Origin of the sequence: Sphingomonas jatrophae (assembly GCF_900113315.1) — a bacterium.
In the GTDB taxonomy this organism is placed as follows: Bacteria; Pseudomonadota; Alphaproteobacteria; order Sphingomonadales; family Sphingomonadaceae; genus Sphingomonas_P; species Sphingomonas_P jatrophae.
In genome coordinates, this window is the sequence record NZ_FOZG01000003.1 from 114670 (window position 1) to 573092 (window position 458423).

The following is a 458423-nucleotide window of genomic DNA, read 5'->3' on the forward strand; positions in this document are numbered from 1 at the left end:
GCGCGCTCGACGGGTTCAACCTGCACGGCTCGATCAACTATAACCGTGCGCGCTACACCAGCTTCCCCGTCGCTCCCTGCTATGCCGGCCAGACGCCGGCGGAAGGGTGCAACCTGGCGTTGGCCGCCACCGGCAACTTCACGCGACAGGATCTGGGCGGCGCGGCGCTCTCGGTCGCACCCGAGTGGACCGGCACGCTGGGGGCCAGCTACGACACGATCGTCGGCGACGGCTTCAAGATCGGCGGGTCGGTGGATGCGCGCTACAGCGACAGCTACATCGCGTCTGCCTTCGACCAGCCGGACTCGCGCCAGGGCAGCTACGTCAATCTCGACGCCTCGATCCGCTTCGGTGCGGAGGATGATCGCTGGCAACTGGCGGTGATCGGCAAGAACCTGACCAATCGCTTCTACGTGACGGGCGTGGTCGATGGCCCGTCCACCGGCGGCGGCACGGGCACGCCGGCCGGCCTGCACGCCGACCAGCTCGGCTTCGGCACGCTGCCGCGCACCGTGATGGTGCAGGTCTCGACCCGCTTCTGATGGGCCGGCTGGCGGGAAAGGCGGCGCTGGTCGTCGGCGCGGGTAATCGCGGCAACATGGCGCAGGAGATTGCCCGCCGCTTCGTGGCCGAGGGCGCGACTGTTGCGGTCGCCGGCCGCAAGATGGGCGAGTTGGAACGATTTGCCGGCGAGATGGGCGGCACCGCCCTGCCCTGCGACCTGACCGACCGGACGCAGGTGTTCGCGATGGCGGATGCGGCCAAGGCGGCGCTTGGCGGGATCGACATCGCGGTCAACGCCACCGGCTGGGGGCTGCTCAAAGGCTTCCTCGACCATGACGAGGCGGACGTGGACGCGATGACGGCGCTCCAGTTCAAGGGGCCTTTCTACTTTCTGCAGGCGATGGTCGGTGTCATGGCGACCGACCTCGGCGGGCGCGGCGGATCGATCATCCAGATCAGCAGCGCAACCGCCACCATCATGCTGAACGATCATGCCGCCTACATGGGCACCAAGGCCGGCACCGATCATGTCGTGCGCTGCGTTGCGAACGAGTTCGGATCGGTCGGCATCCGCGCCAACTCGATCTCGCCGGGGCTCACCGACACGCCGATGAATGCGGACGCCAAAGAGGTGCCCGGCCTGTTCGAGGCGTTCCGCGCCGGCTACCCGCTCGGGCGCTGGGGCACGTCCGAGGACATCGCTGCCGCGGCGGTGTTCCTCGCCTCGGACGAATGCTTCATGACCGGCGAGAACCTGCAGGTGAATGGCGGGCTGACGCTGCGGCGCAATCCAAGCCGCGAGGAGATCGCCGCCTCGGTCCAGAAGGCGACACAGGCATGAGCGACAGCTGGGACTACATCATCGTCGGCGCAGGCTCCGCCGGCTGCGTGCTGGCCGATCGACTGTCGGCAGACGGCAGCAAGCGCGTGCTGGTGCTGGAGGCCGGCGGGGACGATGCCAATCCGCTGATCCACATGCCCAAGGGCATGGCCAAGCTGGTGATGAACCCCAAGCACACCTGGTTCTTCCCCGTCGCCCAGCCACGCGTGGAGGGCGAGACGGCGAGCGAGGTGTGGGTGCGCGGCCTCGGCCTCGGCGGCTCCTCGTCGCTGAACGGCATGATTTACGTGCGCGGCCAGCCAGAGGATTATGCCGACTGGGAAGCGCGGGGCGCGACCGGCTGGGGCTGGGACCGGATGAAGGCCGCGTTCCGCGCCATCGAGGATCAGGAGCTGGGCGATGACGGCGTTCGCGGCAACGGCGGCCCGGTCCACATCAGCAAGGGGCATCACCGCTATCCGGTGAGCGAGGCGCTGCTGGAAGCGGGCGTGCAGATGGGCCTGCCGCGCCACACGGACGACCTTAACCGCGAGGACCAGGAGGGCGTCGGCTATTATTCGCACAACATCAAGCGCGGGCGGCGCCAGTCCGCCTCCGTCGTGTTCCTGCGCCCGGCGGCAAAGCGGAGCAACGTCCGCGTCGTGACGGACGCGCTGACCGACCGCGTGATCTTCGACGACGCGAAGCGTGCGGTGGCGGTGGAGGCGATCGTCGGCGGCGAGCGGAAACGCTTCGAGGTCCGTGGCGAGGTGATCCTGTCCGCCGGCGCGCTGATGTCGCCGGCGATCCTCCAGCGCTCGGGCATCGGGCCGGGCGAGGCGCTGGCGGAAGCGGGCATCGCGACTTTGGTCGACAGCCCCGACGTGGGCGGGCGCATGCGCGACCATCTCGGCTTCTCGATGCAATATCGGCTGAAGGGCGACCGCGGGCTTAACCACCGTTTCTACGGCGCGGGCCTGATCCGCAGCGTGCTGCGCTATTACCTGCGGCGCGACGGGCCGATGGCGACCGGGCCGTTCGAGGTCGGCGCCTTCGTCCGCACCAGCGAGTCGGTCGAGCGGCCGGACGCGCAGCTCTACCTCGGCGGCTTCACCTTCGCGCAGAGCGAGGACGACAATTTCCCCGTGCCGCTCGCCGATGTCGAACGCCGGCCGGGCATGACCTGCTACGGCCAGCTGCTCCGCCTGACCAGCGAGGGCAGCGTGACGGTGACTTCCGCCGATCCCAAGGCACTGCCCGAAATCCGCCCCAACTGGATGACGACCGCCGAGGACCGCAAATCGGCCATCGACATGATCCGCTACATGCGCCGCTACATGGCGCAGCCGGCGATCGCGCCTTATGTCGAGCGGGAAAACTTCCCCGGCGAGCAGCATCAAAGCGACGAGGCTCTGTGGGAAGTCTTCCGGCGGCTGTCGCTGTGCGGCACGCACGCGGTCGCCACCTGCCGGATGGGCAGCGACAATCGCGCCGTGCTCGATCCGGACTGCCGTGTGAACGGGGTGAGCGGGCTGCGCGTGGTCGACTGCGCGGCGATGCCCGCCCCCGTTTCGGGCAACACCAACGGGCCGGTCATGGCGCTCGCCTGGGCGGCGGCGGACCGCATGCTGGCGCATTGAGGAGTTTGGACATGGGCGGACGGGTCGAAGGCAAGGTTGCGCTGGTGACGGGCGCAGGATCGGAAGGCGGCCTCGGTGATGCGATCGCCCGCCGTCTCGTCGAGGAAGGCGCCACCGTCTGGTTGACCGACATTGACGAGGCGGGCGCGAGCGCGAGGGCGGCGGAGATCGGCGGCAGCGCACGCGGCCTGGGGCAGGATGTCACGTCGGAGGACGACTGGGCACGCGTGCTGGCGGAGACCGGGCCGCTCGACGTGCTCGTCAACAATGCGGGCATCGCGGTGCTGCGCATGATCGAGGAGCTGACGCCTGCCGATTACGCCCGGCAGATGGAGGTCAACATGACGAGCGCCTATCTCGGCATGCGCGCCGCCATCGCGAACATGCGCGCGCACGGCCGGGGCGGATCGATCATCAACATGTCGTCGGTCGCGGGCCTCGTCGGCATCGCCGGGGTCAGCGGCTATGCCGCGAGCAAGGCGGGGCTGCGGCTGTTCGGAAAGGCGATCGCGATGGAGACCGCCAAGCAGAAGATCCGCGTCAATTCCGTTCACCCCGGCATGATCATGACGGGCATGCAGAAGGTAGCGCTGCAGGACAATCCGGACCAATACCACCTGCTCACCGCCGGCATCCCGATGGGCTATATGGGCGAGCCGATCGAGATCGCGAACATGGTGCTGTTCCTCGCCTCCGAGGAGGCGCGCTACATCACGGGCGCCGAGTTCGTGGTGGATGGGGGCATGACCGCGCAGTAGCAGCGCGGGCTGGCAAAACCGCGAGGTTCCGCCGCGCCGTGCAGGCCCTATCTTGTGCAGGCGGCGGGCCCCGCACGAGAGAGAGCCCCAGGAGCGGATATGGCAGAGCGTGATCCCACCATCGCGGCCGCGGGCGCAGCGCGCTCGCCAGGAGCGACGTGGACGGACATCCTCGAGGTGGACGGGCGGCCCGTGCCGGCCTTCCTCAAGGAGGAGAGCTACCGCTATCTCGGGTCCGAGCCGATCGACGCCACCGTCTACACCAGCGCCGAACATCAGGCGCTGGAGAATGCCAGGATGTGGCCGAACGTGTGGCAGTTCGCCGCGCGTGACGAGGACATGCCCGAGCCCGGGGACTACATCGTCTACGAGAATGCCGGGCGGTCCTTCCTCGTCGTCCGGCAGGATGACGGCAGCGTGCGGGCGATGCACAATGTCTGCCTTCATCGCGGCCGCAAGCTGCGGCTGGAGGACGGCTCGGCCGATCGCTTCCAGTGCCCCTTCCATGGCTTCACCTGGAACAAGGACGGCAGCCTCGCCGATATTCCATGCCGGTGGGATTTTACCCATCTCACCGACGCGAAGATGCAGCTGCCGGAAGCCGAGGTCGCCCGCTGGCAGGGCTACATCTTCCTGAGGGAGAATCATGGCGGGCCATCGATCGAGGAGTTCCTTGCCCCGCTGCCCGAGTTCTTTGAGCGCTGGCGCCATGACCAGTGCACCACCGCCATCTGGGTGGGCAAGGAAGTCGCCGCCAACTGGAAGGTGACGATGGAGGCCTTCATGGAGGCCTGGCACACGATCGTCACGCATCCGCAGCTGCTGCCGTTCACCGGCGACGCGAATACCAGCTACAACATCTATGGCGACAATGTGAACGTCGCCTACACGCCGTTCGGCGTGATGAGCCCGCACATCGATCCTGAAGGCAAGGAACAGCAGTGGATCGTTGACGAGTTCATCAAGTATAACGGCCGCTCCGCGGACAATTACGCCGACAGCCCCTATGCGGTGACAGTGCCCGAGGGCATGTCTGCGCGGCGTGCCCTTGGCGAGGCGATGCGCAAGAACTTCGCCGAGACGTTCGGCCATGCCGACCTGCACGAACAGGCGACCGACGTCGAAGTGCTCGACGGGCTCGTCTACAACGTCTTTCCGAACTTCGCGCCCTGGGGCGGCTACATGCCCAATATCGTCTATCGCTGGCGGCCGGGCAGCGATCCCGATCATTGCCTGATGGAAGTGCGCATCCTCGTCCGCATTCCCGAGGATCAGCCGATCCCGCGCGGCGTGCCGATGAAGCTACTCGGACGTGACCAGAAGTGGACGGACGCACCGGAGCTGGGCGTGCTCGGCCACGTGTTCGAACAGGATATGGAAAACCTGCCCTACGTACAGGATGGATTGAAGGTGTCGAAGACGGGCGAGGTGCAGCTCGGCGACTATCAGGAGATCCGCATCCGCCAGTTCCACCAGACGATGCGCAAATATCTCGACGCCTGAGCCGAGACCGCCACGGCATCCCGATCCACGCCACCGCTCGCTTCGGTGCAGAAACGATGCTGTGTGCCGCATGGCGACAGCATCGTTTCTGCATGTTCCGCTGCGCCGAAGATCGTTCATCGCGAGAAGAAGCGGGCGTTGCGCGCTTGCAATAGGAACACCGCTGAAGTGCAGCGGCTCACCTTATGAGTAGGTGACGGGCCGGCCCCATCTAGCGTCTTAGCGAGGCAACCGGTCGATCAAGCGCCGGCTCTTCGGGAGGATATGATGGGGGTCTCGTACCGCGCGCTGGGATTGGCTCTGGCGGCGCTTGCCGCAGGGGGCACCGCGCACGCACAGGATGCGGCGAGCACGACCGGCACCGTCGGCCAGGCGGCGCTGCCGCCGACCGCCGCCGGCCCTGCCCCGTCTACCGAGATCGTGCAGCCGCCGCAGGCGGATAGCGGCCAGCTGAACGAGGTGATCGTCACCGCACGCCGCCGCAACGAGACCGTGCAGACCACGCCGCTGGCCGTCACCGCCATCGCGCCGTCGCAGCTGGAGGCGACCGTCTCGGTCAAGATTTCGGACCTGCAGGGCCAGGCGCCGAACGTGCTGATCACGACGCAATCGACCGGTGCCGCCACCGCCAACATCTCGATCCGCGGCATCGCCTTCGCCGACGTCGACAAGAGCTTCGATCCAGCAGTCGGCGTGAATGTCGACGGCGTCTACATCGGCACGTCCACTGGCCAGCTGCTCGACTTCTTCGACATCAGCTCGATCGAGATCCTGCGCGGGCCCCAGGGCACCTTGTTCGGCCGCAACACGATCGGCGGCGTGATCAACATCCGCCGCACGCGCCCGACGGGCGAGTTCGGCGGCAAGTTCGAGGCGAGCTATGGCAGCTTCAACTCGCTCGGCCTCCGCGGCGTGCTCAACGTGCCGCTCGTCAAGGATGTGCTCGCCGCCAAGTTCTTCGAGTTCCACCAGCAGGATAACGGCTTCTACCGCGATGCTGCAACGCGCGAGCGGCTGGGCAAGAGCAACAGCGAGAATTTCGGCGCGGCCTTCCTGCTCACCCCGTCGTCCGACTTCGATGCGTTGCTGACGCTGGAGCAGCAGAACCAGAAGTTCACGACCTTCAACGGCTCGCTGACCCAGCCGGGCGACGTCTTCTGCCTGGCCCAGCCGGCCGGCGCCTGCGGTCGCAACAATACGGACGACATCTACACCATCTTCAAGGGGCCGGACACGCCCGGCCGCTATCGTGCGCGCGCCGCCACGCTGGAGATGAACGCCGATGCCGGCGCGGTGAAGTTCGCGTCCGTTACCTCCTATCGCCAGAGCCGTGAGTTCCAGCAGGCGGATTACGGCACCACCGGCCTCTACTACAGCACCCGCCAGCAGCGCTACCGCCAGTTCAGCCAGGAGCTTCGCGCCAGCGGCAACCTGTTCGAAGGCTTCGACTATGTCGCCGGCCTTTACTACTTCAGCAGCCGCTATCGGCTGCGTCAGGATACTCAGGTGTTCGGTGCGGATGCCGGCACGCAGATCACCATTGGCCGCTCGCGCTCCACTGCCGCGTTTGTCGACGTGAACTGGGAATTCGCGCCCCGCCTCCGCCTGTCCGGCGGCGGCCGCTACACTCATGACCGCAAGCGGTACAACAGCCCGGAACTGCCGACGACCGGCCCGATCGCCGGCGTCGAGGGCAAGGAGAGCTGGAGCAAGTTCACGCCGAAGGCGGTGCTCGATTATCGTCCAAACGACAATCTGATGATTTACGGTTCCTGGTCGCGCGGCTACCGCTCGGGTGGCTTCAGCGGCCGCGGTCAGACGCCCTTCTCGGCCACGACGCCCTATGATCCGGAGACGGTGGACGCCTATGAGGTCGGCTTCAAGAGTGAGCTGTTCGACCGCAAGCTCGCCCTGAACGTCGCCGCCTTCTACACCGACTATAAGGACATCCAGCAGAGCTCGACGCTGACGACCGCAGGCGGTGTCGGCAACGAGACCATCGTCGTCAATGCAGCCGGCGCCAAGATCAAGGGCATCGAGGCGGATATCACCGCGCGGCCGGTGGACAATCTGACGATCCGCGCCTCGGTCGGCTATACTGACAGCAACTTCAAGGGCTTCGTCATCGACCAGCCGGTCGGCAACCAGGTCAACCCGGCGGCAAACGGCGTCCGTCGCTTCGATCTGTCGGCGGTGAATCTGATCTATGCGCCGAAGCTGACCAGCTCGATCAATGCGGAATACAAGATCCCTGTCGGCGACAACGACATCCGCCTGAATGCGGGCTACCGCTTCATCACGCGCTACGATCAGCAGGTGGCCGCCGATCCTGCCACACCTATTCCGGCGACCGGCACCATCGTCGTGCCGCGCAACGATCCGCGGGTGCGCTCGGATCGGCAGAACCTGCTGGATGCGAGCATCTCCTACATCCTGCAGGTCGGCTCGTCGGGTAAGGAGAAGGTGCGCCTCACCGCTTATGCGCGCAACATCCTCGACGATCGCGGCACCGCGACGGCGTTCACCGTCGCATCCTTCCCCGTGCTGTGGGGCTTTGCCGCCGCACGCGAGCCGCGGGTGATCGGCGGGCAGGTAGCGTTCGAGTTCTGAGCCGGCGCATGGCCGGGCTGCTCGACGGGAAGGTGGCGATCGTCACGGGCGCCGGGCGCGGCATCGGCCGTGCCATCGCTCTGGCCTACGGACGGGAGGGGGCGAAGGTCGTCGTCGCCTCCCGCACGCCTGCGACGGTGGCGACCGTCGCCTCGGAGATCGAGGCGGAGGGCGGAACGGCACTCGGCATTGCCTGCGATGTCAGCCACGCGGCCGAGATCAATGCGTGCATCGCCCGCGCCGTGGACACGTTCGGCGGGGTGCACATCCTCGTCAACAACGCGCAAGGCTTCGGCACGGCGGCCGACCCGCAGCCGTCCACCGTCTTCGTCGCCTGCGAGGACACGATCGACGCGGAGTGGGATTACACGCTGCGCACCGGCCCCACGGCCACGCTGCGCTTCATGAAGGCGGCCTTCCCCTTCATGAAGGCCGCCGGCTGGGGCCGGGTAATCAATTTCGCCTCATCCTCCGGCCAGATCGGGTTCGAGGGCAATACCAGCTACAACGCCGCCAAGGAGGCGATCCGCGCGATTAGCCGCACCGCAGCGCGCGAGTGGGGCCAGCACGGCATCACCGTCAACATCGTCAATCCCGCGCTGGAAACGCGCGCCTTCGATGCGTGGAAGGCCGCGCGGCCCGGCTTCGTCGAGGAGCTGACCGCCAGGATTCCCATGCGCCGGCTGGGCGAACCGGAGCGTGACGGGGCTCCGCTGGCCGTGTTCATTGCCAGCGACGGCGCTGGTTACATCACCGGGCAGACGTTCATGCTTGAAGGCGGGATGCACACATTGCCATGACAAAGGATCGATCGCTGTTCCAGCAGGCCTGGTTCGTCTCCAGCATCGACGCAGCGGCGAAGCGCTGGGCCGAGGCGTTCGGCGCCGGTCCCTTCTTCATGGTCCGTCATCACCGCACCGAGGAATTCAGCTATCGCGGCGCCGCGACGGAGGCGGCTGTATCGTATGCCTTCGGCTATCTCGGCGATACGATGATCCAGTTCATCGAACAGCATGACGACGCGCCGTCCATCTACCGCGACATGTATGGCCCGGGCGAGGAGGGCTTCCACCACGTCGCCTATCTCGTCTCTGACTTTGCCGCGGAGCGCGAGCGCTGGATTGCGCTCGGCTATCCGCTCGCGTGTGAGCTCTATGCCGACGGCGTCAATGCCGCGTATTTCGACACGCGGCCGCTGAACGGCGGCTTCACCGAGATCCATGGTGATCCGATGCACATCATGGGCCTGTTCGGCCTGTGGCACCGCGCGCACTTGGCGCGGGACGCCTCGACGCCTGCGACCATCGAACAGGGCGCCATCACAGATTATGCGCGCGCGCCGCTGCTGCCGCTGACGGACGCCTGAGGAGGCCGGGCACGGCTGGCGCCTACGGTTGATTGGCCGCCCTCTTCAATGTCGCAGTTCTCGGCGTCGGCTTGCCGCGCGACTAGCAGGATCAGGAGAGCCGATGCGCCGCGACCACCCCATCTCGATGGCTGCCGGCATAATGCCGGAGGCGACACCCGTGCAACTGGTCGAAGCCGCCGCGGCGGCAGGGTTCGACTATGGCGGCATGTGGATGGAGGCGGCGGACTGGACGTCCGCGACGACGCGCGCAGTTTCTCAAGCCCTGCGCGACACCGGATTGCGGCTGCTTGACATCGAAGTCGTCTGGCTGAGGCCGGGTCCACCCGATCCGAACCACGTGCGGCTGATCGAGGTCGGTGCGGAGCTGGGCGCCCGCAACGTGCTCGCCGTGTCGAGTGATCCCGATCGTTCGGCCACCATCGACAAGCTGGGCGCGCTGATGGAGCGCGGCCAGGCGATGGGGATTCGCATCAATCTCGAATTCGGCGCATGGAGCGCGGCGCGAACGATCCACGAGGCAATGGACCTGCTCCGCCAGATCGACTCGCCCGCTGCCGGCCTGTTGATCGACACGCTGCACTGGTCACGTTCGGGCGGCACGCTGGCCGATCTCGACGCGGTGCCGCCCCGCTGGCTCGGCTATGCGCAGCTGTGCGATGCGCCATTTGACGGCCCGTCGTCGACCGATCCGGCGGCCCTGCTCACCGAGGCGATCGACGATCGCCTGCCCACCGGCGGCGGCGGCCTGCCGCTGCGCGACTTCCTTGCCCATCTGCCCGCGGGCCTGCCGCTGGCGATCGAGGAGCGCTCCCGCCCCCTGCGCGAACGCTGGCCCGATCTGACCGATCGCGCGCGTGCCGTCGCCCGCACCACGCGCATGTTCCTCGACGGCCTCGCTGCGGATCACACCGCCCCTTCCTCTGACCCTCGGAGCAGCATCGCATGATCATCCTCGCCGGCCACATCCGCACCACGCCCGATCAGGTGGAGGGCCTCGCGCAGGCGTTGCGCAGCCTCGTTCCTGCGACGCTGGCAGAGGACGGCTGCCTTGCTTACGCCTTCGCCCTTGACGACCGCGAGGTCGGCACCGTGCTCGTCTATGAGCGCTGGCGCGATCAGGCTGCGCTCGACGCGCACCTCGCGCTGCCAGAGGTGCTCGGCATCCTGACCGACTGGGGCGACAAGGTGACGATCGACGTGCGCAAGTTCGACGCCGCAAACGAGCGTTCCCCGCTCGATTGAGCCGCTTCCCGTGACAGGATCCGCCATGATCAACCGCCGCATCGTCCTCTCCTCCCGTCCCACCGGCATCCCGGTCGCAGAGAATTTCCGCGTGGAGGAGCGCCCGGTTCCCGAGCTTGCCGATGGCGAGGTGCTGCTGGAAAACCGCGTTTTCGCGATCGATCCTGCCGTGCGCGGAATGCTCGACAACGTGAAAAGCTATCTGCCGCCCGTGCCGCTCGGCGGCCTGATCCCGACGATGGTGCTCGGTCGCGTCGCCAGATCCCGCCATCCCGGCTTCCGCGAAGGCGATTACGGACGCGCTTTCACCGGGTGGGAGACGCACTCGATCATCTCCCCCGGCAGCGTCGCGTTCGAGAATGTCGATGTGGCGCCCGATCTGCCGCTGACGCTTTACATGGGGGCGTGCGGCTGGTCGGGCATCACCGCTTATGTCGGCCTTAAGCGCTATGGAGAAATGCGCTCGGGTGACGAGGTGCTGGTCAGCGCCGCCGCCGGCGCGGTCGGCAGCGTTGCCGGGCAGATCGCCCGCCTGTCCGGCTGCCGCGTGATCGGCATCGTGGGCTCGCCCGACAAGGCGCGGATGGTGACCGGCAAGCTCCGGTTCGACGGCGCGATCGATTATCGCACCGCGCCGGATCTGGATGCGGAGATCGCACGCCACTTCCCGGATGGCATCGATCTTTACTTCGACAACGTCGGCGGCGCCACGCTGGATGCCGTCCTGCCGAAGATGAAGGCGTTCGGCCGCATCCCGGTCTGCGGCATGATCGCCAATTACAACCATCAGAGCGACCCCTACCCCTTGCGCAACATCTGGCAGGTGCTGGTCAACCGCATCACGATGCGCGGCTTCCTTGCGTACGAGGCGGCCGACATGTTGCATGAGGCGGAGAGCGCGTTGACCGGCGGGGTGCGGAGCGGCGAGCTGATCGCCACCGAAAACGTCTCGACCGGTCTGGAGAGCGCGCCCGCCGCCTTCATCCGGCTGATGTCGGGCCAGACGACCGGCAAGACGCTGGTACGCCTGGATGAGGACGTATCGACGCTGGAGAGCTGGCGCCTGACCCGCTGACAGGCCCGAAGCCGGGCGGCGGGCTGAACCCCTCTTGCTGCACGACGCGTCTGCGCCTGACCGGGGCGGAAATCCGGCCGGCTGCCTTGCGGCGGTCACGGAGGCGAAGCACGCTAAGCTTTAACGGCGACTGGGCGGCAGGGAAGCCGAGAGCATCGGGCCAGCGGCGCCGATGTTGGCTCAACTGCGTTACGGTTCGGACGATGGACGAGGAGCAAGCATGGCAGGCCCATATGTCTATGCGGAAGTCGAGGATCTGGAAGGCACCGACAAGGTCGGCGGCGGCCAGTGCGTGGCGCTGGTGCAGCATTACACCTCCGCCCCGCTCACCGCGAACTGGACGGAAGGGGCCGTGGTGAAGGGCCAGACCCTGCTCGCCAAGGGGACCGCCATCGCCACGTTCGTCGGTGGCAAATATCCCAACAAGGCCCATGGCAACCACGCCGCGCTCTACATCAGCCAGGATGCGACGGGCATCACCGTGATGGATCAGTGGACCAAGAAGGCGAATGTCAGTTCGCGAAAGCTGTTGTTCAAAGGCAAGGACAAGAATGGCAACTTCATCGATCCGAGCAACAATGCCGACGCTTTCTCGGTCATCCGCTAGGCGCGCGCTGCTGGGCGCGGTGCTGGCCGCGGCGGGTGCGACGGTCGCCTGCGCGGCACCGGGCACCGCCCCGGCCGTGGCGCCCTGCCCTGCCCGCATCGACACGCAGCAGAGCGCGGCGGCACCGGGCGGCTGGTCGGTCGATCGCACAGGTTCGACCAAGCCGCTGGCGGAGATCGGCTTCTTCGAAGGCGCCGTCACCGACAAGGTGCAGCTGGCGCCATCCTCCGAGGGGAAGGGCCCGCGTGGCGTGTCGACGTGGCGCTTCACGCCGCGTCAGCCCGTGCGCATCGCCTGCATCTATCGCGGCACCGACGTCGTGCTGAGCCGGCCGCTGCCGGCGGGCGTGCGGACATGCTCGATCACGGCGGACCCGCGGAGTCCGATCGTCAGGCCCGATGCGCTGAGTTGCCGTTGATCCGTCCGCTTGCGGGCATGGATGGAAAGACGGACGCAGCGGCACCTCTAGCCTGACGCGGCGCCCGCCTCCGCCCGGCGCGCGGGCAGCACCGTGTCGTCGCGGTTGCGCTCGGCAGGGCCGTGCAGCAGCCAGCTATTCTGGCCCAACCGCGTCGGCATGGCGGCATCGCTGACGCGGATTTGCGGCACGTCCTCCTTCTGCAGGACGAGCTGAATGTCGAAATCCATCGTCGCGCCGACGATCGCGCGGACCGCCTGGGCTAACCGCGCATGCGTGCCGCCATCCAGGAAGAAGGCGTCGAACTGCGCCGCATCGAGCGGCCCGACACGCAGGCGAAAGCGGCTTGCGACGTTGACGGCTGTTTCCCCCGCCACCGCGTCCACGCCAAGCCCCATATAGGCACCGCGGCCGAGATCGCCGGAGGGGATCCGCGTCTGATCGCCGGCGTCGATGCGGATGCGGTGCGGTTGCAGCTCAAGCACCTCAATCGGCAGGCCGAACAGCGTGGTCAGCACGCGGCGGACCGCCTCGGGCGAGCGCACGCGGCGGGCGAGCAGGCCGACAGCGCCGAGCAGGCGCGGATCGTCACCCGGGCCATCCCGTCCCGCAATCGCCGCCAGCGCGGCGGAGAAGGGATCGTCCAGCCGCCCGCCCGCATCCTCGAACGCCACGGGCAGCCGGTATTTGGCCCAGGCGCGATAGAACAGGCTGAGCGCGCGGTGATTGAACAGGTCGAGGAACTCGCCAAGCGCGGCATCGCGCGCACGATCGCGCGCGACGACCAGCTCGGTATAATGATCGGGCAGCACGCCCGACGGGCCGGTCAGGCCCATGAACGTCGCCTCCAGCGTGACACGGCCATTGTCCGGGCTGCGCTCAGCGGAAGCGATCTCCGCATCCGGGTGGCGCGACCCCTGCGCCGCGACTAAGCGCAGCACCTCCTCTTCCGGACGGCGATCGCCCCCTATTCCGGGGCCGGCGCCGTCGCGGCCAGCGGCAGCGATGATCCGGCGCACCGCCTCGAAGAACTCGGCCCGCAGCCCGTCCCGATCCTCTCCGCCGGCAAGATCGTTGTCGCGCTCCGTCATGCCAGCGTGCGCGTGCCCGTGCGGGCGGGCCATTGCTGCCACACCTCCCGCTCTCCCGACAGCGTCAGCCGCAGGCGGGTAAAAGCGTTGATCGCCGCCATGGAGGCGAACAGCCGATCGAGCAGCGCGCCCAGCAGGAAGGCGCCTGAGCCGGACAGCCGGCGATCATCGAACTCGGCGGTCGCGTCGATGCCGGTAATGAAGGCGATGTGGCCACCCGCGGGGGCGCGAGCATTGGCGGTGGTCGTCGTCAGCGCCTTCAGCCGCTCGCGCAGGATGCGGGTGGCGGTGGTCGGCTGATATTCGTGGAGGACCAGCAGCTCCTTGATCAGCGCCAGTGCCCGCGTCGGCTTGGCCACGCTCATCTGGCCGAGCGACAGGTGCGAGACGAGCCGCCACAGCGCGCCCGCGCCACGGCGCGGCCGAAGCGTCGGCGTGGGCGCGGAGATCAGCTGCGCCGATGCCGCAAGCGAGCCCGCTCCGGTCAGGGTCAGCTTCGGGCGGCCACCGCCGAACGGCAGCGCCGCGGCGAGGTTGCGATTGGTGCACAGCAGGTCGATCGAGGCGACATGATCGGCATCCGCCGCCACCCGGCCGGCGGTGTCGACCAGGGTCACGAACACGTCATCGCCGCCGGACGGCGCGGTCGCCGCACGGCGGGTCAAGTGCCAGTAGCGCAGGCCGTCCGTCTCGCGCGCGCGGCCGATGCCGAAAAAGGGACTGTAGGCCTGCTCCACCCCGGCGCGATCGGCGACGACGAGGGTCTCGACCGCATAGACCTCGGTCACGGCCTCACGGCGGGCATCGGGCACGATGCGATGCTCGAACCGGCCGGGCACCAGCCGCATCGGCTCCGCCGCTTGCGCGAAGAGATTGACCACCGGCGTCGCGAACAGACGGAAGTCGCCCGCCGACACCAGTCGCTCGAGCGCCGGATCGAAGCGATCGAGATAGAGGAACAGGTCCAGCGTGCGCCCGCCGTCGCGCAGCGTCTTTGCCGCCATGCCGGTCACGTCGAAGAACAGGAACTTGTCCGGGAAGCCGTGATATTCGCTGAGCAGCGCATGCGCCGGGTCGCTGGCCGCAGGCAGAGGCAACAGCACGTCCTCCGCCGCAAAGCCCACCGCACGGATCGCCTCGCGCCCGAGGATCACGGGGTCGGCATCAGCGGCGCTATCCGCCAACGCCACCGAGATCGTGCCACCGACGACCAGCTCATAGAGCATCTGCGACACGCGCGGCTCCGCGTGGATGTGGAAGCGCAGCGTGTCGAGCCCAAGCGTACCGAAGGTGGCGTCGGGCGACAGCGTGCGGAGCGACAGGCGGAGCACGCCTGTCGCGTTCGCCGCACGCGGATTGTGCGGCGCCTCCAGCGGCAGGCCGCCGACGCGTGCGGCGGTGAGTTCGATCGGCCACAGCTCGACGGGATAGCCGGTACGGAAGCGGACCGGCTCGCCATTCACCGGCTCGGTCAGCACCTCGGACCCGGCGGGCAGCACCGCGCTGCCATGGGCATTGGGCTGTGGCGCCAGCTGCATGATCGACATGGACGGGAATGGCCGCAGGTAGTGCGGATACAGGATGTCGAGCAGCGCGGTGGTCAGCTCGGGGAAATCGTCGTCCAGCTTCATGCGCGTGCGCGCATTCAGGAAGGCGAAGCCCTCCAGCAGGCGCAGCACATGCGGATCGTCGATCGTGTCGGCGGAGATGCGCAGCTGGCTGGCAACCTTGGGGTTCGCCGCGGCGAATTCATGCGCCATGCCGCGCATGAAGCGCAGCTCGCTGTTATAGTATGGCAGGATCTCGTCATACACGGCCGGTCAGGCTCCGATCACGAGTTGCGCGCGGACGGGATCGACGTGGCTGTCGAAATGCAGCTCCTCGCGCACGCTGCCCAGCGTCACCGTGCCCGTCACCCTGAACCGCAGCGTCGCATCCAATTCGTCGCGGTTGGGTAGCACCATGACCTCGAAGCGCCCCAGCCGTGGCTCCAGCCGGCGCAACTGGCGCTCAGCCTCCTCGACGAAGCGGGCGCGGAAATCGGTGGAGGCGAGGCTCTCGTTGGTCAGGTCATCCAGCCCGTAGGCGAGCAATGACCGGTCCAGCTCCTCGAACCAGGCGGGCCAGCTGAACAGGTGGCGGCGGCTGTTCAGCATCGCTTCGATGTCGCGGCGTAGGCTCTCGCGCTGTGCGGCAAGGCTGGTCTGCTGGCCCTCGTCGAGGCTGGTTCGGTCGAGCAGGCTGCCCGCGGTCATGGCTGCACGACCAGTTCGGCGAAGCCGTCCAGCGTCACCACGTCCTCCCCGACCAACAGGCAGCGCTGGCCGATCCCACGCGTGCTGCCATCCGGCTCCTCGATCCAATCCGTCGCGCGTCCCAGCTTGTGGGTGGCATCGCCTTCGCCCGCGGCAGCGGGATAGAGGGCCGGCAGGTAGACGGTGCCAGACGGCCCGCCGTGCAGCTCCACCTCCGCCGGGCGCCAGACAAGATCGCGCAACCGCTCGGGCGTCGCGGGCCGCAGCGCGGCAAGGCGAGCGAAGGGGATCCAGAGATAGCGGCCATTGCCGGTCAACACCTCCAGCACGCCGGCAGTGCGATCGTCGAGATCGCGCAGGCCTGCGAAGTCGCGCCCGTCGATGCTGCCCTTCAGTGTGGGCTCCTCCGCATCGCTCGTCGTGCCGGCAAGCCGCGCCAGCGCCGCCGCAATAGCGGCGTCGGGCTCGGTCACCAGATCGGGTGGGCGCCGTTCGCGGAAGGTCTGATCACGCCACTCGGCCGCGCGGATCAGCTGGCGGATGAGCGCGATGCCGATGGCGCGCGAGGGATCGTAGGTGCTGGCCAGATCCGCCGCCCGGTCCGCCCGCTCCCACTCGCCAAGGAGGATCAGCAGCTCGGCCAGATCAAGGCGGTCGCGGGCATCCGCCGGCGCGGCACGCACGCGGTCGGTCAGCAGCGCAAGCGCCGCATCCAGCTGCGCCTCGCGCAACAAGGCCCCAAGTTCTGGATCGCCCTGACCGGTCATGCCGCTTGTGGCTCCTGGATCGTGGTGACGAGGTGGAATTCGCTGACCACCTGATCGAGCTGGAAATGCGGGCTCAGCATCACGCGGCACTCATAGCTGCCGGGCCGGCCGGGGATGTCGGACACGTTGATCCGCCCCTCACGCAAGGGGTAGCGTGCCTTGGCGTCGTAATCGAGATCGCCGCCGCCGCTGGTATATTCGTTGAGCCAGCGCTGAAGCCGCATCTCGCATTCCCCGGCGGACTGGAACGAGCCGATCCACTCGCGCCCGATCACCTTGATATATTGGGCGAAGCGGGCGACACAGAGGATGTAGTTGAGCATCGTGCCCAGCCGCTCGTTCACCCGCGCCACCTCCGATCCGAAGGTCCGGGCGGGCTTGTGCAGCGACGGCATGTTATGGATCGCCAGATAAGGCGTGTGCTTGACCCGGCGGATAGCGATGACGCCCGCATCGGCCAGCTCCCGGTCCAGCGCCTCGGAAACATGGACCTCCAACGGGGCTTTTAGAAACTTGCCCGGCGCGTCGGTCGCGAAGTCCACCTCCTCCAGCCCGGCGACCACACCGCCCTCCAGCCGGTCGCGCACGGTGCCGCGGATGGCCGCCAGCCAGCGATGGTCGCGGAAGGCGCGCAGGCAGATGTCGCCCATCGCCAGCGCCCCTGCCCCCCACAGCACCCGCCGGTCATCCGCGTCATAGCAGAAGCCGATATCGCCCCCGCTCCGCCCGCGGGGCGCACCGCGCAGCCGCACGCGCGGCACGACGACGCCGAGGAAGCGCGAATCCGGCTGCTGCTGGAGGCTCTGGAAGCGGAGATATTCAGGGCGTCGGAAGTCGGATCCGAGCGACTGGCGCCGGTCGAGCTCGGCAAAGGCATCGACGCCAAGCAGACCGGGTGCGCCGTCCAGCACGATCGGAGCAAAGGCCGCGGCGGCCACGTGCGCGAGCTGGCGCAGCGCCGCCACATCGTCGCTGCGGTGATCGCGCGACGGCTGATGCTGCACCGCGTAGAGGCCGAGCAGCATGGAAAACGGCACGCCACCAGGCATGTCGAATTCCTGATTGTAGACGATCTCGAACAGGGCGCTGTGCTCGACATCTGTGCTGCGATCGAAATCGCGGACCAGCTCGGGCCAGCGCGCGTCCAGCAGCCGCAGGCGGGACATGCCGTCAGCGCCAAGACCGTCGACCAGCCACCGCACGCCGCGCCACGCCGCCTCAAGCTCGGCGAAGCGCGCGTGCGCGACGATCGCCTCCACCTGCGCGGTCAGCAATGCGTCGATGCGGGCGATCGCACGGTCGATCCGGCGCCGGACGGCCCGCCGCGGATCGACCGTGCCGGATGCCCCCGCGTCCGGCATGTCAGGCCTTTTTCGGGATCCGCGCCACCAGCCGGAGCGATGCGGAGAGTTCCTCCATCTGCAACCATGGCCGCAGATAGGCGACGGCATTGTAGGAGCCCGGCGCACCCGGCACCGGCGTCACCTCCACCCGCGCTTCGCGCAGCGGGAATTTGGCGCGGATCTGCTGGCCGCCGCCCTCCGCCGCGTTGACGTAGTTCAGGATCCAACGGTTCAGCCAGCCCGACACGTCCTCGGCCTCCATGAAGGAGCCGATCTTGTCGCGCGCCATCACTTTTAAGTAATGGGCAAAACGCGACGAGGCGAGGATGTAGGGCAGCCGCGCGGAGATAGCCGCATTCTCGGTCGCTTCCGGGCGATCATATTTCTTCGGCTTCTGCGTCGTCTGCGCGCCGAAGAAGACCGCGTAATCGGTATTCTTGTAGTGCGACAGCGGCAGGAAGCCGAGATCGGACAATTCCTTTTCCCGACGCGAGGTGATCGCGATCTCGGTCGGGCATTGCTCGGACATGTCACCGTCGTCCGAGCGGAACAGGTGCGTCGGCAGGTTGCTCACCTTGCCGCCGCCCTCGGCCCCGCGGATCGCGGTCGTCCAGCCACTCTCGGCAAAGGCGTTGGTCATCCGAGCGCCGAGCGCATAGGCCGCGTTCATCCAGCAATAATCGTCATGCTTCAGCGCGCGCGGCGTGCCATCGGCCGATTTCGGCGCTTCCTCGAAGGCGAAATCGTCGATGCGCTTGGTGTCCTCGCCATAAGGCTGGCGGGCGAGGACGCGGGGCATCGTCAGCGTGACGAAACGCGAATCCTCCGACTCCCGGAAGGACCGCCACTTGGTATATTCCGCCGACTGGAACTTCTCGCCCAGATCCCGCGGACGCGACAGCTCCTCGAACGTGTCGAAGCCGAACATCTGCGGACCGGCGGCCGCGATGAAGGGCGCGAACGCTGCCGCCGATACGCTGGACAGATTGCGCAGCAGCTCGACATCTTCCTGGCCGGCGCCGAAATAGTAATCGCCGATCAGGGCGCCATAAGGCTCGCCGCCCGGGGTGCCGAACTCGTTTTCGTAGATCTTCTTGAACAAGGTGCTCTGGTCGAACTCGGTCGCGCGCTCCAGATCACGCGCCAGCTCGCGCTTGCTCGCGTTGATGATGCGGATCTTGAGGTCGCGGCCCGTCTCGCTGTTCATCACGAGATAGCGGACGCCGCGCCAGCTGCCCTCCAGCGCCTTGAACTTCTCGTCGTGCATGATCGCGGCCAGCTGCTCGGACAGCTGGCGGTCGATCGCGGCGATCGCATCGCGCATCGTAACGGTGAAGTTGCGCGAATAGGTGACGGTGCCGGCCATCGCCTCGTCAGTGAAGGCGCGCAGCAGTTCGGCCACCTGATCGGGCTCGGTCTGGCGGGTGGCACCGATCGCCTGGTCGAGCAGGCTCTTGCCCTCGGTGACGGTGGTCGTCGTCGCAGGTGCGGCGCTGCGATTGATGTCGCTCATCGGATCACTCCCCCCGCGGCGCTTGCGGCGCTTCGGGCGCGCCTGCCGCCTGCTCGCCATCGCGCGAGAGCTCACTGCGCAGGGCGGCAAGCTGGCCGCTATCCTGCAGGATCTGCTCCAGCAGCGTTTCCAGCTGCTCGGAGCCGTCGGCCTTCGCCATCAGATCGCGCAGCTTGGTGCGCGTCTCCATCAGCCGGCGCAGCGGCTCCACCTGCTGAACGACGCGGCCGGGCTCGAAATCCTCGATGGACTTGAACTGCAGCTCGACCGGCATGGTGCTGCCGTCGCCCTTCAGCTTGTTCTCGACGCGCAGTTTCAGGCCGGGCGACATGCGCTGCATCACCTGATCGAAATTGTCGCGGTCGATCTGGATGAACTTGCGATCACGCAGCGGCTTCAGCGGCTCGGTCGGGTCGCCCGAGAAATCGCCCATCACGCCCATGACGAAGGGCAGCTCCTTCACCTCGACCGCACCCTCGGTCTCGACATCGTAGGTGATGTGGACACGCGGCTTGCGGACGCGCTTCAGCTTGTCATGAACGCTCTCGACCATGTTTCCCCGTCCTAAAAGTCGTTGCCCTCACCCGCCGCACCGCTGATGCCGGCACGCAACAGAAACAGGGCGCGCTGCTCGCCATCGGGCAGCAGCTCCGCCAGCAGCGCATCCATCGTCAGGTTCGCCCGGCGCACCACGTCCCGCAAGCTATGCCCCACCAACGATTGAGGTTCGTTTCGGTCAAAGAACGCAGCGACCTCCAAGAGGGTTGCAAGCGCTTTTTCCCGGGTCATCGGCGCCTCGGCCGGCGGCGGAGCGGCCACAATCGGCTGGGCTGGAACGAGCGGTTCAGGCTCGCTGTCCGCCGGATCCGCCGCCTCGGGGGCTACCGGCATCTCGGCTGGGGTTTCCTCCGCAGCCGGCTCGTGCCGATGCGCGCGCAGCAGCGCGGCGGCATCCTCCAGCGGACGGGCAACCTGGGTGCCGAAGCGGCCGAACGGAGCACGCGCATCGATCGCGGTCATCAGCCGGTCGAGCGCCGCCAGCGCGTCGGCAATGGCCTGCGCCGTCTCCTCCGCGAACGTGTCGGAGGCGCGGGCGATCGCATCTTCCATCGCCGCCATTCGCGTGCGGCGGCGCTCGGCCAGCTGCTCGGCGACATCCGGATCGTCGTGCCGCGTGCTCTGCGCCCGGATCGCCTCGATCGTCCAGAGCGCGACCGCAGTGTCGCCGCCGTCGCTCAGCGGCAGCAGCTTGATCGGCTGCAGGAGCATGCCCGTATCACCCGAGCCGAACAGCCCGAAGAGCGGCTGGACGCGCGTCTCGACGCCCTCCTCATCCTCCTGCGGGTAGAGGCCCTGATCCCAATAACGCTCGACCAGACCGGCTAGCAGCGCGAAGCCGGCGGCGAGACCGGGGAAGCCATCCGTCCGCAGCCACGCCTCGGTCAGCCATGCGGCGACCTGGAGATCCTTGGCCTCCTCGGACAGGAGCCGCCGCCCACCATCGACGACCGTCTGCCAGGAGCGCAGGCCCGCCAGCAGCGGCGCCGCATCGGGATCGCCCGAGGTCAAGGCATCGCGCTCCGCCACGCGCGCTTCGCTGCGCGCGTCCTTGATCGCGAGGTACAGGCCGGGCTGCGCGCCGCTGCGCACGTCGTGGCCGACGCCGCCGTCCAGCGGGGCGAGCAGTGCTTCGACGCCCAGGCGATCGTCCATGCGGTTCAAACCTCCGGTCGCGTCTCGCTTACCCGCCTATGCGGCGTCGCCTGACGGCGTCAAGCGCGCCCGCGCTGGCAAAGGGGCAATCGCGCTGGTAACCGTGCGCCCGGCTGCGGGCACAAGAGGGGCTAAGCGTGCTTGAACTGGTCGGTCGCTATCGCATCCTGGAGCAGATCGGCGAAGGCGCGATGGCCGACGTCTATCGCGCTTACGATCCGCACATCGATCGCCCGCTCGTCGTGAAGGTGTTGAAGGCGGAATATCGTCAGGATCGCGAATATTCGATCCGCTTCCTGCGCGAGGCGCGCGCGGCAGGCGCCCTCTCCCATCCCGGCATCGTCACCATCTTCGACGTTGGCGAGATCGATGGTTACCCCTTCATTGTCATGGAATATCTCGACGGCGAGCCGCTGTCCGAGGTGATGAAGGCGGGCAGCCTGCCGCCCGCCGACGTGATCTCGATCGGCATGCAGCTGGCCGCCGCGCTCGGCTATGCGCATGCGCAGGGCGTCGTCCACCGCGACGTGAAGCCTTCAAACGTGATCGTCTCGCCCGATCGCAAGACGGTGAAGCTGCTCGATTTCGGCATCGCGCGCGTGGCCGAAGGCGACCTGTTCGAGCAGGAAGCGCTGAAGACGCAGATCGGCCAGGTGGTCGGCACCCCGCGCTACATGAGCCCGGAGCAGGCGCTCGGCCGCGATCTCGACGGGCGGTCGGACATCTTCTCGCTCGGCGTGGTGCTTTACGAGCTCGCCTCGGGCCGCCGCGCCTTCCCTGCCGCCAATGCCGCGACGCTCGCCGCGCAGATCGCGCAGGCCGATCCGGAGCCGATGGCCAAGGTGGCGCCCGACGTGCCGCGCGGCCTTCAGTTCATCATCGGCAAGGCGATGAGCCGCGATCCCGCGCAGCGCTTCGCCGACGGCTACCGGATGAGCGAGGCGCTACGCCGCGAACTGTCGGTCAGCCGCACCGTCGCGCAGGAGGCCGCTGCGCGGCACGATTACGTCTCCTTCGCGGTCAAGCTCGCTGCGCTGCTGACGCTGATCACCGCGGCGGTGCTGGCCGCATCGGTGCTGACCGCCGTCGTCGCCCAGCGGCGGGCCATGCGCGACGTGGCGCTCGCCTCCGGTCAGGCGATCTCCTCCTTCGTCGCCAACAATGCGGCGCTGCGGGCGGTGGACAATGCCGCGCTGCCGCCCGAGGCGCAGGACTGGTTGCCGGTCGAGGTGTTCGTCCGCTCCGCGTCGGCGGATCGCGGCATTCGCGGCATCACCGTGGTCGATGCCGCGGGGATCGTCCGCGCGGCGAGCCAGGAGACGCGCGTCGGCCAGCCCTACCGCGCGCCGCTGAACGAGGAGCAGGTGTCGCGCCGCGGCGACATCGCGGTCACCGAAGTCGAGGGGGGCGACGCCTTCCGCTTCGTCCGGCCGATCACCTATGCCGGCCGCGGCTTCGGCAAGGTCGACGTGGCGGTGGATGCGACGGCGCTGCATGCCGCGTCGCGCACGTCGGAACTGGCGCTGCTGCTCGTCTCCATCGTCACGTTGCTATCGGTCGGCGCAGCCGCCTACCTGAGCGGCCGGATGCTTAAATCGCCGATTGAGCGGCTCCGCGAGGCGCTGTTGGAGATTGCCCGCGGCAACCTCGACTTCCGCATCTCGCACCACCGCAAGGACGAGTTCGGTGAGCTGTTCGAGGGCGTGAACATGGTCGCACAGAGCATGGAGGAACGGCTGAGCTCGGTCGAGGCGATGCTGCTCGACGTGCCAGCGCCGCCGCCAGTGCGGACGGAAGAGGCTCCGAAGCCTGAGACCGTGACGCTGCAGCAGGTGGAGGGCGCCCGCGCGCCCATCCCGCCCCAGTCGGCCGACCCGGACGACGCCGAAGCGCCGCCGACCGAGCGGGTCCGCACCTGGGCGCATGACGAGGATGAGGACAGCACGGTCACGGGCGACCTGCCCGACAACCGCTTCTAAGGCCCGCGCCCGGCGTCAGCGCCGGGTGCGCACCGCTCCCTGGATGCGCCGCGCGCGGGCGAGATCGGCGGCGATCGCGCCGTTATTGGGATCGAGCCGCTGGGCGCGGGTCAGCCGCTCGACTGCGACGTTGATCTGCCCCGCGGTCATCCGCTCCAGACCCTGGCGACGCAGGCGCAGCGCCTCGGCCGGGTTGGTCATCGGGGCCGCTGCCGGCGCCGGTGTGCCCGCGGTTGCCGGTGCCGCCTCGCGCCGCGGAGTCCGGACGGGTGCGGTGCGCCGCGGCGCGGTGCCGCTGCGGCCGGGCTCACGCAGGCGGCCGGGGATCTGGATGATGTCGCCCGGCTTCAGCTTGTCCGCGGCGATCCCGCTGATGCGGGCAAGCGCGTAGAATTTGTACGAATCGCCAAGATAATCACGCGCCAGCGTGATGTAGGTGTCGCCAGGCTCGACGATATAGCTGAAGCTGCCGCGCGGCACGAGATCGTAGGGATTGCCCTCGATCGACCGGTGCAGCACCTCCGCCTGCCGCATGCCGGGAGACTCGGCCCGGAGCGCGGCGAGTTCGACGCGCGCCGTCTTCTCGTCACCCGCATTGAGCAGCTCGACCACCCGCGCCAGCCGCTGGGTCGGGTTCAGGCCCACCTGCGGCTGGATCGCCGGCTCGGCGGGGGCGGTGGATGGCGGCGGCGGTGGCGGCGCCTTGGACACGGGCGCCGGCCGCTCCTTCTCGCCGCACCCTGCCAGCGTGGCGAGCAGCGCCGCCGCCAGCGCGATGGCGGATACGCGCCGTCCGCCTTGCCGACCGCCGGAAACCATCATCGTCATCCAACACCCCATTCGAGAGAAACTCGCGCCCGGCCCCGCCTAGCGCAACCGCTGCAACGTGTCGTCCAGTGCCGGATCGGCACGGACGAGCACCACGCTGACATTGTCCTTGCCGCCATGCTCCAGCGCCAGCTCGATCAGCCGGTCCGCCGCACCGTCGAGGCTCTGGCTGGTGGTCAGCACCTTGGCGATGGTCGCATCGTCCACCATGCCGGTCAGCCCGTCGGAGCAGAGCAGGAAGATGTCGCCGCCCTCGATCGGCCCGGTATGCACGTCCATCGCCAGCCGGTCGCTCACCCCGACCGCGCGGGTGATGACGTTGGAGCGACCATAAGCGGACGCCTCCGCCCGGTTGAGCGCGCCGGAATCGATCAGTTCCTGCACCATGCTGTGATCGCGCGTGATCTGATCGAACCGCCCGTTTCTCAGCAGATAGCCGCGGCTGTCTCCCGCCCACAGACAGGCATAATGGCCGGCATAAGCGAGCAGCACGACGATGGTCGATCCGATCACCGTGCCGGGTGCGGACAGGCGGGCATGGGCGACCAGCGTGCGATTCACCCGCTGCACCGTATCCTGCACGCTGTCGAGGAAGGCGAAGCCCGAATTCATCGGATCGATCGCGGTGAGGGCATCGACCAGCATCGTGCTGGCCATGTCCCCGCGCTGGTGCCCGCCCATCCCGTCCGCCACCGCCCAGAGACCAAGCCCGGTCAGGCCGAGCACGCGATCCTCGTTCAGCTTGCGCACCCGGCCGACATGCGTGCGCTCGACCGCCTCGAACTCGAGGTCGCGCCGGCCGCCACCGGATCCGCTCACAATCCGGCCGGACACTGGAAGGCCGTGAGTTCGGGCAGGCGGAAGGGGTTCGGGCCGGACAGCAGGCGGATGCGGAACGCCGCATCGGCGCCCCCCTCGGCCACGGTGACGACCAGACCGCTGTTCGTCACGTTGCTGACCGGATAGCTGCGCAGGAAGCGGAACAGCGCCCAGTCCCCGCTCCACTGGCGGATGCTGGGCGTGGCCGAGCCGCTGCGCTGCACGCTCAGCGTCACGCCCGGCGCGTTGCCGGGCCAGCGCAGCTCGACCCCGCGGCGGTTGACCCGGTCGAACGCGGCCGGCGCGCCGTCCACCGTCAGCGTGATCGCGGTCGCATCGCCACCGACGCGCAGCGGCTCGATCAGGAAGCGCAGGTTCGGGCGGATATCGCCCGGCTTGAAGAAGACGTCGCGGATACGCCCCGCGCGGCTCAGCTGCGCCACCGTCTGCGGCGACAGGCCGAGCGCGCGCCCGGACGAAGTCAGCGCCCAATTGCGCCGCGTCGTGTCGATCTGCCCGGCGAGATTGGCGGTGACGAAGGCGTCGATCAGGCCGCTCGGCCGGAACAGGCGGCTGAAATCGTCTATCGTCGTCTCGCGCGGGGAAGCGCGGAAGGGGAAGCCCTGCGCCAGGATGCTGCGGCATTCGGGGCCGAGCTGCGCCGAATATTGGCTGCGGATGCCCGCCCGCACGTCGCGGTTGAGCTGCGCGGTGGAGGCGGTGACGAAGCCGTTGAACAGGCGGCCCGCCGCAGGGGGCATCGTCGCCGCGACCTGCCCCAGCCGGGCCGTCGCCGCCATCGCGCTGGCCGAACGATCGCGCTGGAGCAGCGGGTCGCCGAGACCGGCGGCGGAGCGGGCCGCGGTGCCGGTATCGCCCACCGCCGTCAGTGCGTTCAGTGCGTCATCGATGGGTGCCGGGCCGGTTGCCGGATTCATCTCGCGCAGCCAGCGGAAATGGTCGACCACCTCGTCGAGCGGCCCTGGAGGGCCGGGCGGCGCGCTGCCCGCGGCGGAGCCGACCTGATCGGCGCGTTGCAGGCCGCGATAGATGCTGCGGGAGAAGATCGCTCCCACGCGCAGCGCCGAGGCGCCGCGGCCCTTGCGCAGCGACGGCGGCGTCAGGTTCGTCTCGTCCGCCCAGGAGGAGAAGAGCGCCTTGACCGGCGAGGGCGGGCGCACGGCCATGCGCAACCGCTCGTCCATCGGCAGTTCGCCGCTGACGACGACATCGTCGATCGTCTCATCCCAGCGGCGCGTGAAATCCGCCAGGTAGGTGGTCAGGAGCGCATCCTTGGTCGCACCCGCGCGGCTGGCGAGCGGGCCGCCCCCGCTGGCGGCATTGCCCGTCACCCAGCCCTCGTCCGCCGCCTGTGCCGAATAGCGGCCGATGGCGGGCACGACCGACTGGTAGAAGAAGCGGCGGCGGAACATGCCGGGCACGCCCGCGGCGAGCGACTTGCCCGAACGCCGCGTAAACAGGCGCGACGTGCCGACGCCCGGCACCGATGCCATCGTCCATTCGGGCAGGTTGCGTAAGCTGGGATCGGCCAGCATCTGCGCATAGACGCGCTCGCCCGGCCCGAGCGACGCCACGCGGGCGCGCGCATCGGCGATCAGCGTGGCGTTCAGCCGCGGTGCCTGGACCGGACCGGCGAGCAGCGTCGCCAGATGGCGGTGCAGCGCGGCGCGCGCGGGCGCCTGATCCTCACCCGGCAGGCGATCCGCCCAGTCATCGTCGAACGCGGCCAGGATGCCGCTGCGATCGAGCGGGGCGCCAGGTGCGCGACCGAGCATCAGGTACAGGCGCAGCGTCGCATAGATGGCCGCGCGATTGTCACGCCCCTCGGCCGGCGCTTCTCCCGCGAGTGCGGTCAGCCGATCCTCCAGTCCGAGCAGCAGGCGCGGCAGGAACTGGCGGTTGAGCAGGTTGCGATATGCCCCGTCCACCTGCGTGCGGAAGCTGCTCGCCCGGCCAATGCCCCAGGAGAAGCCGGGCGACCGATCGTCGGGCGCGGCGGTGGAGGCGAAGGGCAGCGCACGCGCGGCCTCGAGCGGCTCGAGCACCTGGAGCACGTCGCTGTCGCTGACTGGCCCCTCGGGCAGCGCCGCCACCTGCTTGGCCAGCGCAGCAGAGCGGACGTCCAGCCGGTCGATCAAAGCGGCATTGCGGAAGTAGCTGAGCGTCCACAGGCCGGTGAGCAGCAGCGCCACCGCACCCACGCTGCCGAGGATGCCCAGTCGAACCAGCCGGGCCCGGGCCTCCGCCTTGGGATCTCGCCCGGCCAAGGCGGATTCGGGAAACACCACCTTGGCCAGCAGATCGCGCAGGAAATAGCTGCGCCCGCGCGGCGCCTCCGTCCGCCCCGAGGCGAGCGACAGGCCGAAGCGGACGGAGAGCGCGCCCAGCAGCCGATCGATCGGCCGGCCGAACTGCGTCCCGCTGGTGAAATAGAAACCGCGCACGAACGGCCGCGGCTCATATTTGGTCTCGCGCGTGATCGTTGCGAGCAGGTGGCCGAGCGGCTGGCGGAGCGAGGCGAATTGCTGCGGGAAGGCGAAGATCAGCCCGCGGCGCACCATGTCCTGCTCGCCCTGCACGCGCATCAGCACGCGCGCGTCGAGCCGCTCGACCAGCCGGTCGAAGGCGAGGTCCAGCGCGGCCGGGCTGCCCGGCGCCGCACCATCGGTGTCCGCGACCGGCCACGTCTCGCCCCACACCTGCTCCCGCTCATGCGCGGGCAGGTCGTCGAAGAATTCGGTGAAGCCGGCCAGCAGGTCGAGCTTGGTCAGCAGCACGTAGATCGGCGTGCGCACGCCAAAGGCCGCCTGCACCTCGTTGATGCGCGCGCGCACCGCACGGCCATGCGCCACCGCCGCACTCTCGTCCGCACCGGTCAGGTCGGTGACCGAGATGGCAACGATGATGCCGGTCACGGGCTGACGGGGGCGATATTTGCGCAGCAGGTCGAGCAGACCGCGCCACGCCTGCTGGTCGGCCGCCTCGTCGCTGTCCTGCGTGGTGTAGCGGCCGGCCGTGTCGATCAGCACCGCCTGATCGGTGAACCACCATTCGGTCGTCCGCGTGCCGGCCAGCCCGCGCACCGGATCGTCGCCCAGTTCCTGCGCCACCGGGAAGTCGAGCCCGGAGTTGCGCAGCGCGGTCGTCTTGCCGGCGCCGGGGGGGCCGATGATGATGTACCAGGGCAGTTCGTAGACGAACTCGCCCTTCTTGCCGATGCGGGTATCACGCATCAGCGCCATCGCGCGCTGCGCCCGCTCTTCCATCGCGGCGATATCGCCTGCGGCGCGGGCCTCGTTCGGATCGGGGGCAGCGGGCGTGCCGAGCTCGGCGACCATCGCCTCATTCTGCTTTCGCGCCCGCTGACGCCGCCAGAAAAGGCGCGCGGCGAACCCTGCGAACAGCAGGACGATCAGCGTCAGGCGCACCCAGACGCGGCCGAGCGGCACCATGCCGGCGATCGCGATCAGCGGCCCGACGAACCAGATCAGCAGCGCCAGCAGCACGAGCCCGGCGAGCACGAGCGCCCAGCGCGGCGGCCGCCTGCGCGACCAGTTGGGACGACGCAGACGGATCATCGCGCCGGCCCTTCGGCATAGGTCTTGGGTATCGCCACCTCCACGCGTCGGTTCTGGCGGCGCCCGGTCTCCTCCGCATTGTCGGAAACGGGCTGCGTCTCGCCGACGCCGCTCGGCTGCAGGCGATCGGCGGGCACGCCGGCGCTGCGCAATGCGGCGACCACGGCATTGGCGCGCGCTTCGCTCAGCGCCTGGTTCGATGGATAGCGAAGCGAGGCGATGCGCTGATCGTCGGTATGACCGGTGACGGGCACCGGCCCCTCGGTGATGCCGATCGCCTGCGCGACGCGGCCCATCGTGCCCGCATAAGCGCTGTCGAGATCGGCGGAGCCCGAGGCGAACAGCCCACGATCCTTCAGGCGCACGCCAACCGCATCGGGGTCGTCGCTGACGGCGACGCGGCCCGCGTCGATGTCGGGCTTCAGAATGTCGAGGATGGTCAGATAGAGCTTGCTGTCGCCGGCGGGTGCCGGCGCGGTGCGGTTCAGCTCGGCCGCGCCAGGACGGTAAACGCCGGAGAGCGGCTTCAGCGCATTGTCACCCAGCGCCGCCAGCCGCAGCACGAATGCAGCGTAGAGCGCGAGCAGCAGCACCCCGATGCCCGCAGCAAACACCCAGGCCGGGATTTCGCGCGCGATCGGGCGGTAAGCCGCGTCGACCCCGCGCCACGCGGGCGACAGCGCGCGTTCGACCGGCCCGCGCAGGTTGCGGATGGCGGCATACAGCCGGTCGCGCAGCTGGACGAGGCGGCTGGCCCCGCCCCGCTCCAGCCGCATGCGCCCCTCGAAGCCGAAGGATAGGCAGACGTAGATGAGTTCGAGCAGATTCGGCGAGCGGCCCGGTCGCGCCTCAAGCGCATCGGCCACCTCGAACATGCGGTCGCCCGAGACGACCTCGTTGTGGAAGGTCGCGACCAGCGTCTGCGCGCCCCAGCCGCTATTCGCGCCCCAAGGCGTCGACAGCACCACCTCGTCGATCAGCGCGCACAGGGCGTAGTGACCGTAGCGCGCCTCCTCGTCGCTGACGGAGAGCTCGCGCGTCCGCATCTGAAAGCGGCGCAGCTCCTCCACCACCGTCCGCCGCAGTCGTGTGACATCGTCATGCGCGACGACAGCGCGGAGCGAGTTGGCGAGGATGATGAGCGGCGTGCCCGCGGCAAGCAGCGGATTGTTGCTGGTGCCGGTGAAGCTCTCCAGCGACGGCGGCGCCGGATTGAACGGGCTGTCCGGCATCCGCTTCGGCGGCGCGGACGCGGCCGCACCGCTGAACGGCGTTGTCGCCGGGCGGGCGAAGGGACCGCTGGTCGGCGCGCCGATCAGCGTGCCGTCGCCATCCTCCGGCGTCGCCCGCGGGGCCGGCGCACGGCCGATCACCGTGCGATCGCCATCCTCCGGCGGATCGAAGGGGTTGCGCCCGCCGCTCACCGGATGCGCCCGCGGATCGCCCAGAGTTCGAGGTCGAGATCGGGCACGTCACCCGAAACATGGATGGCCGCCCCGCCGGATCGCTCCACCAGCCGCCAATCCTCGGCGCTGGTGTTGATCTCGAAATAGGTCATGCCCGCGCGGAACGGGATCTGCCGCGGCTCCGCCTGCAGCGGCCGGATCGGCGCGCCGCCAAGCTGGAGATTGACGAGATCGCGGATCCGCTCGACCGCACCGATCTTGGTGCGCTTGGGCATGTTCTCGCGCAGCAGCTCGGCATCGATCGAGGAGCGCGCGGCCAGCACGAAGGTGCAGTCGGTGAACAGCGAACGATCGGTGATCCGGGCGACGCGGATACCGTAAGCGCGCTGCTCCAGCGGGATCGGAATGGCGGTCTGTTCGAACACTGCGCTGAGCGACTCGCGCAGGAAGGCGATCACGGGTGCGAAGCTCGCCTGCAGGTCGTTGTGGTTATAGGCCGGAAATTCGGGCGGGCGGTTGCTGCCCGTCTCGGTAAAGGTTGCGAGCTCCCCCGCCAGCCCCAGCAAGGTGCGGTAGAGATCCACCGGGTGCACGTCGCGCAGGTCGGCGAGATGGCTGACGACCGTCTCGTTGCGGTTGACCAGCATGAGGATCAGGAAGTCGGTGATCTCGGCGATGCTCTTGCCGCCGGGATCGGCCAAGCGCCCGGCGATCGCGGCGCCGCGATGCTGGAGCAGCCCGCGAATCTCGGCAAGGAAGCCGCGCAGCGGCGCGGACACGTCGCAGCTGACCGATGTCGGGATGAAGTCCGGATCCAGCACCAGCGATCCATCGGCACGCCGCTCGACCAGGCGGCAGACAGGCAAGGTGACGTAGCCGGCAAGCTCCTGCGCATCGTCGATCAGGCGCAGGTCGAGCTTGGCAACGGTGATCGGCGCCGTCCCTTCGGTGCCCGCCACCACGTCGTTGACCTGCACCTCCTGCCCTACCCATCGCAGCGGCGCGCCCTGCCCTGCCTTCAGATGCGCATCATAGGCGCCCGCGCGGCGGATCGGCAGCGCGAGGTGGATCAGGCTGTTCTTGAGCGTGACGGGCACCGCCAGCGGCTGCGGCTGATCGTCCGCACCCGGTGCATCGAACATGGTCCCATCGGGCAGCACGCCGGCCGCACGGGACAGCGCGATCGAGCCGGTGCGGAGCAGCGCCTGATCGATCTCCAGCTCGGCAAAGCCGTAGCCGAGCGGATTGAGCCAGCGCAGCCCGCTCTCGCTGCGTCGGTCGATGTAGCGCTCGAACTGCTGGAAGTGCTGTGTCCGCAGGAACATGCCCTCGGACCACAGCACCTTGTTGTTCCAGTACATCGTCTCAGCGCCCCCCGCTTGTCGTCATCGCGCGCGCCCCTGCCCGTCGAGCTGCGCGGCAAGCCCTTCATAGGCCTGGCGAAATGCCTTGTTGATCGGCCCCTCGGCATCGTCGTCGGCCTCGCGGCGGAGCGTGGCGAACAGCTCGGTATATTCGTTCCACGATGCCGCGCTGCGCTGGCCGGGCATGACGAAGCCGCGATTGGCGATTCTTTTGTCGATCTCGGACGGGGCGAGCAGATCGAACGTCGCACCCAGCGCCGCGCGCATGCCGGCGAGCACGCACAGGATGTGCGCCTTGATGTCGTGCAGCGCCTCGTTCAGCGCCTGATCGCCGGTGGAATAGCCGGAGCCCGCCTCGCTGCGGAGCAGCTCGATGGCGAGGCGCTGCGGCGGTACCCACTTGAACGGATTGTTGCCATCGGGGCGGATGGTGGTGCGCACCATGCGGAAATCGTTCTTGAGCGCTGTGCGGTCGCTCATCATGTCGGCGACGCCGAGCACGGCCTGCCGGTAGAAGGCGCCGAGCCGCTCCATCAATAGCTCGCGATCCTCGCCGACGAACGCCTCGGGCGACAGCCGGGCGCCTGCGCAAAAGCTGGCGAACAGGTCCGCGCCCTCGGGCTGCGGCTGCGGCGTGGCCGCGACGGCGGCTGGCTGAGGAGGCGCGGGCCTCTCCTGCGGCGCAGGGGCCTGCGGAAGGATCGGCTCTTCCGGCGTCCGCTCGGGAGCCGTAGGGGCATCGCTTATGCCGAGGTCGGCAAGCGCATCCGCGGGGATGAGGATGGTGGAGGTGGCAGCCTCTGCAGCCGGCGGAGGGATGAGCGGATCCGCCGCCGCGCCGCCATCGGCCGGCACCGCATCCCAGTCGGACGGAATTTCCAGGGCACCGCCGGTCGCGGGCGGCTCCGGCTCGCGCAGGATCGGGCTGGTGAACGGCGCATCGAAGCCGAAGCCATGTTCGCGCGCGGCATCGGTCGGCGGCTCCGGCCAGCTCTGCGGCGTGCCGATCAGCTGCGAATGATCCGGCTGGCGGTGCGGCGCCACCGGGTTCCAGTCCCCCGCCTGGAACGGGCGCGGACGATCCCATGCATCGACGCCATCGCCGGGCTCCTCGTCCAGCTTGATGGGATCGGGGCGCAGCGCGCTGCCGAACGGATCGGGCTTGCGCTCCCTGGAGGGCCCATCGTCCTGCAGGCCGGCAGGCGCCCCGAACGGCGTCGTCTCGAGGATCGGCTCTGGCGCAGGCACTGCCCCGGCATCCTCCTCCCCGACGAGCAGATAAGGCCCGAAGACGATGCTCTCGCCGCGTGAGACGGGGATCGCCCGATCCTTCTCGATCCGGCTGCGCGGCGTGCCGATGAACACGCCGTTCGCGCTCATGTCCTGCACCGTTAGGATCCCGCCACGCACCGTGACGACAAGGTGCAGGCGCGAAAGATCACGCTCCGGATCGGAGACCTGCCAGTCCGCCTTGGTCCCCCGGCCGATGCTGATCTGCCCTTCGTCGAGCACCCTCGTGTCGAGCTGCTGCGACGGATTGTCGCGGTGAAACAGGCGCAGGCGGATCATCGCGCGATGCTCCGGGACGAAGCCTGGCAGGATGGTTCGAGCAGGTGCGTCATCGTCTATCGTTCCAGAAAGGGCGCAACCGGGATCGGCCTGACATTACGGGAGATCGGGCAGGGCGCGTCAGCCACGCGCCCCCTCCTTGACGGACCATTGATCGAGCTTTCGGGCCACATCGGCGCGGATCTCCTCCAGCCGCGGCACGTCTGCCTCGCGGAACCGCGCCGACCAGATCAGATCGCGCCAAGCATAGATCGCGCCGCAGGAACCGGCACCCGGCGTGTCGCCGCTGCACGACACGGCGACGCCGCCATCCTCGCCGTGATAGTCATATTGGGTGGGATCATCCGGGAAGCGCAGCTTGCGGGTCAGCCGGCCGGGCTGCGGCTGCTCCGCCTGGCCGCGGGCCACGGCGCAGGCACGGGGCAGCTGGTCGATCACGGGCGGCGTACCCGGATTGCAGACGTCGGCAACGGCCTGCACCAGGATCGAGGTCTGTTCCTGCAGCGGTGCCTGCGGATTGAGCACCGCGGAAAGCGCGCCCGGTCCGCTGGCCGGCAGCACATGTTCGTCCGGCACCTCGAAGCGGTGCGACCCGACCTGCACCGGCTTCATCGCCGCGCCTCCACAGGCAGCGAGCAGCAGCAGCAGGGCAAGGCGGTGTGGCCGCATGGCGAGGCTCCCATCGGGTGGATCAATCCATCCATAATTGTTCGTACCAGTCGGCCTCGCTGCGGTTCCCGGTGATCATCGTGCCGCCGAACATGGTCGGCGGCAGGCCATGATCGCGGAACACCTTGTGGTGATAATCGGCGATCTGCGGCGGGGTGAGCGTGCCGAACCGGTCGGTGCCGGCGACATGCTCGCGCATCAGCTCGCGGCCAACCTGCTCCACTTCGGCATCGTAATTGTTGAAGGGATCGAGATCGCGGGAGCGCAGGCCGTTTCGCAGCCGCATGTTGGCGGTGTAGCCGCGCGCGGACGAGCTATCGACGATCTCGGTGGCGGTGCGCGCCATCTTGTCGCCACGCGCCAGCCGCGACGCCCAGAAGGCCCGACGATTGCCGTCACGGGCGAAGGCGCGCTCCTCGGGCGAGATGGGCGGCCCGGCCGCACCCGTCTGGTCGGCGACCGGGATCATCGAGGCCTGCTGACCAGCTCCACCACTGCTGCCGCCGCCCAGCAACGGATCGCCCGTTGCGGTCTTCTGGTTGGAGCCCGGCGGCCCCGCCGGTCCGGCACCACCACCACCCCCGCCTCCGGCAACCATCACCGCCGCGGCCGCCGCCTTGGCGGGCGGGGAGACGGGCGCGACGGACATGGGCTGCCCGTCACAGTTAAGGTTGACCTCCTTGGCGTCGATCCAGACCCCGTCCTTGGTGATGACGACGCGGCTGTCGCCCACCGTCAGCATCAGCGATTCGGCGGAGGCAATCTCGATCCGGCCGGTGGCGAAGAAGCGGCTGGTCTTGTCGACCGTGACCTCCTGCAGGCCCTTGACGTGACCGAACTCGTCATTGCTGACGTCACGGCGGAAGTTGCGGCCGGACCGCATGTAAACTTCCTCGGATCCGGCCTTGTCCTCGAAGATCAGTTCGTGCGCGAGGCCGCCTTCGCCGAACGTCCGGAAACCGGCCTGGGTGAGGTTAGCAGGCACCGCATAGCTGTGCGCATTCTTGCCGTTGTAGAGGCAGCCGACGACCACCGGCCGGTCCGCCCGCCCTTCGACGAAATCGACCAGCACCTCCATGCCGGGCCGCGGCACGAACTGCGCGCCCATCTGGTTGCCGGCCCATTGCTGCAGCACGCGCACCCAGCAGGTCGAGGCACCCGCCACGTCCCAGTGGAACTTCACCTTCACGCGGCCATGTCCGTCGGGATCGTTCTGATCGACCACCACCGCCGTCTGTGGGCCGCGGCTCACCGCGCGCGGCGTCGACCGCTCGGGCCGGAAGGTCTGCGCGCTCGGCTGCGCCTCGAACGTCTGCTTGTAGCTGGGTTCGCCCTCGTCCAGCCCGTATGGATCGAACGCCTCATGGTTCACCGCGCGGACGACGATGCGCCGCTCGCGCGGGTCGAGCCTTGTATCGTCCACCTGGAAGCGGGCGGCGGGCGCGAAGGCGACGTAGGAACCCTCGCCCTTCATCGTCACCGCGCCCGCCTCGGCACCCTCGATCCGCAGCTTGGCCCGGTCCCGCCCCACACCCGGATCGGTATAATCCTCGGCGAAGCGATAGACCTGCCCGCCGCCGCCCGCCCAATCGAGCTTGCTCGGCGCAGTTACCGGGCTGAGATCGCCAGGTTTCGCGAAATCATAATCGTGCGTCACGACGCGCGCCGGCGCGCTGGCATAGCCCATCTGCAGGTCTTTGAGCCCGCGCAGCAGATGGTCGCGGCGGAACGACAGGTCGAAGGGCTGGCCGTCATAATAGCCGGACGCATCGCCGGCCAGGATCATGCGGTGCTTGTACGGCGCCGCACCCTCGTCGAACCGGAAATAATAGAAGACGCCTTCATCCTCCATCAGCCGGCTGACCAGCGCGAAGTCGCTTTCGTCCTGCTGCACGATGTAGGGGCGTGTGGGTGACGGGCCGTATTTGCCGTCATCGAAGGCGACGCGGTGCTCGCCGAGGATGGTCCCGATCACCTGCCGTGCGCTCTTGTCGGTGAAGATGCGGCGGTTGCGGGTGAGCGTCAGATTCTCGAACGCCGGCGCCACCTCGATCAGGAACTCGACGTAGCCGGCTTTCTGATAAAGGTGCTGGAAAGCCTTGCAGCGGCCGTTGATGCGCCGCTCCTCCGCCATGTCGGAGGTGCCGAGCGAAAAGGTGATCGGCGCGTTGATCCATGCCGCAGCGGGCGGGATATCGCCCTGCGAGCGGATGGTGAGCCGGAATGCGAAGGGCGCGGAGATGCGCTCCTCCCCGGACAGGCGGAACAGCTTATACTGGTCGACGGCGCCCGGCGCTTCCAGGATGTGCAGGAAGTTGTTGCCGTCGCGACCTGACATGACCACCCTTGCCGAACGTCATCGCCGTGCGACACCCGCCGGAAGGCGAGCCTGCCGCGAAGGCGCCGTGCGGGGAGCGGGCGGCGCGCGCCCGCTCCCCCGACCACCGATCAGACCTTTGCGGCCTTCGTGAAGTCATAGCCGCCGCGCACCGCGCGCTCGTTATTCGCCTCGTCCTTGAGGAACTGGTTGAACTCGACGGACGAGAAATTGAGCGTGATATTCTCGCTTGGCTCACCGCCCTGGCCGCTGCCCGAGGTGGAGAAGGACGAGCAGATCACGTTCTTCATGACGTACTCGATATATTTGGCCTCGCCGGATTCGGAGGCCTGGACGGTGACCGCGAGGGTCGCCGTGTCGGTGTTCTTGCCCTGCAGCGCCTGGAGCATGAACGGGGTCGTCGTGTCGTCCTGGCGCTTCACCAGGTGAAGGTCGCCCGGGGTCACCTTGCCTGCGGACAGGCGGTTGCCCGCGGCACCGACGGTGGTCTGCACCGCCACCGAGAAGCCCCAGCTATAGGCGTCGATCTCGATCCAGCCCTTGTAAGGGCCGGCCGTCACGGCACCTTCCAGGGCGCCCATCTTAAGATACACCGGCATGCACAGTCTCCTCGATGAGTTCGCAATCCCCCAGTCCAGACTCGGACTGCTGCATCGACGCGGCATCTGCAAGCGCGTCGAACGCAATTTCGATGGCTCCCGATCCGTTGATCCGGAGACGGATCCTGTCGCATTCGGCCCCATCCTGCCGGGCAGACAGGATGCGGGCGGCCAGATCAGGCGCGATCGTACCCTGGATCACCGCCTCGACATTGCGGGCGCCGCTCTGGGCCTCGGTGCAGCGTGCGGCGACGGCATCGATCACCGCCTCGTCCCACACCAGCTCGGCCGCGAAGCTCTCGCGCACGCGCACCGCCAGCCGGCCGAGCGCCAGCACCACGATCTCGCGCAGCACGTCCGGTGACAAAGGCAGGTAAGGCACCACCGTGACCCGCCCAAGGAAAGCGGGGCGGAACAGCTTCAGCAGATCGGGCCGCAAGGCCGCCACCAGCCCCTCGGCATCGGGCATCGTGTCAGGGTCAGCAGCCAGCTTCTCCAGCGTCTCCGATCCTGCGTTCGAGGTCATCACGATCATGGCGTTGCGGAAATCGATGTCGCGGCCCTGCCCGTCCTTGGCGCGGCCGGCATCGAAGATCTGGTAGAAGACGTCCTGCACGCCGGGATGCGCCTTCTCCATCTCGTCCAGCAGGATGATCGAAAAGGGTTTGCGCCGCACCGCCTCGGTCAGCACGCCGCCTTCGCCATAGCCGACGTAACCCGGAGGCGCGCCGAGGAGCATGGAGACCTTATGCTCCTCCTTGAACTCGCTCATGTTGATGATCGTCAGGTTCTGCGCGCCACCGTAGAAGGTGTCGGCAAGCGCCAGCGCCGTCTCGGTCTTGCCGACGCCCGACAGACCGACCAGCAGGAACACGCCCGTGGGCTTGCGCGGATCGGCGAGCCCGGCACGCGCCACGCGGACTGCGCGACCGATGGCGGTGAGGGCATGATCCTGCCCGCGGATCCGCTCGCCCAGCACGGCTTCAAGGTCCATCGCGGCCCGCAGCGCATCGGTCATCATCCGACCGACCGGGATGCCGGTCCAGAGCGAAACCACCTCGGCGATGGCATGCATGTCGACCACGTCGAACACCATCGGCCGCTCGCCGGCCAAGGCGGCGAGTTCCGCACGTCGCTCGGCCAGAGCCGCGCGGAGCCGCGTGGCTTCGGCCTCGTCAGCCGACTCCAGCGCATCGCGGTCGGCAATCATCGCGGCGACAAGGGTGCGCTCCTGCTCCCACCGGGCGCGCAGATCGGCCTGCTCGGCCTCCACCTCGGCCAGTGCGGCATCGACCGCCGCCAGTCGCTCGGCATGATCCGTTCCGGCCGCAGCTTCCCGCGCCAGGATGCCCCGCTCGACCGTCAGCCCCTCGGCCCGGCGGGTCGCGCCCTCGATCGCGGCAGGTGTCGCCGCCTGGCTCATCGCCACGCGTGCGCAGGCGGTGTCGAGCAGGCTGATCGACTTGTCCGGCAGCTGGCGGCCGAACAGATAGCGGTGCGACAGCGTGACCGACGCGGACACCGCCTCGTCGAGGATGCGCACGCCGTGATGCCTCTCCAGCGTCGCGGTAAGCCCGCGCATCATCTCGATAGCGACAGGCTCGCTCGGCTCCTCGACCTTGACGACCTGGAAACGGCGGCTGAGTGCGGCATCCTTCTCGAAATACTTCTTATACTCGGCCCAGGTGGTCGCGGCGATGGAGCGCAGCTCACCGCGCGCAAGTGCAGGTTTCAGCAGGTTCGCCGCATCGCCCTGCCCCTCGGCACCGCCCGCGCCGACAAGGCTGTGCGCCTCATCGATGAACATGACGAGCGGCACGGGGGAGGCCTTGACTTCCTCAATCACCGCCTTCAGCCGGTTCTCGAACTCGCCGCGCACACCGGCCCCGGCCTGCAACAGCCCGAGGTCGAGCGAGAGAAGGCGGACGTTGGCGAGCGCCGGCGGCACATCGCCCTGAACGATGCGCAGCGCAAAACCCTCGACCACCGCGGTCTTGCCGACACCCGCCTCGCCGGTCAGGATCGGATTGTTCTGGCGCCGGCGCGTCAGGATGTCGGCCAGCTGCCGGATTTCATCGTCACGGCCGATCACCGGGTCGATCCCGCCGTCGCGGGCACGCTGCGTCAGATCGATGCAATAGGTGTCGAGCGCCTTGCCCGATCGTGCCACCGGCGCACCGCCGTCCTCTGCCGGGCCGGAACCGCCGACAGGCGTGGTGCCCGCCGCCGGATGCGCCTCGATCCACGCGGACAGGGCATCGGGCGAAAGACGCTTCAGCTCGGGCACTGCATCGCGCAGCGTCGCGACAATCTCCCGATCGCGCAGCATGGCCAGCAGCAGGTCGGCCCCGTCGATCCGCGTCGCCGCGCGGTCGATCGATGCTTCCAGCCACGCTTCCCGCGCAACGCGGACCAGCCGCGGCGAGAGCGCCGGAGCGCGGCCGTTTCCCGTCTTGAAGCCATCGAGAGCGGTGTTAAGCGACCCTGCGACGAGACCAGGCTCGACCTCGAGGTCGGCCAGCGCCTTGGGGAGCCGGCCGTCGGCCGTGTCGATCAGCTGCACCAGCCAATGTTCGGGCTCGATATCGTAATTTGTGCGGGACAGCGTTGCAGCCGCCGCGCGTTCCAGTGCGTCTCGGGCAGCCGGCACCAGCCGGTCGATCAGCGATTTGAGGTTCATGCGCCACCGCCAACGGCAGATGCGCCCGACCCCACAAGGGCGACACCAGCACGCACATGGATCGGCAAGTCGTCGTCCCCCTCAACGGCGCAGCACACAGGTTAAACCGATTTGTCGGCCATTGGTGCCCTTCTGTCCGTCATTTTCTGATCTGGATCGTAGTTGACGGCGGGTAACCACCTCTCCGCCGCGCTTTGCCCGGCTGTCACCGCAGCGCGCTTGATACGCCGCGCAGCTTCGCGCATCACGCAAGCCATGCCGCCTTATCGCACCAACGACGCCACGTTCGATGTGCCGCAAACCTGGCAGGACCAGTCGATCACGGCCTTTCGCCTGCCCCCGGCACCGGGCGGCGGCGATGCGAGTTTCGTCGTCACGCAGGATGCGGGCAAGGGCGTGCTCCCGTTCGACACCTATTTCGAGCAGCAGGCCGAAAGCGTCCGCCGCGGCCTGCCCGAGTATGAGGAGGTGCGCCGCGACCGGTTCGAGCTGGACGGGCGCGAGGCGGCATGGCTGGAGTTCCGCTGGACCAAGGACCGGGTGGTTATGCAGCTGCGGCAGGTCTATTTCGATTGCGGCTTCAAAGCGGTCATCTGCACGCTGACCGCTTTGCCTGCCAACATGGAATACCATGATCCGGAATGGCGCCGCGTGATGAAGAGCCTCGCCTTCACCCCGCAACCGGCGCCCGTAGCCTTTCCGTGAAGCCGCGGTCCGCCTGCTGAACGATGCCGGTCGAAGCCGCCGCCCGTGTCGAGGATGAGATCGCCCATGGCTTCGGCCTGGCGGCGATGGTCGGCGGCGCGCTGATCGGCGCAGTCGCGGGCGTCGCCCTGGTGTCCGCCACCGCACTGACCGGCGGTCTCGCCGCGGTCGCCATCGCCGGGGCCGTGGCGGGCGGCGGGCTTGCCGGCGGGCAGATCATGTCCGGCCTGAAGACTATCTTCGAATTGCCCGACCCGACCACGGGCGTGCTGACGATCGGATCGCCCGGCGTGTCGGTGAACAAGCGCAAGGCGATCCGGGCCGACCTGTCCAGCGCATCGAGCTGCACCGGCCTCCCCTTCAACCATCCCTGGTGGCCCGCCCCCGTGCCGGTGCGCGAGGGATCGGCCAGCGTGTCGATCGACAAGAAGCCCGCTTCCCGGCTGAAATCCAAGCTGATGTGCGGCGCGCATATCAAGACCGCCTCGCCCAACGTCTTCATCGGCGGCGAGACGGTGCAGACCGGCTTCATCTTCGATCTCGAGGCCTGGACGCGCACCGGGCTGGAGGTGCTGGGGCTCGCCGCTCTCGTCGGCGCGGGCGTTTTCGCCGCCGCGGCCGGTTTGGCGGCGTTCGGCGTCTTCGCAGGCGTGGGTGCGCTCGGCTATCTCGGGCTGGAAGGTGTCGGGCAGATCGGCGATGCGCTGGGGCCCGGCTATCGCGATCTGCTCCAGGGCGTCGTCGGTATGGGGCTGGTGGTCGGCAGCCCCAAGCTCGCCAGCATGGGAAAGAACGCCCGCGCGCGCGCCATTGCCGAGCGCGATCTCGGCGAGATGATGCGCCGCGCACCCGCCGCAAAGGCCGAAATTGACGGCGTCGCGGACGATGTCGCGCGGCAGGTGGGCGGCACCGTCGCCAAGGCCCCGATCAAGTCGCAGGCGCGCGCGCTGGAAAAGGTGATGAACGATTATGACGGCGATGCCTCGCGCATCAAGGATCTGGCGCGCAACACGGTGATTGTGCCGGAGGACAAGATCCCGCAGGCGACGCAGCTGCTGCGCGAGCAGGGTGTCGCGATCAAGGAGATTACGCCGTCGCGCGGATCGCTCGGCTATTCGGGCGTCAACGGCACGATGAAGACGGGAACCGGTCTGACCGGCGAGATCCAGGTCAACTCGCCCGAGATGATCTACGCGAAGGAAAGCCCGGCGAACGCCCGTGCGATCCTGGGGGCCGAGCGCTATGATGCCATTGCCGAGCGGGTGGGCGTGCCCGGCGGCCGCGGCCATGCGCTCTACGAGCAGCATCGCTCCTTGCCCCTGAACGATCCCGCCCGCACCGCCATCGAGAACGAGAGCATGGAGTATTACGATCTTGTCCGCGGACGATGAGACCGGCGTTCCGTCCGAGGCGTTCCGCCAGGCAGAGGACGTGTGCATTATCTACAGCTTCGAGGACGTGGCGTTCCGCTGGGATCACGCGACCGGCCGGGTGTTCCGCCGCTTCCGTGACACCGGACGGGAGAGCGAAACCGACAGCGCCAATCGCCTGTTCGGCGACGCGCAGACCGGTGGCCGCCTTGCCACCCGCGAGGAATATGACGCTTACTGATCCGCCCGGCGCCGCGCTGCTCGACGAGGCGATCCTGCTCGCCATCGACGCGCATCGCGGACAGGCCGACAAGGCGGGCGCGCCGTACATCCTCCATCCTCTGCGCCTCATGCTTGCCCAGCCGGACATGGAACGGCGCATCGCCGCTGTCCTGCACGATGTGGTCGAGGATGGCGGGGTCGAGATCGCCGCGCTGCGTGAGCGGTTCGGCGATGCGATCGCCGATGCGGTGAGCGCGCTCAGCCGCCGCGAGGATGAGGATTATGACGCCTTCATTTCCCGCTGCGCCGCCGACCCGATCGCGCGAGACGTGAAGCGGGCCGATCTTGCCGACAATCTCGATCTCTCGCGCCTGCCCGAGCCAACCGAGCGCGACCACCGCCGCGCCGACAAGTACCGCCGAGCGCTCAGCCTGCTGGACACCGCCAGGGGCTGAGCTGCGACGGGTGCGAGGGGTTACATATCGGCGGCGGTCGGCCGCACGATCACCTCGTTGATGTCGACACCGTCCGGCTGCTCGACCGCGTAGCGGATCGCCCGGGCGATCGCATCCGGCGTCAGCGACTTCTGCCGCCAGCCCTTCAGCGCCGCGGCGACTGCGGGGTCCGTGATATCGTTGCCCAGTTCGGTGGCAACCACACCCGGTGAGATGAGCGTGGAGCGGATCTCGTCATGCTCCTGGCGCAACCCCTCGGTGATCGCACGGACCGCATGCTTGGTGCCGCAATAGACGGCTGCGGTCGGCAGCACCATGTGCGCCGCCACCGAGGCCACGTTGACGACATGCCCGCCCCCTTGCGCTACGAAGCGCGGCAGCACTGCAGCGATGCCGTTGAGCACGCCGTGAATGTTCACGTCGATCATCCGCTTCCACTCGTCGCGCTTCAGCGCGGCAAGCGGTGAGAGTGGCATCACGCCGGCATTGTTCACCAGCACGTCGATCCGGCCGAACCGCTCCGCCGCGGCTGCCACGAAGGCGTCGAAATCGGCGCCGTCGGTCGCGTCGAGCGTGCGCCACGCCACCGTGTCTCCCAGCTCGTCCGCCAGCGCGCTCAGCCGCTCTCCACGCCGTGCGCCGATGAACAGCCGCGCGCCGGCGGCGGCGAGTTCCCGCGTGGCCGCTTCGCCGATCCCGCTCGATGCACCGGTAACCAGCACGACCTTGTCGATAGTCCGCGTCATGTTGTTTCCCTTCACTTGAACTGACAGCGGCCAGATGGCGCGGGAATGAGCGGTGGCGGTAGAGCGATCGTCCGAACCGTTTGCACGATCCTCCAGATCCGATGTCGACGCACTTGCGAGCTGGCGCGACGTGGTGGATCAAAGGCGGATGGACAGGATCGCCGAACTTGCCGACGTGATTGACCGCCACGTGCGCGGCACCGGCATCTGCACGACGGCGATGCCGCACGTGTCGCTCATCCGTGCCGACCAGCCGAGCACGCCCACGCCGGCCGTGTACGAAGCATCGCTTTGCCTGATCGCCCAGGGATCGAAGCGCGTCTCGATCGGCGAGCACAGCGTCGTCTACGATGCGGCGCACTACCTGCTCGTCTCGGTCGACCTGCCGCTCGTCGGCCATGTCATCGAGGCGAGCCCGGAGAGCCCTTATCTCTGCTGCAAGATCGACCTTGATCCCGCGATCGTCGCCGACCTGATGGTGGCGGAGGGCGGCGCGGTGCCGCGAACCGATCTGCCCGTGCTTGGCGTCTATCCGAGCGATCCCGATCTGATCGATGCGGCATGCCGGCTGGTGCGTCTGCTCGATCGGCCCGAGACGATCGACGCTCTGGCGCCCCTGATCGAGCGCGAGATCCTCTATCGCCTGCTCACCGGCCCGCACGGGCCGATGCTGCGCCACGTCGCTACCGCCGGCAGCCACCTCAATCAGGTGAGCCGGGCGATAGCGGCGATCCGCCGGCGCTTCGACGGGCAGATCCGCATCGAGGACGTGGCGGCAGAGGCGGGCATGAGCCCCTCCTCGCTCCACGCCCACTTCAAGGCGATCACGCGGATGACGCCGCTCGAATATCAGAAGCAGCTGCGGTTGCAGGAGGCGCGCCGCCTGATGCTGATGGGCGGCGCGACGGCGGGCACCGCGGGGTTCGCGGTCGGCTATGAGAGTCCGTCGCAGTTCAGCCGCGAATATCGCCGCCTGTTCGGCGCCCCGCCCCGGCAGGATATTGAGCGGCTGCAAACCGCCCCGTCGGCCGCCCTGGCTCTCTAGGCGGCGGTTCTGCGCGCGGCCTCAGCGGCCGGCGTTCTGGAGCAGGGTGCCGATTGAGGCAACGAAGTGGGCCCGCATCTCGGCCACCGCCGCGGCGGGATCGCCGTCCCTGATGGCATGAGCGATCGACACGTGGCGCTGCAGGATTTCCTGCTGCTGATCGACGGTTACACGCGTCTGCCATGCGGACGGCACCGCCACCTTCATCAGCGGCTCGAACGAGCGGACGATCTGCTGGTAAAGCGCATTGCCGCTGGCGCGCGCGATCGCCTGATGCAGGCCGATATCGTGGAGCATGACCTGCGGCAGATCGCCGGTCGCCGCCGCCATCGCCTCCGCCGCAGCGACGATCTCGTCCGCCTGTTCGGGCGTGCGATGGAGCGCTGCCAACTCGACCGTGCGCAGCTCAAGCGTGCGGCGCACGTCCCACACCTCCGCGACCGAGACCTGTGCGGTGGCGACGGCATGGTCGATCGACGCGCCCATCACCGATCCGTCCATCGCGCCGATACGCGCGCGACGCCCGTTGGCGACGTCGATCACGCGCAGCGCCGCCAGAGCGCCGAACGCCTCGCGCATCACCGCGCGGCTGACACCCAGCTCCGTCGCGAACCAGCCTTCACCGGGCAGCGTATCGCCGACCTTCAGGTCGTTGAGCCGGATATGCTCGCGCACGCGCCGCAGCGCGTGATCAACCAACGACCCGCCCTCGACGGCGCGCAACGCCGCGCTCATGCCGCCACCTGGCGGATGTGGCTGGGCGGCATGCCGAAGCGGCGTGAGAATGCGCGCGTGAAGCTGGCATTGTTCTGGTAGCCGCAGGCATAGCCGATCAGCGAGATGGCAAGATCCGTCTCGCGCAACATGTGGCGTGCTCGGTTCAGCCGGTTCTCCGCCAGCGCATCCGCGATCGAGCAGTTGAACATCAGGCGGAACCCTCGCGTCAGCTTGGCCCGGTTGACGCCGCAGGTGCGGGCAATCTCGTCCAGGGTCAGCTTCTCGCGCCAATTCTCGTCGATCAGGCGGCGGGCGGCAAGGATGCGCATGGCATCGCCCTCGCGCAACTCCCCCGCCTCATCCGCGCCGACTAGCTGGTCCGCCACCACGCGGGTGAGCAGCGCGACGAACAGCTCGATGCTCTTGGCCAGCCGCAGGGTGGCGCGCGCAGGCTCGGGAAGGTCGCAGTCGGTAATGGCAAGGCCGACGGCGCGCAGGTCGCTGGGCAGATACCAGCGGCGGCCCGCATCGATCATGCGACCGCCGAGCCGCTCGCACGCGGCCGGGTTGACCGCCAGCACGAGGTCGGCAGCGGCAAGTTCGTCCGCGTCGCACAGGTGGGCGGTGGCGGCGCGCGCGGGCGCAGGCGTGTGCAGCCCGTCGAACAACAGCAGCAGCCAGCCTGCCGGCCAATCCGTGGCGACCGCACCCGGCCCCACGAACGACAGCATCTCTGCCGACACTTCGATTCGCTGCTTGTCCATCGGCTCCCTCTCTCTCGCTGGAGCTTCAACCTATCTGACAGGTGTCGTCAACAGCTATCTGACAGGTGCGGCAGGCGCGTTGCGGATCGCAAGCGCGAAGGCGACAACGGCGATGACGCCGGTAACCACCCCGACAATGGCCAGTGCCGGGGCGAGATGCCCCTCCCCGCCCATCATCCCGCTCACCCAGGCCACCATCGATGGCGCGATGCCGAAGCCGATCACGCCCGCAACCGCAATGAACAGGCCGATGCACAGGCCCCGCGCCTCGTTGGGGATCAGCACGGTGAGCGCGACCGAGGTGATCAGGCCGGTCACCGTGCCGCAAAGGACAAGCACGCCCATCGCGACGGCGAACAGCGGCACCGATCCGGCCACCGGGAACAGAGCCGCAGGGGCACCGATGGCGGCAGCGATCAGCGCGCCGCGCAGCACGCCGCCCCGCCGGCCGCTGCGTTGGCCCCAGTCGGCAGCGAGCCCTCCAAGGATTGCGCCGCCCAGGCCCGTGCCGAAGATCAGCGCGCCCATCCAGCCAGCAAACTGATCCGGGCCGAGGCCGTAATGGCGGCCGAGCACCGGCGCTGCCCAGATCAGCGCCGAATTGTCCGCCATGACGACGCTGACCTGCCCGAGGAACAGCGGCGCAAGAAAGCCGCGCCGCGTCCAGAGTTCGCGCGCGACGATGCCGAGCAGCGCGTTCTGCGTGGCGACTTCGCGCCTTGCCGGTTCACGCAGGGTCAGGAGCGGCAGCAGGCAAAGCGCCAGGATCGCCGCCAGCGCCACGTGAACGCCGCGCCAGGCCGGCAGGCCGAAAATCCCGTCGCCCAGCCCGCCGAACATCGTCCCGACGAGTCCGAACCCAGCCGCCATGCCCAGCGTCTTGCCCAGCGTCACCACCAGCATCGCGCGGCCGCGTTGCGCCGGCTGACACAGGTCCGCCGCCAGGGACAGTGCCGCGGTGAGTGCGCCGGTCGCGCCCGTGCCCGTCATCATGCGGGCGACGAACAGGCTGGCCGCGTCCGGTGCATAAGCCGTCAGCAGCGTGCCGAGCGTCCACAGCATCGCCAGCGCGAGGAACAGCCGCACCCGGTTCCAGCGATCGACCATGATGCCGACCGGCACCGAGAACAGCGCCAGCGGCACCGCGGCGGCAACGCCCTGAACGAGGCCGAGCGTGCGGTCGCTCAGCAGCAGTTCGGCCTTGGCGCTCTCCTGCACCGTGCCGAACGATCCCATTGCGGCGAACCCGGCGGCCATGCCGAGCGCGAGGACGCCGAGCGGCCAGGCTACACGACCGAGCGACGGCACAGGTGCGGCGATGCTGGCCATCAGCGCTGCCCCGTCAAAGCGCGAATATCTTGCCGGGGTTGAACAGGTCGCGCGGATCGAGCGCGCGCTTAAGCGTCCGCATGATGTCTACCGCATCGCCCAGTTCAGCGACGAGCCATTCCTGCTTGCCGATGCCGACGCCATGTTCGCCGGTGCAGGTGCCGTCCATCGCCAGAGCGCGCTCGACCAGGCGCGCGTTGATCGCCGAGACCTCTTCCATCTCCTGCGGAGCATTGGGATCGATCGAGAAAATGACGTGGAAATTGCCGTCACCGACATGGCCAAGGATCGTCGCGGGCACGCTGGCCTTGGCGAGATCGGCCTGCGTCTCCAGAATGCAATCGGGCAGGCGGCTGATCGGCACGCACACATCGGTCGACCAGCCGACCGCGCCCGGCCGCATGTTCACCGCGGCATAATAGGCCTCGTGCCGCGCCTTCCACAGGCGCGCGCGCTCTTCCGCCAGGTTGGACCAGGCGAAGTCACCCCCGCCATTGCCCTGCGCCAGCGCCTCGACGGTGGCGATCTGTTCCGCCACGCCGGCGGGCGAGCCGTGGAACTCGAAGAACAGCGTGGTCACCTCCGGAAGCGCAAGCTTCGACCAGCGGTTGACCGCGCGGATCTGCATGGCGTCGAGGATTTCGACGCGGGCCAGCGGAACGCCGAGCTGGATCGACTGGACGACCGTATCCACCGCCCCCTGCAGGCTCTCGAACCCGCAGACGGCGGACGAGATCTGCTCAGGGATAGGGTGCAACCGAAGCGTCACCTCGGTGATGATGCCGAGCGTACCCTCCGAGCCCACGAACAGCCGGGTGAGATCGTAACCGGCGGCGGACTTGCGCGCCCGACGGCTGGTACGGATCACCTTGGCGTCCGGCGTCACCACGGTGAGCGACAGCACCGCCTCGCGCATCGTGCCATAGCGGACCGCGTTGGTGCCGCTCGCCCGCGTCGACGCCATGCCGCCGATCGTCGCGTTCGCACCGGGATCGATCGGGAAGAACAAGCCGGAATCGCGCAGGTGGAGGTTCAGCTCCTCGCGCCGGACGCCCGCCTGCACGGTGCAGTCGAAATCCTCGGCATTGACCGTGAGGATCGCGTTCATCTCCGACAGATCGACGCTCACGCCGCCGCGGACGGGCAGCGTATTGCCTTCGATCGATGTGCCCGCGCCGAACGGGATGATCGGCACGTTCGCTTCGGTGCACAGGCGCACCAGATCGACGACATCCTCGGTCGAGCGGGCAAAGACCACTGCATCGGGCAGCGCCGTCGGAAAGTGCGTTTCCGAGCGGCCATGCTGCTCGCGCATCGCCTCGGTCAGGTGCAGCTGCGACCCGAACCGCGCCTTCAGGCTCTCGAGAAATGCGGGGTCGAGCGGCGCGCGCGGCGGCAGGGGAGCATGGTGCATGGTGGATCGTCCTGAAGCCGCGGGGCCGCGGCCCCGCATTCTGCCGTCGACTAGAAGCGGAGCGCCGCGCGAACGCCGTAGCGCCGCAGATCGCCGATGATGCCGAGATCGGTGGCAGGCGCGCCGGGGAAGTTGATCCCGGCAAGCTGCAACGTCGTCTTCTCGATATAGGATTCGAAATACTTCTTCTTGAAGATGTTGTTGACGAACGCGCTCAGCTCCAGCGGCCCGGTGCGGTAGACGATCGAGCTGTTCGCCAGCACATAGCCCTTGAGCAAGGTCGGCGTGTTTTCGTTCAACGTCGCGGCCAGCCGCTTGCCCTTGCCCGTCGCGCCCACGTTGAACGTCAGCGAGCGCTTGTCGCCGAGCGGGATCGTGTAATCGCTGTTGATGTTGCCGAACACGTCCGGCTGGAAGGTCAGCCGATCGGAGGACAGCAGGCGGCCGGTGATTGCGGTGTAGGGGCTGGTATCGGTCAGGCGCGCATGCATCACGGTCAGACCGCCGCTGATCGTCCAGTTCTGCACCGGCTTGACGAACCCCTCGATCTCGATGCCGTAGCTCTCGACGTCGCCGGCATTGAGATCGACGGTGACGAGGCCACCGGCCGACGACGGCGCAACCGAGTTGAGGCCGATGTAATTCTTGTAATCGTTGTAGAACAGCGCCGTCGACAGGGAGAAGCGCCGGTCGGCGGAGGCGAACTTGGCGCCCACTTCATACGCCCAAGCGGAATCGCCCTTGTAGGTGCGCACCGGCGCGGTCGGCGCGTTGAAGCCGCCGCCGCGATAGCCACGCGATACAGAGGCATAGGTCATGAACTCGCGATCCCAGTGGCGCGTCACCGTGATGCGCGGCTCCCACTGGTTGGACTTGAGCTTGGCCTCGGGAACGGGCGCGCCGCCAACGGTGCCTTTGGCGCTGCGGTCCTCATGGTCGTAGCGGAGACCCAGTGCGACTTCATAGTCGCTGTTCGGCTTCCAGAAGATCGTGCCGAAGGCGGCATAGGTGTCCGCTTCGGTCGCGCTGGTCTGCGGCACGCTGCGCGCAAGCGGCACGATGGTCGTCGTGCTCGCCGCGTCGAACGTCTCGTTGCTGTAGAACAGGCCGAACAGCGAGGAGATCGTGTCCGTCCACTTGCTGTCCAGCCGCGCCTCGGCGGTGCGGGTGCGCAGCGTATCGCCGCCGGTCGAGCGGACGAAATTGATCGGGCCGAAATCGCCCTCGCCATCCGCTGTCTCGCTGGTGCGCTCGTTATAAGCGCCGACGAGGGTGAGCGTGTGATCGCCGAGATCCTGCTCAAGCCGGGCGTTTGCATCCTTGTAGCGGAAGCGGACGGTGTTGGGCGTGTTGAACTGGACGTTTCGCGAGTAATCGGTCGGCCCGGCGACGCGCGCATAAGGCGTGTTGACGCCCTTCACCCAATCATACGCGCCCTTGATCGTCAGCCGCGTCGTCTCACCCGGTGTGAAGCGGATCGTCGCGTTGACCGAGTCCGAGTTGAACGGATTGGCATTGCCGCCGATCACCGTGTTGCGCAGGAATCCGTCCTGCTGACGGTGTGACGCGGCGACGCGGACGGCGAGCACATCCTTGACGATCGGCCCGCCGACCGAACCCGACACTAGCCAGCTGTCGTCCGGCCCCGCATAGCTGCCGATCAGCCGCACTTCGAGATCGTTGCCCGGCTGCCGGGTAATGACGTTGATCGCGCCACCCAGCGTGTTCTTGCCGTATAGCGTGCCCTGCGGGCCGCGCAGCACCTCAATCCGCTCCACATCCAGCAGCGGGTTGTTCAGATAGGAGGTGTTCGGCTGGTAGACGCCGTCGATGAACAGGCCGACACCCGGCTGGACGGTCTGGACGAGCGTGACGCCGACACCGCGAATGGCGACGAAGGCGCGTCCGGTGCCGTCCGAATTGATATTGAGGCCCGGCGTCAGCGAGGCGGCCTCGCGCACCGAATTGATGCCGCGATTTTCCAGCACGGTGCCGGTGATCGCGGTCGCGGCGATCGGCACGTCGAGCAGGGTTTCCTCGCGCTTGCGCGCGGTGACGACGATCTCGCCCGTATCGAGCGTGGCGGCGGCGGCCTCCGCCTGCGTCTGCTGAGGTGAATCCTGGCCGGTCGCCTCGGCTGCGCGCTGATCCGTCTGGGCGTAAGCGGGAACGGCCAGCGCGAAAGCAGCGGTGGACGCGAGCAGAGCAAGACGCATGCGGAAAGCCTCTCCTGAACCAGTGGATCGACGGTCCACCTGTCAGAAAGGTCTAGCTGCTTAATGACCTGTCAGAAAGGTCGCTTGCTTTGCCGAGCGGATCGCCTGCTTGGCCGATCCGCATCACCAGCAGCTATAGCCGCCGTCCGCCAGCACGATGCTGCCCGTCATCAGGCTGGCCGCGTCGGAGGCGAGGAACAGCACCACGCTCGCCACCTCTTCCGGCTCGCCGAGGCGCCCCTGCGGCGTGCCGTCGATCCAGCGGCGATACATTTCCGACGTCTTGTCGGCGAAGGCGTTGAGCGGCGTGGTGATATAAGTCGGCGCCACCGCATTCACCCGAACGCCGCGATCCGCCCATTCGGCGGCAAGGCTGCGGGTGAGCTGGTGCACCGCCGCCTTGGACGCATTGTAATAGCTTTGCGGCTGCGGCCGGTTGACGATGAAGCCGGACATCGAGCCGATATTGACGATGCTCCCCCGCCCCGCCGCCAGCATGTGCCGGCCGAAGGCGCGCGCGCACCAGAAGGTGCCGTTCAGATTGACGTCGAGCACGTTAAGCCAATGCTCGTCCGCCACGTCCTCCGCCGCCGTCTCGCTCCGCGCGATGCCGGCATTGTTCACCAGGATGTCCTGCGCGCCCAGCCGGTCCGCCGCTTCGGTAACCGCGGCGGAGTCGGTCACGTCGAGGACCAGACCATCAATGGCATGCCCCTTGCCGCGCAACTCGGCCAGCCCACGCTCCAGCAGATCCGCGTCGCGATCGCCGATCGTCACGCGCGCACCTGCCTCCGCCAGCGCATCGGCACAGGCGAGGCCGATCCCCTGCCCGCCACCGGTGACGAAGGCGGTGCGGCCATCCAGCCGAAAGCGGTCGAGATACATGGGTTCCTCCGTCAGGGCAGGAAACGGGCGGCGGGCATTGGCGGCTCCTCCACCGTGCGGTCTGCGGCGAGCTGGTGGACGTTGCGCTTCTCGCGCGTGAACTCCGGCCAGGGCAGCGTGCCATCGGTGGCGAAACGCACCCACAGAGCGTGGATGCGGTCCGCCAGCGCCTGCGGCGGTGCCTCGCCGCACAGTCCCTCCGGGCCCGTCACGGTAGCGAGGCTGTCGAACACGAACGGCAGCTCCATGCCGTGCGCCGCGCCGAGCCCGCCCTCATAGCGCGGGCTGCGCCACTCGAACTCGTACATCCAGGTGCGCCCGCGATGCTCCTCGGCGAAGCGGCGCGCGGGCCAGCGGAAGACGAGATCGCTGAGCGCGCGGACCAGAACCTCTCCCGGTCTGTCGCGCCCGAGCCCATAAGCCTTGAGCACGCGCCACGCGCGCGGCTGCGAGCGGCGCAGGATCAGCCAGGCGAGCAGCCACCCAACCTTCGGCAGCACCCCGGTGGGCACGAAGTAAAGGTTCATCTCCTCGGCATTGCTGCCGATCAGGACGTCGATATCGGAGCCGGCGCCCTGCTTCAGCGCCTCCAGCGGCGGCTGCGGCAGCACATCGTCGCCGTGGACAGGGATGAAGCGGCTGATGCCGAACACCGGCTCACGTCCGTCGGCATCGCGCAGATCCAGCCGGGTGGTGGGCAGCGACACCTTTTCCAGCGCGTCGAGTGCGTCGCCCGGCACGACGCTAGCAAAGCCCGCGCGGGTCGGCGCGATGCCGAGCAGCTTGGCGACCTTGCGGACCAGCCGCTGCGCGACCGGGATGTCGCGCGTCATGGCGCCGTGGCCGCTCTGGATGATGACGCGGCGGAACAGCCCTTTGGCGAGCGGGGAGGTGACGAGATCCGCGATCGCCATCGCGCCGGCGGATTCGCCGAAGACGGTGATGTTGTCAGGATCGCCGCCGAGTTCGGCGGCGTGGCCGCGCACCCACGTCAGCGCCGCGATCATATCGCGCAGGCCGAGATTCGTCGGCACGCCGGGGATCGGCAGGAATCCTTCGACGCCCAGCCGGTAAGCGACCGAGACGAAGATCACGCCATCACGCGCGAAGCTGCTGCCGGCCTGCACCGAGGCGTCCTTCGCGCCGACCACGAAGCCACCGCCGTGGATGAACACCATGATCGGCCGCCCGCCCGGCGCATCTGCCGGGCGGATGACATCCAGCACCAGATAATCGTCGCCCTCGCGCCAGCCCGGACCGATCAGGGGGGCGACGTCCAGACCCGGGACCGCCTTGGTCCGCTGTGGCGCGGTCGGCCCCGGCTGCGTGCCTTCGCGCACACCGACGTTGCCCTCCGCCGGCACCGGCGGCTCGAAACGCCGCGCACCGACCGGCGGCATGGCATAGGGAATGGCGTTGAACCGCTCCACGCCGCCTGTCCGGATGCCCTGCACCGGGCCGCTGCGCAGCATCAGGGTGGCGGGGGCAGTCTCGCTGTCGATGGTCATTGCATGGCTCTACCATGCCGGCCCGGGCGCGAACGAACCGTCTCTATGCTGATCGGCAGCGACGCATTGCCGCAGGCGCGCTGTCCGCATTTTCCGCAGAACGTTAGCCTTTGCGGAAGACTCGGCCCTTATGTCTCGCCAGCGGAGACACGGTTGAAATGCAGCTTTATGACGAAGAGACCCGGCTGGAAGCGCTGTACCGGCTGAACCTGCTGGACACCGCGCCGAGCGAGAGCTTCGACCGGATCACGCGCATGGCGAGCCAGATTTTCGATCTGCCCATCGCCGCCGTCTCGCTGACCGATCGAGACCGGCAATGGTTCAAGTCGCGCATCGGCGTCGATCATCAGTCGATCCCGCGGGACAAGGCGCCCTGCGCGCAGGTCGCCGAGACAGCGTCGACCTTGCTCATCCCGGATCTTCAGGCGGATAGCTGCTACAGCAGCAGCCTGCTCGCGGAACAGGGCGTGCGCTTCTATGCCGGCGTCTCGCTCACCACGCGCGACGGTCACAGCCTCGGCGCGCTCTGCGTGCTCGGCATGGTGCCGCGCGACGCCTCCGAGCGGGAGATGGCGGCCCTCGACGATCTGGGCAAGATGGTCATGTCGCAGATCGAGCTGCAACATGCCGTCGGCCGGCTCGATCCCTTGAGCGGGCTGCCCAACCGCACCCAGTTCCTCGACGATCTGGCGGATCTCGGCCGGGAGCGGCCGGGCGAGCGGCGGCTGGCAGCGCTGGTCGATCTCGCCCGCCACGAACAGGTGAGCAACAGCCTGCGCGTGCTGGGGGCCGATTATCTCGACCGGATCGTGCGACATGCTGCGGATGCCATTTCCGGCGCGCTCGGGCGCGGACGGACAGCGTATCATGTCGCCGCCACGCAGTTCGCCTTCATCGCGCCGCCCGGTGTGCACGAAGACGATTATGTCGCGACGGTGCAGCAGGTGTTCAACCGGCTGCGCGAAGCATCCAAGGACCGGTTCGCCATGTCGGCGAGCCTTGGCCTGACCCCGTTCATCGCCGGCGTGACCCAGCCCGCGACCGTGCTCAGGACAGCGCACAGCGCGGCGCAGGAGGCGCGTTCCTCCCCGACGATGCTCAGCGTCTATTCGGCCGCGGCCGATATCGCGCACCAGCGTCGCTTCCGCCTGCTGAACGATTTCGCCAGCGCACTGGAACAGGAGGGGCAGCTATCGCTCGTCTTCCAGCCGCGGGTCGATCTGGAGACGGGACGATGCATCGGGGCGGAGGCACTGCTGCGCTGGCAGCATCCGGAGCTTGGCGCAATATCGCCGGCCGAGTTCATCCCGACCGTTGAACAGACCACGCTCGCAGGCCCATTGACCAGGTGGGTGCTGGATATGGCGCTCGCTCAGGCGGCCCGGTGGCGCGCAGCGGGGCTCGACCTGCGCGTGTCCGTCAACATCTCGGCCGCCAATCTCGAGGATGCGGGCTTTGCGCAGCAAGTGCAGCTGCAGATCCTGAAGCATCGCACCCGGCCGGAGTGGCTGGAACTGGAGGTGACCGAAAGCGCGGTGATGGGCAATATGGCGCAAGCCTCGGATCTGCTCGGCACGCTGGTGGAGGGCGGCGTGCATGTCGCGATCGACGATTTCGGCACGGGGCATAGCAGCCTCGCCTATCTGCAGAAGCTGCCGGGCCGGATCCTGAAGATCGATCAGGCCTTCATCCGCGACGTGACCCGCGGCGAACGCGAGCAGACCCTCGTCCGCTCAATGGTCTCGCTTGCCCATGATCTCGGCTACCGTGTCGTGGCAGAGGGGATCGAGACGGCCGAAGCGCGGGACTGGCTGGTCGCGCATGGCTGCGACGAGGGACAGGGCTATTTTCTCGGGCGGCCGATGAGCGCGGAGGCGTTCGACACCTGGCTGACGGCAACCCTGGCGGAGTCGAACGAGGTACAGGCGGCCGCCTGATCGGCCGCGCGCGAACCTCTTGCGCACCAGCAACGTTTGGCCTCCCGAAGGAGCAGGCCCATGCTGGATGATGAAGCTGCGGGGACCGCCGCCGCGCTCGTCGCGGACGCCGCCGAACCGCTGCCGGATCTCGACGACCCGGTCTTCGCCGATGCCTTCGACCGGTTCGCCGATGCCCGCATCATCTGCCTGGGCGAGGCGAGCCACGGCACGTCCGAATTCTACCGGGCCCGCGCGGCGATCACGCGACGACTGGTCGAGCGGCATGGCTTCAACATGGTCGCCGTCGAGGCGGATTGGCCGGATGCGGCGGTGGTCGACCGCATCGTCCGCGGCAAGCCGTCGCCGCCGGAGGCCGAGACGCCGTTCACGCGCTTTCCCACGTGGATGTGGCGCAATGCCGAGTTCGAGGCATTCGTCGGCTGGCTGAAGGACTGGAACCGGACACGGGACAGCGGCGCCCGGGTCAGTTTTCACGGGCTCGACCTCTACAACATGAACGCGTCGATCGCGGCGGTGATCGGCTATCTCGAGCGGACCGACCCCGCAGCCGCGCGTGAGGCCCGGCGGCTCTATGGCTGTCTGAAGCCGTGGAAGGAGCAGCCGGCAATCTATGGCCGCATGGCGCTGAGCGAGGGTCACGGCCGCTGCGAGGCGGGTGTGGTGAAGCTGCTGCGTGATCTGTTCGCGAACGAGCAACGATATGCGCCGGGCGATCCGGACTCGTTTCTTGATGCGGCGCAGAATGCCCGGCTGGTGGCCAATGCGGAGGCTTATTACCGAGCAATGTATCATGGCTCCGCGGCAAGCTGGAACCTGCGCGACGAGCATATGGCCGACACGCTGGACATCCTGCTCCAGCGCGGCGGGGCCGGCGCCAAGGTGGTGGTGTGGGCGCATAACAGCCACATTGGTGACGCGCGCCAGACGGACATGGGCCGCAGCCGTGACGAGCTGAACCTCGGCCAGCTCGTCCGCGAACGTCATGATGGTGCGGCCTGCCTGATCGGCTTCGGAACGCATAAAGGTACCGTCGCCGCAGCGGACGACTGGGACGAGCCGATGAGGATCAAGACGGTCAAACCGTCCCGCCCCGACAGTTTCGAGCGGATCCTGCATGACAGCGGCTGCGAACGCTTCATGCTCGACCTCCGCAAAGGCTCGGCGCCTGAGCAGCTGCGGGAAGCGCTCAGCGAGGAGCGGCTGGAGCGATATATCGGAGTCATCTACCGACCCGAGACCGAGCGCTGGAGCCACTATTCGGAAGCGTCGCTGGCCGCGCAATATGACGCCTTCGTGTGGTTCGACACGACCGAGGCGGTGACCGCAACCATCGCGCCCGAAGGCGCCGGACCTGATGAAATCTGGCCGAGCGGATTGTGACCGGTTGAGGCCGCGAGCCGCAACGCATTGGATCGCCAAAGGTTTGTGCAGTTCACGGCGGCCATAGTTCCGCTGCCGAGGAGTTGTCCCATGACAAAGCTCACCATCATCGCCGCGTTGACCGGTCTCGCCTTCGCGACGGCCGCGGGCGCGGCCCCGCGCCAGCCGCTGCCACCCCAGGCGACAATCCCGTTCGCCCGCACGATCACCGACTTTCGCACGGTCGGTCGCGACACCGTCTATATCCGCGCGACCGGGCGGCAGTGGTATCGCGCGGACCTGATAGGCCCCTGCCTTGATCTGCCGTTCGTTCAGGCGCTCGGCTTCGAACATCGCGGGACGCCCGGGATCGATCGCTTCTCCACCCTGATCGTGCGGCGCGGCCGTTGCCCCCTCCGCTCGCTGACGAAGGTCGCGGGGCCGCCGGCCAAGAGCGCGAGGCCGAAACGGCAGGAGCTTCGTTGAGGCACGGGCTGATCTGTGTTGCTTGAATAATCCCGGGCTCTGGCGGGAGATTAAGGCGCTGCAATCGTTGTGATTGCGAGGCGAGCGCATGTGTCCGGACGGGCCGGGCCGGCTCCTCTCCTCGGAGGTCTGAGCCCATGCCGGTCTTCGCGCGGCTGATCGCTCCGCTGCTGCTTGCCGTCGTCACGCTATCTGGTTGTGCGACCTCGACCCATCTCGGCCGCTCGGCGCTGAGCCGCGTCGCCGGGCGCACCTATGTGCTGGTCGGCGCGTCCAGTGGCTTCGGCCAGGGCACGGCGATCCGGCTGGGTGAGCTGAAAGCCAATGTGGTGCTGGCCGCCCGGCGGACCGATCTGCTGGAAGAGGTGGCGGGCAAGGTCCGTGCGGCCGGCGGCCAGGCGCTGGTCGTCACCACGGATGCAGCCAGGCCCGAGCAGATGGAGGCCCTCGCCCAGGCCGCCACTTCGCGGTTCGGTCGGATCGACGTCTGGATGAACATCGCCGGCGTCGGCGCGGTCGGCCGCTTCTGGGACGTGCCCGTCGCCGATTATTCGCGCATCGTCGACGTCAATCTGAAGGGCGTGATCTACGGCAGCCACGTCGCGCTGCGCCGGTTCATGGCGCAAGGCCATGGCACGCTGGTCAACATGGGCTCGGTCGAGGCGGAAGTGCCGCTTGCCTACCACGCCACCTATGCCGCGACGAAGGCGGGGGTGCTGAGTCTCGGACGCTCGCTGAACGAGGAGCTTCGCCACGCCGGCCGCGCACGCACCATCAAGGTGGCGACGGTGATGCCGTGGGCGGTGGACACGCCCTTCTTCCAGAACACCGCCAATTACAGCGGCCATGCCGACCGGATGATCCTGATGGATGGGCCGGAGAAGGTCGTTCAGGCGCTGGTCTGGGTCTCGCTCCACCCGCGTGAGGAGCTGCCGGTCGGGTGGAAGGCGCAGATGGCGTCCACCGCGCACCGCTTCGCCCCCGACCTCACCGAAACGCTGGCGGCCGACATCCACCGGGGAGAACTCGAAAAGGGTACGCCCACCCCCGCCACCTCGGGATCGGTCCATACGCCGACGGAACGAGGCCGCGGGATCGAAGGCGGGATCCGCGCCCGCCGCAAGGCCGAGAATGCGGCCTACAAGGCCAAGGAGGAATGACATGAGCCGCAGCGAAGACCTCACTCCGCCGCTCCCCGAACAGCAGCAGGCCGTGCCGGGCACGCTCGCCGAGATGAACCCGCGCCCCGACCATGGCGAGGACAGCTATCGCGGGCACGAGCGGTTGGCAGGCAAGGCCGCGATCATCACCGGCGGCGACAGCGGCATCGGCCGCGCGGTGGCGATCGCCTTCGCGCGCGAGGGTGCCGACGTGCTGATCTCCTACCTGAACGAGGAGGAGGATGCGCGCGACACCGCCCGCTGGGTCGAGCAGGCGGGCCGCCGCGCCGTGCTCGTCCCCGGCGACATCGGCGATGCGGGCCATTGCCGCGCGATCGTCGACAAGGCGGTGGAGGCGTTCGGCCGCGTCGATGTCCTCGTCAACAATGCCGCGCACCAGATGACGTTCGAGACGCTGGAGGACATCCCCGACGAGGAATGGGAGAGGACCTTCCGCACGAACATCCACGCGATGTTCTATCTCGCCAGGGCGGCGGTGCCGCACATGCGGGAGGGCGGCGCGATCATCAACACGACGTCGGTCAATGCGGACATGCCGAAGCAGACCCTGCTGCCCTATGCGACCACCAAGGGTGCGATCCAGAACTTCACCGGCGGCCTCTCGCAACTGCTGGCCGAACGGGGCATCCGCGTGAACTGCGTGGCGCCCGGGCCCGTCTGGACGCCGCTCATCCCCTCGACGATGCCGCCGGAGCAGGTTCGGGAATTCGGCAAATCCTACCCGATGGGTCGGGCGGCGCAGCCGGCGGAACTGGCGCCGGTCTATGTCATGCTGGCCAGCGATGAGGCGAGCTACGTCTCGGGCGCGACGGTGGCGGTGACCGGGGGCAAGCCGATCCTTTAGCGCCAGGCCTGGATTGCAGTGGATTGCGGTCCCGCCTTGCGATGGGACCGCAATCGTTGCTCCGGCCGATCAGCGGTGGCCGCCGTGCCCGGCATTCTGATTGGCGGTGCGGCTGGCGCTGTTGTCGTGATTGTCCTGCTTCTTGTTGCCGCCCTCGTCATCCTTGCCGTTCTTGTGGAAATCGCCCTTCTTCTTCTGGTCGGTCATCATCGCTCTCCGGGATTTTTCGGCCCAATCGGCCGGCGTCCTCCAAGAACCCCGCAGTTCATGGCGCCGTTCCGCAGGTCGGGAGAAGATTGGCCCCCGACGCATTCGATCGGCCCCACGGCTTTGCTTCTCGCCGGCATCGTGCTAAAGACAAGCGTTGGTTGCACACGGATGCGGGCCTGCGGCTCCGCTGGCTTGGCCCGAATGATCGTGCGTCCACCGAAATCCCTGACGGCTTCGCGGCGACGCGGGGCCGTTATGCTATGGGATCTGCCCCCCGCTCCGCCCGCATTGGCGCGGAGCCACTGACGAAGGACATTGATGCCGGCTTTCAAGACCCCCGATCTGGCCCAGCGCGGCAGCGCCTCCCGCGAGGCGAAGGCGCGCGCACTCGAGTTGCTGCGCAACAAGCCGGCACCCGATCCGGAAGTCGCCGCCGCACGACTGGCAGCGCAGCAGGCGCGCGAGGCCGCCGAGGCCGAGCGGCGCGCCGCCCACAAGGCAGCGATCGAGCAGGAAAAGGCCGCCCGCGCCGAAGCGCGCGAAAAGGCACGGCTTGAGGCGGAGGCCGCCGCCGAAGCCGCGGCTGCAGCTGCCGCCAAGCGCAAGGTGGCCGTGCCGACCGCCGCCGAACTGAAGGCGGCGCGTGACGCGCGCTATGCCGCCCGAAAGGCGCGCAAGAAGTGACCCCACGCGAGCTGCTGGGCACGGCCGACGTGCCCGGCGGCGAGCCGCTGCGCCTGTTCCGGCGCGGGCGGGATTACATGATCGTGCTCGACCGCAACGAGCTGATGAGCACGCGGATGAGCGGATCCGAAGTCGCGCTGGCGACGATGACTTGCGACCGTCTCGGCGCCCGCCCCGCCCCGCGCCTGCTGATCGGCGGCTACGGCATGGGCTTCACCCTGCGGGCCGCGCTGGAGCGGCTCGGGCGTGATGCGCGGATAACGGTGGCGGAGCTGGTCCCCGGCATCATCGACTGGGCGCGCGGGCCCATGGCGGAGCTGACGGCGGGCTGCCTCGACGATCCGCGCGTGACGCTGGAGATGGGCGACGTGGGCGATACGATGCGCGCGGTCCCTGCCCGCTTCGACGCCATCCTGCTCGACGTCGATAACGGCCCGGACGGGCTGACCCGCGCGGCTAATGACGGCCTCTATTCCGAGCGCGGCCTCAGGGAGGCGCATGCGGCGCTCCGCCCCGGTGGCATCCTCGCCGTCTGGTCGGCGGCACCCGATCCGGCCTTTGCGCGGCGCCTGGCGCGCGGCTTCGCGGTCGAGGAAGTGCGCGTGCGCGCCCGCGAGAATGGCAAGGGCGCAGCGCACGTCATCTGGTTCGCCACACGCCGCTAGGCGCGGCCGGACCTAGCCCGCAGTCACGCTCAACGTGCTGGTGCCGCGCGAGAGCGGCGTCACCTCGATCTTGACCGGGATCCGCTCCTTCACCTCCTCGACATGGCTGATCACGCCGACGCGGCGACCGCCGGCGTGAAGCTGTTCGAGCACGGCGATCGCCTGGCCAAGGCTGGCCGTGTCGAGCGCGCCGAACCCCTCGTCGATGAACAGGCTCTCGATCCTCAGGCCACGCCCGGTGGACATCTCCGCCAGGCCCAGGGCGAGCGCCAGGCTGATCAGGAAACGCTCGCCGCCCGACAGGTTGTGCACGCCGCGCACCTCGCCCGCCATGTCGTGATCGACCACCTGGATCAGCATGTCGCCGCCACGGCCGCGATTGAGCGCATAGCGCGGCTTCAGTTCAGCCAGCCGGGCATTGGCATAAGCGAGCAGCCGGTCGAGCGTCAGCCCCTGCGCGAAGTTGCGGAACCGCGCGCCCTTCGCATCGCCGATCAGTTCGTTGAGCTGGAGCCAGACGCGCGCGTCCGCCCGCTCCTGCTCCAGCTGCGCGCGGAGCGCTGCGGTGGCGGCACGCACCGCGTCGTCACGCCGCAGCAGGAACAGCGCGTCGGCGAGCGCGGCGTTGGCGGCGTCGGCGGCCGCACGCGCCTCGGCCAGCGTCTCAGTCAGCGCATCGCCGGTCAGCTCCGGAGCGCCGCTGGCATCGTGCCGGGCGAGGTCGTCACGCCGCTGCGCCTGCTGGGCGAGCGCATCGCCGACAGCGCGCTCGAGCGTGGCGAGCGCCTGCTCCTCGCCTGCCAGAGCCTCGGCGCCATCGGCAGCAGCCGCGACCACTGCGGCTTCATCCAGCGCCGCAGCGGCGATGCGGGCAGTGAAGTCGCGATCTCGGCGAGCATGGTCCTCCGCCGCTTGCAGGGCGGCTTGCTCGGCCGCCTGAGCATGCGCGATGGCGGCGGACTGTGCCTCGCGTGCCTCGGCCAGCCGGTGCTGTGCCAACTCCAAAGCCTGTCGCCGGCTCGCGAGCATGGCAGCGCCACGCGCCTCGACTGCCGTGACCGCCTCACCGTCGAGCAGGGCGTTGCGTTGCGCAGCATGCGCGTCCCGCGCTGACTTGAGCGTCGCCACCTGCGCGTCGACCGCCTCGGCAGCAGCAGCGGCGGCGGCAGTGGCGGCGCGTGCGTCGGTGAGGTGGAGTTCCAGCGCAGGGATGGCGGCCAGCGCGTCTGCCTGTTCGGCCGAGCGGGTGCGCCATGCCGCTGCCTGTGTCGCCAGCCAACGCCGCGCATCGGGGAGCGAACGCCACGCCGCGGCAGCGCCGAAGCCGCTGTCGAGCGATCGCGTCAGCCGGTCGAGCGTGTCACGCACGTAAGCAAGCGACGCCGTTCGCTCGGCAGCCTGCGCGGCAACGCTGCGCTGCCGCTCGACTGCGGCGTCGTGGGTGGCGCGGGCACGATCCCGCTGCGTTCGCGCCGCCTGTTCTGCACTGCGCGCATCGGCCAGCGCGGCAGCTGCGGTATCGGCTACACTCCGCAGCGCATCGGCATGGGCTTGAGCGTTCGCCAGCGCTGCCGGGAAACCCTCTGCTGCTGCATCGAGGCCGGCCGCAGCGGCAGCGGAGGCGAGCCTGTCCGCCGCCTCGGTCAGCGCCGCGTCAGCGCGGTCGCGCTGCCCCGTCAGGCGCGCTTGCTCCTCGACATCCGCCGCGATCCGGCTGGCAAGCGCCTCGATCCGGCTGGCCAACGCCGCGTCCCGCCGGCTTTCGCGGGTGAGCTCGGCATCGAGCACAGCGATACGCTGCTGCTGCGCCTCCCGCTGTGCGCCGATCAGCGCCTCGACGGCAGTCAGCGCATGTTCCGTCGCGCCGCAGACCGGGCACGGCTCGCCCGCGACAAGCTCGGCACGGAGTCGAGCGGCGGCCTGCCCCGACGCCGCATCCGCGAGCGCGCCCGCCCGACGCGCCTCGTCGAGCCGCAGCCGATGCGCAGGCAGCGTGGCGGCCACGGTGGCCCGCTCCCCCGTCAGCTCGTCCCGCTCAGCCCGGGCGGCGACCAGCTGCGCGTTGAGCGAACGCAGCGCCGCCGCCGCCTCGACAGCGCGGGCTGATTTGTTGCGCCAGTCGAGCAGCATGGGATCGATGGCGATCAGCCGATCACGACGTCGCGTAAGCTCAGCCTGCTCGGCGGGCGCAGGTGCAGCCGCCTGCGCCGCCGCCAGCGCCGCCTCGGTGGCCTCATGCGCCTGTGCAGCGGCGCGGGCGGCTTCCTCCGTCGCCGTTCTCGCGGCGTCGGCTGAACCCTTCTCCACGTCTGCCGCTGCCTGCTCATCCGTCAGCATGGCAAAACGCCGGGCGAATTCGGTATGCTCGGCGAGGTCGGCGTCCAGCTCCCCCTCACGGGCGACGAGCGGAGCCAGCGCGCCATGTTCGCGAAGCCACGCATCATGCCGGTCACGCACGGCCTGCGCGTCAGCCAGCAGCTTGCGACTGCGCGCTTCCCTCTCGCGCGCCTGCTGCAACGCCGCCGCACGAGCAGCATGGGCTTCTGCAAGGCGGGCAAGCCCCGCCTCCGCTTCGCCCAGCTGGAGATCGAGCGCCCGCGCCGCGGCGATCGACGGTTCGAGCCCGGCGAGCGCCGCCTGATCCGCGGCGAGCGTGTCGGCGGCGAGACGCTGCTCCGCCTGCAGGCCGGCAGCGGCGGTGGCTGCGTGATCCCGCGCAGCGATGCGCTGCACCGCCTCGTCCTGAGCGCGTACCGCCTGATCGCGCGCATCCTCCCGCGCCTGCCAGTCGCCAGCGAATAAGAAGGCGAGCTTGCGACGGCGAAGCCCCTCCACTCGCGGTGCCGCCGCCTCCTGCTCGACGCGAGCGCGTTCGACCGCGGCATCGCACTCGAGCAGCTTATCCGCGAGCGCCGCCCGGTCCGCCTCCCAGCGCGCCGCGGCCTCGAGCGCGGCGAGTGTGGCCGCGGCCGCCTCTACCTCCGCCTGCGCCGTGTCCCGTGCCGCCTCCGCCACGGCGCGACGCTGGTCATCCAAGCCGTCCTGCGCATCGATCCGGTCCCGCAGCGCATCCTGGCGTTGGCGCAGCATGGCCGCCTTGTCATAGGCGGCGCGGCCGAGATCGGCGTAGATGTGCGACCCGGTGAGCCGTTCGAGCAGGAGGGCGCGCTCATTGTCGTCGGCGCGGATGAACGCCTCGAAATCGCCTTGAGCCAGCAGCACGGCGCGGCGGAACTGATCCGCGGACAGGCCGACCAGCGCCTGGATCTCGGCCAGCGTCTCCTTCTTCCTGCCGGTGAGATTGGCTCCGTCCTTGAGCCGGACCACGCTGTGCTCGGTCTTCTGCAACGCTCCGGTCGGCTTCCTGCGCGCCCGCTGCACGCTCCAGCGGGCGCGATAGGCCTCGCCGTCGCGGCCGACGAAGTCGATCTCGGCAGAGCCTTCGCCTGTGCCGTGGCGCAGCAGCGCGCGGGGATCGGTCGGGGAAAGCTCATCCCCCGCCGTCTCGATCCGCCCGCGGGAAGGCGCCGCGCCGAGCCGCGGCACCGTGTCGAACAAGGCGAGGCACATGGCGTCGAGCAGCGTCGACTTGCCCGCACCGGTCGGCCCGGTGATGGCGAAGATGCCCGCATCCGCCAGCGGCTCGGCCGTGAAATCCACCTCGAAGTCGCCAGCGAGGCTGGCGAGATTGCGGCCGCGTATCGCCAGCACGCGCATCAGCGGGGCTCCTCCGCATGCGTCTCGACCAGCAGCTGCTCGAACGCGCGCAGCAGATCGTCCGGCGGCGCACCTCCGTGGACACGATCGAAGGCGGCAGCGAACACCGCCTCCGGGCGCAGTTCGGCCAGGTCGGCGCCTTGCGGAGCCGTCCCCTGCCCTGCCGAACGGGCAGCCACGCGGACGATCCGGGTGAGGCGAAGCGGCAGCCCTTCGAGGGCGGCGAGGACACGCGACTGCAAGTCGGGCTCCGGCCCGTCGACCAGCACCGAGATTTCGACAAAGGGCCAGCACCCGCGTTCTGCCTCGGCGTCGAGCGACAGCGCGGCGATCGCGGCCTCCACCTCGGCCAACGGACGCGCGCCGCCCTCAGGCACCGCAAGGAAGGGCGCGTGGCGTGGAATCGTCAGCTCCCGCACCTCGGCGCCGCCGGGCGCCAGATTGACGACGCTGACCGAGTGGCGATAGTGCCGCTCCGTCGCGGACAGCGGCAAGGGCGAGCCGGCGTAGCGGATCGGCGTCTCCCCGCGGATCGCCTGCGCGCGGTGGAGATGGCCGAGTGCGACGTAAGCGGCGCGCGCGTCGAACAGGCTGGCCGCCTCCGCCTCCTCCCCACCGACGACGATGCGGCGTTCGGACTGCTCGGAAATGTCGCCGCCCGCGACATGGAGATGCCCGGTGACGACCAGCGGCAGCGTGCCGGCCCGCGCCGCGCCGGCGGCCAGCACTTCGCCGTAGAGGCCGGCAAGTCCGCCGGGGCCGACATCGCCCGCCCGGCAATAAGGCACCGCGGCCAGCCATGCCGCCGTCTCACCGTCCTCGCCGGGCAGCGGCAATAGCAGCCGATCGAGATCCACCACGCCGTTGCACCGCGCCAGCGAGCCGACCAGATGCACCCGGCCGGGGCCGAGCAAAGCCGCCGGCAGGTTGATCCGCGCGGCGCTGTCGTGATTGCCGCCGATGATGACGATGCTGAGATGCGGGCATCGCTCGGTCGCATCCCGCAGGAAGCGATATAGCCGAGCCATCGCCGTGACCGGCGGGTTGGCGACGTCGTAGACATCCCCGGTGACGAGCAGCAGGTTCGCCTGCTCCGCCACCAGCTGCTCCACCAGCCACGCGAGGAACGCGTCGTGCTCCGCCTCGCGGTCATGGCCGAACAGCTCATGCCCGATATGCCAGTCGGACGTGTGGATCAGACGAAAGGGGCGGGCGGGATCGGTCATGCGGGCCTGTGAGGGGGAGAGACCGGGCGCAGCGGCCCAGGGTGGCGGTCCACCATCTGACCGGCGTGGAGAAATGACAAGCGCCCGCCCGCTTCGCCGCAGCCTTTGCACCGGCCATGCAACCATCCGCCGCCTGCGGAATTGCCCCCCTCTGGAAGAGGAGGCCTCGGATGGCGGACGTGAAGAGCGGCGACAAGGTGACGTGGAACTCGCACGGCGGCACCGCACACGGAACGGTCGAGAAGAAGCTTACCTCCGACATCAAGATCAAGGGCCAGCAGATCCGGGCGTCGAAGGACGATCCGAAGGTGCTGGTGAAGACGGACAAGGGCGCCAAGGCGGCGCACAAGCCCGAAGCACTGAAGAAGGCGTAAGGACCGTGCCGGAAGCGAACCAAATCGCGCTTCCGCCCTCCCGCGCTTGCGACTAAGCTAACCCGCTCAACAGGGGAGACGAAGATGGCCAAGGAACCCAAAGCCAAGGAAGCAACGAAGGCGCCCAAGGCCAAGCCCGCGTCGAAGGACAAGGCGCCGGCCGCGAGCGGCATCCACAAGCCGGTGACGCCCTCGGCGGATCTGGCCGCGATCATCGGCGAGGGCGACCGTCCCCGCAGCGAGGTGGTGAGCGCGATCTGGGATTATATCCGCAAGAACGACCTTCAGAATCCGAAGGACAAGCGCGAGATCCTCGCCGACGACAAGCTGGAGAAGATCTTCGGCAAGAAGAAGGCGACCATGTTCGAGATGAACAAGTTCCTCGCCCAGCATCTGAAGTAAGATGCGTCAGCGGCCCGCCTGTATGGCGGGCCGGCCAGGCGTGTTGATCTGGTCTGTCAGGACGCAGGCGGCCCCGCCTGCGTCCTGACGCGCGCGTGTAATCTGCGCCTGCGGGCATCGTTCTAGCGGTTCAGCAAGGTCAACGCCGTCCGGGCGTGACATAGCGGCCTTGACCCGGCAAGAACGCGGGTAATGGCGATTTCACCCCTCAGTTCCGCCGGCTTCTCCGATGCCCTCGTGATCCTCGGCGCGGCGGGCATCGTCATTCCATTGTTCGCGCGCTTTCGAGTCAACCCGGTGATCGGGTTCATCCTCGTCGGGCTCGCTGCGGGTCCCTCGGGGCTGGGGCGGATGGTGCCTGACCATCCATGGCTCTACCACGTCACGATCACCGATCGGCACGCGATCGAGCCGTTTGCCGAATTCGGCATCATCCTGCTGCTCTTTTCCATCGGTCTGGAGCTGTCGTTCAAACGCCTCTGGTCCATGCGGCGGCTGGTTTTCGGCCTGGGCGCGGCGCAGCTGATCGGCTCCGCCTTGCTGCTTGGCACGGGACTGGCGGCGATGGGGCAGGCGTGGAGCGGAGCGATGGCAATGGGCCTTGCGCTCGCGCTCTCCTCCACAGCGCTCGTCCTGCCGATGGCAGGCACCGAAGGACCGGTCGGGCGGAGCGCCTTCGCCATGCTGCTGTTCGAGGATCTGGCGCTTGTGCCGATCATCTTCGCGCTGGGTGCGATGGCGCCACACGCCGCGCAGTCGGGCATGGATGGTTTGCTCCGCACGCTGCTGCTGGGCGGTGGCACCGTGATCGCCATGTTGCTGATCGGCCCCTTCGTGCTGCCGCCGCTCTTCGCGCAGGCGGCGCGGACCAAGAGCCCCGAACTGTTCCTAGCAGCGGCGCTGCTGGTCGTTATCCTCGCCAGCCTCGCCACAACCGCCGCGGGCCTGTCTCCGATCGTCGGCGCGCTGATCGCCGGTCTGCTGATCGCGGAGACCCCCTATCACGGCGAAGTGGAGGCGATGACCGCGCCGTTCCGCGGGCTGGCGCTCGGCGTCTTCCTCATCACCGTCGGCATGAGCCTCGATCTCGCGGTGATCGCCGCCAACTGGGTGTCGCTGGTCAGCGCGGTGGTGGCGGTGCTGACGGCCAAAGCGCTGGTGACGGCCGGAGCGCTGCGCCTGTTCGGCACGGCACGGGGCATCGCGGCACAGGTCGGCATCTTGATGGCGTCCCCTTCGGAGACGACGTTGATCGTGCTGTCGACAGCGGCGGGCGCCGGGCTCATCCAGCCGTCCACCGCCGCTTTCTGGCAGATCGTCACTGCGCTTGGCCTTACCCTGACCCCGCTTCTGGCGCGCGTCGGCACCGATGCGGCGCGGCGCGTCGACCGGCCGCGTGACGCGCCGCTGCCCGAGCCGAAGCTGGACGAGCGGCGCACCGTGCTGGTCGGCTGTGGGCGCGTCGGCCGGCTGGTGGCACAGATGCTGGCGACGCACGATCGCCCCTACCTCGCCATCGACGCCAATATCGATGCGGTGATGCATGCGCGCGAGCGCGGCTATGTCGCCGAATATGGCGACGTCGCGCGGCCGGGCATGCTCGACCGCCTCGGGCTGGATCGCGCCGCCGCACTGGTGCTGACGATGGATGATCCGGTGCAGATCGTGCAGATCGTCCGCCGGGCCCGCGCGCAATGGCCGGACCTGACGATCGTCGCGCGCGCCCGCGATCCCAATCACGCGGCCGAGCTTTACCGGGCGGGCGCCACCGATGCGGTGCCCGAGACGATCGAATCCTCGCTTCAGCTGTCGGAAGCGGTGCTCGTCGATCTCGGTCTCGCCATGGGCCCGGTCATCGCGTCCATCCATGAGAAGCGCGCCAGCCTGCGCGCAAAGATCATGGAGATGGCGGAGACGACGCGCGAGCCGCGGCTCAACCGGCGGCGGCTGGGAGAAGCAACCGAGTAGGCCGCCCTGCCCACTCAGCTGACCTTGATGTTGTTGCTGACGTTCGTGAAGGTGTTGGTCAGCTTCTTGCCGAGCGTCGACATGGCGGTGATCGCCGCCACCGCGATCAACGCGGCGATCAGGCCATATTCGATCGCCGTCGCACCGCGCGTATCACGGATCAGCTTGCGGAAAGTCTGCATGATGGCGGCCTTGTCCCGGAGTTCAATCGGGATCGGACCTAATCGCAGGTGGTTAACGCCGCGTATGCTGCCTTTGTAACTTAGTATGTCACGCCGCAGCGACGCTTTCCGCAAGCGTTGCCCGGACCGCCGCAACAGCATCGTTCGCCTTCGTTCCGTCCGGGCCGCCGCCCTGCGCCATATCCGGCCGGCCGCCGCCGCCCGCACCGCCGACCGCAGCGACGGCGACGCGCACCAGATTGACCGCGCTGAAGCGTGCCGTCAGATCGGCCGTCACGCCGACCGCCACCGTCGCCCGGCCGTCTGCGACTGCCACCAGCACCGCAATGCCGGAGCCGAGCCGCGACTTTGCCTCATCGACCAGGCCGCGCAACGACTTCGGCTCCAGCCCTTCGATCACCTGACCGACAAAGCCGATGCCCGCCACCTGCTCCGGCCCGGCCTCGTCCCGCTGCGCCGGGCCGGCGAGCGCCAGCGCCCGCTTGGCCTCCGCCAGTTCACGCTCCAGCCGCCGCCGCTCCTCGACGAGGCTCAGCACGCGCGCCGGCACGTCCTCCGGCGCGGTCTTGAGGCTGGCAGCCGCCTCGCGCAGCCGCTCCTCGCGGCCGGTCAGCCAGAGCCGTGCCGCCTCGCCCGTCAGCGCCTCAATCCGCCGCACGCCGCTGGCCACGGCGCTCTCCGAGACGATCTTGAACAGCGCAATGTCGCCGAGTGCGTTGACGTGCGTGCCGCCGCACAGCTCCACCGACCAGCTCTTGGGATCGTCGTCATTGGCGCGGCCCATCGAGAGAACGCGCACCTCATCGCCATATTTCTCGCCGAACAGCGCCATCGCACCCGCTGCGATCGCCTCATCGGGCGTCATCAGCCGCGTCATCACCGCATCATTCTCGCGGATGTGGCGGTTCACCTCGGCTTCCACCGCGGCGATGTCCTCGGGCGTCATCGGCTTCGGATGCGCGAAATCGAAGCGCAGCCGATCCTCTGCGACCAGGCTGCCCTTCTGCGTGACGTGACCGCCCAGGCGATGCCGCAGCGCCGCGTGCAGCAGGTGCGTGGCCGAGTGATTGGCGCGCAGCCGATCGCGCCGACCGGCATCGACCGACAGCTGAACCGCATCGCCGACGCGGAGCGTGCCTTCGACCAGCTTCGCCTTGTGGACGTGGAGCTTGCCAAGCGGCTTCACCGTATCGAGCACGTCCGCCCGTACGCCGTTCGCGCCCGTGATGGTGCCGCTATCGCCCGCCTGACCGCCGCTCTCCCCGTAGAAAGGCGTCTGGTTGGTGACGATCGCCACCTCGTCGCCAGCCTGCGCCACCTCGACGCCGCGGCCGTCCTTGACCAGCGCGATCACCTGCCCCTCGCCGTCATGGCCGGAATAGCCGGTGAACTCGGTCGAGCCATGCGCCTCGGCGATGTCGAACCACACCTCGTCCGACGCCTTCTCGCCCGATCCCTTCCATGCGGCGCGGGCGGCGGCGCGCTGCTCGGCCATCGCGGCGTCGAAGCCGGCACGATCCACGCCGAGACCCTGCGCACGCAGCGCATCCTCCGTCAGATCGTAAGGGAAGCCATAGGTGTCGTAGAGGCGGAAGGCGACGTCGCCCGGCAGCGTCGCACCGGCCTGGAAGCCCGCGGTCGCCTCGTCGAGCAGGCGGAGGCCCTTGTCGAGCGTCTGGCGGAACCGCGTCTCCTCCAGCTTCAGCGTCTCCTCGATCAGCGGCTGCGCGCGGACGAGTTCCGGGTAAGCGGCGCCCATCTCCGCAACCAGCGCGGGGACGAGGCGATGCATCAGCGGCTCGGCCGAACCCAGCAGATGGGCGTGGCGCATCGCGCGGCGCATGATCCGGCGCAGCACGTAGCCGCGGCCCTCGTTCGCCGGCAGCACACCGTCCGCGACGAGGAAGCCCGAGGCGCGCAGGTGATCGGCGATGACGCGGTGCGACGCCTTGCTGTCTCCCTCCGCCTTGGTGCGCGTCAGCTCGGTGGAGGCAGCGATCAGCGCCTTGAATGTATCCGTGTCATAATTGTCGTGAACGCCCTGGAGGACGGCCGCGACGCGCTCCAGCCCCATGCCCGTGTCGATCGACGGTCGCGGCAGCGCCAGGCGCGTCTCCTTGTCGACCTGCTCATATTGCATGAAGACGAGGTTCCAGATCTCGACGAAGCGGTCGCCATCCTCGTCCGGGCTGCCGGGAGGGCCGCCGGGGATGTGATCGCCGTGATCGTAGAAGATCTCGCTGCACGGACCGCACGGACCCGTATCGCCCATCGACCAGAAATTGTCGGCGGTGGCGATGCGGATGATGCGCTGTTCGGGCAGGCCGGCGATCTTGCGCCAGAGATCGAACGCCTCATCGTCGGTATGGTAGACGGTGACGGTCAGCCGATCACGGCTGATGCCCCATTCGCGCGTGATCAGATCCCACGCGAGAGAGATCGCGCGTTCCTTGAAATAGTCGCCAAACGAGAAGTTGCCGAGCATCTCGAAGAAGGTGTGATGCCGGGCGGTGTAGCCGACATTGTCGAGATCGTTGTGCTTGCCGCCGGCGCGCACGCACTTCTGGCTGGACGTGGCCGTGGAATAAGGCCGCGTCTCGAGGCCGGTGAACACGTTCTTGAACGGCACCATGCCCGCATTGACGAACATCAGCGTCGGATCGTTATGCGGCACGAGCGGCGCCGACGGCACGATCCGATGCCCCTCCTTCCCGAAATGATCGAGGAAGGACCGGCGGATGTCGTTGGTGGAGGTCATGATCCCGACTTAATGGAGGGGCGGCGGAGTCTCAAGCGGGGCCACGCCCGCCCACTCCAGGCCATGCGGCAGCCGATCGGCCGAGAAGTCGAGCTGCAGGACGCGGCGGCGGGCGGGGCGACGTGCTGCATCGGAGGCGTGCAGGATCGGCGTGGCATAGAGCCAGAGGTCCCCCGGTTGCGCATGGCAGGCGAGGCTCGGCAGCGCTGCGGCCTTTGTCGCGGCTTGCGTATCGGCGACCTTGCCGAGCCGGTGCGAGCCAAGCGCCACCTTCAGCGGGGCGTTGTCGGCATCGACCGGATCAAGGTGGAGCCTGCCGGTGATCATCCGGGCCAGCAGCTCGAACGGTGGCTCGACGTGGAGCAAGCCTGCCTTGACCGTCCAGCGCGCAAACCCGGGCGCGGACTGCCGCCTGCGGACGGTGATGACGCGATCCTGATGCCAGGCTAGCGACCAGTTGGCATCGGCGCTCTTGTCGAACAGCACCGCCCTGACGGGTCGCGGTCGGCCGGGCAGGTACGCCGCAAGGTGGCCGGTGAGAAGATCGAGGACGGGTGCTGGGAGCGCGGTCATCCGGGTACCGCCACGGATCGTCGGCAGATCGCTGGCCAGTCGCTCCAGCATGGCCAGCACCTCGGCACCGGCGGCGGCGCGGTGGAGGATGGCACCGTCAGCGCGCAGGCAGAGGTGCTCGGGAGTCAGGCTGCCTTCCCGGCCTCGACCGCGCGAGCATAGGCCGGGCGGGCGTGGCAGCGTTCCAGCCAGTCGATCAGGTGGGGGCGGCGCCCGTCGAGGCCGGCGCGGGCGCGGCAGGCCTCGATCGGGAAGCTCATCATCGTGTCGGCGGCGGTGAAATCGTCGCCGGCGAACCAGGGGCGCGCGGCGAGCTCGGTCTCGAGCCAGTCGAGGTGGGTGTCGATCATGCCCTTGACGGTGCCGAGCGCCGGCCGGCCGAGCAGCCCCATGCGCTGCAATACCAGCAGGGTGAGCAGCGGCGGCATCATCGAGCCTTCGGCATAATGGAGGAAGTGGCGGTAGCGGAGCGCCGCATCGCGGTTGGCAGGCGCGCCGAGGCGGCCGTCCGCCAGCTCGATGAGATATTCGGTGATCGCACCCGATTCGGCGATGACGCGGCCGTCATGCTCGATCAACGGCGCCTTGCCGAGCGGGTGGATGGCGCGGAGCTCGGCCGGCGCGAACATGGTCTTCGGGTTCCGCGCGTAGCGGCGCACTTCGTAGGGCAGGCCGAGCTCTTCGAGCAGCCACAGGATGCGCAGCGAGCGCGACGTTTCTAGATGGTGGACGCGGATCATGCCGCACGTGTGAGCCGATGGTCGGTCCGCCGCAACCCGGGATGTGGCCCCCTCCCCCGCGCCGCGGGAGAGGGTATCAGATTACCCGAAAGTCACGAAGGTCACGCCAACGACGCAGATTTCACGCCTCAGGCGTCGTCATCCGCCGATGGGCCGACCATCATGGCATCGGCGACCTCGGTGGTCTTGCCGCGGATCGCCTGTTCGAGGCGGTCCATCAGCTCGGGATGCTCCTTCAGGTAGGTCTTGGCATTCTCGCGGCCCTGACCGATGCGGATCGAATCGTAGGAGAACCACGCGCCGGACTTCTCGACCAGGCCCGCCTTGACGCCGAGATCGAGGATCTCGCCGACCTTGCTGACACCTTCGCCATACATGATGTCGAACTCGACCTGCTTGAACGGCGGCGCGACCTTGTTCTTCACCACCTTAACGCGCGTCGCATTGCCGACGATATCGTCGCGATCCTTGATCTGCCCGGTGCGGCGGATGTCGAGGCGGACGGAGGCGTAGAATTTCAGCGCGTTGCCGCCCGTCGTCGTCTCCGGATTGCCGTACATCACGCCGATCTTCATGCGGATCTGGTTGATGAAGATGACCAGCGTGCGCGACCGGCTGATCGAGCCGGTGATCTTGCGAAGCGCCTGGCTCATCAACCGGGCCTGAAGGCCGACATGGCTGTCGCCCATCTCGCCCTCGATTTCGGCGCGGGGCACCAGCGCGGCGACCGAATCGATCACCAGCACGTCGATCGCATTGGAGCGGACGAGCGTGTCGGTGATCTCCAGCGCCTGCTCACCCGTGTCGGGCTGCGACACGATCAGCTCGTCGATGTTGACGCCGAGCTTCTTGGCATAGACCGGATCGAGCGCATGTTCGGCATCGACGAAGGCGGCGGTGCCGCCCGCCTTCTGCGCCTCGGCGATCGCATGGAGCGCGAGCGTGGTCTTGCCCGAGCTTTCCGGCCCGTAAATCTCGATGATGCGGCCGCGCGGCAGGCCGCCGATGCCGAGCGCGATGTCGAGCCCGAGCGAGCCGGTGCTGATCGCCTCGATCTCGATCTTCTCGCGGCTGCCCAGCTTCATTGCCGAGCCCTTGCCGAAGGCGCGGTCGATCTGCGCGAGGGCGGCGTCCAGCGCCTTCTGCCTGTCCATGTCGGCCTTTTCCTTGTCGGTCCCGATCAGCTTCAACTGTGCCGCCATGATGCCACTCCCGCAAGGCGCGTGCCGCGCCCGAGAGCCTCATGTATCCCCTTCGTTCCCCGAGAACAAGTGGGGAACAGACGATTCAGCGGGTCATGCCTTCGATGGCGGCCTTCACGCCGTCCATGGTGAAGGGCTTGGGCAATTGCGGCGCGGCGGCGTGGCGCGCGGGCGGCGGCTCGACATGGCCGCCGGTGGCCATGACATAGGGGATGCCGCGATCGGCCAGCGCATCGGCGACCGCCCAAGACGCCTCGTTGCCGCGCAGATGCACGTCGAGGATGGCCGCGTCGAACCCACCCGCCTCGACCCGGGCCAGCGCATCGCCCACGCTGTCGACGCTGCCGGCCACGCCATAGCCCAGGCAGTCGACGAAATCCTCGAGCATCATGGCGATCAGCGGCTCATCCTCGACGATGAGCACGGAGAGTGGTTCAGTCATGCCGCGGGGAATAGTGCGGTTTTTGCGAGACGCCAAGCCACGCGCGGCACCGCGAGCTCCTGGTTGTCCCAGCACGGCAAGCCATCAACCCGCGGCCGCGCTCAGCCGATCGTGCAGAGCTGCAGCCGCTCGTCCAGCACGCGGCGCTTGAGCGTCGCCGCCTGCGCCAGCCGGCCCTTGCCCGCGGCCTGCCGCGCCAGGATCAGGCGCATGCCCGTATCGTCGATCATGGCGGGGGTGGCATAGCTGCTGCCGAGCGCGCCCAGCGCCTCGTCGAGCCGGGCATTCTCGACCTTGCGATCGCCCCGCGCACCCGCGCTGTCGGCGGCGGCGCGCGCCATTATCGCCTTGCCGCGGACCGCGACGCAGCGGTCCGGCCCCTTGGCCGGTGCGGCCGCGATGAGGGGCAGGAGGGCCAGCGCGAATGCGGTACGATCAAACCGGAGAGACACGCGTCACCACTCCATTCGAGCCCTGATAATAAGCCAGGCTATACATGGGCGCGATCAGCTGCGCTTCAATGCGGCTGGCCTGCTGGAAGGTGCGCCCGCCGGCGTGGCGGGCGGCGATCGCCTCGTTCTGCACCTGGTTGACCGCGGCATAATCGATCGGCGTCGGGGAGAGCGCGGTCCGCAGGAACACGAACAGGCGCGGCCCGGACTGGACCACCGAGATGGTGAGCAGATTGTTGAGCAGGTGGCCGATGTCCCCGCCGCTGAACGACACGCCGTTCATCGAGCCTTCGCTGCGATCATAGGGATGCGTGTGGAAGGTGCCGATCGCCTTGAATTTGGCCGGATCACGCACCTTGAGATTGGGGAAGAAGCTGCCGGCCGTGCTGCCGAGGCCGCCGACATTCTGGACGCTCAGCCGCCCTTCCTTGTCCGCGACGATGGTGCCGCCGCGCTCCTTCGCATGGCCGCCCGGAAAGCTCATCATGCGGAGATGCTGGAACAGGCGCACATTCTCGGCCGAGAAGCGGATGGTGCGCGGCGCGTGGGGCGGGGAGCCGAGATGCTCGATCTCGTCCAACCGTGTGGGCGTGCCCGGCATGTGTCGCTCCCCTCCCCTCGTCCGTCGCGCTCAACCGCGGACGTGGCGGGGCGTTCCCGCGCCGATCACGCCTTCAGCGCCATGGCGTCGCGGGCCGCCTCCGCCAGCTGCTGCACCGAGAAGGGCTTGGGCAGGAAGTGGACGCGGGCGATGTCGATCGAGCGGCGGAGCTGCTCCTCGGCATAGCCCGACATGAACAGGACGGGCACGTCGGGGTGCGTCTCACGCGCGCGCGTCGCCATGGTGGGGCCATCCATCACCGGCATGACGACGTCCGAGACGATCAGGTCGACCGTCTCGCCCGCGTCCGCCAGCAGCGCCAGTGCCTCCAGCGCCGCCTCGCCATTGGCCGCGGCGACGATGCGGTAGCCCTGCCGCGTCAGTGCGCGCTCGGCCACCGCGCGGACCATGTCCTCGTCCTCGACGAGCAGGATCGTGCCCGTGCCCCACAAAGCATCCTGGCGCGGCCGCTTGGGCGGGGGCGCTTCCTCCCGCGCGGGCTCGGCGCGGTGGACGGGCAGGTAGATGACGAAGCTGGTCCCCTGCCCCACCTTGCTGTCGGCGAAGATGAAGCCGCCCGACTGCTTGACGATGCCGTAGACGGTGGAGAGGCCGAGGCCGGTGCCCTTGCCCAGTTCCTTGGTGGTGAAGAAGGGCTCGAAGATCTTGGCGAGGTTCTCGGGCGCGATGCCGGTGCCGGTGTCGGCGACAGACAGTGCGGTATAGTCGCCGACGGGCAGCACCTCGGAGCGGAGTTCGCGCACCTCCTCCGCCCCGACGCCGTAGGTGCGGATGGTGAGCGTGCCGCCGCCCTTCTCCAGCATGGCATCGCGCGCATTGACCGCGAGGTTGACGATCACCTGCTCGAGCTGACCCGGATCGGCGCGGACGGGGCCGAGATTGCGGCCGTGCTTCACCTCCAGCCGCACCGTCTCGCCCAGCAGCCGCTTGAGCAGATTGCCCACCTCCGCGATCACGTCGGGCAGTTGCAGCACCTGGGGCCTGAGCGTCTGCTGGCGTGAGAAGGCGAGCAGCTGGCGGGTCAGGCCGGCGGCGCGGTTGCTGTTGTGCTTGATCTGCTGAATGTCGTCATAATCGCTGTCGCCGGGCGCGTGGCGCATCAGCATCAGATCGCAGTGACCGATGATCGCGGTCAGGATGTTGTTGAAATCGTGGGCGACACCGCCGGCAAGCTGGCCGACCGCCTGCATCTTGGTCGCCTGCGCGATCTGGTGCTTGAGCTTCGATTCCTCGCTATTGTCCTTGAGGCTGAGGAGGACGGACGCCTCGCCCAGCCCCTTGGCCTGCGCGATGGTGAGCGAGACGGGCTCGTCCGCGCGCGCCGCCAGCCGGACGGACAGATCGGAGGAAGGCGCGCGGCCGTTGGTGACGCGGCGCATCGTGTCCGCCACCGCGCCCTTGTCCTCGCGGACGAACAGGTCGGAGGGGTAGACGATGGGGCGGCCCGGCTCGATTCCGGCGGCGCGCTCGAACGCCTCGTTCATGAACAGCAGCCGGCCGTCGCGCTCCGCCAGTGCGAGGCCGAGCGGCAGCATGCCGAGCAGCGCGTGGACGTGCACCGTCGCCATGCTGCGCGCGTCGGGGCGGGTGGCGACGCGGCCATCCTCGTCCAGCATCATGACGAGGGTCGCGCCCTCCGCATCCGCTTCGCCGAGCGGCAGCTGGATGAGGCGGAGGGGGTCCGGGCCGTCACCGGGGGCGCCGGGCGTGAGTTCGGCGGCGATGCGGATGCGGTCGTCGTCACCGGCGGCGAGCAGATCGGTGAAGTCGCGGCCCGCCGGCTGGGCGTCGGCATCGCCCAATGCGCGGGCAAGGAAGACCGGGTTGGCGGCGAGCAGGCGGCCGGTCTCGCCGACCAGCGCGGCCATGACGCCGGCGAGGCCAAGGCGGCGGCCGGGCTCCCCCGCCAGCGCCTGCGCGACGCGGCGGGCGCGGGCCTCGGCGGGTGCGGGAGCGAAGCGCCAGACGAGGTGGTCCTCCGCCGCCCCGGCCCGCGTCACCGTGATCGTGCGGCCGCCCGCCTCCGCCACGCCGACCCCGTCGCGCCACGCCGCCTTCGCCGCATCGCCAGCGGCCGTGCCGGGCAGCGCCGCCTGCGGCGCGGGGAGGCCGGGAAAGGCCTCGCCATAAGCGGGATTGACGCAGACCAGCCGGCCCTCGCGGTCTGCCACCGCGACCGGCTCGGGCAAGGCGGCGAGCGCCTGGCCGAGCAGGGTCCAGTCGGTCGCGGGCGGCGCGACTTCGGCGGTGCGCTCGCGCCGGAAGACGAGGCCGACCGCCGCCACCGCCAGCATGGTCGCGACGAACCCGGCCGCGAAGCGCGCATCGCCCACCGCCTGCCACAGCAGCACCGCGGTGATCGCGCCGACCAAGGCGACGATGGCGAGCAGGAGGCGCGGCGAGGCCGGGGTGAGCGTCATGCCGCTGTGTGGGGACCGGGCGCGGGGTGCGTCAAGCGCGGGCGTGCCGGGGCCGCCTGCACGATCGTCCTTCCGCCCTGCCGGACTTGTTTCGGCATCCACGTCGCCGCACGTCCGGCGGCCGCTGGCCTGGCCGCCCGGTGGATGCTGAAACGCGTTCAGCATGACGAGGGAGGGAGATGTCCCCGCCCTCCGAACATCGTCACCAGATCCGCACGCGCTCCTCGGGCTTCAGCATCAGTTTGCCGGGCTTCGGCTTGAACGCGGCATACCAGGGATCGAGATTGCGGACGACGCTGACGCGGACCGAGCCGGGCGAGTGCGGATCGGACAGCAGCTGCTGGCGGAGCGCCGGCTCGCGATATTTGGTGCGCCAGACCTGCGCCCAGCCGAGGTAGAAACGCTGGTCGCCGGTCAGCCCGCCGATCACCGGCGCGGGCTTGCCGCCGAGCGAGCGCTGGTAGGCGTCGTAGGCGATGGTGAGGCCGGCGAGATCGCCGATATTCTCGCCCAGCGTCAGCGCGCCCTGCACATGCTGGCCGGGGATCGGCTCATAGGCGTTGACCTGCGCCACGAAGCGGTCGGTCAGTGCCTTGAAGCGAGACACGTCGGCGGGAGTCCACCAGTCGGTCAGCGTGCCGGTGGCGTCATATTTGCGCCCCTGATCGTCGAAATGGTGGCTGATCTCATGCCCGATCACCGCGCCGATGCCGCCATAATTCACCGCCGGATCGGCCCTGGCATCGAAGAAGGGCGGCTGGAGGATGGCGGCGGGGAAGACGATCTCGTTCCACACCGGATTGGCATAAGCGTTGATCGTCATCGGGGTCATGCCCCATTCCGACCGGTCCATCGGCTTGCCGAGCTTGTCGAGATCGCGCTGGAAGTCGAACGCGCGGCCGCGCATGACATTGCCGACGAGGTCGTCGCGCTTGACCACATAGCCAGCATAATCGCGCCACTTGTCGGGATAGCCGATCTTCGGCGTGAAGGCGGCAAGCTTCGCACGCGCCTTCGCCCGCGTCTCGGGCGCCATCCACGGCAGCGTGCCGAGCCGCGCATCCATCGCGGCGATGACGTTCTTCACCAGCCCGTCGGCCGCCGCCTTGCTCTCCGGCGGGAAATAGGCGGCGACATATTTCTCGCCGACCGCTTCGCCCAGCAGATTGCCCTCCAGGCTCACCGCCCGCTTCCAGCGCGCGCGATTCTCCGGCGTGCCGTTCAGCGTGGTGCCGGTGAAGGCGAAATTCTCGTCCACGAACGCCTTGGACAGATAGGGCGCATAGCTCTCGATCGTGCGCAGCGCGGCATAGTCCTTGAGGACGGGCAGCGGCGTCGCGGCATAGAGCCTGGCCATGCCGGTGAAAGCCGTCGGCTGCGACACAAGGTAAGCGGGCTGCGCGGGCATGCCGGCGGCGGCGAGATAGGCGGCGAAATCGAAGCCGGGCGCGGTCTGGGCGAGCTGGGCGGCGGTCAGCTTGTTATAGGCCTTGTCGCGGTCGCGGCTCTCGACGCGGCTCCACTGCGCGGTGGCGAGGCCGGTCTCGAATGCGACGACGCGCGCGGCGCGCGCCTGCGCGTCCGTCTCACCCGCGAGCGTCAGCAGGCGAGCGAGGTGCGCCGCATAGGCGGTGCGGATCGCCGCCAGCTTGGCATCGTCCTTCAGGTAATAATCGCGGTCGGGGAGCCCCAGGCCGCCCTGGCGCATCCCGATGACGTAATTGGCCGGATCCTTGTCATCGACGCGGACGCCGGCGGCGAACGGCGTCACCACGCCGACGCGCAGCAGCCGGCCCCACACCTGCGCCAGCGCGGTGCGATCCTTCGCCGCCGCAATCTCGCCGAGCGTCGGCTTCAGCGGTGTCGCGCCCTTCGCCTCGGCCGCCGCCTCGTCCATGAAGCTGGCGTAGAGATCGCCGATCTGCGAGCCGGTCTTGCCCTGCTCCGCCTCGAGGATCGTCCGCGTGCGCGTCTCGGACAGGTCCTGCAGGACATGGAACATGCCGTAGGTGGCGCGGTCCGCCGGGATCTGCGTGCGATCATGCCAGGCGCCGTTGGCGTAGCGATCGAAATCGTCACCCGGCTGGGCGGAGCGATCCATGCCCTTCTCGTCGAAGCCGAACGTGCCGATCTGCGGGCCGGCGGACGGCTGCGCGATGGCGACGGTGGCGGCGAGCGCGGTGGCAGAGAGAAGCAGATGGAGGCGCATGGAGGCTCCGGAGAAAGGATGATCGCCGAAGCACTTACGCGCAGGTGGTAACAGGTGCAACCAGTCGGCGGGCGCCGGTCAGTGACCGCGGATCGAGCGGTTGCGGCCGCGGGCGCGCCATTTATGGCCGATCCAGAACCGCCAGAAGAAGGCCGCCAGCAGATAGCCGAGCGCGGCCCCGATCACCGCGATGACGACGAGGCCGATCGCCGTCGCCGGCGCGGCATCGGACAGGAGCCAGTGCAGCCAGTCGTTGAAGCTCGTCTCGATCCGCTGGTCCGACGGCGGCTGCGCGACCACGTCCGCCACCCACACGCGCGAGCCGATCCAGTAGGCGGCGATCCAGATGGGCGGCGTGGTGAACGGGTTGGTGATGAAGGTGGTGAGCGCGGCGACGGGCACGTTGGCGCGCGCGGGCAGCGCGAACAAAGCGGCGAACACCGTCTGCGCGACCGGGATCAGCACGCCGACGAGCATGCCCAACGCCACGCCGCGCGGCACCGAGCGGCGATTGAACCGCCACAATTCGGGCAGCAGGATGCGATGCGCGACGGGCCGCAGGAAGCGTATCCGCTCGAACGTCTCGCGCGTCGGCATGTTGCGACGCGACCAATCGGCGATACGCGCGAACATGGGCCTCAGCCGCGATCCCGCAGCAAGCGCTGCTGGTCGCGCTTCCAATCGCGCGCCTTGATCGTCTCGCGCTTGTCGTGGAGCTTCTTGCCCTTGGCGAGCGCCAGTTCCACCTTCGCCCGGCCGCGATCGTTAAAGTAGATCGACAGCGGGATCATCGTCATCCCCTCGCGCCCGATGCCGTCGCGCAGTTTCTCGATCTCGCGCACGTGGAGCAGGAGCTTGCGCGGCCGTTTCGGCTCATGGTTGAAGCGGTTGCCGTGGCTGAATTCGGGGATGTTGGCATTGACCAGCCACGCCTCGTTGCCGCGCACCTCGGCATAGCTCTCGGCGATCGTCCCCTCGCCGAAGCGGAGCGACTTCACCTCGGTGCCGGAGAGCGCGATCCCCGCCTCGAAAAACTCCTCGAGGAAATATTCGAAGCGCGCGCGCCGGTTCTCGGCGACCACCTTCTTCTTCTCGAATGCCTGGGGCTTGGGACGGGCCATGCGGGCGACATAGGGGGGGATGCGGCGAAGGGGAAGGCTGGTGCGCGGGGCGGCGGGATCACCAAATCAGATCAGACCTTCGGCCTTCAGCATCTTTGCGATCTTGGACGAGTTCGTCGGCCCCACATTCCGAGCTGGAACATAGCCACGTAACCATTCGCGCCCGTGCTCTTCCATAACAGCCGAGATGTTGGCCATCCTGTACTCGATCGAGCCCTTCGTACGAGACTTAAGCGGACCAGTTTGCAGGCGGTCCAGCATGTCCTTCTTCGGCACCGATGCGGCATTCGGCTGCTCGCGCAGTAGCTTAGCATAGGCTTCCACGCAGGCCTGCAACTCAGCATCGGTCCAAAGCTCAGCCATCAAACTAACCCGGCGATCCTCAGGCCCTCGTCCACCAGCGCGCGGGCGGCGGCGGAGGCGGGGGTCATCGGCAGGCGGAGTTCGGCGGGGAAATCGGGCCGCACCTTGTTCAGCGCATATTTGATCGGGCCGGGCGATGCGTCGGCGAACAGCGCATTGTGCAGCGGCACCAGCCGGTCCTGCCAGGCGAGCGCATCCGCCCAGCGCCCCTCGGCCATCGCCCGCTGGAAATCGGCGCAGGCACGCGGCGCGACATTGGCGGTGACCGAGATGCAGCCCTTGCCGCCCATGGCGTAGAAGCCGAGCGCGGTATCGTCATTGCCGGACAGCTGGCAGAAATCCGCCCCGCAGGCGATGCGCTGCGTGGCGACGCGGCCGAGCGCGCCGGTCGCATCCTTGACGCCGACCACGGTCGGCAGCTGCGCCAGCCGGCCCATCGTCTCGACCGCGATGTCGGTGACGGTGCGCGCGGGCACGTTGTAGAGGACGATCGGCAGATCGCAGGCGGCGGCGATCGCCTCGAAATGCGCGATCACGCCCGACTGGCTGGGCCGGTTGTAATAAGGGGGCACCAGCAGGCCCGCATCGGCGCCGGCCGCCTGCGCGGACTTCATATGCTCGATCGCGACCTTGGTGTCGTTCGAGCCGCAGCCGGCGATGACGGGCACGCGGCCTTTCGCCTGATCGATGCAGACGCGCACGACATGATCGTGCTCCGCGATCGTCATCGTCGCGGCCTCCCCCGTCGTGCCGCAGGGCACCAGCGCGGAGGATCCCTCCTCGATCTGCCAGTCCACCAGCCAGCGGAAGGCCGCCTCGTCGAACGTGCCGTCGCGAAACGGGGTCACCAGAGCGGGAATCGATCCCGAGAACATGCCACTAACCCTTCCGCCGCAGGCCGCTGATCGCCATAATGAAGCCATGACCGAGCTTGCCGACCGGCCCATCCCGAACCCGACGCCAGATAGGAGGGTGCCCCGCCTCCTGTCCAGCACGCGCTGGCCGCTGGTGGCAGGCGCGCTGCTCGCCTGTGGTGCGGTTGCGGTGGCCGCCACCTGGCAGAGCGAGGGGCAGCCGGCGGCACCGGCGGCCGTGCCGATGGCGACCTATGCATCGCCCGGCCCGGACGCGGCGATCGGCCCGGCGGTGAACGAGTGGAACCGGCTGCGCCAGTCGGACAATCTGCCCTTTGCCGATTATGCCCGTTTCCTGATGGCGCATACCGGCTGGCCGGGTGAGGCGGCGATGCGCCGCGCGGCCGAGCGGCAGCTGAAGCCGGACCAGATCGATGCGGCGACGGTGGCGGCCTATTTCACCCGGTTCGAGCCGACGACCGTCGCCGGCCGCACGCGGCAGGCAGAGGCGCTGCGCGGGCTTGGCCGCACGGCGGAGGCGAATGCGGCGGCGCGGGCGGCGTGGGTGGCGGGCCCGGCGTCGAGCGACGACGAGGCGCGCCTGTTCGCCTTCTTCAATCCCGTCTTCACGCCCGAGGATCAGGATCGGCGGATGGAGGTGCTGCTGTGGGCGCGCGCCACCGCCTCGGCCGAGCGGCAGCTGGCGCGGGTCGCCTCCCCGCGGCGTGCGCTCTATGCCGCGCGGCTGGCGATGCTGTCCAAGGCGCCGGGCGCGGGCGCGCTGCAGCCGGCGCTTGCCAGCGATGCGGGCTTTGTCGTCGATCGCGCCATGTGGCTGCGCGACGGCGGGCAGAGCGTCGCCGCGCGCAACTGGCTGGCCGGGCCGATGCAGCTTTCGGGCGCGCCCATCGCGGCGGAGCCCTATCTGGATGCGCTGCTGATCTTCGCGCAGGGGGCGGCGAACGACAATCAGGGCAGCCTTGCCTATGGCATCGCACAGAAGGCGGATTTCGCCTTCGCGCCGGGCACTGCGGTGCGCGAGCGGCCTCTGGCAGAGCGCGATCCCTATACCAGCCTCGTCTGGCTGGGCGGCGACGTGGCGCTGCGCAAGCTCAACCGCCCGCGCGATGCGGCGGCGATGTTCCAGCGTTATGCGCGCGCGGCGCTGACGCCATCGACGCAGACCAAGGGCCTCTACTGGGCGGCGCGATCGCTGGCGCAGGCGGGTGACGCGGCGGCGGCGCAGGCGCTGTTCACCGAGGCGGCGGGGCATGGCGATACTTTCTACGGCCAGCTGGCGGCGGAGCGGCTGGGCCGCGCGCCGGGCATGCCCCCCGCCCCGCCGGCGACCACGCCCGACCCGACCGCACGCGCGGCGTTCGACCGCTCCGACCTGGTGCGCGCGGCGCGCTGGCTGGGATCGCAGGGGCGCTGGGCCGACCAGACGACCTTCCTCCGCCAGATCGCGGCCAATGCCAAGACGCAGACCGACCATCTGCTCGCCGTCGACCTGTCGCGCAGCATCGGCCGTCCCGATCTGGGCGTGATGGTGGCGCGGAACGCCCGCCTCGGCACCGCCGACCCGGTGCGCTTCGGCTTCCCGCAGATCGCCGTGCCGGGCCCCGCCGAGCCGCTGTGGACGATGGTCCACGCGATCAGCCGGCAGGAGAGCATGTTCGACCGCGAGGCGACCAGCCGGGTGGGCGCGAAAGGCCTGATGCAGCTGATGCCCGCCACCGCGCGCGAGCAGGCGGGCAAGATCGGCCTGCCTTATGATTACGACCGGCTGACGCGCGACCCGCAATATAACCTGCTGCTGGGCAGTTCCTTCTACAAGCGGCTGCTGGATTCCTATGGCGGCAGCCACGTGCTGGCGGTGGCGGCGTACAATGCGGGGCCGGGCAACGTCCGCAAGTTCATCAACGCCAATGGCGATCCGCGGATGCCGGGCGTCGACGTGCTGCAATGGATTGAGGCGATCCCGCTGACCGAGACGCGCGGCTATGTGCAGCGGGTGCTGGAGAATGCCGTCGTCTATGATGCGCTCAATCCGGCCAGGGCGCGGATGCCGGCGCAGAACCGCCTGTCCGCCTATCTCGGCAAGCGCACGGCGGGCTGAGGCGCGGCGGCGAGCACGGCCATGGAGCGCGAGCCCAATTACATCACGCCCGCGGGCTATGCGGCGCTGCGCACCCGCTACGACACCTTGTTCGGGCAGGAACGGCCGAAGCTGGTCGAGGTGATCAGCTGGGCGGCGGGGAATGGCGACCGCTCGGAGAATGGCGACTATATCTATGGCCGCAAGCGGCTGCGCGAGATCGACCGGGAGCTCGGCCACCTCTCGCGCCGGATGAAGGCGGCCAAGGTGATCGATCCGGCGCGCACCGAGGATCGCGCGCGCGTCCGCTTCGGCGCGACGGTCACCATCGTCGACGAGGAGGATGCCGAGCGCGTCGTCACGCTCGTCGGCGTGGACGAGGCGGACGCGACGGCCGGGCGGATCAGCTGGCATGCGCCGATGGCGCGCGCGCTGAAGGGGGCGGCGGTGGGCGATGTCCGACGCGTTCACCTGCCGGGCGGCGACAAGGAGTGGGAAGTGCTGGCGATCGCCTATCCCGAGGCGTGAGCGAGCCATCTCGCCACGGCGCGCAATGGCCCGTTTCGCGCGGGCGCGATCCGGTCTAGGCGCTGCCGGGCATGGCGTCGGCGCCTCTCCCTTCCGATCCGCTGCACGTGCCGTTTCGGCGGCGGGCGGCGGGGCTTGCCCTCGCGCTGGCGGCGAACCTGCTGCTGCTGGCGCTGCTGCTCGGGCTGGTGCCGGTGCTGCCGGGACCGCCGCCGGCGGGGCGCGGGCCGACCGTGATCACGCTGTCGCCGGACGCGGCGGAGAGCCCGAGCCCGAGCGAGAGTCCCGCGAGCGAGACGCGCGCCGCCAAGGCCGCCCCTGAACGTGCCCGCACCCCCGCCGCGCCGCAGCCGGTGCCGCCGCCCCCCGTCCCGGCCGAGCCGGACCGCCCGCTGCCGATGATCCTGCTGACCCCCGACGAATTCGCCTCGGCGGATATCGGCCGCATGCCGAAGCGGGGAGCGGCCGAAGGCACGGAGAGTGCGGATGCAGGCGCGGGCGCGGCCTCGATGGGCAAAGGCAGCGACGGCAGCATCGGCGTCGGCCCGAATGGCGAGCGGCTCTACCGCGCGGACTGGGTGCGTGAGCCTACCGATGCGGAGCTGGCCACCTATCTGCCGCGCGACGCGCCCGGCGGCGGCTATGGCGTGGTGGCCTGCCGGACGGTGGCGCGCAACCGGGTGGAGGATTGCGCCGAGGTCGCCGAATCGCCGGCGGGATCGGGCTATGCGCGCTCGGTGCGGCTGGCGGCGTGGCAGTTCCTCGTGCGGCCGCCACGCGTGGGCGGGCGCACGCTGGTCGGCGCGTGGGTGCAGATCCGCATCACCTACAGCCGCCGCAAGGCGGACTGACGCGTCAGCGCGCGCGCGGCGGGCGCGGCCCCGTGCGAGGCCCGGGGCGCGGGCCGGACGGGCGGCGCCGCGGATCGCTGCCGGGCGGCGGCCCCGACGGGCGCGGCGCCGGGCGTGCCGCATCCGCGGGCGCCACGGCATAGCCTTCCTTCTGCAGCCGGGTGAAGGCAGCACGCACGCTGGCGGTGATCGCCGCCTGCACGGGATCGGGCAGATCCGCGAAGGTGGTGTTGAGGTGGATGGCGTTCAGATCGCGCAGCAATGCGTTGGGCAGCCCCTTCGCGCCGTCCTTGAACGCGGCGAGCGCGTCGAGCACGGCGGAGGAGACGATCTCCTGCATCACCTCGGTGGCGGATTTCTGCATGGGGCCTCAACGCTTGAGCGGCGATTCGGCCGCCGCTCTAGCCGCGGGTTGATGACAGCGGAAGCGCGGCCGCCCTAGAGCTGGCCGTGGCAGTGCTTGAACTTGCGGCCCGACCCGCACGGGCAGGGCGCGTTGCGGCTGACCTGGCCTTCCCACTGCGACGGATCGCTGCCGAGTTCGTCGACCATCGCCGGCTGCGCCATCTGGAATTGCGGCATGCGCGTGGTGACGAGGCCGAGCGACGCGCCGTCGAGATCGAGCGTGTCGTCCTCACCGGTCAGCGGATCGAAATGGCTCGTCATGAAATCGGGCATGGGCGGCAGTTCGGGCGGGGCGGCGAAGCTGGCATGCGCCAGCATCCGCGTCACATCCTCGCGGATGGCGGACAGCATCCGCTCGAACAGCGCGAACGCCTCCTGCTTATATTCGTTGATCGGCGTCTTCTGCGCATAGGCGCGCAGGTGGATCACCTGGCGCAGCGCATCGAGCGTGGCCAGATGCTCCTTCCAGTGATGGTCGAGATTCTGCAGCAGGATGTTCTTCTCGACCTGGTGCCAGCTGTCCTCGGGCAGTTCCTGCGCCTTGGCCGCCATGTGCGCATCGGCCGCCTGCTGCATCCGCTCGGTCATCACCTCGGGGTCGATGCCCTCCTCGGCCGCCCACTCGTCCAGCGGCAGATCGAGCGCGAGCAGCGCCTGGCTGCGCTCCTTCAGCACGTCCATCGCCCACTGCTCGGGATAGCTGTTCGGCGGGCATGCCTCGCCGACCAGCGCATTGACCGTCTCGGCGCGCATGTCGGCGACGACATCGTCCACCGTGTCCGCATCCATGATGTCCGAGCGCTGCTCGTAGACCACCTTGCGCTGGTCGTTCATCACGTCGTCATATTCGACGACCTGCTTGCGGATGTCGTAGTTGCGCGCCTCGACCTTGCGCTGCGCCGTCTCGATCGCCTTGGAGATCCAGGGGGAGACGATCGCCTCGCCGTCCGCCAGATTCTTGTTCATCATCTTGGCGAACATCGTCTGCGGGCCGAAGATGCGCAGCAGATCGTCGTCGAGGCTGAGATAGAAGCGGCTGAGGCCGGGATCGCCCTGCCGGCCCGAGCGGCCGCGCAGCTGGTTGTCGATGCGCCGGCTCTCATGCCGCTCGGTGCCGAGCACGAACAGGCCGCCGGCCGCCAGCACCGCCGCCTTCTCCTCGGCGATCTCGGCGCGGATGGCATCGGCGCGCGCCTCATATTCGGGCGTGCCGGGGGCGAGATCGGGATGCTCGTCGAGCATGCGGAATTCGAGATTGCCGCCGAGCTGGATGTCGGTGCCGCGGCCGGCCATGTTGGTCGCGATGGTGACGGCGCGCAGCCGCCCCGCCTGCGCGACAATGTGCGCCTCGCTCTCGTGATAGCGCGCGTTCAGCACCTTGTGATCGACGCCCTCGCGCACGAGGAATTCGGACAGCAGCTCCGACTTCTCGATCGACACGGTGCCGACGAGCACCGGCTGGCCGGTGGCCTGCTTGTCGCGGATCGCCGTCGCGATCGCGGCGAACTTGTCCTGCATGTTCTTGTAGAATTCGTCATCCTCGTCGACGCGCTGCACCGGCACGTTCGTCGGGATGGAGACGACGTTCATCTTGTAGATCTGGAAGAATTCGTTCGCCTCGGTGGCGGCGGTGCCCGTCATGCCCGAAAGCTTGGGATACATGCGGAAATAGTTCTGGAAGGTGATCGAGGCCATGGTCTGGTTCTCGGGCTCGATCTCGACGCCCTCCTTGGCCTCGACCGCCTGGTGCAGGCCTTCCGACCAGCGCCGGCCGTCCATCATGCGGCCGGTGAACTCGTCGATGATGATGACCTTGCCGTCCTTGACGATGTAATCCGTGTCGCGCTTGAACACGACGTTCGCGCGCATCGCCTGATTGAGGTGGTGGACGACCTGCGTGTTCTCGAAATCGTAGAGGTTGGCGCCCTCAAGCAGGCCCGCCGCCTCGAGCATCCGCTCGATCTTCTCGGTGCCCTCCTCGGTCAGGATGACGCTGCGCTGCTTCTCGTCCAGCTCGTAATCCGCAGGGTCGATCTGCTTCACGATCGCGTCGACCTGCATGTAGAGTTCCGACTTGTCGTCGGTCGGCCCCGAGATGATCAGCGGCGTGCGCGCCTCGTCGATCAGGATCGAATCGACCTCGTCGACGATGGCGTGCGCGAAGGGGCGCTGCACCATAGCGCTGCGCTCATACTTCATGTTGTCGCGCAGGTAATCGAAGCCGAATTCGTTGTTCGTGCCGTAGGTGATGTCGGCGGCATAGGCGTCGCGCCGCTGCTGGTCGGACAGGTTAGGCACGATCACGCCCACCGTCAGGCCCAGCCAGCGATAGACCTGGCCCATCCACTCGCTGTCGCGCGTGGCGAGATAATCGTTCACCGTGACGACGTGAACGCCCTGCCCCGTCAGGCCCGACAGGTAGACGGCGAGCGTGGCGACCAGCGTCTTGCCCTCGCCCGTCCGCATCTCGGCGATTTCGCCGCGGTGGAGGACGATGCCGCCGATCATCTGCACGTCGAAGTGGCGCATGCCGAGGACGCGCTTCGACGCCTCGCGCACGGTGGCGAACGCCTCGGGCAGGATGTCATCCAGCGTCTCGCCCGCGGCCAGCCGGGCGCGCAGCTTCGGCGTCTGCGCCTGCAGTTCCTCGTCGGACAGCGCCTCCAGCGCCGGCTCGAAATCGGCGATCTGCCGCACGATGGATCCGAGCGACTTGACGTAACGGTCGTTCGACGATCCGAAGATGGCCTTGGCGATGCCGGCGAACATGCGGTGTCCTTGAGAAACGGGCGCGCGGGATCAGGGGCGCCCGGACCCCCCGCTGATGAACCGACGCGAGATAGGTGCGGGGGGAGGCGAGGTCAATTCGGAGCGTCGCGCGCGCGACGCCGGGTATCCCCCGTCGGTCAAGCTGGCATCCTGCCACGCCGCCCGCTATCCGCTCGTGCCATGGAAACGTCCCCCCTCGCTCTCCCCTTCCCTGCCTGTCCGCCGATTGCGGGTGTCGAGCTGCGCGTGGCGCGGGCGCGTTACAAGGCGTGGGATCGGTGCGACCTGACCTTTGCGGCGCTGGCGGAGGGGACGACCGTGGCGGGTGTCACGACGAAGAGCAAATGCCCGTCGCCGGAAGTCGAGTGGTGCCGGGCGGCGCTGACGCTGGGGCGGGCGCGTGCGCTGGTCGTCAATGCGGGCAACTCGAACGCCTTTACCGGCCATCGCGGTCGCGCGGCGGTGGAGGCGATTGCGGCGCGCGTGGCGGGCGCGATCGGATGCCAGCCGTCCGACGTGTTCGTCGCCTCGACGGGGGTGATCGGCGTGCCGCTGCCCATCGACAAGGCGGAGGCAGGGATCGACGCCGCGCTGGCCGCCGCGCCCGCCAGCTGGGAGGAAGCGGCGGCCACGATCATGACGACCGACACCTTCCCCAAGGCCGCGACGGCGACGGCGGTGGTGGATGGCCGGACGGTCACGCTCGTCGGCATCGTCAAGGGATCGGGCATGATCGCGCCCGACATGGCGACGATGCTGGGCTTCGTCTTCACCGACGCGGCGATCGAGGCGCCGCTCCTCCAGGCCATGCTGTCGTCGGCGAACGAGGCGAGCTTCTCCTGCATCACGGTGGATGGCGACACCTCCACCTCCGACACGGTGCTGGCCTTCGCAACCGGGGCGGCGGGCAATGCGCCGCTCACCAGCATGGACGATGCCGGGGCGGATGCCCTTGCGGCCGCCTTGCAGCAGGTCTGCACCGAGCTGGCGCAGGCGGTGGTGCGCGACGGCGAAGGCGCTTCCAAGTTCGTCACCGTCGAGGTGGAGGGCGCCGAAAGCGATGCGTCCGCACGGCGGATCGCGCTGTCCATCGCCAATTCGCCGTTGGTGAAGACCGCCATCGCCGGCGAGGATGCGAACTGGGGTCGTGTCGTCATGGCGGTCGGCAAGGCGGGCGAGCCGGCCGAGCGTGACCGGCTGGCGATCCGCTTCGGCGCGACGCAGGTGGCGCGGGACGGTCTTGCCGTTGAAGGCTATGACGAGGCGCCGGTGGCGGCTCATCTGAAAGGCCGCGAGGTGGAGATCGGCGTCGATCTCGGGCTGGGCGAGGGCCGCGCCACCGTGTGGACCTGCGACCTGACGCACGGCTACATCTCGATCAACGCGGATTATCGCAGCTAGGCGTCGCCCTGACCCGGCTCCGCGGAGAGGACGCGGAGGAAGCTTTCCAGCTCGGCGATGGCGCTGTCGATGTCGTCGCGCTGGCGCTTCAGCGCGGTGATCTTGTCGGCGCAGCGCGCCTGCGTGACGTGGCGCTGCGTCTCGCGCCCGTCGTCGAGATCGTAGAGGTCGATCATCTCGCGGATCTCGACCAGGCTGAAGCCGACGCGCTTGCCCCGCAGGATCCACGCCAGCCGGGCCCGATCCCGCCGGGAATAGACCCGCGCGACGCCCACCCGCTCGGGCGAGATCAGCCCCTCATCCTCGTAGAAGCGCAGCGCCCGCGGGGTGACACCGAACTCCTCCGCCAGATCCGAGATGGTGAAGCGTTCGCGGCCCTGCGCGTCGGGCATGTGGATCGCAGCACGGGCACCGGCGCTGGACATGACACAAGGAAGCTACGGGACGCGCACGGCAACGTCAAACGCCATGCGCTGCCGTTCTATCCCTCCACGCGCACCAGCCTGCCGCCCTCGATCCGGCGATAGAAGCAGCTGCGCGCGCCGGTGTGGCAGGCGGGGCCGGCAGGCTCCGCGCGGAGCCAGATCGCGTCCTGATCGCAATCGACCCGCGCCTCGACGACTCGCAGCACATGGCCGCTCGTCTCGCCCTTCTTCCACAGCCGCGCGCGGGAGCGGGACCAGAAGGTCGCCTCCCCCGTCTCCAGCGTGGCGGCGAGCGCATCGGCGTTCATGTGCGCCACCATCAGCGGCGTGCCGTCGCGGGCGTCGGTGACGATCGCGGTGACGAGGCCGTTGGCATCCCATTTCGGCTGGAGCTCGGAGCCGGTTTCGCGCGGGTCGGTCATGCCGCTGCCTTAGCGTGGCCGCAGCGGTGAAAGCCACGCTGTGCAGCACCCAAGATAGGTTAAATGTCGTCAATCCGTAACGAACGGGCGACAAGCGGCTGCGCCGCTCCTATATGCGCGGCACACGAGACCGCCGCGTGGATCGACCCGACATCATGCTGACGACCAATCCCTTCGAGGACGACAAGCTGCGCGAGGAGTGCGGCGTGTTCGGCATCTGGGGCGCCGACGCCGCCGCCGCGATGGTGGCGCTCGGCCTCCATGCGCTGCAACATCGCGGACAGGAAGCCGCGGGCATCTCCAGCTGGGACGGCGCGCTGTTCCACACGCACCGGGCGATGGGCCACGTCGCCGGCAATTTCGACCGGCCCGACGTGATCGGCCGCCTGCCCGGCCGCGCCGCCGTCGGCCATGTCCGCTATTCGACGACGGGCGAGACGGCGCTGAGGAACGTGCAGCCGCTGTTCGCCGAGCTGTCGTCGGGCGGCTTCGCCGTCGCGCACAACGGCAATCTGTCGAACGCGATGAAGCTGCGGCACGACCTCGTCCGCCGCGGCTCCATCTTCCAGTCGACCAGCGACACCGAGACGATCATCCACCTCGTCGCGACGAGCCATTATCGCACGCTGATCGACAAGTTCATCGATGCGTTGAAGGCGGTCGAGGGCGCCTATTCGCTCGTCTGCCTGACGCAGGAAGGCATGATCGGCTGCCGCGATCCGCTCGGCATCCGCCCGCTGGTGCTGGGGCGCGTGGGCGAGGCGTGGATCTTCGCCTCGGAGACGGTGGCGCTGGACGTCGTCGGCGCGGAATATATCCGCGATGTCGAGCCGGGCGAGCTGGTGATCGTGTCGGACAAGGGTCTGCGCAGCCACCGCCCGTTCAAGCCCGTGGCGCCGCGACCGTGCATCTTCGAGCATGTCTATTTCTCGCGCCCCGATTCGATCGTCGACGGGACGTCCGTCTATTCGGTGCGGAAGGCGATCGGTGCGCAGCTGGCGATCGAGAGCCCGGTGGAGGCCGATCTGGTGGTGCCCGTGCCCGATTCGGGCGTGCCCGCGGCGATCGGCTATGCCCAGCAATCGGGCCTGCCGTTCGAGCTCGGCATCATCCGCTCGCACTATGTCGGCCGCACGTTCATCCAGCCGGGCGATCAGGTGCGGCATTTGGGCGTCAAGCTGAAGCACAATGCCAACCGCGCGCTGATCGACGGCAAGCGCATCGTGCTGATCGACGATTCGATCGTGCGCGGCACGACCAGCCTGAAGATCGTGCAGATGATGCGCGATGCCGGCGCCCGGGAGGTGCACATGCGCATCGCCAGCCCGCCGACGCGGCACAGCTGCTATTACGGCGTCGACACGCCCGAGCGGGCCAAGCTGCTGGCCGCGCAGATGACGGTCGCGCAGATGTCGGATTACATCAACGCCGACAGCCTCGCCTTCGTCTCGGTCGACGGCCTGTACAAGGCGCGCGGCGAGGAGGGGCGCGATGCCCGCCAACCGACGCATTGCGACGCCTGCTTCACCGGCGCCTATCCGACGCACCTGACCGACCAGGAAGAGGTGGCGCCGGAGGACCAGCTGTCCATCTTCGCCGAGCGGGTGGTGGCCTGACGCCACCCGCCCCCGTTCGCCCCGAGCTTGTCGAAGGGCCGTTCTTCTCCTAGCCGGCGCTTGAAGCAGAACGGTGCTTCGACAGGCTCAGCACGAACGGCGTCGGGCCGGGCACCAGTGGGACGATGATTTGACCGACACCTCTCTCTCCGGCCGCACCGCCCTCGTCACCGGCGCGTCGCGCGGCATCGGCGCGGCGACGGCCGAGGCGCTGGCCGCACGCGGCGCGCACGTGATCCTGACCGCGCGCACGGCGGGCGGGCTGGAGGAGGTGGAGGGCCGCATCCATGATGCCGGCGGCACCGCCACCATCGCACCGATGGACCTGATCGATGGCGACAGCATCTCCCGGCTGGCGGCGGCGGTGGGCGAACGCTGGCCGGCGCTTGACGTGCTGGTGCTGAATGCCGCTTTGCTCGGCACGCTCTCGCCCGTGCCGGCGATCGACCAGAAGGAGCTGGGCCGCCTGCTCGCGGTCAACGTGTCGGCCAATGCGGCTTTGCTCGCCGCGTTCGATCCGCATCTTCGGCGGAGCGATGGTGCGTCGGTGATCGGCCTGACCAGCAGCGTGGCGGCGAGCCCGCGGGCCTATTGGGGCGCCTATGGCGCGTCCAAGGCGGCGCTGGAGACGCTGCTCGCGGCATATGGCGACGAGATGGCGGCGATCAGCAAGGTGCGTGTCGCCATCGTCGATCCCGGCGCCACCGCGACCAAGATGCGCGAACGCGCCTATCCGGGCGAGGACCAGGCGACGCTGAAGGCGCCCGCGGTCGTGGGCGAGGCGATCGCCGCGCTGGTGGCGGCCGGCTTCGAGACGGGCCACCGGGTGCGGATCGGCTGACCCGCCGCCCGGCGCCGGGTCAGCGCTTCACCAGCGTGACCTGCGCCACGTCGATGCCGCCGCCGCGGAAGCCGCCTTCGCAATACATCAGGTAATAGCGCCACAGATCGACGAAGCGCCCGTCGAACCCCGCTGGCAGGCGGCCTTCCACGGCCGCCGCGTCGAAGGCGATCCGCCAGCGGCGCAGCGTTTCCGCATAATCGAGGCCGAAGCCGGTGCGGTCGCGCCACTCCAGCCCGGCCCGCTCGGCCGCCGCGGCGAAGCGCGATTCGGAGATGAGCAAGCCGCCCGGGAAGATATAGGCCTGGATGAAATCGACGTTGCCGGCGTAGCGCTCGAACACGTCGTCGGCGATGGTGATATACTGGATCGCGGCCCGCCCGCCCGGCCGCAGCGCGCGGGCGATGGCATCCATATAATCCTGCCAGTGCGCCTGCCCGACCGCCTCGACCATCTCGACCGAGGCGACGGCATCGTAGCGGCCTTGGACGTCGCGATAGTCGGTCAGCGTCACCTCGACCGGCTGGCCGGCGGTGACGCGATCCGCCCATGATTTCTGCTCGGCCGAGAGCGTGATGGCATGGACCGCGGCGCCGTAATCGCGGGCCGCAGTGGCGGCGAGACCGCCCCAGCCGCAGCCGATCTCGAGCAGCCTGTCACCGGGCTTCAGCGCCAGCCGGTCGAGCAGGGCGCGCTGCTTGCGGACCTGTGCCACCTCCAGCGGCTCGTCCGCCGCTGCAAAGATCGCGCTGGAATAGCTCATCGTCTGGTCGAGCCAGGCCGCATAGAAGTCGTTGCCGAGATCGTAATGCGCGGCGATGTTGCGGCGCGCGCCCGCGCGGCTGTTGCGCCGGGCGAAATGACGGATGCGGTTGAGCAGCCGGGGCAGCCCGCGCGCGCGCGCCGTGGTGCCGAGCGGCGCGCGATTGCGCATGAACAGGTCGAACAGGGGCACCGGATCGGGGCTCGACCATTCGCGCAGCGACCAGGAGCGATACCAGCCGACCGACCCCGCAAGGATCAGGCGGACGAGCGGCATCCAATTGTGCAGGTGGACGATCGCCACCGGCCCCGGCGCACGCCCGCCGAGCAGGCGCGTGCGCCCGTCGGGCAGGGTCGCCTCGATCGCGCCTTCCGCCAGCCCCGCATCCACCCGGTCGAGCACGCGCTGGAAAGCGGGCGCCACCGCGCGCGCCAGGGGGCCGCCGCCGACGGCGAAGGCGCGGTCGGCGTCGAGCAGGTGACGTCCGCGGGGCGAGCCGACATTCATGCCGCGCCTGATAGGTGCGGCGGCGGACGGTGCAAGAGGGGAGACGCTCGGGGCCGTCAGCCCCGCGCCGCCGCCAGCGCGCGCTCACGCCCCTCGCGGTGGCCGATCAGCGGGCGGGGATAGGCGGCGGGTGCGACGCCCGCGCCATGCGGATCGTGGATCGCGGCGTCGGGCACGTCGGCAAGCTCGGGCACCCAGGCGCGGATATAGGCGGCGGCGTCGAACTTGGCCGACTGGACGAGCGGCGCCATGATCCGGCTGAACGGGCTCGAATCCACGCCCGTGCCCGCGACCCACTGCCAGTTGACCGCATTGTTGCCGAGATCGGCATCGACCAGAGTGTCCCAGAACCAGTCCTGCCCGCGGCGCCAGTCGATCAGCAGGTGCTTCACCAGGAACGAGGCGGCGATCATTCGCACGCGGTTGTGCATCCAGCCGGTCACCCAGAGCTGGCGCATGCCCGCATCGACGATGGGATAGCCCGTGCGGCCCTTCGTCCAGGCGCGATACTCCCGCTTCGCCCCGGCATCGCTGCGCCAGGCGATGCGATCGCCCACCACGCGGCCATGCGCGTCGGCATAATTGGGGATCAGATCGAGAAGGTTGGCAGTGAAATCGCGCCAGCCGAGTTCGCGCAGGAACGGCTCGGCCTCGGGTCCGGCAGCGGCGGCGGTGTGCCAGACGGTGGCCGGGGAAAGCTCGCCCATGTGGAGATAGGGCGACAGGCGCGAGCTGCCCTGCACCGACGGCAGATTGCGGGCGGTGGCATAGGCACCGACACCGGGCATGAAGGCCTCGAGCACGTCACGGGCACCCGCCTCGCCCGGCGTCCAGTCGAAGCCGGTGGCCCAGTCAGGCTTGGTGGGGAGCAGCACCCAATCCTCCAGCCGGTCGGATGCAGCGGAGACCTTTGCGCCGGTGAGATCGGGCACGGGCGACGGCGCGGGCGGCGGCATCCGCTCGGCCAGCGCGCGCCAGAAGGGCGTGAAGATGCGGTAGCGCCCGCCGGTGCGGGTGAGGATGGTGCGTGGATCGGCTAGCCGCGCGCCGTCGTGCAGCATCAGCCGCTCGCCCAGCGCCTTCTCCGCCGCCTGCCACCACGGCTCGTAGTGGGCGAGCGCGTGGATGCGGGCGGCGCCGATCTCGTCCGCCAGCCGCGCCACCTGCTCGGCCGCACGGCCGCGGCGCAGGATCAGCTCCACGCCGCGGGCGGACAGGTCTGCGGCAAGGCTGGCGAGGCTGTGGTGCAGCCACCAGCGCTGCGCGCCGCCGATCGCCCAGCGGCCCGGCGTCTCGTCATCGAGGATGTAGCAGGCGACGACCGGCCCTTCCCCCGCTGCAGCGACGAGCGCGGGTTGATCGGCGAGGCGGAGATCCTGGCGGAACCAGACGAGCGTGGGCGCGGGCATGGCGGCTGAACGGCGGACGGGCACGGAGGTTCAGCGGCGGCCATTCGCCTCGGCACAGGCGATCATGGAGCGGACGTGGCGGCGGGCCACCTCCATCCGGTCCTCGCCATATCCGCCGCCCAGCACGCTTGCGACCGGCACGTCGCCTGCCGCCGCGATGACGAAGCGGTCCCGCGCCGCCAGCCCCGCGTCGCTGAGCGCCAGCCGGCCGAGCCGGTCGTTGCGGTGCGGATCGACGCCGGCCTGGTAGAAGACGAGATCGGGCGCGGTGCGCTCGATCAGCGGCGGCAGATGCTCGGCCAGCACCGCGAGATAGGCGGCGTCGTCCAGCCCGTCGGCGAGCGGCACGTCGAGATCGGATGCGGCTTTCCGCGCGGGGAAGTTCTTTTCCGCATGCATCGAGAAGGTGACGATGTCGCTGCGCCCGGCGGTGAGCGCGGCGGTGCCGTCCCCCTGATGCACGTCGAGATCGACGATGAGGATGCGCCGCACCGTCCGCTCCGCCAGCAGCCGGTTGGCGGCGATGACGAGATCGTTGAACACGCAATAGCCAGCACCCGTGTCGTAGAGCGCATGGTGGCTACCGCCCGCGGCATTGGCGGCGAAGCCATGCTCCAGCGCCAGCCGTGCCGCCAGCCAGCTGCCGCCCGGCGACAGGACCGAGCGGCGGGCGATCCGCTCCACGATCGGGAAGCCGATGCGCCGCTCCTTCTCGCGCGGCACCCGCGTCTCCAGCACCTCGGCGACGTAGGCGGGATCGTGCACCGCCGCCAGCCACGGACGCGGCATCAGATCGGGCGTGTGGACCGTGTGGGCCACGCCGCTTTCACGCAGCGCCTCCATGACGAGGCCGTATTTGTCGAAGCGGAAGCGGCTGTCGGGCGCGGGCGGGCCGACATAATCGGGGTGGTGGACGACGTGCAGCATCGCCCGCGCCAACGCGCGGACGCCACGATCGGTCGCCACCCGCCGCCGCGTGGCGCAGGACGTGCTTGTCGTGCCCCCATGTCTGTTGGCAAGGAGGCAGCGCCTTCGCGACTGCGCCGCCATGCGGGCGCGCGTCACCGATCGGCCAAGGAGAGCGGGATTGAGCGAGCCTTTCGTCCGCGCCGACGTGCGCGCCTTCCTCGACTATATGGCCGCCGCCGGGCGGCCGCCGGTGCAGGAGGCGGGCCATGTCGCCCAGCGTGAGCTGATGCGCGCCACCCGCGACCTGGTGGAGCCGGAGGTGGGCGCGCTGGCGGTGATGCGCGATCTTGCCGCGCCGGGCCCCGCCGGCCCGATCCCGCTGCGCCTGTTCGACGCGCGGGCGGACCGGCTGCCGGGGCCGGTGGTCGTCTTCTTCCACGGCGGCGGCTTCACCATCGGCGATGTCGATTTCTACACGCCGCTCTGCGCGGAGATCGCCCGCGGGCTCGACCTGCCGGTCGTCTCGGTCGAGTATCGGCTGGCGCCCGAACACCCCTTCCCCGCCGCGCCCGACGATTGCGAGGCGGCGGCACGCTGGGTGGCGAGCGGGGCGGCGGAGCTTGGCCTCGGCGTTTCCTCGCTGGTGCTGGCGGGGGACAGTGCGGGCGGCAACCTGACCATCGTCACCGCCATGGCGCTGCGCGATGCGCCCGCCGCGGTGCCGGTGATCGCGCAGTGGCCGATCTACCCGGTGCTGGGGCGCGCCAAGGATCACGGCTCGTTCGAGCAGTTCGGGCAGGACTGGTTCCTGACGATCGAGGCGATGCGCTTCTTCGACCGCTGCTATGCGGCCGATGCGGAGAGCTGGCGCGCGGCCCCTGCCATCGGCCGGTTCGACGGGCTGCCGCCGGCTCTGGTCGTCACCGCCTCGCTCGATCCGCTGCGCGACGAGGGGCGGGCCTATGCCGGCGTGCTGGCGGGCCATGGCATCCCGACCGTGTTCCGCGAAGCGGCGGGCACGATCCACGGCTTCATGACCTTCCGCCGCGCCATCCCGTCCGCCGCGGGTGACCTTGCCGGCTGCCTCGCGGCGCTGAAGCCCATCATCGTCGAGGCGGAGGCCGACCGCGTGATGCGCCAGGCCGCGCGGGCCGGATGACCGAGGCGCGAATGAGCAAGGACCTTCCCTACCGCCCCGCCGTCGGCATCATGCTGCTGAATGCGGAGAACAAGGTGTTCGTCGGCCAGCGGCTCGATACCGCGCTGGAGGCGTGGCAGATGCCGCAGGGCGGGATCGACCGCGGCGAGGATGCCCGCACCGCGGCCTTGCGCGAGCTGGAGGAGGAAACGGGCGTCCTGCCCGATCTGGTCGAGATCGTCGCGCAGGCGAAGCGATCGCTCTTCTACGATCTGCCCGAGGATCTCGCCGGCAAGGTGTGGGGCGGCAAATATCGCGGGCAGGAGCAGATCTGGTTCCTGCTGCGCTTCCTGGGGCGCGACGAGGATGTGCGGATCGAGACCGCGCATCCCGAATTCCGCGCCTGGCGGTGGGCGAGCCCGGCCGAGGTGCTCGACCTGATCGTGCCGTTCAAGCGCGCGCTCTACGCGCAGATCCTCGACGAATTCGCGGAGCAGCTCGGCCGGTGATCTGGCAGGCGCCGAATATCGATCTGCCGCCGGAGCTGCTGCCGCTGCAGGTGGTGGTGGTGGTCGCCGCGCCGGAGATGCCGCCGCTGCTGCTGACCCCGCCCCGCCCGGCCGATGCCCCGCCCGAGCTGCCGCGCACCGTGCGCGACGTGATCGAGGCGGCGATCGATTCGGGCGATCCGGCGGCGGTGGCGGCGGTGGTGAAGTTCGCCCGCGCCTCCAACCCCGAGACGGCGAGCGAGATCGACACGATCCACAAGGCCTATCTCGCGCGCCTTGCCGCCCGCGAGGCGCGCGAGAAGGCGGCCAAGCGCGAGGCACTGGCGGCGGCGGGGCCGCTCGATTTCTGGAAGGGCACGATTGAGGTGGGCGCGACGCGCGCCACCGGCAACAGCGACACGCTCGGGCTCTACGGCTCGCTCGGGCTGACGCGCGAGGGGCTGCTCTGGACGCACAAGCTGGTCGGGCGCATCGACTATCAGCGCACCGACGAGACGACCACCGCGTCGCGCGCGCTGCTCAGCTGGCAGCCGCGGCGGACGCTGGGCGAACGCTTCTACGGCTATGGCCTCGCGCAATATGAGCGGGACCGTTTTCTCGGCTATTCGATGCGCCTGACCGGCGGCGGCGGACTGGGCTACCGGCTCGTCGCGCAGCGCGGCCTGCAGCTCGACCTGGAAGGCGGCCCGGCGCTGCGGCGGACGAACTTCACCGACGAGGCGGAGTTTACCGAGCGGACCCACGCCACCACGCTCGCCGGCCGCGCCTCGCTGGCGCTGCGCTGGAAGGTGTCGCCGACGCTCGACGTGACGCAGGACAGCTCGATCTTCGTCGAGCGCGGCGCCACCAATGCCAGCGCAACAACCGCGCTCGACACGCGGCTGATCGGCGGGCTGAAGGCGCGCATCTCCTACGCGCTGACCTATGAACGCGATGCGCCGGACGGGCGCGAGCCGCTGGACACGCTGGGCCGCGCGACGCTCGTCTACAGCTTCTGAGCCCCTGTCGCGACGCGCGCGGCTCCGCTAACGTCGCTGCGTGACCATTCATCAGCCGATCCTCGACCATGCCGCCGCCGCACCCATGCTGCGCAACATCGAGGCGTGGTGCGCGGTCAACAGCGGGTCGCGCAACCTGGCCGGGCTGGCGCGGATGGCCGATCTGCTGGCGAATGCCTTTGCCGTGCTGCCGGGCAAGCTGGCGCTGGTCGAGGGCGTGCCGGTCGAGGTGATGGATGCGGCCGGCAGCGTCGAGGCGGTGCAGCATGGCCGCAGCATGCACCTGCGCGTGCGGCCGGACGCGCCCGTGCAGCTGCTGCTGACCGGGCATATGGATACGGTGTTCGCGCCCGGTGACGATTTCGACAGGCTCGACTGGCGTGCGCCCGGCGTGCTCGGTGGGCCGGGCGTCGCCGACATGAAGGGCGGGCTGGCGGTGATGCTGGCGGCGCTGCACGCGCTGGAGGCGAGCCCGCTTGCCGGCCGCATCGGCTATGAGGTGGTGGTGAATGCGGACGAGGAGGTCGGCTCGCCCGCCTCCGCACCGCTGATCGCGGCGGCGGCACGCGGCAAGCGTGCGGCCTTGACCTATGAGCCGGCGATGACGCCCGAGGGCATGCTGGCGGGCGCGCGGCCGGGCAGCGGCAATTTCTCTTTCCGCATCACCGGCCGTGCCGCGCATGCCGGCCGCAATCCCGAGGATGGACGCAACGCGCTTGTCGCCGCCGCCGATCTGGCCTTGCGCCTGCATGAGGCGCGCGACGCCGGCCTGTCGGTCAACCCGGCGCGGATCGACGGCGGCGGGCCGAACAATGTCGTGCCGGCGCACGCGGTGCTGCGCGTCAACCTGCGGCCGAAAAGTCTGGACGACCTCGCCCGCGCCGAAGCCCTGATCGCGCGCGAGACGGCGGCGGTGGGGGCGCGGCACGACGTGACGATCGCCGCCCATGGCGGCTTCGGCCGGCCACCCAAGGCCCTCGATCCTGCAGCGGAACGGCTGTTCGAACTGGTGCGCGACTGTGGTGCTGCGCTCGGCCAGCAGATCGGCTGGGCGCCGAGCGGCGGCGTGTGCGACGGCAACAATATCGCGGCGGCGGGCATTCCGGTGGTCGACACGATGGGCGTGCGCGGCGGCGCGATCCACAGCCATGACGAATATCTGATCGTCGAATCGCTCGCCGAACGGGCGATGCTCTCCACCCTCGTCCTCCTCCGTCTGGCCGAGGGCGCATGAGCTTCGTCGTCCGCCCATCGCGCGCCTCCGATCTCGACGCGCTTTATGAAATGGCGAAGCTGACCGGCGGCGGCTTCACCAACCTGCCGCCCGACCGGCGCGCGCTGCGCAACCGGCTGAAGGCATCGGAAGAGGCGTTCGGCAAGAGCGCGGACGTGCCGGGCCCCGACATCTACCTACTCATCCTCGAAAATCTGGAGACGGGCCGCATCGCCGGCACCGCGCAGATCTTCGCGCAGGTGGGGCAGGTCTTTCCCTTCTATTCCTACCGCCTTGGCACGCTGACCCAGCATTCGCGCGAGCTGGAGCGCACCTTCCGGGCGGAGATGCTGACGCTGACCACCGATTACGAGGGCGCGAGCGAGGTGGGCGGGCTGTTCCTCCACCCGCGCGAGCGGGCGGGCGGGCTCGGGCTGCTGCTCGCGCGATCACGCTATCTGTTCATCCGCCAGCACCGCGCCCGCTTTGCCGAGCGGGTCATTGCGGAGCTGCGCGGCGTGATCGACGAGGCGGGCGGATCGCCCTTCTGGGACGGCCTTGCCGGCAAGTTCTTCGGCATGGGCTTCCAGGAGGCGGACGAGTTCAATGCGGTGAACGGCCACCAGTTCATCGCCGACCTGATGCCCAAACACCCCATCTACATCGCGATGCTGCCCGAGGCGGCGCGCCACGTCATCGGCCTGCCCCACCCGAGCGGCCGTGCGGCGATGAAGATGCTGGAGGCGGAGGGTTTCCGCCACGAGGGCTATGTCGACATCTTCGACGGCGGGCCGACCATGGCGGCGCGCACCGACACGATCCGATCGATCGCGGGCGCCACGATCGCGCCCGTCGCGCGGGTGGGCGGCGAAGCGGGTCGGCGCGCACTGGTGGCGACGGGGCGGCTGACCGGTTTCCGCTGCGCCTTTGCCGACCTGTCCGGCGGCGACGTGCTGGAGATCGATGCCGCGGGTGCCGCAGCGCTCGGCGTGCGCGAGGGGGATGAGGTGCTGCATGTCGAGCGGTGAGGGCGTGGCGATGATCCGCGAGATCAATTTCGACGGCATCGTCGGCCCGACGCACAATCTTGCGGGGCTGAGCCTCGGCAATCTTGCCGCCACGCGCAACGCCGGTGCCGTCTCCCGGCCGCGCGCGGCGGCGCTGGAGGGCGTGGCGAAGATGCGCGCCAACCTCGCCCTCGGGCTGGTTCAAGGCGTGTTCATGCCGCAGGCGCGGCCCGCGCTCGGCTGGCTGGCGCAACTGGCGACGACGCCTGAGGAGGCCTCCCCCGCTTTGCTCGCCAATGCGATGTCGGCATCGGCGATGTGGGCGGCCAATGCGGCGACCGTCTCGCCCGCGGCCGACACGGCCGATGGCCGCTGCCACCTGACCGTCGCCAACCTCGCCACCATGCCGCATCGCAGCCATGAGTGGACGGGCACGCTGGCGCAGCTGCGCCTCGCCTTCGCGCGCTCGGCCTTCGCGGTGCACGAGCCGGTGCCGCCGCCCTTCGGCGATGAGGGCGCGGCCAACCACATGCGGCTGGCAGCGGCGCATGATGCGCCGGGGATCGAGCTGTTCGTCTATGGCCAGCGCGGCGGCCCCTACCCGACCCGCCAGCATGTCGAGGCGAGCCGGGCCGTCGCCAGGCGACACCGCCTCGATCCCGCGCGGACGCTGTTCGTCGAGCAGGCGGAGGCGGCGATCGCGGCAGGCGCCTTCCACAACGATGTCGTCGCGGTGGCGGACGGGCTGACGCTGTTCGCGCACGAGCAGGCCTTTGCGGATCGCGACATGCTGCATGATCGCCTGCGCGCGCTGCTGCCGGAGGTACGCATCGTCGAGGTGCCTGCGAACCGCGTCAGCCTGGGCGATGCGATCTCCACCTATCTGTTCAACGCGCAACTGGTGACGCTGCCGCAGGGCGGGCAGGCGCTGATCGTGCCCGCCGAGGCGCGCGAAAATGCGGCGGTGTGGACCTGGCTTGAGGAGATGCTGGCAGGCAACGGCCCCATTCGCCGGATCGAGGTGGTGGACGTGCGCGGATCGATGGCCAATGGCGGCGGCCCCGCCTGCCTGCGCCTGCGCGTCGCGTGCGATCCGGCGACGGTGGATCCCCGCTTCCTCGTCGATGACGCGATCCTCGACGGGATCGAACAGGTCATCGCCGCGACGTGGCCGGAGGAGATCGGGCCGGACGATCTGGGTCGCCCTACCCTGTGGGCAAGCGCCGCTGCGGCGCGACGTGCACTGCTGGAAAGGCTCGATCTGGCGCCGCTGATCTAGCCGCGCTGCGGCGGTTGGCTCAGCGGCGCGCCTGAGCCACGATCGAGTCGAGCACGGCCGGATGAAGCGGCTGCGAGAAGGCGCAGCCGATGCGATAGTTGCGGAACCAGCGCACCTGCGCTTCAAGCGGGGCCAGCGGACCGAATTGCAGCCAGACGATCTGGCCGGGCCGGATGATGTGGACGGTATCCACCTGGAAGCCATGGGTGGACAGATCGTGCACCTCGACCTCGATGGGCTTGGCGCCGCTCTGCCGCAGGCGCGCGACCAGCGTCACCGGCTGGCGCTCGGCGCTCCGCTCAACAATGGTCTCCGGCTCACTCATGCCCACTCTCCCGAGCGGCAATCTTATCGCCTGCGCGGGGTAGCGGAAGCGTTAACGTGTCGCTTTCCCTGGCATTTTCCTGCCCGGCCACCCGGCCGGTCACCCCGTGCGCGCGCGGCGGACCAGCGTGCGCGGCAAAGCGCGCCAGCTGACCCCGTCGGCCTTCATCATCGGCCAGCTGCAATCGGCGCAGCGGCTGAGCTGAAAGCCTTCGCGGTGGCGACCATAAGCGGCGAGCGGCCAGTGTCGGCCGAGGAGGCAGGACAGTGTCATGACCCGCACAATCGGACGAACGGCGGCTTGGTTCCCACCATCCGCGGCGGGCCTGCGGGATGCCGCGACGGGCATCCCGCAGGCCTGGTCCGGTCAGGGCCGGGCGGCGCCGGACCCCGCATCGAGGTGATCCCAGTTCAGGATCGTGTTGAAGCCGAGCATGTAGCTGCCCTGCGTCTGCCAGCGCCAGAAGGGCCGCAGCGCGAACAGCACCATGTGGCCGCGGCCGCTGGGCACGTCGACGACCAGCGGCTTGTTGGTCAGCGCCTCGCCCCCGCTCAGCATGCCGCTGAGGAGAATGTCGCTCGACTTGGCGGGGAAGTTCATCACCACACGCGGGAACTGCGTCGGCTCAGCCCCGCTTGAGCGCGAGGCGGGTGCCGCGGATCCGAAGGGGCTCGGATCGACGGCGGCATTGGCATTCGCCCCGCCCTTCGGCCCGGTCGAATCGGGCCAGGGCGAGATCGGCACGGGCGTGACGTTCGGCGTCACGTTCTGCGCCAGCCGCACGCCCGGGCCATTGGGATCGAAATAGCCCATGCCCGAGCCGCGGCTGATGTTGAGCACCGGCGACTGCGAGAAGTAGATCGGCAGCTGCTTGCCTTCATAGCCGTAGACGATCGGGCTGGTCGTATCGGCAATCAGCCCGCGCATGATCGAGCCCTTGTTGTAGAGCTCCGCCGGCCGTGTGACGGAGACGCCCTGCGTCAGCCCGAAATCGGACAGCATCTCGACCGTCGATCCGTCGGCGATCAGCGTGCCGCCATCCTCGACGAAGCGGCGCAGCGCATCGAGCCCCGCCCCGCCCACGCCGCCGCGAATATCGTCGGCGGAGTCGAGCGCGCCGAGGTTCGGCGTCATCGCGGTCTTCTTGTAGGGGATCGGATCCTTGCCGTTCATCGCCACACCGACGAACTGGTCCTTCGCCGTGTTGGCGACGGTCGGATAGATCAGCACGTCATACTTGCCGCGCAGATTGCCCGCCTTCTTCAGCGTGATGTCGGCGAAGTAATCATATGGGATGCCGTAGGTGTCGAGCGCGGCGCGCCACCAGCCCTCGTCCTGCGTGCGCAGCCAGGAGTGGATGTAGCCGATGCGCGGCACGTTGAGCGCGTGGGTGGCGACCTGCGGCAGCGATGCCATCGCCTCGCCCTGCACGCCCAGCGCCTCGGCGGCACGCGACACCGCCGCACGGTCAGCCGCCGGGATGATGAAGCTGCCCGCGGCATAGCGCTTGCCGCCCGCCTCGAACGGCGTCTCCGCCGCCAGCATGCGCGTGCCCTTCATCCGGAAGCGCAGTGCCATCAGCGCATTGTCGCCGGTATGGTTGAACACGACGACGGGGCCGCTCCCGCTGATCCCGCCGGGCGCACGCGCCTCGGCCGTCAGCGGCGTCAGCGCCTGGTTGAAGACGGCCTGATCCTTGATCGTCTTCAGCTCGACATTGTGCATATACTGCATCGTCCAGCCGGTATCGTCATAGGGCCGGGGATTGCTGGCGGGATAGTTCTGCACGCTCAGATACATGTCGAGCAGCGTGCGATAGGGCTGGTCGGCACGGATGACGTAATCGCCCGCCGCCACTTCGACGCCGCCGGCGGTGAAGCCCTGCGCGGCGGTGCCGATCTCGACGCCCTGCTGGCGCAGCATGTTGACCATGTCGGCGACGTTGCCCGGCGCATGCTGGCGCGCGGGAATGACATAGGCGTTGACCGGGCCGGTGCGGCCGATCTCGATCGCGTTGCGGTTCTTCGCCCAGTAATTCTCCAGATAGGTCGCGCGGTCGCTCGCAACCTTGTGCAGCGCGAACAGAAGCGCCGACTGCTGGATGTTGGTGTTCTGCCGCGGTGCCCAGTCAACCGACGGCAGCGGCGGGTTCGGGCGGAACCACTCCTTGCTGGTGGTCGTCGGCGGCATCTTGAGGCCCTTCTGGATGTCGGGGCCGTAGCTCTGCACTTCGTAGAAGCGGCCGAAGCTGTTGTGCGTGTGCGCGATCCAGAACAGATAATTGGGCACCCAGCCGTCGTAGAAGCCGTAGGTCCACACGCCCGGCACGCCGCGCTTGGTCATCTCCATGACCTCGGTTTCGGCGAGCAGCCACCATTCGTTCGACTGAATGGGATCGAGCGAGTTGTTGTAGGGGCCCGTGCCGGTCGACGTATAGAGATAGGCGACCGATTCATGCAGGTCGTGCAGCACCGTCGGGTGCCAGTCGAGCACGCCCCTGGTGATGTTCTGCGTAAGCTTCAGATACTGGCCGAGGCCGTCGCGATTATTGTCGTGGGCGACATACTTACCCCAGTAGACGAGCGGCGGCTTGGGCTTGCCCGTCTTCTTGCCGTAATAGTAGGTGTCGACCATCTTCTCGCGCCCGTCCACCTCGATGACGGGGGTGATGAAGGTGATCATGTTGTCGCGGATGTTCTTGATGAACGGCGTTTCTTCCACCGCCATGCGGTAGGCCAGCTCAATCAGCATCTCGGGCCCACCCGTCTCGGGCGAGTGGATGCCGCTCGTCACCCAGTAGATCGGCTTGGCCGTCTTGATGATCTCGGCGGCCTGTTGCGCGTTCGTGCGCCGCGGATCGGCGAGTGCCGCCAGCTGCGCCTTATACTGGTCGAGATTGGCCAAAGTCGCCTCGTCCGCGATGGCGATGACGACCTGCTCGCGCCCCTCCTCAGTGGTGCCGAGCGTCATGTACTTCACGCGCTTGGAGGTGCGCGCCAGCTCCTGGTAATAGCGGTTGATGTCCTTGGCGTAGGTCAGCTCGCTCGGCGTGCCGGGAATGCGGCCGAAGAATTTGAGCGGCGACGGCACCGTGTCGGATGCCGGCATGTGATCGGTCAGTTCCGTCTGGAAGCGCCGATCGATCAGATGCTGCTGGATGAGCCGGCCATATTCGGCATCCTGCGGCTGGCTGAGCGTCGCGGTGCCCGACGGCATCGTTACGTTGGTCAGCGGTGCCGCCGCCGGGGCCTGCTGCGCCTGTACCGGCAGCGCGGTCAGGACGGTCGCGGCGAGCGCCGCGGCCGACACGGAAATACGAACGCCCATATTTACCCCTTTGTGAAAGACCGTCCCTATTTCGTCGCCGCCAGCGCGTAGAGCGTGTCGACGTAGAACTTCTCCATCGCCGACAGCCCGAACACCTTGGAGCCGGGCTTCGGATCGATCAGCAGATATTCGTTGGGCGCATGCGCATCGGCGCCGTGGCCGATCGCCAGCGTGACATCCGGAATGCCCAGCGTCTTGGTGAAGACATAGGACGGACGGCTGCCGCCCGAGCGCGGGCTGACATCCACCGGCAGACCATATTTGTTGTAGGTGGCGAGCACCGCCTGGACGAGCGGCGCGGACACGCTGGTCTGCGACGGCGGATAGCCGCTGAGCTGGCGCACCTCGATGTCGCTGAACCCCTTGGCGACGAGATGCGCCTTGATCAGCCGCAGCGACTCCTCGGGGGTCTGGTCGGGCACCAGCCGGCTGTCCAGCTTGGCAAAGGCGCGGTGCGGCAGGATCGTCTTCATCCCCGGCCCGTCATAGCCGCTCGACAGGCCGTCGATGTTGAGCGTGGTATCGAACAGATAGCGCGTCAGCGAGGCGCGCGCGTCCATCTTGTCGTACCAGTGATCGATCGCGAAGCTCTTGCGCGTATTCACCTCGCGCTTGGTCCAGCCGGGCAGCGTGCCGTTGAAGAGGCTCCGCTCCTCCGCATTGGGCTGGCGGATGCTGTCATAGTAACCGGGGACGAGGATGGTGTTGCCATCTGCGGTCGTCAGCGTGGCGAGCGCCTGCGCCAGCCGCCAGGCGGGTGCATCGGTGGTCGCCTTCCAGCTGGAGTGGATCTCCGCCTTCTGCGGGCCGCCGCCGGTGGCGCTGCCCTTCGCCTCCAGCTCGATATAGAGGACGCCCTTGTTGCCGAGCTGCATGGCGACGGCGCCGTCGGCGGGCGACTGGCCGCCGCCCGGATAGATGGACCCCGCCGCCGTCTTCAGCCGGTCGGCATATTTGGCGATCAGCTCGGGGTAATGGATCGAGCCCAGTTCCTCCTCGCACTCGGCGAGGATCATCAGGTTGACGGGCAGCTTGCCACGCGTCGCGATGATCGCCTCGACGGCGTTGAGGAAGGCGCGCTCGGGGCCCTTGGTGTTGGTGGCACCGCGCGCCATCAGCACCTTGCCGAGCGGGTGATCGACCAGCGCGCCGTCGAACGGCTTCACCTGCCAGTCCTTCTCCTCGACCGGCTGGACGTCGAGCATCATGTAGACGGCGAGCGTCTTGGCCGCACCCGCATCATAATAGCCCCAGACGCCGGGGTGGCCGGAGGTCGGCACCACCTCGGCCTCCTTGAAGCCGATCTTCTTCAGGTCGGCCGCGGCGAGCGCCGCCATCTCCTTGATGCCGATATTCTGCGCGCTGACCGAGGGCTGGCGAACCCAGCGCTGGAGATTGGCGACATCCTCCGCCTTGTGCGCGTCGATATAGGCGTAGATGTCCTTGTGATCGCCCTTGTAGGCGGGGATCGACGCCATGGAGAAGGCCGGCCCCTCCGCGATGCGGATGTCGGGCCGGGTGCCCGGGGGCGCGGCGAGCGCGGACGTTGCCAGCATGGTTGCCGCGGCGAACAGCGGCATGGCGGAACGGACGAGCTTGCTCACGACCCCGGTATCTCCCTCGTTGGTTCAGTCTTGCGGCTGCATCGCTCCGCCGCGCTTCAGCACGTCGCCGCCCTTCATCACGAAGCCGACGCGCTGGAGGACGGTGATGTCCGCCAGCGGATCGCCGTCGACCGCGACGATATCGGCGTAGCGGCCCGCCTGGACCGAGCCGATATCCTGCGGCGCGCCGATCAGTTCGGCGGCGTTTCGCGTGCCGGCGAAGATCGCGTCCATCGGCGTCAGCCCCGCCTTGACCAGCAGCGCGAACTCCTCCGCCTTGTTGCGGTCCCCCAGCCCCGTGAAGTCGGTGCCGAGCGCGATCTTCACGCCCGCTTTGTAGGCGCGGCCGGCATTGCCGATCATCGTCGGCGTCACCGCGATCGCCTTTTCCGCGACGGACGGCGGCAGCGCCTGCGGCGTCTTAACCGCCGTCTGGTAGATCCAGTCGGCGACGAGCAGGGTCGGCACGAGGAAGGTGCCGTGCTGCTTCATCAGCTTGTAGCTGGTGGCATCCGCATAGGTGCCGTGATCGACCGAATCGACGCCGGCCTCGACCGCATGGTTGATCGCCTTGTTGCCGTGGACGTGCGCCGCGACCTTCATGCCGAGCTCATGCGCGGTCGAGGTGACGGCGCGCATCTCCTCGTCGGTCATGGTCATGTGGTTGGGATCGTCGCCGATCGAACCGACGCCGCCCGACGGCATGATCTTGATCAGCTGCGCGCCGTCCCGGCGATGCTGGCGGACCTTGCGCTGGGCATCGTCGGCCCCCTCGATGATCGACAGCTCGCGATTTTCGAAATGGACCTCCGAGTTGAAGCCATTCTGCGGGTCCGAGTGGCCGCCCGTCGCCGACAGCGGCTGCATGGCGGACCAGATGCGCGGGCCGACCAGCTGCTTGGCGGCGATCGCCCGGCTGAGCGCCGGCGCCTCGATCGAGCCCGAGCCGCAATCGCGCACGGTGGTGAAGCCCTGCTCGATGTCGCGCTCCGCATTGCGCATCGCGGCGACCACCGCATCCGCCTGGTTCTGGGTGAAGCGGTTGAGCACACTCCAGTCCGGCGTCATCGAGATATGGTCGTGCGTGTCGATGAAGCCCGGTAGCACCGTCTGGCGCGACAGGTCGATCACCTCGGCACCGGCCGGCGTGACGAAGCCGGGCTGCACGCCGACGATCCGCTCGTCCTTGACGATGATCGACACCTGCCGCCTCGGCGTGGCGGAGGCGCCGTCGATCAGCGTGCCGGCATGGATCACCACATCCTTGGCGGCGGCCGGCGCCGCCATCATCAGCGCGGGGGCGGCGAGCAGCGCCGCAAGGGCCGTGCGCAGGCTCATCGCGTCATCCTCCCGCCGGTCTTCAACACTTCGCCACCCTTCATCACGAAATCGACCTTCTGGAGCACGGTGATGTCCGCCAGCGGATCGCCGTCGACTGCGACGATATCGGCATAGCGGCCCGCCTGGACGGTGCCGATGTCCGCGGGCGAGCCGACCAGCGCGGCCGCATTCTTCGAACTGGCGAAGATCGCATCCATCGGCGTCAGCCCCGCCTTGACCAGCAGCGCGAACTCCTCCGCCTTGTTGCGGCCGGAGCTGGCCGACTGATCGGTGCCGAGCGCGATCTTGACGCCCGCCTTGTAGGCGCGGCCGGCATTGCCGATCATCGTCGGGGTAACCGCAATCGCCTTTTCCGCGACGGTCGGCGGCAGCGTCTCGGGCGACTTCACCGCATTCTGGTAGATCGCGTCCGCCACCAGCAACGTCGGCACGAGATAGGTGCCGTGCTGCTTCATCAGCGCGTAGCTTTCGGCATCGGCATAGGTGCCATGCTCGATCGAATCGACACCGGCACGGATGGCGTGATCGATCGCCACCTTGCCGTGCGCGTGCGCCGCAACCTTCAGGCCGAGCTCGTGCGCTTCCTCGATGGCGGCCTTCATCTCCGCGTCGGTCATGACCATGTGGTTGGGATCGTCGCCGATCGAGCCGACACCGCCCGAAGGCATGATCTTGATGACGGTGGCGCCGTTGCGGCGATGCTCGCGCACCTTGCGGCGGGCGTCGTCCGGCCCGTCGATGATCGCACCTTCACGACCGTCGATGTGGATGGCCGGCCCAAGCCCGTTCTGCCGGTCGCTGTGGCCACCCGTCGGGCCCATTGCCTGCAGCGCGGTCCAGAAGCGCGGGCCGACGATCTGCTTGGCGTTGATCGCGCGGATGATCGCGGGCGCGGTCACTTCGCTGGAGCCGAGATCGCGCACGGTGGTGAAGCCGGTCTCGATATCGATCCGCGCATTGGCGGCGGCGGCGATCGTCGCATCGCCCTCGGTCAGAACGAAGCGGTTGAGCGGCTTCCGGCTGCCCGTCGCGGAGATATGGTCGTGCGCGTCGATGAAGCCGGGCAGCACCGTCTTGGTCGACAGGTCGATCACCTCGGCGCCGGCGGGCGTGACGAAACCGTTCTGGATGCCCGTCACCCGCTCGTCGCGGATCAGGATCGACATCTGCCGCTTCGGCGTAGCCGACGCGCCGTCGATCAGCGTGCCTGCGTGGATCACGACGTCCTTGGCGACCGCGGGCGCCGCCGCGGACGCGAGCAGCGCGGCGCCGCAGCCCCAGCGCGCCAACCTCTTTCTAATCATCCCATTTCCCCCAGAGCGACCCGCTTGCCGGACGCGCGGCCACGTCGGGACCTGATACGCCGGCCATGTTTCGTTACAATTCTTGTCCGGACGCAACCGGGCCTGCACGAACCCGATCGTCAGAACCTTGTCAGAAAAAAGGGGCAGGTCGCTGCTGCGGCCTGCCCCTTGTGGCTTAGCGGAACCGGGCGGTTGCCTGGATGCCGATCACCCGTGGCGGCGCGAACTGTGCGAAGTTCGGCCGGATCAGTGCTCCGTTATAGCGCTGCGACAGCTGCGTCGCGCTGGCCTGGCCGTTGGTCAGGTTGGTGAGGCCGAGCTTGTTGAAGACGTTGTTGGCGAAAAGGTAGATACCCCAGCGCCCCTCGTCCTTCTCCAGACCGACGCGCAGACCGACCGTGGCGAAGCCCGGCAGCGTGTAGAGCGCCTCGCCACCCGGCGTGCCGCCCGGGCCGTTCGGATAAGCGGCGGCGTAGCGCGGCAGATCGTAGGTGGTCAGCGACTTGCTGCGATAGGCAAGGTCGGCGTGGTAGATGACCTGCAGGTCGTTCGCCAGCGGCGTCGAGTAATCGGCCGAGCCCTGGATCGTCCACTTCGGCGAATAAGGGATGGTATCCCCGTCGCGACCTGCCGCGACCGTGGCGCAACCGGTGGTGCCGGGCACGAACGGGATCGGGCACTGGGTGATGCCGGCCGGCAGACCCTGGTCACCGCGCAGCTTGGCGTCGATGTAGCTGCCCGACAGACGCAGCGCGAGCCGGTCGACCGGGTAGAAGGAGGTGTCGAGCTCGGCACCGCGGATGCGCGCCGGGCTGGAGCTGTTGGTGATGAAGCCGAAGGCGTTGTTGAAGCTCGCCGAGATCTGCATGTCGTCCCAGTCCATCTGGAACACATCGAAGTTGACGACGACCTTGCGGTCGAACCACGACGTCTTCACGCCGACTTCATAGGCCCACACTTCGTCCGACGTGTAGGTCGACGCGTAGCTCGGCAGGCCGAGCGCCTGGTTGACGCCGCCCGGACGATAGCCCTGCGCCGCCGTTGCGTAGAGCATGAAGTCTCGGTTGAACTTGTAGTTCGCGCCGAACTTCAGGAGCGTGCCGTTCTCGTCGCCGCTCTGCGTGATCTCGCCCTGCCGTGCATTGCCGGCGATGTAGCTGGGCACCAGCACCGCCGCCGTCGTGTCCTTCATATACTTGAAGTAACGGCCGCCCGCCGTGACGCTCAGCGCATCGCTGATATCGTAGGTGAGTTCGGCGAAGCCGGCGATCTGCTCCAGACGGTCGTCGATCGTGCGATCGAGGCCGGTCGTGTTCACGCCGACGACGAAGCCCGCGGGGGTGGCGAAGGCGTTCGGGTAGTTCTGCAGGCCCGTCACCGGGTCCGCCCGCTCCAGAATGGATTCGGTGAAGTTCTTGCGGTTGCTGTGGTAGAAACCGACCGTCCACTTCAGCGCATGCGCGTCGTCGGCGAGGCGGATTTCCTCGGTCGTCGTCTCGCTGGTCTGCGGCTGGAAGGTCGATTGCACGCCCAGGCTGTTGACGTAGGTCTGGTAGCCGGCACCGTTGCAGGTCGTGCCCGTGACATAGCCGGAGGTGCAATCGCTCAGGAAGCGCGCATAGCCGGGGATCGCGGTGGCGGCACCGGTATAGCTCGGCACCAGACCACGCGTCTGGGCAGCCCCGTTCGTCTGATAGCGCGAGAAGAAGTTCGTATAGTCGAAGCTATATTCGAGCAGGCGCTTCGAATAGGAGCCCGTCGCCGTCAGCGTGGCGAAGCCGAAATCCCAGTTCAGCGTGGCGCCGAACAGCTTCAGCTCGTCCGTCTGCGGCTGCTGGATAAGCACCTGCTGGTCGTAGCGCTTTCCGCCGAGCTGACGGTTGGTGTAATTCCAGTCACCGCGCGCACCGTCGCGATTCTGATACACGCCGAGCAGGTCGAGCGTGATGTCCTCGGTCGGTTTGAGCCGCACGGTCAGGCGGCCGCCATAGCTCTCGCTCTTGTTGATGTTCTTCAGGCCGAGCAGGCTGTTGTCGACGTTGCCCGAGCCCTTTTCATAGAAGCCGACGACGCGCGCCGCGATCTTCTCCTCGATGATCGGGATGTTGATCATCGCATTGCCCTGGTAGCCGAGCTTGCCGCCCGCACCGTCGGTGCTGGTGATCTGGCCGTCCACCGCGCCTTCGTAGCGATCCATCTTCGGCTTGGCGAAGATGATGCGGATCGTGCCGCCCATCGAGCTCGCGCCATAGAGCGTGCCCTGCGGGCCGCGCAGCACCTCGGCGCGCTCCACGTCGAACAGGCGCAGGCCCGGCAGCGTGCCGCCGGCATCGTTCGACACGCCGCCCGTGCCGCTCAGCGGAACTTCGTCATAGTAGAGGCCGACCAGCGGCTCACCCGTCGCATAAAGGTTGCGGATGATGACGCGGCTGCCGCCGTTCGATCCCTCGTTGATGACGAGCGACGGCGCGACGCGGCCGAGCGCGTTCGAATCGGTGATGTTCTGGCGGGCCAGCGAGTCGGACGTAACGGCCGAGATCGAGATCGGCGTCTGCTGGATGCTGGTGGCGCGCTTCAGCGCGGTGACGACGATGTCGCCCTGCTGGACCACCTCGCCCTGCGGCGTCGCGGTGCCGTCCGTCGACGGCGGCGCTTCGGTCGTCGGCGTGCTGCCGATGCCACCGATGGACGCGCCCTGCGGCGGTGCCTCGACGTTCTGCGCGTGGAGCGCAGTCGACGCGGCGAGCAGCGAAACCCCCATGAGAACCCGCCCGCGGCGGATGCGTGATGCGATGCCGTAAGTCATTGCCTGGTGACCCCCTAGTTCGCGGAATTCCGATCCCGCCCATAACCGAGGCTCGACAGAGCTTTGCCCTTGCCGAACCTTTTCGTCCCTGCACCGCCCGATGATCTGCGCCCCGGTTGTCACGGATCAGAAACCGAACTGCGCTCGAAGGCAATTCCAAAATTACGTGTCATGCATGAGATTTTCGGCATGCTTGCACTAAAGACACAGCAGCTCGTAGGTGATACGCACTCCCTCTCGTGCAAAAGCGGTTGCAGACGGGAGTCGGCCGGGGCAGGCTAGCCCTCGGGGCCGGTGCCGTTCGGGAAAACGGTGCGCCACGGCCTTTGTCAGGAGGTTGCGTGGGCAGCAAGACCAAGCTCGACAGTTTCGACACGCGCATCCTTCAGATCCTGACCGCAGAAGGCCGGAAAACATGGCGCGATCTGGCCGAGGATATCGGCCTGTCGCTCACGCCCACGCTGCGGCGGGTGCGGCGGCTGGAAAATGACGGCTATATTCTCGGCTATACTGCAAGGCTCGACGAGCGACGGCTGATCGGCGGGATCGAGGCGCTCATATCGGTCACGCTGGAGCGGCAGGCCGAAGAGGCGCTCACCACGTTCGAACGCAGCATCCAGGACGTGCCGGAGGTGACGGACTGCTTCCAGATGACGGGTGACTATGATTATCTGCTGCGCGTGGTGGTCACCGATCTCGATCATTACCAGTCGATGCTGATGGCGCTGGCCCGCATTCCGCGCGTGTCGCGGATCAACTCGAGCTTCATGCTGAAGACCGTGCTGCGGCGGCCGACGCAGGTGGTTTGAACTCCGCGCCTCAGTGCCGCGCGGTTTGCTCGTGCCGTGCCCCACCCGCCTCAGCTATTCGACCATCTTCCTAAATGTAACGCGCGTCGGCGATTTCGGCCGGTTGCGCATTGACCTGCGTACTTTCCAAGCTAGCCTGATCGCGACCGTCACCCGTGACGGTTCAACGGCAAAGCTGGTGGAGAGAGACAGGTGGCAGGTTCGGCGAACGGCGCAGCCGACACGATCGAGTGCGATCTGCTGGTGATTGGCAGCGGTGGCGGCGCACTCACCGCCGCGGTGACGGCACGCAAGGCAGGCCTCGATGTCGTCGTGGTGGAGAAGCAGCCGGTGTTCGGCGGCACCACCGCGACATCCGGCGGCATGTTGTGGATCCCGGGCAACCGCCACTCGGCCGCCCTGCAGGAACGTCTGGGCGAGACCGATACGCTCGACAATGCGCGCAAGTACATCATCGAGGAAGCCGGCAATTATGCGGACATCGACCGGATCGACGCCTATCTGAAATATGGCCCGGAGATGATCGCCTTCCTGGAGGACAATAGCCACGTCCGCTTCGACGCGGCCGAATATCCCGATTACAACATGGACCACCCGAACGCCGCCAAAGTTCGCTCGCTGATCGCGCGCGAATATAATGCGGGCAAGCTCGGCAAGCATCTGCGCGAGCTGAAGAGCGAGCTGCCGCAGATGCTGTTCTTCGGCTTTGCGATCGGCTCGTCGGTGGAGATGAAGCAGTTCTTCCGGGCTGGCCGCTCACCGAAGGCGTTCGCCGCGGTCGCGGGCAAGATGGCGCGGCATGTCGTCGATACGGCGTTGCACGGGGCGCCCCGCCGCGTGGTCCGGGGGCGCGCGCTGATCACCCGGCTGGCGCAGACCCTGTTCGAGCTGAAGGTGCCGATCCTGCTCTCCTCCCCCGCGCGCGAACTGATCGTGACCGATGGCGGCGTGCGCGGCGCTGTCGTCGACACGCCGAACGGCGCACGGCGCATTCTTGCCAGGCGCGGCGTCGTGCTGGGCAGCGGTGGCTTTCCGCATGATGACAAGCGCCGCCAGCAGGCCTACCCCGCCAACGCTTATGATGGCGTCCGCCGCTCCGTCGCCAACCCCGGCAATACGGGCGATGGCGCGCGACTGGCGGAACAGGCCGGCGGTGTGTTCAGCAAGGAGGTGTCGAATGCGGGCGCCTGGATGCCGACCTCTGTCCGCCCCGACGTGGCCGGACCGGCGGGGGTCTGGCCCCATCTGGTCGATCGTCTGAAGCCCGGCTTCATCGCGGTCGGCGCGGATGCGCGGCGCTTCGGCAACGAGTCCGCTGCCTATTCCGCCTTCGTGCCGATGATGCTGGAGGCCGGGGCCAAGCAGCCGATGGCATTCGCCTGGCTGATCGGGGACAAGCGCGCCGTCGACAAGTGGGGGATCGGGCGGGTCCGCCCCAAGCCCATGCCGCGCCGCGGCTTCATCCGCTCAGGCTATCTGATCGAGGCACCGACGCTCGCCGATCTCGCACGCAAGATCGGGCTCGATCCCGAACAGCTCCAGCAGACGGTGATGCGGTTCAACGCGGATGCGCGGCGTGGCGTCGACAGCGAGTTCAATCGCGGCGCCAACGCCTATGACGCCTATCAGGGCGACGACGATTATGATGGCCCCAACCTGTGCCTGGGGCCGCTGGAGAAGGGCCCGTTCTACGCGATCAAGATGTTTCCGGGCGAGATCGGCACCTTCGCCGGCATCCGCACCGATCGTTATGCGCGCGTGGTCCGCGAGGATGGATCACCGCTCGACGGCCTTTATGCAGTCGGCAATGATCAGCTCAACGTGTTCGGCGGCGCCTATCCGGGTGCCGGTGCGACGCTTGGGCCGGGGCTGACCTTCGGCTACGTCGCTGCGCGCCATGCGGCGGGCCTGATCGGCGAGGAGGCGCGGTAGAGGTCAGCGGACGGGATCGCTCCCGTCCCACTCGCGGGCGGCGGCGCGCATCGCGGCGAAGCGCTGCGCCGTCGCCTCCGGCACCTGCATCACCTCGATCATCGTGCCGGGCCCGCCACCCGTATCCGCATAGAAGACGCCGCCACCGGGATAGTCCGCTTCCTGCGCGATGGTCATGCCAAGGTCGAGGCAGTGGCGGCGGGCGGCGGCGATGTCGTCCACCGCGGTGCACAGATGGTGCACGCCCTCCTGCCCTGCCGCCCGCCACTCGGTGTAGATGGACGGCGCGTCATTATGCTGTTCGATCAGCTCGATCTGCACATCGCCCCAGTAAGCGAGGTAGATGGTGAAGTCCGGATCGGTGGGCTGTCCGCGGTAGCGGCAATTGGCCATGCGGATGTTGGCAAGGCGGAAGAAGGGCCCGACACGCATACGCTGCGTCCAGAAATCGAGTGCGGCCGGCAGGTCCGTCGGCACGTAAGCGATCTGGAAGATCGATCCGAGGGGATGGGCAGCGGTCAGCATCGCGGTTCTCCGGAAAACAGCTACACGCTATAGTTTTGGGAGGGAGGTGCCAATGCCGCGAATCGATCATGCCGCAGAACTGCGCGCGCTTGTCGCGGTGCGTGGTCATCCGTTCGACCGCACCGCGTTCGATCGCCTGTTCGAGGGCATGGCCGGCATCAGCGCGACGATGGTGGATCAGCCTGCCGCCGCGCTGCTGATGACGCCTGAAGGGATGGCCGACTTCGACGTGCTCGTGCTCTACGACATGCCGGGCGTGGATTTCGCCGCAGCGGAGGATAGACCGGGCCTGCTGCAGCCATCTGCCGCTCTCAAGGACGGCATGCGGCGCCTGCTGGGCGCGGGCAAGGGCGTCGTCGCGCTCCACCATGCGCTCGCGGGGTGGCCCACCTGGGACGAATATGGCGACTGGCTGGGCGGCCGCTTCCTCTACAAGCCGGGCCTCGTTCGCGGGGAGCCAAGGCCGGATTCGGGCTATCGCCACGACATCACCCACACGCTCCGCCCCGTCGCGCCTCATCCGGTGACGGCGGGCTTGCCGGACAGCTTCACGCTGACCGACGAACTCTATCTGGCGGAAACGTTCGAGAGCGACATCATCCCGCTGCTCCGCTCCGACCATGCGTTCGACGATCGCGGCTTCTGGTCGGCAGCGGCGGCGGTGAACGGGCGCATGTTCGACAATGAGGGCTGGGTGCACCCGCCGGGGTCGAACATCGTCGGCTGGGTCAAGCGCGCGCTCGCCAGCCCGCTCGTCTATCTCCAGCCCGGTGACGGGCCGAGCGTGTATGACGATCCGAATTACCGCCGGCTGGTGGAAAATGCGATCCGCTGGGCCGCCTCGCCGGAGGCGCTCGACTGGGCGCGCTCAGGCTGAAGGCGGCATCGCCGCGGCGATGGCCCGGCGCATCGCCGGCCGGCCGATGGTGAACAGCAGGGCGGCAAGTCCGGTGGTCAGCCCGGCGAACAAGGCCATGGATTCTCCGAGCGCCGCCTCGTCGCCGAACAGCTTGTCGGTGAAGGTGGCGACGATGATCGGGCCCAGGATCGTGCCGACGATCGACACGCCGACCATGTAGACGGCCGAGGCCTTGCCACGCAGTTGCGCCGGCGTCGCGATCTGCAGGGCGGCGGGGCCGATGCTGGCGAACGCCATCAGGCAGAAATAAGCGACGCTGTAGAGCACGAGCATGAGCGCGCCGCTCTCCACCAGGTAAGCGGCCACGCCGCATGGCAAAGCGAGCGCGCACATCACCGCGAAGTAGGTCAGGTGCGCATCGCGCCGCCCCGTCGCGAACAGCCGGTCGACCGCCCAGCCATGCACCGCCAGCCCGATCAGCGCCGATCCCACCTGCGCGATGCCGATCCAGTAGCCGATGGTCGACAATTCCCAGCCATGGTGCCGCGACAGGAAGGTGGCGTTCCACGATTGCAGACCGACGACGAAGGCCATGATGAGCGCGAAGCCGAGCCCGTGCGCCGCGTAGAAGAGCGGGAAGCGGCGATAATGGCGGAACAGATCACCGAAGCCCGTGGTCGATTGCCGGGTCGCCTTGCGGGCGAGGTGCTGCTGCGATTCCGGGATGGTGAAGACCAAAGGTGCGAGCAACAGGCCCGGCAGACCGGTGATGACGAAGGCGAGCTGCCAACCGGACAGCGTGCCGAACAGCGGCAGATCGATCGGCGGCGATGCCGTGACCCACGCGATCACCGCTCCGCCCAGCAGGAAGGACATGCCGCTGCCGAGATTGCCGCCCATGACGAACAGCGACAGCGGCAGCGACAGCTTATTCGGCGGGTAAAGCTCGCTCAGCATGGCATAGGCCGTCGGGTTGATCGACGCCTCGCACCCGCCCACGCCGGCACGCGCGGCGAACAGCCCCCCGAAGCTGCGCGTCAGGCCCGAACAGACCGCCGCGATGCTCCAGCCGATGATCCCGCCGAACAGGATCATGCGCCGGCTGTAGCGATCGACCAGCCAGCCCATGACCGGGCTGAGCAGCATGAAGAACAGGCCGAAGGCGAGGCCCTGGATCAGGGAGATCTGCAGGTCGGTCAGCTTCATGTCCGCCTTGATCAGCGGCACGAGCAGCGCGGCGATCTGCCGGTCGAGCGTGCCGAACCAGTAGAGCAGGGTCAGCACCGCGGTGGCGCGCCAGGCCCCGTCCGCAATCGGCACATGCTCGCTCTGGGCCAAGCTGCCCGCAAGCTCGAGCGAGGTCTGCGCATCGCTGGCCATCTGCCATTCCTCTACAAAAGCGCACGCGCTATTATTTTGTTGATCGCTAATCGATCCGCACGCAAAAGCAAAGGGAAAGCGCGTGGTGCATTTGGGAGGGGACGGATGCGACCGACGGATGATAGCGGCTCGACGATGCCGGGCGAAGCGGCATCGCGAAACGCCGGCACACCCCTGCGGATGCTGTTCCCGCGCGACGGCTGGGTGCGGATGCGCGACGCCATTGCGGATGCGGGCATAAGGATCGAGCCGGTGCTGTTCGAGCCGGACGGGTCGTTCAGCGTCGAGGGTCGCGCCATCCCCCTCGACCAGGCGCGGTTCACCGCCGCCTGGTTCAGTCTCGACACCTTCGCACGCGGGCAGGACGAGGCATTCCTGGCGCGCATGGTCGAGGCGCCGGACCTGCGCTGGATGCAGAGCGCGCGCGCCGGCTATGATCACCCCGCCTTTGCCCGTCTCGCCGCCAAGGGCGTCCGCCTGTCGATGAGCAAGGCGATGATCCCCGCCATCGGCGAATATGTCGTCGCCGCGGTGTTCGATCATTTCCAGCGCGGCCCTGAGCGGCGCGCGGCGCAGGCGGCGCAGCGCTGGCAGGCCTTTCCGTTCCGCGAAATCGCTGGCAGCCGCTGGCTGTGCGTCGGCTATGGCGAGATCGGACGCGACATCGCGGTGCGCGCACGCGCACTCGGCGCGCACGTCACCGGCGTGCGGCGGAGCGGCGGCACGGACGCGGATGCCGACGCCATCGTCCGCCCCGACGACATGGCAGACGCACTCGCCCAGGCGGACGTGGTGATCCTGTCGGTGCCGCTCACGCGCGACAATGACGGCGCTTATGGCGCGGATTTCTTCGCCGGGTTCAAGCCGGGAGCCCTGTTCATCAATGTCGGCCGCGGGCCGTTGCTCGACGAGGCGGCGTTGCGCTCGGCGCTCGATGACGGACGAGTCGGCCATGCCGTGCTCGATGTCTGCCGTGTCGAGCCCTTGCCGCCCGGCGAATGGCAGTGGACGCACCCGCGCGTCACCCTGACTGCGCACACCGCGGGCATCGGCTCGGGCCTGTATGCGCGCACCGACCGGCTGCTGGTGGACAATCTGGTGCGCTACACGACGGGCGCGCCGCTGCTCCACGAGATCGGGCCGGAGGCGCTGGCGTGAGCGGGGCCACGCTCACCGGGAAGGTGGCGCTGGTGATCGGCGCGGGCGGCGCCGGCAATATGGGTCAGGTGATCGCGCGGGCGCTGGCGGGTGCCGGCGCGCGGGTGATGGTGGCAGGGCGCACGATTGGGCCGCTAGCGGCCTTCGCACAGGAGATCGGCGGCTGGGCAGAGCCTTGCGACATCACGGTCAAGGCCGATTCCGAGCGGCTGGCAGACCGGCTGCGCGACGTGGGGGGCGGCGTGGACATCGTCGTCAACGCAACCGGCCACGGCCTGCGCGGCCGCTTCGAAGACGTCACCGAGCAGCAGCTGCGCGACATCGTCGATCTGCAGTTCGTCGGGCCCTTCCTGTTCTTCCAGGCGCTGCTGCCCGCCGTACGTGATGGCGGGTCGCTCATCCAGATCAGCTCCGCCACCGCGACGATCATGCTCGACGATCACGCACCCTACATGGGCACCAAGGCGGGGATGGATCATGTGATGCGCTGCATCGCGCTGGTCGGCGGTCCACGCGGGATCCGCGCCAACTCCGTCTCACCGGGGCTGACCGAGACGCCGATGACGGCGGGCGCGAAGGCGGTGCCGGGCGTGTTCGAGGCCTATCGCGCCAAATATCCGCTGGGCCGGCTCGGCACGTCGGAGGACATTGCCGCCGCCGTGCTGTGGCTGGCCGACGATGCCTGCTTCATGACCGGCCAGAACCTGCAGGTGAATGGCGGGCTGACGTTGCGCGGCAATCCGTCGCGCGCGGAGGTGGACGCGTCGGTGATCGCCGCGACGGGGGCACCCCGCCCCGCGCCGTAACCCGCACCCGATCGACAGAATAAACCAGGAGAGACGATATGGCACAGATCGACCTTCCGGAGGGCCCGGGCGAAGAGCGCGAACGGATGTGGCAGCTGCGGCCGGAGATGGGCGCCGCAGCCGATGCGTTCAGCGCGGCCGTGCAGGACACGTCGACGCTGACGACGCGGGAGCAGGAAGCGGCGCGGACCCGCATCGCCCATATCAATCGCTGCATTCCCTGTTCGGACGCGCGGATCGACGATCTCGCGGGCAGCGGCCTCGACGAGGCGTTCTACGAAGGCGTCGACGCGCCGGACGAGCGCTATTCCCGGCGCGAGAGGCTCGCCATCGGCTTTGCCGAGCGGTTCGCGGCGGGCGTAGACAGTTTCGATCCGGTCTTCTGGGCAGACCTGCGCTCTGCCTTCGATGACGGCGAGATCGTCGATCTGGCCGCGGGTTGTGCCAAGTGGCTCGGGCTCGGCCGGATCAACGCGGTGCTGGACCTGCAACGCTCCTGCGCGATCCGGCTGCGGCCGTCTGCTGCAGCCCGCGCCGCATGAGCGGACGGCTGGCCGGCAAGGTCGCGGTCGTCACCGGCGCGGCCAAGGGCCTGGGCGCGGCCGCGGCGCGGATGTTCGCCGCCGAGGGTGCCCGCGTGATCCTGACCGACGTTGATGCGGGCGGCGAGAACATCGCCCGAACAATCGGCACGGCGGCGCGGTTCGTCCACCACGACGTGCGGCGCGAATCCGAATGGTCGGCCCTGATCGCCGGGGTGGAAGCGCGGGAAGGCCGGCTCGACATCCTCGTCAACAATGCAGGCGTAGTCGAACTCGACACGCCCGAGGGGATCACCGAGGACAGTTACCGCATGGTCATGTCGGTCAGCGTCGATGGCATGGTGTGGGGCTGCAAACATGCCATCCCCGCGATGCGGCGGAGCGGCGGCGGCTCGGTCATCAACCTGTCGTCCATTGCCGCCGTGCAGGGCGAGCCGAACAACGCTTCCTATACCGCCGCAAAGGGCGCGATCGACGCCTATAGCCGCATGGTCGCGGTCTATTGCGGCCAGACCGGCCTGGCCATCCGCTGCAATGCGGTGCTGCCGAACGGCATGCACACACCGATGGTCGCGTCCGTGCCGGAGAAGAAGCGGGCCGCGGCACCCGGTGCCGGGCTGCTCGACGCGGTCCCCGGCGGCGGCAATGCGCGCGGCGAGCCTGAGGATGTGGGCGCGCTCCTCCTGTTTCTCGCGTCCGACGAGTCGCGCTGGATCAATGGCCAGTCGCTGGTGATCGACAATGGTGCCTCGATCACCAAGGGCGCTGTCCCCTCACCCGCATAAGAAAACGCAACGCGTTACGCTTTTGCTTGCAAGCATGTGGGTGCGTGCGTTAGTTTTGCACATCGAAGCGCCGCTTGGGCGCCGGGGCAGAGCATGACCCCGATCAGGGAGGACAGCATGAGGGCACATCGTTTCCGCGCAATTCTCTGCGGCTCGGCGGCGATGCTGCCCTTCCATGCAGTGTCGGCGCAGACGGCCGATCCCGCGGCCGCGATGGCAGCCCCCGTCCCCTCGCAGGACGGCGCGACGCAGAACGATGCCCCCGTCTCGGCGCAGACCGTACCCGGCGAAGTCGCCCCCATTGCCGCGGCCGAGCCGGCGGCTGCGGCAGCACCCGACGTCGTCGTCACCGGCTCGCGCATCGTGCGCAACGGATACGACGCGCCGACCCCGGTCAGCGTCGTGACCGAAGCGGAGATCCAGCAGGCCGCGCCGGTGACGATCGCAGATTATGTCAACCAGCTGCCCTCGCTCGCCGGCTCGCAGTCGCCCCGTTCGTCCGCATCCACCGTGGGCGGCGGTCTTGCCGGTGCCAACCTGCTGAACCTGCGCAATCTCGGCCCGAACCGCACGCTGGTGCTGCTCAACGGCCGCCGCGTGACGCCGTCCACCGTCACGGGCGCGGTCGACATCAACACGCTGCCGCAGGCGCTGGTACAGCGCGTCGACGTGGTGACGGGCGGTGCTTCGGCAGCTTGGGGCTCGGACGCGGTCAGCGGCGTGGTCAATTTCGTGCTCGACACCAAGTTCGAAGGCATCAAGGGCCAGGTGCAGGGCGGCATCACCGGTGAAGGCGACGGCGAGTCGATCACCGCCGATCTGAGCTGGGGTGCGAAGCTCGGCGACCGCGGCCGTATCGTCGTCAGCGGCAATTTTTCGTCCGCCGGCAGCGCCTACCTGCGCAAGCGCGATTGGTACAAGGGCTACAAGTTCTTCATCAACCCGGCCTACACGCCGACCAACGGCCAGCCGCAGCGGCTGATCCTGCCCAATTCGACGATCAACGCGACGCGCGAGGGCGTGATCATCTCCGGCCCGCTGCGCGGCACCGCGTTCGACGCCGCCGGCAACGTCGCCACGACCAATTTCCCGTTCGGCTCGGTCGCGAGCGGCTTCGTCCAGTCGGGCGGCACGCAGAATTACGACATGACGCTGGACGTGCTCCAGGTCTCGACGCCGGTCACGCAGGGCGCCGCCTTCGCACACGCCGAATATGAGCTGGCCGACGACCTCACCTTCTTCGCCGAGGGCAGCTACGGCTCGTCGCGGACGCGGACGAACTCCGGCTATTTCTGGCGGGTCGACAATGAGCCGATCCGCATCGACAATGCGTATCTGCCGACTTCCGTGCGCGATCGCATGGTGGCGGCGGGCATCACCAGCTTCAACCTGTCGCACATCAATCCGGCGTTCGGCTGGCCGGAAGGCGTGAACGATCGCTCGCTGATCCGCGGCCTTGCCGGCCTCGAAGGCAAGATCAGCAACTGGAAGTGGAACGTCTATTACCAGTACGGCCAGACGCGCATCAAGAATGCGGGTGAGAACAACCTTCTGCCCAGCCGCATTCTCAACATGTTCGACTCGGTCGTCGGGCCGGGCGGCACCCCCGTCTGCCGCTCGACTCTGACTTCGCCGAACAATGGCTGCGTGCCCTACAATCCGTTCGGCAACCGTGAGATCACCGACGCGCAGCGCGCCTATGCGTCCGGCACGTCGCTGTCGCGCATCCGCCTGACGCAGCACGTGATCGAAGGCAGCGTGCAGGGCGACCTGTTCGACCTGCCCGCCGGTGCGGTCGCGCTGGCAGTGGGCGGCGACTATCGCCGCGACAGCGGCGGCGTCGTCGAGGCCGATCCCAACAGCGAAGCCGGCTTGTGGTATGTCGCCAACCAGAAGGCGTTCCGCGGCCGCATCTCGGTCAAGGAAGCGTTTGGCGAGTTGGCCGTGCCGGTGCTGAAGGACAGCGCGGTCGGCACGCTCGACCTGAATGGCGCGGTGCGCTTCACCGATTATTCGACCAGCGGCAGCGTGACGACGTGGAAGGTCGGCGGCACCTGGGCCCCGATCGAGGACATCCAGTTCCGCGTCACCCGCTCGCGCGACATTCGTGCACCGTATCTCAGCGAGCTGTTCACCGCGGGCACGACCCTGGTGCAGTTCCTCACCGATCCGACCCGCGGCAACAGCAGCGTGTCCGTCGTGCAGACCACCAGCGGCAACCCCAATCTCGCGCCCGAGCGGGCCAATTCGCTGACCGCAGGCGTGGTGCTGCGGCCGAGCTTCCTGCCCGGCTTCTCGGCCTCGATCGACTATTACGACATCAAGATCGACGGTGCGATTTCGACCAGTTCGTCGCAGCAGATCGTCAATCTCTGCGCCGCCGGTCAGTCGGTCTTCTGCTCCGCCATCACGCGGGATGCCGGCGGCACGATCACGGCGGTTTCGGTGGTTCCGTTCAACGCACGTGAGGAGCTTGCCCGCGGCTTCGACGTCGAGCTCGGCTATCGCCGCCCGCTCGGTGCGGGTGCAATCGATCTGCGCGCCTTGTTCAACTATGCCGACAAGCTGGAGATCGTGAACCCGACCAACGTGGTCACGCGCGCGGGTGAGGTTGGCAACAATCTCGGCGTGTCGCAGGGCGTGCCGCGGCTGCGCGGCCTGTTCACCGCCACCTATGCGGGCGATCCGATCACCGTGCAGCTGAAGAGCCGCTTCATCGGCAAGTCGAAGATGGAGGTGGATTTCGGTCCGCTCGACCAGAACCGCAACAAGGTGCCGGCGATCGCCTATTTCGATGCCTTTGCCTCCTATGACCTGAAGCTTGGCGGCGGCAGCACCGAATTGTTCGTCGCGGTCGACAACCTGCTCGACAAGGGCCCGCCCGTCGTCCTCTCGCAGGACACGCAGATCGGCCAGGCATCCGGCACCAACCTGCTGATCTATGACGGCGTCGGTCGGACCTTCCGGGGCGGTGTCCGCTTCAAGTTCTGATGTTCAAGGTCATGGGCCTGATCCGGCGGCGGGGAGACCTGCCGCCGGATGCGTTTCGGCTGCACTGGCGGACGATCCATCGCGGCCTTGCCCTCCGCATCGCCGAGGCCGGGCTGCTTGCCGGTTACGTGCAGAACCATAAGCTCGACATACCGGTCGACGGGCTCGAGATTGTCGCCGATGGCGTGCCGGAATTGTGGTTTGCGGATGCGGAGGCCTTTGCCGCGCTGCGCAGCCATGCAGCGTTTCGCGACGGCGCGTTCCATGACGAGCCGAACTTCATGGACATCAGCGACTATCGCTCGCAACCGCTCACCGAGGAGATCGGCACCGGTGCGCCGCGACGTGAGTGCGTCGGCCTGCTGAAGGCGATCCTGTTCCTGCACGAGGGGGAGCCGGGCCTGCCCGGCCATGGCGCGGTTCGCACCGCGCGCCAGACCCGCCCCGCCACGCCCCTCCCCATCAAGGTCGCGCCTTACGTGGCGGTCGAGACCAGCTGGTGGCACGATCTCGCGACCTTCCGGCGCGCCTGGGCCGACCATGACGGGCCGGCACGCGGGCTGCTTGCCGAGGAGCGTGTCGTATTCTGGCCGGGCGATCCGAGCCCACCGGCGGACTGGCGGCCGGTGCCGCCGACGCGGGCTCAGGCGTAAGACGGGTCGTCCGGCGCGCGTGCACCCGTCCTGCTGAACCGGGCGAAGCGCCCGCTGCCGATCTCGCAGGTCGAAGGTGCGATCTCGTTCCAGTCCATGACGTAGCGCCGCTCGGCGATGCGCCATCCCTCGCGGGTCCGCACCAACCGGTCGAGATAGCGTCCGCCGACGATCATCTGCTGCGCCTGCCCATCGACGGTCAGCTGGTGATAGGCGGTGCACATCGTCTCGGCCGAAGCATGATCGCCGGCAAGATCGACAAGGCTGTTGCTCAGAGCATGCTGCGTCCGCTCCATCGCGCGCAGGCGGCCGAGCAGGCCGAGGCTCCACTGCGCGGCGTCCTCCGGCCCCTCGCCGTAATCGACGATGGCTCCCGGCGCCCAAACCGTGTCGAACAGCGCCGCATCGCAGCGGTCCACCGCACGCGCATATCTCGCCATCAAATCGGCAATGTCGATGCGGTCGGCCACGGTCTGCAGAGTTGACACTGCCGGGTCCTTTCGAAATAAAATACAGGATAGCTTGACTGTATTGTGCAGGCGCATCGATCGCAACGGCGACGCGATATCCAAGGAGCGGGAATGCCGGAGAGACCGCCATCATTGGGCGAGTTGGCCGATCGGGTCGCCATTGCCGACTGCATCGCGCGCTACATGCGCGGGCAGGATCGGCTTGAGGCGTCGCTGCAGCTCGAAGCATTTCACCCTGATGCCACGGTCGATTACGGCTTCTTCACCGGCAGCGCGGCAGACTTCGTCGCTTTCGCGCAGGGCCTGCTCGCCCGCTATCCCGCCACATGGCACGCGCTCGGCCAGTCGTTGATCCAGCTGGACGGCGACAAGGCGACGGGCGAGGTCTATTTCCACGCGTGGCACCGCCGCGATGCCGGCGAGGGATTGCAGGACCTCCAGATCGCCGGCCGCTACCTCGACCACTATGAGCGCAGAGACGGTGCGTGGGCGATCACGCATCGCCGCGAAGTGGTCGACTGGACACGCACCGACCCCGCCGCCGACGACTGGTTCCACCGCACGCCCACGGCGCTCCGCGGCGGCCGCGGCAGCGCCGATCCCAGCGCCCACATCCGAGAGGACGACCATGTCTGACCTGAAGCCCGGCGAGCATCGCTGCCCCGGCCCGAGCACGCGCGACATCATCCTGGCGGACCGGCAGAAGGTGCCGGACGCGCTGATCACCGAATCTCCTGCCTTTCTCGGCGACGGCGACATTCCCTATGAGCGCTATTACTCGCAGGCCTTCTTCGACCTCGAGATGAAGAAGCTCTGGCCGAAGGTGTGGCAATGGGCATGCCGCGTCGAGGATATAAGCGAGCCGGGCGATTACATCACCTATGAGGTCGGGCCCCATTCGCTGATCGTCATGCGCGGACAGGACGATCGCATCCGCGCCTTCCACAATGCCTGTCTCCACCGCGGCACGCAGCTGCGCCGCCCGGGTGACGCGGGATGGACGCCGGAGCTGCGCTGCCCTTATCACGGCTGGACGTGGACGACCGAGGGCACGCTCAAGTCGATCCCGTGCCGCTGGGATTTCCCGCATGTCGACAATGCCGCTTACGGCCTGCCCGAGGCGAAGGTCGGCACGTGGGGCGGCTTCGTCTTCATCAACATGGACGAGGATGCCGAGCCGCTCGAACAATTCCTCGGCGTGATGCCCGATCATCTTCGCGACGGCTGGGATCTCGGCCGCCGCGCGGTGGCGGTGCATGTGCAGAAGGAACTGAACACCAACTGGAAGGCCGCGCAGGAGGCGTTCCTCGAGGCCTATCACGTGGTCGAGACGCACGCGCAGAACCTGCCCTTTGCGGGCGATGCCAATGCGCAATATGACGTGTTCGGCGATCACGTCTCCCGCTTCGTCCACACGCACGGTGTGCCGAGCCCGCATTACGCGCATCCGCAGACCGAGCAGGAGATTGCCGAGAAGATGCATCTGCCGCCCGGCACGATCGTGCCCGAGGGCCGCACCGCGCGCTCGGTGGCCGCGGACTGGCGACGCACCAATCTCGGCAGCAAGTGGGGTCTCGATCTCAGCGCCTATTCGGACAGCGAGATGCTCGATTCGATCGAGTATCACCTGTTCCCGAACATGTGCGTCTTTCCGGGCGTATCGCTGCCGATGGTCTATCGCTTTCGCCCGATCGGCATGGATCCGGGCCGCACGCTGTTCGATCTGCTGTTCCTGCGGCCACTGAAGGACGGCGAGGAGCATCCCGAGCCAGTCGAGCCGGTGCGCATCGCGCACGACCAGAGCTATGGCGACGCACCGGGGATCGAGCGCTGGCTGGGTGCGACCTTCGACCAGGATACGGACAACCTCGCCCGCCAGTATCGCGGCTTCCAGTCGTCGAAGAAGCGCGGCGAGACGCTGGGCAATTACCAGGAGTCGCGCATCCGCCACCTGCATCAGGTGCTGGACGCCTATCTGGCGCGCTGATCCGGGAGGATCGGCGCGCCAGGCGCTTGGTCAGGGGATCAGCACGACCTTGCCGAACTGGTTGCCGTCCTCCAGCCAGCGGTGGGCGGCACCGGCCTCCTCCAGCCCGAAGCGCCGATCGATCGGCAGGCGGATCTGGCCGGAGGTGAACCATGGCCATGCCGCATCGGCAATGGCCGCAGTCAGGCGCGCTTTCTCGTCCGCGGGCCGGCCGCGCAGTGTTGATGCCGTGAGCGTCAGGCGCTTGAACATCAGCTTGACCAGATCGGTCTCGACGATGTTGCCGCCCAGCGTCGCGATCTGGACCAGTCGCCCGTCCGCGTTGAGCGCCTCGATATTGCGGGCGAAATAGTCGCCGCCGACGATGTCGAGCACGAGGTCGACGCCGCCCGCGGCGCGGGCCGTCCCGGCGAAATCCTCTGCGGTCACGTCGATTGCGAGGTCGGCACCGAGCGCCTTTGCCCGCGCTGCCTTGTCTCCGCCGCGGGCCGTTGCGATCACGCGGGCGCCTGCGGCCTTCGCCATGAGAATCGCGGTCGTGCCGATGCCGCTATTCGCGCCGTGGATCAGCGCCGTCTCGCCCGCGCTCAGCCGACCGCGTTCGAACAGGTTGGTGAAGACAGTGAAGACGGTTTCCGGCAAAGACCCTGCCTCGATCAGGTCCATGCCCTCGGGCACCGGCAGCGCATGCCGCGCATCCACGACGGCATATTCGGCATAACCGCCGCCCGGCAGCAGAGCCGCGACGCGGTCACCCGTGCGCCAGCGGCTGACCCCCTCGCCCACCGCCTCGACGGTGCCTGCGACCTCGAGCCCCATGACCTCCGATGCGCCCGGCGGTGGGGGATAATTGCCCTCGCGCTGGCCGATGTCGGGGCGATTGACGCCTGCCGCCGCGACCCGGATCAGGATCTCGCCGGGTTTCGGCTCAGGCGTGGCCGCCTCGCCGACGAACAGGTCTGCCGCCGTTCCCTTGCCGCCGCGTATCTGAACAGCCCGCATAACCCTCTCCCAGCCAAATCCGTCCATCGCCTCTGCCCTGCCCGTTCAGCAGAATCAAAAACAATCAAGATTGTCTTTAATTTGTCGGTCTGCCATGATGCCATCATCAGAGCCCGTCAGAACGGGAGAGGACAATGAATTACGATCCCCGCGCGCCGCGCGTGCCCGAGCAGCCCGATGGGGCGCCCACCACCACGTGGGACAGCCTGGCCGCCGCGGACAGCCGACCCCTGCCGCAGTTCCTGCTGGATCATGCGCAGGAAGATATGGGCAATGCTCCGCTCGATGTGGCGCGCTACACCGATGAGGCCTTCTTCCGCGCCGAGTGCGAGAAGATGTGGCCGAACGTGTGGCAATTCGTCGCGCGGCAGGAGGAGATGCCCGAGCCCGGCGATTACGTCCTCTACGAGAATGCCGGCCGCTCCTTCCTTGTCACGCGGCAGGCGGATGGATCGGTCCGTGCCTTCCACAATGTCTGCCTGCATCGCGGGCGCAAGCTGCGGACATCGAGCGGCTATGCCGACGACTTCCAGTGCCCCTATCATGGCTTCACCTGGAAGACGGACGGCACACTGAAGCAGATCCCCTGCCGCTGGGACTTCCCGCATCTCGACAATGTCGACCTGTCGCTGCCGGAGGCCCAGGCGGGCGAATGGGCGGGCTATATCTTCATCAAGGAGTCAGAGGGCGGCCCGACGCTGGCCGAGTATCTGGCGCCCCTGCCCGAGCAGTTCGATCGCTGGTCGCACGACCGCGCCTACACCACCGCATGGGTGGCGAAGGTCATTCCCGCCAACTGGAAGGCGTGCGCCGAAGCGTTCATGGAGGCGTTCCACGTCTCCACCACGCACCCGCAGATCATGGGGTTCACCGGCGACGTCAATTCCAAGTACAACCTCTATGGCGATCATGTGAACATCGCCATCACGCCGTTCGGCGTCCTCTCCCCCACGCTCGGGGTGTCGGACAACGAACAGGAGATCATCAACAATTTCCTGAAATATAATGGTCGCGTCGTGACCCCCGGCACCACCATCGACGTGCCCGAGGGCCGCACCGCCCGCGCCACGATGGGCGAGTTCAACCGCCGCCGCTTCGCCGACCTGTTCGGGCAGGATCTCGATCATGCGAGCGATGCGGAGGTGCAGGACGCCTTCACCTACAACATCTTCCCCAACTTCTCGCCGTGGGGCGGCTTTCAGCCGACCGTCGTCTATCGCTGGCGGCCCTGGCCCGACGTGCGCCACACGCTGATGGAGGTGCGCCTGCTCGGCCGGCTGAAGCCGGGCGAGACCGCCCCGGTGCCGACGATGAAGCTGATCGAACCGCACGAGAGCTTCGCCGACCATCTCGGCCAGTTGGGCGTCGTTCTGGAGCAGGACATGGACAATCTTCCCCACGTCCAGACCGGCATGGAGGCGTCGAAGACCAAGGCGCTCCATCTCGCCCATTATCAGGAAAGTCGCATCCGGCATTTTCACCGGACGCTGGACAAATATCTCGCGGGCTGACGGCGCTGTCCGTTACTGCGAAGAAGGAGAGACGCGTGGACGCTGATATCCGCATCCTGCTCGACAAGCAGGCATGCACCGAATTGGTCTACCGCTTCGCCCGCGGGCTCGACCGCTGCGACGAGGCTGTCCTCCGCTCGGTCTTTCACCCCGACGGCACGGACGACCACGGTTACTTCAAGGGCGATGCGAATGCGTTCATCGCGTGGGTGCTGCCGCTGCTGCGTACGATGGAGCGGACGCAGCACGTCATCGGCAACGTGCTTGTCGAGGTCTCCGGCGACGAGGCGTGGTCCGAAAGCTATTTCGTCGCCTATCACGACGTGACCGACGCGGCCGGGCAGGCGCTGCGCACGACGGTCGCCGGCCGCTATCTCGACCGGTTCGAGCGGCGCGGCGACGAATGGCGGATCGCGCACCGCGAGTTCGTCTCGGATTGGAGCGCGTCGGATCCGCGCAGCGACATGTGGGATCGGGCCGCGGGTGGTGATCGCCGCTATGGCCAGCGCGCCCCGCACGATCCGCTCTACGCGCAGGGCTTTTCCGCCGCAGGTCAGGCGGTGGCGGCATGAGGCTCCAGGGCAAGCGCGCGCTGCTCGCCGGCGCCTCCACCGCCGATGGCATGGGGGCGGCAATCGCCCGCCGCTTCGTGGCGGAAGGCGCGCAGGTGGTCCTTGGCGGCCGCAATGCGGAGAAGACCGCGGCCGCGGGCGCGGCGCTCGGACTGCCGACGGTGCAGCTCGACATCACCGACGAAGCCTCCCTGGCTGCCGGCGTGAAGGCCGCCGCCCAGGCGCTCGGCGGGCTCGACATCGCGATCAACCTCGCCGGGGTGAACCACTCTTCCTTGATCGCGGACGAGACCTATGAAGGTTTGCTAGAGCAGGCCAAGCTGCACTTCGTCGGCACGTCCCTGTTCATTCGCGACGTCGCCGCGGCGATGACGAACGGCGGATCGATCATCACCATTTCGTCGCTGACGGTCGAGCTGACCGGCCCGCGCTTCGCCGCTTATGCCGGCAGCAAGGCCGCCGCCGACAAGGTGGTGCGGGTGGCTGCGGTCGAATATGGCGAGCGCGGCATCCGGGTGAACTCGCTCGCACCCGGCCTGACGCGCACGCGGATGACAGGCGCCTATTTCGAGAACCCGGCGCTGCGCGAGGCCTTCGAGCGCGAGACGCCGACGGGGCATCTGGCCGAGCCGGAGGATGTCGCGGCAGCCGCGCTGTGGCTAGCCAGCGACGAATGCACCGCGACGGGCGATCTCGTCCGTGTCAGCGGCGGCATGCACCTGCGCCGCCTTCCCACCCCTCGCGACTTCGCATCCTGAGCCGGAACCACCCATGGGCAAGATCGACATTCAGCCGCACGCAGGACGCCCCATCGGCGTCGACCTGAGCAAGGCGCCCGAGCCCACGCTCAGCAACAAGCCGATCACGCCCGAGCGCTATTGGGATCGCGACTTCTGGAAGCGCGAGTGGGAGACCGTCTGGACGCGCACCTGGCAGGTCGCGGCGATGGTCAACCAGTTCACCAAGCCGGGCGACTTCGTCACGCTGGAATTCGGCAGCGAGGTGATCCTGGCAGTGATGGGCGAGGATCGCGAGATCCGCTGCTTCTACAACGTCTGCCAGCATCGCGGCATGATGCTGGTGACGCAGGAAGTCGGCAACTCCCGGCGGCTGACCTGCCCTTATCACGCCTGGTCCTACAATCTCGCCGGCGAGATAAAGACGATCCCGGACGAGCCGGACTTCCCTGCTTCCGCCAACTGCCGATCCAAGAACCTTGTGCCGATCAAGACCGGCATCTGGGGCGGCTTCGTCTGGTTCAACATGGACGACGATGCCGAGCCGCTGCGCGACTTCCTCGCCCCCGTGGCCGATCATCTTGACGCCTACCCGATGGACCAGATGGTCCGCACCCATTGGGTGACGATCGAGGGCGATTTCAACTGGAAGCTGGTTCAGGACAACTTCAACGAATCCTACCACGTCTTCCATGCTCATCCGCAGCTGAAATATGTTGCCGAATTCTCCTATCTTCACTCGCAGTTCGATCTCTATCCGAGCGGCCATGCGCGAATGCTGATGGCCGGCGGCGCACCCAGCCGCACGCTGCGGGGCGGCGAGCCCGAGATCATCCGCCAGATGGGCGAGCATATCCGCTTCTGGGGCCTCGACCCGGAGGACTTCCGCGGGCGCATGCATGACCTGCGCGAGGCGCTACAACAGCAGAAGCGCAAGCTCGGTGCCGAGAAGGGATATGACTTCTCGAGCTATGACGACACGATGCTGACCGACAATTGGCATTACACGCTGTTCCCGAACCTGTCCTTCAGCATGAAGCCCGACGGCAATATCTGGCTGCGCGCGCGCCCGCACCCGACCGATCCGGAGAAGTGCTTCTTCGACATGTGGTATCTGAACCTCTTCCCGGAAGGTCAGACGAGCTACTATTCGCCGACCATGCGCGACTGGGTCAGCATGGAAACGCCCGCACCGCACCAGAGCGGCAAGGCCGGGGATTACACGATGGGCCCGACGATCGATCAGGACGTCGCCCTGTGGAGTGCGCAGCAGAAGGCGCTGCATTCGCGCGGCTACAAGCGCGAGGTGCTGGCGGGGCAGGAATCCCGCGTCCGCTATTTCCACGACAATCTGGAGCGGTGGATGGCGCGCGGGTGATTGCGTCGCCGTCCGCCGGATCAGGCGGTGACGGGCAGATCGAGATCGTCGCCGTCGGGCCAGTCGAGCGTGCCCTCCCGTACCTTCAGCAGCGCGGAGGAGAGGAAGGCCAGCAGCGCACGTTCCATGTCGATGTCGGCCCATACGTCGCGGTTGAGCACCATGCCGCTCATCACCGTCTGCACCAGCCGGCGCGAGCGGGACAGGAGCGCAGGATCGTCCGCCCATTCGGGAAAGACGCGCTCCAGCTCCTCACGCCACGCCCGGTCGTGCCGACGGGCCTTGGGCACGAAGGTGGCGCGGAGTTCCTCGTCGGTGCGCGCAGCGACGGTCAGCTCGAGATAGGCGCTATATTCGCGCGACTGGTAGAGCCGCCAGTCGATCAGGATGCCCGCATTGTCGCGCATCCGCTCCACCTCTGGCAGCTCGCGCACCGAGGTGATGAACTGTTCGAGATGCCGGTAGAAGGCATAGTCGATGACGGAGGCGATCAGCTCCTGCTTGGTCGAATAATGGTGCAGCATCGCCCCGCGGGACACGTTCGCCACCTTCGCGATCAGCTGCGTCGTGGTCCGCGCGTAGCCGACGCGGGCGAGACAATCGACCGCCGCATCGAGGATCGTCACGCGCGTCTCCGCGCTCTTGCGCTGTTGCAGGCCCGCATCGGGCGTCGCCATCCCGGCAGGTTCGAGCTCGGACAAGGCGGTGCGGATCGCGGCGTTCATGGCCCGGCCTATCCCGCCGCGGCGCGGCAAGGCAAGCAATGAAGACTGTTTTCGGGAGTAACCACGTGGACATGGACAAGCGCCGGATCGACTGCGTCCTGATCGCCGGCGGCAAGTGGCACGACATCGACTTTGCCCGGCTGGAACTGCTCAAGCTACTGGCCGAGGACCAGCGCGTGCGGGTGCGCGTGTTCGAGGATTATGAGGCGATCGACGCGATCGAGGCGGCGGACATCCTCGTCAGCTATACGTGCGACGTGATCCCGTCGCTGGCGGTGCAGGAGCGGCTGCGTGCTTATCTGGCGGGCGGCAGAAGGTGGCTGGCGCTGCATGGCTGCAACTCGGTGCTGCGCTTCCTGGAGAACGGCAAGGTGGATGCGCCGGACTGGGCGCCGCACTTCATGGAGACGCTGGGCACGGCCTTTGTCGCGCATCCGCCGGTGGGGCCGTTCCGGGTGGAGGTGACGCAGCCGGATCATCCGCTGGTCGCGGGCATCGAGCCGTTCGAGCCGGAGGATGACGAGCTGTATCTGTCGCGTCCGACGGCGGAGATCGAGACGCTGCTGCATGTCGATTTCGAGGGTGAGGCGCCGGCCTTTGTTGCGGACCAGTGGAGCGCGAGGCGGCATCCGCTCATGTACCTGCGGCGTTGGGGCGACGGCGCGATCCTGTACAATGCGCTGGGGCATTGCCGCGGGCATCTGGACATGCAGCCGAAGGTCGAGTGGTTCCCGAAGGTGCAGCGGGGCGCGTGGCGGTGCCCGGAATATTACGAACTGCTGCGGCGCGGGATCGCCTGGACCAAGGCGGGCCTAAGGTGACGAAGTTGACACTCAGGCGCCCTATTCCGACAGGGCGCCCTACATGGCCTAACTAGTTGATGTTGCGCGCATAGCCTTCCCAGAAGGGCGCGCGCAGCTCGCGCCGGAGGATCTTGCCGGTCGGCCCGCGGGGCAGCGCCGGGATGACATCGACGCTCTTGGGCAGTTTGTAACCGGCGATGCGCTGGCGGGCCCAGGCGATCACCTCGGCGGGCTCGATCGCGGTGCCGGGTTTCGCGACCGCGACCGCCTTCACCTCCTCGCCCCATTTCGCGGAAGGCACGCCGATCACCGCCACCTCGGCGATGGCCGGATGCTCGTAGAGCGCGGCCTCGACCTCGGCCGGATAGACGTTCTCGCCGCCCGTCACGATCATGTCCTTCACCCGATCCTGGATGAAGAGGTAGCCGCCCTCGTCCAGATAGCCGGCATCGCCGGTGCGGAACCAGCCGTCGGGCGAGAGCGCCTCCGCGGTCGCATCGGGGCGCTGCCAGTAGCCGACCATGACCAGCGGCGCGCGGATGGCGATCTCGCCGCTCTGGCCGGTTGGCAGCGGGGTGCCGGCGGCATCCTGGATGCGGATCTCGACGCCCGGCATCATGGGGCGGCCGGCAGACGTCATGCGGACGGTGCCGGCGGGGTCGTGATCCTCGGGCGTCAGTGCGCAGACGGTGCCCGACGTCTCCGTCATGCCATACATCTGGACGAAGCCGCAGCGGAACACCGCCATCGCCTCGCGCAACAGCGGCAGCGGGATGGGCGACGCGCCGTAGAGGATGGTGCGGATGCGGCCATAATCCACCTCGCGCGCGCGCGGGTGCCCGAGCAGCATCTGCAGGGCCGAGGGCACGACGAAGATCTTGCTCAGCCGCTCATGCTCGATGAAATCGAGCACCTGCCCCGCATCGAACTCGGCGACGACGAGCCCAGTCGCGCCCGCGGCCAGCGTCTGCGTGCCGAAGCCGGTGCCGCCGATGTGGAAGACGGGCATGACGATGAGGCTGACATCGTCGTCGGTGAAGCGGTTCCAGGCCGGCTGCGCGTCGACCGGCAGCGTGCGATAGACGAGCAGGTTGCGGTGGCTGAGCATCGCGCCCTTGGGCCGCCCGGTGGTGCCCGACGTGTAGAGCTGGACCGCGACATCCCCGGCGTCGACCGCTACATCCGGATCGTTGTCGGGCTGCCCGTCCCGCCATGCCGGATAGTCGGTGAGCGGCAGCAGCGTCGGCGCATCCGCCCGCCCGGCAAAGAGCGCCGCCAGCCTGCCTGCGAAGTCCGGCCCCGCGACGATCCAGCGGACCTGTGCATCGCGGATGATCCAGTCCAGCTCCGCATCGGCAAGCCGCCAATTGACCGGCACCATGACGGCGCCCGCCTTGGCGGCGCCGAACAGCAGCTCGTAATAAGCCGGGTGGTTCTTGCCGAGATAGCCGATCCGCTCGCCCGGCCTGATCCCTTGCGCGATCAGGCCGTTCGCGACGCGGCTGGCGCGTGCGTCGAGCGCGGCATAGCTGGTATCCGCGCCCTCGAAACGGAGCGCCGTCTTGTCACCATAACGCGCCCCCTGCGCGCGGATCAGCGCGCCGAGCGTCGGCTCGTCACTCACGCGGTCAGATCCTCGGGCGTTTCGATCAGGCGGGTCAGTTCGGCCAGGAAGCGCGCGCCGACCGCACCGTCGATGGCACGGTGATCGCACGACAGAGACAGCTGGATGCGCGTGGCGAAGGTGAGCGCATGATCGACGCCCATCGCCGCCTGCCGCGCCGCACCGACCGCAAGGATCGCACCCTGCGGCGGATTGATGATGGCATCGAACTGCTCGATCCCGAACATGCCGAGATTGGAGACGGAGAAGCTGCCGCCCTGAAACTCCTCGGAGGCGAGCTTGCCCGCGCGGGCGCGGGCGGCGAGCGTCTTCACCTCGGCGGAGATGGCCGCGACCGACTTGGTATCGGCCGCGCGGACGATGGGCGTGAGCAGGCCCTTGTCGGTCGCCACCGCAACGGCGACGTCGGCGTGGGGAAAGCGATGGATCTCCTCGCCATGGACCTGGATGTTGACGTCCGGATGCGCCTTCAGCGCCAGAGCCACGGCGCGGATCAGATAATCGTTGATCGACGGCGCCTCACCCGCCGCACGCTTGGCCTGCGCGCGGAGCGAATTCAGCGCATCCACCCGCGCGCTGTTGCGCAGGTAGAAATGCGGGATCGTGCTCTTGGACAAGGTGAGCTGGCGCGCGATCGCCTTGCGCATGGCGGACATGCGGACAACCTCCACGCCGGTTGCGGGCGTCGGCGGTGGCGCGGGTGGCGCGACAGGCTCCGGCGTCGCCTCGGGCGCGGGCGCCGCTGGCGCAGCAGCCGGGGCGATGCAGGCGAGCACGTCCGCCTTGCCGATGCGGCCGCGGCGGCCGCTGCCGGCGATGCCGCTGAGATCGACACCGTGCTGCACCGCCAGCCGCTTGGCGAGCGGCGAGGCGAAGACGGTATCGAGCGCCGCGGTCGTCGGCGCGATCGAGACGGGCGCGCCGCCGACCGGGGGCGGTGCCGGACGGTCGAGCTGATCGACATCCTGATAGGTGAGGCGCCCGTCGCGGCCGGAGCCCGTGGCGCTGGCGACATCGACGCCGCGGGCCTCGGCCAGCTGGCGCGCCGCGGGGCTGATCGCCAGGCCGTCCGGAATGGCGGGCGGTGCCGCGGCGACGGTCGGCTGCGGCGCGGGCGGCGAGACGGAGGCGGCAGGCGGCGTGGCGGCAGCGGCGCCGCCCGGGCGATAGCTGGCGACGAAGGCGTCGAGCGCTGCCGCATCGGGCGACGAGCCGGGATCGGCGAACACCGCGAGCAGCGCGCCAACGGGGCGCACCTCCCCCGCAGGCGTGACGATGCGCGCGAGCCGGGCGGGGAATTCCGCCTCATATTCGTTGGTGATCTTGTCCGTCTCGATCAGCGTGACGAGATCGCCCTTGGCGAAATCCGCGCCCTCGCCGACCATCCAGTCGGCGACGGTGCCTTCCTCCATCTCGATGCCCCATTTCGGCATCGTGAAGGCGCGCAGGCCGCTCATCGCGGCGCACTCCCGCGGTAGCCGAGCAGCTGCGTCACCGCCGCCTCGACGCGCTCGGCATCAGGCAGGTAGGCGCGCTCCAGCTCGACCGCGAAGGGCACGGGCGTGTGCGGGGGCGTGACCATGCTGACCGGCGCGCGAAGCGCGGCGAACGCCTTTTCGCCGACCATCGCGGCGATATCCGCGGCAAGGCCGCAGCGCGGCGGATTCTCGTCGAGCACGACCAAGCGGCCGGTCGTCTCGACGGAGTCGAGGATCGCCTCCTCATCGAGCGGGCTGGTGGTGCGCAGATCGATCACGTCGCAGCCGATGCCCTGCTGCGCCAGCCGGTCCGCGGCGGTGGCGGCCGTGCCGACGAGCTGGCCGCAGGTGACGATCGTCACGTCCGATCCCTCGCGCACCAGCCGGGCATGGCCGAAGGGAATGACATATTCCTCCTCGGGCACGTCGCCGCGCGTGGCGTAGAGCGCCTTGGGCTCGAAGAAGAGGACGGGATCGTCGTCGCGGATCGCCTGCGTCAGCAGCCCCTTGGCCTCGGCCGGGCTGGACGGGATGACGACCTTGAGGCCGGGGATCGCCGTCATCAAACCGTAGACGGATTGGCTGTGCTGCGGCCCGGCATTGCGGCCGGCGCCGTAGGCGATGCGGATCACCGCCGGACAGCGGCTCTTGCCGCCGAACATGTAGCGGAACTTGGCCATCTGGTTCCAGATCTGGTCCAGACAGACGCCGACGAAATCGGCGAACATCAGTTCCGCCACCGGCCGCTTGCCGGCCAGCGCCGCGCCCGCCGCCGCGCCGATGATGGCGGATTCGGAGATGGGCGTATCGATCACGCGGCCCGCGCCGAACTTCTCGTAAAGGCCGGCGGTGGTCTTCCAGATGCCGCCGATCGCCTCCGGCCCGCCGGCCGTGCCCATGCCGCCGACGATATCCTCGCCCAGCACGATCACGCTCGGATCGCGCTCCATCTCCTGGTGCAAGGTGAGGTTGATCGCCTCGCGCAGCTGCATTTTCGCCATGGTGCGAAGCCCCTCAGTAGCTGATGTAGACGTCGGTCAGGACGTCGGCGGCGGTGGGCCGCGGCGCGCTGCGGGCCTCGGCGACGGAGGCCTCGATCATCTGCATGACCTCCGCATCGACCTGATCGAGATCGGCGCCCTCGAGCAGCTTCGCCTCGGTCACGCGGGTGCGGAACGCCTCGAGGCAGTCCCGCTCGGCACGGATGCGGTCGAGCTCGCCGGGGCCGCGATAGCGTTGCGGATCGCCCTCGAAATGGCCGAAGAAGCGCTCGGTATCGAGCTCCACCGCGGCCGGGCCGTTGCCGGCGCGGACATATTCGAGCACTTCGCGCATCACCTCGGTGACGGCGAAGAAATCGGAGCCGTTGCCGCGCCACACTTTCATGCCGAACGCCTCGGCGCGGCTGGCGATGTCGCCCGACGTGGCGACGGCGTAATCGACGCCGGTATGTTCGGAATAATGATTGTTCTCGAACAGGAAGATGCAGGGCGCCTTGACGACGACGGCGAGGTTCATGGCCTCGAACGTGGTGCCCTGGTTGCACGCGCCGTCGCCCGAGAAGGCGACGGACACGCGCCCCTGCCCGTCCAGCTTGGCGGAGATGGCGGCGCCGACCGCGATGGGGGCGCCGGCGCCGACGATGCCGTTGGCGCCGAGCATGCCCTTGTCGACATCCGCAATGTGCATCGAGCCGCCCTTGCCCTTGCACAGCCCTTCGGCCGATCCGTAGATCTCGCGCATCATCCCCTTCACGTCACAGCCCTTGGCGATGCAGTGGCCATGGCCGCGGTGGGTGGAGATGATGTAGTCGCCATCGGTCAGCTGCTCGCACACGCCGACCGCGACCGCCTCCTGCCCCGAATAGAGGTGGGTGAAGCCGGCAATCTCGCCCTTCTGGATCTCGACGTGCAGGCGTTCCTCGAACTCGCGGATCACCTTCATCTGGCGATACGCGCCCAGCATCTGCTCGCGACTGAGCTGCATTACGGCTTCCCTCTCGTGTCGGCGGCGGCGGCTGTCAGAACTGGACGCGCTTGACCATGCCGCCGTCGACGACAAGGTTGGCGCCGGTGGTGTAGGCGGACAGCGGCGAGCAGAGGAAGGTGATCGCCGCGGCGATCTCCTCCGGGCGGCCGAGGCGGCCCATCGGCACGCCGGCGACGGTCTTCTCGTACAGCTCGGGCCGGCCCTGCTTGATCTTGTCCCAGTCCCCGCCCTCGATGAAGATGGCGCCCGGCGACACGCTGTTCACGCGGATACCCTTGGGGGCGAGGCGCTGCGCGAGCGCGGAGGCGTGATGGACCAGCGCGGCCTTGATCGCGGCATAAGGCTGCGGGCCGAAGCTCGGCTCGATCGCGACGGTGGTGCCGATCACGACGATCGAGGCGGCGTCCGACTGCTCGATGTGCGGCATCACCGCATCGATGCCGCGCCACACGCCCATCAGATCCTGCTCGAAGGCGTTGCGCCACGTCTCCTCGCTGGCGGGCGGACCCTTGGCGGAGGTGAAGGAGACGAAGATGTCGCAGCCGCCGAGCGCCGCCGCCGACGCGTCGATCCACGCCTTGTACGCGGCGGGATCGGTCAGGTCGACGCTGGCCGCCTCGACCTTGCCGCCGTGCGCGCGGAGCGCCGCGGCGGCGGCATCGACGCCCGCCTGATCGCGCGCGCAGAAGGCGATGTCGACGCCCTCTGCCGCCAGCAGCTCCGCCGTCGCGCGGCCGAGGCCCTTGGAGGCACCCGCCAGGATCGCCTTGCGGCCCTTGAGCTTCAGATCCATCGCTTAAATCTCCTGCCGGGCGAGGCGGCCGCCTCGCGCGTCCATGAACACGAGCGTCTCCGTCTCGATGTAAGTGTCGAGCAGGACGCGGATTTCGGGATAATCGGGGTGGGCCCGGAACTTGTCGTAGGTGAGCGGGAATTCGGCGTAGCCGTCCATCTCCCAGATGTCGGTAATCGTGTTCAGCCGGCCGGTGCGCTGGACGAAGCAGCCGATCAGCCGCCAGCTGCCGCTTTCCATGATTGGAAAGACGCGGTCGTTGAGCAGATCGAGCAGAGCCGGCAGGTGGCCGGGGACGACCGTGATCTCGGACTTCATGTAGAGCATGGTCAGTTGCGCCCCTGCATGATGGCGTTGAGATTGCGGTGCCAGTGCTGGAGCGCGATCTCGTTGCGGCCGAGCACGGTGGCGAAGCCTTCGGGCGCCCAGCGCAGATTGTCCTGCCCGTCGCGCGAGACGGAATAATCTTCCTCCGTCACGACGCGCTGGATGAAATCGTGCATCTCGGCCCACTTCGCGACATCCACCTCCGCACCCGAATGCGCCGGCTGATAGGTCGACAGCAAAGTGCGCGAACGATCCACCGTCTCACCCGGGAAGACGCGCGAAATGCCGTAGAACTGACCGACGCCGGGGATCGAATTGACGTTGATGATCATGTTCGGGAACAGCATGTAGAGGCCGCCATAATCGGTATGCGGCCACTCCGCCTCGTCCCGCTCCTGATAGTCCATGAACTCGGCGCGGGGGAAAGCGAGACGGGCATGGAGCCCGTAATTGTCGTAGATCATGATGTTCGAGTAAGCGAGCTGGCCGATCGTCTCGGGATGGAGCGAAGCGAAGTGATAGCTTTCGCCATAGGTATCGAGGGCGTATTTCCAGTTCGCCTCGCACGGTATTTCCGAGCGGCGGATGGGATCTGCCTTGCCCAGCTCGAGATGCGCGATCTCACCCGCGAAATCGCCGAGATGCGCATCGACGTCGATCGGCTCGCCCCGCGGCGTCAGGCGGACGAAGATCAGGCCGTAGCGCTCCGCGACAGGCACAGGCAGCAGGCCGAGCTCCGCCTTGTCGACGCCCTCGAACCCTTCCTTGCCGGGCTGGCCGATCAGCTTGCCCTCCAGATCGAACGTCCAGGCATGGAAGCGGCAGGTCATCCGCGTGCGGCGGCTGCAGTCGGTCACCACCTTGGCGCCGCGGTGCGGGCACATGTTGAGGAAGGCGTTGACCGTGCCCGCCTTCGACCGGACGAGCAGGATAGACGGACCCAGCACGTCGAACAGCATCATGTCGCCGGGCTCGGGGATGTCGCGCGTCAGCCCCGCCACGATCGGCATGCCGTGGAAGATGGCGCGCCGTTCCCGCTCGGCATAATCGGCGCTGGTATAGACGGCCGGATCGATCCGCATCGGCGCCGCATCGAGATCGGTGGAGCGCGAGCGCATCCGATCCAGCGTGCGGCGGCGGAGCGCGTAATGCGACTCGCGGCGGGCCGCCTCCATCTCGGGCGACGTGCCGGGCCGGTCTGCGACGGAAGCCATGCTGCCGGTCTCCTCCAGGATCAGGCGGGCAGCGTGAAGAAATCGGCGCGCGGCGTGCCCGTCTCGTCATAGACCGGCTCGTCATGTGCGACGCGATATTTGCGGCTGGTCGACTTGATCGGCCCGGCCGAGCGCAGGTGCGTGCGCATCTCGGTGTAATTTGGCAACGTGAAGTGATGCGCCAGCGACGCTTCGTCGGTCCACCGCTCGAACACGTGGATGCGGCCGGGGGTCAGCGGATCGAGCGCCCAGCTATAGGCCTCGCAGCCGGGCTCGGCGAGCGACGCCTCGATCAGCGGACGCGCACCGAGGAGGATGCGTTCCGCGACGGACGGCTCCAGATCCATCACGGCGGTGATCAGGATGGTCACAGCTTCATCTCCTTGGGCGTGAAGGCGCGCTCCACGAAGCGCCAGCCATCGGGCGTGCGCAGCGCGCGGTCGAGATAGGTTCCCGATTGCAGCCGCGGCGGGCCGGCGGCGGGGTGCAGATATTCGAAGGTGTGGGTGCGCAGCGTCGCGGCATCGCCGCTGACCTCGACGGCGCCGGGGAAGGCGCTGAACCAGACGGCGTCGAAGCCGGCCATGGCCTTGCGCCACGTGGCGACGATGGCCTCGCGCCCCTGCACCTCGCCGCCGCGGAAGCGCCACACCGCATCGTCGGCCCAGGTGGCGCCCCAGGCGTCCGCATCCATGCGGTTGACCGCATCGCTGTAGCGATCGAGCAGTTCACGCAACGCCAGGCGATCCGTCTCCGGTCCGGTGAACACGCTGCCTCCTCTCGCTTCGTGGCCGCTGCTGCGGGGTTGGCCGTTGATAAGCGGCGGCGCTGCGGATGTGAACATCAAAAATGGATACGCGCACTACAAAAACGCTTTCCTCGCACCCGCATTGGGCATAGTCACCGGGCTGCCGGGCCGCATGCGGCTCCCGCACCGGAGGCTGGAGACCCCCTTTGAACCTTGCGCTTTCTGACGAGCAGCAGCTGTTCGCCGATGGAATCGGTCGATTCCTGGAAAAGCGATACGCGTTTGAACATCGTCGGCAGATGGTCGCGGAGCAGCGCTGGGGCGATCCCGCCATCTGGTCCGCGCTGGCGGAGCTTGGCTGCTTCGGCATCGCCGTGCCCGAGACAGCAGGCGGGTTCGGCGGCGGCTCGGTCGAGATCGGGCTGATGATGCGCGCGCTCGGCCGGCATCTCGCCATCGAGCCTGTCGCAGCGGCGGTGGTTGCGGGCACCCTGCTCGGCGGCACCGAGGGCGCAGACGATCTGATCGAGGCGCTGATCGGGGGAGAGATGCGCCTTGCCCCCTGCTTCGATCTGGTTTGCGGCGTTAGCGGCGTTTCGGGAAGCGCGCGGAGCCTTGCCGGCGGCCATGCGGCGCACGGGCTGCTCGCGGCGTGCGAGCAGAGCCTCCATCTGGTCGATCCGGCGGATGTGCGCGTGACGCCGGTGCCGCTGCTCGACGACACGATCGGCGTGGATGTGGTGGCCGAGGACGCGCCGTCGCGCCGGCTCGAGGTGGGGGCGGACTGGCCGCGGCACCGCGCGCTGGCCATCGCGCGTGGCCAGCTGGCGCGGGCGTGGCAGGCGCTGGGCGTGCTGGAGGGTGCGCTGGATGCGACCACCGCTTACATGCGCGAGCGCCGCCAGTTCGGCCGCCCGCTCGGCGCGTTCCAGACGATCCAGCACCGGGTGGCGGAGATGACGGTCGCCGCCAAGGAAGCGGAGGTCGCGGCCATGCTCGGCGCGCTGGTGCTCGACGCGGCGGGCCCGGGCGCCGATGCCGAGCGCGCGCTGTCCGCCGCGACCGGACGCATCGCGGCGGCATCGGCCATCGTCGCGGAGACGGCGGTGCAGCTGCATGGCGGCATGGGCGTCTCCGACGAGCTCGATATTTCGGCGCGCTTCCGTCACCTGCAGGCGTTCCGCTTCCGCGCCGAGGCGGTCGAGCAGCCGGTGGAGCGTTATGCCGAGGCGGTCGTCGCATCGGGCGCGCATCATCACAGCGCCGTGCTGGTCGAGGCCTGAGCGATGGATCTGGTGCTTGATGCGGACCAGCGCCGCTTCCGCGACGAGGTGCGCGCCTTCCTGCAGGATGCGCTGACCGACGGGCTGCGCGCGGGGCAATCGCGCGTGATCGGCGTCTATCCCGAACCCGACGTGTCGCTCGCCTGGCAGCGCAAGCTGTTCGAGCGGGGCTGGGCCGCGCCGACCTGGCCGGTGGAGCATGGCGGCACCGGCTGGACGGCCTTGCAGCGCTTCATCTTCGAGTGCGAGTGCGCGCAGGCGGGCGCCCCCCTGCTCTACCCCATCGGCATCCGGCTGGTGGCGCCCGTCATCATGGCGTTCGGATCGCCCGAGCAGCAGGCGCGCTGGCTGCCGCGCATCCTGTCGGGCGAGGATTATTGGTGCCAGGGCTTTTCCGAGCCGGGCGCCGGCTCCGACCTCGGCTCGCTCAGCACGCGCGCGGTGCGGGACGGCGACGAATATGTCATCAACGGCTCCAAGATGTGGACGACGCATGCGCACCACGCGAACCGCATGTTCGCGCTGGTCCGCACGCGCGAGGCGGAGCGGCCGTCGGACGGCATCAGCTTCGTCGCGATCGACCTCGACACGCCGGGTGTGGAGATCCGCCCGATCATCTCGATCGGCGGCGATCACGACGTCAACCAGGTGTTCCTGAGCGACGTGCGCATCCCGGCGGAAAACCTGATCGGCGAGGAAAATCGCGGCTGGGTCTATGCCAAGTACCTGCTCGAGTTCGAGCGCGGCTACGGCCTGTTCTCAGGGCGGCTGCGGGCGTCGCTCCGGCGGGCGGAGGCGGCGCTCAAGGCACCTGCGACGCCTGCGCAGCGGCGGCGCATCGCCGAGGTGGCGATGGAGCTGGACGTGTTCGAGATGCTGGAGCTGAGCGTCGTCGGCACGCTGCCCAATGGCGCGGCACCCGGCCCGGTCTCCTCGGTGCTGAAGCTGCGCGCCAGCCGGCTGAAGCAGGCGGTGACGCAGCTGGGCGTCGAGCTGCTCGGCGCGGACGGCGTGCGGCGGGTGGAGGGATCGCCCGGAAACATCCTCGTCACCGATTATCTGAACGCGCGCGCGGCGACGATCTTCGGCGGGGCGGCCGAGGTGCAGCTGGGCATCATCGCCAAGGCGCTTGGCGGACTTTAGGCCACGGAGGGCATCATGTCTGTTTCGGCAATCGGCGTGAAACATGCCGGCTTCAGCGACGAGGATTACCAGGTCCGCCGCGATCTGGCCGCCTGCTACCGCCTCGCCCACCATTACCGCATGACCGACCTGATCGCGACGCACATCTCCGCGCGCCTGCCGGGGCCGGGCCACCGCATCCTGATCAATCCGTTCGGCGCGCTGTTCAACGAGGTGACAGCGAGCAACCTTGTCGAGGTCGATCTGGAGGGACAGGTGCAGACGCCGGGCGGGGTGATCAACCCGGCAGGCTTCCTGATCCATTCCGCCATCCATGCCGCGCGGCCGGACGTGCAGTGCGTGATGCACACGCACACTGCCGCCGGCATCGCCGTCTCCGCGCAGGAGCATGGCCTGCTGCCGATCAGCCAGCAGGCCGTCGTGCTGGGCGCCCGCGTCGCCTATCACGATTATGAGGGCGTCGCGCTGCTCGACAATGAGCGGGTGACGCTGGCGCGCGACCTGGCGGACAAGTCGGTGCTGATCCTGCGCAACCACGGCCTGCTGACCGCCGGCCGCAGCGTCGGCGAGGCGTTCTGGCTGATGATGATGGCGCAGCGCGCCTGCGAGGTGCAGGTGGCGGCGCTGGCGGGCGGCACGCCGCTGCGCATGATCAGCGAGGAAGTGCAGGCGCTGGTCGCCACGCAGCTGCACGAGGCGACGCTGGGCAAGCCCGGCGGGCAGATGGACTGGATCGCGCTGATGCGCGAGGTCGAGCGGATCGCGCCTGATTATGCCGACTGAGGACCGCTTCGATTACATCGTCGTCGGCGCCGGATCGGCCGGATGCGTGATGGCCGACCGGCTGTCACGCGATCCGCGCAACCGCGTGCTGCTGCTGGAGGCCGGCGGGCGGGACACCAGCCCGCTGATCCACATGCCCAAGGGCATCGGCAAGCTCGCGCTCGATCCACGCCACGCCTGGACCTATCCCGTCGCGCAGCCGCGCGTGCCCGGCGCCGCGGCGACCGAGGTGTGGGTGCGCGGGCGGGGGCTGGGCGGCTCATCCTCGATCAACGGCATGATCTGGATGCACGGCCAGCCCGAGGATTATGACGCCTGGGGCCAAACCGGGGCGACCGGCTGGAACTGGGCGACGATGCGCGCCGCGTTCAAGGCGGTGGAGGATCATGAGCTGGGCGAAGGCCCGGCGCGCGGCGTCGGCGGGCCGGTGCATATCTCGACCGGCAAGTTCCGCTACCCCCTGGCCGAAGCGGCGATCCGCGCGGGCGAGGCGATGGGCCTGAAGCGCAAGGACGACCTGAACGAGGAGGATCAGGAGGGCATCGGCTACTTCCCGCACAACATTCGCGGCGGGCGGCGGCAGAGCGCGGCGGTGGCGTTCCTCCGCCCGGCGCTGAAGCGGCGCAACCTGACGGTGGTGACGGGCGTGGAGGTGGACCGTATCCTGTTCGACGGGCAGCGCGCGACCGCTGTTGAGGCGCGGGCGCCGAGCGGACCGGTGCGCTACGGCGTCGATGGCGAGGTGATCCTGTGTGCGGGCGCGATCGTCAGCCCGGCGATCCTCCAGCGATCGGGCGTGGGGCCGGGCACGGTGCTGCGCGCGGCGGGTGTGGCGATGGTGGCGGATCGCGCGGCGGTGGGCACGGGCCTGCGCGATCATCTCGGCCTGTCGGTCGCGTTCCGGCTGACGGGGGCGGACCGCGGCAACAATCATCGCTTCCGCAAGGCAGGGCTGGCGCGCAGCCTGCTTCGCTATGCGCTGTTCCGCGACGGGCCGATGGCGACCGGGCCGTATGAGGTTGGCGCGTTCGTCCGATCGCGGCCGGAGGCGGCGCGGCCCGACCTGCAAATCTATGTCGGTGCCTTTTCCTTCGCGCGGAACCAGGATCCGAACTTCCCGGTGCAGCTGAGCAAGGTGGAGAAGGCGCCGGGCCTGACCATCTACGGCCAGATGCTGAACCCCGATTCGACGGGCAGCGTCGCGATTACCGGGCCGGCCGCCGATGCGGCGCTGGCGATCACGCCCAACTGGCTGAGCACGCCGCACGACCAGGCCGGGGCGATCGCGATGGTGCGGACGATCCGCCGCCTCGCCGCGCAGGCCCCGCTGGCGCCGGCGCTGGGCGAGGAGTTGGTGCCCGGCCGTCAGGTGGACAGCGACGAGGATGTGCTGGCAGCGGTGCGCCGCCTGTCACGCGCGGGCACCCATGCGACGAGCAGCTGCGCGATGGGCGGGCCGGACGCGGCGCTCGACCCCGATTGCCGCGTGCGCGGCGTGGAGGGAGTGCGCGTGATCGACTGCGGATCGATGCCCGGCCTCGTTTCCGGCAACACCAACGGCCCTGCCATCGCCTTCGCCTGGGCCGTGGCGGACCGGATGGGCCTCGCCTGAGCGGTCAGCCGGCCAGCGCCTGACCACTCTCCTCGGGCGCTTCCGGCGCATCGGGAACGAAGACCGGCTTCGGAAAGGCGGGCAGCTTGCCCGTCTCGCGGATGCGCCGCATCATCGCGATCGCCTCTTCCTGCTGGGCGCCGCTGGTGATGCCGATCACCTGCGCCAGCACGCTGGTGATCAGGCGCGGCACATAATCCTCATCCTTCAGCCGGCCGACCGCCCAGTCGTTGATCACGGCATATTCGGTGTTGGCGAAATCGCCCGCCGCCTGATCGAGATCGACCCAATCCTGCAGCGCATCGTCGCGCTTCAGCCGATCGAGCCACTGGCGCAGGTTGAGGAAGACCATGCCGCGCAGCGCGTTCCAGATATCCGGGCTGATCGTCGGCGAGAAATAGAGCGAGGCAACCGCCTTGGTGTAGTTGCGGGCCTTCAGGTTGCGCGTGTTCACCGCGATCAGCCGGTCGATGATCCCGTCGAGCGTATCGGCCGAGGTGCGATAGCGCAGGAAGCGATTGACGTCCTCATACGCCTCCCGGATTGCCAGCGCGATCAGGCGATCCTTGCTGTGGAAGGCATTGTAGAGCGTGCGCTGCGCGACATCGGCGTTGCGGCACAGGGTGCGCACGCTGAACCCGTCGATCCCGACATCGGCGATCATCCGTCGCGCTTCGACCAGGATGCGCTTGCGCCGCTCCTGGATCAGAGCGCTGGAATAGACCGGCGTACGTTCTGGATTAGCGCTGAGCATGGTGACCTGCGCAGCAGTGGCACGAACTGTTCCCGAGTTTCAAGGCCATGCGTCTCCCCCTGCCGAGCCTGATGATGGTAATTCCGACACGTGGTTCAAGCCTTGTCGGCCAACCTCACAGAAAGTAGAACACATGTCAGATTGAGTGAAGTGGGGAGAAGATCATGGGCCGCCTGGCAGGGAAAGTCGCCTTGATCACCGGTGCAGCTCGCGGCCTGGGCGAAGCGGATGCGCGCACCTTTGCGCGGGAAGGCGCCCGCGTGGTGCTGACCGACGTGGATGAGGAAGCCGGGCAGGCGGTTGCCGCCGATATCGGCGGCAGCGCCTGGTTCCGGCACCATGACGTGCGCGACGAACAGCAATGGATCGCGCTGATGGCGGAGATAAAGGAGCGCGAGGGGCGGCTGGACATCCTCGTCAACAATGCCGGCGTCGTCATGCCATCGACGCCGGAGACGATCGAGGCCGACGCGCTGCGCTTCATCCTCGATGTCAGCATCAACGGCACGATCTGGGGGTGCAAGCACGCCATCCCGCTGATGCGCGAAGGGGGCTCCGGCTCGATCATCAACCTGTCGTCGATCACCGCGGTGCAGGGCCATGCCCGCTCCGCCGCCTATACCGCCGCCAAGGGAGCGGTGGATGCCTATAGCCGGGCGGTTGCGGTCTATTGCGCGCAGCTCGGCCTGCCGATCCGCTGCAATTCGCTGCTGCCCGACCGGATCGACACGCCGATGGTGCGCGGCATGGCAGCGGCGGTGCAGTCCTTCGATCCTGCGCTGGCGGACAATGCCGGGAGCAAACCCGAAAACGTCTATGGCGAGGTGTCCGACGTGGCGAACCTCGCGCTGTTCCTCGCCTCCGACGAATCGAAGTTCATAAACGGCCAGTCGTTCGTGATCGACAATACCGCATCGATCACCAAGGGCGCGGTGCCGGCACGCATCGTCGGCTGAGGCGGGTTCCGGCCAGCGCTCTGCCTCTACCGCCTGGCTGGCCTTGGCGGCGAGATGACCGGCAAGGAGTGGCTCATGCGCCTCAGGCAGCCACCGGCGCGCCGAGCCATTCGGCGGTGGCGAGGCGGACCGCATGGGCGCGCGCCAGCGGATCGGGATAGGTCTCCCTCAGCGCACGGGAGCGCAATTCGATGCTGAGCGGCGTTGCCGGCGGCAGCGCATCGAGGATGGCGTGGAGCGGCAGCACGCCTTCGCCCGGCAGCAGCCGATCGTCCTTCGCCTCGGCCAGCAGGCCGACGCTGTCGTCGACGGGCAGCGTGGCCGCGGGCGCATCGCAGAATTGCGCGTAGCTGAGCCAGGCGGTCGGCAGCGCCGCGATCGCGGCCGCGTCGTAGCCTGCACGGTCGAGATGGAGCGGATCGATCAGCAGCGCCGCCGCGGGGGACTGCGCCGCGGCAACGACGGCCGCCGCCTCGTCCAGCGTGCGCACGCGGCTGAACAGCATGAATTCGAGCGCGATCCGCACGCCATGCGCGGCACCGAGTGCGCACAGTTCGGCATAAGGCTCGACCAGCGCATCCGCTTTCCCTTCCCCGCCGACGACGAGGAGATTGCGAGCGCCCAGCTCGCCGGCAATCTCGACCATGCGACGGTGATCGTCGGCAAGCGGGCCGGGGCGCATGCGGAGCACTTCGATGTCGAGCAGTTCGAGCCCGTGCGCCGCGACGGCGGCGCGGACGGTGCGGATGCGTGCCGCGGGCCACTGATCGGGCACGACCCACAGGCCGACCGCATCGAAGCCCGCCTCAGCCGCGGCATCGACCACGATCTCGGCGTCGAACTCAGGCAGCACGCCGCTGGCAAGGCCGATCCGGTGGTCCCGCACTCGCTGCATTTCCTCTACCTTCACGTCTGTTATAAGCAGTGCTGACTGTTTTATGGCGGGTGCGGGTGAGCCGCAACCATGCCGAGCGGGAGACGATGCATGATCCTGGGCATCCACCACGTCAGCATCAGCGTGCGCGACATGGCGCGCATGCTGGCTTTCTACCGCGACCTGACCGGCTTCGAGGTGGTCGATCAAATGGAATGGTCACCCGGCAACGAGCGGATCGACGCGATGGTTGGCCTGCCCGGCTCCTCCGCGCGGATGGTGATGCTGAACGGCGGCACCTGTTACATCGAGCTGTTCGAATATCTGAGCCCGGTGAGCCAGGCGAACGATCCGGATCGCCCCGTCTGCGATGCAGGACTGACGCATCTGTGCCTGACCGTCGACGACATCGATGCGGACGTGGCGCGCCTGACCGCCGCGGGCATCCGCTTTCACGCGCCGCCGGGACCGGCGGGTGCGTTCCGCGCGGTCTACGGCCGCGACCCGGAGGGCAATATCTTCGAGCTGATCCAGTTCATGGAGGATCACCCGTTTGCCGCCGCGCGGTTGGGGGCAGCTGCGAGTCGGCGGGGAACGGCCGTCTGACTTTGGCAGGTGGCGTTCGTCAGGCTTGCCGGGCGGCGATGCAGGGCTTGCCCAATCAACATCGCAGTAATCTTGGAGTGAAAAGCCAAGGCGGAAGTCGAATAAGCGATTGTTCTGTTCGAGTAGTTTCTAGATTTCGTGCCTGGCGGCGAAGTTCTGACGCCATGGCCTCAGCCAAGCCCTGACGCTCGCGGCGTTGTCAGCCCGCGGCACGGCTGTTAGCCGCCGCCGATCAGCCGGGGAGGCGCGTGCATGAGAGTCAGTACGGAACGGGACGGCGAGATCGCGATCGTCACCTTCGCCAACCCGCCGGTGAATGCGCTGTCGGTTGGAACCGGCCTGGTGGGCGAACTCGCGCGCGTCGTCGCGAACGAGGGGGCGAGTGGCGCGCGGGCGATCGTGCTGCGCAGCGACGGACGCCTCTTCTCAGGCGGCGCGGACATTGCCGACTTCGGCGACGATCCCGACAGCGATGTCGCCGGCATCCGTGCGCTGATCGATTGCGTCGCGGCGAGCAAGGTGCCGGTGGTCGCGGCGATTCATGGGGCAGCGCTTGGCGGCGGGCTCGAACTCGCGCTCGCGGCGCAGGCGCGGGTCGCAGCGGACAGCGCCAAGCTCGGCCTGCCGGAGGTGACGCTCGGCCTGCTGCCCGGTGCGGGCGGGACGCAGCGGCTGCCGCGACTGATCGGTGCAGACAAGGCGCTGGAGCTGATGTTGTCCGGCCGCACGATCGGTGCCGCGCAGGCGCAGGCGCTCGGCCTGGTCGACGCGGTCGTGGGCGAGAGCGAGCTGCCGCGTGCGGCGCTGGCGCTGGCGCGGAGACTGGCGGACGAGGCCCCGCCCCGTACCGAGCGCGCCGTGAGTGTCGACGCCGCAACCATCGCCAATGCGCGTGCGGCGGAGGCGGCGCGGGCGCGGCCCAGCCTGGCGCGTCAGCACATCATCACCTGCGTCGAGGCAGCCGGCAGCGATCTGCGCGATGGGCTTGCCGTCGAGGCACGGCTGTTCAACGAGCTGATGCTGTCGGAAGCGTCGCGCGGCCTCCGCCATGCCTTTCTTGGCGAGCGGATGGTGCAGCGGATCGCCGGCCTCGATCCTGCGATCCGGCCGCGGCGGCTGGCGAGCGCGGCAGTGGTGGGCAGCGGGACGATGGGCGGCGGCATCGCCATCGCACTGCTTGCCGCGGGCATGACCGTGACGCTGATCGACACGCAGCCCGACGCACTGGCCCGCGCCGTCGCCCGCATCGGCAAGACGTTCGACGATCAGACGGCCAAGGGCCGGCTGAGCGCCGAGGCGGCCGCGGCACGCAAGGCGGCGCTTTCCACCGCAACCGACCTCGCCGCCAGTGCGCAGGCGGATATCGTCATCGAGGCGGTGTTCGAGGATCTCGACGTCAAGCGCAGCGTGCTGGCTGGCCTCGACGCGGCGATGCGGCCCGATGCGATCCTGGCCAGCAACACATCGACGCTGGACGTCGATCGGCTGGCGGGCTTCACCCGCAACCCCGCGCGCGTCGTCGGCCTGCACTTCTTCAGCCCCGCCAACATCATGCGGCTGCTGGAGGTGATCCGCGGCCGTGAGACTGACCCCGAAGTGCTCGCTACGGCGATGGATTTCGCGCGGCGCATCGGCAAGGTGGGCGTCCTCTCGGGCGTGTGCGACGGCTTCATCGGCAACCGCCTGTTCGAGGAATATCTGCGGCAGGTTTGGCTATTGCTGGAGGAAGGCGCGCTGCCCGCACAGATCGACGGCGCGTTGGAGGCGTGGGGCATGGCGATGGGCCCGCTCAAGGTGATGGACCTGGCGGGGCAGGATATCGGCTGGAGCATCCGCAAGCGCCGAGCCGTCGAACAGCCCGGCCGGCCTTACTCGAAACTGCCCGACCTCGTCTGCGAACTGGGGCGCTTCGGGCAGAAGACGGGCGCGGGCTTCTACCTCTATCCCGAAGGCGCCCGCAAAGGCGTGCCCGATCCGGAGATCGACGCGCTGATCCTGCGCCACAGCGCGGAGCAGGGCATCGAGCGGCGCGCGATCGGCGATGAGGAGATCGTCGAGCGCTGCGTCTATGCGCTGGTCAACGAAGGCGCGAAGGTGGTGGCGGAAGGCATCGCGCAAAGGCCGGTGGACGTGGATATGGTCTATCTCAACGGCTACGGCTTCCCGGCCGAGCGCGGCGGCCCGATGTTCTATGCCGACCGTATTGGCCTGCCACATGTGCTGGAGCGCATCCGCGCCTTCGCGGCTGGGCGCGAGGGATGGGCATGGGAGCCTGCGCCGTTGCTGGTCGAGCTGGCCGCGGCGGGCAAGAGCTTCGGCACGCTCAACCGCTGAGCGGAGGATAGACGGTGGCGGACATTCTCAACCGGCAGGACGTGGACTTCCTGCTGCACGACTGGCTGAAGGTCGACGGCCTGCTCGCCGCACCGCTCTATGCGGAGACATCGCGCGAGACGATCGACGCGCTGATCGACCTGGCCGAGACGATCGCCGAGACGAAGTTCCTCAACCATTACAAGGCGGCCGACGCCAACGAGCCGCAGATGACCGCCGAGGGCGGCGCGCAGATCCTGCCGGAGATTGCCGAGGGCGTGCGCGCCTTTGCCGAGGCCGGGTTCATGGCCGCGCCGTTCGCGGCCGAGCATGGCGGGCTTCAGGTGCCGCAGCTCGTCTATCAGGCGGCGATGGCGCATTTCTATGCCGCCAATGTCGCGACCGCGGCCTATCCGATGCTGGCCACCGCCAATGCGCGGCTGATCGCGGCGTTCGGCACGCCTACGCAGGTGGCGAAATTCGCACTGCCTGCGCTGGAGGGGCGGCACCTGGGCACGATGTGCCTGTCCGAACCGCAGGCGGGATCGAGCCTGGCCGACGTGCGCACGCGCGCGGTGGCGGACGGGGAGGACGCGCTCGGGGCGCGCTACCGCCTGACCGGCAGCAAGATGTGGATCTCGGCCGGCGAGCACGACATCACGCCGAACATCGTCCACCTCGTGCTGGCCAAGGTGGTCGGGCCGGACGGGCGGCTGCCGGTCGGCACCAAGGGCATTTCTCTGTTCATCGTGCCGCGCCTGCTGGACGACGGCGCCGGAGGCACGACGCGCAACGACATCGCGCTGGCGGGGCTCAACCACAAGATGGGCTATCGCGGCACGACCAACACCCTGCTCAACTTCGGCGAAGGCAGAGCGGAACCGTTCGGTGCTGCCGGGGCGGTCGGCTATCTGGTGGGGCAGGAAGGCGACGGCCTGCCGCAGATGTTCCAGATGATGAACGAGGCGCGGATCGGCGTGGGCCTGGGCGCGGCGGCGCTCGGCTATCGCGGCTATCGCCTCGCCGTCCGCTACGCGCAGGAACGCCAGCAGGGGCGCACCGGCCGCGATCCTGCGGCCGCGCCCGTGCCGATCATCGAGCATGCCGACGTGAAGCGGCAGCTGCTGACCGCCAAGACCTATGCCGAGGGTGCGCTGGCGCTGGTGCTCTACTGCGCGAAGCTGGTCGACGAGACGCTGGTCGGCGATGGCCGCGATGAAGCGGAGGCGCTGCTCGGCCTGCTGACGCCGATCGCCAAGACATGGCCGTCCGAATATGGCCTGCTCGCCAACGACATCGCCATCCAGGTGCATGGCGGCTACGGCTATACGCGCGACTTCGATGTCGAGCAGCTCTACCGCGACAACCGGCTGAACCCGATCCATGAGGGGACGACCGGCATTCAGGGGCTCGACCTGCTCGGCCGCAAGGTGCTGCGCGATCGTGGGGGCGCCTTCGCGCTGCTGCGGGCGCGCATTGCGGCGACGATCGCGGCGGCGCGCGAGGCGGATGGCCTGGGCGATGCGGCCGCGGCGCTGGAAGCGCTGGATGCGAGCTTGGGCGAGGCGGTGGAGACGCTGCTCGGCACGGCGGACAGTGCGGCGGCGATGTGGAATGCGACGCCGTTCCTGTGGGCGATGGGGCATGTCGTCGTCGCATGGCTGTGGCTCGACCAGGCGGTCGCGGCGGGCCGAGCCGACGTCGATTCCGCCTTTGCCGCGGGCAAGCACGCGGCCGCGCGCTTCTTCCTTGAGGTGGAGGGCCCACGCGTCGCGCCGTGGCTGGCGCTGGTGGTGCGCGGCTCCGACACGGCGGCTGCGCTGGGCGCCGCCAGCTTCTAGGCGGCGAGCACCGCGCGGACGACGCGAGCGAGGCCTGCGGCGTCGCTGCCGAGGCGCGCCTGCTGGGCGAGGATGGCGAGCGCTGCCTGGAGGTTGACGCGCGCGTCGGCCGGGGCGAGCGCCGGCCGAGCCGCGCAGAGCAGGGCGGTGGTTCGATCGAGCAGGTCCGCACGCACGTGATCGACGCGGGCACGATCCTCACGGCTGAGTTCGTGGACGTGGCCCTGCAACAGCCCGATCACGGCCCCCTCCCCCCGCGCCTCCGCGCACATCGCGTCGGCCAGCACGGTGACGCCGCCACCTGCCTGCATCGCCGCCTCGATCGTCCCGCTCGCGCCCGCGACGGCGCGTTCGAGGAGGGCGACGAGCAATTCGGGCTTGGATTTGAAGTGGCGGTAGATGGCAGGCCCGCTGATGCCCGCAGCCTCGGCAATCGCATCGATGCTGGCAGCGGCATAGCCGCGGTCCCGGAACATGGCGGAGGCGGCCTCGAGGATCAGCGCGCGGCGGGCCTCGGGCGTCATGCGGGTGCGTTTGGGCGGGGTCACTGACTTTGCCCCTAGCGCAGGCAATGGCTTCTGGCTAGTGAACGTGCGTTCACTTAGGAGCGTCCTGCCATGGCATCCCGCCCGCTTGCCGACCTCGCCTGCTTCGATCCCGACCGGTTCGAGCGCCACGGCTATCCGCATGACGTTTGGACGCGGATGCGGGCGGAGCAGCCGATCGCGTGGCATGACGACGGCATCCGCGAGCCGTTCTGGGCGATCACGCGCTATGACGACATCGCCGCGATCGGGAAGGACAGCGAGACCTTCATCAGCAGCCCCGGCGTCACCATCCTGCGGCGTGACCAGATGATCCCGGCGAATGCACCGCGCGTGCCGCTGATGCTGACGATGGATCCGCCCGAGCACCACAAGAACCGCATGATCCTGCGCGAGCGGTTCAAGCCGAGCGTGATGCGCGCGCTGGAGGAGCATATCGTCGCGCGCTGCCGCGAAATTGCCGACGACGTGGCGGCCCGGCGCGTCGGCACGGCGGTGGACGGCAGCGACGGCACGATCGACTTCGTCGAGGCGATCGCGATGCGCCTGCCGCTGGACGTCATCCTGGAGCTGCTCGGCGTGCCGACTGACGACCGCGACCAGATGTATCTCTGGAGCAGTGCGGTGATCGGCAGCGAGGACCCGGATTACGGGAATGTCGACCTGCCGCGCGAGGCGATCATGGCCGCGCAGCAGGCGATGTTCGGCTATTTCGCCCGCTTCATCGCCGCGCGCCGGGCGGCGCCGCGCGAGGATCTCGTCAGCCTGCTGGTGGAAGCGCGGATCGACGGCACGCCGCTGACCGACATGGAGATCCTCGGCTTCTGCTTCCTGCTCGCTATCGCGGGCAACGAGACGACGCGCAATGCGACGAGCGGCGCGATGCTGGCGCTGATCGAGCATCCGGACGCGCGCGCGGCGCTGACCGCCGATCCGGCGGCGATGCCGTCCGCCGTGGAGGAATTGCTGCGCTGGGTGACGCCGATCGTCTACATGGCGCGCACCGCCACGCGCGACATCGACATCGCCGGACAGACGGTGCGTGCGGGCGAGAAGGTGGTGCTGTTCTACCCCTCGGCCAACCGGGACGAGCGGGTGTTCGACGATCCGTTCGCGCTCGATTTCGCGCGCAAGCCGAACCGGCACCTGACCTTCGGCTTCGGCCGGCACAGCTGCCTCGGCAACGATCTTGCCCGGATCGAGCTGCGCGCGGTGCTGGCCGAGGTGCTGGCGCGCTTCCCCGATCTCGCGCTTGCCGGGCCGGTCAGCCGGCTCCGCTCGAACTTCGTCGGCGGCATCAAGCAAATGCCCGTTCGGCTGCACGGCTGACTTCGCGACATAGCAATGCTGGTTGACGGGGATCAGCGCTAGACGAGAGACGACACCGCCAAGATCAGGACGCGCGCCATGACCGACTGGACGAGCCTTTATGCCTCCCGCATGGCAGGCGTGGTCGGCTCCGACATTCGCGAGCGTGCAAAACTGCTCGATGCCCGGCAGATCATCCATTTGGGCGGCGGCCTGCCCGATCCGGAGATCTTCCCCTATGCGCGGCTGGCGCAGGCCTCCGCCGCGATCTGGGCGGACCCGGCGCGCGCACGGACGGCGCTGCAATATGCGCCGAGCGAGGGGCATGGGCCTTTGCGCGAGTGGATCGCCGGGCACATGACGGCGCGCGGCGTGCCCTGCACGGTGGACAATATCCTCATCACCAACGGATCGCAGCAGGGCCTCGACTTCATCGCCAAGCTGCTGCTGTCGCCCGGCGATACCGCGATGGTGGAGATACCCAGCTTCATCGGCGCGCTGCGTGCGTTCGACGCCTATCAGCCCCAATATGTCGGTCTGCCCGAGGATGCCGAGGACTGGGCCGATCCTGCGCTCGGCGGCGCGAAATTCTGCTATGTCGGGCCGGATTTCCGCAACCCCACCGGCACGACGATGACGCTGGCGGAGCGCGAGGCGCTGCTCGATCTGGCGGAGCGCACCGGCATAGCCATCGTCGAGGACGGTTGCTACGAGGATCTGCGCTACGATGGTGCCCCCCTGCCCTCGCTGATCGCGCGCGCGGTGGCGCGGCACGGCAGCATCGAGAGCGCGCCGGTGCTGCACACGGGCACCTTTTCCAAGACGGTTGCGCCATCGCTCCGGGTCGGCTGGATTGCGGGGCCGGCCGAGGCGATCCGCAAGCTCGTGCTGATCAAGCAGGCGAGCGACCTAGCCACCAGCGCCTTCAACCAGATGCTGTTGCTGGATGTGGTGCGGGAAGGACTGGGCGACATGATCGCGGAGGCGTGCCGTGTCTATCGCGGGCGCCGCGACGCGATGCTGGCGACGCTGGCGCGGGTGATGCCCGAGGGGGTGACGTGGACCGAGCCCGGGGGCGGCCTCTACATCTGGCTCGATCTGCCGGAGCGGATCGATGCGACCTTGCTGTCGCAGCGCGCGCTGGCCGAGCATCATGTCTCGGCAATCTCGGGCGCGGCCTTCTATCCGAAGGGCGCGGCCAATGTGACGCCACGGCACAACTGCCTGCGGCTGAGCTTCTCCATGATCGGGGCGGAACCGGCGCGCATCGGCGTCGAGCGGCTGGCGGCGCTGGTGCGGGAGATGATGGCGGAGAGCGCGGTCGCGGCGTGAGCGACCGCGCTCAGTCCGCCGCAGCAGTGACCGCAATCTCCAGCGCGTAGAGTGGCGAGGCGAGCGTCACCTGCATCGTCGTGCGGGTCGGCGCGCAGCCGGGGGCGATCCACCCATCCCACACGGCGTTCAGCTCCGACAGGATGGCGAGATCGGACAGGAAGATGCTGGCGGTGAGCAGGCGCGATCGGTCGCTGCCCGCCTCTGCCAGCAGCGCGTCGATGCGGTCCAGCACCTCGCGCACCTGATCGCCGACGGCACCGCCACGATGATCGATCGCCACCTGGCCGGACAGATAGGCGATGCCGCGATGGACCACCGCGCCGCTCATCCGCGGATTGGCGGCGATGCGCCTGATCTCCTCCATCGTCGATCCTCCGTTCAGAACGAATAGCGCAGCGACGCACCATACATGCGCGGCTCGTTATAGATGCGCTGGTTTATGCCAAGGCCGGAGTTGATCAGCGACGCGCCGCCGATCTTGTAGGTGACGTCGAACAGGTTGGTGGCGAACAGGCTGAGATCGAAGCTGCTGCCGCCGATCTTGCGCCAGTCGACCGTCAGATCGACCGTGTCGGTCGGCTTTTGCCGGCTTTCGCCATCATAGATGTTGGTGCCGTTGGGCAGCGTAATGAAGGGAACGAGACCGAGCAGGATCGAGCTCTTGTGCGCCCAATTGGCGGCAAGCTCGACCGTGCCGATCGTGTCGGGCAGCGGCAGGGTCCAGCGGCCGTTGACGTTGAGCTTGTGGCGCGGCGTGAAGGGGAAGATTCGGCCCGATTGGCGCGTCGGCGCATTGGTCGCGTCGCGGCGCGCATAATCGAGATAGGCGCCGTAGCTCGCATCCGTATAGGCGTAAGCGACGAGCAGGCTGAGCGACCGCGTGGGTGCGATGGTGACTTCGGCCTCGGCGCCCTTGATCCGGGCGGAGGCGGCGTTGACCAGTGCGCTCACCGTCTGCGTGCCGACGGCGAAGGTCTGGTTGATCTGCGCGTCCTTCAGCCACTGGTAATAACTGGCAATGTTGGTGCGGAAGCCCCAGCCGCCAATATCGAAATCTGATTTCAAGCCCACCTCCACGTCGCGCAGCGTCTCGGGCCGGTAGGAGAAGAGCGACAGCGCGTCGGGGATGGGCGGGTTGGCGAGCAGCACGGGTGCGGCGAGCGGGTTGGTGCCGCCCGCGCGGTAGCTCTGGCGATGCGCCACATAGACCATCGTCTTGGGGCTGAGCTTGTAGTCGAGGCCGATTGTATAGGCGTCGCTATTGGCCTTGGCGGTGAAGTCGGCGCGGCAGGGCGCGGCCTGTGCCGGATCGGCGATCAATGTGCCCGTGGCACCGGTGACGCAGCGCCCGCTCGTCACCTGATAGAGCGTGAGCGCGCGGCGATCGTGCGTCCAGCGATAGCCGCCGGTGGCGGTGAGCCCTTCCAGCGGGCCGGCGAAGCCGTAGCTGACATTGGCGAACACGGCGCGCGACGTGTCGTCAATGTCCTGGTTGGCATCCGTGACCGAGCCGAAGACCGATGTCTGGTGCGAGTAGTTGAGCGCGGGCGTATCGACATCGGCGCCGAACACGCCGACGATATATTTCAGGCGATTGTCGAGCGCCTGACCCTGGATCTGGAACTCCTCGGTGAACTGGCGGACGTTGAGCGTCCATGGCTGATCCGGGTCGGCCGGATGGCAGGTCGCGGCGCTCTGGCAGGTGTCGAAGTTGAGGATGACGAGCGCGGAGCCGTCATAATCGAAGCGGTTGAGCTGCTTGAAGCGGCGATAACCGAAGATGTTCTTGAGCGTGAGATTGTCGCCCAGCTCGAACGTGGTGATGTTCGAGATGCCGAAGGAGCGCTTGCGGTCCGCGCCCAGCGTGTCGCTGAACGTGGTGCGCGGGCCTGCTGCCTGCTGGCGGGCGAGCGCAGCCTGCACGGCCCCGCGGAACAGGGTCGGGATGGTGGCGGCGGGGTTCACCGCGGCGAGCAGGTTGGAGCTGCCATTGGTGTTGGAGCGCAGGATGTCGGCGACGAGGATGTTGGAGAAGCGGTCGCTCGGCTCCCAGAGCAGCGAGGCGCGGCCGCTGGCAAAGTCGCGATCGTCCTGGCGGCGGCCGGTGGTGGCGTTGAAGGTGAAGCCGTCGCGCTTCAGCACCTTGCCCGCGACGCGCAGCTTCAGCGTGCCGCCGACCGGCAGGTTCAGCGCGCCTTCCACGCCGCGATTGTCGTAATTGCCATATTCGACGGTGACATAGCCGCCGAAATCGTCACCGGGGCGACGCGGCTCGAACAGGACCGCGCCGCCGGTCGAGTTGCGGCCGAACAACGTCCCCTGCGGCCCTTTCAGCACCTGCACGTTCTGGAGATCGTAATAGAAGCCGGGGCCGCCGCCCTCCCCGATCGGCAGCGGCACCTGCGCGAAATAGGCGGGCACGGTGACCTGCTGGCCGGAAATCGAGGCGCCCGAGCCCGATTGGCCGCGAATGACGTAATTCTCCTCGTCCCGGCTGCTCTGCGACGAGGTGAGCGCGGGGACGAGCTTGGAGAGGTCGGTCGCATTCTCGATCCGCTGCGTGTCGAGCGCGTCGCCCGAAAAGGCCTGCACCGCCAGCGGGATATCCTGCAGCGCCTCCTCACGGCGGCGGGCCGTGACGACAATGTCGGCGATCGCGCCGCCATCCGCCGCGGCGGTGGTGAGCGGCGCGGCTGGTGGCGCGGCTTCCTGCGCGGATGCACCGTCGGCGATCAGGCATGCGGCGGCAGCGCCGCAAAGCAGATGCAGCTTCATCCTTCCTCCCCTTGTCGTCTTCGCGTCTTCTTGGATGTTGGGACGCTTGATCGTCAGCTTTACTCGTTCAGGCGCGGCGTGGTCGTGCCGCCGTCGACCGGCACTGCCGCGCCGGTGATGTAGGAGGCGTCGTCCGACAGCAGGAAGGCGATGGCCTTGCCGAACTCTTCGAGGCGACCGACGCGGTCGATGTGCGACAGCTTGTCGAGATAGGCCTGCCGCGCGGGCGTGCGCGTGAAATGCGGCGGATTGCCGAGGATCACCGCGTTGATGTTGACGCCGTGGCGCGCAACCTCCTTCGACACCGAGCTGACCAGCGCATGCAGCGCGAGCTTGCCCGAGGCGTAGGCGCTGCCCGCCTCCTGCCCCATGACCGCAGAGATCGAGCTGACGCAGACGACCTTGCCATAGCCGCGCTCCACCATGCCGGGCAGCAGCGCGTGCAGCAGCATGGCCTGCGTGAAGAAGTTCATTTCGAAGATGGCGCGGAAGTGGGCGAAGTCCGATTTCGCGAACTCGCCCCAAGGCGTCATCGGCGGGCCGCCGCCGGCATTGTTGGCGAGCAGATCGATACGGCCGTGCCGCGCCACCGCGTCGCGCGCGAGGGTGGCCACGAACGCCGGATCCATGACGCTGCCGACGTGCGTCGAGACCTCGGCGCCGTGGCCACGCAGCTCGTCCGCCGCCTCTTCCAGCCGCCCTTCATCGATATCGTTGATGGCAAGCGCGGCGCCGCCTTTGGCCAGCTCGACCGCGGTGGCGTGGCCGATGCCGCGCCCCGCGCCCGTGACCAAGCCGACGCGGCCGGAGAAGCGGCTCATGCGGCCTGCGCCTTGCGCGCGCGGGGATCCGAGAACATCGGATTGGCGGCGTTGTTGGTCCAGATCTCGTGCCGGACGAAGCGCCAGTCACCGCGCGCCTTGCTGAAGGTGAACAGGTAGGTGCCTTCATGCAGGCCGTGCTGCCATTCGCCCGCCTCCTGCCCGACCAGCGCCATCTGGTAATGGCAGAGCGCCCAGGCGGAGCGGTCGTCGTCACCGATGCGGACGACCTGCGTGCCGATCAGGTGGCGGATCTCCAGCCCCTCGATCTTGGAGAGGTCCCGCGGCGGCGCGACGACGCCCTCGCGCCGCGGCAGGGCGGGCTTGGCATGGAGGCCGATGAGGTTGGCGCGGCCGCGCACCGTCTCGTCGAGCGTGCCCGTCATCACGCGCTCGATATCCTCGTCATACAGGCGCTCGAGCACGTCCCACCTGCGGCTGTCGCAGGCGAAGGCATATTCGTTGATCATCTCCTGGATGCGCAGCTTGTCGGTGAGATACTGGACCTTGGCGTCGAGCGTGGTGCGCTCGCGCTCCACGTCCGGGGTCAGCTCGCGCCAGCGTGTATAGGCATCGAACAGCACGCGTCTCTCCTTGCGATGATGCGATCAGATCGGTCCGCCGCGGCCGCCGCCGACGTTGATGAGCTCGCCATTCACGTAGGCGCCGTCGTCGCTGCACAGGAAGGCGGCGGTGCTGGCAATCTCCTCGGGCTTGCCGAGGCGGCCGGCGAGCGAGAGCTTCGACATGAAGGCGATTTCGGGTTCGCTGCGGTTGCGCTTCATCAGCGGCGTCAGGATCGGGCCCGGCGCGATGGCGTTGGCGCGGATGCCCTGCGCGGCGTGATCGATGGCGAGCGAGCGGGTGAGCGAGATGACCCCGCCCTTGGCTGCGACATAAGCGGGGTTGCGCCCCATGCCTGTCACGCCCGCGCCTGACGCCACGTTGACGATGGCGCCTCCGCCCGCAGCGGCGATGGCGGGAATTGCCGCGCGGCACATCAGGAAGGTGGAGGTAAGATTGAGGCGGATCCAGAAATCCCACTCGTCCAGCGCGAAATCGGTGACGGTCTTGCCCGGGCGGCTGCCGCCGACATTGTTGACGAGCAGGTGGAGCGCGCCGAAGCGTTCGCCGGCAAGCGCGACGGCGCGGGCGGCATCGTCGGCCGAAGTGGCATCGGCCGGGCAGGCGACCATTGCGTCGCCATAGCCGTCGGCGGTTTCGGTCAGGCCAGCTTCGTCAATGTCGGTGGCGATGACGCGCGCGCCGCGATCGGCGAACAACCGAGCGGTCGCGCGGCCGATGCCGCCTCCGGCACCCGTGACCAGCGCCACTCTGCCTGCAAGCTGCATGTCATTCCCCCCATCATGGGGACGAGTGCCGTCGCAACGCGCCACGCTGTTCTGCGCGACGCATCCGAAGTCATCCCCTCTTCTTCGACTCAGCCGATCTTTATCTTTGCTAAGTCTTATAGGTTAGAGACTAGCGACAGTTTTACCGCTTGCGCAACAGCATCACGCCTGCCGCGGCGAGCAATGCCAAGGCAGCAACGATGAAGGCGTTGTGCGTGCCCACCGCGGCGCGCAGCGGCGTCATCACCAGCGGATTGAGGAAGTCGGCGATGTAGAGGACGGTGAACTCCAGCCCGACGGCGCGCGCGCGCAACTCGGCGGGAACGCGGTTCAGCAGGATGCCGCTGATGTGCGGCGGGATCATGCCGCCGCCGCCGCCCGACAGCGCCGCGCCGACCGCCTGCCCGACGAGCGATCCCGAAAAGCCGATCAGCGCCAGCCCCGCCGCCATCATCAAAGTGAGCAGGATCTGCGTGCCGCGCTCCCCCAGGCGCGCGTAGAAGCGCCCATAGAAACCGCCGCAGATGCCGCCGGCCAGCACGCCCGTCGCGATCACCAGCGAGCGGGCAAGCGCACTTTTTACGCCATCCTCGGCCAGCAGGAAGGAGAGCTGGATCGACGTCATGAAATAATTGACGAACAGGAACATCGCGAGGGCATAGACGGGCCACAGCCGTGTCAGCGGGCGGAGCGACGGCCGGGCCCCTGCCCGCACGGTCCGCGCAACGTCGCGCGGCAGGGTCACGGCAAGCGCGAGGATGGCGAAGGCGAGGAGATAGAGCAGGAACGGCGCGCGCCAGCCGCCCACCTCGGCGAGCAGGCCCGACAGGATCAGGCCCGAGACGGCGAAGACGCCGGCGACGGCGCTCTGATAGCCGAGCAGCTTCGCGCGGGCGACGCCTTCGTACCAGCCGCCGACGACCACGCCGATGGCGGTGCCGACCTGCGCGACGCAGAAGCCGAGCAGCAGCCGCGTGGCGAGCAGCAGCGGCAGGCTCTCGATGACGAAGCCGCTCACGCCGAGCAGGCCGTAGGCGGTGAGCGCGGCGATCAGCACCGGCCGCGGCCCGAACCGCTCGACCGAAAAACCGCCCGCAATGCCGCCGAGGATCACCCCGATCGCCGGCATGGTGAGGATCATCTGCGCGGCGAAGGCACCGCCGGTGCGGCCGCCGAAATGATCGGCGATGGTGGGGACCACCGGGCCGAGCGCGGCGAACATCAGCGCCATGAGCGGCGAGGCGCCGAGCAGCGACGCCCTTGCGACGCGCCCGCGCCACCCAGGCGGCACCCCGACGACGGCATGCGGCGCTGCTGCGTCCATCTCCCCCCTCCCCCGGTGTTCCTCAGCCGTGGGCCGCCGCGTGGTCGCGGTCAGCGGGCCTTGTGCTTGCGATATTCGATCCGTGCGATGGCGCGGTTGTGGACCTCGTCCGGCCCGTCCGCGAGGCGGAGCGAGCGGGCCAGCGCATAGGCCGAGGCGAGCGCGAAATCGTCGCACACGCCGCCGCCGCCATGCGCCTGGATGGCATCGTCGATGACCTTGAGCGCGATGCGCGGCCCCGCGACCTTGATCATCGCGATCTCCGCCTGTGCGACCTTGTTGCCGACCTTGTCCATCATGTCCGCGGCCTTGAGGCAGAGCAGGCGCGTCATCTCGATGTCGGTGCGCGCCTCGGCGACGCGCTGTTCCCAGATCGACTGGTCGGCGATGCGTTTGCCGAAGGCCTCGCGCGTCAGCAGGCGGGAGACCATGGCGTCGAGCGCCATTTCAGCCAGACCGATGGTGCGCATGCAATGGTGGATGCGGCCGGGCCCCAGGCGCCCCTGCGCGACCTCGAAGCCGCGGCCTTCACCGAGCACGATATTCGCGACAGGGACGCGCGCATCCTCGAAGATTACCTCGCAATGGCCGTGCGGCGCATCGTCATAACCGAAGACGGGCAGCCAGCGGCCGATGATGACGCCGGGCGTCTCGACAGGCACGAGCAGCTGGCTCTGGCGGGCATGGCGCTCCGCCTCGGGATTGGTCTGGCCGAGCAGGATGAGCAGCTTGCAGCGCGGATCGCCCGCACCGGAAATCCACCATTTGCGGCCGTTGACGACATAATCGTCGCCGTCTCGGACGATGCTGGTCTCGATGTTGGTCGCGTCCGAACTCGCGACGGCAGGCTCGGTCATGGCGAAGGCGGAGCGGATCTCGCCCGCCATCAGCGGCTTCAGCCAGCGCGTCTTCTGCTCCTCGGTGCCGTAGCGATGCAGCACCTCCATGTTGCCGGTATCGGGGGCCGAGCAGTTGAACACTTCCGATGCCCAGGGAATGCGGCCCATCTCCTCGGCGCAGGGCGCATATTCGAGATTAGTGAGGCCGGCGCCGCGATAGTCGCCCGCATCGTGCGGCGATGGCGGCAGGAACAGGTTCCACAGCCCGGCCTCGCGGGCCCTGGCCTTCAGCTCCTCGATCACCGGGAGGACGCGCCAGCGCGTCTGGCCCTCGGCAAGCTCCTGCTTGTAGCGGCCCTGCGCAGGCGCGACATGCGCGGACATGAAGGCGCGGACGCGGTCACGCCATTCGATTTGACGGGCGCTGTAGTCGAAATCCATCAGCTCTCTCCGCGATGCCGGGTCTGCGCGAGCGCCAGCTCTGCGACCCGCTCCAACTGCTCCACCGCTGCCGCCGCATTGGCGGACGAGGCGGTGCCGCGGATCAGGCGGCCCTTGATGCCGTGGATGATCGCCGCCAGCCGGAACAGGCTGAAGGCGAGATGGAAGTCGAGCCGCTCGATCCCGTCGCGCCCGGTGCGGCGGCAATAGGCCGCGACATAATCGGCCTCGCTCGGGATGTTCAGCGCGGGCAGATCAAGCCCGGCCAGCCCGGTCGAGAAACCCGGCGGCATGCGGTAGACCATCAGGTGATAGGCGAAGTCGGCCAGCGGATGGCCGAGCGTCGACAGCTCCCAATCCAGCACTGCGACGACGCGCGGCTCGCTTGGGTGGAAGAGGAGATTGTCGCAGCGGAAATCGCCGTGGACCAGGCTGGTCTCCTCACCCGGCGGGATGTTGGCGGGGAGCCATTCGACGAGCGCGTCGAGCGCCGGAACACGGCCGGCAATCTCGTCGTCGAGATATTGCCGGGACCAGCGCGCGATCTGGCGCTGGAAGTAGTTGCCGGGGCGTCCGTAATCGCCAAGGCCGACCGATGCAGGATCGAGCCTGTGCAGCGCCGCGATGGTGGCGTTCATCGCATCGAAATATGCGGCGCGCTCCGCTGTCGGCACGTCGGGAAAGGCGGTGTTCCAAAAGGTGCGGCCCGCCACCATCTCCATGACGTAGAAGGCGGTGCCGATGACGGCATCATCCTCGCACAGCGCATAAGCATGCGGCACGGGGAAGCCGGCGCTGCCGAGCGCGGTGATCACGCGATATTCGCGGTCCACCGCATGCGCACCCTTGAGCAGCGCGCCCGGCGGCTTGCGACGCAGCACATAATCGCGTGCCGGCGTGCGCAGGCGATAGGTCGGGTTGGACTGGCCGCCGGCGAACTGCTCGACCGTGAGCGGCCCGGCGAAATCCTCGACATGGTCGCGCATCCAGCTGGCCAGCGCCGCCTCGTCGAAGCGGTGCGCCTCCCGAACTGTGACGAGGGCGTCAGCCATCGGCCAGCGCCACATCGCGCGCAGGGATGCGCGACAATTCGTAGGCCGGCTGCTCCATGCCCGTCGTCGGCAACATCTCGCCGTCGCGCGCGGTGATGCGGTCGAGCCCGGCGAGCACGCGCTCGGCGGCATCGTCGCCCGTGCCGACATAGAGGCCCTTGGTCAGCGTGATATGCGCCGCCTCGACACTGCCGGCGCCCGCGCAGAGGATCGTGCCGGTCGGCGCATCGTCGCACACGAGCGCGAGCATGGCGGGGGAGACGGCGGCGGGATCGAGGCCGGCGAGCGCATCTTCCGCCATGATGTCGGCCGTCATCCGCGTCGCGGCCGAGGGGGCGAGGCAGTTGACGTGGATGCCGTGCTTGCGCCCCTCCTGCGCCAGCGTCTTCATCAGCCCGACGAGGCCGAGCTTGGCCGCACCATATTGCGACTGGCCGAAATTGCCCCACAGACCCGACGATGAGGTGGTGAACATGACCCGGCCGTGGCCCTGCGCCGCCATCACGCTCCACACCGCCTTCGTGCAGGTGATCGAACCAATCAGGTGGACCTCGATCACCGCGCGCATGTCGGCGAGGTCCTGCTTGGCAAAGGTGCGGTCGCGCAGGATGCCGGCATTGTTGACGAGAATGTCGATCCGGCCCCACTCGGCCAGCGTGCGATCGACCATCACGGCGACCTGATCGGGATCGGTGACGCTGGCGCCGTCGGCCATTGCCGTCCCGCCGGCGGCGCGGATCTCGTCCACCACCGCCTGCGCCATCGTCAGGCTGTTGCCGCTGCCGTCGCGCGCGCCGCCGAGATCGTTGACGACGACCTTCGCGCCGCGGCGTGCCAGCAGCAAGGCATGCGCCCGGCCGAGGCCCCCGCCCGCGCCGGTTACGATCGCGACGCGACCGCCCAAGTCGATCGCCATGTCCGCAGTCCCCCTTCTTCTCACCGCCTTGGCAGCCATTCAGGCCGTTCTGTTATCCGGCGGGTTGTGCCGGGCAAGGGCGCGAGCGTCGAATATCGATCCCGGATCGAAGGCATCGCAATCGGGCATTTGCGCGGATGCACCGCCGGAGGAAGCATCCTCGGCGATGGAAACGATCGATCCCGAGATGAAGGCGATCCTCGACCGGCGCAACGCGCTGGGGCTGCCGGGCTTCGCGCAGGGCACGCCGGAGGATGCGCGGCGCGGCTTTGCGGCCGCACAGTCGGCATTGCCGCCGCGTCGGGGCCCGGCCATGCAGGTGGAGCGTGACGAGACCGTCATGGGTCCGCGCGGGGCCGTGCCGATCCGCCGCTATATCGCGCATGATAGCGCGCCCACGGGCCGCATCCTCTATTGCCATGGCGGCGGCTGGGTCTTCGGCACGCTGGAGGGGTTTGATCCCGTCTGCCGCCTGCTGGCACAGGCGACGGGCGCGGAGGTGGTGTCGGTCGATTACCGGCTGGCACCCGAGCATCCCTTCCCAGCCCCGCTGGACGACGCTTGGGCGGCGCTGACGGCCGTTGCCGATGGGAGGACGCTGGCAGTGATGGGCGACAGTGCGGGCGGCAATCTCGCCGCCGCTCTGGCGCTGCGGGCCCGCGATCGTGGCGGTCCGCGCATCGACCTGCAGGTGCTGCTCTATCCGGTGCTGTCGCCCGATTTCTCGCGTGGCTCCTACCACCGTTATGGCGGCGGCGAGTATCTGATCTCAGGTGACGACATGCGCTGGTTCTGGGACCAGCATGTGCCGCAGGCCATGCGCGATCATCCGGAAGCCGCCCCGCTAGCGGCGCCCGACCTTGCCGGCCTGCCCGCCTCCATCCTCGTCGTTGCGGGCTGCGATCCGTTGCGCGACGAGGGTGTCGCTTATGCCGAGGCGCTGGGGGCGGCGGGCAATGCGGTGATCCTGCGCGAGCATCCGGGCATGGCGCACGGCTTCTGCACGCTGGTCGACCTGCTGACCGCGGCCAATGCGGAGGTGGAAGCGGTTGGCGGGCTGATCCGGGCGCGGCTCGCCTGAGCGGCGCCGGGTTGCTCAGTCGGATCAATGCTCGTCGTTGAGGAGGTGGCGGACGAGTTCGGTGAAGCGGGCGATCAGCGGCGAATTGCTGCCCTTCGGCCACAACATGCTGATCGGCAGCACGATATCGAGATCCGAAAGCTCGCGCAGCACCACGCCCGGCGGCGTGCGGTCGGAGCGGGCGGCGGTGACGACGCCGAGCCCGATGCGCGCGCCGACCAGTTCGTAGGCGATGTCCACCGCCGCCACTTCGACCGCGATGTTGGGCGACACGCCGCGCGCATCGAATGCGCCCATCATGCGATCGAACAGGCGCGGCGAGATGTGCCGCGCAGGCCAGAGCAATGCCTCGCCGGCGATTTCGTGAAGCTGGACCGAAGGCTTGGCGGCGAGCGGATGATCCTCGGGGAGGACGAGCTGGAAGCGATCCTGCCCCACGGCAAGCCGCTCGAACTGGTCGGCATCGCCGGCCTCGTCGATGACGAAGGCGACGTCCACTTCGTCGGCGAGCAAGCGGCTGCGCTGGGCATCCGACGTGAGCGGAAAGGCGCGCAGCTCGACCGAGGGATAAAGCGCGCGGAACTCGCGCAGCACGACCGGGAGGACCGGCCGGCGCAGCATCGCCTCGGAGAAGGCGACGCGCAGCGTGCCGCGATCGCCATCGGCGATCAGGCGCACGTTGCGGCGCGCATCCTCGATCGACATGAGGATGCGCCGCACATCCTGCGCCAGCACCTGGCCGACGCGCGTGATCGCGACGCCGCGGGCCTGCCGCTCGAACAGCTCGACACCGCCAAGCTCGCGTTCGAGATCGGCAATGCGCCGCGAGAGCGCGGACTGCGCGATATTGAGCCGCTCGGCCGCGCGGTGGAGGTTCTGCTCCTCGGCGACGGCAAGAAAGAACGGGAAATGCTTGGCGATGCGCAGGGTGCGCAATGTCGCCACTTCGCGCGGGACGGCGGGCATGAGCGAGGCCGCCCGAACCTTGTCGCGGGCGGGCAGTTCGGCGACCGACGCGGTGCGGGCCATGCCGTCAGACCAGCTCGACGCGGACCACGGCCCGGCCCGCGACGCCGCGGCCGCGCATCACCACCTCGACGTCGGCGCGATTGCTGCCGTCCACATGCCGCGCCATGACGTGCGAAGCGAGCTCCTCGGGATCGAGATCGTCGTCGCCGAGCTGCATCCAGACGAGCGAAGCGGCTTCCGTGCCCGACCAGCGGCGGACCATCTCGCACAGGCGATCTGCAAGCGGCATACCGGCGACCTGCTCGAGGTGCACGGTCTGTCCCAGACGCACGTCCGCGAAACGCATCGGCATCGCCGCCATCACACTCTCCCCGACCAGGGCTTCTGCCCTTCTATCCTGTAAATGATAGCGGCGAGCGCAGCCTTGTCAATTTCGGAGATCGCTCCGCGAGCATGGCTCGCACTCTTTACTGTTAAAGATTGTTAGTTATGAGGTTGCGGTGAGAGGGAGGAATAGTTGACGAGCACCATCACCGGCTCCGCTGCCGACAGCCTCGCGTTGCGGCGCTCAACTCAACCCGACGCGCTGGTCGCCCCCGGCCCGAGCGCCGCCGAGATCGACAGGTTGGTCGAAATCGCGCTGCGTGTGCCCGACCATGGCCGTCTGACGCCGTGGCGCCTCGTGCTGATCGCGGGCGAGGCCAAGCAGCGCTGGGTCGAGCGGCTGATGCAGATCGTCGAGACGCGGGAGGACGCGGGCAAGACGCGCGTCAGCACGCGCAAGCTGACGAGCGCACCGCTGGTAGTCGTCGTCGTGTCCAAGCCCCTGCCCGGACACAAGGTGCCCGAATGGGAGCAGTGGCTGTCCGCAGGCGCCGTCTGCATGAACCTGCTGAACGGCGCGCATGCCCTCGGCTACGGGGCCAATTGGCTGACGGGGTGGCATGCCTATGACGCGCAGGCCACCGCGCTGCTGGGCCTGGCCGAAGGCGAGAAAGTGGCAGGCGTCGTGCTGGTCGGCAGCATCGCGGAGCCTGCACCGCCGCGCCCCCGCGCCGCGGCGAGCGACGTCGCGCGCTGGCTGGCCATGTGACGCCGGCTCAGGCGCGCAGCGTGTCGGCCTTGATCGTGATGCTCGTGTCGAAGCCGTGACGCCGCTCGCCACCTCCGGAATAATGCTCCCGGATCGCGCGCTCGGCGCTCTGAGCGTCGCCCTCCTCGATCGCGCGATAGATGCGCTCATGCTCGTGCGCGAGCGACAGGCGCACCGCGCGGTCGGAGAAGGTGCCATGGACCGACGGATTGAGCGCGAGCAGATCGACTTGCGCGGTCCACAATTTCTCCAGCGCGCCGACCACCAGGCTCATCGTCTCGTTGCCGCAGTGATTGACGAGTTCGGTGTGGAAGGCGCGCGCCAGGCTGATGAAGGTCTTGGGATCGTCGATCGCGGCCATGCTCGCGTCGATATTGGCGCGCAGCCGCGGCAGCACGGTGGTGCCACGATCGGGCCGCTGCGCAGCCTCCGCGGCGCAGGCCGGCTCCAGCGTGCGCATCCCGTCGATCAGGTCGGCCAGCGACACGCCGCGCGATTCCAAGACGAGGCCGAGCATGTAGGCGGCGGTGCCCGAATGCGGCACATGGACCACCGCCCCGCCGACATTGCCGCGGATGACGGTGATCAGTCCCTCGGTTTCGAGGATGCGGAACGCCTCGCGAATTGCGGGCGGGCTTACACCAAATTCGGAGAGCAATTCCTCCTGCTTCGGCAGCAGATCACCGTCGCCAAGCTGGCCCGAGAGGATGCGCGAGCGCAGGCTGGACGCAACGATCTCGGCGACGCGCGGCTGACGCAGGCGGCGCTTGGGCAAAGGCGCGCTCATGCGTTCGGATACGGCGCTCGCATCGCCCACTGCAGATTCATCGCACCGCTCCAGCGCATTCCGGCCTGCCGCCATAAGCCAGCACCCGATCTTTGCAAGCAAGACGCGCACGCAAGACGCACCGAGGAGAGAGCATGACCACCAATCGCTTTCAGTGCTTCACGATCAGCATCACGCCCTTTGCCGAAGACGGCGCGATCGACGAGGCAGGATTGCGCCGTCACCTGCGCAAATTGGGCGATGCCGGGATCGGCGTCTATGTCGGCGGGGGCGGCAGCGGCGAGGGCTATACGCTGACCCAGCAGGAAACGGACCGGCTGCTTCGCATCGCAGTCGAGGAACTGAAGGGCCGCGTGCCGGTCCGCGCCATGGGGGTGGAACCGCGCACCGCCGGGCAGATGAACGCCTTTCTCGACATGGCGGAAGCCGCCGGCGTCGATGCGGCGCAGGTCTATTCACTGGACGTCGGACATGGCCATATGCCGACCCCGCGCGAACTGGACGCCTATTTCAGCGAAGTCCTGTCGAACAGCCGGCTACCGGCCGTGTTCTCGACCCACCAGTCGGTCGGCTACGTCATCCCCGCGCAGGTGATCATCGACCTGTTCGCGCGGCACGATCACCTGATCGGGCTGAATGTCAGCCACCAGGATCCGGGTTACTTGCGGACGCTGGTGGATGCATTGGGAGACCGGATCGACATCTGCGTCGGCGGGCCCCATCAGGCGCCGCTCGCTCTGGCGCTCGGCGGGCACGGCTTCCTGACTTCGGAAGGAAATATCGCGCCGAAGCTGTGCATGAGCGTGATCGCGGCGGCAAAGGCGGGCGACAATGTCGCGTTTCTCGAACGGTGGGGCAAGCTGATGCGCCTGTTTATGGCGCTCTACGGCAATGGCGGGATCCGCGTCACCAAGGCGCTGCTCGGCCTTTACGGGCTGGCCGGCGGCGTGCCGCGCGCACCGCGCCTGCCGGCCGAGGCAGACGCACTGGCGAGGGCGAAGGCGGTCGTCGAGGAACTCGGGATCGCGGACATCGAAGGCTGGTGAGGCAAAAGGCCAGCGGCGGGTGGCGCCCACCGCTGGCCGAAGCCGTCACTCCGCCGCGACGGGCAGAGCGGGGGCTGGTTCGAGCGTGGGGGTATGTTCGTTGTAATAAGCGGATTCGCGCGACGTATCGATCGTGCGCGCGCCCCGGACGCCGAACTTGCGACGAGCTTCCTCCAGCGGCAGATCAAGCCATTCCTCGTAGCGCGGCAGGAACAGCGCGTCGGAATCCTGCCCGACCTTCATCGCGTAATGCGCCAGATCCCACATCTGAACGAACAGCTCCGGATAATGGAGCGGTCCGCGCATGAACATCGGGATGGTCAGCAGCGTGTTCTGGACGTTGAGCAGGCCCGCCAGTTCTGGCGTGAAGTGACGGAACAGATTCCCGTATTTGAGAAACGCGGGCATGATCTCGCCCAGCGCATCGAAGCCGCCGCCGCTCAGGATGTGCATGATGTCGTGGATCTGCACGCCGCGCAGGAAGAAATATTCAAAGCCTGATCGCGGCTCGAAGCTGGGAATGATATCGACTTCCATCCCCGCGCCAACGAGCTGCTTGTACCAGATGCCGCCGACAGATCCTTCGGGGCAGGACTTCATGTCCTCGCGCGTCAGCCGCGACAGCCAGCGCTCGTCCAGCCAGCGATCGAATTCGGGCCAGTCCCGCCGGGCCTCGTCGAACAATTGCTCGATGCGGCCATGATCCTGCACCGCGCGCACCGCCTCGATCAGCGGCGGGATGCCGAAGGTCGGCGGATAATCGCGCCCGTTGCGGCGGAGCGATTGCGTGACGACCCATTCGCGGATGCGCGCATCGTTGAGATATTTGGATGAGCTAATGAGGACGCTGCTGGGCGTCTCGATCGTCTTGCGACCGCGCTGGAGATAGGGAAGATCGTCTTCGTTCATCGTCCTTGCTCCCTCAGGCTGCCGCCGTTTCGACCTTGGCGAGCACCGGCCCGATGAACTCGCCGGGCAGGGCACCGGTGAAAGCGCCGCCCTCGAACGTGGGCACGCCGTTGACCAGCGTCAGCCGCATCGGCGCGGCATCGCGGGTGAAGCGCCACGTGAAGCCGCCCTTGCCGTCCGGCACGTCGAACACGCGCTTCAGCGGCCGCGGCTCGATCTCGTCGAGGTTGAACACGGCGATATCCGCACGGTAGCCGACCTTGAGCACGCCGCGATCGCCGAAGTTGAAATGACCCGCCTGCTTGCCCGTCTGGACGTGAATCGCCTCTTCCAGCGTCAGATCCTTGTTCTTCATGTAGGTGGTGAGCAGCAGGATATTTTCGCCGCCGCCGCACAGCATCTGGCCGTGCGCCCCGGCATCCGAGATGTTGGCGACGGTCTGCTTGTCCTTCAGCATCTCCACGGTCTGCTCATAGGCCATCGGGTGCGGCACGCGGCTGACGATCGAGTTGACGCCGTTGGCGATGACCCAGTCCGCCAGCGCGTCCGACGGATGGACGCCGCGCTGCTCGGCCAGTTCCTTCAGGTTAAGATCGAGCGGGCCGGCGCCCGTCTCCGAATCCATCAGCAGCATCATGTGAGGATTGGCGACGAGCGACTGGCGGAACGCCTTGTTGTCCCAGCTGTCGCGCGCGCGGGCGCGGAAATCGGGATCGTTGAGGAGCGCCAGCTTCTCCTCGGCGGTCGGCGCCTGGACGACTTCGTGCCAGACATATTCGTTGGCCTGCGCGAAGGACGAGGATGAAAAGAAGTTGAGCGCGGTGGTCGGCGGCACGTGCGCGAAGCTCGGCCAGAAATCGAGGCCCTCTTCCTTCTGCTTCGCCGTGATCTTCCACATCTTGTCGCGGATATCGTCCTGGAAGCGGAGCAGGCCGCCCGCCCCCGCCATCTGCACACGGACGTTGCGATCGCGGCAGAGATTGCCGAGACGCTCCATCTGTTCGGGTGCCTTCAGGCGGAAGAAGGTGTCGAGAATGACCTGGAGCTGGCTGCCCGGGCGGCTCGCCAGCACGCCGATCAGCGCCGACCATTCGGCATCGTCGGCGACGAGGCTAGGGACCGCGCGATCCTTGCTGTCATGGTCCATCAGGTTGGACGACATGCCGAGCGCGCCCGCATCGATCGCATCCTCCAGTAGCACGCACATGCGGCGGATCTCGTCGGGCGTGGCCGTGCGCGTCCAGGCATCCATGCCCATCACGGCAAGGCGGATGGCGATGTGCCCGGCATAGCCCGCGACGTTGGTCGACACCTTGCACTTGGCCGCCATCGACGCGCGATATTCGGACCAGGTGCGCCAATCCCATGGCAGCTTCTCAAGGAAAGGCTTTTCGGCCACTTCCTCGAAGAAGGAGAAGATCTTGACCATCTCCATGCGGACCTCGGGATCGTCATGGACCGGCGCCGCGGTGAAACCGCAATTGCCGATGACGATCGTGGTGACGCCATAGCCGGGCAGCGGATCGAGCCCCGGTTCCCACCACATCACCGCATCCATGTGGGTATGCGGCTCGATGAAGCCGGGGGAGACGATGCACCCGGTCGCATCGACGACACGCTCACCTGCTGCCGCGGCAAGGTCCTTGCCGATCTCTGCGATCACGCCGCCACGCACGCGCACGTCGCCGATGAAAGCGGGTGCGCCGGTGCCGTCGACGACCGTTCCGCGCTGGATGAGAATATCTGTCACGCCGCTCTCCCCGGTGTCCTTTGGCGGCAGACGACCACAAGCTTTCTAACATTGCAAGCTTGGGCGGTTGGCTGCCACGCATCAAATCCAAGCAGACTTAAGGCGGCGGAGCGCGCGGCTCTATTGCCGTTCGGTGATCGGGCACGCCCGCTGTGGGCATCGCCGGCCAGCGATGCCCGCCGGCTAACGATCGCGCCGCCAAACGGCATTTGAAAGCATCGCTCGTTCCGTCGACCCTGCCCGGCAGTTACGGAAGCGAGAGCACCCAATGCGATTTTCCCTGATCTTCGAGGCGCAGATCGAAGATGCATCCCGTCGCGGCGAACAGCAGGTGTTCGACGAGCTTGTCGAGCAGGCGCTGCTCGCCGAGCAGCTCGGCTTCGATATCGTCTGGAGCGTGGAGCACACCTCGCTCACCCACTATGCGCACATGAGCGCGCCGGAGACGTTCCTCGCCTTCATCGCGGGGAAGACCAACCGCATCGGCATCGGCCACGGTGTCGTCTGCCTGATGCCCGCGATGAACCACCCGATCAAGGTAGCCGAGCGTGTCGCAACGCTTGACCTGCTTTCCAAGGGGCGCGTTCATTTCGGCATCGGCAAGGGCGGTAGCCAGCAGGAAGCGGGCGCTTATGGCTACGACCTGAAGGAATTGCAGCCGCTGATCGACGAGGCGATGTACCTCATCCCCAAGATGTTCGTGGAGGAGGAGGTCGAGCATAACGGGCCGCTTCTGACCGTGCCGCCGCGGCCGATCCATCCCAAGCCGTACCAGGATCCGCACCCGCCAATGTATATGGCCTGCACCAATCTCGGCACGCTGGAGCGCGCGGGCGAGCGCGGCCTCGGCGCGCTGGTGCTGGGCTTCGGCGGGCCGGAGGAGGTCGCCAAGAAGAACCAGATCTACCGCGATGCCTGGGCGCGGCGCGATCCGGCCGATCAGGTGGGCTACCGCCCCAACCAGCATCTCGCCGCGCTGTGCCCGACGATCGTCCTCGACGATCCCGAGCAGGCGCGCCGCATCGGCATCCGCGGGCAGCGTTACTTCTATGAATCGCTGAACTATTGGTATGGCGGCGGCCCTAAGCCCGACCCGAAGACGTGGGGCGATGAGCTGGTGGAGGAAGGGACCGACACGATCATCACCACCAAGCTCGCCTCCGAGACGATCACGATGGACCTGCGCCCAGACGAAGGCGGACGCCGGCCGAGCTCGGGCATCCTCAGCGCCAAGAACGCCTATGGCAGCGTCGCCGACTGTATCGATTACGTGACGCAGCTGGCCGAGGCTGGGGCGGACGAGATCCTGTTCATGACCAACATGGGCACGGTGCCGCAGTGGGCGCAGCTGGAAACGCTGCGCAAGATCGGCACGCACGTCATCCCGCACTTCCGGTGATCGAGACCGCCGGGCGCACGGCTGTCGTCACCGGCGCGGCATCAGGCATCGGCTTCGCGCTGGCACTCCACGCCGCCCGCGCGGGCATGGCGGTGGCGGCGTGCGACCGCGATGCCGGCGGGCTGGCGCGGCTGGAGGCTGCGCTGGCGGACATAGGCGGGTCGCACATAGTGCGGCAGCTGGACGTCATCGATGCGGCCGCAATGGTGAGCTTCGCCGAGGCGGTAGCGGGCTCCCTCCCCGGCGTCGCGCTGCTGTTCGCCAATGCCGGCATTCTGCATACCGGCTCGCTGCTGGCGATGCCCGTCGCGGAGTGGCGGCTTATGCTCGACGTCAACGTGGTCGGCACGATCGCAACGGTGCAGGCCTTCGCCCCCGCAATGGTCGCGCGCGCGGAGGCGGCGCAGATCGTCATCACGGGATCGACAGGGTCGATGCTGCCGGGTGCGAACCTGACGGCCTATTGCGCCACCAAACATGCCTTGTGGCCAGTGGCGGAGGCGCTGGCGGACGAGCTGGCGGAGAGCGCGGTCGGAGTATCGCTGCTGATGCCGGGCGCGGTCGCGACGCGCATCTTTGCCGCCACCGATCCGGATCGGGCAGCACCGGCGGATTCGATCACGCCGGATGTGGCCGCGGCGCTCGCGTTCGAGGGCGCGGTGGCCGGGCAGGCCAAGATCCTGACCCACCCCGCCTATGTCGAGCGGTTCCGCCAACGCTTCGACCGCGTGCTGGACGAGGTGGCGCAGTCCTGACCCGCTGCCGGCGTGACGAGCACGCCGGCGTCGTACCCCATCTCAGACGGCGGGATGGAACTGGGCGTACCATTCGCGATATTTCAGGATCGGGCCATCGGCTGCCGTCAGCATCGGCTGCGCGACATAGGCCTTGTGCGGCCAGATCTTGCCGTCGCTATGCTGTTCCTTCTCGCCATGCTCGGCGGCGAGCTGGGTGAAGCGCGCAATGGCTTCGTCGCTCATCGGGCAATCATCGTCCTTCAGGAAGAACTGATGGACATAGTAATGGCTGAGATCCTGATCGACCGGCGTGACCGACACGTAATAGATGGTGGTCAGGCCCGGTGCATGCGGCGTGCGGCTCTCCACGCGGGACAGCCCGCCGCCGACAACTTCCGATGCGACGGTGGAGCCAATGTCCACGCCCTCGATCGGCCCGTCATAATCGGCCGGCAGGATGCGCACGGGGCTGTGGAAGCGATGGCCCTCGATGCGCAGATCGCCCCCCGAGACCGCACGCCCGGTCGAGTGCACACCCGGAAAGTGCGCGAAATCGACGCCGTTCTCGAACACGTCCTGCGGGTGCGCCGCGCCGAAATCGTCATGCAGCTTGCGGAAGCCCGCGCCGGGCACGCGGCGGCGCTCGTCATAAGCGGGCAGCTCCCACTGCGGCGGTGCGCCCGCGAGATCGTGCCACACGAAGATCATGCCGCCGCGTTCGGCCGTCGGCCACGTCCGCACCTTGGCGCGTGGCGGGATGGCCTTGACGAAGGGAACGTGGACGCACTTGCCCGCCGTGTCGTAGCGCCATTGGTGGAACGGGCAGACGATCGTCTCGCCTTCGACCCAGCTGTCATAACCGAGATGCGCGCCGAGATGCGGGCAGTGCGCATCGGTGACGACGGTCTGGCCGCTCTCGGTGCGGAACAGGACGAGATCCTGCCCGAAATAGCGCAGCGGCTTCACGCTCTTGGGCGCGAGATCGTCGGTGAAGCCGACGGCGAACCAGCCCGTCGGATAGGGATGGAACGGATATTTGGTGCCGAACCTGCTGATGGCGTTCATGTCTGTCCTCTCCCCTGCTCGTCTCAGATGATCGACGCGCCGCCGTCCACCGCCAGCACCTGGCCGGTGATGTGCGCGCCGGCGTCCGTCGCCATCAGCAGCACCGCGCCCTTGAGATCGTCGTCCGTGCCCAGCTGCCCGCGCGGCGTATCGGCGCGCAGGTCGTCGCCATGCTTGTCGATGACGTAGCCGGTGAGCCTGGACGGGAAATAGCCGGGCGCCAGCGCATTGACGGTGATGCCGAGCGCCCCCCACTCGGCCGCGAGCGCACGCGTGAAATTGATCAGGCCGCCCTTGCTGCTATTATAGGCGATGGTGCCGATCATCCGCGGATGGTGGCCGAGCAGCCCCTCGACCGAAGCGATGTTGATGATCCGCCCCCAGCCCGCGGGGATCATCCATTCGCGCGCGACCGCCTGGGCCATCAGGAAGGGGCCGGTGAGGTTCACCGCCATCAGCTTGTTCCAGGCGTCGAGCGGCATCTCCTCCGTCTTCGAGCCCCATGACGTGCCGGCATTGTTAATGAGGATGTCCACGCGCCCGCCCGCCTGCCGCACCTGATCGACGATCGCGGCCGCCGCATCCGGCTTGCCGACGTCGGCCGCGATCGCGGTCGCCTCCATGCCGAGGCCGGTCAGATGCGCCACCGCCTCGTCCAGCTCGGCCTGCTTACGCGCCGTGAGGATCAGCCGCGCGCCAAATTCACCGAGCGCCTCGGCCATGGCGAGGCCGAGCCCGCGCGAGCCGCCGGTGACGAGCGCGGTCCTGCCGGTCAGGTCGAACAATTGGGAAAGGCGCGACATACAGTCTCCTGACGGTCAGCCCGCCGTGTAGCCGCCGTCGACGAACAGGGTCTGCCCGGTGACGAAGCGCGCAGCCGGCGAGGCGAGGAAGAGGAGCGCGCCCATCAGATCCTCGATCTCGCCCAGCCGGCCGAGCGGCGTGCGCTCGACCACCTTGGCGTAGAGCGCCGGCTGCGTGCGGACGAGTTCCCGATTGAGATCGGTGACGATGACGGTCGCGCCGAGCGTGTTGACGGTGATGCCGTGCGCGCCGAACTCGAACGCGCAGGCCGCACCCAGATTGGCGAGCCCGGCCTTGGACGCGCAATAGGCCGCACGATTGGCCATGCCGCGCCCGGACAGGATCGAGCCCATGTTGACGATGCGGCCATAGCCACGCGCGATCATCGGCCGCGCAACCGCGCGGATCGCGTGGAAGGCGCCCGCGACGTTGACCTCGAGGATGCGCAGGAACTGTTCGGGCGCGATATCCAGCACCGTTTGCGGATCGGTGATGCCGGCATTGTTGAACAGGATGTCGACGCGCCCGAACGCGTGCTCAACCGCTTCGACCGCCGCGACCATCGCCTCGGCATCCGCGACATCGGCCTCGACGATCAGCGCGCGGCGGCCGGCAGCTTCGACCGCACGGGCGGCATCCTCCAGCTTGATGCGGTTGCGCGCGACCAGAGCCACGTCGGCGCCCGCTTCGGCCAGCGCGGTAGCGCCCGCCGAGCCGAGCCCGCCACCGCCGCCGGTGACGATCGCGACCTGCCCATCGAGCGCGAACCGGGCGATGCCGGTGCTCACGCCGCCGCGGCCTCGCCGAAGCTGCGCAGTTCGATCAAGGCGGCGATGCGGGCGCGCAGATAGCCATATTGGCCTGCCAGCAGCGCGTCCCCGCTCATCGCCAGCCGATCGGCCAGCGCCAGCATCTCGGCCAGGAGCGCGCCTTCGTCCTCCGTGTCGGTCATACCCGATCCCCTCCCTAGAGCCGGTAGCCGTCCTGCCGCTCGTCCACCCAGCGACGCGCCTTGTAGGCGAAGCCCTGGAAGTCGGTGCGCGGCACTTCGAGCACGTCGACCCACATGTTGCTGCGTTCCTTGATCGCGCTGCGGACGGAGCCGACCAGCCGCGCGCGCTCCTCGTCCGACAGGCCCGTCTGGTGATCCGCCACGGCGATCCGCACCTCGACCTCGGTCTTGCCGTCGCGCGTGAAAACGCGGCCTTTATATTCGCCGATTTCGGGATGCGCGAAGACGGCGGCGTCGAACATGGACGGCCAGATATTGTTGCCGCGTATCTTCATCATGTCGTCGAAGCGGCCGATCGTGCCGCACTCGATCGCATTCCACGCGCCGCCGCCGCATGCCTGCCACGGCACCAGCCGCGCGGCATCGCCGGTGCGGAAGCGGACGGCGGGGCTGCCCTCGACCGACAGGTTGGTGACGACCATCTCGCCGACCTCGCCGGGCGCGACCGGGAGCCCGCTCACCGGATCGACGATCTCGATCAGATGCTCCCATTCGAACAGCCGGATCAGGCCGCGTGCGCCATTCTGACCGACGACACCGGCGGCCGCGGTCGATCCGCCGAAGCCGTTCAGCTGCGTGCTGCCATAGCCTTCCTGCAGCCGGCAGCCCCAATGCTCCTCGATCTTGGCCGCCCATTCGAGCGGGTAGCCCTCCGCCGCGATGAACAGGCCGTGCATGTCGGGAAAGGCCTCGCGCGGCACGATGCCTCGGGCGAGCAGCGCCTCGGTCAGCGTGTGGAGATAGTTGGTCGAGGCGTAGATGAACTGGATGCCGCCGAGCTTCAGCATCAGGTCGATCTTCGACTCGGTGGAGGTCGCACCGCCGACGTGGAAGCCGGTCGCCCCGAGGATGCGGATCGCCTCGCCCGGCCCCCAGCCGCCTGTGGTCATGCCGCCGGCGGGCACGCAGTTGATCGCCGTATCGCCCTGCCGCAGCCCCGCCATGAACCAGGGCAATGCGTGGAGATAGCCGAGCATGTGCAGATCGCGCTGGGTGCGGCCGTAAATCTCCTGCCCCTGGCCGGACGTGCCGCTCGTCATGCTGATATGGACGACCTCGGACCGATCCACGCCGAGCCGGGTGCCGAACGGCGGCGCCTCCTTCTGGTCGGCAAGGAAGTCGGCCTTGGCGGAGGTGGGGAAGGCCTTGGTGAAGCGATCGAGGCTGTCGATCGTGCCGCCCGCCAGGCCCGCTGCGTCCATCTTCGCGCGGTAGAAGGCGCTCTTGGCATAGAGCCGCTCGCACAGGGCCTGCACGCGCCGCAGCTGGTGTGCCTCTAACCCGGCACGGTCGATGCCGGCTAAACGCCGCAGCAGCGGCGACGCGGCGAACGGATCGGCGAGCGCCCCCACCGCTCAGCCCCGCGCGGGCCGGAAGGCGGGCAAAGTAATCGCCTCGGTCACCCGGTTGAACAGGATCTCGACCGCCATGCCTGCAGTCACGTCCTCGGGCGCGCAATCGACGATGTTGCCCGTCATGCGGCAGCCTTCGGCCAGTTCGACGATCGCGACGACATAGGGCACCTCGCCCGCATAGATATCGCGCGGCACGGGGTGGCGCACGACGATCCAGCTGAACACGCTGCCGCGGCCGCTCGCCTCCGCCCATTCCGGGCGATCGAGCGAACCGGGGCAGAAGGTGACGGGCGGGAACAGCCACGGGCCGTCGGCGCCGCAGCGTTGCAGCATCAGCCGTCCCTCGCGCATCCCGTCCCAGAAGGGCGTGCTCTCCGGATCGGGCACCGGCAGCGGCTTGGCATAAGCGGTGTCGGTCATGTCAGTTCCTCAGGATCATGGCGCTGCCGCAGGTCATCGCGCCGGCGGTGGTGAGGGCGATCTCCGCGCCCTCGATCTGGCGCTCGCCCGAATGACCGCGCAGCTGCTCGACCGCCTCTATGACATGGTTGAAGCCGTGGATGTACGCCTCGGACAGCAGGCCACCATGCGTGTTGAGCGGCAGCGCGCCGGTGCGCGCGATACGACCATCCATCACGAACGGGCCGCCCTCGCCTTCCTTGCAGAAGCCGAGCCCCTCCAGCGCCATCAGCACGCTGTAGGTGAAGCAGTCGTAGATCTCGGCCACGTCGACATCCTGCGGCCCCACGCCTGCGCTGTTCCACAGATCGTCGGCGAGATATTTGAAGCAATTGTGCGAGTGGCTGGGCCAGCGGATCGCGTCGAACAGATCATCGCCCTGCGTCGGCCCGCCGCCATACGCGCCGCCCATGATGTAGACGGGCTTGTGCCGCAGATCGCGCGCGCGCTCCGCCGAGGTGACGACGACCGCGCACGCGCCGTCGCTTTCCAGGCAGATGTCGTACATGCGGAACGGATCGACGATGAAGCGCGAGTTGAAATAATCGTCCTTGCTCATCGGCGTGCGCTGCATCGCGCGCGGATTGATCGCCGCATTGTCGCGGAAGGTGGTGGCGATCTCCGCCCAATGTTCGGCGGTGGTGCCGTAATCGATCATGTGGCGGCGCGCCCACATCGCCATCGCCTGCGGATAGGTGATCCAGCCGAGCGGCGCGGTATATTGCGTGACGCCGTAGGCGGAGAGATCGCGCCCGCCGCCGAGGCGGAAGCCCGAGCGCCCGTTCATCGCGCGGAAGCAGACCACCGTCTCGGCCAGCCCCGCCTCGATCGCCGCGGCGGCGGCGAGCGTGATCAGGTTGGCACCATTGCCGCCCGCGGCATAATCCACCGCATAGCCGGCATTCTCGATGCCCATCTCGGTGGCGACGCCGATGGCTGGCGCGCTATCGTTGAAGTTAAAGCTGACGATGCCGTCGATATCGCCGACGCTCAGCCCCGCATCGGCAATCGCCTTCAGGCAGGCCTCGGTTGCGAGGCTGCGCACCGTGCGGCCCGAAAACTTGGTGTAATCGGTCGTGCCAATACCGGCGATCGCATATTTGTCGCGCAACTTGTACATGGTCTCAGTCTTCCCTGGCCGCGCCGAAGCGGGGTGCGCGTTTTTCCTTGAAGGCGATCAGGCCCTCGGTGGCGTCGGGCTCCGTCGTGGCGTAGCGGTGGACGAAGGCGATCTCCTCACGCAGCCCCTCCTCATAGGGCAGGTTCAGCGTGAGATTGGCGAGCCGCTTGGCCCCGGCGAGGCCGACGGCGCTCTTGGTCGCCATGCCCGCGATCCACGCCTCGGCGGACGCGATCAGCTCGGCGTCGGGCACGACCCGCGTCACGAGCCCCCACGCCTCTGCCGTGCGCGCGTCGAGCAGCTCGCCCGTCAGCATCAGATGCTTGGCGCGGAGCAGGCCGATCGCGCGCGGCAGACGCTGCGACCCGCCGGCGCCGGGCAGCTGGCCGAAATTGAGGTGCCCGTCACCGATCTTCGCGCTTTCGGCCGCCAGCGCCATGTCGCAGGCGAGCAGCAGTTCGATCCCGCCGGCGACGCAGACGCCGTTCACCGCCGCGATCCAGATGGCGCGCGATTTCTCGATGCCGGTCAGCATGTCGTAGAAATCGTCGAGGAAGGCCTGGAAGTCGGCAGGCGCGCGGTAAAGGCGGATATAGCCGTCGAGGTCGCCGCCGGCGGAGAAGCTGCGCCCCTGCCCCGTCAGCAGCACGAAATCCACGTCGCCGCGCGCGTCGATCTCGGCGACGGCGGCCTTGAGTTCCTTGACGGTCGACCAGTCGAGCGGGTTGAGCTTGTCGGGCCGCGCCAGTGTCACGCGCGCGGTGCAGCCGTCGAAGGCGAGGACGAGATTCTCGTAGCTCATGCCGGCATCGCCCAGCGCTGCCTGGCGTCCTCGGTCAGCACGCCCTTGGCGACCTTGCCGCCCGACGAGCGCGGCAGTTCCTCCATCAGCACGAGCCGCTCGGGAAACCATTCGCGCGAGACCCCGCGTGCGCTCAGGTGCTGCGTGATCGCATCCAGCGTCAGTGCGTGGTTGGGCCGCGGCGTGACGTAGATGCAGACGCGCTCGCCGAACACCGGATCGGGCGCGGGCACCGCGGCACACAGCGCGACCGCGGGATGCGTGGCCACCTCCGCCTCGATGGCGGGCGCCGACAGGTTCTTGCCACCACGGATGATGAATTCGGACGTGCGGCCGACGACGCGGAGATAATCGTCCGCATCCACCTCGACGATGTCGCCCATCAGCATCCAGCCATCGGCGGTGAAGAGCTGGGCGTTCGCCGCGTCATCGTCCCAATAGCCGAGGCACGTCGCCGGACCGCGGCAGGCGGGCTGGCCGCGGCCCTGCACGTCGTCCCCCGTCACGGGATCGAACAGCCGCACTTCCATCTCGGGAATGAGGCGTCCTGCGGTTGTCAGGCGCCGCTCGCGCGTGTCGTCAGCCGTCGTGCGGCTGAGTGCGCCGGTTTCGTTCGAGCCGTAGAATTGCAGCACGGCGGCGCCCGTCACCTCCTCGAACTCGGCCGCGCGGCGATAAGGCACCGCCTCGCCGCCGGTGAACATGGCGCGCAAAGACGAAAGGTCGCGCGGGCGTTCGGCCTGTTCGTTCAGCAGCATGATGAACTGCGTCGACACGCAGCACAGCACGGTCACGCGCTCCCGCTCGATCAGGTCAAGCGCAGTGCCGGCATCGAATTTCGGCAACACCACGGTGGGGCAGCCGAGCACGGCGGGCGAAAAGTGCGAGGTCCACAGGCCGAAGCCGAACGGCATCGGAACGGCCCCCATGAACACTTCGTCCGCACCCAGCCGGCCTGCCTCGGCAGCGAGCCTGTGGAAGTAGAACCAGCGGTTCTGCGTGTGCATCACGCACTTGGGCATGCCGGTGGTGCCCGAGGTGGAGTTGATAAGGAACAGCGCGTCAGGGTCGCCGGCCGGCAGCGCCGGGTGCGCAGGCGGCGGCGCATCGCACCAGGCCGGGTCCGCGATCAGGTCCGGCACGGCGAGCACGCTCTCCACAGGCGCGCCGTCCGCACGGAGGGCGACGAGCAGCTCGTCCAGCGCGCGCTCGCGCATCCGCTCGTGCGCAATGAGCAGGGTGGCGCCCGTCCGTTTGAGCAGGTGGGCAATTTCGGCCAGGCCGGCGCGCGCACCGATGCCGACCGCGACCGTTCCTGCCCGCTCGACCCCGAGCAGCGCGGCATGGACGGCGGGACCGTCCGGCAGCAGCACCGCCACGCGTGCGCCATGCGGCAGACCGTGCGCGGCGATAAGGCCGGCGATCCGCGCGGCGGCGCGATCATATTGCCGCCAGCTATAGCGACCGTCAGGGGTGATCCATGCGGGCGCATCGGGCCTGTCGGCAGCGAGCGCAGCGACATGATCGGAGAGCGTGCGGTCACCCCACCAGCCCGCCGCCCGATAGCGGACCGCGGCGTCGGGGTCGGCGCGCAGGCTGCGTGCGGTATCGTGCGCGTTCATCGCTTCGCTTCCGCGACGCACCGGTCGCTCAGCGTCGCCGTCCGATTTCGCCGATACGATATACGCATTTCGCTCCCCCACCCGGCTTTCATCATTGTAATCTTGGCGGGCGCGTCAACCGCTCGACTGATAGAGAGGCAGGAGGTCAGCTTTGCCGTACCGGCATCGCTCGGCACCGCGCAGATGCACGAACGCGGCGCCGCCCGGATGGGGCGACGCCGCGCAGTACGAACCGCGAGACCGTCCCTCAGGCGGCGACGAGCTTCGGCTGGGTCGGCACGATCGTCTCTGCCGCGACCGGAAACTTGTAGAGCTTCTCGGCATTGCCGTGGAGGATCGCAGACTTGACCGGCGCAGGCACGCCCGACATCGAGGCCTGAATCGTCCGCCAGCTATAGGGATAGTCGGCGCTGATGTGCGGATAGTCGGTCGACCACAGCACCCGCTCGGGGTTCATGTAGTTGAGATTGTTGAGCCCGAAGCTGTCGGTCATGTAACCGAAGTAGAAGTGCTCGTCGATATATTCGGACGGCAGCCGCTTCAGCCCGAACTGGTTGACTTTCTCGAGCCGCTGGTAATTGTTGTCGATCTGCTCCTTGACGTAAGGCACCCAGCCGAAATCGACCTCCGCAAAGGCGACCTTCAGATTAGGGAAGCGATCAAACACGCCGTTGAAGATGAATTCGATGCAGCGGTTCGGCGCATCGAAGAAGCGGCCATAGCCCGGCAGCTTCGCCTTGTGCGGGCTCGGCTTGTAGATGCCGAGCGCGACGTGGATGTTGAAGCTGACGTCCCGCTCGTGGATTGCGGCCCAGACATAGTCATGCTCGTCGGTCATCACCGTCGTGCCGGTGGGATAGGCCTGCGCCATGACCGCACGCATGCCGGGGCGGCCGAGCACGCGATCCATCTCCTTGACGGCCGCCTTCACGCCGCCACGGTTCGGCAGGAAGACGAGGCCGCAGAACCGGCTGGGATCGTAAGCGACGTATTCGGAAACCCAATCGTTGTAAGCCTGGACGAGCGCGAGGTGGAACTCCTCGTCCTCGACCAGCGCCATCGCCGCCTGCAATGACGGCGTCGGGTACATGACTTCAGCGGTGACGCCGTCGCGATCCTGCTCCTTGAGGCGCTCGGCCGGGTCCCAGCCGCCCATGCGCATGTCGTCGAAGCGCATCCACGCCTTCATCTGCTCGGGCTCGAGACCGGCACAGGCGTTCCAGCCGAAGTTGCGGGGGCCCTCTAGGCCCTCGAAGATCCAGCCATCGCCTTCGGGGAAGCTTTCCATCCGGGGCGCGCGATCCTTGAACTTCTGCGGAACGCGCTTGAGGAACAGGTCGCCCGGTTCGTTGAAGTGACTGTCGGCAGAAATGAGGCGGGAATTCCCCAGAGGCATGTCGGACTCCTAAGTCTCTATCTTTTACAGGATAGCGGTTCGGTCGGCGTGGTCAATCGCACAACATGGGTTTCCGGCTGTGTTGACCGGAAAGCATGGGTGAGGGGCGCCTTCGGCATTACCGCGCCAGCACGGCGCCACCATCCACCGTCCAGATCGCGCCGTTGACGTAGGAGGCGGCCGGACTCGCGAGGAAGTGGATGACGCGCGCAATCTCGTCCGTATCGCCGATACCTTCCGGCGCTTCGACCCCTGCAACGGCAATCGCCTCAGCGGTCGCGCCGGTCAGCATTGGGCCGGGCGCTACCGCGTTGACGCGGATGCCGAACTCGGTGAATTCGCGCGCCATCACCTGCGTCGCGGCGGCGAGGCCCGCTTTGGATGCCGCATAGGCGATCTTGCCCGCGCTCGGCCGGCTGCCCTGGATCGAACCGACGTTGACGATCGCACCGCCGCCCGCTCCGCGCATCGCCGCCGCCGCAAGCTGCGCCATCCTCACCGCGCCCTTGAGATTGACATCCACCACCCGGTCCCACGCCTGTTCGGTGAGATCGAGCGTCGGGCAGGACGGAAACAGTCCGGCGGCGTTGACGAGAATGTCGGGCGCCTCGCCCCCGAGTGCGGCCTGAAACGCCGGCGCAATGTCCCAGCACGTGAGATCAAGCGGAAGGCTGGCGGCGCCAAGCTCAGCCGCAGCGGTGGCGAGCGCGTCCGTCATGCGATCAATCAGCAGCAGTCGGGCGCCAGCGGCCTTGAGGTGCGCCGCAGTACAACGGCCGATGCCGGATGCGGCACCGGTGACGACGGCAAGACGGCCATCCAGCCGCAGCGCCTCCGCCGCCATCATTTGCCAGTTGGGTCCGGCCGTAACCGCGCCGCTCTTTCCGCTCCGCTCGTCATCCCGCCCTGGCTCCACCCTTCGCGTCAGGTGTGCCGGGCCGCACCCGGGCGAACAAATCGGATTCCGGTACAGCTGCCATCCTCAATCGGCATCGTCGCCCCCTTACCCTGATCGCGCTTCGTCATCGCTGCTGTGCCGAAGGGGGATTGGACAGCGCGGGGCACGGGGGCATGTTCTCGCTCAAAGCCTCGCTCGGAGATGGTCTCGGCGAGGACTGTCGAGAGGATCGCCGTCATGGCAGCAGTCGCCGCAGTTCCTGCGATGGAGGAGCCGTCGACCAGCCCGGCGGTGGCATTGCCGCGGTGGCGACGCTGGCTGATCATGTTCATCCTGCTGACGGGCGGGATCAAGACGACGCTCGCCTTCACCACCGTCGTGCCCGCCCTTCAGCTGATCGCCGCGCATTTTCGGGGCGAGGGTGACGGCATTCTCGGCGCGCAGTTCGTGGTGACGATGGCGCCGGTCGGCATGGCGACAGCCGGATTGGTGGCAGGATGGATCGTCAGCCGCGGTGGCCTCAGGCGGACGTTGTTCCTGTCGCTCACCGCCTGTTCGATCACCGGCCTGTCGCAGCTATGGATCAACAGCCTGCCCCTGCTGCTGGCGGACCGCTTCATTGTCGGCTGTGCCGTGGTGGTCAGCGATGTCGCGATGACCAGCATCCTTGCCGCGCAGTTCACCGGCAAGGCGCGCTCGCGCATCGTCGGCCTCAGGCAGGCCATCTCGTCGGCCGGCACCGTCTCGACGATGCTGGTCGCCGGCTATCTCGCGCAGAATTTCGGCTGGCGCGCGCCGTCGTGGATGTTCCTGGTGCCCGTCGTCATGCTGGTGCTGGCGCTGATCGCGTGGGACCGGCCCATCGTGCTGCCCAAGATGGTGCAGTCGAAGGAGCGTTTCTCCGTCGCGCAGCTCTGGCCGATCTATGTGCTGTCGCTGGCCATGTCGGTCGCGCACACCATGCCGTCGTTCCAGATGCCCTTCCTGCTGCGCGAGAATGGCGTGACGGACGCGGTGCTGGTGTCGCGCGTGCCGGCGCTCAGCGCCTTCATCTCGATCGCAGCGGCGGCGGGCTTCGGCTTCGTCTATGGCGCGATCGGGCGGTGGACGCTGATCCTGGCGGCGAGCTTCATGGGAATCGGCTTCATCGGCGTCGGCTTTGCGCCGACCTACCAGACGATCCTGCTGTGCGTGATGATCGAGGGCGTGGGCGCCGGCTGGACGATCCCCTTCTTCTCCACCCGCCTGCTCGACCGGGTGACGCCGATGCAGCGCAGCCAGGCACTCGGCTTCCTGACGACGTCGCTGTTTCTCGGCCACTTCATCAATCCGATCCTCACCGCACCGCTGCGCATCTACTTCGGCATCCACAGCACCTTCGTCGTGGTCGGCTCGGCGCTGCTGGTCGGCGCGCTGCTCCTCGCGGCAGGGGCGATGGCCACACGGAACCGCGACACGATCATCTGACCGCGCGACCTGTCCAGCGCCGGTGCGAAACGGCCGTCGGGGAGACCCGGCGGCCGTTTCCGCATTGGGGGTTATGGGTGCAGAAGGAGGTGGTGGATGCCCTCTGCCGGCATCGGCCGCGCTGCGCTGAAGATCCGGAGAGCTGGGCAGCAATGAGCTGCACCAGGCAGCAAAAAGCCGCCGCCGGGTCTCCCCGACGGCGGCGCGAGCCTTGCAGTGCGGAGCGCCCGGGTGGGGCGCGGCTCAGAAGGCAGCGGTGATGCGCAGGCCGTAATTGCGCGGCCGGTTGAACGATGCCGTCGCCAGCGTCCCGAAGTCGGTGGCGAAGGTGATGAAGCGGTTGTTGGTGAGGTTCGCGCCGTAGACCTGTGCGGACAGGTTGACGCCGTTACCGACCGGGATTTCGGACAGGATCACCCGGGCGCTGAGATCCTTTTCCTTGCCGGTGCGCAGGTTCTGCAGCGTCGGCGACAGGAAGTCGATGACGGCAAGCCGGGCGTTGCTCTTGGTCTGATAGTCGCCGCGGATGGTCAGCACGCCGATCGGCGTCTCGCCCGTCTTGTACTGGATGCCGACGTGCGTCGTCCATTTGGAGAGATAGGGAAAATGCGCGGTGGAGGCGACGTTGGTCGGCACGCCGCCCTGGATCAGAATATATTCCTTATACTTCGGATCGACATAGCCGACATTGCCGTCGATCTGGATATGATCGCCGAGCAGAGCCGTGCCCTCGACCTCGAAGCCGCGATACTTGGCCTTGCCGGCATTGACGACGAAGTTGGTCAAGGTCGTGCTGTTATATTGGTTTACCTGAAGATCGTCATAGTCGATCTGGTAGACGTTGGCGTTGAGCCGCAGATGGCGATCGAACAGGTCGCTCTTGAAGCCCGCCTCGTAGGTGATCGCTTCTTCGGGATCATAAGCAGGCGAGCCGGGGGAGACCGCGTTGAAGCCGCCGGCCCGGAAACTGGAGGCGATGCGGGCGTAAGCGAGGATGCCGTCGCCGAACTTATAGCTGGCGGTGCCACTATAGCCGAAATTGTTATACTTGTCGGCAATCGCCTGATTGGTGCGGGTCGTCGTGGTCGTGGTCTGGACGATGCCCGTCGTCAGCGACTTCTTGTCCTGAGTGTAACGCGCGCCGAGCGTGATCTCGAGCCGCTCGTCGAGCGCCTGCGGCTTGTACGCGACCTGCCCGAAGGCGGCATAGGATTTGGTCGACTGATCGTAGATGACCGTGCGGTTGACGCGGACGAAATTGGCACCGACCACCGAACCCAGGATGGTGGTGACGTTTTCGTGCACCTTCTCGTCCCAGTAATAGAGGCCGCCGACATAGCTGAAGTCGCCGACATCGCCGATGAACTGTAGTTCCTGGCTGAACTGGCGCTGGCGACCCGGGTTGGTCGGGGTCGAATGGACGCTGACCGGCTCGATCGTGTTGCCCGGGATCGCCGGATTGAGCACGCGGCCAAGGATGTAGCTACCGCCGAGCTGACCGACGAGCGTTTCGTGCAGCCGCGAATAGGCGCTGATCGACTTGATCTGGAACGTGTCCGACGCCTCGTAGGTCAGCGTCAGCGTGTCGCCGTAATTCTCGATATCCGCATTTCCCGGCACGCGCGGATCGCGGTAGGACAGATCCAGCGGGCGCGTGCCGATGACGAGCGGGGGGCCGGACGGGTTCGCCGCCGCCGAATTGCGATAGGCGGTGACCGCGGCGGGCGTGCCGCCGACGATCTGCCAGGCGGTGAAGGACGTGTTCTTGCCATAGCGCGCACGATTGTCGATGGTCAGGTCGCCCACCTCGCCAATCAGGCCGAAACCCAGGCTGATATCCTTCTGGTTGCCGCCCCAGTCGGATTTCTGGAAACCCGGCGTGCGCACCCAGCCGTCGCGATTGTGGACCTGCCCGGCAAACTTGGCACGCCAGCTCGATCCGCCGATGCTGCCTGTCTGCACAACGGCCGACAGGATCGACTCGTCGTTGGTGCCGTAGCCGAACTGCACGCGCACCGATGGGTCGCGACTAGGCGTGGTCGTGCTGAGCAGGATCGCGCCGCCCACTGTATTGCGACCGAACAGCGTTCCCTGCGGCCCGCGCAGCACCTCGACCCGCTCGATATCCGGCAGATCGAGCGAGTTGCCCTGCGGCCGCGGCGTGTAGGCGCCGTCGATGTAGATGCCGACGGAAGGCTCCGAATAGAGCGTCGTCGCGATCGTGCCGATGCCGCGGATGAACACCACTGGCGCATTGGCGCTGCCCGACGCCTGCGTGACCTTGAGGCTGGGCGCGAGTTGCGCGATGCCCGACAGGCGCGCGACGGCAAGCTGCTCGATCTGCCCGCCGGAAATGGCGGTGACGGGCAGCGGCGCGGATTGCGCGCTTTCCTGCCGGCGCCGCGCAGTGACGACGATGTCCTCAAGGCCGGTCGCCGCCCGCTCGGGGCCGCTGGCCGTGTCCGCAACCTCGGCGCTGGCGACCTGTGCCGCGGCAGGCGTGGCAATCAGGCCGACGGCAAGCGCCAAAGCTGAAGCGCCACCCGCGCAAGACACGCGCCACGTTTTCGCACGATCGGATAGACGTCCAGCCATATTCCCCCCTCCTTGCGCCTGCATTGATCGAGGTCGCGTTAGATCACCGAGGATGGTTAGCTTGCGCTGCAATCCCCGTCAGTCCGTGATTGCGTAAATATCCGTGCCGATGTGGCAGACCAGCCTTCGCGTTTCAGCATCGGCGCGCACGCAGCGCTCATGTTAGTCGATCGGCCAGGCGGGAGGAGAGGCGCGTGGACGACCCAGCGACGAAGACGGCACCTCGGATGACGCCGCGGTACGGCCGATGAAGGACTTTGGCGAGAAGGTCCATCATGACGGCTGAGCGGCTGCTTGCGGGTGCGCTGCTGATCGCGGTGCTGATCGCCGGCACGGCGGCTTCTGCGCTTCCGCCGGGCGATGCCGCGGCAGGCGCGCGCGCCTTTGCCGCTTGCGCCGCCTGCCACGCCCGGATCGCGGGCGCGCCGCAGCGGAACGGACCTGCCCTCGTGGCGGTGATCGGCAAGCGCGCTGGCGCGGTCGATCCCGGCTACGCGGCTTATTCGCCGGCCCTGAAGAGCGCTAAGCTGACCTGGACCGCCGAGACGCTCGATGCCTGGCTGGCGCGCCCCGCCAAGTTCGTGCCGGGCAACCGCATGGCCTATCCCGGCATGCCCGATCCGGTCGCACGCGCGAACCTCATCGCCTTTCTCACCACGCCGCCCAAATAGTCGGGGACCGATCATGGCGCTTACCTTCCAGATCAACGGCAAGGCGCATCAGGTCGATGCCGATCCGGACACGCCTTTGCTGTGGATCCTGCGCGATCATGTCGGGCTGACGGGCACCAAGTTCGGCTGCGGCATCGCCCAGTGCGGTGCCTGCACGGTACATCTCGACGGCGCGGCGGCGCGCTCCTGCCAGGTGCGTGCGGGGGATGCCGCCGGTGCGGCGATCACCACGATCGAAGGGCTGTCGCCCGACCGCTCGCACCCGCTCCAGATGGCGTGGATCGAGAACAATGTGCCCCAGTGCGGCTACTGCCAGAGCGGCATGATCATGGCCGCTGCCGCGCTGCTGAAGGCGACGCCCAAGCCCAGCGACGAAGACATCGCCACCTACGTCGACAATATCTGCCGGTGCGGCACCTACAACCGCATCCGCTCGGCGATCCAAAAGGCTGCGGGCATGGTCGCATGAAAGAGGATGCAGTCTTGGGGGAGACAGCAGCGCTCAATCGGCGTGACCTGCTCGTCCGCGGTGCGCTGGTCGGCGGCAGCTTCGCGATCGGCTTCGGCCCGGCCGCGGCGCAGGACAACAAGGGCAAGGTGGCCGACACGCCCGCCGCCGCGCCCGGTGCGGTCGGCGCGATGGGCGACCCCGAACTCACACCATGGGTGCTGATCGCGCCCGACGACACGGTCGTGATCCGCGTCGCCTCGCCCGAATTCGGCAATGGCGCGATGACGCAGTGCGTCGCGCTCGTCGCCGAGGAGCTGGAGTGCGACTGGGCGAAGATCCGGACGGAGGCGGCCTCCACCAACCGCGATTACGTGACCTATGGCGGCTATTCGCCGATCCATCCCGCGGCTGCCTTCTTTGGCGGGCGCTCCACCATGGGCCAGCGCATCAAGGCGATGCAGCAGGTCGGCGCCAGCGCGCGCGAGCGACTGCGCATCGCCGCTGCCACGCGCTGGGGCGTGGCGCCGGGCGAGGTGACGATCGCCAAGGGTGTGCTGACGCACGCCGCCAGCAGCCGCAGCCTGCGTTATGGCGAGGTCGTCGCCGATGCGGCCAAGGTGAAGCTGACGGCCGAGCCGGTCATCAAGAAGCCGGCGGAGTGGACCTTCCTCGGCAAGGCATCCCCATCCAAGATCACCATCCCCGCCATCGTCGACGGCTCCGCGCAATATGGCATGGATGTGCGGCTGCCCGGCATGGTCTATGCCGCGCTGATGCAGTCGCCCGTCCATGGCGGACGGCTGAAAAGCTATAACGCGGACAAGGTGAAGGCCATGCCCGGCGTGCTCGCCGTCGTCACGGTCGATCCGGACGAGCCGCGTGGCGTGGCGATGATGTCCGCCGCGCCTTACGGCTATTCGCTGACCGGCACGCGCGCGGCGGTCGCGGTGATCGCGGAGCATTACTGGCAGGCGCAGAAGTCGCTCGAGGCGCTGCCGGTCGAATGGCATGACGGGCCGGGCGCGCGCTGGGCGACGACGCAGGCAATCTACGACGCGGCCATCGCGGCGACCGGAAACGACATCAATGCGCGCGTCGAGCAGGCCTATGGGGATGTGTCCGCGATCGACGCGCCCGGCGCGAAGCTGGTCAAGCAGACCTATCTCACGCCTTATTGCGACCAGGCGCCGATGGAGCCGCTCAACGGCACGGCGCTGGTGACGGCCGATCGTGTCGAGGTGTGGCACCCGGCCCAGAATTCACAGCAGGCCTTCTGGGTCGCGTCGGACGAGGCGGGTATCGTGCCGGAGCGCGTCTTCTTCCATCAGACCCTGGTCGGCGGCGCGTTCGGGCGACGGCTGGAGAGCGATGACGTGCGCATGGTCGTCGCCATCGCCAAGCGCTTTCCGGGTCGCCCCGTCCACACCATCTGGTCGCGCGAGGAAATGACACGGCAGGGCAAATACCGGCCGATGGTGGCGACCAAGATGACCGCGGCGCTGGATCCGAAGACGGGCCTGCCCACCGCGGCGATCGCCCGGCAGGCCTCGCGCGGCCATTATCCCCGCTTTGCCGACACCGCCTACTTCATGGGCTGCATTCCGAACGTCCGCGTCGATGCGCGCGAGCTGCCGCTGCACGTGACACCCGGACCGTATCGGGGGCCGGGCTACAACAGCTACACCTTCTTCCAGGAAACGTTCATCGACGAATGCGCGCATGCCGCCGGGATCGATCCTGTCGAATACCGCCTGCGCCTGTTGGAGAAATGGCCTAATCCCGGCTGGGCCAAGTCGCTGAAGGAGGTCGCCAAACAGGCCGGCTGGGGCAAGAAGCTGCCGCGCGGCACCGCGCAGGGCGTCGCCATCACGGGTTGGGGGCTGAACGGTCAGAAGACGCTCGGCACCTGCGTCGCCGTCGTCGCCACGGTCGAGGTGACGCGCAAGGGTGCGCTCACTGTCAAGCAGCTCGACGCCGCGTTCGACACGGGCAAGGTGATGAACCGCGACGAGATCACCAACCTGATCGAAGGCGGGCTGATCTTCGGCCTCAACATGGCGCTCAACGAGGAGATGACCGTCAAGGACGGGCGCATGGTCGAGGGCAATTTCGATGCCTACAAGATCCTGCGCATGGCCGAGGCGCCACCGATCCGCGTCCACTTCGGCGGGCTCTCCGGCGCGGATCGCTATAGCGAGATCGGCGAGCCGCCGGTCGGCACGGTCGGGCCCGCGGTCGGCAACGCCATCTTCCGCGCGACGGGCAAGCGCCTGCGCCGCCAGCCCTTCCTCACGCAGGATCTGAGCTGGAGCTGAAGTTTCGAGCGGGCGGCACCTGAGACGGTGCCGCCCTCCCCCTGCCTCAGACGATCTCGAACAGCCCCGCCGCCCCCATGCCGCCGGCGATGCACATCGTCGTCACGACGTAACGCGCCCCACGTCGCCGCCCCTCGATCAGCGCGTGGCCAACGATGCGCGAGCCGGTCATGCCGAAGGGGTGGCCGAGCGCGATGCCGCCGCCGCTGACGTTGAGCTTGGCGGGATCGATCCCCAGCGTGTCGCGGCAGTAGAGCGCCTGGCTGGCGAACGCCTCGTTCAGCTCCCACAGGCCGATATCGTCGGTGCTGAGCCCCGCTTTCTCAAGCAGCTTGGGTACGGCGAAGACCGGGCCGATGCCCATCTCCTCGGGCAGGCACGTCGCCACCTGCATGCCGCGATAGACACCGAGGATGGGCAGACCCTCGCGCTCGGCAATCTCGCGCGCGACGAGCACCTGCGCGGAGGCGCCGTCGGACAGCTGGCTGGCATTACCGGCGGTGATGTGCCGGCCCTCCTTGATGATCGCGCCGTCCTTGAACACCGGCTTCAGCGCGGCAAGGCCCTCCAGCGTCGTATCGGCGCGGACGCCCTCGTCCCTGTCCAGCGTAACGCTCTGGTGGCCGGCGGGGGTGCCGTCCTTCTCGAACAGCGCCTTTTCCACCGTGATCGGCACGATCTCGTCGGCGAAGCGGCCATCCGCCTGTGCCGCGGCGGCGCGGTGCTGGCTCTCGGCAGCGAAGGCATCCTGAGCCACCCGGTCAATGCCGTAGCGCTCCGCGACGATCTCCGCCGTCTCGATCATCGCCATATAGGCGTGCGGCTCGGCGGCGATCACCGCCTCCGACATGCTGCGATAGCTGCTCATATGCTTGTTGAGCGTGAGGCTGATCGATTCGACACCGCCGGCGACGGCCACGTCCATGTCGCCCGCGATGATCGAACGCGCGGCGAGCGCGATCGCGGTCAGCCCCGAGCCGCACTTGCGATCCAGCGCGAAGCCCGGAACGTCGCGCACGCCGGCGGTGGCGGCGGTAAGGCGGCCGAGATTGTAGCTCTGCGTGCCCGATTGCGTGCCGACGCCGAGGAAGATGTCCTCCACCCGCGCGGGATCGATCCCGGCGCGCTCGATCGCGGCGCGGACGACGTGGCCGGACAGGACGGGCGCCTCGGTGTCGTTGAAGGCGCCGCGATAGGCGCGGCCGATGCCGGTGCGGGCGGTGGAGACGATTACGGCTTCACGCATCGAAAGACTCCGGACAGAGGAAAGGAAGCGCCCGGCCAGTGCGCCGAGCGGACATGACGACACGCTTCGGCGGATGCCCCGTGGGCGCCACGCCGATGCTCGCGCTTGCAATCGGTATGCGGTTCCGCGCCGGCACCGGGCCGGCGGAGACGTCAGCGCGTCAGGATCACCGACGAGCCGTGGCCGAACAGCCCCTGGTTGGCGGTGATGCCGACCTTGGCGCCTTCGACCTGCCGCTCGCCCGCCTCGCCGCGCAGCTGGCGGGTCAACTCGCAGACTTGCGCGATCGCCTGAGCCGGCACCGCTTCGCCGAAGCAGGCGAGCCCGCCCGAGGGGTTGATCGGAATCCGCCCGCCGATGCGCGTCGCACCGTCGCGCGTCAGCCCCGCCGCCTCGCCGCGTGCGCACAGCCCGAGATCCTCGATCCAGTCGAGCTCGAGTGCGGTGGAGAGATCGTAGACCTCCGCGACGGAGACATCTTCGGGCCCGATCCCCGCCTCCGCATAGGCCTTGCGCGGCAGAGCGGCGCGGAAGCTGTGCGGATCGGCGGCGACGGCGCTGTCGGTCGCGATGTCGGGCATCTCGATGACGGAGGAGGCGAAGGTCGGCGTCACGGTCGAGATGGCGGCGATGCGGGGCGCATCGCCCTTGCCGATACGGCGGGCATAATCCGCGCTGGCGACGATCAGCGCCGCGCCCCCGTCCGAGGTGGCGCAGATGTCCATCAGGCGCAGCGGATCGGCGACCATGGGCGAGGCTGCGACATCCTCCATCGTGAACGCTTTGCGATAACGGGCATTCGGGTTGGCGAGACCGTGCGCCGCATTCTTCAGCTTCACGCGGGCGAAATCGTCCTGCGTGTCGCCATACATCTCCATGCGGCGGCGTGCGTAGAGCGCGAAATAGGTCGGGTTGGTGATGCCGAGGCGGAAGCGCACCCAATCGGGATCGTCCGGCCGCTCGCCCTTGGCGGGGGCGAGGAAGCCCTTGGGCGTCGTATCCGCGCCGATCACCAGCGCCACGTCCGCCTGGCCGGCAAGGATGCGCGACCGTGCCGCGCCGAGCGCCTGCGACCCGCTGGCACAGGCGGCGTAGCTGGTCTGCACCTCGGCACCCTGCCAGCCCAGCGCCTGCGCGAAGGTGGCGCCTGCGACATAGCCGGGATAGCCGCACCGCATCGTCGCGGCGCCCGAGACGAACTGGATGTCGCGCCAGTCGACACCCGCATCGCGCAGCGCCTCCTGCGCGGCCGTGACGCCATAGCTGACGAAGTTGCGGCCCCACTTGCCCCACGGGTGCATGCCTGCACCGATGATCACGACCTCACCGCTCATGGCTGCGTCTCCATCGGCTTCCATTTCCAGGCGAGCTTGCCCTCCGGCGCAGCGGCATCGGGCACCGTCTCGACCACCAGCTCCATCGCCAGCCCGGCCTTGAGATCGGCCACGCCGATGCCCTCGGCGACCTGACCGAGCACGATCATCTTCTCGCGCTCCAGCTCGACCGCGGCGATGGCGAAGGGGACAAACGGCTCGGCCGCCACATAGGGCGCGGGCGGCTGGTAGCCGGCATTGGTGAAGGACCAGAGCTTGCCCGTGCGCGACAGCTCGACCGTTTCGAACTGCGTGCTTTCGCAGACCGGGTTGCGGCACAGGCTTTCGAGCTTCGGGAAATAATAACTGCCGCACGCCGCGCAGCGCGATCCGATCAGATGCGGCTGCTCACCGGTGGTGAACCATCCGGCAAGGACGGGCTCGGTGGTCATGATGGTCTCCCCGGCGGATTGCCCCTGATGGTGGTGGCGCGGGCGGAATGCGGATCGCGACGGCGCCCGTTGCGCGCACCTTGCCGTGCCTGCGTTACCACCTGCGCCCCTCTCGCTGCCTCTGGCCGCTCCTCTAGGCGTCTAGAGGGGCAAGGCTCCAATCGCAACCGGACGCCTGTTTCATCGCCGGGCGGCATCGATGACCCCACGGATCGAGGCGCGACGACGCGAAGGGAATGGCAGATACACAAAGGGCCGCCCCATCGCTGGAGCGGCCCTTCCATTGTCAGCCATTGACGGCCGATGCGTTTAGATCCGACGACCCGTATCGAGGCCGGCCGAGTCCCGACGATCCGCCTTCAGCGGCATGTGACAATGAGACATTCGACCACCTCCTTTCCGTTGTTGAACAGGAACCGCGATATGGGTGGGCGCCTGGAAACTTCAAGGATCGCAGCGGGTTCCTGACAGGATGCAGATCCCCTTTGACAACAGCTATGCGCGGCTGCCCGAGCGCTTCTTCGCGCCGGCGGAGCCGCTGCAGAGCCCATCGCCGGCCCTGGTCCGGGTCAACCGCGCGCTTGCGGGCGAGCTCGGGATCGATGCCGGGTGGCTGGAGAGTGCGGCGGGGCTGGAGGTCCTTTCGGGCCGGGCGATCGCTGAGGGATCGCAGCCGATCGCGCAGGCCTATGCCGGGCATCAGTTCGGCAATTTTGTCCATCAGTTGGGCGACGGGCGGGCGATCCTGCTCGGCGAAGTCGTGGACCGGGATGGGCGACGGCGGGACATCCAGCTGAAAGGCGCGGGCCGCACCGCCTTCTCGCGCGGGGGCGATGGCCGCGCGGCGCTCGGGCCGGTGCTGCGCGAATATCTCGTCAGCGAGGCAATGGCCGCGCTCGGCATCCCCACGACGCGCGCGCTGGCCGCGGTGACGACCGGCGAGCCGGTGATCCGCGATGCGCTGTTGCCGGGCGCGATGCTGACGCGCATCGCTTCCAGCCACATCCGTGTCGGCACCTTCCAATATTTCGCGGCGCGCGGGGATGCAGAGGCGCTGCGCCTGCTGACCGAACATGTTCTCGCGCGCCACTATCCCGAGGCGGTCGGTGCAGCGAACCCGTACCGGGCGCTCCTCGATGCGGTGATCTCGGCGCAGGCCAGCCTTGTCGCCCGGTGGCTGCTGGTCGGCTTCATCCACGGCGTGATGAACACGGACAACATGTCGATCGCCGGCGAGACGATTGATTATGGTCCCTGCGCCTTTATGGACGCCTATGACGCGGCGACGGTGTTCAGCTCGATCGATCGGATGGGGCGCTATGCCTATGGCAACCAGCCGCGCATGGCGCACTGGAACCTGACGCGACTGGCCGAGGCCTTGTTGTCGCTGATCGATGAGGATCAGGACGCGGCGGTCGAGCAGGCGCAGGACGCGCTGGCCGCCTTCAACGCCACGTTCGAGCCGGCCTATATCGGCGGGCTGCGCCGGAAGATCGGGCTGGCGAGCGAGGACGAGGCGGATGGCGAGCTGATCAACACGCTGTTGACCAGGATGAGCGAGAATCAAGTGGACTTTACCCTGCTCTTCCGTGCGTTGGGGGCGGCGGCGAGCGGGGAGGACGAGCCCGCGCGCGCGCTGTTCATCGATCCGACGGCGTTCGACAGCTGGGCCATCGACTGGCGCGCGCGTCTGGCCAGGGACGGGCAGTCTCCCGACGCGCGCCGGGCGGCGATGGACAGCGTCAATCCCGCTTTCATTCCGCGCAACCACCGCGTCGAGGCGATGATCGAGGCGGCGGTCGAGCGGCAGGATTTCGCGCCCTTCCACCGGATGGTCGACGTGCTCGCGCGCCCCTTCGAGGATCAGCCGGACGCGGCGGATCTGGCGCAGCCCCCGCTGCCGCACGAGCGGGTCGCGGCGACCTTCTGCGGCACCTGACGCGGGGCGGCCCCCAGACGACGGGCGACCTCGTCTGCGCCTGGAATAAGATGCCCGCTGACTTCAAGGCCGATCGACGACCGATCCAGCGGCAAGGTCGAGACGCGCCCGGAATCATCGCTAACCACCGCTGCATTGCAGCACGCCCCTTGCCTATTCACGGGCGGGCGGCGTATCGGCGAGCATACCTTCAAGGGGATCGTGGATGTCGGACGGCAAGGTCGCGCTGATCACAGGAGTTACCGGGCAAGACGGCGCCTATCTGGCCGAACTCCTCCTCGAGAAGGGTTACCAGGTGCATGGCGTCAAGCGCCGGTCCTCCTCGTTCAACACGGGACGGATCGAGTCCATCTATCAGGATCCGCACACGCATGGCGCGCGCTTTCATCTCCATTATGGAGATCTGACCGACTCCACCAACCTGATCCGGCTGGTGCAGCAGGTGCAGCCGACCGAAATCTACAATCTGGCGGCGCAGAGCCACGTCGCGGTGAGCTTCGAGACGCCGGAATATACCGCCAATGCGGACGGGATCGGCACGCTGCGCATCCTCGAGGCGATCCGCATCCTCGGCATGGAGAAGACCTGCCGCTTCTACCAGGCATCCACGTCCGAGCTGTATGGCCTCGTCCAGGAAGTGCCGCAGAAGGAGACGACGCCCTTCTACCCGCGCTCGCCCTACGGCGCGGCGAAGATGTATGCCTATTGGATCGTGGTGAACTACCGCGAGGCCTATGGCATGCATGCGTCGAACGGCATCCTGTTCAACCATGAAAGCCCGCTGCGCGGCGAGACGTTCGTCACGCGCAAGATCACCCGAGCGGTGGCGGCGATCAAGCTGGGGCGGCAGGACAAATTGTGGCTCGGCAACCTCGACGCCAAGCGCGACTGGGGCCATGCCCGCGAATATGTCCGCGGCATGTGGCTGATGCTGCAGCAGGACCAGCCCGACGATTACGTGCTGGCGACGGGCGAGACGACGCCGGTGCGCACCTTCGTCGAGTGGGCGTTCGAGGATGTCGGCATCAAGCTGCGCTGGGAAGGCGAAGGCGCCGACGAGAAGGGCTATTGCGTCGAGACGGGCAAGTGCCTCGTCGAGGTCGATCCGCGCTACTTCCGCCCGACCGAGGTGGACCTGCTGATCGGCGACCCGACCAAGGCCAAGGAAAAGCTCGGCTGGGTGCACGAGACGCCGGTGCGCGAACTGGCGCGCGAAATGGTGCAGGCCGATCTCGTCACGATGCGCGATGCGCCGATCGGCAAGGGCGCCTGACCATGATCGGCCAGCCTTACGACCTGACCGGCAAGCGCGTCTTCGTCGCAGGGCATCGGGGCATGGTGGGCGGCGCGATCGTGCGGCGCCTGGCGGACGAGGGCTGCGAGGTGCTGACCGCGGGCCGCGACACGCTGGACCTGAAGGATCAGGCGGCGGTGCGCGGCTGGTTCGAGGCCGAGCGGCCGCAGGCGGTGTTCCTGGCGGCGGCCAAGGTCGGCGGCATCCTGGCGAATGACAGCTTCCCGGCCGACTTCCTGTACGACAACCTCATGATCGAGGCGAACATCATCGAGGCGGCGCATCGCACCGATTGCGAGAAGCTGCTCTTCCTCGGTTCGTCCTGCATCTACCCGAAGTTCGCGCCGCAGCCGATCGCCGAGGAGTCGCTCCTCACCGGTCCGCTGGAGCCGACCAACGAATGGTATGCGATCGCCAAGATCGCCGGCATCAAGCTGGCGCAGGCCTATCGCAAGCAGCATGGCCGCGACTTCATCTCGGCCATGCCGACCAACCTCTACGGGCCGGGCGACAATTACGACCTGAACTCAAGCCATGTCGTGCCGGCGATCATCCGCAAGGTGGACGCGGCCAAGCGCAGCGGCGAGCCGGTGATGGTGTGGGGCACGGGCACGCCGCGTCGTGAATTCCTCTATGTCGACGACATGGCGGACGCCTGCGTCCACCTGATGAAGACCTATTCCGACTTCGAGCATGTCAATGTCGGCTCGGGCGAGGACGTGACCATCCTCGAGCTCACGCGCACGATCATGGACGTGCTCGGCTATGACGGCGAGATCGTCCACGATTTGACCAAGCCCGACGGCACGCCGCGCAAGCTGATGGACGTCAGCCGCCTGGCCGCGCTCGGCTGGCGCGCGCGGACGCCGCTGGCGGAGGGCATTGCCGGCGCATACGAGGCGTTCAAGGCCGGACAATATCGCGAGGCCGTGCTCACCGCCTGAGCGCGACGACGCCCATCCGGGCTCCAGGAGACGAAGACGGGTGTTGGTGCAGGCACAGAGCGGGACCATGTCGACGGCACCGGCCGGACGCGGCGGCAGCCGCGCCGCCCTGCGCGCGGCCGACTGAGCCTGCCGCCCATGAACATCCTGATCCTCGGCCTGAATTATGCGCCGGAGCCGGTCGGCATCGGCCCCTACACGACCGGCATGGCGACCGCACTGGCGGAGGCCGGGCACCGCGTCACCGTGGTGGCAGGCAAGCCCTATTACCCGGCGTGGAAGGTCGACCCGGCCTTTGCCGGCGGCGGCGTGCGGCGGACGGTGGAAGACGGCGTGCGCGTGGTACGCGTGCCGATCTACGTCCCCGCCAATCCGAACGGGCGGCGGCGGCTGCTGCATCATGCGAGCTTCGCGCTGCGGGCGCAGCCCGAGATGCTGGCGGAGGCCAAGCGGGCGAAGCCGGATCTGGTGATCGCCATCGCCCCCTCGCTGATCGGCACGGTGGCGGCCCGGACGACGGCGCGCGCATTCGGCGCGAAGCTGTGGCTGCACATCCAGGACTTCGAGGTGGAGGCGGCGTTCGCCACCGGGCTCCTGTCCGAGCAGGGCATGGCCGCGCGGGCAGCCCGCGCGTTCGAGCGGTGGAGCGTGGCGGCGGACCGGATCAGCACCATCTCACCGCAGATGTGCGCCAAGCTGCGCGCGCTCGGCGTGTCCGAGGGCAAGATCGTCGAGTTCCGCAACTGGGCGAGCCTCGACCGGATCCGCCCGCTGGAAGGCCCCTCCCCCTACCGGGCCGAATGGGGCATCGATCGCCCGCACGTCGCTTTCTATTCCGGCAACATCGCCAACAAGCAGGGCATCGAGATCATCGTCGATGCCGCGCGTCTACTAGCGCGCCGCCGCGACCTGATGTTCGTCGTCTGCGGCGAGGGGCCCAATCGCGAGCGGCTGATCGAGGCGGCGCGCGGGCAGGACAATATCCGCTTCTTCGACCTGCAGCCAATGGAGCGCCTGTCCGACCTGCTCGGCATGGCGACCGTCCACCTGCTGCCGCAGATCGCCGGCGCGGCGGACCTGGTGCTGCCGTCCAAGCTGACCAACATGCTCGCCTCCGCCCGGCCGGTGATCGCGACCGCCGAGGCGGGCACGGGGCTGGCGCAGGAGGTGGACGGCGTGGGCATCGTCACGCGCCCGGAGGATGCGGCGGGCTTCGCCGCGGCGATCGAGCAGCTGATCGACGATCCGGCGCGCTGCGCGGCGCTGGGCGCAGCGGCGCGGCTGCGGGCGGAGGAACGGTGGAGCAAGGCGCGCATCCTTGCCCGGTTCGAGCAGCAGGTGCGGGAGGCGGTGGAACGAGGCTGATCCTGTTCCGCTTTTGTTCTTTCCAACATCGTCCGTGAACCATATCGGATAGCTCTCAACGAGTCGTGATCCCTCGCGACCGGGCAAGGAGCTATTCCGATGACCACGCCTATCGTTGCCCCCGCCGGCTTTGTGCCGACCATCGGCATCGCCTTTTCGGGCCAGAGCGGTGCCGAATGGGTCGACCGCGACAATCCGCTGCCGACCTGCGAGCCATCCTTCCGCGGTGCCGTGCCGATCGTTCCCGGCGTCAGCCAGACGCCGCGCCGCGGCATCGCCATCGCCTGCACCGGCACCGGTGCGGTGCGGCTGAAGCTGGCGGACGGGAGCGAGATCACCCTGCCGGTGAGCCCCGGCCTCTCCATCTTTCCGTTCCAGGTGCAGACGCTGGTGCCCGCGGGCACGACCGCGATCGTCACCTGCCACAACCTGATCTGAGGAGACGCAGCTCATGCTTTCGACCCTCCTCCCCGCGGCCTCGCCCGCCATGCTTGCCGCATCGATGCGGGGCGCGCGCCTGCTGCGTGTCGCCCGCGCGGCGCACGCGCTCAATCCGCGCAATGCCGGTCCCTATGCCGGGCCGTCGACCATCACCGACAATGGCGCCGCGATCCCGACGCAGACGAGCGCCGCCTTCCCCTTCACCGCCGCGGCACCGGGCGTGTGGACCACCAATGGCGGCCGCCCGTTCAGTGCGGGTGGAGCCTTCCGCTTCCAGTCAGCCACCATCTTCACCAGCGGAGGCAATGGCGGCCTGAACGACGGCAAGAACGTGAACTTCTGGCGCGCGACGGCCAACGTCCATGCCCGCTATCTGGCGGTGAAGCTCTATCCCACGGCGGCCAGCTATCGCTTCATCGTCGACGGCCGGTACGTCTCGCCAACGGGCACGGTGCTGGCGACCACCACAGGCGGCACGGCGCAGCATGTGCTGCTCGATTTCGCCACACGCGGCCTGCGGCAGGTGACGATCGAGGGCCAGGGCACGTGCGGCTTCGGCGGTGCCTATGTCGAGCCCACGGGCAAGGTCTTCCCCGTCGATACCAGCGAGGATGTCCGTCTCGCCTTCCTCGGCGACAGCTATGTCTATGGCTCCGCCGCCAGCCATCTGGCGGACGGCCTCGTGCCGGTGATGGCCGACTGGTTGGGCATGCGGGCGCTCGCCTCGGGCTCCGGCGGCACCGGCTGGAACCAGACCAACCAGGCGACTGCGTGGCGCTTCGACCAGCGCATCGCACAGGGCGATCTGTCGCTCGATACGGTGCCGCCCGACGTCATCGCGCTGATGGCGAGCGTGAACGACCGGCTGCGCGACAGTGCCGTCGTGCAGGCGAATGCGCTGACCGGATTGCAGACCGCGCGTGCGCTCCATCCGGGCGTGCCGATCCTGGTGTTCGGCTGCGTTCCGATCCCGAACGGCCCGCTGACCGGAACGCCCTCGCTCACCTCGACCGAGCAGGCGGTGCAGGCGGCGGTGACGACGTTCGCCGATCCGCTGTGCCGCTTCGTGCCGGTCACGCTCGATCCGGCGGGTGCCTGGTCGACCGGCACCGGCGCGATCGGTGCGGAAACGGGCAGCGGCAATGCCGACTGGCTGTTCGTCGCCGACAAGACGCATCTGAGCGACGAAGGCTGCGCCGCGATGGGACGGCGCTATGCCGCGGCAGCGCTTGGTGCCTTGGGGGGGATGCTGGGGGCGTAATACCCGGCCGGAAGGGCTGGCCAAAGCCGGCCCTTTCCGGCATGCGCAATCGCGCTGCAGTGCCGCGAGACGCGGGCCAGAGATGGAGCGCGGGGAGCAGAATGGCGCGGATACCTGCCGAGCGCGCGACGCAGCCTGAGATCAACAACCGACCGCACGCAGTCACGCGCAGGACGCTGCGTGTTGCTGTGATCTATCACATCTGGCCGCATTACCGGATGGCTGTTGCCGAGGCGCTGGATCGCAGCGCCCGCATCCAATATAGCTTCTACGCGAGCGGCGAGCCTTACCAAGGCATCGTTCATGGCGACATGACGCAGGTTCGCCGCTTCATCCGGGCACCTTTTCGTCAACGCGGCAAGATGCTGTGGCAGCCGGAAGCAGTGAAGGCAGCCTCTGCCGGCTATGATGCGATCATCTACCTGGGCGATCCGAACTTCGCCTCCACCTGGACAGGAGCGGCGTTGGCCCGCCTGCGCGGCGTGCCGGTGCTATTTTGGGCACATGGCTGGCGACGCGCCGAAGCTGGCGCCAAGCGGCGGATGCGCAATCTGTTTTTCGGACTGGCCCAGCGCATCCTCGTCTACAACGAACGCGCCAAGCGGTTGGGAGCCGAGGCAGGCTATCCGGACGAGCGGATCACCGTCATCTACAACAGCCTTGATGTGGCGCGCGCAGACGACATCGTCTCGCGGATCGAAGCGGGCACCTTGAAGGATGTTCGACCGCAATCCCTTTTCGCCGAGCCCGCGAGACCTCTCCTGATCTGCACTGCAAGACTGACAAACCTCTGCCGTTTCGATCTTCTGCTCGAAGCTGCCGAGCGGCTGAAGGCGGCAGGACGCCCGGTCAACGTCCTACTTGTCGGGGACGGACCGGAGCGGGCCAGTCTGGAAGCCGATGCTGTCCGGCGCGGGCTGTCGGTTCACTTCTATGGGGCCTGTTACGATGAGGCCGTCATCGGCCAGCTTATCTATCATGCCGACCTGACCGTCTCGCCGGGCAAGATCGGGCTCACCGCGATGCACAGTCTGATGTATGGCACGCCCGCAATCACCCATGACGATCTTAACGAGCAGATGCCGGAGGTGGAGGCGATTGAACCGGGGCGTACCGGCCTGCTGTTCCGTCACGACGATGCCGGCAGTTTGACGGATGCGATCGCTGGCTGGCTGGATTCTTCACCTGATCGTGCTGCGGTACGCGAGGCTGCGCGGAGGGTAATCCATTCCAAGTGGAACCCGGAGACGCAGGCGCTGCTCATCGAGCAGGCGGTGCTGGAGGTGACGGGTGGCTGACTCATCCAACCGGCGCGACGTTGCAAGTTCTGTCGCCGAGCCTGAACGGGCGAGCGATGCTGTGATCGCGCAATGCCGGACCATGATCGAGGGCGGTGCGAAGGCGCGAGTGCGCGCACTGATCCTCCCGTGGCTGCGCCGTCGCTGGCGACTGGCCGAGCTTGGCGAAGGCTTCCACTGGCCGCGCGGTTTCCGAATGAGGATCGGCGCTGGCAGTCGCATCGGGCGGTTCGCCTATCTGGGCGCAGGCTTCGAGGCCGAAGGTCCTGTGGTCGTCGGCGACCTGTGCATGATCGCTGCCGGCATGAAGATCATCGGCGCTGACCATCGATACGACGTCATCGGCACGCCGACCAGGCTCGCCTTCCCCGACGCAGCGCGCCCAGTCACGACATTCGGCATGGACGTTTGGACCGGGCTGCGCGTGACCGTGATGGAGGGCGTGACGGTGGGCCGAGGCGCCGTAATCGGCTCCGGTGCCATCGTGACCCGAGACGTGCCGCCTTACGCTGTGATGGCAGGCATACCCGCGCGGTTCGTTCGCTGGCGCTTTGACGAAAGTCGCATCGGCGACCATGAGGCGCGGGTCAAAGGATGACCCCGTGACCGACATGACGAGCCGACACTCCGAGCCGGACGACGGCAGCCGCCCGCTTGCCGCCACATCGGCGGCAGGGCCGAGCTTCTCGCTGCGTAACCGGATCGAACGAGCTGTGTTCATGGCCGTGTGGGCCGTGGCGGCGAGCTGGACGCCGCCGCCGCTGCACCGCTGGCGCTGCATGCTGCTGCGCCTGTTCGGCGCACGGATCGGACGGGGCGTGCGGCTCTACGGCTCCACCATCGTGTGGCATCCTGCCAACCTCGCCATCGCCGATGGCGCGACGATCGGGCCGCGCGTGCGCCTCTACAATCAGGGACGGATCAGCATCGGCGAGCATGTCGTGATCAGCCAGGGAGCGCATGTCTGCGCGAGCAGCCACGACGTGCGGGATCTCGCCTTTCAGCTGGTGCTGCGGCCGATCCGTATCGATGCCCGCGCGTGGATCGCTGCGGATGCCTTTGTTGGGCCGGGCGTGACCGTTGGCGAGGGCGCCGTTCTGGGCGCGTGCGGCGTCGCGGTGCGCAACCTCGACCCCTGGACGATTTACCGCGGCAACCCCGCGGTGGCAGTGAAGCAGCGCCATGTCTCTTGAGACCCCGCAGAGCGCGGGTGACGGTGGGCGGGAGATGCGGACGTGTTTGTAGCGTTCTTCGCCGTTTATCTGATCGCGGTCGCGCTCAACGTGATGGCGCTGCGCAAGGTGAACCTGGCGCGGCTGACCTTCTATGACGGCATCCTGCTGGGGATGACCTATTACATCACCATTCCCATGTTTGCGGTGCTGCTGGCGGGGCGCATCGGCCCCGGCTTCATTCCGATCGAGGATTACAAGCCGTTCGAGCAGACCGAGACGACGCTGATCCTGATCGGATCCATCGCGGCCTTCTCGATCGTGCGGCTGCTGATGCCGCGGCGCGCCTCCACGACGCCGGTCAACGTCTATCCCGTCGGGCTGCTGACGGGCGTGCTGTTCGCGCTCTATCTGGCGACCACGATCACGACCTTCGTCGCCGCGGGCATCGGCTCCGGCGGCCACTGGTTCCGGGCGAGCCATGAACTGATGGAGCAGAATGCCGGGTTCGTCATCATCAAGCATATCAGCAACTTCACGCGCACCGCGCTGTTCGGCTGCCTTGCCGTGCTCGCCACGCGGTCACGCGGGATGGGTCGGATCGCGCTGGTAGCCGGCCTGCTGCTATGCCTGTTCGACCTGCTGACGACGTTCAACCGGGTGACCCTGGTCTATTACCTGATCCTGGTGCTCGTCTGCTTCCGCCGTCACGCCTTGGTCGCCTGCGCCGGGCTGATGCTGTTCCTCTATACCGGCGCCTACACCTCCACCGCCTTTACCATGTTCCGCAGCCAGGTGTCGGTCTACGGCTACAGCCTGTCGGGCTTTGCCAGCGCGGCGGACGCGGCGATCCGCTATTCGGCGGAGGGCGAGCCGTTCGTGGACGCGATGAACGGCGTCTTCGAATCGATCAACATTACCGTCTTCAATTACGTCGTACAGCATCAGCAGGAGCTGGATGTTTCCCCCAGCGCCTATTTCGTCCGGCCGCTGACGGTGCTGCTGCCGCGTGCAATCCTGCCCGATCGGCCGCCGCCCTTCGCGCTGGTGCTGGGCGAGCACATCACCAAGTCGGACAGCCTCGCGCTGAACTCGACCCTGTTCGGCGAGCCTTATGGCAGCAGCCCGCTGGCGTCACCTCTGATGCTGGGGATCGTCCTGCTGCTCTACCATCTGGCCTATCGCGGTCTCGGTCGATCGAGCCAGGCGATCGAGCCGATGGCCGCGTTCATCGGCTTCGCCTTCTGGCGGTTCGACTCGTCCTTTGCGGTGATCGCGCTGACCTTCACCGCGCTGATCCACTTCGGCCTGCTGATCGCCGCTATGGGCACACGGGATCTGACGCGGTCGCGGCGGCGGGCGCCCATGCCCGGCAGCGTGAGCCAGGGCGCACCGCGATGACCTTCGGCCGCCCCTTCGTCCATCGCCGGCAGTTCCGCGCCGCATGATCCGTCGCGTGCTCGCCGGGGTCGGCGCCAATGTGTTCGACAAGCTGATCGTCGCCGGCTCCCAGCTGGCGATGGTGCCCGTGCTGTCGAGCGCGTGGGGCCTGCACCTTTATGGATTGTGGGTACTGCTGATCACCGTGCCGTCCTTCCTCGCGGTCGGCGATTTCGGCTTTGCGACGGCAGCGGGCACCAAGATGACCATGGCGCGCGCGCGGGGCGACGAGCAGGCGGTGAACCACATCTTCCAGAGCGCGTGGGCGGCGGTGCTCCTGTCGTCCGCGCTGCTGGTGACGGCGGCGCTGGTGCTGGCCTGGACGGTGCCCGCGGGCCTGTTCGGCGACGCGCCGGGCCTGCCGATCCGCGAGGTGCGGCTGACGCTGTCGATCCTGATGATCTACGGCATCGTCGCGGTGCAGGGCAGCATCTTCTTCGCCGCCTTCCGCGCCGCGGGGCTGTTCGCGGTTGGCGCCTTCTGGAACGCGCTCATCATCCTGATCGAGAGCAGCGCGGTGATCGCGACGGTGCTGCTGGGCGGCCAACCCGTCACCGCCGCGCTGGCGCTGCTGGCGGGCCGTGTGGTCGGGCTGATCGGGCAGAACCTGCTGCTGCGCCGCCGCGTGCCGTGGCTGCGGATCGGGCTGCGCGAAGGGACGCGCGCCGAGATGATGGCGCTGCTGCCGCCCGCGGGTGCGGTGATGCTGGTGCCGATGGCGCAGGCGCTGGCGTTGCAGGGCACGTCGATCGCGCTTGGCGCGGCGGCGGGCCAGGCGGCCGTTCCCGCCTTCACCGCGGCGCGCACGCTATCGCGCGTGGGGCTGCAATTATGCTGGCTGGTCAATACGCCGCTGATGCCTGAATTCTCCGCGGCGGTGGCGCGGGAGGATCGCCGCGGCATGGCGGCGATGGCGCTGACGACCCTGCTCGTCTCCACCGTGCTGCTCGTCCCCTATGCGATCCTGTTCGCAGCGCTCGGCCAGCCGGCGATCCTGCTGTGGACGCGCGGCGTGATCCATTCGCCGCAGCCGCTGGTGCTGACGATGGCGTTCGTCATCCTGCTCGGCGGCTATTGGTATCCGGTGTCGAACCTGATCCTGGCGCGCAACCGCCACGGCAGCTACAGCCGCTGGTACGTGCTGCTCGCTGCCTTGAGCGTGCCGCTCGCCTACCTGCTCTCCCGCCAGTTCGGCGCGACCGGCGCGGGCGCGGCGATGGCGCTGCTGGACGGCGCGATGCTGATCGTTATCCTGCGACTGGCAAGACGGCTGGTCGTGACGCCGCAGGAACTCGCCGCCGCGGTGCCGCAGATGGTCGATTTCGGCAGGCGGCTTGCGGCGCGCGTGCGTGGCGTCGGCCGCCGCGCTTGAGGAAGGGGCGCATCCGGGCGCACAGGCGGACGCGAGCCGCCGGCGCACGGCCATGACTTTCATCCGCGAGGAGCTTGCGTGATCCTGGATCTCGAGACGTTGGGCGACGCGCCGCCACGACCGCGCGTGGCCGTGATCGGCGCGGGTGCGGTGGGCATCGTGCTGGCCGTCGCGCTGGCGCGCAAGGGCGTGCCCGTGCTGCTGTGCGAGAGCGGCGGGCGCACGGTGGATCCGGCGGCGCAGGCGCTGAACGACGCCGTCGTCGCCGGCCGCGCGCATACCGGTATCGCCGAGGGCCGCGCGCGCATCCTGGGCGGCACCAGCACCCTGTGGGGCGGGCAGCTGATCGCATTCCGCGACATCGACTTCGCCCCCCGCCCCTGGCTGGGGCTGGAGGGCTGGCCGTTCGGGCGAGACACGCTGGCGCCTTATTACGAGGCGGTGGCGACGATGCTCGGCCTGCCGCTCCGCTCCGACGACGACGCGGCCGTATGGTCGGCACTAAACGTGTCGCCGCCGGCGCTTGGCCCCGATGTCGAGTTCGTGCTGACCCGCTGGCTGAAGGAGGCGAACCTCGCGCGGATGTTCGCGCGTGAGCTGGCCGAGAACCCTAATCTGACGGTGCTGCTGCACGCGACGGCAACCGGCTTCGAGGCGAGCGGCGGGCGGATCGACAGCGTTACGCTCCGCGCCCCTGGCGGGCGCGAACTCTTACTGGCCGCGGACGACTTCATCGTCGCGAGCGGCACGATCGAGGCGAGCCGATTGATGCTTGCCGCGGCCGACGCGCGCCCCGGTCTGCCCTGGGCGGGCAATATGTGGGTCGGCGCCAGCTTCCAGGACCATCTCGACGTGCGGGTCGGCACCGTCCACCCGATCGACAAGAAACGGTTTCACGACGCGTTCGATAATATCTTCCTCAAGGGCTACAAATATAACCCGAAGGTCGCGCTCGCCGCGCACGTCCAGGCGGCGGAGCGGATCACGAATGTCGGCGGGGTCTTCACCTTCGAATCCTCGTTCACCGAGCATCTCGGCAATCTGAAGATCTTCCTGCGGGCGATGCGCAGCGGTGGCGTGCCGCCGAACCTGAAGGCGATGCCGCGCCACTTCGCCGCGCTGGCGAAGATGTGGTGGCCGCTCATCATCCGCTACCTGCGCGACAATCGCGCGTTCAACCCCGCGGATCTCGGCATCGGCCTGCGCCTGCATGTCGAGCAGAAACCGCTGCGCGAAAGCCGCATCACGCTCCACCCCACCCGGCGTGATGCCAATGGCGTGCCGCTGGCGGTGCTCGACTGGCGGCTGGACGGAAGCGAGCTGGAGGCGATGGCGCGCTTCTGCGAGGTGCTCGCCCCCGTGCTGGAGCGGGAGCGGTTCGCCCGGCTGGAGGTGGACCCGCGGGTCGCCGCACGCGATCCCGCCATCTTCGCCGAGGCGCGCGACACCAACCATCATTGCGGCGGACTGCGCATCGGGGCCACCGCCGCGGACGGCGTGGTCGACGCCGATCTGCGCGTGCACGGGACGGACAATCTCCACATCGCCGGCGCGGCCGTTTATCCCAGCTCCAGTTTCGCCAATCCGACATTCACCGCCATGGCGCTGGCGCTGCGCCTGGCCGACCGGCTCGAGGCCTGAACCATGCTGCACACGCACCTTGCCGGTCGCCGCACGTCCCGCCTGGGCCTTGGCTGCGGACGGCTCGTCGGCGGAGCGGAGACGCGGGCGAGCCGAGCGCTGGTCGAGGCGGCGCTGGCGCTGGGCATCCGGCACTTCGACGTGGCGCCCTCCTACGGCCTCGGCCTTGCCGAGAATGTGCTGGGCGAGGCGCTGGCGGGCGTTGGCGACGCCACGGTGGTGACGAAGGCGGGCATCGGGCGGCCGGCCAATGCGGGAGCGAAGGCGCTGCTGATCGGCTTCGTGCGGCCGCTGCTCGCCGCGACGCCGGGGCTGAAGGCGCGGCTGGCGCGGCGTGCCGGCGGTGCCGCACGTGGCCAGTTCGCGCCCGGGCAGGTGGAAGCCTCGCTGGCCGACAGCCTGTCGCGGCTGAAGCGTGAGACGGTGGATGCGCTGCTGCTCCACCAGCCGTCGCCGGCCGATCTCACACCCGATCTGGCAGCGACGATGGAGCGCATCGTTGCGGACGGACGTGCGCGCGCGGTGGGAACGGGCACGAACGACGCGGCAGAAGCACTCGTGCCGTTCGGCACAGTCAGCCAGATGCGCGTCGACGTGGCGCAGCCCGCACCGACGTCGGTGGGCGACCTGATCCTGCACGGCGCGCTCCGCCGCTATCCGGCGCCGGAGCGGCTTTCGCCACCGCAGGTGGAGGCGATGCGTGCGCTAGGCCGTGATCCGGCGGACCCGGCGGCGTGGCCGGGCCTGATGCTGACGCTGGCGCTGGCCAACGCGCCCGGATCGATCCTGCTCATCTCCGCCCGCACCCCTGCACGGTTGCGCGAGGCGGTGGCGGCGGTCGATTGGACGCTGGCGGATGCGGCCGACTCGGCGGCGCTGGCGCAACTGCGCCGGCTTGCCGTGGGGAGCGAAAGCGCGGGGGCGAGCTGACGGCGCTCTCTATTCCCAGGTCGCGCCCGCATCGTGCGAAACGAGCGTGCGCGTGGCGAAGGTCGGCACATCGGGATACCAGCAGCGCCCGTCCGGTTGCGTGCAATCCCGCGCTCCGCTGCGAGCGACCTTCATCGCTGTCGCCTCCACCGGACTCAGCCGGTTGGGGAAGTAGCTGAAGAACAGGTAGAGCGTGCCGTCCGGAGCCTCGCTGACGCGCTGGCGCCAGGCGGCGTAGGCATGCCGCTTCGGGGCGGCGATGAGGCGGTGGGGTTGCCCATCAGGCCACAGCCAGCTGCCGTTCGGGCGGCGGCGGAGCTGCACCAGGTCGTAGTGCCCACCCCGCCCCTCTGCGCGGGCGACGATGTTGATCGTGCCATCGCGTGCGACGTTGAGGCTGGTATAGCTATATTCGGCAAAGGCACCGCCACGCGCAGGATCGCCGACCGGCTGCGGCGCGCCCCACCCGCTGAGCGTCGTGCCCGCCTTGCGGCTCTCGAACAGGCGAAACTGGGCGTGGTGCGCGCCGACGACGGTGATCAGACGGCCGGACGGAAGCCGCGCAATGGCGGGCAGATCGTGATTGTCGTTCGCCCCCGCCGTGGTGCTGCGGCCGACCGGCGCCGCGGGAGCCGCCCAAGCGAGCGTCCGCAGATCCAGTTCGCGCGAGACGATCAGCGCGCCCTGCTTGCCCGCCGTCGCCGCCGGATAGACGAGCACGATACGCCCCTGCCCCGTCCAGGTCGAATTGCCGCCGCCTGAATGGTTGCCGGTCAGCAGGCTGTCGTCGGCGGCAAGCAGCGGGGCTGCGCGGCGGACCAGCGCATCGCCCTGCCAGCGGAACAGATCGAGCCACAGCCGCTTGCCGGTATAGCCGCCATGCGTCTCGTAGCTGACGATGGTCGGCGGACCTGCGCGATCGGTGAAGGCGCCCGCTTTCTCCATCGTCGCGGCGCGGCTGGCGAGCGGGGCGGCACGCCAGCTGCGGCAGCCATCCCTCGACCAGAGCAGCACGGCGCGCTTCAGGTTCGAATAGCGCGGGATAAGAAGCGTGAAGGCGGTGCCGCGCGCATCGAACTGGATCGTCGTGTCGACCATCAGCGACATATCCCATCGCTCGTCCCAATCGCCCGTGCGCATCACGTCGCGCGCGATCGCGGTGCGGGCGAGCGCCGTAAGATCGAGGCGCTCGGGGCGCTCGCCCGGCCGCAGGCGGACAAGGCTGCTGCCATCGCGCAGGCAGACCAGTCCGGCCGGGCCGACACCCGGGCTGCCGGCGTCGAGTGGACCGGGGCGGTGCCCAGGTGCGGCGGGGATGTCGAAACCGAATGCGCTCGGCCCGGCGGCGGGCGCTGCGATGAGGGCCAACCCGGCGAGAAAACGGATCATGCGCTTCTCCCCGATCGACGCCGGCGCAATCTAGTCGCCAGCGTCGATCGGGGCAACGCCGCCGACCGCGCCGCAGGCGCGCCTAGCCGTGCTTGCGGATGAAGATGAGCAACGCCGGGCGCAACCGCGGCGGCAGCACGGTGTGCAGCAGCTTCAGCCCGCGGAACACCACCGGGTTGTTGAAGTGATAGGCAGGCTCCCCCGCCGCCGAATAAGCCACGGTGTCTGCGGCATGGCCGAAGTAGCGGCGGATCGCCGCGGGCGTGTTCAGCTTGTAACAGGTCGGGAACACATCATGCGCCTTGCGCTCGGGCTGGATGCGCTTGAGCAGTTTGACATGGTTGCTACTGCCCGCGGCGCGGGAGGCCAGCGCCAAATAGCCCCACTTGTTCGGCGTCAACGCACAGATGTGGCCGCCGGGCTTGAGGATGCGCAGCAGCTCGCGCGAGGTGAATTCGGGATCGGCGACATGCTCGAACACCCAGCTGCAGAAGATCAGGTCGAACGTCGCATCGTCATAAGGCAAAGGGGCGCTCGGCCCCTCGATCAACCGCGCCTCGTCGATGAAGGGATTGTCGAACACGGCGGGATCGAGATCGCAGCCATCGACGCGCGCGACCCGGCCGCGCAGCTTCTGCAGCTGTTGCCGGAACTCGATCCGGTCCTCCAGGATCTGCGCACCGCGACCGGCCCCGAAATCGAGCACCCGGTCGGTCGGCTTCAGCAGCGCGGCGATGCGCGTGTAGAATTGAACGCCGATATCCACATGGCTGAAGCCGCCGATCGTCGCTTCCGGATAGAATTTCCGCTTGAGCGATATCCCGTCATGCATCGGCGCACTCCCCTTAGCTCCGATACGGACTTAACCAGCGTCGCACGGAAGCGAAAGGACTAGATTGTTACCGAAGCCATCTTTTCACAGGATAGCCACCATCTGTTCTTCAGGACCGCACTCTGTTGGTGGCTGCCGCAATCCTGTCACGAACAGGCAATCGCCTTGACTCCAGCACGTCTTGGCCGCTGCGATGCCGGGCCTCGCAGACATCGCAGCGGCCATGCGCCATTCCGACGCGATCAGAAGAACAGGAAGTCAGACGTCTGGATCGACGCGAGGCTCACCGTGCCCAGATCGGCGACCAGAACCGCACCCGAATTGTAGCCGTTGGCGGCGGCCGTGTGGAACAGCAGGGTGTGGCCGTTGCTGTCCTGGCCCAGGATGAATGCGCCGTCCGCAATGCCGCTGCCATTCGCCTGCAGGTAGGCGTTGACGTCGGCCGTGCTGTTGAGCTGCCCACCGGTGTAGCGAACGAGATCCGCAGTCGCCAGGCTGGCGCTGCCGGTCGTGTCATTGACGACCGTGTCGAAGGCGAGGCCGTTGAAATCGAACAGCTCGCGCGCGAAGCTCAGCGTGTCGTCCGCGCTGACGAAGTCGGTGATCGTGTCGGTATTGCCGTTCAGGAAGTTGAAGCCGAACGTATCCGCACCGGCCCCGCCGGTCAGCGTGTCGGCACCGGACGTGCCGATGATGACGTTCGCGCCCGCATCACCGACGAACGTGCCCGCATAATAGAGGCCGGACGCGTCGATATTCTCGAACCCGGTGACGGTCGCATCGTCGCCGCTGGTCTGGTCGGCGGCAGAGCCGAGATCGACCAAGCCGTAATCGTAGCCGCTGAGGACCAGCGTGTCCGTGCCGGTGCCGCCATCGATGGTGCTGCCCGCCGCATAATCGATCCGGTCGTCGCCCGCATCGCCATAGACCGAGCCGCCGGCCCATTCACCGGCAAGGACATCGTTGCCGCCATTGCCGTGGACGGTAGCGACAGCACCATTCGGCTGGACATGCGTGTAGAGGTCGTTGCCCGACGAGCCGGTGACGTTGAACGTGTCGCCGGCCTGGAAGTAATTGAGCGCCACGCCCGACAGGTTGGTGTCGACCCCGGCGGCGAGGCGGATGGTCACCGTTTCGCTGGTGTCCGTGAAGGTCGAATTGGCCTGGATCTGGCTGAACGACGACGCCTGCGCACCGGTCAGCGTCACGCTGGCGGACGCCGGCGCGTTGGTGAAGACGTAGACGCCGTTCTCGATCGTGTAGCTGCCGCTGAACAGGCTGAGCGCCGAGATGCCGGTTACCGAGCCGACGCTCAGGTCCACCGTGCCGCTGACCCACAGCGTATCGCCGCCGCCATTGCCGTCGATCGTCTCGCCCGCCTGGAAGTCGCCCTCGTAGAGGGTGAACCATTCGGCCGCGGCGGTGCCCGTCAGGATATCCGCGCCACCGCCGCCGATGATCTCGCCGCCGGCGGTGCCGAAGGTGATCGTGTCGGCGCCGCTGCCGCCAAGCAGCTTGCTGGCGGTCAGGTCCGAGCCGCGGAGCGTCACCGCCGCGACCGACCCGCGCGCATCGACATGTTCGAAGCCGGTCATCGTGCCCGCATCGCCCAGACCCTGATCGGCAGCGCGGAGATCGATGTTGGCAGCGCCGCGGACGACCAGCCAGTCGACGCCCTCGCCGCCCTGCACCAGCGTGTCGGTGGCGTCGTAGACGATGGTGTCATCGCCCTCGCCGCCGTCGATCACGTCCGCGCCGCCGCGTCCGTCGATCAGGTTGCTGCTGCGGCTGCCAACGATGCGGTTCACCCCGTCGCTGCCGGACAGCGCGACGGTGCCATGGACCGCGCTCCAATCGACATTCTCGAAGTTGGAAGCGGTGACGGCATCGCCGACCGTCTGGTCGGCAAGGCTCAGATCGATGCTCACGCTGCCATCATAGTAATCATAGCTGGCGACGAGCGTGTCGGTGTCGGCGCCACCGTCCAGCGTGACGGCATAGCTCTGATAGCCATAATCGATACGGTCGTCGCCGGCATCGCCGTAAACCGCCGTGCCCTCCGCCCAATAGCCGCCGGTAGGCGCGCGCAGCGTATCGTTGCCGCCATAGCCGTGGACGGTGGAGCGGACGTTCGGCCCGACGATCGTCTCGTTCCCAGCAGCGCCGTTGACCGCCACCTGATCCCAACTGCTGAGATAATTCCAGCTGGTCTGGCCGAGATCCACCGTCGTGCCGGAGGCGACGTTGATGGTGAAGAGCTGCGTGGTCTGCTCAGCAGGCTCGTAATAGCTGGTGATCGAGCCCAGGCCCGCCGCCTGTGCGCCGGTCAGCGTGATGGAGAATAGCGGTTCGCTGTAGGTTTCGGTGACCGGATCGTAGCGCCGGCTCAGTTCCAGTGTCTCGACATTGGCGAGCGATCCGATCGTGAAGTCGGTCGAGCCCGTGACCAGCAGACGATCATAGCCGTCGCCACCGTTGATCGCCTCGCCCGCGGCGAACTCGCCGGCATGCAGATGGAAGGTGTCGTTGTTGATGCCGCCGGTCAGCGTGTCCGCGCCGGTGCCGCCGGTGATCTCAGCCCAGCTGGCGCCCGCGGTGATGGTGTCGCCCGCACTGCCGCCGATCAGGATGCTTTGAACGCTGTCGGAGCCGCGGATCGTCACCGCCGCGTTCGCGCCGGCCGCGTTGACATTCTCGAAGCCGGTCATGGTGCCGGCATCGCCGACGCCCTGATCCGCCGCGGCAAGATTGATGTTGGCCGCACCCTTCAGGTTCAGCCAGTCGGTGCCATCGCCGCCGCGGATTACCGCATCGGCGGCGTCGTAGATGACCGTATCGTCGCCGCTGCCCGCGTCGATCGTATCCGCACCCTCGCGCCCGTCGAACCAGTCATTGCCGCCGCCGCCGGTGAGCAGGTTGACGCCGCTGCTGCCGATCACCGCAATGCCGTAAGAGAGTGCGCTCCAGTCGACATTCTCAAAGTTCGAGACAATGGCATTGTCGCCGGTCGTCTGATCGGCGAGCCCGAGATTGATGCCGATGGTGGTGTAATAATTGGCGTAGCTGCCGACGAGCGTGTCGCTGTCGGCGCCGCCGTCCAGCGTTACCTCATGCGCCGAATAGCCATAGTCGATCCGGTCGTTGCCGGCGTCGCCGTAGATCATGCTGCCCTGCGCCCAGAGGCCTTGCGCGCCGCGCAGGATGTCGTTGCCCGCATTGCCATGGACGGTTGCGATCGCGCTCGGACCGGTGATCGTCTCGTTACCCGCAGCGCCGTTGACCAGCACCTGATCCTGCGCCCCCACCGAGTTGTAGCTGGTGTTGCCGAGGTCGACGGTGCTGCCCGACGCGACGGCGATCGTCAGGCTGTTGGCGGCGCCGTTGCCGCCGTCGAAATAGAAGGCGGAAAGCGCCGCCGCCTGTGCGCCGGTGAGCTTGATGTTGACCGGCTGGGTGCCGTAGCTGCCGGTCGCGGGATCGTAGGTTTCGATATCGAGTGTTTCGAGCCCGGTGATGGTGGACACCGAGAAGTCGATGCTGCCGCTGACATAAGCGACGTCGGTGCCGCCGCCCGCGTTCAGCACCTCACCCGCGACGACATCGCCAGCCCTGTAGAAGAAAGTGTCGTTATTGGCCGATCCGGTCAGACTATCCGCCCCGGCCCCGCCGGTGATGACCGCGCCGCCGGTACCTGCGACGATCGTATCGGCCGCAGCGCCGCCGATGAGGGTGCTAACATAATCGTTGCGGCCGCGCAGCGTGACGGAGGCAGCCGAAGCCGATGCATCGACAATCTCGAAGCCGGTCATCGTGCCGGTATCGCCGAGGCCCTGATCCGCGGCAGCAAGGTTGATGTTGGCTGCACCGTTGACGATCAGCCGGTCAATGTCCGCGCCGCCCTGGATCGAGGTGTCCGCGGCGTCATAGACGACCGTATCGTTGCCCGCCCCGGCGATGAGCACGTCCGCGCCGGCGCGTCCGTCCAGCGTGTCGGCGTAAGCGGTGCCGATCAGCGAATTCACACCGGCATTGCCGAACGCGGTCAGCGCGTAGCCGGACGCGATGGCGCTATAATCGACATTCTCGAAGTTGCTGACCACGACCCGGTCACCAAGCGTCTGGTCCGCGAGCGCGAGATCGACCGTCGGAACCGGACCATTATAGGTGCCGACCAATGTGTCGGTATCGGCGCCGCCATCCAGCGTCACGGCATAGTCCGCATAGCCATAGTCGATTCGGTCATTGCCCGCATCGCCGTAGACCTGCATTCCCTCCGCCCAGTAAGCGGAGCCGGCAGTGCCGGGGGCCTTCAGCGTGTCGTTGCCGGCGAAACCGTGAATGGTGGCGGCGACGTTAGGCCCGGTGATCGTCTCGTTGCCCGCGGCACCGTTGACGTTCACCCGATCGGATGCGGTGAGATATGCCCAGCTGATGTTCGCCAGCGAGATCGTCGTGCCAGACGCGACATTGATGTTGAACGTGTCGGCGGTATCGGTGCCGTACACATAGTCGCCGTAATTGCCTTGGATCTGACCCATGGCCGCCGCTTGCGTGCCGCTCAGCGTGACGGTGACGGGCCGGGCGACATAGCTGGTCTCGATCTCCAGCCGTTCGATGCCGGTGAGGGTGGCGACCGAGAAGTCGGTATCACCGCGAACATAGGCCGTGTCGCTGCCCGCGCCGCCGTTGATCGCCTCGCCCGAGACGACATCGCCCGCATTGAAGAAGAAGGCATCGTTGTTCGTCGAGCCGGTCAGCGTATCTGCGCCCGCACCGCCGGTGATGTCCGAACCGGTCGTGCCCGCGACGATCGTGTCGGCCGCGCTGCTGCCGATCAGCGTGCTGCGCTCTACATTGCTGCCGCGCAGCGTCACCGCCGCGGTGGAGGCGGAGGCGTCGACATGCTCGAAGCCGGTCATGGTGCCGCTGTCGCCGACGCCCTGATCGCCCGCCGACAGATTGATGTTGCCGCCGGTCCGCATCAGCAGCGTATCGATGTCGGTGCCTGCCTGGATGAGCGTGTCCGCCGCGTCATACCAGATGCGATCATTGCCGGCGCCGCCGGTCAGCCGATCCGCGCCGGTGCCGCCGTCGATCGTGTCGCCGCCCTCACCGCCGCCGATCGTGTCGGCACCGCTGCCGCCCGTCAGGACATTGTCATAGCTGTCGCCGGTCAGGCTGAGCGCCGTGGTGATGGCGGAACCGTCGACATTCTGGAAGGCGGTGACGTTGACGCCGTCGCCCGCCGTCTGGTCGAGATCCGCCAGGCGCACGGTCGCCGCAGCGCGCAGGACGAGCGTGTCGCCCTGCCCGACATTGTAATAACCGCCCTCATAATAAGCGTGCAGCGCGGCCTCGGTGCCGCGATAGGTGATCCGGTCCGCACCCGAGCGGCCGACGATCGTGTCGGCGCCGCCATTGCCGTCGAACACGTCGGCATATTCCGAGCCGCTGATGACGTTCGCACCGGACGAGCCGGTGACGGTTGCGCCTGCGGTGTTGTAGTCAGTCCAAGCGCCCGAATAGAAGCTGTAGCCGTCGAAATTTTCGAAGCCGGTGACAGTCACCGTATCGCCGAGCGACTGATCCGCCGCCGACAAGTCGAACACGCCGCCTTCCAGCGCATACAGCGTGTCGATGCCCGCTCCACCCGTGATGGAAAGGGCGGACGCGCGATAGCGGACCGCGTCATTGTCGTCGCCGGCATCCACAACGTCGGCTCCGCCGAAACCGTCGATCCGATCCTCACCCGCCGCGCCGTGGATCGTGTCCGCACCCGTGCCGCCGACGAGCGAATCGCCCGCGCTATTGCCGTTGACGGTTTGGCCGCCATTTCCGAGCTTGATATTGTAGCTATAGCTACTCGCGGCGCCGTTGACGATCAGTCCCGCCGTGTCGTTCGCGGTGAAGCCGGTGAAGTAGCCGCTGCCATTATAGGGATCGACGAGGTTGACGACCTCGAAGCCGGTCACACCGGCGCCCATCGTCGCGCCGTAGCCGTAAGAGCTGCCCAGATCGAGATCGAGCGTGTCGGTGCCGCTGCCACCGTCGAGCGTCCAGTTTCCGACGTAGCCATAATAAGCGAACACGCGATCATTGCCGGCACCCAGCGTTCCGCTGAGGTTCCCCGGCCCATATTGGCCGATCCACCGATCGACCGCGATGATCGCGTCGTCACCTTCGCCGAGATCGACCGCGACTGCGGAGTTGCTGTTGCTGACATATTTGACGTCGATCGTGTCAGCGCCCGTGCCGCCCCGGACGGTCAGGCTTTGCGCGTCCGCGCCCTGCACCAGATTGTCGCCGATGACGACCTGCTGGCCACTATTGTCGAGCTGCAGCACGTCGATGCCCGCCACCTGCAGGCTGTTGCCCGAGCTGTCGTCATAGCCGCCATTGGTGAAGTCGATCGTCCCCGCGCCGTTCAGCACCAGCGCATCCTGGCCGTCGCCGCCGCTGATATTGTCGGCGGCGGTGAGCGCACCGATGTTGACGCGGAAGATGTCCGCGCCGCTGCCGCCGATCAGCAGATCGTCGCCCGAGCCCGCAGCGATATCCAGCCGGGTCGTCGCCGCCGCGCCGTTGATCGTGTCGTTGCCGCTGCCACCGATGACGCGCAGCGTCTGCGCATCCGCGCTCGCCGCGAAGGCGGCCCCAAGCACGATCGAGTTGGTACCGTTGGCGAGCAGGACGCGCTCAATGCCCGACACGCCCGCCAGCATGGCGGTGGTGATCGAACCGATGGTGGTGAATTGCAGCGTGTCGATCGCGCTGCCGGCGCCGCCCTGCACGACGTCCGCGCCGGTCAGGTTGGCGACGGTGAACTGGAAGCTGTCCGCCCCGGCGCCGCCGCGCAGCGTGTCGTTGCCCGCACCCGACGTGACGGTGATCGCGCGGTTCGCGGTGGTGACCGCCGATGCATCAATCACGTCATTGCCGCCGGTGGATGCGACGACGAGTGCCGCGGCATTGTTGGCGAGCGCCGCATTGTCGAAAGCGATGCTGCTGCCGCTGCCGCCCAGCGTGACCTGCTCGATATTGGACGTGCCCGCCAGCTGCGCCGCGGCGATGCTGCCGGCGGCGGTGAACAGCAAAGTGTCGCTGCCAGCGCCGCCGTTGACCGTGTCCGCGCCGGTGAGATCGGCCGGCGCGAAGCGGAAGATGTCATTGCCCGCGCCGCCGACCAGGCTGTCATTGCCGGCGCCCGACGTGACGTCGATCTTGTTGGCGGCGTTGGCGACGGCGGAGGCGTTCACCACGTCATTGCCCGCGCCGCCCAGCACGGTGAGCGTCGCGCTCGTCGCGGAGGCGACGGTGGCATCGCCGACCGCGAGGCTGTTGCCGCCGGCATTGAGCTGGAAGCGCTCCACCCCGGTCACGCCGGAAGTTGCGCCCACCGTGCCGGCGGTGGTGAACTCCACCACGTCGACCGCGCTGCCCGACCCGCCGGCGAAGCTGTCCGCGGCGGTCAGCTCGGCCGCGGCGATCTTGAGCACATCGATGCCCGTGCCGCCGACATAGGCATCGCTGCCCGTGCCGGCGCTGAATTCGACCCGCTGGGTCGCGACGGTCACGGCGCTGGTGTTCAGGCTGTCTGCACCCGTGCCGCCTGTGACGGTCACCGTTCCACCATAAGCGCTGCCCGCCTGCGTGCTGCTGAGCGCAAGGCTGTTGGTGCCATTCGCAAGCAGGAACGCCTCGATGCCGGAGACGCCCGCCAGCGCCGCTGCCGTTAGCGTGCCCGCCGTGGTCAGCCGCAGCGTATCGACGGAGGCGCCGTCACCTCCGCTGACGACATCCGACCCGTTGAGGTCGGTCGCCGCGAAGTTGAAGACGTCCGCGCCCGCGCCGCCACGGACCGTGTCATTGCCAGCTCCGGCATTGATCGTGAGCGCAGTGCCGCCCAGCAGCGCCGCACCGTCGACGACATCATTGCCGGCCGAGCCGGTCACCGCAAGCGACGCGCCATTGGCAGTACCGAAGGCGGCGCCGAGCACCGCCGTGATCCCGCCGACTCCCAAGGCGAGCGTCTCGATGCCGGTGATGTTGCCGCCGAGCGAGGTCGTGCCAGCCCCGTTGAGCAGCAGCGTGTCGCTCCCCGCACCGCCGGCCAGCGTGTCGCCGGAGGTGAGATTGGCGGCGGAGACGCGGAACGTGTCGTTGCCGGCGCCGCCGGTAATGCTGTCGTCGCCGGTGCCGAGCGACACGTCGACCCGGTTCGCACCATCGGCCAACGCCGAGGCATCGACGACATCGTTGCCGGAGGAGCCGTAGATCGTCACCGCCCGCCCGTTGGCCGACGCAACGAACGCATCGGACACTGCGAAGCTGACGCCGCCGACATTCAGCGATACGGCCTCGATGCCGCGCACCTGCGCCAGCGCGGAGGCTGCAACCGTGCCCGCGGCGGTGATCTGCAGTGCATCGATGGCGCTGCCGCCGCCGCCCGACACCACGTCTGCCGCAGTCAGTTCCGCTGCGTTGAAGCGGAACGTGTCCGCGCCCAGGCCGCCACGGAAGCTGTCATTGCCCGCGCCCGCAATCGCGTTGATCCCGCGCGTCGTGTCGGTCACCGCCGAGGCATCGACCGTGTCATTGCCGACAGAACCGAACATCGCCAGGACTGCGGCATTCGCGGCTGCGGTTGCATTGTCGAGCGTCACGGCCAGGCCGCCGGTCGCGAAGGTGATCTGCTCGATCCCCGAGACGTTTGCCAGCCGCGCCGCGGTGAGCTGGCCTCCGGAGGAGATGGCAAGCTCGTCATAGCCGGCACCGCCGGCGACGGTGTCACCTGCATCCAGCCCGGCGACGGAGAAGCGGAACAGATCGTTGCCAGCACCGCCGCGCAGCACATCGTTGCCGAGACCGGCATAGACTTCGATCCGGTTCGTGCCGGTCAGCGTCGCGGCATCGATCGTGTCGTTGCCGCTATTGCCATAAACCGTAACGCGCTGGCCGGTGGCGCTCGCCACGAACGCATCGGTCAGCGTGACGCCGTTCGTGCCGGCGACGAAGGTCAGCCGCTCGATGCCCGACACATTGGCCAGCGCGCCTGCCGCGATGGTGCCCGCAGTCATGAAGTTGATCGCGTCCACGCTGACGCCGTCGCCGCCGGAGACGGTGTCGCCGGCCGTCAGATCCGCCACGTTGAAGCGGAACACGTCGAAACCGGCACCGCCGCGGAACACATCGTCGCCGCCGAGCCCCGTCACCGTGAGGCTGCGGGTCGCCAAGGTCACGCTGCTGCCATCCACGACATCATTGCCGCTTGATCCGTAGATCGTCAGCACGCCGGCATTGGCGCTCGCTATCGCATTGTTGATCGTGACCGATGTGCCGGCTGCGTTCAGCGTAAGCTGCTCGATATTGGCGAGGCCCGCGAGATCCGCCACGCTCAGCGCATCGGCACTCGTCACGATGATATTGTCGTAGCCGCTGAACCCGTTGATCGTATCGCCGGCGAGATCGGCACCACCGATGCGCACCGTGTCGCCGCCGCTCGTGCCGTAGATGGTGTCGAGGCCGCCCGAGGCGTAGACTTCGAGCGCTGCGGCGGTGAGCGCGGTGCCGTTGATCGTATCGTTGCCGGTGCCGGTGACCACCTGGATCACACCGTTCTGGGCGCCCGCCGCGTTGGCAGCATTGAACGTGACCGAGTTGGTGCCATTGGCGAGCACGACCCGTTCGATACCGGAAACGCCAGCCATGTTCGCGGCGGTGATCGTACCGGCCGACTCGAAGACGAGCTGGTCGATGCTCCCGCCCCCGCCGCTGACACTATCCGCCGCAGTCAGCTCGTTGATGGCGAAGCGGAAGGCGTCGTTGCCCGCACCGCCGCGCAAGATGTCATTGCCGCTGCCGGCGAAAACGGTGAGCGGCCGGTTGGCCAGGGTGACGGCGCTATAATCGACCAGGTCGTCGCCGGCACTGCCATTGACGGTGACGAGCCCGCCCAGCGCGGTCGCGATCGCATCGGAGAGGGTCAGCCCGATGCCGCCATTCGCGAGCGTGAACGCCTCGATCGACGAGAGGCCGGTGAGGCGGGCGGCGGTCAACACCCCCGTGCCGCTCAGCACCACCGTATCCACGCCGGCATTGCCCGTCAGCGTATCGCCCGAGTCGAGGTCGGCGACGTTGAACAGGAAGCTGTCGGCGAAGGCCGTCCCGACGAAAACGTTGTCTTGCGCAGCCTGCCCCGTGAACGTCGCCATACTCGCCTGCCCCCCGGCCCGAATCAATCAAGGTGAGGTCTAGCCGTGAAAAGGGCGGCCGTCATGAGCCATCCTTAACAATTCGTTCCTAATAGATGACGGCGTCTTTTCTCGTCAGCACTCCGGTGCGGCGGACACGCACCTTGCCGCACACGCCCGCGGGGTGCCAAGTCGATGAAATCAGGTGTATAGCAAGGCGTGGGACCAGACCTGACGCCGCATAAGCGGCGACGGCCGGATTGTGGCCGGACCGGGCCGGGCTGATTGCTTCGGCAGCGACCTTGTGCGAGACAGCGCCCGCACGCTTCCCTCTTTGTCCAGGGCAATTGAATCCAGATGCGCATCCGGTCGATCGTTTTGCTTGGCTTGTCGCTGGGCCTTGCCGCCTGCGCTGAAAAGGGGGCCGGACCGGTCATCTCAACCGGTGACCGCTATGTTGCCGGACCCGCATCCGCGGCCGAGTACAAGTTGGGTGTGGGCGATCGTATCCGGATGGTCGTTTACAACGAAGCTGCGCTGAGCGGCGAGTTTTCGGTCGGCGCCAACGGCTCCGTGGCACTGCCCCTGATCGGCGAGGTGCCGGCTGCCGGCCGCACGGTGACCGAGATCGCTGCCGATGCCCGCGCTCGCTTTGCCGAAGGCTATCTGCGCGAGCCGAAGGTCAGCGCCGAGGTGATCGTTTTTCGCCCCTTCTTCATCCTGGGCGAGGTCGCGGCGCCGGGCAATTACCCCTATGCCGTCGGCCTGACCGCGCTGAACGCGATCGCGACCGCCAAGGGCTTCACGCCGCGCGCCAACCGCGACGTGGTGCAGATCCGCCGCCAGGGCGAGACGACGGAGACGACCTATCGCCTCACGCCCGAACTGATGGTCTATCCCGGCGACACGATCCGCATCGGGGAGCGGTTCTTCTGATCGTCCGTCGAAGCGCCGAGCGGGAGGCAATATCGCGATGACGTGGCGGCGCACGGCTCTCGCCTTGCCGGTGAGCCTGCTGGCGTCGCCGGCCCTGGCCCAGGTTGGCGAAGGACTGATCGTCAATCCGGACGTGCCGCAGGATTTCGATCGCGGGCGCAACGTCAGCGTGCAGGAGCAATTCCGGCCTGATTACGCCCCGCTGGGTGTCCGTTTGGGCGGCATGACGTTCTTCCCGCGGCTGGAAGCCGGTGGCGGCGGCACGACCAACGCCTATCTCGGCTCGGACGAGAAGACTGCGGCGGCGTTCGCCTATGTGCGCCCCTCCGCCCGGCTCACCTCCGGTTGGTCGCGCCACTTCCTGCAGCTCTCCGGCACGGCGACGCTGCGGAACTATCTCGGCGAATCGCGCCGCAACGAGCGGCTGTGGAATGCGGATGCCCGCGGGCGGGTAGACGTCAGCCGCACGTTCGAGATCGATCTGAACGCCAATGCCTCGCGCAATTTCGAGAATGTCTTCTCGGGCGAAGTCGCATCCAGCGTCGCCGCTCTGTCGCGCTATCGCCGCGATTTCGCCTCTGCACAGGCGACCTACACCAATGGTCGTATCCGCACCTTCCTGCTCGCCGACTATGCCGACTTCCGCTTTCAACCGCTGCCGCTGGCCGACGGCAGCGTGCGCGACCAGAGCGACCGCAATCGCAGCGTTGCCCGGCTGACCGGCCAGATCGAATATGCCCGCACCCCCAGCATTGCGCTCTTCGCGCAGCTGAGCGGCAGCAGCACCGATTTCACCGACTCCGCGTCGACCACCGGCCCGCTGCAGGACTCGAAGGCGGCACGCCTGCTGGGCGGCGTCAACGTCGATATCGCCGGTCGCATCCGCGGCACGATCAGCGTCGGCTACAGCATCCGCGACTACAAGTCCGGCACCTTCAGCACGGTGCGTGGTGTCTCGATCGACACGCGGGTGGAGGCCTTTCCCACGCCCCGGCTCACGATCGGCGCCACCGGCCAGCGCACCATCGAGGATTCGACGCTCAACAATCGTGCCCCATTCTGGAACACCCGCTTCAGCGTGCGTGCCGATTACGAGCTCCTCCGCAACCTGATCGTCAATGCGACGGCCGATTTCTCGCGCCAGCGCTATATTGACACGCCGCTGCGCGGGAACATCAACCGGGCGAGCACGGGGGCCCGCTATTTGGCGTCGCGCCGCGTCAGCCTGGAAGGCTCGGTGAGCTACAGCCGCCGCTCGACCAACGACGCGTTCACGCTCGGCGCGGTCAGCGAAGGCCGGCTCGATCTGGGCCTTGCGTATCATCTGTAAATTAACCACTCCCATCCGCCGGGCAGGTGGCGAGCAAGGAAGCCGTTGAGCATGGAAGTCAGACACGAAGCGGACGAATATGAGGCGCGGCTCGCCGATGCCGTCAGCGTCATCCGCGAAACCATCCGGCGCCGCTGGGTCGTGCTGCTCGCGGTCACCGCCGCGGTATTCATCGCCGCCTTCGTCCTCGTCTCGATGATGACGCCCGTCTACAGCGCCACTGCCAAGGTTCGGCTCGATCCCAGCCGCAGCCCGCTTGCCGGCAATGCGCAGCAGACGCGTGCCGAACTGTCGCAGGAAGCGATCGATACCGAGCTCACCACGATCCGCTCGGTCGATGTCGCGCGCGAAGTCGTCCGCGCGCAGGGGCTGACCGGCGATCCCGAATTCGCCGATTCGCTGAACCAGATCCGCAACGCCTCGCTCGCCAACAGCGAGGCGCGCCAGACGGTCGTCGCCAATGCGCTGCTCCAGCATCTCGCGGTCAGCCGCGAGAAGCAGACCTATGTTCTGAACATCGGCTTCAACTCGACCGATCCGGTCAAGGCCGCCCGCCTCGCCAACGCCTTCGCCGCCGCCTATATCGAGTTCCGCACCAAGCGCCGCGTCGGCACTGCGCGCGAGCAGAGCGAGTGGTTCCAGCAGCAGCTGGCCGATCTCGGCCGGCAGGCGAGCGAGGCCGAAGCCCGCGCGGCCGAGTTCCGCGCCCGCGCCGGCATCGTCGAGAGCAGCGCGCAGAACGGCACGTCCGGCACGATCGTCGATCAGCAGGTCGCACCGCTATCCGGTTCGCTCGCCTCCGCCGAGTCCGACGCCGCTGCTGCGCGGGCCAATCTGGCCGCTGCACGGGCGCAGGTCGGCCGCGGCGGGCTCGACACCGTGTCCGAGGTGCTCAGCTCGCCCGTCGTCGCCGATCTCCGCCGCCAGCGTGCCGAAGTGCTGCGCAGCAAGGGCGAGGTCGAGGCCCGCTATGGCGAGCGCCATCCCGAGAGCATCCGCGTCCGCGATCAGCTCGCCTCGATCGATTCGCAGCTCCAGGCCGAATCGCGCCGCATCGTCGGATCGCTGCAGGCGACCGCGGCATCGGCCGAGGCGCGCGCCAGCAGCCTGCGCAGCTCGCTCAACCAGCTGGAGCGCTCGCGCGAGAGCAGCGTTCGTGCCGCAACCACGGCGGAAAGCCTCGAGCGCGAGGCTGCTGCCAAGCGGGCACTGTTCGACAAGACGTCGCAGATGTCGCTCGACAGCATGCAGGCGGCCAGCGCCCAGATCGCCCAGGCCGAGGTGGTCAACTCCGCCGAAGTGCCCGCGCGGCCCAGCTCGCCCAACAAGCCACTGCTGCTGACGCTCGCCTTCCTCGTTGCCGCGGCCGCCGGCGGTGCCACGATCACCGCACAGGAAATGCTGAGCGGCGGGTTCCGCTCGGTCGAGGATCTGGAGGCGCAGCTCGGCATCCCGGTGCTCGCGGTCGTCCCGCGGGTGGGCAAGTCGGAGTCGCCGACCGAGCTCATGCTCGAGCGGCCGACCTCGATGTTCTCCGAATCCTTCCGCATCGCGCGTACCGCCATCCTCGGCACGCGTGGCGACGCGGGGGTGAAGGTGATCGCGCTCACCTCGTCGCTGCCGGCCGAGGGCAAGACGACCTCCGCCGTCGCGTTCGCCCGCACGCTGGCGATCGCCAATGCGCGCGTGATGCTGCTGGAATGCGATGTGCGCCGTGCCGCGGTGCGCCAGATCATCCGCGGCGGCGCGCCCAATGCGGGCCTCGTCGAGCTGCTGCACGGCGAGATCTCGCTGGAAGACGCGATCCGTCCGGGCGACGTGCCCAACCTTGATCAGATTCTGGTGGTCAGCCCCTATTTCTCGGCCGAGAATCTGTTCGGCGAGGGGCGCATGGAGAAGCTGCTCGACGTGCTGCGCGACCGCTACGACTATATCGTCATGGATCTCCCGCCGCTCATGGGGCTGGCCGATGGCCGCTATCTGGCGGTCCTGGCCGATGCCGTCGCGTTGATCGTCAAGTGGAACAGCACGCCTATTTCGGCGGCCAAGTCGGCGCTCGGCTGGCTGCGCGGTGATGGCAGCAAGCCGGTCGGCGTGATCTACACGCAGGTCGATCCGTCCGCCCATTCGGTCGGCGGCCTTTATTACTATTCCAAGCAATATTCCGACTATTACCAGGCCTGATCGGCCATCGGCCGGCGGTGCCTAGCGGCGCCGCCGGATCGTCTCCCGCAGGCGGCGCAGATCCCGCATCGGACGCATCGCCAAGCCCCGCATCGAGAAGCGGGTCTGCTTAACGTCGATGAGCGTGACCGCTCCCGCGGCGGAAATCGTGTGACAGCCATCGGTGAACGGTGCTGCTCCCGCCGGCGCACGCAGCATCCCTGTCGGCGCCACGACAATCCCCTCGGAATCGAGCCGCTCCACCCGCAGCAGCCGCAGCGCCGCGCCATAGGTGCCCTGACAATCCTGTACGGGCAGGTGCAGCGTGCCATCGAGCCTGAGCGGCGTGCCGCCCGGCCGCGCGCCTGCAGGATCGACCAGCACGGGATTGCCGGAATAGCCCATCCACGGCCCCACCAGCCGGTCCGCATAAGCCGCACACAGCTGCGTGAGCCGCGCCTCGGCCGGAAAGGCCGGGGCGTAGAACAGCCACCAGCGCCGGCCGTCATGATAGGGCGTCGCATCCAGCGGGACATGCGGCAACTCGATCCGGTGCGCCCGCTCCCAGCGATGCGGAAAGTGCGTCGCCCGGTAGAGCCAGAGGCCGCCCGATCCGAACGCCTCGGGCAGCATCCAGGTCTCGCCCTCCGCCTCGAAGACGTATGGGTAGGAGAGGTGCCAGGGCTCCTGCAGCACGACCGCCTGCTCGATCAGCTCGAACGCACTGTCATAGGTGGAAACGACGATGCGACCGACCGCGTCGCGATAGTCGAACTGCTCGGCAAAGACATGCAGCCGGCCGCCCCGCCACAGTCCGAACGGGTCGGCCAGGTAGCGCAGATTGCCCGATCCCGGCAGCCAGTGCAGTGGCAGCCCGTCGAGCGACCCGCGGCCCAGGATCTCGGCCGCAGGCGCATCGACGATGGCGCAGCGCCAGATGTCCTTCCTCAGCTGCATGCCATGCGCGTCCCCGGCCGCTCGCGACCGTCGATGGCCCTTGCGGCGCCCGCGTCTGGCACATCCGCCCGCTTGCGGAAACCCGACCGCTGCCCTAGCGAGCGGCAGGGGCTTGCAGGATCGGCCGCTGACGGATTGCGGGTCCGCGTGGCCGTGGCACGCCGTGCGTTATCTTCCGAGGTATGAGCGGACGGGTGCCCAGACAGCGAGCGGCGGAGTTCAGGGTGCTGGCGGTGTCCTCGGGTGGGGGGCATTGGGAAGAATTGATGCTGCTGCGGCCCGCACTCGCCGCCTTCGATCCCGAATTCGCCTCTACCAACAGCGAACTGGCCCAGCGTGACGGCGTAGCGCGCTTCCACCTCTTGCCCGATGCCAATCGCGATGGTCCGCGGCAGGCACTGCGCTGCTTTCTGGCCTCCATCCGGCTGGTCCGCCGGCTGCGCCCCGACATGGTGGTGACGACCGGCGCACTGCCGGGGCTATTCTGCCTGATCACCGCACGCCTGCTCGGCGCGCGCACCATCTGGATCGACAGCATCGCCAATTCCGATCAGCCTTCGCTCAGCGGGCAGTGCGCGCGGCCCTTCGCCAATCACTGGTTCACCCAGTGGCAGCACCTCGCCGGTCCGCGCCGGCGCTATGACGGCGCGCTGCTGTGATCCTGCTGACCGTCGGCACGCAGCTTCCGTTCGATCGCTTCGTCAGGATCGTCGATCGGCTGGCCCCCCAGCTGGATGAGCCCGTCTTCGCCCAGATCGGCCATGGCCGCTATCGGCCCGAGAACATGGCGTGGCAGGCCTTCATCGGCCCGATCGAGTTCGAGCGGCTGATCGGCGAATGCAGCTACATCGTCTCGCATGCCGGGATCGGCACGATGGTGATGGCGCAGAAGCATCGCAAGCCGATGATCCTGTTCCCGCGCCGCGCCGAGCTGGAGGAACATCGCAACGACCACCAGCTCGCCACCGTCCGCGCGCTCGACGGGCGGCCGGGCATCCGCATCGCCTATGACGAAGCGGGCCTCGCCAGCCTCATCGCCGACCCGCAGCCGGACCCGCCGGCGGTGGACCGGCTGCCCGAGCGCGACCGCCTGCGCCATGCCATCGCCGATCTGCTCGTCGCCGAGCAGCACCGCCGTATAGGGAGCTGATCCGCCGTGACCACGTCGTCGGAACCCCGCACCTTCCGCCTGCCGCGCGTCTCCCGCCTTGCGACGCGGCAGCGGGACACCGCGCCCGGGTGGAGCCTGCACCTTGCCACGCTGACCTTCGCCGCCTTGCTGGTGCTCGCGTTTCTCGGGCCCTGGATGGCGGAGAACAATGACGGCGTGCAGAGCCAGATCCGCACCGCAGGCTATGTCCTGCTGGCGGCGCTGACGATCGTCGCGATCCGCCCGTGGCGCCATCCCGAGCGGCTGCTGGTGATCCCCTGGCCGCTGGTGCTGGCGCTCGGCTGGTGTGCCCTCAGCCTCACCTGGGCGTTCGCCCCCGACGTGGGATTGCGGCGTCTGGCGCTGACGGTGACGGTCGCCTGGTCGCTCTTCGCGCTGGTGCGCCACCTCGGCATCGAGCGGGCGCTGCTGACGCTGAGTATCGTCCTCGCCGCCGCTCTGGCGGTCAATTACGCTTTCGTGCTGCTTTATCCCTCGATCGGCCTGCACGCGCCGAGCGGCGAGTTTTCCGGCAAGTGGCGCGGATTGATGGCGCACAAGAACTTCGCAGGTGAGCTTTGTGCCTATACGGTGCTCGTCTTCGCGTTCAACGAGGATCTGCACAAGGCGGCGCGGATCGCCGTCGCGGCGGCCGCGGGCATGTTCCTGCTCATGACCGATTCGGAAACGTCGCTGAAGATGGGCGTGGCCGCGCTGGTCTTCGGCGGCATTCTCTATCTCTTCGCCCGCAAGTTCGGCCGCCGCCAGCTGGCGCCGCCCGCAGCGGCGTGGGTCCTGTTCGCCATCCTGGCGGTGATCGCGATCAGCATGGCGCTGAACCCGTCTTATTATCTCCAGATGGTCAGCGATCCCGCTGCCTTCACCGGCCGGACGCAGATCTGGACCGCGCTGATCAAGGTCTATGCCGATCAGCCGCTCACCGGCGTCGGCTATGGCTCGCTGTGGGATCTCGGGCCGAACGGCCCGATCAATAATTACGCGACCGATTGGGTGACGGAGCAGAGCGAGGGGCATAATGGCTATTTCGACATGCTCGCGCAGATCGGCGGGCCGGGCACGCTGATCGTCCTGTTCGCGACATTGGTGTGGCCGGTGCAGCGGCTGCTGCGCGGCGGAGACCATCCCGCGCGCGCGCTGGCCGGGGCGATCCTGCTTTTCTGCCTGGGCCACAATTTTACCGAATCGACGATGCTCGATCGCGACGCGCTGAGCGAAGTGTTCCTGATCCTCGCCATCGCGCTGCTGTGGAATGCGACGGGCATGAGCGTCAGCGCGCCATCGGAGCTGCTGCGCCGATCCACCGGCCGGCGCAGCGGCGCCGCCTGATGCCGCCGCACGGCGGGGGACGGCGCCGCCTGCTGGTGCTCGGCGGCTCGCTCCACCATCCCGGCGGGCTCGAAGCCTATTGCGAGCGCGCGGCCGCCGCGGTGCAGCTCCACTCGCGCCGGTGGACGGCAGCGTGGTGGCCGTCCGAAACCGCCTATTTCAAGCCCGCCCGCATGGCTGCCGTCCGCGATGTGTGGCGGCGACTCGACCAAGTGGAAGCGGATCTCGTCTGGTTGCAGTGGAGCAACCTGCTCGATCTTGTCCTGCTGCAGCGTCTGCACGCGCAGGGCCTGCCGGTGCTGGTCACGCCGCATCTGGGCGCAGCAAGCCGGCTGCAACGCCTGCCGCTGCTGCGGCGGCTCTCCACCCGGCTGCTCGCGCAGGCAGACCGGCTGGCGCTGTTGTTCGACGCGCAGGATCGCGAGATTGCGCTCCCGCCCGCTTTGCCGCGCGACCGGATCGGCACCTTCCTGCCCGAGGAGGCGCTGAGCGAGTCCATCGCGCCGCGCGAGGGCAGCCATCTTCGCCTGATCCATGCCGGCCGGCTCTCGCGCGAAAAGGGCACGTTCCGCATGGTCGAGCTGTGCGCGGCGCTGCGAGACCGCGGCATGCCGGTCAGCGCCCGCATCGTCGGCCGGGCGGAACCTGCGGTCATGGCAGAGCTCAACCAGGCGATCTCAGCCGCAGACCTGGGCGACGTGCTGCACCTGACCGAATGGCTGGACGGCCCGGCGCTTCGTGCGGCCCTCGGCGAGGCGGACGTAATGGTCCACCTGTCGGAGCTCGACAGCTTTCCACTGATCGTTCTCGAGGCGCTCGCGGCAGGCGCGCTGCCCGTCGTCGCCGACATGGCCGGCGCCGCGGATATGGTGCGCCGCTATGACGGGCTGGTCACCCGCGGCAGCAGCGTCGCGGCGGCAGCGGACTGGCTTGCCGGGCAGGAGCTTGCCGCGATTCGCCGCCGCGGTGCCGAGGCGGCCGTGCAGGTTCGTGCAGAGCAGGCGTGGCCGCAACTGGTCGCGCGGTTGGAGGGGATTGCGGACGCGACCGTCGCGACCGCCGGGGTTAACGCCTAGAGTCGCTCAGAACGCGTTGCGGTGCACCACCACGCGCAAGGTGGCGAGCAGGATCAGGATGTCCCGCCCGATGCTCCATTCGTTGACATATTCGAGGTCGGCATCGAGCCGGTTGATCAGATCCTCGCGCCGGTGGGTCGCACCGCGAAACCCGCGCACCTGCGCCAGACCCGTCAGGCCGGGCTTGCACACGTGGCGGTGGTGGTAACGCTCGTCCACCTCCCAGAACAGCTGGTCGCCGGCAAGCGACCCCATGGCGTGCGGGCGCGGGCCGACGAAGCTCATGTCGCCCTTCAGGATGTTGAACAGCTGCGGCAGCTCGTCGATGCTGGTCGAGCGGATGATCCGGCCGATGCGGGTGACGCGCATGTCGTCGCGGCCGGCGGAGACGTTGCCGTCCTTGTCGCTCAGCTCCTGCCGCATGCTGCGGAATTTATAGACGTCGAACAGCTTGTTGCCGAGGCCGACACGCTTCTGCACGAACAGGATCGGCCCCGGGCTGTCGAGCAGCACAAGAATTGCGACGGTCAGCAGCAGCGGGGTGAGCACGACCAGCGCGGGCAGCACGAGCGCGAGATCGACGGTGCGTTTCAGCACCCGATCCCGCGTCTTGAAGCCGCCGGCGGAGATCAGCACCGTCGCGACGCCGGCAAAATGCTTGTTGCCGATCACGCCGACGGCATCCAGCTCCGGCACCAGCAGCTCGGCGCGCACGTCGCTGCCCTTCAGCACCGTCGCCCACTGCGCGCGATGTTCGGGCAGGCAGGCGACGAAGACCTGATCGACGCCGCCCAACTGCTTGGCCAACCGGTCGAGCGCGAGCGGGTGGATCGCATCCTGCCGGACCACGCGCGGCGTCGAGGTCACGCGCACGCCCGCCGGGCATGGCATGTCCACGCCGTCAAGGATGAGCAGGCGGCTGAGCGGCATCCCGCCGAACACGTGCGCGCACCACCAGCCGATCGCCGCGCGGCTGATCGCCAGCAGCAGCGCCGACGCGCCGAACGCCAGCGCAAGGCTGAGCCGCGAGATCGGCGCCGCCTGCTTGACGAGGAAGGCGATGAACACCGTCAGCATCAACGCGACGAACAGGTTCACCGCAGCCTTCAGCAACCCGCGCCGCCAATGCGCCAGGGTGGAGGCGGAATAGGTCCGGACGCTCAGGATCAGGTAGATCGGCAGCGCGGCGGTGAGCAGTCTCTGCTGGTCGACCAGCACCGCCGGCATCAGCCACAGGCTGATCAGGAAGCCCAGCGTCATCGCCAGCACATCGCCGATCAGCAGCGCCGTGTAAGCGCGCATGCGGAGCCGGCGCTTCACCGTCTCCGTCCTTTCGCCAGCCTGGTCAGTGCGCAGTTGTTTGTCGAATGGAGACCACTCCGACATACCTTGCCTGCCCCGCCGCCTTGATCTCGCGAAAGCGCCCCGTGTCAGCTCTACCCCGCTAGGGCTGGCGACGCGCGCTCTCCCTTCGGCCACAAAGCGGTAGGGGTCAAGAACGGCGACGACGCCAATATGCCCGATCCGGCACGTCTCGTCCCGGTCCGATCCACTTTCGTAGCATTCATCACGTTCGGTGCTGCCGAACGCCCGATCTAGCGGCGCACGACTCGCCAGTCCTGCAGGGTGAAGCGGCCGATGCCGCTCACCGGCTCAACACCGATGGCGACGCCCCACATCCACTCCTCTCCCGTGATCACGCGCTTCTGCTGCAACCAGCGCAGCGCCGCGAGCATGTCGAGGCTGCCCTGCGGGATATCGCCCGGCTGCTCGGGGGCGAACATGCAGAAGCGATCGGCCATCCGCACCGTCCAGCGCCGGCCCTGCGCATCGCGGTAGGTGCCGATCAGGCGGGACCGATTGAAGAACTGGCGGCTGCGGGGCGGCGTGTGCAGGAACCAGCCGATCTCGATCGTCTTGGCCTCCACATCCGTGGTGCTCGACCGCAGGTAGAATTCGGTGAGCACATTGCCGTCGCCCCAACGGTTCGCCAGCGACCAGCGGAACGCCTGGCTGAGCGCGGTCAGCGCCTTGACGCGGATCGGCGGCGCCGACTGCTCGGGCTCACCCCCGTCGTAATTGCCGTAGCTGACCTGATCATACCCCCACACGCCGGGGCCGTTGCTCGGCTGCAGCGGCGGCCAGCGCCAGTGCATCACGGTGTTCGCCGGGAAGCGCTTCAGGTCGACGATCGCGGCATCGGCATAGGGGGCCCAGGGTCGCGCCAGCGCCATGCTTTCGCCACCCCAGGGCGCCGCATAGGCGAACCAAGGCCCCTTGCTGAAGGGGGTGTTGGCCGGCACCAGCAACTGCCCCGGCCGGGCGGACGGCGCAGTCAGCCACACCGCTGCGCCCAGCAGGATGAGGGCCGCGACAATGGCAATCGAAGCAATGCGCAGCGCCCGCAACGGCGATCTCCCTGTCCTCACAACGCCCTAGCAGCCGCCCCCAACTGCGCAACAGCCCCGCCACACAGACTTGACCCCCACGCGTGCGCACGGCACGCAGATCGGCGATGGCAGGCGGGGAAGAGGATAGGACCGGCGGCCTGGGCCAGGACGGCCGCCCCGACACGTTCCGCTCCGTCCAGTATCTGCGCGCCGTCGCCGCGGCGATGGTGATGCTCTACCATGTCGGCTACGCCTTTGCCTTACTGCGGGATCATCCGCTGCGGCCGCACTGGCTGGCGGCCGGCGTCGATATATTCTTCGTCATCAGCGGCTTCGTGATGGTCCTGTCGACCGAGCGGCGCGAGATATCGGGTGGTCGCTTCCTCAAGGAACGGCTCGCGCGCGTCGTCCCGCTCTACTGGCTGGTGACGGGCGTGTTCGTCGCGATCATGGCGGCGCAGGGCCGCGTTCTGCCCGATGTCGAAGAAATCGCGAAATCGCTCCTGTTCATCTTCTACGACAATCCCCGCACGCACGAACCAAGCCCGATCGTGACCGCGGGTTGGACGCTCAACTACGAGCTGTTCTTCTACCTCGTCTTCGCGCTGCTGATCCGGCTCGCCACGCCGCTGCGGATCGGGGCGATGGCGGCGCTGTTCCTCGGCCTCGCCGCGCTGCGCCAGTTCGTGCCGCACGACGATGCCCTGCTGTTCCGCATGACCAGCCCGCAACCGCTGGAGTTCGTCGCCGGCATGGCGCTGGCCTATCAGCGCCACCTGCTACTGCGACTGCCGCCGGCGCTCGGCACCGCCGCGCTCGGTGCCGGCTTCGTCGGCCTCGCGCTGATCGACAGCGGCTTCAGCCGGGTCGTCCATTTCGCCCCCTGCGCCACCCTGATCGTCGCAGGCACGATCGCGTGCGAGCGGCTGCTGCGGACGGATCGGCCGCTGGCGCGGCTGCTGGGCGATTCGAGCTACAGCCTTTATCTCACCCACCCGCTCGTGCTTGAGGCGCTGCCCGCGGGCATGGTGCCGCCGACGTGGCGCTTGGCGGGTGCTGCGGCGACCTTGCTGGCCTGCCTCGGCGTCTCGCTCGCCTTCTATCGTTGGTTCGAGCTGCCGAGCCTGCGCTTCTTCCGACGCCGGCTGAAGGGGCATCCGGCACTAGCCCCGGCAGCGACGGCACGGATATGAACGGCCGCCCGCTTGTTGATCGACCGAGCCGGCCCTAATTGGATGGTTGTCTTGAGAATGCTCCGTCCTTGATCGTCCTCCGGTCCCTGTTCGGCAAGCGCGGCGCGCCGCGGACGGCGCCGGGTGAGCGCGTCTATGCCATTGGCGACGTCCATGGCCGGCCCGATCTGCTCGATGCCATGCTCGTCGAGATTGCGCGGCACGGCTCGGCACGCGGACCGGCGGCGCAGACGCACATCGTCTTCATCGGCGACATCATCGATCGTGGCCCCGATTCGCGCGGTGCGCTGGAACGGCTGGAAGCGGCGACCCGCCGCGCGCCCGAGATCGTGACGCTGCTCGGCAATCACGAGGAGATGATGCTCCGCGCGCTGGCCGGGGACGAGCCGACGCTGCGCGGCTGGATGCGCGTCGGCGGGGCCGAGACGGTGGCCAGCTTCGGCCTGCCGCCGTTCGCCGAGGCGGAGGATCCGGTGCCCTGGATCGCCGAGCTGCGCCGTGCGGTGCCGGCCGAGTGGGTCGAGTGGATCCGCGGCTGGCCCCTCATCGTCCGCTCGGGCGATTATTTCCTGTGCCATGCCGGGATCAAGCCGGGCGTGCCGCTCAAGCGCCAGTTGCGCCGCGACTTCCTCTGGTCGCGCGAGGAATTCCTCGACGACATGCGCGATCATGGTGCGGTCATCGTCCACGGCCACACCATCTCCGATTCGGTCGAGCTGCGCGGCAACCGGATCGGCATCGACACCGGCGCCTACCGGACGGGCACGCTGAGCGCCGTCTGCCTGGATGGCGAGACGGTCGAGGTGCTGGCGGTCCACCGGGGCGAGGCGGCCGCCTGATCCGGTCGGTCAGGCGGGCCGGCGCAGCAGATAATAGCCGATGCGGTGGCGCATCGCGGCCTTCGCCAGCTCCGCCGCCAGTCGCGCCGTCCCCCGCGCCAGCGCCCGGGGTCCGGCCGTGTCGATCGACACGCTGCGCCGCCGCGTCTGCGCGACGACCTTGAGGCCGTTGGCCGCCGCCAGCCAGGCGATCGTCTCCGGGCCGTAAGCGTTCAGATGCTCGAGCGGCTGGATGGCGCCGAACGCCTCCGCATCCCCCGGCATCGCACGCGCGCCCCCCTCGGCGAACAAGGCCGTGCGCGGCATGCCCTTGGCCGGCAGCAGCGTCCCCAGCCGCCCGCGATAGGGCACGGCAATCTTGAACAGCCCGCCCGGCGCCACGGCCTGCGCCAGCCGGGCGATGTCACGGCCCGGATGGGTCAGATGCTCCAGCACCTGCTCGGTGTGGACGAGATCGAACGCCATGCCGTCGATCGCCGCATCGTCGATCACCTCGATGCCGAGCGAGCGCCCCATCCGCTTCTTGTCGTCACCGATCTCGGTCGCATAGACGGTCGCCCCCATTGCCCGCGCCACCCGGGCATAGCGCCCCTGCCCCATGCCGAAATCCAGCATGGTGATGTCGGCGGGCGCCTTGCCCAGCTGCTCGAACAAGGTCGCGAACTCGCCGGCGATGCGCTGGAAGTTGTCGATCGTCAGCAGCTGCCGCTCATAAGCCTCTAGAAAGGCAGGGCCGATCATGCGGGTGTAGATGATCTCCATCAGCGCATCGTTCGGCGCCCAGCGCTGGTAGATCAGATCGCACCGCCGGCAGCGATCGACGACGAACTCCGCTCCCTCCAGCAGCGCCCAATCGACCTCGCCCTGTTCGGCAAAGGCGGAGCTGACCAGCGAGCGCACCGGATCCTCGGCATAAGGATGCGCGTAGAGCCGCGCGGGCCTGTCCGCATGGCAGAGCGGGCAGGCGTCGCGCTCCTCGAAACCGGGCGTGGCTGGCATCATGGTCGATCCACAGGCGGGAGGGGAGAGGCAGGGCCGCGCTCCCGGCGCAGCGCTGCGACGGCGCGTGCGACGATCCAGCTGCTGACGAGCCAGCCGGGCACGATCGCCGCAATGGTCCAGACGGGGGTGGCAAAGGCGATCGCCAGCAGCACGCCGACGACGCTGACCATCGCCGCCCGCAACGCCGCCCCTGCCAGCGTCCGGAACGCGCCCGCCGCCTGCAACAGCACGTTGCCCGGCACCTGCAGGATGATGGCCAGCGACACCGCCGCCCACAGCGCCGCCGCCAGCCGCAGCGTGGCCGGATCATAGGCGGCGGGGAAGACGAGCGTCGGCTGGACCAGCAGGATCGTCGCCCCGAGCGCCACCGTGACGCTCCACACGAGCAGCAGCACCGCGCGGACCAGCCGCATCGAGCGATCCACCTCATGCATCGCATTCACGCTGAGCGACCGGGCGAGCTGCGCCCGCTCATAATCGATCAGCGCATTCTGGATCACGTTGATCGGCCGGACCAGCAGTGCGCTCGCCGCGATCGGCGCGATCGTCGCAGGGCCGGCCAAGAAGGTCAGCAGATAGATGTGCGCGTTCGCCACCGCCTCGATCGCCGCCACCGCCTGCAGCGACCAGCGCGCATGCGCCCGCCAGATCGCGCGATACCCGCCCGCCGACGCGCGGTGCGGCGTCAGCAGGAGCCACACATAGCCGCGGCCGAGGCTCGCCACCGCAAGCGCGGAGCCGAGCGCGAGCGACGCATAGACCGCGTCGGCGGGCGCAACCCCGAAGCGGCTCACCGCCGCGCCGAAGGTGGCGAGCGTCACGCCGGCATAGGTCATGTCCGACAGCGTCACGCGCCAGGCGCCCCCCGCCGCATAGCGCCACGCCCGTCCGACCGAGCGCAGGATGGTCAGCGTGGCGAACAGGCCGTAGATCATGGCCGTCCACGCCCCCACCCCCACCGCAAGCGCCAGCAGCACGTAGGCCGGCCACGCCAGCAGCCCCGCCGCCACCGCCGCGGAGGTCACGCTGGCGGACACGGCCGCGCGGTCCTGCTCGGCAGATGCGTGCAGAGCGTGGAGCGGCGCTGCGAACAGCGCACTGGATAGCGCGATGGTGAAGGCCGCGGCAGCGAACAGGACGGTAAAGATGCCGAACGCCTCGGGTCGCTCCAGCCGCAGCATCGCGAACGACAGCAGGAAGTTGGCGCCCGCCACCGCCACCGGCCCGGCTGCAGCCAGCACATAGCGTTGCAGGCGCGCCGCATCCGATGCGCGGGGTGTGGCGGCCAGGCCCACGCTGCCTCGGCGGATCAGGCTCGCCCCGCCCCGTTCATGCCGCGCGTGGGGTCGCGACGAAGATCGTCTCGCCCCGCTCCAGACCGTAGCGGCTGACCGCCGGCTCCTGCGCGACGTCGGCCGTGAAATCGAGCCCGGCCCGCGTCATGCGATCGCGGAAATCGCGGCCATAGAGACGCAGGTGATCGTCCTTGTTGAAGTGCAGATCGCGCCCCGCCTCGCTGGTGATCGACGGATCCTCATAGGTCTCGGCCCAGGCATCGAACATCGGCACCGATAGCAGCGCCCGCCCGCCTGGGCGCAGCACGCGCGCAATCTCGGTCAGCGCCTTGTGGTCGTCGGGCACATGTTCGAGCACGTTGTGGCAGATGATCGTGTCGAACGTGGCGTCCGGAAACGGGATGGCCTGCAGATCGACCTGCGTCTCCCCCTTGGTCGGCACATAAGCGGCCCGGACATAGTTGCCGCCGCTCGCCTGCATCCGCGCGGTGTATCGCTTGTCGAAGCAGGGTTCGGGGGCGAAGTGCAGCACCGTCCTGCCGTCCAGCCAGTCGGGGTGGCGCTCCATAAGGAGGTGATGCTGGCGATGGCGTCCGACCGAGCGGCAGTTCGGGCATTCGCCGTCGAACACCATCGGCTGGCGCCCCTTGGCCCAGAACCGGCCGTGATAGCCGCAGATCGGGCAATCACGCGGGTGACGGCCACGCACGTCGCGGAAGGCGCGCGCACCAAGCTCCACCAGCACCAGCTGGTCGACCAGCTTGCGCGGCAGCACCGTTTTCACCGCACGACGTACCATCCTGCCGATCATGCCGCGCCGGTCTCCATCGTCTGTGCCGCCCTGCCCATGGCAGAGCGCATGACGGATTTTGCGGAAGAAGTCACCGCGGCAAAGCCGGCCTTGCTGCACCGCGGCGGCACGCCCCGCGCCTCACCGTTCCGGCGGATCGACGAACTCGACAGAGCGGAAGCCGCGATCGGCCAGCTCGAACGTGATCTTGGCAAGGCAGCTCCGGCTGGCACCACGCGGCTCCAGCACGCGCAGCGGCCGCCCCTCGGGCCAGCCGTCCGCCATCCGCTGCAGCGCCCGCCCGTCGAGCCGCGATCCGGCATAGACCAGCTCGCACCGCCCCCGCACCGCGCGCACGACGATGTCGGGCGGCGGCGGCTCGGCCGCTTGCGCCAGGAGCAGGAGGAAGCCAGCAACGAACATGGACGCGTCATGCCGCTGCCGCCAATGCGGCACAAGCATTGGCGATCGACGCGCTTGTCCACGCCGCGATCGTGCGGCACAGGCGGGCCCGACTGGCCGGAGCGAGAACGGCATGCGGAAGACGAGCCGGCGGCAAGGGCTGGCGATGGTGCTGCGCCTCGACAATCGGCCGGTGATTCTGGTCGGCGAAGGGGCGGAGGCGGAGGCGATACGCCGGATGCTCGAGCGCGAGGGTGCGCGCATCGTCGCGGAAGGCAGCAAATCGGTGCTGGGCATCGTCGTCGGCGACGATGCGGGCGCGATCTCACGGCTGAAGGTCCGCGGCGTGCTGGTCCACGCGATCGACCGGCCCGATCTGTCCGACTTCTCCCTGCCCGGGCGCGAGGCTGCACCCGCTCCGGAGGCACCGGCTGTCCCTGCCCCCGTGCCCACGCCCGCCCCGGTGCCGCCGGCTGCGCCCGTGGCAGCGGCACCGGCACCACCGGTCGATGAACCTGGAGCGATCGTGCTGCTGGATGGTCCGCGGGGTCGCGGTGAAGCGCTGCGCCGGTTGCCCGGTGCCGTCGGTGCCGCGATCCTCCGGTCGGCACCGCCGGTGATCTCGGCCGTCACGGCGCTCGCCCGCCCACTCCGTCCGACGCCGCGCGATCGGGTCGCGCTCGATGCGGCGCTTGCCAGAGGCGGTCCGCTCGACGAAACTACGGCACCCAGGCCAGACGGCGAGAACGCGGCGCCACCCAGTCCAAGCGACAGTTAACGCCTCCTTGGTCGAGCGCTTGAACGCAAATTAAAGGATCGCGCCGCTACATCCTGAGACTGTGTGTCCTGGAGCGGCCCGTGGTATTTAAGCCCATCATCAAGGTGCTGTGCGCCGTCTCGCTCGCCACGGTTGCCGTGGCAGGTCAGGCCACGTTGGCCGCCCGCCCCGCCGCGGGCCTCGGCGGCGCTCAGGCCGCCGCCGCGCCGGCTGCCGCAGCGGCTCCCGCTGCTGCTGCCGGTGCCGTCGCGGCAGGCCTGTCCGCCACCACCATCGCCATCGGCGCAGCGCTCACCGCCCTGGCCGCCTATGTCGGCAGTGAGGCGTTCAAGTCGGATACGCGGCCGACCAGCCCCTGAGCGCCGCCGCCTTTCCCCTGCGCGGGCAGAGGCCTATCCCCCGCGCATGAACGATGCGATTCTCGGCTCGCGGATCCTCTACCAGGGCTGGCTGACGCTTCGCATGCTGCAGCTGCGCCTGTCTGGCGACGAATGTGAGCGGACGCTGATCGAGCATCCGTCCGGCTCCGCCCTGCTCGCCTTCGATCCCGCGCGCCGCGTCGCCACGGTGCTGACGCAGACACGCTACGCCCCGCTGTTCCTCGGCGTGCCGCCGCTGGCCGAAGCGGTCGGCGGTGTCGGTGAGGCCGAGCCGCCGGCCGAGACGGCGCGGCGCGAGGCCCTGGAGGAGATCGGCCTAAGCCTGCACGCCGTGGAACCTGTCGGCCACGTCTGGATGACGCCTTCGACGACGACCGAGCGGGTGCACCTGTTCCTCGCCGAATATGGCCCGGAAGACCGCATCGAACAGGGCGGCGGCGCAGCGGGCGAGCAGGAAGACATCGCCTTCTCGGAACGGCCGCTGGCCGAACTGTGGGCAGACACCCAGAGCGGGCGCGTGACCGATGCCAAGCTGTTCATGCTGCTGCACGCGCTCCGCGTGCGCCGCCCCGATCTGTTCGAGGCCGATTGAGGCCGGCAGGCGCTTGTGGAGAAGCGCCTGCCGCCAGTCGATCTCAGGCCGCCGCGCCGCGGCCGATCGCGCTGTAGCGCAGGCCTGCGCGGGCCGCCTCGTGAGGACGGTAGATGTTGCGCAGATCGACCAGCACGGGCGACTTGAGCAGCGAGGCGATGCGCTTCAGGTCGAGCGCGCGGAACGCATCCCACTCGGTCACGATCACCAGCGCATCGGCGCCCTCGATCGCGGCGTAGGGCTCGTCGGCGAACTCGACGTTCGGCATCATCTTCTCGGCATGCGGCCGCCCTTGCGGATCGTAGGCGCGGACGTGGACGCCCGCATCCTCCAGCGCCTGCACCAGCGCGAGGCTGGGCGCGTCGCGCATGTCGTCGGTGTTCGGCTTGAAGGTAAGGCCGAGCAGCGCGACCGTCTGCCCGCGCGGATCGCCGTCGAGCGCCTTCAGCACCTTGCGGCCCATTGCCCGCTTGCGCGTGTCGTTCACCTGCACGACCGCCTCGACGATGCGCAGCGGCGATTCGTGATCGTCCGCCGTCTTCAGCAGCGCCAGCGTGTCCTTGGGGAAGCAGGAGCCGCCATAGCCCGGGCCGGCATTGAGGAACTTCGGCCCGATGCGATTGTCCGAACCCATGCCGCGCGACACGTCCTGCACGTCCGCGCCGACGATCTCGCAAAGGTCGGCCAGCTCGTTGATGAAGGTGATCTTGGTCGCGAGGAAGGCGTTGGCGGCATATTTGATCAGCTCGGCCGTGCGCCGGCCGGTCACCATCAGCGGCGCCTGGTTGAGCGCCAGCGGGCGATAGAGCTCGCGCATCACCTGAGTCGCCGCCTCGTCCTCCGAGCCGATCACGACACGGTCGGGGCGCTTGAAGTCCTCGATCGCCGCGCCCTCGCGCAGGAATTCGGGGTTGGAGACGGCGCGCGCCGGCAGGTCGGGCCGTGCCTCGCGCAGGATGCGCTCCACCTTGTCGCCGGTGCCGACCGGCACGGTCGACTTGGTGACGATGACGCACGGGCCAGTCAGCGCCTGCGCGATTTCCTCCGCCGCGCCGAAGACGTAGGAGAGATCGGCATGGCCGTCGCCGCGACGGGATGGCGTGCCGACCGCGATGAACACCGCGTCCGCGCCGGCAATGCCCTTGGCCAGATCGGTGGTGAAGGACAGCCGGCCCGCCTTCACGTTCGTCTCGACCAGCTTGTCCAGCCCCGGCTCGTAGATCGGCATGATGCCGCGTTCGAGCGACTCGATCTTCGAGGCGTCGCGGTCGATGCAGACCACCTCGTGACCGAAGTCGGAAAAGCAGGCCCCTGACACGAGCCCGACATAGCCCGTCCCGACCATCGCGACCCGCATCTATTCCCCCAAATATCGCCTGAAACCGGCGGCCCTCCTACCGGCCCGATGCTGCATTGCAAAGAGCGGCCGAGCCGATCAGCCGAGCGCGCGTTCGATCAGCGCGCGGGTGGAGGCGTCGAAGTCCCCGGTCCCGTCCTGCTCGATGCTGCGAGCGATCTCCTTGCCCAGCTCCACCCCGAACTGGTCGAACGGATTGATGCCGATCATCGTCGCCGACACGAAGGTGCGATGCTCGTAGAAGGCGAGCAGCGCGCCGAGCCGCGCGGGATCTAGCCGATCGAGCAGGATCGTCGTTGACGGGCGATCGCCCGGATAGTCACGCGCCGGGTCTTGCCGGTTGGCGCGTCCCTGCATGAGCGCCGCCCCTTGCGCGAAGGCATTGACCAGCAGCGCACGGTGGTGCGCCTCATCCAGCGCATGCCCCGGCTCGATCACCGCGACGAACTCGACCGGCACGAGGTGCGTGCCCTGATGCAGCAGCTGGAACACGGCATGCTGCGCATCGGTGCCGGTGCCGCCCCAGGTGATCGGCGCGCTTGACCGATCGAGCGGCGCGCCGTCCGCGGTGACGCGCTTGCCGTTCGACTCCATCTCCAGCTGCTGGAGATAGGGAGGAAGCAGCCGCAGCCGCTCGTCATAGGCGAACACCGCACGTGTCTCGCAATGGCGCAGCTGCGCGTAGAACAGGTCTGAAAAAGCAGCGAGGATGGGTGCGTTGCGCTCCGGCGGGGCGAGACGGAAATGCCGGTCCATGGCGGCGGCGCCCTCCAGCAGCTCCTCGAACGCGGCCCAGCCGAGCGCCAGCGCGGCGGGGAAGCCGATCGACGACCAGAGCGAGTAACGGCCGCCGACCGATTCGGCGAAGGGCAGCACCCGCGTTTCGTCGACGCCCCACTCCACCGCCTTGTCCGGCGCCGCGGTTATCGCGACGACGCGGCCATAAGGATCGTCGACGCCATTCTCCTCCAGCCACGCCAGCGCCGAGGCGGCGTTCAGCATCGTCTCGCCCGTCGTGAACGTCTTGGAGGCGACCGCGATCAACGTCGCCTGCGGGTCGAACCGGCTGAACACCGCCTCGAGCGCGGTTCCGTCGACATTGGAGACGATTGCGGTGTCATAGCGATCCGCATCGCGGCCGAGCGCGTCGAGCAGCAGCTCCGGCCCGAGGGCCGAGCCGCCGATGCCGATGTGCAGGACATGCCGGATCGGCCCCAGCGCCTCCGCCTCGATGGCGTCGATCAGCGCCCGCATCCGTGCGCGGAAGGCGCTCGCCCGCGCCACGCTCTCCGGCGCGCCCTGCCCCCGCTCGGCCGGATGCTCGGCGGCGCGCCCCTCGCTCGGGTTCACCACGGCGCCGGTGAACAGCCGCTCGCGCGCGGCGGAAAGGCCGTTCGCCTCGGCCAGCGCCAGAAAGCCGTCGAGCAGCGGGCGGGACAGATGTGTCTTGGCCAGATCGAAGCGGATGCCCGCTTCCTCGACCACCAGCCGGGACAGGCGATCGGGTTCCGCCTCGAACAGCGCGGTCAGCGTGCTGCGCTCGATCGATTCGATGTCCGACCAGGTTGCCATCATGCTCTCCTCACTGCGGCGAACGGCTTGACCGGCTTCTCCGTCGCCCGCAAGGCGTTGCCTGCGATGCCTGCACCATTGCGGCTTCTTCTCACCCTGATCGTCCTGCTCGGTGCGGGCCTGTTGGTCGGCGCGTCGTTCGCCCGCACGCACAAGGTGACGGGCAGCGCGATGATGCCCACCCTGTGGCCGGGGGACCGGTTGCTGGTCCGCCCGCTCCGCGGCGGGGACCTGCCGGCCCGCGGCGCGGTGGTGCTGGTGCAGGATGGCCCGGTGCTGCGCGCCACGCGGCTGATCGGCCTGCCGGGCGACCGCATCGGCGCGACCGAGAGCGGCCTGCGCTTCGACGGCCGCGTGCTGCCACGCTTCCGTGTCGCCGATTTCGTGCTGCCCGCGACGGCGGGCCTGCCCTGTCCGGTCGCCCCGACAGGCGGCACCTGCCGCATCGCGCGCTATCGGGAGATGACCCGCGACGGCCGCTACCGCGATGTGCTGCCGGGTGGCAGCGCGCGGCCGGATGCGCGCGTGCCGGCAGGCCAGATGCTGCTCCTGGGCGATGCGCGCGGCGGTGCGGTGCCCCGCCTTGTCCCGCTGGAGACGCTGAAAGGTCGCGCGACCAAGATCCTGTGGTCGAGCACCGGAGAGATCGGCTGGACCCGCTTCTGGCGCTGGGGCGAGACGCTGCGGCCGGGGCGTATCCTGTTGCCGCTCGACCGCGGGACGGGGGAGGCGAAGCAGCGCGATGACGAACGCCGCAGATCGTTGTAGGCGGGCGCGATGACGCCAGACCCCGCTTGGCTGGAACGCCTGATCGGCACCCGCCCCAACGACCCCGGATTGTTCGCCCGCGCGCTGACGCACAGCAGCGTCGCCGATGCGCCCAGCTACGAGCGGCTGGAGTTCCTCGGCGATCGCGTGCTCGGCCTCAACATGGCGGCCTGGCTGTACGAGCTGTTCCCCGACGAGCCGGAGGGCAAGCTGTCTCGCCGCTTCAACGCGCTGGTCGATGGCGCCACCTGTGCGGAGATTGCGCGGGAGCTCGGCATTCCCGGCCAGCTGCGCCTCGGCAAGCAGGCGCGGGACGACGGCGCCGCCGATAGCGACAATGTGCTGGGGGACGTGACGGAGGCGCTGCTCGGCGCCCTGTGGCTGGATCAGGGGGCCGACGCGGCGCGCGCGCTCGTCCGCCGTGCCTGGGCGGATCATGTCGATACGCGCGAACGCGCACCGCGCCATCCCAAGTCCGCATTGCAGGAATGGGCCGCCGCCAACCGCTGCAAGCCGCCCGTCTACACGCTGGAGGATCGCTCCGGTCCGCAGCACGCGCCCGTCTTCCGCGTCCGCGTCGAGGTGCCGAACCGCGCCGCGGCCGACGCCACCGGTACCAGCAAGCAGGAAGCCGAAACCGCCGCCGCCAAGGCCCTGCTGGAGAAGCTCGCATGACGCCCGAACAGACACGCTGCGGCGTGGTCGCCGTGGTCGGCGCGCCCAATGCCGGCAAGTCCACGCTGGTCAACGCGCTCGTCGGTCAGAAGATCGCCATCGTCAGCCCCAAGGCGCAGACCACGCGCACCCGCCTGATGGGCATCGCACTCGCAGACGAAGCGCAGCTGCTGCTGGTCGATACCCCCGGCATCTTCGATCCGCGCCGCCGGCTCGACCGCGCGATGGTTGCGGCGGCATGGGGCGGCGCGCAGGATGCGGACCTGATCGCCTTCGTCGTCGATGCGCAGGCGGGCTTCACCCGCCGCATCCAGGCGCTTGCCGAAGCGATCAAGGAGCGGCGCGAGCCCAAGCTGCTCGTGCTGAACAAGGTGGACGCGACCGCGAAGGAGAAATTGCTCGACCTCACCGTCGCGCTCCATGCCGCGGTCGAGCCCGAACAGGTGCTGATGGTGTCCGCGCTGACCGGCGACGGTGTCGGTGACCTCAAGTCCGCGCTCGCCGCGCGCGTGCCCGCCGGGCCGTGGCTGTTCCCCGAGGATCAGGTGTCCGATGCGACCGACCGGATGCTGGCGGCCGAGGTGACGCGCGAGCAGATCTTCCTCCAGCTCCACGCCGAACTGCCCTACGCCTCCGCGGTCGAGACGGAGAAATATGAGGAGCGGCGCGATGGATCGGTGGCGATCCACCAGCAGATCCTCGTCGCCCGCGATAGCCAGAAGGCGATCGTGCTGGGCGCCCGCGGCGCCCGGTTGAAGGAGATCGGCGCCCGCGCCCGCGCCGAACTCGCGCGGCTGCTCGAGCGCAAGGTCCACCTCTTCCTTCACGTGAAGGTCAATCCGAAGTGGGAGGAGGATCGCGGCCTCTACCGAGAGATCGGGCTCGACTGGGTGGAATAGACTCTTTTCGAGCAACACTTCGTCAGCGGAACGACTCGGCCGTCGCTGCGTCGGACGCGGCATGGCAGACGAACCGCAGAGCGTCGGCGACATCCTCGACCGGCTGGATCAATTGGCCGACGAGAAGGATCAGGTCGCGCTCGGCGACATGATCGAGGCCTTCGGCCACCGCGCCTACGGCCCGTTCCTGATCGTGCTGCCGCTGATCGAGCTCAGCCCGGTCGGCGGCATTCCCGGCGTGCCGACCGTGCTGGCCGCGATCATCGTGCTGCTCGCTGCGCAGATGCTGTTCGGGCGCAAGCATATGTGGCTGCCGGGCTGGCTGAGACGGCGCTCGGTCAAGGCCAAGCGGATGCACAAGGCGGTCGCCAAGGTCCGGCCCGTCGGTGAGCGGATGGATCGCTGGTTCCATGGCCGGCTGGAGAGCCTGACCAGCGGGCCGGCCGTGCGCGTGGCCGCTGCCGCCTCCATCCTGTTGGCCGCGACCGTGCCGCCGCTGGAACTGCTACCCTTCGCCAGCAGCGCGCCGATGCTCGCCATCGCAGCATTCGGCGTCGCGCTGCTGGTGCGGGATGGCGTGCTGATGATCGTCGCCAGCCTGCTTGCGACCGCCGCACTCGGCATCGGGATCGGGTTGCTCGGTAGCGGCGCCGGGCAAGGCAGCTGACACGCGCCCCTGCCGCCTAGCCGGCCAGTAACGTCTCGACCCAGTCCGGCACCAGCTTGGACGCAGGGCCCAGACGCGACTGATCGAACAGGCGGGTACCGGCACTCTCGTCCAGGTTGAGCTCCAGCGTTGCTGCGCCATAGGCGCTGGCGAGCTGGACGAAGCCGGCGGCGGGATAGACGGCGCCGGACGTGCCAATCGAAGCGAACAGGTCCGCCTGTTCCAGCGCCGCCTCGATCTGCTCCATGCCGTAGGGCATCTCGCCGAAGAAGACGATGTCAGGGCGGAGCGCGCGAGCGTTGCAGCGCGGGCAAGGCGGTGCCGCGGCCATGTCCGCGCGGTCGAAGGAACTGCGCTCACCGCAGGCGCGGCACAAAGCGGAGCGAAGCTCGCCATGCATGTGCAGCAGCCGCCGCGCCCCGGCGCGCTCATGCAGGTCGTCGACATTCTGGGTGACGATCAGGAGATCGCCCGGCCATGCCGCGTCCAGCCGCGCCAACGCCTCATGCGCCGGATTCGGTGTGACAGCGTTCAGCGCGGCACGCCGGGCATCGTAGAAGCGCTGCACCAGCGGCTCGTCCGCGGCGAGCGCCTCGGGGGTGCAGACATCCTCGACACGATGCCCCTCCCACAGCCCGCCGGGCCCCCGGAAGGTCGGCACGCCGCTCTCGGCCGAGATGCCGGCGCCGGTGAGGATCACGATGTTGCGGATGCGGCTCATGCCGGCAGCTTAGCCGAGCGGCTCGGCGCCTTCCACGGGCGCTAATGCGAGGTCGGAAGGTTTGTCGCCCGCGATGGATCCTTCGATGCCAGGTGAGCCAAATGGAAAAAGGGCGGCCCCTCACGGAGCCGCCCTCTTCCTGTTCGATCAAGCTTTCGGCTCAGCCGCCGTAATTGGCGTAAGCCTCGTTGCCGACGAAACCCATCTTCTCGACGTTCGCCCGCTTGGTCACCGCGAGCACCTCGTCGACGATGCTGTACCGCGCCTGCGGGTCGGGCTGCACGTGCAGCTCGGGCACCGGGTTCATCACCTGGGTCTGATCGAGATACTGACGCAGCACGATCAGGCTGACCGGTGCGCCGTTCCACATCACGGTGCCGGCCGGATCGACGGTGATCTTGTTCTTGATCGGGTCGATTGGCGGCGGGTTGGAGTTGGGATTGTCGACCGGAAGATCCAGTTTCACCGCGTGGGTCTGGATCGGAATGGTCAGAATGAACATGATGAGCAGCACGAGCAGGACGTCGATCAACGGCGTCATGTTCATGTCCATCATCGGCTCGCCTTCGGCCTTGCCGCCGCCTGACATCGCCATAACAGCTACTCCTGAGTGTCCGGCGCTTACAGGCGCGGATTAACGGTGCCCGCGGGCGGTTCGGAGATGAAGCCCACGCGGATGAAGCCGGCGCGCTGCAGATTGGTCATCGCGCCACCGACGCAACGCCACGGCGTGTTGATGTCACCGCGGATGTGCGCCTCGGGCAACTCCAGCCCTGCGGCGGTCGGGCCACCCTGCTTGTCGATCTCGAGCTTGAGCTTGGTGACCGCACGGTCGAGCAGTTCCTGCGGCGTCACCGGGGTCTGGCCCCAATAGACTTCGCAAGCGCCGCCAGGGCCGCCGCGGACGGACAGGACGACATTCTCCGGCTTGGAGACGGTCGGTTCGAACACAACGTTGGGCAGTTTCACCGGCACCGTCTGAATGGCGACGGGAACGGTGATGAGGAAGATGATGAGCAGCACCAGCATGACGTCGACGAGCGGCGTCGTGTTGATGTCCGACATCGGGCTGTCGTCGTCGGCGGGTCCGGCGCTCATGGCCATCGGCTAATGATCCTGTGTTCGTATCTGAGACCCGGCCTCTTGGCCTGGCGAACAGCCGGGGTGGCGGTCGATCCCCACCGCCCCGGCGTCGTCCGGGTTACGCCTTCGGGTTGACCGCAGCCGAACCCGTCTTCAGCGGCGGGGTCGGGGCAGTGCGCGCAGCGGCGATCTGCGGCTTCACCTTGCCGCCCGACACCATGTAGCCATGCAGGTCGGTCGAGAACGCCGACAGCTGCTCCGCGATCACCTTGTTGCGACGGATCAGCCAGTTGTAGCCGAGCACCGCAGGAACCGCGACGACCAGACCGATGGCGGTCATGATGAGCGCCTCACCGACCGGACCGGCGACCGCGTCGATCGACGCCTGACCCGACGCACCGATCTTCACCAGAGCGCGGTAGATGCCGATCACGGTGCCGAGCAGACCGACGAACGGCGAGGTCGAACCGACGGTGGCGAGCACCGCGAGGCCGTTGCCGAGCTTCGAGTTCACGGCAGCCTGGCTGCGGCCGAGCGAGCCCAGCAGCCACTCATGCTGGTCGACCGGATCGGTCAGCAGCTTGTGCTCCTCCTCGGCACGCAGGCCGTCGTCGACGATCTGACGGTAGGCGGAGTTCTTCTCGAGCTTGTTCATGCCGTCGCGCAGCGAGGGGTTGCCCCAGAAGCTGGTGCGGGTGCGCTTCGCCTGGTTGAGGATCTTCTGCTGCTCGAAGAGCTTCGTGAAGATGATGTACCAGGAGGCCGCGGACATGATCACCAGGATGATGAAGATGGTCCACGCGATGGTGCCGCCCTGCTCGAGCGCAGCCATCAGGCCGTAGGGATTGTCGGCGGGAGGAGCGCCAGCGGGAGTAGCCATGAAGTTTTGCCTTCCTCTTGATCGATACGTGCTGATGGTCGTGTGACCGTCCGCGGCGTCCAGGCCGCGGACGAGGCTTCGTCAGTCTTGCGGAATCACCCACCGGAACGACAGGGATGCCTTGGACGCGATCGGATTGCCCGTCGCATCCTGTGCGGCGCTGTAGCGGCCGCGCCGGGTGACGAGACGGCAGGTCGCGTCGTCCAGCGCGGACGACCCGCTGCTCGCCGTCACCACGCAGTTCTCGATGCGGCCCTGCGTGTTGATGGTGAAGCTGACAGACGTACGGCCCTGCTCCTCCGCGCGCAGCGCGCTCGGCGGATAGTCGTCGTTCGTCACCCACGAGCCGGGATTGCCCTTGGCGCCAGCGGCCTTGGACACGGCAGGGGGAGCCGGCGGCGCAGGCGGCGCGGGCGGCGCAACCGGTGCGGTCGGCGTGATGACGGGCGGCGGCGCCTCACGCACCGTCTGGATCGGCGGCGCGCTGACGGTCGGCGGCGCCACGATCGGGGGCGGCGCCACGACCGGCGGCGGCTCGACCTTCTGTTCCGGCGGGGGTGGGGGCGGCGGCTCCTCCGGGGGAGGAGGTTCATCCTGCACGTCGAACGTCTTAAGGTCTTGGGCGACCTTCTTGACGACGTTGAACGCAAGCCCGGTAATGAAGGCGTAACCGATGAGCACGTGGAGCAGTGCCACGAGCCCGATCGCCACCACCTTCCGGGGGCTCATCGCGGGTTGGTCGACATAGGCCATTAAACAGCGACTCTCCATCGAAACGGGCTGCGGGGCGCGTGTTCCGCCCGGGCGTGAGCCGCCCGTGGCCTTAGCTACGTCCTTGCCGTGCCTTTAGGCATCTTGACGCTTGCGTGTGTCCATATCGCGACAGATTGAGCGTGGCAAACGCTCTTTCCGCTACGATTGCTCTCCTGGGACATAGGCATAGACAAGGGCGCGGGCGGCTTGCAAGCGCCGTTACGGGGATGGCAAGACCTTCGTGCATTCAGCCGGCCGATTGGCACCGGATCGGCACCCGATGGTTGGAGCGACCATGCGCCTTTTCTCCCTTGTCGCGGCTTCGGCCACCCTGCTTGCCGTGTCCCCGGCACTTCACGCCCAATCGCCGGCCCCTGCCCCCACCGGAACGGCACCGGTGCGCGGCCTCAGCTATGCGGACCTCGTCGAACTGACGCTCGCGTCGCCGATCGTCGCTGGCGCCACCATCACGCGGGCGAGTCGCCTCAAGGGGGCGGATGCGGCGAACGTCCCCCCCGGCACGGCGCGCTTCTATGTCGAGGCGACGGTGGAAACCCTGCTGCGCGGCAGGAACGGCCTGTCCACCGCGGTCACCTATCTGGCCGACGTTCCGCTCGACGCGCGGGGCAAGGCGCCGAAACTCAAGAAGATGCGCGTGCTTCTTCTGGCGCAACCGGTGCCGGGCCAGCCCGCGTCGCTGCGTTTGTCCGCTCCGCAGGCGCAACTCGATTGGACGCCCGAGGCGGAGGCCCGGCTGCGCGACATCATCCGCGCGATCGTCGCACCGGATGCGCCGCCCGCCGTCACCGGCATCGCCAACGCCTTTCATGTCCCGGGATCGCTGCCCGGGGAAAGCGAGACGCAGATCTTCCTCGCCACCGCGGCGAACCGCCCGATCAGCCTGGCGGTGCTGCGCAAGCCGCAGGAGCAGCCGCGCTGGGCGGTGGCGCTGGGCGAGATGGTGGACGAGGCCGCCGCCCCGCCCGCGCGCGATACGCTGCTCTGGTATCGTCTCGCCTGCGGCTTGCCAGCCCGGCTCCCGGACAGCGCGCTGGCAAGCCTTTCGCCGGGCGATGCCGCCGCGGCGCGGACCGATTACCAGGTGATCAAGGCGGGCCTCGGCCCCTGCACCCGCTCGCTCCGGCGCTGACGCACCGGCTTGGGCGTCAGAAGCTCGACAGTTCCACGCCGACGCCGGCGCAATCGGGATAGACGTCGGGCTTGCAGGTGGAGACGCGCAGGTCGGTGACGCCCTCGCGCGCGGCGAGCAGCTCGTAGATTTCGCGCACCAGCGTTTCCTGGAGATTGAAGCGCCGGCCCTCAGTCATGCGGCGGATTTCGGTGCGCAGGAAATCATAGTTCCACGCTGCTGCCACCGTATCCTCAACGCCGAACGCCGCCGCCTCGACCCACACCTCGACGGTGACCAGCAGGCGCTGGGGCGTCCCCACCTCGAAATCGTGGAAGCCGATATCGACGGGCAAGTCGTAGCCGTTGAGGAAGATGCGGTGGCGCTTGGGCGCGAGCCGGTCGGGCACGAGGCCGGTGATGGTCGGAGAGGTCGTCATTCCTCCCCCATGAATTGAACGTCGCGCGGGAGCGAGAGGAATCGTTGCCCCGCATCCAGCGTGATCGTCTGCCCCGTCATCGTCGGGCTGGCGATGAGGAAGCGGAGCGCGGCGACGATCTGGTCCACCTCCACCCCGCGGGCGAGCGCGTTCATGCGGTGCACGCGGTCGAAATTGTCGCGTGTCTGCGGGCCCGAGACGAGCGTGATCGACGGCGCGATGCCGCACACCCGGATGCCCCGCCCCGCCAGCACGCGCGCGGACAGCTCGGTCAACCCCGCCAGCCCCATCTTGGAGAGCGTGTAGGTGAAGAAATCGGGATTCGGCTGCGCCAGCTTGGCATCGAGCAGGTTGACGACGAGCCCGCCTGCCCCCTCCGGCACGGCTCTTGCGAACGCCTGCGTCAGCAACGCCGGCGCGCGCAGGTTGACGTCCATGTGGCTGGAGAAGCCGGCCGCGTCGAAATCGTCGAACTGGTCGAGCGTGAAGCGCGACGCATTGTTCACCAGCAGTGCCGGCGGCGGCAGGCCATCCAGCGCCGCCATGATCCGCTCCGCCGCGTCCGCATCGCCGAGATCCGCGGCAACGCAGCGGCCGCCCAGCGAACCCGCCATTGCCTGCGCCTCGCCTTCCGAATCGTGGCAGTGGATCAGCAGGGTCCAGCCATCCTCCGCCAGCGCGCGTGTGAGCGCGGCACCGATGCGGCGCGCGCCGCCGGTGACGATCGCGGTGCGGGGCTGGCCAAACTCGGGTGTCATGGGCGGCAGGCTAATCCGCCGTTCTGTGACGGTCCAGCGCTTGCGCGCGCGCACCGTACACCTATGTGGCGCCCCTTCCCGTATCGGAGCCGCCGCGCCTTGTTCACCATCGTCCCGATCGCCGCTGTCGATCCCGCCATGGTGGAGGCGTTGCTGGACACCGCGTTCGGCACGGCGCGCCACGGCCGCACCGCCTACCGCCTGCGCGAGGGTGTGGCCGCGCTGCCCGACCTGTCGTTCGCGGCGCTCGATGCAGCGGGCAGCCTGGCCGGCAGCGTGCAATGCTGGCCGGTCGAGATTGACCATGCCGACGGGGGACCCGTGCCGCTGGTGCTCGTCGGCCCGGTGGCCGTCCGGCCCGATCTGCAGGGCGGCGGCATCGGGCGCGCGCTGACCGAGGCGGCCCTCGCGGCGGCGGATGCGGCGGGTATCGCGGCCACCATGCTGATCGGCGATCCCGAATATTATGGCCGTTTCTTCGGCTTCGATGCCGCGCCGACCGCGGGCTGGACGATCCCGGGCCCGGTCGAGCGGCGGCGGCTGCTGGCGCGGCTGGCGCCCGGCGCGGTGCTGCCGGCCGCCGGCGAGGTGCGGGCGGCACGGGTTCAACTCGGGGTGACCTTGGCCTAAGGCAGGCGCCATGCCCATGCCCCCTCTCCCCGATCTCGCCGGCCTCGATCTGGAGGCGATCGCCCGTCTCGCAGCCGAGCGCCGCCTGCCGCCGGTGGAGCAATGGAACCCGACCCGCTCGGGCGACAGCGAGATGCGGATCGCGCGCGACGGGCGCTGGTATCACCAGGGCGGCCCGATCGAGCGGCCGGAGATGGTGCGGCTCTTTTCCACCATCCTGCGGCGTGAGCCCGACGGCAGCCACGTCCTCGTCACGCCGGCCGAGAAGCTGGCCATCGAGGTGGAGGATGCGCCCTTCGTCGCGGTCGAACTGAAGAGCGAAGGGAGCGGCGAGGCGCGCCGCCTGGCCTTCCGGCTGAACACGGGGGAACTGCTGGTCGCCGGCCCGGACCACGCGCTTCGCTTCGGCGAAGAGTCGGACGGCCCTCGTCCGCTGCTGCACGTCCGCAAGGGGCTCGAGGCGCTGGTCGCGCGGCCGGTCTATTATGAGCTGGTCGAGCTGGCATTGGCGGAGGAGCGCGATCCGCCCGGCCTGTGGAGCGACGGCGCCTTCTTCCCGCTGAGCGCTGCGTGACGCTGCACGACCGGCTGACCCGCGCGCTTGCCGCCGGCCAGGGCCGGACGATCGACCTGCTGGAGGACGCCCTCGCGCCGGAAGACGGGCCGCTCACTCCCGCCGCGGTGCTGGTGGCCGTCACCGATCGCGCGGAGCCGGGCGTGATCCTGACCCAGCGGACCGAGACGCTGCGCAAGCATGCCGGCGAGGTCGCCTTCCCCGGCGGACGGATCGATCCGGAGGATGACGGGCCGGTCGCCGCGGCGTTGCGCGAGGCGGAGGAGGAGACCGCCTTGTCCCGCGCCGTGCCGCAGGTGGTCGGCACGCTGGACCCGTTCCGCACGCGCACGGGCTTCTCGATCACGCCCGTGCTGGCGACGGTGCCGCCCGATCTGTCGCTGGTCGCGCAGGAGCATGAGGTGGCGGCCATCTTCGAGGTGCCGCTCCGCCATCTGCTCGACGTTGCCAACCATGTCGAACGGCGGGTCGAGTGGGAGGGGGCGCTGCGCACCTTCTACGAGATCCCGTTTCCGGGTCGGCGCATCTGGGGCGTCACCGCCGCACTGATCGTCAATCTCGGGCGCCGGCTCGATCCTGCGGCGCTCGCCGCATGACGTTGCCACCGGAGATGTTCGCGCGGGACGGCTTGCCCGCGCTGCTCGCCGCATTGGACGCCGCGGCGGACGCGACCCGCGTCGTGGGCGGGGCGGTGCGCGATTCGCTGCTCGGGCTCGCCCCCGTCGATCTCGATCTTGCGACGCGTCTCGCGCCGGAAGAGACGCTCGCGCGGATTTCCGCTGCCGGCTTCAAGGCGGTGCCGACCGGGATCGCGCATGGCACGGTAACGGCGGTGCTGCCGTCCGGCCCCGTTGAGGTGACGACGCTGCGCCGCGATGTCGAGACGGATGGACGCCATGCCGTCGTCGCCTTCACCGACGATTGGCGCGAGGATGCGGCGCGGCGCGATTTCACCATCAATGCGCTGTTCGGCCGCCCGGCAGACGGCGCGGTGATCGACTATTTCGGTGGACGTGACGATCTTGCCGCAGGGCGCGTACGCTTCATTGGCGACCCGCTGCGGCGCATCGCCGAGGATCACCTGCGCATCCTCCGTTTCTTCCGCTTCCACGCACGCTTCGGCCGCGCGCTGGACGACGCCGCGCTCAATGCCTGCACCGCGCGCGCCAACGACCTGATGGCGCTGTCGCGCGAGCGGATCGCCGACGAACTGCTCAAGCTGCTCGCCTTGCCCGATCCGGAGCCGACAGTGGCGCTGATGCTGGCGCACGGCATCTTCCGCCCGGTTCTGCCGGAGATCGTGGACGCGTCTGCGCTCTCCGCGCTGATCGCGGCGGAGCGGACGCTTGGCGTCGCGCCCGATGGCGTGCGGCGGCTGGCGGCGCTGCTACCGGCAGATTCACCGACGGCGGAAGCCGTGGCGCGGCGGTTGAAGCTGTCGAACCGCCGCGTCGCGCGCCTTGTCGCGGCAGCGGATCGGCAGGCGATCGGCAGCGCGGCCGAGCTCGCCTACCGGCTGGGCGCGGAGCAGGCGCTCGATCACCTGCTGCTGACCGGTCGTGCGGATGCGGACGCGGCGGCCCTGCTCGCCGCATGGCAGCGGCCGACCCTGTCGCTGAGCGGCGGCGACCTGATCCGCATGGGTCTGCCGCCCGGCCCCGTTGTCGCGCGGACGCTGCGGCTGGTCGAGGACCGCTGGGTGGCCGAGGGCTTCCCCCCGCCCCCACGCGCTCACGCGCTGGCGGAAGAAGCGGTGGCGGAGGCCTCGCGCGCCATCCAGTAGGCGAAGGCGGCATCCTGGCCGAGCGGCTTGGCGAAGTGATAGCCCTGCCCCGTCGCGCATCCCAGCGCCGCCAGCGTCTGCGCCAGCTCGGGCGATTCTACGCCCTCCGCAGTGGTCGACATGCCGAGCGCATCGGCTAGGCTCAGCACCGCGCGCACGATGGCGAGCGAATCGCGGTCCCGCAGCATCGGCGCGACGAAGGTGCGGTCGATCTTGAGGATGTCGATCGGCAGCTTCTGGAGATAGGCGAGGTTCGAATAGCCGGTGCCGAAATCGTCCATCGCGATGCGTGCGCGCAGATCCTTGATCGCGGCCAGCACCCGCCCGGCGCGCTGCGGATCGTTGATGATCGCGCTTTCGGTGAGTTCGATGGTCAGGCGCGAGCCGTCAATCCCGCTTGCCGACAAAGCCTGCTCGATCACCCCGCCGACATCGTCGCGCGCGATCTGGATGGCGGAGACGTTGACGCTGACCGACAGCGGCAGCTCCCGCCCTGCCGCTCGGTCCCACGTCGCCAGCGCCGTCGCCGCTGCACCCGCCGCCCAGCGGCCGAGCGGCACGATCAGCCCCGACTCCTCGGCGACCGGGATGAACTCGGCGGGCGAGATGGCGCCGCGATGCTCGTGCTGCCAGCGCGCCAGCGCCTCGAAGCCGGTCAGGCGCCCGCTCTGCAGATCGATCAGCGGCTGGAAGGCGAGGCTCAGCTGCTCGGCCTCGATCGCCCGCCGCAGCTCGGTCTCGACGGAGAAGCGGCGGCGGACGATGTTGACCTCGCCCGGCTGGTAGATTTCCAGCCGCCCCGATTGCTTCGCCCGCTTGAGCGCGAACTGCGCGTTGCGGACCAGATCCTCGGTCACGCTGATGCGATTGCTCATCAGCGCGCAGCCGATCGCGCAATCGACGCGCACTTCCAGATCGGTGAGGCGAAACGGCGTGGACAGTGCGCCGCGGATCCGCTCCGCCGCGCGCAACGCATCACCCGGGCCATCGTGCAGCCGCAGGAGAATGGTGAACTCGTCGCCGCCCATGCGCGCAATCAGGTCGCCCGCGCGGATCGCGCCGATCAGCCGCCGCGCGACGGTGACGATCAGCTCGTCCCCCACGATCGCGCCCATGCATTCGTTGATGCGGCTGAACCGCCGGAGATCGATCGCCAGCACCGCGACATCGCCATCGCCGGCGATCACCTGCTCCATCGCCTCGTTGAAGGCGGCGCGATTCGGCAGGCCGGTCAGGCTGTCGTGCAGCATCTCCGACTGGAGCGAACGCTGCGTGCGTACCTCGGCGGTGCGATCCACCAGCGACACCAGCGCGCGGACCGCTCCACCGCAGGCAGGCAGGCGCGCGACGCGCACGAAGAAGTGGCGGCTGTCGATGGCATCGCCCGCGACCCAATCGAAGTCGTGCGACGCTTCGCCACCGTGGAGAAAGGCGGCGAGGGCCGGGCCGACGCTGCCGTCGACCAGCGGGCACCCGCCTGACGCTGCGTCGGACACCGCCTTCCTCAGGCTGTGAAAGGTTGGGTTCGCCGCCACCACGTCGATGCCGCCGGCGCGCTGGGCGATGATCGCCGCGGCAATCGGCAATGCGTCGAGATAGCCCTGCTGCACCGCCTCGGCCGGGGTTGCAGCGCCGACCGGAGAAAAGTCGCCAGGCCCCCCGACGGGTCGGGGCAGCTCCTTGGCGAGGGCGCATGGGGCGGGGCTCATGCCCCCCGGCCTAACCGAGCGCAGTTAACACATTCTTGGACAACCCATGTGAATTACGTATTTTGATTGGCCGCAGCCTCAGGCGAAGCGATTGTCCCGCGGAAATCCGACCGGCGGCATCCGCCCGCCCGCTCCGCGCGCGGTTCGCCAAGGTCCGAGATCGGCCTCCGTGCGCGTGCGACCGCTCTCCCCGCCCATAGGCCAGCTCAGCCCTTCGGCAAAGGCGAAGCTGGTCGCGTCGGAGAGGCCGCCGTCGCGATAGCGTTGCAGCGTCACGCCGCTGCCGCGCGCCATCTCCGGCAGGTCCGCCAGCGGAAAGACGACAAGCTTGCGATTGTCCCCAACGGCCGCGACATAATCGTGGCCGGGCCCGATCGGACGGACCACGCGCAACCGCGCGGGGGCTTTCAGGTTGACCACCTGCCGCCCTTTTCGCGTCTCGGCGAGGATGTCGTCCACCGCCGCGACGAAGCCGCGCCCCTCGCTCGTCGCGAGCAGCAGCCTGCGGCCGGGCAAAGCGGCCATGAACGCTGCGATGTCCGCCTCAAGGTCGATCATCAGCTTGACCGGTTCGCCAAAGCCGCGGGCGCCCGGCAGGCGATCGGCGGGCAGCGTGTAGAAGCGGCCGTTGGCGGCGGCGAGCAGCAGCTTGTCCGTCGTCTGCGCGTGGAAGGCAAAGCGCGGGCCGTCGCCCTCCTTGTGCTTGGCCTGGTTCGCCTCCTCCAGCGGCACATGCCCCTTCATCGCACGGATCCAGCCGCGTTCGGACAGCAGGACGGTGATCGGCTCGCGCTCGATCATCGCCTCCAGCGGAATGTCGCGCGTCGGACCAGCTTCTTCGATCGTGGTCCGCCGCCGGCCGATCTCGGTCGTCTCGGCATAACGCTCGCGCAGCTTGGCCAGATCGCGCTTGATCCGCGTGCGCTGGCGCTGCGGCGATTCGATCAGCTCGAGCAGGCCCTTGCGCTCCTTCTCCAGCGTGTCGCGCTCGCGCTTTAGCTCCATTTCCTCGAGCTTCCGCAGGGATCGCAGCCGCATGTTGAGGATCGCCTCGGCCTGGCGGTCGGTCAGCTCGAACTCGGCCATCAGGATGGGCTTGGGCTCATCCTCGGAGCGGATGATGGCGATCACCCGGTCGAGGTTGAGATAGGCGATGATGTAGCCGCCGAGCAGCTCCAGCCGCCCTTCGATCTGCGCGAGCCGGTGGCGTGAGCGGCGCAGCAGCACCTCGAACTGGTGCTTGAGCCAGGCGTTCAGCGCCTCGCCCAGGCTCATCACCCGCGGCGTGCGATCCGCATCCAGCACGTTGAGGTTGAGCGGGATGCGCGTTTCCAGCTCGGTCAGGCGGAACAGGCTGTCCATCAGCACGTCCACGTCCACCGTGCGCGCGCGCGGCTCCAGCACGATGCGGATCTGCGCGTCCGATTCGTCGCGCACGTCGGCGAGGATCGGCAGCTTCTTCTCGCTGACGAGCACCGCGATGGCCTCGATCAGCTTGGATTTCGGCACCTGGAACGGGATCTCGGTGATCACCGCCACCCACTCGCCACGTGCCAGCGTCTCCTTGTGCCAGCGCGCGCGGACGCGGAACGCGCCGCGGCCGGTGGCATAGGCCTCGTGGATGGACGCCGCCGGATCGACGATCAGCCCGCCCGTCGGCAGATCGGGGCCCTTGACGTGCTGGAGCAGGGCGGCGGTGTCCGCCTGCGGATTGTCGATCAGCAGGGTCGCGGCATCGATCAGCTCGGCGGCATTGTGCGGCGGGATGCTCGTCGCCATGCCCACCGCAATGCCGCTCGCGCCATTGGCCAGCAGGTTCGGGAACAAGCCGGGGAGAACGGTCGGCTCTTCTTCTTCGCCCGAATAGGTCGGGCGGAAGTCCACCGTGCCCTCGTCCAGCCCGTCCATCAGCTCGATGGCGGTGCGGGTGAGCTTGGCCTCGGTGTAGCGGAACGCGGCGGCGTTATCGCCGTCGATGTTGCCGAAATTGCCCTGCCCGTCGACCAGCGGATAACGCAGCGAAAAGGTCTGCGCGAGGCGGACCATCGCGTCATAGACCGACGCATCGCCATGCGGATGATATTTGCCGATCACGTCGCCGACGATGCGCGCGCACTTCTTGTAGCCGGCGGCGGGATCGAGCCGCAGCAGCCGCATCGCCCAGAGCAGCCGGCGATGCACCGGCTTCAGCCCGTCGCGCACGTCGGGCAGCGACCGCGCGGTGATCGTGGAGAGTGCGTAGACGAGGTATCGTTCGGAGAGTGCGCTATCGAACGGCGCTTCGATGATGTCCGTTGGTTCCGCCATTGTTCCGCTCTAGCCGGGTTGCCGCCGAGACGAAAGGTTGGCGCATCCCGCGTCAGCCGCTAACCGCTCGGCCATGATCGATCCCGCGCTCCGCGCCGCCGCGATGGCGAGCAAGGCCTGGCCCTATGAGGAGGCGCGCAAGCTCCTCGCCCGCTATCCCGATGGCGCACCGGCCAAGGGCCACATCCTGTTCGAGACCGGCTATGGCCCGTCGGGCCTGCCGCATATCGGCACGTTCAACGAGGTGCTGCGCACCACCATGGTCCGACGCGCCTTTGCCGAGCTGTCCGACGTGCCGACGCGGCTCGTCGCCTTCTCCGACGACATGGATGGGCTGCGCAAGGTGCCGGACAATGTGCCGAACCAGGCGATGCTGGCCGAGCATCTCGGCAAGCCGCTCAGCCGCATCCCCGATCCGTTCGGCACGCATGAAAGCTTCGCGCACCACAACAATGCGCTGCTGCGGCAATTCCTCGACCGCTTCGGCTTCGATTACGAGTTCGTCTCGGCGACCGACTGCTACACGTCCGGCCGCTTCGACGAGGCGCTGAGGGGCGTGCTGCGCCACTTCGATGCGATCATGGGCGTGATGTTGCCGACGCTCCGGGCCGAGCGGCAGGCCACCTATTCCCCCGTTCTGCCGATCAGCCCGACCAGCGGCATCGTCCTGCAGGTGCCGGTCGAGGTGATCGATGCCGAGGCCGGGATCATCGCCTTCGAGGATGAGGGCCGGCGGATCGAGCAATCGGTGTTGGGCGGGAAGGCCAAGCTCCAGTGGAAGGTCGACTGGGCGATGCGCTGGGTCGCGCTCGGCGTCGACTATGAGATGGCGGGCAAGGACCTGATCGACAGCGTCATCCAATCGGGCAAGATCGCGCGCGTGCTGGGCGGCCGCCCGCCCGAGGGCTTCAACTACGAGATGTTCCTCGACGAGGCCGGGCAGAAGATCTCCAAGTCCAAGGGCAATGGCCTCAGCCTCGACCAGTGGCTGACCTATGGCCCGCCCGAGAGCCTCGCTTTCTACGCCTATCGCGAGCCGAAAAAGGCCAAGCAGCTGCATATCGGCGTCATCCCGCGCGCCATCGACGAATATTGGCAGTCGGTCGATCGCTATGCCGCGCAGCCGGTCGAGCAGCGGCTGGGCAACCCCGTCCACCACATCCCCTTCCCCGTGCCGACGGGCGGGCTGCCAGTGACGTTCGGGCTGCTGCTGAACCTCGTCAGCCTGCCCGGCGTCGGCGATGCGGAGACGGTGTGGGGCTTCCTCCAGCGCTACGATGCGGCGCTCAGCCCCGAAACGCACCCGGCGCTGGCCGCCTTGGTCGACCACGCACTCGCCTATGAGCGCGACTATGGCACCCCACCCCAGCGCCGCGCGCCGACGCCCGAGGAGGCCGCTGCGCTGGCCGAGCTGGATGCGGTGCTGGCGAAGGACGACGGCACCGGCCGCGCCGACGAGGATCCCGCCGCGGTCCTGCAAAACCACGTCTACGAGATCGGCAAGGCGCATTACGGCAAGGAAGGCCTACGAGACTGGTTCAAGGCGCTCTACGAGACGCTGCTGGGATCGAGCCAGGGCCCGCGCATGGGCAGCTTCATCGCGCTCTACGGCGTCGAGAACAGCCGCCGCCTCATCGCCGAGGCGCTCGCCGCGCGGGGCTGAGCAACCGCTTGGGGCAAGGCGCGTTCGCTTACCGGATTGTTGACCGATGTGACCCGCGCCAGCCTGCCGCGGCCAATCAAAGGAGCGTGGGATGCGGCGGATTGCGATGTTGGTGCCGGTGGTGGCGATCGGATTTGCGACACCCGCCCTGGCCGGTCCGCGCGAGACGCTGACCGAGGCGGCCTTCGCCACCCCCGACAAGGCCGCCGCGCTCCAGAAAATCAACGCCGCCGAGGCACAGGCGCGCGCGGTGCTGGCGCGGAACCCGCAGGATCGCGACGCGCAGATGTACCGCGCCATCGCCATCGGCTACCGCGCCAAGCTCGCCCGCAGCCGGGCCGACGCGCAGACGGCGAAGCGGATGTTCGAACTACTGGCGCAGGCCGATCCGCGTGATCCCGAGCCGCAAATTTTGATTGGCGGCTGGCATCTCGATGCGATCGAGGATCTGGGTGGCATGATCGCGGGCGCGGTGCTCGGCGCCAAGCGCGCGACCGGCCTCGCCGCGGTCGACCGGGCGGTGGCGCTCGGCCGCAATCGTGCGATGTTTCCGGCGCTGGCCGCGCTGATGCGCGTGCGGCTGGACGCGAAGGACACCGCCACGGCCGCCGCGCTGGCCGAACAGGCCACGCGCACAGCCGCGCCGACTCAGATCGACCGCATTCTCCAGCAGCATGCCGCCGCCATCCTGCCGCTGCTGCGAGCAGGCAACGGCGCCGCCGCGCAGAAGATGGCGCGCCGGCTGCTGCCATTCGGCAAGCTTGGCTGAACCGTAACGGGTCCGCGCCTTTCCAGCGGCACGATTAACCCCATATACCGGCAGTCCATGCCGGCGCTTCCCACCCGCTTCACCCCTGTCGAGACGGTGCGCTACGTCGCGCGGCCGGGCCTGCTCGCTTTGCCGTCGGGCACGGGCATGGCGGTGCTGTTTCTGTTCATGCAGGGCTCGGCGCTCACCATCCTGCTCTGGGCGATCTGGTGGCCCCATCCGCGCACCCCCAGCGGCTGGGCCTTCGCGCTTATCTCCAGCGGCGTGCTTGTCGGCTCGGCGCTGGCGATCCTGTGGACGCTGATCCGCCGATCGAACGGCATGGCCCGCGGTATCCTGATGGCCCCGTTCATCCGCCTGACCGTGACCGACCGCCGCGTGATCTGGACCCTGCCCTGGTCGGCCGAGCCGCTGATGGAGATCGGCCTGTCGCGCGTCCATGGCGGCATCCTCGGCGACACGGACCGATTCGGCCGTGGCAATGCCGCGATCCTGCTCCACCCCGACGACCCCGCGGGTGAGGACGGGTACATCCATCTCGATCGACTGCCGCAGGCGCACCGCTTCGTCGCGGCGCTCGGCCAGGCATGATCCCGTCCCTGCCGGCGCTGCACGCCACCCATGTCGGCTTCTGGCTGGCCGAGCGGGGGGAAGAGGGCGTCGCCATCCGCGCCGTCGGGCGCGGCGAGGCGGTGGCGCGGATCGCCGACACGCCGACCATCCTGCTCAACGCGCCGATGGTTGCCGCCCGGCTCGGCCTGCCGGAAGTGTCGGGCCTCGATCTGCTGGAGCTGTTCGCTTTCGTCCATCCCGCGCGCTTTGCTGTGCCGACCCCCGCCGGGCTCGCCCGCGCGCTGAACCTGCGCGTGCCGGCGGAAGGCGAGGAAGCGCCCTTCCTGCTCGACGCCGCGGACACGTTGCTGGCGACCGTCGCTCGTGCCGATTGGCCGCAGCGTGAGGGCGCCTATGCCACGCTCCAGGCGCTCGCCCGGCTGCGCTGGCCATGGGCACAGCTGCTCAGCCGCAGCATCCGCCGGCCCGAGCGGCCCGAGCGCTGGCTGTTCTCGCGCCTGCCCGAATGGGAGGACAAGCCTGCAAGGCCGCCGGCCAGGCCCGTCGTGCTGAGCGAGACGGAGACGCTCGACCATCTCGAGACGCTGGTCGGCACCGGTGCCGAGCCCCGTCCCGGGCAGCGCACTTATGCCGCCGCCGCCGCGCGCGCCTTCGATCCGCGGATCGCCGAGGGGCGCCCGCACCTGCTGCTGGCCGAGGCGGGCACCGGCATCGGCAAGACGCTCGGCTATCTCGCGCCCGCCTCGCTCTGGTCCAGCGATGCGGGCGGGCCGGTGTGGGTGTCGACCTACACCAAGGCCCTCCAGCGCCAGCTCGACCGCGAGAGCGCGCGTGCCTATCCGGACCCGGCGGCGCGGCGCGAGAAGGTGGTCGTTCGCAAGGGCCGGGAAAATTATCTCTGCCTGCTGAACCTGGAGGATGCGCTGCAGGGCGGCTTCCAGAACCGCGCGGCGGTACTGGCGCAGCTCGTCGCCCGCTGGGCGGCCTATACGCGCGACGGCGACATGGTGGGCGGCGACCTGCCGGGCTGGCTGCCCACGCTGTTCCGCCGTGCCGGCTCGACCGCGCTGACCGACCGGCGCGGCGAGTGCATCTATGCCGGCTGCCCGCATTACCGCCGCTGCTTCATCGAACGCTCGGTCCGCGCCAGCGCGGGGGCAGACATCGTCGTCGCCAATCACGCGCTCGTCATGCTGCTTGCCGCACGCGGCCGGAACGAGGGGCGCGCGCTCGCCCGCATCGTGTTCGACGAGGGCCATCACCTGTTCGACGCTGCCGATTCGACCTTCGCAGTCGCGCTGACGGGGCAGGAGACGATCGAGCTGCGCCGCTGGATCACCGGTCCCGAATCGCGCGCCCGCGGCCGTCGTCGCGGGCTTGCCGCGCGCCTGTCCGACGTCGCCTCCTATGACGAGGAAGGCGGCCTCGCCATCGAGGCAGCGCTGGCGGCAGCGCAAGGCCTGCCTGCCGACGGGTGGCTGGGGCGCTTGGGCGAAGGCCTGCCGCTCGGCCCCGTCGAAAGCCTGCTGGCGGAGGTGCGTGCCACCGTCTTCGCCCGCGCCGACGCGCAGGATGCGGGCTACGGGCTGGAAATCGCCGCTATCGAGCTGCCGGGCGCGCTGGTCGAGGCGGCAGGCCAGGCGGCCACCGCACTCGACGCCCTGGCGCGGCCGCTGGCGGTGCTCGGCCGGCGGCTGGAACATGTGCTGGAGGACGCGCCCGACTGGCTCGACGGCCCGGCCCGCGCGCGCGTCGAAGGCGCGCTGGCGGGGTTGGCCTGGCGCGGGCAGCTGATCGCCGCCTGGATCGCACTGCTCGCGCGGTTGGGCGGGCCGGCGGACCCGGACTTCGTCGACTGGCTGGCGGTGGACCGCGTCGAGGGGCGCGAGTGGGACATGGGCCTGCACCGCCGCTGGCTCGATCCGACGCGACCGCTGGCGGAGGCGGTGCTGAAACCCGCGCACGGCGTGATCGTCACCTCCGCGACGCTGCGCGGCGGCAGCGATGGCTGGGTTCATGCCGAGGCGCGCAGCGGCGCAAACCACCTCGACGTGCCGACGCGGCGCGTGACGGTGGAGAGCCCGTTCGATTATGCCAGCGCCGCCGAGGTGCTGATCGTCACCGACATCCGCCGCGGCGATACGCCCGCGCTTGCCGCTGCCTATGCGCGATTGATCGAGGCGGCAGGCGGCGGCACCCTCGGCCTGTTCACCGCCATCCAGCGGTTGAAGGCCGTACACGCCCGCATTGCCGACCGGCTCGCCCGCGCCGGACTGCCGCTCTACGCCCAGCATGTCGATCCGATCGACACGGGCACGCTGGTGGATCTGTTCCGCGACGATCCGCGCGCGTCGCTGCTCGGCACCGATGCGCTGCGCGACGGGGTGGACGTGCCCGGCCATTCGCTGCGGCTCGTCGTCATGGAAGGCGTGCCTTGGCCGCGCCCGACCGTGCTGCACGGTGCGCGGCGCGCGGTCGGCGGCGGCACAGCCTATGACGACCGTGTGGTGCGCGCGCGGCTGGCGCAGGCGTTCGGCCGGCTGATCCGCTCCGCCGGGGACAAGGGCCGCTTCGTGCTGCTCTCCGCCGCCACGCCGTCGCGGCTGCTGGATGCCTTTCCGCGGGGCGTGCCGGTGCGGCGCGTGACGCTGGATGCCGCCGTCGCCGCGGTCGCGGCAGCGGAAGCGCCGGTCGCAGGTGCCGCGACGCCTATCTTTCATCCGTAACGGCTTTGCGGCATCAGGCGCGCGGGCCGGCGCTGGGTGAGGGACGAGGATGAAGAGACTGTTCCTGCTGCGCCATGCGAAATCGGGCTGGGACGATCCCGTCGCCCGCGATTTCGATCGGCCGCTCAACGCCAAGGGTAAGCGCGCCGCCCGCGCCATCGGCCGCTATCTGCGCGACGAGAAGCTGGTCTTCGACCGGGTGACCGCCAGCCCGGCGACCCGCGTCGTCGAGACGCTGGACGAGGTGGCGGCGGGCCGCGGTGCCACGCTGGCGCCCGTGTGGGACAAGCGGCTCTATCTCGCTTCCGCCTCCGCGCTGCTCGACATCGTACAGGATGCCGCGAACGACTCGGACAGCCTGCTGCTCGTCGGCCACAATCCGGGTTTGGAGGAGCTGGTGCTGCTGCTCGTGCCCGACCGCGAGGACGACATGACCCGCGACGAGATCGAGGAGAAGCTGCCGACCGCCTCGTTCGTCGAGCTGCGCTTCGACGTGGCGAGCTGGGATGCGGTCGCGGAGAATGGCGGCACGCTCGGCCGGTTCGTCCGTCCGCGCGATCTCGATCCGGCGCTGGGCCCGGGCCAGCCATGACGCTGCCCGAGCCGCTGCTGCGGCGCGCCGGGCTTGGCGATGCGGCGGCGCTGTCGCTGATCGGCGGCGCGACCTTCCTCTACACCTTTGCGCACGATCATCCCGGCCCCGGCCTCGTCGCGCATGCACGGGGCGATCATGGCGAGGCCTGGTACGCCGCGGCATTGGCGGATCCCGCCAACGCGCTCTGGCTGCTGGAGACGCCGCTCGGCGCGCCTGTCGGCTATGCGATGCTGTGCCCGCCCGCGCTGGAGGATGCAGCCGGGCCGGACGATCTCGAGCTCAAACGCATCTACCTGCTCGATCGCTGGGCCGGCGGCGGGCGCGGCCGCGCGCTGATGACGGCGGCGGAGGTGGAGGCACGGGCGCGCGGCGCGCAGCGGCTGCTGCTCAGTGTCTACGAGCATAATCTGCTGGCCCAAGGCTTCTACGCCCGCCTTGGCTATACGGATACGGGCCTCAGGCGCACCTTCATGACGGGCGATTTCGGCTCCACCGATCAGGTGTGGGCCAAGCCGCTCGACTGATCCTTATTCCGCCAGCGCGCGGGCCAGCAGGGCGCGGATCGCCGCCAACTCGTCCCGCACGCGCGAATCGATCGGCGGCTCCAGCGGGGTGGCGGCGGGCGGCGTCGCGGCGACCGGTGCTTCCAGCAGCTGCTGAACGCCGCGGATCGTGTAGCCGTCCAGGTTCAGCAGCGTGTGGATGCGACGCGCCAGCGCCACATCCGACGGCCGGTAATAACGCCGGTTGCCCGCACGCGTCAGCGGCTTGAGCTGCGGGAACTTCGTTTCCCAATAGCGCAGCACATGCTGCGGCACGCCGAGCTCTGTCGAGAGTTCGGAGATGGTCAGGAAGGCGCCGTCGGCTTTCGCCGTCATCGATCCATGCGGCCTCAGCCCGCCTGCACGATGCGGTCGCGCATCATCTGGCTGGCACGGAAGGTCAGCACGCGGCGCGGTGCGATCGGCACTTCCACGCCGGTCTTGGGATTGCGGCCGACGCGCTCGCCCTTGTCGCGCAGCACGAAGCTGCCGAAGCCGGAGATCTTGACGTTCTCGCCCTCGCTCAGCGCCTGGCACATATGGGCGAGCACGCTTTCCACCATGCGCGCGGCGTCGGCACGGCTGACGCCGATATCACGATGCACGGCATCGGCCAGGTCCGCCCGCGTCAGGGTGCCCGCTTCCACCATGATACCGCCCTCCCCGTCTGGCACAGCATGCTCCTCCCAAAGATCGAAGATTGCGCAGGTCCGCCCGCGATTACAAGCGGATGACGGCCGCCCCCCAGGTAAATCCGCCGCCCATCGCCTCAAACACGCACAGATCGCCCGGCTTGATCCGGCCGTCGCGCACCGCCTTGTCGAACGCCAGCGGCACCGACGCCGCCGAGGTGTTCGCATGTTCGTCGACGGTCACGATCACCCGCTCGGGCGCGAGGCCCAGCTTCTTGGCGGTCGCATCGAGGATGCGGCGGTTCGCCTGATGCGGCACCACCCAGTCCACCGCAGAGACGGCCAGCCCCGCCTTGCCGAGCGCTTCGCCCAGCACCGCCGACAGGTTGGTCACGGCATGGCGGAACACCTCGCGTCCCTGCATGCGCAGCTTGCCGACGGTGCCCGTGGTCGAGGGCCCGCCATCGACATAGAGAAGCTGGTTGTGCCGCCCGTCGGCGTGCAGCGCGACCGAGAGGATGCCGCGCGCGGCGGCATCGTCATTCTCCGCCGGGCCATCCTCCGCCTGCAGCACGACCGCGCCCGCACCGTCGCCGAACAGGACGCAGGTGGTGCGATCCTCCCAGTCGAGGATGCGGCTGAACGTCTCGCTGCCGATCACCAGCGCGGTGTCGGCCGCGCCGCCGCGGATCATGCTCTCGGCGACCGACAAAGCGTAGAGGAAGCCCGAGCAGACCGCCGCCACGTCGAACGCGATGCAATCGCCCGCGCCCAGCATCTCCTGCACCTTGGTGGCGGATGCGGGGAAGGTCTGGTCCGGTGTCGCCGTCGCAAGCACGATCAGCCCGACCTGCGTGGGCGCGATCCCGGCCGCCTCCAGCGCGCGGCGGGCGGCTTCCGCACCCAGCGTTGCCGTCGTCTCGTCCGGCTCGGCGATGTGGCGGAAGCGGATGCCGGTGCGCTCGACGATCCACTCGTCAGATGTATCGACCCGCTCGGCCAGATCGGCGTTTGAGACGCGCGTGCGCGGCAGGGCCGAGCCCGAGCCCGTGATCACCGCGCGCCTCATGCGGCGGCTCCCCGGCCGGGTTCCGCCACATCGCGGCGCACATTGGCGAGATCATTCGCCACCAGCCGGCTGATGTCGGCCTGCGCCAGCTTCACCGCGACACCGATGGCATTGGCGAAGCCCGCCGGCGTCGCGCCGCCATGGCTCTTCACGACGATGCCGTTCAGCCCGAGAAAGACGGCGCCATTATGGTTGTTTGGATCGAGATGGTGGCGCAGCAGCTCTGTCGCGGGCCGCGAGATCAGGAAGCCGATCTTGGAGCGGAGCGAAGAGCGGAAGGCGGATTTCAGCAGATCGGTGACGAAGCGGGCCGTGCCCTCCATCGTCTTCAACGCGATATTGCCGGAAAAGCCGTCGGTCACGATCACGTCCGCCTCGCCGCGGCCCAGCCGGTCCGCCTCGATATTGCCGATGAAGTCGAGGGGCAGGTGATCCGCCGCACGCAGCTGCTGAGCGGCATCGCGGAGCGATTCGGTGCCCTTCATCTCTTCCGCACCGATGTTGAGCAGCGCGACGCGCGGCTCGGCCAGACCCACGACAATGCGGGAATAGACCGCGCCCATGACTGCGAACTGAACGAGGTTGCGGGCGTCGCACTCGGTGTTGGCGCCGAGATCCAGCATGACGAGATCGCGATCACCGATCGTCGGCAGCAGGGCGGCCAGAGCCGGCCGGTCGATCCCGGCCATGGTGCGCAGCGCCAGCTTGGCCGTCGCCATCAGCGCGCCGGTGTTGCCGGCGGACACCGCGCCATCCGCCGTGCCGCGCTTCACCGCATCGATCGCAAGGCCCATGGAGGTCGTCCGCGCCCGGCGGATCGCCTGGCTGGGCTTCTCGTCCCCCGCCACCGCATCGGGCGCGTGGACGATTTCGGCGGCGGCCGCGAGTTCAGCGTGGCGCGACAGTTCGGGCCCGAGCACCGCCTCATCCCCGAACAGGGTGAAGCGAAGCTCCGGCAGGCGCTGAAGCGCGAGCGCTGCACCGGCCAGTGTGGTCGCCGGGCCGCGATCGCCGCCCATCGCATCAACGGCGATCCGCGGCGCGCCCGTCATCCTGCAACCAGCCCCCGTGGTAATGCCGCGACTCAGGCCTCGGTCGGCACGATCTCTCGGCCATTATAGTGGCCGCATCCGGTGCACAGATTGTGCGGACGGCGCAGTTCGCCGCAATTCGGGCATTCCTGGAACGCCTCGACGCTCAGCGCATGGTGGCTGCGCCGCATGTTGCGCCGCGAGGGCGAGGTCTTTCGCTTGGGGACGGCCATCTCGGCACCTTGTTCGAACAGCTGCAAAAGAGAAGCGACGAGCGTCAGTCGTTGGCACCGCCGTCCTGATCGGACCGCGGACCCAAGCGCCCGGGCTCGTCGCGAGGGGCGGACCTATAGCGATTTGGCGCTGCGTTGCAACCCCGAGACCGACATGACAGGGTTGGCCACACCCGTAAGGAGCCTGCCGCCATGATCCTGCCGATCGCGCTCACCACCGCCGGTGCCGCCACGATCCTGAACCTCTGGCTGGCCGGGCGCATATCGCAGCTGCGGATCGCGCGGAAGATCATGATCGGCGACGGCGGCGATCCGGCGATGGTCGCCCGCATTCGCGCGCAGGGCAATTTCGTCGAATATGCGCCCTTCGCCGTCCTGCTGATCGGCCTGATCGAGTTCGCCCGCGGCACCAGCCTGCCCTTGTGGCTGCTCGCCATTGCCTTCCTGCTGGCGCGTCTGGCGCATCCGCTCGGAATGGACCGGCCGGCGCCCAACCCGCTGCGCGCGGGCGGCATCCTCGTCAGCTGGCTGGTGCTGCTGGCGCTGGCCGCGTGGGCGCTCGCCATCCCCTATCTCGGCACGGCGGCGCCGATGGAGCTGGTGCCGGCGGGCTGAGCGCGATCAGGCGCGGGCCAGCACCGAATCGGCGACGAACGGATTGCTCGCCCGCTCCCGCGCGAAGGTCGACATGGGCCCGTGGCCGCAGACGAAAGCGGTATCGCCGCCCATCGGCCACAGCCGCCCGGTGATCGCCTCGATCAGGTCGCGGTGATTGCCGCGCGGAAAGTCGGTCCGCCCGATCGATCCCTGGAACAGCACGTCGCCGACGATGGCCAGCCTGGACGGCGCATGATGGAAGACGACGTGTCCCGGCGTGTGCCCCGGGCAGTGGCGCACATCGAGGACGAGCTCGCCCACGGTGACCTGGTCGCCATCCTCCAGCCAGCGATCCGGCTCGAACGACTGGCCGGGGATGCCATATTTGCCGCCGTCCACCGCCAGCTGCTCGATCCAGAAGCGATCGCCCTCGTGCGGCCCCTCGATCGGCACGCCAAGCTCCGCCGCCAGCACCGCGGTGCCGCCGCAATGGTCGATATGGCCGTGCGTGACGAGCAGCTTCTCGATCGTGACGCCATGCTGCTTCGCCGCCGCCTTCAGCCGCGGCAGATCGCCGCCCGCATCGATGAAGGCGCCCTTCATCGTGCGGGTGCACCAGAGCAGGGTGCAATTCTGCTGGAGCGGCGTGACGGGGATGATCGCGGCCCTGAGCAGGTGTTCTTGCGGGTGATCGGTCATGTCGCCGAGATGGCGGCTGCGGCGCGGCGACGCAACTCCCCGGCCTACTCGCCCGTGGCCGTCGCTTTCGGCGCATCACCCAGCAACGTCTGCTGCCAGAAGAGCAGCGACGTCCAGAACTGATAGTCCTGATTCTCCTTCTTGCCGAAGCCATGGCCTTCGTTCCGGCCGAGCAGGTGCCACGCCGTGCCGCCCTGCGCGCGGACCGCCTTGACGATCTGGTCCGCCTCGCTGGCCGGCACGCGCGGATCGTTGCCGCCGGTCACCACCATCAGCGGGATGGTCAGCTCCTTCACGCGTGTCAGCGGCGAGATCGCCTCCAGCTTGGCGCGCTGCGCGGGCACGCGCTCGTCGCCATATTCGACACGGCGCAGGTCGCGGCGATAGCTTTGCGTGTTCTGGAGGAAGGTGACGAAGTTGGAGATGGCGACGACGCAGTTCGCGTCCTTCAGCCGGTCGCGGTAGAAGATCGCGCTGGCATAGCACATGTAGCCGCCATAGCTGCCGCCGGTCACGCCGATCCGCTTGGGATCGACCGCCGGCTCCCTCTCCAGCGCCGTCAGGAAGGCGCCGATGTCCTTGACCGAATCCTCCCGCTTGAACGGCCCGTTGTCGAGCCCGACGAACGTCTTGCCGTACCCGGTCGAGCCGCGGACGTTCGGGTAGAAGAGGGCGATGCCGAGCTCGTTCAGCAGGTAATTGTTGCGGCCGAGGAAGCCGGGGGTGGACTGCCCCTCCGGCCCGCCATGGATGTTGACCAGCAGCGGCCGCTTGCCCGGAAACCTGGCCGGGTCGGGTTGATAGAGGAAGCCCGACACCTCCTGCCCGTCGAAGCTGCGCACGCTGAGCAGGCGCGGCTCGACGTTGCGCGCAGGATCGAGGCCGCCCGTCTCGCTCTGCGTCCAGCGCGTCACCGCCAGCGTCCGCGGATCGACGCTCCACGAATCGGCGGGGCTGCGGGCGGAGGCGAGCGTCAGGCCGATCGTGCCCCACGGCGCGACCTCCAGCCCGTAGACGACGCCGAGCGGCAGCTGCGTCACCGGCCGCACCGCGCCGGTCCTGGGATCGAGCAGCTTGAGGCGCGAGGCGCCCGCCTCGTTCACGACATAGGCGATGAAGCGGCCATCCTCGGCGATCGCGAACGTATCCACGTCCCATTTCGGCTCGCGGCTGACCGCGGTGAAGCGCCGGCTGCGCGGATCGAGCGTGCCGAGCCGCTGGAAGTCGGAGCCTTCGTCGCTCGTCACCCACAGGTTGCCGTCGGGTGCGTAATGCGCCGCGCCGTAGCTGACCGTCGCCTGCGGATCGCTGATCGGCGTCAGCCTGCCGCTGGCGAGATCCAGCTCGTAGAGATTGGACTTCTGCACCGAGACATATTCGGTGACGACCGCCTTGGTGCCGCCGGGCGCGAAGTCGGCAATCTGCCAGCCGCCGCCCTTCACCTGCGCCACGAGCCGGTCCGACTTAGGATCGCGCGGATCCATGACGTAGAGGTCGCTGTCCGTCCCGTTGCGGCGGGTGGAGGAATAGCCGACGCGCGCCCCCTCCTTGTCCCACCCGCCGAACTCGTTGCGGCTCTTGCCGTCGGTCAGCAGCGTCAGGCGGCCATCCCTCAGCGTGTAGAGCTGGAAGAATTCGTTGCCGCCGACATCCTTCTGCACGACCAGCACGTCGCCGCGCTTCGGCGCCCACGCACCATTGCCGAGCGGCTCGGCCTCGAAGCTGATCTGCCGGCGATCTGCGCCCGGCGCCGCCACGCGGTGCAGCTGCGCCACATTGGCGAAGCGGGTGGCGATCAGCATCGAGCGATCGACCGGGTTCCAGCCGACGAAGCCGGCGCTGCGATATTCGAGATAGGGGCGCGTTGCGGCGGCGAGCGCCTCGGGCACGGGCGGCGTGCCGTCCGCGACGAGCGCGGCCGGCTTCTCCACCGCGGCGGCTGCGGCGCTGAGCGGCAGCAAGGCGCTAAGGCCGAGAATCAGGCGAGGTGCGACGCGAGGCATGGGATAGATCCCCTTTCGCTTCCCGGTTTACGAAGGCCCCCAACCCGCGGCAACAGCGCCGCATGACGCTCCCCGCCCCCTTCGTGCTGCTCGACGACGTGCGTGCCGCGGGCGGCCCGCCGCGGCTCTACGAGGCGCCGGGCGAGGTGATCGTGGCGCATGCGGCGGAAGAGGTCGCGCCCGCGCTGGAGCGGCTGCGGGAGGCTTTGGCGGAAGGGGCACACGCCGCGGGGTTCCTCGGCTATGAGGCGGGATACACGCTTTCTGCGCTCCACACGCGTCACCCTGAACTCGTTTCGGGGTTCACCGGGCAGCCAGGCACTAAGCCGCAGGATCGAGCCTCCCGGTGGATGCTGAAACAAGTTCAGCATGACGGTGGGGCGCCTCCCATCCTCTGGGTCGGCCTGTTCGATCGGGTGCGCCTGCTCGACCCGGCCGGGATCGCAGCATGGCTCCCCGATCCGGCGGGGGCCTGCGCCGGGCCCGTCCGCCCGCGGATCGACGAGGCCGCGCATGCCGGGGCGGTCGCCCGCATCCTCGACTATATCGCCGCAGGCGACATCTATCAGGCGAACCTCACCTTCGCTGCCTCGGTGCGTGTGGCGGGCGATCCGCGCGCACTTTACGCTCGCCTGCGTGCGACGGGCGGCGGCGGTTGGGGCGGGATCGTGTGGACGGGCGGCCACTGGCTGCTGTCCTGCTCGCCCGAACTGTTCTTCACCGCGGCGGATGGCGCGCTCACCGCGCGGCCGATGAAGGGCACCCTGCCCGCCTCCGCCGATCCGACCGCACTCGCCGCCGATCCGAAGCAACGCGCGGAGAACCTGATGATCGTGGACCTGATCCGCAACGATCTGGCGCAGGTGGCCGAGCCCGGCAGCGTCTCGGTGCCCGACCTGTTTGCGGTGGAGACCTATCCCACCGTCCACCAGATGACCTCCACCGTCATTGCCCGCCTCGCTCCGGGCCGTGACGCGGTCGACCTTCTAGCCGCCGCTTTTCCCTGCGGCTCGGTGACGGGCGCACCCAAGCGCCGCGCCATGGAGATCATCGCCGAACTGGAGCCGCATCCGCGTGGCCCCTACACCGGATCGATCGGCTGGCTTGATCCGGCGGGGAATGGCGGCTTCAATGTTGCCATCCGCACGCTCGTGCTGGGCCAGGGGGAAGAGCATGCGACATTGGGGCTCGGCTCGGGGATCGTCGCCGACTCGGTGGCGGCCGACGAGTGGCGCGAATGCCTTGCCAAGGCCGCGTTCATGAGCGCGGCAGAGCCGGCGTTCGACCTGATCGAGACGATGCGGTTCGACCCCAGCGAGGGCATTGCTGAGCTGGATCGCCATCTTGCCCGGATGAAGGCGTCGGCGGACGCATTCGGCTTCGCGTTCGACCGGCACGATGCGCGCAACGAATTGCAGGCGGCCACCTTCCGCCTGCGCGCGCCCAGCCGGCTGCGGCTGCTGCTCGGCCGCTCGGGTGCGATCGCCATCGAGGCGGCGCCCGCCCCCGCGCCACTGGCAGAGCCGGTCGCCGTTGCGATCGTGCCGCTGCCGGTGGCACCGAGCGACGTGCGCCTTCGCCACAAAACGAGCGACCGCGGCTTCTATGACGCAGCGCGCGCGGCGGCGGGCACGGCGGAGGTCGTCTTCGTCGATCCCGAAGGTTTCCTGACGGAGGGAAGCTTCACCAGCCTGTTCGTCGAGCGGGGCGGACGCCTGCTCACGCCGCCGCTCGCCCGCGGCCTGTTGCCCGGCGTGCTGCGCGCGCGCCTGCTGGCGGAGGTCCGCGCGGAGGAGGCGGACTTGCGCCCGGAGGACCTCGTCGGCGGCTTCCTCATCGGCAATGCGCTGCGCGGTCTGATGCGGGCGGAACTTACCTCCCGTTAACCATTGTCTGCGCAAGGTCATGCCTCCCCGGTTCCGGAGGACGGCCGATGCGTATCTCTCGCCACCTCGTCGCCTGCGGCCTGTCGCCGCTCCTCCTGCTGGGCTGTGCGCGAACGCCCGCGCCGGTGCCCGTCGCGGCGGTCACGCCACCACCGCCCCCACCCCGGCCCGAACGGCCGCAGGATCTGCCCGAGACGCTGCGCGTTCCCGCGCGGCTGGCGGACGGGCGCTACGCCACGATCAACCAGGGCATCACCGCTGCGGCAGCGGCATGGCACGTCCGCTCCGCACTGAACGTCGCCGCACTCGGCTGCCGCGGACCGCAGGAAGCGGGCATGATCGCCGGCTACAACCGGCTCCTGAAGACGCACAAGGCATCGCTCGCCGCCGCGGACAAGGCGGTCCAGGCCGAGTTTCGCAGCCGCGAGCCGAAGGATTGGCGCGGCGCGCATGACGGCTTCAACACGCGCCTCTACAATTTCTTCGCCCAGCCGGTCGCCACGGCGCGCTTCTGTGCGGAGGCGCTCGCGGTGGTGACCGAGGCGGAGGCGGTACCTACGGCCGGCTTCGCCGCGTGGGCGCCCGGCGCGCTCACCCGGCTGGAGGCGCCTTTCACCGATGCCTATGCGCGCTACGACGATTGGCGCCTGCGCCTCGCCGCGTGGGAGGCGGGCCGCGTGCCTGGCGCGCCGCGGCTGGAATATGCCTCCATGGCGCAGGTGATGGCGTGGACGCCGCCCGAGACCGTCTGGCGCGTGGCGGCGCTGCGCTGACCATTTCGGCCACGCGCAGGATTTCTTGGGTGCCGTAGCGGCGCTGCTTGGCTATAGGCCCGCGCGTTTCGCGAAAGGGGCCGTGCTCGATGACCTTCACCTCCGCCGCGCTGGATCGCATCCAGCCCTCCGCCACGCTCGCCATGACGTCGCGAACGCTGGAGCTGAAGGCCAAGGGCATCGACGTGATCGGCCTGGGTGCGGGCGAGCCCGATTTCGACACGCCCGATTTCGTCAAGGACGCCGCCATCGAGGCGATCCGCAACGGCAAGACGAAGTATACCAACGTCGACGGCACGGCCGAGCTGAAGGCCGCCATCGCCGCCAAGTTCAAGCGCGACAACCAGCTGGGTTATGCGCCCGATCAGATCAGCGTGAACGTGGGCGGCAAGCACACCCTGTTCAACGCCCTCGTCGCGACCGTGCAGGCGGGCGACGAGGTGGTGATCCCCGCACCTTACTGGGTGTCCTATCCCGACATCGTCCAGTTCGCCGGCGGCACGCCCGTCTTCGTGCGCGCGGGCGCGGATCAGGATTACAAGATCAGCCCGGCGCAGCTCGACGCCGCGATCACGCCCCGCACCAAGTGGGTGCTGCTCAACTCGCCGTCCAACCCGACGGGCGCCGCTTACTCTGCCGACGAGCTGCGCGCGCTGGCCGAGGTGATCCGCCGCCATCCGCACGTCTGGGTCATGGCGGACGACATGTACGAGCATATCGTCTATGACGGTTTCGTCTTCGCCAGCTTCGCCGAGGTCGCGCCCGATCTGTACGAGCGGACGCTGACGGTGAACGGCTGTTCCAAGGCCTATTCGATGACCGGCTGGCGCATCGGCTTCGCCGGTGGCCCCAAGTGGCTGATCAAGGCGATGGCCAAGCTCCAGTCGCAGTCGACCTCCAATCCCTGCTCGATCGCGCAGGCGGCAGCGGTGGCGGCGCTCACCGGCCCGCAGGATTTCCTGAAGGAGCGCGCGGCGGCCTTCCAGGTGCGCCGCGATCTGGTCGTCGGCATGCTGAACGACGCGGACGGCATACGCTGCCCGAAGCCGGAAGGCGCCTTCTACGTCTATCCCGACGTGTCCGGGCTGATCGGCAAGTCGACGCCGGGCGGCCAGCGGATCGACACGGACGAGGCGCTGGTCGGCTATCTGCTCGACGAGGCGCGCGTGGCGGCGGTGCATGGCGGCGCGTTTGGCGTGGAGCCGGCCTTCCGCGTCAGCTACGCCACCTCGGAAGCGCTGCTGACCGAGGCGTGCACGCGCATCCAGACGGCGGTGGCGGCGCTCCGCTAAGGCGGTGGCAGCGGCACGGTGCGGCAGCGCACGGTGCGACGCAGATCATAGGCAAGCGCTTCGTGCCGCCCCATATCGGGCGGGCAAGGAGTGTTTTGCCATGTCGCGTCCCCATATCCTGTCAGGCCTGCTCGCCCTCACCGTCGCCGGCACCATCGCGCTCACCGCCGCACAGGCGGAGCATGCGGTGCAGGCCCCCGCCCCCGCTTTCTCCGTCCGCAATCCGGCGCCGAGCGAGACGGCGATGTTCGCAGGCGGCTGCTTCTGGGGTGTGCAGGGCGTGTTCCAGCACGTTCGCGGGGTGAAAAGCGCGGTATCCGGCTATACCGGCGCCACGGGGCGCGCCGGCTATGAGGCGGTCAGCGGCGGCGACACCGGCCATGCCGAGGCGGTGCGCGTGACCTTCGACCCGCGGCAGGTGAGCTATGCGCAGCTGCTCCAGATCTATTTCTCGGTGGTCGCCGATCCGACGACGCTGAACGCGCAAGGGCCCGATCGCGGCACGCAATATCGCTCGGCGCTGTTCCCGATGAGCGAGGCGCAGCGCCGTGTCGCGGTCGCCTATATCAGTCAGCTCGGCAAGGCGCGGGTCTGGCCGCGGCCGATCGTCACGCGGATCGAGCGGGCGCAGCCCTTCTACCCGGCCGAGACCTATCATCAGGATTATCTGACGCGGAACCCGCAGTCGGCCTACATCCGCATCAACGATCTGCCGAAGGTGGCGGCGCTGCGCAGCTTCTATCCCAAGCTGTGGCGCGCGCAGCCGGTGCTGGTCCGCGGCTGATCGCTCAGGCGGCGAGCGGGAAGCGCAGCAGCCGGTCCCGCACCGGCACCAACGCCTGCGCGCCTTTGCCCGCCGCGCGCATGATCTCCGGGTGATGCGCGTCGAGGCCGCCGGTCAGCGCCCCGAAAGCGGGCAGAATCAGCTTGGTTGGTGACGCGACGAAGCAGCGCCGTGCGACATGGCGACCCTTCACCGTCAGCCTCAGCTTCGGGTGATAATGGCCCGACAGTTCGGGCCACGGATCCGCCGGCTTGGCCTCGTGCCGCAGCACCAGTCCGTCGACAACCGCTTCCTCGACGATCCGGCCGCCGCAATGGTCGAGCATGCCGGCATCGTGATTGCCGGTGATCCAAGTCCAGTCGAGCGTGCCGGTCAGGTGCCGCAACTGGTCCTGCGCGTCGGCTGGCAGACGCTCGCACCCCGCGCGGTCGTGGAAGCTGTCGCCGAGGCACCACAGCGCCCGCGCGCCGGTCGCGGCGACAAGCGCGGTCAGGTCGGCCAGGGTCGCCTGGCTGTCGTAGGGCGGCAGCATCTGGCCGAAGCGCGCATACCAGCTCGCTTTCTCCAGATGCAGATCGGCGACGAGCAGCGCCTGGCGCGCGGGCCAGTAGAGCGCGCCCTGCGGCAGCGCGATCAGCTCATGTCCGCCGAACGAAAAGGGAACCATCACCCGCCGTTACGCTCGGGCGGACTCCGCGGTCAATCGTCCTCGTCCTCATATCCGACGAGATCGAGCGCGCGCGCCTTGATCTGGTGCGTCATGCACCAGTGGACCAGCGCCTCCTCGCGTCCGTGCGTCACCCACACTTCGGACGGCGCGACTTCACGCAGGGTGGTCGTCAGCTCGTCCCAGTCGGCATGGTCGGACAGGATCAGCGGCAACTCCACCATGCGCTGCCGTGCGCGCTGGCGGACGCGCATCCAGCCCGATGCCATGGCGGTGATCGGATCGGGCAGCCGCCGCGACCAGCGGTCGTTGAGCGCGGACGGCGGGCACATGACGATGCGTCCCTTGAGATCCGCAGCCTTCAAGCCGGTGACGCCGGCCAGCTCGCCCAGCTCCACGCCATGCTCGACATAGAGATCGCACAGCCGCTGGAGCGCGCCGTGGATGTGGATCGAATCGTGGTGGCCGCGGCGGCGCAGCTCGGTGATCACGCGCTGGGCCTTGCCCAGCGCATAGGCGCCGACCAGCACGCAACGATCCGGATTGGCGTGGAGCGCGGCCAGCAGCCGGTCCATCTCGCCGCCCGTGTCGGGATGGCGGAAGACAGGGAGGCCGAACGTCGCCTCGGTCACGAAGACGTCGCACGGCACCGGCTGGAACGGCTCGCACGTCGGATCGGGCCGGCGCTTGTAATCGCCCGACACGACGACGCGCTCGCCCTTATGCTCCAGCACGATCTGGGCGGAACCAAGCACGTGGCCGGCGGGGACGAAGCTGACGTCGACATCGCCTAGCCGGATGCTTTCGCCATAGGCGATCGGCTGGCCATTCTGGTCCCCATAGCGGACGCCCATGATCGCCAGCGTCTCGGGCGTGGCCAGCACCGCGCCGTGGCCGCCGCGGGCATGATCGGCATGGCCGTGCGTGACGAGCGCGCGGGGCTTGGGCTCGGCGGGATCGATCCAGGCGTCGGCGGCGGGAAGGTAGATGCCCTCGCGGCGGGGCTCGATCCAGGCAGCGGTGCGGGGCATCGCAGCTAAACGGGAAAGCGAAGCTTCGGGTCCGGTGGACCCTACGCGCGGTCTCTTCGTTGGTCGGTCAAGCGAAACGATCATTGGAGGGCATGATGGAAGCCGGCGGATTTCAGTGGAGCCTGTTGACGATCCTTGGCCCGATCCTGCTGGCGGCGGTCCTGCTGTGGGCGCTGGTGCGCAACCGGGCGCAAAAGGGCGGCAAGGGCCGGACCGAGGCGGCGACGCGCGACCTGTATGAGGCGCAGGACCGGCAGGACAAGGCGGAGGCCAACAAGGTCCAGCGCTAGGTTGACGAAGTTGACACTCAGCGGCCCTTTTCCGACATGCCTGTAGGATGTCCTACAGGGGGCTTGCCGACCTGCCAGCACGCCTGAGCCTGCCGCCCGTCATTGCCGACTGGTTCGCCGCCAAGGGCTGGGCGCCGCGCGCGCACCAGCTGGCGATGCTGGAGGCGGCGCGAAATGGGCGGCATGCGCTGCTGGTCGCGCCGACGGGCGCGGGCAAGACGCTCGCCGGCTTCCTGCCCAGCCTGGTCGATCTGGTCGAGCAACCGAGCGAGGGGCTGCACACCATCTACGTCTCGCCACTGAAGGCGTTGGCGGTGGACGTGCAGCGCAACCTGATCGGCCCGGTCGAGGAGATGGGCCTGCCTATCCGCATCGAGACGCGCACCGGCGACACGCCGTCCGACCGCAAGGCACGCCAGCGCAGCCGCCCGCCGCAGATGCTGCTGACGACACCCGAATCGCTCAGCCTGCTCCTCTCCTATCCGGACAGCGACAAGCTGCTGGGCGACGTGCGCGCGGTGGTGATCGACGAGGTCCACGCCTTTGCCACCAGCAAGCGCGGCGATCTGCTTGCACTCGCGCTCGCGCGGCTGGCGAAGGTGGCGCCGGAGCATCGCCGCGTCGCGCTCTCCGCCACGGTCGCCGATCCTGACGGCTATCGGGGCTGGCTGTCGCCCGATGGCGACATCGATGCGGTGGCGATGGTGGAAGGCGCGCCGGGCGCCCCCGCGGTGATCGAGATCCTGCTGCCCGAGGACCGGGTGCCATGGAGCGGCCATTCGGGCCGCTATGCCGCCAAACAGGTGATGGCGCAGATCGAGACGCACCGCACCACCCTCGTCTTCTGCAACACGCGAAGCCTCGCCGAGCTGATCTTCCAGGATCTGTGGGCGGTGAACGACGATTCGCTGCCGATCGGCGTGCATCACGGCTCGCTGAGCCGCGAGGCACGGCGCAAGGTGGAGGCGGCGATGGCGGACGGGCGGCTGCGCGCGCTGGTCTGCACCGCCAGCCTCGATCTCGGCGTCGACTGGGGCGATATCGATCTCGTCATCCAGATGGGTGCGCCGAAAGGCTCGTCGCGGCTGACGCAGCGCATCGGCCGCGCCAACCACCGGCTGGACGAGCCGAGCCACGCCTTGCTCGTCCCCGGCAACCGCTTCGAATATCTCGAATCGCGCGCCGCGCTCGACGCGGTGGAAGATGGCGAGCTGGATCCGGACCTGTTCCGCCCCGGCGCACTCGACGTGCTGGCGCAGCACATCATGGCCTGCGCCTGTGCAGCACCCTTCGATGCGGACGAGCTGTTCGCCGAGATCACCGCCTGCGCACCTTATGCCGCGCTGCCGCGTGAGACGTTCGATCGCGTGCTCGGCTTCATCTCCAACGGCGGCTATGCGCTGAAGGCCTATGACCGGTTCCGCCGGCTGGTGCAGCGGCCCGACGGGCTGTGGCACCTGACCAAGCCCGCCTTCGCCGCGCAGCACCGGCTGAATGCGGGCATCATCGTCGAGGCGACGATGCTCACCGTCCGGTTCAAGAACGGGCGGGGCCTGGGCAAGGTGGAGGAAGGTTTCGCCGCCACGCTGTCGCCGGGCGATACCTTCTTCTTCGCCGGCCTCAGCCTCGAGGTGATCCGCATCGACACGGAGGACCTGCTGGTCCGCGCGACGAGCAAGCCGGCGCGCATCCCGACCTATGGCGGCTCGCGCATGCCGCTCTCCACCAACCTCGCCGGTCGCGTCCGGCACTTCCTGGCAGAGCCGAAGGAATGGCCGCGTTTTCCCGCCGACGTGCGCGAATGGCTGGAAGCGCAGGCGCGGCGATCACGCCTGCCGGAGCCCGGACAGCTGCTGGTCGAGACCTTCCCGCGCGAGGGGCGGCACTACATGGTCGCCTACAGTTTCGAGGGGTGGAACGCACACCAGTCGCTCGGCATGCTGGTGACGCGGCGGATGGAGACGCTGGGCCTCGATCCGCTCGGCTTCGTCGCCAATGATTATGCGCTGGCAACCTATGCGTTGAAGCCCGTGACGGACCCGGCGGCCTTGTTCGACGCGACCATCCTAGAGGACGAGTTCGTCGAGTGGGTGCAATCGTCGCACCTGCTGAAACGCGCCTTCCGCGAGGTGGCGGTGATCGGCGGCTTGGTCGAGCGGCAGCATCCCGGCAAGCGCAAGACAGGCAAGCAGGTCAGCTTCTCGACCGACCTGATCTACGACGTGCTGAGGCGCTACGAGCCGACGCACCTGCTGCTGCAGGCGGCGTGGGAGGATGCGCGCGCGCGGATGACCGATGTCGGCCGTCTCGCCCACCTGCTCGACCGGGCGGCGGCGACGATGATGCATGTGGACCTGCCCCGCGTGACGCCGCTGGCCGTGCCCGTGCTGACGCTGATCGGCCGGGAGAAGGTTGCGACCGGGCTGGCGGACGACCAGTTGCTGATCGAGGCGGAGGCGCTGGCGGCCGAAGCAATGGCCGACTGACGGGCGGATTTGCCGTCAGCCGGTCGAGTCGAACCGCCGGAAAACACGTCCCCCGCGCCAACCTGTGCGTCAGCATCGACGAGTTGAAGTGCCGTTTTCCGGAACCAATCAACTCATCGCGCGTGTCGGATCGCCTTGCCGCAAAGCAGCATCCGCGCTGTTTCCCCGTTAACCCGCATTAGCTACCTCACCCTTCGACAGTAGCGGGACGGGGGTTCCACTTACCGATGTTGAAGAACGCGAAATTCGCGATGGGCGCCCTGTTGCTTGCGCTGATCGCCACGCCCGCCAGCGCCCAGAGCTGGCAGTGCGCGCCGTTCGCGCGGATGTTCTCGGGCCTCCAGCTGTTCGGCAATGCCTATACGTGGTGGCAGCAGGCGACCGGCAAATATGATCGCGGCACGGCGCCCAAGGCGGGCGCGGTGCTGGTGTTCAAGGCGGCGGGCGCGATGCGCGTCGGCCATGTCGCGACGGTCAGCAAGGTGATCTCCGACCGCGTGATCGAGGTGACCCACGCCAACTGGTCGATCATCAACGGCCGCCGCGGCCAGGTCGAGCGCAACGTCAAGGTGGTGGATGCCTCGGCGAACGGCGACTGGAGCAAGGTGAAGGTGTGGTACGCGCCGATCCACGGCGTCGGCATCAAGGCCTATCCGGTCTACGGCTTCATCTATGGCGGCGCGAAGGCCGCGGCGAAGGCCGTGCGCGACGCCGACAAGGCGCTGGACGACGCCGCACTGGCGAAGGTGGAGCAGATCACCAGCGCCGGCTGAGGCAGACGCCTCCTCCTTCAGGCTGAACCCCGGTTAGCGGTTACACTCCGCCCCCGCTTCCGCCACGGATCCTGACACAAGTTCAGGATGACGAGGCTGGAAGAGTCTCCTAGCCTGCCCCCCGGATCAACCGGGGGACCTACCTTGCGCCAACTCGCCGCCCTGCTGCTCACCGCCGCCACCATCGCCGCGCCCGCCGCCGCGCAGACGCGGCCCGACCAGCAGCAATTCCGCGCCCTCTACAAGGATCTGGTCGAGACCAACACGGTCGTCGGCAAGGGCAGCTGCACCGCCGCGGCGCAGAAAGCGGGCGCCTATCTGAAGGCGGCGGGCTTCACCGATGCGGAGCTGACCTATTTCGCCGATGCCGATCACCCGCAGGATGGCGGGCTGGTCGCGGTGCTGCCGGGGCGGGACAAGGCGGCCAAGGCGATCCTGCTGCTCGGCCATCTCGACGTGGTCGAGGCCAAGCGCGAGGATTGGACGCGCGATCCGTTCAAGCTGATCGAGGAGGACGGCTTCTTCTACGCACGCGGCACCGCCGACATGAAAGGGTTGGACGCGGTGTGGATCGATACGCTCGCGCGCCTGCGCAAGAGCGGACCGGCACCGAAGCGGACGATCAAGCTGGCGCTGACCTGCGGCGAGGAGACGACCTGGGCGTTCAACGGCGCGGAGTGGCTGGCCAAGAACAAGCCCGACCTGATCGCCGCGGAGTTCGCGCTGAACGAGGGCGGCGGCGGCCGCCTCAGCCGCGATGGCAAGCCGGAACTGCTGTCCATGCAGGTCGGCGAGAAGACGGTGCAGAACTATCGGCTGGAGACGACCAATCCGGGCGGCCACAGCTCGCGCCCCGTGCCCGACAATGCGATCTACGAACTCGCGCAGGCGCTGGCCAAGGTGCAGGCTTATGAGTTTCCGGTGAAGTTCACCGATACGACCCGCGCTTATTTCACGACGATCGGCAAGCAGCAGGGTGGCGCGCTGGGTGCGGCAATCCCGAAGCTGATCGCCAATCCGAACGATGCGGCGGCGAACAAGGTGATCTCGGCCGACGCGACCTACCACTCGATGCTGCGCACCACCTGCGTCGCGACCCTGCTTGAGGGTGGCCACGCCAATAACGCGCTGCCGCAGCGCGCCGCAGCCAACATCAACTGCCGCATTCACCCCTTGGACAGCGTCGAGTCGACCGAGGCCGCACTGATCGCCGCGATCGCCGACCCGAAGGTGAAGGTGACGCAGGTGCCGCCGCGCCGCCCGGCTGCCGTGCCGCCGCCGCTCGACCCAAAGGTGCTCGGGCCGGCGCAGACCGTGGCGGCGAAATACTGGCCGGGGCTGACCATCCTGCCCAGCATGTCGATCGGCGGGACGGACGGCATCTATCTCTCCGCCATCGGCATCCCCGTCTACGGTGTGCCCGGCATCATGAGCGAGGCGGACAGCAATGGCGCGCACGGACTGAACGAGCGGATGCGCGTCGAGTCGCTCTATCGCGGGCGCGACTATCTGTTCGATCTGGTGAAGGCCTACGCCGGCTGACGCGCATGGGCCCGCTGCTGATCGTCTGGCATTCGGCCACGGGCGGCACGCGGGCGCTGGCGGAGGCGGCAGCGGCGGGCGCGGCGGCGGAGGGCAATATCCTCCTCCGCCATACCGAGGATGCGACGGCAGAGGACGTGCTTGCCGCGGCGGGGCTGATCTTCGCCACGCCCGAGACGCTGGCGGCCATTGCCGGGCCGATGAAGACCTTCTTCGACCGCACCTACTATCCCGCGCTCGGCCGGATCGAGGGGCGGCCCTATGCCGCGATCATCTGCGCGGGCAGCGATGGGGAGAATGCCGCGCGCCAGATTGCGCGGATCGCCACCGGCTGGCGGCTGCGCGCGGTGGCCGATCCGCTGATCGTGCGGACGGGCGCGCAGACGCCCGAGGCGATCGCCGCACCCAAGACGATTGCCGCCGATGACCTCACCCGCGCGCAAATGCTCGGGCAGGCGATGGCGGCGGGGCTGGCGCTGGGCGTGTTCTGATTACTTGCCGCCGAGCCGCTCGACCGGCTGCCCGGCGGAGCTGGTGAAGCGCGAGGTTGTGAAGCCCGCCTTGGCGTTGGCGTTGACGAACGCCTGCGCCTCATCCGCCGACTTGAAGGGGCCGACCAGCACGCGGTTGGTGAAGCGCAACGGCGTCGTCCACGCCGACTTGCCCGCCATGGTCTGCGGATGATCCGCCTTCACCTTGTTCCACGCCTTGGCGAGATCGCCCTTATAGGCGCCCGTCGCGACCTGGACCCAGTGACGCTCGGGCTCCTTCTTCGCCTTGGCGGCGCTCGCCTTAGCCTCGGCGAGCTTGGTCGCCTTCTCCGCATCCGCCTTCTTCTTGTCGGCGGCGGCCTTGTCGGCCTTCTTCTTGTCCGCAGCGGTGAGCTTGGTCCTGGTGGACTTGTCCTCGTCCGGCTCGGTCGTCTTGCCCTTGCGCGTGGCCTTGCCCGTCGGCGGATCGAGCGGCTCGGCAGAAGCGAGCTGGGTTGCCGCGGCCTTGCCCTTGCGGCCGGTTTTGGTGGTGGCGGGGGCGTCGGTCTCGTCCGCGGCGGCCACCTGCGTGCGGCCCTTGCGCGTCGGCTTGGCGGGTTCGTCCGCCTCGTCAGCGGCGGCGACGCGCACCGGCTTCGGCTTGGCGACTGCGTCCACCGTGCGGGTGCGCGGCGTGGCTGCCTTGACCGGCTCGGTTGCGGCGCGGGCGAGGCGTGGCGGAGGAGCCTCGTCCGCTGTCCGCGTCTCGGTGCGCGTGGGCGAAGGAAGGCTGGCCGTCTGCGGCGATGCTGCCGAGGCGAGCGTCGCGAAGCCGGGTTCCGCGCCGGTGCCGGACGGCGGCAGACCTGAGCTCGTCGATGCCGACGTGGCAGCAGACGGTGGCAGGGGGATGGCCGCTACGGCCGCGGGAGTGGATGGCGGCGGTGCAGCCTGCGGCATCAGGCCAGCCGCAAACGCCTGCACGGATGCAGGAAGTGGCCCGACGCGAGACGGCGCAGGCGCACGGGTCACGGCCGAGGTCGATTGCGTGGGCGTGGGCACCGGGGCGGCAGCCGCCGGCGTTGGCAGCAGCGCAGGAGCGGGAGAAGGCGATCCAGCGTAGGTCGAGGTAGGTGCAGGCTGCGGTGGCGTCGGCTGTGCAGCAGTGGCGCCCGTCTGGACGGACCCGGGCAGCGGCGTGGTCGCGCGGCTTGGCGTAAGCGTGGCAAGCGGGCGCGTTTGGACAGGCGCCGGCAGCGGTGCGGCCTGGCGCGCTACCGGCGGCGTCACCGGCGGAGGCGTGCGGCTCGTGCGCGGCGCGGCATCGGCATAGCGGGAAGCGAATGGCGCCGCCTGTGGTGCCAGCGCCTGGGTCGAGGCCGACGGAGTGGGCGTCGGGTTCGGCAAGGCGCCGGCGAGGCGCGTATTGGCGGTGGGCAGGTGGCCGAAATGGACCGCCTGCGCCTGCTCGCCCGCACGCAGGCTCCCAAGCTTGGCGAGGAAGGGCGCGATCTGCGCCGCTTGCCCCGCGGGCACGAGCAGGCCCAGCCGCTCGGTCGCGCCGCGCGGATCGCCGGTGAGCGCGAGGACGAAGGTGGAGGCACGCCACGCCGCCTTGTCCTGCCGGCGTAGCAGCGGATCGAGGGTCGCCATGGCGGCGGTGCGATCGCCGCTCATTGCCTGCGACAGCGCGAGACGGCGCACGGTCTCGTCGGACGGGGCGGCACGCAGCGCCGCGACATAATCCGCCTGCGCGCGCTTGTTCTCGCCGCGCAAATCGTGCGCCAGGCCGCGATCCGCAGCGATCGTGGCGACCGGAACGCCGAGATCGACCGCCTGGTCGAACAGCTTCAGCGCCTGCGCCGCCTGCTCCATCTGCACCAGCGCCGAGCCGAGCCCCGCCTTGATCCGCCCATCGCGCGGGGCGATCTCCTCCGCGCGGCTGAAGAAGCCGATGGCCGCGGCAGCATCGCCGACATCAAGCGCCGCCCGACCCGCGCCCGTCAGCGCCTCCAGATCCCGCGGCGAGGTGGAGAGGACACGGAGGTAGCGGCCGAGGCGCTCGACAGGGTCGTCCTGACCGGGGATGCCATAGCCTGGCACCGGCGCCTGCGCGGCGGCGATGGTGGCGGCGGAGAGCGGCAGGACGGCGGCGAGCGCGAGGCGGGCGAAGCGGGTCATCGTCGCCAATCTAGGCGAGAGCAGGCGACATTGTCGCATGCAAGCGGTGGGGCGCGCCGCAGATGCGGTGGACGGCGGGAACTTAGCCCATCCCCACGCAGGCTGAGGCTGTCCAAGCGCTACCCCTTCGATCAGGAAGAGCAGCACTCTGGCAAGCTAAACGCAAACGGGCGCGGCAAGGAGACGCGCCCATCGCGCCGACACTGGCCGGCGCGACAGGCGATCGCCGTTACTGGTTGTTCTGCCGGTTGAGGAAGCGCGGGATGTCGAGCGGATCGCGGCCACGCGGCGCTTCCGGCTCCTCATCGGCCTGCGCCTTGGCGCCGCGCGCAATGGAGGACATGCGCTCGAACAGGGTGCCGCCTTCGCGTGCGATGCGCGGGGCGGGCGTGGCGGCGCGCGCCGGCTCAGCCGCCTCGGCGGTGCGGGGCAGCGGATCGGCCGCGGGCGGCGGCACGAGCGCGGCGTCGGTGCCGAGGAGCAGCTCGTCAGCCTCTTCCGCCGTGGGCGCTGGAGCGGGTGCAGCCGCAGCTGCCGCGGATGCGACAGCGCCGACCGTCGGCGTCTGCAGCGTGGCGGTGGGCGCAGCGGGTGCCTCCACCGTGCGTGCGGGCGGGGCCGCAGGTGCAGCCGGCGCGGGCGCGGGTGCCGCAACCGGCTCTGCCGAGCGCGGTGCCGAACGCGCGCCGTTCGGGAAGGAGAAGAGCTTGGCCGGCTCCGCCTGCGCGCTCGTCTCCGCCTCGATCCCGGTCGCGACGACCGAGACGCGGATCTTGCCCTCGAGCTCGTTGTTGAAGGCCGAACCCCAGATGATGTTCGCGTCCTCGTCGACGAGCTCGCGAATGTGATTCGCCGCCTCGTCGACCTCCATCAGGCGCATGTCCTCGCCGCCCGTGATGGAGACGATGACGCCCTTGGCGCCCTTCATGCTGACGCCGTCGAGCAGCGGGTTGGCGATCGCCTTTTCCGCCGCCTCGATCGCGCGATTGTCACCCGACGCTTCGCCGGTGCCCATCATCGCCTTGCCCATCTCGCCCATCACCGAGCGGACGTCGGCGAAATCGAGGTTGATGAGGCCGGGCATGACCATCAGGTCGGTGATGCCGCGGACGCCCTGCTGGAGCACCTCGTCGGCCATCTGGAAGGCTTCCTTGAAGGTCGTGTTGGGCGACGCGACGAGGAACAGATTCTGGTTGGGGATGACGATCAGCGTATCGACGTGCTTCTGCAGCTCCTCGATGCCCGCTTCCGCCGAGCGCATGCGGCGATTGCCCTCGAAGGCGAACGGCTTGGTGACGACGCCGACCGTAAGGATACCACGATCGCGCGCGGCCTTGGCGATCACCGGGGCGGCACCCGTGCCGGTGCCACCGCCCATGCCGGCGGCGATGAAGCACATGTGCGCACCGTCAAGCGCGGCCTCGACCTGCTCAAGCGTCTCTTCCGCAGCGGCGCGACCGATTTCGGGACGCGAGCCGGCGCCCAACCCCTGCGTGATCTTGAGGCCGAGCTGGATACGGCGCTCGGCAATGGCGTGGTTGAGCGCCTGCGCATCGGTATTCGCGACGATGAAGTCGACGCCCTGCACGTCGGCGCGGATCATGTTGGCGATCGCGTTGCCGCCAGCGCCGCCGACGCCGATCACGCTGATGCGCGGCTTCAGCTCGTCGACCTCGGGCCGCATGAATTCGATCGTCATGAGCTCACCACTCCTCAATCCGCGCCAAACCGCCGCGCGTCCGCTCCACCTGATTCTGTCAGATGCGGTGTCTGCGCGCGAGCGAAAAGTAAATATTCCCCACAGCTTTGTGCGCCATGTCGGGAGCTGGCTGCGTCAATATCCTGTGCGCACCGCGGCGATCAACCTCTGGATCATGTTGCCGCCGCCGCGCGGGCGGAACACGGTCTGCCCGTCGCGCTGGGGTGCGCGCAGGTCGAGCGGGTTGGCCGCGGCGAACTGGGCGAGCCCGGCGAGCGTCGCGAAGGCAGGTCCGCCATGCGCATCGGGCAGGCCGGCCAGGCCCCGCGGGCGGCCGATGCGGACGGAGCGGCCGAGCAGCCCCTGCGCATAATCGGCAATGCCCTTCAGCTCGGCGCCACCGCCTGTCAGCACCACCTGCCGCCCGACCGGGCCGGTGAAGCCGAGATCCTTGAGCGCGCCCGCAACCGCGCCCATCCAATGTTCCAGCCGCTGGCGGATCACGGAGATGAGCTGCGCGCGGGTGATGCGCGATCCGTCCGATCCGTCCTCGTCACCGCCGACCGCGACCAGCTCGATCATGTCGTGATTGTCGCGCGGGGATGGCGTGGCGGAGCCGTGGAAGCACTTGATCCGCTCGGCATGCTGGCGGCGCGTGCCGAAGGCCGACGCAATGTCGTCGGTAATGTCGGCCGCGCCCATCGGGATGGACGCCAGGCCGACGAGCAGGCCGCCGGCGAAGAGCGACACGTTGGTGACGCCTGCACCCAGCTCGACCAGCGCGACGCCGAGCTCGCGCTCCTCCTCGCTCAGGCAGGCGAGACCCGTGGCGATGGGCGAGGCGACGATGGATTTCACCGCGAGGTGCGCCGAGCGGACGCACAGATCGACGTTGCGGATCGGCGACGGATCGGCGGCGACGACGTGGATGTCGACACCCAGCCGGTCGGCATGGAGGCCGAGCGGGGTCTTGACGCCCTTCAGCCCGTCGAGCGTGTAGAGCGTCGGCTGCGCGTGCAGCACCATGCGCCCTTCTGGATCGATCGAGCTGCGGCCCTCGTCGAGCAGCCCGTCAATATCCGCCTGCTCGATGCGCTGGCCGCCGAGATCGATTTCGACCGAGGCGATGTCGGAGATGAGGCCGCCCGCCGAGAAGCTGACCCAGACATCCTCGATGTTGAGCCCGGCGATCCGCTCCGCCTGCTCCACCGCCTCACGCACGACGCGCTCAGTCACCTCCATGTCCGCGACATAGCCGCGCTTGACGCCGCGGCTCTCGCGCTGGCCGGTGCCGAGCACGATCAGCTCGCCCTTCTCCTCTGGGATCTGCGCGATCAGCGCACAGACCTTGGAGGAGCCGATATCGAGCGCGGTGATGAGGCGATCGGGACGGGGCTGGGCCATGATTATCCTCGGGCGGACGGGCGGGGGCGGATCATCAGATGCTGTCCGCGGGCTTGACCAGCGGGCGGGCGGCATCGTCGGCGACGCGGTGGCCGGGCTCGCGCGTCACGCGGACGACGAACTTGTCGGGCACGCGCATGTCGAAGCGGACGAAACCCTGGCCGAGCAGGCGCGCCTTGCCGTCGAGGCGGACAAATTCGGCGAGCGCGCGGAGCGATGCTTCCTGTCCCTCGGGCAGCGCCAGCGTCTCGCCCGACAGGAAGCGCAGATCCCAGCGGCGGTCACCCACCCAGGTGGCGCCGGCCAGGACGGGGCGGATGGCAGGCTGCGTCGCGACGAGCTGGTTGAGGCCGGTGACGTGGAGATTTGCGCCGGGGCCGATCACCAGCGGCAGGCTGGGCAGCTCCGTCAGGGCCACGGGAGCGATGACGCGCCCGTCCCTGTCGATCAGCGTCAGGCGGCGCTGATGCTGCCAGACGGCGGCGGGGCGGCGCTCGACGATGTCGACCACCAGAGTATCGGGCAGGCGGCGCGAGACGCGCGCATCGGCGATCCAGCCGTAGCGCATCAGCCGCGTGCGAATCTCCTCTAGGTCGACGAGCGGCATGGCGCGCGACTTCTGATCCGCCGCGGCGGCATAGACGGCGCCCCGATCCATCGCGTCGATGCCGCGGATTTCGATGGTGCGGACGCGGAAACCGGCGCGGCCGAGCGCCTCGCCCAGCTCGACGCCGACCATCTGCGGCAGTTTCATCGCGAGAATGCCCGCGATCAGTCCGCCGAATAGCAAGAGCCACAGGCCGATGCCCGCCGCCCGCTTCAGCGCCGCGGCGGGAACGGGCATCGCCGCGACCGCGCGGGCAAGCGCGGACGGGGCGCGCTTGACCGCCGGCCGGCCGCGACCGCGCTGCACGGTGCGCGGACGATTGCGCGCGACATTGCTGCGGCGAATGGTGGCCTTCGCGGTCATGCGCCCTCCCCTGTCAGCGCCTCGTCGACGATCCGCTGGACGAGCTGCGGATAGGTCATGCCGATATGCTTCGCCTGCTCGGGCACGAGGCTGAGCGGCGTCATGCCGGGCTGGGTGTTGACCTCAAGCAGGTAGAGGCCCGCCTCGCCCATCTCCTCGTCCCAGCGAAAGTCCGAGCGGCTGGTGCCGCGGCAGCCCAGCACGTGATGCGCCTTGACCGCCATCGCCATTGCCGCCTCCGCAATCACGGCGGGGATCTGCGCGGGGCAGATGTGCAGCGTGAGGCCGTCGGTATATTTCGATTCGTAATCGTAGAAGCCGGACTTGGGCTTGAGCTCGGTCACCGCCAGCGCACGGTCGCCCAGCACCGCGACGGTCAGCTCGCGCCCCTTGATGAAGGGTTCGGCGAGCAGTTCGTCAAACTCCTGCCAGGGGCCTGCCGTGTCGCGGCCGATGGGGGAGCCGTAATTGCCGCCCTCGGTGACGATCGCGACGCCGACGGACGATCCCTCGTTGACCGGCTTCAGCACATAGGGCCGAGGCAGCGGATCGGCGGCGTAGAGGCTTTCCGAGCCGACCACCATGCCGCCGGGCATGCGGATGCCATGGGGCACGAGCGCCTGCTTGGTCAGTACCTTGTCGATCGCGATGACCGAGGTGGCCATGCCCGAATGCGTGTAGCGCAGGCCCATCAGGTCCATCAGGCCCTGCACGCTGCCATCCTCGCCCGGCGTGCCGTGGAGCGCGTTGAACACGAGATCGGGTGCGGCCTCCGCCAGCCGCGCGGCGACGTCGCGGCCCATGTCGATGCGGGTGACGCGGTGGCCGAGCGACTCCAGCGCATCGGCGACGCCCGCGCCCGAGGTGAGGGACACCTCACGCTCGGCGGACCAGCCGCCCATCAGGACGGCGATGTGGAGGGCGGCGGTCATGCCCCCACCCCCACGCGCTGGATTTCCCATTCGAGCGTCACGCCGCTTGCTGCCTTCACCCTGTCGCGCACCTCCTCGCCAAGCGCCTCGATGTCGGCGCTGGTCGCGCTGCCGAGATTGAGGAGGAAGTTGGTGTGCTTGGTCGACACCTGCGCATCACCCCGCCTGAGGCCGCGGCAGCCGGCCGCGTCGACCAGCTCCCACGCCTTGTGGCCGGCCGGGTTCTTGAAGGTGGAGCCGCCGGTCTTTGAGCGGAGCGGCTGCGAGGCCTCGCGCGCGGCGGCGATGCGGTCCATCTCCGCCTGGATCGCGGCCGGCTCGGCGGGGTCGCCGCGGAAGGTCGCGCCGATCACGACCGCGCCATCGGCCAGGTTGCTGTGGCGATAAGTGTAGCCGAGATCCTCGACCGGCAGCGTGCGGATCTCGCCCGAGCGCAGCACCACCTGCGCCTGGACCAGCACGTCGACCGTCTCGCGGCCATAAGCGCCGCCGTTCATGCGGACGAAGCCGCCGACCGTGCCGGGGATGGAGCGGAGGAACTCCAGCCCTCCGATCCCCGCATCGCGCGCGGTGGAGGAGACGAGGATGCCGCTCGCCCCCGCGCCGCAGCGGAGGCTGGTCTCGTCCAGCCGCTGAACCTGCGCGAATGCCTTGCCGAGGCGGATGACGATGCCCGACACGCCGCCATCGCGGACGATCAGGTTGGAGCCGAGACCGAGCGCCATTACCGGCACGGCAGGATCGAGGCGCGCCAGAAAACCGGCGAGATCGTCCGCGTCCGCCGGCTCGAACAGCCATTCGGCCGCCCCGCCGCTCTTGAACCAGACGAGCGGCGCCAGCGGCGCGGCGTGCGTCAGCCGGCCGCGGACGGGCGGCAGGTCAGGCACGGCAGCGGCGCGGGCGGTGGCGGTCATGCGGCGACGCGCTCCCGCTCGATCGCGGCGGCGAGGCCGGCGGCCCATTTGGTGATGTCGCCAGCGCCCAGGCAGATGACCTGATCGCCCGGCTGGACGATGCGCGCCAGCTCGGCCGCGAGCGCCTCCGGCCCGGGTATCTCCTGTGCGGAGCGGTGGCCGCGCTCGCGCAGGCCCTTGACCAGAGCGGCGGCATCGACGCCCTCGATCGGCGCCTCGCCCGCGGCATAGACGGGCGTGACATAGACCATGTCCGCCTCGTTGAACGCACCCTGGAAGTCAGCCATCAGATCGCGCAGGCGGGTGAAACGGTGCGGCTGCGCAACGGCGATGACGCGGCCCTGCGCGCTCTCGCCGGCCGCCGACAGCACCGCGCGGATCTCGACCGGGTGGTGGCCGTAATCGTCGATGATCGTCGCGCCGTTTACCTCACCCACCTTGGTGAAGCGCCGCTTGACCCCGCCGAACTTGGCGAAACCGGTGCGGATCACGTCGTCCGCCACGTTCAGCTCCAGCGCGACGCCAATCGCGGCGAGCGCATTCTGCACGTTGTGGCGGCCGGGCATCGGCAACTCGATATCCTCGATCGAGCGGGTGGTGCCGTCGCGGTGGCGGATGATCGCCTCGAAACGGTTGCCGCCGGGCACCGGCGTCACGTTGACGCCGCGCACGTCGGCCTGCGCGGAGAAGCCGTAGGTGACGACGCGGCGATCGCGGATCTTGGGCAGAATCGCCTGCACCTCCGGATGATCGAGGCACATCAAGGCCGCGCCGTAGAAGGGCACATTCTCGACGAACTCGACGAACGCCGCCTTCACCGCATCGAACGAGCCGTAATGGTCGAGATGCTCGGGATCGATGTTGGTGACCACCGCGACGGTGCCGTCGAGGCGCAGGAAGCTGCCGTCGCTCTCGTCCGCCTCCACCACCATCCAGTCGGACGCGCCGAGGCGCGCGTTGGAGCCGTAGCTGTTGATGATGCCGCCATTGATGACGGTGGGATCGACGCCGCCCGCATCGAGCAGGGCCGCGACCATAGAGGTCGTCGTCGTCTTGCCGTGCGTGCCCGCGACAGCGACGGTGGACTTCAGGCGCATCAGCTCGGCCAGCATCTCCGCGCGGCGGACGACGGGGACGCGCGTTTCGTAGGCCAGCTCCACCTCCGGATTGCCGCGCTTGATCGCGGTGGAGGTGACGACGACGGCGGCGTCGCCGAGATTCTCCGCGCGGTGGCCGATGGCGACGGGGATGCCCCGCGCGCGCAGTCCCTCGATCACGTAGCCCTCAGCTACGTCGGAGCCCTGCACCTTGTAGCCGAGATTGTGCATCACCTCGGCGATGCCGGACATGCCGATGCCGCCGATGCCGATGAAGTGGATCGTGCCGATGTCGGTCTGCACGCCCCTCATGCCGCCTGCTCCTCGGGGCGGACGGCGCGGAGGCCGACCATCTCCTCCAGCGCCTCGGCCATGGCGCGGGTGGCATCCGGGCGGCCGCACGACTTGGCACGGGCGGCCGCGTTGACCAGCGCGCCGGGTTCGAGCGCGAGCTTCTGCATCTGCTTGGCGAGTTCCACGGGGGTGAAGCGGCTCTGCGGGATCGAGCGGGCGCCGCCTGCGGCGACCAGCTCGCGCACATTGGCGGTCTGGTGATCGTCCATCGCGGTCGGCAGCGGCACGAGGATGGCGGGGCGGCCCGCCACCGTCAGCTCGGCGATGGTCGAGGCGCCTGCGCGCGCGATGACGAGGTGCGCCCAGCCCAGCCGGTCGGGCAGATCGGGCAGGTAGGTGGCGAGATCGGCGGGAATCTCGAGCGCGGCATAGCGCGCGCGCACCGCCTCGATACCCTCGGGCCGGCATTGCTGCGTCACCTGCATGCGGCGGCGGAAGTTGACCGGCAGGAGGCCGAGCCCGTCGGGCACCACCTCCGACAGCACGGTCGCACCCTGGCTGCCGCCTGTCACGAGAACGCGGAACACGCCGTCCTCGGTCAACGCCGGGAAGGGCTGATCGCGTAAGCTCAGCACCACATCCCGCACCGGATTGCCGACGAGGCGGACCTTGCCTTCATGCCGCGGGCGCAGCTTCGCGATCTCGGGATAGGCGGTGAAGATGCGGTCCACCTGCCCTGCGATGAAGCGGTTGACGCGGCCGAGCACGGCATTCTGCTCGTGCACCGCGGTCGGCACCTTGTCGGCAAAGGCGGCGAGCATGGCGGGCATCGCCGGATAGCCGCCGAAGCCGATCACCGCGGCCGGGCGGAACGTGTCGTAAAGGCGGCGCGCCATGTCGCGCCCCTCCCAGATGGCGCGGCCGGCCTTGGCCCAGCCGATCGGCCCGCCCGCGATGCGGCCCGCAGGCAGGACATGCGTCTGCACGCCGTCGAACAGATTGGGGATCTTGGCCCCCCGCTCGTCCGTCACCAGAGCGACGCGGTGGCCGCGCGCGATCAGCTCGAGGCCCAGCGCATGGGCGGGCACCATGTGGCCGCCGGTGCCGCCGGCCGCTAGAACGAAATGCAGGCTCTTGGGCCGCGGGCTCATCGGCCACTCCACGTCACGACATAAGGGGAGCGCGTCAGATACGGGTTCCGGCGCGTGAACGCCAGCAACAGCCCGAAGCCGACCGACAACGCGATCATCGACGAGCCGCCATAGGAGATGAAGGGCAGCGTCATGCCCTTCGACGGCGCGATGCCGACGTTCACCGCCATGTTGATCAGCGCCTGCAACCCGAACTGGACGACGAGGCCGGCGGCGGCGAACAGCAGGAACTCGTCCTTCTCGTCGAGCAGCTTGATGAACACGCGGACGACGATGGCGAGATAGAGGAGCGCAATGGCAAGGCAGGCGAGCAGGCCGAACTCCTCGCCGATCACCGAGAAGATGTAGTCGGTATGCGGCTCGGGCAGGCGGAACTTCATCGTGCCCGCCCCAGGCCCCATGCCGATCAGCCCGCCATTGACCAAAGTGTTGTGCGCCGAATCCATCTGGTAGGTGTCACCCGTGCCTGTCAGGAACTTGTCGATGCGCGCGGTGGCCACCGGATAGAACAGATAGGCCGCGACGATGCCGCCGACGCCGGCAGCCCCCAGCGCCGCCAGCCACTTCATCTGCACGCCCGACAGCATCAGCAGCGACAGCCAGATAGACAGGAAGATCACCGTCTGACCGAAATCGGGCTGCTTCATCAGCAACAGCGCGACGCAGCCGGTGAGGCCGGCGGTCAGCCAGACAACGGGAAGCGACTTGTCCCGCGCGCCGAGCGAAAAGATCCAGGCGAGCGTGACGACGAACAGGGGCTTCAGGAACTCGGACGGCTGAAGCTGCGCGAAGCCCGCACCGATCCAGCGCCGCGCGCCGTTCGCCTCGACCCCGACGAAGGGCACGAGCGCGAGCAGCAGCAGGAAAACGCCCGCGCCGATCACGGCGAAGCGCCGCGCGGCTTCCTTGGGCAGCATCGACACGGCCAGCATCACCGGCAGGCCGACACCCAGCCAGACGAGCTGGCGGTAGAGATAGTAGAGCGGCGGGAAGGTGACGCTGCCCCCCGAATAGCGCACCGCCGCGGCGGGCGAGGCGGCGGCGACCGCGATCAGCCCGATGCCGATCAGACCGGCGACGAGCAGGAGCAGGACGCGGTCAATCTCCCAGAACCAGGTGCCGAGCGCGGAGCGATCCCCTCGGCCGAACCGCGCCGGGCGCGGCTTGCGCTTGGCACGGGAGACGACGGCGGTGGCGGGGCTGGCGGACCTAGCCATCGGGCAATTCCTTCACGGCTGCGCGGAACGCGTCGCCACGCGCCTCATAGTCCCTGAACTGGTCGAAGCTGGCGCAGGCGGGCGAGAGCATCACCACCTCGCCGCTTCGCGCCACCTGCGCCGCGGTGCGGACCGCCTTCTCAAGGGTGCCGCTCTCGGTGACGGCGATGCCGTGCGGGCGCAGGATATCGGCGAACATCGGGCCGGCATCACCGATCGTGTAGGCGGCGGCGACGTTCTTGAGGAAGGGCAGACAGGCATCCAGCTCGCGCGTCTTGGCGAGGCCGCCGAGGATCCAGTGAATGTCCCGGTAGGCGCCGAGCGCCGGGGCGGTGGCGGTGCTGTTCGTCGCCTTGCTGTCGTTGACGTAGAGCACGCCGGCACGCGTAGCGACACGCTCCATGCGATGGGGCAGGCCGGGGAAGGTGCGGAGGGCTTGCTCGACCGCTTCGTCGGCGATGCCGAGCGCCCGGGCTGCGGCGACGGCGCAAGCAGCGTTCTGCGCATTGTGCGGACCCTGCAATGCAGGCCACTCGGACTGGTCCGTGATGCTGGTCGACGACACCTCGACCAGTGCGCCCTCTCGTGCGGCAGCGATCCGCCTGGTTTCGTCATCTTCCGTTGCGATCACCGCGGTACCTGCCGACATGTCGAACAGCCGCGCCTTGCTCGCCGCATAGGCGTCGAACCCATCATAACGGTCGAGGTGATCGGGCGTGATGTTGGTCAGCACCGCCACGTCGCAGTCCAGCGTCCGCGTCAGGTCGATCTGATAGCTCGACAGCTCCAGCACATAGACGCCGCCCTTTGGGAGCGGATCGCGCGAGAGGATGGGCAGGCCGATATTGCCGCCCATCAGCGTCGGCAGGCCCGCCGTCTCGCAGATGTGGTGGATCAGCGCGGTGGTGGTCGACTTGCCGTTGGTGCCGGTGATTCCGACCACCTTGTGCGGCGGCAGCGACGCACGGGCTTCGGCGAACAGCTCGATATCGCCGATGATCGGCACGCCTGCCGCCGCGGCGCGGCCCGTGATCGGGTGACGGTTGAGCGGCACGCCGGGGGAGACGACCAGCGCGTCGAAGCCGGCGAGATCGATCTCCATCGGATCGCCGAGCGCGGCGATGCCCTCGACCGCTGCGCGCTTCGCTTCATCCGCGTCCCACGCGACAACCTCAGCGCCCGAGGCCGCCAGCGCCTCCACCGTCGCGAGGCCCGACCGGGCAAGGCCAAGCACCGCGTAGCGCTTGCCGGAAAAGGCGGGGGAGGTGATCACCGCAGCTTCAGCGTGGCAAGGCCGGCAAGCGCCAGCACGAAGCTGATGATCCAGAAGCGGATCACGACGGTCGGCTCCGACCAGCCGAGCTGTTCGAAATGGTGGTGGATCGGCGCCATGCGGAAGATGCGCTTGCCCGTCCGCTTGAAGAAGAAGACCTGGAGGACGACGGACACCGCCTCCAGCACGAACAGGCCGCCGACCACCGCCAGCACGATCTCGTGATGGCAGGCAACCGCGATGGCACCCAGCACGCCGCCCAGCGCCAGGCTGCCCGTATCGCCCATGAACACCGCGGCGGGCGGCGCATTGAACCACAGGAAGGCGAGGCCGCCGCCGATGATCGCCGCGAGCAGGATGGTCAGGTCCCCCGCCCCCAGCACGTGCGGGATGCCGAGATATTCGGCGAACTTCGCATTGCCGACCAGATAGGCGATGGCCATGAACGCCAGCGACGCGATGACGACAGGCATCGTCGCGAGGCCGTCGAGCCCGTCGGTCAGGTTCACCGCATTGCCGAACGCGACGATGACGAAGGCGGCGAAGACGACGTAGAACGGTCCGAGATCGATCACGGGCCCGTTATAGAAGGGCACGTAGAGCTGCGTGCCGTTGCCATCGAGGATCAGCCAGCTGGCGAGCCCGGCAATGGCGAATTCGAGCAGCAGCCTGAGCTTCGCCGGCACGCCCTTGTGGCTGCGCTTGGTCACCTTGTCGTAATCGTCGAGGAAGCCGATCAGGCCGAAGCCCAGGAGCACGAACAGGCACGCCCAGGTGTAGCGATTGCCGAGATCCATCCACAGGATCATCGACGCAATCACCGCGGTCAGGATCATCAGCCCGCCCATGGTCGGCGTGCCGACCTTGGCGAGGTGGGTCTGCGGCCCGTCCGTCCGGATCGGCTGGCCCTTGCCCTGGCGGACGCGCAGCCAGCCGATGAAGCGGGGGCCGAGCAGCAGGCCGATGATCAGCGCCGTCATCACCGCGCCGCCCGCGCGGACGGTGACGTAGCGGAAGAGATTGGCGATGCTCTCGAAGTGGAGCAGGCTGGCGAGATAATAGAGCATCAGATGGCCTCGGCCGGAAGCGGTCGGGTCAGCGCCTCGACGAGCCGCGACAGGCGGACGCCGTTCGATCCCTTGACGAGCAAGGCGTCGCCCGGAGCCAGGATCGGCCCGACATAGGCCAGTGCCTCGTCCGCGCTGGCGACATGGGCGACGTGGAGCGGATCGTGGCCAAGCGCATCGGCGAGCGGCGCCATCTCCGCGCCGACCAGCACCACCGCCTCGATCCTTGCGGCAATGAGCGCATCGCGCAGGCCGGCATGATAGCGCTGGGAGTGGTCGCCCAATTCGCGCATCTCGCCCAGCACGGCGATGCGGCGGCGGGCGGGTTCGGTGCCGAGCAGCTTCAGCGTCGCCGCCATCGAGGCCGGGTTGGCATTGTAGCTTTCATCAATCAGCAGCGCCTCACCGCCCGCGACGGGGATCGACAGGCGCGCACCGCGGCCGGGCAGACCCGGCAGATCGGCCAGCGCGAGGCCCGCGGCGGCGAGATCGCCGCCCGCGGCGTGGACGGCGGCGAGCAGCGCCAGCGCGTTCGACACCCAGTGATCGCCGGGCGGCGCCAGCGTGAAGGTCAGCTCCGCGCCCGGCAGGACGGCGGTGACGAGCGTGCCGCGGGGGCCCGCAATCGCCTCACGCGCGAAGACATCCGCCGTCTTGTCGCGGCCGAACGTCCAGACCCGGGCCGCATGTGCGCGTGCCTTGGCGAGCAGCGCGTCGCGGTGCGGGCTGTCGTGCGGCACGATCGCGGTGCCGCCCGGCTCCAGCCCTTCGAAGATCTCGGCCTTGGCCTGGGCAATCTCGGCCTCGTCGCGGAAGAAGCCGGCATGGGCGGGGGCGATGGCGGTGACGATGGCGATATGCGGCCGGACGAGGCGGGTCAGCATCGACAATTCGCCGGGATGGTTCATGCCCATCTCGAACACGCCGTAGCGGCTGTCCGCCGGCATCCGCGCGAGGCTCAAGGGCACGCCGGTGTGATTGTTGTAGCTCTTGACCGAGCGGTGGACCTTGCCCGGCGCGGAGCGGGCGAGCGCGGCGGCCAGCGCCTCCTTGGTGCCCGTCTTGCCGACCGAACCGGTGACGCCGATCACCGTCGCGCCCGTCCGCGCGCGGGCGGCACGGCCGAGCGCGTCGAGGGCGGCCGCCGTGTCGGGAACGAGGACGTGGGGATGTGCGACCGTCTCGGAGACGATCGCGCCCGCTGCCCCTTGCGCGAAGGCACCCTCGACGAAGCGGTGGCCGTCCGTCGCCTCCCCCTTCAGCGCGACGAACAGGTCGCCCGCGCCGACCTCACGCGAATCGAAGGCGACCCCGCTTGCAGCGAAGTCGGCAGAGGCGGTGCCGCCGGTTGCCGCGGCGATGTCGGTTGCGGTCCAGAGCGTCGTCACGCCGCGCACTCGCGTGCGACCTGGACGTCGTCGAACGGCAGGACGCGGTCGCCGACGATCTGGCCCTGCTCATGGCCCTTGCCGGCGAGCAGGACGATATCGTCCGCCCCCGCCTCGGCGATGGCGGCGGCAATCGCCTCGCGGCGGCCGCCAATCTCGGTGGCGCCAGGTGCGGCGGCCATGATGGCGGCGCGGATCGCGGCGGGATCTTCGGAGCGCGGATTGTCGTCAGTCACGATGACGCGGTCGGCAAGGCGGACGGCGGCGGCGCCCATCTCCGGCCGCTTGCCCGTGTCACGGTCTCCACCTGCGCCGAACATGACGATCAGCCGCCCCTTGGCGTGCGGCATCAGCGCCTCGATGGCGGCGACCAGTCCGTCGGGCGTGTGCGCATAATCGACATAGACCGGCGCGCCCGCCTGGGTGATCACCGCCCGCTCCAGCCGCCCGCGCACCGGCGCGACGCGCGCCAGCCGCGCCAGCACGTCGGCAAGCGTCCCGCCGGTCGCCAGCACCAGCCCGGCCGAGACGAGCGCGTTGGCGGCCTGGTAAGCGCCGATTAGCGGCAGCTTGACCGTGTGGCGGCCGCCTTCCGCCTCGATCGTCAGCGTCTGGCCGAGCTGCGTCGGCTCGCGCGCGACGAGCTTCAGCCCCGCCCCTTGCGTGCCCACCGTCAGCAGCTTCAGCCCGCGTTCGGCCGCCAGCTCGATCACGCGCGCGCTGGCCGGATCGTCGGCCCAGACGACGGCGGTGCCGCCGGGCTCGACCACCTCGGTGAACAGGCGCAGCTTGGCCTCGAGATAGGCCTCCATCGTGCCGTGATAGTCGAGATGATCGCGGCTGAGATTGGTGAAGGCGGCAGCGGTGACGGGCAGCCCTTCCGTGCGGAACTGCGACAGGCCGTGGCTCGACGCCTCGAAGGCGAGATGCGTCACGCCCTCCCGCCTGAGCCCCGCGACGTTGGACAGGAAGGTGGCGATGTCGGGCGTGGTCAGGCCGGTCGACACCTGATCGTCGGCAGTGGTGACGCCGAGCGTGCCAATCGACGCGGCGTTGGCGCCCGCCATGCGCCACAGCTGGCGGGTGAGTTCCACGGTCGAGGTCTTGCCGTTGGTGCCGGTGACCGCGACCACCGTTTCCGGAAACGGCGCGAAGAAGCGGGCGGCCGCCTGCGCGAAGGCGCGGCGCGGCTCGGGATCGGCGATGTGCAGCGCGCCGGCGACAGCCGCCTCCGGCCGGGCGACCACCGCCACCGCGCCCCGCGCCACCGCCTCCGCGATATAATCCTCGCCATTGGCGCTCAGGCCGCGAAAGGCGCCGAAAACGGTGCCCGGCGCCACCTTGCGATGATCGATGGCGAAGCCGGTGATGCGGGTGTCGGGCAGGCCCGCGGCGAGCCCGAGATCACTCAGCCGCATGGCCCTTGGCTCCCTTCGGTTCCCACAGCAGCGGCAGCAGCTCGCTCTCGTCCACGTCGCGGCGCTCGTCCGGGATGACGCCGAGCAGCGGCCCGATCCGCGCGACGACGCGGCTGATGACGGGGCCGGACACCCACGCGGCGGTGGTGAAACCGAACGTGTCGGCGGTGCCCTTGGGACTGTCGAGCATGGCGATAACCACATAGCGCGGGTGATCCATCGGGAACACCGCCGCGAAGGTGGAAACGTTGACGCGGCGGTTATAGCCGCCGGCCTGCGGCTTCTCCGCCGTGCCCGTCTTGCCGCCGACGCGCAGGCCCGGCGCATCGGCGCGCTTGCCCGTGCCCTTCATCACGACGAGCCGCATCAGCTGCCGCATTCGCGCGCTCGTCGCTTCCGAGATGACGCGCGTGCCGGGAACGGGCTTGTCCTGCTTGATCAGGGTCGCCGGGCGGAGCGTGCCGCCGTTGGTCAGCGCGGCATAAGCGAGCGCGAGGTGCAGCGGGGTGACCGCGATGCCGTGGCCGTAGGCGACCGTCATCGTCGTCGTCCGCGCCCAGAAGCCCGGCCACAGCGGCTTGCCCGCAGCGGGCAGCTCGATATCCACCTTCCGGTCGAAGCCGAGCTTGTGGAAGAAGGCGCGCGTGCGCTGCGGCCCAAGCTCGTCCGCCAGCCGCGCGGTGCCGATGTTGGACGAGTGGACGAGGATCTCCGGCACGTTCAGCCAGCGCTTTTCCGGATGGTCGTCCCGGATGCGGAAGCGGCCGACCTGGAGCGGCACCGTCGCGTCATAGCGACGCGCCATCGAGGTGACGGTGCCGCTCTCCAGCGCGTTGGCGACGGTCAGCATCTTGAAGGTCGAGCCGAGCTCATAGACGTTGGTCACGCCCTTGTTGAGGAACGTCTCGTAGGGCGTGCGGCCGGTGGCGTTGGGGTTGAAGCTGGGCAGGCTGGCCATCGCCACCACCTCGCCCGTGTCGACATCGAGGACGAGGCCCGACGCGCCGATCGCCTGATGCTTAACCATCGCGGCGGTCAGCTCCGTCTCCATCGCGGCCTGCACGCGGCTGTCGATCGACAGCGCGGCCGGCTTGTCGCGCAGCGCCGGTGCGGTGAGGCGGCTGTCGAGCACCTTTTCCATGCCGGCGGCGGCATTGCCGTTCTGGTCGATCCAGCCGAGCACGTGGCTGGCGAGCGTCGCCTGCGGATAGAGCCGCTCGGGCTCGCGCGCGAAGACGATCGCCGGCTCACCAATGGCGTTCACCGCGCGCACCAGCTCAGGCACGGCGCGGCGGCGGAGATAGGCGTAGGTCTTGTCGGCGCTGAGGATAGCGAAATATTGCTCGCCCGTCTTCTCCGGCATCAGCTCGGCCAGCTGCGCCGCGATCACGCGCTTGTCGCCGATCACCTTGCGGGGATGCACCGCGATCGACCACGCATCGATGGTCCGCGCCAGCACCACGCCGTTGCGGTCGACGATGTCGCCCCGCTGGGGGATCAGGCCGGCCCCGCCCGACGAGGCTTGCGGCCGATCGGTGAAGATGGACAGATAGGCCAGCCGCAGGCCCACGATCGCGGTGACGCCGATGAAGATCAGCATCATCACCATGAGGCGGAAATGCGCGAGCGTCAGCGCATCGGCCCGGTCGGCGGCGAGGCGCGCAGGGACGGGTCGGGCGGTCTGCGGATTGAGGGCGGCGTGGATCACCGGGCGACGACGCCCGCGGGACCGCGGCGAGCCGCGATCACTGCCGCTCCTTCCGCGATTCCGCAGCGGCGAGGCGCGCGAGCTCCGCCGCGAAATCGCCGTCGCGCAGCGATGCGGGCTGGATCGGGCTGCTCATCCGCTCGCCCGCCGGCTTCAGATAGGTGGCCTGGCGCAGCACCGGCCGCGGTTCTGCAACCGTTGCGGCCGCGGCGACGATGGGGGTGGTAGGCCGCGCGACGGGCGCGGCGGCGAACGCCACCTGGCGCACCGCACTCGGCGGTGGGGCGAGCGCGGGATCGACCGGTAGCGGTGCCGGGCGGTTGAGGCTGGCCAGCTGCACCTCGCCACCGACGAACTGGCTGGCGGTGGGAGCGGAGAGCGCCAGCACCTCCTGGTTCCACCGTTCCAGCTGCGGCAGGCGGCTGCGGGTGTCGATCTCCGTCTCGAGCCGGCGGATGTCGCGCCGGGCATAGAGGATCGCGCGCTCCACCTTGGTGAGCTGCGCCCGCTCGCCCGCGACGCGCTGCGTCACGATGTAGCAGCCGAGCGCGGCGACGGCGACAGCGGCAACCCAGCCGACCGATCGGAAGCGCATGGCGATCATGAAAGCGGGCCTTTCGAGCGGGAGAGAGCGGGGGCGGGGGAAAAGGGCGGAGCGGCGGTGCGGCGGGCGGAACGGAGCGTGGCGGAGCGGGCGCGGGGATTGGCCGCGACCTCCGCCTCGGACGGCCGGACCGCCTTGGCCACGGCCTCGAAGCTGGGCGGCGGCCCGGCGTCGGCCATGGGGCGGTGGCGAGACCCCGCCGGGACCGCGCCGCTCCGCTCCCGCAGGAAGCGTTTCACGATGCGATCCTCCGCCGAGTGGAACGACACGACGACGAGGCGGCCGCCGGGCTTCAACGCCCGCTCGGCCGCGGCGAGGCCTTCTTCCAGCTCCTCCAGCTCGCGGTTGAGATGGATGCGGATCGCCTGGAAGGTACGGGTTGCCGGATCCTTCTTCTCGTGCGGCCGGTGGCCGAGCGCGCGGCGGACGATGGCGGCCAGCGCACCCGTCGTCTCCAGCGGACGCGCGGCGACGAGGGCGGCAGCGACGCGGCGGTGGCGCGGCTCGTCGCCATAGCGGTCGAGCACGTCGGCGATCAGCTCCACCGGCGCCTCGTTGACGAACTCGGCGGCGCTCATGCCCGCCTGCTCCATCCGCATGTCGAGCGGACCATCGGCCTGGAAGGAGAAGCCGCGCTCCGCCCGGTCGAGCTGCATCGACGAGACGCCGAGGTCGAGCGCGACGCCATCGACGCCGCTTTCCCCCACCACCTCGACCATGGTCGAGAAGCGGCCGGGAACGAGCGTGAGGTGCGGCTCGGCACCGGCGAACGCGCGGGCCTCGGCGATCGCATCGGGATCTCGATCGAAGGCGATCACCTCCGCCCCTTGGGCGAGCATGACGCGCGTATAGCCGCCGGCGCCGAACGTGCCGTCGACATGCCGCTCGCCGGGCTGGATGGCGAGCGCGGCGACGGCTTCGTCGCGGAGCACGGGGATGTGCGGGGCGGCGCTCACTTGGCGCGCTCCCCAAGGGCGTAATCGAGCTGGCGGAGCAGATCGGCCTGGTCGGCGCAATTGGCGCGGAACCGGTCGGGATTCCAGATCTGGATGGTGTCGGCATTGCCGACGAACCAGGCGAGATCGGCAATGCCCGCCGCATCGCGCAAGGGGGGCGGCAGCACCATGCGGCCGGCAGCGTCATAGGGCACGTCGGGGCTGCCGCCGAAGGTGGCCTGCGTCATGTCGCCGATCGCGTCGAGTTCCTCGATCGGATCGAGCCCGCGCTTGGCCACGGAATCGCGGATCGAGGCGTAGAGCTTGGCCGAGTAGGTCTGGTCGAATGCGCGCAGGCAGCCCTTCTTCGCAAAATCACCGATTTTCAGGGACTTGTCCTCATCGTCGCCGCCGGGGAAGCTGAGCTTCGCGCGCTTCTCGATCACTTTGCGAAAGGGCGCAGGCAGCGACACGCGTCCCTTCGCGTCGACCGCGTTCAAATAGCCGCCGTGGAAGAAGAAACTGCGTTCCACGCCTACCCCTTTGACGATGCGGGGCCGCGCTCCCCCCGTCGCCGATCGATCCGAAAAACCACAACCAGTTGGCCGCGGCTTGCTGCCCCCGAACCTTGGCTGGGTGTATCGCTCCATTTCATGGTTTTCAATCCCACTGGATGCCACGACGTTGTTGATCATGGCACTGCGAGGGAGAGTGCGACACGCACGACACAGCGCTGCAGACGGCAGAAATCCGCCGTCGGCGCGCGTGAGCGCCGCGGCCGAGCCTGTGGATAAGTCTGTCGGAAACTAAATGTGCGGCGTGGTGGCCCAGATCACCCGGTCCGATGGATCGGGCGTCCGGCCGGCAAGCCGGTCGAGCATCGCCGCAATGAAGGCCGGATTGTCCGCCAGCCGGTGCGCTCGCGAATCGCCGCCAGTGCCCGGACCGGTCCACGCGCGATCGTCGATCAGGTCGGCGTCGGCGACGATCAGCACGCGGCCGCGGCCGATCGTGCAGGCGATCGCTATCCCCTCACCGCCGCAGCCGCTGAGCCATCCGGGGGCGGGCAGCGCGAGACGCCGCTGGCCGATGCGGACGAACTCGACCCCCTCCCCGCCGACGTGCAGGCGGACGCCCCAATGCGCCAGTAGCGGCGAGAGGCCGGCATCGAGTGGCGGGCGGCGCGGATCGCCGAGCGGCAGCGCACTGCTCCAGCGCAGCGACGGATCGAGCAGCAGCACCGCGCGACCGCCACGCCGGACCCACACATCGAGCGCGACCAGCCCCGCGGGCCCAGGCGGGCGCGGCTGCACGATCAGCGCGAGGCGAGAGGATGCGAGGGACTCGACGTTCGGCACGGGCACGATCCGCAGCCGACGGGCGAGCGCGCGGAGCGTGGCATTGCCGTTGCCGGCCACTGTTTCACTCGGCCCGCTTTCGCCCCAGACCAGAGGCAGGCCGGTGAGCAGCGCCACCGCCGGGCGATCCGCAGCGGCGATCGGCTCGGGCGTCAGCACCAGCCGCTCATGCAGATCGACCACGCCGGGGACGAACAACAAGGCCAGTGCGGCGACCGCTCCGAGCGCCGGACCTGCGCGGCGATCCAGCGCTCGGCCCAGCCGGACGGCACCGTCGAGCGCGAGCCCGAGCACCAGACCCGCAAGCGCAGCCCTGAGCGCCTGACCAAGCGGCGGCGGCGCACCCAGCGACGTGACCAGCGCGAGTTCCGCGCTCAAGGCGAGGAGGAGGCCGATGCCCAGCGCGGTGATACGGCGCGATGCCGGTTGCGATGCGACCGCGACGATGAGCGCGAACAGGGCGGCGGGATGGAGAGCGAGCCAGGTATCGAGCTCCGCCCGGCCGCCCGCCTTGGCCCCGCCCAGCCACCAGCCGAGCGCCAAGATGCCGAGCGCGAACAGGAGCCCGGCGATTGCGGGGCTGGCGATCCGCTTCAGGGGGCGGGCTTGGCCGCGGGCGCGGGCGCAGCTGCGGGCATCGCGCCGGGCGGCGTGGCCGTGGGGGGCGCGGCCGCGGGTTCCGGATCACTCTGCGATCCGCCCGGCGTGACGCCGAGTTCGGCGAGCGGGTCCTTGGGATTGGCGTCCACCGCATTGGCGGCAGCAGGGCTCGCCTTCGGCTCCGACGCGCTCGGCTCCTTGGGCGCAAGGCCGAAGATGGCGGCGGCGAGCAGAACCAACAGGAAGACCGAGCAGAGGCCCGTCAAGCCGATGCGAACACGCTGCATCGCATCCCTTTCCGCCGTCTGGCGCCCAGCGCGGCCAGCCGGAGGAAAGCTATCGCCAGAGTCCGGACTTGTCGAACCCGAAACGATCGGGGCGAGATCGGGCTTCAGCGGTTCAGCCATAACGGCGGTGTCAGCCCCTTGGCGGCAAGCCAGGCCGGATCGAACAGCGTGGACAAGTAGCGCATACCCGAATCGCACAGGATGGTGACGATGGTATGCCCCGGCCCGAGATCGCGCGCGAGAGCCATCGCACCCGCGACGTTGATGCCGGAGGACAGGCCAACGCACAGCCCCTCCTCGCCGAGCAGGCGATAGGCGGCGTCCAGCCCGTCCACATCCGAGACGCGATAGGCCCGGTCGATCGGCGCGCCGTCGAGATTGCCGGTGATCCGGCTCTGGCCGATCCCCTCGGCCACCGACGAGCCTTCGGCGCGCAGTTCGCCATTGGTGTAATATTCGTAGAGCGAGGCGCCGTGCGGATCGGTGAGCGCGATGACGATGTCGGGGTTCAGCTCCTTGAGGCCGAGCCCGACGCCCGCAATGGTGCCGCCGGTGCCCGCCGCGCAGGTGAAGCCGTCGATCTTCCCCTCCGTCTGCGCCCAGATTTCGGGCGCGGTGGTGCGGATGTGCGCCATGCGGTTGGCGATGTTGTCGAACTGGTCCGCCCAGAGCGCATTCGGCGTCTCCGCCGCGATCCGGCGGGAGGTGTGGACGTAGTGGGCGGGGTTCGAATAGCTGGTCGGCGCGACCTCGATCAGCTCGGCGCCAAGTGCGCGGAGCGTATCCTTCTTCTCGCGGCTCTGCGTCTCAGGAATCACGATGATCGTGCGATAGCCCTTGGCGTTGCCGACGAGGGCCAAGCCGATGCCGGTATTGCCCGCCGTCCCCTCGACGATGATGCCGCCGGGCGCCAGCAGCCCGCGCGCTTCCGCATCCTCGATGATGAAGAGCGCCGCACGGTCCTTCACCGAGCCGCCGGGATTCATGAACTCGCACTTGGCGAGGATTTCGCAGCCGGTCGCCGCAGACGGGCCGGCGAGGCGCACCAGCGGCGTGTTGCCGATCAGCGCGAGCGCGGAGGGGGATGCCATGCTGCGTGAGGTAGGCGTGCAGGTGGCGAGGGACAAGCGAGGATGGCTTTGCGGGCAAGAAGCCGGAGGGCGCGAGGGTGCACGGCCGCACCCTCGCGCCGACGCGCTTACTTGGCGGTCGCCGTCTCGACCGGCAGGCCGAGCGCGTCGAGCTGCGGCTTCACCTTGGCGGCATCGCCGACGACGACCCACGTGAAGGCGCCCGGCTTCACCGCCGCGCGGATAGCGGTGTCGAGCTGCGCGGGCGTCATCGCGCGGTAGGTGTCGGCGAGCTTCACGTAATAATCGTCGGGGAAGCCGTAGAGGTCGATCGTCTGGAGCCCGCTCAGCACATCGCCCGACGTCTCGAAATTGCCCGACAGCTCGCGCACGCGGCCGGTGACGTAGAGGTCGCGCTCGGCCGGGGTGACGCCCTTGGGGCCGAGGAACTCGGCCATGTCGGCGCGGATCGCGGCGATGGACGGCCCCGTCTGGTTCGACTGGACGGGTGCTGAGATGACGAACGGCACGGTGCCGACCATCCGGCGCGGCCCACCGAACACGCCGTAGGACCAGCCCTTCTTCTCGCGCAGATCCATGTTGATCCGGCCGAGGAAGTTGCCCGCCAGCGCATCGTTGGCGACGATCAGCGTTTCCAGCTTGTCCGAGCCCTTGAGCGGCGTCAGCGCGCCGCCGGCGATGAACGATTGCGGCGATTGCGGCCGGTCGATCAGCACGATCCGCTCGCGCGCGGGCGGCGTCGCCGCGGCGAACGACTTGGTGCCGGCGGCCGCTGCGGGTGCGGTCCAGTTGCCGAAGCTGCGCTCCAGCAGCGGGCGGATGGCGGCGAGCGGCTGGTCGGACACGACGAAGATGCGTGCCTTGTCCGGCCGCATCCATGCATCGTGCCACGCGGCGAGGTCGGCGGGCTTGAGCGACTTCACCACGTCCGGGCCGCCCGTGCCCGTCTGCGGCACGCCGTAGGGGTAAGCCGGGCCGTAGAGCAGGGGATAGAGGGCGCGGGCGGCGATGCCCTGCGGCTGGGTCAGCTCGGACGAGATGCGGGCGAGCTGCTGGCCGCGCAGGCGCTCCACCTCTTGCGGATCGAAGGCCGGGTTGCGGACGATGTCGGCGAGGAGATCGAGCGAGGGCGCGAGGTTGGGCGTCAGCGCCGAGAGGTTGACGCTGGTGCGATCCATCGACTGCCCGGCGCTGATCGCGGCGCCGAGCCGCTCCTGCTCCTCGGCAATCTGGACCGAATTGCGCGTCTTGGTGCCCTCGTCGAGCATCGCGAGCGTCAGCGACTGGGTGCCGAGACCCGTCTTCGGATCGGCGGCGTTGCCCGCATCGAAGCTGACCGATACGCGCGTCAGCGGCACAGCATTCCGCTGCGCATAGACGATCTCGACCCCGTTCGAGAGCCTGGCCCGCTCGATCCGAGGAAAGGTGAGATCGGGCACCTGGCCGACGTCGGGGATCTTGCCGCGCGGGCCCGGCTTAGCCGCAGGGGCAGGCGCCGCGGCACCGGCGCCCTGCCCTTCGGCGAGCGTAGCGACGGGCAGCGGGGCGAGCGGCTTCTCACCGGCGCGTGGCGTGCGGTAATAAGCCGGGGCGTGATGCTGGCCGGTGACGCCGGCGGCCTCCTCATAGGCCTTGCGTTCGCCAGGTGCCACGGTGAGCGCGTAGACCGGGCGGGTCAGCCACTTGTTCGCCACCGCCTTCACCTGCGCGGGCGTGACGGCGGCGAGCGCGGCCAGCTGCTTCTTATAGAAGTCGGCATCGTTGGCGTAGAGCGCGCCCTCGGCCAGCGCCACGGCCTTGCCGCCGAAGCCGCCAACCGATTCCAACCCGTTGATCCGCCCGGCCACCTCGCGCGTCGCGACGCGCTGCACCTCGTCCGCGGTCGGGCCGGTCTTGAGGAAGTCGGCGATCACCGCATCCAGCCGCGCGGCGACCTTCGCCGGATCGACGCCCGGCTTCACGTCGGCCGTCACCTCGAACATGCCGATCCGCTCGAACGACTGGAGGCCGGCGGAGACGGAGACGGCGATCTTCTCCTGCCGCACCAGCGCATTGTCGAGCCGCGAGGAGGACAGGCCGCCGAGCACCGTGGCGGCGACATCGAGCGGCACCGAATCCTTGTCGGTCAGTCCCGGCACCGCCCACATGCGGTAGAGCCGGGTGGTGGCGACGCGATCGTGCAGCGTCTCGGCGACCGGCGCCTTCAGCGTCGGCACCGTCGCGGCGGCGGGCGTCACCTTCGGGCCTGCGGGGATATCGCCGAAATATTTGGTGACCAGCGCCTTGGCCTTTGCCACGTCGACGTCGCCCGCCAGCACCAGCACCGCATTGTTGGGGCCGTATTTCTGGCGGAACCAGTTTTTCACGTCCTCAAGGCTGGCGCCGGTCAGGTCTGCCATGGAGCCGATGGTGGAGTGGCGATAGGGATGCCCCTCCGGGAACAATGCGGCCAGCTGGGCATATTCGACGAGACCGTAGGGTTCGTTGTCACCCTGCCGCTTCTCGTTCTGGACGACGCCGATCTGGTTGGTGAGGTTCTCCTGCGTCACCGCGCCGAGCAGGTGGCCCATGCGGTCGCTCTCGAGGAACAGCGCGCGTTCCAGCGCGGGCGTCGGCACCGTCTCGAAATAGTTGGTGCGATCGAACCATGTGGTGCCGTTGAAATCGGTCGCGCCGACTTCCTGGAGCGGCGCGAAGAAGTCGCCAGGCGCATTCTCCGATCCGTTGAACATCAGATGCTCGAACAGGTGGGCGAAGCCCGTCTTGCCCTTGGGCTCATCCTTGGAGCCGACATGGTACCAGACGGAGACGGCGACCACGGGCGCCTTGCGATCGGTGTGGACGAAGACGCGCAGCCCGTTCGGCAGCGTGAAGCTCTCATACGGGATGTTGACCTGCGAGACGAGCGTGGACACCGGCGCCGCGTCGGTGCGGGGGGCAGGCGCGGTCTGCGCCGCGAGCGGGGCGGCGACGAGCAGGGAAGTGGCGAGCAACGCGGACAGGATGCGGGTCAACGGCGACGTCCTTGAGGCAGGTATGAACGCGCGAGCATAGCCGGGCGGGCGGCGCGGGCAACCGCGCCAGCGGGCGGGCGCCTCGGGCCTGCCCTCCGCTTTTCGATCAACGTGCGCGCCGGATCGACCAACGTCGTGAACGCCGCACCCGTGACGCGGCAGGACAGGGCATTAAAGAGGATCAATCTTCCTCTCCCCGCCGGAGCCTGCATGATCCGTCCGCTCGGTCTCGCTTTCGCCCTGCTCGCCGCCGTTCCGCTCGCCGCACAGCCGGTCGAGCCGCGCTTCACCCCCGACGCGTTCCGCGCCCATGTCGCCTTCCTCGCCGACGATCTTTTGGAGGGCCGCGACATCGGCAGCCGCGGGCATGAGATCGCCGCCCGCTATGTCGCGCAGCGCTTCGCCGCGTTGGGCCTGAAGCCCGCGGGCGTGGAGGGCGGCTGGCTCCAGCCGATCCGCTTTCAGGAGACGGTGCGCAGCGGCCCCAAGGGGCAGGTAACGATCAGCGGCCCTGCCGGTGCGAAGACGTGGGAGCATGGCACCGAGGTGGTCGTCGGCCTCAACCCGACGATGCCGACGGGCGAGGTGTCCGCCCCGCTCGTCTTCGTCGGCTATGGCCTCGAGGCGCCGGCGATGGGCACCGACGATTATCGCGGGCTGGATGTGACCGGGAAGATCGTCGTCCTGCTCGACGGCTTCCCCGCCGGCCTGCCCGCCGAGGCGGCGGCGCATCTCGTCGCCACCAAGCGCATGGTCGCCGCGGCGCATGGCGCGATCGGCATGATCTCCGTCTCCACCCGCGATTCGGCCAAGCGGCAGAGCTGGGCCAGCGTGGTGCGCAACGGCAACGGCAAGAATTATCGCTGGCTGCGGGACGGCAAACCCGTGTTCGACGGCGCTGCGGTGCGCCAGAGCGCGTCCGCAAACACGCCTGTCGCCGAGGCCATCTTCGCCGGCGCGCCGAAGAGCTTCGCCGCGGTGCAGGCGGAGGCGGCGAAGAAGGGCGTGCGCCCGCGCGGCTTCGCGCTGCGCACCTCGGCACGCATCGCCCAATCGGCCAGCACGCGCTTCATCGACAGCCCGAACGTGGCGGCGGTGCTGCCCGGCGCCGATCCGAAGCTGGCCAGCGAATATGTCGTCCTCTCCGCCCACCTCGACCATATTGGCATCAGCCCCGAGCGGCCGGGCGACACGGCGCAGACCGACCGGATCAACAATGGCGCGCTCGACAATGCAGCCGGCATCGCGACGATGCTGGAGGTGGCACGCGCCATGGCGGAGGCGCCGGACAGGCCGCGCCGCTCCGTCCTGTTCATCGCGACAACGGGCGAGGAGAAGGGATTGCTGGGCGCGGACTATTATGCGCGCAACCCGACGGTGCCCAAGGCCGCGATCGTCGGCAATGTCGATCTCGACATGCCGCTGCTGCTCTACAAGTTCACCGACGTGACCGCGTTCGGCGCGGACCATTCGACGTTGGGGCCGCTGGTCGCCGCCGCGGTGAAGCCGATGGGCATCGCGCTGTCGCCCGATCCGATGCCCGAGGAGACGATCTTCGTCCGCTCCGACCATTATTCCTTCGTCAAGCAGGGCGTGCCCGCAGTGCTGCTGGCGACCGGCTTCGCCAATGGCGGGGGCGAGCAGTGGCGCAAGTTCCTCGGGGGCGACTATCACCATCCGGGCGACGACATGAGCCAGAAGATCGACTGGGCCTCGGGCGCGCGCTACGCCGAGGCGAACTGGCGGATCACGCGGGCGATGGCGAATGCCGACACGGCGCCGCGCTGGTACAAGGGTGACTTCTTCGGCGACCTGTTCGCGGCCGGAGCGGAAAAGGCGGCGCTGCCGAAGTGAAACCGGACTTTCCCCACGATCCGGCGACCCTGCCAGAAACGTTCGGCGAGCGGGCGTCGGACCGCGTTGCCGCGATCGGCGGATCGTGGGGCTTCATCCTCGCCTTCACGCTCGTCCTGTTCGGCTGGATGCTGCTGAACAGCGACGTGCTGTCGCATTGGGGGCTCGAGTTCGACCCCTACCCCTATGTCTTTCTCAACCTGATGCTGTCCACGCTGGCTGCGATCCAGGCGCCGATCATCATGATGAGCCAGAACCGGCAGGCGGAGAAGGACCGGCTGGCCGCGCAGAACGACTATGACGTGAACCTGCGCGCCGAGATCGAGATCAAGGCGTTGCACGAGAAGATCGACGCGCTCGCGGCGGCGCAGGCGGCGCTGATCGCACAACTCGAACGATCTCGGTGAACCGGGCTTGTGTGGCATAGAAGCCACACTATCTCCCCGGCACGACACAGGGGAGCATGATGAACCTCGAGAAATTCACCGATCGCGCGAAAGGCTTCCTCCAATCCGCGCAGACCGTCGCCATCCGCATGAGCCATCAGCGAATCGGCACCGAACATCTGTTGAAGGCGCTGCTCGAGGACGAGCAGGGCATGGCCTCCGGCCTGATCCGCGCCGCCGGCGGCGATGCCGCGACGGCGCTGCGCGAAACCGATGCGGCGCTGGCCAAGGTGCCCGCCGTGTCGGGCTCCGGCGCACAGACGACGCCCGGCCTCGACAATGATCTGGTGCGTGCACTCGATCAGGCGGAGCAGGTCGCGACCAAGGCGGGCGACAGCTTCGTCACGGTCGAGCGGATGCTGCTCGGCCTCGTCCTCTCGCCGACCACGGCGGCGGGCCAGGCGCTCGCCAAGGCCGGCGTGAAGGCGGAGGCGCTGAACGGTGCGATCAACGAGCTGCGCGGCGGGCGCACCGCCGACACTGCGGGTGCCGAGGATCGCTATGACGCGCTGAAGAAGTTCGCCCGCGATCTCACCCAGGCCGCGCGCGACGGCAAGCTCGATCCGGTGATCGGCCGCGACGAGGAGATCCGCCGCACCATCCAGGTGCTGGCGCGGCGCACCAAGAACAATCCCGTGCTGATCGGCGAACCCGGCGTCGGCAAGACGGCCATTGCCGAGGGCCTTGCGCTGCGCATCGCCAATGGCGACGTGCCCGATGGCCTCAAGGATCGTCGCGTGATGGCGCTCGACATGGGCTCGCTCATCGCCGGCGCGAAATATCGCGGCGAGTTCGAGGAGCGGCTGAAGGGCGTGCTCGATGAGGTGAAGGGCGCCGAGGGCGAGATCGTGCTGTTCATCGACGAGATGCACACGCTGATCGGCGCGGGCAAATCGGAAGGCGCGATGGATGCCTCCAACCTGCTCAAGCCCGCGCTCGCCCGCGGCGAGCTGCACTGCATCGGTGCGACCACGCTCGACGAATATCGCAAGCATGTGGAAAAGGACCCCGCGCTTCAGCGGCGCTTCCAGCCGGTGTTCGTGGGCGAGCCGACGGTGGAGGACACCGTCTCGATCCTGCGCGGGCTGAAGGAGAAGTATGAGCTGCACCACGGCGTCCGCATCGCGGATGGCGCGCTGGTTGCCGCCGCCACCCTCTCCAACCGCTACATCACGGACCGCTTCCTGCCCGACAAGGCGATCGACCTGATGGACGAGGCCGCCTCGCGTCTGCGCATGGAGGTGGAGAGCAAGCCCGAGGAGATCGAGGCGCTCGACCGTCGCATCATCCGTCTGAAGATCGAGCGTGAGGCGCTGAAGAAGGAGACGGACGCCGCCTCGCGCGACCGGCTCGGCACGCTGGACTATGACCTCGCGCAGCTGGAGCAGCAGTCGGCCGAGCTGACGACGCGCTGGCAGGGCGAGAAGAGCAAGATCGACGCCGAGACCAAGCTGAAGGAGCAGCTCGATCAGGCGCGCGTCGCGCTCGACCAGGCGCAGCGCTCGGGCGACCTCGCCCGGGCGGGCGAGCTGTCCTACGGCACCATCCCCGCGCTGGAGCGGCAGCTGGCGGAGGCGCAGAGCGTCACCCGCGACGCGATGGTGCGCGAGGAGGTGACCAGCGAGGACATCGCCTCGGTGGTCAGCCGCTGGACGGGCATTCCGGTCGACAAGATGCTGGAAGGCGAGCGCGAGAAGCTGCTCCAGATGGAAGCCGCGCTGGGCAAACGCGTCATCGGCCAGCGCGACGCGGTCGAGGCGGTGGCGCGGGCCGTGCGCCGTTCACGCGCGGGCCTGCAGGATCCGAACCGGCCGCTCGGCTCCTTCCTGTTCCTGGGGCCGACGGGCGTCGGCAAGACCGAGCTGACCAAGGCGCTCGCCGGCTTCCTGTTCGACGACGATGCCGCGATGGTCCGCATCGACATGTCCGAATATATGGAGAAGCATTCGGTCGCCCGGCTGATCGGCGCGCCTCCCGGCTATGTCGGCTATGAGGAAGGCGGCGTGCTGACCGAGGCGGTGCGGCGCCGCCCCTATCAGGTCGTCCTGTTCGATGAGGTGGAGAAGGCGCACGGCGACGTGTTCAACATCCTCCTCCAGGTGCTCGACGACGGGCGGCTGACGGACGGACAGGGCCGCACGGTCGACTTTTCCAACACGCTCATCATCCTGACGTCGAACCTCGGCTCCAACTTCCTGTCCAACCTGCCCGAGGGGCAGTCGGTCGAGAGCGTGGAGCCGGCGGTGATGGAGGTGGTGCGCGGTCACTTCCGGCCGGAATTCCTCAACCGTCTGGACGAGATCATCCTGTTCCACCGGCTGGGGCAGGATCATATGGGCCCGATCGTCGACATCCAGGTCGGTCGCGTCCAGCGGTTGCTCAAGGACCGCAAGGTCGCGCTGTCGCTCAGCGATGCGGCGCGGGCGTGGCTGGGGCGGGTCGGCTACGATCCGGTCTATGGCGCGCGACCGCTGAAGCGGGCGGTGCAGAAGTACCTGCAGGATCCGCTGGCGGACGCGATCCTGAAGGGCGAGGTGCCCGATGGCGCGCTGGTGACGATCGACGAGGGCGATGGCGGCCTGACGCTGCGCGTGAGCTGAGACGGGCGCCGCCGTCCGCCACAGGGCGGCGGCGTCAATCCTCGGCGACCTGCCCCTCGCCTGCCGGCGCGATGTCGGCAAAGCGGGCGAGCAGGTCGCGCTCCGCCGCAGTCAGATGCGGGTTCCAGGTGTCGAGGATCAGGATGGCACGGGGGGCGTCGGACAGGTTCCACGCCTCATGCTCGATCGTGTCGTCGAAGGCGAACGCCTCACCCTCGCGCCATCCCCGCGTTTCCCCGCCGACACGGAAGCCGCACACGCTCTCGCCGTCCGGAGGCACGATCAGCGGCAGGTGGATGATCGCGCGGATGTTGCTGACGCCGGTATGTGGCGGCAGGCGCGTGCCCGGTTGCAGGATCGAGAAGAAGACGGTGGGCGTGCGCCCGGCGAGATGCGCCAGCGGCAGCCTGTCGATGATCGCCGCGGTCCTGGGCGCCCGCGCGCAATTGGCCTCGATGCGGCGGCCATGCCGCCAAAGATGCAGCGCCCCCCACGACAGGCGATGGTTGAGCGACGACCATTTGTTGTCGGGCGTACCCGCCGGCATCTCCACATAGGGGCTGAGCCCGGGTTCGGGCATGGCCAGCAACGCTTCCAGCTCGGCCCGGATCGTCGGCGTCTCCGCCTCCAGTCGGTCCAGCCACGGGAAGTGCGCGCGGTCGAAATATTCGTCGGCGGGCAGGAACGGGAAGTGCAGGCCGGCGCACGCATTGGCGAAGATCGCGCGGCGCCCGAGCATGTGATCCATGCAGGCATCGAACCGCCGCCGCTCTTGCCGGGTGAGCCCGCCGCGGACGTCGGCCATCCCCTCGTCGATGCTGCTGGCGAGCGAGGCGCGGTGCCCCGCGACGAAGGCACGCGCATGATCGAAGACGGCGGTGAGCGAGGGTGACGGCGCCTCGATCGCCTGCGACATGGCGAGCACGCCGGTCCAGTGGGTGAGCGCGCTGTCCATTCGCCCTTCCCGCTCGTCCAGCTCGGCCATCCTGACCAGCGCCATGAAGTGCCGCCGGTCGATCGAGAGCGCGCCCTCCAGCGCACGCCGCTCACCGGCTTTGTCGCCCGCCTCGCGCGCGCACCGGGCGAGGTTCATCCACAATTCGGGTGCGGCGGGGTCGGCCGCGATGGCGCGGCGGAACAGGCCCGCCGCCTCCGTCCAATCCCGCCGCCCGAGCGCGTCGACCCCGAGGACGTTGAGCGCGAGCGGCTGCTCGGCCACGGCGATTACCGCGCGGAACAGGCGCAGCGCCTCGTCGCGGCGGCCTGCCCGCTGTGCCGCGGTGGCGGCCTGCATCAGTCTCTGTAGGTCCGCATCGGTCATGTGTCAGGGCTTACCGCGCCGGGCGGCTTTGACAAATGGCGTCCGCGCACGAAAGGCTGGCGGGCCATGCCAAGCGCCCCCTCCCCCGCCGAAGCCGCGCGCGATCCGCGCTGGCTGGCGCATCGTTACGATCCGGCGAGCGACACCGTCACCCTGCTGCCGCTGGCGCGGATGGAGCATGCGCGCGCGACCTTCCTGACCGACGATTATCTGCCCGTCGGGCGCGAGGGGATGATCGTGCCGCGGCGGGCAGCGGCAGCGGCGGCGCAGGCGGGACCGATCCATTTCGTCTTCCACTCGGCCTTCTGCCTCTCGACGCTGGTCGCCCGCGCCTTCGACCTGCCGGGCGTGGCGATGGGGCTGAAGGAGCCACCCCTGTTCAACGACGTGGTCGGCTGGCGACGGCGGGGCGAGCCGGGGCCGGACATGGCCGAGGTGCTCGACGACCTGCTGACGCTGCTGGCGCGGCCGTTCGCCCCCGGGGAGGCCGTGGTGGTCAAGCCGTCCAACGTCGCCGCCGGCCTTTACCCCGCTCTGCTCGCGCTCCGTCCGGAGGCGCGCGGGCTGTTGCTCCATGCGCCGCTGCGCACCTTCCTTGCGTCCGTGGCGAAGAAGGGGATCGATGGCCGGCTCTGGGTGCGGACGATGCTGACGGGGCTGCTCGACGACCGGCTGATCGATCTTGGCATGAGCCCGCGCGACCATCTCGGGCAGACGGATCTGCAGGTGGCGGCGGTCGGCTGGCTGGCGCAGCAGGCGCTGTTCGCACGCCTGATCGAGCGTTTCGGCGGGCGGCTGCGCAGCCTCGACAGCGCCACGCTGACCGCCGATCCCGGCTCGGCGATGGCGGCGCTTTCGGCGCATTTCGGGCTGAACCTAGGCGAGGCCGGCCTGTCGAGGATGCTGTCCGGGCCCGCCTTCACGCGACATTCCAAGACGGACGATCCCTTCGCCTTCGCCGACCGTGCGGCCGAGCATGATGCCGCGGCAACGCTGCACGCCGACGAGATCGAGAAATGCGCGGTCTGGGCCGAGGTGGTGGCGAAGCGCGCGGGCGTGCCGATGACTCTGGCGAACCCGCTGCTAGAGAGACGGGCATGAGCGACGATTTTCAGACTGGAGTGGATGCGTTGCGCCGCGGCGACGGGGCGAGCGCGCGCGAGGCGTTCCTGGCGATGGAGGCGGCGGGTGCGAGCACGCACCAGTCCCGCCTGTTGCTGGCGCAGGCGAGCGCGATGACTGGTGACGACGGCACCGCCAATGCGGCGCTGGACCGCATCCTCGCGGAGGAGCCGGGCAATCTCTACGCGCTGGTGATGCGTGGCGACCTGCTGATGCGGGCGGAGAATCCGCGCGCGGCGGTGCCCTGGTATCAGGCGGCGCTCGCGCATGCGCCGCGCTTCGCATCGCTGCCCCCTGACCTGATCGAAACGCTGCGCCGCGCCGAACGCGTCGTCGCGCAGGTGGAGCAGGATTTCCGCGCCCATGTCGACGCCGCCCTGAGCCGCGACGGCATCGATCCCGCCAAGGCCGGCACGCGCTTTGCCGAGGCGCTGGAGATCCTGGCCGGCAACGCGCCGGTGCACGTGCAGCAGCCGACCAACTTCTATTATCCGCGCCTGCCGGCCATTCCCTTCTTCGCGCGATCGGCGTTCGACTGGGTGCCGGCGCTGGAGGCGAAGGCGCCTGCCATCCGCGAGGAACTGCAGGCGCTGCTGGCAGACGAAGGCGCGCTCACGCCCTATGTCGCCGCCGAGGCGGACCGCCCGGCGAAGCAGCATTCCCTGATGGGCGATCCGCGGTGGAGCGCCTTTCACCTGCTGCGCGGCGGTGAGCCGGTGGCGGGCAATGCCGAGCGATGCCCCGTGACGATGGCGGCGCTGGAGGCGTTGCCGCTGCCGCGCATTCCTGGCCGCTCCCCCATCGCCCTCTTCTCCGTGCTGCGCGCGGGCACGCACATCCCGCCGCACCACGGGCTGCTCAACACGCGGCTGATCTGCCACCTGCCGCTGATCGTCCCCAACGGCTGCCGCCTGCGAGTGGGCAACCATGCCCGCACGGTGCAGCAGGATCGCGTGCTGATCTTCGACGACACGATCGAGCATGAGGCTTGGAATGACGGCGATGCCACCCGCGTGGTGCTGCTGTTCGAGATCTGGCGGCCTGATCTCACCGCGGAGGAGCGCGCCGCGCTGACGTCGCTGTTCGGCACGATCAGCGCCTATGCGCCATCCACGGAGGATCAGGCGGGGGCGTGACGCGACAGGGAAACCGCGGCGGGGCCGAAGATGTGCAGGCGCGGATCGGCCGGGCACTGGCGGCCAACGACATCGCCGGCGCGGCGCGGCTGGCGGAGGCGGCGTTGCGCCAAGGCCTGACCGGTCCGATGCTGCTGAACCTGGCTGCCTGGGCGCGTGAGGAAGCGGGCGACTATGCCGGCGCGCACCGCCTGCTCGCCCGCGCGCTGGCGCAGGCGCCGGGCGACGTGCTGATCTCGGGGGCGATCGGCGCGGTGCTGCGCAAGGAGGGCCGCTACGACGAGGCGCTGGCGCTGCTCGACCGCGTTGTCGCCGCCGAGCCTCGCCATGCCGCCGCGTGGCTGGAGCGGGGCTATGTGCTGGATGCGCTGCGCGAACGCACGGCAGCCGCCGCCAGCTATGCCCGCGCGCTGGCCGTCGATCCCGCGCTGGCACCGGCGCACGGCAAGCTGGCCGATGCCGCATCACAGGCAGGGGATGGGAATACGGCGCAGGCCCATGCCGCGAGGGCGTTAGCACTCGACCCGAACGAGCCGAGCGCGGTTGCGGCGCTCGCCACGCTGGAGATCGAGGCACGCGACGGCAGCGCCGCGGAGGCGCGTCTGCGGGCGCTGCTCGCCGCCGGGGTGAAGGGCGAGGACCGGACCCGCGCGCTGACATTGCTGGGCGACGCGCTCGACCGGCAGGGTCGCACGCAGGAAGCCTTCGCCTCGTGGAGCGCCGCTCAGGGCCATTTTCGCCGCGTCCATGCCGGTCTGCTCAAGCCGCAGCCGCCGGCTGCACCGTCGCACCGCCAGTTCATCGAACGGATCAGGCAGCAGGTGGCCGCTGGCCCCGTCGTGCCCGCCGCACCTCCGGTCACAGCCGTGCCGGGTGCGGCCGCGCGCCATGTCTTCCTGCTCGGCTATCCGCGATCCGGCACCACTCTGGTCGAGAATGTGCTTGCAAGCGCCTCCGACGTGGTGGCGCTGGAGGAGCGCGACACGTTCGCCGGCATCGACGGCGTGCTGGTGGCGAATGACGGCGCCATGCCCGATCTCGATGCCTTGCCGGCGGACATGATCGAGCGCTGCCGCGCCGATTACTGGGCACGCGTGCGGACGCTGGCGGGGGATGTCGAGGGCCGCTGCTTTGTCGACATGAACCCGTTCAACGGCATCAAACTGCCGATCATCGCCCGCCTGTTCCCCGACGCACGCATCCTGCTGATGCGACGCGACCCGCGTGACGTCGTGCTGAGCTGCTTTCGCATCAACTTCACGCCGAGCCCCGCCGCATGGTGCTTCAGCGACCTGGTGGAGGCGGCGCGGCATTATGACGCGTTGATGGAGCTGACGGAGCTCTGCCGCGAGCGGCTGCCGCTTGCGGTTCACGAAGTCCGCTACGACCAGCTGGTCAGCGCGTTCGAGCCGACCGTGCGGGCGTTTGCCGACTTCATCGGCCTGCCGTGGACCGACGACTTCCGCCGCTTCGACAGGACAGCGCAGAGCCGGGGCGTTCGCACCGCCAGCGCGACGCAGGTCCGCCGCGGGCTGTACGACGGACGCGGCCAATGGCGCCGCTACGCGACCGAGCTGGCGCCGGTGCTGCCCTTGCTCGCGCCATGGGTGGCGCGGTTCGGCTTCGACGCCTGACACGATCCCGCTGACCTGATGTCGCGCCGCCGCCTGGCGGCGTCGATGGCGCGCGCCTGCTGCCTGTCACGCCCTCTCAAATCGCCCGCTCAAAGAAAAAGGGGGCGGGCCGAAGCCCACCCCCTCTCAAAGATCCCGTCGGGATTAGCGCAGATCAGAACTTGATGCGCGCACCGGCGGTGAAGCGGCGGCCCAGCGCGTCGTAGGTCGACGGGAAGGTGTTGCCGCTGTTGAACGAGATGGAGCCAACGTTGCCACCGACGATCGGGGGCTTCTTGTTGAACAGGTTGGTGACGGTCAGCGTCAGGTCGAAGTTGTCGGTGAGACCCAGCCGCGTCGCGAAGTCGAAGAAATCGAACGACTTGATGCGGTTGAAGTTCACGTCCGTGCCCGCCAGCGCGCCGGCGCCGATCGTGCCGACGAAGAAGCCGCCATTCTCGGCCTTCATGCTGTCGATGTGGCGCCACAGGAGCGACAGATCGACCGCACCGAAGGTCAGCGTGGTGCGCTGGTTCCAGCTGAACTCGGGCTGGAGCGAACCCGCCGAGGAGCTCGGACCCGCCGAACCCGGCGAACCGCAATTCTGGCTGTAGAGGCCGACGCACTCACGATTGATCGTGACGGGCAGGGCCAGGCCGGCACCGATGGAGGCGTTGGTCGGCACCACCGTGTTCGGCGTCAGCGCCTGGAACTGCGACCGGTTGGTCCAGTTGCCCGCGAAGCTGAGGTTCAGCTTCGCGAAGCCCAGGTCGCGGCGGTAGTTGACGGTGACGTCGATACCGTCGGTCAGGATGCGGCCCGAGTTGGTGGCCGGGAACAGCAGGCCACCCGTGGTCGCGGGATCGCCGTCCAGGCCGCCGGTTGCGCCGTTGCGGCGGAAGAGCTGGCAGATTGGGTTGTTGATGCTGGCGGCCGTGATGCCCGACGCATTGTCGTCACCGAAGCAGCCCTCGATCAGATCGCCAGGGACCGGCTGCGAGATCGCGTTCTTGATCTTGATCTTATAGTAATCGACCGAGATCGAGAGGCCGGGCACGAAGCTCGGCTGCAGCACCGCACCGATGGTGAAGCTGTCCGAGGTTTCCGGCCGCAGATAGGTGCCGCCCGCGGTGGTGGCGTTGGCCTGGCCCGCGGTCGGGTTCTGGATCGTACCGATCGTCGACGCCGGAGCACCCTGCGCAAGGCAGACCGCCCGCAGGTTTGCGTTGGTCAGCGGGCCACCGTAGGTGACCGTGCCGGCAGCGTTCCGCGTGGTGCGGCACGGATCGACGGTCAGGCTGGTCAGGCCGGTGTTCAGCGGCGTGAACAGCTCGGCGATGTTCGGCGCACGCACCGCACGCTGATAGTTGCCGCGGATCTTGATGCCGTCGGCCGGCTCCCAGCTGCCACCGCCCTTGTAGGTGGTGGTGTTGTACTTGGCGTTGGCGCCGCCGAGCAGCTTGTAGTCGGAGTAGCGGACACCGGCTTCGAGCGTCAGGCTCTTGAAGAACGGCTGGTCGGCGACGAGCGGCGCGATGATTTCGCCGTAGGCCTCGTACACTTCGTAGCCGCCGCTGAACGGCAGCACCGCACCGCCGGCACCGCCCAGCTCACCCGCCGTGCGGGACAGCTCGTCGGCGAACTGGCTCGCGCGATACTTGCGATACTCGGCACCCGCCGCGAAGCCGATCGGCTCTGACGCGGCCGGCGACGAGAAGCCGAAGTCGCCGGAGAGCAGCGCGCGGGCCTGAGCCAGCGAGGTGTTCTGCTGCGTGGTCGCATCCGCCGTCAGATACGGGATCTGGTTCGGCGCAATGGAGCCCGCCGGGCCGAAGATGTTGACGGGGACGCAGCCCGGGCCCGCGCTCGGATTGGCGCCGCCGCCGGCCAGCGGCACGGCCGGATCGCGCGGGTTGGCCACCGACGGCGACGCGCCAAGGCAGGTGTTCGGGTTGGTCGCATAGAGCGCGGTGCGCAGGCGCGAGATCAGGACATAGCCCTGCTGCGTCTGACGGTTCTCGGACTCGCCGTAGGCGCCCGACAGATCGAGGCTGATCGAGTCGGTGATGCCGAGCTTGATGCCCGCACGATAGTCGAAGATCTGCGTGACATAGTCGGACACGCGCGGCCCGAGTTCCGTCGCGCGGCGCGCCACGTTGGTGTTGAACGTACGGAAGTTCGGATCCGTCGGGCTGGTCGCTGCGGCAGCCGCGTTGCACTGCGCCGTGCTCAGGCCGTTGGCGGCGCAGAACTGGTTGCGCGCCGCAGCCGGCAGATATGGGTTGCTGTACGGGATGACCGCCAGCTGGTTGAAGATGCCCGACGGCGCGATGATCGTGCTGACGGTGTTCTTGGAGAACAGGCCGCGGGTATAGACCTCGATGTTGTCCGAGATCTCGTAGTGGCCGGCGCCGTAGATGTTGAAGCGCTCGAACGGCGTCTGGAAGACGTTGAACGGGTTGAAGTTGAAGCCGTCACGCGCGCCCGAATAGGGACGCAGCGCGCCCGTCGTCGGATCGATCACCTGGTTGCCGATGGCACCGGCGAAGCGCGTCGGCACCGTGGTGCCCGAGCCGCCCAGCGCGCCGCCGGTTGAGGTGTAGTTGTTGAGCGCGACGCGGCGCGACCCCTGATACACCGGATCCTGGTTCTGGTAGCCGATCGACAGCACGGCATTGCCGCGGCCGTCGTCGAAGTTCGCGCCGACGGTGAGGTCGATGCGGGTCGTCTCGGCGTCGCCCTGCTCGCTGATGCCCTCAGCGACGTTCAGCTCCATGCCCGAGAAGTCGGAACGGGTGATGAAGTTGACCACGCCCGACACCGCGTCCGCACCATAGGTGGTGGCGGCGCCGCCGGTAAGCACGTCGGTGCGCTCGATCAGCGCGAGCGGGATGTTGTTGAGGTCGACACGGCCCTGCAGGTCGGCCGGGGCGATACGCGCGCCGTCGAGCAGAACGATGTTGCGGAAGTTGCCGAGGCCGCGAAGGTCGACGTAGGAGGCGCCGCCATTGCCGTTGTTGACGCTGCTGCCGATGGACGGCGTCACGCCCGGCAGGTCGCGAATCAGCTGCTCGGCGGTGTTGCTCTGGCGGAGGTTGATTTCTTCCTGGCCGACGACCGTGACGGGCGAGGACGCGACGAGGTTCGGATTGCGGATCAGCGTGCCGGTGACGACGATGTCGCCCGAGCTGGTCTCACCCGCGGGCGGCGCCGCATCCTGCGTGGAGACGCCGGCGGCCGGTGCGGCCGGATCGCTGGCCTGCACGCCCGTCTTGGGCTGGTTCAGGGGATCGGCGTCCTGCGCGAAAGCGGGCGACGCGCCGAGGGCAGCACCGACGAGCAGCGTCGATGCCATCAGGCGCGATCGATATGGCGTGAGCATTTTCATGTCCCCTTTTATGATCCGACCCCTCGGACCATGTGCCTTCAAGGCATTGTGTAGCGGCTGGATGTTTGGTTCCGGCCGCATTGTCGCGTTGGCTATGCGGTTTCGTTAAGGCCGCCAAGAACCCGGCGGCGTTGCTGCAACATTCCGTCAAATTGTAGCATCGCTGCCACACTTCCTCGCCCGGCTTGCCGCGCCGCGGCGGAGTGCCTAGCCTCTAGGCCGGGCAGAAGCAGGGGTTCGGTGAAATGACGGGACGGCGGATCGCGGCGGCGGGATTGTTGATCGCCTGCACGGCCGCAGGCGCGCAGCAGCCGAGCGGCTCGGGCGAGCGGATGCTGCAATCCTTCACGCGCTGCCGCGCGATCACCGCGCCGGAGGCGAGGCTGGACTGCTTCGACAAGGCGGCGGCAGCGCTGGAGCAGGCGGTCGCCTCCAAGGATGTCCGCATCATCGACCGGCAGGATATCAAGACGGCGCGGCGCTCGCTGTTCGGCTTCACCCTGCCGCGGGTCGGCCTGTTCGGCGGCGGCGGCAAGGACGAGGCGGATGACGAGAAGGGCGAGGGCTTCACCGAGCTCAACACCAAGATCGTCAGCGTGCGCGAGGCGGGCAACGGCCGCATGGAGCTGCGGCTGGAGCAGGAAGGCATGGTCTGGATGACGACCGATCCGATGAGCTTCCCGCCTAAGGCGGGCAAGGCGATCCGCATCCGCAAGGGCGCGCTCGGCAATTACTTCCTTGCCATCGATGGCGAGCGCAGCGTGCGCGGCGTGCGGGTGCGCTGAGGCGGCTCAGCCGCGCGGCATCGGCCCGGCGACGAGGGCGGGGTCGATCCGCTCCGCCTGCCACTTCATCGCCCAGTGCAGATGCGGCCCCGTCGCCCGGCCCGTGCTGCCGATCGCGCCGACGATCTGCCCGCGCCTGACGGGATCGCCCGCGCGCACGTCGATCCGGCTGAGGTGGAGGAAGGCGGAATTGAGCCCCATGCCGTGATCGATCATCAGCAGATTGCCCTCCAGCGTGAAGGGCGAATCAGCGGCGAGCACCACCACCCCATCCGCAGGAGCGGCGACCGGCGTGCCCGTCGGGCGGGCGATATCGACGCCTGAATGCGGCGCTCCCGGCTCACCGGCATAGATGCGCTGCGAGCCGAACACGCCGGAGATGCGGCCAAGCACCGGCCAGCGGAACGGTTGCCGCCAGCCGTCGCTCTCCATGTTCATCGCGCGCGCGGCGTTGATCTGCGCCAATTCCACCTTGCGGCGGGCGAGAAAGGCCGGCGTGGGCGTGGTGCCCTTCGGCAAGGTCGGCAGGGACTGGATGTCCCACGCGCGGGGTGCGACGGACAGGGTCTGCGCCCGCGTCGTGCCGTCGGCCAGCTGCGCCTCCAGGCGTGCGGATGGGCCATGGTCGCGGCCGAAGGCGATGACGAAGCGACCGTCAGGGGCGAGCGGCACCGGCTGGCCATCGAGGCGCAACGTCACCGTGCCTGCCGGCGCAGTGCCGAGCACCAGCCCGCCCTGGGACAAGGCCCCGCGCAGGCCGAAGCTGGTCGGCGCGGCGGGACTGCGAGGGGGCAGAGGGCGCGGCGCAGCGGCAGGTGGCGGCGTGGCCGGGCGCGGGACGGGGGCGCAGCTGCCCGCGGCGAAGCAGACCAGCGCGGCGGCGTGGCGCCCCCGGATCACCTCAGGCGCCCGCCTCGGTTGCCAGCTCGGCCGTGGCATAGGGCTCCTGCCGGGACACGCTCCAGTAGCGCAGCGAATCGAGCGGGATGCGCACGCCCGATTTGGCGCAGACGACATGATCGCCCGGCACCAGCACGCGGAACTGGTTGGCGAGATAGTGGAGCTTGGCGGGTCGCCCGCCGGGGGACATCAGCATGGCACCTCGGAAACGCTGGTGCGGCGCACTCGGCCGCAGAACAGATTGTCTACCTTAAGTAACCGGAGCCGCCGTCTCAAGGCCGGGCGGCGGCCGGCAGCGCCGCACGCGCGACGATCGCCAGCGCCTCTTGCCCGGCCGCCCCCGCCTGCGCGACGAAGGCGTCGGCGGCGGCAATCTCCCCGGCGAGTGCGGGCTCCAACGCATCCCGGCGCGCGCGACGGGCGGCGTCGTCGAACGCCTCGCCCGGATTCTTGCTGTAGGTGGCAAAAAGCGGCCCGGCGACGCGCTCGGCGATCTCCGCCGCATCGAGCGCGATGCCGAGCTGCGCCGCCGCCGCCGTCAGGATCGCGGCGGGATCGGCATAGAAGCGCTCTGCATCGAGCGAGCGCGCCTGCGGCAACTGCTCGATCGCGGCGGCGAAGGCGCGCATCTGCGCCAGCCACAGGGCAGCCGCGCGCTGCGCATCGGACAGCGCCGACAGAGCGCCGAGATAGGGAGCGAGCTGGCCGGTGACGCGGCGCAACCACATGCGGTGCGGCTCGTCGCGCAGGATGGCGAGCAGATAATCGCGCAGCGGCAGGTGCAGGAAGATGGCGCGCATGCCCGGATCGAGCGCGATCAGCCGCGGCAGCAGGAAATTGACGGGCACGTTGGCCTTGACCAGCGTCGGCAACGCGGGATTGTAGCGCTTCGAGACCATCGCCGCGGCGAGCGGGGCGAGCGCCGGCTCGAACGCCGCCTGGCGCAGCGCCAGCGGCTCGCGCAGGACGAGATTGCCCCCGGCCTTGTCCAGCGCGCGCGCGAGCAGCGTCGAGCCGCAATGCGCGATGTGGAAGATCCACGCGGTCGGCTGCGGCCGTGGCGGCGGGCGATCGATCAGCGCGCCGATCGGCAGCCGCATCTCCTGCGGCGCTGCCTGCTCGATGCGGTCGTCGAGAAAGATCGAGCGGTGATAGGCGGCGCGGTCCATCGGCACGAAGCGGGCGTGGCCGCTGTCGAACGAATGGAGATAATGGTCCGGCGAGGCGAACAGGTCGGCGAGGGTCAGGGCCACCGGCCACGCTATAGCGCCGCGGACGCGCAGCAGCTATCCCTGCCCCCCATGCCCATCGTCGAGCTGCCCGGCCCCGGCCGGCCCTATGTGCTGATCGCCCCCGAGCGGGAGGCCGCGCTGGCGGAGATCGACCCGGCGCTGGTGATCGATCTCTACAAGACGCACGGCGCGCTGCTGTTTCGCGGCTTCGGTGCGGACGTGGCGGCATTTCGTGGCTTTGCGCGCGGCTTCTGCCCGACCTCGGTGATGAACGAGAGCCCGGGGCGGCGGACGCTGGATGCGGGTGGCAACATCCACACGGTGGATGGCGGCGTGCGCGCGTTCAACCTCCATCCCGAGCTGTCGCGCGAGCCGTGGAAGCCCGATGTCGCCTTCTTCGGCTGCCTGTCGCCACCGCGTGCCGGCGGCATGACGACGATCTGCGACGGCATCGCCCTGGCGCGCGAGATGCCCGAGCCGGTGCGGCGGGGGCTGATCGACCGGCGGCTGATCTATTACAAGGCGACGTGGCCGGACATGTTCCGCTTCTGGCTGGGCACGCCGAGCCCGAGCGAGGCGCAGCTGGCCAACCCGCCCGCTTCCTGCCCCTATCGCTTTGCGCGCCTGGACGGCGACATCGTCAGCCTGTTCTCGCGGCCTGCGCTGCACCGGCCGATGTTCGCCGACGATGTGGCGTTCGGCAATTTCCTGCTGTTCGCCCGGTTCAACAACGGGCGCATCGGCTTTCCCCTGCTCGACGACTGGAGCGAGGTGCCCGATCCGTGGCTGCACGCCATTCGCGACACGGGCGAGCGGCTGGCCGTGCCGGTGGCGTGGCAGGCAGGCGACGTGCTGATGCTCGACAACACCCGCTTCCTGCACGGCCGCACCGCAATCCTGGAGCCGGGCGAGCGGGTGATCGCGACCTTCTTCGGCTATCTCTCGTTCGCGGTGCCCGACGCGGACGAGCCGCCGCTGGCACCCTGGCGGCGGGCGGATTTCGCGCCGCCGCTGCCACCGGATCATCCGCTGCGGCGGTGAGTGGCGCACGTCCCTTCGTGCTGAGCCTGTCGAAGCACGGTCCTTCTCACGCGAAGAAGAACAGCCCTTCGACAAGCTCAGGGCGAACGGGGTTACATGCCCCCCTTCAAAGCAGGGTCGGCTGCTCGGGCTTTACCTTCGCCGGTGCGGCCGGCTTCTCCACGCGCGCATCCACCTGGCCATCGGCGAAGTGCAAGGTGAGCGCGCCCGCCGCCCGCGCGGCCGCGGCATCGGCGACGAGGCCACCGCCCCGCCGCTCGACCTTGACGTAGCCGCGGGCGAGCGGCGCCATCGGGTCGAGGCCGGCGAGCAGGCGGGACAATTCCGCCAGCCGCCGCGTCGCATCCGCATGTGGCCGCTCGACCAGGCGACGATCGAAGCGGACGGCGGCAAGCCGATCCTCTGCACGCGCGACACGCTGGCGCAGCAGCGCGGGCCTGAGCGCGCCCGCGGCCTGGGCGAGATCCCCCCGGGCGTGGGCGAGACGACTCCCAAGCCCGCGCGGCAGGCGCTCGGCTGCGTCGTCTAGCCGCTGGCGCTGCGGCTCGAGCAGGCGCTCCAGCGGCGGCAGGCGGCGCGCGACCGCCTCCAGCTTCTCAGCCCCGCGCTCGCGATAGCGGTTGGCGCAACGGCCGGAGCGAAGCCCCAGCTCGCGGACCTGCTGCAGCAGGTCGGCACGCACCGGCACCGCACGCTCGGCTGCCGCGGTGGGCGTCGGCGCGCGGTGATCGGCGGCGAAGTCGCACAAGGTCGTGTCGGTCTCGTGCCCGACCGCCGAGATGGTCGGGATGGGCGAGGCGGCGACGGCGCGGACCACCGCCTCCTCGTTGAACGCCCAGAGATCCTCGATCGAACCGCCGCCGCGCGCGACGATCAGCAAATCGGGCCTCTCCCCCTCCGGCATCGCCGCGAAGCCGCGGACGGCGGCGGCGATCTTGTCCGCCGCCCCCTCCCCCTGCACCGGCACCGGCCAGACGAGGACGTGGCTGGGGCAGCGATCGGCGAGGCGGTGAAGGATGTCGCGAATCACCGCGCCGGTGGGCGAGGTGACGACGCCGATGCAGCGCGGCAGGAAAGGCAGCGCGCGCTTGCGATCGGCATCGAACAGCCCTTCGGCCGCGAGCGCACGGCGGCGCTGATCGAGCAAGGCCATCAGCGCGCCGGCGCCGGCCAGCTCCATCCGGTCGATCACGATCTGATATTTGGATCGGCCGGGATAGGTGGTCAGCCGGCCGGTGGCGATCACCTCCACCCCGTCCTCGGGGCGGAAGCGCATCGCGCCCGCCTGCCCCTTCCAGATCACGCCATCCATGCAGGCGCGGTCGTCCTTGAGCGTCAGGTAGCAATGGCCGGAGGCGTGGCGCTTGAACCCGGACACCTCGCCCCGCACGCGGACATGGCCGAACGCATCCTCCACCGAGCGCTTCAGCGCGCCCGACAGTTCGGAGACGGACATGGCACCCGCATTGTCGCCTTCGCGCTCCTCGGCTAGCAGCCGGGCGGGTTCGGGAAGGAGACTTTCACGTGGGAGATCGGCCATCAACGTCCTGCTGATCGGGTCGGGAGGGCGCGAGCATGCGCTGGCATGGAAGCTGGCGCAATCGCCCCGCCTAGATAGGCTGTGGGCCGCGCCGGGCAATCCGGGCATTGCGGCGCATGCCACGTGCGTGCCGCTGGATGCGGCGGATCACGCCGCCGTCGCGTCCTTCTGCGCCGAGCACGCCATCGGCCTCGTCGTGATCGGGCCGGAAGCGCCGCTGGTGGCGGGGCTGGCGGACGATCTGCGTGCGGCCGGCTTTGCCGTGTTCGGCCCATCCGCCGCGGCGGCGCGGCTGGAAGGATCCAAGGGCTTCACCAAGGATCTCTGCGCCGCGCACGGCATCCCGACCGCCGCCTTCGCCCGCGTGACATCCCGCGCCGAGGCGGATGCGGCGCTCGCCCGCTTCGGCGCGCCCGTCGTCGTCAAGGCGGACGGGCTGGCGGCGGGCAAGGGCGTGACGGTCGCGATGACGCTGGCGGAGGCGGAAGCCGCGCTCGACGCGCTGTTCGACGGCTCGCCCGCCGAGGCGGTGATCGAGGAGTATCTGGAGGGCGAGGAAGCCAGCCTGTTCGCGCTGACCGACGGGACGACCGTCGTCGCGCTCGGCTCCGCGCAGGATCACAAGCGCGTCGGCGATGGCGATACCGGCCCCAATACGGGCGGCATGGGCGCTTACTCCCCTGCCCGCGTGCTGACGCCAGAACTGGAAGCCCGCGCGCTGTGCGAGATCGTGCAGCCGACGGTGGATGCACTGGCGGGGATGGGCTGCCCTTATTCGGGCGTCCTCTATGCCGGGCTGATGCTGACCGCGGACGGCCCCAAGCTGATCGAGTATAATGCCCGCTTCGGCGATCCCGAGGCCCAGGTGCTCATGCCGCGGCTGGAGGATGATCTGGTCGAGCTGCTCCATGCCGTCGCCACCGGCACGCTGGCCGACCGCCCGGCGCCGCGCCTGTCGCCGCACGTGGCGCTCACCGTCGTGATGGCGGCGCGCGGCTATCCCGGCACGCCCGAGACGGGCGGCGCGATCCGCGGGATCGAGGCGGCGGAGGCGAACGGCGCGACCGTGTTCCAGGCAGGCACAAGCGCGGGACCGGACGGGCTGGTCGCATCGGGCGGGCGCGTGCTGGCGGTGACCGCGACGGCTGCCAGCGTGGCAGCGGCGCAGGCCGCCGCCTATGCCGCCGTCGACGCGATCGACTTTCCGACCGGCTTCTGCCGCCGCGACATCGGCTGGCGCGAGATTGCGCGGGAGACGCGCTGAACCATCCGCGCCGCCGCATCGTTGCGGACGCGACAAGACACTCACCAAGAGGCCGCACATGGACCAGACGACCCTGATCATCCTTCTCGTCGCGCTCGTCGCGATCGTCGCGCTGGTGCTGCTGCTGCGCCCCAAGTCGCGCGGCGACCAGCCGGTCGAGGGTGGCGGGCTGGCCGACGCCATCGCCGCGGCGGTGGAGGATGTCGGCGGCGAGGTGATCGGCGTCGATGCCCGGCCGGACCTGCCGCCCGCGGTCGGCGAGGCGGACGTGCTGACCCGCATCAAGGGCCTCGGCCCCAAGGCGGCGACGCAGCTGAACGCGCTCGGCATCAGCCGCTACGACCAGCTGGCGGCGCTGACGCCCGAGCAGCTGACCTATGTCGACAGCCAGATGGGCGCGCTGCAGGGCCGGATGCACAAGGATCGCTGGGCCGAGCAGGCGCAGCATCTGGCGGCGGGCGACACGGCAGGGTTCGAGGACAAGTTCGGCAAGCTGGGCGGCTGAGCCCGGCCCGTCTGCTCAGAAGCGCCGCCGGGCCAGCCGCCCGGCGGCCCGGGTTGGCGCCCATCCGGTACCCTGATACCCGAAAGTCACGAAGGTCGCACCCGTGACGCGATTTTCACGCGCAGCGCCTCCGTGAACCGTTCTGGAACATAGCTGCAATCGAGGCTGTCGGAAAGCGCCGATTGGCAGGCGTGCGCGGCGAGACCGACACCGGCGCGTGGCGGTGATGCCTGCCGGACGATCGCCGCGCGCCCGTTACTGCAGCGTGGTGTCGTCCTCTTCGCCGCCGCCGGCCTGACCGAAGAATTCGAGCAGTTGCATCGTCAGCTCCGCCCGCTCGGCAAGGGTCGGCGCTTCCAGCAGCGCCTGCTTGGCGGCGACATCGAAGGGTGCCACCTGCGCGATGGCGTTGACGAACGTCTCGTCATCCAGCCGGCCGACGGCCGACCAGTCGATGGCGAAGCCGCGCGCCTCGGCGAAGCGCCGCGCCGAATGCTCCACCGATGCGCGCACCACCGCGGCCAGCGCATCGGGCATCTCGGCATCCGCCCACTCGCCCGTCTCCGCCTCCACCTGGCGGAAGGCGGTGGTGACGTCGAGCTCGCGCGTCACGCGGAAGCGGGTGATCCCTTCGAGCACGATGTTGAAGCGGCCATCCTCCAGCGCCTCGACATCGGCGATCCGCCCGAGACAGCCGACATCGAACAGCGCCGGCTTCGCGCCTGGCCCCCGCGGCTGGATCATGCCGATCCGCCGATCCCGCGCGAGCGCGTCGGTCACCAGCGCGCGGTAGCGCGGCTCGAAGATGTGGAGCGGCAGATAGGCGCGGGGGAAGAGCAGCGCCCGCTCCAGCGGAAATACGGAGATGCGCTGCGCCACCCCCGGTCAGCCGAACAGGATGGCGGAGAGGCGGCGGCGCTGCGCCGAGACCCAGGGATCCTCCAGCCCGACCGCCTCGAACAGCTTGAGCAGCCGCTGGCGCGCCGCGCCCTCGTTCCACGTCCGGTCCCGCTCGATGCTGGCGAGCAGCAGGTCCGCGGCGCCGTCCCGATCGGTCGCCATCAGCGCACCGGCCAGTTCGTAGGCTGCCTCCTGGTCCTCCGGATCGGCGGCGACGCGGGCGCGGAGCGGCGCCAGATCGTCCACCTGCGGCGCCTCGCGGGCGAGCGCCAGTGCGGCGCGCACCTGCTGCACGCCTGCATCCTTGCCGGCATCGGCGGGCAGCAGCGCGAGCGCCTCCTCCGCCTCGTCGACGCGCCCGTCCGCGAGCAGCGCGCGGGCGAGGCCGGCGACGACCGCGGGATCCTCGGGCGCCATTTCGAGCAGCTGCGTGAAGATGGACACCGCACGCGCCGCATCGCCGCCGGCAAGCACCTCCTCGCCCATCGCGATCAGCGGCTCGATCTCGGCATGCGCCTGCTGCGCCTCGCCCTGCACGGGCAGCTGGCGCAGGATCTGGTCGAGCGTCTGGGTCAGCTGCGTCTCGGAGCGGAACTGCGTGAGATCGGCGACGAGCTGGCCCTGGAACAGCGCATAGACGGTCGGCACCGACTGGATGCGGAACTGCGCCGCGATCAGCTTGTCCGTGTCGACATCGACCTTCTTCAGCAGCACGCCCTTGTTGGCGAAGGCCGCGGCGACCTTGTCGATCAGCGGGCCCAGCTGCTTGCACGGGCCGCACCAGCTGGCGGTGAAATAAAGGATGACGAGCGACGTCATCGACGGCTCGACCACGTCGCGCCGGAACGCCTCGATCGCCTCGCGCTCGGCCGCGCTCATTCCCAGGGTCGCCAAGATCGCTGCTCCCGATTGATGATGCCCTTATGTGGGCGGGCGCCGCCCGCTGCCAAGCCCCGACCGTGTTCCACCCGAAAAGCGATGCGCGACGATGAAGGAAGGGCTTGCAGCCTCCGAAACACCACGCTAAAGGCCGCGCTCCCCGCCGGGAACGCCCTCCAGCGCCCCGGCCGACGACGCCAGAGCGGGCGTAGCTCAGGGGTAGAGCACGACCTTGCCAAGGTCGGGGTCGAGGGTTCGAATCCCTTCGCCCGCTCCAGCGTGCCGAGTGTTGACAAGCACTTAGACGCTGACCGCCTGGCGCGGAGGGACTTGCCACACCGCCGGGTTAACTCGAGGGTAACAATGGGGTGCAGGCTCCAGGGCAGCCGCTCCCGCAACCCGTCATAGGCGAGCAATGCCGGCCTGACACAGATAGATCCGGTCGCGCGCGGCTCGGTGGCACTATAGGCGCAAGGCCAGTTCTGTAGCTTGGCATGCTCGGGGCGAGCTTAGGCCGAACTGGCTTCCTGTCTAGCCACAGTCGCGGCCGATGCCAGACTCGCGTTCGGACGGAATTTCAATCGTGCTTCCGCCGGCATGTTGAGCGAGCTTCAGGAAGAAGCCTGGAGGGTCCGCATCCACCCGGCGAACACATCCTGATCGACCTCCGCCTCCGGCGTGGGTACACCGGTGGCAAGCAGGGCCGCGGCACGGGAGCGCGCCGCCATAGGCGAGATCCCGAAGGCACGGCTGAACGCCCGCGAGAAGGTCGCCTCGCTGGAGAAACCGCGCTCGAGACCTATATCCTTGACGCGGCGGTGCCGGTTTGCCGGACTGGCCAGGGCGAGCGCGGCGCTCGTCAGACGACGGCGTCGGATGTGGGAGGCAACGCCGCCGACCGGCTCGAACAGGCGGTACAGCGACGCGCGCGACATGCCCGTTGCCGAGGCGATCTGGCCCGCATTGATCCGAGGATCGTTCAGGTTCGCATCGATGTACAAGGCAGCCTTGCGGAAGGGCGAGGCGATCCCGTTCGATGCCCTGCTACCGGCAGGCGTGTGGCCTGCCAGCACAGTCAGCGCCAGCGCGACGGTGGCGTTGGCCGACAAGATGGCGTCTGCGGGGTTGAGTTCGGGCAGGCGCCTGACGAGCGACAGCAGGTAATCTCCGAGAAGTCCGGTCATCTGCGCCTCGCGTGGGAGCACCTCACCGTGAAAATGGGCGACAGTATCCATCACTCCCTCGAACGACTGCCTGGGGATGAGGAGCGATATGTTCCAGAAATCCGAAGCAGCGGTGGACAGGGTTCGCGACAGGTCGAACAGGACGATGTCGCCGGCGCGCACTGTGACGTCGCGATCGTCCGCCGTGCCGGTGAATCCACCTTCCACGTAGAGTTGGATGAGGAGGTGATCGAGGCCGCTCTCAGCGGTGAGCGCGCGGGAGCGTTCGAACTCAAGCGCGCTCGAGCGGAAGCTGCCGATCATCACGGTCCCCAGATGCCACACCGATATGGCCAGCCCGTAATCGTCGTCGTCAGCGCCCTTCGCGCGCTTGGCCTCGAACACATCGGCCACAGAGGCGGCGAAGGAGGTGAGGGCCTGCTTGCCGCCGATCCTGCCACTCTCGATCTGGAAATTTGGAACTGCGGTCGGAAGTTCGTCCGAACCCACCATCAAGCATCCTTCCTGTCCGCATTCCAATCGTAACCCGGTGACCGCGGGGGGGTGCCTCCATGACGATCCGTATCAATCGCCGGGTTCGGTGTCGCTAAATCTCTGCCCCTGTTGACGTTCCCCGCCGAGCCTCACAGGCGACCCGGCTCGTGCGCCGTCGTGAGGTGCATGTGGGGGGAAGTGCATGTCGTTGTTCGGTGCGGGGCGTAGGAGCTCGATCTATCTGGTGCCGGCGACGCCGCGCGCGCCAACGCGTCCGGTGCCCGGAGTGGGCCCCGATACGACCTATCGTCGAGTGCTGATCACGACCACCGCGCTAGCATCCGCCCTGGCAGGTGCCGGCTGGACGGAGCGTGCAGACGCGCAATCGAGCGGCCCGTGCGGCAGTCAGATCGGCGGCGCGGTCACCTGCTCGCCCAGCGGCAACCGCTATCGCACCGGGATCGCCTACAGCGCCCAGCCAGCGACGCCCGGGGAGGACGTGACGGATCCGGCGACCGACGTGCTCGACCTCGCCGTCTCCATCGAGAGTGGCGTTTCCATCGTCCTGCCGCCGCGGGCAGGCGCAATCCCGGCGGTGCGCGCTCAGGGCCATCAGGATGCGGACGTTTCGATCCTGGCTGCGCCGGGCAGCAGCATCAGCACCGCGGGCCGTAACCAGACCGGCATCAGCGGCACGGTGCAGGACGGCACGCTGAGGATCGAAGCCTCGAACATCCGGACGGACCAGGCGAACTCGATCGCCATTCTCGGCACCAGCACCGGCACGGGCGACATCGACCTGAATGCTTCCGGGGTGACGACGTCGGCGCGCGGGAGCCATGGGGTCGCCGCTCTGTCGTCGGGGACGGGAACGATCGCCATCAAGGCGGACGATATCGTCACGGGCGGGCCGAACGCGCACGGCGTGCAGGCCGCGACCGAAAACGGCGCGGTGCAGATCGTCGCGGGCCGGATCACGACCACAGGCAACCGTTCGGACGCGATCTCCGCGACCGGCGGGGGCGATGTCCGTATCGAGCTGGCCGGACCGGTGACAACCTCCGGTCGGCGTGCGAACGGGGTTTTCGTCACCGCCGACGGGAACATCGAGGTCTTCGGTGAAGGCTCCATCGTCACCGATGGGCGCGCCGGTAGCGGTGTCGATGTCTTCTCGACAGCTGGGCATGTCGCCGTCGACCTGCCCTCGATTACGGCGGGCGGTCGTGGCGCATGGGCCGTCTATGCCGGGGCGGATGCTGGCAATGTCGATCTCACCATCGGCTCAGCCACAGCGTCTGGCGCGAACGCCACCGGCGTGCAGGCGATGGCGAAGGGGGACGTCCGGGCGGTGCTCGGATCGCTGGTGACTTCGGGCGCCGGCTCTCAACTTGCGTCGCTGGAGGCGCGAGGCGCGCTCGACGTCGTGATCGACGACGGGACTGGCACCGGCATCGACGGCACGGGCATCCGTCTCACCGGCCAGAGCGTGGCCGCCACGGTGACCGGCGCGATTTCGGTCCAGAATGGCGGCAGCGACGGCGCGGCGCTCGAGATCACGGCCGCGCCGTTCGGGCCGCCCGTCAGGCTTGCCGCCGCCGGGGCGGCTGCGGCGATCCCGGGCGGCGCGACGCTCGACAATCGCGGCCGGATCGAAGCCAGCGGCACCGGCATAGCCGCTGTGGTTATCGACGCACAGAGCGACCTTGTCGTGACCGGCGATGGCTCGATCGAAACCGGCGATGGCGGCCGATCCGCCCTGATCTTCTCCAGCGGAGGCAATGCGACGATCTCGCAGGGGCTCCTTCGTGCCAGCGGCGACAATGCCTCAGGCGTGACCGGCACAGCCGAGGGCGACGTGACCATCGCCATCGGTCGCATCGAGACGAGCGGGCAGGTGGGCCATGGTGTCTCCCTGCGGCGCGAGGGCAGCGGCGCCACCAGGGTCGATGTCGGCGCACTCGCGATATCGGGGTTGGGCACGACCGGCGTCCACATTGATGCCACCGGCACCACCGGTTCCACGGGGCCGATCCAAGTGAATGTCGGCCGGATGGATGTGGCGACTGCCGACGGTTGGGGCATCTACATCGACGCGGCCAATGCTGACGTCTCTGCCTCGATCGGCAGTGCGGATCTGCCCGGGGCCACGCCGACCGCCGTATATGCCGCCGGCCGCTCGACGGACCTGACCGTTGGCTCGGTGATGTCGGGCGCCGATTCGTCCTTCTCGCTCGCGCTGGTCGACGGCGTCGCTTACGACGGCGAGGCCAGGGTTATCGTAACGGACCGGGTGGAGGCTCGTGGCGCGCTGGTGAACGGCGTGCGCGCCGTGGGCGACAGCGTCCTCGTGGCGGGCGGAGGCACCGTCGTCGCGGACGGGGGCTCTGGCGTCGTGGTGGAAAGCCGCGGGGCCGCCCGCATCGACCTGGGCACGGTGGCAGCGGGCGGCCTTGGCGGCCACGCGGTCGATATCGCAGCCGCCGACGGGGTCACGGCGGCGCTCGGGAGCGTCCGGGCGACCGGCTACGATGCGAAGGGCGTCAGGATCGTCGCGCAGGGCGGCGACGTGGCCGTTGCAGTCGGGGGCGTGGTAACGACTGGCGAGCGCGGAACCGGCGTGCGGATCGAGAATCAGGGCAGCGGTGCCACCAGCCTTGTCATGGACCAGGCCTCCACCAGTGGCATTTTCGCCAATGCCGCATCGGTGATCGCAGGAGTGGGTCCGGTCGACGTCACGCTGAAGAACGTGCTCGTCTCGGGCGACTATTCGTCAGGCGTGGCGGTTTCAGCGCCGCAGGCGGCACTCACGATGAACGTCAGCGACATGACGGTTATCGGCAGCAGCCCCCGCGCCGTGGACGTGGTGGTACGATCGGTCGACCTGACGACCAACGGCTCGATCAGGACGGCTCTGGGCGGAACTCCTGCCCCCGGTGAGGTCGCCATGGGGCTGCTGTTGAAGGGCACAGAGTTCATCACGCTCAGGAACCACGGTGACCTCGCCATCTCGGGCAGTGCTTCCGCGCTGATCAACGCGCGTTCAAACGGCGACATCTCGATCGTGTCGGACGGCACGATGCTGGCCCAGGGATTGGGCGCCTTCGGCATCACTGCGCAGACCCTCGGCAACGTCACGGTCGACCTGCGGTATATGCGCGTGCTGGGCGACTTCACGGCAGGCGTGGGCGCGCTGGCGGGCGGTGACGTATCGATCAAGGTCGATCGATATGAAGCGACAGGCTCCAATCTCGGCCTCGACTCACTGGCGCTCGGCAACATCACCGCGCAGATTGGATCGGCAGACACGCAGGACAATCTGGTCGCGTTTCGGGCAAGCGGCCTCGCCACCTTCCGCAACACCGGTACCATCGTCCAGAACGGCACCGGGCTGATGCGGATTTTCGCCGGCGACATCGATGTCACCTTCGACGGCGACATTTTGACGGACGCCGGTGACCTGTCCACCCTTCTCCTCGGCGCTGCGAAGATCGCCTTGACCACCAACGAGCCCCGCTACCGCAAGGATGACAGCAGGCTCGACATTCGCGTCACCAACAACGCGCTTGTCCGGGTGGACCAGTTCGGCTTCGATGCGATGGCGCTCTTTTCCGGGCACGATATCGACATCGCAGGCAACGGCCGGATCGAGAGCCTCGCCGACGTTGGGGGCGGACTGCGTCTGCAGGCGGCCAATGCCATTCGGGTGACGCAGGAGTCGATCAGCACCCGGGGGCTCGGCGCGGATGCGATCAGTGCGGACGCTTCGGGTGATTTCACCGCCTCGGTGAACAGGATCGGCACTGATGGCAACTATTCGACCGGAATTTCGGGCGACATCACCGGTGCGGCCGCGATCCATGTGAACGACCTCTCGATCAAGGGCAGAGGCGCAAAGGGCATGTTCCTGTTCGTTGGCGGAGACACCAACATCACGCTTGGCATGCTCGGCGTTGAGGGAGACGAGAGTACCGGCCTCTCGGTGCAAAAGGCCGGCTCGATCACGGCTCGGCTGGGGGCCGGATCGCTACAGGGCGACGCCGCCACATTCGCGCAACTGCGGGCCGCGGGCGACATTGCCCTCGCTGTGGATGGTCCGCTCACAATCGCGGGTCTCGGCAGTGTCGCAGTCGATGCCCAATCCGATCGAGCCATCGCGATCGATCTCGGGGCGGTCGACATCTCGGGCGCGAACAGTCGCGCTCTGCGCCTCACTGCAGGCAGCGACGTGACCGTGCGGATCGCGGACGGTCTCGCGTCTGCGGCCCCGCACGATGAGGTGCAGACCGCGACCGTCACCCTCGTCGGCGGCGCCGCCGCAACACTGGTGAACGAGGGCACGATCACGGCAACAGGCGCGCGCAATGCCGCCCTCTCGATCACGTCTGCGGAGCTGGCGACGCTTGACGGCAACGGATCGGTCGCGACCGGCGGCGACGATGCGACCGCTATAGGGATTGCCGGGCAACAGGGTGTCACGGTGCGCGGATCGGCAATCGCCACCGCCGGTGCCCGCTCACAGGGGCTGAGCCTGGTCAGCGGCGGAGATGCGCTGATCGACCTCGCCATCGTGACCACCTCGGGCGCTTCCAGCACGGCGGCAAAGCTGGAGACGCAAGGCGAGGCCATGGTGCGTGTGGGGTCAATCGTGACCAATGGCGCGCAATCCGACGGCCTCATGCTTCGGGCAGGCGGATCGGCGGATATCGTTCTGGGATCGGTGTCGGTCGGTCAGGGCGCATCCGCGGCACTCGTCGCGAGTGCGGGTGATGCGCGCGTCCTCCTCGGAAACCTTGCGGTGGCGGACGCCGGCTCGCGCGGTATCGACGCTCTTGCCGATGGGAGCGGCGAGATTACGATCGTCGGCGCAGTTGTCGGCAGCGCGGATCAGCAAGCACGGTCGCAACCATCGGCTCTTCCTGGCGGCCGTGAGGACGACAGCGCCCAGGCAATCGTATCGCTGGAGACTGGGGGCTTCGCGACGGTCGTCAACAACGGCAGTATTGCGACCAGCGGCATTCTGGAAGGTGGCATCGCGGCACGCGGTGCCACTGGCTCGCTCGTCACCAGCGCCGGCCCGGTTGTCACCAGCGGCGCTGGGGCAACCGGCATCTATGCGGCGGCCTATGCCAACAGCGCGCGGGCAGACGTCGCATCCGTGGTGACGGGCGGCGATGATGCGCGAGGCGTCCTCGTTCGCTCGCTGGGCGACAGCATCGCGGTCGTGCGATCCGTCTCGACAGGCGGCGACCGCGCCGACGGTGTTACAGCGGAGGGCGCCGGCAGCGCCGAGGTGCGTGCAGGGCAGGTAACCACAAGCGGCGCGCAGGCTTATGGTGTGCGCGCGCAATCCTTCGGCTCTGTGCTGGTCAGCGCGGATGACGTGGCGGTCAGCGGGAGCGGGGCGACGGGCATTGAGGCGGCGAGTTTCGAGCGCGGCAATGCCACCGTGGTCGCAGGTGGCCGCGTCTCGGTGACCGGCGGCAGCGGCATCGACGCCTATGCGGCAGACGGGCGCGCCAGCGTGCGGGCCGCCGAGGTCCGCCATTCAGGCGCAGGCTACGGTGTGCTGGCGAGCGGCTCGTCGGGTGCGACGATCGAGTTCGGCAGTGTCGTCAGCACCGGCAGCTACAGTGGCGAAGCGGTTACCGCCTTTGCCGCCAGTGGCGTCACGACGATCAAAGGCGACACCGTGACCGCGACCGGCGACCGCCGCGACGCGGTGGCTGCCGTAAACGATACCGGCAATCTCGCCATCGCGGTCAACACCGTATCGGCCAGCGGTGCGGACTCGGTCGGCATCTACGCCGGTGGCGCAGGGTCCGTGACCATCGTGGCGCGCGAGGTTGTCAACGATGCGGGCGAAGTGGGCGCCATCCTCGCCGAGGGCGGAAACATCGCCATCACCGCGGGATCGGTCACGGCAAGCGGAACTCCGACCGGACCAGGGCCGGGGGGCTCCGCAGCCGTCTCCGCACGTGCGGTGGGCGATGCACTGGTCTCGGTCGGCCGCGTCTCGGCGACGGGCGGCCATGACGGCATCAGAGCGGAAGGCGGCAACAAGGCCGGCGTGTCCGTCGCCGTGGACGGTTCCGTCCTGTCCAGTCGCGATGCGGTCGTGCTGGCCGCTGCTGCGGCGAACTCGCTGACCAATGATGGCGCGCTGCAAGGCACTGTCGCCGTGCGGGCCAGCGGCGGCGCGGCGACGATCGCGAACAACGGGACGATCAGCGGAGCGCTGATCCTGACGGACAACGCCGATCGCGTCATCAACCGCGGCCAGATGGAGCTCATGGGCGCCACCGCATTCGGCGCGGGCGACGACGTGCTGGAGAATGGGGGCGCGCTGCGACTTGTCGGACCTGTCGAGTTCGGTACTGGGACGGACCGGTTGGTCAACAGGGGCACCATAGCGTTCGGCTCGCTCAACGCCGCCCGGATCGCCCCGACGTCGGGCTCGCGCGCCATTTCGGGTGTTGAGGCCACGGCGAATTCGGGATTGATCGAGCTGCGGAATGGCATGTCCGGAGACGTTCTGACGCTGTCCGGCACTTATGCGGGTAGCGGTAACAGCACGCTTGGTCTCGATGTGGCCTATGGCGCCAGCATCACCGCTGATCGGCTTGAAGTTGGGGGCGCCACGACGGGAGCCACGCGGATCGTTCTGCAAACCACCGGCAACGCGGCGGTGCTGGATGCGGGCACCACCGTCGTGCAGGCCGGCGCTGGCAGCGTCGCCGGGGCATTCACGCTCGATCCCTCGCAGGTCAGTGTGGGCATGTTCCAGCGCGCGGTCGTCTTCAACGCCCCGACGAACAGCTACCGGCTGGTCAGTGGGCCGTCGGCAGCTGCCTATCGCCTGCTGAAGGTGAGCGAGGGCGCGCGCAGCCTCGCGCTCGACTCCGCCGACACGGTGACAAGCCACTTCGCGCTGGCCCGCGACGGCAAGGCGCCCGGCAGTGGCTTGTGGTCGGCCATGGGCGGCGGCCTGGTGTCGCGTGACGAACAGCGCAGCCTCTCCAGCTTTGGGCTGAGCCAGACGGCCGACCTCGGATACAGGCAGGATGGCTTCAGCGGCCAGCTCGGCGCCGACATGGTGCGTGGGCGTGCAGCATTCGGCGTGACCGGCGGCTACGCCCATTCGATCCTGGGCTTCGACCGCAGCGCGGACCGGGTGGAGTATGACGCCTACAATGTCGGCGCCTATGCCGCCCTTCGCAGCGGCCCGCTCTTCGTCAATGTGCTCGTCAAATATGATCGCTATGACTTGAAGGTCGACATTGCGGGCCAATCCGCAAAGACCGACGGCGAGGGCCTCACGGGACGCGGCGAGGCAGGTCTGCGGTTTGGCAGCGACCGATTCTTCGTCGAACCGGCGGCGCGGATCAGCTGGTCGGAGGTCAGCCTCGACGCGCTGGCGCTGCCCGCCACCATCAGCTTTGACGATCGCGCCGGCTGGACGGGGGCGGCAGGCCTTCGCCTCGGCGCGTTGCGTGACGTGGGTGGCGCGCGCGTGACGGTCTATGGGGCGGGAGACTATGTGCGGGCGTTCCGGGCGGACCAGGGCATCGCGTTCGCCACGGGCAGCGTCTTGCTCGCGGTTGGCGACACGCGGCTGCCCAGCCACGTTACCGGCAAGGTCGGCGTCTCGGTTGAGCGCGACCAGGTTAGCGGCTTCGTCGAAGGCGTCGGCCGTTTCTCCGGCAGCTACAACGGCGGCGGTGCTCGGGCGGGCCTGCGCCTGCGCTTCTGATCTGAGGGCCGGCGTCGTGGAAAAAAAAGCGGGTGCCGCAGTAACAAGCATAACAGCGTAGCGCACCGCCCTGCACCTCCGTGTTGGCCGTGGAGCGCATGATCGAGGACGAGATACGCCTGCTCGACAACAGCAGTCTGGTGGAGGATGACAGCGAGGTCGCCTTGGCGCACCTGCGCGCCCTGCATCAGGCATTGGGCGAGTTGATCCGGTTGGCCCGCGCGGACTAGCCGCTGACCGGCGCGCTCGGCACGTTGCGGGCTATCGGCTAGTCCGCCAAGGCTACGGTCGGCAAGGCCGCCGCCGCCGCGCCGGTCACCGCCTCGGCCATGGTCGCGTTCGCCGGCGTGGTCGGATTGCCGAGCTGTTCGTCGGCAACGTGGTGGTGGCGCTGGCGGCGGGCGGACTGGCGGGCAACACCGTGGAGGAAGTGATGCTGAAGCGGGAGGCTAAGGCGGCGGATTGAGAGCCGACGTCCCCGGTCAAGCGTTAGGATCATCCCACCAAGCGGAGAGATCCCGTGCGCGTCTACACCATCGGCTACGAGGGCTGCACACAAGCCGAGGTCGTCGCTGCGCTCTCCGCCGCCGGCGTCCGTTTGCTCGCCGACGTGCGCGCAGTGCCGCTCTCCCGCCGCCCCGGCTTCTCCAAGAACAAGCTGGCCGCCGGCCTGCGCGAGGCGGGCATCGACTATGTCGGGCTGAAGGCGCTGGGCACGCCGCCGGAGGGGCGCGAGGCTGCGCGCAAGCACGACCATGCCCGTTTGGCCCAGGTCTACGCCGGTCAGCTGGAGCTGCCCGAGGCCATGGCGCAGATGGCGCAGCTGCGGTCGCTGGCGGCGGAGCGGCCGACCGCCCTGCTCTGCTTCGAGCGCGATCCGGCGGGGTGCCACCGGTCGCTGCTTGCTAAGGCGGCTATGCCGGAGGCGGAGGCGGAGGTGGTGGATCTGTTCGCTGGAAGCGAATGAGTTGGGGCGGCCTTGAAAAATCGCAGGCAGCTGTCACTGCATCGGGAGATCAAGGAGGACGAGCATCCGATCGTGGTCGTATCGGCGCGGGACATCGTCGCGTGCTGAGATCGAACGGACGGCCGGACCGGGATACGGTGACGAGCTGGCTGCGGCAGGAGTTTCCGACCGCGGACGGCTGACAAACGCACAACACGAATAATCGCATGGACGACTGCGGGACCCGCGTCGGATGCAGGCGAGCGGAGGAACGGCGAGTGCCCCAAACCCTGATAGAGAGGATGTTCCACGAGGCCTGCCGCGCTGCAGGGCTTGCGGTGGAGCCCGAGCAGATGGTCGGCCGCTACCGGCCCGACTTCCTCGTCCGAGAACACAAGCTGATCGTCGAGCTTGACGGGCACGGCACCCATTCATCGGTCGAAGATCGTACCAGTGATGCCATACGCCAGCGCTACCTTCAGCGGCTGGGCTGGACCGTCCTGCGCTTCACCGGGCATGAGGTCATGCGGGACGCGGCGGGATGCGTCGAGGAGGTTCAGTCGTTCATCCTCGCGATCGGTCCGCCCGTGCCCACCTTCGCCGTCTACATCGACTGGCTCTTCTTCCAGCGCGCCGCTGTCGAGTTCGAGCAGCGCAATCGGAAGAACCTTGAGGCTCTGGGACTGATCACGCGCGACAGCTTCCTGAGGCTCCTGCCACGCGTCTTGGAAATGCCCGACTGGGTCGCCGTGCACCTCTTCGGTGCCGCGAGCACCTTTTCCCAGAGCGCCGTCACGCTCGAGACGAGCCGTCTGGTCGCCGACGGTCAGCGTCGGTTCGTGGTCGAGGAGCACCAGGCGGACTTCCTGGCTGTAACGCTTCTGGACCACCTCAAGGAGCGACGTCCGGTGTACGGGGGAAAAGTTGTCCTTGTCGCCGACGACGGCGCCTACCCGCCCGAGTTCCTCGACGACGACCCTCACCTCGCTGCCCTGATCCGGCGGGACGAGGCGCGGTCACGCATGCTGACGATCCGCGCCAAGAAGTGGCAGGACATCGACTATCTATTCGCGGAGCTCGCAGGAGTTCCGCTCCACGAAATGCGCTGACACAGCCGTTGTCGAACAAGGCTGGTGTCCGCAGCTCTGGAAGCCGTCGTGCGCGGTCCGCTGGTCACCAGCCGACCATCCCCAACAGGTGTTCCTCAAAACAACCGCTGGTCTCCGGTTCCGGCTGGATGAGAGGCGGGGGTTCACGTCAGACCGGCCGAGCGATAGGCAGGGCTTTAGCACCGGGTACCAGCTTCGCCGTTCGACCTGAACAAATGGCCGAAGCTGGGCAGCGGAAAACATGCCCTGAACGACCGACTCTGGGTCCTTGCGGTGGCGCCGTGCCGTCGACGGCTCACGACCAACATGCGCCATGCCGATTAGGCAGGACGAATGTCTGTTCACGCGCCCATTGCTGACGATCGAAGTCGGCAGGGTTAGGCGCCCGGACGTGAATTCTCGGCGTCGCCAGCATCAATGCTGATTGCGCTCTTTAGGTCGCGTAACAGCGCTTCGAACGAATGCCGCTCAAGCGCCCCAGGCGCAAGCACGACGGCGTGGCCGCGATCATGGTCTTCGCCTTCGACAGGAATGCCATGCGTGTCGCCGGGGCAGAAGATCGTGCCGACATAGGTTCCGAGCACGCCGACGTGGAATGCGATGCCGTTCGCAAAAGGCTCGGTGAGAAGGATCGAGCGCGGCAGCAACTCGCACATTACACGGTAGAGATAAGAAGGACCACCTGGCTGGGCATCCGGGTGGAAGCGATCGGCAATCTGGAAGCCACAGTTGCGCAAAGCGGTGTCGGTCCTGGCGGCCTCGATGTCGAGCGCGATGACCTTGCGCAGTGAGGCGCAGTCGATAGCAGGAAGTAGCGCCTCACCGTAAACGAAATAGCCGCCGCCCAGTGCAACCTTAGCAAGAAACCGCAGCGCGGTGAACATCCCAACATTGAGCTGGACGGTCAGGTCCTCGCCGGCGGACTCCTGGTCGGTGAGTTCGCGGCCAGCCTTGACATCCCACACGCGCATGCCTTCCGGGGTGTGGCTGATCTGCGCCGGGCGCCCGGCAATCGTTGCTCGCCGCCAGCGCGGCACCGGCTTCCTACCATGCCCTTTCACAGGCGAGCGGGCGAGTTGAGGCGCGAGCAGCGGATCACTGGCGAGTGCGCCATCAACTTCGCTGCCCATCTTCGAATTGAATGCTTTCTGCGACCAAACCTGAAACTGGTTGGTGCCGCCGAGCGACAAAGGGATGATATGATCCCAATTGCCATCGGTCTCTGGCACGTCCTGGTCGGTATATACGCAGTACACGAATTATCCTTGAGCGAAGCGCCGGGCGCGGCTCTGCGCGCCTGCACAGATACAAACGGCCATCGGCAGCGACCAACGTGCGCCGTTCGCTAGCGGGGCTGGAACCGTCGGCTGTTCCCCGACCGGTCACTCACCCAGCGTAAAGCTCAGCACCAACGCACGTGTCCAATACGCTGTATTCGATGTTTCAGACCGAAACGATCACTGGGTCCGCTCACCGTAGCGCTCAAACATCCTAGCGTCCATGTCGAACCCGGGCTTAACCTTACCGACCACCACCAGATGCACGGGGCTGTTTACCATCGGATACAGCTGAATCAGAGTGAACACGCAATCAGACAAAGCTCCGATATGCTCCCTACCCCCAACAATCCGAAACATGTGCCCTTCGCCTTCCATCAAGTCTCCGATTTCCGGCATACCCTCATACAGGTACCGGGGCGCGTCACCGACGTAGCGCTCTATGTCGTCCGCCTTATTCAAAATGACATCGGCCAGGAAGGGATCGAAGGCATCCAAGCCGAATTTCGCAACCGCCCAAGCGTGAGCAGTCTTGGCGAGAAACCGCAGGGTGTCTTCACGAGAGACCACCCCGATCTGCGTCTGAACGATAAGCGCGCCCTTCTCATTGCCCACTTCTTTAGCAATGGCATCAAGCCTATCCCTCTGTTGGTAGGTCCAGCTCTTCCCCAACTCGCCACCTGCCTTGGCTGGCAGTCCAAGGATCGTCGGCGCTGGCGAGGTCCAAAGCGGCAGAACCAGTGGCGCTTCGGCAAACGGAACTAGCCGATAGCCTAGGTCGCGGATATGTTTCCCGCTCGAACCGATTTCGGTAAACGTGAGCCGCATATGCGTGTGGCGCTCAAGCAGTTTTTTCTTTTTTTTTCTGGGTGCGTGATGGCGCCCCGATAGCACCCCTAAATGGGCCGATTTGGTTGATCAGGAAACCCTGCTCATACTTGTTGATGATCTTCTGGCACTCTCCGCAGGAGGCGTCCAAGATGCTGAGCACATCCGCTCCCATCGCGTACGGAATGACGTGCTCTTCGCTGCGCTTCAGTTTATCATTGCCGCAGTAAATGCACAGGCCAGGGGATGGAAGCTTCGTACGCGCGTAGGCATCCAAATCGATCTCATCAGACTTCATTGCTTCCCCGTTATTGTTCGACGTCGTGAAGTGCTTTCAACGACAAGGGGCCTTCCAAAACTAGGCGCCTAGGACCTCATTTGTCCGCTCCTGCCAGAAGCCGCCGTTTACCGCCGAGCCCGTGAATGACGACTTCGTCCCAGTTCCCGCTATCGAAACTTGGCCATTAGGCTCAATGAATGATCGTCGGAAGTTGGGGAGCGGGATAATTGGCCCGAACGTCTGGGAATGGGTCGTGCCCGCCGCTGCGCGGCCGCCCAGATGCTCAAGCAATTAATTTGGGTGCCTCGCGCGAGGCGCGCATAATTAAGCGGATCGATCTGCCGCAGGGTTAACGAACTCAGTGTTCGGTAAGCTCGACGACCTCAAAATCGAAGCTCTTCCACCCGTGTCGCCCCGCCGCCTGTTCTGTCAGCGCCTCCTTGCTTGTGGCCTCCTTCGCGGAGGTGGCATGACCCCAGAACACCTCGTATTTGCCACCGTGCAGATGCGCGATGATGCGCCAGTAATGCGTGAGCGGCGCGGCTGTAGGACCGATCGTCTTTACATAGCCATCGGCCATCGTCGCGGTCAGATAGCGCTTCTTTCTCGCCATCACTGCGCGATACACCAGCGGCGACAGGAACGGGAGGGGGGTCTCGCCTCATTTGTCACTGAGACGGCGGATCCGGTACGGTCCCGATCGCATCGCGAGCCACCGTCCCTTCCAGCTCAGCCGCACCAGTCCGTCTCGGACCAGCCCGTCGATTGCAGCGTGGACTGCGGGCATCGCGCCGCGCCAGTCCGGCGCGATCGCGCGCGCTACCTCGTTCGGGCAGATCGTCGCAGCCGGTGCGCGGCGTGCGAGCAGGCACAGTGCCGTGGCCCTTGGATCGGTCACCCGGCATACGTCGGTCCCGCTCGCCGCCCGTTCAAGCCCGCGGAAGGAGCGATCTGCGTTACGCCTGCTGGACGTGCGGCGGCATTTAGCTGATGCCTAAGCGCGCGAGACCAGCATGAATGAGCGGCCGCTTCTGGCAATCACGATAGACCTCTTGCATGACCGCTTGTGGGTCCTTCCTGCCCGGCAGCTATCGTTTGCCTTGATGCGGATAGCTGACGTTGCGCACCTCGCCTGGACATTGTTTTTTGAACGGCTTGATGAACGCCGGCCCGCGGCGCGGTCGGTGCTAAGCCCGTGATATGCCGATGTCGGACAAACGATCGTCTTCTGAACAGGGGTTCTTCGCCCCTCAAAGCCGCTGACGAGCGTGGTCCCGCCAGCCTCCCCTAAATCGACCGGTTGTGATACCAGCAGGGGCTTAGTAGGTTTCGACGGGCCGCCCTTCTTGAACGGGTGGTTTTCGGGCACACTATTCCGGCCAGGCGCGTTACACTCTCGGGTGAAAGGAGCCGAGGCTCGTTGGAAGAGAACGCACTTAGCGCGGATGACATAATCGTCACCAGCCGGCTTAGCGAAAGACCTGGCCGTGCCCCGGATTATGCGGCCGAAAATCGCGCTCTCGAAGCCTTGGCGAATGAGCTGGCCGAACGTCCCGAAAACCTGCTCCAGAAACTAGCCGAGACGATTGTCGAACTTGGTCTTGGCGAGTCTGCTGGCATCAGCATCGAAGAGATTGCGGGCATCCGGCAATTCCGTTGGGTAGCCCTCGCCGGTGTCTGGGGGAAGTTGCGTGGCAGCACCATCCCGTTCGACGCCAGCCCTTGCGGATTGGCGGTCCGGCGCGACCAGTTGCTGCTGATCGAAAGACCGGACAGGTTCTTCGCAGAAGCGCAGGTCGAACCGCTCATCCACGAAGGCCTCTTGTTGCCGTTTCATGTAGACGACAGGCCGGTCGGCACGCTCTGGGTCAACGCTCACAACCCGATCCGCAAGTTCGATGAGGAGGATGCCCGACTCTTAACACGCCTCGCCCGCTTCGCCGCCGCAGGCTTCCGGACCGTCCAGGTGCTGGAGGAAGCGCAGGCGCGCAGGAGCGAGCTGGAGCAGCGTGTGGCGGCACAGGTCGCCGAGGTTAGGGCTAGCGAAGAAAAGTACCGCACCCTGTTCGAGACAATGGGCCAGGGATTCATCGAGCTAAAGGTGATGCACGACGAGCACGGCCGCCCGGTCGACCTGCACTATCTTGAGCTGAACCCGGCTTTCGAGCGGCAGTTCGGCGTGTCCGTCGCGCAAGCGCGAGGAAAGCGGGCGAGCGAGTTCTTCCCGGACTTCGACCCGGCCTGGACGGACTTGTTCGACCGGGTCGCACGGACGGGAACGCCCGAGAGAATTGAAGAGGCGTTGGCAGGCCGCTGGTTCGAGGTTTTCGCCTATCCCGGCGCCGATCGCAGAGTCATGGCGCTTTACGAAGATATATCCGAGCGCAAGCAGGCCGAGGCCAACACCGCCTTATTGGCGTCAATCGCCGACGATCTGGCCCGCCTGACCGAACCCGACGACATCATCCAATCGGTGGGGGTGCGGTTGGGCGAGGCATTGGACCTGAGCTTGTATCTGTACTGCGACGTCGATGAAGAAGGTGACGAAGTCACGGTTCACCCCAGTTGGCAACGTGAAGAGGTACTCCGCAAGCAGACCTATCGTATCGCCGATTTCCTGACCGGGGAGTTCGCCCGCTCGCAGCGTGCCGGCGAAACCTTCGTCGTCCGCGACACGGTCGCCGATGAGCGGACCGACGCCGCAGCTTATGCTCTGATATCGACCGCCTCGATCGTGGCCGTCCCGTTCCATCGCGACGGCAAATGGGTGGCGTGCTTGGCCGTCAGTGGCGCAACACCCCGAGACTGGAAGGCAAGCCAGATCGCGATTGTTCAGGAGGTGGCCGAGCGGGTGTTCCCACGCGTCGAACGGGCCCGCGCCGAGGCGGCGTTGCAGGAGAGCGAGGAGAAGTTCCGCACTGTCTTTGAATCGATCGACCACGCGTTCGTGGTTCAAGAGATCCTTCGTGATGACGGCGGTCTGGCAATTGACATGCGGTACGTGGAGATAAACCCGGCCTTCACCCGCCAGACCGGGCTTGGCTCCGAAATCGTTGGCAAGCTCGTGAGCGAAGTCATGCCTGATGTGGAGCGTTTCCTAATCGATATCCATGACCGGGTGGCGCGAACCGGGATCCCGGAGCGGTTCGAAAACTATAACCAGAGCACCGGTCGGTGGTATAACGCCCACATTACCGCCGTCGGCGGAGAAGGCCGTCTCGCGGCTTCCGTGTTCGAAGACATAAGCACGCGCAAGCAAGCCGAGATCACGCTACGCGAAAGCGAGGAGCGACAGGCGTTCCTGTTGCAACTGTCTGACGCTTTGCGCGGGCTTGCCGACCCGATCGAGATCGAGGAGCAGGCGACACGGCTCCTAGCGCGTCAACTTCAAGTCAGCCGCGCCGTCTACACCACCTTCGTCGTCGAAGGTGATCGCGAGTACGTCGCGATCGAGCGTGAACAACGCGCACCCGGCACGCCGAGCCTCGTCGGGCGCTACCCGGTCGAAGCATGGAAGGACGACATCGACACGCTTCGCGCAGGGCGCGCTACAGTCATCCCAGACATCGAACTCGAGCCGATGAGCGAGGAGAGGCTAGCGAGCTGGCAGGCGCTCGGCGCCCGCGCTCGGATGGGCGTCCCTCTCGTCAAGGGTGGCCGACTGGCGGTAGTGCTCGGCGTGCACAGCGCCACACCGCGCGCTTGGACCGCACAAGATGTCGAACTCGTCCGAGAGACGGGCGAGCGAACATGGGCGGCGGTCGAGCGCGCTCGGGCGGAAGGTGCGCTGCGCGAAAGCGAGGCCGGACTTGCCGCCGAGCTGCGCGGGACGGAGCGGCTGCGCGGTCTTGCCGATTATCTCGTCGCGGAGGATGACGCGGACAAGCTGCATGACGAGATCCTGTCGGCGGCAATCGAGCTGACCCAGTCGGACGCCGGCACGATCCAGCTCTACGATCCGGACACGCACTCGCTCGTGCTGCTGGTGACGCGCGATATCGAGCCGCGGATGACCGATAATTTCCACCGTGTCGATGCGGACAGTAAAACGGCCTGTGGCATGGCGCTGAGGAGCGGCGCCCGCACCTTCGTCGATTTCGATGACGAGACCGACGAGGCGTGCCGGATGCATATCGAAGCCGGCTATCGCTCCGCGCAGGCGACACCGCTGCTGTCGCGCGCCGGCGAGCCGCTCGGCATGCTCAACACGCATTGGCGTGAGGCGGGACATCGGCCGAACGAGCGAGAGCTGCGCTTCCTCGACCTGCTCGCACGCCAAGCGGCCGACCTGATCGAGCAGCACCGGACGCAGACGATCCTGCGCGAAAGCGAGTCGCGCTTCCGCGAGTTCGGCGAGAACAGCTCGGATGCCTTGTGGATCGTCGACGCGGCAACGATGCGGCTGGAATATCTCAGCCCCGCTTTCGAGCGCATCTGGGGCGAAAGCCGCGACGGCGTGATGGCGGACATTTCGCACTGGGCCGAGCTGGTCCATCCCGACGACCGCGCGCAAGCGGGCGAGGCGATGCCGCGCCTGCTCGCCGGCGAGCCGTTCGTCACCGAATACCGCATCGTCCGCCCCGACGGCGACGTGCGCTGGATAAGAGACGCGGGGTTCCCGATCGTCGAGGACGGCGTGGTCAAGCGCGGCGGCGGCATCGCCCAGGACGTGACCGACCTCAAGCGGGCCGAGGCGGCGGTACGCGAAAGCGACGAGCGGCTGCGCCAGTTCGGCGAGGCGTCGCAGGACGTGCTGTGGATCCGCGACGCCGAGACGCTGCAATGGACGTACCTGACGCCCGCCTTCGAGGCGATCTACGGCGTCGGCCGGGACGAAGCGCTTGCCGGCAATAACTATCGCAGTTGGCTGGAACTGATCGTGCCTGAGGATCGCCGCCACGCCCAGGCGGCAATCGAGCGGATCCGCCAGGGCGAGCATGTCACGTTCGATTACCGCATCCGACGACCCACGGACGGCGCGATCCGATGGCTGCGCAATACCGACTTCCCGATTGCCGACGCCACGGGCAAGGTCGCGCTGGTCGGGGGCGTTGGTCATGACTTGACGGAGCTACGGGAAGCGGAGCTGCGTCTTCAGAGCTTGATGGAAGGCATACCCCAACTCGTCTGGCGCGCGGTCGACGGCGGACAGTGGACATGGGCGAGCCCTCAATGGACCGCCTACACCGGCCAGTCGGAACCGGACAGTCATGGCTTCGGCTGGCTGGACCCTGTCCACCCCGACGATCGCGGCAGCGTCAAGGACATCTGGTCAAAGGCTGTCGAACGCGGTTCGTTCGAGGCCGACTATCGGATATGCCGGTCCGACGACGGCCAGTACCGCTGGTTCCAGACCCGAGCGACGCCGGTGCGTGACGACACGGGCCGCGTCGTGGAATGGCTCGGTACGTCCACCGACATCGACGATCTGCGCGAGCTGCAGGAGCGCCAGAAGGTCCTGGTGGCCGAACTCCAGCATCGCACCCGAAATCTGATGGGCGTGGTCCGCTCGATGTCCGACAAGACCGCGCGCGCCAGCGCCGACCTTCCCGATTTCCGAGGGCGCTTTCGCGATCGGCTGGAAGCGCTCGCCCGCGTGCAGGGTCTGTTGTCGCGCATGAACGACCATGATCGCGTGACATTCGACGAACTCATCCAGACCGAGCTGTCGGCCATGGACGGCAGCGCCGACCGCGTGACGTTGAGCGGGCCGAACGGCGTCCGTCTGCGGTCCTCGACGGTGCAGACGCTCGCGCTCGCTCTCCACGAACTGGCGACCAATGCGTTGAAGTATGGCGCCCTTGGGCAGTCGTCAGGTCGGCTCTCCATCACCTGGTCGCTGGAACACGAGGGCGACGGTGGCAAACCGTGGCTGCACATTGACTGGCGCGAGCGCGGTGTGGACATGCTTCCCCCAGGATCGGCGCCGCGCGGCACCGGCCAGGGCCGCGAGTTGATCGAGCAGGCGCTTCCCTATCAGCTCAAGGCGAAAACGTCATACACACTTGGGCCTGACGGTGTTCACTGCACAATCTCGATCCCGGTCTCAGCCACGACAGCAGGAATGGAAGAATATGCCTGAACGCAGCCTTCGCGACTGCCGCATCCTCGTCGTTGAGGACGAGTACATGCTTGCCGATGAGCTTCGGACGGAACTGGGCGACGCCGGCGCGATCGTGCTAGGGCCGGTGGGAAATGTTGAGGATGCGCTGGAGCTGGTCCAATCCGAGCAGGCTATCGACGGTGGTATCCTCGACGTGAACCTGAGTGGCGAGATGGTGTTTCCCGCCGCCGACCTCCTGACGGATCGCGGCGTACCATTCGTCTTCACGACCGGCTACGACGCGTCCGCTATCCCCAGCCGATTCGCGGATGTTGTTCGCTGCGAGAAGCCGATCAACATCAAGAAAGTGACGCAGGCGATCGGCCGCGTCATTCACTCCTGATACGGCTCGACGTCCCCTTCCGGTCGCTCACACGCCTCCACCGTTGCACTAGAGGCTAGCGGCGGTGGCAGTCGGCGGCATATGCCGGTTTGCGATGCTCCTAGAGTAGCGCATACAGCGAAATTTACTCGTTATGTTTACCCGGTCCGGGGCACCAATCAGCAACGGCGAATGGCGAGCGGCTACTGGTTCAAAGCGAATGTCCGCTTTAACCCCTTGCATCGCGGGAAGCTGCCAAACGGCGAACGGCCCAATTCCAGCCGCGCAGCATCGTTTGAACGGAGGTCTGCTTCCGGGAAGCGGGCCCGCGACCCCGAACGTCCGCATCTGGGTCGTTCCCGACGTACGAACGGGTTGGCGCGCGGCTTCACTGCTCGCGATCATCCGACAGCAACGAAGCAGCCAGCCCGCCTCCCACCATGGCCAGCGGAACACCCCTGCCCCACTCGGGTTATCCACCAGAGCCCCACGCCCCCCCTGCCCCTGCCGCCGGGCTCCCACCATCCAACCAAGCGAGGACCTCGACTTGAGTCCCGTTGCGCTGCACGGCGCCGCCAAGAAGTTCATCGCCGAGCGCCTCGGCCTGTGCGACGCCGCCCTGCACGCGCACGGCGGGATGGCGATTTACGTCGCCGCCGCGCTGCTGATCGGCGGCACGCGCTCTCCCTGGCCCTGGCTGATCGTGCTCGCCGCGGAGCTGTCCAACGAGGCTTTCGACCGCCTCCGGTCGGGCTCGTGGCGGTGGCGCGACACGATATCCGACGTGGCCAACACGATGCTGTGGCCCACTGTGCTGACCGCCGGAGCCTATTCAGGCCTAATCTGATCACCTTCCGGTAACCTACAGATTAACTTGCCACGGCTCCCAGCCAGCCTACTCTGCCCAAACCCCGCATCACGGACGCACCATGACCGCCGACACCGACGCCCTCCTCTCCCTCACCGCCGACATCATCACCGCGCACCTGTCGAACAACCAGGTGGCGGCAGCCGACCTGCTGGAGCTGATCCGCAGCACGCATGCGGCACTCGCGGGCCTCGACGCGCTAGCCCCTGCCCCCGCCGAGCCGGAGCACGTGCCCGCCGTCAGCGTCCGCAAGTCGCTGGCCAGCCCGGACCGCATCGTCTCGATGATCGACGGCAAGCCGTACACCGCGCTCAAGCGGCACCTGGCCACGCACGGGCTGACGCCGGCCGAGTACCGGGCGCGCTACAAGCTTCCGGCGGACTACCCGATGGTGGCGCCGACCTACAGCGAGAAGAGGAAGGCGCTGGCGGTGCAGCTGGGGTTGGGGCGGAGGAAGGCAGAGCCTGCTGTGGCAGAGGGGGCGAGCGCGGCTGAGGCGCCGGCACCTGAGCCGAAGCGCAGAGGGCGCAAGCCGGCGGCGGAGAGTGCGGGCAACGCTGCAGGCAAGCCGCGCGGTCGGAAGCTCTCCGGCGCGGCGGCGTTGGCGAAGGTGCGTGAAGGCTCCGACGAGGCCTGATCCAGCATAGTGGGCGATACCGCTTTGTCGGCGGAATCGCCCGCTTTAAGTGCCTTAGAAGTCGAACCGTACATCGATCCCGTAGGTACGCGGCTCCGCGTACACGGCGCCCGCAAAGCCAAGCGAGCCGAAGTCGATGCCGGAGTAGAGATAATCACGGTTGGTGATGTTCTTGCCCCACAGCGCCACTGTGGCCCGAGCGCGTCCGACATCGATGTCCGACACAGCTATTCGAGCATCGAAACGCCCGACCGAACCGTCGCTCAGGACAGGATTGAACGGGTTTAGGCGATCCAATGGGTGGAAGTAGATCCGGCTGCGATATGTCCAGTCGACCCGGGCAAGGAACTGACCGAAGCCTACCGCCGTTTCGTATTGCGCGCCAGCATTGGCTGTGGTGCTCGCCGAATAATGGAAGCGCGCCTCGTCGGCCACGTCGATCAGCTGGTTCGTTGCTGCATCCCGAATGATGAAGCTCTTGAACTTGCGATCGACGTAGCCGCCCGTCGCATTGATTGTGACACCGCGGACTGGCCGTGCGAGCACTTCAGCCTCGATACCCGTGTAGGTCGACTTGCCCGCGTTGACCGTGACGGACGATGCGCCGCCAGTGCCCGCCAGAAATTGGCTGACCTGCAGATCGTCATATCGTGAGTGGAAGCCTGTGACGTTGATCCGCAGCTTGCGGTCGAGCAGCTCGGTCTTCAGTCCTGCCTCGTAGGAAATGATCTTTTCCGGATCGAAGCTACCTCCGACTGATCGCGGATTGAAGCCGCCAGCCTTGTAACCCGTCGCGGCACGGGCATAGAACAGCACATCGTCGGTGAATTTGTAGTCAAGGCTGGCCGCCCAATTGAGCTGGCTGAACTTGGCATCCAGCCGGCGCGCTTGTGCAACCGGCTGCGTTTGGTTGAGATCCTTCTCATCCTCGGTGTAGCGCAGACCGCCGGTGATACCGAGCCGATCGAATGGACGAACCGTGACCTGCCCGAACAGAGCCTTGGACTCGGAGTCGTGCCGGTAGATGAGCTGCGGGGCGAGCCCGACGCTGAACTGACTGGTGGTGAGGCCCGGACCTAACGGGATCGGCGCTGGCGATGCGAGCACAAGCGAAAGGTTCTGCGGGTTGTTCTCGCGTGCCTTCTCCTTGAAGTAGAAGGCGCCGACGACGAAGTCCACGGTCTGCCCGATCTTGCCGAGCAGGTTGATCTCCTGCGAAACCTGCTTTTGCGACCGATTGTTGCTCGCGCCGAAAAGCTCCACCGGTGTTACGCCGAGCGGAATGAAGCGGTTCGGCGGCGCGAGGATGGCCGGGCTCACGGTAAAGCCGCGAAGGCCGTCATTGCCGTCGAGATCGGTGCGTGCGACGCTGTTTTCCCATTCGCGATAACCGGTCAGCGAACGAAGGGTGATTTCGTCTGTCAGGTCGTATTCGACAGTCAGGGTGTGGCCCGTCACCTCATCGTGCAGCTGACCCTGGTTGAGCCGCAATGTCTTGATTCGGTCGCGCCCGATGACGAGCGGATTGCCGCCGAGCGCCTGCGAGTTTCGCAGGTAGGCGATGATGTCCGGCCGCGCCGCGGCCAGCTGGAATGGGACGGAGTAGCTTTTACTGTCGTTGAAGTCGAAGGCATAGTCGACGCGGAACGGGCCGCCATTGTCGAACTGCGTCGCGATGCGGAAGGCGTCGACGTTGTTCGCGCCAGGATCGCGCTTGTCGGGCTGGTTCAGGTCGTTGGCATAGCCGCTCTTCTGCTTGTGCAGGTAGGACAGCTTGAAGGCGAGACCACTATCTCCCAGCTCCCCGGTGTCGACGCTCGTCCGTGATTGGAAATAATCGAAGCGGCCATAGCTGAGGATTTGCGATGCCTTGAACTTGCTGGCGGGTTTGGCCGTGATGAAGTTGACCGCGCCGCCCGTAGTGTTGCGCCCGTAGAGCGTGCCCTGTGGGCCACGCAGCACCTCGACCCGCTCGAGGTCGACGAGATCGAACACTGCGCCCGCAGTGCGGCCGATCACCACGCCGTCGACATAGATGCCGACTGGTGAGTCGACCGTCAGCACGGGATCGGATTCACCGATGCCGCGGATGTGGACAGCGATGTTGGTGGTAGAGGACGGCGTGATCGTCGTCGTGAGATTGGGCGCGGCAGCGCTGATGTCGCTGATGTCCGCGACACGTCGGTTCTGCAGCACCTCAGCGGTCAGCGCGCTGACAGCAAGCGGTGTGTCCTGCAAATTCTCCGCTCGCTTCTGCGCGGTGACGACGATATCCGCCAGCCCCGTGTCGTTCGCGGGTGCCGCCTCGGGTGGCGAGACAGCCGCCTCCTGCGCCAAGGACGCGCTTGCCGCGGTCATCGTCCAAAGCGCTGCACCAGCAGTCAGCAGCGTCCGTGCAGAGACGAACATGTCTTTTCCCCTTTTCCTGAACCCGTTTGTGACCGTCAGCGCGGCGTCACTTCGATCCGTGCAATGCTGCCGTTGAAGCGCGTGCCCTGCGCAAGCTCGACCACGGCAGCCCCCGTGTCGCTGCCGATGTCGAAGGTTTCACCGAGGCCCGCGGCGATGAAGGCGGTGCGGCCGATCCGTCCGTTCGCCACTGCCTTGCCGTCGACGGTGATCGTCAGCGTGCCGCCCTGCCCGGGCTTACCGTCCAGCGCATAATCATAGCCAATGCGGTGCGGCCCCGGTGCGATGGGAGCGGTGCTGGCGATTCTGAACACGTCCTCGGGCTTCTGCGAGGCTGCGTGCACAACCACCGGGCGACCGCCATCGAAGTAGAAGCTCCAGCCCGCAAACTGGCTTCCGCTTGCGATCAGCGCGCCTCTCGCCCCTTCCTTCGGGATGGTCACCTCCGCGTTGATCGCGAAGGAGCGAAAGTTGAGCGGTGGCGCCTTCACCTGCGCCACGCTGATGTCCGACCCCCAATAGACCCAGCTCGTCCGCTGCGGCGTGCGCTGACCAGCATTGTAGGCGCGCATGCGCCCCTGCCGGTCGTCGAGCGGGTAGACGCTGTTCGCCCGCGCCTGCTTGTCCCACAAGGATTGCAGCGCGGCGAGCTTCGCCGGTTGGCGCGCGGCCAGATCGTGCGCCTGGCTGAAGTCGCGGCTGAGGTCGTACAGCTCCCACTTATAGTCCGTCGGCAGCCCGGCGGACTTGCCCTCCTTCCATGGTAAGCGGCCGGGCGTGGTGCTCGCCAGCCAGCCATGATCATAGATGGCGCGGTTGCCGAGCAGTTCGAAATATTGCGTCGTGTGCCGCTCGGGTGCGCGCGCGTCGGCGAAGCTGTAAACCAAGCTCGTGCCGTCGATCCTCTGCTGCTTCACGCCATGGACGATGTCCGGCGCGGGCAAGCCGACCGCCTCCAGAATGGTCGGCATGATGTCGTTGACGTGCGCGAACTGCGTCCTGATGCCGCCCATCGCCTTGATACGCGCAGGCCACGACACGACCATGCCGTTGCGTGTGCCGCCAAGATGCGATCCCACCTGCTTGGTCCACTGGAACGGGCTGTTCGTCGCCCAGGCCCAGCCGACCGGGTACACCTGATAGCTGTCGGGCCCACCCATCTTGTCCATCTCGGCGAGCAGCCAGCCGCTATCCTCCTTCATTCCATTGGCAAGGTGGCCAAGCTCGTTCATCGTGCCGCCGATGTCGCCCTCGGGGCTAGCGCCATTGTCGCCTTCAACGAAGATGACGAGCGTATTGTCGAGCTGGCCCATACGCTGCAATTCGTCGAGCACAGTGCCGATCTGCGCGTCCTGGTAGGCGAGCATGCCGGCGAACACCTCCATCATCCGCGCATAAGCGCGGCGCTGGTCGGCGGTGAGCGACGCCCAGCCTGGGATCCCGACCGGCCGAGGCGTCAGCGCCGTATCTGGTGGCGCAATCCCCATTGCCTTCTGCCGGGCAAGGCTCTCCTCGCGCAGCTTGTCCCACCCCTGATCAAAGCGCCCCTTGAACTTGGCAATCCACTCCGCCGGCGCCTGATGCGGCGCGTGTGCGCTGCCAGGCGCAAAATAGACCATGAACGGCTTGTCGGGCGATGCCGCCTTCTGGCCATGGATCCAATGGATCAAGTCCTGCGCGAGGACGTGGTCCAGCGTCTCATGCGCGTCGTGCGGCGGATCGGCACGGTTGGTTCCGCGGTACAGCGTCGGACGCCACTGGTTGGTATCGCCCCCTACAAAGCCGTAGAAGTATTCAAAGCCAAGCCCTGTCGGCCACAGCTCGAACGGGCCTGTTGACGCATCCTCGCTGCCCTGCGGCACATTGTGATGCTTGCCGAAGAAGGCGGTATTGTAACCATTAAGCCGCAGCACCTCGGCAACCGTCGATGCCGATCGCGGGATCACAGACCAGTAGCCGGGATAGCCGCTCGCTGTATCGGTGACGATACCGGAGCCGACCGCGTGATGGTTGCGCCCGGTCAATAGAGACGCGCGTGTAGGGGAGCACATCGCGGTCGTGTGGAAGCGGGTGTAGCGCAGACCTGCTTTCGCCAGCCGATCGAGCGCGGGAGTGGGGATCGGGCCGCCAAAGCTGCTTGCAGCTGCAAAGCCGACATCGTCGGTGAGAACCAGCAGGACGTTTGGTGCACCAGCAGGCGCGCTTACCGGTGCCTGGAACGCGGGTGTCGAGTCCGCATAGGTCGTACCAATCGTGCCCGCGAACGGCTCCGGAGGGCGCGGCAGAACGATAAGATCGGCGGCTCCTGCTGCCGCCGGCAGCATGGCCGCAGTGCAAGCGAACTGAACCGTCAACCAGCTACGCATATCACCTCCCCCGAGCGCAACGATGCTTGTTATGCGTGTACGATACGGATGCGTACTCACACTTGCAATGCGGCATTTTGCATCGGACAGTGCGTTGATGCGGAAGCAACATCCAGCGGAAGAGTCAGATCCGGCCACGGCACGGATCGTGTTCGCAGCGCGAGAAGAGTTGCTGAACCACGGGCTCGATCATATCAGCATCGACGCAATCGCGGCACGTGCGGGAGCGAGCAAGACGACGATCTACGATCGCTTCGCCTCAAAGGCATCGCTGTTTGCGGAGGTTCTTAGAGTCACGATCGCCGAAGCTGGCGGCGAGACGTTGCCCGATTTGTCCGGGCTGAACGAGGCCGACGCGCTTACCAAGATCGGGCAGTGGCTCGATCGCAGCGCGCGGTCACCCGCCAATCTAGCTCTATACCGCGCCAACATCGTTGCCGCTGTTCGCTATCCCGAATTGTCGGAGGAGCTGCATGCCCTGCGCAGCCGCTCGCCTGGTGTAATGGCGTTCGTCGACGCACTGCCCGCCCGCTCGAGCGTGCCCAATCTGCCGGCCGAGCACCTCGCGCAGTGGCTCGGCGTACTGGCGACAGGTGGGCTACACTATCTAATCGGCTTGCCCGAGGATCCCACACTTGACCGTGCTCGGATCGACGCGGCCGCCCATCTTTTCTCCCGCGGCTGGCGGTCGCCTGTGACGGCCAGCCCTGCCCCGCCTCGTGGGCTCGAACCTTATGCTTCAGGCATTGCGGGTCACCCCGGCCGAACGCCACCTGATCGCTGGAAGGCGCTCCTCGTCCACACAGCCAGGAGCCTGTTGGACGAAGGCGTTCGCGGCACCAGTGTCGATCGCCTGAGCATGGAGACTGGGCTGTCGAAAGCGACCATCTATCGCCGGTTCGGCGACAAGGACGGACTGATTTCCGCCACGCTGAACAACCTCGCGGAGGATCTTGCTATCGATCTGCCAGAGATGTCCAACGATACTGATATCGCCTCCGCGCTGATCACCATTGGAAGCCATTATCAGAATCGCTTTGCTCGACCTGATCACGTTGCAATACTTCGGCTTCTCGTAAGGGAAGCCGCACAGCGGCCGGAGTTAACCTCGAGGGTTTGGCATCGCCTCACCGCTTCCACCCACGCCGCGTTCGCTACGTTCCTTCAGGCTCGTGCCGACGCAGGGGAGTTGCATCTCACTGACGCCGTCGTTGCTGCCGAGCAATTCCTGCTACTCGCCGGAGGCGGCAATCGCCTGCTCACAGGCACAGGAATATCCGGCGATAACGACGCAGAGGAAAATGTTCGACAGTTAGTGTCGTTCTGCCTGCGCCAACCAGTCGAATGACGCTGCCAGGCCGCAGGCGCTGCTACCCTGTTACGCTTGTTACTGCGCCCCCCCAGAATTCAATGTGCGGCTTTTGGTGACCACCCCAAATGTACAAACAAAATCGCAAGCGCTCTCTGGCGTAACAAGCGTAACAGCGTAGCGCCCTCACTGGTCCACTCCGCGCGGCCGCAATATCCAGAGCAGCGAGCGGCGGCGGAGGCCTTCCCCTGCTCCGCCGCCGCGCCCTGCCCCTCAGATCGCGAGCCCCAGCCCATGTCCCTCCCCGACGGCCTCTACAAGATCATCTTCTCCAGCCCCGAGGGGCAGAACTACGGCGTGGCCTACCTGCACGGCGGCAAGTGGCGCGGCGGCGACAGCGGCATGGCCTACGTGGGCACCTACCGGGCGACAGGCGGCTGGCTCAGCGCCGAGGTGACCGTGACGCAGCACCGCCACGTGCCCGGCGTGGTGTCGGCGCTCGGCTACAATGACCTGACACTGCGGCTGGAGGGCGAGGCGGGGGAATACTCGGCGGAGGTGCGGGGAACGAGCAGGGACATGCCGAGCGTGCGGTTCACGGCCAGGCTGTCGCATATCGCGGATTGAGCGGAGCGGCCGGGGCGCATAGGCAGCTTAACTCGACTGTGAGGATGATGACTTGTTCGGACGATCAGCGCACTTCTCGGCGATGCTGCTCGCGGCGGCTTGCTCCATCAGCACTCCGGCCACCGCACAGGAATGGCTCTTCGGTAAGAAGAGAACCAACTCCGGCCCGGAGGTCAAGTTCACCAGCACGTATCAGAAGGACGGCCGCATCCGCGTGTCGGCACGGGGCGGTCCGTTCGACCGCGTTGACCAGGTAAGCCGCGCCGCCGTTGGACGTCTCGCCGAGATGGCCCGCGACAAGGGCATGCCGAGGTCCGCCGTGCTCAAGGAGCAATGCTGGATCAAGCAGTTCGGCGGGGCAGACTGCACGATCCAGGCTGTGATGCTAACGGCAGATCAGCCCGCGCCGGAGGCTGTGCCCACGCCGACCGTCATCAGCGTGGAGACGGTGCTCCCGTCGCCGTAGCGCCGGCTGGACAGCCCCCCGCTCCGCCGCCTACCGCGCCAGCATGCCTGTCGTCGCCACCATCATGAACACCGCCACCGGACAGCCCATCCAGAAGATGACCTTCGGGCGCATGCCGAAGCCCTGGGCTTCCTTCAACCTGGAGAGCGGGGAGCTGGTCACCGCCGACCGGGTGGAGGTCGGCAAGCCGGCGCCCGGCAAGGTGGTGGTGCCAGTGTCGGTGTGGGTGACGCCTAAGGCATGACGCAGTGCGTCCCTGACGGATCGTCATCCGCGTGGGCGCCGATCCGCGCATCGTAGCCGGAGCAGACGCGCATGCCGCAGAGGCTGAGCCTGACCGCCCTGCTCGTCCGAGGCTATGACGAGGCGATCAGCTTCTACGTGGGCGTGCTCGGCTTCGAGCTGCGCGAGGACACAGCCCTTGGCCTCGGCAAGCGCTGGGTGGTGGTGGCACCACCTGGCAACAACGGAGGGCTGCTGCTCGCTCGCGCTGCTGACGACCGCCAGCAGCGAGCAGTGGGCGATCAGAGCGGGGGACGAGTCTTCCTGTTCCTTGAGAGCGACGACTTCGCGCGCGATCACGCGGCGTACAGCCAGCGCGGGGTGCGGTTCGTTGAGGAGCCGCGGCGCGAGGCGTACGGCATGGTCGCCGTGTTCGAGGACCTTTATGGGAACAGGTGGGACTTGATAGAGCCAGCGAGGATATGACCGGTGCCGCCCGGTGAGCGGGCCCGCCCGGACTGCGGCTCGATTGCCGTAAGCTGTTCACTTAGGTGGGTAGAAGATGGATCCTGATCGGGAACAGGCATGTGCAGCCATCTCAGTGCCGGCGAGCCTGTCCCCAGCCGTGCTCGGGTATGAATGGGCCCGAGATAGCGTCGGGGAGTCGGGCGGAGCCGTTTACCGGCTGCATGGCAGAAGCGGCGTCCCTGACCTGTTCCTCAAGCATGGGCGGGGCTCCGTCGCCAGCGACATAACGGACGAGATGGTTCGACTGCGCTGGCTGGCGAAGCACGTTCCTGCCCCAGCCGTCGAAGGCTTCGTCGCCACGCAGGACGAGGCATGGTTGTTGATGAAGGCGCTGCCCGGGCAGACCGCGTACCAGCTTCTGGAGGCGCATCCGGATGCCCGCGTCGGCATCGTCGATGCGCTCGCGGCGTTTCTACGTGGTCTGCATGCAATCCCGCTCAGTGCGTGCCCCTTTACCAGCGACCACGCTTACCGCCTTGCTCAAGCACGCGAACGCATCGACGCGGGCTTGATCGATGAGCATGACTTCGACGACGAGCGCGAAGGCTGGACAGCAGAACAGGTGTGGGATGCGATGCAGCGCTTGCTGCCGATGCAGTTTGATCCCGTGGTCACTCACGGCGACTTCTCGCTCGACAACATCTTGCTGCTGGGTGGCGACGTGATCGGCTGCATCGATGCTGGCAGGGTTGGTGTCGCTGACCGATACCAGGACCTTGCCATCTTGTGGCGCGACCTCGGGCAGTTTGACCAAGCCCTGCAAGACAGGCTGCTTGTACAATACGGGATCGCTGGTGCCGACGCCGGCAAGCTTCAGTTCCACCTTCTTCTGGACGAGCTATTCTAGCACACGACGGAGATCCAAGCCGCCGAGCATTCAAGCGGGTTGGGGATGCAGAGCATCCCTTTTCCACTGCCTTGAGATTGGCCGCGCCGATCTCCCGGCCATTCGAAACGCCCGATCGGAGGTGTTCAAGTATGTTGGGTTCCGCGTGCGAGCGGGTTATAGCCGCGAGATGAGTAAGTTGACTGTTGCCGCACTCCAAATTGGCTCCGATTACGCGGGCAAGGCTGCCACGCTCAGCAACGTGCTCGCTTTTGAGACGCATCGCCACTACCGGCGCGCGGCTAGTCGTGATGCCGGAGGCGCTGCTGGGAGGCTACCCCAAGGGCGAGCACTTCGGCACTCGGTTGGGCTTCCGGATGCCGGAAGGTCGGGAGGCGTTTGCGCGCTACTACCAGAACGCTGTCGACATGGACGGCCTGGAACTCGCAGCTTTGAGCGAGTTGAGCACACGGACCAACGCGACGCTGGTGCTGGGCGTGATCGAGCGTGCTGGATCTTCCCTGTTCTGCACCGCGGTTTTCATCGAGCCTGGCCGCGGCGTCGTGGCCAAGCACCGCAAGCTGATGCCAACAGGCACCGAGCGGCTGATCTGGTCGCAAGGCGATGGCTCGACAATGCCGGTGGTGGAAAGTGCCACAGGCAAGCTGGGAGCGGCGATATGCTGGGAGAACCACATGCCGCTGTTCCGCACTGCCATGTATGCCAAAGGAGTCGAGATCTGGTGTGCACCAACCGTGGACGAGCGAGATGTGTGGCGCAGCTCGATGCGCCACATCGCGCATGAGGGGCGCTGCTTCGTCATAAGCTGCTGCCAAGTTCAACCCTCTCCAGCCGAGTTGGAGATAGCGGTCGAGCACTGGGACGCCGATCGACCGCTGATCGGCGGCGGTAGCATGATCGTCGGCCCTCTCGGCGACGTGCTGGCTGGTCCACTGGAGCGCGAAACGGGCCTGCTGACCGCTGAGATCGACATCGGCGAGTTGATCCAGGCACGCTATGATCTAGACGTGGTAGGTCATTACTCGCGGCCAGACGTCTTCAGCCTCCACGTTGATGAGACCCCTCGCAGCGGCACTGTGTTTACCACCGCCTGACTCAACGCCCCTGCTCGTCGCAGCTGAGGCATCGGCGAGTATCGATTCGCGGCTTTCACAAAGGGCCGCGTCTCGCATAGCGGGATAGATACGGTCCGGTGGCTGCGCCACCCTGATAGGCGCCACAGCACCAACCTCGATCGCCCCCTCGCCTCTCGGCCCTCCTAGATACCGCCGACCGCCCGCCTCGTAGATCATCGCCGCCGCGCCCAGCATCAGCAGCTTGGCCCTGACCGGCCGCCCTGCCCGCTCCACCATGATCCAATGCGCGCGCCGGTCCTCGCTCGCCTGGCGGAAGCCCGCCTCGCCGAGCGCCGGCAAGCCCAGCACCAGCAGCATGGCCGGCAGCATCCAAGCCAGGGGTGCCCCGGCCGGCGGAGCCAGTCCTCGCGGCCGAGCGGGAGGCGGCGGCGAACACAACCGACATGGTCGCCGCCACCACGCCCAGCAGGGCCGCCAGGAAGCCGGCGTGCCAGCTCGCCGCCACGATGGCGACGGCGGCCGCGGCGGACACCGCGCCGGCGAACCGCTCGGCGTGCTTGGCGGTGCGCGGTTTCGGCGTCCACGCGGCTAGCAGATGCGCGGCGGTCACCATGAAGAAGGCCAGGAACGCTCCAACCGCGACCTCGCCCGACAGCCGCGCGAAGCCGACCAGCGCCAGCTCGCTGAGCGAGAAGCCGGTCATCAGCCCCGGCCCCATGCCGAGGAAGTAGCCAAACGCGAGCAGGTAGCCGGCCCCGTAGAAGGCCACCACGGGCGACGCGGCCGCGGCGATCAGGGCAGGCAGCGTTGGGATACGCGTGGCCGGTGGCGGCGGGCTGGCGGGCTTCTGTGGGCGCGACATGGTGCCAGATGGCAGGCCGGTAGGGTCTGCGGCAAGCGGATCGCGGCACCGTCACTTGCCGACGCCGCCGCGCCGAACCAATGTTCCGGCGCCGTCCGTGAAAGCCGGGCTGTCGGGCGTCAGAACCCCGGAAGGAATCAGCCGGTTTCAGGATGCTCCTGAGGCAGGGTGGCATGCGCGCATGTCCAAGGCTTCGGCCCAAAGGCGCATGCGCCTGTTGATTCCTCCAGGTTCTGAACATCCGGCTTCGGCCGCCGCCCCGACGGACATAGGGGCGGCGTAGCCGGCGAGCGGCACCTCCCCTGCAATAGGGGAAAGACTGACGATGCGCCTAATCAACCGATCCAACCTGGTGGTCGCCCTCGCCGTCGCCGTGGTGATGCTAACCGGCTGAGGCCAGCGCGGGCCCGCCGCCAAGGACGTGAAGTGGTTCGTCGAGCGCACGTCCGACAATAGAGGCTATCAGCTGACCGGCAGCGCCACATACGCGCGCGGCTACGACGAATGGCATCAGCCCACTGCCCTGCTGACCGACGCCCGTGGGTGCATCACCTCGATCAAGGCTCCGGCCACGCAGGACGTTGGCTCCAAGCGCGAGTGGGTGCCGGCGCAGTTCAGCGGACGGGTTGCGCAGCGCGAGCTAGCTGCGCGCGCGGTTAGTCATCACCTATAATCGGGTGCCGCTCGGCAGCATGGACCCGCGGGATATCACCAGCACGACGCTGGTGACCGAGGATCGTACGCTGGACGCCCGGGTCAGCCCGCCCAGCCTGCCGAGCGAGCGCTGCGGCAAGCCCGAGACCAAGGCGGAGCGCAAGCAGCGCCTCCGCGAGAAGGCTTGCACCGATCCTGACGGCGCAGACGCCGAGGCCATCGGCAGCATGGACCGGAACGAGCTGTTGGCCACCGCCATCAACAGCGCCGGCTTCCTGTGCGCCCGCGTGACCAGCATGTACCCGCGCGGCGGCGAAGTCATCGCCAAGTCCGCGGAGCATCGCAGCGGCAAGGACCGCGTGACCTACCGCGTCAATCCGCAAGCCGGCAGCATCGAGCAGATCGACTGAGGAGGCCGGCCATGATTTACCTCATCCTCTTCGGCATCGTGCTGGTCCTCGTGTTCGGCGTCGCCGTCGCCGCCGAGTCCGACAAGCAGAAAGCCGCCAAGCAGCGCAGCGGTAGCATCAGCAAGCGCTAGCTGATGGACGAGCTGTACGTGTCCACCGTGGACCAGTCGACCGTCGGCGTGAACTTCCGCGACAAGCGCGTGGTGCTCGGCCGCAGCGATAGGGTGAAGCCCTACGGCTTCGCGCAGATCAGCTTGGTGGAGGTGGTGGAGAACGGCGCCAGCACAGCACCACCAACCGCGGCTCGCAGCTGGCGGGCGCTGCCATCGGCGGCTTGGCGCTGGGCGGCGTGGGCGCGCTGCTGGGCGGGCTGTCGGGCAGCAAGACCACGCACCAGCGGGTGACCGGCGTGGCGCTCCGGGTCACGGTGGAGGACAGATACGAGCCGCTGCACGTGATCACCTTCTTCTCGGCGCCGGGCGGCGCCGAGCCGGTGCTGGCGGAGCCCGGGCAGGCGGCGGCCCGCGTGCACGCGCACCTGGTCAACGCCATGCGGCAGACGGCGCGGGAGAGCGCCGGCCAGCAGGCGGCGCTGGGATCGGCCGACCAGCTGACCAAGCTGTGGGACATGCGGCAGGCGGGCGCTCTGACGGCCGACGAGTTTGAGGGGCAGAAGGCGCGGCTCCTGGCGGGCGAGGCTGCTGCTGCCGCGGCGCTGCCAGAGCCCGCGGCGGTGGGGCGCCGCTACGTGGTGATGCTGGTCAGCGCCGGACCGCACCCGCGCAGGTTCGCCGAAGCACTGGTGCGCGAGGTGCCCGAGATCACGACCATGAAGAACATGACCAGCCTCGGCCAGAACCTGCCCAAGCCGATCCTGCGCGACGTCGGCGAGACGCGCGCGCGCAAGGTGCAGGCGGCTCTGCAGGAAGTCGGGGCGACGGTGGACGTGGTCTGATCGCCACGCATGTGCCTGCCGGCACACCGGCCTCCTCACTCCATCCCCCTAAAGCCCGCGCCGCGCGGGGGAGCAGCAGACTTGCACGATCAGGATCAGTGGGCCGAGGCGCTGCACGTCGACGCGTGCCTCGGCGACCTCGCGCCGCTCTGGATCGGCGAGCGGATCGCGCACTTTGCCGCCCTCGGCGACACAAGCGCGGTGCGAAGATACACTGACATGGCTGCCATTGTGGCGATGCTGGCGGCGCCCGGGCGCTGCTGACGGGCGGCGCGTGGCCGCCGCGGGGCTGCCCCCGGCAGAGCCCCGCGGTGTCGCGGCGCAGAATAGCGAGTCGAGCCAGCAGGTTAGCAGCACCGCGCGGGGCTGCGGGGTCGCGGGGTTGGTTGGCGCGTATTCGCGGTGGCTGCCGCGGCACCAGCGTGCCCCCGCCGCAGGGGCTGCCCCTACCCTCTCTTTTCTAATTTCGAATAAAGAATAACCCCGCAGCCCCGCGACTCCGCAAGTTGAGCGATTACAACAGCTCAGCCGATGGCCCAGCCACGCGGCGACCCCGCGAGCCCCGTTGGTTAGGACCCTGGTACCTTCCAACTGCTTCAATCCCTATGATTCGAACACCCCCTGCATCGAGTCTGCGGCGAGCCGGGCTATGCCGCTCCGATGACGTCCGCATCAGATCGCCCACGCAGGGCCGCGCCTGCCCTTAAACCTAAGCGCGCCTACGCTGCTGCGGCACTGGCGGTGCTGCTGACCGAGGTGGCCATCGCGCTCTGCGTGCACGACCGCATAATTCGGCCGCATGTCGGGGACAGCTTGGCGGTGGTCCTGGTCTACCTGACCCTACGGGCTAGCACGCCGCTAGGCGTCGGCGCGTCGGTGCTGGCCGCCCTTGTCGTGGCATGCGCGGTGGAGGTGTCGCAGCTGTTCCAGCTGGTCGACGCGATCGGCTTGGGGCACCTGCCCGCCGCTCGCGTCATCCTGGGAACGGGGTTCGATCTGCTGGACTTCTTCGCATACGCGGCGGGCGGAGCGCTCGTGTTTGCCGGCGATAGGCTCCGACTGCGTGGCGAAGGTGGGGGTGCATCGGCTTAGGACCAAGGCGCGGGGCCTAGGTTGCGAACGTCCAGATGTGGTGAAAGCGGACTTTCCTTCGCTTGAGCAGCGCAGCATACCGTTCTGGTGTCGATTGCGAGCGATAGCGGGCGCCCGGCCGATAGGGCGGCAGGCAATCAAACAGTCTGACAAGCAGGCGGCTCATCAAGCGGTAGAACAGGTAGTCGGCTATGAGCAGCACCACGAAAACCGCTGCACCGATCGCAACTGTAGCCGTTGTGCCCCAAGCCGCTCTCCTGCTGAACGCCCCTTCATACCGTCATAGTGCAACGTCCGCTATTGGGCGTTAGCGGACCTTCGAACGCTTGACGCATCTACTCGGGATGCGACATTGTCTCCATCCGCATCCATCGAGGACCTACTCGCGAAAACAATGGCATGGATACCGGCTCTCCTCCTCTTCGTCGGCCTTAGCTGGTTGATCGTCAGAGCAGCGCGGACTGGCGAGGTCTACGGTAAGTCGCCGCCTGTCGTTCCGCGGTGTGAGAGCTCCAACCTATTCTTCGTAACCCTGATTCTCTATACCGCCTTGGCGCTCTCCGTGTTTGGCGTTTTCTTGATACTCGTGGCCGACAGGTGAAGTTCGGTTGATGGCGCTGCCCACCCGCAGGCGTGTCTCTTGCGAGGAGCGTCTGCTCTTGGTGGAAAACGGACGCTCGCACGAAGAGCGGGTTCAGACTCCGCCTGTCAGCCAAGCAAACTGATAGGGCCATAAAGCCACTGAAGACACGATAATCGCCATGAGAAGCCATCCAGACTGGCTGACGCGTCGGGCGAACAATCCACTGACCACAACTAAGGCGAAAAGAACAACCGTTGGCACCGCTACCGCCTGAAATTTATCCGAACTCGTCATACAGCCGATGGGCAGCGTGGGTTATTCACAAGTGCCGGCGGCGGCAATGCCGTCTATCACCCCCATCAGCTCGCGCCGGGTGACCTCGTCCGCCCGCTTGGCATGCAGCGGCATCACCTCGGCCCGGCGAAGGCTGTTGTCGATCATCTGCCATGATCGCGCATTGGCTTTGATGTGCGTCTCGTACGCATCCACCAGCGCGCCGAAGCTGGCGGACGTGTCTTCCGCCGCCCGCTCGGCCTCTGCCCGTGCGGCCTCCGCGTCGGCAGGCAGGTCCCCACCCTCGCTAGCATGGCGAAGCAGCTTCAAAGCCTGCTCTCGCGCGGAAGCCAGGGTGACCACGGGATAACGTCCGAGGGTGTGGCGTTGCACCTGATCGCGCACACGGATCACCACGGACCACGTCTTCACGCCAGTAACGGTGATGCGGAGATAGAGCCCGGGGCAGAGCGCATCTCCAATCTCGCGGCGACCAGCGGATGCGGGTCGGGCGGCTTGGATCCAGCGGTCGATTAGCTTATGCTTGGCCACGAAGAACACACGACCATGGGGTTGGGGTAACTAGCGGGGTAACAAGCAACTGCGCCCCCCTGCTACGCCGTGCAACATAGTGGGCTGTTAGCGGCTTGACAAACGTAAGTACAGCGAGGCACGTGCCTTCCTACGAGGTCCGATGAACATCTTGACCTCCAAGTTGCCAAGGTCGGGGTCGAGGGTTCGAATCCCTTCGCCCGCTCCAGCGACCTCCGACAGATCGGAGGTTCCCGTAAAGACGTCGAAGCGAACAATATCTGCAAGTAACGCCCTCAGCGGCGCCTCACCCTCTCCGTTTCGCTCCATAGCTTTCGGCGGTGCGATCGCTCGCCTGGCGCATCCCGATCCGCCTCATCCAAATGCCAGCATCCGCGCAGTCGATAAGTTGCGATCCGATCGCCGTATCGGAGGCGCATCATGACCGTTCTGCCATCGCACGTTCCCGCCGATCGCGTCGTCGATTTCGACATCTATTTCCCGCCCGGCGTCGAGCAGGATTACCACGCGGCCTGGCTGTCGCTGCGCTCGCCTGCGCGCTCGCTGGTCTGGACGCCGCGCAACGGTGGGCACTGGATCGCGACGCGGGGCGAGGACGTGCGGGCGCTGTGGGCTGACGCGGAGCGGCTGTCGAGCGACGTGCTGGCAGTGCCGCGCGGATTGGGCGCGTTGATGCAGTTCATCCCGCTGCAACAGGATCCGCCCGAACACACGCCCTTCCGGAACGCCGTGATGCGCGGTTTCGCCTCCCGGTTCATCGTCGCGATCGAGCCGCAGGTGATCGGCAATGCGCGCGAGCTGATCGAGGGGCTGGCACCGCGGGGCCAGTGCGATTTCGTGAGCGACTTCGCCGAGATCCTGCCGATCGACATCTTCCTCACGCTGGTCGACCTGCCGCGTGCGGATCGGCCGATGCTGCGCGGGCTGGGCGCGCAGCTGACCCGGCCGGACGGCTCGATGACGGTGGAGCAGTTGCGCCAGGCCGCCGACGACTATCTGGCGCCCTATGTGGAGGAGAGGCTTGCGCGTCCGGGCGACGACCTGCTCAGCCGCATCCTGTCCACGCCGGTCGACGGACGCGCCTGGACGATGGATGAGGCACGCCGCATGTGCCGCAACATCCTGTTTGGCGGGCTCGATACCGTGGCGGCGATGATGGGCTTCGTCGCGCTGCACCTCGCGCGCCACCCCGCGGACCAGCAGGCACTGCGCGACGATCCGGGCGCGATCCCTGATGCCGTGGACGAACTGATGCGCCGCTATGCCAGCGTGTCGGTCAGCCGCAATTGCACGCAGGATGTCGAGATTGACGGCGTGGTGCTGAAGGAAGGCGACATCGTCTACCTGCCCAGCGTCCTCCACAATCTCGATCCGTTGAGCTTCGACGATCCGGAAACGGTGCACTTCGATCGCCGGCTGAACGCCACGCGGCACACGACGATGGGCGTCGGTGTGCATCGCTGTGTGGGTGCGGGGCTTGCGCGGATGGAGATCATCGCCGTCGTGCGCGAATGGCTGGTGCGGATTCCCCCGTTTCGCCTCGATCCCCAGCGAACGGTGACGATGAAGGGCGGCAATGTCGGCGCCTGCGTCTCGCTGCCGCTGACGTGGGAGGTCTGACGCGACCGGGCTTCGTGCATGGCGCAGGCTGATCGGATCAGAGCAGGCTGCCCTGCGCCGGCGCGGCCACCACCCTCTCCAGCCCCGCGCCACGCCGGCGCAACTCCGTTTCCGCACTGAAGCGCATGTCCTCGTCGCGGTCGCGGGCGAGCCGTTGCAGCGCCTCCTCGTTCACCTCGCTCCAGCTCTTGCCGCGGTCTGGCCCGGCGGGAACGCGCGGCAGCAGGCCGGGCGCGTCGCTCCAGGCCAGCAGCTGCGCAAGCGAGGCCTGGTTCAGCATGTCGCGGAGGTGATGCGCGGTGACATAGGCATCGGGCATCGCGCGGTGCACGGGCAGCCCCGTCTCCCGATCCAGCCCGCGCGGCATCCGCCAGTAGCGCAGCACCTGATTGGAAAAGCTGGGCGAGCCGGGCCACAGCCGCAGCGCGCATTTCCACGTGCAGATCCAGCGCGCGCCGCCCGCCAGGTTGGGCGTGCAGAAGCGCTGCTCGAACGACGCACGATGCGCCGCCAGCGCCAGCACGCCCCCCTCCGGCCGCAGCACAGGCGGCGCGGTGTCGCGCCAGAACCCCGCGCCGGCCACGTCCGCATCGATGATGTGATGCACCGCCATCGTCACGGGCGGGATCGGGCGGCCGGGATCGACGAGGATGGCGCCCCGCTCCTCATCCACCTGCCACCGGCCGCTCGGATGCAGAACGACATCCTGCCAGCCGATCTCGCACACGCCGTGCGCCGGCGGGCGGGAACCGGTGGTCTCCAGGTCGATGACGCGGATGCGGGGCAGGGTCATGCCAGCGATATGGGGGCCGGGCTGTCGTTCGGCCATGGACGGCGATTGGCTTGCCCGGAATGTTCGGTATAATGATACAATGTCTCATTGTACTGCTGCCTCACCTCCGAACCCGGCCAACGAGCCGAGCGCCCGCTTCTTCGGGAGCATCGGCCTCAAGCCGGGCGCGCGGGTGCTCGACGTGGGTTGCGGGAATGGCGACCTCAGCCGTCTGATCGCGGCGCTTGTCGGCGCGGACGGTGAGGTCGTTGCCATCGATCGGAGCGAGCAGGCGCTGGCTGCGGCGCGGGCGGTGGCGGCCGGCGGGTCCGCTGCACCGATCGTGTACCGCGCCGTCGATCTTGCCGCGCCTCTGCCGGATCTCGGCACGTTCGACGCGATCGTCGGCCGGCGCGTGCTGATGTACCTTCCGGACGCCGCCGACACGCTGAAGCAGCTGGCGGCGCTCGCCAGACCCGGCGCCATCCTCGCGTTCCAGGAACATGCGCGCACCGGCCTGCCTGCCGGATCGGGAGACCTGCCGCTGCACCGGCAGCTCTACGACTGGAACTGGCGCACCGTTGCGGCGGAGGGAGGCGATACCGGGCTGGCGCTGCGGCTGGGCGAAATGCTGCAGCAGCTGGGCGCCACGATCGAGCAGGCGCGCGGCGAAGCCATCCTGCTGCATCCCGGCCAACCGTCGTTCCTGCCCCTGCTCACCCAGATGATGCTGCCGCGAATGGTCGAGCAGGGCATCGCGACCGCCGGTCAGGTCGATCCGGAGACCTTGGCGCAGCGCCTGGCCGACGAGCATCGCGCCGCCGGCGGCGCGATCGTCTGGGATATCGCCTTCCTTGTCGCAGGTCGGATCCGGTCGGGCCCGCTCTGAAACATCGGGGCTGGGGCCGCGGCCTAGCGCCGGGATCGCCTATCATGCGTTAGGGCGGCATGACCCTCCTCATTCCCGTGCTGGGCGACCAGCTGTCCATGTCGCTCGCCAGCCTGCGCGATGTCGACCGCGGCGATGCCGTGGTGCTGATGATGGAGGTGTGGGACGAGGCGACCTACGTGCGCCATCACAAGAAGAAGATCGCGCTGATCTTCTCCGCCATGCGCCACTTCGCCGAGGCGCTGCGGAACGACGGATGGCGCGTCGATTATGTCGCGCTCGACGATGCGGGCAACACGCAGAGCTTCACCGGCGAGGTCCGCCGCGCGGTGGAGCGGCATCGGGCCGCCGCCATCCGCGTCGTCGAGGCGGGCGAGTATCGCGTGCGCCAGCAGCAGGATGCGTGGCAGGCGGAGGCGGGCGTGCCGGTCGACGTGCTGGACGACGATCGCTTCCTCTGTCCGCTGGCGGATTTCTACGCCTGGGCGCAGGGCCGGCGCGAGCTTCGCATGGAGTTCTTCTACCGCGAGATGCGGCAGCGCACCGGCCTGCTGATGACGGCGAACGGCAAGCCCGTCGGCGGGCAGTGGAATTACGACAAGGACAATCGCGACACGCCACCGCGCGGGCTGAACTATCCCGCGCCCAGCCGGTTCGCGCCCGACGCGATCACCCGCGAGGTGCTGGCGCTGGTGGCGGCACGGTTCGGCAGCCATTTCGGCGATCTGGAGCCGTTCGGCCTGCCCGTCACCCGCGCGCAGGCAGCGGAGGCGCTCCAGCACTTCATCGCGACCGCTTTGCCCGACTTCGGCCGGTATCAGGATGCCATGATCGCTGGGCAGGACTATCTCTATCACAGCAGCCTGTCGCTGTGCCTGAACCTCGGTTTGCTGGAGCCGCTGGAAGTCTGCCAGGCGGCCGTCGCCGCCTTCGATGCGGGCGCCGCGCCGCTCAACTCGGTCGAGGGCTTCGTCCGCCAGATCATCGGCTGGCGCGAATATATTCGCGGCATGTATTGGTGGGACATGCCCGAATTTGCCGGGCGCAATGCGCTGGAGGCGAACCGGCCGCTGCCCGACTTCTACTGGACCGGCGAGACCGACATGCGCTGCATGGCGGAAAGCGTCGGCCAGACGAAGCGCGAGGCCTATGCCCACCATATCCAGCGGCTGATGGTGCTCGGCAATTTCGCGCTGCTCGCCGGCATCGATCCCAAGGCGATCTCCGACTGGTTCCTCGTCGTCTATTTCGACGCTTATGAGTGGGTCGAGCTGCCCAACGTGATCGGCATGAGCCAGTTCGCCGATGGCGGGGTGATCGCGTCCAAGCCTTATGTATCGTCGGGTGCCTATATCGACCGCATGTCCGATTATTGCGGGCGCTGCCGCTATGACGTGAAGCGCAAGACCGGCGAGGGTGCGTGCCCCTATAATGCGCTCTATTGGGACTTCCTTGCCCGGCATGAGCGCCGGTTCCGCGGCAATCCGCGGATGCGCAACATGTATGCGACATGGGATCGCTTCGGCCCGGAGCGGCAGGCCGATTATCGCGACAGCGCGCGAACCTTCCTCGGCGGGTTGGTGCCGGCAGGCGGTGGCTGGGTGCGGCAGGACTGAGCCGCTGCCGCGTTGAAGGCAGCGGCGCCGGCCCTCGCCGCCGCCTCAGCCCAGTTCGCGCCCGATCGGATACAGGAGATGCCTGCTGTCGCCATAGGGCGAGCGGGCGATGAACCAGTCGAGCCGCGCCGCGCCGTCGGCGGCGAACGCGGGATCGGCGGCGAGCTTCGCCTCGAACGCGGCGCGCAAGGCGGGATCGGCGGCCAGCATCCGCTCCGCCAGCGGTGCGCCGGCATAACGCTCCATCCCGCCGGCGGCCTGGAGCATGCCGGGGAAGAAGCCCCAGACAAGGACCGAGTCCACCGCCTCCGCCTCCAGCAGCGCGGCGGCCAGCAGGCCCTTCGGCTGATCATAGGGCACGCGCACGGAGCCGGCGGGCATGGTCTCGCGCCGCCGCTCATGCCGCATCGTGCCGGACATCATCACGCGCTGCTCGCTTGCCGGGCCGAGCTTCGGATCGGCCAGGCGCACCATGTCGAGATCCAGCGTGCGGGGCGCATCGATCCGCTCGTAGCCGATGCCGTGCAGATCCAGCCGCTCGATCACCGCGGTGGCGCTGGCGGGCACCCACCAGGCGCGCGGAAGAGCCACGCTGGCGACGGGCTTCTGACCGATGATCGGCAGCTTCAGCGGCTGGGGACGCGCGACATAGCGCACCTCCTCCTCCCCCGATGCCGGCGAGCGATAGCGCTCCAGCGCCATGCCGTCGAACTTCACCCATGCCAGCGGTGTCTCGTCCCGCGCCCATGTGACGGTCAGCGCGGCCGGGCGATCGGCGCGATCCGCCGCGATGGCGGTGCGCAATGCCGCCGCATCGCGGCCGACATGGCGCAGCGCCCCCTCCATCATCGCATAGGCGCCGAGCACGCGCTGGCGATACGGCTTCAGGCAGTGCATCTCGACCAGCACGGTCGGAATGCGCGCATGATCGCCATAGCCGGTCGAGTAACGCGGCCCCTCGGCCGCCACGCGCAGGCCCTTGCTCAGATCGCGTTCGTCGATGGCACTGGGATAGAAGGACGGATTGTGCCCCATGCGCCGGACGAACGTGTCGACGCCGCGCTGGAACGACGTGTTGAGCCAGGCGGTGATCGCCTTCGACTGGACGTGCCGGCCCCAGCCGGCAAAGGTGTAGGTCACGTCATAGCCGTGATCGAACCCGTCCGACACGTGCATGTCGATATAGAGGATCGGATCCAGCCGGTTGAGCAGCCGCAGCATCGCCTGCGTCTCGGGCGCGTCGGCCTTGGCATAATCGCGGTTGAGGTTGATGTTTTGCGCGGTGGAGCGGCTGCCGGGGTTGTTCGGCCCGCGCTGATTGGGGCGGTTGTAAGGGCTCGTCCGCTCATGCCCGTCGGCATTGTAGATGGGCACGAAGACGAGCTCGACCCGGTCGAGCAGGTCGTCCTTGCCGCGGAGCGCAATGTCCCGAAGCAGCATCAGCCCGGCATCCTTGCCGTCGATTTCGCCGGAATGGATGCCCGCCTGGATCAGCACGACGGGCTTGCCCGCAGCGCCTTTCCGCGCGCGGACGAAGAACAGGTCGCGGCCCTCAGGCGTCGTGCCGAAGCGTTCGAGCGCGAGCAGCGGCGAGGCGGCGACCAGCCGCTCCAGCCACGCGCGCGTCTCGGCATAGCTTGGCGTTGCGGCAAAGCCGTTGCGCTCGGCCGGCGTGATCCACGGGTCGCCGGCTTGTGCGATCAGGCGCTCACTCGCGCCGTGCCAGGCCATGACGGGCGGGAGCGGCGCGCGGGCAGGCGGCGCTTCGGGCGGCGTGGCGAGGCCCGCCAGCAGCCCGGCGGCAAGGGGAAGCATCACGAAGGTCGAACTCCTGTCAGGCGCGGTCGGCGCCGGAAATCCGCGCGACGCGCCGGCTGCCCGCACTGAGCAGCAGCGCCGCGACCACGGCCAGCGCCAGCAGCGGCGCGGCCGGCACCGCGCCCGAGGGCAGGCGCGGGGCGAAAGTCGGCATGCGGGCGAAATCGGCGCGGGTGAACGGACGGTCGGTAAAGAGATAGGGATAGAAGAAGTGGCGCAGCCGATCGTGGAAGGCGGCGATCCTGTCCTGATAGGCGAACTGGCCGAACGGGTCGGTGTCGGCGATCCTGTGCAAGGCGCCCTGCGCGGCGACACCCGGCAGCAGATAGCCGACGCGCTCGCTCCACCGCTCGCGCGCGATCAGGCTGGCGCGGTAGGCGGCGACGTCGCGCGCCACGGCCTCGTCGCCGACCTGGTGCATGGCGAATAGCCACTTCCAGTGGAACCGCCCCTCGAATCCTTCGCGCCCGCGCCATTCGGGGTGGTTGAGGAAGAAGCGCTCGAACGTGTCCTGCTTGGCGATGTCCCAGCCGTGATGGACGATCTCGCGCTGGGCGAGCGTCAGGTCGATGCCCTTGGCGGCCGGGATGGCGCGCGCGATCGCCGCGCTGGCCAGCGTCGGGACGACCAGCGTCAGCAGGATCCAGCAGCCGATCAGCGCCGCCGCGGCAGACGCTGATGCGCGCATCGCCGTGCCGACGAGCAAGGCACAGCCGGCCCAGAAGGCGAGGTAAAGCGCCGCGACCAGCAGCATCGCCGCCGTACCCGCCACGGGCGCGTGGGTGACGATCGCGCCGACGGCAAACGGCACAGCGAGCGCGAACAGCACCAGCGCATAGCGGAGCCCGATCCGCCGCCGCCACAATCCCTGACCGGGCAGCGACAGCAGGAGACGCAGGCGCCCGCCCTCACGCTCGCCCGTCACCAGATCGTGCATCAGCGCGATGATGATGAGCGGCGCCAGATAGACGAGCACGAACGCCCAGTCGAACACGCCGGGCAGCGCCAGCTCGGCATTGATCGCCTCCGCATCGTAGAGCTGTTGCTGGAGCCCGAGCGCGCGGACGCGCAGCACGAACGGCTGGATGTCGCGCTGGCCGATCGCGGCGAAGGCAAGCGGGGGTGGCGCATCGTGGGTCAGCAGGAAGCTGTAATAAGCGGCATAGCCGGCATCGCCGTCGGGCTTGCCATGGGTGGCAGCAACGCCGGCAAAGTCGCGGCGCTGCTCCCCGGACACGCGGGCGATCGTCTCCCGCTGGCGCTCCATCTGCGCGATGCCGGACCAGACCGCGAGCGACGAAAGCAGCAACAGCAGGAGCAGCGATCCCACGCCCATGCGCGAGCGGAGGATCAGGCGAAGCTCGGCCGACAGACGGCTCATCGTGCGACCCTTCCGATGCGGCGGGCGGTGACGGCGAACAGCAGGCCCAAGCCGGCGAGCCAGCCGGCGAGCACCAGCAGGCTGCGGCGGATGGCGCCGGCGTCCCGCAGCGGATCGTAGCTGCGATAGGCGAAGCGGGGCACGCGCTTCCAATTGTCCGCCGAGACGCGCGGATCCTCGCCGCCGATATGGGGGATCAGCTCCGCCTGCATGCGGTTGAGCGTCTGGACGAAACGGTAGCGGAACGCCTCGGCCTGATCGAGGAAGTCGAGATGCGCCGCGGGATCGCTGGCGGTCAGCGCCATCGACACCTGCCGGATGGCGATGAGCGGGCTCAGCGCGGCGAAGGCGTGGACGAAGCGATTCTGCCGCGCTTCGCGGCCGGCACTGTCCGCGGCGGCACGGGCGTAGAGCGCGGTGCTCAGCCGCTCGCCCTCCATGCCGACCAGCCCGGCATATTGCACCGGCAGATCCTCGATCCGCGACACGCCGTAACGGGCGAGCACCTGCTGCCTGAACCCGTTGAAGTAGGGATCGTCGGGATCGTGGCTGTCGCCGATGCGGGCGAGATCGCGGTGCAGCGCGATCTCCGTCTCGATCCGGGTCGGCAGCACCACCTGCGCGGCGGCCGCCTCCGGCAGCGCCCGGGGCAGCAGGATCACGCCGATCAGCCAGAGCCCGATCAGCGCCGCCAGCGCCGCCCGCGAGTCATGCGCCCAGGCGGACACGAGCACCGCCAGCAGCGCCCAGAGCAGCAGCCACGCGGCATAGCCCAGCATCAGCAGCAGGGTCGCCCCCCAGCCGGCCACCCCGGCCAGCGCGAAGCCAGCCAGCACGACAAAGGCGGGCGCGGCCACCGCCAGCGCGACCGCGGCCTGCGCCAGCAGCTTGCCGCCGAGCAAGGTGCGCCCGTCCAGCCCCTGCGCCAGCAGCAGCCGGAGCGTGCCGCGCTCCCGCTCCCGCGCGACGCTGGCGAACCCCAGGAAGATGAGCAGCAGCGGCGCGAGCGTCTGCAGCACGAAGGCGGGGGTGAGCTGGCCGAACCGCAGCAGCAGCGAGGATTGGCGCGCCTCGGCGAAGTTGGCGCTGTTCTGGCGATGCCCCTCAAGGAAGATGGTGTTGCCCGTATAGCTGTCGATCCCGGCGTCGAAGAAGGCGAGCGGCGCGATCGGGCGGAAGACGAACTGGCCGTAATGCACCATGCGGTGGGGATGGCGATCGGGCTGCCGGTCGAACCCGGCATCGACACTCGCCTGGTAGCGCGCGCGATCCGCCTCGATCCGGTCGCGCCGCTCGATGCTGACGAAGCTCGCCACCAGCACCAGCGCGACCAACAGCAATGTGGCGATCACACCGGCCCGGTTGCGGAGCAGCGCGCGCCACTCCTCGCGCGCGATGCGCGTGGCGGCGCTCATGCCGCCGCCCGCGGCTGCGCATAGCGTGCGTGCAGCGCGTTGAGGTCGAACCGCGCCGATCCCGCCGTGGCGGTGCGCTCCTCATCGATGCGGCCGTCGGCAAGGAAGCCGATCCGGTCGGCGACGTCGACCGCGCTCAACAGATCGTGCGTCACCATCAGCACCGCGACATCACGCGCCCGCGCGGTGTCGAGCAGGCGGTTGAACTCCAGCGTGGCCTGCGGATCGAGGCCGGAGGTCGGCTCGTCCAGCAGCAGCACGGGCACGTGCCGCGCGAGCGCCAGCGCGATCGCCACCTTCTGGCGCATGCCCTTGGAAAAGCCGCTCACGCGCGCATCCCAGGCGTGCACCGGCAACCCGACCGCCTCCAGCGCAGGATCGATCACGGACGGGCGATCGCGCGCGGCGCCCGCGAGCGCGAGGAAATAGTCGACATTCTCGCGCGCGCTGAGATGATCGTAGAGCGCGACGCTCTCGGGCACGTAGGCGAGCAGCGCACGCGCCTGCGCCGGCTGCGTCACGGGATCGACGCCGCAGATCCGCACGGCGCCCGCGGACGGCGCGATGAAGCCGAGCAGCGCATTCAGCGTCGTCGACTTGCCCGCGCCATTGCCGCCGAGCAGCGCGTAGATCTCGCCCCGCCGCACCGTCAGGTCGAGGTCGCGCAGCACGGCGCGGGGGCCGTAACTGTGGCGCACCCCGCTCAGCAGGATCGCCGCGTTCGTCCCTTCGATAATCGTCAAATCGCGTCTCGCCCTTAACATCTTGCGTTGCAGCATCGTCCCTTTATGAGACGGTGTATCATTACGCAACCGGCAAAGACCCGCCGGGCTTCGGGGACATGGAAAGACACATGCGCATCTTGGCCGCGATCAAACACTGGCGTCTCGCGGGGGTTGGGCTGACGGCGCTCTGCGCCTGGTCACCCGCGGTGGCGGAAGATGCGCCGGCGGAAGACACGGCTGCCGCGCGCGAGCATGAGCATAGCGACGTGGACGAGATCGTCGTTCTCGGCCGCCGCCGCATCGACCGGGTCAATGGCTCCGACGTGGTGACCGAGCGCATGTCGCAGGCGAGCATCGCGCTCGATCGCACGATCCTCGACGATTATGGCGTGCGGCGGCTGAGCGATGCGCTGGAACTCGTCAGCGGCATTTCGCAGCAGAACAATCTGGGCGGCCTGCGCGACAATTACGCGATCCGCGGCTTCCTCGGCACACCGGACACGGGCGCGGAATATTTCGTCGACGGCTTTCTTGCCAATCGCGGCTTCGGCCCGCCGCGCGATCCGGCCAATGTCGAGCGGGTGGAGGTGCTGAAGGGGCCTGTCGGCGCAGTGTTCGGCTCGGTCGATCCGGCGGGCCTCGTCAACATCGTCACCAAGAAGCCGCAGTTCCGCACCGGCGGCGTCTTCACCGCCAGCGCGGGTTCCTTCGCCACCTACCGGCTGGAGGGCGATGTCGAATCGCTGCTGGCGGACACGCTCTCGATCCGGCTGGTCGGCGCGCTGGAGAATAGCGACGGTTATCGCGATTTCGTCGATCTGCGCCGTCACCTGTTCGCGCCATCGCTGAGCTGGCGGCCGGCGCCCGGCACCACGCTCACCTATCAGGGCGAGTATATCCAGTATCGCTCGCCCTTCGATCGCGGCATCCCGGCGGTGAATGGCGACGCCGAGGCCGTGCCGCGCGATCGCTTCCTCGGAGAGCCGGCGGACGGGCGCGTTTCCTCGCGCAACTGGCGGCATGAAGCGACGCTGGAGCAGGATCTCGGCGGCGGCTGGTCGCTGGTCGGCGGCGGCGCCTACCGCGACGGGCGCATCTTCGGCTTCTCGACCGAGACGTCCACCGCGCCGGTGAACGGCATCGTCACGCGGCAGCGGCGCCTGCGCGACTGGAACCTGACCGACTGGTCCGCACGCGCGGAGGTGCGCGGCACGGTGGAGGCGTTCGGCACGCATCGGCCGAGCCTCGGCGCCACCTTCTACGATCTCGACTTCGACACCTATCAGACGCGTTTCCGGCCGAGCGCCGCACGGCCTTATGCGATCGACGTGTTCGATCCCGTCTATGGCGGCACTGCCGGCCCGCTGACGCCGTTCACCGTCACCAACGAACGGCGCAAGGCCGTCGCCCTTTATGCGCAGGACATGTGGGAGGCGACCGATGCGCTGAGCGTCGTCGCGGGGCTGCGCTACGAGCATCTGAAGCAGCGCATCGACAATATCCGCTCGGGCCAGCTCAGCCGGCTGACGCGTGATCCCGTCGAGTTTCGCGCAGGTGTCCGCTACCGGCCCGATCCCCGTTTTGCCTTTCACGCGAACTGGGGCGAGGGGTTCCGGCCCAATTCCAGCGTCGGCCGCGAGGGCCAGGCCTTCGCACCGGAGACGGGCAAGGGATATGAGATTGGCGGCAAGCTCGTCCTGCCCGCCCTCCGCGTGACAGCGAGCTGGTTCAGCGTGTCCAAGCGCAACATCCTCGCGACGGACCCGGTGGACGCCAATTTCCTCGCCCCGGTCGGCCGTATCCGCTCGCGCGGCGTGGAGCTGGACGGCGAGATCGATCTGGCGCGGGGGGTGCGGCTGATCGGCAATTACGCCTTCACCGACGCAGAAGCGCGCGATCCCGCCTTCCCGAGCGCCGACGTGCTGAACGTGCCGCGCCACTCGGGCACGCTGCAGCTTTTTGCCAGCCTGCCAGTCGCGGGCCGCGATCTCGACCTGAGTTTCGGCGGAACCTATGTCGGGCCGCGCGCCGCAGCGCTCGATGGCGGCAACCTGCGGCTGGGCCGTTACGTCAAGGTCAAGGCCAGCGCCGCTTATGCCCTGACCGACCGGCTGACCGCGCGCGTCGAGGTCGACAACCTGCTCGACCAGACCTACGCGCAGAGCAGTTACAGTGCCTTGTGGATCTATCCCGGCGCGCCGCGCTCGATCACCGCCGCGCTGACCATCCGGATGTAGGCTCATACCCTCGGAGGCGGCAGGCCGGGCTGCTATCCACACCGCGCACAAGGAGAGGCAGCAGCCCCGTGAGCCGAGACACCGACCAGCGCCGCAGCTCGCCTGCGGCACAACGCAATGCCGGGCCGCTGCTGGCCGTGCTGCGGCAGGTGCTGCCGCCTTCGGGGACCGTGCTGGAGATTGCCAGCGGCACGGGGGAGCATGCCGTCCATTTCGCGCGTGCCCTGCCCGGCCTCCGCTGGCAGCCGAGCGATCCATCCGCTGACGCGCGCGCGTCCATTGCGGCATGGGCGGCGGCCGAACGATTGCCGAACCTGCTGCCGCCCCTCGCCCTGGACGCCGCTGCGGAGGACTGGCTGGACGGACCCGTCGCGGCGATCCTCTGCGTCAACATGGTGCATATCAGCCCGTGGGCAGCCACGGAGGGCCTGATGCGCGGCGCGGCGCGGCTGCTGCCGGCCGGCGGGCCGCTCATCCTCTACGGCCCCTATCGCCGGGACGGTGTGCCGACCGCCGCCAGCAACGAGGCCTTCGATGCGGACCTGCGCCGCCGCGACGCGCGCTGGGGCCTGCGCCGGCTGGAAGACGTGGTGACGCTGGCCGGCGAGCACGGGCTGACCTTAAGCCGGGTGGTCGAGATGCCGGCGAACAACCTGACCGTGGTGCTGCATCGCCGGCCGGACGGCGAGACCGGGAGCGCGCTTCCGGTATCTTAATCGGTTCATGCTCTGGCTGCGGCGGCGGGCAACATCGTCGCGGGGAGGGGAACGTGCTGCACTTCGGCAGGAAATTGTTCGGTCGCAAGGGCGTGGCGGATCACCCTGCTCCGGATGCTGCCGCGCCCCCGACCCGCCTGCGCAGCTTCCTCCGCCCCAGCGAAACAGAGGCGCCCCAGCCCGGCACGATGACGTTCGACCGGCTGCTGGGCGAACTCACCCGCTCGACCAGGGACGGCCAGGTCGGCGCCTATGCGTTCAAGACGCCGCTGGAACAGCTGTCCCCGTCCGAGCGGATGGAGGTGATTGTTTCGCTGGCGGACGAGATGGCGGAGCTGAAGGGGTATGTCGTCGGCAGCCCGAGCGATCGCGCCAGCCAGATGGAATATTGCTACGCCACCTGCCTCAAGAGCGAGATCGTCGCCGACAAGGAGCATCTCGGCTCCCTGATTACCTGCCTGGTTGGCAGCGATCGTTACCACCGCTCCTATCGGCAGGAGGAGTTCGGCGCACTGATGGCGCTGATGCGGCAGGCCGTGAAAGCGGGCGGCTTCCTCACCTCGGACGATTGCGCCAGCCTCGCGGCGTTCGCCACCACCTTGCGGACGGCGGCCGAGAAGGAACGCGGCAAGCCCGACAAGAAGGCGCTCATCGCACGCGCCGAGGCGATCGAGAAGTTCGCCGGCGTGGAGGTCTCCGCCACCTCGCTGCTGCTGGAACGCTGCGAGCCGGCAGAAACGGGCCGCACACTCGGCCCCTGCCCCGAACATTACCTCTTCTGGTGCCGCCTGCTCGCCGCCACCGCACACGGCGTCGCAGCCATAGCGGAGGATGTGAAATCCAAGCGGCGTGTGGCCTGGATGAGCGACCCGACCGCCTTTGCCGAACGCTTCCCCGCCGCGGGGCCGCTCACGCCGCGGTTCCGCCAGTGGGAAGATCCGGCGCTTGCGGAAGATGCGCGCAACTTCGCCCGACTGCGTCGAATGCTGCGCGACAAGCGGAACGGGCTCGTCGCTCCGGCCGACTTCCTCGCGCTGCCGGGCAAGCGTCCGCTCGTCGAGCCGATGTTCCGCTTTGACTGGCGGACGCCCAATCTGCCCGCGCTCGACCGGCTGGGCGACCTCGAAGACCCGCAGCAGACCGCTCTGCTCGAGCAGCTCATCTCCGCCCGAAATGCGCCGCGCCCGACCGCCAAGTGGCTGAAGCAGATCGTCGCGGCAGCCGAGGCGGTCGGCATGTCGGCGGTGGAGGCGCGGCTGCATGACTGGCTGGCGCTGTTCCACACGCCGGTGACCAGCCCGACGATCCTCGCCGATGCGCTCAACATCGACGAGATGGACCGCGGCGTCGCCCACCTCAACGCGCTGCTGCCGCACTGGCCGGTCGAGATCGGCGAGGATGGGATCGACGCCGCTGGGCATGCGCTGGCGGTGGAGTTGGCCAGCGGCAATCCGTCCGCCTTGCCGACGCCACTCACGCTCGAGCTGTTCGCCTATAACGACGATTACTGGGAGGGGCGCAGCCCGACGCGGGGGCGGCTGAAGCTGATCGTGCCCAAGGATCCGCGCGATCGCTGGTCGTCGCCGAGTATCTTCTCGTGGCAGGCCGTCTCGATCGAGAATGAGCAGCCGCTGCGTGGCGCGCTGTGGCTGGTCGCGCGGATGCCGGATCGGGCGCGTGCGATCGACGCGATCGAGCGGACTGCGCTCTCCGCCGCCTGTCGGCTTCACCTCGGCGACAACAGCCACCGCTCCAAGGTGGTCGCCAACGCCGCCATCGCCACGCTGATCGACATGGGCGGTGCGGACGTGCAGCCGGCGATCCTGCGGCTGTCGCGCGCGATCCCGGATCGGACGATCAATCCGCCGCTGATCAAGGCGCTGAACGGCTGAGCGGGAGCCCTCAGCCGGCCTCCTGATAGCCTTTGCGCGTCTTCTCCAGGGTCAGCTTGGTGGCTTCGCGGCGGGCGCGCGCCTCGTCCTCGAACGACTTGATGACGCGCTGGCCCTTGGTGCCGATGCGGCCGAACTCGACGATCAGGTCGCCGCCGTCGACCCCCACGCGCCAGAACTTGTTCGATGCCCCTTCGACGAGGCGATATTCGGTGAGGCCCGCCCCAGCCGCACTGGCTGGCACTTCGACAGCCGCAGCGACGGGGTGGGCGAAGGCGCCCGGAGCCGCCGCCGGCCCCGTCTCGCCATCGGGCGCCAGCGCGACGCCGGCATAAGGATCGTCGTCGGCAAGATCCCAACTGGACCGGGCCAGTTCCGCCTCGACCCGCTCGATCGTCTCGTCGCGCGCGCGTAGCCACGAGGCGACGGGCACGTCGATCACGCGCCAGCCGAACGCGCGCAGGATCGAGGGACGGAAGACGAAGCGTTCCTCCACCGCCCGCTCGGCGCTGTCGCGGTCGAGCAGGATGCCGAGTGCGTAGCTGGCGCCATCCGGCGCGACGATCGCAAGATCGCAGCGGAAGCTGGCGCTGCCGACATGCTCGCGCACGTCGTGGCCGCGCGCACGCAGCGCATCGGCGATGGCGTGGCGCACCGCATCGGCGGGCGGCGCGGTGCCGAAGGCGCGTGCGGCATCGGGATTGAGCGTCGTCAGCACCGCCTGCGCATGCGCCGCCTCCCCGCTCGACTGCGCCTCGGCGAAGGTGAGGAAGCTGCGCAGCGCGCGCGCGCCGTCATTGTGGACGTTGGTGATCGCCTCGGGCGCGATGCTGGAGACGATCGCCATGTGGCGGCGCGCGCGGCTGAAGATGACGTTCAGGCGCTTCTCGCCGCCGCGCTGGTTGATCGGGCCGAAGTTCATCGCCATCCGCCCGTTGCGGCCGGGCGCGTAGCAGACGCTCATGATGATGATGTCGCGCTCGTCGCCCTGCACGTTCTCCAGGTTCTTGACGAACAGGCCGCTATGCTGCCCATCGTCCTCGCGGACATATTCCTGTTCGACCGCGGCGGCGAAGGCCGGATCGGCCGCCGCCAGCCGATCGAGCGCGCCCTCGATCTCGCTCTGCTGCGCCTCCGAGAAGGCGACGATGCCGAGCGTCGCGCCGGTGCCGCGCGCCAGCAGCTCGCGCACCAGCCCGGCGATATAGGCGGCCTCGGGCGGATTGATGCGGCCTTCATAGCGTCCGTCGGCGATGCGGTGCGCGGTGATCGGCGCGGCGAGCAGGCGATCGGTGCCTGTCGCCCATCCGCCTTCATCGTCGGAGCGGACGGGTGCGGCCGGGCCGCTCGCCGTGCGCAAATCGCGATCGGGTATGGTGACGAGCTGGCCGGCGTAGAAGGCGGCGTTGGAGAAGCTGATCAACGCTTCCGAGCGGCTGCGATAATGCCAGGCGAGCAGGGTGGCGGGCAGGTTGCGCGCCGCCTGGTTGAGCAGGCTGTCCGCATCGAGCAGGATGCCGATCCGCTCGCCATCCTCCTCCACGATCACGCTGGCCTCCTCTTCCCCGAGCGAAGCGGAGAAGAAGTTCGTCGGCGGCAGCTGCATCTCGTCGCCGACGATGACGACCTGGGTGGAGCGGCAGAGCGCCGGCACCGCCTCCTCGACGGGGATCTGGCTCGCCTCGTCGAAGATCACCACGTCGAACAGATCGGTGCGCAGCGGCAGCGTGTCCGAGACGGACAGCGGGCTCATCAGCCAGATCGGCTTCAGATCGTTGACCACCGCGCCCGAGGCGCTGCTGACCAGATCGCGGATCGAGCGGTGGCGCATCGTCTTGCCGAATTCATGCTCCACCTCGCGGCGGCCGGCGGCGAAGAGCTTTTTGAACTCGCGGCCAGCCGGATCGAGCAGGGTCACCGACGTCTCGGATGCCTTCACATGATCGCGGAACGTGCGGTGGAGCGTCGAGCGGATCGCGTCGGCATTCTCCTTGCGCAATCGGGTGCGGGCGGCGGCGGCCCGGCGGGTCGCCTGGACGAGCCGGGCGATGTCGAAGCGGCGGATCTCGGGATCGCTCCGCTCGATCCGCGCGATTGCCTCATCGACGACCAGCGCCTCGATTGCGGTGAGCGGCAGGCGGAGTTTGCGGAGCGCGCCGGCAAAGGTGGGATCCGCGCGGTGCAGGTCGGCCAGCACGGGGAGCAGATCGGGCAAATCGCCGAGCGATTCGCGCAGGTCGCGCAGCAGCTCGCCCGCCGCGTCGAAGGTGAGCGGGTTTGTGTCGTCGAGGATGCGGGTGGCGGTGTCACGCAGTTGCGCGAGGGCGTCCGCCTGCGCCGCCATGGCGGCGATGGCGGTGGCGCCCGCGACCAGCATCGCCTGGATGAGCGGGCTGCGCGCGCCGCCGGTGAGCTCGGCGCGCAGGGTGAGCAGCGCGTCGAGATCGCCGGTGTGCAGCTTCGCCCGCAAGGCTTCGGTTGCGGTGTCGAGCGCATCGCCCGCATCGTGCGAGGCGGCGAGCAGCTGGAGGACAGTGCCGATCTTCGGCGGCACGGCATGCGCGGCGAAGTCGTAGCGTGCGGCGACATTGGCCTTCAGCGCGCGCCATGGGCCGCTGAGAAATGCGAAGAACGACCCCTCCTTCTCCTCCGCCAGCGCCAGCGCCGCCGCATTGTCCGTCCGCGAAAAGGCATCGCGCCAGTTCGCCGCTTCTGCCGCGGCGGCGGCAGCACGGGTGCGGAGCCGGTCTAGGTCGGCGAGATCGGCGTCGAGCTGGCGGGAGGCGACGGTGGCGGGATCGAGCAGATCGGGCGACGCGGCGAGCCCCGTGCGGACCAGCCGTGCCGCCAGGGCCCCGGCCTCGGCCGCCTCGGCGATCGGCGTGGCGCCCGAGACCGGCGCCTCGCCGCGCTCGATCCAGTCCTCCAGCCGCTGGAGCAGCGTCTCGGCCGCGTCGATCGCGGTTTCGATGCGCGCGTAAGGCTGGTCGCCCGTCAGCGTGGCGGCGGTCAGCGCGGCGAAGGGATGCGCGGCGAGGCTGTCGGCGCCGGCATGATCGCGCAGCGCCCGGGAGATGCGCTCGGCCAGTGCGCGGTGCGCATCCCACACCGGCAGCGTCGGCAGCGCCTCACGCTGGCGCGGGCCGAACGCATCGGGCGGGGGCGGCAAGGCGGCGGCGCGGCGGACGAGCGTGCGCAGGCTCTGTGGTTGCGCCGCGCCCACGGCGGCATCGTAGCGAGCGATCGAGTCCAGATGCTGGGCCAGCGCCGATCCGGTGCGCGCGCGGATCGCGCGGTGCCGGTCGAGCGCGTCGTCGCTCGTCCCCCAGCTTTCATAATGGGTCTTCAGGTCGGCGATGAAGCCCTTCTTGTCCTCCTGCGAATCGTGGATGATGCAGGCAAGGCCGTCGAGCCCGGCCTGCCCCAACCGGTGGAACACGACATCGAGCGCGGCGCGCTTCTCGCAGACGAACAGCACGCGTTTGCCGCGGCCGGCATAGTCCGCGATCAGGTTGGTGATCGTCTGCGACTTGCCGGTGCCGGGCGGACCCTGGATGATGAAGTTGCGGCCCGTGCGGGCGAGCGCGACCGCGGCATCCTGCGTCGCGTCGGACGGTACGACGCTCCATTGCTCGGGCGCGGGGATTGGCGGCGGCGCTTCCTGCGTGAAGGGCCGCGGATCGATCGAGAAGACCTGGTCGAAGGCGGGCAGATCGGACGGTGCGTCGATCAGCTGTGAGAAATCGCGCACCAGCGACATCTTGCGATAGTTCAGGTTGGCCAGCGTGACCTGCGTAAGATCGATCTCCCACGCGAAGCGATGACCCTCGTCGACACCCGCCGAATAGGTCAGCGCCTCCGTCTCGGCGACCATCCGCGCCGGGCCCTGCCGCAGCGATCCGCCAGCGGCGAGCCGTTGCGGCAGAGGCGCCGGCTTCACGAATTTTTCGAACAGCGCGAGCCCGAGCGGCCGATAATCGTCGCGGTCGTAGCTGAAATCGGTCCGCGTGCTCACCGCCTCGCGCGTTCCCCGGCGGCGATTGAAGCGGTTGACCCGCTGGATCGCCTTCTGGAGGATCAGCCGGATCTGCGGCCGCTCCTGCAGGTCGAGCCGCACGCCCGGTTCGCTGCGGTGGATCTGTGCGGCCAGATCGGCATGGATGTCCGCCAGCGAGACGGTCGCGAGGTCAACCTCCTCGGGCAGCTGGATGTCGTAGAGCTGGCGCAGCATGTGGCGCAGCGCCGGATTGTATTCGGCCACCGTTTCGGGGCAACGCAGCACATATTGATCGCGCACGCCCTTGGCCTTGGCGATCTCCACCGGCAGCCACAGGAGCGGGGAGACGATCCGCTCGTCCGGCGCTTCCTTCAGATTGTGCCAGCGCAGGAAGCCGATCACCAGCCTGAGGTGGTTGAAGCCATATTCGGCGCGGTCGCGACGCGTTTCCTGGATGATCCGGTCGAAGGCGGAGGGCAGGTGCGGCTGATCCTCGAAGCGCAGCCATTTGTTGAGCGGCAGCGCCTTGCCCGCCAGCACATCGTCGACGAAGCGGCCCTGCCACGTGCACAGCCGATCGGCGCGCACCGCCTCGATCCGCATGACGATGGGGATGCTCGCCTCGGTCAGGTTCACGCTCGATTGGGTCGGGCGGAAGTGGATCAGGCGGTTGCGGCGCGACAGATCGAACAACCGGTCGCGCAGGTGCGAGAGGACGGCGACGCGGCGATCGGGCACCGCCTTGGCGTCGGCCAGCACGCGGTCCACATCCAGATCGACCGGCTGGTCGCGATAGGTCTCCAGCCGGCGGGCGAGCCCGGCAAGATCGGTTGCGCGGTCGTGGCGGTTGAGCGCGGTCGCCTCGACGATGATCGACGCGACCACCGGATGCAGCCGCGGCGCGATGGCGAACAGGTTGCTCCGGTTGAACGAGAAGCGCTCGATCGCCGCCGGATCGCGCGGATCGAGCGCGCAGGCGGCGCAGGCGAGCAGCATGCCGATCTGAAAGACATCGGTGATCTCGTCATGATGACCGAGCTCGATCTCCCAACTGCGCAGATCGGTGAGGTAGATGGGCTTGACGAGGGTCTCGCCATCCGCGCGCGCGCGCAGATCGTCCACCCGCGCGCCAGCATCGCCACCGTGGGTGACGCGATATTCGCCGACAACCTTCAGTGCCGAACTGGCCTGCGGCTGCACCTGATGGATCGCGGCCATGTTGGCGGTGGGCACGATGCCTGCCGGGTCGGTCAGGCGGAAGCGGCCCTCGGCATCCTCGATCACGTCGGCGAGACCCAGCCGGGCGACGCGACCCTGCTCATGCAGCGCGGCGACCTGCCGCATGAGCGGCAGCATGGCATGGACAAGATCGTCGGTCGGCAAGCCACGGCCGAGACCGGCGAGAACGGTGCCGATCCCGGTGGGCGCAACGGATGCGTCGTTCGCGTCCATCGTCATGCCGCCTTCCGCGCGGCGGAGACCAACCGGTCGATCGCGCCTTTCTGCCAATGAAGGTCGCGCTTCAGGGCGAGGCGGAATCGGTCAAGCCCGTCGAACGCCGCAGCGGTGCGCGCGGCGGCGGTGAGCACCGCGTCGCGCGCATCGGCATCGGCCATGGCACAATCCAGCATCAAGGCGACGAGATAGTCGCGCGTGGCATCGTCGATGCGGTCCGCAGCGATGTCCGCCTGGTCGATCGGCGCCTCATCCGGCTGGAAGTCGGGGAAGAAGCTGCGAACCTGGGTCAGCACGCTTTCCCCACCCACGCCCGGCTGCGTGAGGAAGCGGGCCAAGAAGCGGCGGGTGAGCGCCGTCAGCTGCTTCTGCCGCAGCAGATCGAGCGTCTCGATGGAGAGCGGCCCATGCAGCCGCCGCTCCAGCCATGCGTCGAGATCGGGCGCCTGCTGCCACCACAGGCTGAGCGCGCGGGCGCGCAGGAAAGCCTCCGGATGCGAATGGCCCTGCGACTTGAGATCGCTGCTCTCCAGCTCCTCGGCCTGGCGGAGGTAGGCGGCGGGATCGACGCTGGCGAGGCCGGTCATCGTCTTGACCAGCACCGACACGGCCGGCTCCACCGCCTGCGCGGCGATGGCGGCGCCGCGATCGGCATATAGCTCGGTATGCAGGCTGAGCAGACGCGCCGTCTCGCGGTGCGCGGGTGCGGCATCGCCATAAGCGACGGTCTGGTCGAGGATGCGGCTGGCGTTGAAGAAGGCGCCGTCCTCCGCCCCCCACAGCCGGTAATGCGCCAGTTCGTGCCCCATCAGGGCCAACAGCTCGTCAGGCGTCAGCTTTTCCAGGATCGGCCCGCTGAAGATCAGGTGGATCTCGCCGGGGATATAGCAAAGCCCGGCGTTCATCGTGCCGTCCGACGCCTGGTACAGCGTTATCGGCGCGTCGATCGCGAGCCGCTCCATCGCGGTGCGGCAGGCGGCGAAGGCCGCGGCATGCCCTTCGGGCTCAAGCCGGTAGGTTTCCCGCAACATGGCGGCACGCACCTCGTCCGCCTGCGAACGGCGCATGTCGACGGACTGCGACCAATCCCACACCGCGGGTTCCGCGGTGCGGAGATAATCAACCAGATCCTTGTGATAGCGAAGCGGCTGCAATGCTTCGTCGGAGGGCACGCTAGCTGCGACGATCGCCATTCCCCACCCTCGCTCCGCGCCGGCCCGGTTCCGGCGCTCTACGCACCAAGTCTAGAGCTTGTGCCGCCACGCGCTAGCAGGCGCGAGCCAGACGTTGCGCCCTCCTCGGCTACGGACGCTCTTGGGCGAGGGGGCCCACCGCCGCAAAGTCAGGCGACGGCGCTATGCTCTTCCTCAAGCGCCAGCCGGTGCAGCGTTTCGAACAGATGATCCGCGCTCATCCGCGACGGATCGTAGCCGCTCGCCACTGCGATGCCGCCATAACGCTCCGCATCCGCCGCACGCGTGCCGACGAAGCCCATGGCCCAGTTCGGGAAGGCGCGGGCGTCGATGGCATCGAAGCCCAGCAGCGATACGTCGCTGTGCCGCGGATCGCGCTGGATGCGTTCAAACGTCGCTTCCACGGCGCGGCGCGACCCTTCGAGCACCTGGCCGAAGCAGCCGGCGTTGAACAGCAGCGCGCCGGTGACGCCCGCCGGCGCATTGTTGCGCTGGCTGGTGGCGAGCACGGACCGGACGCCGTCAGCGAACCTTTCCACCTCCTCGCCCATCCGGGTGCGACTGTAGTAAACGAGTCGATACAGGTCTTCGCTCATGCCTCTTTCCCGATCTTCGCTCCCCGCGACGCCAGCAGAGCGGCCGCATCGGCCCCGCTCATCGGACGTCCGGTGAGATAACCCTGTACGTGGCTGCACCCCTCCGCCCGGATGGCGTCGAGCTGTTCCTGCGTTTCCACACCCTCGGCAGTGGTTTTCATGCCGAGGCTCGTCCCCAGCCGCGCCACCGCGCGGACGATGGCGCCGGCCTCGGCATTGTCGCCCATGCCGCGCACGAAGCTCTGGTCGATCTTGATCTTGTCGAAGGGGAACTTCTGAAGATAGCTGAGCGACGAATAGCCCGTGCCGAAATCGTCCATGGAGATCCGCACGCCTAGCCCGCGCAGCGTCTTCAGCGTCGCGACCACCGTGTCGGTCTCGTCCATCAGCGCGCTCTCGGTGATCTCCAGCTCCAGCCGTCCCGGCTCCAGCCCGGAATGGGCCAGCGCAGAAATCACCGTCTGCACCAGCTTGTGGTCGCGGAACTGGATGGGCGACAGGTTCACCGCGACTTCTGCCGGGTGCGACCAGCTCGCCGCCTCGCGGCAGGCGGTGCGCAGCACCCACTCGCCGATGGAGACGATGAGCCCGGTATCCTCGGCGATCGGAATGAACTCCGCCGGGGAGATCAGGCCGCGCCTGGCATTGCGCCAGCGCAGCAGCGCCTCGAACCCGACCACGGCCTGCGTGGAGAGATCGACCTGCGGCTGATAGACCAGCTCGAACTCCTTGAGCGCGAGTGCACGCCGCAGATCGAGCTCGATCGCCCGGCGCGCCTGCATCTGCGCGTCCATGTCCGCCTCGAAGAAGCGGAAGCGCCCCCGCCCCTCCGCCTTGGCGCGGTAAAGGGCGAGATCGCCGTTCTTGAGCAGCGTGTCGCCATCGCTGCCATCGGTCGGCGCGAGCGTGACGCCGACGCTGGCGCCGACGTTCAGCATATGCCCTTCCAGCACGTAGGTGCGCCCGACCAGATCGACGATCCGCTCCGCCGTCTCGCTGATCGCGGTCGGGCTGGCATCGCCCGGCCGCAGCATCGTGAACTCGTCGCCGCCGACGCGCGCCACGACATCGCCCGGGCCGGCGATCGTCACCAGCCGCTCCGCCACCCGGCGCAGCAACGCATCGCCGATCGGGTGGCCGAGCGTGTCGTTGACGCTCTTGAAGCGATCGAGATCGATGCAGAAGACGGCGACCGGCAGTCCCGCCGCCAGCATGTCCGCCAATGCGCCGTGCAGCCCGACGCGGTTGGCCAGGCCGGTCAGCGGATCGACGCGGGCCCGCTCCGCTTCGCGGACGAAGGCGCTGACATCGTTGAGGCTGAGCGCCGCGCCGCCGTTCGGCAGATAGCGCGCCTCCGCGTTCACCGCGCGCCCGTCGCTCAGCCGCAGCTGCGCCATCTTCTCCGGCGTCGCCGCGCTGGGCAAAGCCGGGCGTCCGTCGACGCCGCAGGACGCCAGCAGATCGTCGAGCCGGAGCAGCGGCGCAGCGCTGCAGCCGAGCATGGCGCAGACCTGCCGGTTGGCGAATTCGACGAACCCGTCGCGGTCGACCAGCAGGACGGGGGTGGCAAGCTCGACCAGCGCCGCCACATAGGCGTCCGCCGGCCAGTCGGCCCGGTCTTGGAGAAGCGCGTTGAGTGCCAATGCCTGATCCCTGAGTTGCACCGCATTTGCCAATGAGATGAGAAGGATCGGTAAACGCGCGGCCTCTTGCTTATCGCGGCGCAAACCTTTGATGCCGCCGCGCGATGCCGTTCAGCGTGGGTAGCGGCGGCGCGGCTATACGGAGCGGCATGGAAAGACGCGCATTGGTGAACGGCTGGATCGCGGCGGCGGCAATCGCTCTCGTTCCGCCCGGCGCCGCTGGTGCCGCTCCGCAGCCGACCGCCGAAGCTGTCTTGCCAGCTCCCGCCGTGCTGCCCGCGCCGGCGCCCGCACCCGCGGGCCTCGCGCGCGACGCCCGCGAATATGCGCGGCAGATCGGCGTGTCGCAGGAGGAAGCCGTCCGGCGCCTGCAGGCGCTGGAGGAGACCGTTGCGGCGACCGACCGTATCGCCGCCACCTATCGCGATCGCCTTGCCGGGCTGTGGATCGAGCATGTTCCCGCCTTCCGCATCGTCGTGCTGCTGACCGGCGATGCGCCGGTGGCGACGGAGGCGCTGGTCACGCGCGATATTGTCGTGCCGGTGGTCTACCAGACGGGCGGGGCGGCGACGCGCGAACAGCTGGTCGCCGCGATCAGCGCGCGGCAAGGCGAGATCCGCGCCGCGCTCCCTTCGGTGCGGGGCATCGGCGCCGATCCCAAATCGGGGCAGCTTGCCCTGATGGTGCGGGCGGAAGATGCGGCGTTCACGGATCTGGAGGCGCTGTCGGCCGAGGCGACGGCGATTGCCGGCGTGCCCGCGCGGGTGCGCGTGCTGACGCGGACGGACGGCAATTTCAGGCTGGACGGCGGTTCGCGGGTGGAGGGCACGGCCGATGGGCCGGCGGGCGCCCCGCGCACCTTCGTCTGCACGGCGGCCTTTGCCGTCAGCGACGGCGTGCGCAGCGGCCTGACCACCGCGGCGCATTGCCCCGACACACTGAGCCATGTCGGCCCGGACGGCGTGCGCACGCCCCTGCGCTTTGTCGGGCAATGGGGTGCCGGCTATCAGGACGTGCAGGTCAACGTCGCGGATCTGCCCTTCGACCCTGCATTCCGCGCCGATCCGGACGGCCCGCCACGACCGCTGACCGGCTGGCGCAACCGCGCCAGCACGCGGGTCGGCGACTTCGTCTGCCACCGGGGCGAGCGCACCGGCTATAGCTGCGCGCAGGTCGAGCTGGTCGATTTTGCGCCACCTGCCCCGCTCTGTGCCGGCGAATGCAATCCGGTGTGGGTCGCGGTGGCAGGGCCGTCCTGCCGCTATGGCGACAGCGGCGGGCCGGTCTTCCTTGGCGGCACTGCGTTCGGCATCCTCAAGGGCGGCAGCTACGAGGCGTCGGGCACGTGCAGTTTCTATTACTACATGTCGGTCGATTACCTGCCCCAGGGCTGGTCGCTGATCCGCGGCTGAGCGGGAGCCTTGTCGCACGGTGATGCAGGCCGAGTGGATCGCCAGAGCCGCCGCGGCCGCCCGCACGCTGAGCGCGACCAGCGCGGGCCAGCGGGGCGCGGGCCATTCCGTCTACGTCATCCTGCTGCACAACCCCGCGCGGCGGGATGCGTGGGGCCTGTATGTCGGCCAGACGGCGCGCGATCCCGACTGGCGGTTCGACCAGCACAAGGCGGGCTACAAGGCGAGCGGTGCGGTGAAACGGTTCGGCATCCGGCTGCTGCCGGCGCTCACCGAGCATCTCAATCCGATGCGGCGCTGGGAGGCGATCGAGCTGGAGGCGGCGCTGGCGGAGGCGTTGCGCGGCGCCGGGATCTCGTGGGTGGAAGGCGGCCACTGACGCGCGGGCCCGACATCCGGGTAAGATACCGGAAAGGAATAGCGTCTATTTTATCGGCCACCTACCGTCCCGATGAGGCCGCCATGGACGTCACAGGTCGCGAGAGTGCCGCCGCGGGCGAGGGCGAGCGTCGCCTGCCGCCGAACCTGCAGGCGAGTGTCGATCGACATAGCCGTCATCTGGCGGAACTGGCCGCCAATTTGCGTGCCGCGGGCATCGGCGAGGATGTGATCGACGCCAGCGTGCGCGATCTCGTCGGCAGCTATCAGGCGGAGCTGACCGCAGCGATGCGGGTTGTCGTACAAGGGCAGGACCATGTCTGAACTCGTGATCGACGACGAAGACGCGCGTCTGGCGGCGCTCCGCCGTCTCGACGTGCTGGACACGCCGGCCGAGGAGCCGTTCGAGAAGATCGTCAACCTGGTGCAGACGGTGCTCGGCGTGCCGATGGCCACCGTCACGCTGGTCGATCAGGACCGGCAATGGTTCAAGGCGCATCGCGGCCTCGATGCACAGGAAACGCCGCGCTCAATCTCCTTCTGCACGCACGCCATCCGCCAGCGCGAGCCGCTGGTGGTGCCCGACGCGCTGGCGGACGAGCGATTCGCCGCCAGCCCGCTGGTGACCGGCGAACCGTTCATCCGCAGCTATGCCGGCGTCCCGCTGCGCACGCCGGAAGGCTACAATGTCGGCGCGCTGTGCGCCCTCGACACCAAGCCGCGCCGCTTCTCCGCGGCCGAGTTGGCCATCATGGGCAATCTGGCGAGCATCGTCTGCGATGAGCTGCAGCTCCGCCTGATCGCGCAGCGCGATCACCTGACGCATACGCTGACGCGGCGCGGCTTCGTCGAGCAGGCGGAGAAGGAGATCGCCAAGTGCCGCCGCTACGGCCGCCCGGCGAGCCTCGCGCTGCTCGACATCGATCACTTCAAGTCGATCAACGACACCTATGGCCATGGCGGCGGTGATGTCGTGCTGCGCCAGCTGGCCGAGATCTGTGCCGCCAACATGCGCCCGAGCGACGCCATGGGCCGGATCGGCGGCGAGGAGTTCGCGCTGCTCATGCCGGAAACGGGCGCGGCCGAAGCCCTCGCCGCGGCTGAGCGGTTCCGCGCGATCATCGAGGCGCATGAGTTCGAACTGGAAGGCGGCCGCCTACTTAAGGTGACGGCCAGCTTCGGCGTCGCCGCCTATACGCCCGATCTTGCCGACACGACTGCGTGGCTCGCGCAGACCGATCTGGCGCTGTACCGGGCCAAGCGCGAGGGCCGCAATCGCTGCCGTCTGGAGCCCGCGCCGGAAGAGCGGAGCGCGGCCTGAGGCCCGTTCAGCTCGTCGGCGTGCCGCCGACCAGCCGCGCTTCCTTGATCAGCTTGCGCAGGGCAACCACGACCGACCCGCTGATATGCGCATCGACCGCGTCATAGCCTTCCGACTTCAGCTTGCGACGGAGGAGATCCATGTCGGCATAATCGCCGGCGCGGGCCAGCGAATAAGCGCGCTCGAGCAGGGTTGGCTTGGACGTCATGCCGTATCGTAGCCGACACGTGTCGCCCTTTCCAGTGATTGCCCAACCGATGTGAACCAGCGTGGCGGTGCGTCGTTCAGCCGCGATGGCCCGTATCGCACACCTGTCCGACATTCATTTCGGCGCACATGATCCCAAGATCGTCTCCGCTACCGAAGCCTGGCTGCAACAGCACCAGCCCGACCTGATCATCATCAGCGGGGATTTCACCCAGCGCGCGCGCGAGGCGCAATTCCGCGAAGCATCCGCCTATCTCAACCGGTTGCGTGCGGCCGGGTTCAGGACGCTGGTGGTGCCGGGCAATCACGACGTGCCGCTCTACGATGTCGTCCGCCGCTTCGCCGCGCCGCTCGATCGCTACAAGCGCTACATCGACAACGATCTGTGCCCCTGGTTCGAGAATGACGAGGTGGCGGTGCTGGGCATCAACACCGCGCGCTCGCTGACGATCAAGGACGGGCGGATCAATCACGAGCAGATCGAGATCCTTCAGGAGCGGTTCGCCGTGGTCGCACCGAACAAGACGCGCATCCTCGTCACGCACCATCCGCTCTATGCCATGCCGATCGGCGAGGGCGGCGAGCTGAGCGAGGCGGTGGGGCGCCACCGCGATGCGGTGAAGGCGGTGTGCAAGGCGGGTGTCCACCTCGCGCTCGCCGGGCATTTCCACCGCACCTATGCGGAATCCGCGCGCAAGATGGTGGAGCATGCCGGCTCAACCTTGGTCATGCAGGCGGGCACGACGTCGACGCGGCTGCGCAACAGCGAGCCGCAGAGCTTCAACTGGATCCACGCCGCACGGAACGACGAGATCGAGCTGCAGGTGGTGGTGTGGGATGGCGCGAGCTTTCGCCGCGGCAATCACGAACGCTTCAGCTTCAAGGGCGACGGCTGGACGGCGCAGGAAATCGAGGGCGAAATCGCCTATGCGTGAGAAGGTGCCGTCCGCCCGGACGGCACCTCCGATATCAGCTCAGCCGCAGACCTGGATGCGCTGGCCGTTGCGCCACTCGGGCCGGCAGCGGCGCTGATTGGCCCAGCGCCGGTTGCTGCGATACTCGCTGGCGCGGCGTCCGCGACGGTCGTCCCGGTGCCAGCGACGGCGATCGTCGCGGCCATAGCGGCGGCGGTCATCGCGATCGTAGCGACGATGATCACGCCGGTCGTAGCGATCGCTGTCGCGCCGCTGCTCCCAGCGGTCGCCGCGGCCGGGCTGCGCATCCGCCGGAACGGACGCGCCGAATCCGGCAAGGACAATGCCGACGGCGGCGAACAGGGTGGTGAACTTCATGCCGATCTCCCGGCCCGGTCAGCGGGCTCGGCAAAGCAGACGATTCAGGGGGCTGGCCCGTTCCAAGCGCGGCGGCTAGACCCCGGTCAGGGCCGCCCGCCGCGGGCGCAGGAGGAAAGCGAATGTCGCACGGCAGCAACATCGTCCACTGCGACGGGCCCGACTGCCCCCACGCCTTCGACGTGATGCCCATCCAGCCGCGCAACGGCAGCCTCGACGCGCTCTGCCCCAAATGTCACGGTCACGGCGGCTGGAACAAGGAGATCGACCTCGTCAGCTTCCGCTGCAAGCGCGCGATCTGCGACCGCTGTCTGGGCGCGGGCTGGGTAGAGACCGGCAGCGACCCTGTCGGCCTGCCCGACATCGAGGCCGGGCCTGACGGCGCGCCGCGCTGGACGACGCGCTATCTGGCTCCGGAGGAAGAGGCCGAGCAGGATACGGACGGGCCGCTCGCGCAGCCCTGAACCCGCCTACCAGTCGAGATCGGCGACCAGCCCGGCATAGACCTCGATGCCGTCCCACAGATTACCGATCCGCAGATTCTCGTTCCGGGCATGCTGGTTGTCGTCGTAATTGGCGATGCTGACGGTGACCATCGGCGCCTTCAGCTGGTTGACGATCTCGGCGAAGCCCGAGCTGCCGCCGACGATCGGCAGCTGGATCACGTCATAACCGACGGTGCGGCCGATCGACTTGGCAACCGCCTGCGCCGCCGGCGTCTCGAGCGGCGTCTTGGTCGCGATCGAGCTGCCTTCGTCCCAGGCCAGCCGCACGATCTTGGGATGAGCCAGCCTGGTTGCCGCATCGGGCGTGTCGCGGACGATGAACCAGCCCTTGGACGTCAAGTAAGCCTCGGTCACCTTGCGGATGCGCGCGGGCGTCTGGCCGGGGGCGAGGCGGAAGTCGAACGAGGCGGAGGCTTCGGTGGCGATCGCGTTGGCAGCGTTGGGGCCGTCATCGCCGGCATGGATGGCGCGGACGTTCAGCGTCGGCGAGAGATAGCCGTCCGCCAGCCGCTTGGGGCCGATGGTGCGGCCGAGGCCGAGGGCCTTTTTCAGATCCTCCTCGACCGGCGGCATCGCCGCGAGACCGGCCTTGTCCGCCGCGGTCGCCGGGGTCACCTCGTCGGCGATGCCGGGGATCAGGATGCGGCCATCCTCGGTGCGCAGGCTCATCACCAGGTCGGCGATCATCACCGAGGGGCTCGGCACCCAGCTGCCATAATGACCGTCATGCAGCGGCTTGTTCGGGCCGTAGACCATCGCGGTGAAGCCGGCGATGCCGCGATTGCCGCCGCTGATCAGCTGCTTGCCCGACTGGTGCATCGGCCCGTCGCCGAAGATCAGCAGATCGCCGCGCACCAGCTCCAGGTTCTGCGCGATGATGCGGCCGAAATTGGGGGAGCCCTGCTCCTCCTCACCTTCGTAGAGCAGCTTGATGTTGACGCTGGGCTTGATGCCGCGCGCCTTCAGCGCGTCGAGCGCGCTGATCATCGCCTGGATCGGTGCCTTGTCGTCACCGGCGGAGCGGGCATAGATCCGCCAGTCAGGGTTGATCGGCCCCTGCGCGGGCACGGTCACTTCCTTGTCTTCGGGGGGAGCGGTGCGCAGCGTCGGCTGGAACGGCGGATTGAGCCAGCCTTTCTGCGCCACCGGCTGGCCGTCATAATGGGCATAGAACACCACGGTGCGCTTGGCGCCGGGGGTGCGAAGCTCGGCGAAGACGGACGGTGGCGTGCCGGGCGATGCCCGCAGCAGCCGCGTCTTGAAGCCACGCGTCTCGAGCAGGCCGGAGATGTAGGCGGCGTTCCGCTCGACATCGGGCAGGTTGGTGGCGACGTTGGGCATCGCCAGCAGCTTGCTGAAATCCGCCAGGATCTCCCGCTCATGCGCCTGCCGCCAGGTCCGCACCTCCGCGCTCGGCGATGCGGCGGACGCGCTGCCCGCCATCGCGCAGCAGGCCGCCGCCATCATGATCGCCTTGAACCGCCGCATGTCTCGTCCCCCAGGAATATGGGCGGACTGTGCCCGGCCCGTCGCCTCAGAGCAACAGGAGCACGCACCTGACGGTTGCGCGTGACGCAATCACTTACATTCCATGTTGCACTTGCACACCGCCATGTTGCGGCGCACAAAGGGCGTGCCTTTCAGGCATCCTCTCCTAGACTTCAGGGCTGGCTCATCGAGCCGGCCCTTTTTTTTGGCCGTTCGATCCCGCCGATCAGGCCCGCTGCGTGAACAAGGCAGGCTGTTCCTCATCAAGATCGGCGAGCAGCCGCGCCGGATCGGCAGCGCCATCGCCCTGCGGACACGGCTTGTAGGCATCGCGCAACGCGCGGCCGAGCCGGTAGACAGCGTCGGGCTGCTCCAGTTCCAGCATCTGCTCGGTGCAGCCGTCCATCGGAAATCACTCCACGCGGGAAAACAGGAACATAACGCACACGGCTTAGCCCAGTTTCTGCGGCACCGCTGTGACCCGCGCCACCAGGGCGCGGTCTGCGTCATACTGGAAGTCTGCCTGTTTGTGCGCCAGCGCGCATAACTTTCGCAACCAACATGGCGCATTGCCGCAGCCGGTCCGCTGCCATAATCGACGCGTTCAAACAGGCGGCGGGGCAATGTGACGGACGGTATCGCGAAGGCGCGAACGGGGATCAGCGGGTTCGACGAGCTGACGCTGGGCGGCCTGCCCGCCGGCCGCCCGACCCTGGTGTGCGGATCCGCCGGCTGCGGCAAGACGCTGTTCGCCACCACCTTCCTGATCAATGGCGCGCGCGACGAGGACGAGCCCGGCATCTTCGTGACCTTCGAAGAACGGCCGGTCGACATCGTCGCCAACGTCCGCTCGCTCGGCTTCGCCATGGGCGACCTGATCGAGCGCAAGAAGATCCTGATCGAGCATGTCGCGATCGATCCGGCCGAGCTGGCCGAGGTCGGCGACTATGATCTCGAGGCGCTGTTCCTGCGGCTGGAACTGGCCGTCGATGAGATCGGCGCGAAGCGGATCGTGTTCGACACGATCGAGAGCCTGTTCTCCGCCTTCCAGAACCCCGCCATCCTGCGCGCCGAGATCCGCCGTCTGTTCGACTGGTGCAAGGAAAAAGGTCTCACCGCCGTCATCACCGGCGAGCGCGGCGATGGCGCGCTGACGCGGCAGGGGCTGGAGGAATATGTCTCCGACTGCGTGATCCTGCTCGATCACCGCGTCCACAACCAGGTGTCCACGCGCCGCCTGCGCATCGTCAAATATCGCGGCACCGCCCACGGCACGAACGAATATCCGTTCCTGATCGGCGAGGACGGCTTCAGTGTGCTGCCGGTCAGCTCGCTCGGCCTCGGCCACAAGGTGTATGACGAGCGCATCTCAAGCGGGATTGCCGATCTGGACGCGATGCTGGCAGGCGGCGGCTTCCACCGCGGCAGCAGCATCCTGCTGAGTGGGGTCGCGGGCTCGGGCAAAAGCTCGATCTCCGCCTCCTTCGCCGCGGCGACGTGCGCGGCTGGTGAGCGGGCGCTCTATTTCTCGTTCGAGGAATCGGCGCAGCAGACGGTGCGCAACATGCGCTCGATCGGCCTCGATCTGCAGCCGCACATCGATGCGGGCCTGCTTCACACCGTGGCATCGCGGCCGACCTTCTACAGCCTGGAAATGCACCTCGCCCTGATGCTGCGCGAGGTGCAGCGCGTGCGCCCCGCGCTGGTCGTGCTCGATCCCATCTCCGCCTTCATCGATTCGGGCGAGCAGCTGGAGGTGCAGGCGATGCTGCTGCGGATGATCGACCATCTGAAGAGCGAAGGCATCACCGGCGTATTCACCCACCTCGCCCACTCGCAGGGCGAGGCGAAGACGGATGCAGGCCTGTCCTCCCTGATGGACGCATGGATCCTGCTGCTCAATCGCGAGACGAACGGCGAGTTCAACCGGGAGCTTTATCTGCTCAAGGCGCGGGGCATCGCCCATTCCAATCAGGTGCGCGAATTCGTGATGAGCGATCGCGGCATCCGCCTGGTGCCGCCCTATCTCGGCGCGAACGGTGCGCTCACCGGATCGGCCCGCCGCTTCGAGGAAGCGCGCGAGCGGCGCGAGGAGCAGGCGCGCATGGCCGAGGCCGCGCAACGGCGCGAGCTGGTGGCCCAGCGTCGCCGCCGCACCGAGGCGCAGATCGAGGCGCTGCGCGCCGATCTCGCGGCCGACGAGATGGAGCTGCACAGCCTGTCCGAGCAGGAAGCCGATCATATCCGACAGGCCGAAGCGGACCGCGCGGCGATGGCCAGCGGCCGCGGCGCGGCAACGGGAACGAGGGACGACCGATGACCGAGGCGGCCACCCCGCTCAAGCTGACGCTCTACGTCGCAGGCCAGACACCGAAATCCGTCGCCGCCATCCGCAATCTCGAGCGGATGTGCGCCGAGCATATGCCCGGCCGCTACGAAGTGGAGGTGATCGACCTGCGCCAGCATCCCCAACTGGCGCGCGAGCATAACATCGTCGCCATCCCGACGCTGGTGCGCTCGCTGCCTGTGCCCGTCCAGAAGATCATCGGCGACCTGTCCGATCAGGAGAAGGTGCTGGTCCACCTCAAGGTCGAGGACTGAGGTGACCACCGATCCAGCGCGCGCCGGTGAGCGCGAAGCCGAACTCCGCCGCCGCCTGGACGAGGCCGAGGAAACGCTGCGCGCGATCCGCGACGGCGAGGTCGATGCGCTGGTGGTGCGCGGCGAAGACGAGGACGAGGTGTTCGCGCTGGGCGCGCAGGACAGCTACCGCGCCTTCATGGAGGCGATGGATATCGGCGCCGCGGCGCTCGATGCCGAAGGCCGGCTGATCTACGCCAACGCCGCCTTGTGCGAGCTGCTGGGCCACAGCGCGCGCGAGCTGCAGCAGCACGGCATCTTCGGCGTGCTGGCCGATCCGGCCGGCAGCATCGTGCGTGATCTGATCCGCGAGGCCGCGGCGCACCGCCGCAGCCGCCAGATGGCGCTGCCCTGCCGATCGGGCCAGGTCCATGTCGAGGTGACCGCCGCGCCGCTGTCGCTCGGCTTTGGCGAGGGGGTGGCGCTCACCTTCACCGACGTCACCGAGCGGATCGAGGCCGCCGCGGCGCTGGAGAGCGACCGTATCGGGCGCGCCATCATGAACTCCTCGAACGAGGTGGTGGTGGTATGCGATGCCGCCGGGCTGATCACCCACGCCAATGCCGGGGTCCGCCAGCTGCACGACGGTGTCGCCATCGGCCAGCCGTTCGACCAGGCATTCCCGCTCGATTTCTCGCTCGGCTCGGGGCTGATCAGCGGGACCGACCTGATCGACGTGGCGCTTGCCGGGACGTCGGTGCGCGGGGTCGGCGCGACGCTGACGCTGGATGGCCGCATGCGCGACGTGCTGCTGAGCGCGGGGCCGCTGCGCCGCTCGGGCGAGACGATCGGCGGCTGCATCGTCACCATCGCCGATGTGACCGAGCAGCGCGCAACCGAGAAGCGCCAGGCTTTGCTCATGGCCGAGCTGACGCACCGGGTGAAGAATACGCTGACCCTGGTCATGTCCATCGCCAACCGCACGATCAGCGGCGCGAAGGACCTGCCCGATTTCCGCACCGCCTTCGCCCGGCGCATCGAGGCGCTGGCGGCAACGCATGCTTTGCTGCTGGAAGGCGGCATGGGCCGGCTGACGCTGGCGGAGCTGATCGCAGCGGAGCTCGCCCCCTACGTCTCGGTCGGCAGCGAGCGGGTGCGCCTGAGCGATGTCGATGTCCGGGTAACGCCGGATACCGCGGTGGCACTGGGGCTGATCCTGCACGAACTCGTTACCAACGCGGTAAAATACGGTGCGCTGTCCAACGATCAGGGCACGATCACGATCAGCACCGCCGCTGCCGGTCAGGCGACCGAGATCGTGTGGCGCGAGGATGGAGGGCCGACGGTGGTGCCGCCCGAAAAGATGGGGTTCGGCCAGACCGTGATCGCCCGCGGGCTGGGGCAGAGCGCGGCGCAGCCGACGCAGGTCTCGTTCCGGCCGGAGGGCCTGGAATGCCGCATGTTCGTGCCGACGGATCAGATTTCCGCCCAATAATGCCGCGGCCTTAGTCGCAGGCGGCCTCGTCGCCTGCGCGGCAGGCCGCGACCTGACGCCGCCACGCGGCCAGCTCCGCCTCGTAACGCGCCCGCTCCGTCCGGTAGCGGGCCTGCGCGGCGGCGGCCGCGCGCGGGCGGGCGGCGGCAGCGGCACGGCGATTGAGATCGATGGTCCGCAGGCGATCGGCGCGGTGCGCGGCATCTTCGGGCGGCGCGGCGGCGAGCAGGGCGGCAAGGATCAGCATGACGGCAAGACTGCGCAAGCAGCGCTGTCCTGCAGCTGAACGATCCGCCTCAGCGGGTGGCGAAGGTGCGGACGAGCTCGATGGCGGCGGGGGCGAGGCCGAGCGTGGCGAGCATCGCCGCCGCGGTCGCCGCGTCGCGATCCCCGCGCCGCGCGAGGCCGACGTAGCGGCGCAGCGTCTCCAGCCGCTCATCCGCCAGCTGGCGCACGCCGCCCTCAACGCCGGTCAGCCAATCCATCATCCGGCCGAGGCGCGTGCGCGGCCTGAAGGCCGCAGTGCCGTGGCGATCCGCCTCCGCCCGCGCCAGCGCGACAACCCGCCAGTCCAGCGGCGTGAGGCCATGCGCCACCGGCGGCAGCACCGCCGTCGCCAGACCTGCATCCATCCGCATGTTCGTCATGTCCATCACGAACCGTCCCGTTCAAATCCTTGCGCCAAGTGGCGCCCCTGCCGGGCCGCCGCTATGTCGCCCGCCACAACCCTGCACCCGGGCTGCGATGACGAACGCGCTTCCAGGGACGAAGCTGCAATTCACGCGCTGAGCGCTGTCTGAACGATGTTGTCGTCTGCCGTTCAGGTGGCAGGCGCGGGGCGTGGGTCGAGATACAGGTAGGACGGATCGAACTCCGCCACCCTGGCCAGCCCCGGCCAGTCGAGGATCTGCAGCCGCCGCGCCGTGATCGCGATCAGCCCGGATTCGCGCAGGCGGCGGAAGACGCGATTGACGTGGACCGGGGTCATGCCGGTCGCCTCCGCGATGTCGCCCTGCGTGAAGGGGAGCGGGAAGGCGTGATCCTCCGTCATTCCCACCGTTTCGTGGCGGACGAACAGCTCGCAGAACAGGTGCGCGACACGGCCGAGTGCACTCCGCCGTCCGATCGACAGGATCTGCTCGCGATGGCCCGCCGCCTCGACCAGCGTCGTCGTCCAGAGCTGGCGGGCAAGCGGCTGCTCATCCTCGGTGATCCGCAGCAGCGCCTCGTGCGGGAAGCGGACGAGCCGGGCGGTGGTGAGCGTGACCAGATCATGCTCGAGCGTCTTGAGCAGGAAGCTCGGCAGATCGATGAAGTCGCCCGGCAGGCTGATCTGCAGGATCTGGCGCTGGCCGTCGGGCAGATCCTTGTAGCGCGCGACATAGCCGTCGACGAGCAGGTTGGAGCAATGCTGCGGCACGCCTTGCGGCACCACCGTCTCCCGCGGCGAGGCGGCATAGCTATCCCCGACGGCGGCGGCCAGCGCGCCACGCTGGTGCGCGGACAGCGTGCCGCGTCGGCCCAGTTTGGCGAAGAGCGGCTCCAGCAATGGTCTACCTTCCGGAAAGGATACCACCCGGACCTAGCGAACGCAGCGTGCCGTCAAATGTTGCGGCCTTGTCATGATCCCGGAACTCGGCCCGGCGCTCGACGGTTGGCCCGGCCTCATCTCCTGGAGATCAGAATGGCCGACGAAGCAGCCGGGAACGCCGAGGGCGGCGACGCGCCGGCAGAGACCAAGCCCACCAAGCCGAAGTCGCCGCGCAAGCCGCGAGCCGCCGCCGCGACCAAGGAAGCGGATGCAAAGCCTGCGCCGCGCCGCGCCAAGGCGGACACGGACGCCGCGCCGGCCAAGAAGCCGGCTGCGCGCAAGGCGGCGGCCAAGCCTGCTGCCAAGAAGAAGGCGCCTGCCCGCAAGAAGGCGGACGCCGGCACCGTCGAAGGCGTCGTCAAGGCGGTCCGCACGTCGAAGCCGGCCAAGGCCGCGCGTGCCGGCGCCAAGAAGGCAGGCGAGGCGCTGCCCAAGAGCCGCGGCGGCGTGGCTGCCGTGGTCGGCGCCGCTGCGCTGGGGATTGCCGGCGCGCTGGCGGCGACGGTGGGCAAGGAAGCGACCAAGCGCGCCACCGATGCGGTCCGCGCCAAGGTCAAGCAGCGGCGCGAGGATCAAGCAGCGGGTGCCGATGGCTCCGAGGATTCTTCCGCCGCCGGCTGAACCGGATCGGCCGCCGGCGCGCTTGCCGGCGGCGTGACGTCAGGCCGCGGTGCGTTGAGCGCTGCGGCCTCGATCAGGTCGAGCGCCTGGCGGGCGGAGACGTAGCGCCGTGCCGAGGCGATCCAGCCTGCCGCGGCGTCCCGCCCCGGCAGGCGCGCGACTTCGGCCAGCGCGCGATCCACATGCCCGGCCTCGACCGCTGCCTGCGCCCGGTCCAGCCGGTCCGCGGGCTGCATCGACGGCGCAGTCGCCCGTCGCAGCACGACCAGCCCGGCGATCTCGCGCCGCACAGCCTGCCACCAGCCCGCCCGTGGCCCTGCACCCGCAAGGGCAGGGCGTGCCTGGGCCAGCCCGGCACGCAATTCGTCGAGCGTGACCGGCAGGCGCGCCGCGGTGAGGATCGTCGCCACCGCCTGCGGCTGCGCCTCACCGAAACGCGCGCGCATCAGCGGCTCGAGATAGCCGAGGCCCACACCACGATCGAGCGCACGCCGGGCGGCAAAGGCGACGAGCAGCGCCTCTGCCCGATCCGCATTGACCGAGGCGACGCGGGCCCGCGCATCGATCGCGCCGATCCGCCCTTCGAGCTCCACCACACGGCCCGACAGCGCCTCCACCGCCGCGAGCGGCAATGGCGTGACGATCACCGGTGGGCGCGACGGCTGCGCGGGCATGGCCGGCAGCGGCACGGGGTCGGGCTCGGCCGGGCGCAGGTAGCGCGCGGCGGTGTCCCAATGGGTCAGCGCATAGCCCATCGCCAGCGTACCCGCGAGGAAGGCGAGCAGCAGCGCCACAAGGCGCGGCAGGAGGCCACGCGAACGGCTTGGCCGGGCTTCATCGTCGATCGTCACGCGCGCTCTCCCCGTTCTTCCTCGCACAGCGAAGCCGCCGCCGCCAAGAGCGCGTCATCGTTCGGCGCCGCGGCGATGCGCGAAGCAGCCCAGCCAGGGCCGGCCGCCGCTGCCGCCGCCGGACTGATCGCCGCCAGCCGCAGCCTGGCGGGATCCGTAACGCGGGCCGCCAGCAGGCGCGCGGCACGCGGCGAGTGGACCAGCGCGATCGCCTCACCTTCAGGCACTTTGGTGCCCGTCTCCTCCGCCGCATAGACCGGCAGGCGCACGATCCGGACGCCCGCCTGCTCGACGGCCTTATGCTCCCGACCGACGAGATGTAGCAGCTTGGTCTGGCCGTCCGCGACGGCGCGGGCGAGGATCGCCGCCGCATCGCCCTCTCCCGCGACGATGGTGCCGAAGCCCGCCTCGCGCGCCGCCCGCGCGGTCGCCTCGCCGACCGCGTAGAGCGGTAAAGCGTGGAGGCGGCGGAGCAGCGGGCCACCGTGACGCATGGCATTTGCGCTGGTGACGAGCAGCGCGTCGAACGACTCATCCGGCAGCGACCAGTCGAGCGCCCGCACGGCGAACAGCGGATGCGCCTCCGCCGCCATCCCGAGCGCATGCGCGCGGGCGACGGTTGCCGACGCGCCGGGCTCCGGCCGCAGCACGAGAAGCTTCATGGCCCGGTGAACAGCGCCCGCACGCGCGCCGGCGCCCGATCGAGCAGCCGCGCGGCAAGGCGGGCCGGAGCGTCCGCCTCGCTGAGCGCGATCGCGTCCGAAACCCGCGCGCTGCCCGCCTCGTCGAGCAGTTCAGCGGCCAGCGTCCACAACCCGCCGTCCTCGCGCGCCAGCGCCGCCACGGGGGAGCGGCAATCCGCGCCCAAGGCCGCAAGCAGCGCGCGCTCCGCCTCGACCGCGCGGCGGGTGGGCGCGTGATCGATCGGCCCGAGCAGCGCGAGGACCCGGCCATCGTCTGCCCGCGCCTCGACACCAACCGCCCCTTGCGCGGGTGCCGGCAGCATCGTCTCGATGGGGATGGCATGGCCCACCGCCTGCCCCAGCCGGTCGAGCCCCGCCGCCGCCAGCAGGGTCGCTTCCGCCTCACCTGCGGCGAGCTTTGCCAGACGGGTCGCGACATTGCCGCGGAAGAGGACGATTTCCACGTCCGGACGCAGCGCCCTGAGCTGCGCCGAGCGGCGCGGGCTGGAGGTGCCGATGCGCGCACCCTGCGGCAGCGCGGCGACGCTCTCCGCGCCGATCAGGCGATCGCGCACGTCGGCGCGCGGCAGCAGCGCGGCGATCGCGATTGTAGCCGGCCGGTGCGTCTCGACATCCTTCATCGAATGGACGGCGAAATCGATCTCGCCGCCGAGCAGCGCGCGATCGAGTTCCTTCGTCCACAGCGCCTTGCCGCCCACCTCGGCAAGCGCACGATCCTGGATGCGATCGCCGGAGGTGCGGATCGGCACGATCTCGATCTCCGGCGCGGCGGCACCGTGCGCGGCGCGGATCGCGTCGGCCACCATGTTGGCTTGCGTGAGCGCAAGCGGCGAGCCGCGGGTGCCGAGACGGAGGGGAGGCGTTGGTGCGATCAAGGGAGCCGTGCGGGCTGAGCGACGTCGAAGCCCTGCCCTTCCTTTCCGCTGCGCGGGTTAGAAGAAGGTGCGCCCTTCGACAAGCTTCGGCCGAACGGCTAGGGTCGGGCGATGCTGATCCTCGGCCTTGAATCCTCCTGCGACGAAACGGCCGCGGCGCTGGTCCGCGATGACCGCACGATCCTGGCGCACAAGTTGGCCGGGCAGGAAGCGGCGCACCGCCCCTATGGCGGCGTCGTGCCCGAAATTGCGGCCCGCGCGCATGTCGAGATGCTCGCCCCGCTGGCCGAGGCCGCGTTGGCCGAGGCGGGCGTGCGGCTGGACGATGTCGACGCCATCGCCGCGACGGCGGGGCCGGGGCTGATCGGCGGCGTGATGGTCGGCCTCGTCACGGCCAAGGCGCTGGCGCTGGCGGCGAGCAAGCCGCTGGTCGCGGTCAACCATCTGGAGGGGCACGCTCTGTCGCCGCGGCTGGCGGACCCCGATCTGGCCTTTCCCTATCTGCTGCTGCTCGTCTCCGGCGGGCATTGCCAGTTGCTGGAGGTGCGCGGCGTCGGCGATTATCGCCGGCTGGCGACCACCATCGACGATGCGGCGGGCGAGGCGTTCGACAAGACGGCCAAGCTGCTCGGCCTCGGCTTTCCCGGCGGTCCCGCGGTGGAGCGGGCGGCGATAGCGGGCGATCCCCGCGCCGTGCCGCTGCCGCGCCCGCTGGTCGGCTCGCGCGAGCCGCATTTCTCCTTCGCCGGGCTGAAGAGTGCGGTGCTGCGCGCCGCCGATAGCGGCCGCTGGAGCGCTGCCGACATCGCCGCTTCGTTCCAGCAGGCGGTGGTCGATTGCCTGATCGATCGCACCCGGATCGCACTGGCTTCGGCAGGGCCGGTCACCGCTCTGGTGGTGGCCGGCGGCGTGGCGGCGAACAGTGCGGTGCGCGGCGCACTGGCGACGCTGGCGGCACGGCATGGCGTCCGCTTCGTCGCGCCGCCGCTGTGGCTCTGCACGGACAATGCGGCGATGATCGCCTGGGCGGGGGCGGAGCGGTTCGCCGCGGGGCTGACCGACCCGCTCGACGTGCCGGCGCGCGCGCGCTGGCCGCTCGATCCCGATGCCGAGAAAGCGCGCGGGGCGGGGGTGAAGGCATGAAGATCGGCGTGATCGGCGGCGGCGCATGGGGCACCGCGCTGGCACAGGTCGCCGCGGCGGATGGCGCGCCCGTGCTGCTCTGGGCGCGCGAGGCCGAGGTGGTCGCCGGCATCAACGACGCCCGAGAGAACAGGCTGTTCCTCGCCGGCGTGCCGCTCTCCCCGGCGGTCCGCGCGACGGGTGACCTTGCCGATTTGGCCGGCCTCGATGCGCTGCTGGTGGTGGCGCCCGCCCAGCATGTCGGCGCGGTGCTGCGCGAAACGCCCGCCGGCGCGGCGCTGGTGCTGTGCGCCAAGGGGATCGAGGCGGGCAGCGGACGGCTGGTGAGCGAGGTGGCGGCGGACGCGCATCCGGGCGCGGCGCTCGCCGTGCTGTCCGGCCCGACCTTCGCGCATGAGGTGGCGCAAGGCCTGCCGACCGCGGTGACGCTGGCGGTGGAGGATGAGGCGCTGGGCGCGCGGCTGGCGGAGCGGCTCGCCCGCCCCGGCTTCCGCCCCTATCGCTCGACCGACGTGATCGGGGCGGAGGTGGGCGGCGCCGTCAAGAACGTGCTTGCCATCGCCTGCGGCGTGGTCGACGGGGCGGGGCTCGGCCAGAATGCGCGCGCCGCCCTGATCGCGCGCGGCTTTGCCGAGATGACGCGCTTCGGCCTCGCCAAGGGCGCACGGCCGGAAACGCTGGCGGGGCTGGCGGGGCTCGGCGACCTGGTGCTGACCTGCTCGTCCACCTCCAGCCGCAATTTCTCGCTCGGCCGGGGCCTCGGCGAGGGACAGAGCCCGGCGGCGCTGCTGGCCGATCGGCGGACGGTGGCGGAAGGCGCCTTCACCGCGCCGGTGCTGGCGGAAACGGCGCGGGCGATGAGCGTCGAAATGCCGATCGTCGATGCAGTCTGTGCGCTGCTGGACGGCAGCGCGGACGTGGGCACGGTGATCGAGCGGCTGCTTGCCCGCCCGCTCCGCGCGGAGATCTGAGACGACCTGTTTGTTGGCCGTGGTTCCCGGGCCGGCAGGTGAGTCCACCTGCCTCGGAACCACTCTAGAAGTCGACGATCCGGCCGCCGTCCTTGCCATGTTCCCAGTCGCCGTAGCGCGTCGGATCGAGGCCGTTCTTGCCGACCTGCGGCTCCACCTCCACCTCGCGCGGCTCGGGCACCGGCGTGTTCGGCGTGAGATAAGCGGGCGGGCGGACGTGGGCGGGGCGTTTGCCCATGATTTTGCTCCGGTTGCGAAATGTGGCGCGCTCTCCCACATCGGCGTCGAGAGGACGTGCCGCAAGATGATCCGTTTCCGAACCGGCCTGTTGCTGGCGGCGCTGACCGCCTTGTTCATGGGGCTGGGCTTCATGGCGGGTGGACCGCGGGGTGCGCTGCTCGCGCTGCTGGTCGCGGCGGGCATGAACCTGTTCACCTACTGGAATGCGGATCGCATCGTCCTGTCCATGCACGATGCGCGCGAGGTGGATGCGCGGCGCTGCCCTGAGCTGGGAGGGCTGGTGCGGGCACTGGCGCGACGCGCGGGCATTCCGATGCCGCGGCTCTACATCATCGACGATCCGCATCCCAACGCCTTCGCCACCGGCCGCGATCCCGATCATGCCGCGGTGGCGGTAACGACCGGGCTGCTTGGCCTGCTCGACCGCGACGAGATTGCCGGCGTGCTGGCGCATGAGCTTGGGCATATCCGCAATCGCGACACGCTGGTGATGACCATGGCGGCGACGGTCGCGGGTGCGATCTCGATGCTGGCCAGCTTCGGTCTCGCCGGGCGGGTGCGGGGCAATCCGTTGCTGCTGATCGTCGGCGTGGTCGCAGCCCCGTTTGCCGCGGCGATGGTGCAGATGGCGATCAGCCGCACGCGGGAATATGGCGCCGACCGCGCCGGGGCCGAGATCTGCGGCAAGCCACAGGCGCTGGCCAGTGCCCTGGCGAAGCTTGCCCGGGGCGCGGCCGAGCGGCCGAGCCCGGCGATGGCGCGAAATCCCGCTGCCTCCGCGCTCTATATCGTGCCTGGTGGTCAGGCATTGTTCTCCACCCATCCCGCGACGGAGGATCGCATCGCCGAGCTGATGGCGATGCGCCCGGCGGCGCCGCGTCCGCCCCGCGCCTCCGCTCTCGATCCACTGGGTGCCAAGCGTTGAGCGGCGAGGAGGGCGGCACGCCGCTGCCGCCGGGTTTCGCGGTTCGTCGCTCGGCGCTGCGCCTGCTCGATGCGGTGCTGCGCAAGGGCCTGCCGCTTGAGGCGGCGCTGCCGTCCGCGACCCAATCGCTCGACCGCGCGGATGATCGCGCCTTCGCCCACGCCATCGCTGCGGAGACGCTGCGCCGCCTGACCGATCTGGACGCGCTGATCGACGCTGCCACGGCCAAGCCGCTGCCTGCCGACGCAAAAGCGCGCACTGCGCTGCGCATCGCATTGGTCCAGGCGCTGGCGCTCGGCACGCCGCCGCATGCCGCTATCGCGACGGTGCTGCCGCTGGTCGATGGCGGCCCGCGCCGGCTGGTCCACGGCGTGTTCGGCGCGACGATGCGGCGCGGGGCGACCCTGCCCTCCCCACCGCATCTGCCCGACACCGTTGCCACGCGCTGGCCGGCCGCATGGGTGGAGCCGGCACGCGCCATGCTGGCGGCACCACCGCCGATCGATCTGACGCTGAAGCCGGGCGTGACCGCACCCGAGGGCTTTACGCTTGCCTCCGGCCACGTCCGCGTGCCCGCAGGCACCGCCGTGACCGCGCTGCCCGGCTATGAGGCGGGAGACTGGTGGGTGCAGGACATTGCCGCCTCGCTTCCCGCCCGGCTGATCGGGGCCGGCCGCGGCCACGCGATCGACCTGTGCGCTGCGCCGGGGGGCAAGACGATGCAGCTGGCGGCAGCCGGCTGGCAGGTCACCGCGCTCGATCTCGACCGCAAGCGGCTGGACCGGCTGCGCGAGAACCTCACCCGCACGCGACTGAGCGCGCGGGTGGTGGAGGCCAATGCTGGCGTGTGGCTGCCCGATGCACCTGCGGACGCCGTGCTGCTCGATGCGCCCTGTTCGGCCACGGGCATCTTCCGCCGCCACCCGGATGTGCTGCACCGCGCCCGGCCGCGCGCGATCGCCAATCTCGCTGCACAGCAGGCGGTGCTGCTGGCGCATGCGGCGGAGATGGTCGCACCCGGCGGCGTGCTGGTCTACGCCGTCTGCTCGCTGGAGCGGGACGAGGGCGAAGCGGTGGCGGACGGCTTCGCCGCTTCCGGTTTCGTGCCCGAGCCGATCCGCGCCGATGAGCTGCCCGACGGCTTCGTGCCGGATGCGAGCGGCCGGCTGCGCGTCGCACCGGGCACGCTGGCCGAGGCGGGCGGTGCCGACGGCTTCTTCGTCGCGCGATGGCGACGCAGCCTATAGGTCAGCGGCGGTGCCGCTTATGCGTTGGCGGCGGGGCGAGGGGCGTATAGAGGTGCGGGCCCCTGCCCCACCTGGAAGGCCGCAATGCCCGCCGATGCCCTGCCCCCATTTTCGCTGACCGCCCACCCGGCCCCGCGCACGCCCGACGAACGTGCCGTGCTGATGGAAAATCCGGGCTTCGGCCGGGTCTTCACCGATCACATGGTGACGCTGCGCTGGCGCGAGGGTGAAGGCTGGCAGGACGGCAGGGTGGAGCCGCACGGCCCGTTCAAGCTCGATCCCGCCTGCGCGGTGCTGCATTACGCGCAGGAGATCTTCGAGGGCCTGAAGGCCTATCGCTTCGACGATGGCGCGCTTGCGCTGTTCCGGCCCGAGCGCAACGCCGCACGCTTCCGCGATTCCGCACGCCGTCTGGCAATGCCCGAACTGCCGGATGAGCTGTTCCTCGGCTCGCTGGAGGCGCTGGTGAAGGCGGATCGGGACTGGGTGCCGGGCGGTGACGGCAGCCTGTATCTGCGCCCCTTCATGTTCGCCAGCGAAGCGTTTCTCGGCGTGCGGCCGGCGAGCGAGTTCATCTATTGCCTGATCGCCTGTCCGGTCGGCGCTTACTTCAAGGGCGGCGTGAAGGCGGTGTCGCTGTGGGTGTCGGAGGATTTCACCCGAGCGGCGCCCGGCGGCACCGGCGCGGCCAAGTGCGGCGGCAATTACGCCGCGAGCCTGATCGCGCAGGCGCAGGCGATCGAGCATGGCTGCGACCAGGTCGTCTTCCTCGACGCCGCCGAACATGCCTATGTCGAGGAACTCGGCGGCATGAACATCTTCTACGTGATGGATGACGGCAGCCTCGTCACGCCACCGATCGGCGGCACCATCCTGCCCGGCATCACGCGCGAGTCGATCATCGCGCTGGCACGCGACGAGGGACGGCAGGTGGAGGAGCGGCGCTACCGCTTCGACGAGTGGCGCGCAGACGCCGCATCCGGCCGCCTGCGCGAGGCGTTCGCCTGCGGCACCGCCGCGGTCGTCACGCCGATCGGTCAGGTGCGCTCGGCGAGTGGCGATTTCACCATCGGCAACGGCTCCGGCGGCACCGTCACCGACAGCCTGCGCGCGCGGCTGACCGGTATCCAGCGCGGTCAGGTGGCCGATCCGTTCGGCTGGGTGCGACGGATCGGTTGAGCCAAGCGACGGATAGAGCAGGAAAATTTCCGCGGCGGCCGCTTGCGGAGCGGCCGCCGCGGGCGTAAAAAGGCCAGAATGGTTGCCCAATCTGCGTCTCCCCTTTTCCTGCGCGAAGCCGAAATCCGCAAAGGGGTCGAGCTTCTCTATTTCGGCTATTCGAACCTGTATCGCGGCACCGACCGGACCCTGGCCGACCAGGGTCTCGGCCGGGCGCATCACCGCGCGCTCTACTTCATCGCGCGTCAGCCCGATCTGACCGTTTCGGCGCTGCTTCGTATCCTCAGCATCACCAAGCAGTCGCTCGGCCGCGTGCTGAACGAGTTGGCGGAGCGCGGGCTAGTGGAAAGCCGTCCGGGTACGAGCGATCGCCGCCAGCGGCTGCTGCGCCTGACCGAGGCAGGCGCGCGCCTTGAGGGCGAGTTGTTCGCGGCGATGAAGGACAAATTGTCCGGTGCCTATGCCCGCGCGGGGCAGAGCTCAGTCACCGGTTTCTGGCAGGTGCTCGAAGGCCTCGTCGAAGGCTGAGGCGTCAGCGCGCCGCGGCCGCCATCTCGGCATTGCGCCGGGCGGCGGCGGCAAGCGTTTCCGCCAGCAGCCGGTCGAGATCGCCATCGCGGTCGAGGCGGTTCATGCCCTCGCGGGTCGATCCTCCGGGGCTCGCGACACGGTCCGCCAGCACCGCCGGCGGCTCATCCGCCTGCACCGCCAGCGCAGCCGCGCCGTCCACCGTCGCCAGCGCGAGCCGCGCCGCCTGATCGGCGGGCAGGCCGAGCGCCGCGCCTGCCTTCGCCATCGCATCGACAAAGCGGAACAGGAAGGCCGGGCCGCAGCCGGACAGCGCCGTCACCGCATCGAACAGCGCCTCGTCCTCGATCCATTCGACCAGGCCAAGCGGCGCCAGCAACGCGGCGACGGCATCGCGCCGGACATCGACGCCGTGCACCGCCATGACGCCCTTGCCGACCGCAACAGGCGTATTCGGCATCACGCGGGCGACCGCGCGCGAGGCGAAGCGCCGCCGCAGCGACGCGATCTCGACACCTGCGAGGATCGACACCAGCACCGTCTCGGGCGCGACGATCGGCGCCAGCGCGGGCGTCACCGCATCGAGCAGCTGCGGCTTCACCGCGAGCACCAGCGTGGCAGGCTGCGCGCCATCGGGGGGCGGGGCCGGCAGCGCGACGATGCCACCCGGCAGATTGCCCGCCTGAGGGTCGATCACCGTCACCGTGGCAGGATCCAGCCCTGCTGCCAGCCAGCCGCGAAGCATCGCGCCGCCCATATTGCCCGCGCCGACGAGCCAAAGCGGACCGTGATGAATGGCCACGGCCTCGCTCAGGCCTCGCCCTGTGTCTCGATCAGCGCGGCGGCGATCGCCTCAGCCGGCGTCTTGTCCGCCCAGAGGACGAACTGGAAGACCGGGTAGAAGCGCTCGCACTCGTCCAGCGCCGCTTCGACCAGGGTCTCCGCGCCATCCAGCGTCAGCGCCGGCTCGTCACCTGCATCCAGCAGCGCGGCATGGCGGAACAGCAGCATGCCGGAGGAGGCCCACATCTCGAAATGGCCGATCCACAGCTGCTCGTTGATCAGGCCGATCGTCTCGTAAATGGCGGCACGCTTGTCGGCGGGCACGCGGATGTCAGGCAGCGCCAGGAACTGGAGGACGCGGTCCTCCTCCCGCCAGACGGCACGCAGCTCATATTGCGTCCAGGAGCCTTGCGCGGTGGCGACAATCTCCTCGTCTCCGCTGCGCTCATGGCTCCAGCCATGCGCATCGAAGTAATAAGCCAGCATGTCGATCGGCAGCGCGCCGTCGTCTCGGTCGGACATTTGGTCGTCGAGCATCATCATCGGAACGCGGCCCCCTTCGCCGAGGCAGGCCGAGCGTGGCCCAACGGCCCCGTCGCTGTCCAGCGACTCGGGGCCGAACAGGTGATTAAGCGGTGGATAAGTGTGTATTCCCGCGTGGATCAGACGACGGGCGGCTCACCGGGCAGCCGATCGGACGTGGCGCCCGTGGTGCCGCCGGCATCGGGCGACACGGTATAGCTGTTCGGCACCGGCGGCTCGCCCTTGCCCTCCAGCGCATCGAGGCGTGCGCGCAGCGCCTCCACCTCGTCGCGCGCGGTCGCGGCCATGGCCTTCACCGCATCGAACTCCTCGCGGGACACGAGATCGAGACCGCCGACCCACTCACGCGCGCGCGCGCGCATCGTCGATTCCGCCTCGCGCCCCATGCCGGCCAGCGTGCCGGCGGCGCCGTTCAGCACCTTGGCGAGATCGTCGAAAAAGCGGTTCTCGGTCTGCATGGGGAAGCTCCACAAACGGTGGCCGGACCCGGTGCGCCGGCCTGCCGACCGGGACAATCCGGTGTCAGATGGACACTTGGGTGCTGGCAGCGTCTGGCGCAAGCCTCTCCGCATCGGGGTTCAGCACGTCGTAGCGGTGGTTCAGCACCGCCGCGAACAGCAGCCAGGCGATATAGGGCAGCAGCAGCAGCCCCGCCACCCGGCGCACCCGGAAGAAGGCCCAGGCGGTCGCGGCGGCGAGCGGGATCAGCAGGAGGATCCACCAGAAAGCCAGGCTGACCTGGTGCGCCGCGAAGAACAGAGGCGACCAGGCGAGGTTGACCGCGAACTGGACGACAAACAGTGCGATGGCGAGGCCACGCCCGCGCGCACCGCGGGCATGGACGACCATCGCCAGCGCCACCCCCATCAGCAGATAGAGGATCGTCCAGACGATACCGAAGGCCGCACCCGGCGGCATGATCGACGGCTTGGTGAGTGCGGCAAACCAGGCATTGTCCGTGCCCGATCCCGACAGCCGGCCGGACGCGGCGCCGAGCAGCACGACCAGCGGAACCAACACCAAGGCCCAGCGCAGGAATGACCAGCGAAGCTGCGACGGAGATGCGATCTGGCCCAAAGAACCCCCCGAACCCGGGCGCCCGCTATTCGGCCGGCTGGGCCTTGGCGAGCGCAGTCTGCAAGTTGCGTGACACCGCGTTAGGCGATTCCGTGCGCCGCGCCATCAGCAAATAGAGGGCCGGGATTAAGAAGAGAGTTACCAAGGTCGCGATCGACACGCCCCAGACGACGACGACGCCGATCGCGCGGCGCGCACCCGCCCCCGCGCCGGAGGCCACCATCAGCGGCACAGCACCCGCCACGGTGGCGATGGAGGTCATCAGGATCGGGCGGAGACGGCGAACCGAGGCCCGGCGGATCGCCTCGAGGAACTCGACGCCCTCGTCACGCAGCTGGTTGGCGAATTCGACGATCAGGATCCCGTTCTTGGCGGCGAGGCCGACGAGCATGACGATGCCGACCTGGCTGTAGAGGTTGAGCGTCTGCCCCATCGCCGCCAGCCCGATCACGCCGCCGGCAACCGCCAGCGGCACCGTGGTGATGATGATGGCGGGGTGGATGAAGCTTTCGAACTGGGCGGCGAGGACGAGATAGACGAGCAGGATCGTCAGCACGAAGGCGAGGATGATCGAGCTGCCCGTTTCCTTATAGGCCTGGCTTTCGCCGCGATAACCGACGGCGGAGACCTCGGGGGCGGCGGCAGCCTCCTGTTCGAGGAAGGCGAGCGCCTGCCCCAGCGAATAGCCGGGCGCGAGGCCTGCCGTGAGCGTGATCGCGCGCATCTTGTTGTAGCGCCCAAGCTCACGCGCATCTGCCGCCGGGCGCATCGTCACGAGATTGGACAGCGGCACCAGCGCACCGGTGCGCGCGCGGACGTAGACCTGGCCGAGATCCTGCTCCACCGCGCGGCCCGACGGCTCCGCCTGCACGATGACGCGATATTCCTCGCCCCGGTCGACATAGGTTGAGACGCGGCGCGAGCCCATCAGCGTCTGCAACGCCTGACTGACCGCATCGACCGAGACGCCGAGATCGCCGGCACGCGCGGTGTTCACATCAATGCGCAGCTGCGGCTTCGTCGCCTTGTAGTCGCTGTCGAGGTTGAGCAGGCCGGGATTGCTCTGCGCCGCGGCGATGATGCGATCCCGGGCGGCAGCGAGATCGGCATAGGTGGTGCCTGCGATGACGAAATTGACCGGATTGCCGCGGCCGCGGCCGAGCGACGATGGCGCCGCCGCATTGCCGCGCAGCCCCGGCTGATCCGCCAGCGCCTCGTTGATCATCTTGACCACGTCGGCGGTGGTTTCCGTCCGCTCCTCCCACGGTTTCAGGAAGACGCTGACCGAGCCCTGGTTGAAATCCTCGGTGGTGCCGTTGGCCGATGGTGCGCGCACCACCGTGCGGCGGATCGCGCCCTTGCCGACCAGCGGCTGAACGCGATCTTCGAGCCGCAGCACCTGCCGCTGCAGCTCGTCATAGCCGGTGCCCTCGGCGGTGGTCACCTCGGTGCGGATGATGCCGACATCCTCGGGCGGGGCGAGTTCCGACGACAAGGCGGTGAACAGCACACCCGCGCCGACGACCAGCAACGCCGCGCCTGCCGCCACCAGCCACGGCCGGCCGAGCGCACGGTCGAGCCCGCCGGCATAACGGTTCTCGACGCCCACCAGGCCCCGCTCGACGAGGGCGGCGATCCGCCCGCGCTCGCTCTGGCGGAGCAGCTTGGAGCAGAGCATCGGCGTCAACGTCAGCGCGAGAAAGCCCGAAAAGGCGACCGCCCCGATCATCGCCGCACCCAGTTCACGGAACAGCAGGCCCGTCTGGCCTGACAGGAACATGATCGGCACGAACACCGCGCAGACGACCGCCGTGGTCGAGATGACGGCGAACCCCACCTGTCGCGTGCCGAGGAAGGCGGCGGCGAGCGGGTCCTCCCCCTGCTCGATCCGGTGATAGACGTTCTCGAGCACGACAATGGCGTCGTCGACGACAAGGCCGATCGCCAGCACCAGCGCGAGCAGGGTCAGCAGGTTGATCGAGAAGCCTGCGGCCCACAGCACGCAGAAGGTGGCGAGCAGACAGATCGGCACGGTGACCGCGGGGATCAAAGTCGCCCGCCATGAGCCGAGAAACAGGAAGATGACCAGCACGACGAGCACCGCCGCCTCGGCGAGTGTATGGTAGACGGCCTCGATCGCGCGCTCGATGAACAGCGAGCTGTCGGAGCCGACGCCGATCGTCATGCCCTTGGGAAAGCCGGGGCGGATCCGCTCCACCAGCGCCTTGGCCTCTTCCGCCACCGACAATGTGTTCGCGCCCGACTGGCGGACCACGCCGAGCCCGACACCCTCGATGCCGTTCGAGCGGAAGCTGGTGTAAAGGTTCTCCGCCCCCTGCTCGACCCGCGCGACATCGCCGAGGCGGACGAGATAGCCGCCCGCACCCCGGCCGACGACGAGGGCGTTGAACTGCTCGGGGCTGCCGAACGGCCGGTCGACACGCAGCGTCACATTCTGGCTGCGCCCCTCGATCCGTCCGGCGGGCAGCTCCACATTCTGGGAGCGCAGCGCCATCTCAACGTCGTTCGGGGTGAGGCCGAACGCGGCGAGCCGCTCGGGTTTCAGCCAGACGCGGATCGACGGCCGCGCCTCGCCCGCGACGGTCACGCGCGCCACGCCGTCAAGTGCGGACAGGCGATCGACGAGGTTGCGGTCCACCCAGTCGCTCAGCTGCAGCCGGCTCCAGCCGGGCGGTGCGGTCAGCGCGAACCACAGGATCGGCTGCTCGTCCGCATCGACCTTGCGGATCTCGGGAGCGAGCACCTCTTCGGGCAGATCCTCGGCCACCGCGCCGACGCGGTCGCGCACGTCGTTCGCCGCCGAGTCGACATCGCGATTGGGGGAGAATTCGATGGAGATCGAGCTGACGCCATCGCGCGAGCGCGAGGTGATCGTCTCGATCCCCTCGATGCCGGCCAGCCGTTCCTCGATGATCTGGGTGACGCGGCTTTCGACCACGTTGGCGGCCGCGCCCGTATAGGTCGTCTCGACCGAGACGACAGGCGGATCGACATCGGGATATTCGCGCACGGGCAGCGCACGGAAGGCAACCAGACCGGCGACCGTCAGCAGGATCGCCATGACCGCCGCGAAGACGGGCCGTTTGACCGAGATATCGGACAGGCCCATGCGCGTCAGCCCTTCGCCGCCCCGCGGGCAGGGCCTTGCGCGGCCTCCTGCCCTTCGATGCGGATCTTCATCCCGTCCGCCACCTTGACCACGCCATCACCGACGACGCGGTCGCCTGCGCTCAGCCCCTCGACGATCTCGATCAGGCCGGCATCGCGCGTGCCGGTGCGAACGGGCACGCGCTTGGCCGTATCACCCTCGATCCGGAAGACGAAGCGGCGCTCCCCCTCCCCAACCACGGCGAGTTCGGGCACCGCCAGCCCGGACCGGGGCCGGGACTGGATCGCCACGGTCAGCAACATGCCGGGTTTGAGCAGGCGATCCGGGTTGGGCAGCAGCGCACGGACCAGCACCGAGCGGGTAGCGGGATCGACCACCGGATCGATCGTCGTGATGCTGCCGCGGAACGGGCGATCACCGAAGGCCGCCGCCCGCGCCTCGATCGTCTGACCTTGCGAGATCTGGGTCAGGATCGTCTCGGGCACCGGAAAGTCGAGCTTGATCTGGGAGATGTCGCTGATCTGCGCGATCTCGGTTCCCGCAGTGACGACGGCCCCGACCGACAACATGCGCAGCGAGGCATAGCCGGAGAAAGGTGCCACGATCACCCGGTCGCCGATGGTGGCGCGGGCCTGCGCTGCCTGAGCGCGCGCCGAGGCGGCGGCGGCAAGCTGCGTGTCCAGCGTGGCGTTGGTGGCGAAGCCGCGTTCGCGCAGCCGCTGGAGACGGGCGAGCTGCTGCTCGGTCTCGCGCTCCGAGGCGCGCGCCTGGGCGAGTTGCGCCGTCTCCTCGGCCTGCGCCAGCCGGGCGACCACCTGACCGGCGCGGACATAGCCGCCATCGGTGAAGTTGAGCGAGACGATCCGCTCGGTCACGGGCGCCGCCAGCGTCACCTGCTCGCGCGCGCGCGCCGTGCCGACCGCCTGGATGCTGTCAACGAAGCGGCGCGGCGTGGCGGCAACGGCGCTGACCATCGGCGCCGGCCGCTCGGTCTTGGGCTTCTCGCTCCCGCAGGCGGCGGCGAGAAGCAGCGGGAGGAGGATGAGAGCGCGCATGGACGGGTGAGAGGGCTATCCCTCCACCCGCCGGGGTTCAAGCGGCCATTGAACAATTCAATCTTGTAACGGATCGGAAATTGCGCGGCGTGCAGCGAGCAAAAACTCCACATTCCCTTCCGGGCCGGTGATCGGGCTGGGCACGATGCCCTCCACTTGCCAGCCCTGCGCGGTCACCCACTCGGCCGCAGCGTCACATACGCGGGCGTGGATCGCGGGATCGCGGACGACGCCGCCCTTGCCCACCTCGCCGCGCCCGGCCTCGAATTGCGGCTTCACCAGCGCCACCAGCCGGGCACCCGGAGCGGCGAAACGAAGCGGCGTATCGAGCACCTTGGCCAGCGCGATGAAGCTGGCATCGCAGACGATCAGGTCGATCGGCTCCGGGATCTCCGCCTCGGTCAGGTGGCGGGCATTGGTCTGCTCCAGCACGACGACGCGCGGATCCTGCCGCAGCTTCCAGGCGAGCTGGTTGGTGCCCGAATCGACGGCATAGACCTTCGCCGCGCCGCGGCTGAGCAGCACATCGGTGAAGCCGCCGGTGGAACTGCCGACATCCATTGCCACGGCACCGGCCACGTCCCAGCCGAAATGCGTCAGGGCATGATCGAGCTTGATGCCACCGCGCGACACCCACGGGTGATCGCGTCCGCGCACCTCCAGCGGGGCGTCGGGCTTTACCGGCTGTCCCGCCTTTGCCAGCTTGGTTTCGCCGGAGAAGACGTGGCCGGCGAGGATCAGCGCCTGCGCGCGCGCGCGGCTTTCGGCGAGGCCACGCTCGACGAGCAGCTGGTCGGCACGAATGGTGGTCGGCATCGCGCCTTGTCTAGCGCCCGCCCGCCGGCTTGTCGAAGCGCCAGAGGCTCCGCCTCCATCCGGCGCATGGAACCGGCAGCCGGGCGCAGAGCGGCTTCCTAAGTTGAACGGTAGAGATAATCTCTACGTTGCGACTCAAGGATTTCACCTCGTCGCGAAGGAGGCCGACGCATGACGTTCGCACGCTCCGAACAGGCCCGGTCCGAACTGGCCCGCGCCGAACTGGGTGGTCGGATGCCGACCATCCTCACCGTTCCGGGCCTTGGCGGCTCGGGCCCCGCCCATTGGCAGACGCTCTGGGAACAGTCGCGCAACGACACCATCCGCGCGGAACTCGGCAGTTGGGACGCGCCGAGCCGCAATGCGTGGGTGACGCGGCTCGATCAGGCGATCCGGAATGCGGCCGCGCCGGTGATCCTCGTTGCCCATTCGCTCGGCTGCCATGCGGTGGCATGGTGGGCGACGCTGACCGGGCAGCCGTGGGGCTGGCCGGTTGCGGGCGCGCTGCTGGTCGCGCCGCCCGATGTGGACCAGGCCGATGCCTGCGTGTCGCTCCGCCGCTTCGCGCCCGCACCGCGCGAATCGCTGCCCTTCCCGTCGATCCTCGTCGCTTCGGACGACGATCCCTATTGTTCGCTCCAGCGCTCGTTCGATCTCGCGCGCCATTGGGGTTCGACGTTCGAGGATGCCGGCCCGCTCGGCCACATCAACGCGGCGAGCGGCCTCGGCTTCTGGCAGGATGGTCAGGCGCTGCTCGACCGGCTGATCGGCGCGAGCGAGCAGAGCGCCGCTGGCAGCACGCCGGCCGAGGTGACGCGGGCGCTGGAAGCGCGGGCCTAGGCCCGCGCGCCCTCGACCACGCCGACGGCATTGCGGCGGAGTGCGGCCAGCACCGTCGCCACGATCGCGTCGGCGTCCAGCCCCGCCTCGGCATATTGCCGCTCCGGCTTGTCGTGATCCTGGAAGCGATCGGGCAGGCGCATCGTGCGCAGCTTGAGGCCGCCGTCGATCAGGCCCTGATCGGACGCCATCGTCAGCACGTGCGCGCCGAAGCCGCCGATCGAATTCTCCTCGATCGTCACCGCCACTTCATGGCTGACCAGCAGGCGGCGGATCAATGCCTCGTCGAGCGGCTTGGCGAAGCGGAGATCGGCAACGGTGGCGGACAGGCCCTGCGCTTCGAGCCGTTCGGCTGCCTTCAGCGCCTCCTCAAGCCGCGTGCCGAGCGACAGGATCGCGACCGTCTTGCCTTCGCGCACGATCCGCCCGCGGCCGATCTCCAGCCGCTCGGGCACCTCAGGCAGTGCCACGCCGACGCCGTTGCCGCGCGGGTAGCGGAGCGCGATCGGCCCCGAATCGTGCAGCGCCGCGGTGTGCGTCATGTGGACCAGCTCGGCCTCGTCCGCCGCGGCCATGACGACGAAGTTCGGTAGCGACGCGAGGTAGGTCACGTCGAAGCTGCCCGCGTGCGTCGCGCCGTCCGCACCGACCAGGCCCGCCCGGTCGATGGCGAATCGCACCGGCAAATTCTGGATCGCGACGTCGTGGACGACCTGGTCGTAGGCGCGCTGGAGGAAGGTGGAATAGATCGCGCAGAAGGGCCGCATCCCCTCCGCCGCCAGCCCCGCCGCGAAGGTCACGGCATGCTGCTCGGCGATGCCGACGTCGAAGAAGCGATCGGGATGTGCGGCGGCGAACTTGTCGAGACCGGTGCCGGCCGGCATCGCCGCGGTGATCGCGCAGACCCTGTCGTCACGCGCCGCCTCGGCCAGCAGCGCCTGCGCGAACACGCCCGTATAGCTGGGCGGGCCCGGGGGCGCCTTGGCCTGCACGCCGGAGACGACATCGAACTTCTGCACGCCGTGATACTTGTCCGACGCCGCCTCGGCCGGGGCATAGCCCTTGCCCTTCTTGGTGACGACATGGATCAGGCATGGCCCCTCGGCCGCATCGCGCACATTCTGCAGCACGGGCACGAGGTGATCGAGATTGTGGCCGTCGATCGGGCCGACATAATAAAAGCCCAGTTCCTCGAACAACGTGCCGCCCATCGTCATGCCGCGGGCGAACTCGTCCGTCTTGCGGGCAGCGGTATGGAGCGGGCGCGGCAGGCGCCGGGCGACCTTCTTCAGCAGATCGCGCACGCCGAGGAACTCGCGGCTGGACACGATGCGCGAGAGATAGGCGGACAGGCCGCCGACGGGCGGCGCGATCGACATGTCATTGTCGTTGAGGATGACGATCAGCCGGTTGCCCGCCTGCTCGGCATTGTTCATCGCCTCATAGGCCATGCCGGCGGACATCGCGCCATCGCCGATCACCGCGATCGCCTTGCCCGGCCGGCCCGCCAGCTTGTTCGCCACCGCGAAACCGAGCGCGGCGGAGATCGACGTCGACGAATGCGCCGCGCCGAACGGGTCATATTCGCTCTCGCTGCGCTTGGTGAAGCCGGACAGGCCACCCCCCTGCCGCAAGGTGCGGATCCGGTCGCGCCGGCCGGTCAGGATCTTGTGCGGATAGGCCTGGTGGCCAACGTCCCACACCAGTTTGTCGCGCGGCGTGTCGAATACATAATGGAGCGCGACCGTCAGCTCGACGACGCCGAGCCCCGAGCCGAGGTGGCCGCCGGTGGTGCCGACGGCGGAAATCATCTCCTGCCGGAGATCATCGGCAAGCTCGCGCAGCCGGTCTTCGGGCAGGCGGCGAAGGTCCTCGGGCGTGGCGACGGTGTCGAGCAACGGGGTGGCGGGGCGATCGGACAAGGGACAGGCTTCCTCCAGCTTGTCCCCGCTTAGTCGAACGCAGGCGCGCTGTCGAACCGCGCCAACATGCAGCAAAACCGGTGCGACGGCGTTACGGCAGGCGGAGCCGCTCACGCGGTCGATGAAAGGATAACAAGGATGAAGGCTGTCGCGCGCGCGTTGGCGCTGGGTATGATCGGTCTGGTGGCGGCGTGCACCACATCCGCGCCGCAGACGCAGGTCACCCGCTTCCATCTCGGCCAGCCGATCGCGCGCGGCCAGGTGGCGGTGGAGCCGCTCAACCCGGCGGTGGGCGGCAGCCTGGAATATAATCTGTTCGAAGGTGCGGTGTCGCGCGAACTGGCGCGTGCGGGCTTCAACGTGGCGCCGGGCGTGCCGCAGTCGGAGCTGGTCGCGGTCGTCTCGGTCAATCGCAACTTCCGCGAAGAGCAGCGTCAGGGCTCGGGCGTGTCGGTGGGTCTCGGCGGCGGCGGCTTCTCGGGGGGGCGGCGTGGCGGCGGCATCGGCCTTGGCGGCGGTGTCAGCTTCCCCATCGGCGGCGGCCGGGGCCGCGAGGTGACGGCGACCGAACTTGCCGTGCAGCTGAAGCGGCGCTCCGACGGCACGGTCATCTGGGAAGGACGCGCCCAGACGCAGGCGGCATCGAACAAGCCGGAAAGTGCGCCCGACGCGACCGCGGCGCGCCTTGCCAACGCGCTGTTCGCGGGCTTCCCCGGCGAGTCGGGACGGACCATAAGCGTCAAATGACGCTCCGCATCTCCGCCGCCTTCGACAGCGGCAACATCCGCGTGGTGGACGCGCGCGACGACGGCTTCGATCTCGAAATCGTGCGCGATCATCAGTCCGATTTCTACCAGTGGTTCCACTTCCGCCTGACGGGCGCGAAGGACCGGCCGGTCGCCCTGCGCATCCTGAACGCGGGCGGCTCAGCCTATCCGGACGGGTGGCCGGGTTACCGCGCCTGTTATTCCTACGATCTGGAAGAGTGGCGCCGGGCGGAGGGCACCAGCTATGTCGGGCAGACGCTGACGATCGAGCAGACGTTCTCGGCGGACAGCGTGTGGATCGCGTACTTCGCCCCCTATTCGCAGGAGCGGCACCAGGCGCTGATCGCCGCCGCGCAGCTGGCCGATGGCATCACCTACGAGTCGCTCGGCCACACGCTCGACGGGCGTGACCTCGATTATCTGCGCGTCGAGGGTGGACCGAAGCAGGTGTGGCTTTATGCGCGCCAGCATCCGGGCGAGACGATGGCCGAATGGTGGATGGAAGGCGCGCTCGACCTGTTGACCGATCCGCACAGCGCGGTCGGCCGGGCGCTGCGCCAGCGTGCCACCTTCCACCTCGTGCCCAACATGAACCCGGACGGATCCGCCCGCGGCCACCTGCGCACCAATGCGGCGGGGGTGAACCTCAACCGCGAATGGCACGCGCCGACGGCCGAGCGCAGCCCCGAAGTGCTTGCGGTGCGTGGCCGCATGGATGCGACCGGCGTCGATTTCGCCATGGACGTGCATGGCGACGAGGCGATCCCCTACGTCTTCCTCGCCGGCTTCGAGGGCATACCGTCCTGGACGGAGGCGCAGGGCAGCGCTTTCACCGCCTATCGCACCGCGCTTGCGCGCCGGTCGCCCGATTTCCAGTTCAAGCACGGCTATGGCGTCGCCGCGGCGGGCAAGGCCAATCTGGCCATGTCGACCAACCAGCTGGCCGAGCGGTTCGGCTGTGTGGCGATGACGCTGGAGATGCCGTTCAAGGACAATGACGACCTGCCCGATCCCATTCACGGCTGGTCGCCCGAACGATCCGCCCGGCTGGCGGAGGAGTGCCTCGGCGCGTTGCTGGAGATGATCGAGACGCTGCCGCAGACGCGCCGCCCCGCTGCCTGAACGCCCAAGGAGACGCGCCATGACCGATCCCATCGCCATCGCCACCCGCCGCCGCGAGATGGCGGTGGAGCATCTGCTGTTCCGCCTGATCGGCTATGTCGAGGAACGGCAGCCCGGCCTGATCGACGCGCTGGAGGCGAGCCTCGATCATCTCGGCGACCCTGCGCATGACGAGACCAAGGACGACGAGGCGGTGCGCACCATCGCACGCAAGATGATCGAGGGCGCGCGGCGCGGGTGAGCCCGACGGTGCGGAAGAAAGGATGACGGGCGGCGCCTCTCTGTTCTAAGCGCCCTCGAGCACAAGAACAGGGAGCCCGCATCTTGCCCAATCTCGTCCTGATTCGTCACGGCCAATCCGCCTGGAACCTGGAGAACCGCTTCACCGGCTGGTGGGACGTGAACCTGACGGCGCAGGGCGAGCAGGAGGCGAAGGCCGCGGGCGAGCTGCTGGCGGCGCGGGGCCTCGATTTCGACCTCTGCTTCACCAGCTTCCAGACGCGCGCGATCAAGACGCTGAACCTCGCGCTCGAGGCGATGGGCCGGCTGTGGCTGCCGGTGGAGAAGGACTGGCGGCTGAACGAGCGCCATTATGGCGGCCTGACCGGGCTCGACAAGGCGGAGACCGCCGCCAAGCACGGCGAGGACCAGGTGAAGATCTGGCGCCGCTCGTTCGACATCCCGCCGCCGGACAGCGATGTGGGCGGCCCTTACGACCTGTCGGCCGACCGCCGCTATGCGGGCATCGCCATCCCCTCGACCGAGAGCCTGAAGGACACGATCGCGCGCGTTTTGCCCTATTGGGAAGCGCGGATCGCGCCCGAGCTGAAGGCGGGCAAGCGTGTCGTCATCTCCGCCCACGGCAATTCGCTGCGGGCGCTGGTGAAGCACCTCAACCACATTTCGGACGACGAGATCGCCTCGCTGGAGATCCCGACGGGCAAGCCGATCGCGTTCGAGCTGGACGGCGATCTGGCGATGAAGGACTGGTATTACGTCCATGAGCGGCAGGGCTGAGCGCCATGGCTGACGCCCCGCTCGTCGGCATCATCATGGGTTCGCGCTCGGACTGGCAGACCATGCGTCATGCCGCCGAGACGCTGGCGGCGCTCGGCGTGCCGCATGAGGCCAAGGTCGTCTCCGCGCACCGCACGCCGCAGCGTCTCTACGATTATGCGGGCAGCGCCGCCGAGCGCGGCCTGAAGGTGATCGTCGCGGGTGCCGGCGGCGCGGCGCACCTGCCGGGCATGGCGGCGGCGATGACACGGCTGCCGGTGCTGGGCGTGCCCGTTGAAAGCGCGAGCCTGAAGGGCATGGATAGCCTGCTCTCCATCGTCCAGATGCCGGGCGGCATCCCGGTCGGCACGCTGGCAATCGGCAAGCCCGGCGCGATCAACGCCGCCCTGCTCGCCGCAGCGATCCTCGCGACGAACGACGAGGCGCTGGCCGGGCGGCTGGACGCGTGGCGCGCGCGGCAGACCGCGGCGGTGGACGAAGCTCCCGAATGATCCCGCCCGGCTCCACTATCGGTATCCTCGGGGGCGGCCAGCTCGGCCGCATGATCGCCATCGCCGCGGCGCAGCTCGGCTATCGCACGCACATCTACGCACCCGAGGCGAGCGGCCCGGCGATCGATGTCGCCCGCAACTGGACGCGCGCGGCCTATGAGGACGAAGCCGCGCTTGCCGCCTTCGCCGCGCAGGTGGACGTCGTCACCTACGAGTTCGAGAATGTGCCGGTGGCCCCGCTCAAGGCACTCGGCCACACGCCGCTCCATCCCCCGGCCGCCGCGCTCGAGGTCGCGCAGGATCGACTGGCGGAGAAGAGTTTCGCCGAGCGCCTTGGCATTGCGACTGCGCCCTGGGCGGCGGTCGACGATGCGACATCACTCGCCGCGGCGCTGGAGCAGGTGGGCACGCCGGCGATCCTGAAGACGCGCCGCTTCGGCTATGACGGCAAGGGGCAGGCGCGCATCATGGCGCCGGAGGATGCGGCGGCGGCCTGGGATGCGGTCGGCCGGCGCCCGGCGGTGCTGGAAGGCTTCGTCACGTTCGAGGCGGAATTCTCGATTGTCGCAGTGCGCGGGGCGGACGCCTTCGCTACCTATGAGGCGCCGGAGAACCGCCACAAGGATGGCATTCTCGCCACCTCCACCCTGCCCGCATCATCGATCATCCGCGACCAGCAGGACCAGGCGGAGGCGATCACCCGCCAGCTCGCCGAGGCGCTCGACTATTGCGGCGTGCTGACGTGCGAGTATTTCGCGACTGCCGATGGCCCCGTGTTCAACGAGATGGCACCACGCGTCCACAATAGCGGCCATTGGACGATCGAGGGTGCCGCGACATCGCAGTTCGAGAACCATGTCCGCGCGATCTGCGGGTTGCCGCTCGGCTGGACCGCGCGCGCCTTCGGCCGCGTCGAGATGCACAATCTGATCGGTGCCGAAGCGGGCGGCTGGCACGGCTGGCTGGAGCAGGGCGGCCATCTCCACCTCTATGGCAAGGGAGAGGCGCGGCCCGGCCGCAAGATGGGGCATGTGACTTTGCTGGGATGAGGCGCCGCTAGCGCGCCTTCTCCGCCGCATAAGCCTGCGTGCCTTCGTGCAGCACGCGATCGCCCTCGACGATCTCGCCCGGCGCAAAATCGGGCAGGCTCGCCAGCTCGGCATAGAGCGGGGCGAAATCGGTATCCACCGCCGTCCTGAGCAGTTCGTCGAAGCTGCGGATGACGAAGTAATTCTGCTGATAATCGTCGATGCGGTAGCGCGTCCGCATCACCCGCTTCAGATCGAAGCCAATCCGGTGCGGGCTGTCGCTGTCGAGCGCGAAGCGGCTTTCCCCCGCGGACGAGACGATCCCCGAGCCATAGATGCGAAGCGCACCCGCTTCCTCCACCAGCCCGAACTCGACGGTGTACCAGTAGAGCCGCGCCAGTTTGTCGAGCGCGCCATAGCCCATCGAACGCAGGCCGCCCTGGCCATAGGCCTGGATGAAATCGGCAAAGACCGGATCGGCCAGCATCGGCACATGGCCGAACACGTCGTGGAAGACGTCCGGCTCCTGCAGATAATCGAGCTGGTCGGCCCGGCGGATGAAATTGCCCGCGACGAAGCGGCGGTTGGCAAGATGCTCGAAAAAGACCGCGTCGGGCACGAGGCCCGGCACCGCGACGACGCGCCAGCCCGTCGCACGCATCAGCCGCTCGGTCAATTCCTCGAAATCGGGGATGCCCGGCCGCGACAGGCGCAGCACGTCGAGGCCGCGCAGATAGGCTTCGCAGGCGCGGCCGGGCAGCAGCTTTACCTGCCGCTCGAACAGCTGATCCCAGATGGCATGCTCTTCCGCCGTATAGCGGTCCCACCCCTGCGGGATGGTCCAGTCGGCCGCGGCGCCGGGTGGGGGAAGATCGCTCGCCATCGCCGATGGTTATGGTTTCATATGCAACGACAGGCAAGCGGATGCGGCAGCGATCGCCACCGCATTCCAGCGCCCTAGCCGGCGTCGGCCACCAGCGCCTGCCAGCCCGTCTCGTTCATCGTCTCGATGCCGAGATCCTGCGCCTTCTTCAGCTTCGAACCTGCGCCCGGGCCGGCCACCACCAGGTCCGTCTTAGCCGAGACCGAGCCCGACACCTTGGCGCCGAGCGCCTCCGCCTGCGCCTTGGCCTCGTCGCGGCTCATCGTTTCGAGGCTGCCGGTGAACACCACCGTCTTGCCGCTGACGCGCGATGCACGCGTTTCGTGGCGCACGTCGGTGACGGTCAGCTCGCCCGCCAGATCGTCCACCACCGCGCGATTGTGCGGCTCCGCGAAGAAGTCGAGCAAGGCCTCCGCCACTTCCGGGCCGATATTGGGCGTAGCGACCGCGGCGACGAGCTCGCGCGCACGGCGCAGCTCGAACTTGCGCTCGGTCTCGCCCAGCACGGGAGCGAGCCCTTCACGCACCGCCAGCGCCGCGTCGATCATCGCGACGAAGCCCGCATAACTCTCGTACCGGCGCGCCAGATCGCGTGCGGTGACCTCGCCGACATGGCGGATGCCCAGCGCGAACAGGAAGCGGTCGAGCGACACGGTGCGCCGCTCCTCGATGGCGGCGAGGAGATTGTCGACCGAGGTCTCGGCCAACCGCTCGCGCGCCAGCAGCACGTCGCGCTTATCGCGCAGCCGGAAGATGTCGGCGGGCGATTCGATCAGGCCATCGCGGAAGAAATCCTCCACGCGCACGGCACCCAACCCCGTTATGTCGAAGGCGCGGCGCGAGACGAAGTGCATCAGCCGCTCCACGCGCTGCGCCGGGCAGATCAGCCCGCCGGTGCAGCGATAATCGACCTCGCCCTCCTCGCGTGCGACGGCCGAGTCGCAGGCGGGACAGCGCGTCGGGAAGCTCCAGGGCGCGCGCGGTTCGTCGGGCGTGAGGTTCTCGACGATCTGCGGGATCACGTCGCCTGCGCGTTGCAGCAGCACGCGGTCCCCCGGGCGCACGCCAAGCCGCTCGATCTCGTCGGCATTGTGCAGCGTCGCGTTGGTGACGACGACGCCGCCCACCGTTACCGGCTCCAGCCGCGCGACCGGCGTGATCTTGCCCGTGCGGCCGACCTGCGTGTCGATGGCGTTCAGCGTCGTCTGCGCCCGCTCGGCCGGGAATTTGTGGGCGAGGCCCCAGCGCGGCGCACGGCCGACCGTGCCGAGCCGGCGCTGCCAGTCGAGCCGGTCGACCTTGTAGACGACGCCGTCGATGTCGAAGGGCAGGTCCGCCCGCCGGGCCTCGATCCGGGCATAGTGCGCCAGCGCATCGTCCAGCGTGGCGCAGCGGACGAACAGGTCGGAAACGGGAAAGCCCCAGTCGCGCAGCGCTGCAACGACCTCCGCCTGCGTGTCGCCCGGCAGCGCGCTCGTCTCGCCCCAGCCATGCGCCAGGAACCTGAGCGGCCGCGAGGCGGTGACGGTCGCATCCTTCTGGCGGAGCGATCCGGCGGCGGCGTTGCGCGGATTGGCGAAGACGCGCTCGCCCGCCAGCCGCTCGTTCAACGCGGTAAAGTCGGCCTTGGCCATGTAGACCTCGCCGCGCACCTCGAACACGTCCGGCGCCTCGGCAGGCAGCGCCTGCGGGATGTCGGCGATGGTGGCGACGTTGGACGTGACATTCTCCCCCACCTGCCCGTCGCCCCGCGTCGCAGCGAGGACAAGCCGGCGGCCTTCGTAGCGGAGCGAGCAGGACAGGCCGTCAATCTTCGGCTCGGCGGTGAGCGCGACCGGCTCGGCCTCGGGCAGCTTCAGGAAGCGACGGACGCGGCCGAGGAAATCGGCCACCTCCTCGGCGGAGAAGGCGTTGTCGAGGCTGCCCATCGACACCTTATGCGCCACCTTGGCGAGGTGCGCGGCGGGCGCAGACCCCACCCGCCTGCTCGGCGAATCGGCGCGGACGAGCTGCGGGAAGGCTGCCTCCAGTTCGCGATTTTCGCGGACCAGCGCGTCATAGGCGGCATCCGACAGTTCGGGCGCGTCCTCCTGATGGTACAGGCGGTCGGCGCGGGCGATCTGCGCGGCGAGATCGGCAAGACGGGCGGCGGCTTCGGCTTCGGTCATGATCGCGGGGCTATGCCCGAGGGGCGGAGCGGCGCAAGCTCAGCCCCAACGGGAGCGGCCGGAGCGGCACGGCTCAGCGGATCCCGAATGCCTTGAGGATCGTGGCTTCCGTCGTCGCGAAAGCGGGCGTGCCGGGCACGAGCATGCCGAAATGCCCCGCGTCGGTCAGCGGCGTCACCTCAACCGTGTCGCCCAGCCCCTCACCGTGTGCGGCATAGGCCTGCGCCTCGGCGGGCAGATAGACGGTCGAGGGCAGGACATATTGCTTCACGCCGAGCGGATGGAGCGCGAAGGGTGAGGCGGCCCGGTAGCGCGCGGGCTGGTCGACTGGCTGACCGCCCATCAGCGGCACGATCACCGGCTTGCCGCACACCTTCGCGTCGACCCCGACGAATGGCGCGAGATCGCCCGGACCGTCGATCGCGACCACCGCCAGCGGTCGGAGCGGCCGCGCGGTCCAGATGTCGCTCGTCTTCGGGACGCGGCTGCGGCCGGCAACCCACAACGCCGCCTGCGCGCCCGCCGAGTGCCCGATAACGACCACGCGCTTGAGGTCGAGCCGGTTGGCCTTGGCCACTGCGCGCAACCGATCCGCAGCGCCGCCCCAATCCTGGAACGAGCCCGGCCAGCCGCCGCCCGGATCGCCGACCTCGCGATAGTCGATGTTCCAGGTGGCGATGCCACGTGCGGTGAGCGCGCCGGCGAGCGGCGCCATGTCGGCCGGCGCGCCGAAACCCTCCGTCCAGCAGCCGCCATGGATCAGCAGCGCCACCGGGAAAGGCCCACGCCCCTTCGGCAGGCGCAGATCGCCGACCTGTTGCGGCGCGGGCCCGTAGCGCAGGACGCGCGTAGGCGGCGTGACCGGCAGCGCGGACATCCTGGGGCGTCATCTGCGCCGGGGCGGTGGCAAGCAACAGCGCGGCAAGCGAAGCGATCATGGCAAGGCCCCCTCGGTTCAGCGGGAGCGAGCGTCGCTTCGTCGTGCTACAACGTCAAGCGCCGCCGAGCAGCGCCAATCCGCCGAGCAACAGCATCGTCCTGACCGCAGCCCATGCGACCGCGCCCGGCTGCGGATCGGCGAGCGACTCGATGCCGATCGCCATCGTCCAGAAGGCGAGCAGCAGCAGCGTGGCGGTGCCCGCAATCACCGCCCAACGCGAATCGGCCAGCAGCACCGGGCCGCTCGTCACGGCCAGGCCGATGAGCGGCAGCGCCGCGGCGGCGGACACCGCCATGAACAGGCCGAGCGAGGCGACCAGCAGCAGCGACACGCCCGCGCCGAGCCGGGCGCCCGCCGCGTTCACGCCACCTCCAGCAGCCGGGCGGCCTGTGCGCGCGCCTCCGCCGTCACCTCCGCGCCGGACAGCATACGGGCAATCTCTTCCCGCCGTGCCGTGCTGTCGAGCGCGTGGACCGAGGTGCGGGTGACGAGGCCGTCATGCGCCTTGGCGATCAGCCAGTGGCGGCGCGCACGGGCGGCCACCTGCGGGCTGTGCGTCACCACCAGCAGTTGCGAGCGCTCCGCCAGCCGCGCCAGCCGCTCACCGATGGCGGAGGCGACCGCGCCGCCGACACCGCGGTCGATCTCGTCGAAAATCATCGTGCCGGCGCCGCCCGCCTCCGCCAGCGCGACCTTAAGCGCGAGGATGAAGCGGCTGAGCTCGCCACCGCTGGCGATCTTGGCGAGGGGGGCGAAGGGCGCGCCCGGATTGGTCGCGATCTCGAACTCCACGCGGTCACGCCCGTGCGCGCCCCACTGCCGCTCATCCAGCGGTTCCACGACCGTCCTGAAGCGCGCGGCATCGAGCTTGAGCGGCGCCAGCTCCGCCGCGACCGCGGCGTCGAGCCGGGCGGCGGCCTCGCGGCGGCCGTCGGACAGGCCGGCGGCGGCCGCCTCATAGGCGGTGCGCGCGGCTTTCGCCTCCGCGGTCAGGCCGGCGAGGGCGCCCTCCCCTGCCTCGATCCGATCGCGCCGCGCCGCGAGATCGGCGGCGAGACCGGCAAGATCATCGGGCTGGACGCGGTGCTTGCGGGCGATGCCGCGGAGTTCGAACAGGCGGGTCTCGATCTCGTCGAGCCGCTCGGGATCGAAACGGAGCGCTTGGGCGCCGTCTGCCAGCGCACTCTCGGCATCCTCGGCCTCGACGATCGCGCGGTCGAGTGCGGCGAGCGCGTCGGCGAGGCGGGGATGATCGTCCGCCACCCGCTCCAGCCGGCGACCGGCCTTGCGTAGCGCGGCGACGGCTCCGTCCGTGCCGGCGAACTCGGCCTCCACGGCGGCGATGTCCTCGGCCAGGCGGGCGCCGCGCTGCATGCCCGCGCGCTCCTCCGCCAGAGCCGCCTCTTCGCCCGGCTCGGGTGCCAGCTTGGTCAGCTCGGCCACGGCATGGTCGAGCCACTCGCGATCGCGGTTCGCGGCGTCGAGCTCCTCGCGCGCCTGCGCCAGCGCGCCTTCTGCCGCCGCCCAGCGGCGATAGGCCGCGCCCACCGCCGCCACGTCCAGCCGGCCGAAAGCGTCAAGCAGCGCCCGATGGCCGCGCGCATTGACGAGGCCGCGATCGTCATGCTGACCGTGGATCTCGACCAGCCCCGCGCCAAGCTCCCGCAGCAACGCCACGCCGGCGGGCTGATCGTTGACGAAGGCGCGGCTGCCGCCATCGGCCTTGACGATGCGGCGGACGATCAGCGGCTCGCCCGGCTCCGCCTCCAGCCCGTTCTCCGCAAGCACGGCATGCGCAGGATGATCCGCCGACAGCTCGAACGTCGCGGTGACGACGGCCTGCGCGGCTCCCGAGCGGACGAGACCGCTGTCTGCCCGGGCGCCAAGCGCCAGACCGAGTGAATCGAGCAGGATCGACTTGCCGGCACCCGTCTCTCCGGTGAGCGCGTCGAGCCCGGCGGCGAAATCGAGCTCGAGCGCCTCGATCAGGACGACATCGCGGATGGCCAGCTGAGCGAGCATCGCCGCCTATCTAGTGCGGGATGGGACGCGTGAAAACCGTCTGTTCACGGCGTGTTCGCATGTCGGGCGCTCAGGCGCCGCAGCCATGCTCCTGGCACAGCTTGTAGGCGCGCTGATACCATTCGCTGCCGGGATAATTGGCGCCGAGCACCGCCGCCGTCTTCCGCGCCTCTTCCTTCACGCCCATCGCGAGATAGCTTTCGGTCAGCCGCTCCAGCGCCTCGGGCACGTGGCTCGTCGTATCAAATTGCTCCACCACCGTGCGGAAGCGGATGGACGAGGCCAGCCAGTCGGCGCGGCGCTGGTAGAAACGGCCGATCTCCATCTCCTTGCCCGCCAGGTGATCTCGAACGAGATCGACCTTCAGCCGCGCGTCGGCGGCGTAGCGCGTATCCGGGTAGCGGCGGATCACCTCACCCAGCGCATCGAGCGCCTGGCCGGTGATCTTCTGATCGCGCGTCACGTCGGTGATCTGCGAATAATAGTCGATCGCGATCAGATAGAGCGCGTAGGGCGCATCCTTGTTGCCCGGATGGATGGACAGGAAGCGCTGCGCCGACTTGATCGATTCGGCATAGTCGCGGGCAAGATAGTAGCTGAACGCGCTCATGAGCTGCGCCCGGCGGGCCCACACCGAATAAGGATGCTGCCGCTCCACCTCGTCGAACAGCGCGCCGGCCAGCTTGTACTGCCGCCGGTCGAGCCGGTCCTTCGCCGCCGAGTAGAGCGAGTCGACGTCGCGGGCGACATATTTCCTGTCGGCCTTGTTGCGCGACGTGGCACAGCCGGCGAGCGGCAGGGCGACACAGAGGAGGGCGAGCGGCGCAAGCGCGCGGAAAGACTGACGCATCGGGCGGCCTTCTAGCCGAGCCGAGCGCGGACGAAAAGACGGGCGTTAACCGCTGACCGCTAGAGGAGCGACGATGCGCGTGCTCACCCTCTCCACCCTGTTCCCCGATGCGACGCGGCCGAGTTTCGGCGTGTTCGTGGAGCGTCAGACGCGCGCGCTGGCCGAGCGGCCCGGTGTCGAGGTGCGGGTGGTGGCGCCGATCGGATTGCCTTTGCTCTATGGCGCGCGGGGGCGCTGGGCAGGTTTCTCCGGGGTGCCGGCACGCGAGGTGTGGGGCGGGCTGGAGGTGTCGCGGCCGCGGTTTCCGACGGTGCCGGCGATCGGCGGGCGGATGATGCCGGCATTGCTGGCGCGGACATTGCTGCCGCAGCTGCGTGCCTTGCGACGGCAGTGGCGGTTCGACGTGATCGATGCGGAGTTCTTCTACCCCGATGGCCCTGCGGCGGTGCGGCTGGGGCGTGCGCTGGGCGTACCGGTGTCGATCAAGGCGCGCGGGGCCGACATCCATCATTGGGGCCGGGTGGCGGGGCCGCAGATCGTGGCGGCAGGCCAGGCCGCGGGCGGCTTGCTGGCCGTCTCCGCCGCGCTGCGCCGGGACATGGCGGCGCTCGGCCTGCCGGAGCAGAGGGTCCGCGTGCACCATACCGGCGTAGAGCTCGACCGCTTCCGCCCCGTCGCGGATAGGGAGGTCGCCAAGCAGGCGTGGGGCGTGACCGGGCCGATGCTCGCCTGCGTCGGGCACCTCATCCCCCGCAAGGGCCAGACGATCGCGCTGGAGGCGCTGGCGCTGCTGCCGGGCGTGACCCTGATGCTGGCGGGCGAGGGCCCGGACCGCGCGGCGCTGGAGGCGCAGGCGGCGGCGCTCGGCATTGCGGCGCGCGTGCGCTTCCTCGGCAGCCTGCCGCATGCGCGCCTGCCCGATCTGCTGGCGGCGGCCGATGCGATGGTGCTGCCGGCCGCGTCCGAGGGGCTGGCCAATGCCTGGGTCGAGGCGATTGCGTGCGGTACGCCCGTCGTCACCTGCGACGTGGGCGGCGCGCGCGAGATCGTTGATCGGCCCGAGGCCGGGCGACTGGTGGCGCGCGAGGCGGAAGCGTTCGCGGCGGGGGTGCGTGAGGTGCTGGCGGCGGCCTACGTGCCGGATGTGGTGCGGGAGGCGGCGCTGCCGTTCACGTGGGAGGCGAATGCGGCCGCGCTGGAGGCGCATCTGCGCGGCGTCATCGCCGCCGCCTCCCGCTGAGAGTTCAGAGCCCGATCAGCGCAGCGCCGATCCAGCGGCCCTCGGCCCGCAGCACGCCCCACGCACGCGCGGCAGCGCGGCTGTCCATCGCCTCGACGCCGATTCCCTCCGCCTCAAGCGCGGCGACGAAGGTCGGTGACGGGCGGCGCAGCGTGGCGCCGGTGCCAAGCAGCAGGAACTCCGGCCGCGCGGCGATCAGCGGCGCGACATGCTCGGGCGCCAGATCGGCAAGCGCAGGCGCATCCCAGGCGCGCACCCATTCGGGGGTGAGCATCGCCGCGGCATAGGCCTGCCTGTCGATGCGGAAGCCCGTGCCGGAGAAGCCGGTGATCTGCGGCCCCGCACTGGGGTGCGCGGGATCGAGCTTCGCCATCAGGCCTTGGGGCCGATCCGCTCGGCGCCCGAGGCGATCGAGCTCTTCTTCGCCTTCTCTCGCACCTCGGCGGTGAGGCCGAGCGAGATGAGCAGCGAGGAGGAGACGTAGATGGACGAATAGGTGCCGACGACGATGCCGAGCATCATCGCCGCGGTGAAGCCGCGCAGCACATGGCCGCCGAACAGCAGCAGCGAGGCGAGCGCGAGCATGACCGTGATCGACGTCATCACCGTGCGCGGCAGCGTCTCGTTGACCGACAGGTCGATCAGCGCCTTCATGTCCATCTGCCGGTATTTCCGCATGTTCTCGCGGATGCGATCGTCGATCACCATCTTGTCGTTGATCGAATAGCCGACGATCGTCAGCACCGCGGCGACGATGTTGAGATCGAATTCGAGCCGGGTCAGCGCGAAGAAGCCGAGCGTCATCAGCACGTCGTGCAGGATGGCCACCGCGGTGGAGACGCCGAACTGCCATTCGTAGCGCAGCCACGAGAAGATCGCGATGCCGATGATGGCAAGCGCGATGGCGCCGACGCCGCGCAGGATCAGCTCGTTCGAGACCTTGCCCGAGACGGTGTCCGCGCGGAGGAACTGCACGCCCGGAAAATCCTGCGCCATGCCCGCACGGACCTTGCGGATCACCGCGGCGGTGGCGCCCTCATCCTCGCTCTCCGGCAAGGGCAGGCGAATGGAGACGGTGTTGGGATCACCCACACCCTGCAGCTGCGCCTCGCCGACGCCGAGCCGGTCGACCGAGGTGCGCACCCGGTCGAGCTGCTGCGGCTGCGGGAAACGGGCCTCGATCATCAGGCCGCCGACGAAATCGACGCCGAGGTTCAGGCCGCGCGCGCCGACGAGCCCGATCGCCAGCACGGTCAACAGGGCGGTGATGCCGAACGCCCAATACCGGATCCGGACGAAGCCGATATTGGTGTTGTCGGGGACGAGCTTCAGCAGGCGCATCAGATGTGGATCTCCGTCGGGCGCTTGCGCTTCAGCCAGCTCGCGACGAGCAGGCGGGTGAAGGTGACGGCGGTGAAGACGGACGTGGCGATGCCGATCAGCAGCACGACCGCGAAGCCCTTCACCGGCCCCGAGCCGAGCACGAGCATGATGACGCCGGCGATGGCGTGCGTCACGTTCGCCTCGAAGATGGTGCGGCTGGCTTCCTTGTAGCCATGCTCCACCGACGCGATGATCGATCGGCCGCGCCGCCGCTCCTCGCGGATGCGCTCGTTGATCAGCACGTTGGCGTCCACCGCGGTGCCGATGGTCAGCACGAAGCCGGCAATGCCCGGCAGGGTCAGCGTGCCGTTCAGCAGCGCCAGCACGCCGACGATGACGAACAGGTTCAGCGTGACCGCGATCGTCGCGTAGATGCCGAACCGCCCGTAGGTCAGCACCATGAACGCGATCACCGCGGCAACCGCGATGACGCTGGCGAGAACGCCGGCGCGGATCGAATCGGCGCCGAGCTGCGGGCCGACAGTGCGCTCCTCGATCACCTTGAGCGCGACGGGCAACGCACCCGAGCGCAGCTGGATCGCCATCGCATTGGCCGATTCGACGGTGTAGTTGCCCGAGATCTGCGCGGAGCCGTTGAGGATCGGCGTCTGGATCGTCGGCGCGGACAGCACCTGATTGTCGAGGATCATCGCAAACGGCTTGCCGACATTGTCGCGCGTCACCGCGGCGAAGCGCGCACCGCCCTGGCTGTTGAAGCTGATCGCGATGACCGGGCGGCCATTCTCGTCATAGCTTTGCTCGGCCTTGGTCAGCTGGTCGCCGGTGATGATGGCGCGGCGCTGCACCGCGATGAACTGGCCGGGCTGTTCCAGATAAGGCAGCGCCTGGCTGCCGGCCGGCGCGCGGCCGCGCGCGACGAGCGCGGGATCGGCGGCGAGATCTACCAGCTTGAACTCGAGCTTCGCCGTCTTGCCGAGCAGCGCCTTGAGCGCCTCCGGGTTCTGCAGGCCGGGCACCTGCACGTCGATGCGCGTGCTGCCCTGGCGGACGATCGACGGCTCACGCGTGCCGAGCTCGTCGATGCGCTTGCGGACGACTTCGGTCGCGACCTCCATCGCCTGATCGACCGCCTGCGCGACACCGTCCGGCGTCGGCGCCATCTCGATCCGCTGACCGTCGACCACGCGCACGTCCCAGTCACGCTGGCCGGTGATGCCGACGCCCTGCGTGAGCTTGCGGATCAGCTCCACCGCCGCATCGACGCGCGTCACGTCGCGCACGAAGAAGGACAGGCGGCCGTCGGTCGCAGAGATGTCGCCAATTTCGATGCGCGGATTGGCGCGGCGCATCTCGGCGCGCACCGTCTCCTCCATCGTCGCCAGGCGCTGGCGCCCAACGTCGGTGGTGTCGGCCTCAAGCAGCAGGCGGCTGCCGCCGGAGAGGTCGAGGCCCAGGTTGATCCGCGGGGCACGGCCGAGGCCGATCGCGCGCGCGGTCGACTCCGGCATCAGGCTGGGCAGCGCCAGCAGCACGCCGACCCCCAGCACGATCAGCGTCCACACGGCCTTCCAGCGCGGCATGTTCAGCATGGGGTGCGCGCCGGCTCAGTCGTTCGCGGGCTTGGCGCCGCCGAGCGGCTGCACGTCGGTGAGCGTCGCCTTGACGACGCGGACGCGCGTGTTGGGGGCGATCTCCACCTCGACCTGCGCGTCTTCGACCTTGGTGACGCGGCCGATCACGCCGCCGGCGGTGACGACGGTGTCGCCCTTCTTCACCGCATCGATGAGCGCGCGGTGCTGCTTCATGCGCTGCTGCTGCGGCCGGATCATCAGAAAATAGAAGATCACAAAGATCAGCAGCAGCGGCACGATCTGGACGAGGAAGCTGGACCCGCCCGCGGGCGTGGCGCCGGCGGCCTGGGCATATGCAGGGGATGCAAACATGGTCAGCGCGTTTCCGGCGAGCGTCATGGACCGGCGCGAAGGCACCAGTCCGGAAAGGCCGCGCAGCTAACATGGGCGTAGGTCAGGCGCAACTGCAGTGCGGCTTGCAAGCGGCCGCACAAGCGCGTAGGGGCGCCGCTCGCTGGTTTCGGGGCGTAGCGCAGCCTGGTAGCGCATCAGACTGGGGGTCTGGGGGTCGCAGGTTCGAATCCTGTCGCCCCGACCAGCGAAAACAAGCCGTGGCGGCACCTGCCGGGCTTTCCAACATGAACCGATCTGGTTATCCGCTCGCCTGAACGACTCGGGAGTGCCAGCGCATGACCATGCCCCCTGCCCCGGCGGAGCCCGCCGACACGGATCGCTTCACCCGCCGCGCGCGACCGGCCTTCCTTTACGTCATGTACGTGCTGCTGCTGTGGACCATCCCGATGGGTCTGATCGGCGCGGTGCGGCCCGATGCGGCGGCGGCGATGACGCGCTTCATGGCGGCCTATCTGGCTGCCATTCCCGAGCCGCTCTACGCCCTCTTCGGCACGGGCTATCTCGGCTACACGGTGGCGCGGGAATGGGGCAAGGCGAAGGCTGGCCCGGGGGATCGACCATGACGACGCTGGCGCTGCTGATCTGCTCCAACCTGTTCATGACGGTGGCCTGGTACGGCCACCTGAAGTTTCCGGACGCGCGGCTGTGGCTCGTCGTGCTCGCCTCGTGGGGGATTGCGTTCGTCGAATATTGCTTCGCGGTGCCGGCCAACCGGATCGGACATGCGCAGGGCCTGTCGGGCGGGCAGCTGAAGATCATGCAGGAATGCGTGACGCTGGCGGTATTCGCCGTCTTCGCGACGCTGGTGCTCAAGGAGCCGCTGACGTGGCGCTATCTCGGCGCGGGGGCGTGCCTGGCTGGAGCGGCGGCGTTCATGTTCGTCGGGCGGCACTAGCGGCCCCCTGCCCCCGCTCCCATATCGCGCCCGACACGCAAGCGGGATGCAGATGAGCGACGACAAGATCGGCTGGCACGGGACGACGATCCTGTCCGTGCGGAGAAACGGCAAGGTGGTGGTGGCCGGCGACGGCCAGGTCTCCATGGGCAATACGGTGATGAAGCCGAATGCGCGCAAGGTGCGCCGCATCGGCAACGGGCAGGTGATCGCAGGGTTCGCCGGCGCGACCGCCGATGCCTTCACCCTGTTCGAGCGGCTGGAGCGCAAGCTGGAGACGCATCACGGCCAGCTGCTGCGCGCCGCGGTGGAGCTGGCCAAGGATTGGCGGACGGACAAATATCTCCGCAACCTCGAAGCACTGATGATCGTCGCCGACAAGGACGTGACGCTGATCCTGACCGGCAATGGCGACGTGCTGGAGCCGGAGGCGGGCGTGGCCGCGATCGGCTCCGGTGGCAATTACGCGCTGGCGGCCGCACGCGCGCTCGTCGACTATGAGGCGGATGCCGAGACGATCTGCCGCAAGGCGATGCAGATCGCCGCCGACGTGTGCGTCTTCACCAACGGCAATCTGACGATCGAGACGATCGAGACGGCGGCAGCTTGACGCTTCGTTCGGGCTGAGCTTGTCGAAGCCTTGTTCTTCCCCTTGGCGCCCGAGCGAAGAAGGACAGCCCTTCGACAAGCTCAGGGCGAACGGATTGGTTCTGATACGAAGATGAACGACACCCTTACCCCCAAAGCGATCGTCGCGGCGCTGGACGCGCATATCGTCGGCCAGCAGGACGCCAAGCGCGCGGTCGCGGTGGCGCTGCGCAATCGCTGGCGGCGGCAACGGCTCGCGCCCGAGCTGCGCGACGAGGTTTCGCCGAAGAACATCCTGATGATCGGGCCGACCGGGTGCGGCAAGACGGAGATCAGCCGCCGGCTGGCGAAGCTGGCCGACGCGCCGTTCGTGAAGGTCGAGGCGACCAAGTTTACCGAGGTCGGCTATGTCGGCCGCGACGTGGAGCAGATCGCCCGCGATCTCGTCGAGGAAGCGGTGCGGCTGGAGAAGGAACGCCGCCGCGCCGCGGTGAAGGACAAGGCGGAGGAGGCGGCGCGCGCGCGCCTGCTCGACGCGCTGGTCGGCAAGGATGCGTCCGAGGCGACGCGCACCGCCTTCTGGCAGCGCTTCACCGACGGGCATCTGGCCGACAAGGAAGTCGAGCTGGAGCTGGAGGATAATGGCGGCGCGCCGTTCGAGATCCCCGGCATGGGCGGCCAGGTCGGCATGATCAATCTTGGCGACATGATGGGCAAGCTGGCGGGCGGGCGCACCAAGCGCCGCCGCCTGCCGGTGCCCGCGGCCTGGGCCAAGCTGGTCGAGGAGGAAGCCGACAAGCGCCTCGACCAGGACGAGGTGAACCGCGCGGCGCTGGCCGATGCGGAGGCGAACGGCATCGTCTTCCTCGACGAGATCGACAAGATCGCCGTCTCCGACGTGCGTGGCGGCTCCGTCAGCCGCGAGGGCGTGCAGCGCGATCTGCTGCCGCTGATCGAGGGCACGACGGTCGCCACGAAATACGGCCCGATGAAGACGGACCATATTCTGTTCATCGCCAGCGGCGCCTTCCATGTCGCGAAGCCGAGTGACCTGCTGCCCGAACTGCAGGGCCGCCTGCCGATCCGCGTCGAGCTGAAGGCGCTGACCGAAGCGGATTTCGTCCGCATCCTCTCCGCCACGCGCGCCTCGCTGACCGAGCAGTATCGCGCGCTGATCGCGACGGAAGGTGTCGAGATCGGCTTCACCGAGGATGGCATTGCCGCCATCGCCCGCATCGCTGCCGAGGTGAACGGGCAGGTGGAGAATATCGGTGCGCGGCGGCTCTCGACGGTAATGGAGAAGCTGCTCGAGGAAGTGAGCTTCGAGGCGGAGGACCGCGGCGGCACGACGCTGACCGTCGATGCGGCTTATGTCGAGGGGCAGCTGGCCGAGGTGGCGCGCAATACGGACCTGTCGAAATACGTGCTGTGAAGCGCCTGCCGTCATGCTGAACTTGTTTCAGCATCCACCGGGCGGCTGGGCGCGTTGTTTGCGGCGAGTGCGCTGCGGGTGCGGCGCTTTCCTCGAATGGTCGGATGCGGAGATGGGTGGATGCTGAAACGAGTTCGGCATGATGGATAAGCGAGTGCCCCCGTTGGAGCAGTTGCGCCGCCGCATCGCGGGCGAAGTCGTCAGCCTGTTCAACGATCGATCCCGCGGCGAAGCGCCGGTGATACGGCGGCCGGCGGAGAGCTGGTTCGGGCCCGACAGCGTGACGTGGGGCGTGCATGGCGATGTCACAGCGATGATGGTCGGCGGGGTCGCCAGCCTGCTCCTGCAGATGCTGCACCCCAAGGTGCTAGCGGGCGTATGGGACCACAGCAATTTCCGCGCGGATATGCATGGCCGCCTGCGCCGCACCGCCCGCTTCATCGCGACCACCACCTATGCCGCCGAGAGCGACGCACAGGCGGCGATCGCACGGGTGCGGGCGATCCACGCCAAGGTCTCCGGCACCTTGCCCGACGGCACGCCTTACGTGGCGGACGATCCGCGCCTGCTCGCCTGGGTGCACGTGACCGAGACATGGAGCTTCCTCGCCGCCTCGCTCCGCTATGGCCGCAAGCGGCTGAGCGCGGCGGAGCAGGACCGTTATTTCGCGGAGATGGCGCGGGTCGGGCACGCGCTCGGCGCAGATCCGGTGCCGACCGACCGGCGTGGCGCGGAAGCGCTGATCGCGACGATGCGCCCCGAGCTGCGCGTGGACGAGCGCACGCGCGAGGTCTCGCGGCTGGTGCTGGAGCAGCGGCCTAAGAACCCGCTCGCCCAGCCCGCGCAGGCGCTGGTGATGCAGGCGGGTGTCGATCTGCTGCCCGGCTGGGCGCGGTCGATGCAGGGCCTGGGCGGCGGCACCACGTTGGGTGCGCCGCTGGTGCGGGCGGGCACGCTCGGCGTCGCGCGGACGCTGCGCTGGGCGTTCGGCTAGGCGGGCCTGTCGCTCCGTAACGAAACGTGTCCGGATGGAGCGCCGCTGCGGGTGCCTCGACAAAGTCGGGACCGGCGGCCACAAGCGCGCCCCATGTCGATCTTCCACTCCCTCCTTGCCTGGGCCGCCGGGATCATCGTCGCGGTGATCTCCTCCACCGGCTATCTCGGCGTCATCCTGCTGATGGCGATCGAGAGCGCGTGCATCCCGCTGCCGTCCGAGGTGATCATGCCGTTCGCCGGCTATCTCGCCTCAACGGGCGAGCTGAACCTGTGGCTGGTGGCGACGGCGGGAGCGATCGGCTGCAACGTCGGCTCGGTCGTCGCCTATGAAGCGGGCAAGCGTGGCGGTAGGCCGTTCGTCGCGCGCTGGGGCAAATATGTGCTGGTATCGCTGCACGATCTCGACCGGGCGGAGGCGTTCGTCGCACGCTGGGGCTCGATCGCTATGCTGGTGTGCCGGATGCTGCCGGTGGTCCGCTCGTTCATCGCCTTCCCCGCGGGCGTGGCCCGGATGAACCTGTGGAAGTTCCACCTCTACACCTTCATCGGCTCCTGGCCGTGGTGCTATGCGCTGGCGTGGGTCGGCTTCCGCCTCGGGCGCGCATGGGATCAGGATCCGCGCCTGAAGGCACTGCTGCACCGGCTCGACTTCGTCGTCGTCGGCGTCATCCTCGCGCTCGGCATCTGGTTCCTCTGGCACAAATATGCAGAGGTGCGCCGCGAAAAGGCGCGGCGGCAGGCGCTGGGGGTGGAGGACTGAGCCGACCGGACTGGCGCTGCGCGGTCCGCCGCAGCGGCGTGCTGGCCGCACTCGCCGCCTTTGATCCGCATATCGCCGGCACACCGCCACTCGGCCTCGACCTGCCGACGAGCGATATCGACATCCTCTGCCATGCTCCGGATAGCGCAGCGTTCGCCGCGACGGTGAGCGCCCGGCTGGGTCATCAATCGGGCTTTGCGTTGCGGACGCGCGCGGACGGGGCGCAGGTGGTCCGCTTCATCGCGGCAGGATGGCCGTTCGAGGTGTTTGCGAGCGCGATCCCCGTGATCGATCAGCCGGGCTGGCGCCATTTCCGCATCGAGCGGCGGCTGCTCCGGCTCGGCGGGACGCGGCTGCGCGCGGCGGTGATGGCGCGCCGTCACAGGGGCATGAAGACGGAGCCTGCCTTTGCCGATCTGCTGGGCTTGCCGGGCAACCCCTATGAGGCTCTGCTCACGCTGGAGGCGATGACGGACGCGGTGCTTGGCGCATGCGTGCGGCACGCGCTCAATAGGACGACGACCTAGCCGGTGCCCGCGCCCTCCCCGCCCGGCCGAGCCTGACGAGGAGGGTAGGGACGGGACTGATTAGCGGCCGCCGGTGCGCTGCACGGCGCCCTTGTGCGCGCCGACGCCGCCGGGGCGGCGCGGCGGGAAGCGGCGCTTGGGCTGCTCGGAGGGGGCGCCGTGGCGATCGCCCGCGGGGTTGGCGCGGGGGCCGCGATCGCCCCGGCCGCCATTGCCGCGGCGATCACCGTGGCCGTGACCATGGCCTTCGCTGCGCGTCGACGCCGCTGCCTTGGGCAGCTTGGCAGCCTCCGCCAGGAAGTTCTCCGGCAGCGGCATGGGCGTCAGCTTGATCCGCGTCAGCCGCTCGATGTCGCGCAGGAACGGACGCTCATCCTCCGCCACGAACGACAGCGCGACGCCCGCGGCGCCGGCACGCGCGGTGCGGCCGATGCGGTGGACATATTGCTCGGGCACATTCGGCAGCTCGAAGTTGAACACGTGGCTGACGCCGCCGACATCGATGCCGCGCGCGGCGATGTCCGTCGCCACGAGGATGCGGATGTCGCCCTTGCGGAAGGCGGCGAGCGCCTTTTCGCGCTGCGGCTGGCTCTTGTTGCCGTGGATCGCGGCGCAGCCGATGCCCGCCGCCTCGAGATTGCGCACCACCCGGTCCGCGCCGTGCTTGGTGCGGGTGAAGACGAGCGCGCGGTCGATCGGCTCGGACTTGATCTTGAGCGTGAGGAGCGCCTGCTTCTCCGACTGGTTCACGTGCGTGGCGAACTGGTCGACCCGCTCCGCCGTGGTCGCCGCGGGAGCGACCGAGACCTTGGCCGGGTTGGTCAGGAAGCGATCGCCAAGCTCGGCGATCGTCTTCGGCATGGTGGCCGAGAAGAACAGCGACTGGCGCTTCTTCGGCAGGAGCTGATCGATCCGCTTCAGCGCGTGGATGAAGCCGAGATCGAGCATCTGGTCGGCCTCGTCGAGGACGAAGATCTCGACGTTGCGCAGCGTCAGCGCGCGCTGGTCGATCAGGTCGAGCAGGCGGCCGGGGGTCGCGACGAGGATGTCCACGCCGGGCCCGAGCGCGCGCATCTGCCGGCCGATCGGCACGCCGCCGAACACCGTCATCACCGACAGGCGGAGGAACTTGCCGTAGACGGTGAAGCTGTCGGCGATCTGGCTGGCCAGCTCGCGCGTCGGCGCCAGCACCAGCATGCGGCAGCCGCCCGGCGGCCGCGGCTTCGGATCGGCGGAGAGGCGGTGGAGCGAGGGGAGCGCGAAGGCGCCGGTCTTGCCGGTGCCGGTCTGCGCGATGCCGCACAGGTCGCGCCCGTCGAGAAGAGCGGGGATGGCCTGCGCCTGAATGGGCGTCGGCTTGTCATAGCCCTTCGCGGCGAGCGCGCGCTGGATCGGCTCGGCAAGCGCGAGGTCGGAGAAGCTGGTCAAATATCACTCACATGGTCGGCTGCCGGCACGCGACGAAATGCGCGCCGGACGAGCGGGTTCGTCCGACGACCCGCGTGAAAGGGAAGCCTTGGGGCTGGCGCCGATCAGTCGGGGAAGCCGGCCCTGGCCAAAACGGTCAGGCGTTCACGCTGCTCCAGCCCGGACGGCCTCAGGCCGCTCGACGCCCGGCGCATATGGCGGCGCAACGTGGCGAAAGCAAGGCGGTGCGTGTGCGCGCGGTCAAAGGGTCCGTAGCACCAGCATCGTGCCGGCGATCCCCACCGCCCACATCATCGCCGCGGTGCAACAAACCCAAACCACTGGATGCATCCGCCTGATCATGGTGCGCGCCCTCTTCCTTATGTCTTTGAGCGGACCATCGCGTGGATCATTCCGCTTGTCGAACGGTGTTTGCCGATCTCCGTGAGTGAGACAAACGATGGGCGCGGCCTTGATCCCTCTTCCCGCTCGGGCCACATGCCAGCCATGTTGATCGAGACCGAACCGACGCCGAACCCGGCCACGCTGAAGTTCCTTCCCGGACGCGCGGTGATGGACGCGGGCACGCGCGACTTCGCGACGCCGGAAGAGGCGGAAGCCTCGCCGCTCGCCTCCGCCTTGTTCAGCCTGGGTGATGTGGAAGGCGTGTTCTTCGGGTCGGATTTCGTGTCGGTCACTTCGGCACCCGGATCCGAGTGGCGGGATCTGAAGCCGCAGGTGCTCGACGTGCTGCTCGACCATTTCGCCAGCGGCGCCCCCCTGTTCGCCGGTGGCGGCGCGGGTGCGATCCGGATCGATGACGATGCTTTCCCGGAGAACCCGGAGGATGCCGACATCGTCGACCAGATTAAGGACCTGATCGAGACGCGCGTGCGCCCGGCCGTCGCGCGCGACGGCGGCGACATCGTCTATCGCGGGTTCGACCGCGGCACCGTCTACCTCGCGATGCATGGCGCCTGCGCCGGCTGCCCGTCGTCCACCGCGACGCTGAAGCAGGGTATCGAGACGCTGCTGAAGCATTATGTGCCGGAAGTGACCGAGGTCCGCGCCGCCTGATCAGGCGCCATCTGGGGGGAAGTGAGAGCCATGCCTGACACGCTGAGCGACGACGCGCTCGACCGCCTGTTCCGCACCGCGCGTTCCTACAACGCCTATCTCGACGAGCCGGTATCGGACGCGCAGCTGCGCGCCATCTGGAACCTGATGAAGTGGGGCCCGACCTCGGCCAACCAGCTGCCCGCACGCTTCGTCTGGGTGCGCAGCGACGAGGCCAAGGCGCGGCTGGCCGACTGCGTGTCGGAGAACAACAAGGCGAAGATCCTGTCCGCACCGGTCACCGCGATCATCGGCATGGATCTCGACTTTCCCGAGCATCTGCCGCGGCTCTTCCCGCACACCGATGCGCGCAGCTGGTTTGCGGGCAACGAGCCGCTGATCCACGCCTCCGCCTTCCGCAACTCGACGCTGCAGGGCGCCTATCTGATCCTCGCCGCGCGGGCGGTGGGGCTGGATTCGGGCGCCATGTCCGGCTTCGACAATGATGCGGTGGATGCCGCCTTCTTCCCGGACACGCGCATCCGCTCCAACTTCATCGTCACGTTGGGGCGCGGCGACCCGGCCTCGATCTTCGACCGGCTGCCGCGGCCGGACTTCGAGGATTACAACAAGATCGTCTGAGTGGCGCTGACCCTCGCCATCGAGACCGCGACCGCCGCCTGCTCGGCGGCGCTGATCGACGGCGCCACTATAGTGGCCGAGCGGCATGAGCTGGTCGGCCGCGGCCATGCCGAGCGGCTGGTGCCGATGATCGCCGAGCTGCTGGATGGGCGCCGCCCCGATGCCATCCTGGTGGATGCCGGCCCGGGCAGCTTCACCGGCGTCCGCGTCGGCCTCGCTGCGGCGCGGGGGCTGGCGCTGGCGTGGGGGGCGGAGCTGCACGGCTTCTCCTCGCTCGCGCTGCTCGCAGCACAGTCGGCGCAGGAGGGCGTCGTGGTGGCAGCGCTGCCGGGCGGGCATGGCGAGTTGTTCGTCCAGCGCTTCGCCGCCGCGCCGCTACGCCCGTTGAGCGAGCTCCTGTCGCTGCCGCCGGACGCGGCTCTGGCCTTTATCGGGAGCGATCCGATCGTAGGGGCGGGCGCCGCCCTGCTCGGCCGCGACACGGCCGCGCCAGCGAACCCGCCGCGCGCAGCGAACGTCGTGCTGCTGCCCGCTGCCCTGGCGTCGCTTGCCCCCTCGCCTCTTTACGGGCGCGCGCCCGATGCCAAGATGCCGGCATGACCGCACCCGCCGCCGAGCTGATCCTGCGCCCCGGTGATGGCCGCGACTTGGACGAGGTGATGGCGGTGATGGACAATGCGTTCGATCCCGCCTTCGGTGAGGCATGGACGCGCGCGCAGGCGCAGGGCGTGATCGGGCTGACCGGCGTGTGGCTCACCCTTGCGCGCCATGGCATTGCCCCCGCGGGCTTCGCGCTCAGCCGCGTCGTTGCGGACGAGGCGGAGCTGCTGTTGCTGGCAGTGCCCGGCAGCGCACGGCGGCGCGGCACCGGCGCGGCGCTACTGGCGAAGACGATGGAGGGAGCGCGTGCGCGCGGCGCGGCGACGCTGCACCTCGAAGTGCGCGAGAATAATCCCGCGCTGGAGCTGTATCGCCATGCCGGCTTCGTCCAGGTCGGTCGGCGCGCGCGCTACTATCGCGGGCAGGATGGCCGCAGTTACGACGCGCTGACGCTTTCGTTGAGCCTCCGACCCGAAGTTGCTTGCAAATAACGCATCTGCCCGACTAATCGCCTCGTCAGAGCAGAGCCGCCTAACGGCCAAGCATCTCAAGCATATAGAGACGGCGAACAGCCGCTGAACGTAAATCCCCCGTTCATCAGAGTAGGTCGCACCACCATGACTGACACCAGCGCCGCAGGCGAAACGCTCGTTTCGCTCACCGCGGATATCATTGCCGCGCACGTCTCGCACAACGATGTCGGCGCGGGCGACCTGCCCGGCCTGATCCGGAGCGTCCATGCCGCGCTCGCGGGCCTCGGCAGCGCAGCCGCGCCTGCCGCCCCGGCCGAAGCACCGACCCCGGCCGTGCCCGTGCGTCAGTCGATCAAGCCCGATTACATCGTCTGCCTGGAAGACGGTAAGAAGCTGAAGATGCTGAAGCGCTATCTGATGACGCGCTACCAGCTGACGCCGGAGCAGTATCGCACCAAGTGGGGCCTGCCCGCCGATTACCCGATGGTCGCGCCCAACTATGCCGACCAGCGCCGCGATCTGGCCAAGCAGATCGGCCTCGGCACCCGCGGTCGCGGCCGGTAACGACCGAACCGGCGTCGACCATCGCAAGCGTGGTGGTCGGCGCTTTCGCTCCGATGCAAATGGCAGTAGGCGGAGCGCATGCAACGCAAGATCGATGTCGAGGCGCTCTGTCAGGAGAAGGGCCTCCGCGTGACCGATCAGCGCCGCGTTATCGCGCAGGTGCTGACCGAGGCGGAGGACCATCCCGACGTGGAGGCGCTGCACGCCCGCGCCTCCGCGATCGACCCCGGCATCTCCATCGCGACCGTTTATCGCACCGTCCGCCTGTTCGAGGAGGCGGGCATCCTTGAGCGGCACGATTTCGGCGACGGGCGCGCCCGGTACGAGGCTGCGGCGGAAGCGCATCACGATCACCTGATCGATGTGGAGACGGGCCGCGTGATCGAGTTCGTCGATGCCGAGCTGGAGGCGCTGCAGAAGCGTATCGCCGAGAAGCTGGGCTTCCGCCTCGTCGACCATCGCATGGAGCTTTACGGCGTCGCCGTCGACCGGCAGCGCTGAGCCGCTGCGTAGGCGGTTGAGGATCGCGCGGCGGCTGGCCGCGCTCGTGGCGGTGCTGCTGCCGTGCCTGGTGGGACATGGGCTGACGCGGCTGCTCGGCCGCCGCTCCCTCTGGCCGAAGCGCTTCCTTGCCCTTGCCGGACGTGCCTGCGGCGCCCGCGTCACGTTGGTCGGCACGCCATTGCCGCGCGATGTGCTGTTTGCCGCCAACCATCTCTCGTGGCTCGACATCCTGCTGATCGGCGGTGCGACGGGCGCGTCCTTCGTCTCCAAGGCGGAGGTGGCGAACTGGCCGGTGCTGGGGACGCTTGCGCGGCTGGGCGGGACGCTGTTCGTCAAGCGGGAGCGGCGGGGCGAGGCCGGGCGGCAGGCGGATGCGCTGGCAGCCGCCTTGCGCGCCGGCCGGCCGGTCGCGCTGTTCGCCGAGGGCCGCACGGGCAACGGCGTCGAGCTCATGCCGTTCAAGCCGACGCTGTTCGCTGCGGTTGCGGGGCAAGCCGGGCTCGCCGTGCAGCCGCTGCGCATCGATTACGGCGCGGAAACGCGCGCCATGGCGTGGCCGGAGGATGAGCCCGCCGGCGCCAATGCGTTGCGCGTGCTCGGGATGAAGGGACGGCGGCAGGCGGTGCTGCACTTCCTCGATCCCATCCCGACCGACAAGGTGCCCGACCGCAAGGCGCTGGCCGCACAGGCGCATGCCGCAGTCGACGCTGCCGCGCCGAACGGATAAGGCTGCGCCATGACTGCCGCTCCCAAATCCTTTCACGTCAAGTCGTTCGGCTGCCAGATGAACGTCTATGACGGCGCGCGCATGGCCGAATTGCTGGAGGCCGAGGGCCTGACCGCAAGCGCCGAGGCGGGCGCTGCCGATCTCGTCGTGCTCAACACCTGCCACATCCGCGAGAAGGCCGCGGAGAAGGTCTATTCGGACATTGGCCGGCTGCGGCGCGACGATGGCACGACGCCGATGATCGCGGTGGCGGGCTGCGTGGCGCAGGCCGAAGGTGCCGAGATCCCGAAGCGAGCGCCGTCGGTCGACATCGTCGTCGGCCCGCAGGCCTATCACCGGCTGCCGGCGCTGGTGGCAGAGGCGGCCCAAGGCCGCCGCGCGCTCGACACCGACATGCCCGCTGCCAGCAAGTTCGACGTGCTGCCGAAGCGGCGCCGGCAGGGGCCGACCGCCTTCCTGACGGTGCAGGAAGGGTGCGACAAATTCTGCACCTATTGCGTCGTGCCCTATACACGCGGCGCCGAGGTGAGCCGGCCCTTCACTGCGATCGTCGACGAGGCGCGTGCGCTGGTGGATGCAGGCGCGCGCGAGATCACCCTGCTCGGCCAGAACGTCAACGGCTGGCGGGACGATGCGGGCCGCGGGCTGGAGACGGTGATCGAGGCGCTGGCGGCGCTGCCCGGCCTCGCGCGCATCCGCTATACGACCAGCCACCCCAACGACATGACCGACGGGCTGATCGCGGCGCACCGCGACGTCGACAAGCTGATGCCCTTCCTCCATCTGCCGGTGCAGTCGGGCAGCGACCGCATCCTCAAGGCGATGAACCGCAGCCACGATGCCGCTTCCTATCTCCGCCTGCTGGAGCGGGTGCGTGCGGTACGGCC

The 458423-nt window shown here is 68.6% G+C and carries 415 protein-coding genes and 2 tRNA genes (2 of these 417 only partly in view); 204 read left to right on the plus strand and 213 right to left on the minus strand.

The window, feature by feature from the left end:
* From BM360_RS16230 to BM360_RS16290, 13 genes are all read left to right on the plus strand, one after another.
* A protein-coding gene (locus tag BM360_RS16230; protein WP_093316178.1) for a TonB-dependent receptor crosses the window boundary here: on the plus strand, window positions 1–542 show its 3' end. 1969 nt of this gene lie to the left of the window's left edge; the window shows 542 of its 2511 coding nt (coding positions 1970–2511); its start codon lies off the left edge, out of view; it ends in the stop codon at window positions 540–542.
* A complete protein-coding gene (locus BM360_RS16235) occupies window positions 542–1345 on the plus strand; it encodes an SDR family oxidoreductase (RefSeq protein WP_093316179.1) in 804 nt (267 codons plus the stop codon). The genes BM360_RS16230 and BM360_RS16235 overlap by 1 nt, the downstream gene beginning before the upstream one ends.
* Complete coding sequence (locus BM360_RS16240) at window positions 1342–2964, plus strand: GMC family oxidoreductase (RefSeq protein WP_093316180.1); 1623 nt, start codon at window positions 1342–1344, stop codon at window positions 2962–2964. The genes BM360_RS16235 and BM360_RS16240 overlap by 4 nt, the downstream gene beginning before the upstream one ends.
* Before the next feature lie 11 nt (window positions 2965–2975).
* Window positions 2976–3722, plus strand: a complete 747-nt coding sequence (locus BM360_RS16245) for an SDR family NAD(P)-dependent oxidoreductase (protein WP_093316181.1) — start codon at window positions 2976–2978, stop codon at window positions 3720–3722.
* Window positions 3723–3821: 99 nt separating this feature from the next.
* On the plus strand, window positions 3822–5225 hold the full coding sequence (locus BM360_RS16250) for an aromatic ring-hydroxylating oxygenase subunit alpha (protein ID WP_093316182.1): 1404 nt from the start codon (window positions 3822–3824) through the stop codon (window positions 5223–5225).
* Between the two features lie 267 nt (window positions 5226–5492).
* Entirely contained in the window at window positions 5493–7835 is a 2343-nt protein-coding gene (locus BM360_RS16255) for a TonB-dependent receptor (protein WP_093317362.1), read from the plus strand.
* Between the two features lie 8 nt (window positions 7836–7843).
* A complete protein-coding gene (locus BM360_RS16260) occupies window positions 7844–8635 on the plus strand; it encodes an SDR family NAD(P)-dependent oxidoreductase (RefSeq protein WP_093316183.1) in 792 nt (263 codons plus the stop codon).
* The gene (locus BM360_RS16265) at window positions 8632–9201 is read left to right on the plus strand and encodes a VOC family protein (protein WP_093316184.1); all 570 of its coding nucleotides are present in this window, start codon (window positions 8632–8634) and stop codon (window positions 9199–9201) included. Before BM360_RS16260 ends, BM360_RS16265 begins: the two co-directional genes overlap by 4 nt.
* Before the next feature lie 103 nt (window positions 9202–9304).
* Complete coding sequence (locus tag BM360_RS16270; RefSeq protein ID WP_093316185.1) at window positions 9305–10150, plus strand: sugar phosphate isomerase/epimerase family protein; 846 nt, start codon at window positions 9305–9307, stop codon at window positions 10148–10150.
* Window positions 10147–10446: a putative quinol monooxygenase gene (locus BM360_RS16275; protein ID WP_093316186.1), complete on the plus strand. Its 300-nt coding sequence runs from the start codon at window positions 10147–10149 to the stop codon at window positions 10444–10446. Before BM360_RS16270 ends, BM360_RS16275 begins: the two co-directional genes overlap by 4 nt.
* 25 nt (window positions 10447–10471) lie before the next feature.
* On the plus strand, window positions 10472–11521 hold the full coding sequence (locus BM360_RS16280; RefSeq protein WP_093316187.1) for an NADP-dependent oxidoreductase: 1050 nt from the start codon (window positions 10472–10474) through the stop codon (window positions 11519–11521).
* Between the two features lie 220 nt (window positions 11522–11741).
* The gene (locus BM360_RS16285; protein WP_093316188.1) at window positions 11742–12128 is read left to right on the plus strand and encodes a BPSL0067 family protein; all 387 of its coding nucleotides are present in this window, start codon (window positions 11742–11744) and stop codon (window positions 12126–12128) included.
* Entirely contained in the window at window positions 12100–12546 is a 447-nt protein-coding gene (locus BM360_RS16290) for an STY0301 family protein (RefSeq protein ID WP_131819282.1), read from the plus strand. The genes BM360_RS16285 and BM360_RS16290 overlap by 29 nt, the downstream gene beginning before the upstream one ends.
* A 47-nt stretch (window positions 12547–12593) precedes the next feature.
* Here the strand turns inward: BM360_RS16290 and tssG are convergent, their stop codons facing one another.
* Genes tssG through tssA form a run of 8 tightly spaced genes read right to left on the minus strand, consistent with a single transcriptional unit; the run spans window position 12594 to window position 21228 of the window.
* Window positions 12594–13637, minus strand: coding sequence for a type VI secretion system baseplate subunit TssG (gene tssG, locus BM360_RS16295; protein WP_165611329.1), 1044 nt, complete (start codon window positions 13635–13637; stop codon window positions 12594–12596).
* Window positions 13634–15451 carry a type VI secretion system baseplate subunit TssF gene (gene tssF / locus BM360_RS16300; protein ID WP_093316191.1) on the minus strand — a complete coding sequence of 606 codons (1818 nt, stop codon included), beginning with the start codon at window positions 15449–15451 and terminating at the stop codon, window positions 13634–13636. The genes tssG and tssF overlap by 4 nt, the downstream gene beginning before the upstream one ends.
* A 6-nt stretch (window positions 15452–15457) precedes the next feature.
* Window positions 15458–15892 carry a type VI secretion system baseplate subunit TssE gene (gene tssE, locus BM360_RS16305; protein ID WP_093316192.1) on the minus strand — a complete coding sequence of 145 codons (435 nt, stop codon included), beginning with the start codon at window positions 15890–15892 and terminating at the stop codon, window positions 15458–15460.
* The gene (locus tag BM360_RS16310) at window positions 15889–16659 is read right to left on the minus strand and encodes a type VI secretion system accessory protein TagJ (protein ID WP_093316193.1); all 771 of its coding nucleotides are present in this window, start codon (window positions 16657–16659) and stop codon (window positions 15889–15891) included. Before BM360_RS16310 ends, tssE begins: the two co-directional genes overlap by 4 nt.
* Complete coding sequence (gene tssC / locus BM360_RS16315) at window positions 16656–18020, minus strand: type VI secretion system contractile sheath large subunit (RefSeq protein WP_165611330.1); 1365 nt, start codon at window positions 18018–18020, stop codon at window positions 16656–16658. The genes BM360_RS16310 and tssC (BM360_RS16315) overlap by 4 nt, the downstream gene beginning before the upstream one ends.
* A gap of 1 nt (window position 18021) precedes the next feature.
* Complete coding sequence (gene tssC / locus BM360_RS16320; RefSeq protein WP_093317365.1) at window positions 18022–19515, minus strand: type VI secretion system contractile sheath large subunit; 1494 nt, start codon at window positions 19513–19515, stop codon at window positions 18022–18024.
* Between the two features lie 4 nt (window positions 19516–19519).
* Entirely contained in the window at window positions 19520–20068 is a 549-nt protein-coding gene (tssB, locus tag BM360_RS16325; RefSeq protein ID WP_093316195.1) for a type VI secretion system contractile sheath small subunit, read from the minus strand.
* 11 nt (window positions 20069–20079) lie between these two features.
* Window positions 20080–21228: a type VI secretion system protein TssA gene (tssA, locus tag BM360_RS16330; RefSeq protein WP_093316196.1), complete on the minus strand. Its 1149-nt coding sequence runs from the start codon at window positions 21226–21228 to the stop codon at window positions 20080–20082.
* A 137-nt stretch (window positions 21229–21365) separates the two neighbouring features.
* Here tssA and BM360_RS16335 point away from each other — a divergent pair, with 137 nt between their 5' ends.
* Window positions 21366–23207, plus strand: coding sequence for a protein kinase domain-containing protein (locus tag BM360_RS16335; protein ID WP_093316197.1), 1842 nt, complete (start codon window positions 21366–21368; stop codon window positions 23205–23207).
* 15 nt (window positions 23208–23222) lie between these two features.
* On the opposite strand, the gene BM360_RS16340 is transcribed toward BM360_RS16335, so the two are convergent.
* The 10 genes from BM360_RS16340 to tssH form a co-directional block, all read right to left on the minus strand.
* On the minus strand, window positions 23223–24035 hold the full coding sequence (locus BM360_RS16340) for a LysM peptidoglycan-binding domain-containing protein (protein WP_093316198.1): 813 nt from the start codon (window positions 24033–24035) through the stop codon (window positions 23223–23225).
* Window positions 24036–24074: 39 nt separating this feature from the next.
* On the minus strand, window positions 24075–24854 hold the full coding sequence (locus tag BM360_RS16345; protein WP_165611331.1) for a PP2C family protein-serine/threonine phosphatase: 780 nt from the start codon (window positions 24852–24854) through the stop codon (window positions 24075–24077).
* Entirely contained in the window at window positions 24851–28453 is a 3603-nt protein-coding gene (tssM, locus tag BM360_RS16350; RefSeq protein WP_093316200.1) for a type VI secretion system membrane subunit TssM, read from the minus strand. Before tssM ends, BM360_RS16345 begins: the two co-directional genes overlap by 4 nt.
* Entirely contained in the window at window positions 28450–29877 is a 1428-nt protein-coding gene (gene tssL / locus BM360_RS16355) for a type VI secretion system protein TssL, long form (protein WP_093316201.1), read from the minus strand. The genes tssM and tssL overlap by 4 nt, the downstream gene beginning before the upstream one ends.
* On the minus strand, window positions 29874–31220 hold the full coding sequence (tssK, locus tag BM360_RS16360) for a type VI secretion system baseplate subunit TssK (RefSeq protein ID WP_093316202.1): 1347 nt from the start codon (window positions 31218–31220) through the stop codon (window positions 29874–29876). Before tssK ends, tssL begins: the two co-directional genes overlap by 4 nt.
* A gap of 24 nt (window positions 31221–31244) precedes the next feature.
* Window positions 31245–32792, minus strand: a complete 1548-nt coding sequence (gene tagH, locus BM360_RS16365) for a type VI secretion system-associated FHA domain protein TagH (RefSeq protein WP_093316203.1) — start codon at window positions 32790–32792, stop codon at window positions 31245–31247.
* Between the two features lie 120 nt (window positions 32793–32912).
* A complete protein-coding gene (locus BM360_RS16370) occupies window positions 32913–33461 on the minus strand; it encodes a hypothetical protein (protein WP_093316204.1) in 549 nt (182 codons plus the stop codon).
* 22 nt (window positions 33462–33483) lie between these two features.
* Window positions 33484–35799, minus strand: coding sequence for a type VI secretion system Vgr family protein (locus tag BM360_RS16375; RefSeq protein ID WP_093316205.1), 2316 nt, complete (start codon window positions 35797–35799; stop codon window positions 33484–33486).
* Window positions 35800–35909: 110 nt separating this feature from the next.
* Window positions 35910–36398 carry an Hcp family type VI secretion system effector gene (locus tag BM360_RS16380; protein ID WP_165611332.1) on the minus strand — a complete coding sequence of 163 codons (489 nt, stop codon included), beginning with the start codon at window positions 36396–36398 and terminating at the stop codon, window positions 35910–35912.
* On the minus strand, window positions 36382–39078 hold the full coding sequence (tssH, locus tag BM360_RS16385; protein WP_093316207.1) for a type VI secretion system ATPase TssH: 2697 nt from the start codon (window positions 39076–39078) through the stop codon (window positions 36382–36384). Before tssH ends, BM360_RS16380 begins: the two co-directional genes overlap by 17 nt.
* A 255-nt stretch (window positions 39079–39333) precedes the next feature.
* Here tssH and BM360_RS16390 point away from each other — a divergent pair, with 255 nt between their 5' ends.
* From BM360_RS16390 to BM360_RS16405, 4 genes are read left to right on the plus strand one after another with little or no spacing between them, the layout of a single operon-like run.
* Window positions 39334–39783, plus strand: a complete 450-nt coding sequence (locus BM360_RS16390; RefSeq protein WP_093316208.1) for a DcrB-related protein — start codon at window positions 39334–39336, stop codon at window positions 39781–39783.
* A gap of 23 nt (window positions 39784–39806) precedes the next feature.
* Window positions 39807–41174, plus strand: coding sequence for a PAAR domain-containing protein (locus BM360_RS16395; RefSeq protein WP_093316209.1), 1368 nt, complete (start codon window positions 39807–39809; stop codon window positions 41172–41174).
* Window positions 41158–41394, plus strand: coding sequence for a hypothetical protein (locus tag BM360_RS16400; RefSeq protein ID WP_093316210.1), 237 nt, complete (start codon window positions 41158–41160; stop codon window positions 41392–41394). Before BM360_RS16395 ends, BM360_RS16400 begins: the two co-directional genes overlap by 17 nt.
* Window positions 41381–41830 carry an HD domain-containing protein gene (locus BM360_RS16405; protein WP_207544631.1) on the plus strand — a complete coding sequence of 150 codons (450 nt, stop codon included), beginning with the start codon at window positions 41381–41383 and terminating at the stop codon, window positions 41828–41830. Before BM360_RS16400 ends, BM360_RS16405 begins: the two co-directional genes overlap by 14 nt.
* 20 nt (window positions 41831–41850) lie before the next feature.
* On the opposite strand, the gene BM360_RS16410 is transcribed toward BM360_RS16405, so the two are convergent.
* Window positions 41851–42576 carry an SDR family oxidoreductase gene (locus tag BM360_RS16410; RefSeq protein WP_093316211.1) on the minus strand — a complete coding sequence of 242 codons (726 nt, stop codon included), beginning with the start codon at window positions 42574–42576 and terminating at the stop codon, window positions 41851–41853.
* A gap of 148 nt (window positions 42577–42724) precedes the next feature.
* Here BM360_RS16410 and BM360_RS16415 point away from each other — a divergent pair, with 148 nt between their 5' ends.
* The gene (locus tag BM360_RS16415) at window positions 42725–43621 is read left to right on the plus strand and encodes an AraC family transcriptional regulator (protein ID WP_093316212.1); all 897 of its coding nucleotides are present in this window, start codon (window positions 42725–42727) and stop codon (window positions 43619–43621) included.
* Between the two features lie 21 nt (window positions 43622–43642).
* On the opposite strand, the gene BM360_RS16420 is transcribed toward BM360_RS16415, so the two are convergent.
* The 7 genes from BM360_RS16420 to BM360_RS16450 form a co-directional block, all read right to left on the minus strand.
* Window positions 43643–44356 (minus strand): FadR/GntR family transcriptional regulator, encoded by a 714-nt coding sequence (locus BM360_RS16420; RefSeq protein ID WP_093316213.1) that lies wholly within the window; start codon window positions 44354–44356, stop codon window positions 43643–43645.
* Complete coding sequence (locus BM360_RS16425) at window positions 44353–45102, minus strand: helix-turn-helix domain-containing protein (protein WP_242653540.1); 750 nt, start codon at window positions 45100–45102, stop codon at window positions 44353–44355. The genes BM360_RS16420 and BM360_RS16425 overlap by 4 nt, the downstream gene beginning before the upstream one ends.
* A gap of 54 nt (window positions 45103–45156) precedes the next feature.
* Window positions 45157–46431, minus strand: a complete 1275-nt coding sequence (locus BM360_RS16430; protein WP_093316214.1) for an MFS transporter — start codon at window positions 46429–46431, stop codon at window positions 45157–45159.
* A gap of 13 nt (window positions 46432–46444) precedes the next feature.
* Window positions 46445–47845, minus strand: a complete 1401-nt coding sequence (locus BM360_RS16435) for an FAD-binding oxidoreductase (protein ID WP_093316215.1) — start codon at window positions 47843–47845, stop codon at window positions 46445–46447.
* Between the two features lie 50 nt (window positions 47846–47895).
* Entirely contained in the window at window positions 47896–50061 is a 2166-nt protein-coding gene (locus BM360_RS16440) for a TonB-dependent receptor (protein ID WP_093316216.1), read from the minus strand.
* 123 nt (window positions 50062–50184) lie between these two features.
* A complete protein-coding gene (locus BM360_RS16445; RefSeq protein ID WP_093316217.1) occupies window positions 50185–50946 on the minus strand; it encodes an SDR family NAD(P)-dependent oxidoreductase in 762 nt (253 codons plus the stop codon).
* Window positions 50947–50957: 11 nt separating this feature from the next.
* Window positions 50958–52454, minus strand: coding sequence for a carboxylesterase/lipase family protein (locus tag BM360_RS16450; RefSeq protein ID WP_093316218.1), 1497 nt, complete (start codon window positions 52452–52454; stop codon window positions 50958–50960).
* Between the two features lie 158 nt (window positions 52455–52612).
* Here BM360_RS16450 and BM360_RS16455 point away from each other — a divergent pair, with 158 nt between their 5' ends.
* The 5 genes from BM360_RS16455 to BM360_RS16475 all read left to right on the plus strand — a co-directional run bounded on the left by BM360_RS16455 (window position 52613) and on the right by BM360_RS16475 (window position 58264).
* On the plus strand, window positions 52613–54391 hold the full coding sequence (locus tag BM360_RS16455; protein ID WP_093316219.1) for a putative bifunctional diguanylate cyclase/phosphodiesterase: 1779 nt from the start codon (window positions 52613–52615) through the stop codon (window positions 54389–54391).
* Window positions 54392–54451: 60 nt separating this feature from the next.
* On the plus strand, window positions 54452–55774 hold the full coding sequence (locus BM360_RS16460; protein ID WP_093316220.1) for an erythromycin esterase family protein: 1323 nt from the start codon (window positions 54452–54454) through the stop codon (window positions 55772–55774).
* Window positions 55775–55864: 90 nt separating this feature from the next.
* The gene (locus tag BM360_RS16465; protein ID WP_093316221.1) at window positions 55865–56239 is read left to right on the plus strand and encodes a DUF6491 family protein; all 375 of its coding nucleotides are present in this window, start codon (window positions 55865–55867) and stop codon (window positions 56237–56239) included.
* A 137-nt stretch (window positions 56240–56376) separates the two neighbouring features.
* Window positions 56377–57399 carry an SDR family NAD(P)-dependent oxidoreductase gene (locus tag BM360_RS16470; protein WP_093316222.1) on the plus strand — a complete coding sequence of 341 codons (1023 nt, stop codon included), beginning with the start codon at window positions 56377–56379 and terminating at the stop codon, window positions 57397–57399.
* 1 nt (window position 57400) lies between these two features.
* A complete protein-coding gene (locus tag BM360_RS16475; RefSeq protein ID WP_093316223.1) occupies window positions 57401–58264 on the plus strand; it encodes an SDR family oxidoreductase in 864 nt (287 codons plus the stop codon).
* 69 nt (window positions 58265–58333) lie between these two features.
* Here the strand turns inward: BM360_RS16475 and BM360_RS19655 are convergent, their stop codons facing one another.
* Window positions 58334–58471 carry a hypothetical protein gene (locus BM360_RS19655; RefSeq protein ID WP_165611333.1) on the minus strand — a complete coding sequence of 46 codons (138 nt, stop codon included), beginning with the start codon at window positions 58469–58471 and terminating at the stop codon, window positions 58334–58336.
* A 321-nt stretch (window positions 58472–58792) separates the two neighbouring features.
* On the opposite strand from BM360_RS19655, the gene BM360_RS16480 reads away from it, so the two are divergent.
* Complete coding sequence (locus BM360_RS16480; RefSeq protein WP_093316224.1) at window positions 58793–59158, plus strand: DUF6481 family protein; 366 nt, start codon at window positions 58793–58795, stop codon at window positions 59156–59158.
* Window positions 59155–59823 (plus strand): spermidine synthase, encoded by a 669-nt coding sequence (locus BM360_RS16485; protein ID WP_093316225.1) that lies wholly within the window; start codon window positions 59155–59157, stop codon window positions 59821–59823. The genes BM360_RS16480 and BM360_RS16485 overlap by 4 nt, the downstream gene beginning before the upstream one ends.
* Before the next feature lie 12 nt (window positions 59824–59835).
* Here BM360_RS16485 and BM360_RS16490 read toward each other — a convergent pair whose 3' ends face one another.
* Entirely contained in the window at window positions 59836–63540 is a 3705-nt protein-coding gene (locus BM360_RS16490; RefSeq protein WP_093316226.1) for an AAA family ATPase, read from the minus strand.
* Complete coding sequence (locus tag BM360_RS16495; RefSeq protein WP_093316227.1) at window positions 63540–64766, minus strand: exonuclease SbcCD subunit D C-terminal domain-containing protein; 1227 nt, start codon at window positions 64764–64766, stop codon at window positions 63540–63542. The genes BM360_RS16490 and BM360_RS16495 overlap by 1 nt, the downstream gene beginning before the upstream one ends.
* A 170-nt stretch (window positions 64767–64936) precedes the next feature.
* Between BM360_RS16495 and BM360_RS16500 the strand changes: the two genes are divergently transcribed.
* The 3 genes from BM360_RS16500 (at window position 64937) to BM360_RS16510 (ending at window position 67510) form a co-directional block, all read left to right on the plus strand.
* Window positions 64937–65140 (plus strand): hypervirulence associated TUDOR domain-containing protein, encoded by a 204-nt coding sequence (locus BM360_RS16500; RefSeq protein WP_093316228.1) that lies wholly within the window; start codon window positions 64937–64939, stop codon window positions 65138–65140.
* Window positions 65141–65224: 84 nt separating this feature from the next.
* The gene (locus tag BM360_RS16505; protein ID WP_093316229.1) at window positions 65225–65542 is read left to right on the plus strand and encodes an SWIB/MDM2 domain-containing protein; all 318 of its coding nucleotides are present in this window, start codon (window positions 65225–65227) and stop codon (window positions 65540–65542) included.
* 192 nt (window positions 65543–65734) lie between these two features.
* Window positions 65735–67510 (plus strand): cation:proton antiporter domain-containing protein, encoded by a 1776-nt coding sequence (locus tag BM360_RS16510; protein WP_093316230.1) that lies wholly within the window; start codon window positions 65735–65737, stop codon window positions 67508–67510.
* A gap of 14 nt (window positions 67511–67524) precedes the next feature.
* Here the strand turns inward: BM360_RS16510 and BM360_RS16515 are convergent, their stop codons facing one another.
* The 14 genes from BM360_RS16515 to dapA all read right to left on the minus strand — a co-directional run bounded on the left by BM360_RS16515 (window position 67525) and on the right by dapA (window position 81469).
* The gene (locus BM360_RS16515) at window positions 67525–67692 is read right to left on the minus strand and encodes a Flp family type IVb pilin (protein WP_093316232.1); all 168 of its coding nucleotides are present in this window, start codon (window positions 67690–67692) and stop codon (window positions 67525–67527) included.
* Between the two features lie 88 nt (window positions 67693–67780).
* Window positions 67781–70450 carry an alanine--tRNA ligase gene (gene alaS, locus BM360_RS16520; protein WP_093316233.1) on the minus strand — a complete coding sequence of 890 codons (2670 nt, stop codon included), beginning with the start codon at window positions 70448–70450 and terminating at the stop codon, window positions 67781–67783.
* Between the two features lie 9 nt (window positions 70451–70459).
* Entirely contained in the window at window positions 70460–71074 is a 615-nt protein-coding gene (locus BM360_RS16525) for a phytanoyl-CoA dioxygenase family protein (protein ID WP_131819284.1), read from the minus strand.
* 74 nt (window positions 71075–71148) lie between these two features.
* Window positions 71149–71763, minus strand: coding sequence for a glutathione S-transferase family protein (locus tag BM360_RS16530; RefSeq protein ID WP_093316235.1), 615 nt, complete (start codon window positions 71761–71763; stop codon window positions 71149–71151).
* Between the two features lie 128 nt (window positions 71764–71891).
* Window positions 71892–72965 carry a recombinase RecA gene (gene recA / locus BM360_RS16535; RefSeq protein ID WP_093316236.1) on the minus strand — a complete coding sequence of 358 codons (1074 nt, stop codon included), beginning with the start codon at window positions 72963–72965 and terminating at the stop codon, window positions 71892–71894.
* Window positions 72966–73050: 85 nt separating this feature from the next.
* Window positions 73051–73407: a response regulator gene (locus tag BM360_RS16540; protein ID WP_093316237.1), complete on the minus strand. Its 357-nt coding sequence runs from the start codon at window positions 73405–73407 to the stop codon at window positions 73051–73053.
* Window positions 73408–73508: 101 nt separating this feature from the next.
* Window positions 73509–73859: a hypothetical protein gene (locus tag BM360_RS16545; protein ID WP_093316239.1), complete on the minus strand. Its 351-nt coding sequence runs from the start codon at window positions 73857–73859 to the stop codon at window positions 73509–73511.
* Window positions 73843–74460, minus strand: coding sequence for a hypothetical protein (locus tag BM360_RS16550; protein WP_093316240.1), 618 nt, complete (start codon window positions 74458–74460; stop codon window positions 73843–73845). Before BM360_RS16550 ends, BM360_RS16545 begins: the two co-directional genes overlap by 17 nt.
* Window positions 74461–74525: 65 nt before the next feature.
* The gene (locus BM360_RS16555) at window positions 74526–76901 is read right to left on the minus strand and encodes a hybrid sensor histidine kinase/response regulator (protein ID WP_093316241.1); all 2376 of its coding nucleotides are present in this window, start codon (window positions 76899–76901) and stop codon (window positions 74526–74528) included.
* 202 nt (window positions 76902–77103) lie between these two features.
* Window positions 77104–79110 carry a M13 family metallopeptidase gene (locus BM360_RS16560; protein ID WP_093316242.1) on the minus strand — a complete coding sequence of 669 codons (2007 nt, stop codon included), beginning with the start codon at window positions 79108–79110 and terminating at the stop codon, window positions 77104–77106.
* Window positions 79111–79188: 78 nt separating this feature from the next.
* Window positions 79189–79743 carry a DUF2062 domain-containing protein gene (locus BM360_RS16565; protein WP_093316243.1) on the minus strand — a complete coding sequence of 185 codons (555 nt, stop codon included), beginning with the start codon at window positions 79741–79743 and terminating at the stop codon, window positions 79189–79191.
* A gap of 5 nt (window positions 79744–79748) precedes the next feature.
* The gene (gene smpB / locus BM360_RS16570; RefSeq protein ID WP_093316244.1) at window positions 79749–80231 is read right to left on the minus strand and encodes an SsrA-binding protein SmpB; all 483 of its coding nucleotides are present in this window, start codon (window positions 80229–80231) and stop codon (window positions 79749–79751) included.
* 66 nt (window positions 80232–80297) lie between these two features.
* Window positions 80298–80594 carry a hypothetical protein gene (locus BM360_RS16575; RefSeq protein ID WP_093316246.1) on the minus strand — a complete coding sequence of 99 codons (297 nt, stop codon included), beginning with the start codon at window positions 80592–80594 and terminating at the stop codon, window positions 80298–80300.
* Window positions 80594–81469, minus strand: coding sequence for a 4-hydroxy-tetrahydrodipicolinate synthase (gene dapA, locus BM360_RS16580; RefSeq protein WP_093316248.1), 876 nt, complete (start codon window positions 81467–81469; stop codon window positions 80594–80596). Before dapA ends, BM360_RS16575 begins: the two co-directional genes overlap by 1 nt.
* Window positions 81470–81515: 46 nt before the next feature.
* Here dapA and BM360_RS16585 point away from each other — a divergent pair, with 46 nt between their 5' ends.
* The 3 genes from BM360_RS16585 (at window position 81516) to BM360_RS16595 (ending at window position 84925) form a co-directional block, all read left to right on the plus strand.
* A complete protein-coding gene (locus tag BM360_RS16585; protein WP_093316250.1) occupies window positions 81516–83567 on the plus strand; it encodes a lytic transglycosylase domain-containing protein in 2052 nt (683 codons plus the stop codon).
* Window positions 83568–83588: 21 nt separating this feature from the next.
* Window positions 83589–84074: a transcription elongation factor GreB gene (gene greB / locus BM360_RS16590; protein ID WP_093316252.1), complete on the plus strand. Its 486-nt coding sequence runs from the start codon at window positions 83589–83591 to the stop codon at window positions 84072–84074.
* A gap of 71 nt (window positions 84075–84145) precedes the next feature.
* On the plus strand, window positions 84146–84925 hold the full coding sequence (locus BM360_RS16595; RefSeq protein ID WP_093316253.1) for a hypothetical protein: 780 nt from the start codon (window positions 84146–84148) through the stop codon (window positions 84923–84925).
* 4 nt (window positions 84926–84929) lie between these two features.
* On the opposite strand, the gene BM360_RS16600 is transcribed toward BM360_RS16595, so the two are convergent.
* Both BM360_RS16600 and secA read right to left on the minus strand, forming a co-directional pair.
* A complete protein-coding gene (locus BM360_RS16600) occupies window positions 84930–85289 on the minus strand; it encodes a hypothetical protein (protein WP_093316255.1) in 360 nt (119 codons plus the stop codon).
* A gap of 74 nt (window positions 85290–85363) precedes the next feature.
* Entirely contained in the window at window positions 85364–88099 is a 2736-nt protein-coding gene (gene secA / locus BM360_RS16605; protein ID WP_093316257.1) for a preprotein translocase subunit SecA, read from the minus strand.
* 180 nt (window positions 88100–88279) lie between these two features.
* On the opposite strand from secA, the gene argJ reads away from it, so the two are divergent.
* A complete protein-coding gene (gene argJ, locus BM360_RS16610) occupies window positions 88280–89500 on the plus strand; it encodes a bifunctional glutamate N-acetyltransferase/amino-acid acetyltransferase ArgJ (RefSeq protein ID WP_093316259.1) in 1221 nt (406 codons plus the stop codon).
* Here argJ and BM360_RS16615 read toward each other — a convergent pair.
* Both BM360_RS16615 and hisI read right to left on the minus strand, forming a co-directional pair.
* Window positions 89497–89925: a MerR family transcriptional regulator gene (locus BM360_RS16615; RefSeq protein WP_093316260.1), complete on the minus strand. Its 429-nt coding sequence runs from the start codon at window positions 89923–89925 to the stop codon at window positions 89497–89499. The two genes, argJ and BM360_RS16615, sit on opposite strands and share 4 nt — an antisense overlap.
* Before the next feature lie 56 nt (window positions 89926–89981).
* The gene (gene hisI / locus BM360_RS16620) at window positions 89982–90347 is read right to left on the minus strand and encodes a phosphoribosyl-AMP cyclohydrolase (protein ID WP_093316262.1); all 366 of its coding nucleotides are present in this window, start codon (window positions 90345–90347) and stop codon (window positions 89982–89984) included.
* A gap of 155 nt (window positions 90348–90502) precedes the next feature.
* On the opposite strand from hisI, the gene purF reads away from it, so the two are divergent.
* On the plus strand, window positions 90503–91963 hold the full coding sequence (gene purF / locus BM360_RS16625) for an amidophosphoribosyltransferase (RefSeq protein WP_093316264.1): 1461 nt from the start codon (window positions 90503–90505) through the stop codon (window positions 91961–91963).
* A 130-nt stretch (window positions 91964–92093) separates the two neighbouring features.
* Window positions 92094–92804 carry an SDR family NAD(P)-dependent oxidoreductase gene (locus BM360_RS16630; RefSeq protein ID WP_093316265.1) on the plus strand — a complete coding sequence of 237 codons (711 nt, stop codon included), beginning with the start codon at window positions 92094–92096 and terminating at the stop codon, window positions 92802–92804.
* A 19-nt stretch (window positions 92805–92823) separates the two neighbouring features.
* Here the strand turns inward: BM360_RS16630 and BM360_RS16635 are convergent, their stop codons facing one another.
* From BM360_RS16635 to BM360_RS16645, 3 genes are read right to left on the minus strand one after another with little or no spacing between them, the layout of a single operon-like run.
* Window positions 92824–94074: an SAM-dependent methyltransferase gene (locus BM360_RS16635; RefSeq protein ID WP_093316267.1), complete on the minus strand. Its 1251-nt coding sequence runs from the start codon at window positions 94072–94074 to the stop codon at window positions 92824–92826.
* 56 nt (window positions 94075–94130) lie between these two features.
* On the minus strand, window positions 94131–95483 hold the full coding sequence (locus BM360_RS16640; protein ID WP_093316268.1) for a cryptochrome/photolyase family protein: 1353 nt from the start codon (window positions 95481–95483) through the stop codon (window positions 94131–94133).
* A 30-nt stretch (window positions 95484–95513) separates the two neighbouring features.
* A complete protein-coding gene (locus BM360_RS16645; RefSeq protein ID WP_093316270.1) occupies window positions 95514–96410 on the minus strand; it encodes a histone deacetylase family protein in 897 nt (298 codons plus the stop codon).
* 160 nt (window positions 96411–96570) lie between these two features.
* Here BM360_RS16645 and BM360_RS16650 point away from each other — a divergent pair, with 160 nt between their 5' ends.
* The 6 genes from BM360_RS16650 to BM360_RS16675 all read left to right on the plus strand — a co-directional run bounded on the left by BM360_RS16650 (window position 96571) and on the right by BM360_RS16675 (window position 102536).
* Window positions 96571–97551, plus strand: a complete 981-nt coding sequence (locus BM360_RS16650; protein WP_242653542.1) for an alpha/beta hydrolase — start codon at window positions 96571–96573, stop codon at window positions 97549–97551.
* An 11-nt stretch (window positions 97552–97562) separates the two neighbouring features.
* Window positions 97563–98039, plus strand: coding sequence for an RNA pyrophosphohydrolase (locus BM360_RS16655; RefSeq protein ID WP_093316274.1), 477 nt, complete (start codon window positions 97563–97565; stop codon window positions 98037–98039).
* Window positions 98036–99037, plus strand: coding sequence for a DUF481 domain-containing protein (locus BM360_RS16660; RefSeq protein ID WP_093316276.1), 1002 nt, complete (start codon window positions 98036–98038; stop codon window positions 99035–99037). Before BM360_RS16655 ends, BM360_RS16660 begins: the two co-directional genes overlap by 4 nt.
* Window positions 99038–99122: 85 nt before the next feature.
* Window positions 99123–100271: a hydrolase gene (locus BM360_RS16665; RefSeq protein ID WP_242653579.1), complete on the plus strand. Its 1149-nt coding sequence runs from the start codon at window positions 99123–99125 to the stop codon at window positions 100269–100271.
* On the plus strand, window positions 100268–101278 hold the full coding sequence (locus tag BM360_RS16670; protein ID WP_093316278.1) for an arginine N-succinyltransferase: 1011 nt from the start codon (window positions 100268–100270) through the stop codon (window positions 101276–101278). The genes BM360_RS16665 and BM360_RS16670 overlap by 4 nt, the downstream gene beginning before the upstream one ends.
* A 10-nt stretch (window positions 101279–101288) precedes the next feature.
* Window positions 101289–102536, plus strand: coding sequence for an N-succinylarginine dihydrolase (locus tag BM360_RS16675; protein WP_093317375.1), 1248 nt, complete (start codon window positions 101289–101291; stop codon window positions 102534–102536).
* Window positions 102537–102555: 19 nt separating this feature from the next.
* Here the strand turns inward: BM360_RS16675 and BM360_RS16680 are convergent, their stop codons facing one another.
* The 7 genes from BM360_RS16680 to BM360_RS16705 form a co-directional block, all read right to left on the minus strand.
* On the minus strand, window positions 102556–102861 hold the full coding sequence (locus BM360_RS16680; protein WP_093316280.1) for a PilZ domain-containing protein: 306 nt from the start codon (window positions 102859–102861) through the stop codon (window positions 102556–102558).
* 99 nt (window positions 102862–102960) lie between these two features.
* A complete protein-coding gene (locus BM360_RS19660; protein WP_165611334.1) occupies window positions 102961–103134 on the minus strand; it encodes a hypothetical protein in 174 nt (57 codons plus the stop codon).
* 93 nt (window positions 103135–103227) lie between these two features.
* Window positions 103228–106188, minus strand: a complete 2961-nt coding sequence (locus BM360_RS16685) for a M14 family zinc carboxypeptidase (RefSeq protein WP_207544632.1) — start codon at window positions 106186–106188, stop codon at window positions 103228–103230.
* 26 nt (window positions 106189–106214) lie between these two features.
* Window positions 106215–107792 carry a M20/M25/M40 family metallo-hydrolase gene (locus BM360_RS16690; RefSeq protein ID WP_242653543.1) on the minus strand — a complete coding sequence of 526 codons (1578 nt, stop codon included), beginning with the start codon at window positions 107790–107792 and terminating at the stop codon, window positions 106215–106217.
* A 24-nt stretch (window positions 107793–107816) separates the two neighbouring features.
* Complete coding sequence (locus tag BM360_RS16695; RefSeq protein WP_093316284.1) at window positions 107817–109130, minus strand: amidohydrolase family protein; 1314 nt, start codon at window positions 109128–109130, stop codon at window positions 107817–107819.
* Entirely contained in the window at window positions 109127–110437 is a 1311-nt protein-coding gene (locus tag BM360_RS16700; RefSeq protein ID WP_093316286.1) for a metal-dependent hydrolase family protein, read from the minus strand. The genes BM360_RS16695 and BM360_RS16700 overlap by 4 nt, the downstream gene beginning before the upstream one ends.
* A gap of 175 nt (window positions 110438–110612) precedes the next feature.
* Window positions 110613–113198: a TonB-dependent receptor gene (locus tag BM360_RS16705; protein WP_165611335.1), complete on the minus strand. Its 2586-nt coding sequence runs from the start codon at window positions 113196–113198 to the stop codon at window positions 110613–110615.
* Between the two features lie 386 nt (window positions 113199–113584).
* On the opposite strand from BM360_RS16705, the gene BM360_RS16710 reads away from it, so the two are divergent.
* Both BM360_RS16710 and BM360_RS16715 read left to right on the plus strand, forming a co-directional pair.
* A complete protein-coding gene (locus BM360_RS16710; RefSeq protein WP_093316290.1) occupies window positions 113585–114052 on the plus strand; it encodes an Lrp/AsnC family transcriptional regulator in 468 nt (155 codons plus the stop codon).
* A gap of 192 nt (window positions 114053–114244) precedes the next feature.
* Window positions 114245–115984 (plus strand): FAD-dependent oxidoreductase, encoded by a 1740-nt coding sequence (locus tag BM360_RS16715; RefSeq protein ID WP_242653545.1) that lies wholly within the window; start codon window positions 114245–114247, stop codon window positions 115982–115984.
* 3 nt (window positions 115985–115987) lie between these two features.
* Here the strand turns inward: BM360_RS16715 and BM360_RS16720 are convergent, their stop codons facing one another.
* A complete protein-coding gene (locus BM360_RS16720; protein WP_093316292.1) occupies window positions 115988–116509 on the minus strand; it encodes a VOC family protein in 522 nt (173 codons plus the stop codon).
* 52 nt (window positions 116510–116561) lie between these two features.
* Here BM360_RS16720 and BM360_RS16725 point away from each other — a divergent pair, with 52 nt between their 5' ends.
* On the plus strand, window positions 116562–117386 hold the full coding sequence (locus tag BM360_RS16725; RefSeq protein ID WP_093316294.1) for a ThuA domain-containing protein: 825 nt from the start codon (window positions 116562–116564) through the stop codon (window positions 117384–117386).
* Here BM360_RS16725 and BM360_RS19665 read toward each other — a convergent pair.
* Window positions 117378–118748 (minus strand): MFS transporter, encoded by a 1371-nt coding sequence (locus BM360_RS19665; protein ID WP_165611336.1) that lies wholly within the window; start codon window positions 118746–118748, stop codon window positions 117378–117380. The genes BM360_RS16725 and BM360_RS19665 overlap by 9 nt on opposite strands.
* A gap of 105 nt (window positions 118749–118853) precedes the next feature.
* On the opposite strand from BM360_RS19665, the gene BM360_RS19970 reads away from it, so the two are divergent.
* From BM360_RS19970 to BM360_RS16755, 6 genes are all read left to right on the plus strand, one after another.
* Window positions 118854–119906 (plus strand): NAD(P)-dependent oxidoreductase, encoded by a 1053-nt coding sequence (locus BM360_RS19970; RefSeq protein WP_242653546.1) that lies wholly within the window; start codon window positions 118854–118856, stop codon window positions 119904–119906.
* Entirely contained in the window at window positions 119903–120712 is an 810-nt protein-coding gene (locus BM360_RS16735; protein ID WP_278247461.1) for an SDR family oxidoreductase, read from the plus strand. Before BM360_RS19970 ends, BM360_RS16735 begins: the two co-directional genes overlap by 4 nt.
* Before the next feature lie 38 nt (window positions 120713–120750).
* The gene (locus tag BM360_RS16740) at window positions 120751–121254 is read left to right on the plus strand and encodes a carboxymuconolactone decarboxylase family protein (protein ID WP_093316299.1); all 504 of its coding nucleotides are present in this window, start codon (window positions 120751–120753) and stop codon (window positions 121252–121254) included.
* Window positions 121251–122039 carry an SDR family oxidoreductase gene (locus tag BM360_RS16745; RefSeq protein WP_093316300.1) on the plus strand — a complete coding sequence of 263 codons (789 nt, stop codon included), beginning with the start codon at window positions 121251–121253 and terminating at the stop codon, window positions 122037–122039. Before BM360_RS16740 ends, BM360_RS16745 begins: the two co-directional genes overlap by 4 nt.
* Window positions 122040–122156: 117 nt before the next feature.
* Entirely contained in the window at window positions 122157–125030 is a 2874-nt protein-coding gene (locus tag BM360_RS16750; RefSeq protein WP_165611337.1) for a TonB-dependent receptor, read from the plus strand.
* A complete protein-coding gene (locus BM360_RS16755) occupies window positions 125030–125683 on the plus strand; it encodes an EthD domain-containing protein (protein WP_093316303.1) in 654 nt (217 codons plus the stop codon). The genes BM360_RS16750 and BM360_RS16755 overlap by 1 nt, the downstream gene beginning before the upstream one ends.
* On the opposite strand, the gene BM360_RS16760 is transcribed toward BM360_RS16755, so the two are convergent.
* Window positions 125674–126171, minus strand: coding sequence for a nuclear transport factor 2 family protein (locus BM360_RS16760; RefSeq protein ID WP_165611338.1), 498 nt, complete (start codon window positions 126169–126171; stop codon window positions 125674–125676). The genes BM360_RS16755 and BM360_RS16760 overlap by 10 nt on opposite strands.
* A 93-nt stretch (window positions 126172–126264) precedes the next feature.
* Here BM360_RS16760 and BM360_RS16765 point away from each other — a divergent pair, with 93 nt between their 5' ends.
* Both BM360_RS16765 and BM360_RS16770 read left to right on the plus strand, forming a co-directional pair.
* Entirely contained in the window at window positions 126265–126789 is a 525-nt protein-coding gene (locus BM360_RS16765; RefSeq protein ID WP_093316307.1) for a nuclear transport factor 2 family protein, read from the plus strand.
* Window positions 126782–128140 (plus strand): aromatic ring-hydroxylating dioxygenase subunit alpha, encoded by a 1359-nt coding sequence (locus BM360_RS16770; RefSeq protein ID WP_093316309.1) that lies wholly within the window; start codon window positions 126782–126784, stop codon window positions 128138–128140. The genes BM360_RS16765 and BM360_RS16770 overlap by 8 nt, the downstream gene beginning before the upstream one ends.
* Window positions 128141–128170: 30 nt before the next feature.
* Here BM360_RS16770 and BM360_RS16775 read toward each other — a convergent pair whose 3' ends face one another.
* Complete coding sequence (locus tag BM360_RS16775; RefSeq protein ID WP_093316311.1) at window positions 128171–129142, minus strand: NAD(P)H-quinone oxidoreductase; 972 nt, start codon at window positions 129140–129142, stop codon at window positions 128171–128173.
* Between the two features lie 134 nt (window positions 129143–129276).
* Between BM360_RS16775 and BM360_RS16780 the strand changes: the two genes are divergently transcribed.
* Genes BM360_RS16780 through BM360_RS16795 form a run of 4 tightly spaced genes read left to right on the plus strand, consistent with a single transcriptional unit; the run spans window position 129277 to window position 133340 of the window.
* Entirely contained in the window at window positions 129277–130653 is a 1377-nt protein-coding gene (locus BM360_RS16780; RefSeq protein ID WP_093316312.1) for an aromatic ring-hydroxylating oxygenase subunit alpha, read from the plus strand.
* A gap of 35 nt (window positions 130654–130688) precedes the next feature.
* Window positions 130689–131225, plus strand: coding sequence for a nuclear transport factor 2 family protein (locus tag BM360_RS19670; RefSeq protein ID WP_165611339.1), 537 nt, complete (start codon window positions 130689–130691; stop codon window positions 131223–131225).
* Window positions 131222–131983 (plus strand): SDR family NAD(P)-dependent oxidoreductase, encoded by a 762-nt coding sequence (locus BM360_RS16790; protein WP_093316314.1) that lies wholly within the window; start codon window positions 131222–131224, stop codon window positions 131981–131983. The genes BM360_RS19670 and BM360_RS16790 overlap by 4 nt, the downstream gene beginning before the upstream one ends.
* A 13-nt stretch (window positions 131984–131996) precedes the next feature.
* Window positions 131997–133340: an aromatic ring-hydroxylating oxygenase subunit alpha gene (locus BM360_RS16795; protein WP_093316315.1), complete on the plus strand. Its 1344-nt coding sequence runs from the start codon at window positions 131997–131999 to the stop codon at window positions 133338–133340.
* A 20-nt stretch (window positions 133341–133360) separates the two neighbouring features.
* Here the strand turns inward: BM360_RS16795 and BM360_RS16800 are convergent, their stop codons facing one another.
* Window positions 133361–134065: a TetR/AcrR family transcriptional regulator gene (locus BM360_RS16800; protein WP_093316317.1), complete on the minus strand. Its 705-nt coding sequence runs from the start codon at window positions 134063–134065 to the stop codon at window positions 133361–133363.
* A gap of 71 nt (window positions 134066–134136) precedes the next feature.
* Between BM360_RS16800 and BM360_RS16805 the strand changes: the two genes are divergently transcribed.
* Window positions 134137–134886, plus strand: coding sequence for a ThuA domain-containing protein (locus BM360_RS16805; protein ID WP_093316318.1), 750 nt, complete (start codon window positions 134137–134139; stop codon window positions 134884–134886).
* Window positions 134887–134938: 52 nt separating this feature from the next.
* Here the strand turns inward: BM360_RS16805 and BM360_RS16810 are convergent, their stop codons facing one another.
* From BM360_RS16810 to BM360_RS16850, 9 genes are read right to left on the minus strand one after another with little or no spacing between them, the layout of a single operon-like run.
* Window positions 134939–136492, minus strand: coding sequence for a fatty acid--CoA ligase (locus tag BM360_RS16810; protein ID WP_207544633.1), 1554 nt, complete (start codon window positions 136490–136492; stop codon window positions 134939–134941).
* Window positions 136489–137949: a 2-oxo acid dehydrogenase subunit E2 gene (locus tag BM360_RS16815; protein ID WP_093316321.1), complete on the minus strand. Its 1461-nt coding sequence runs from the start codon at window positions 137947–137949 to the stop codon at window positions 136489–136491. Before BM360_RS16815 ends, BM360_RS16810 begins: the two co-directional genes overlap by 4 nt.
* Window positions 137946–138971: an alpha-ketoacid dehydrogenase subunit beta gene (locus BM360_RS16820; protein WP_093316322.1), complete on the minus strand. Its 1026-nt coding sequence runs from the start codon at window positions 138969–138971 to the stop codon at window positions 137946–137948. The genes BM360_RS16815 and BM360_RS16820 overlap by 4 nt, the downstream gene beginning before the upstream one ends.
* Window positions 138972–138984: 13 nt before the next feature.
* Entirely contained in the window at window positions 138985–139956 is a 972-nt protein-coding gene (locus BM360_RS16825; protein WP_093316324.1) for a thiamine pyrophosphate-dependent dehydrogenase E1 component subunit alpha, read from the minus strand.
* A 34-nt stretch (window positions 139957–139990) separates the two neighbouring features.
* On the minus strand, window positions 139991–140752 hold the full coding sequence (locus tag BM360_RS16830; protein ID WP_093316325.1) for an SDR family NAD(P)-dependent oxidoreductase: 762 nt from the start codon (window positions 140750–140752) through the stop codon (window positions 139991–139993).
* 3 nt (window positions 140753–140755) lie between these two features.
* Window positions 140756–141079: an NIPSNAP family protein gene (locus BM360_RS16835; protein WP_093316327.1), complete on the minus strand. Its 324-nt coding sequence runs from the start codon at window positions 141077–141079 to the stop codon at window positions 140756–140758.
* A 2-nt stretch (window positions 141080–141081) separates the two neighbouring features.
* Window positions 141082–142293 carry an aromatic ring-hydroxylating oxygenase subunit alpha gene (locus BM360_RS16840; protein WP_093316328.1) on the minus strand — a complete coding sequence of 404 codons (1212 nt, stop codon included), beginning with the start codon at window positions 142291–142293 and terminating at the stop codon, window positions 141082–141084.
* Window positions 142294–142313: 20 nt separating this feature from the next.
* Entirely contained in the window at window positions 142314–142664 is a 351-nt protein-coding gene (locus BM360_RS16845) for a putative quinol monooxygenase (RefSeq protein WP_093316330.1), read from the minus strand.
* Window positions 142661–143062 (minus strand): nuclear transport factor 2 family protein, encoded by a 402-nt coding sequence (locus BM360_RS16850; RefSeq protein WP_165611340.1) that lies wholly within the window; start codon window positions 143060–143062, stop codon window positions 142661–142663. The genes BM360_RS16845 and BM360_RS16850 overlap by 4 nt, the downstream gene beginning before the upstream one ends.
* A 185-nt stretch (window positions 143063–143247) precedes the next feature.
* On the opposite strand from BM360_RS16850, the gene BM360_RS16855 reads away from it, so the two are divergent.
* Genes BM360_RS16855 through BM360_RS16870 form a run of 4 tightly spaced genes read left to right on the plus strand, consistent with a single transcriptional unit; the run spans window position 143248 to window position 147862 of the window.
* Window positions 143248–144324 (plus strand): acyl-CoA dehydrogenase family protein, encoded by a 1077-nt coding sequence (locus tag BM360_RS16855; protein WP_093316333.1) that lies wholly within the window; start codon window positions 143248–143250, stop codon window positions 144322–144324.
* Window positions 144325–144327: 3 nt separating this feature from the next.
* Window positions 144328–145467, plus strand: a complete 1140-nt coding sequence (locus tag BM360_RS16860) for an acyl-CoA dehydrogenase family protein (protein ID WP_093316335.1) — start codon at window positions 144328–144330, stop codon at window positions 145465–145467.
* A 15-nt stretch (window positions 145468–145482) separates the two neighbouring features.
* Window positions 145483–146250 carry a class II aldolase/adducin family protein gene (locus BM360_RS16865; protein ID WP_093316336.1) on the plus strand — a complete coding sequence of 256 codons (768 nt, stop codon included), beginning with the start codon at window positions 145483–145485 and terminating at the stop codon, window positions 146248–146250.
* Window positions 146240–147862, plus strand: a complete 1623-nt coding sequence (locus BM360_RS16870; RefSeq protein ID WP_093316338.1) for a GMC family oxidoreductase — start codon at window positions 146240–146242, stop codon at window positions 147860–147862. The genes BM360_RS16865 and BM360_RS16870 overlap by 11 nt, the downstream gene beginning before the upstream one ends.
* A gap of 4 nt (window positions 147863–147866) precedes the next feature.
* Here BM360_RS16870 and BM360_RS16875 read toward each other — a convergent pair whose 3' ends face one another.
* Window positions 147867–148616, minus strand: coding sequence for a TetR/AcrR family transcriptional regulator (locus BM360_RS16875; RefSeq protein ID WP_093316339.1), 750 nt, complete (start codon window positions 148614–148616; stop codon window positions 147867–147869).
* 164 nt (window positions 148617–148780) lie between these two features.
* Between BM360_RS16875 and BM360_RS16880 the strand changes: the two genes are divergently transcribed.
* A complete protein-coding gene (locus BM360_RS16880) occupies window positions 148781–149572 on the plus strand; it encodes an SDR family oxidoreductase (RefSeq protein ID WP_093316341.1) in 792 nt (263 codons plus the stop codon).
* Window positions 149573–149654: 82 nt separating this feature from the next.
* On the opposite strand, the gene BM360_RS16885 is transcribed toward BM360_RS16880, so the two are convergent.
* Window positions 149655–150458 carry a sugar phosphate isomerase/epimerase family protein gene (locus tag BM360_RS16885; RefSeq protein ID WP_165611341.1) on the minus strand — a complete coding sequence of 268 codons (804 nt, stop codon included), beginning with the start codon at window positions 150456–150458 and terminating at the stop codon, window positions 149655–149657.
* A 99-nt stretch (window positions 150459–150557) separates the two neighbouring features.
* Between BM360_RS16885 and BM360_RS16890 the strand changes: the two genes are divergently transcribed.
* The 3 genes from BM360_RS16890 (at window position 150558) to BM360_RS16900 (ending at window position 155206) form a co-directional block, all read left to right on the plus strand.
* Window positions 150558–151052: a VOC family protein gene (locus BM360_RS16890; protein ID WP_242653547.1), complete on the plus strand. Its 495-nt coding sequence runs from the start codon at window positions 150558–150560 to the stop codon at window positions 151050–151052.
* A gap of 252 nt (window positions 151053–151304) precedes the next feature.
* Window positions 151305–153386, plus strand: coding sequence for a 3-hydroxyacyl-CoA dehydrogenase NAD-binding domain-containing protein (locus BM360_RS16895; protein WP_093316345.1), 2082 nt, complete (start codon window positions 151305–151307; stop codon window positions 153384–153386).
* Between the two features lie 14 nt (window positions 153387–153400).
* Window positions 153401–155206 carry an acyl-CoA dehydrogenase gene (locus tag BM360_RS16900; RefSeq protein ID WP_093316347.1) on the plus strand — a complete coding sequence of 602 codons (1806 nt, stop codon included), beginning with the start codon at window positions 153401–153403 and terminating at the stop codon, window positions 155204–155206.
* On the opposite strand, the gene BM360_RS19675 is transcribed toward BM360_RS16900, so the two are convergent.
* Window positions 155203–155754, minus strand: coding sequence for a TetR/AcrR family transcriptional regulator (locus tag BM360_RS19675; protein WP_165611342.1), 552 nt, complete (start codon window positions 155752–155754; stop codon window positions 155203–155205). The genes BM360_RS16900 and BM360_RS19675 overlap by 4 nt on opposite strands.
* A gap of 69 nt (window positions 155755–155823) precedes the next feature.
* Between BM360_RS19675 and BM360_RS16910 the strand changes: the two genes are divergently transcribed.
* Both BM360_RS16910 and BM360_RS16915 read left to right on the plus strand, forming a co-directional pair.
* On the plus strand, window positions 155824–157080 hold the full coding sequence (locus BM360_RS16910; RefSeq protein WP_093316350.1) for a cytochrome P450: 1257 nt from the start codon (window positions 155824–155826) through the stop codon (window positions 157078–157080).
* Between the two features lie 78 nt (window positions 157081–157158).
* Window positions 157159–158391 carry an aminotransferase-like domain-containing protein gene (locus BM360_RS16915; RefSeq protein ID WP_207544634.1) on the plus strand — a complete coding sequence of 411 codons (1233 nt, stop codon included), beginning with the start codon at window positions 157159–157161 and terminating at the stop codon, window positions 158389–158391.
* A 10-nt stretch (window positions 158392–158401) separates the two neighbouring features.
* On the opposite strand, the gene BM360_RS16920 is transcribed toward BM360_RS16915, so the two are convergent.
* The 9 genes from BM360_RS16920 to BM360_RS16960 form a co-directional block, all read right to left on the minus strand.
* Complete coding sequence (locus tag BM360_RS16920; protein WP_093316351.1) at window positions 158402–158758, minus strand: RidA family protein; 357 nt, start codon at window positions 158756–158758, stop codon at window positions 158402–158404.
* Window positions 158759–158772: 14 nt separating this feature from the next.
* Window positions 158773–161169 (minus strand): TonB-dependent receptor, encoded by a 2397-nt coding sequence (locus BM360_RS16925; protein WP_093316353.1) that lies wholly within the window; start codon window positions 161167–161169, stop codon window positions 158773–158775.
* Between the two features lie 59 nt (window positions 161170–161228).
* On the minus strand, window positions 161229–161990 hold the full coding sequence (locus BM360_RS16930; RefSeq protein WP_093316354.1) for an SDR family NAD(P)-dependent oxidoreductase: 762 nt from the start codon (window positions 161988–161990) through the stop codon (window positions 161229–161231).
* Window positions 161987–162574: a nuclear transport factor 2 family protein gene (locus BM360_RS16935; RefSeq protein ID WP_093316356.1), complete on the minus strand. Its 588-nt coding sequence runs from the start codon at window positions 162572–162574 to the stop codon at window positions 161987–161989. The genes BM360_RS16930 and BM360_RS16935 overlap by 4 nt, the downstream gene beginning before the upstream one ends.
* A gap of 24 nt (window positions 162575–162598) precedes the next feature.
* Complete coding sequence (locus BM360_RS16940) at window positions 162599–163342, minus strand: SDR family NAD(P)-dependent oxidoreductase (RefSeq protein ID WP_093316357.1); 744 nt, start codon at window positions 163340–163342, stop codon at window positions 162599–162601.
* A 142-nt stretch (window positions 163343–163484) separates the two neighbouring features.
* On the minus strand, window positions 163485–164666 hold the full coding sequence (locus BM360_RS16945; protein WP_093316359.1) for an MFS transporter: 1182 nt from the start codon (window positions 164664–164666) through the stop codon (window positions 163485–163487).
* A 50-nt stretch (window positions 164667–164716) separates the two neighbouring features.
* Window positions 164717–165946: an acyl-CoA dehydrogenase family protein gene (locus BM360_RS16950; protein ID WP_093316360.1), complete on the minus strand. Its 1230-nt coding sequence runs from the start codon at window positions 165944–165946 to the stop codon at window positions 164717–164719.
* Window positions 165946–166998 carry a phosphotransferase gene (locus BM360_RS16955; RefSeq protein ID WP_093317388.1) on the minus strand — a complete coding sequence of 351 codons (1053 nt, stop codon included), beginning with the start codon at window positions 166996–166998 and terminating at the stop codon, window positions 165946–165948. Before BM360_RS16955 ends, BM360_RS16950 begins: the two co-directional genes overlap by 1 nt.
* Entirely contained in the window at window positions 166991–167914 is a 924-nt protein-coding gene (locus BM360_RS16960; RefSeq protein WP_093316362.1) for an SDR family NAD(P)-dependent oxidoreductase, read from the minus strand. Before BM360_RS16960 ends, BM360_RS16955 begins: the two co-directional genes overlap by 8 nt.
* Before the next feature lie 166 nt (window positions 167915–168080).
* Between BM360_RS16960 and BM360_RS16965 the strand changes: the two genes are divergently transcribed.
* Window positions 168081–168995 carry an alpha/beta hydrolase gene (locus tag BM360_RS16965; protein WP_093316363.1) on the plus strand — a complete coding sequence of 305 codons (915 nt, stop codon included), beginning with the start codon at window positions 168081–168083 and terminating at the stop codon, window positions 168993–168995.
* A 24-nt stretch (window positions 168996–169019) separates the two neighbouring features.
* Here BM360_RS16965 and BM360_RS16970 read toward each other — a convergent pair whose 3' ends face one another.
* Window positions 169020–170024, minus strand: coding sequence for a LysR family transcriptional regulator (locus tag BM360_RS16970; RefSeq protein ID WP_093316366.1), 1005 nt, complete (start codon window positions 170022–170024; stop codon window positions 169020–169022).
* 4 nt (window positions 170025–170028) lie between these two features.
* Entirely contained in the window at window positions 170029–170325 is a 297-nt protein-coding gene (locus BM360_RS16975) for a hypothetical protein (protein WP_093316369.1), read from the minus strand.
* Window positions 170326–170481: 156 nt separating this feature from the next.
* Here BM360_RS16975 and BM360_RS16980 point away from each other — a divergent pair, with 156 nt between their 5' ends.
* Complete coding sequence (locus tag BM360_RS16980; protein WP_207544635.1) at window positions 170482–171057, plus strand: nitroreductase family protein; 576 nt, start codon at window positions 170482–170484, stop codon at window positions 171055–171057.
* 7 nt (window positions 171058–171064) lie between these two features.
* Here the strand turns inward: BM360_RS16980 and BM360_RS16985 are convergent, their stop codons facing one another.
* Entirely contained in the window at window positions 171065–171844 is a 780-nt protein-coding gene (locus BM360_RS16985) for a FadR/GntR family transcriptional regulator (RefSeq protein ID WP_165611343.1), read from the minus strand.
* A 134-nt stretch (window positions 171845–171978) separates the two neighbouring features.
* Between BM360_RS16985 and BM360_RS16990 the strand changes: the two genes are divergently transcribed.
* Window positions 171979–172890, plus strand: coding sequence for a dihydrodipicolinate synthase family protein (locus tag BM360_RS16990; RefSeq protein ID WP_093316374.1), 912 nt, complete (start codon window positions 171979–171981; stop codon window positions 172888–172890).
* A 45-nt stretch (window positions 172891–172935) separates the two neighbouring features.
* On the opposite strand, the gene BM360_RS16995 is transcribed toward BM360_RS16990, so the two are convergent.
* Both BM360_RS16995 and BM360_RS17000 read right to left on the minus strand, forming a co-directional pair.
* Window positions 172936–173799 carry a hypothetical protein gene (locus BM360_RS16995; RefSeq protein WP_093316376.1) on the minus strand — a complete coding sequence of 288 codons (864 nt, stop codon included), beginning with the start codon at window positions 173797–173799 and terminating at the stop codon, window positions 172936–172938.
* Between the two features lie 13 nt (window positions 173800–173812).
* Window positions 173813–175549 (minus strand): N-acyl-D-amino-acid deacylase family protein, encoded by a 1737-nt coding sequence (locus tag BM360_RS17000; protein ID WP_093316379.1) that lies wholly within the window; start codon window positions 175547–175549, stop codon window positions 173813–173815.
* A 268-nt stretch (window positions 175550–175817) separates the two neighbouring features.
* Between BM360_RS17000 and BM360_RS17005 the strand changes: the two genes are divergently transcribed.
* Together BM360_RS17005 and BM360_RS17010 are read left to right on the plus strand one after the other, a co-directional pair.
* Complete coding sequence (locus tag BM360_RS17005) at window positions 175818–176948, plus strand: LLM class flavin-dependent oxidoreductase (RefSeq protein ID WP_093316381.1); 1131 nt, start codon at window positions 175818–175820, stop codon at window positions 176946–176948.
* A complete protein-coding gene (locus BM360_RS17010; RefSeq protein ID WP_165611344.1) occupies window positions 176945–177703 on the plus strand; it encodes an SDR family NAD(P)-dependent oxidoreductase in 759 nt (252 codons plus the stop codon). The genes BM360_RS17005 and BM360_RS17010 overlap by 4 nt, the downstream gene beginning before the upstream one ends.
* 42 nt (window positions 177704–177745) lie before the next feature.
* On the opposite strand, the gene BM360_RS17015 is transcribed toward BM360_RS17010, so the two are convergent.
* The 11 genes from BM360_RS17015 to BM360_RS17055 all read right to left on the minus strand — a co-directional run bounded on the left by BM360_RS17015 (window position 177746) and on the right by BM360_RS17055 (window position 188167).
* Window positions 177746–178750, minus strand: a complete 1005-nt coding sequence (locus tag BM360_RS17015) for a Rieske 2Fe-2S domain-containing protein (protein ID WP_093316386.1) — start codon at window positions 178748–178750, stop codon at window positions 177746–177748.
* A 23-nt stretch (window positions 178751–178773) separates the two neighbouring features.
* Window positions 178774–179553 (minus strand): SDR family oxidoreductase, encoded by a 780-nt coding sequence (locus BM360_RS17020; RefSeq protein WP_093316389.1) that lies wholly within the window; start codon window positions 179551–179553, stop codon window positions 178774–178776.
* Window positions 179554–179568: 15 nt separating this feature from the next.
* Window positions 179569–180342 carry an SDR family NAD(P)-dependent oxidoreductase gene (locus BM360_RS19680; RefSeq protein WP_165611345.1) on the minus strand — a complete coding sequence of 258 codons (774 nt, stop codon included), beginning with the start codon at window positions 180340–180342 and terminating at the stop codon, window positions 179569–179571.
* Window positions 180339–180506, minus strand: a complete 168-nt coding sequence (locus tag BM360_RS19685) for a hypothetical protein (protein WP_165611346.1) — start codon at window positions 180504–180506, stop codon at window positions 180339–180341. The genes BM360_RS19680 and BM360_RS19685 overlap by 4 nt, the downstream gene beginning before the upstream one ends.
* A gap of 14 nt (window positions 180507–180520) precedes the next feature.
* Window positions 180521–181918, minus strand: coding sequence for a phenylacetate--CoA ligase family protein (locus tag BM360_RS19690; protein WP_165611347.1), 1398 nt, complete (start codon window positions 181916–181918; stop codon window positions 180521–180523).
* A gap of 3 nt (window positions 181919–181921) precedes the next feature.
* Window positions 181922–182341, minus strand: a complete 420-nt coding sequence (locus BM360_RS17030; RefSeq protein WP_093316394.1) for a Zn-ribbon domain-containing OB-fold protein — start codon at window positions 182339–182341, stop codon at window positions 181922–181924.
* A gap of 1 nt (window position 182342) precedes the next feature.
* A complete protein-coding gene (locus tag BM360_RS17035) occupies window positions 182343–183500 on the minus strand; it encodes a thiolase C-terminal domain-containing protein (RefSeq protein ID WP_093316397.1) in 1158 nt (385 codons plus the stop codon).
* A gap of 4 nt (window positions 183501–183504) precedes the next feature.
* Window positions 183505–184302, minus strand: a complete 798-nt coding sequence (locus tag BM360_RS17040) for an enoyl-CoA hydratase/isomerase family protein (protein WP_165611348.1) — start codon at window positions 184300–184302, stop codon at window positions 183505–183507.
* Window positions 184299–185924 carry a class I adenylate-forming enzyme family protein gene (locus BM360_RS17045; RefSeq protein WP_093316404.1) on the minus strand — a complete coding sequence of 542 codons (1626 nt, stop codon included), beginning with the start codon at window positions 185922–185924 and terminating at the stop codon, window positions 184299–184301. The genes BM360_RS17040 and BM360_RS17045 overlap by 4 nt, the downstream gene beginning before the upstream one ends.
* 247 nt (window positions 185925–186171) lie before the next feature.
* Window positions 186172–187320: an amidohydrolase family protein gene (locus BM360_RS17050; RefSeq protein WP_093316406.1), complete on the minus strand. Its 1149-nt coding sequence runs from the start codon at window positions 187318–187320 to the stop codon at window positions 186172–186174.
* 118 nt (window positions 187321–187438) lie between these two features.
* On the minus strand, window positions 187439–188167 hold the full coding sequence (locus BM360_RS17055) for an SDR family NAD(P)-dependent oxidoreductase (protein WP_093316409.1): 729 nt from the start codon (window positions 188165–188167) through the stop codon (window positions 187439–187441).
* A gap of 288 nt (window positions 188168–188455) precedes the next feature.
* On the opposite strand from BM360_RS17055, the gene BM360_RS17060 reads away from it, so the two are divergent.
* Window positions 188456–189685: an MFS transporter gene (locus BM360_RS17060; RefSeq protein ID WP_165611349.1), complete on the plus strand. Its 1230-nt coding sequence runs from the start codon at window positions 188456–188458 to the stop codon at window positions 189683–189685.
* A gap of 243 nt (window positions 189686–189928) precedes the next feature.
* Here BM360_RS17060 and BM360_RS17065 read toward each other — a convergent pair whose 3' ends face one another.
* Window positions 189929–192214, minus strand: a complete 2286-nt coding sequence (locus BM360_RS17065; RefSeq protein WP_165611350.1) for a TonB-dependent receptor — start codon at window positions 192212–192214, stop codon at window positions 189929–189931.
* A gap of 341 nt (window positions 192215–192555) precedes the next feature.
* Between BM360_RS17065 and BM360_RS17070 the strand changes: the two genes are divergently transcribed.
* The 3 genes from BM360_RS17070 to BM360_RS17080 are packed head-to-tail and all read left to right on the plus strand — an operon-like array spanning window position 192556 to window position 195717.
* A complete protein-coding gene (locus BM360_RS17070) occupies window positions 192556–192951 on the plus strand; it encodes a c-type cytochrome (protein WP_093316416.1) in 396 nt (131 codons plus the stop codon).
* 13 nt (window positions 192952–192964) lie between these two features.
* Complete coding sequence (locus tag BM360_RS17075; protein WP_093316419.1) at window positions 192965–193420, plus strand: (2Fe-2S)-binding protein; 456 nt, start codon at window positions 192965–192967, stop codon at window positions 193418–193420.
* Between the two features lie 14 nt (window positions 193421–193434).
* On the plus strand, window positions 193435–195717 hold the full coding sequence (locus BM360_RS17080; RefSeq protein WP_165611351.1) for a xanthine dehydrogenase family protein molybdopterin-binding subunit: 2283 nt from the start codon (window positions 193435–193437) through the stop codon (window positions 195715–195717).
* Between the two features lie 46 nt (window positions 195718–195763).
* On the opposite strand, the gene BM360_RS17085 is transcribed toward BM360_RS17080, so the two are convergent.
* From BM360_RS17085 to BM360_RS17095, 3 genes are all read right to left on the minus strand, one after another.
* Complete coding sequence (locus tag BM360_RS17085) at window positions 195764–196963, minus strand: acetyl-CoA C-acyltransferase (protein ID WP_093316424.1); 1200 nt, start codon at window positions 196961–196963, stop codon at window positions 195764–195766.
* Window positions 196964–197115: 152 nt separating this feature from the next.
* Window positions 197116–198297 carry a lipid-transfer protein gene (locus tag BM360_RS17090; protein WP_093316426.1) on the minus strand — a complete coding sequence of 394 codons (1182 nt, stop codon included), beginning with the start codon at window positions 198295–198297 and terminating at the stop codon, window positions 197116–197118.
* Complete coding sequence (locus BM360_RS17095; RefSeq protein ID WP_093316429.1) at window positions 198294–198728, minus strand: Zn-ribbon domain-containing OB-fold protein; 435 nt, start codon at window positions 198726–198728, stop codon at window positions 198294–198296. Before BM360_RS17095 ends, BM360_RS17090 begins: the two co-directional genes overlap by 4 nt.
* Window positions 198729–199200: 472 nt before the next feature.
* Between BM360_RS17095 and BM360_RS17100 the strand changes: the two genes are divergently transcribed.
* From BM360_RS17100 to BM360_RS17160, 13 genes are all read left to right on the plus strand, one after another.
* Window positions 199201–200667: a protein adenylyltransferase SelO gene (locus BM360_RS17100; RefSeq protein WP_093316432.1), complete on the plus strand. Its 1467-nt coding sequence runs from the start codon at window positions 199201–199203 to the stop codon at window positions 200665–200667.
* Window positions 200668–200872: 205 nt separating this feature from the next.
* The gene (gene gmd, locus BM360_RS17105) at window positions 200873–201940 is read left to right on the plus strand and encodes a GDP-mannose 4,6-dehydratase (RefSeq protein WP_093316436.1); all 1068 of its coding nucleotides are present in this window, start codon (window positions 200873–200875) and stop codon (window positions 201938–201940) included.
* Between the two features lie 2 nt (window positions 201941–201942).
* Window positions 201943–202905, plus strand: coding sequence for a GDP-L-fucose synthase (fcl, locus tag BM360_RS17110; protein WP_093316438.1), 963 nt, complete (start codon window positions 201943–201945; stop codon window positions 202903–202905).
* Window positions 202906–203043: 138 nt separating this feature from the next.
* Window positions 203044–204270 (plus strand): WcaI family glycosyltransferase, encoded by a 1227-nt coding sequence (locus BM360_RS17115; protein ID WP_093316441.1) that lies wholly within the window; start codon window positions 203044–203046, stop codon window positions 204268–204270.
* A 99-nt stretch (window positions 204271–204369) separates the two neighbouring features.
* Window positions 204370–204708 (plus strand): hypothetical protein, encoded by a 339-nt coding sequence (locus tag BM360_RS17120; RefSeq protein WP_093316443.1) that lies wholly within the window; start codon window positions 204370–204372, stop codon window positions 204706–204708.
* A gap of 13 nt (window positions 204709–204721) precedes the next feature.
* Window positions 204722–205972 (plus strand): SGNH/GDSL hydrolase family protein, encoded by a 1251-nt coding sequence (locus tag BM360_RS17125; RefSeq protein ID WP_093316446.1) that lies wholly within the window; start codon window positions 204722–204724, stop codon window positions 205970–205972.
* 101 nt (window positions 205973–206073) lie between these two features.
* Window positions 206074–207270: a glycosyltransferase gene (locus BM360_RS17130; protein WP_165611352.1), complete on the plus strand. Its 1197-nt coding sequence runs from the start codon at window positions 206074–206076 to the stop codon at window positions 207268–207270.
* Between the two features lie 82 nt (window positions 207271–207352).
* Window positions 207353–207868 carry an LbetaH domain-containing protein gene (locus tag BM360_RS17135; protein ID WP_131819287.1) on the plus strand — a complete coding sequence of 172 codons (516 nt, stop codon included), beginning with the start codon at window positions 207353–207355 and terminating at the stop codon, window positions 207866–207868.
* A gap of 13 nt (window positions 207869–207881) precedes the next feature.
* Entirely contained in the window at window positions 207882–208463 is a 582-nt protein-coding gene (locus tag BM360_RS17140; protein WP_093317393.1) for an LbetaH domain-containing protein, read from the plus strand.
* Between the two features lie 42 nt (window positions 208464–208505).
* Window positions 208506–209843, plus strand: a complete 1338-nt coding sequence (locus BM360_RS17145; RefSeq protein ID WP_093316453.1) for a hypothetical protein — start codon at window positions 208506–208508, stop codon at window positions 209841–209843.
* A 43-nt stretch (window positions 209844–209886) separates the two neighbouring features.
* Entirely contained in the window at window positions 209887–211254 is a 1368-nt protein-coding gene (locus tag BM360_RS17150) for a lipopolysaccharide biosynthesis protein (protein WP_093316456.1), read from the plus strand.
* Between the two features lie 78 nt (window positions 211255–211332).
* The gene (locus BM360_RS17155; protein WP_093316459.1) at window positions 211333–212895 is read left to right on the plus strand and encodes an FAD-dependent oxidoreductase; all 1563 of its coding nucleotides are present in this window, start codon (window positions 211333–211335) and stop codon (window positions 212893–212895) included.
* A 3-nt stretch (window positions 212896–212898) separates the two neighbouring features.
* A complete protein-coding gene (locus tag BM360_RS17160) occupies window positions 212899–213825 on the plus strand; it encodes an aldo/keto reductase (RefSeq protein WP_093316461.1) in 927 nt (308 codons plus the stop codon).
* Window positions 213826–213834: 9 nt separating this feature from the next.
* On the opposite strand, the gene BM360_RS17165 is transcribed toward BM360_RS17160, so the two are convergent.
* The 3 genes from BM360_RS17165 to BM360_RS17175 all read right to left on the minus strand — a co-directional run bounded on the left by BM360_RS17165 (window position 213835) and on the right by BM360_RS17175 (window position 226257).
* The gene (locus tag BM360_RS17165) at window positions 213835–215214 is read right to left on the minus strand and encodes a hypothetical protein (RefSeq protein WP_093316464.1); all 1380 of its coding nucleotides are present in this window, start codon (window positions 215212–215214) and stop codon (window positions 213835–213837) included.
* 82 nt (window positions 215215–215296) lie between these two features.
* A complete protein-coding gene (locus BM360_RS17170) occupies window positions 215297–216046 on the minus strand; it encodes a class I SAM-dependent methyltransferase (RefSeq protein ID WP_093316467.1) in 750 nt (249 codons plus the stop codon).
* Window positions 216047–216288: 242 nt separating this feature from the next.
* Window positions 216289–226257, minus strand: coding sequence for a calcium-binding protein (locus BM360_RS17175; protein ID WP_093316469.1), 9969 nt, complete (start codon window positions 226255–226257; stop codon window positions 216289–216291).
* A gap of 414 nt (window positions 226258–226671) precedes the next feature.
* Between BM360_RS17175 and BM360_RS17180 the strand changes: the two genes are divergently transcribed.
* Genes BM360_RS17180 through BM360_RS17190 form a run of 3 tightly spaced genes read left to right on the plus strand, consistent with a single transcriptional unit; the run spans window position 226672 to window position 230686 of the window.
* Window positions 226672–227172 carry a polysaccharide biosynthesis/export family protein gene (locus BM360_RS17180; protein ID WP_278247477.1) on the plus strand — a complete coding sequence of 167 codons (501 nt, stop codon included), beginning with the start codon at window positions 226672–226674 and terminating at the stop codon, window positions 227170–227172.
* Window positions 227173–227209: 37 nt separating this feature from the next.
* A complete protein-coding gene (locus tag BM360_RS17185) occupies window positions 227210–228502 on the plus strand; it encodes an outer membrane beta-barrel protein (protein WP_093316474.1) in 1293 nt (430 codons plus the stop codon).
* Window positions 228503–228553: 51 nt separating this feature from the next.
* On the plus strand, window positions 228554–230686 hold the full coding sequence (locus BM360_RS17190) for a GumC family protein (protein WP_093316477.1): 2133 nt from the start codon (window positions 228554–228556) through the stop codon (window positions 230684–230686).
* A gap of 21 nt (window positions 230687–230707) precedes the next feature.
* Here BM360_RS17190 and BM360_RS17195 read toward each other — a convergent pair whose 3' ends face one another.
* Window positions 230708–231622: a glucosamine inositolphosphorylceramide transferase family protein gene (locus BM360_RS17195; protein ID WP_093316481.1), complete on the minus strand. Its 915-nt coding sequence runs from the start codon at window positions 231620–231622 to the stop codon at window positions 230708–230710.
* 194 nt (window positions 231623–231816) lie between these two features.
* Between BM360_RS17195 and BM360_RS17200 the strand changes: the two genes are divergently transcribed.
* From BM360_RS17200 to BM360_RS17215, 4 genes are read left to right on the plus strand one after another with little or no spacing between them, the layout of a single operon-like run.
* Window positions 231817–232281 carry a UDP-N-acetylglucosamine transferase subunit ALG14 gene (locus BM360_RS17200; protein ID WP_242653549.1) on the plus strand — a complete coding sequence of 155 codons (465 nt, stop codon included), beginning with the start codon at window positions 231817–231819 and terminating at the stop codon, window positions 232279–232281.
* Window positions 232278–232772 (plus strand): glycosyltransferase, encoded by a 495-nt coding sequence (locus BM360_RS17205; protein ID WP_093316486.1) that lies wholly within the window; start codon window positions 232278–232280, stop codon window positions 232770–232772. Before BM360_RS17200 ends, BM360_RS17205 begins: the two co-directional genes overlap by 4 nt.
* 6 nt (window positions 232773–232778) lie before the next feature.
* The gene (locus BM360_RS17210; protein ID WP_093316488.1) at window positions 232779–234119 is read left to right on the plus strand and encodes an O-antigen ligase family protein; all 1341 of its coding nucleotides are present in this window, start codon (window positions 232779–232781) and stop codon (window positions 234117–234119) included.
* Window positions 234119–235195: a glycosyltransferase family 4 protein gene (locus BM360_RS17215; protein ID WP_131819288.1), complete on the plus strand. Its 1077-nt coding sequence runs from the start codon at window positions 234119–234121 to the stop codon at window positions 235193–235195. Before BM360_RS17210 ends, BM360_RS17215 begins: the two co-directional genes overlap by 1 nt.
* Window positions 235196–235201: 6 nt before the next feature.
* On the opposite strand, the gene BM360_RS19695 is transcribed toward BM360_RS17215, so the two are convergent.
* Both BM360_RS19695 and BM360_RS17225 read right to left on the minus strand, forming a co-directional pair.
* Complete coding sequence (locus tag BM360_RS19695; RefSeq protein WP_242653550.1) at window positions 235202–236515, minus strand: sugar transferase; 1314 nt, start codon at window positions 236513–236515, stop codon at window positions 235202–235204.
* Between the two features lie 275 nt (window positions 236516–236790).
* Entirely contained in the window at window positions 236791–237603 is an 813-nt protein-coding gene (locus BM360_RS17225) for a hypothetical protein (RefSeq protein WP_093316496.1), read from the minus strand.
* A gap of 107 nt (window positions 237604–237710) precedes the next feature.
* On the opposite strand from BM360_RS17225, the gene BM360_RS17230 reads away from it, so the two are divergent.
* Window positions 237711–238778: an acyltransferase family protein gene (locus tag BM360_RS17230; protein ID WP_093316499.1), complete on the plus strand. Its 1068-nt coding sequence runs from the start codon at window positions 237711–237713 to the stop codon at window positions 238776–238778.
* A 68-nt stretch (window positions 238779–238846) separates the two neighbouring features.
* Complete coding sequence (locus BM360_RS17235) at window positions 238847–239617, plus strand: metallophosphoesterase family protein (protein WP_242653551.1); 771 nt, start codon at window positions 238847–238849, stop codon at window positions 239615–239617.
* 9 nt (window positions 239618–239626) lie between these two features.
* Here BM360_RS17235 and BM360_RS17240 read toward each other — a convergent pair whose 3' ends face one another.
* The 4 genes from BM360_RS17240 to BM360_RS17255 all read right to left on the minus strand — a co-directional run bounded on the left by BM360_RS17240 (window position 239627) and on the right by BM360_RS17255 (window position 243127).
* Window positions 239627–240619 (minus strand): class I SAM-dependent methyltransferase, encoded by a 993-nt coding sequence (locus BM360_RS17240; RefSeq protein ID WP_093316502.1) that lies wholly within the window; start codon window positions 240617–240619, stop codon window positions 239627–239629.
* Complete coding sequence (locus BM360_RS17245; protein ID WP_093316506.1) at window positions 240616–241914, minus strand: MATE family efflux transporter; 1299 nt, start codon at window positions 241912–241914, stop codon at window positions 240616–240618. Before BM360_RS17245 ends, BM360_RS17240 begins: the two co-directional genes overlap by 4 nt.
* Before the next feature lie 34 nt (window positions 241915–241948).
* Window positions 241949–242725 carry a class I SAM-dependent methyltransferase gene (locus BM360_RS17250; RefSeq protein ID WP_093316508.1) on the minus strand — a complete coding sequence of 259 codons (777 nt, stop codon included), beginning with the start codon at window positions 242723–242725 and terminating at the stop codon, window positions 241949–241951.
* Between the two features lie 120 nt (window positions 242726–242845).
* Window positions 242846–243127, minus strand: a complete 282-nt coding sequence (locus BM360_RS17255) for a hypothetical protein (RefSeq protein ID WP_131819289.1) — start codon at window positions 243125–243127, stop codon at window positions 242846–242848.
* 112 nt (window positions 243128–243239) lie between these two features.
* Between BM360_RS17255 and BM360_RS17260 the strand changes: the two genes are divergently transcribed.
* The 3 genes from BM360_RS17260 to BM360_RS17265 all read left to right on the plus strand — a co-directional run bounded on the left by BM360_RS17260 (window position 243240) and on the right by BM360_RS17265 (window position 244856).
* Window positions 243240–243884 (plus strand): hypothetical protein, encoded by a 645-nt coding sequence (locus tag BM360_RS17260; RefSeq protein ID WP_131819290.1) that lies wholly within the window; start codon window positions 243240–243242, stop codon window positions 243882–243884.
* A gap of 80 nt (window positions 243885–243964) precedes the next feature.
* Window positions 243965–244243, plus strand: a complete 279-nt coding sequence (locus BM360_RS19805; protein WP_207544636.1) for a hypothetical protein — start codon at window positions 243965–243967, stop codon at window positions 244241–244243.
* A gap of 46 nt (window positions 244244–244289) precedes the next feature.
* Window positions 244290–244856 (plus strand): NUDIX domain-containing protein, encoded by a 567-nt coding sequence (locus BM360_RS17265; RefSeq protein ID WP_165611353.1) that lies wholly within the window; start codon window positions 244290–244292, stop codon window positions 244854–244856.
* Window positions 244857–244899: 43 nt separating this feature from the next.
* On the opposite strand, the gene BM360_RS17270 is transcribed toward BM360_RS17265, so the two are convergent.
* Window positions 244900–246213, minus strand: coding sequence for a UDP-glucose dehydrogenase family protein (locus BM360_RS17270; RefSeq protein ID WP_093316519.1), 1314 nt, complete (start codon window positions 246211–246213; stop codon window positions 244900–244902).
* 78 nt (window positions 246214–246291) lie between these two features.
* Window positions 246292–247788 (minus strand): glucose-6-phosphate isomerase, encoded by a 1497-nt coding sequence (gene pgi / locus BM360_RS17275; RefSeq protein WP_093316522.1) that lies wholly within the window; start codon window positions 247786–247788, stop codon window positions 246292–246294.
* A 63-nt stretch (window positions 247789–247851) separates the two neighbouring features.
* Here pgi and BM360_RS17280 point away from each other — a divergent pair, with 63 nt between their 5' ends.
* From BM360_RS17280 to BM360_RS17295, 4 genes are all read left to right on the plus strand, one after another.
* On the plus strand, window positions 247852–248553 hold the full coding sequence (locus tag BM360_RS17280; protein WP_131819291.1) for a S26 family signal peptidase: 702 nt from the start codon (window positions 247852–247854) through the stop codon (window positions 248551–248553).
* Window positions 248554–248562: 9 nt separating this feature from the next.
* Window positions 248563–249228 (plus strand): ribonuclease III, encoded by a 666-nt coding sequence (gene rnc, locus BM360_RS17285; RefSeq protein WP_093316529.1) that lies wholly within the window; start codon window positions 248563–248565, stop codon window positions 249226–249228.
* A complete protein-coding gene (era, locus tag BM360_RS17290) occupies window positions 249225–250127 on the plus strand; it encodes a GTPase Era (RefSeq protein WP_093316531.1) in 903 nt (300 codons plus the stop codon). Before rnc ends, era begins: the two co-directional genes overlap by 4 nt.
* A gap of 61 nt (window positions 250128–250188) precedes the next feature.
* The gene (locus BM360_RS17295) at window positions 250189–250794 is read left to right on the plus strand and encodes an exopolysaccharide biosynthesis protein (RefSeq protein ID WP_093316534.1); all 606 of its coding nucleotides are present in this window, start codon (window positions 250189–250191) and stop codon (window positions 250792–250794) included.
* A 16-nt stretch (window positions 250795–250810) separates the two neighbouring features.
* On the opposite strand, the gene BM360_RS17300 is transcribed toward BM360_RS17295, so the two are convergent.
* The 5 genes from BM360_RS17300 to BM360_RS17320 all read right to left on the minus strand — a co-directional run bounded on the left by BM360_RS17300 (window position 250811) and on the right by BM360_RS17320 (window position 254231).
* Window positions 250811–251515, minus strand: coding sequence for an NAD-dependent deacylase (locus BM360_RS17300; RefSeq protein WP_093316536.1), 705 nt, complete (start codon window positions 251513–251515; stop codon window positions 250811–250813).
* A 160-nt stretch (window positions 251516–251675) separates the two neighbouring features.
* Window positions 251676–252110 (minus strand): ExbD/TolR family protein, encoded by a 435-nt coding sequence (locus BM360_RS17305; RefSeq protein WP_093316539.1) that lies wholly within the window; start codon window positions 252108–252110, stop codon window positions 251676–251678.
* A gap of 26 nt (window positions 252111–252136) precedes the next feature.
* Window positions 252137–252619 carry an ExbD/TolR family protein gene (locus BM360_RS17310; protein ID WP_093316542.1) on the minus strand — a complete coding sequence of 161 codons (483 nt, stop codon included), beginning with the start codon at window positions 252617–252619 and terminating at the stop codon, window positions 252137–252139.
* A gap of 97 nt (window positions 252620–252716) precedes the next feature.
* Window positions 252717–253478: a MotA/TolQ/ExbB proton channel family protein gene (locus BM360_RS17315; RefSeq protein WP_093316544.1), complete on the minus strand. Its 762-nt coding sequence runs from the start codon at window positions 253476–253478 to the stop codon at window positions 252717–252719.
* 81 nt (window positions 253479–253559) lie between these two features.
* The gene (locus tag BM360_RS17320; RefSeq protein ID WP_093316547.1) at window positions 253560–254231 is read right to left on the minus strand and encodes an energy transducer TonB; all 672 of its coding nucleotides are present in this window, start codon (window positions 254229–254231) and stop codon (window positions 253560–253562) included.
* A gap of 295 nt (window positions 254232–254526) precedes the next feature.
* Between BM360_RS17320 and BM360_RS17325 the strand changes: the two genes are divergently transcribed.
* The gene (locus BM360_RS17325; protein WP_242653552.1) at window positions 254527–255381 is read left to right on the plus strand and encodes a hypothetical protein; all 855 of its coding nucleotides are present in this window, start codon (window positions 254527–254529) and stop codon (window positions 255379–255381) included.
* A gap of 16 nt (window positions 255382–255397) precedes the next feature.
* On the opposite strand, the gene BM360_RS17330 is transcribed toward BM360_RS17325, so the two are convergent.
* The gene (locus BM360_RS17330) at window positions 255398–255799 is read right to left on the minus strand and encodes a dihydroneopterin aldolase (protein ID WP_093316552.1); all 402 of its coding nucleotides are present in this window, start codon (window positions 255797–255799) and stop codon (window positions 255398–255400) included.
* On the minus strand, window positions 255796–256557 hold the full coding sequence (locus BM360_RS17335; protein ID WP_093316555.1) for an SDR family NAD(P)-dependent oxidoreductase: 762 nt from the start codon (window positions 256555–256557) through the stop codon (window positions 255796–255798). The genes BM360_RS17330 and BM360_RS17335 overlap by 4 nt, the downstream gene beginning before the upstream one ends.
* A 99-nt stretch (window positions 256558–256656) precedes the next feature.
* On the opposite strand from BM360_RS17335, the gene BM360_RS17340 reads away from it, so the two are divergent.
* From BM360_RS17340 to BM360_RS17355, 4 genes are read left to right on the plus strand one after another with little or no spacing between them, the layout of a single operon-like run.
* Entirely contained in the window at window positions 256657–257187 is a 531-nt protein-coding gene (locus tag BM360_RS17340; RefSeq protein WP_093317397.1) for a GNAT family N-acetyltransferase, read from the plus strand.
* Between the two features lie 10 nt (window positions 257188–257197).
* Window positions 257198–257761 (plus strand): DUF1285 domain-containing protein, encoded by a 564-nt coding sequence (locus tag BM360_RS17345; protein WP_093316557.1) that lies wholly within the window; start codon window positions 257198–257200, stop codon window positions 257759–257761.
* Window positions 257758–258357: a CoA pyrophosphatase gene (locus tag BM360_RS17350; protein WP_093316560.1), complete on the plus strand. Its 600-nt coding sequence runs from the start codon at window positions 257758–257760 to the stop codon at window positions 258355–258357. The genes BM360_RS17345 and BM360_RS17350 overlap by 4 nt, the downstream gene beginning before the upstream one ends.
* Entirely contained in the window at window positions 258354–259544 is a 1191-nt protein-coding gene (locus tag BM360_RS17355) for a CCA tRNA nucleotidyltransferase (RefSeq protein WP_093316562.1), read from the plus strand. The genes BM360_RS17350 and BM360_RS17355 overlap by 4 nt, the downstream gene beginning before the upstream one ends.
* On the opposite strand, the gene BM360_RS17360 is transcribed toward BM360_RS17355, so the two are convergent.
* Complete coding sequence (locus tag BM360_RS17360; protein WP_093316564.1) at window positions 259493–261253, minus strand: putative bifunctional diguanylate cyclase/phosphodiesterase; 1761 nt, start codon at window positions 261251–261253, stop codon at window positions 259493–259495. The genes BM360_RS17355 and BM360_RS17360 overlap by 52 nt on opposite strands.
* A gap of 78 nt (window positions 261254–261331) precedes the next feature.
* The gene (parC, locus tag BM360_RS17365; protein ID WP_093316566.1) at window positions 261332–263560 is read right to left on the minus strand and encodes a DNA topoisomerase IV subunit A; all 2229 of its coding nucleotides are present in this window, start codon (window positions 263558–263560) and stop codon (window positions 261332–261334) included.
* Window positions 263561–263633: 73 nt separating this feature from the next.
* Here parC and BM360_RS17370 point away from each other — a divergent pair, with 73 nt between their 5' ends.
* From BM360_RS17370 to BM360_RS17395, 6 genes are all read left to right on the plus strand, one after another.
* Window positions 263634–265223: a lysine--tRNA ligase gene (locus BM360_RS17370; RefSeq protein WP_093316568.1), complete on the plus strand. Its 1590-nt coding sequence runs from the start codon at window positions 263634–263636 to the stop codon at window positions 265221–265223.
* A 91-nt stretch (window positions 265224–265314) separates the two neighbouring features.
* Window positions 265315–265992 (plus strand): hypothetical protein, encoded by a 678-nt coding sequence (locus BM360_RS17375; RefSeq protein WP_093316571.1) that lies wholly within the window; start codon window positions 265315–265317, stop codon window positions 265990–265992.
* Between the two features lie 57 nt (window positions 265993–266049).
* Complete coding sequence (locus BM360_RS17380; RefSeq protein WP_093316574.1) at window positions 266050–266583, plus strand: hypothetical protein; 534 nt, start codon at window positions 266050–266052, stop codon at window positions 266581–266583.
* Window positions 266580–269291, plus strand: a complete 2712-nt coding sequence (locus BM360_RS17385) for an ATP-dependent DNA helicase (RefSeq protein WP_093316576.1) — start codon at window positions 266580–266582, stop codon at window positions 269289–269291. Before BM360_RS17380 ends, BM360_RS17385 begins: the two co-directional genes overlap by 4 nt.
* Before the next feature lie 49 nt (window positions 269292–269340).
* Window positions 269341–269883 carry a SixA phosphatase family protein gene (locus tag BM360_RS17390; RefSeq protein WP_093316579.1) on the plus strand — a complete coding sequence of 181 codons (543 nt, stop codon included), beginning with the start codon at window positions 269341–269343 and terminating at the stop codon, window positions 269881–269883.
* Window positions 269880–270410, plus strand: a complete 531-nt coding sequence (locus BM360_RS17395) for a GNAT family N-acetyltransferase (protein ID WP_093316581.1) — start codon at window positions 269880–269882, stop codon at window positions 270408–270410. Before BM360_RS17390 ends, BM360_RS17395 begins: the two co-directional genes overlap by 4 nt.
* A 3-nt stretch (window positions 270411–270413) precedes the next feature.
* Here the strand turns inward: BM360_RS17395 and BM360_RS17400 are convergent, their stop codons facing one another.
* The 5 genes from BM360_RS17400 to rpmF form a co-directional block, all read right to left on the minus strand.
* Window positions 270414–270764, minus strand: coding sequence for a MerR family transcriptional regulator (locus BM360_RS17400; protein ID WP_093316584.1), 351 nt, complete (start codon window positions 270762–270764; stop codon window positions 270414–270416).
* 14 nt (window positions 270765–270778) lie between these two features.
* On the minus strand, window positions 270779–271078 hold the full coding sequence (locus tag BM360_RS17405; RefSeq protein ID WP_093316587.1) for an integration host factor subunit alpha: 300 nt from the start codon (window positions 271076–271078) through the stop codon (window positions 270779–270781).
* Window positions 271079–271148: 70 nt separating this feature from the next.
* A complete protein-coding gene (locus BM360_RS17410) occupies window positions 271149–272129 on the minus strand; it encodes a beta-ketoacyl-ACP synthase III (RefSeq protein WP_093316590.1) in 981 nt (326 codons plus the stop codon).
* Window positions 272126–273181, minus strand: a complete 1056-nt coding sequence (gene plsX, locus BM360_RS17415; protein WP_093316593.1) for a phosphate acyltransferase PlsX — start codon at window positions 273179–273181, stop codon at window positions 272126–272128. Before plsX ends, BM360_RS17410 begins: the two co-directional genes overlap by 4 nt.
* A 32-nt stretch (window positions 273182–273213) precedes the next feature.
* Window positions 273214–273393, minus strand: coding sequence for a 50S ribosomal protein L32 (rpmF, locus tag BM360_RS17420; protein ID WP_093317400.1), 180 nt, complete (start codon window positions 273391–273393; stop codon window positions 273214–273216).
* 192 nt (window positions 273394–273585) lie between these two features.
* On the opposite strand from rpmF, the gene BM360_RS17425 reads away from it, so the two are divergent.
* Complete coding sequence (locus tag BM360_RS17425) at window positions 273586–274008, plus strand: MAPEG family protein (RefSeq protein ID WP_093316596.1); 423 nt, start codon at window positions 273586–273588, stop codon at window positions 274006–274008.
* A gap of 6 nt (window positions 274009–274014) precedes the next feature.
* On the opposite strand, the gene BM360_RS17430 is transcribed toward BM360_RS17425, so the two are convergent.
* Both BM360_RS17430 and BM360_RS17435 read right to left on the minus strand, forming a co-directional pair.
* Window positions 274015–274689 carry an MBL fold metallo-hydrolase gene (locus tag BM360_RS17430; RefSeq protein WP_093316599.1) on the minus strand — a complete coding sequence of 225 codons (675 nt, stop codon included), beginning with the start codon at window positions 274687–274689 and terminating at the stop codon, window positions 274015–274017.
* A gap of 44 nt (window positions 274690–274733) precedes the next feature.
* On the minus strand, window positions 274734–276692 hold the full coding sequence (locus BM360_RS17435; protein WP_093316602.1) for a S9 family peptidase: 1959 nt from the start codon (window positions 276690–276692) through the stop codon (window positions 274734–274736).
* A 62-nt stretch (window positions 276693–276754) separates the two neighbouring features.
* Here BM360_RS17435 and pabB point away from each other — a divergent pair, with 62 nt between their 5' ends.
* The 4 genes from pabB (at window position 276755) to msrA (ending at window position 281427) form a co-directional block, all read left to right on the plus strand.
* Window positions 276755–278578 carry an aminodeoxychorismate synthase component I gene (pabB, locus tag BM360_RS17440; RefSeq protein WP_207544637.1) on the plus strand — a complete coding sequence of 608 codons (1824 nt, stop codon included), beginning with the start codon at window positions 276755–276757 and terminating at the stop codon, window positions 278576–278578.
* 47 nt (window positions 278579–278625) lie between these two features.
* Window positions 278626–279351 carry a hypothetical protein gene (locus BM360_RS17445; RefSeq protein WP_093316605.1) on the plus strand — a complete coding sequence of 242 codons (726 nt, stop codon included), beginning with the start codon at window positions 278626–278628 and terminating at the stop codon, window positions 279349–279351.
* A gap of 89 nt (window positions 279352–279440) precedes the next feature.
* Window positions 279441–280643: a pyridoxal phosphate-dependent aminotransferase gene (locus BM360_RS17450; protein WP_093316608.1), complete on the plus strand. Its 1203-nt coding sequence runs from the start codon at window positions 279441–279443 to the stop codon at window positions 280641–280643.
* Between the two features lie 100 nt (window positions 280644–280743).
* Complete coding sequence (msrA, locus tag BM360_RS17455) at window positions 280744–281427, plus strand: peptide-methionine (S)-S-oxide reductase MsrA (protein WP_093316611.1); 684 nt, start codon at window positions 280744–280746, stop codon at window positions 281425–281427.
* A 4-nt stretch (window positions 281428–281431) separates the two neighbouring features.
* On the opposite strand, the gene pdeM is transcribed toward msrA, so the two are convergent.
* Both pdeM and BM360_RS17465 read right to left on the minus strand, forming a co-directional pair.
* The gene (gene pdeM / locus BM360_RS17460) at window positions 281432–282094 is read right to left on the minus strand and encodes a ligase-associated DNA damage response endonuclease PdeM (RefSeq protein WP_093316614.1); all 663 of its coding nucleotides are present in this window, start codon (window positions 282092–282094) and stop codon (window positions 281432–281434) included.
* A gap of 32 nt (window positions 282095–282126) precedes the next feature.
* Complete coding sequence (locus BM360_RS17465) at window positions 282127–283125, minus strand: ligase-associated DNA damage response exonuclease (RefSeq protein ID WP_093316617.1); 999 nt, start codon at window positions 283123–283125, stop codon at window positions 282127–282129.
* A gap of 125 nt (window positions 283126–283250) precedes the next feature.
* Between BM360_RS17465 and BM360_RS19700 the strand changes: the two genes are divergently transcribed.
* From BM360_RS19700 to BM360_RS17490, 5 genes are all read left to right on the plus strand, one after another.
* Entirely contained in the window at window positions 283251–283415 is a 165-nt protein-coding gene (locus tag BM360_RS19700) for a hypothetical protein (RefSeq protein ID WP_165611354.1), read from the plus strand.
* 47 nt (window positions 283416–283462) lie between these two features.
* A complete protein-coding gene (locus tag BM360_RS17475) occupies window positions 283463–285901 on the plus strand; it encodes a ligase-associated DNA damage response DEXH box helicase (RefSeq protein ID WP_093316621.1) in 2439 nt (812 codons plus the stop codon).
* Window positions 285902–286152: 251 nt separating this feature from the next.
* Window positions 286153–286674 (plus strand): CHAP domain-containing protein, encoded by a 522-nt coding sequence (locus tag BM360_RS17480; protein ID WP_242653553.1) that lies wholly within the window; start codon window positions 286153–286155, stop codon window positions 286672–286674.
* A gap of 144 nt (window positions 286675–286818) precedes the next feature.
* A complete protein-coding gene (locus BM360_RS17485; protein ID WP_242653554.1) occupies window positions 286819–288216 on the plus strand; it encodes a M20/M25/M40 family metallo-hydrolase in 1398 nt (465 codons plus the stop codon).
* Between the two features lie 5 nt (window positions 288217–288221).
* Window positions 288222–288707 (plus strand): flavodoxin family protein, encoded by a 486-nt coding sequence (locus BM360_RS17490; protein ID WP_093316630.1) that lies wholly within the window; start codon window positions 288222–288224, stop codon window positions 288705–288707.
* On the opposite strand, the gene BM360_RS17495 is transcribed toward BM360_RS17490, so the two are convergent.
* From BM360_RS17495 to BM360_RS17595, 21 genes are all read right to left on the minus strand, one after another.
* A complete protein-coding gene (locus BM360_RS17495) occupies window positions 288708–290867 on the minus strand; it encodes an SPOR domain-containing protein (RefSeq protein ID WP_165611355.1) in 2160 nt (719 codons plus the stop codon).
* A 229-nt stretch (window positions 290868–291096) separates the two neighbouring features.
* Window positions 291097–292566 carry a cell division protein FtsZ gene (gene ftsZ, locus BM360_RS17500; protein WP_093316636.1) on the minus strand — a complete coding sequence of 490 codons (1470 nt, stop codon included), beginning with the start codon at window positions 292564–292566 and terminating at the stop codon, window positions 291097–291099.
* 135 nt (window positions 292567–292701) lie between these two features.
* Window positions 292702–293970: a cell division protein FtsA gene (ftsA, locus tag BM360_RS17505; RefSeq protein ID WP_093316638.1), complete on the minus strand. Its 1269-nt coding sequence runs from the start codon at window positions 293968–293970 to the stop codon at window positions 292702–292704.
* Window positions 293971–294004: 34 nt separating this feature from the next.
* Complete coding sequence (locus BM360_RS17510) at window positions 294005–294940, minus strand: cell division protein FtsQ/DivIB (protein WP_093316641.1); 936 nt, start codon at window positions 294938–294940, stop codon at window positions 294005–294007.
* A complete protein-coding gene (locus BM360_RS17515; protein ID WP_093316645.1) occupies window positions 294937–295872 on the minus strand; it encodes a D-alanine--D-alanine ligase in 936 nt (311 codons plus the stop codon). The genes BM360_RS17510 and BM360_RS17515 overlap by 4 nt, the downstream gene beginning before the upstream one ends.
* Window positions 295869–296786 (minus strand): UDP-N-acetylmuramate dehydrogenase, encoded by a 918-nt coding sequence (gene murB, locus BM360_RS17520; RefSeq protein ID WP_207544638.1) that lies wholly within the window; start codon window positions 296784–296786, stop codon window positions 295869–295871. The genes BM360_RS17515 and murB overlap by 4 nt, the downstream gene beginning before the upstream one ends.
* Window positions 296783–298195, minus strand: a complete 1413-nt coding sequence (gene murC / locus BM360_RS17525) for a UDP-N-acetylmuramate--L-alanine ligase (protein ID WP_093316648.1) — start codon at window positions 298193–298195, stop codon at window positions 296783–296785. Before murC ends, murB begins: the two co-directional genes overlap by 4 nt.
* A complete protein-coding gene (gene murG, locus BM360_RS17530) occupies window positions 298192–299328 on the minus strand; it encodes an undecaprenyldiphospho-muramoylpentapeptide beta-N-acetylglucosaminyltransferase (RefSeq protein WP_093316650.1) in 1137 nt (378 codons plus the stop codon). The genes murC and murG overlap by 4 nt, the downstream gene beginning before the upstream one ends.
* On the minus strand, window positions 299325–300545 hold the full coding sequence (locus BM360_RS17535) for an FtsW/RodA/SpoVE family cell cycle protein (RefSeq protein WP_093316654.1): 1221 nt from the start codon (window positions 300543–300545) through the stop codon (window positions 299325–299327). The genes murG and BM360_RS17535 overlap by 4 nt, the downstream gene beginning before the upstream one ends.
* Window positions 300538–301818 carry a UDP-N-acetylmuramoyl-L-alanine--D-glutamate ligase gene (murD, locus tag BM360_RS17540; RefSeq protein WP_093316657.1) on the minus strand — a complete coding sequence of 427 codons (1281 nt, stop codon included), beginning with the start codon at window positions 301816–301818 and terminating at the stop codon, window positions 300538–300540. The genes BM360_RS17535 and murD overlap by 8 nt, the downstream gene beginning before the upstream one ends.
* The gene (mraY, locus tag BM360_RS17545; RefSeq protein WP_093316660.1) at window positions 301815–302885 is read right to left on the minus strand and encodes a phospho-N-acetylmuramoyl-pentapeptide-transferase; all 1071 of its coding nucleotides are present in this window, start codon (window positions 302883–302885) and stop codon (window positions 301815–301817) included. The genes murD and mraY overlap by 4 nt, the downstream gene beginning before the upstream one ends.
* A complete protein-coding gene (locus tag BM360_RS17550; protein WP_093317408.1) occupies window positions 302885–304273 on the minus strand; it encodes a UDP-N-acetylmuramoyl-tripeptide--D-alanyl-D-alanine ligase in 1389 nt (462 codons plus the stop codon). Before BM360_RS17550 ends, mraY begins: the two co-directional genes overlap by 1 nt.
* Window positions 304270–305691, minus strand: a complete 1422-nt coding sequence (locus BM360_RS17555) for a UDP-N-acetylmuramoyl-L-alanyl-D-glutamate--2,6-diaminopimelate ligase (RefSeq protein WP_093316663.1) — start codon at window positions 305689–305691, stop codon at window positions 304270–304272. The genes BM360_RS17550 and BM360_RS17555 overlap by 4 nt, the downstream gene beginning before the upstream one ends.
* Entirely contained in the window at window positions 305678–307399 is a 1722-nt protein-coding gene (locus BM360_RS17560; protein ID WP_479725490.1) for a peptidoglycan D,D-transpeptidase FtsI family protein, read from the minus strand. Before BM360_RS17560 ends, BM360_RS17555 begins: the two co-directional genes overlap by 14 nt.
* 37 nt (window positions 307400–307436) lie before the next feature.
* Window positions 307437–308003: a hypothetical protein gene (locus BM360_RS17565; RefSeq protein ID WP_093316665.1), complete on the minus strand. Its 567-nt coding sequence runs from the start codon at window positions 308001–308003 to the stop codon at window positions 307437–307439.
* Entirely contained in the window at window positions 308000–308959 is a 960-nt protein-coding gene (rsmH, locus tag BM360_RS17570; RefSeq protein ID WP_093316667.1) for a 16S rRNA (cytosine(1402)-N(4))-methyltransferase RsmH, read from the minus strand. The genes BM360_RS17565 and rsmH overlap by 4 nt, the downstream gene beginning before the upstream one ends.
* Entirely contained in the window at window positions 308956–309633 is a 678-nt protein-coding gene (locus BM360_RS17575; protein WP_093316669.1) for a division/cell wall cluster transcriptional repressor MraZ, read from the minus strand. Before BM360_RS17575 ends, rsmH begins: the two co-directional genes overlap by 4 nt.
* Window positions 309634–309744: 111 nt before the next feature.
* A complete protein-coding gene (locus tag BM360_RS17580) occupies window positions 309745–310839 on the minus strand; it encodes a motility-associated ABC transporter substrate-binding family protein (protein WP_093316672.1) in 1095 nt (364 codons plus the stop codon).
* 50 nt (window positions 310840–310889) lie between these two features.
* Window positions 310890–311183: a hypothetical protein gene (locus BM360_RS17585; protein ID WP_207544639.1), complete on the minus strand. Its 294-nt coding sequence runs from the start codon at window positions 311181–311183 to the stop codon at window positions 310890–310892.
* A 104-nt stretch (window positions 311184–311287) separates the two neighbouring features.
* The gene (locus tag BM360_RS17590; protein WP_093316674.1) at window positions 311288–312274 is read right to left on the minus strand and encodes a cysteine synthase A; all 987 of its coding nucleotides are present in this window, start codon (window positions 312272–312274) and stop codon (window positions 311288–311290) included.
* 107 nt (window positions 312275–312381) lie between these two features.
* On the minus strand, window positions 312382–315288 hold the full coding sequence (locus tag BM360_RS17595) for a M16 family metallopeptidase (protein WP_093316677.1): 2907 nt from the start codon (window positions 315286–315288) through the stop codon (window positions 312382–312384).
* 210 nt (window positions 315289–315498) lie between these two features.
* Between BM360_RS17595 and BM360_RS17600 the strand changes: the two genes are divergently transcribed.
* Genes BM360_RS17600 through clpB form a run of 3 tightly spaced genes read left to right on the plus strand, consistent with a single transcriptional unit; the run spans window position 315499 to window position 320188 of the window.
* On the plus strand, window positions 315499–317142 hold the full coding sequence (locus BM360_RS17600; RefSeq protein WP_093316681.1) for a M28 family metallopeptidase: 1644 nt from the start codon (window positions 315499–315501) through the stop codon (window positions 317140–317142).
* On the plus strand, window positions 317139–317549 hold the full coding sequence (locus tag BM360_RS17605) for a DUF1003 domain-containing protein (RefSeq protein WP_093316683.1): 411 nt from the start codon (window positions 317139–317141) through the stop codon (window positions 317547–317549). The genes BM360_RS17600 and BM360_RS17605 overlap by 4 nt, the downstream gene beginning before the upstream one ends.
* A 59-nt stretch (window positions 317550–317608) precedes the next feature.
* Entirely contained in the window at window positions 317609–320188 is a 2580-nt protein-coding gene (gene clpB / locus BM360_RS17610) for an ATP-dependent chaperone ClpB (protein WP_093317415.1), read from the plus strand.
* 34 nt (window positions 320189–320222) lie between these two features.
* Here clpB and BM360_RS17615 read toward each other — a convergent pair whose 3' ends face one another.
* Window positions 320223–321509 carry an aspartyl/asparaginyl beta-hydroxylase domain-containing protein gene (locus tag BM360_RS17615; protein ID WP_207544640.1) on the minus strand — a complete coding sequence of 429 codons (1287 nt, stop codon included), beginning with the start codon at window positions 321507–321509 and terminating at the stop codon, window positions 320223–320225.
* Window positions 321510–321575: 66 nt separating this feature from the next.
* On the opposite strand from BM360_RS17615, the gene BM360_RS17620 reads away from it, so the two are divergent.
* The 3 genes from BM360_RS17620 to BM360_RS17630 are packed head-to-tail and all read left to right on the plus strand — an operon-like array spanning window position 321576 to window position 325401.
* Window positions 321576–322610, plus strand: a complete 1035-nt coding sequence (locus BM360_RS17620; RefSeq protein WP_093317418.1) for a hypothetical protein — start codon at window positions 321576–321578, stop codon at window positions 322608–322610.
* Window positions 322607–323767, plus strand: a complete 1161-nt coding sequence (locus BM360_RS17625; RefSeq protein WP_165611356.1) for an aspartyl/asparaginyl beta-hydroxylase domain-containing protein — start codon at window positions 322607–322609, stop codon at window positions 323765–323767. The genes BM360_RS17620 and BM360_RS17625 overlap by 4 nt, the downstream gene beginning before the upstream one ends.
* Window positions 323764–325401, plus strand: a complete 1638-nt coding sequence (locus BM360_RS17630) for a tetratricopeptide repeat-containing sulfotransferase family protein (protein ID WP_093316694.1) — start codon at window positions 323764–323766, stop codon at window positions 325399–325401. Before BM360_RS17625 ends, BM360_RS17630 begins: the two co-directional genes overlap by 4 nt.
* Before the next feature lie 154 nt (window positions 325402–325555).
* Here BM360_RS17630 and BM360_RS17635 read toward each other — a convergent pair whose 3' ends face one another.
* Complete coding sequence (locus BM360_RS17635) at window positions 325556–328735, minus strand: TonB-dependent receptor plug domain-containing protein (protein ID WP_242653555.1); 3180 nt, start codon at window positions 328733–328735, stop codon at window positions 325556–325558.
* Between the two features lie 278 nt (window positions 328736–329013).
* Between BM360_RS17635 and BM360_RS17640 the strand changes: the two genes are divergently transcribed.
* Window positions 329014–329553 carry a hypothetical protein gene (locus BM360_RS17640; RefSeq protein ID WP_093316699.1) on the plus strand — a complete coding sequence of 180 codons (540 nt, stop codon included), beginning with the start codon at window positions 329014–329016 and terminating at the stop codon, window positions 329551–329553.
* Window positions 329554–329559: 6 nt separating this feature from the next.
* Here the strand turns inward: BM360_RS17640 and BM360_RS17645 are convergent, their stop codons facing one another.
* The 3 genes from BM360_RS17645 to BM360_RS17655 all read right to left on the minus strand — a co-directional run bounded on the left by BM360_RS17645 (window position 329560) and on the right by BM360_RS17655 (window position 331706).
* On the minus strand, window positions 329560–330426 hold the full coding sequence (locus BM360_RS17645) for a M23 family metallopeptidase (protein ID WP_423228922.1): 867 nt from the start codon (window positions 330424–330426) through the stop codon (window positions 329560–329562).
* A gap of 28 nt (window positions 330427–330454) precedes the next feature.
* Entirely contained in the window at window positions 330455–330649 is a 195-nt protein-coding gene (locus BM360_RS17650; protein ID WP_093316704.1) for a DUF2093 domain-containing protein, read from the minus strand.
* 76 nt (window positions 330650–330725) lie between these two features.
* On the minus strand, window positions 330726–331706 hold the full coding sequence (locus tag BM360_RS17655) for a hypothetical protein (protein ID WP_165611357.1): 981 nt from the start codon (window positions 331704–331706) through the stop codon (window positions 330726–330728).
* A 48-nt stretch (window positions 331707–331754) separates the two neighbouring features.
* On the opposite strand from BM360_RS17655, the gene BM360_RS17660 reads away from it, so the two are divergent.
* The gene (locus tag BM360_RS17660; protein WP_165611358.1) at window positions 331755–332726 is read left to right on the plus strand and encodes a TauD/TfdA family dioxygenase; all 972 of its coding nucleotides are present in this window, start codon (window positions 331755–331757) and stop codon (window positions 332724–332726) included.
* Between the two features lie 106 nt (window positions 332727–332832).
* Here BM360_RS17660 and xseA read toward each other — a convergent pair whose 3' ends face one another.
* Window positions 332833–334266, minus strand: coding sequence for an exodeoxyribonuclease VII large subunit (gene xseA / locus BM360_RS17665; protein WP_093317421.1), 1434 nt, complete (start codon window positions 334264–334266; stop codon window positions 332833–332835).
* On the opposite strand from xseA, the gene purD reads away from it, so the two are divergent.
* Window positions 334265–335530, plus strand: coding sequence for a phosphoribosylamine--glycine ligase (gene purD / locus BM360_RS17670; RefSeq protein ID WP_093317424.1), 1266 nt, complete (start codon window positions 334265–334267; stop codon window positions 335528–335530). The genes xseA and purD overlap by 2 nt on opposite strands.
* 58 nt (window positions 335531–335588) lie before the next feature.
* Window positions 335589–336035, plus strand: a complete 447-nt coding sequence (locus tag BM360_RS17675; protein ID WP_093316712.1) for a hypothetical protein — start codon at window positions 335589–335591, stop codon at window positions 336033–336035.
* A gap of 255 nt (window positions 336036–336290) precedes the next feature.
* Here BM360_RS17675 and BM360_RS17680 read toward each other — a convergent pair whose 3' ends face one another.
* A complete protein-coding gene (locus BM360_RS17680; RefSeq protein ID WP_093316714.1) occupies window positions 336291–336914 on the minus strand; it encodes an LON peptidase substrate-binding domain-containing protein in 624 nt (207 codons plus the stop codon).
* Window positions 336915–336920: 6 nt separating this feature from the next.
* Window positions 336921–337814, minus strand: coding sequence for a tetratricopeptide repeat protein (locus tag BM360_RS17685; RefSeq protein ID WP_093316717.1), 894 nt, complete (start codon window positions 337812–337814; stop codon window positions 336921–336923).
* A 202-nt stretch (window positions 337815–338016) separates the two neighbouring features.
* Here BM360_RS17685 and BM360_RS17690 point away from each other — a divergent pair.
* Window positions 338017–338091 (plus strand) — tRNA-Gly (locus BM360_RS17690).
* 334 nt (window positions 338092–338425) lie between these two features.
* On the opposite strand, the gene BM360_RS17695 is transcribed toward BM360_RS17690, so the two are convergent.
* Complete coding sequence (locus BM360_RS17695) at window positions 338426–339490, minus strand: AraC-like ligand-binding domain-containing protein (RefSeq protein ID WP_093316720.1); 1065 nt, start codon at window positions 339488–339490, stop codon at window positions 338426–338428.
* A 295-nt stretch (window positions 339491–339785) separates the two neighbouring features.
* On the opposite strand from BM360_RS17695, the gene BM360_RS17700 reads away from it, so the two are divergent.
* Together BM360_RS17700 and BM360_RS20055 are read left to right on the plus strand one after the other, a co-directional pair.
* Window positions 339786–347222 (plus strand): hypothetical protein, encoded by a 7437-nt coding sequence (locus BM360_RS17700; RefSeq protein ID WP_165611359.1) that lies wholly within the window; start codon window positions 339786–339788, stop codon window positions 347220–347222.
* Window positions 347223–347320: 98 nt separating this feature from the next.
* Window positions 347321–347452 (plus strand): hypothetical protein, encoded by a 132-nt coding sequence (locus BM360_RS20055; RefSeq protein ID WP_278247464.1) that lies wholly within the window; start codon window positions 347321–347323, stop codon window positions 347450–347452.
* Between the two features lie 38 nt (window positions 347453–347490).
* Here the strand turns inward: BM360_RS20055 and BM360_RS17705 are convergent, their stop codons facing one another.
* Entirely contained in the window at window positions 347491–347721 is a 231-nt protein-coding gene (locus tag BM360_RS17705; RefSeq protein ID WP_093316725.1) for a hypothetical protein, read from the minus strand.
* Window positions 347722–347742: 21 nt separating this feature from the next.
* Between BM360_RS17705 and BM360_RS17710 the strand changes: the two genes are divergently transcribed.
* Both BM360_RS17710 and BM360_RS17715 read left to right on the plus strand, forming a co-directional pair.
* On the plus strand, window positions 347743–348189 hold the full coding sequence (locus BM360_RS17710) for a DUF488 domain-containing protein (protein WP_093316727.1): 447 nt from the start codon (window positions 347743–347745) through the stop codon (window positions 348187–348189).
* Window positions 348190–348395: 206 nt separating this feature from the next.
* Window positions 348396–349277 (plus strand): endonuclease domain-containing protein, encoded by an 882-nt coding sequence (locus tag BM360_RS17715; protein WP_093316730.1) that lies wholly within the window; start codon window positions 348396–348398, stop codon window positions 349275–349277.
* 377 nt (window positions 349278–349654) lie between these two features.
* On the opposite strand, the gene BM360_RS17720 is transcribed toward BM360_RS17715, so the two are convergent.
* From BM360_RS17720 to BM360_RS17740, 5 genes are all read right to left on the minus strand, one after another.
* The gene (locus BM360_RS17720) at window positions 349655–350533 is read right to left on the minus strand and encodes an HNH endonuclease (protein WP_093316732.1); all 879 of its coding nucleotides are present in this window, start codon (window positions 350531–350533) and stop codon (window positions 349655–349657) included.
* Window positions 350534–350734: 201 nt separating this feature from the next.
* Window positions 350735–351382 carry a hypothetical protein gene (locus BM360_RS17725; protein ID WP_131819293.1) on the minus strand — a complete coding sequence of 216 codons (648 nt, stop codon included), beginning with the start codon at window positions 351380–351382 and terminating at the stop codon, window positions 350735–350737.
* A gap of 13 nt (window positions 351383–351395) precedes the next feature.
* Window positions 351396–351680 (minus strand): hypothetical protein, encoded by a 285-nt coding sequence (locus BM360_RS17730; protein ID WP_093316737.1) that lies wholly within the window; start codon window positions 351678–351680, stop codon window positions 351396–351398.
* A 340-nt stretch (window positions 351681–352020) separates the two neighbouring features.
* A complete protein-coding gene (locus BM360_RS17735; RefSeq protein ID WP_093316740.1) occupies window positions 352021–352275 on the minus strand; it encodes a hypothetical protein in 255 nt (84 codons plus the stop codon).
* Between the two features lie 48 nt (window positions 352276–352323).
* Entirely contained in the window at window positions 352324–352560 is a 237-nt protein-coding gene (locus tag BM360_RS17740; protein ID WP_093316742.1) for a DUF3253 domain-containing protein, read from the minus strand.
* A 522-nt stretch (window positions 352561–353082) separates the two neighbouring features.
* Between BM360_RS17740 and BM360_RS17745 the strand changes: the two genes are divergently transcribed.
* From BM360_RS17745 to BM360_RS17760, 4 genes are all read left to right on the plus strand, one after another.
* Window positions 353083–357744 (plus strand): PAS domain S-box protein, encoded by a 4662-nt coding sequence (locus BM360_RS17745; RefSeq protein ID WP_165611361.1) that lies wholly within the window; start codon window positions 353083–353085, stop codon window positions 357742–357744.
* Window positions 357737–358108: a response regulator gene (locus BM360_RS17750; protein ID WP_093316747.1), complete on the plus strand. Its 372-nt coding sequence runs from the start codon at window positions 357737–357739 to the stop codon at window positions 358106–358108. Before BM360_RS17745 ends, BM360_RS17750 begins: the two co-directional genes overlap by 8 nt.
* Window positions 358109–358634: 526 nt before the next feature.
* On the plus strand, window positions 358635–358934 hold the full coding sequence (locus tag BM360_RS17755) for a hypothetical protein (RefSeq protein WP_093316749.1): 300 nt from the start codon (window positions 358635–358637) through the stop codon (window positions 358932–358934).
* Window positions 358935–359016: 82 nt separating this feature from the next.
* The gene (locus BM360_RS17760) at window positions 359017–359592 is read left to right on the plus strand and encodes a Ros/MucR family transcriptional regulator (RefSeq protein WP_093316752.1); all 576 of its coding nucleotides are present in this window, start codon (window positions 359017–359019) and stop codon (window positions 359590–359592) included.
* A 54-nt stretch (window positions 359593–359646) separates the two neighbouring features.
* Here the strand turns inward: BM360_RS17760 and BM360_RS17765 are convergent, their stop codons facing one another.
* Together BM360_RS17765 and BM360_RS17770 are read right to left on the minus strand one after the other, a co-directional pair.
* The gene (locus BM360_RS17765) at window positions 359647–362001 is read right to left on the minus strand and encodes a TonB-dependent receptor (protein ID WP_093316754.1); all 2355 of its coding nucleotides are present in this window, start codon (window positions 361999–362001) and stop codon (window positions 359647–359649) included.
* Between the two features lie 35 nt (window positions 362002–362036).
* Window positions 362037–364367, minus strand: coding sequence for an arylsulfatase (locus BM360_RS17770; RefSeq protein ID WP_093316757.1), 2331 nt, complete (start codon window positions 364365–364367; stop codon window positions 362037–362039).
* 97 nt (window positions 364368–364464) lie between these two features.
* Here BM360_RS17770 and BM360_RS17775 point away from each other — a divergent pair, with 97 nt between their 5' ends.
* The 7 genes from BM360_RS17775 (at window position 364465) to BM360_RS17805 (ending at window position 369460) form a co-directional block, all read left to right on the plus strand.
* A complete protein-coding gene (locus BM360_RS17775) occupies window positions 364465–365715 on the plus strand; it encodes a TetR/AcrR family transcriptional regulator (RefSeq protein WP_165611362.1) in 1251 nt (416 codons plus the stop codon).
* A gap of 255 nt (window positions 365716–365970) precedes the next feature.
* Window positions 365971–366303 carry a GrlR family regulatory protein gene (locus tag BM360_RS17780; RefSeq protein WP_093316763.1) on the plus strand — a complete coding sequence of 111 codons (333 nt, stop codon included), beginning with the start codon at window positions 365971–365973 and terminating at the stop codon, window positions 366301–366303.
* A gap of 52 nt (window positions 366304–366355) precedes the next feature.
* Window positions 366356–366769, plus strand: a complete 414-nt coding sequence (locus BM360_RS17785) for a hypothetical protein (protein ID WP_131819294.1) — start codon at window positions 366356–366358, stop codon at window positions 366767–366769.
* A gap of 43 nt (window positions 366770–366812) precedes the next feature.
* Window positions 366813–367013: a hypothetical protein gene (locus BM360_RS17790; protein WP_093316768.1), complete on the plus strand. Its 201-nt coding sequence runs from the start codon at window positions 366813–366815 to the stop codon at window positions 367011–367013.
* 71 nt (window positions 367014–367084) lie between these two features.
* Window positions 367085–367477 carry a VOC family protein gene (locus BM360_RS17795; RefSeq protein ID WP_093316769.1) on the plus strand — a complete coding sequence of 131 codons (393 nt, stop codon included), beginning with the start codon at window positions 367085–367087 and terminating at the stop codon, window positions 367475–367477.
* 76 nt (window positions 367478–367553) lie between these two features.
* A complete protein-coding gene (locus BM360_RS17800) occupies window positions 367554–368366 on the plus strand; it encodes an APH(3')-I family aminoglycoside O-phosphotransferase (protein WP_093316772.1) in 813 nt (270 codons plus the stop codon).
* Between the two features lie 200 nt (window positions 368367–368566).
* The gene (locus BM360_RS17805) at window positions 368567–369460 is read left to right on the plus strand and encodes a carbon-nitrogen hydrolase family protein (RefSeq protein WP_479725491.1); all 894 of its coding nucleotides are present in this window, start codon (window positions 368567–368569) and stop codon (window positions 369458–369460) included.
* 55 nt (window positions 369461–369515) lie between these two features.
* Here BM360_RS17805 and BM360_RS19385 read toward each other — a convergent pair whose 3' ends face one another.
* Window positions 369516–370214 carry a hypothetical protein gene (locus tag BM360_RS19385; RefSeq protein WP_131819295.1) on the minus strand — a complete coding sequence of 233 codons (699 nt, stop codon included), beginning with the start codon at window positions 370212–370214 and terminating at the stop codon, window positions 369516–369518.
* 511 nt (window positions 370215–370725) lie between these two features.
* Between BM360_RS19385 and BM360_RS17815 the strand changes: the two genes are divergently transcribed.
* The 6 genes from BM360_RS17815 (at window position 370726) to BM360_RS17835 (ending at window position 373415) form a co-directional block, all read left to right on the plus strand.
* Complete coding sequence (locus BM360_RS17815; protein WP_093316777.1) at window positions 370726–370977, plus strand: hypothetical protein; 252 nt, start codon at window positions 370726–370728, stop codon at window positions 370975–370977.
* A gap of 4 nt (window positions 370978–370981) precedes the next feature.
* A complete protein-coding gene (locus BM360_RS17820) occupies window positions 370982–371368 on the plus strand; it encodes a hypothetical protein (protein WP_093316779.1) in 387 nt (128 codons plus the stop codon).
* Window positions 371369–371502: 134 nt separating this feature from the next.
* A complete protein-coding gene (locus tag BM360_RS19390; RefSeq protein WP_131819296.1) occupies window positions 371503–371772 on the plus strand; it encodes a hypothetical protein in 270 nt (89 codons plus the stop codon).
* Window positions 371718–372323, plus strand: coding sequence for a hypothetical protein (locus BM360_RS17825; RefSeq protein ID WP_131819297.1), 606 nt, complete (start codon window positions 371718–371720; stop codon window positions 372321–372323). Before BM360_RS19390 ends, BM360_RS17825 begins: the two co-directional genes overlap by 55 nt.
* A gap of 81 nt (window positions 372324–372404) precedes the next feature.
* Window positions 372405–372587: a DUF6961 family protein gene (locus BM360_RS17830; protein WP_093316784.1), complete on the plus strand. Its 183-nt coding sequence runs from the start codon at window positions 372405–372407 to the stop codon at window positions 372585–372587.
* A 477-nt stretch (window positions 372588–373064) separates the two neighbouring features.
* Window positions 373065–373415: a ribosomal maturation YjgA family protein gene (locus tag BM360_RS17835; protein WP_207544642.1), complete on the plus strand. Its 351-nt coding sequence runs from the start codon at window positions 373065–373067 to the stop codon at window positions 373413–373415.
* A 16-nt stretch (window positions 373416–373431) separates the two neighbouring features.
* On the opposite strand, the gene BM360_RS19395 is transcribed toward BM360_RS17835, so the two are convergent.
* Both BM360_RS19395 and BM360_RS17845 read right to left on the minus strand, forming a co-directional pair.
* On the minus strand, window positions 373432–373620 hold the full coding sequence (locus tag BM360_RS19395; protein WP_131819298.1) for a hypothetical protein: 189 nt from the start codon (window positions 373618–373620) through the stop codon (window positions 373432–373434).
* A gap of 693 nt (window positions 373621–374313) precedes the next feature.
* On the minus strand, window positions 374314–374832 hold the full coding sequence (locus BM360_RS17845) for an Arm DNA-binding domain-containing protein (RefSeq protein ID WP_093316792.1): 519 nt from the start codon (window positions 374830–374832) through the stop codon (window positions 374314–374316).
* Window positions 374833–375243: 411 nt separating this feature from the next.
* Between BM360_RS17845 and BM360_RS17850 the strand changes: the two genes are divergently transcribed.
* Window positions 375244–376443, plus strand: coding sequence for a cytochrome P450 (locus BM360_RS17850; protein ID WP_093316795.1), 1200 nt, complete (start codon window positions 375244–375246; stop codon window positions 376441–376443).
* A 37-nt stretch (window positions 376444–376480) separates the two neighbouring features.
* On the opposite strand, the gene BM360_RS17855 is transcribed toward BM360_RS17850, so the two are convergent.
* On the minus strand, window positions 376481–377236 hold the full coding sequence (locus BM360_RS17855; protein ID WP_093316797.1) for a DNA polymerase III subunit epsilon: 756 nt from the start codon (window positions 377234–377236) through the stop codon (window positions 376481–376483).
* Window positions 377237–377315: 79 nt separating this feature from the next.
* Between BM360_RS17855 and BM360_RS17860 the strand changes: the two genes are divergently transcribed.
* Window positions 377316–378104 (plus strand): methyltransferase domain-containing protein, encoded by a 789-nt coding sequence (locus tag BM360_RS17860; RefSeq protein WP_165611364.1) that lies wholly within the window; start codon window positions 377316–377318, stop codon window positions 378102–378104.
* A 59-nt stretch (window positions 378105–378163) separates the two neighbouring features.
* Window positions 378164–379720, plus strand: coding sequence for a cryptochrome/photolyase family protein (locus BM360_RS17865; RefSeq protein WP_093316802.1), 1557 nt, complete (start codon window positions 378164–378166; stop codon window positions 379718–379720).
* A 45-nt stretch (window positions 379721–379765) separates the two neighbouring features.
* On the opposite strand, the gene BM360_RS17870 is transcribed toward BM360_RS17865, so the two are convergent.
* The 4 genes from BM360_RS17870 to BM360_RS17885 are packed head-to-tail and all read right to left on the minus strand — an operon-like array spanning window position 379766 to window position 385068.
* Window positions 379766–381535, minus strand: a complete 1770-nt coding sequence (locus BM360_RS17870; RefSeq protein ID WP_093317428.1) for a M14 family metallopeptidase — start codon at window positions 381533–381535, stop codon at window positions 379766–379768.
* 19 nt (window positions 381536–381554) lie between these two features.
* Entirely contained in the window at window positions 381555–382919 is a 1365-nt protein-coding gene (locus tag BM360_RS17875; protein ID WP_093316805.1) for a DUF3526 domain-containing protein, read from the minus strand.
* The gene (locus BM360_RS17880; protein ID WP_093316807.1) at window positions 382916–384334 is read right to left on the minus strand and encodes a DUF3526 domain-containing protein; all 1419 of its coding nucleotides are present in this window, start codon (window positions 384332–384334) and stop codon (window positions 382916–382918) included. The genes BM360_RS17875 and BM360_RS17880 overlap by 4 nt, the downstream gene beginning before the upstream one ends.
* Window positions 384331–385068, minus strand: coding sequence for an ABC transporter ATP-binding protein (locus BM360_RS17885; protein ID WP_423228923.1), 738 nt, complete (start codon window positions 385066–385068; stop codon window positions 384331–384333). The genes BM360_RS17880 and BM360_RS17885 overlap by 4 nt, the downstream gene beginning before the upstream one ends.
* Window positions 385069–385187: 119 nt before the next feature.
* Here BM360_RS17885 and BM360_RS17890 point away from each other — a divergent pair, with 119 nt between their 5' ends.
* The 3 genes from BM360_RS17890 (at window position 385188) to BM360_RS17900 (ending at window position 389904) form a co-directional block, all read left to right on the plus strand.
* Window positions 385188–387296: a TonB-dependent siderophore receptor gene (locus BM360_RS17890; protein WP_093316810.1), complete on the plus strand. Its 2109-nt coding sequence runs from the start codon at window positions 385188–385190 to the stop codon at window positions 387294–387296.
* A 68-nt stretch (window positions 387297–387364) separates the two neighbouring features.
* Window positions 387365–388012, plus strand: a complete 648-nt coding sequence (locus BM360_RS17895; RefSeq protein ID WP_093316812.1) for a DUF938 domain-containing protein — start codon at window positions 387365–387367, stop codon at window positions 388010–388012.
* A gap of 53 nt (window positions 388013–388065) precedes the next feature.
* Window positions 388066–389904 carry a hypothetical protein gene (locus BM360_RS17900; RefSeq protein WP_093316815.1) on the plus strand — a complete coding sequence of 613 codons (1839 nt, stop codon included), beginning with the start codon at window positions 388066–388068 and terminating at the stop codon, window positions 389902–389904.
* 10 nt (window positions 389905–389914) lie between these two features.
* On the opposite strand, the gene BM360_RS17905 is transcribed toward BM360_RS17900, so the two are convergent.
* From BM360_RS17905 to BM360_RS17920, 4 genes are all read right to left on the minus strand, one after another.
* Complete coding sequence (locus BM360_RS17905) at window positions 389915–395353, minus strand: AAA domain-containing protein (protein WP_093316817.1); 5439 nt, start codon at window positions 395351–395353, stop codon at window positions 389915–389917.
* A gap of 2 nt (window positions 395354–395355) precedes the next feature.
* Entirely contained in the window at window positions 395356–396549 is a 1194-nt protein-coding gene (locus tag BM360_RS17910) for a M48 family metalloprotease (RefSeq protein ID WP_093316820.1), read from the minus strand.
* A gap of 149 nt (window positions 396550–396698) precedes the next feature.
* Window positions 396699–397145 carry a BLUF domain-containing protein gene (locus BM360_RS17915; RefSeq protein ID WP_093316822.1) on the minus strand — a complete coding sequence of 149 codons (447 nt, stop codon included), beginning with the start codon at window positions 397143–397145 and terminating at the stop codon, window positions 396699–396701.
* Window positions 397142–398788, minus strand: coding sequence for a putative bifunctional diguanylate cyclase/phosphodiesterase (locus BM360_RS17920; protein ID WP_242653558.1), 1647 nt, complete (start codon window positions 398786–398788; stop codon window positions 397142–397144). Before BM360_RS17920 ends, BM360_RS17915 begins: the two co-directional genes overlap by 4 nt.
* 149 nt (window positions 398789–398937) lie before the next feature.
* Between BM360_RS17920 and BM360_RS17925 the strand changes: the two genes are divergently transcribed.
* The 4 genes from BM360_RS17925 (at window position 398938) to BM360_RS17940 (ending at window position 401899) form a co-directional block, all read left to right on the plus strand.
* Window positions 398938–400200, plus strand: a complete 1263-nt coding sequence (locus tag BM360_RS17925; protein ID WP_242653559.1) for a S1 family peptidase — start codon at window positions 398938–398940, stop codon at window positions 400198–400200.
* Between the two features lie 22 nt (window positions 400201–400222).
* A complete protein-coding gene (locus BM360_RS17930; protein WP_093316825.1) occupies window positions 400223–400579 on the plus strand; it encodes a hypothetical protein in 357 nt (118 codons plus the stop codon).
* A gap of 83 nt (window positions 400580–400662) precedes the next feature.
* The gene (locus BM360_RS17935) at window positions 400663–400902 is read left to right on the plus strand and encodes a hypothetical protein (protein ID WP_093316827.1); all 240 of its coding nucleotides are present in this window, start codon (window positions 400663–400665) and stop codon (window positions 400900–400902) included.
* A complete protein-coding gene (locus BM360_RS17940) occupies window positions 400895–401899 on the plus strand; it encodes a GGDEF domain-containing protein (RefSeq protein ID WP_093316831.1) in 1005 nt (334 codons plus the stop codon). The genes BM360_RS17935 and BM360_RS17940 overlap by 8 nt, the downstream gene beginning before the upstream one ends.
* Before the next feature lie 7 nt (window positions 401900–401906).
* Here the strand turns inward: BM360_RS17940 and BM360_RS17945 are convergent, their stop codons facing one another.
* Window positions 401907–402107 carry a hypothetical protein gene (locus tag BM360_RS17945; protein WP_093316834.1) on the minus strand — a complete coding sequence of 67 codons (201 nt, stop codon included), beginning with the start codon at window positions 402105–402107 and terminating at the stop codon, window positions 401907–401909.
* An 85-nt stretch (window positions 402108–402192) separates the two neighbouring features.
* Here BM360_RS17945 and BM360_RS17950 point away from each other — a divergent pair, with 85 nt between their 5' ends.
* A complete protein-coding gene (locus BM360_RS17950) occupies window positions 402193–403041 on the plus strand; it encodes a metallophosphoesterase family protein (RefSeq protein ID WP_093316836.1) in 849 nt (282 codons plus the stop codon).
* A gap of 39 nt (window positions 403042–403080) precedes the next feature.
* On the opposite strand, the gene BM360_RS17955 is transcribed toward BM360_RS17950, so the two are convergent.
* Window positions 403081–403398 carry a hypothetical protein gene (locus BM360_RS17955; RefSeq protein ID WP_093316839.1) on the minus strand — a complete coding sequence of 106 codons (318 nt, stop codon included), beginning with the start codon at window positions 403396–403398 and terminating at the stop codon, window positions 403081–403083.
* 122 nt (window positions 403399–403520) lie between these two features.
* Between BM360_RS17955 and BM360_RS17960 the strand changes: the two genes are divergently transcribed.
* Window positions 403521–403862 carry a hypothetical protein gene (locus BM360_RS17960; protein ID WP_093316841.1) on the plus strand — a complete coding sequence of 114 codons (342 nt, stop codon included), beginning with the start codon at window positions 403521–403523 and terminating at the stop codon, window positions 403860–403862.
* 6 nt (window positions 403863–403868) lie between these two features.
* Here the strand turns inward: BM360_RS17960 and BM360_RS17965 are convergent, their stop codons facing one another.
* Both BM360_RS17965 and BM360_RS17970 read right to left on the minus strand, forming a co-directional pair.
* The gene (locus BM360_RS17965) at window positions 403869–405392 is read right to left on the minus strand and encodes a M20/M25/M40 family metallo-hydrolase (protein ID WP_093316844.1); all 1524 of its coding nucleotides are present in this window, start codon (window positions 405390–405392) and stop codon (window positions 403869–403871) included.
* 226 nt (window positions 405393–405618) lie between these two features.
* Complete coding sequence (locus BM360_RS17970; protein WP_093316846.1) at window positions 405619–405798, minus strand: hypothetical protein; 180 nt, start codon at window positions 405796–405798, stop codon at window positions 405619–405621.
* 219 nt (window positions 405799–406017) lie between these two features.
* On the opposite strand from BM360_RS17970, the gene kaiC reads away from it, so the two are divergent.
* Genes kaiC through BM360_RS17985 form a run of 3 tightly spaced genes read left to right on the plus strand, consistent with a single transcriptional unit; the run spans window position 406018 to window position 409467 of the window.
* A complete protein-coding gene (gene kaiC / locus BM360_RS17975; RefSeq protein WP_093316849.1) occupies window positions 406018–407712 on the plus strand; it encodes a circadian clock protein KaiC in 1695 nt (564 codons plus the stop codon).
* Entirely contained in the window at window positions 407709–407993 is a 285-nt protein-coding gene (locus tag BM360_RS17980) for a circadian clock KaiB family protein (RefSeq protein ID WP_093316851.1), read from the plus strand. The genes kaiC and BM360_RS17980 overlap by 4 nt, the downstream gene beginning before the upstream one ends.
* Window position 407994: 1 nt before the next feature.
* Complete coding sequence (locus BM360_RS17985; RefSeq protein ID WP_093316854.1) at window positions 407995–409467, plus strand: sensor histidine kinase; 1473 nt, start codon at window positions 407995–407997, stop codon at window positions 409465–409467.
* A 10-nt stretch (window positions 409468–409477) separates the two neighbouring features.
* Here BM360_RS17985 and BM360_RS17990 read toward each other — a convergent pair whose 3' ends face one another.
* The 3 genes from BM360_RS17990 to BM360_RS18000 form a co-directional block, all read right to left on the minus strand.
* A complete protein-coding gene (locus BM360_RS17990; RefSeq protein ID WP_131819299.1) occupies window positions 409478–409732 on the minus strand; it encodes a hypothetical protein in 255 nt (84 codons plus the stop codon).
* 31 nt (window positions 409733–409763) lie between these two features.
* On the minus strand, window positions 409764–410120 hold the full coding sequence (locus tag BM360_RS17995; RefSeq protein ID WP_093316859.1) for a hypothetical protein: 357 nt from the start codon (window positions 410118–410120) through the stop codon (window positions 409764–409766).
* Window positions 410121–410287: 167 nt separating this feature from the next.
* Entirely contained in the window at window positions 410288–411016 is a 729-nt protein-coding gene (locus BM360_RS18000; protein WP_165611366.1) for a Crp/Fnr family transcriptional regulator, read from the minus strand.
* A 135-nt stretch (window positions 411017–411151) separates the two neighbouring features.
* Between BM360_RS18000 and BM360_RS18005 the strand changes: the two genes are divergently transcribed.
* Window positions 411152–411679: a hypothetical protein gene (locus BM360_RS18005; protein WP_093316864.1), complete on the plus strand. Its 528-nt coding sequence runs from the start codon at window positions 411152–411154 to the stop codon at window positions 411677–411679.
* On the opposite strand, the gene BM360_RS18010 is transcribed toward BM360_RS18005, so the two are convergent.
* From BM360_RS18010 to hemC, 3 genes are read right to left on the minus strand one after another with little or no spacing between them, the layout of a single operon-like run.
* The gene (locus BM360_RS18010; RefSeq protein WP_093316867.1) at window positions 411631–412530 is read right to left on the minus strand and encodes an MICOS complex subunit MIC60; all 900 of its coding nucleotides are present in this window, start codon (window positions 412528–412530) and stop codon (window positions 411631–411633) included. The two genes, BM360_RS18005 and BM360_RS18010, sit on opposite strands and share 49 nt — an antisense overlap.
* Window positions 412527–413192 (minus strand): uroporphyrinogen-III synthase, encoded by a 666-nt coding sequence (locus BM360_RS18015; protein WP_093316869.1) that lies wholly within the window; start codon window positions 413190–413192, stop codon window positions 412527–412529. The genes BM360_RS18010 and BM360_RS18015 overlap by 4 nt, the downstream gene beginning before the upstream one ends.
* Entirely contained in the window at window positions 413189–414109 is a 921-nt protein-coding gene (gene hemC / locus BM360_RS18020; RefSeq protein WP_093316872.1) for a hydroxymethylbilane synthase, read from the minus strand. Before hemC ends, BM360_RS18015 begins: the two co-directional genes overlap by 4 nt.
* Before the next feature lie 111 nt (window positions 414110–414220).
* Here hemC and tsaD point away from each other — a divergent pair, with 111 nt between their 5' ends.
* Window positions 414221–415252, plus strand: a complete 1032-nt coding sequence (tsaD, locus tag BM360_RS18025; protein WP_093316874.1) for a tRNA (adenosine(37)-N6)-threonylcarbamoyltransferase complex transferase subunit TsaD — start codon at window positions 414221–414223, stop codon at window positions 415250–415252.
* On the plus strand, window positions 415249–416223 hold the full coding sequence (locus BM360_RS18030; protein WP_093316877.1) for an NAD(P)H-dependent glycerol-3-phosphate dehydrogenase: 975 nt from the start codon (window positions 415249–415251) through the stop codon (window positions 416221–416223). The genes tsaD and BM360_RS18030 overlap by 4 nt, the downstream gene beginning before the upstream one ends.
* Window positions 416224–416287: 64 nt before the next feature.
* Here the strand turns inward: BM360_RS18030 and BM360_RS19225 are convergent, their stop codons facing one another.
* Window positions 416288–416461 (minus strand): DUF1674 domain-containing protein, encoded by a 174-nt coding sequence (locus BM360_RS19225; RefSeq protein ID WP_106407398.1) that lies wholly within the window; start codon window positions 416459–416461, stop codon window positions 416288–416290.
* Between the two features lie 66 nt (window positions 416462–416527).
* On the opposite strand from BM360_RS19225, the gene BM360_RS18035 reads away from it, so the two are divergent.
* The 4 genes from BM360_RS18035 (at window position 416528) to BM360_RS18050 (ending at window position 420342) form a co-directional block, all read left to right on the plus strand.
* Entirely contained in the window at window positions 416528–417388 is an 861-nt protein-coding gene (locus tag BM360_RS18035) for a M48 family metalloprotease (protein ID WP_093316879.1), read from the plus strand.
* Window positions 417385–418635, plus strand: coding sequence for an RsmB/NOP family class I SAM-dependent RNA methyltransferase (locus BM360_RS18040; protein WP_093316882.1), 1251 nt, complete (start codon window positions 417385–417387; stop codon window positions 418633–418635). Before BM360_RS18035 ends, BM360_RS18040 begins: the two co-directional genes overlap by 4 nt.
* 84 nt (window positions 418636–418719) lie before the next feature.
* Window positions 418720–419814, plus strand: coding sequence for a branched-chain amino acid aminotransferase (locus tag BM360_RS18045; RefSeq protein ID WP_093316885.1), 1095 nt, complete (start codon window positions 418720–418722; stop codon window positions 419812–419814).
* Window positions 419815–419892: 78 nt separating this feature from the next.
* Complete coding sequence (locus BM360_RS18050) at window positions 419893–420342, plus strand: MarR family winged helix-turn-helix transcriptional regulator (RefSeq protein ID WP_093316888.1); 450 nt, start codon at window positions 419893–419895, stop codon at window positions 420340–420342.
* Window positions 420343–420346: 4 nt separating this feature from the next.
* Here the strand turns inward: BM360_RS18050 and proC are convergent, their stop codons facing one another.
* The 7 genes from proC to BM360_RS18085 form a co-directional block, all read right to left on the minus strand.
* Window positions 420347–421138: a pyrroline-5-carboxylate reductase gene (gene proC / locus BM360_RS18055; RefSeq protein WP_093317439.1), complete on the minus strand. Its 792-nt coding sequence runs from the start codon at window positions 421136–421138 to the stop codon at window positions 420347–420349.
* A gap of 14 nt (window positions 421139–421152) precedes the next feature.
* Window positions 421153–421665, minus strand: a complete 513-nt coding sequence (locus BM360_RS18060) for a type III secretion system chaperone family protein (RefSeq protein WP_207544652.1) — start codon at window positions 421663–421665, stop codon at window positions 421153–421155.
* Window positions 421666–421787: 122 nt separating this feature from the next.
* Window positions 421788–422126: an accessory factor UbiK family protein gene (locus BM360_RS18065; protein ID WP_093316894.1), complete on the minus strand. Its 339-nt coding sequence runs from the start codon at window positions 422124–422126 to the stop codon at window positions 421788–421790.
* A 64-nt stretch (window positions 422127–422190) separates the two neighbouring features.
* On the minus strand, window positions 422191–422745 hold the full coding sequence (locus tag BM360_RS18070; RefSeq protein WP_093316897.1) for a TspO/MBR family protein: 555 nt from the start codon (window positions 422743–422745) through the stop codon (window positions 422191–422193).
* Window positions 422746–422770: 25 nt separating this feature from the next.
* Window positions 422771–425875: an efflux RND transporter permease subunit gene (locus BM360_RS18075; RefSeq protein WP_093316900.1), complete on the minus strand. Its 3105-nt coding sequence runs from the start codon at window positions 425873–425875 to the stop codon at window positions 422771–422773.
* Between the two features lie 5 nt (window positions 425876–425880).
* Window positions 425881–426930: an efflux RND transporter periplasmic adaptor subunit gene (locus BM360_RS18080; protein ID WP_093316903.1), complete on the minus strand. Its 1050-nt coding sequence runs from the start codon at window positions 426928–426930 to the stop codon at window positions 425881–425883.
* A 57-nt stretch (window positions 426931–426987) separates the two neighbouring features.
* The gene (locus BM360_RS18085) at window positions 426988–427746 is read right to left on the minus strand and encodes a TlyA family RNA methyltransferase (RefSeq protein ID WP_093316906.1); all 759 of its coding nucleotides are present in this window, start codon (window positions 427744–427746) and stop codon (window positions 426988–426990) included.
* Window positions 427747–427917: 171 nt separating this feature from the next.
* On the opposite strand from BM360_RS18085, the gene BM360_RS18090 reads away from it, so the two are divergent.
* The gene (locus tag BM360_RS18090) at window positions 427918–428586 is read left to right on the plus strand and encodes an RBBP9/YdeN family alpha/beta hydrolase (protein WP_093316908.1); all 669 of its coding nucleotides are present in this window, start codon (window positions 427918–427920) and stop codon (window positions 428584–428586) included.
* On the opposite strand, the gene dxs is transcribed toward BM360_RS18090, so the two are convergent.
* Window positions 428583–430508 (minus strand): 1-deoxy-D-xylulose-5-phosphate synthase, encoded by a 1926-nt coding sequence (dxs, locus tag BM360_RS18095; protein ID WP_093316911.1) that lies wholly within the window; start codon window positions 430506–430508, stop codon window positions 428583–428585. The genes BM360_RS18090 and dxs overlap by 4 nt on opposite strands.
* Window positions 430509–430646: 138 nt before the next feature.
* Between dxs and BM360_RS18100 the strand changes: the two genes are divergently transcribed.
* From BM360_RS18100 to BM360_RS18125, 6 genes are all read left to right on the plus strand, one after another.
* Window positions 430647–431255: a DUF4136 domain-containing protein gene (locus tag BM360_RS18100; RefSeq protein WP_093316913.1), complete on the plus strand. Its 609-nt coding sequence runs from the start codon at window positions 430647–430649 to the stop codon at window positions 431253–431255.
* Window positions 431252–432397 carry a M14 family metallopeptidase gene (locus BM360_RS18105; RefSeq protein WP_093316916.1) on the plus strand — a complete coding sequence of 382 codons (1146 nt, stop codon included), beginning with the start codon at window positions 431252–431254 and terminating at the stop codon, window positions 432395–432397. The genes BM360_RS18100 and BM360_RS18105 overlap by 4 nt, the downstream gene beginning before the upstream one ends.
* A 19-nt stretch (window positions 432398–432416) precedes the next feature.
* Window positions 432417–432638: a hypothetical protein gene (locus BM360_RS18110; protein ID WP_093316918.1), complete on the plus strand. Its 222-nt coding sequence runs from the start codon at window positions 432417–432419 to the stop codon at window positions 432636–432638.
* Window positions 432639–432721: 83 nt separating this feature from the next.
* The gene (gene gpmA, locus BM360_RS18115) at window positions 432722–433414 is read left to right on the plus strand and encodes a 2,3-diphosphoglycerate-dependent phosphoglycerate mutase (protein WP_093316921.1); all 693 of its coding nucleotides are present in this window, start codon (window positions 432722–432724) and stop codon (window positions 433412–433414) included.
* A gap of 5 nt (window positions 433415–433419) precedes the next feature.
* On the plus strand, window positions 433420–433905 hold the full coding sequence (gene purE, locus BM360_RS18120) for a 5-(carboxyamino)imidazole ribonucleotide mutase (protein WP_093316923.1): 486 nt from the start codon (window positions 433420–433422) through the stop codon (window positions 433903–433905).
* Window positions 433902–434954, plus strand: a complete 1053-nt coding sequence (locus BM360_RS18125; protein WP_093316926.1) for a 5-(carboxyamino)imidazole ribonucleotide synthase — start codon at window positions 433902–433904, stop codon at window positions 434952–434954. Before purE ends, BM360_RS18125 begins: the two co-directional genes overlap by 4 nt.
* Window positions 434955–434961: 7 nt before the next feature.
* Here BM360_RS18125 and phhA read toward each other — a convergent pair whose 3' ends face one another.
* The 6 genes from phhA to BM360_RS18155 all read right to left on the minus strand — a co-directional run bounded on the left by phhA (window position 434962) and on the right by BM360_RS18155 (window position 441796).
* Window positions 434962–435816, minus strand: a complete 855-nt coding sequence (gene phhA / locus BM360_RS18130; RefSeq protein ID WP_093316928.1) for a phenylalanine 4-monooxygenase — start codon at window positions 435814–435816, stop codon at window positions 434962–434964.
* Window positions 435817–435890: 74 nt separating this feature from the next.
* Complete coding sequence (gene ligA, locus BM360_RS18135; RefSeq protein ID WP_207544653.1) at window positions 435891–437987, minus strand: NAD-dependent DNA ligase LigA; 2097 nt, start codon at window positions 437985–437987, stop codon at window positions 435891–435893.
* Between the two features lie 70 nt (window positions 437988–438057).
* Window positions 438058–438861, minus strand: coding sequence for an alpha/beta hydrolase family protein (locus BM360_RS18140; RefSeq protein ID WP_093316933.1), 804 nt, complete (start codon window positions 438859–438861; stop codon window positions 438058–438060).
* A gap of 115 nt (window positions 438862–438976) precedes the next feature.
* The gene (locus BM360_RS18145) at window positions 438977–439288 is read right to left on the minus strand and encodes a hypothetical protein (RefSeq protein WP_093316936.1); all 312 of its coding nucleotides are present in this window, start codon (window positions 439286–439288) and stop codon (window positions 438977–438979) included.
* Window positions 439285–440946 carry a DNA repair protein RecN gene (recN, locus tag BM360_RS18150; RefSeq protein WP_093316938.1) on the minus strand — a complete coding sequence of 554 codons (1662 nt, stop codon included), beginning with the start codon at window positions 440944–440946 and terminating at the stop codon, window positions 439285–439287. The genes BM360_RS18145 and recN overlap by 4 nt, the downstream gene beginning before the upstream one ends.
* A 70-nt stretch (window positions 440947–441016) precedes the next feature.
* On the minus strand, window positions 441017–441796 hold the full coding sequence (locus BM360_RS18155; RefSeq protein ID WP_093316941.1) for an outer membrane protein assembly factor BamD: 780 nt from the start codon (window positions 441794–441796) through the stop codon (window positions 441017–441019).
* Window positions 441797–441869: 73 nt separating this feature from the next.
* Between BM360_RS18155 and BM360_RS18160 the strand changes: the two genes are divergently transcribed.
* Window positions 441870–443036, plus strand: coding sequence for a glycosyltransferase (locus tag BM360_RS18160; protein WP_093316943.1), 1167 nt, complete (start codon window positions 441870–441872; stop codon window positions 443034–443036).
* 4 nt (window positions 443037–443040) lie between these two features.
* Here BM360_RS18160 and BM360_RS18165 read toward each other — a convergent pair whose 3' ends face one another.
* The 4 genes from BM360_RS18165 to yajC are packed head-to-tail and all read right to left on the minus strand — an operon-like array spanning window position 443041 to window position 446323.
* Window positions 443041–443409 carry an Mth938-like domain-containing protein gene (locus BM360_RS18165; protein ID WP_093316946.1) on the minus strand — a complete coding sequence of 123 codons (369 nt, stop codon included), beginning with the start codon at window positions 443407–443409 and terminating at the stop codon, window positions 443041–443043.
* Window positions 443409–444377, minus strand: a complete 969-nt coding sequence (gene secF / locus BM360_RS18170; protein ID WP_093316948.1) for a protein translocase subunit SecF — start codon at window positions 444375–444377, stop codon at window positions 443409–443411. Before secF ends, BM360_RS18165 begins: the two co-directional genes overlap by 1 nt.
* Complete coding sequence (secD, locus tag BM360_RS18175; protein ID WP_093316951.1) at window positions 444377–445969, minus strand: protein translocase subunit SecD; 1593 nt, start codon at window positions 445967–445969, stop codon at window positions 444377–444379. Before secD ends, secF begins: the two co-directional genes overlap by 1 nt.
* Before the next feature lie 15 nt (window positions 445970–445984).
* The gene (gene yajC / locus BM360_RS18180) at window positions 445985–446323 is read right to left on the minus strand and encodes a preprotein translocase subunit YajC (RefSeq protein WP_093317441.1); all 339 of its coding nucleotides are present in this window, start codon (window positions 446321–446323) and stop codon (window positions 445985–445987) included.
* Between the two features lie 149 nt (window positions 446324–446472).
* Here yajC and BM360_RS18185 point away from each other — a divergent pair.
* From BM360_RS18185 to BM360_RS18220, 8 genes are all read left to right on the plus strand, one after another.
* Window positions 446473–446549: transfer RNA gene (locus BM360_RS18185), tRNA-Pro, on the plus strand.
* 91 nt (window positions 446550–446640) lie between these two features.
* Window positions 446641–446928: a 3TM-type holin gene (locus tag BM360_RS18190; protein ID WP_207544643.1), complete on the plus strand. Its 288-nt coding sequence runs from the start codon at window positions 446641–446643 to the stop codon at window positions 446926–446928.
* Entirely contained in the window at window positions 446925–447260 is a 336-nt protein-coding gene (locus tag BM360_RS18195; RefSeq protein ID WP_093316955.1) for a DMT family protein, read from the plus strand. Before BM360_RS18190 ends, BM360_RS18195 begins: the two co-directional genes overlap by 4 nt.
* A 52-nt stretch (window positions 447261–447312) precedes the next feature.
* On the plus strand, window positions 447313–447870 hold the full coding sequence (gene hslV / locus BM360_RS18200; protein ID WP_093316958.1) for an ATP-dependent protease subunit HslV: 558 nt from the start codon (window positions 447313–447315) through the stop codon (window positions 447868–447870).
* Between the two features lie 111 nt (window positions 447871–447981).
* Complete coding sequence (gene hslU / locus BM360_RS18205) at window positions 447982–449280, plus strand: ATP-dependent protease ATPase subunit HslU (protein WP_093316961.1); 1299 nt, start codon at window positions 447982–447984, stop codon at window positions 449278–449280.
* Between the two features lie 142 nt (window positions 449281–449422).
* Complete coding sequence (locus BM360_RS18210) at window positions 449423–450274, plus strand: oxygenase MpaB family protein (protein ID WP_093317447.1); 852 nt, start codon at window positions 449423–449425, stop codon at window positions 450272–450274.
* Window positions 450275–450367: 93 nt separating this feature from the next.
* On the plus strand, window positions 450368–451036 hold the full coding sequence (locus tag BM360_RS18215; RefSeq protein ID WP_093316964.1) for a DedA family protein: 669 nt from the start codon (window positions 450368–450370) through the stop codon (window positions 451034–451036).
* Window positions 451033–451563 carry a DUF4269 domain-containing protein gene (locus tag BM360_RS18220; RefSeq protein WP_093317449.1) on the plus strand — a complete coding sequence of 177 codons (531 nt, stop codon included), beginning with the start codon at window positions 451033–451035 and terminating at the stop codon, window positions 451561–451563. The genes BM360_RS18215 and BM360_RS18220 overlap by 4 nt, the downstream gene beginning before the upstream one ends.
* Before the next feature lie 60 nt (window positions 451564–451623).
* Here BM360_RS18220 and BM360_RS18225 read toward each other — a convergent pair whose 3' ends face one another.
* Window positions 451624–452991, minus strand: coding sequence for a DEAD/DEAH box helicase (locus BM360_RS18225; protein WP_093316966.1), 1368 nt, complete (start codon window positions 452989–452991; stop codon window positions 451624–451626).
* A 486-nt stretch (window positions 452992–453477) separates the two neighbouring features.
* Between BM360_RS18225 and BM360_RS18230 the strand changes: the two genes are divergently transcribed.
* The 8 genes from BM360_RS18230 to miaB form a co-directional block, all read left to right on the plus strand.
* Window positions 453478–454047 carry a NifU family protein gene (locus BM360_RS18230; RefSeq protein WP_093316969.1) on the plus strand — a complete coding sequence of 190 codons (570 nt, stop codon included), beginning with the start codon at window positions 453478–453480 and terminating at the stop codon, window positions 454045–454047.
* Window positions 454048–454077: 30 nt separating this feature from the next.
* Window positions 454078–454668 (plus strand): malonic semialdehyde reductase, encoded by a 591-nt coding sequence (locus tag BM360_RS18235; protein ID WP_093316971.1) that lies wholly within the window; start codon window positions 454078–454080, stop codon window positions 454666–454668.
* On the plus strand, window positions 454669–455268 hold the full coding sequence (tsaB, locus tag BM360_RS18240; RefSeq protein ID WP_093316973.1) for a tRNA (adenosine(37)-N6)-threonylcarbamoyltransferase complex dimerization subunit type 1 TsaB: 600 nt from the start codon (window positions 454669–454671) through the stop codon (window positions 455266–455268). It abuts the gene before it with no gap.
* Window positions 455265–455759, plus strand: a complete 495-nt coding sequence (locus BM360_RS18245; protein ID WP_093316976.1) for a GNAT family N-acetyltransferase — start codon at window positions 455265–455267, stop codon at window positions 455757–455759. The genes tsaB and BM360_RS18245 overlap by 4 nt, the downstream gene beginning before the upstream one ends.
* 126 nt (window positions 455760–455885) lie before the next feature.
* Complete coding sequence (locus BM360_RS18250; protein ID WP_093316978.1) at window positions 455886–456305, plus strand: Ros/MucR family transcriptional regulator; 420 nt, start codon at window positions 455886–455888, stop codon at window positions 456303–456305.
* Between the two features lie 78 nt (window positions 456306–456383).
* Window positions 456384–456806 carry a Fur family transcriptional regulator gene (locus BM360_RS18255; protein ID WP_093316981.1) on the plus strand — a complete coding sequence of 141 codons (423 nt, stop codon included), beginning with the start codon at window positions 456384–456386 and terminating at the stop codon, window positions 456804–456806.
* A gap of 16 nt (window positions 456807–456822) precedes the next feature.
* Window positions 456823–457536 carry a lysophospholipid acyltransferase family protein gene (locus tag BM360_RS18260; RefSeq protein WP_242653563.1) on the plus strand — a complete coding sequence of 238 codons (714 nt, stop codon included), beginning with the start codon at window positions 456823–456825 and terminating at the stop codon, window positions 457534–457536.
* Between the two features lie 9 nt (window positions 457537–457545).
* A protein-coding gene (gene miaB / locus BM360_RS18265; RefSeq protein WP_093316985.1) for a tRNA (N6-isopentenyl adenosine(37)-C2)-methylthiotransferase MiaB crosses the window boundary here: on the plus strand, window positions 457546–458423 show its 5' portion. Its footprint extends 439 nt past the window's final position; only the first 878 of its 1317 coding nucleotides appear in the window; the start codon lies at window positions 457546–457548; its stop codon lies beyond the right edge, outside the window.

Excerpts from the sequence above, each read along its gene's own strand:
- secF (WP_093316948.1), bottom strand. The coding sequence starts at position 444,377 with ATGCGCCTGCTGAAGCTCGTCCCCGACAACACCAATATCGGCTTCGTC.
- BM360_RS16830 (WP_093316325.1), bottom strand. The coding sequence starts at position 140,752 with ATGGATCTGAAGCTCAAGGGCCGCAAGGCGATCCTGGCGGGTGCCTCC.
- BM360_RS16780 (WP_093316312.1), top strand. The coding sequence starts at position 129,277 with ATGAATTACGATCCCCGCGCGCCGCGCGTGCCCGAGCAGCCCGATGGG.
- BM360_RS16700 (WP_093316286.1), bottom strand. The coding sequence starts at position 110,437 with ATGATTAGAAAGAGGTTGGCGCGCTGGGGCTGCGGCGCCGCGCTGCTC.
- BM360_RS16505 (WP_093316229.1), top strand. The coding sequence starts at position 65,225 with ATGGCCAAGGAACCCAAAGCCAAGGAAGCAACGAAGGCGCCCAAGGCC.
- tsaD (WP_093316874.1), top strand. The coding sequence starts at position 414,221 with ATGCTGATCCTCGGCCTTGAATCCTCCTGCGACGAAACGGCCGCGGCG.
- BM360_RS17240 (WP_093316502.1), bottom strand. The coding sequence starts at position 240,619 with ATGATGCCAGCCACGCCCGGTTTCGAGGAGCGCGACGCCTGCCCGCTC.
- BM360_RS16835 (WP_093316327.1), bottom strand. The coding sequence starts at position 141,079 with ATGCTCTACATGAAGTCCGAGATCACGGTCGTCCCCGGCCACCTGCCG.
- BM360_RS16500 (WP_093316228.1), top strand. The coding sequence starts at position 64,937 with ATGGCGGACGTGAAGAGCGGCGACAAGGTGACGTGGAACTCGCACGGC.
- BM360_RS17395 (WP_093316581.1), top strand. The coding sequence starts at position 269,880 with ATGACGCTGCCCGAGCCGCTGCTGCGGCGCGCCGGGCTTGGCGATGCG.
- BM360_RS17780 (WP_093316763.1), top strand. The coding sequence starts at position 365,971 with ATGTCCCTCCCCGACGGCCTCTACAAGATCATCTTCTCCAGCCCCGAG.
- clpB (WP_093317415.1), top strand. The coding sequence starts at position 317,609 with ATGAACCTCGAGAAATTCACCGATCGCGCGAAAGGCTTCCTCCAATCC.
- BM360_RS17075 (WP_093316419.1), top strand. The coding sequence starts at position 192,965 with ATGGCGCTTACCTTCCAGATCAACGGCAAGGCGCATCAGGTCGATGCC.
- BM360_RS17555 (WP_093316663.1), bottom strand. The coding sequence starts at position 305,691 with ATGCGGCTGAGTGATCTCGGGCTCGCCGCGGGCCTGCCCGACACCCGC.
- BM360_RS17725 (WP_131819293.1), bottom strand. The coding sequence starts at position 351,382 with ATGCGGCTCACGTTTACCGAAATCGGTTCGAGCGGGAAACATATCCGC.
- BM360_RS17950 (WP_093316836.1), top strand. The coding sequence starts at position 402,193 with ATGGCCCGTATCGCACACCTGTCCGACATTCATTTCGGCGCACATGAT.
- BM360_RS18085 (WP_093316906.1), bottom strand. The coding sequence starts at position 427,746 with ATGCCGACCACCATTCGTGCCGACCAGCTGCTCGTCGAGCGTGGCCTC.
- BM360_RS17370 (WP_093316568.1), top strand. The coding sequence starts at position 263,634 with ATGATCGATCCCGCGCTCCGCGCCGCCGCGATGGCGAGCAAGGCCTGG.
- BM360_RS17910 (WP_093316820.1), bottom strand. The coding sequence starts at position 396,549 with ATGGCGATCGTCGCAGCTAGCGTGCCCTCCGACGAAGCATTGCAGCCG.
- BM360_RS16615 (WP_093316260.1), bottom strand. The coding sequence starts at position 89,925 with ATGTCCAGCGCCGGTGCCCGTGCTGCGATCCACATGCCCGACGCGCAG.
- BM360_RS17335 (WP_093316555.1), bottom strand. The coding sequence starts at position 256,557 with ATGACACCCGAGTTTGGCCAGCCCCGCACCGCGATCGTCACCGGCGGC.
- BM360_RS17945 (WP_093316834.1), bottom strand. The coding sequence starts at position 402,107 with ATGACGTCCAAGCCAACCCTGCTCGAGCGCGCTTATTCGCTGGCCCGC.
- BM360_RS18075 (WP_093316900.1), bottom strand. The coding sequence starts at position 425,875 with ATGGGCCTGTCCGATATCTCGGTCAAACGGCCCGTCTTCGCGGCGGTC.
- BM360_RS17960 (WP_093316841.1), top strand. The coding sequence starts at position 403,521 with ATGTCGCACGGCAGCAACATCGTCCACTGCGACGGGCCCGACTGCCCC.
- BM360_RS17995 (WP_093316859.1), bottom strand. The coding sequence starts at position 410,120 with ATGGACATGACGAACATGCGGATGGATGCAGGTCTGGCGACGGCGGTG.
- xseA (WP_093317421.1), bottom strand. The coding sequence starts at position 334,266 with ATGGCCGATCTCCCACGTGAAAGTCTCCTTCCCGAACCCGCCCGGCTG.
- BM360_RS16250 (WP_093316182.1), top strand. The coding sequence starts at position 3,822 with ATGGCAGAGCGTGATCCCACCATCGCGGCCGCGGGCGCAGCGCGCTCG.
- ftsA (WP_093316638.1), bottom strand. The coding sequence starts at position 293,970 with ATGGCCCAGCCCCGTCCCGATCGCCTCATCACCGCGCTCGATATCGGC.
- tssA (WP_093316196.1), bottom strand. The coding sequence starts at position 21,228 with ATGGACGATCGCCTGGGCGTCGAAGCACTGCTCGCCCCGCTGGACGGC.
- BM360_RS17405 (WP_093316587.1), bottom strand. The coding sequence starts at position 271,078 with ATGGTGGAAGCGGGCACCCTGACGCGGGCGGACCTGGCCGATGCCGTG.
- BM360_RS16790 (WP_093316314.1), top strand. The coding sequence starts at position 131,222 with ATGAGGCTCCAGGGCAAGCGCGCGCTGCTCGCCGGCGCCTCCACCGCC.
- BM360_RS17850 (WP_093316795.1), top strand. The coding sequence starts at position 375,244 with ATGACCGTTCTGCCATCGCACGTTCCCGCCGATCGCGTCGTCGATTTC.
- BM360_RS17685 (WP_093316717.1), bottom strand. The coding sequence starts at position 337,814 with ATGAGCGCGGCCGAGCGCGAGGCGATCGAGGCGTTCCGGCGCGACGTG.
- BM360_RS16640 (WP_093316268.1), bottom strand. The coding sequence starts at position 95,483 with ATGCCCGCGCCCACGCTCGTCTGGTTCCGCCAGGATCTCCGCCTCGCC.
- BM360_RS16490 (WP_093316226.1), bottom strand. The coding sequence starts at position 63,540 with ATGCGCGTGCTGGCGATACGCGGCCGCAATCTCGCCAGCCTCGCTGGC.
- BM360_RS16955 (WP_093317388.1), bottom strand. The coding sequence starts at position 166,998 with ATGGCTGACGCCCTCGTCACAGTTCGGGAGGCGCACCGCTTCGACGAG.
- BM360_RS17875 (WP_093316805.1), bottom strand. The coding sequence starts at position 382,919 with ATGAGCCGTCTGTCGGCCGAGCTTCGCCTGATCCTCCGCTCGCGCATG.
- hisI (WP_093316262.1), bottom strand. The coding sequence starts at position 90,347 with ATGACCGACCCGCGCGAAACCGGCTCCGAGCTCCAGCCGAAATGGGAT.
- BM360_RS17330 (WP_093316552.1), bottom strand. The coding sequence starts at position 255,799 with ATGACGACCTCTCCGACCATCACCGGCCTCGTGCCCGACCGGCTCGCG.
- tssK (WP_093316202.1), bottom strand. The coding sequence starts at position 31,220 with ATGTACTGGAACAACAAGGTGCTGTGGTCCGAGGGCATGTTCCTGCGG.
- BM360_RS16825 (WP_093316324.1), bottom strand. The coding sequence starts at position 139,956 with ATGCAGCTCAGTCGCGAGCAGATGCTGGGCGCGTATCGCCAGATGAAG.
- BM360_RS16705 (WP_165611335.1), bottom strand. The coding sequence starts at position 113,198 with ATGGGGGTTTCGCTGCTCGCCGCGTCGACTGCGCTCCACGCGCAGAAC.
- BM360_RS17625 (WP_165611356.1), top strand. The coding sequence starts at position 322,607 with ATGAGCGACGATTTTCAGACTGGAGTGGATGCGTTGCGCCGCGGCGAC.
- BM360_RS17650 (WP_093316704.1), bottom strand. The coding sequence starts at position 330,649 with ATGCTGATGTCCCCCGGCGGGCGACCCGCCAAGCTCCACTATCTCGCC.
- BM360_RS16745 (WP_093316300.1), top strand. The coding sequence starts at position 121,251 with ATGAGCGGACGGCTGGCCGGCAAGGTCGCGGTCGTCACCGGCGCGGCC.
- BM360_RS16970 (WP_093316366.1), bottom strand. The coding sequence starts at position 170,024 with ATGGCCCGCACCGCGTCGGTCGCCGAACTGCCCGCCCGCGACAAGGTT.
- BM360_RS16680 (WP_093316280.1), bottom strand. The coding sequence starts at position 102,861 with ATGAGTGAGCCGGAGACCATTGTTGAGCGGAGCGCCGAGCGCCAGCCG.
- BM360_RS17360 (WP_093316564.1), bottom strand. The coding sequence starts at position 261,253 with ATGAGCCCCGCCCCATGCGCCCTCGCCAAGGAGCTGCCCCGACCCGTC.
- BM360_RS16975 (WP_093316369.1), bottom strand. The coding sequence starts at position 170,325 with ATGGCGGCGATGCCGATGCGTTTCGCGGACGTGCGTCTGGGACAGACC.
- BM360_RS17915 (WP_093316822.1), bottom strand. The coding sequence starts at position 397,145 with ATGAGCGAAGACCTGTATCGACTCGTTTACTACAGTCGCACCCGGATG.
- BM360_RS17940 (WP_093316831.1), top strand. The coding sequence starts at position 400,895 with ATGTCTGAACTCGTGATCGACGACGAAGACGCGCGTCTGGCGGCGCTC.
- pdeM (WP_093316614.1), bottom strand. The coding sequence starts at position 282,094 with ATGGTTCCCTTTTCGTTCGGCGGACATGAGCTGATCGCGCTGCCGCAG.
- secA (WP_093316257.1), bottom strand. The coding sequence starts at position 88,099 with ATGTTCGCCGGCATCGCCAAGGCCATCTTCGGATCGTCGAACGACCGT.
- BM360_RS16550 (WP_093316240.1), bottom strand. The coding sequence starts at position 74,460 with ATGCCGGGCACGCCCACACGGTTGGACGAGATCGAGCATCTCGGCTCC.
- BM360_RS16800 (WP_093316317.1), bottom strand. The coding sequence starts at position 134,065 with ATGAACGCCGCGATCCGCACCGCCTTGTCCGAGCTCGAACCTGCCGGG.
- BM360_RS17020 (WP_093316389.1), bottom strand. The coding sequence starts at position 179,553 with ATGTCGCGCCTTTCCCAATTGTTCGACCTGACCGGCAGGACCGCGCTC.
- BM360_RS16820 (WP_093316322.1), bottom strand. The coding sequence starts at position 138,971 with ATGGCGAAAATGCAGCTGCGCGAGGCGATCAACCTCACCTTGCACCAG.
- BM360_RS17015 (WP_093316386.1), bottom strand. The coding sequence starts at position 178,750 with ATGAACGCCATCAGCAGGTTCGGCACCAAATATCCGTTCCATCCCTAT.
- BM360_RS17565 (WP_093316665.1), bottom strand. The coding sequence starts at position 308,003 with ATGATCGCCATGCGCTTCCGATCGGTCGGCTGGGTTGCCGCTGTCGCC.
- BM360_RS18195 (WP_093316955.1), top strand. The coding sequence starts at position 446,925 with ATGACGACGCTGGCGCTGCTGATCTGCTCCAACCTGTTCATGACGGTG.
- BM360_RS17130 (WP_165611352.1), top strand. The coding sequence starts at position 206,074 with ATGGCGCGGATACCTGCCGAGCGCGCGACGCAGCCTGAGATCAACAAC.
- BM360_RS16675 (WP_093317375.1), top strand. The coding sequence starts at position 101,289 with ATGATCCGCGAGATCAATTTCGACGGCATCGTCGGCCCGACGCACAAT.
- BM360_RS17880 (WP_093316807.1), bottom strand. The coding sequence starts at position 384,334 with ATGAGCGCCGCCACGCGCATCGCGCGCGAGGAGTGGCGCGCGCTGCTC.
- BM360_RS18110 (WP_093316918.1), top strand. The coding sequence starts at position 432,417 with ATGACCGATCCCATCGCCATCGCCACCCGCCGCCGCGAGATGGCGGTG.
- BM360_RS17320 (WP_093316547.1), bottom strand. The coding sequence starts at position 254,231 with ATGGCCTATGTCGACCAACCCGCGATGAGCCCCCGGAAGGTGGTGGCG.
- BM360_RS16280 (WP_093316187.1), top strand. The coding sequence starts at position 10,472 with ATGATCAACCGCCGCATCGTCCTCTCCTCCCGTCCCACCGGCATCCCG.
- BM360_RS16585 (WP_093316250.1), top strand. The coding sequence starts at position 81,516 with ATGACCGAGCTTGCCGACCGGCCCATCCCGAACCCGACGCCAGATAGG.
- BM360_RS16565 (WP_093316243.1), bottom strand. The coding sequence starts at position 79,743 with ATGTTCGCGCGTATCGCCGATTGGTCGCGTCGCAACATGCCGACGCGC.
- BM360_RS17425 (WP_093316596.1), top strand. The coding sequence starts at position 273,586 with ATGATCCTGCCGATCGCGCTCACCACCGCCGGTGCCGCCACGATCCTG.
- recA (WP_093316236.1), bottom strand. The coding sequence starts at position 72,965 with ATGGCGGCACAGTTGAAGCTGATCGGGACCGACAAGGAAAAGGCCGAC.
- BM360_RS17620 (WP_093317418.1), top strand. The coding sequence starts at position 321,576 with ATGCCAAGCGCCCCCTCCCCCGCCGAAGCCGCGCGCGATCCGCGCTGG.
- BM360_RS18160 (WP_093316943.1), top strand. The coding sequence starts at position 441,870 with ATGCGCGTGCTCACCCTCTCCACCCTGTTCCCCGATGCGACGCGGCCG.
- BM360_RS17165 (WP_093316464.1), bottom strand. The coding sequence starts at position 215,214 with ATGATCCGTTTTCTCGCCGGGTTGGCCCTCATCGCAGCGCCCGCCGCC.
- BM360_RS18090 (WP_093316908.1), top strand. The coding sequence starts at position 427,918 with ATGACGTTCGCACGCTCCGAACAGGCCCGGTCCGAACTGGCCCGCGCC.
- BM360_RS18045 (WP_093316885.1), top strand. The coding sequence starts at position 418,720 with ATGCCCGCCGATGCCCTGCCCCCATTTTCGCTGACCGCCCACCCGGCC.
- BM360_RS17675 (WP_093316712.1), top strand. The coding sequence starts at position 335,589 with ATGGACCAGACGACCCTGATCATCCTTCTCGTCGCGCTCGTCGCGATC.
- tssG (WP_165611329.1), bottom strand. The coding sequence starts at position 13,637 with ATGACGGAGCGCGACAACGATCTTGCCGGCGGAGAGGATCGGGACGGG.
- BM360_RS17160 (WP_093316461.1), top strand. The coding sequence starts at position 212,899 with ATGCTGCACACGCACCTTGCCGGTCGCCGCACGTCCCGCCTGGGCCTT.
- BM360_RS18005 (WP_093316864.1), top strand. The coding sequence starts at position 411,152 with ATGGCCGACGAAGCAGCCGGGAACGCCGAGGGCGGCGACGCGCCGGCA.
- BM360_RS16530 (WP_093316235.1), bottom strand. The coding sequence starts at position 71,763 with ATGATCCGCGTCCACCATCTAGAAACGTCGCGCTCGCTGCGCATCCTG.
- BM360_RS16390 (WP_093316208.1), top strand. The coding sequence starts at position 39,334 with ATGCCGCCTTATCGCACCAACGACGCCACGTTCGATGTGCCGCAAACC.
- BM360_RS16465 (WP_093316221.1), top strand. The coding sequence starts at position 55,865 with ATGACAAAGCTCACCATCATCGCCGCGTTGACCGGTCTCGCCTTCGCG.
- BM360_RS18140 (WP_093316933.1), bottom strand. The coding sequence starts at position 438,861 with ATGTCCGCGCTGCCGGTCACGCCGCCTACGCGCGTCCTGCGCTACGGG.
- BM360_RS16720 (WP_093316292.1), bottom strand. The coding sequence starts at position 116,509 with ATGCTGACCGCTGCCCATCCCCTCGGATCGATCTTCCAGATCGCTTAC.
- BM360_RS17265 (WP_165611353.1), top strand. The coding sequence starts at position 244,290 with ATGAACGATGCGATTCTCGGCTCGCGGATCCTCTACCAGGGCTGGCTG.
- BM360_RS16795 (WP_093316315.1), top strand. The coding sequence starts at position 131,997 with ATGGGCAAGATCGACATTCAGCCGCACGCAGGACGCCCCATCGGCGTC.
- BM360_RS18165 (WP_093316946.1), bottom strand. The coding sequence starts at position 443,409 with ATGGCGAAGCTCGATCCCGCGCACCCCAGTGCGGGGCCGCAGATCACC.
- BM360_RS17495 (WP_165611355.1), bottom strand. The coding sequence starts at position 290,867 with ATGACCCGCTTCGCCCGCCTCGCGCTCGCCGCCGTCCTGCCGCTCTCC.
- BM360_RS16290 (WP_131819282.1), top strand. The coding sequence starts at position 12,100 with ATGCCGACGCTTTCTCGGTCATCCGCTAGGCGCGCGCTGCTGGGCGCG.
- BM360_RS17250 (WP_093316508.1), bottom strand. The coding sequence starts at position 242,725 with ATGATCGGCAGGATGGTACGTCGTGCGGTGAAAACGGTGCTGCCGCGC.
- BM360_RS17125 (WP_093316446.1), top strand. The coding sequence starts at position 204,722 with ATGCTTTCGACCCTCCTCCCCGCGGCCTCGCCCGCCATGCTTGCCGCA.
- BM360_RS17185 (WP_093316474.1), top strand. The coding sequence starts at position 227,210 with ATGACGTGGCGGCGCACGGCTCTCGCCTTGCCGGTGAGCCTGCTGGCG.
- BM360_RS19685 (WP_165611346.1), bottom strand. The coding sequence starts at position 180,506 with ATGACCGACACGGAGGACGAAGGCGCGCTCCTGGCCGAGATGCTGGCG.
- BM360_RS16420 (WP_093316213.1), bottom strand. The coding sequence starts at position 44,356 with ATGAGCGCGGCGTTGCGCGCCGTCGAGGGCGGGTCGTTGGTTGATCAC.
- BM360_RS17510 (WP_093316641.1), bottom strand. The coding sequence starts at position 294,940 with ATGACCGCGAAGGCCACCATTCGCCGCAGCAATGTCGCGCGCAATCGT.
- BM360_RS18050 (WP_093316888.1), top strand. The coding sequence starts at position 419,893 with ATGGTTGCCCAATCTGCGTCTCCCCTTTTCCTGCGCGAAGCCGAAATC.
- BM360_RS16765 (WP_093316307.1), top strand. The coding sequence starts at position 126,265 with ATGCCGGAGAGACCGCCATCATTGGGCGAGTTGGCCGATCGGGTCGCC.
- pgi (WP_093316522.1), bottom strand. The coding sequence starts at position 247,788 with ATGATGGCAACCTGGTCGGACATCGAATCGATCGAGCGCAGCACGCTG.
- plsX (WP_093316593.1), bottom strand. The coding sequence starts at position 273,181 with ATGACGGGCGCGCCGCGGATCGCCGTTGATGCGATGGGCGGCGATCGC.
- BM360_RS17970 (WP_093316846.1), bottom strand. The coding sequence starts at position 405,798 with ATGGACGGCTGCACCGAGCAGATGCTGGAACTGGAGCAGCCCGACGCT.
- BM360_RS17865 (WP_093316802.1), top strand. The coding sequence starts at position 378,164 with ATGACCCTCCTCATTCCCGTGCTGGGCGACCAGCTGTCCATGTCGCTC.
- BM360_RS16455 (WP_093316219.1), top strand. The coding sequence starts at position 52,613 with ATGCAGCTTTATGACGAAGAGACCCGGCTGGAAGCGCTGTACCGGCTG.
- tssC (WP_093317365.1), bottom strand. The coding sequence starts at position 19,515 with ATGAGCGACATCAATCGCAGCGCCGCACCTGCGACGACGACCACCGTC.
- BM360_RS16235 (WP_093316179.1), top strand. The coding sequence starts at position 542 with ATGGGCCGGCTGGCGGGAAAGGCGGCGCTGGTCGTCGGCGCGGGTAAT.
- BM360_RS17770 (WP_093316757.1), bottom strand. The coding sequence starts at position 364,367 with ATGCGTAGCTGGTTGACGGTTCAGTTCGCTTGCACTGCGGCCATGCTG.
- BM360_RS16410 (WP_093316211.1), bottom strand. The coding sequence starts at position 42,576 with ATGACGCGGACTATCGACAAGGTCGTGCTGGTTACCGGTGCATCGAGC.
- BM360_RS16275 (WP_093316186.1), top strand. The coding sequence starts at position 10,147 with ATGATCATCCTCGCCGGCCACATCCGCACCACGCCCGATCAGGTGGAG.
- hslV (WP_093316958.1), top strand. The coding sequence starts at position 447,313 with ATGAGCGACGACAAGATCGGCTGGCACGGGACGACGATCCTGTCCGTG.
- BM360_RS17195 (WP_093316481.1), bottom strand. The coding sequence starts at position 231,622 with ATGCAGCTGAGGAAGGACATCTGGCGCTGCGCCATCGTCGATGCGCCT.
- tssM (WP_093316200.1), bottom strand. The coding sequence starts at position 28,453 with ATGATCCGTCTGCGTCGTCCCAACTGGTCGCGCAGGCGGCCGCCGCGC.
- dapA (WP_093316248.1), bottom strand. The coding sequence starts at position 81,469 with ATGTTCTCGGGATCGATTCCCGCTCTGGTGACCCCGTTTCGCGACGGC.
- BM360_RS17475 (WP_093316621.1), top strand. The coding sequence starts at position 283,463 with ATGTCCTACAGGGGGCTTGCCGACCTGCCAGCACGCCTGAGCCTGCCG.
- BM360_RS16880 (WP_093316341.1), top strand. The coding sequence starts at position 148,781 with ATGGGCCGCCTGGCAGGGAAAGTCGCCTTGATCACCGGTGCAGCTCGC.
- BM360_RS16895 (WP_093316345.1), top strand. The coding sequence starts at position 151,305 with ATGAGAGTCAGTACGGAACGGGACGGCGAGATCGCGATCGTCACCTTC.
- BM360_RS17715 (WP_093316730.1), top strand. The coding sequence starts at position 348,396 with ATGGACGACTGCGGGACCCGCGTCGGATGCAGGCGAGCGGAGGAACGG.
- BM360_RS16915 (WP_207544634.1), top strand. The coding sequence starts at position 157,159 with ATGACCGACTGGACGAGCCTTTATGCCTCCCGCATGGCAGGCGTGGTC.
- BM360_RS17760 (WP_093316752.1), top strand. The coding sequence starts at position 359,017 with ATGACCGCCGACACCGACGCCCTCCTCTCCCTCACCGCCGACATCATC.
- BM360_RS17480 (WP_242653553.1), top strand. The coding sequence starts at position 286,153 with ATGGGCGCCCTGTTGCTTGCGCTGATCGCCACGCCCGCCAGCGCCCAG.
- alaS (WP_093316233.1), bottom strand. The coding sequence starts at position 70,450 with ATGACCTCCACCAACGACATCCGCCGGTCCTTCCTCGATCATTTCGGG.
- BM360_RS17905 (WP_093316817.1), bottom strand. The coding sequence starts at position 395,353 with ATGGACGCGAACGACGCATCCGTTGCGCCCACCGGGATCGGCACCGTT.
- BM360_RS16415 (WP_093316212.1), top strand. The coding sequence starts at position 42,725 with ATGGACAGGATCGCCGAACTTGCCGACGTGATTGACCGCCACGTGCGC.
- BM360_RS17070 (WP_093316416.1), top strand. The coding sequence starts at position 192,556 with ATGACGGCTGAGCGGCTGCTTGCGGGTGCGCTGCTGATCGCGGTGCTG.
- BM360_RS17120 (WP_093316443.1), top strand. The coding sequence starts at position 204,370 with ATGACCACGCCTATCGTTGCCCCCGCCGGCTTTGTGCCGACCATCGGC.
- BM360_RS16870 (WP_093316338.1), top strand. The coding sequence starts at position 146,240 with ATGCCGACTGAGGACCGCTTCGATTACATCGTCGTCGGCGCCGGATCG.
- BM360_RS19970 (WP_242653546.1), top strand. The coding sequence starts at position 118,854 with ATGCGACCGACGGATGATAGCGGCTCGACGATGCCGGGCGAAGCGGCA.
- BM360_RS17085 (WP_093316424.1), bottom strand. The coding sequence starts at position 196,963 with ATGCGTGAAGCCGTAATCGTCTCCACCGCCCGCACCGGCATCGGCCGC.
- BM360_RS17170 (WP_093316467.1), bottom strand. The coding sequence starts at position 216,046 with ATGCATGACGGGATATCGCTCAAGCGGAAATTCTATCCGGAAGCGACG.
- BM360_RS16375 (WP_093316205.1), bottom strand. The coding sequence starts at position 35,799 with ATGTCAGGTCGCGACGGCAACAACTTCCTGCACATCCTGGAAGCGCCG.
- BM360_RS16395 (WP_093316209.1), top strand. The coding sequence starts at position 39,807 with ATGCCGGTCGAAGCCGCCGCCCGTGTCGAGGATGAGATCGCCCATGGC.
- BM360_RS16430 (WP_093316214.1), bottom strand. The coding sequence starts at position 46,431 with ATGGCCAGCATCGCCGCACCTGTGCCGTCGCTCGGTCGTGTAGCCTGG.
- tagH (WP_093316203.1), bottom strand. The coding sequence starts at position 32,792 with ATGATCCGCCTGCGCCTGTTTCACCGCGACAATCCGTCGCAGCAGCTC.
- BM360_RS17380 (WP_093316574.1), top strand. The coding sequence starts at position 266,050 with ATGCCGGCGCTTCCCACCCGCTTCACCCCTGTCGAGACGGTGCGCTAC.
- BM360_RS17315 (WP_093316544.1), bottom strand. The coding sequence starts at position 253,478 with ATGGCTACTCCCGCTGGCGCTCCTCCCGCCGACAATCCCTACGGCCTG.
- BM360_RS17660 (WP_165611358.1), top strand. The coding sequence starts at position 331,755 with ATGCCCATCGTCGAGCTGCCCGGCCCCGGCCGGCCCTATGTGCTGATC.
- BM360_RS19225 (WP_106407398.1), bottom strand. The coding sequence starts at position 416,461 with ATGGGCAAACGCCCCGCCCACGTCCGCCCGCCCGCTTATCTCACGCCG.
- BM360_RS17695 (WP_093316720.1), bottom strand. The coding sequence starts at position 339,490 with ATGGTGGGTTCGGACGAACTTCCGACCGCAGTTCCAAATTTCCAGATC.
- BM360_RS18035 (WP_093316879.1), top strand. The coding sequence starts at position 416,528 with ATGATCCGTTTCCGAACCGGCCTGTTGCTGGCGGCGCTGACCGCCTTG.
- BM360_RS18230 (WP_093316969.1), top strand. The coding sequence starts at position 453,478 with ATGTTGATCGAGACCGAACCGACGCCGAACCCGGCCACGCTGAAGTTC.
- BM360_RS17955 (WP_093316839.1), bottom strand. The coding sequence starts at position 403,398 with ATGAAGTTCACCACCCTGTTCGCCGCCGTCGGCATTGTCCTTGCCGGA.
- BM360_RS17100 (WP_093316432.1), top strand. The coding sequence starts at position 199,201 with ATGCAGATCCCCTTTGACAACAGCTATGCGCGGCTGCCCGAGCGCTTC.
- secD (WP_093316951.1), bottom strand. The coding sequence starts at position 445,969 with ATGCTGAACATGCCGCGCTGGAAGGCCGTGTGGACGCTGATCGTGCTG.
- BM360_RS16985 (WP_165611343.1), bottom strand. The coding sequence starts at position 171,844 with ATGAGCGCGCCTTTGCCCAAGCGCCGCCTGCGTCAGCCGCGCGTCGCC.
- BM360_RS17230 (WP_093316499.1), top strand. The coding sequence starts at position 237,711 with ATGGCAGGCGGGGAAGAGGATAGGACCGGCGGCCTGGGCCAGGACGGC.
- BM360_RS17615 (WP_207544640.1), bottom strand. The coding sequence starts at position 321,509 with ATGACCGATGCGGACCTACAGAGACTGATGCAGGCCGCCACCGCGGCA.
- BM360_RS16245 (WP_093316181.1), top strand. The coding sequence starts at position 2,976 with ATGGGCGGACGGGTCGAAGGCAAGGTTGCGCTGGTGACGGGCGCAGGA.
- BM360_RS20055 (WP_278247464.1), top strand. The coding sequence starts at position 347,321 with ATGATCGAGGACGAGATACGCCTGCTCGACAACAGCAGTCTGGTGGAG.
- BM360_RS17965 (WP_093316844.1), bottom strand. The coding sequence starts at position 405,392 with ATGCGGCGGTTCAAGGCGATCATGATGGCGGCGGCCTGCTGCGCGATG.
- BM360_RS16310 (WP_093316193.1), bottom strand. The coding sequence starts at position 16,659 with ATGACCGGTCAGGGCGATCCAGAACTTGGGGCCTTGTTGCGCGAGGCG.
- BM360_RS17295 (WP_093316534.1), top strand. The coding sequence starts at position 250,189 with ATGGCAGACGAACCGCAGAGCGTCGGCGACATCCTCGACCGGCTGGAT.
- BM360_RS17375 (WP_093316571.1), top strand. The coding sequence starts at position 265,315 with ATGCGGCGGATTGCGATGTTGGTGCCGGTGGTGGCGATCGGATTTGCG.
- BM360_RS16910 (WP_093316350.1), top strand. The coding sequence starts at position 155,824 with ATGGCATCCCGCCCGCTTGCCGACCTCGCCTGCTTCGATCCCGACCGG.
- BM360_RS17445 (WP_093316605.1), top strand. The coding sequence starts at position 278,626 with ATGCGTATCTCTCGCCACCTCGTCGCCTGCGGCCTGTCGCCGCTCCTC.
- BM360_RS16445 (WP_093316217.1), bottom strand. The coding sequence starts at position 50,946 with ATGTATCTCGACCGCTTTCGGCTGGATGGCCGCACCGCCTTCGTCACC.
- BM360_RS17325 (WP_242653552.1), top strand. The coding sequence starts at position 254,527 with ATGCGCCTTTTCTCCCTTGTCGCGGCTTCGGCCACCCTGCTTGCCGTG.
- BM360_RS16655 (WP_093316274.1), top strand. The coding sequence starts at position 97,563 with ATGAGCAAGGACCTTCCCTACCGCCCCGCCGTCGGCATCATGCTGCTG.
- murG (WP_093316650.1), bottom strand. The coding sequence starts at position 299,328 with ATGAGCCCGCGGCCCAAGAGCCTGCATTTCGTTCTAGCGGCCGGCGGC.
- BM360_RS16805 (WP_093316318.1), top strand. The coding sequence starts at position 134,137 with ATGGACAAGCGCCGGATCGACTGCGTCCTGATCGCCGGCGGCAAGTGG.
- BM360_RS17980 (WP_093316851.1), top strand. The coding sequence starts at position 407,709 with ATGACCGAGGCGGCCACCCCGCTCAAGCTGACGCTCTACGTCGCAGGC.
- BM360_RS18080 (WP_093316903.1), bottom strand. The coding sequence starts at position 426,930 with ATGCGCGCTCTCATCCTCCTCCCGCTGCTTCTCGCCGCCGCCTGCGGG.
- BM360_RS17060 (WP_165611349.1), top strand. The coding sequence starts at position 188,456 with ATGGCAGCAGTCGCCGCAGTTCCTGCGATGGAGGAGCCGTCGACCAGC.
- BM360_RS17095 (WP_093316429.1), bottom strand. The coding sequence starts at position 198,728 with ATGACCACCGAGCCCGTCCTTGCCGGATGGTTCACCACCGGTGAGCAG.
- BM360_RS16940 (WP_093316357.1), bottom strand. The coding sequence starts at position 163,342 with ATGCAGCTTGCAGGCAGAGTGGCGCTGGTCACGGGTGCCGGAGGCGGC.
- BM360_RS16725 (WP_093316294.1), top strand. The coding sequence starts at position 116,562 with ATGCCGCGAATCGATCATGCCGCAGAACTGCGCGCGCTTGTCGCGGTG.
- parC (WP_093316566.1), bottom strand. The coding sequence starts at position 263,560 with ATGGCGGAACCAACGGACATCATCGAAGCGCCGTTCGATAGCGCACTC.
- BM360_RS17140 (WP_093317393.1), top strand. The coding sequence starts at position 207,882 with ATGACGAGCCGACACTCCGAGCCGGACGACGGCAGCCGCCCGCTTGCC.
- BM360_RS17935 (WP_093316827.1), top strand. The coding sequence starts at position 400,663 with ATGGACGTCACAGGTCGCGAGAGTGCCGCCGCGGGCGAGGGCGAGCGT.
- BM360_RS17860 (WP_165611364.1), top strand. The coding sequence starts at position 377,316 with ATGTCTCATTGTACTGCTGCCTCACCTCCGAACCCGGCCAACGAGCCG.
- BM360_RS18255 (WP_093316981.1), top strand. The coding sequence starts at position 456,384 with ATGCAACGCAAGATCGATGTCGAGGCGCTCTGTCAGGAGAAGGGCCTC.
- phhA (WP_093316928.1), bottom strand. The coding sequence starts at position 435,816 with ATGGCGAGCGATCTTCCCCCACCCGGCGCCGCGGCCGACTGGACCATC.
- BM360_RS16555 (WP_093316241.1), bottom strand. The coding sequence starts at position 76,901 with ATGACGCTCACCCCGGCCTCGCCGCGCCTCCTGCTCGCCATCGTCGCC.
- BM360_RS16270 (WP_093316185.1), top strand. The coding sequence starts at position 9,305 with ATGCGCCGCGACCACCCCATCTCGATGGCTGCCGGCATAATGCCGGAG.
- BM360_RS17115 (WP_093316441.1), top strand. The coding sequence starts at position 203,044 with ATGAACATCCTGATCCTCGGCCTGAATTATGCGCCGGAGCCGGTCGGC.
- BM360_RS18190 (WP_207544643.1), top strand. The coding sequence starts at position 446,641 with ATGACCATGCCCCCTGCCCCGGCGGAGCCCGCCGACACGGATCGCTTC.
- BM360_RS16450 (WP_093316218.1), bottom strand. The coding sequence starts at position 52,454 with ATGACCATCGACAGCGAGACTGCCCCCGCCACCCTGATGCTGCGCAGC.
- BM360_RS16480 (WP_093316224.1), top strand. The coding sequence starts at position 58,793 with ATGCCGGCTTTCAAGACCCCCGATCTGGCCCAGCGCGGCAGCGCCTCC.
- BM360_RS17390 (WP_093316579.1), top strand. The coding sequence starts at position 269,341 with ATGAAGAGACTGTTCCTGCTGCGCCATGCGAAATCGGGCTGGGACGAT.
- BM360_RS17735 (WP_093316740.1), bottom strand. The coding sequence starts at position 352,275 with ATGGCGAGAAAGAAGCGCTATCTGACCGCGACGATGGCCGATGGCTAT.
- BM360_RS17515 (WP_093316645.1), bottom strand. The coding sequence starts at position 295,872 with ATGACCGCCGCCCTCCACATCGCCGTCCTGATGGGCGGCTGGTCCGCC.
- gmd (WP_093316436.1), top strand. The coding sequence starts at position 200,873 with ATGTCGGACGGCAAGGTCGCGCTGATCACAGGAGTTACCGGGCAAGAC.
- smpB (WP_093316244.1), bottom strand. The coding sequence starts at position 80,231 with ATGGCCCGTCCCAAGCCCCAGGCATTCGAGAAGAAGAAGGTGGTCGCC.
- tssC (WP_165611330.1), bottom strand. The coding sequence starts at position 18,020 with ATGCCGGACGCGGGGGCATCCGGCACGGTCGATCCGCGGCGGGCCGTC.
- BM360_RS17775 (WP_165611362.1), top strand. The coding sequence starts at position 364,465 with ATGCGGAAGCAACATCCAGCGGAAGAGTCAGATCCGGCCACGGCACGG.
- BM360_RS16960 (WP_093316362.1), bottom strand. The coding sequence starts at position 167,914 with ATGGCGATCGACTTGGGCGGTCGCGTCGCGATCGTAACCGGCGCGGGC.
- hslU (WP_093316961.1), top strand. The coding sequence starts at position 447,982 with ATGAACGACACCCTTACCCCCAAAGCGATCGTCGCGGCGCTGGACGCG.
- BM360_RS17435 (WP_093316602.1), bottom strand. The coding sequence starts at position 276,692 with ATGCCTCGCGTCGCACCTCGCCTGATTCTCGGCCTTAGCGCCTTGCTG.
- BM360_RS17310 (WP_093316542.1), bottom strand. The coding sequence starts at position 252,619 with ATGGCCATGAGCGCCGGACCCGCCGACGACGACAGCCCGATGTCGGAC.
- BM360_RS17730 (WP_093316737.1), bottom strand. The coding sequence starts at position 351,680 with ATGAAGTCTGATGAGATCGATTTGGATGCCTACGCGCGTACGAAGCTT.
- BM360_RS18015 (WP_093316869.1), bottom strand. The coding sequence starts at position 413,192 with ATGAAGCTTCTCGTGCTGCGGCCGGAGCCCGGCGCGTCGGCAACCGTC.
- BM360_RS16775 (WP_093316311.1), bottom strand. The coding sequence starts at position 129,142 with ATGCGGGCTGTTCAGATACGCGGCGGCAAGGGAACGGCGGCAGACCTG.
- tssB (WP_093316195.1), bottom strand. The coding sequence starts at position 20,068 with ATGGTCGAGAGCGTTCATGACAAGCTGAAGCGCGTCCGCAAGCCGCGT.
- mraY (WP_093316660.1), bottom strand. The coding sequence starts at position 302,885 with ATGCTCTATTATCTCGCCAGCCTGCTCCACTTCGAGAGCATCGCCAAT.
- BM360_RS17260 (WP_131819290.1), top strand. The coding sequence starts at position 243,240 with ATGCGGAAGACGAGCCGGCGGCAAGGGCTGGCGATGGTGCTGCGCCTC.
- yajC (WP_093317441.1), bottom strand. The coding sequence starts at position 446,323 with ATGTTTGCATCCCCTGCATATGCCCAGGCCGCCGGCGCCACGCCCGCG.
- BM360_RS18030 (WP_093316877.1), top strand. The coding sequence starts at position 415,249 with ATGAAGATCGGCGTGATCGGCGGCGGCGCATGGGGCACCGCGCTGGCA.
- BM360_RS18065 (WP_093316894.1), bottom strand. The coding sequence starts at position 422,126 with ATGCAGACCGAGAACCGCTTTTTCGACGATCTCGCCAAGGTGCTGAAC.
- BM360_RS17800 (WP_093316772.1), top strand. The coding sequence starts at position 367,554 with ATGGATCCTGATCGGGAACAGGCATGTGCAGCCATCTCAGTGCCGGCG.
- BM360_RS18060 (WP_207544652.1), bottom strand. The coding sequence starts at position 421,665 with ATGATGCTCGACGACCAAATGTCCGACCGAGACGACGGCGCGCTGCCG.
- ftsZ (WP_093316636.1), bottom strand. The coding sequence starts at position 292,566 with ATGACGATCGAATTCATGCGGCCCGAGGTCGACGAGCTGAAGCCGCGC.
- BM360_RS17705 (WP_093316725.1), bottom strand. The coding sequence starts at position 347,721 with ATGATCCTAACGCTTGACCGGGGACGTCGGCTCTCAATCCGCCGCCTT.
- BM360_RS17465 (WP_093316617.1), bottom strand. The coding sequence starts at position 283,125 with ATGCCCCGCACCGCTGCCTGGATCGAGCCCCGCCGCGAGGGCATCTAC.
- BM360_RS18245 (WP_093316976.1), top strand. The coding sequence starts at position 455,265 with ATGACCGCACCCGCCGCCGAGCTGATCCTGCGCCCCGGTGATGGCCGC.
- BM360_RS16285 (WP_093316188.1), top strand. The coding sequence starts at position 11,742 with ATGGCAGGCCCATATGTCTATGCGGAAGTCGAGGATCTGGAAGGCACC.
- rnc (WP_093316529.1), top strand. The coding sequence starts at position 248,563 with ATGACGCCAGACCCCGCTTGGCTGGAACGCCTGATCGGCACCCGCCCC.
- BM360_RS16925 (WP_093316353.1), bottom strand. The coding sequence starts at position 161,169 with ATGAAGCTGCATCTGCTTTGCGGCGCTGCCGCCGCATGCCTGATCGCC.
- BM360_RS16255 (WP_093317362.1), top strand. The coding sequence starts at position 5,493 with ATGGGGGTCTCGTACCGCGCGCTGGGATTGGCTCTGGCGGCGCTTGCC.
- BM360_RS18100 (WP_093316913.1), top strand. The coding sequence starts at position 430,647 with ATGAAGGCTGTCGCGCGCGCGTTGGCGCTGGGTATGATCGGTCTGGTG.
- greB (WP_093316252.1), top strand. The coding sequence starts at position 83,589 with ATGGAGCGCGAGCCCAATTACATCACGCCCGCGGGCTATGCGGCGCTG.
- murC (WP_093316648.1), bottom strand. The coding sequence starts at position 298,195 with ATGAGGGGCGTGCAGACCGACATCGGCACGATCCACTTCATCGGCATC.
- BM360_RS16995 (WP_093316376.1), bottom strand. The coding sequence starts at position 173,799 with ATGAACGAAGACGATCTTCCCTATCTCCAGCGCGGTCGCAAGACGATC.
- BM360_RS16510 (WP_093316230.1), top strand. The coding sequence starts at position 65,735 with ATGGCGATTTCACCCCTCAGTTCCGCCGGCTTCTCCGATGCCCTCGTG.
- BM360_RS16665 (WP_242653579.1), top strand. The coding sequence starts at position 99,123 with ATGCTGCGCAACATCGAGGCGTGGTGCGCGGTCAACAGCGGGTCGCGC.
- BM360_RS17575 (WP_093316669.1), bottom strand. The coding sequence starts at position 309,633 with ATGATCAACAACGTCGTGGCATCCAGTGGGATTGAAAACCATGAAATG.
- BM360_RS17055 (WP_093316409.1), bottom strand. The coding sequence starts at position 188,167 with ATGATGGCGGCGGAGGCGCTGCGGCTGGATGGCCGTCTTGCCGTCGTC.
- BM360_RS17585 (WP_207544639.1), bottom strand. The coding sequence starts at position 311,183 with ATGCAGCGTGTTCGCATCGGCTTGACGGGCCTCTGCTCGGTCTTCCTG.
- BM360_RS16435 (WP_093316215.1), bottom strand. The coding sequence starts at position 47,845 with ATGCACCATGCTCCCCTGCCGCCGCGCGCGCCGCTCGACCCCGCATTT.
- BM360_RS17765 (WP_093316754.1), bottom strand. The coding sequence starts at position 362,001 with ATGTTCGTCTCTGCACGGACGCTGCTGACTGCTGGTGCAGCGCTTTGG.
- BM360_RS16965 (WP_093316363.1), top strand. The coding sequence starts at position 168,081 with ATGGAAACGATCGATCCCGAGATGAAGGCGATCCTCGACCGGCGCAAC.
- BM360_RS17635 (WP_242653555.1), bottom strand. The coding sequence starts at position 328,735 with ATGGCATCGACGCTGCTCGTCGGTGCTGCCCTCGGCGCGTCGCCCGCT.
- BM360_RS17150 (WP_093316456.1), top strand. The coding sequence starts at position 209,887 with ATGATCCGTCGCGTGCTCGCCGGGGTCGGCGCCAATGTGTTCGACAAG.
- BM360_RS16670 (WP_093316278.1), top strand. The coding sequence starts at position 100,268 with ATGAGCTTCGTCGTCCGCCCATCGCGCGCCTCCGATCTCGACGCGCTT.
- BM360_RS16495 (WP_093316227.1), bottom strand. The coding sequence starts at position 64,766 with ATGACCGATCCCGCCCGCCCCTTTCGTCTGATCCACACGTCCGACTGG.
- BM360_RS16770 (WP_093316309.1), top strand. The coding sequence starts at position 126,782 with ATGTCTGACCTGAAGCCCGGCGAGCATCGCTGCCCCGGCCCGAGCACG.
- BM360_RS17640 (WP_093316699.1), top strand. The coding sequence starts at position 329,014 with ATGACGGGACGGCGGATCGCGGCGGCGGGATTGTTGATCGCCTGCACG.
- fcl (WP_093316438.1), top strand. The coding sequence starts at position 201,943 with ATGATCGGCCAGCCTTACGACCTGACCGGCAAGCGCGTCTTCGTCGCA.
- BM360_RS17890 (WP_093316810.1), top strand. The coding sequence starts at position 385,188 with ATGCGCATCTTGGCCGCGATCAAACACTGGCGTCTCGCGGGGGTTGGG.
- BM360_RS18210 (WP_093317447.1), top strand. The coding sequence starts at position 449,423 with ATGGATAAGCGAGTGCCCCCGTTGGAGCAGTTGCGCCGCCGCATCGCG.
- BM360_RS17040 (WP_165611348.1), bottom strand. The coding sequence starts at position 184,302 with ATGAGCTACGAGAATCTCGTCCTCGCCTTCGACGGCTGCACCGCGCGC.
- BM360_RS16695 (WP_093316284.1), bottom strand. The coding sequence starts at position 109,130 with ATGAGCCTGCGCACGGCCCTTGCGGCGCTGCTCGCCGCCCCCGCGCTG.
- recN (WP_093316938.1), bottom strand. The coding sequence starts at position 440,946 with ATGCTCGCTCAGCTGGCCATCCGCGATGTCGTCCTGATCGAGGCGCTC.
- BM360_RS16945 (WP_093316359.1), bottom strand. The coding sequence starts at position 164,666 with ATGGACGCAGCAGCGCCGCATGCCGTCGTCGGGGTGCCGCCTGGGTGG.
- era (WP_093316531.1), top strand. The coding sequence starts at position 249,225 with ATGACGCCCGAACAGACACGCTGCGGCGTGGTCGCCGTGGTCGGCGCG.
- BM360_RS17925 (WP_242653559.1), top strand. The coding sequence starts at position 398,938 with ATGGAAAGACGCGCATTGGTGAACGGCTGGATCGCGGCGGCGGCAATC.
- BM360_RS17280 (WP_131819291.1), top strand. The coding sequence starts at position 247,852 with ATGCCTGCACCATTGCGGCTTCTTCTCACCCTGATCGTCCTGCTCGGT.
- BM360_RS17270 (WP_093316519.1), bottom strand. The coding sequence starts at position 246,213 with ATGCGGGTCGCGATGGTCGGGACGGGCTATGTCGGGCTCGTGTCAGGG.
- BM360_RS16240 (WP_093316180.1), top strand. The coding sequence starts at position 1,342 with ATGAGCGACAGCTGGGACTACATCATCGTCGGCGCAGGCTCCGCCGGC.
- BM360_RS19660 (WP_165611334.1), bottom strand. The coding sequence starts at position 103,134 with ATGACACTGTCCTGCCTCCTCGGCCGACACTGGCCGCTCGCCGCTTAT.
- BM360_RS18250 (WP_093316978.1), top strand. The coding sequence starts at position 455,886 with ATGACTGACACCAGCGCCGCAGGCGAAACGCTCGTTTCGCTCACCGCG.
- BM360_RS19390 (WP_131819296.1), top strand. The coding sequence starts at position 371,503 with ATGGACGAGCTGTACGTGTCCACCGTGGACCAGTCGACCGTCGGCGTG.
- BM360_RS17385 (WP_093316576.1), top strand. The coding sequence starts at position 266,580 with ATGATCCCGTCCCTGCCGGCGCTGCACGCCACCCATGTCGGCTTCTGG.
- BM360_RS17795 (WP_093316769.1), top strand. The coding sequence starts at position 367,085 with ATGCCGCAGAGGCTGAGCCTGACCGCCCTGCTCGTCCGAGGCTATGAC.
- BM360_RS17750 (WP_093316747.1), top strand. The coding sequence starts at position 357,737 with ATGCCTGAACGCAGCCTTCGCGACTGCCGCATCCTCGTCGTTGAGGAC.
- BM360_RS18125 (WP_093316926.1), top strand. The coding sequence starts at position 433,902 with ATGATCCCGCCCGGCTCCACTATCGGTATCCTCGGGGGCGGCCAGCTC.
- BM360_RS17255 (WP_131819289.1), bottom strand. The coding sequence starts at position 243,127 with ATGTTCGTTGCTGGCTTCCTCCTGCTCCTGGCGCAAGCGGCCGAGCCG.
- BM360_RS16750 (WP_165611337.1), top strand. The coding sequence starts at position 122,157 with ATGAGGGCACATCGTTTCCGCGCAATTCTCTGCGGCTCGGCGGCGATG.
- BM360_RS16525 (WP_131819284.1), bottom strand. The coding sequence starts at position 71,074 with ATGCTGGAGCGACTGGCCAGCGATCTGCCGACGATCCGTGGCGGTACC.
- BM360_RS16340 (WP_093316198.1), bottom strand. The coding sequence starts at position 24,035 with ATGACGATGATGGTTTCCGGCGGTCGGCAAGGCGGACGGCGCGTATCC.
- BM360_RS16600 (WP_093316255.1), bottom strand. The coding sequence starts at position 85,289 with ATGCAGAAATCCGCCACCGAGGTGATGCAGGAGATCGTCTCCTCCGCC.
- BM360_RS17600 (WP_093316681.1), top strand. The coding sequence starts at position 315,499 with ATGATCCGTCCGCTCGGTCTCGCTTTCGCCCTGCTCGCCGCCGTTCCG.
- BM360_RS16380 (WP_165611332.1), bottom strand. The coding sequence starts at position 36,398 with ATGCCGGTGTATCTTAAGATGGGCGCCCTGGAAGGTGCCGTGACGGCC.
- BM360_RS17345 (WP_093316557.1), top strand. The coding sequence starts at position 257,198 with ATGCCCATGCCCCCTCTCCCCGATCTCGCCGGCCTCGATCTGGAGGCG.
- BM360_RS17045 (WP_093316404.1), bottom strand. The coding sequence starts at position 185,924 with ATGAACGCGCACGATACCGCACGCAGCCTGCGCGCCGACCCCGACGCC.
- BM360_RS16815 (WP_093316321.1), bottom strand. The coding sequence starts at position 137,949 with ATGAGCGGCCTGCGCGCCTTCACGATGCCGAAATGGGGCATCGAGATG.
- BM360_RS17490 (WP_093316630.1), top strand. The coding sequence starts at position 288,222 with ATGGGCCCGCTGCTGATCGTCTGGCATTCGGCCACGGGCGGCACGCGG.
- BM360_RS17090 (WP_093316426.1), bottom strand. The coding sequence starts at position 198,297 with ATGAGCGGTGAGGTCGTGATCATCGGTGCAGGCATGCACCCGTGGGGC.
- tssE (WP_093316192.1), bottom strand. The coding sequence starts at position 15,892 with ATGACCGCGGGCAGCCTGCTCGACCGAACCAGCCTCGACGAGGGCCAG.
- BM360_RS17590 (WP_093316674.1), bottom strand. The coding sequence starts at position 312,274 with ATGGCATCCCCCTCCGCGCTCGCGCTGATCGGCAACACGCCGCTGGTG.
- BM360_RS16405 (WP_207544631.1), top strand. The coding sequence starts at position 41,381 with ATGACGCTTACTGATCCGCCCGGCGCCGCGCTGCTCGACGAGGCGATC.
- pabB (WP_207544637.1), top strand. The coding sequence starts at position 276,755 with ATGACGCTCCCCGCCCCCTTCGTGCTGCTCGACGACGTGCGTGCCGCG.
- BM360_RS17535 (WP_093316654.1), bottom strand. The coding sequence starts at position 300,545 with ATGGCTAGGTCCGCCAGCCCCGCCACCGCCGTCGTCTCCCGTGCCAAG.
- purF (WP_093316264.1), top strand. The coding sequence starts at position 90,503 with ATGCTGACGACCAATCCCTTCGAGGACGACAAGCTGCGCGAGGAGTGC.
- BM360_RS16840 (WP_093316328.1), bottom strand. The coding sequence starts at position 142,293 with ATGGCTTCCGTCGCAGACCGGCCCGGCACGTCGCCCGAGATGGAGGCG.
- BM360_RS16560 (WP_093316242.1), bottom strand. The coding sequence starts at position 79,110 with ATGCGCCTCCATCTGCTTCTCTCTGCCACCGCGCTCGCCGCCACCGTC.
- murB (WP_207544638.1), bottom strand. The coding sequence starts at position 296,786 with ATGACCGCCACCGCCCGCGCCGCTGCCGTGCCTGACCTGCCGCCCGTC.
- BM360_RS16685 (WP_207544632.1), bottom strand. The coding sequence starts at position 106,188 with ATGGGCGTTCGTATTTCCGTGTCGGCCGCGGCGCTCGCCGCGACCGTC.
- BM360_RS16990 (WP_093316374.1), top strand. The coding sequence starts at position 171,979 with ATGACCACCAATCGCTTTCAGTGCTTCACGATCAGCATCACGCCCTTT.
- BM360_RS16540 (WP_093316237.1), bottom strand. The coding sequence starts at position 73,407 with ATGACTGAACCACTCTCCGTGCTCATCGTCGAGGATGAGCCGCTGATC.
- BM360_RS17035 (WP_093316397.1), bottom strand. The coding sequence starts at position 183,500 with ATGTACAAGTTGCGCGACAAATATGCGATCGCCGGTATTGGCACGACC.
- BM360_RS17430 (WP_093316599.1), bottom strand. The coding sequence starts at position 274,689 with ATGACCGATCACCCGCAAGAACACCTGCTCAGGGCCGCGATCATCCCC.
- BM360_RS19655 (WP_165611333.1), bottom strand. The coding sequence starts at position 58,471 with ATGACCGACCAGAAGAAGAAGGGCGATTTCCACAAGAACGGCAAGGAT.
- purE (WP_093316923.1), top strand. The coding sequence starts at position 433,420 with ATGGCTGACGCCCCGCTCGTCGGCATCATCATGGGTTCGCGCTCGGAC.
- BM360_RS17135 (WP_131819287.1), top strand. The coding sequence starts at position 207,353 with ATGATCGAGGGCGGTGCGAAGGCGCGAGTGCGCGCACTGATCCTCCCG.
- msrA (WP_093316611.1), top strand. The coding sequence starts at position 280,744 with ATGTCGCGTCCCCATATCCTGTCAGGCCTGCTCGCCCTCACCGTCGCC.
- BM360_RS16930 (WP_093316354.1), bottom strand. The coding sequence starts at position 161,990 with ATGAGCCGCTTCTCCGGCCGCGTCGGCTTGGTCACGGGCGCGGGGCGC.
- BM360_RS17930 (WP_093316825.1), top strand. The coding sequence starts at position 400,223 with ATGCAGGCCGAGTGGATCGCCAGAGCCGCCGCGGCCGCCCGCACGCTG.
- BM360_RS18155 (WP_093316941.1), bottom strand. The coding sequence starts at position 441,796 with ATGCGTCAGTCTTTCCGCGCGCTTGCGCCGCTCGCCCTCCTCTGTGTC.
- argJ (WP_093316259.1), top strand. The coding sequence starts at position 88,280 with ATGGAAACGTCCCCCCTCGCTCTCCCCTTCCCTGCCTGTCCGCCGATT.
- BM360_RS16740 (WP_093316299.1), top strand. The coding sequence starts at position 120,751 with ATGGCACAGATCGACCTTCCGGAGGGCCCGGGCGAAGAGCGCGAACGG.
- BM360_RS17400 (WP_093316584.1), bottom strand. The coding sequence starts at position 270,764 with ATGACGGCGAAAGCCGACGGCGCCTTCCTGACCATCTCCGAACTCTCG.
- BM360_RS17300 (WP_093316536.1), bottom strand. The coding sequence starts at position 251,515 with ATGAGCCGCATCCGCAACATCGTGATCCTCACCGGCGCCGGCATCTCG.
- BM360_RS16515 (WP_093316232.1), bottom strand. The coding sequence starts at position 67,692 with ATGCAGACTTTCCGCAAGCTGATCCGTGATACGCGCGGTGCGACGGCG.
- BM360_RS16635 (WP_093316267.1), bottom strand. The coding sequence starts at position 94,074 with ATGAATGTCGGCTCGCCCCGCGGACGTCACCTGCTCGACGCCGACCGC.
- BM360_RS16645 (WP_093316270.1), bottom strand. The coding sequence starts at position 96,410 with ATGCTGCACGTCGTCCACCACCCCGATTATGTCGGCCCGCCCGCGCCC.
- BM360_RS16755 (WP_093316303.1), top strand. The coding sequence starts at position 125,030 with ATGTTCAAGGTCATGGGCCTGATCCGGCGGCGGGGAGACCTGCCGCCG.
- BM360_RS16460 (WP_093316220.1), top strand. The coding sequence starts at position 54,452 with ATGCTGGATGATGAAGCTGCGGGGACCGCCGCCGCGCTCGTCGCGGAC.
- BM360_RS16265 (WP_093316184.1), top strand. The coding sequence starts at position 8,632 with ATGACAAAGGATCGATCGCTGTTCCAGCAGGCCTGGTTCGTCTCCAGC.
- BM360_RS16595 (WP_093316253.1), top strand. The coding sequence starts at position 84,146 with ATGGCGTCGGCGCCTCTCCCTTCCGATCCGCTGCACGTGCCGTTTCGG.
- BM360_RS16370 (WP_093316204.1), bottom strand. The coding sequence starts at position 33,461 with ATGCGGCCACACCGCCTTGCCCTGCTGCTGCTGCTCGCTGCCTGTGGA.
- BM360_RS19665 (WP_165611336.1), bottom strand. The coding sequence starts at position 118,748 with ATGGCCAGCGATGCGCAGACCTCGCTCGAGCTTGCGGGCAGCTTGGCC.
- BM360_RS17005 (WP_093316381.1), top strand. The coding sequence starts at position 175,818 with ATGCGATTTTCCCTGATCTTCGAGGCGCAGATCGAAGATGCATCCCGT.
- BM360_RS18215 (WP_093316964.1), top strand. The coding sequence starts at position 450,368 with ATGTCGATCTTCCACTCCCTCCTTGCCTGGGCCGCCGGGATCATCGTC.
- BM360_RS16575 (WP_093316246.1), bottom strand. The coding sequence starts at position 80,594 with ATGGCTGAGCTTTGGACCGATGCTGAGTTGCAGGCCTGCGTGGAAGCC.
- BM360_RS16440 (WP_093316216.1), bottom strand. The coding sequence starts at position 50,061 with ATGCGTCTTGCTCTGCTCGCGTCCACCGCTGCTTTCGCGCTGGCCGTT.
- BM360_RS17450 (WP_093316608.1), top strand. The coding sequence starts at position 279,441 with ATGACCTTCACCTCCGCCGCGCTGGATCGCATCCAGCCCTCCGCCACG.
- BM360_RS17790 (WP_093316768.1), top strand. The coding sequence starts at position 366,813 with ATGCCTGTCGTCGCCACCATCATGAACACCGCCACCGGACAGCCCATC.
- BM360_RS16865 (WP_093316336.1), top strand. The coding sequence starts at position 145,483 with ATGTCTGTTTCGGCAATCGGCGTGAAACATGCCGGCTTCAGCGACGAG.
- BM360_RS16890 (WP_242653547.1), top strand. The coding sequence starts at position 150,558 with ATGATCCTGGGCATCCACCACGTCAGCATCAGCGTGCGCGACATGGCG.
- BM360_RS17870 (WP_093317428.1), bottom strand. The coding sequence starts at position 381,535 with ATGCTTCCCCTTGCCGCCGGGCTGCTGGCGGGCCTCGCCACGCCGCCC.
- BM360_RS16470 (WP_093316222.1), top strand. The coding sequence starts at position 56,377 with ATGCCGGTCTTCGCGCGGCTGATCGCTCCGCTGCTGCTTGCCGTCGTC.
- BM360_RS16260 (WP_093316183.1), top strand. The coding sequence starts at position 7,844 with ATGGCCGGGCTGCTCGACGGGAAGGTGGCGATCGTCACGGGCGCCGGG.
- BM360_RS17175 (WP_093316469.1), bottom strand. The coding sequence starts at position 226,257 with ATGGCGACGTTCACGGGGCAGGCTGCGCAAGACAACGTTTTCGTCGGG.
- tssH (WP_093316207.1), bottom strand. The coding sequence starts at position 39,078 with ATGAACCTCAAATCGCTGATCGACCGGCTGGTGCCGGCTGCCCGAGAC.
- BM360_RS17215 (WP_131819288.1), top strand. The coding sequence starts at position 234,119 with ATGCCGCCGCACGGCGGGGGACGGCGCCGCCTGCTGGTGCTCGGCGGC.
- BM360_RS16475 (WP_093316223.1), top strand. The coding sequence starts at position 57,401 with ATGAGCCGCAGCGAAGACCTCACTCCGCCGCTCCCCGAACAGCAGCAG.
- BM360_RS17855 (WP_093316797.1), bottom strand. The coding sequence starts at position 377,236 with ATGACCCTGCCCCGCATCCGCGTCATCGACCTGGAGACCACCGGTTCC.
- BM360_RS18235 (WP_093316971.1), top strand. The coding sequence starts at position 454,078 with ATGCCTGACACGCTGAGCGACGACGCGCTCGACCGCCTGTTCCGCACC.
- BM360_RS17305 (WP_093316539.1), bottom strand. The coding sequence starts at position 252,110 with ATGGCGATGTCAGGCGGCGGCAAGGCCGAAGGCGAGCCGATGATGGAC.
- BM360_RS16950 (WP_093316360.1), bottom strand. The coding sequence starts at position 165,946 with ATGGATTTCGACTACAGCGCCCGTCAAATCGAATGGCGTGACCGCGTC.
- BM360_RS18105 (WP_093316916.1), top strand. The coding sequence starts at position 431,252 with ATGACGCTCCGCATCTCCGCCGCCTTCGACAGCGGCAACATCCGCGTG.
- BM360_RS17050 (WP_093316406.1), bottom strand. The coding sequence starts at position 187,320 with ATGCCTCTGGGGAATTCCCGCCTCATTTCTGCCGACAGTCACTTCAAC.
- rpmF (WP_093317400.1), bottom strand. The coding sequence starts at position 273,393 with ATGGCCGTCCCCAAGCGAAAGACCTCGCCCTCGCGGCGCAACATGCGG.
- BM360_RS17190 (WP_093316477.1), top strand. The coding sequence starts at position 228,554 with ATGGAAGTCAGACACGAAGCGGACGAATATGAGGCGCGGCTCGCCGAT.
- BM360_RS16875 (WP_093316339.1), bottom strand. The coding sequence starts at position 148,616 with ATGCTCAGCGCTAATCCAGAACGTACGCCGGTCTATTCCAGCGCTCTG.
- BM360_RS16425 (WP_242653540.1), bottom strand. The coding sequence starts at position 45,102 with ATGGACAAGCAGCGAATCGAAGTGTCGGCAGAGATGCTGTCGTTCGTG.
- BM360_RS16920 (WP_093316351.1), bottom strand. The coding sequence starts at position 158,758 with ATGGAGGAGATCAGGCGCATCGCCGCCAATCCGCGGATGAGCGGCGCG.
- BM360_RS16860 (WP_093316335.1), top strand. The coding sequence starts at position 144,328 with ATGGATCTGGTGCTTGATGCGGACCAGCGCCGCTTCCGCGACGAGGTG.
- BM360_RS17030 (WP_093316394.1), bottom strand. The coding sequence starts at position 182,341 with ATGACCGACACCGCTTATGCCAAGCCGCTGCCGGTGCCCGATCCGGAG.
- BM360_RS17355 (WP_093316562.1), top strand. The coding sequence starts at position 258,354 with ATGACGTTGCCACCGGAGATGTTCGCGCGGGACGGCTTGCCCGCGCTG.
- BM360_RS17410 (WP_093316590.1), bottom strand. The coding sequence starts at position 272,129 with ATGAGGCGCGCGGTGATCACGGGCTCGGGCTCGGCCCTGCCGCGCACG.